The organism is Pseudomonas sp. 2hn (genome assembly GCF_019646095.1).
In the GTDB taxonomy this organism is placed as follows: domain Bacteria; phylum Pseudomonadota; class Gammaproteobacteria; order Pseudomonadales; family Pseudomonadaceae; genus Aquipseudomonas; species Aquipseudomonas peradeniyensis.
Genome location: NZ_CP081016.1, coordinates 2322465 through 2780583, shown reverse-complemented (window position 1 = coordinate 2780583; position 458119 = coordinate 2322465). Strand labels below are relative to the sequence as shown.

Below are 458119 nucleotides of genomic sequence, written 5' to 3'. Positions count from 1 at the left end.
CTTGCACATCGGCCAGGCCATAGGCCAGGGTCGGCGCGTCCACGCCGCCGAGCATGTCGCGGAAGAACGCCTCGTGCTCGGCCTCGCCGACGCCCAGCAGGGCCTGGGCCACATGGTTGCGGAACGGCAGCGGACGGCCCAGCCGGGCGCTTTCGCCAAGCAGGAAGGCAAGCATCTCGTGACGCACCACCTCAAGGGCACTGTGGTCCATGGCCACATGGTGGAACTGCAGGGTCGCGTGGACCTGTCCATCCACCTCCGCGGCCTGGCATTGCAGGCGGATCAACGGTGCCTGGGTCAGGTCGAAGCCGCTGTCCGGCAGCTGGCCCTCGGCGAGCCGGGTGACCCGCAGGCGGGCCTGGCGCCAGACCACCTGCACCGGCGTCTCCAGGGCCTTCCAGTGCACCGAGGTGCGCAGGATGTCGTGACGGTCGATCACCCCTTGCAGGGCCTGGGCGAAGGCCTCGACCCGGGCGCTGCTGGCGAACACGAAGCGCGCCTGCATCACATAGGGATCGTGGGCGCCGGCGCTGGCATGGTGGAACAGCATGCCTTGCTGCAAAGGCACCAGCGGGTAGATGTCCTGCACATTGGCCGCGCCGCCGGGCACGCCCTCAACCAACTGGTCGATGCTGGCCTGGTCGAGTTCGACCAGGCTGAGCATGGCCGGGGTGATCCGCGTGCAGCCGGCCGGGATGCGGTTTTCCGGGACCTCGACGCTGCCCTGGCGCGCCGCCACGTACTCGCCACGTTCGAGCATCTCCAGCAGCGCCGGCTTGTGCTCGCGCAGCCGCGCCACCAGCGCGGCGTCGCTCAGGGCCTGGCGATTGCCCTGGACCACCAGCTGGCCATCCTTGAGGGCCAGCTGGACATTGTTGGCGGCCAGGGTCGCCAGTAGTTCGTTGATGCTCACAGGACGATCTCCATTCTGTCTGTGATGGCGGCATAACCTGCCAGCGTCGGGTGTTCGAACAGGCTGCGCACGTCGGCTTCCAGGCCCGCCTCGCGCAAGCGCGAGGTGAGGGTCACGGCCAACAGCGAGTGGCCGCCCAGTTCGAAGAAGTTGTCGTGGCGCCCTACCCGCTCCACGCCCAGCAGCTCGCCCCAGATACGCGCCAGCAGCTGTTCGGTGTCGCCCAGCGGCGCCTCGTAGGCACGCGCTGGCAGGTCTGGCTGCGGCAGCGCCTTGCGGTCGAGCTTGCCGTTGGGGGTCAGCGGCAAGGCGTCGAGGGCCATGAACAGCGCCGGTACCATGTACTCGGGCAGTTGCCCCAGCAGCGCCTCGCGCAGGGCCTCGGCGGGCGGCACGTCGCCGGTGACGTAGGCCACCAGGCGCGGGCCGGCCGGCTGGGCGTCGTGCACCAGCACCACGGCTTCGCGCACCCCAGGTATCCGAGTGAGACAGGCCTCGATCTCGCCCGGCTCGATGCGCAGGCCACGCAGCTTGATCTGGTGGTCGGTGCGGCCGAGGAACTCGAGGCTGCCGTCAGGGCGCTGGCGCACCCGATCGCCACTGCGGTACAGGCGCTCGCCGTCGGCGAACGGGCTGGCGATGAAACGTTCGGCCTGTTGCTCCGGCAACCCCAGGTAGCCACGCGCCACCCCGGCGCCGCCGATGTGCAGTTGGCCGGCGACGCCCAACGGCACGGGCTGGTCGTGGCCATCGAGCACGTACAGCCGGGTGTTGTCGATCGGTCGACCGATGGGCAGCGCGCCGGGCGTCAGCGGGTCCTGCGGGTGCAAGGTGCAGACGCTGCAATCGACCGTGGTCTCGGTCGGCCCGTAGACGTTGTGCAGCCTTGCCCGTGGCAGGCGCTCGCGCACCTGGCGCACCAGGGCCTCGGTCAGCTCGCCACCGCCACAAACGATATCGGTAAGGCTGCCGCAGGCGGCGCTGGCGTCGTGTTCGAGGAACTGCTGCAGCAGCGCCGGCACGAACTGCACCACGCCGACCTGTTGCTGGTGGATCAGCTCGGCCAGGTACTGCGGGTCGCGCTGGCCGTCCGGGCGCGCCAGCACCAGGCGCACGCCGCTGCACAGCGGCCAGAACAGCTCCCACACCGAGGCATCGAAGCTCACCGGGGTCTTGTGCAACAACGCACCCTCACCCGGGAACAGCCCGGCGCTCCAGTGCACCAGGTTGACCACGTTGCGGTGCTCGACCATCACCCCCTTGGGCAGCCCGGTGGAGCCTGAGGTGTAGATCACATAGGCCAGGTTGGCGGCGGTCAGGCCCGGCACCTGTGGGTTGTGGCTTGGCTGACGGGTCCAGTACGCCTGGTCGAGATCGACCTGAGTCAGTGGCAGATCCCCCATCAGCGCCCAGGTGGCCGCCTGCACCAGGACCGCCCGTGGCTGGCTGTCGACCAGCATGTGGCGGATCCGTTCGGCCGGATAGTCAGGGTCCAGCGGCACATAGGCGCCACCGGCCTTGAGGATCGCCAGCAGGCCGACCACCAGCGACAAACCGCGCTCGACACAGATCGCCACCCGATCGTCGGGCCGCACGCCCAGCGCGATCAGGTGATGGGACAGGCGGTTGGCCTGGGCGTTGAGCTGCTCGTAGCTGAGTTCACCCTGCTCGGCGCTGAGCGCAACGGCCTCGGGCCTACGCAACGCCTGGGCCTCGAACAGTTCCTGGAGGGTCCGGTTCAGGTCGTGGGGCTGCGCCGTGCGGTTGAAGTCGTGCACCAGCTGGTCGCGTTCCGCGGCCGACAGCACTGGCAGTTGCAGCAGCGCTTGCCGTGGCTGATGGGCCAAGGCCTCGGCCATGGCCTCCAGCACCCGGCGCATCTGCTCGCAGACACGCGCGGCGCCAACCTCCGCCGGGGCCAGGGCGACCAGTCGGAAGCGTTCGCCGATATCGTCCACGCTCAGGCTCAGCGGATAGTTGCTGCGCTCGTTGCTGTCGAGGGTCTCGATGCCTTGCAAGGCCTGGCGCTGCTCCTCGTCCGCCTGGCTGCCGTGGCGGTAGTTGAGCATGGCGCTGAACAGCGGCGCCGGGGCCGGCACGCCACTGCAGCGCTGGGCCAGGGCCAGCGAGGCATGCTCGTGGGCGAGCAAGGCGCTCAGGCGCTGCTGGGTCTGGCGAACGGCGTCATGCAGGTCGATGCCTGCAAGGTCCAGGCGTAGCGGCAAGGTGTTGATGAACATGCCCAGCGCCTGGTCCGCTCCCGCGCCGCCTTCCAGGCGACCGAGCAGCACGGTGCCGAATACCACGCTGTCACGGTCGCTGGCGGCGGCCACCAGGCGGGCGTAGGCCAGGTGGAACAGGCTGGCGACGCTGATGCCCAGCTGCCGTGCCTGCTGACGCAGACGGCTGGCCAGGGGTTCGCCCAGCCACAGTTGAGCTTCTTCGATGCCGAGGCCATCGACCTGCACATCACCCAGGCCGAACGGCAGGGTCGGCTCGTCGATATCCCCCAACTGCTCGCGGAAGAACGCCTCGTGCTCGGCCTGGCTGACGCCCAGCCGCGCCTGGGCCACGTAGTTGCGGTACGGCGCGCCCTGTTCGGCGGGCACCGGCGCACCTTGCAGATAGCCGACCAGTTCCCGGCCGAGCACATCCAGCGCGGTATGGTCGAGGACGATATGGTGGAACTGCAGCACGGCCTGCCGCCCGGCGCCCTGCGCGTCCGGCCAGTGGTACAGGCGCACCAGTGGCGCCTGGTCCAGGGCCAAAGCGTGGGGCACCGCTGCCTCTTCGGCCACCTCGAACAGCGCCAGGTCAGCCTGGCGCCAGACCACTTGCAATGCCTGCGGCAGGCCGTCCCACAGCACTGAAGTACGCAGCACGTCATGACGGGCGATGACCTTGCCCAGGGCATCGACGAAGGCGTGCAGCCGGTCACGGCTGGCGAACGCCATGCGCGACTGCAGCACGTAGGGATCGTGCTCCGGCGAGCTGAGGTGGTGGTAGAGAATGCCTTCCTGCAACGGCGCCAGCGGGTAGATGTCCTGCACGTTGGCCGCGCCACCCGGCACCGTGGCGACGATGCGCTCGATGGCGGCCGGCTCCAGTTCCACCAGCGGCAGCATGTCCGGGGTGATCTGGGTGCAGCCGGCCGGCATCCGGTTGGCCGGGACCTCGACCTGGCGGCCATGGCCCAGGGTCGCCGCCAGCGCCGCTACCGTCGGCTGGCCGAACAGGGTGCGCACGTCGGCCTGCAGGCCGGCCTGGCGCAGCCGCGCGGTGAGGCTCACCGCCAGCAACGAGTGACCGCCGAGTTCGAAGAAATTGTCGTGACGACCGACCTGTTCGATGCCCAGGACTTCAGCCCAGATCGCGGCCATGGCCTCCTCGGTCGCGCCGATCGGGGCGACATAGGCCTGGCGTGCCAGGGCTGCAGGATCAGGGTCCGGCAGCGCCTTGCGGTCCAGCTTGCCGTGGCTGGTCAGTGGCAGCTCGTCCAGGCGGACGAAGGCTTGTGGTATCAAGTGGCCCGGAAGGCGGGTTTGCAGTCCTTGGCGCAGGGTGTCGAGATCGACCACGGCGTTTTCGGTGAACCAGGCCAGCAGACGTTCGTCACGCACCAGCACCACGGCATCCGCGATACCCGGCTGAGCCTTCAGCGCGGCCTCGATCTCGCCCAGCTCGACCCGCACGCCACGGATCTTCACCTGGTCGTCATTGCGGCCCTGGTAGTCCAGCGTGCCGTCGGCATTCCAGCGCACCAGATCGCCCGTGCGGTACATCCGGCCGCCGTTGAACGGATCGTCGAGGAAACGCTGGGCGGTCAGTTCAGGACGGTTGAAGTAACCTCGGGCGACCTGCGCGCCACCGATGTACAGCTCGCCGGTCACACCCACCGGTACGGGTTGGCGTTGCTCGTCCAACACGTAGACGCGGGTGTTGGCGGTCGGCTTGCCGATATGCAGCGCGCCGCCCGGTTGCAACAGACCGGATGTGGCCACAACGGTGGTCTCGGTCGGGCCATAGTTGTTGACCAGCGCAAAGCCCGGATCGCGGTCGAACTGGCGCAGGCGGTCGCCGCCGACCAGCAGCGTGCGCAGGGTCGGGTGCTGGCGTTCGCGACGCAGCGCCTGCTCGGCGACCGGTGTCGGCAGGAAGCTCACTTGCAGCGGCTGCTCCAGCCACCAGTCGAGCAGTTCATCGACATGCTCGCCGCCGATGGACGCCGGCGGCAGGTGCAGCACCGCTCCGGTGCACAGCGCCGGCCAGGCTTCCCAGGCCATGGCATCGAAGCCGAAGCCGGCGACGCTGGAGGTGTGGCTGCCTGCGCCCAGTTCGAAGGCCTGGCAATGCCAGTGGATCAGGTTGGCCAGGGTGCGGTGCTCGACCATCACCCCCTTGGGCTGGCCGGTGGAGCCGGAGGTGTAGATCACATAAGCCAGCTGATTTTCGTCCAGCCCTGCAACCACAGGATTGCTGGCCGCGTGGTCGAGCCAGTCATCGCCATCCAGCAATACTTTAGCTACATCGCCGACCAACGCTTCGGTGGCCGATTCGACCAGTACCAACGCCGGCGCACTGTCACTGAGCAGATAGGCAATCCGCTCCGACGGATAACCCGGATCGACCGGCACATACGCCGCGCCGGCCTTGAGCACCGCCAGCATCGCCACCATCCGTTGCGGGCCACGCTCCAGGCACAGTGCCACACAGTCGCCCGGGACCACGCCACGCTCGATCAGGTGATGAGCCAGGCGGTTGGCACGCTCGTTGAGTTCGCCGTAGCTCAGACTCAGATCACCCTGTACAACGGCCAATGCTTCAGGCGCTTGAGCCTCGACCAGCGCGTGCACGGTCTGCCCTTGTGGGTAGTCCATGTCCGTGGCATTGAAACCTTCGAGCACCTGGCGCCGCTGCGTGCCGTCGAGGATGGGCAGCCTGTCGACCTGCGCCGCTCCACCCTGCTCCAACGCCTGGATCAACTGGCTCACGGCAGCGGTCATCCAACCTGCGACCCGCTCGGCACCGATCCCCAGCTGGGCCAGTACGCTGAGGCTGAAGCCTTCCCCATGGTCGTCCACGCTCAGGGTCAGCGGGTAGTTGCTGCGCTCTTCACCGCCGAGCTGATGCATGCCCTGGAAGCTTGCGGCATCCACAGCAGTCGTATCGGTCGGGCTATGACGGTAGTTGAGCAAGGCACTGAACAGCGGCGCCGAGGCCGGCACGCCGCTGCAACGCTGGGCCAACGCCAGCGACGCGTGCTCATGCCCGAGCAGCGCCGACAGCCGCTGGTGGGTGGCCTGCACCGCGGCGCGGGTGCCCTTGGCGGTGTCGATGCGCAGCGGCAAGGTGTTGATGAACACCCCCAGCGCCCGGTCTGCGCCCTCGCCGCCTTGCAGGCGGCCCATCAGCACGGTGCCGAACACCACGTCAGCACGCCCCGCCAGCACGCCCACCACGCGGGCCCAGGCCAGGTGCATCAGGCTCGCGGCGCTGACCCCGAGGGCCCTTGCCTGCTCGCGCACCCGGCGCGACAAGGCCGGATCCAGCGGCAGGCGCGACTCCTCGATATCCCGCCCGTCGCCCTGCACATCGGCCAGGCCCATCGGCAGGGTCGGCTCGTCGACATCGCCGAGCATGTCGCGGAAGAACGCCTCGTGCCCCGCCTCGGCGGCGCCCAGGCGAACCTGGGCCACGTAGGTGCGGTACGGCACGGGCGCGCTCAACAGGTGCTGACGACCGGAGAGAATCGCCTGCAGCTCGTGGACGATCACCTCCATCGCCGTGTGGTCCAGGGCCAGGTGGTGGAAGTGCAGGACGGCCACCACCCGTTGCAGGGCCGGGTCCAGGGCGTAGGTCAGGCGCAGCAGCGGCGCCTGGGTCAGGTCCAGCCGCTGCAGGCGGGCATCGAAGTGCGCGTGCAGCCGCTCGATCACTGCGTCTTCGCCGAGCCCGGTGACTTCGCTGACTGCCAGCTGGGCCTGGCGCCAGACCACCTGCACCGGCTCGCCCAGCCCTTCCCAGACCACCGAGGTGCGCAGGATATCGTGGCGGTCGATGACCTGTTGCAAGGCATCGGCACAGGCCTGCAACCGATCCAGGCTGTCGAAGGCCAGGCGGGTCTGCAGCAGGTACGGGTCGCCCTGCTCGGCACTGAGGTGATGGTAGAGGATACCTTCCTGAAGCGGCGCCAGCGGGTAGATTTCCTGCACGTTGGCCGCACCACCCGGCACGCTGGCGACGATACGGTCGATGCTGGCCTGGTCCAGGTCGATCAGGCTGAGCATGTCTGGCGTGATCTGCATCGCGCCTCGCGGCACACGGTTCTCGGGCACTGCCACTTCACGCCCGGAACCCACCGCCGCCGCCAGCGCCGCCAGTGTCGGCTGGGCGAACAGCACGCGCACGTCGGCATCCAGCCCGGCCTTGCGCATGCGCTCGATCAGGCTTACCGCCAGCAGCGAATGGCCGCCCAGCTCGAAGAAGTGGTCATGGCGACCGACCTGCTCGACCTTGAGCACCTCGGCCCAGATCACGGCCAGCGCGGTTTCGATTTCACCTTGCGGCGCCTCGAAGGCACGGCTGACCAGCGCGTCGCTGCCCGGCTGCGGCAAGGCGCGGCGATCGAGCTTGCCGTTGGCAGTCAGCGGCAACGCGTCCAGGCGCACGTATGCCGACGGCAGCATGTAGTCCGGCAGCACGCCTTGCAGACGCTCATGCAGCTCGCCGATGGTCGGCGCCTGGCCGCTGAAGTACGCGACCAGGCGCTTGTCGCCCGGCACATCCTCGCGCACGATCACGGCGGCATCGCGCACACCCGGACACTCACCCAGGCGCGCCTCGATCTCGCCCAGCTCGATACGGAAACCACGTAACTTGATCTGCTGGTCGGCACGGCCCAGGTAACGCAGGGTACCGTCGGCCTGCCAGCTCACCAGGTCGCCGCTGCGGTACATCGTGCCACCGTTGAACGGATCCAGCAGGAAGCGCTCAGCCGTCAGTTCCGGCTGCCCCAGATACCCCAGGGCCACGCCGTCACCGGCAATGTACAACTCGCCCACCGCGCCCACTGGCAGCAACTGCTGGCGGGCATCGAGCACATAGCAGCGGCTGTTGCCGATCGGCTTGCCAATCGGGATGCTGCCCTCGCCCACCTCGGTGATTTCGTGGGTGGTGCTGAAGGTGGTGGCCTCGGTCGGGCCGTAGCCATTGAGCAGGTGTTGCGGCGCACCATCACGCAGTACCCGGGCGATCACCGCCGGGTCCAGCACATCGCCACCGACCATCAGGTAGCGAAGCGCTCGGAACGCCGGCAGCAGGTCGTCGGCGAACTGATGGAACAGGCCAGCGGTCAGCCACAGCACGGTGACGCCCTGCTCCAGCAGCACTTCGCGCAGGTCCTGGCGCGACAGCACCTGGTCCTGGTCGATCACTACCACAGCGCCGCCATTGAGCAACGGCGCCCAGACTTCCAGGGTGCTGGCGTCGAACGCCGGATTGGAGGCGAAGGCAACGCGGTCCTGGCTGTTGAAATCGGCAAAGCCGTTGTTGATCACCAGGCGCACGATGGCCCGGTGCGGCACCTGCACGCCCTTCGGCGTGCCGGTGGAGCCAGAGGTGTACATGATGTATGCCGCGCTGCCGGCGTCAACCGCCAGGCCCAGCGGCGCATCCGCGTAGCCCCCCAGATCGAGCCGGTCGAGTTCGACCCGACGCGCACCCTCCACTTGCGGCTGGTCGCTGTGGGTCAGCACTAACCGCGCCTGGCTGTCGGCCACCATGAACGCCTGGCGTTCGGCCGGGGCGTTGCCGTCCAGCGGCACGAACACCGCCGCGCATTTGCTGACGGCCAGCTGGGCCGCCAGCAGATCGAACGAACGAGGCAGCAGCAAGGCTACCCGGTCACCCGCCTGTACCCCCTGCTCCAGCAGGTACCCGGCCAGCCGGCTGGCCTGCCGGTCGAGCGCCTGGTAGCTCCAGCGCCGCGTGCCATGGGCCACCGCCAGCGCATCCGGGCTGGCCTTGGCCTGCGCCTCGAACAGGGCATGCACGGGCAGGTCGCGGGGATAGTCGCGACGGGTCGCATTGAACTGCCGCGCCACGCGCTCGCGCTCGGCGTCCGGCAAGGCGTTGATACGGTTCAACGGCGCCGCCGGCGTGTCCGCCAGGGTATCGGCCAACCGCGCCAAGGCCGTCTGCAGCAGCTGGCAGACCAGTGCCCCCTCCACTTGCGGCACCGCCTGCACGGTCAGGATGAAACCGTCGCCCAGGTCGTCGACGCTAACCACCAGCGGGTAGTTGCTGCGCTCATGGGCGGCCAGCAGTTCGATGCCCTGCCAGGCCTGTGCGCGCTCCGCCCCGCTGACCGCGCTGTGGCGGTAGTTGAGCAGGCTGGTGAACAGCGCCTGGGAGGCCGGCACGCCGCTGCAGCGCTGGGCCAGGGCCAGGGACGCCTGCTCGTGGGCCAACAGGCGCGCCAAACGCTGGTGGGTCAGGCGCACGCCGTCGACCACATCCATCCCCCCCACGCTGACCCGCAACGGCAAGGTGTTGATGAACATGCCCAGCGCCCGCTCGGCACCCTCGCCGCCCTGCAGGCGGCCGAGCAGCACGGTGCCGAACACCACTTCCTCGCGGCCGGACAGTTGCGCCAGCACCTGCCCCCAGGCCTGGTGCACCAGGCTGGCGACGCTGATGCCCAGCAACCGTGCCTGCTGACGCAGGCGCAGGGCCAGTGGCTCGTCCAGTCGTTCGCGATGGTCGAGCACATGGCTGCCATCGCCCAGCGCCCCGCGCAGGCCGAACACTTCGGTCGGCTCGTCGATATCACCGAGCAATTCGCGGAACAACACCTCCTGCGCCTGGCTGTCGTCACGCAGGCGCGCCTGGGCCACATAGTTGCGGTACGGCACGCTGTCGCCCTCGGGCATGCACCCCAGCAGCGCATCGCCGACCTCGGCCACCAGCAGTTCCATGGCGGCGTGGTCGAGGAGGATATGGTGCAGCAGCAGGGTCGCCTGCAAGCGGCCCTGTTGCACCTGGCTGCTCAAGTGCATCAACGGTGCGCGGCCCAGGTCCAGGCGCGGGCTGTCCAGTGCCGGCTCAAGGTCCAGGCGCGCCTCGCGCCAGACCACCTGCACCGCTTCGTCGAGCCCCTGCCAGTGCACGCTGGTGCGCAGGATGTCGTGGCGGGCGATGACCTGGTTCAGCGCCGCGACGAAGGCCTCCAGCTCGGCTTGGCCGGCAAAGGCGAAGTTCAGTTGCAGTACGTAGGGGTCGACCTCGGCGCTGGCCAGGTGGTGGTAGAGAATGCCCTGCTGCAACGGCGCCAGGGCGTACAGGTCCTGGATATTGGCCGCGCCGCCGGGAATTCTCTGCACCAGGCTGTCGAGCGCAGCTTGTTCCAACGTCGCCAGCGGCAGCATGTCGGTGGTGAGGCGTGTGCAGCCCGCCGGGATACGGTTGGCCGGCACTTCCAGCGTCACCGCGCCGCCCACCGCCGCCGCCAGCGCCGCCAGGCTCGGCTGGCCGAACAGCACCCGCACATCCGCCGCCAGGCCGGCCTGGCGCATACGCGCGGTCAGGGTCACGGCCAGCAGCGAGTGGCCGCCGAGTTCGAAGAAGTTGTCATGACGACCGACCCGATCCACGCCCAGCAGTTCGCTCCACAACTGCGCCAGCAGGGTCTCGACTTCGCCTCGCGGCGCCTCGTAGACCTGTTGCGTGGTTTCCGGCTGCGGCAGCGCCTTGCGGTCGAGCTTGCCGTTGGGGCTCAGCGGCAGCGCGTCGAGGTGGGTGAACGAAGCTGGCACCATGAACTCCGGCAACTGGCCCAGCAGCGCCGCGCGCAGCGTGTCCGGCGCCTGCCGGGCGCCGGTGTAGTACGCCACCAGGCGCTGCTCGCGGGCCAGCACCACCGCCTCCTTGACCCCTTCGATACGGGTCAGGCAGGCCTGAATCTCGCCCAGTTCGATGCGCAGGCCGCGGATCTTCACCTGGTCGTCGTTGCGCCCGAGGTATTCCAGGTTGCCATCGGCCAGATAGCGGGCCAGGTCGCCGGTGCGGTACATGCGCCCGCCGGCACTCAGCGAGAACGGGTCATCGAGGAAACGTTCGGCGGTCAACTGCTCGCGGTTGAGATAGCCGCGGGCCACCTGCACGCCACCGATATACAGCTCGCCGGCCACGCCCACCGGTACCGGCTGGCCCTGGGCGTCCAGGACGTACAACGCGGTATTGGCGATCGGCTTGCCGATCGGCGTGTTGTCCGGTGCCGTCACGCAGTGCCAGGCGCTGACATCCACCGCCGCCTCGGTCGGGCCGTACAGGTTGTGCAGCTCGACCGTCGGCAGCTGTGCGTGGAAACGCCTTGCCAGGCTGCCGGGCAAGGCCTCGCCGCTGCACAGCACACGCTTGAGCTGATGTGGCAGAACTTCGCCATGGGCGAGGAACACATCGAGCATCGACGGCACGAAGTGCAAGGTGCTGACCTGCGCTTCACGGATAACCTCGCGCAGGTACTCAGGATCGCGATGCCCGCCAGGGCGCGCCATCACCAGGCGCGCGCCGGTCTGCAGCGGCCAGAGGAACTCCCACACCGACACGTCGAAGCTGAACGGGGTTTTCTGCAGCACCACGTCACCGACGCCCAGCCGGTAGGCGTCCTGCATCCACAGCAGGCGGTTGACCACCCCGGCGTGCTCGTTCATCACGCCCTTGGGCAGGCCGGTGGAGCCGGAGGTGTAGATCACATAGGCCAGGTGTCGCGGGGTCAGCCCGATCACCTGCGGGGCATGCGCCGGCTGCGCCTGCCAGGTTGGCCGATCCAGGTCGATCAGCGGCGCCCGGCTCGCCTGCGGCGCGTCGCGGGTGGCACCGTGCACCAGCACCGCCAGCGGCGCGCTGTCATCGAGCATGTGACGGATGCGCTCGGCCGGGTAGTCCGGGTCGACCGGCACGTAGGCGCCACCGGCCTTGAGGATGGCCAACAGGCCTACCACCATCGACAGGCCGCGTTCGACGCAGATCGCCACGCGATCGTCGGGTTTTACCCCCAGCGCAATCAGGTGATGGGCCAGGCGGTTGGCCTGCTCGTCGAGCTGGCGATAGGTCAGCTCACCTTCCTCCGCCCTCACCGCCACAGCGGTCGGGGTGCGTCGAACCTGAGCCTCGATCATGCCGTGCAGGGTCTGCTCCAGGTCGTACGCCACCGCCGTGTCGTTGAACTCGACCAGCACCTGGCGCCGCTCCTCGCCGCTGAGCACCGGCAACCGGTTCAGCGCCTGCTGCGGACGCTGTTCAAGCGCCAGCAGCAGGCCATCGAGCACCTGCAGCATCTGCGCGCAGATCCGCTGCGCGCCCACCTGGGCCGACACCTGCACGCTCAGGCGCAAGCCATCGCCGAAGTCATCGACGTTGAGGCTCAGCGGGTAGTTGGTGCGCCCTTCGCTGCCCAGGGTCTCGATCCCCTCCCAGGCCTGTGGCTGCGGCGTGGCGCGGGTGCTCTGCCGGTAGTTGAGCATGGCGCTGAACAGCGGCAGCGGCGCGGCCACCTGGCTGCAGCGCTGGGCCAGGGCCAGCGAGGCGTGCTCGTGGACCAGCAGCGCCGACAGCTCGCGGTGGGTGGCCAGCACGCCGTCGCGCACGCCCAGCCCGTTCAGGTCGACCCGCAACGGCAGGGTGTTGATGAACATGCCCAGGGCCCGCTCGCTGCCCTCGCCGCCCTGCAGGCGGCCCAGCAGCACGGTGCCGAAGACCACGCGGTCCTTGCCGCAGGCCACCGCCAGCAGGCGTGCCCAGGCCAGGTGCACCAGGCTTGCGGTGCTTACCCCCAGCTGACGGGCATGGTCGCGCAGGCGGCCATAGCGAAGACCGTCGAATTCCACCTCGGCCTCATCGAGGGCCTGGCCTTCGCCCTGTACCTCGCGCAGGCCGAACGGCAGGCTCGGCTCGTCGATATCGCCCAGACGGGCGCGGAAGAACGCCTCGTGCTCGGCCTCGCTGACGCCAAGGCGCGCCTGTGCCACATAGTTGCGATACGGCACCGAGGCCGGCAATGGCTCGCTCTGCCCCAGCAGGTAGCCGCGCAGCTCGGCCTGCACCGCCTGCATGGCGATATGGTCAAGCACGATATGGTGGAACTGCAGCACCGCCTCGACCCGCTGGCTGCCCGGCTCGGTGCGGTGCAGCAGGCGGATCAGCGGCGCCTGGCCGAGGTCCAGGCGCGCCAGGTGGGCATCGTCGAGCGGCGCCAGTTGCAGCGGCGCCTGGCGCCAGACCACCTGCACCGGCTGCGGCAGACCGTCCCAGAGCACTGCAGTGCGCAGGATGTCATGGCGGGCGATGACCTGCTCCAGGGCCTGTGCGAACGCCTGCAGGCGCGCCGCGCTGTCGAAGCGCAGCCGCGCGCGCAGGGCGTAGGGATCGGTGCCCACGGCGCTCAAGTGCAGGTAGAGGATGCCCTCCTGCAACGGCGCCAGGGGGTAGATATCCTGGACATTGGCCGCGCCACCCGGCACCGCGGCGACGATCCGCTCGATGGCGTCCGGCTCCAGGCTCACCAGCGCCAGCATGTCCGGGGTGATATGGGTGCAGCCCGCCGGGATCCGGTTGGCCGGCACCGCCACCGCGCCGCCCTGGCCCAGGGTGGCCGCCAGCGCCGCCACGCTCGGCTGGCCGAACAGGGTGCGTACATCCACCTGCAGTCCGGCCTGGCGCAGGCGCGCGGTCAGGGTCACGGCCAGCAGCGAATGGCCGCCCAGCTCGAAGAAGTTGTCGTGCCGCCCTACCCGCTCCACGCCCAGCAGCTGCGACCAGATCTCGGCCAGCAGCACCTCGGTTTCGCCTTGGGGCGCCTCATACTGGCGCGCCTGCAGGTCCGGCAACGGCAGCGCCTGGCGGTCGAGCTTGCCGTTGGGGGTCAGCGGCCAGCTGTCGAGGTGGATGAACAGCGCCGGCACCATGTACTCCGGCAACCGCGCCAGCAACGCCTGGCGCAGCGCGTCGGCCGGCTGCGGCTCGCCACGGTGGTAGGCGACCAGGCGATCACCGCCGTGTGGGTGTCGGTGGACCAGCACCAGGGCCTCGCGCACACCGGCCACGTGGTTCAGGCATGCCTCGATTTCGCCCGGCTCGATGCGCAGGCCACGCAGCTTGATCTGGTGGTCGGTACGACCGAGGAAGGTCAGGCTGCCATCGGCGGCCTGACGCACCCGATCGCCGCTGCGGTACAGGCGCTCGCCCTCGACGAACGGGCTGGCGATAAAGCGTTCGGCCTGTTGCTCCGGCAACCCCAGGTAGCCACGCGCCACCCCGGCGCCGCCGATATGCAGCTGGCCGGCGACGCCCCAGGGTACCGGCTGGTCGTGGGCATCGAGGACGTACAGGCAGGTGTTGTCGATGGGTTGGCCGATCGGCAATGCCCCGGATGGAATCGGCTGTCCGGGCTCCAGGGTCCAGGCGCTGCAGTCGACCGTGGTCTCGGTGGGACCATAGACGTTATGCAGGCGCACCTGCGGCAAGCGCTGGCGAAGCTGCCGGGCCAGGGCCTCGGTCAGCTCGCCACCGCCGCAGACGATATCGCTGAGGCTGACGCAGGCGGCACTGTCGTCCTGTTCGAGAAACTGCTGCAACAACGCGGGCACGAATTGCACCACGCCGACCTGCTGCTGGCGGATCAGCCCGGCCAGGTACTGCGGGTCGCGCTGGCCATCCGGCTTGGCCAGCACCAGGCGCAGCCCGCTGCACAACGGCCAGAACAACTCCCACACCGAGGCGTCGAAGCTCACCGGGGTCTTGTGCAGCACCGCGCCGCCGGCCGGGAACCGGCGGGCACTCCAGTGCACCAGGTTGGCCAGGTTGCGGTGCTCGACCATCACCCCCTTCGGCAGGCCGGTGGAACCGGAGGTGTAGATCACATAGGCCAGGTGCGCGCCGTTCAGCCCAGGCACCCGTGGGTCGCTGTCCGGCTGCCCGCCCCAGCTCGGTTGATCGAGATCGACCTGCGGCACCGCCGCCTCGCCGACCAGCATCCGCGTGCCTTGTTGCAGCAGCAGCGCTCGCGGCTGGCTGTCGGCGAGCATATGGCCGATACGTTCTGCCGGGTAATCCGGGTCCAGCGGCACATAGGCGCCACCGGCCTTGAAGATGGCCAGCAGGCCGACCACCAGCGACAGGCCGCGCTCGACACAGATCGCCACCCGGTCGTCAGGCTGCACGCCCAGCGCGATCAGGTGGTGGGCCAGGCGGTTGGCCTCGGCGTTGAGCTGGCGATAGCTCAGTTGTCCTTCCTCCGACTGCACCGCCACCGCCTCGGGATCGCGTGCCACCTGCTGCTCGAACAACGCCTGGACGGGCTGTTCGAGATCGACGGCCTGGACCGTGGCGTTGCAGGTCTGCAACAGATGCTCACGCTCATCGTCCGGCAATACCGGCAGCGCCAGCAGCGCTTGCCGTGGCTGAGCCTCCAGACCTTCGACCATGCCCTGCAGCACGTACCGCAGTTGCCTGCAGATCCGCTGGGCACCGACGCTCGCCGGGGTCATCGCCACCAGACGGAAGCCTTCCCCCATGTCGTCCACGCTCAAGCTCAGCGGGTAGTTGCTGCGCTCCTGGCCATCGAGGAACTCGATGCCCTGCCACTCCAGGCGCCGGTCTTCGCTCGCCGCCTGGCCATGGCGGTAGTTGAGCATGGCGCTGAACAGCGGCGCCGGGGCCGGCACGCCACTGCAACGCTGGGCCAGGGCCAGCGACGCGTGCTCATGCACCAGCAAGGCGCTCAGGCGCTGCTGGGTCAGGCGCACGGCGTCCTGCAGGTCGAGGCCCGCAAGGTCGAGGCGCAGCGGCAAGGTGTTGATGAACATGCCCAGGGCACGCTCGGCGCCCTCGCCGGCCTCCAGGCGGCCCAGCAGCACGGTGCCGAACACCACACGGTCGGTGCCGCTGACGGCCGCCAGCAGGCGGGCGAAGGCCAGGTGGAACAGGCTGGCGGGGCTGATGCCCAGCTGCCGGGCCTGTTGCCGCAGCCGCGCGGCCAGGGTTTCGTCCAGCCACAGCTGGGCTTCCTCGATGGCCTGACCGTCGCCCTGCACATCGCTCAGGCCGTAGGGCAGCGTCGGCTCGTCGATATCGCCCAGTTGCGCACGGAAGAACGCCTCGTGCTCGGCCTGGCTGACGCCCAGGCGCGCCTGGGCCACGTAGTTGCGATAAGGCACCGGGGCCTGCACCGGCACGGCGCTGCCGTGCAAGTAGCCCAGCAGCTCAGCGCCGATGATCTCCAGCGCGGTGTGATCGAGAACGATATGGTGGAACTGCAATAGCCCCTCGATGCGCTCACTGCCGATAACGCTGCTATACAGCAGGCGGATCAGCGGCGCCCGGGCCAGGTCGAGGCGTTGCAGGTCTTGCCCATCCAGCGGCGCGACCAGCAGCGGCGCCTCGCGCCAGACCACCTGCAACGGTTGCGCCAGGCCTTCCCAGAGCACGGCGGTACGCAGCACGTCATGACGGCTGATGGCCTGGCGCAAGGCCTTGGCGAACGCCTCCAGGCGTGCCGGGCTGTCGAACGCCATGCGCGATTGCAGCACGTAGGGGTCGTGCTCCGGCGAACTGAGGTGGTGGTAGAGAATGCCTTCCTGCAACGGCGCCAGCGGGTAGATGTCCTGCACGTTGGCCGCGCCACCCGGCACCGTGGCGACGATGCGTTCGATGGCGGCTGGTTCAAGGTCCACCAGTGGCAGCATGTCCGGCGTGATCTGGGTGCAGCCGACGGGGATCCGGTTGGCCGGGACCTCGACCTGGCGGCCATGGCCCAGGGTCGCCGCCAGCGCCGCTACCGTCGGCTGGCCGAACAGGGTGCGCACGTCGGCTTGCAGGCCGGCCTGGCGCAGCCGCGCGGTGAGGCTCACCGCCAGCAACGAGTGACCGCCCAGTTCGAAAAAGTTGTCGTGGCGACCGACCTGCGTAACGCCCAGCACCTCGGCCCAGAGTGCCGCGATAGTGGTTTCCACGGGGCCTTGCGGCATGGCGTAGGCCTGGCCGGTGAGCACGGCCGGTTCCGGCAAGGCCTTGCGGTCCAGCTTGCCGTGCCTGGTCAGTGGCAGCTCGTCCAGGCGGACGAAGGCTTGTGGTATCAAGTGGCCCGGAAGGCTGGCTTGCAGGCCTTGGCGCAGGGTGTCGAGATCGACCACGGCAGCTTCGGTGAACCAGGCCAGCAGACGTTCGTTGCGCACCAGTACCACGGCATCCGCGATACCCGGCTGAGCCTTCAGCGCGGCCTCGATCTCGCCCAGCTCGACCCGCACGCCACGGATCTTCACCTGGTCGTCATTGCGGCCCTGGTAGTCCAGCGTGCCGTCGGCATTCCAGCGCACAAGATCGCCCGTGCGGTACATCCGGCCGCCGTTGAACGGATCGTCGACAAAGCGCTCGGCGGTCAGTTCAGGGCGGTTGAGGTAACCTCGGGCGACCTGCGCACCACCGATGTACAGCTCGCCGGTCACCCCCACCGGTACGGGTTGGCGTTGCTCGTCGAGTACATAGACGCGGGTGTTGGCGGTCGGCTTGCCGATATGCAGCGCACCGCCCGGTTGCAGTTGCCCCGACGTCGCCACCACGGTGGTCTCGGTCGGGCCATAGTTGTTGACCAGCGCAAAGCCCGGATCGCGGTCGAACTGGCGCAGGCGATCGCCGCCGACCAGCAACGTGCGCAGGGTCGGATGCTGGCGTTCGCGACGCAGTGCCTGCTCGGCGACCGGTGTCGGCAGGAAGCTCACTTGCAGCGGCTGCTCCAGCCACCAGTCGAGCAGTTCATCGACATGCTCGCCGCCGATGGACGCCGGCGGCAGGTGCAGCACCGCTCCGGTGCTCAGTGCCGGCCAGGCTTCCCAGGCCATGGCGTCGAAGCCAAAGCCCGCGACACTGGAGGTGTGGCTGCCGGCGCCCAACTCGAAGGCCTGGCAATGCCAGTGAATCAGGTTGGCCAGGGTGCGGTGCTCAACCATCACCCCCTTGGGCTGACCGGTGGAGCCGGAGGTGTAGATGACATAGGCCAGTTGGTTTTCGTCCAGCCCTGCAACCACTGGGTTGCTGGCAGGTTGGTTGAGCCAGTCATCGCCATCCAGCCTGACTTTGGCTGCATCACCGACCAACGCTTCGGTGGCTGATTCGACCAGCACCAGCGCCGGCGCACTGTCGCTGAGCAGATAGGCAATCCGCTGCGCCGGATAACCCGGATCGACCGGCACATACGCCGCGCCGGCCTTGAGCACGGCCAGCATCGCCACCATCCGTTGCGGGCCACGTTCCAGGCACAGTGCCACGCGGTCGCCCAGGATCACGCCACGTTTGATCAGGTGATGAGCCAAGCGGTTGGCACGCTGGTTGAGCTCGCCGTAGCTCAGGTTCAGCTCACCCTGTACAACGGCCAATGCTTCGGGCGCTTGAGCCTCGACCAGCACGTGCACGGTCTGACCTTGCGGATAGGCCTCGGCTGTGGCGTTGAAGTCCTCCAGCACCTGGCGCGAAGCCTCGTCATCCAACATCGGCAGGTCATCCAACATTTGCCCGGGGCGCTGTTCCAGAGCCTGCAACAGCTGGCCGAGAGTGTTGACCATCCAGCCGCCGATCTGCGAAGCCGGCAGCCCTTCAGCGGTCAGCACGCTCAGGCTGAAGCCTTCGCCCAGGTCATCGACGCTCAGGGTCAGCGGGTAGTTGCTGCGCTCCTCGCCACCCAGCAGGCGCACGCCCTGCCAGATGCCCTCGCCGTCGCGAGCGACGCCCTCGCTACTGTGACGGTAGTTGAGCAAGGCACTGAACAATGGCGCCGAAGAGGCCACGCCGCTGCAACGCTGGGCCAGCGCCAGGGGCGCGTGCTCGTGTCCGAGCAGGGCCGACAGCCGCTGGTGGGTGACACGCAGCGCCTGGTCAACCGGCAACGCGGTGTCCACCCGCAATGGCAGGGTATTGATGAACATGCCCAAGGCCCGGTCGGCACCCTCGCCCGCTTGCAGACGGCCCATCAGCACGGTACCGAATACCACGTCGCGACGCCCCGCCAGCACACCCACCACGCGAGCCCAGGCCAGGTGCACCAGGCTGGCGGCGCTGACGCCGCGCTGCCGCGCTTGCTCACGCAAGCCATGGGCCAGGGTGGCCGGTAGCATCAGCGCGGCATGTTCGACCCGCCCAACATCACCCTGCACATCGGCCAGGCCATACGGTAGGGTCGGCTCGTCGATATCGCCCAGTTGCGCGCGGAAGAACGCCTCGTGGCCGGCCTGATCGTCGCCCAGGCAAACCTGGGCGACATAGTTGCGATACGGCACCGCGGCGGGCAGCGTGGCGCCACGCCCGTCCAGCAGCGCCTGCATCTCCTCGCCGACCACGGCCATGGCGGCGTGGTCGAGGGTCAGGTGGTGGAACTGCAACAGGGCTACCCACTCGCCCTGGCGCGGATCCTCGGCATAGACCAGGCGCAGCAAGGGCGCCTGGGTCAGGTCCAGACGCTGCTGACGGGCATCGAAACGGGCCTGCAGTTGCTCGATCACCGCCTCTTCGCCCAGGCCGGTGACTTCGCTGACCGCCAGGCGAGCCTGGCGCCAGACCACCTGCACCGGCTCGTCCAGTCCCTCCCAGACCACCGAGGTACGCAGGATGTCGTGGCGATCGATGACCTGTTGCAGGGCCTCGGCCCAGGTACGCAGCCGCTCCAGGCTGTCGAAGGCCAGGCGCGACTGCAGCAGGTACGGGTCGCCCTGCTCGGCACTGAGGTGATGGTAGAGGATGCCTTCCTGAAGCGGCGCCAGCGGGTAGATTTCCTGCACGTTGGCCGCACCACCCGGCACGCTGGCGACGATACGGTCGATGCTGGCCTGGTCCAGCTCGATCAGGCTGAGCATGTCCGGCGTGATGTGTATCGCATCGCTTGGGACCCGGTTGGCCGGCACCTCGATCTCACGTCCCGAGCCCACCGCAGCCGCCAGCGCAGCCAGGGTCGGCTGGGCGAACAGCACGCGCACATCGGCATCCAGCCCGGCCTTGCGCATGCGCTCGATCAGGCTTACCGCCAGCAGCGAGTGGCCGCCCAGTTCGAAGAAGTGGTCATGGCGACCGACCTGCTCGACCTTGAGCACCTCGGCCCAGATCGCAGCCAGCGCGGTTTCGATCTCACCTTGCGGCGCCTCGAAGGCACGGCTGACCAACGCATCGCTGCCCGGCTGCGGCAAGGCACGGCGGTCGAGCTTGCCGTTGGCAGTCAGCGGCAACGCGTCCAGGCGCACGTAGGCCGACGGCAGCATGTAGTCCGGCAGCACGCCTTGCAGACGCTCATGCAGCTCGCCGATGGTCGGCGCCTGGCCGGTGAAGTAAGCGACCAGGCGCTTGTCGCCCGGCACATCCTCGCGCACGATCACGGCGGCATCACGCACACCCGGGCACTCACCCAGGCGCGCCTCGATCTCGCCCAGCTCGATACGGAAACCACGTAACTTGATCTGCTGGTCGACACGGCCCAGGTAACGCAGGGTGCCATCGGCCTGCCAGCTCACCAGGTCGCCGCTGCGGTACATCGTGCCGCCGTTGAACGGATCCGGCAGGAAGCGCTCAGCCGTCAGTTCCGGCTGCCCCAGATACCCCAGGGCCACACCGTCACCGGCAATGTACAACTCGCCCACCGCGCCCACTGGCAGCAACTGCTGGCGGGCATCGAGCACGTAGCAGCGGCTGTTGCCGATCGGTTTGCCAATCGGGATGCTGCCCTCGCCCACCTCGGTGATTTCGTGGGTAGTGCTGAAGGTGGTGGCCTCGGTCGGGCCGTAGCCATTGAGCAGGTGTTGGGGCGCGCCCTCGCGCAGTACCCGGGCGATCACCGCCGGGTCCAGCACATCGCCACCGACCATCAGGTAGCGCAGCGCTCGGAACGCCGGCAGCAGGTCATCGGCGAACTGATGGAACAGGCCAGCGGTCAGCCACAGCACGGTGACGCCCTGCTCCAGCAGCACTTCGCGCAGGCCCTGGCGCGACAGCACCTGGTCCTGGTCGATCACCACCACCGCGCCGCCGTTGAGCAGTGGCGCCCAGACTTCCAGGGTGCTGGCGTCGAACGCCGGGTTGGAAGCAAAGGCCACGCGGTCCTGGCTGTTGAAATCGGCGAAACCGTTGTTGATCACCAACCGCACGATGGCCCGGTGCGGCACCTGCACGCCCTTCGGCGTGCCGGTGGAGCCGGAGGTGTACATGATGTACGCCGCGCTGCCGGCGTCCACCGCCAGGCCCAACGGCGCATCCGCGTAGCCGCTCAGGTCGAGCCGGTCGAGTTCGACCCGACGCGCGCCCTCCACTTGCGGCTGGTCGCTGTGGGTCAGCACCAACCGCGCATGGCTGTCGGCCACCATGAACGCCTGGCGTTCGGCCGGGGCGTTGCCGTCCAGCGGCACGAACACCGCCGCGCATTTGCTGACGGCCAGCTGGGCCGCCAGCAGATCGAACGAACGAGGCAGCAACAAGGCCACGCGATCGCCAGCCCGCACGCCCTGTTCGAGCAGGAAATAGGCCAGGCGATTGGCCTGGACCTCGAGCTCGGCGAAGGTCCATCGACGCTGACCCTGGACCACCGCCAGCGCATCCGGTGAATTCATGGCCTGGGCTTCGAACAACCGATGCACGGCCAGTTCACGCGGATACTCCCGCGCCGTGGCGTTGAACTGCCCCAGCACGCGCTCGCGCTCCGCTTCCGGCAAATGATGCAGGCTGCGCAAGGCACTCATCGGCGCCTGTTCCAGCGCCGTGACCAGTTGCAACAGCGCCATGCGCAGCAGCTGGCAGACCCGGCCACCGTCCACGGGTGCCGCGGCCTGCACCGTCAGCCTGAGGTCATCACCATAGTCATCGACACTGACCACCAGCGGGTAGTTGCTGCGCTCTTGGGCGGTCAGCAGCTCGATCCCGGCCCAGGCTGGCCCCTGGGCGGGTTGACCGGCACTGTGGCGATAGTTCAACAAGCTGGTAAACAGCGCCTGGGACACCGGCACGCCACTGCAACGCTGGGCCAGCGCCAGGGACGCTTGCTCGTGGGCCAGCAGGCGTGCCAGGCGCTGGTGGGTCAGGCGTACGCCATCGGCCACGCCTGCGCCACCCACGCTGACCCTCAGCGGCAAGGTGTTGATGAACATGCCCAGCGCCCGTTCGGCGCCCTCGCCGCCCTGCAGGCGACCGAGCAGCACGGTGCCAAACACCACGTCCTCGCGGCCGGACAACTGCGCCAGCACCTGCCCCCAGGCCTGGTGCACCAGGCTGGCGACGCTGACGCCCAGCGTCCTGGCCTGGCCACGCAGGCGTGCGCCCAGTTCCGGCTCCAACGGCTGGCGGCTTTCATTGACCAGGGCCGTATCAACCTGGGCCTCGCGCAATCCGAACACCTCGGTCGGTTCGTCGATATCGCCCAGCAGCTCGCGGAACAGCGCCTCGTCGGCCTGCGGGTCGGCGCCCAGACGCGCCTGGGCCACGTAGTTGCGGTACGGCACGCTGTCCGGCAGCGCCGTCTGCCCTTGCAGCAAGGCACCGATCTCGGCCACCAGTTGCTCCACGGCAGTGTGGTCGAGGAGGATATGGTGCAGCAGCAGGGTCGCCTCCAGGCGACCCGCCTGGACCTGGCTGCTCAGGCGCAGCAATGGCGCCTGCCCCAGGTCGAGCCGCAGTGTCTCCAGCGCCGGGCTCGGCACCAGCGGCGCCTCGCGCCAGACTACCTGCACCGCCTCGTCGAGGCCCTGCCAGTGCAGGCTGGTGCGCAGGATGTCGTGGCGGGCGATGACCTGGTTCAGCGCCGCAACGAATGCGTCCAGCTCGGCCTGGCCGGCAAAGGCGAAACGCGCCTGCACCACGTAGGGGTCGGCGCCTTCGCTGGCCAGGTGATGGTAGAGAATGCCCTGCTGCAACGGCGCCAGGCCGTAGATGTCCTGGACATTGGCCAGGCCACCGGGAATCTGTCGCACCAGTGCATCGATGGCGTCCTGGTCGAGGCTGGCCAGGGGCAGCATGTCCGGGGTGATCCGCGTGCAGCCGGCGGGAATGCGGTTGGCCGGCACGGCGACGGCCGCACCCCCACCCACCGATGCGGCCAGCGCTGCCAAGGTAGGCTGGCTGAACAGCACCCGCACATCGGCTTGCAGCGCCTGCTGGCGCATGCGCTCGACCAGACGCACCGCCAGCAGCGAATGACCGCCCAACTCGAAGAAGTTGTCGTCACGGCCTATCGCCTCGACCCCGAGCAGGTCGCTCCAGATCGCCGCCAGGGCGGTCTCGACCGGCCCCTCAGGTGCCTGGTACTGGCGCGTCGGCGCTTCAGGCGCCGGCAGGGCCTTGCGGTCGACCTTGCCGTTGGGCGTCAACGGCATGGCATCAAGGTGGATGAACAGTGCCGGCACCATGTACTCGGGCAGTTGCCCCAGCAGATGCTCGCGCAGGTCTTGCGCGACCTGGGCCTGGCCGGTGTGGTAGGCCACCAGGCGTGGGCCGCTGTGCGGGTGCTGGTGAACCAGCACCAACGCCTCGCGCACGCCAGGCAGGCGGTTCAGGCAGGCCTCGATCTCGCCCGGCTCGATACGCAGGCCGCGCAGCTTGACCTGGTGGTCGTTACGGCCAAGGAACGCCAGGTTCCCGTCCGCGCGCTGACGCACCAGGTCACCGCTGCGGTACAGGCGCTCGCCCTTGACGAACGGACTGTCGATAAAGCGCTCGGCCTGCTGCCCGGCCAGCCCCAGATAGCCCCGCGCCACCCCCGCGCCACCGATGTGCAGGTGCCCGGCCACACCCCACGGCAGTGGCTGGTCGGCGTCGTCCAGGACGTACAGGCGGGTATTGTCGATGGGTCGGCCAATCGGCAGCGCGCCGTGGGGCACAGGTTGTCCGGGCTCCAGGGTGAAGACAGTGCAGTCGACCGTGGTTTCGGTGGGTCCGTAGACGTTGTGCAGGCGCACCTGCGGCAGGCGCTCGCGCACCTGGTGCGCCAGGGATTCGGTCAGCTCGCCGCCACCGCAGACGATATCGGTCAGGCTGGTGCACTGCGCGCTGCGCGGCTGCTCGACGAACTGCTGCAACAGCGCCGGCACGAACTGCACCACGCTGACCTGCCGTTCGACGATCTCCCGCGCGACATAATCCGCGTCGCGCTGGCCGTCCGCTCGCGCCAGCACCAGCCGCAAGCCGCTGCCCAGCGGCCAGAACAGCTCCCACACCGAGGCGTCGAAACTGATCGGCGTCTTGTGCAGCAGCGCGCCGTCGGCGCTGGTCGGGCACAGCCCGGTGGCCCAGCGCACCAAGTTGACCACGCTGCGGTGCTCGACCATCACCCCCTTGGGCGTGCCGGTGGAGCCAGAGGTGTAGATCACATAGGCCAGGTGCCGTGGGGTAAGCCCGGCCACCCGTGGGCGGGTGGCCGGCAAGGCTTCCCAGGTCGGCTGGTCGAGGTCGACTTGCGCTACCGCCACCTCGCCCAGTACCTCGCGGGTCGCGCTATGGACCAGCACCGCCAGTGGCGCGCTGTCTTCGAGCATATGACGAAGGCGCCCGGCAGGATAACCCGGATCGAGCGGCACGTAGGCGCCACCCGCCTTGAGGATGGCCAGCAGGCCGACCACCATCGACACCCCGCGTTCGATGCAGATCGCCACCCGGTCGTCAGGTCTTACCCCAAGTTCGATCAGGTGATGGGCCAGGCGGTTGGCCTGCTCGTCGAGTTGGCGATAACTCAGTCGCTCGCCATCGGCCTCCAGCGCAACGGCTTCGGGGCGCAGCTGCGCCTGGTGTTCGAACAGGGCGTGCAGCGGCAGGTCCAGGTCATGGTCGACCGCCGTGTCATTGCAGTCCACCAGCAGGTGATGGCGTTCCTCCAGCGTCAGCACCGGCAGCTCCAGTAATGGCCGCTCGGGCTGCCGCTCGAGTGCCTCCACCACCCCTTCAAAAACTTGCCGCAACTGCCCACACAAGCGCTCTGCGCCCCACTCGGCGAGCGCCTGGACCGTCAGGCGCAGGTCCTCGCCCAGATCGTCGACGGCCAGGCTCAACGGGTAGTTGGTGCGTTCCTCGGCCCCCACCACATCGATGCCCGGCGCCACCGCGATCACCTCGGCCGCATCGCCCGCCGCGCTGTGGCGGTAGTTGAGCATGCTGTTGAACAGCGGCGTCGGCGCCAGCACGCCGCTGCAGCGCTGGGCCAGGGCCAGGGGCGCCTGCTCATGGCCGAGCAACGCCGTCAGTTGTCGATGGGTGACCAACAGCGCCTCACGCACGCCCTGCCCGCGCAGGTCGACACGCAGCGGCAAGGTATTGATGAACATCCCCAGGGCCTGTTCGCCGCCCTCACCCGCTGCCATGCGCCCAAGCAGCACACTGCCGAACACCACCGACTCACGTCCGGACAGCGCCCCCAGCAGGCGCGCCAGCCCCAGGTGCATGATGCTCGCCGGGCTCACGCCGAGCAGCCGTGCCTGGGCTCGCAGGCGCTGGCTGAGGCTCGGAGCCAGGGTCAGCCTGGCTTCCTCCATGGCCTGGCCGGCCACCTCCTGGACGCCGAAGGCCAGGGTCGGCTCGTCGATATCGGCGAGCATGGCGCCGAAGAAGGCCTCATGGGCCTGTTCATCCTGGGCCTGCCGACTTCTGGCCAGCAGGTCGCGGAACGGCACCGGGGCCGGTAGTCGCTCGCCCTCACCCGCCAGGTACGCCTGGATTTCGCGGCGCACGATATCCAGCCCGGTGTGATCCATGACGGTGTGATGAAACAGCAGCAAGGCCAGAACCTCGCCATCGCGGGCCTGGGCATGCACCAGCCGCAGCAGCGGCGCCTGGCCCAGGTCCATGCGGTAGTAATGCGTGTCGAAGCATTCGCGCAGCCGGCCCAGCACATCCCCGTCGCCGTTCAGCTCGACGGCCTCGCAGACCAGCGGTGCCTTGCGCCACACCACCTGCAGCGGCTGGTCGAGGTATTCCCAGGCCAGCGCGGTGCGCAGGATGTCGTGGCGTTGGATCACCCAGTCGAGCGCCTCGGCGAACGCCTGCAGGCGCGCGGGGCTGGCAAAACGCAACTGCGCCTGCAGCACGTAGGGGTCGCCCTCGGCCGCCGTGAGGTGGTGGTAGAGCATGCCCTCCTGCAGCGGTGCCAGCGGGTAGATGTCCTGCAGGTTGGCCGCGCCGCCGGGCACCGTGGCGACAATGCGGTCGATGGCCGCCTGGTCGAGGCCGGCCAGCGGCAGCATGTCGGGGGTGATGCGCAACGCCGGGCTCAACCAGCCATGATCCAGGCCGGCGAGCATCTCCAGCAGTGCCGGCTTGTGGGCCGCCAATGCATCCCACAGGGCGTCATCGAGGGTGTCTTCATCGCCTTCGACGATCAGGTCGGCCTCCTCGCGCTGGAGTCGGATCGCACGGGTGGAGAGCGCTGCCATGAGTTCGCTGAAGAGCATTGGTGAGCATCCTGCTTTAGCCAGTCGGAAATGCTCGGAACGCTAATGGATCGAGGGGGGGTGGGCTGACATGGGAAGGGGGGACAACAGGTGTTCGACAGGGGAGTTGCGCTGCCCGGGAGCCACCCCGTTAGTCCCCATCATTGCAATTGCCCCCCGCCTGCCCCAAGCTCTGCGGTACCGCCACCCCGGACCGCGAGATGCAACGACGCCACCTGATCCTGATCGCCCTGCTGCTTGTACTGGTACTGCCCATCGCGATCGGCTACCTGTGGCGTGACCAGCAACCCGCGGCGCCCAGCCTGCCGCCGCACAGCTACGCCAAGGCCCTGCGCCAGGCCCACGATGGCCTGCCGGGCGCCGCCCGGGTGCTCTACCAGCAGCTGCAACGCGACGACCTGCCACCGATCCGCCGTGCCGCGCTCTACGTCGAACTACCCAACTACCCATCGCCACAGGCATTGAAGCTGGCCCAGCAAGACCTGGAGCACGCCGACCCGCTGGTCCGCCGCGCCGCCATCGCCAGCATCCGCCGCCTGCTGCCGGCCGCCCAGCGCAGCCTGGTGCTGGGCCCGCTGCTGGAGGATGACGAGCAAAGCGTGCGTTTCGCTGCGGTAGACGCGCTGCTGGGCCTCGACCCCGACGCCATCGGCCTGTACTTTGGCCCCTTGCAGGATGCCCTGGAGCAATACGAGCAGACCTTGGAGCAACAGCCCGACGACGCCGCGGCCCAAGTACACCTGGCCCGGCTGTACATGCATGAGCAGGCCTACAGCGATGCCGACAGGGCCCTGCAACGTAGCCTGGCGGTGGCGCCCGAGGGGCTGGACGCCCTGGCCACCCAGGTGCGCCTGCTGGAGCAGCAAGGCCGTCACGACGCCTCCCGTGAAGTACTGGCCAAGGCCTTGGCGCTGCGCCCCGACTCGGCGTTCCTGCAACACGAGCTGGGGCTGTGGCTGACCCGCCACGAGCAGCAGGAATACGCCCTGCTGGCGCTGGCCCGCGCGGTCGAACTGGAACCGGAGAACAACGAATACCGCTATACCCTGGCCGTCACCCTGCACCAGCTTGAGCAAATAGATGCCGCGCAGAAGCAGCTGGAAACCGTGCTCAATCGCCAGCCCGCCAATCGCCGGGCGCGGGTGCTGCTGATCGAGTACTGGAAGGAAACCGGCCAACTGCAGAATGTCCAGGTCCTGCTGGCCGAGCTGGAACGACAGAACCCGGACGACCCCTACCTGCAGCAGGGACTCTGAAACCCGCCCTCAGGCTTGCAGCATACGCTGGATCTTGACCACCAGCGTCTGCAGCGAGAACGGCTTGAACATCAATGCCGTACCCGGTTCGTCGAGCAGTACCTGCTCGACCGGGTCGCTGGTAAAGCCAGTGATGAACAGGATTTTCTGCTCCGGCTTCATCATCCGCAGCGCCTTGGCCACCTGGCGCCCGCTGAAGCCTCCCGGCAAGCCGATATCGGTGATCACCAGGTCGAACGGGCCGCGATGCCGGAACTCGCCCAGTGCGCCATTGGCATCGGCCACATCGCACACCTCGAAGCCGCATTCGACCAGCGCCTCTTTCATCAGCCCGCGCAGGTTGACTTCGTCATCGACCAACAGCAGCCGCTCGCCCCGGGCCTGAACCGGCAGCGCGTCCAGGGCGATGCTCTCGGGCAGCACACCCAAATGGCGCGGGAACATCAGCACTACCCGAGTCCCTTGATCCAAGCTCGATTCGATCCACACCTGGCCCCCCGACTGGCACACGAAACCATGCACCATGGGCAGCCCCAGGCCCGCCCCCTGCCCCAACGGCTTGGTGGTGAAGAACGGTTCGAAGGCCCTCGCCACATCCTCCCGGGACATGCCGTGGCCATCGTCCTCGATCTGCAACGTGACATAGTCGCCCGCCGGTACACTGGCCGGCCCCTCGCTGGCCAACGCCAAGCGCTCGTTGGAGGTTCTGATCGTCAGGGTGCCCTGGCCAAGACAGGCATCCCGGGCATTGCTGCAAAGATGCAGGAGGGCGTTGCGCAACTGATCGGCGTCGACCTGCAACAGCCAGGGCGCGACATCCAGTTGCCAATCCAGGTGCATTTCGGCGCCGAGGGTCTGGCGCAACATCGGCTCCATCTCCTGCAGCAGGCGATTGATGTTCAGTGGGTTGGGCGACAGCGGCTGGCTACGGGCGAACGCCAGCAGGTTCTGGGTCAGGCCAATGGCGCGCTGGGCACATTCCCGGGCCATCTGCACATATTCCTCGACACGCTCCATCCGCCCCTGGGCCAGGCGTCGCTCGAGCAGTTCGAGGCTACTGCCGACACCGGACAGCACGTTGTTCATTTCATGCGCCAGGCCACCCGCAACTTTCACCACGGATTCCATGCGCTGGCCGTCCCGCACCGCCGCCTCGGCCAGGCGTTGGACCGCCTGGCGGTCAGCGGTGATGTCCCGTCCCACCAGCGCGGGCAGTGCCGGACCGGCAATCCCGGTCCAGCGGAACCAGCAATAGTGCCCTTCGTTGTGCCTGACCCGAGCATCGAATGCCGTCATGCCCTGTCCCTGAAGCAGCGACTTCAATGCAAGCTGGGCTTCGGTGCGATCGGCGGGGTGGAACAGTTCAGGCAAGGTCACCTGCAGATGCGACGCCTCTCCCCAGCCCAGCAAGCGATGCCAGGCCGGATTCGACGAGCGCACGTGCAGGTTGGCATCAAGCATCAGCATGACGTCGGGCGACAGCTGCCAGGTATGTTGCGGATCGCTCAGGTACTGCTCCAGGCGCGCCTCGAAGGACAGCGCCAGCTCACGCCATTCACGCCCGGTCTCGATACTGGCAGTGGTCTCGATCAGGGCATGCAGGAAGCCGGCAACCTCACCCTGGTCGTTACGGATAGGTGAATAGCAACCCGTCACCCAGGCCGTCGCCGCGAAGCCCTCTCGATTGACAGGCAACGGCGCGTCCTCGATCAGGCTGCCCTGCCCCTCCAGCACCTTGAACACGGCCGCGCCCATGCCCTCCCAGTTCTGCGCCCAGAGTGCATCGAAGGACCGGCCCTGATGGCCACCCTCAGCGCCCAGCAGGGCCTGGTAAGGTTGGTTGTGAATCACGGTCAGCGCCGGGCCCCAGACCAGCGCACAGGGAAACGGAGACAGCAACACCATGTCGGCGGCGATACGCAGGGCGGGTGGCCAGGACGTCAGCGGCCCCAGCGGGGTCGTGAACCAGTCGAAGTCGGCGATGGGCTTGCCTATGGTGGCCAGCGGGGAGGTAGGTGGCGCCAGATGAATGACCTGGATCTCGCCCCCGCCGGCATGCAGGTCAGCGGCCAATATCTTCGTCCCACAGCTCAGGCTTTTCCTCGATGAACCGGCGCATCAGCGCCTTGCAGGTCTCATCGTCGTGTACTTCCAAGCGTACACCCCGGCTGCCGAGCAGTTTTTCCTCTCCCAGGAACGTGGTGTTCTCACCGATGACCACGTGCTTGATGCCGTACAGCAGGATAGCCCCGCTGCACATGGCGCAAGGCGACAAGGTGGTATAGAGGGTGGATTCCTGGTACACCCGGGCAGGCTGTCTACCGGCATTTTCCAGGGCGTCCATCTCGCCATGCAGGATGGCGCTGCCGTTCTGCACCCTTCGATTATGGCCGCGGCCGATGATCTTGCCGTCGTGCACCAGCACCGAGCCGATCGGGATGCCGCCCTCCTCGAGCCCCTTGCGAGCCTCGTCGATGGCGGCCTGCAGGAAAGTGGAAGTGCCCTTGTCCATGGTTTCGCCCCGGTAATGCATCGAATTTTCAGCAGCCTAGCACAGCGTCCGCCGGCCGTGGCGCATTGCGTGGCGAGGGCTATGCTGATAAGGCTTTCGCTCCTGCTGGCCAACCGTTTTCCCATGGATTCGACGGGCATGCACACATGAACAAGAAGCTCCTGGTCGTGCTGACCAATACCGCCAAGTACCCCACCATCTCGCGCGCCACAGGGCTGTGGCTGGGTGAGGCCGTGCACTTCGTCGACAAGGTGCAGCAGGCGGGTTTTTCCGTCGACTATGTCAGCCCGGCGGGCGGCTATGTGCCGATCGATCCGCACAGCCTGCGCGTGGCGCCGGAGCTGGACTGGCAGTGGTACAACGACAAGACCTTCATGAATCGCCTGGGCGCCACCCTTAGCCCTGGCCAGGTCAAGGCCGAGCAGTACAGCGGGATTTACTACACCGGCGGACATGGTGTGATGTGGGATTTCCCCGACAACCAACCGCTGCAAGAGCTGGCACGGCGCATCTACGAAAGCGGTGGTGCGGTCGCTGCGGTCTGCCATGGCGTGGTGGGCCTGCTCAATATCAAGCTCAGCGACAACAGCCTGCTGCTCAGGGGACGCAAAGTCACCGGTTTTTCCAATATCGAGGAGAAACTGGCGGAACTGGCCGGGGAGGTGCCGTTCCTGACCGAAAACGAGCTGGGCGCCCGCGGCGGCCAGTACGAGGCGGTCGATCCCGATACGCCTTTCGTGGTGGAGGATGGCAGCCTGATCACTGGGCAGAATCCGGCCTCCACCGCCGGGGTGGCCGAGGCGGTGATTCGCTACTTGCGCAACCGGTAGCTCCCATAAAAGCATCGCGGGGCCAGCCCGCTCCCACGCCCGTCATGGTGTGGGAGCGGGCTGGCCCCGCGATGGGTCTTGCAGGTAAAGCGTATTACTCGACGTTCAGCACGCCACGACGCACCTGGTCACGCTCGATCGACTCGAACAGGGCCTTGAAGTTGCCTTCGCCAAAGCCGTCGTCACCCTTGCGCTGGATGAACTCGAAGAACACCGGCCCCAGCAGGGTTTCCGAGAAGATCTGCAGCAGCAGGCGCTTGTCGCCCGGCGCCGAGGCGCCATCGAGCAGGATGCCGCGGGCCTGCAGCTGGTCGACCGGCTCGCCGTGCCCTGGCAGGCGCTCCTCGAGCATCTCGTAGTAGGTCTGCGGCGGCGGGGTCATGAAGCGCATGCCCAGGCCCTTGAGCGCGTCCCAGGTCTTGAGCAGGTCGTCGGTGAGGAAGGCGACGTGCTGGATGCCTTCGCCATTGAACTGCATCAGGAACTCTTCGATCTGTCCCGCCCCTTTCGACGATTCCTCGTTGAGCGGAATGCGGATCATGCCGTCCGGCGCGGTCATGGCCTTGGAGGTCAGGCCGGTGTACTCGCCCTTGATGTCGAAATAACGGATTTCGCGGAAGTTGAACAGTTTTTCATAGAAGTTGGCCCAGTAGGCCATGCGTCCGCGATAGACGTTGTGGGTCAGGTGATCGATGATCTTCAGGCCCGCGCCGACCGGGTTGCGGTCCACGCCTTCGATGAACTTGAAGTCGATATCGTAGATCGAGCTGCCTTCTTCGTAGCGGTCGATCAGGTACAGCGGCGCGCCACCGATACCTTTGATCGCCGGCAGGCGCAGTTCCATCGGACCGGTTTCGATCTCCACCGGCTGGGCGCCCAGTTCCAGGGCGCGGGCGTAGGCTTCATGGGCGTTGCGCACGCGGAAGGCCATGCCGCACACCGACGGGCCGTGCTCGGCGGCGAAGTACGAGGCGATGCTCTTGGGCTCGTTGTTGAGGATCAGGTTGATGCCGCCCTGGCGATACAGGTGCACATCCTTGGAGCGGTGGCTGGCCACCTTGGTGAAACCGAGAATCTGGAATACCGGCTCCAGCACGCCAGGGGTCGGCGAAGCGAGCTCGATGAATTCGAAGCCTTCCAGGCCCATCGGGTTGTCGAAGATATCTGCCATGTGGGTGTCCTCATCTATAAGCGAAAAACGGTTTATTACAGGCTTTGGATGTGGAGATGGCGTGGTGGTGAGCAGGGGATCCCGCGCACGCTGCGGGCCAGGAAGTCACCAATGATCAGCTTGAACCCATGGTATGTCATATGGACCCATTCTCGGCGGGCTTGATTCCCCGGGAGGCGGAGAACCTTATTGTTGTATTCGTAACCCGATTCTACAGTGCGTAAATTTGTTTGTCGCGCTTTAGTTCGCAGGTTGTTCCGACAAACGGCTATTCTCAGCAGCAACCCGTCACCTCGCAGAAGGTCCACACGCACATGCCCCTGACCGCCAAACGCCCCACCCGCTGGAGCTGGCGCGCCCTGCTGCCCTGGGGCGTCGGCGTGCTGCCACTGCTGTGCGGGCTGGCGGTGATGCGCTGGCAGACCGAACAGGAACTGCAGGCCAGCAGCCTGGCCACGGCCCGAGAAGTGGGCGTCCATGTCGAAGCGATCCTCGACAGCCTGTCCAGCGCCGCCCATCACCTGCTGCCCAAGGCCGGGTTGCCCTGCGACGAGGTGCAGCTGGCCCTGCGCATCGAGGTGACGCGCAACGCCTTCGTGCGTTCGACCAACCTGTTCGACCACGACCGCCTGTACTGCACCTCGCTGTTCGGCGACTTCGACGAGCCGGTCAATGCCAGCGACTACACCAATGGACAACTGTGGCTGATGAACGGCAACTCGGTCACCCCGGGACAGGCCCTGCTGGTCTACCGGGTCAACCAGGAGGGCCGTGGCGACCGGGGAGCGATCACCACCGTGGATGGCCGCCACCTGCTCACCGCGCTGCACCTGATCGGCGCCGACAACCTGGTGAAGGTGCATGTCGGCAATCACTGGATGGGCAGCGATGGCCAGGTTCACGATGGCAAGCCGCCGCTCGCGGCCACCGCCGCCACGCAGTATGCCTCCACCCGTTATCCGTTCGATGTGCATGCCGGCTACGAAGAAGGCAGGCATGCCGCATTGATGCGCTCGCGCTACCCCGCCCTGCTGAGCTTGCTGCTGATGCTGGGGGTGGCGGCCGGTGCCGCCTGCCGCTGGCAGATCCGCCGCGCCAGTTCATCACGCGGCGAGCTGGACCGGGCCCTGGACGCCGACGAGTTCGTGCCGTACTTCCAGCCGGTGGTACGCAAGGGCGATTACCGCTGGGCCGGTGTCGAAGTGCTGATGCGCTGGCAGCATCCGCGCGAAGGGCTGGTGCGCCCGGACCTGTTCATTCCCTATGCCGAGCATAGCGGCCAGATCGTCGCCATGACCCGGGCCCTGATGCTGCACACCGCCCAGGCCCTGGCCCCGCATGCGGCGCTGCTGGAGGACGGTTTCCATGTCGGCATCAACATCACCGCCGACCACTGCCGCGACCTGGGCCTGCTCGACGACTGCCAGACCTTCCTCCAGCACTTCCCGCCCGGGCGCGTGGTACTGACCCTGGAGCTGACCGAGCGCAAGCTGATCGAGCCGACCCCGGTGACCCTGGAACTGTTCGAGAAGCTGCACGCCATGGGCGTGATGATCGCCCTGGACGACTTCGGCACCGGCCAGTCCAGCCTCAACTACCTGCGCCAGTTCCAGGTCGACTACCTGAAGATCGACCAGAGCTTCGTCGCCATGATCGGCGGCGACGCCCTGTCCCAGCATATCCTCGACACCATCATCGAACTCTCGGCCAAGCTGGGCCTGGGCATCGTCGCCGAAGGCGTGGAGACCGAGGTGCAGCGCGACTACCTGGCACGCCACGAAGTGGACTTCCAGCAGGGCTACCTGTTCGCCCGGCCGATGCCCGCCGACGAACTGCTGCTGGCCCTGGCCGCCCAGCCGGGTAGCCCGCAGTTGCCGCCGGGCAATGGCCCTGAGATCATGCGCGGCTGATCCGCCCGCTCACTTCCCGTTTTCCGAGGCATTCGTGTCAAAAGGCATTCTTTCGTCGGTCATGGCGTCCTGTCTGTTCGCCGTGATGTACTTCTATACCTCCTTCCTCAAGCCCCTGGACGGCGAGGAGATCTTCGGCTGGCGCACCCTGCTGACCCTGCCCTGCCTGACGCTGTTCATGCTGGTGTCGAAGGACTGGAAACGGGTCGGCGAGCTGCTCGGGCGGGTGCGCCGCACACCGCTGCTGCTGCTCGGCATGGTCGGCACCTCGTGGCTGATGGGCGTGCAATTGTGGCTGTTCCTCTGGGCGCCCCTGCACGGGCGCAGCCTGGAAGTGTCGATGGGCTACTTCCTGCTGCCGCTGGCCATGGTGCTGACCGGGCGGCTGGTGTATGGCGAACGCCTGTCGCGCCTGCAGAAGGTCGCGGTGAGCTTCGCCGTGCTCGGGGTTGGCCACGAGCTGTACCAGCACGGTAGCTTTGCCTGGGAAACCCTGCTGGTGATGATCGGCTACCCGATCTACTTCGTCCTCAGACGGCGCTGCCGCACCGACCACCTGGGCGGCCTGTGGTGCGACATGTGCCTGCTGCTGCCATGGGCCCTGTACTTCGTGATCCAGGGCCCGCTGTCGGCGGCGGACCTGGCCGAGCACCCGGCCCTGTACGGGCTTATCCCGCTGCTCGGGGCGATCAGCGCCTGCGCCCTGATCGCCTACGTGCTGGCCAGCCGTCTGTTGCCGTTCAGCCTGTTCGGCCTGCTCAGCTACGTCGAGCCGGTGCTGCTGGTGGGCGTGGCCCTGGCGCTGGGCGAGACCATCGGCCCCGACCAGTGGCTGACCTACCTGCCGATCTGGGCCGCCGTGCTGGTGCTGGTGCTTGAAGGCATCAAGCACCTGCTGCGTCAGCGTCGGCGTTCGGTGTAAGGCGCACCTGACGCACCCGACGCTCCTCCACCGCCACCACGGTCATGGTCCAGCCGTTCCAGGCCAGGTGATCGCCCACCACCGGCAGGCGGTCCAGCAGGCTCATCACCAGGCCCGCCAGGGTCTGGTAGTCATCGGTGGCACGGGCGGCGAAGCCGGTGCGCGCCTGGACCTGGGCCAGGTTCAGGGCGCCACTGACCACGAAGCCACCCGCCTCCTCGACCACGCCCGGCCCCTCCACCTCGCTCGCGTCCGGCAGCTCGCCGGCAATCGACTCGAGGATGTCGGTCATGGTCAGCACCCCGGTGAAGTCACCGAACTCGTTGACCACGAAGGCGATGTGGGTGGACTGGGCGCGCATCTGCTCCAGGGCGTTGAGGATGCTGAAGCTCTCCAGCAGGTTCAACGGCGCCCGCGCCAGGTGCTCCAGCGCCGGCTGGTTGCCGCCCAGCAGTTCCTTGAGCAGCTCCTTCTTGTGCACGTAGCCCAGCGGCTCCTCGATGCGCCCGTCGCGGATCAGCGGCAGGCGCGAGTAGGACGAGTTGACCAGCATCTGGGTGATCGCCTCGGCCGGCTGCGACAGGTCGATGGCATCGACCTTGGCCCGCACCGTCATCACCGTGCGGATCGGCCGCTCGGCCAGGTTGAGCACGCCACTGATCATCACCCGCTCGCGGCGGTCGAACACCACCTGCTCGTCGCCACCAGCCACCAGGTCGGCGATCTCCTCGCCCACCTCGTCGGCCTCTACCCGGCGCCCGCCCATCAGGCGCAGCACCGCGTGGGCCGTGCGCTCACGCAATGGCCGGTGCTGATGCAGGCTGCGCTTGCGGCGGGCGCGGGCCAGCTGGTTGAACAGCTCGATCAGCAGCGAGAAGCCGATGGCCGCGTACAGGTAGCCCTTGGGAATATGGAAACCCAGGCCTTCGGCGGTGAGGCTGAAGCCGATCATCATCAGGAAGCCCAGGCACAGCATGATCACCGTCGGATGGGCGTTGACGAAGCGGGTCAGCGGCTTGCTGGCGACGATCATGATGCCGATGGAGAAGATCACCGCGATCATCATCACCGACAGCTGCTCGACCATGCCCACGGCGGTGATCACCGCGTCCAGCGAAAACACCGCGTCGAGCACCACGATCTGCGCGACGATCGGCCAGAACGCCGCGTGACGGGTCACGCCGCCGCTCTGGGCGACATGGCCCTCGAGGCGTTCGTGCAGTTCCATGGTGGCCTTGAACAACAGGAACACACCACCGAACAGCATGATCAGGTCACGGCCGGAGAAGGTCTTGCCGAACACGTCGATCAGCGGCGCGGTGAGGGTCACCATCCACGAGATGCTGGCCAACAGGCCCAGGCGCATGATCAGCGCCAGCGACAGGCCGATCACCCGGGCGCGGTCGCGTTGGTGCGGCGGCAGCTTGTCGGCGAGGATGGCAATGAACACCAGGTTGTCGATACCCAGCACCAGCTCGAGGACGATAAGCGTCAACAGGCCCAGCCAGGCCGTGGGGTCGGCTAGCCATTCCATTAGCGGGTACTCACGAGGGCGGCGTCACGAGGACGCAGGAAGGAAGGCCGGGACGGCCGGGGACTGGGGGGCTCCGCGAAGGTGCTCATATAGACCTTGATAGAAAATAGGGATGTCGATCCTACAATCGAAGCAGATTTCTCTGATAGCGCAAAACTATTACAAAAGCTGTAACAGGTGCGGCAGAGCATTTTTGTTCAATACGCCCGTCACGATTTTAGCCAGGATAGCCATACCCTCCTCCAACATGGAAACCTCCGATGAGCCTGACATTGTCCATGGCGGCCTTTGCCCTGGCCGCCTCCATCTCCCCCGGCCCGGTCAACATCGTCGCCCTCGGCAGCGGCGCGCGCCACGGCCTGCGGGCCAGCATCGGGCATGCGGCCGGCGCCACCCTGGGTTTCTGCCTGCTGCTGGTGCTGGTGGGGCTGGGCGTGCATGAACTGTTGCTGCGCTGGCCCTTGCTCGGGCGGCTACTGCACGGGGGTGGCGTGCTGTTTCTGCTGTACATGGCCTGGAAGCTGGCCAGTGACGATGGCGGGCTGGGCGCCGACGACAACCGGCGAGCGCCCAGCGCCTGGCACGGCGCGGCCATGCAGTGGCTGAGCCCCAAGGCCTGGCTGGCGGCGGTGGCCGGGATCGGTGCCTACACCGGCGGCGAGCAGCAGTTGCTGTGGCAGTTCACCTGGATCTACGGGCCGATCTGCTTCCTTTCCGTGGCCAGCTGGGCCTGGGCTGGCAGCGTGATCCGTCAGTACCTGGGTGAGCCGTGGCGTATGCGTCTGTTGAATCGGGTGCTGGCGGGGTTGCTGGTGGCGAGTGCGGTCTACCTGATCCTGTGAGGCTGTTGGCTCGAGCCCTGTCGCGGGGGAAGCCCGCTCTCATGGACCTAAACACAGTTCTTTGATGTGACTGGGGCAGCGTGGGAGCGGGCTTGCCCCGCGATCACCGGCTATGCCGGTGCCATACACCACATCGCGGGGCAAGTCGCATCGGCGCACCGCCGCTCCCACGCTGGTGGGGCTGGCAACCCAGTTCCCTGCGCGACAGCACAGCCCAAAGGCTTGGGTGATCTCCCGCACAGGTGGGACATTCCTGTTATTCAGCCATTGCGGTAATGCCCCGGCGTGGTCGCCAGGTGGCGCTTGAAGGCCCGCTGCAGGTGCGCCTGGTCGGCGAATCCCGCCTCCAGCGCCACCTCGGCGATCGGCCTGCCGTTGCGCAGTTGCGCCCGGGCGTGCTGCACCCGCTGGTCGAGCAGGTAGCCATGGGGCGTCAGGCCGAAGCGCTTGCCGAACGCGCGGATCAGGTAGGCCCGTGACAGCCCCGCTGCGGCGCAGATGTCGTCCAGCGTCAGCGGGTCGAGGCGATGGGCACGGATGAACGCGGCGGCCAGTTCCACACGTGGATGGCGCGCGGGCTGGCCGCTCGCGTCGGCCTCCAGCAGCTGCGGCAAACCCTTGAAGAACGCCTCCAGCTGCGCCTCCCGACCCTCGTTGCCAGGCTCGAACAGCCCGGCAAACAGCGCCAGCAACTGCCCATACAGCACCGTCGATGAGCTCAAGGTCGCCGAGGGCAACGCGAAGCCACGCGCCAGCAGCCAGGGCATGTCGACGAACAGCATCAGGTACGACCAGGGCTCGCCCTGGATCGGATTGCAGGTGTGCACCACGCCCGGGTTCATCAATACCGTGGTCCCCGCCGCCACCTCGTGCCGGGCGTTGCCGGTCAGGTAGGTGCTGCGCCCGCCGGTGATCACGCCGATGGAGAAACTTTCGTGGGAATGGGCGGCGTAGCACACCTGGCGGCCGTCTCCCACGCGCCGGGCTTCGACGAAGGGCAATGCCGGATCACGCCAGAACCGCGAGACCTCGATCATCGCCCCGCCCTCACCCCTCGCCGCCCTGCACCACCACCAGCAACTGCGCCTGGCGCTCGCCGACCGAACGCAGGCGGTGCGGGGTCTGGGCATTGAAATGCAGGGCGTCGCCCGCCTCCAGCAGCACCCGCTCGCTCATGAAGTCGACCTCCACCTGCCCCTCGTGGACGAACAGGAACTCCTCGCCTTCGTGTTCCTTGAAGGTCGGGTCGCTGAACGTGGTCGGCGGCTGGATCAGGAACGGCAGCAGGCTGCGCTGGCCGACCTGCGAGGTCAGCACCGCATACCCCGGCCCCTCGCCGCCGCCCACCAGCGCCTGGCGCTCGCCGCGACGCACCAGGCTGTAGCGCGCCTGGCCGTCGTGCTCGCCGTCGAACAGCTCCTCGACATTGACGTTGAGCGCCCGCGCCAGCTTCAGCGCGGCGGCGATCGACGGCATGTTGAGGCCGCGCTCGACCTTGGACAGGTAGCTCTTGGTCATGCCGGACTTCTCAGCCAGCTGCTCAAGGGTGATGCCTAGTTTCTTTCTCAGCAGTTTCAGTCGGATAGACATGTGAAGCGGGATTCCCGAACAAACGCACTTGCTTATGACACTTTGTGTCATATAGGATTATTTGTGTCATCTGATGGCTCGCCCCCTCACCGTCCAAAGCTCGGGGGCGAGCCAGCCCTGACATCCGTCATCACGCCACAGAGGAAAGCTCCCCATGGCCAACACCCTTACCCTCAGCAAAGACCAGCTGGTGCAAAAGGCACTGACACAGATGCAAGGCTCGCTTGCCGATAATACGTGGACTGTGCGCGAAAAGCTGGCCCTGACCTGCCGAATTCTCTTCGACCACGGCCACGACTCGGGCCTGGCCGGGCAGATCAGCGCCCGCGGCCCGCAGCCAGGCACTTTCTACACCCAGCAACTGGGCCTGGGCTTCGACGAAATCACCGCCGGCAACCTGCTGCTGGTCAACGAAGACCTCGAAGTGCTCGAAGGCCAGGGCATGCCCAACCCGGCCAACCGCTTCCACAGCTGGGTGTACCGCGCCCGCCCCGACGTCAACTGCATCATCCACACCCACCCCACCCACGTCGCCGCGTTGTCGATGCTCGAAGTGCCGCTACAGGTCTCGCACATGGACCTGTGCCCGCTGTACGAGGACTGCGCGTTCCTCGAAGCCTGGCCGGGCGTGCCGGTGGGCAACGAGGAAGGCGAGATCATCAGCGCTGCCCTGGGCGACAAGCGCGCCATCCTGCTCTCGCACCACGGTCAGCTGTCCACCGGCACCAGCATCGAGCAGGCCTGCGTCTACGCCCAGCTGATCGAGCGCGCCGCGCGCCTGCAGCTGCTGGCGATGGCCGCCGGCACCATCAAGCCGATCGCCCCGGAGCTCGGCCGCGACGCCCACGACTGGATCGACCGGCCCAAGCGCCACGGCGCCGCCTTCAACTATTACGCCCGGCAGGCCCTGCGCCAGCACACCGATTGCCTCGCCTGACCCTACCTTGCCTTGCTTGCGGAGCCACACACCATGACCACTCGATTCCACGGCATCATCGGCTATACCATCACCCCGTTCACCCAGGACGGTGAACAGCTTGACCTGCCGGCCCTGGGCCGCTCCATCGACCGCCTGATCGACGGCGACGTCCACGCCATCGCACCGCTGGGCAGCACCGGCGAAGGTGCCTACCTGAGCGACGGCGAATGGCAGCAGGTCGCCCAGTACAGCCTGGAGCGCATCGCCAAGCGCGTGCCGAGCATCGTCAGCGTCTCCGACCTGACCACCGCCGGTGCCGTGCGCCGCGCTCGCTTCGCCCAGCAACACGGCGCCGACGCAGTGATGGTGCTGCCGGCGGCCTACTGGAAACTCAGCGAAGCCGAGATCGTCCAGCACTACCGCGCCATCGGCGCGGCCATCGATCTGCCGATCATGCTCTACAACAACCCGGCCACCAGCGGCACCGACATGCCGGTGGAGCTGATCCTGCGTATCGTGCGCGAAGTCGACAACGTGACCATGGTCAAGGAGAGCACCGGCGACATCCAGCGCATGCACAAGCTGCAACTGCTCGGCGAGGGCCAGGTGCCGTTCTACAACGGCTGCAACCCGCTGGCGCTGGAGGCCTTCGTGGCGGGCGCCACAGGCTGGTGCACGGCGGCGGCCAACCTGATTCCCGAACTGAACCTGCGGCTATACCAGGCGGTGCAGGCCGGTGAGCTGGAGCAGGCCAAGGCGCTGTTCTACCGCCAGCTGCCGTTGCTCGACTTCATCCTCAAGGGGGGCTTGCCGGCGACCATCAAGGCTGGCCTGGAGATAACCGGGCTGCCGGTGGGTGAACCGCGTCGGCCGGTGTTCGGGCTGGATGCCCAGGGCCGTGACCAGCTGAAGGCGCTGCTCGACGCCTTGCGTCAGGGCTGACATCAGCGACGAACCTGTGGGAGTGCGCTCTCACAGGTCATCCACACGCTTGAGAACTCAACCCCAAACCCGGAGAATGCCCACGCCCCAAACGACCAGAAGCCATGGAAAAGGACCTTTCCAGTGAACCAGAAACAACGCGACACCCTCAGCAAATTCCTCAGCTACGTACTGCGCCACGCCCCCGAATCCATCGACCTGACCCTCGACCGCGACGGCTGGGCCGATGTCGACGCGCTGATCCACGGCGCCGGCCGGCAAGGCCATGCCTTCGACCTGCACGCCCTGCGCGAGGTGGTCGAGACCAATGACAAGCGCCGTTTCACCCTCTCCGACGATGGCCGCCGCATCCGCGCCGCCCAGGGCCACAGCAGCGCCCAGGTCGAAGTGCGCCATGTCGCCAAGACGCCACCCGCCCTGCTCTATCACGGCACCGCCAGCCGCTTCCTGGCCTCCATCGAAGCCCAGGGCCTGATCCCCGGCAGTCGCCACCATGTGCACCTGAGCGAGGATCCGCAGACCGCACTGGCGGTGGGCAAGCGATATGGTCAGCCGGTGCTGCTTACGGTCGATACCCAGGCCATGTGCGCAGCGGGAACGGTGTTCTATCAAGCCGACAACGGTGTCTGGCTGGTAGACCAGGTGCCGCCGGCCCATCTGTCACGCCAAGCCCTGTAGGAGCGGCCTTGTGCCGCGAAAGGGCTGCGAAGCAGCCCCGGCGATATCAGCTTGATGCACAAATCCTGGGGCCGCTTCGCAGCCCTTTCGCGGCACAAGGCCGCTCCTACGGGGGAATGTGCAAAGCCTGGGACTAATGCGCCATCCCAAGCTCCGCATCATCCATCAGCGCCTTGGCCAACGCACTGAGATAGTGGGCAGCCCAGACCATCCGCGGATCTTCGTCCATCACCCCGACCAAGGTCAGGTGCCGCACATAATCCATCAACTCCGACGCCTGTTCGCGAGCGTGCTGGCAGGGAATGCCGGGCTCGATACAGAACAGCGGCTGGGCATCCTTGCCCTCGCCCTGATAAAAACGGGTCTTGCCCGGCGTGACCTGGGTCTTGCCATCGTCTGTGGTCATGATCGATCTCCCTGAAAACGTCGTCGGCTAGTGCAGCGTGCGGGGCTCGCCCGGCGCTTGGACCGAGTGCTGCACCTGGGTCAGGGCGGATTCGAGCAACGTGCGCACCGCCTCCATCTCGTGGGCGGCGGCCAGCACCAGGATCGCGCCGGGCGACCGGGGCTTGAGCTGGACGGCCTGGTTGGCCACCGTGAGGGCGCAGAAGGCGTACTCGATGGCGCGTACCAGGGTGTCTTCGAGGAAGTGGGCGTGATCCTGGGAGGAAGGTGGATCGGGGACAATCTTCAGCATGTCTTGACTCCAACGTATGAAATGGAGCCGCCGCACTTTGCTGTCAAACAAGAGGGTGGCAGCTGTACGCGGGTTGACAGACCGAGACGTTGGCACTCGGCGCACACGGGGTGCCCACACGCACAGCCGCCATGAAAGCAAACCTACGAGGGCAACGTCTACGGTCTGTCAAAACCGACCGCTGAATTGGCAGCGGCAGGCCGAGACTAGAAGGCGAGTTGACCTGGAGCAAGGGCTGAAAGGCGGTAAAAGCATGCTTCGGAAATGGACTACAAGGAATAAGGAAATTCCGATTCTTATCCTTGCTCCAGGTCCAAAAACCAGGACGAGAAGGCTGCCTCAGCAAAGTCGTCTGCGAGGCTGCCTTTCTCGAGCGAACGCTACAATCTGCATGTCTTGAGCTGTTCGATGACAGCAGCCACGGTACCTGTCTCAAGCTTTAAACCTTCTACGGTATGGCCATCATCCCGCGACCAAACCAGTCGATCGCCATCCCGTTCCATTTGGAAGTACAGAATGAAACCAGAATCTTCAGCTTCAGTAGCCGAAAAGTCCGCGATGCCTGGTAGCAAATCGCCTATCTCCCCCGAAAAGTAGGCCCTGGCATTGTCGAAAACTTCTCGATCCTCATAGATTAGATCCGCAGTAGAGTCAGGCAATCGGATGCCGGAGAAGAAACTCAGCGCTGAACGCAGTTCCAACGCTTCTACAGCATCATAAATACGCACTCCACCGGCATACACGCAAAGCAAACCATTTTTCCAGCTGTCACCCTGCACATTCCAAGCGCCAACGACCTGGAACTGCACGGCGAACCTATCCGGATCACCTGCAATCACTTGATTTTCACTCCCAAAAGTTTCTGTATATCCGTAGGTATCTGGTTACCGCGAAGAGGGCTTCGGCTGTCGCCGGTACTACCGTTCCAGTGGTATTCGCCATTACTGCCCATGAATCGGTGCACCTGCCCGTCAGCGTCCACTGCATACCGGGTTTCCTTATTGCCACCAGTCTTGGGGGCAGGAATTGATTTTTCAAACAGCTCAAGCGAGGCCTTGGGCTCGATGCCTGCATTACCTCGGTTCCCCGCCTGCCCAGCCGTGTGCTTTGGATTGGATTTATACATCAAACCATTTGCAGCGACTATCAGCTCAGGTTGTGGAATGGCACTCCCCTTTACACCTCTCCCTGCCCCCAGGATCGCCATACCTGCCGCAGCACTCAACTCGGAGATCATCGAGGCTTTTTCTTTGATCGAGAGTTTTCGCCCGGCCGCCTTATCCAGCCACTCAGTCTGCTTCGCCCACTGATCTGTCCTTGCGGCCTCGTCAGGCGTGAGCCAACCCTCCTTGATGTATTTGGCGAAAAGAAGCTGTTCGTCGGTAAAGAAAGTTGCACCCCAGGAATCGACACCCTGCGATGGAATTGCGATCTTGCTTGGATCTCCGATGAGCAATCCGGTCATATCATAAGCAATGGAGTTCTTGAAGAACGCCTGCAACTCCTTGGCCACTGGAGTGTCTAGAGATATCGTGCTTCCCTTTATCGAGTCGGCGCAGGCTCGCGTTTTGCACTCATCAATAATTGCCGAACGCTTTGCTGACAATTTTTCCGTCCGAGCAAGAATCCCCTTGATCTTATCTTCGCTGCAGGTAGCAGATGCTCTGCAGGCTTTCAGCTCATTAAGCAAAGCTTCCGCTGTGGGATGATCCAGGCTATTGAACTTCGTCGCCTGCGAAGCCACCCAACCTGCAATGGCCTGGTCCTTATCAGAACCTCCCGCCGCCGCCGCAATCGTGAGGCCGATCAACTGCGAAGTCATGGCCAGTAACTGGTCATGCATACCATTGTTGAATACCTTGTCCCCAACTGTAGCGACAAACGCTTCGTTCGCTCCCGCGGCCAAGGCCCCTGTTCTGAAATCGCTTCCCGCCAGTTCCGCAATCAAACCGCCTACCAACGCATGCGCCCCAAGCTTGGCTGGCAGCCCAGAGAACTCCAATTGCGTACCCAAGCGGTTGTATATGCCTGCAGAAAGGGCATCGGCTGCCGAGCTGATCGCCGCATGCGCCAAGTTATCCTTGAGGCTACCGCCATTTATCGCCGTATTGGCAACGGCTCCGAATCCACTTTCGGCAAACGTATATCCTGCGAACTTGGTAGCGCCGTCTATCTTGCCCAGATCAAAGCCATGCGTGGCTTTTGAGACATCTTCCCCTGAAACACCGAAGGCCTTGTCCAGAACACCTGCGGCGAACCCTGCCGCCAACCCGCTAATCAGGTAGCTTTTCATGCTATCTGCGGAGGTCACATCCTTCATTACCGCGCCAAGGTTGCCTTTGTTGTTGATGACACTGACAGCGCCTTGCGATACCGCTGCGGAAAAGCTCGCCACTGCAGCTGCGCTGGCCGCTGTACCGATGGTTGCTGCTGTGGTAGCCGACATACCTGCCGCCAAAGCTGCGCCTTGAGCAGCACTCCCCGCAGAAGCGCCAATTGCTGCAGCAGTGCCACTACCAGCCGTCAGCACAGTCACGACGATGATGATCGCGAGCATGGCCCCCTGACCAAGCCCTGAGTGGCTGTACTTGTAGGCTTCATGTGTTTCTTGGATCAGTTTCCAATCGACATCCCCGCGCTTCTCTGCCTCTTTCAACCAAGCCAGGTCCGGATTAGCCTTGACCATTGCGTCGATCGCTTCGCTGACCGTTTGCTGATTGACTTGTCTGATATCGATCTGCAGACCGTCGACTGCCTTGATCGCGAGGTTGCCCTTCGCGACCAATTCGCTCTGACGCAGGGTCTCATCAGTACTGCCTTTGCCACTCATGCTTGTCCATGCAAGGCTCGACTTGCTCTTCTCGTGGCTCTCTTGATGTAAGTCCTTCACTCCTTCAAACGTGATGCCGCCCCCGCTATCCAAGGTCAGGTCGGCGCCGCTGGTGAGCTTGGCCACCTGGTAGCGTTGGTCGCCATCACTGAGGAGGGTCAGGTCGCCACCACTGGTGATCTCGCTGCCGACATGACGCACGTCGGTGACTTCATCGCGCCTGGTCTTCTTGCTGCCGAAGCTGCCCTTGCTTTTTTTCTGGTACAGCGAGTAATCGCTGTCGGTCTCGGCCAGCAGTTCGAGCTGGTCACCGGCGTAGAGGAAGGCCTCGTCGCCCGCGCTGACGCGGCTGGAGATAAGCCTGAGGTCCTCGCCTGCCGTGAGCGAGACATCGCCGCCAGCCCTGAGGTCGGTCGCCACCTGGCGGACATGGTCCTCCTGGCGCGTGACTTTTTTGCTCTTGGCGTAGAAATGCTCCTCATTGGCCGCGGAGGCCAGGGTCAGGTCGTTGAGGGCATCGACGGTGATGTTGCGCTTGGCCTCCAGTTCGCTGCCGACAACGGTGAAGTCGTGGCCGGCGAACATGCCCAGGTCGCGGCCCGCGGTAACCTGCGAGCCGAACTGGGTGATGCTCTCGCTGCTCTGACGCCCGTTGCGGTACTGGGTGCTCTGCTCGGCCGAGCCGATCAGCAGGTCACGGCCCGTGCGCATCTCCAGGTCGCGGCCGGCCTGCAGCACGCCGCCGACGTTGACCATGTCGCGACCGGTGGACATCGACAGGTCGTTGCTCGCCTCGATGCGCGCGGCGCTGTCCAGGGTCGCCCAGGTGGTGTAGCGGCCCTGCTCCTGCGACTGGGTGCGCTCGTTGACCACGTCGCCCAGCAAGGTGGAGAGGTTGACGTCACGCCCTTTGATGATGCCGCCGGCACCGTTGTACAGGGTGTTGCCCGCCAGCAGGTCGACCCGCCCACCGGCTTCGATCAGCCCGGTGTTGACCAGGTTCTCGCCCGCGCTGGCCGACAGGTTGTTGCTGGCACGCACGGTACCGGGGTTGATCAGGTCGGTGCCGGCGATCAGGGTCACGTCCTTGCCTTCGATCAGGGCGCCGTTGGGTGCCAGCCGGTCATTGGCGTTGGCCAGGTACAACACTGGCACCAGCACTTTCTCACCCATCACCTGGTGCTCTTCGAGCCAGACGATGTCGTGGGTCAGTGCCGCCACCTGCGCTGCCGTCAGGCTCACCCCGACGGACAGGTTCAATTGCTGCTTGCTGGCCAGCGCGTTGTCCATCAGGTGGCGATACAGCGCCTCGTCGGAGGTCTGCCCGTCGATGTAGCGCTTGCCGGTGCGGGCCGTGACCGCCTGCTGGATCAGGCGCTGCTCGTAGAAACCGTCGCCCAGGCGTTTCCAGCTCTTGTCCGGGTCATAGCCGAGGTTGCCGAGCAGGTAATCCGAACTCATGAACTGCTTGAGGTCGGTCAGCACCGGGTCGGTTTCGATCAGGTACTTGTGCGGCTGGGCGCCGGTCGTGGCGGCGGGTACGCCCTGCACCCGGGGGATGCTCAGCGGGTTGACCGCGCTGGCCCGGCTGGAAACGCCGGCGGCCACGCTTGGGCTGACGGCCGCGACCGTCGGCAGTACCGGAGCCGGTTGCGTGATAGTGGCGCCACCGCCCGATCCGCTGGCCAGGCGCGGCGCCTCCACTTGTACAGGGGTGGCCTGGTGGCCTGCGCCCAGTTCGCTGCGGCCTGGCAGCGTCTGTGGCCCCTGCCCCGCCGCGATCGCCTCGACCCTGACGGTGTCGATCCGCGTATCCAGGTCGATGCCCTGGCGCTGGCGCTCGCCCAGTTGACGCTCGCTGGCGCTGCTCGGCGCCAGCGCCGCGATATCGACAGCGCGTCCCTGTACCTGCGGCAGCGGTTGCTGGCGCTGTTGCAGGTCGATGCTGGCGCCCCCCAGCGTCCAGCTGGCGGGGGCCGGATCGGCCACCGACACGCTGGCCTGGCTGGCGGCCTGGCTGCTCAGGCGGAACAGGCCATTGCCGCTGGTGGGCAGGCTAAAGCCGGGCAGATCCAGGGGGTTGACCTGGCGCTGGGCCAAGTCAGGCGGCAATTGCCGGTTCGGCGCCACCACCGTACGGGTAAAGGTGGCGGCCGTGCGTGTGTCCAGCGTGCGCCCGGCGTTGGCGCCCGGTGCGTTCCAGGCTTGCTCGACCCCGTTGCTCAACCGCGTGGCGGCTGTGATCGAGACATTGCCACCGGCCTGGATGATTGCCGGCAGGTAGGTCTGGGCATCCCCAGCAATGATCTTTTCGCCAAAGACGTTGGCACCCTTGACCGCAGCGGGTGCTTCGGCACGAACACCCTGAGCGTACAGCGAAGGGGCACGGTAGTTCCTGTTGTAGTAATCGCTGCCCCTCCACGACTGCACGGCAACCGAGCCGAAGTTGAGCCAGTTGGACTGCTCGCGGGGTGGCCCACAGCACCTGAAACTGTGAGGCAGCATCCGCGAAGCCTGGCCGTCGGCATTCAGGAACCAGAAGTCGTAGGCGTACTGGGCATCGTTGTACCGGTTGTACGCATACATTTCGACCGTATTGACCGACGCATCCAGGTACTTGAAGCTGGTGAAGTTCCCGACTGCGCTACCTTGGTTCTCGAAGGTATCGACCACGATGCTGATGTTGCCGCTGGCCGCCACCTGCGAGTTGCTGTTGGTGAACCGACTGCCACTGATATGCAGATCCTTCCCCGAGGTAATGCTGGCCGCCACGGCATCGGCACCTGTAGGCGCGGATGTGCGAATTTGCTCGACCAGGACGTAATGGGAAGGGTCGGACCTGGTGATGCCCAGCCTTGGCGACGTGCAGCTATAGCAACGAATCCCCAGCGCCGAGGAAATGACCTCACGGTTTACGTTGAAGTTGTTGCGCTCGTTGACCACCTGCGTCGCATTCAGGCTGAAGTTGCCCAGGCTCTGCATCTGCCCCGACAGGTTGCGGATCAGCGTCGCCCGGCTACCCGGCAGCAGGCCGCCGATGGCGATGTCGCCGATGCCGTACAGGTCCGCCAGGGTGTTGTTCAGGTTGTCCGTGGCCACTTGCATGGCAGCACCCGAGAAAATCAGCCCACCGCCCTGGTTGGTGATGCCACTGGCAGTCAGCTGCAGGCCCCCCGAGCCTGCCAGCGTGCCGCTGTTGACCAGCTGCCCGGCGTTGATCTTCAGCGTCTGCCCGGCCGTGACGCGGCCCAGGTTGCCCAGTGCCGCAAGGCTGCCCGCGCCGCCCAGGGTCACATTCCCGGCGCCGGCGAGCGTGCCGCTGCTGGCCAGGTCGATGCTGCCCGCATCCAGCGACAGCGCCCCCAGGCTGGTCGCGCGACCACCCCCGGCGTAACGGCCGGACAGCGCCAGCGCCAGGCTGCCGTTGCTGGCGATCAGGCCATCGTTGCTCCAGTTGGTGCCCGTGCCCACCAGGCTTTCGCTTGCCAGCAACTGACCGCTGCCGGTCTGCACCAGCTCACCGACATTGACCGTCAGGCGCGCCGCCTGGATCACGCTGCTGTTGGTCCAGCTCGCGGCGTTCAGGGTCAGGCCGCCAAGGGTGACGATTTCGCCGCCGGCCCCGCCGAGGTTGGCCAGGCCGATATCGAACGTGCCAGCCCCACCATGCACCAGGCGCCCCCCGGCATTGAAGAAGCCCGCCGACTGCAGGCTCAGGTCCTGGTTGGCGATTTCCAGCACGCCGCCACGGTTGTCCAGCGCCCCCGTCAACTGCAGGCGCGTGCCGCCGGCACTGCCCAGGGTACGCAGCTGGCCGCCCTGGTTGTTCAGGCCGGCTGCGCTCAGGCCCAGGCGGCTATCGCTCTCGATGATGCCGCCCGTGTTGATGAGGCTGCCACGCAACCCGAACTCCACGGACTGGCCGGCGATCTGGCCATTGCCGCCGTTGTCCAGGTCGATGGCGTCGATGCCCAACTGCCCCAGGGCAAACAGGCTGCCACCGCGGTTGTTCAGGTTGGCGGTGCGTACGTCCAGGGCGCCGGCCTGGGCGGCCAGGCGGCCACTGCTGTTGTCCAGCCCGCCGAGGGCGATCAGCTTGAGCTGGCGCGCCTGGATGATACCGTTCTGGGCGTTGCCCAGCAGGCCGCCGACCTTGGCATCGAGCAGCCCTTGCAGGCTGGCGAGCACTCCGCCACGGTTGTCGACGCTGTCAGCCTCGAGCAGCAGGTTGCCGCCCTGCGCGATCAGCTTGCCGCCCTGGTTGTCCAGCGCGCCGAGGCTGGTGAGGGTGACAGCGCTCTTGGCCTGGGCGGCGCCGCCATGGTTGCTCACGCGTGCGGCGTGCACCACGAGGCTGCCGGCATCGGCGTGGATCAGGCCGTCACGGTCGTTGAGCATGGCGCCCGTGAGGTCCAGCTGGACGTCGCCATTGGCGGCCAGCGTGCCCTTGTCGCTATTGTCGAGGCTGGCCCCGACCAGGCGCAGCCCGGCCTGGCTGACCAGTTGCCCTCCCTGGTTGAGCACCACGGCGGTGCCCCGCACCTGCAAGCCCGCGCCGCTGAGCAGCTTGCCCTGGACGTTGCTCAGCTGGCCGGCAAGGTCCAGGGTCAGGGTGTCCAGCCCGACCAGCGTGCCGCCTGAGTTGTCCAGGCCGGCGGCGCGCAGGCTGAAAGCCGCCCCGCTGTCGATCCGACCGCCCTGGCGGTTGTCCAGGGTACCGTTGCCAAGGTCCAGGTGCTGCGCCGCGGCGCTGGCCAGGAACCCGCCACGGTTGTCGAGGCTGGCCGCCTTGACCTGGAGCAGGCCCTGGCTGACCAGCGCGCCGCCCAGGCTGTTGTCCAGCGCTGCGCCGAGCGTGATCGTCAGGTCGCCCTCCCGGCTGGAGAGCGTGCCGCCGTTGCGGTTGTCCAGGCTGCTGGCGGTTACCTCCAGGCCTTGGCTGCCGGACACCAGGCCGCCCTGGTTGAGCAGCCGGTCGGCGCCCAGCGTCAGGCGCCCGGTACTGATCAGCCGCCCGGCGCCGTTTTCGAGGGTGCGCGCGCCGAGGCTGAAGCCCTGCGCGCTGGAAATTTCGCCCTGGCGATTGTCGAGGTCGCGCAGGTTGGCCAGGGTCAACGGACCTTTGCCGTGAATCAGCCCCGCACGGTTGTCGAGATCACCGGCCAGCCCCTCGAACAGCAAGGCCAGGCTGCCCTCGCTCAACAGGCGTCCGCCTTGCTGGCTGAGGCGGGTGGCCCGCACCTGCAGCGCGCCCTTGGCGGAAATCTCGCCGGCATCGTTGCGCAACTGGCCGGTGCTCAACACCAGGCTGTCCTTGCTGCTAATCAGGCCCTTGGCGCTGTTGTCGATTTGGCCGGCTTGCACTGTCAGGCGTTGCTCGGTCAGCACCTGGCCGCCCTGGTTGTCCAGGTTGGCGGCGTTCAGCTCGAGCAGCTGGCGGGCGTTCACCAGGCCGCCGGCCTGGTTGCCGAGCAGGCCGGCGACGTCCAGGCGCAGGTCACCCCGGCTGTTGATGTGGCCGCCGGCATTGGCCAGGCTCGCCGCCTTGAGCGCCACGCCTGCGGCGGCGATCTGCCCCTTGAGGTTGAGCAAGGCGCGCTCCACCAGCAGATTCAAACCCTGCTGGCCGAGCAACTTGCCGTTGCCGTTGTCCAACTCGGTCGCCGCCAGGCTGAAGGCGCTGGCGCTGGAGATTTCACCGCCCCGGTTGTCGACACGCGCCAGGCGCTTGAGCAGCAGCTGGCCAGGGGTGTTGATCAACCCCTGTTGGTTATCCAGCTCGCCGTGGTCGAGGTCCAGCTCGATGCGCTGCGCGCTGTACAGGGTACCGCCCTGCTGTCGCAGGCTGGTGACGTTGGCGACCAGGGCCTGCTGGCTGGTGATGCGGCCGCCGCTGTTGTCCAGTCGGGCCGCGTCGAGGCTCAGGCTGGCGCCACTGGTCAGGCGCCCACCCTCCTGGTTATCGAGATTGCCGGTGGTGATGCGCAGTGCATCCTTGGCACTGATCGTGCCGGCCCGGCTGTCGAGGCTGGCGCCGGCCAGGTCGAGACGCCCGTTGGCTATCACCTGGCCGCCGCGGTTGGTCACCGCCCCCTGGCTTTCTAGCCACAGGTCGCCGGCGCTGGACAACAGGCCAGCGTTGTTGCCCAGCAGGGCGCCGACCAGACGCAAACCGCCTTCGCTGGTGATGCGTCCCTGGTCGTTGAGCAGGTCGCCCTCGACCTCCAGGTCCTGGCCGGTGTCACCACGCAACTCGCCGCCGCGGTTGTCCAGGCTGGCACCGCGCAGGTGGACACTGCCGGCACCGATCAGGCCTTGCTGGTTGAGGGTCACCCGCTGTTCGAGCGTCAACAGGCCCTTGGCCAGCAGCAGGCCCCCGGTGCTGTTGTCCAGGCGTTGTCCGACAAGCGTGACGCTGCCCTTGCCGTTGATCTCGCCGCCGCGGTTGTCCAGGGTCGCGGCCTTTAGCACCAGGGCGCCGGTGGCCCCCAGCAGCCCCGCCGCGCGGTTGTCGACCTGGTCGGCGTCCAAGGCCAGCGCCCCCTCGGCCTGGACCTTGCCTTGCCGGTTGTCCAGCGCCACCAGGCGTGCCTGCAAGTCACCCTTGGCCGACAGCTTGCCCTCGGCATTGAGCACGGTGGCGGCGCCCAGGTCGAGATCGCCATCGGCCTGCACGGTGCCACCTTGGTTATCCAACGCTGCGCCAACCTGAAGCTGCAAACCGCCGAGACTGCCCAGCAATCCGCCTTGGTTGTTCAAGCCGGCGGCACTGAGCTCAAGCCCTCGGGCACTGACCTGGCCGCGCAGGTTGTCGAGCTGGCGGGCGATGCGCACGGTCAGGTGCTCGCCGCCCAGCAGTTTGCCCTCGGTGTTGTCCAGGCTGTCGGCAAGCAACGTGTAGGCCTGCAGGCTGGAAATCTCGCCACGCTGGTTGACCACCTCGCCGAGGTTGCGCAGCACCAGCGGGCCAGGCCCACGAATCAGGCCGCCGCTGTTGTCCAGCCGGCCGTGGTTCAGGTCCAGTTCCAGCCCCTGCAGGCTGAACAGCTCCCCGCCCTGCTGGTCAAGGCCGGTGACACTGGCTTTGAGCGTGCGCGCGGAAATGCTGCCGGTGGCCTGGTTGCCGACCTGCCCGGCCGTGAGCTGCAGACGCTCGCCGCTGCGTACGACACCCGCCTGGCCATTGTCCAGGGTGCCGGTGTCGAGGTTCAGGTTGGCTTCGGCGGTGAGTCGACCGCCGTTGCGGTTGTCGACGCTGGCACTGGCCAGCACCAGGCTGGCGTCAGTCTCGATGCGGCCGCCCTGGTTGTTCAGCCCCTGCGCGACGGTGGCGCGCAGGTCGCCCTTGGCCGATAGCGTGCCTTGCTGGTTGAGCAGGGACGCGCCATCGAGGTTCAGGCTGCCGTCGCTGTACAACCGCCCCGTGCGGTTGTCGAGCAGCGTCGCACCCAAGCCCTGGCCGCTGGCGGACTGGCCAAGCTGCAGATGCTGGCCCGCGCCGATGGTCCCACCCCGGTTATCCAGCTGTGCCATGCCCAGCTCGACCTGCTGACCGAACAGCAACCCCTTGCTCTGGTTGATCAAGCGGTCCAGCACCAGCGCCAGGCGCGTGCCCGCCAGCACCTTGCCGCCTTCGCTGTTGTCCAGCCTTTCGCCCGCGATGTCGACCCGCGCCAGGCTGGCCAGCCGGCCGCCACGGTTGTCGGTGCCGGCAACCTGCAGATCGAGTCCCGCGTTGCCGGAGACCAGCCCCCCACCGCTGTTGTCGAGCGCATCACCGCGCAGGGTCAGGCGCCCTTCGGCGACGAATTCGCCGCCTTGCTGACGCAACTGACGGACATCCGCGCTCACCTCGCCGCGGCTGGCCATGCGGCCCTTGCCATTGTCCACCTCGGCCGCGTCCAGGCGCAGCAACGCACCGGCGGTGAGCAGGCCCTCGCGGTTGTCCAGGTAGCGACCGGCGAACGTCAGGCCCTCCTTGCCACGCAACAGGCCCTTGCGGTTGTCGAGGCTGTCGACGGTCGATTGCAGCTGGCGGTCGGCATGCAGGGTACCCTGCTGGTTATCGACACTGGTGCCGCGCAACGTCAGCAGATCGGCGCCGCTAACCAGGCCGGCGTGGTTGTCCAGGCGCCCGAACGCCAGGTCGATCAGCCCCTTGGCGCGGATCTGCCCACCCTCGCGGTTGTTCAGCAAGGCGCCCGTGCCGACCCGTAACGCGCCATCGCTGGTCAGGCTGCCACGGCCGCTGTTGTCCAGGCTGCCGGCCTCGACCCGCAGGTCCTGGCCGGTGCTGAGGACCCCGGCACGGTTGTCCAGGGCCCCGGTGACGTTCACGTGAGTAGCCACATCGCCGAGGACTTCCCCCCCTCGGTTGTCCAGGGACGCGGCACGCACCTGGGTCAGGCCACCGCTGGATATTTCGCCCTCGCCGTTGTCCACGGCGCCGGCGACGTCCAGGTCCAGGTCCCGCTCGGCCCCCAGGGTCCCGCCATGGTTGGCCAGGCTGGCGGCACGCAACTCCAGGCTGGTCGCCGAGACCAGGCCATGGGCGTTGGCCAGGGCATGCTCCACCAGCACCTTCAGCGCCTGGTCGCTGTGCAGCGTGCCATCGCCATTGTCGAGGCTGTGGGCGGCCAGGGTGAATCCCCTGGCGCTGGATATCTCGCCACCACGGTTGTCGACACCGGCCAGTTGCCGAAGCACCAGCTGCCCGGGGGTGTGGATCAGGCCGCCGCGGTTGTCCAATGCGCCGAGCGACAGGTCGAGCGTCAGGTCGCCATCGCTGACCAGGTGCCCGCCCGCCTGCTGGTCCAGGCGTCCAAGCTCGGCCAACAGCCCCTTGTGGCTGGCGATACGGCCGCCCTGGCTGTTGTCCAGCTCTCTTGCCTTCAACACCAGGAGGTCACCGCTGCGCAGTTGACCAGCCTGGCGGTTGACAAGCACATCGCTGGTGATCGTCACGGCCCCTGTGCTTTCGAGCACGCCGGCATCGCCGTTATCCAGGCGCTGGCCCGTGAACACCAGGCGCCCCGCGCCCTTGATCTGCCCGGCCCGGTTGTCCAGCGCCTGCAGGTCGAGGTCGATATCGCCTGTAGCCAGGAGCTTGCCAGTGTGGTTGTCCAGGCCCGCGCCGGCGAGCGACAGCGCACCACCGGCGCTGATCAGCCCTGCGCGATTGAGCAGTTCGGCGTCGATGCGCGCACTCAGTCCGGCGTTGCTGACCAGTTCCCCGGCAGCGTTGTCCAGACGGCTTGCATGAACATCCAGCGCCTGTGCGGCAATGCGCCCCCGGGCATTGTCCAGGGCCTGGGCAATGCGCACGGTCAGCGCCTGCTCGGAAAGCAGCTTGCCGTCCTGGTTGTCCAGGCTGTCGGCAGCCAGGCTGAAGCCCTGCTGGCTGGAGATCTCACCCCGGCGGTTGCCGACCGTGGCCAGGTTGCGCAGCAGCAAGGTACCCGGACTCTGCAGCGTGCCGCCCTCGTTGTTCCAGTGACCACGGGAGAGATCCAGGGTCAGGCCCTGGGCGGCACTGATGCGCCCCTGGCGATTGTCCAGCCCGGTGCTGGTCAGCAGCAGGCTGCCGTTGCCGGCGATCTGCCCCTCCAGGTTGACCAGGCTGCCAGCCTGCAGCACGAAGGCCTGCTCGGCCAGCAATCGGCCACGGCTGTTGTCCAGCTGGCCGGCGACTGTCATTTGCAGGCCGCCGCGCGCCTGCACGGTGCCGTCCTGGCTGAGCAGGGTCGCGGCGCTCAGGGTCAGCTGGTGGCCGGCGATCAGGCCGGCGGTGTTGGCCAGTTGCCCGGCAATCTGCACCCGCAGGTCATTGCCGCCGAGCAGCTTGCCGGAGGTATTGTCCAGTTGCCGCGCCACCAGCGCATAGGCCTGGCCGGCGGAGATCTCGCCGCCGTGGTTGTCGACGGTGCCCAGGCGTTGCAGGGTCAGTTGGCCCGGGGTGGTGAGCAGGCCGCCCTCGCTGTTGTCCAGGTGGCCGTCGGCCATGTCCAGGGTCAGCGCCTTGGCGCCGTGCAACTGGCCCCCGCCGCGCTGGTCGAGCTGGCCCAGGCGCGCCGTGGCCTGGCCATCGCTGGCGATGCGCCCGGCATTGCGGTTGTCGACGCTGGCGGCCTGCAGGTGCAGGTCCTGCCCGGCAGCCAGGGCGCCGGCGCGGTTGTCCAGGCGCCCGGCGACGGTGATGTCCAGCGCCTGCCCGGCGCTCAGCCGGCCGCCTTGGTTGTCCAGCTGGTTGGCGCCCAGCGTGTTGCGCTGCGCCGACAGCTCGCCGCCGCGGTTGTCCAGGGTCTGCGCAGTGATGCGTTGGGCCTGGCCGGCGCTGATCAGGCCGTTCTGGTTGCCCAGGGTCTGTGTCGCCTGCACGGTCTGGTCGCGCCCCGCCAGCACCCTGCCCTGGGCGCTGTTGTCCAGGGCGGCGCTGGTGATCCGGCTGTCCTGCCCGGCACTGAGGGTACCGCTGCGGTTATCCAGCTGCCCTTGTACCGCGAGATCCAGGTCGCGGCTGGCGACGATGCTCTTGCCGCTGTTGAGCAACTGCCCACTGGCGATGCTCACGTCACCCCGGGCGTTGCGGCTGCCATCGGCATTCACGCCGGCCTCGATCACGCCCTGGTTGACCAGTGTGCCTGTGGCCTGGACGCTGATTCGGTTGCCGGCAGTGATCGCCTGGCGAGAGGTCAGGTCGGCACTGCTGCGCACCTCGACCTGGCTGGCGCCATGCACCGGCCCTTGCAGGTCGACGCCGGCGGCCTGCAGCTTGACCGCGCCACTGGCGCTGGCCTGGGCCAGGCTCAGCTGGCCGTTGGCGTCCAGGCGGATATCACCGCCACTGGCCGCCACGTCCCCTGCCAGGCGCACACCGACGCCCGCCTCGGTACCTACCAGGCGAATGGCTCCGGCGTACATGCCACCCAGGGCGCTGGAGTCGATGGCCAGGGCCGGCGCATCGGCCGCATTGCCTGCACGCGGTGTCGCGGCCAGGGTCTGGGCGTCGACGTCGTTGCGCCCGGTGATGATGTTCAGTTCACGGGCGCGCAACTGCGCGTTCAGGCGTGCCGAGCGGGTAATGATGTCGAAGCGTTCGACGTTGTCGGCATTCAACCCCGTCCCTTCCAGGGCCACGCTGCCGCCATCCACCTGATAGCCACTGAGCGCGCCACGGCCGTCGAGCACCGGCTTGCCGGTGCTCAGGGTCACCTGTGGCGTGTTGATGAAGCCACAGCCATCACAGGTGATGCCGTGAGGGTTGGCGACGATGACCTTGGCCGCATGCCCGGCCACTTCGGTATAGCCGCGCAGCTGGCTGGCGTTGGCGCCGTTGACTTCGTTGAGGATGACATTGGCCGCCGCCCCTTGCAGGTTCGGGTTGCCGACGATGATCCCGCCCAGCTGGGTAGCCTGGGTGCGCTCGGTGGCGTTGTTGAGGATCAGCCCCTGCTGGCCGACGTTGTAGTCGCTGAACTGGTTGTGCGACAGCCCGCTGCCGTTGGGCGCGGCGATGTTGACGATCGGCACGCCGTTACCCGCCTGGCCGAGGCTGGTCCCCGGCCCGCTGACCACCACACCTTCGGCGGCCTGCGCCCACAGCGGCTGCCAGAACATGGCGTTGGCCAGCAGGAAGGCCAGGCCACGCTTGGGCAACCCGCAGAAATGCTCACGGTGCTGGATTGCGGCCGAGCGTTGGCGGGCCAGGAAGGCAAACAGGCGAACGTCCATGTCAGGTCTCGTGAATCAGGCGGTCAAATGAAGAAGTCCAGGCGGAAATACACCGGCCGTTCCTTGTCGGTCAGCACGTCGGGGCGTTCCAGGCTGTGGGCGAAGGTCACGCTGGCGGCCATGTGCTGGCCACGGGCGAACAGCTCCAGCGAATGGCTGTTGGCACGGCCGTGGTACTCACCGTTGTAGCGATCGTTGCGGATCACCCCGAGGTCGTAGCCCAGGCCCAGGCCGTACTCGGCCACCAGAGGTTGCAGCAGCGGCCAGTTCACTGGGCGGGTCCAGCGCAGGTCGTTGCGCCAGTAGCCGCCGCTGTCGCCGGACAACGACTGGTCCTTCAGCCCGCGCACCGACGACAGACCGCCAAGGCTGATGCGTTGCGGGCTGAACAGCACGTCCTCGCTGCGCTGGCCGGTGGCCAGGCTGCTGAAACTCAGGCGCTCGCCGAAGAGCTGGAAACCCTGCACGTAGCTGAGCGTGGCGCTGTACTTGCGGTAGCGCGCCACCGGCTGGCCCGGGCGTGGATGGCCGTTGTCCTGGGCGTCGAAGGCGCCGATGCCCTCCTGGGTGCCCAGGTCGAGGTTGACGAAGGCATTGCCCAGGCGCCGGCCATGGTTGATGCCGAACTGCGCCTCGCTCAGGCGGTTGCTGCTGCCGGCCAGGCGGCTGTCCTCGATGTAGTTGTTGGTACGCAGGTGGGCCATGCCGGCATTGAGCGAGGTCTTGCTGGTGGCATCGCGGTGCACCACGCGCTCGGCGCGCAGCTGGTGGTTCTGGCTGTCGCCGGTCTGCTTGAAGGCAAAGCCGTTGGCCTGGGCCAGGGAGCGGTATTCGCTCTCGCTGTAGCTGTAGGTGAAGTTCCACCAGCCCCACGGCAGGTTGTAGAACAGCACGCCGTTCTTCGAGCCCTGGGAGTGGTCGCTGACCACGTCGTGGCCGCCGCGCAGCATCAGCTGGTCGGCCAGGCCCAGCGGGCTGTCCCATTCCAGGCCGAGGTTGAGCATCTGCTCGCCGGTGCTGCGCTGGCCTTCGTTGTTGCGCGACAGCGAGGCGCGCCAAGGTTTTTGCTGGGTGTTGCGCACCAGCACTTCGCTGCCGCCGACGGCCTTGCCCGGGGTCAGCTCCATCTGCGCCTTGTTCGACGGCAGGCGGTTGAGCTGGTCGACCATCTGCTCGATCTCGCGCAGGTTCAGGCGCTGGTCGATATCGCCGGGAAAGGCCATGCCCAGCTCACGGTCGCTCAGACCGCTGGCCGGGTCCGGGCGCAGCCCTTCCAAGCGCCCTTCCACCACCAGTACCTGCAGATGGCCCGAGGACAGGTCCTGCTGCGGCAGGTAGGCGCGGCTGGTGACCAGGCCGCGACCCAGGTAATGGTCGGTGATGGCCTTGAGCAAGGCATTGAGCTGGGTGACGCCCAGGCACTGGTCGATGAAGGGCTTGAGCAGGCGGTCGCGGTCGGCGGCGGACAGGCTGTCGGCGCCCTTGAGCTCGATGGTGTGGATGGTGAAGCAGCGGCTGTCGGCCGCCGGTTGCGACTCACCGGGTTCGGCGGCCTTGCCGGGGAGGTTGCGCAGTTCTTCGAGACGGCGCTGCTGCTCTTCGAGCAGACGGTCCTGGCGGTCGCGGATCAGGTCCTGGTCGCCGGGTGAAACGGCCCAGGCCACAGGGCTGCATAGCAGGCCGACAAGCGCACAGAGGGCCGTTTTGCGCCCTGAAACTAGACGTCCCGCCATGACCAATCCCTGGTGAACAGTGCAAAGTGGCGGGCATACTATTTTGACATCATATTGACGTCAATTTGCCATCACCGAGATTTTTGTAACACGGCTCTGCGTATTGAATGAAAGCATTGAGATAGAGCTGTTGCGCTACAGAGAAAAATTTTCGCCCTGTCGCCGTGAACGACGTGGAGCTGCCGTGCAGCTCCACGACCTGGGTCTTACGGCATCACCGGTGGCACATACTGCAAGGTCGTGCCCAGCGCCCACAGCAACACCAGCACCAGCGGCACATGCACCAGCAACTGCACGAACGAGAAGCCGATCAGGTCGCGCGCCTTGAGCCCCAGTACCCCCAGCAGCGGCAGCATGTAGAACGGGTTGATCAGGTTTGGCAGCGCCTCGGCGGCATTGTAGATCTGCACCGCCCAGCCCAGGTGATACTGCAGGTCGTTGGCCACCAGCATCACGTAGGGCGCCTCGATGATCCACTTGCCGCCGCCGGACGGGATGAAGAAACCGAGCACCGCCGAGTACACGCCCATCAGCAGCGCGTAGGTGTCATGGGTGGCGATCTGGGTGAAGAACACCGAGATATGGTGGGCCAGGGTCTGGGCGTCCGCGCCCTTGACCTGGGTGAGGATGGCGGCGATCGAGCCGTACAGCGGGAACTGGATCAGCACCCCGGTGGTGGTCGGCACGGCACGGGTCACCGCGTCGAGGAAGCTGCGCGGGCGCCAGTGCAGCAAGGCACCGAGCATGATGAACAGCAGGTTGTAGGTGTTCAGGCCAGAGATCGCGGTGATCGCAGGCTTGGTGGCGAACTCCTGGTACAGCCAGCCGGCGGCCAGGGCGACCAGCAGCAGGATCAGGATCGGGCTGTATTCCAGCCACTCGCCCGGGCGGGTGCGCTGTGGCGACGGCGGCGCACTGAAGCTCGGGTCGACGCCGCAGTCCTGGGCGCTGCGGGCGCTGTTCGGCCCGGGCGCGGTGGCATAGGCCACGACCAGCGAGACGACCACCAGCGCGGCGAGCATCACCCCGGACTGCCAGAGGAAGATGGTTTCGGTGAACGGAATTACCCCGGTGATCGACAGGATCGACGGCGGCAGGCTGGCCGGGTTGGCCTGCAGCTGAGCGGCCGACGACGACAGGCCCAGCGCCCACACCGCGCCCAGGCCCAGGTAGGCGGCGGCGCCGGCGGCGCGGTAGTCCATCTTCAGATCGGTGCGGCGGGCCAGGGCGCGCACCAGCAGGCCGCCGAACACCAGCGACAGGCCCCAGTTGAGCAAGGACGCGAGCATCGAGATCAGCGCCACCCAGCACACCGCCGAGCGGCCGTTTCTCGGCAGCCGCGCCAGGCGGTCGATCAGCCGGGCGGCGGGCGGCGAACTGGCCACCACATAGCCGCCGATGACCACGAAGGCCATCTGCATGGTGAACGGGATCAGGCTCCAGAAGCCGTCACCGAAGGCCTTGGCGGTGTCGGTGGGCTTGCCGCCCATGGCCAGGGCGCCGAGGGACACCAGCATCACCGCCAGGGCGGCGAACACCCAGGAGTCGGGGAACCAGCGTTCGGCCCAGTTGGAGCAGCGCAGGGCAAAGCGGGCGGAGCGGCTGTCTTGGATATCAGCGGCCACGATGTTTTCCTTTTTTGGTTTTATTGGTGGAGTTTTCAACAGGTATTGCAAAGCCCTGTGGGGACGCAAACGTGGGAGCGGGCTTGCCCCGCGATAGCGTCCGACCAGGCGGTCGTGGCACCTGGAATGACGTCATCGCGGGGCAAGCCCGCTCCCACGGGTTCGCCCCACAGGGCGGATGATGCTTGATTAGAACGTCATTTCCTTCACATCGTCCGCCACGATCAGCTTGCCGGCGGTCTTCTCGATGATTTCCTCGACGCTCACGCCCGGGGCGGTCTCGCGCAGGATGAAGGCACCGTTTTCGATCTCAAGGTAGGCCAGGTCGGTGAGCACCTTGCGGATGCAGCCGGCGCCGGTCAGCGGCAGGCTGCACTTGGGCAGCAGCTTGGACTCGCCGTCCTTGGAGGCGTGGGTCATGGTGACGATGATGTTGTCGGCACCGGCCACCAGGTCCATGGCGCCGCCCATGCCCTTGACCAGCTTGCCGGGGATCATCCACGAGGCGATGTTGCCTTGCACATCCACCTCGAAGGCGCCGAGCACGGTAAGGTCGACATGACCGCCACGGATCATGGCGAAGGATTGCGCCGAATCGAAGATCGACGCGCCACGGCGGGCGGTGACGGTCTGCTTGCCGGCGTTGATCATGTCGGCGTCGATGGTGGCTTCGGTGGGGAACTCGCCCATGCCCAGCAGGCCGTTCTCCGACTGCAGCATCACTTCCATGCCCTCGGGCACGTAGTTGGCCACCAGGGTGGGGATGCCGATGCCGAGGTTGACGTAGTAGCCGTCCTTCAGTTCACGGGCGACGCGTTGCGCCATTTGTTCGCGAGTCAATGCCATGGTCAGGATCTCTTTGTTGTTCTTGAGGACGGCGCTCAGGCCTTGACGGTGCGCTTTTCGATGCGCTTCTCGAAGGTGCCGACGATGACCCGGTCGACATAGATGCCCGGGGTGTGGATCTCGCTGGGCAGCAGCACGCCGGGCTCGACGATCTCCTCGACCTCGACCACGGTGATCTTGCCGGCGGTGGCGGCCAGCGGGTTGAAGTTCTGCGCGGTGTTGCGGTACACCACGTTGCCGTAGTGGTCGGCCTTCCAGCCCTTGACGATGGCGAAGTCGCCGGTGATGGATGCTTCGAGGATGTACTTGCGGCCGTTGAACTCGCGCACTTCCTTGCCTTCGGCGACCGGGGTGCCGTAGCCGGTGGCGGTGAAGAAGGCCGGGATGCCGGCGCCGCCGGCACGCATCTTCTCGGCCAGGGTGCCTTGCGGGGTGAGTTCCACTTCCAGTTCGCCGCTGAGCAGCTGGCGTTCGAACTCGGCGTTCTCGCCGACATAGGAGGCGACCATCTTGCGGATCTGCCGGTCCTCGAGCAGCACGCCCAGGCCAAAGCCGTCGACGCCGCAGTTGTTGGACACCACGGTCAGGCCCTTGACGCCGCGGCGCTTGATCTCGGCGATGAGGTTCTCGGGGATGCCGCACAGGCCAAAGCCGCCGGCCAGCACGGTCATGTCGTCGGTCAGGCCCGCCAGGGCCTCTTCATAAGTTGCTACACGCTTGTCCAGTCCGGCCATGCTCAGTCGCCTTTTGTAGTTGTTGGAACCGTACGGTCATCTTCACTGTAGTCGACTGATTTGTTAATTTTGTTTTCGTCATCGATTGATAACTTTTACAAAACAAAGGGCCCGCCCCATGAACGTCAAGCAGCTGCGCGCCTTCGTCACCGTGGCCAAGTACCAGAGCTTCGCCCAGGCCGGCGAGCACCTGCATGTCTCGCAACCGGCCCTGAGCCTGACCATCAAGGCGCTGGAGGACAACCTCGGCGGCGCCCTGCTCACCCGCACCACCCGCAGCGTCAGCCTGACCCCCGAGGGCGAGGTGCTGCTGCCGCTTGCCCGACGCCTGCTGGCCGACTGGGACGACACCGAGGAGATGCTGCGCCAGCGTTTTACCCTGCAGCTGGGGCGGGTCTCGGTGGCGGCCATGCCGGCCTTCGCCGGCAACCTGCTGCCACAGTCGCTCAAGGTGTTCCGCCAGCGCTACCCCAAGGTCAACGTCACCGTGCACGATGTGATCAACGAGCAGGTGCTGGAACTGGTGCGCCACCGTCGCGTCGAACTGGGCATCGGCTTCGAGCCCGAGAGCAGCGAGGCGCTGCGCTTCCACCCGCTGTACCTGGACCGTTTCGTCGCGGTGGTGCCCGCCGACTCGCCCCTCGCCCGCCAGCCCCAGGTGCGCTGGCCGCAGCTGCTGGCCGAGGATTTCATCGCCCTGCAACGGCCTTCCGCGGTGCGCCTGCTGCTGGAGCAGCACCTGGCCGCCAACCATGGCAAGCTGGCGGTGGCCTTCGAGAGCCACCAGCTGTCGACCATCGGCCGCATGGTCGCCAGCGGCCTGGGGGTCAGCGCGGTGCCGGCGCTGTGCATCGGGCAGATGCAGGAGCTCGGCGCCCGCTGCGTGCCGTTGGTCGAACCGACCGTGGAGCGGCGCATCGGCGTGATCGCCCTGAGCGATCACAAACTGTCCAAGGCTGCCGAGGCGCTGCTCGATGTGCTGCTGACCCATACCCATCCACAGGAGGTGACATGCGTTACGTGAATCTGGCGGGTTCCCGCGTTCCGGCCATCGGCCAGGGCACCTGGTACATGGGCGAGGATCCTGGACGCAGGGCCGCCGAGGTGGCGGCCCTGCAACAGGGTATCGAACTGGGCCTGGGCCTGATCGACACCGCCGAGATGTACGCCGAGGGCGGCGCCGAGCAGGTGGTTGGCCAGGCCATCGCCGGGCGTCGCGACCAGGTGTTCCTGGTCAGCAAGGTTTATCCGCACAATGCCAGCCGACGCGGTGTACCGGCCGCCTGCGAGCGCAGCCTCGAACGCCTGGGCACCGACTGCATCGACCTGTACCTGCTGCACTGGCGCGGCCAGTATCCGCTGGAGGAGACCGTCGAGGCCTTCGAGCGCCTCATCGAACAGGGCAAGATTCGCCGCTGGGGCGTGTCCAACTTCGACCTCGACGACCTGCGCGAACTCGACAACCCCGCCTGCGCCACCAACCAGGTGCTGTACAACCCGGCCGAGCGCGGTATCGAGTTCGACCTGCTGCCCTGGAGCCGGCAGCAGGGCCTGCCGACCATGGCCTACTGCCCGCTGGCCCAGGCCGGACGCCTGTTGCGACATCCCGTGCTGGGCGATATCGCCGAGCGCCATGGCGCCACGCCGGCCCAGGTGAGCCTGGCCTGGGTCACGCGCCGGGAGGGCGTAATCGCCATTCCCAAGGCCACCGACCCGGAACATGTGCGCCTGAACGCGGCGGCGGCAGGGCTGATGTTGAGCGAAGCAGACCTGCGGGCCATCGACCAGGCCTTCCCCGCGCCGACCCGCAAGCAGCGCCTGGCCATGGTCTGAACCCCTACAGGGGCCGGCATGATCGATAACAAAGCAAGATCGTTCAAGCCGCCCCCGCGCCGCTCTGTCATGCTGGCCTGCCCTGTCGATTCGTTGTCGCTCCCATGTCCAGTCCACCGCTCGCCCGCCACGCCTTCCTCCACGGTGCCATCGCCATCCTGCCGCTGTCCCTGGCCGTCGCGCCCTGGGGCCTGCTGGCCGGCTCCATGGCCATCGAGGCCAACCTCAGCGCCTGGCAAGGCCAGGGCCTGTCGGCCATCGTCTTCGCCGGCGCCGCGCAACTGGTGGCCATCGGCATGCTCAAGGGTGGCGCCAACCTGCTGTCGATCCTGCTCACCACCCTGCTGCTGACCTCGCAGCACCTGCTCTACGGGCTGTCCATGCGCCCGGTGATGTCCGGCTTGCCGACCCGCTGGCGCCTGGGCCTGGGCTTTCTGCTCACCGACGAATTCTTCGCCTTGACCAGCCACCACGACCAGCAGCAGTTCAACCGCTGGTACGCCCTGGGGGTCGGCCTGACCTTCTATGTGGCGTGGAACCTGTTCACCCTGGCCGGCATCGTCCTCGGCCAGAACATCCCGCACCTGGACCAACTGGGCCTGGACTTCTCCATCGTCGCCACCTTCGTCGCGCTGATCGCGCCGCTGGTGCGCAACCTGCCGACCGTGGTGTGCGTGGCGGTGTCGCTGTTCTGCTCGGTGCTGTTCAGCTACTGGCACTGGGAAACCGCCCTGGTGGTGGCAGGCCTGCTGGGCATGGCCGCTGGCTTTACCTGCCAGAAATTTTCCGGAGGTCGTTCATGATCTGGCTGCTGATCGTCGCCATGGGCGCGTTGGTGTTCCTCAACCGCTACGCCTTCCTCGAACCGCGCCTGCCGCTGCGCCTGAGCTCCAATGCGCGGCAGTTCCTCGGCTTCGCCGTGCCCGGCATGCTCACCGCGATCTGCGGGCCGATCATCTTCCTGCCCGGCCACCAGCTCGAGCTGAGCCCGCTGAACCCTTACCTGCTCGGTTCGCTGGTGGCGATCGCCCTGGTGCTGTTGACCCGCAGCGTGTTGCTGAGCATGCTGGCGAGCATGCTGATCTTCTTCCTCCTGCGCAGCTGGCTGGCATGACCACGCCCCTGCGCGAACAGGCCCACCTGTGGCAGGCGCCCGCCCTCGGCGACGTCGAGATGCTGCACGCCCGCTACATCCAGCAGCGCTTCGCCCCGCATGTGCACGAAGGCTACGTGTTCACCGTGATCGAATCCGGCGCCCAGCGTTTCTGGCACCGCGGCAGCGAGCACCTGGCGCCGGTGGGCAGCATGGTGCTGATCAATCCCGACGAGCTGCACACCGGTGCCACCGCCCACGAGGCCGGCTGGCGCTACCGTGGCTTCTACCCCGAGCACGAGCGGGTCACCGGCGTGCTCGACGAACTGGAGCTGGGCCGCCACGGCCTGCCCCGGTTCAAGGACAGCGTGATCCAGGACCCGGCCCTGGCCGCCGCGTTCAGCCATCTGCACCAGTTGTCCGAGTCCTGCGCCAGCGCCCTGGAGCAACAGACCGCCTGGCGCCAGGCGGTGCTGGCGCTGGTGCAGCGCCACGGCCACTGCGCCGAGCCCGCCGCCCCCGGCAACGAGCCGCTGGCCGTGGCCCGTGCCCGCGAGCTGCTGGAGAGCCGGCTGGCCGAGCCGCCCTCGCTGGAAACCCTGGCGGCGGCGGTGAACCTGTCGCCGTTCCACTTCGCCCGGGTGTTCCGCCAGGCCACCGGCCTGCCGCCCCACGCCTGGCTCAAGCAGCGCCGCCTGGCCCGCGCCCGCGAGCTGTTGCGCAGCGGCCTGCCGGCACTGGAGGTCGCCGTCACCCTGGGCTTCGCCGACCAGAGCCACCTCAGCCGCCAGTTCAAGCAGGCCTATGGGGTTACGCCGGGGGCCTATCGCCAGGCCTGTCTGGGCCTGTAGCTGCGCCCCGGTTCCAGGCGCCTGGCGTGATGCCGGTCATGCCGCGAAAGAACGCGATGAAGGCACTGTCGCTGGCGAAGCCCAGGTCGTCGGCGATGGCGCCCAGCGGCCGCTGCAACGCCAGCTGTTCCATTGCCCGCAACAACCGCCACTGCTGGCGCCATTGCTGATAGGACATGCCGGTATCCCGGCGCAGCAGGCGGCTGATGGTCTTCTCGCTGGCGCCAACCTGCCGCGCCAGTTCACCCAGCGCCGGCGGCAGGCGCTCGAGCCGCTCGACCAGCCCGGCCAGGCGGCGATCGCCGGGCAGTGGCAAGAACATAGGCTGGCGCGGTGCCAGCCGTAGCTCGCCCAGGCACAGCGCCAGCAGGTGCGCCTGGTCACCTCGGTCCCAGGCTGTGTCGAACGGTGCCTGGGCAATGCGTTCGAGCAGTTCGCGCAGCAACGGGTTGACGCTGATGATCGTCACGTCGTCGGGCAGCTCCACGTTGAGCACGGCGCTGAAATACAGCGAGCGGTAGTCTACCGTTTCGCGCATGCGCGCCCGATGCTCCAGCCCCGCCGGAATCCACGCAGCCTGGGTCGGTGGCAGCAGGCACAGGCGTCCGGGCGTCTGGATGCGCACACAGCCCTGGCGGGTGAACAGCACCTGGCCGCGGCCATGGCGGTGGCGCCCCGAGTCGTGGTCGCCCAGGGCCGAGCAGATGCCCAGTACCGGCGCGTCGAAAGCATCGGGGTCGAAGTGGGCGTCGGGGGCTAACCAGGCCATGGCTGTAATTGTCCGATTTCAACGATAGAGCAACGGAATCGCGATAATAGCTCACGGCACAACGTCCCTACCATGAGCGCCCGTTTGTGCTGCAAGGCGTTCACTCCCATGCTTTCCCGCTCCTGGCTGGCCCTGGCCACCGCCCTGCTGATGTTTCCGCAAGTCGCCGAAACCCTCTACAGCCCTGCCCTGGTCTCCTTGGCCGAAGCATTCGCCGTCAGCGCTGCCCAGGCTTCGCTGACCCTTTCGCTGTACTTCGTCGCGTTTGCCGTCGGCGTGCTGGCCTGGGGGCGTGCCTGCGACCTGTGGGGGCGGCGCCCGGCCATGCTTGCCGGCCTGTTGCTCTATACCACCGCAGCACTGGCGGCGCTGCTGGCGGTCGACTTCAGCCAACTGCTGCTGGCGCGGATCGTGGCGGCCTTCGCCGCGGCGGTGGGCTCCGTGGTCACCCAGACCATCCTGCGCGATCGCCACGCCGGTCCTGAACTGGCCCGGGTGTTCTCGCTGATCGGCGTATGCCTGGCGCTCAGCCCGGCGCTCGGGCTGATCAGCGGCGCCTGGCTGGACCGGCTGTTCGGCTATCACGGTGTACTCGCCGGCCAGCTGCTGATGGCCGCGCCGCTGCTCGCCTGGACCTGGCGCGGCCTGCCCGAGACGCGCCCCGCCGCGCAGGCGACGCCCGCGCTCGGCCGAGTGCTGCGGCGCCTGCTGCATGACCGTCGCGTGCTGCTGGCCAGCGCCCTGGTGGCGGTGTTCAACATCAGCGTGTTCAGCTGGTACAGCCTGGCGCCGTTTGTTTTCGAGCGCCTCGGCGCCAGCCCGTGGATGGGCTACTCCGGCGCGGCGCTGGCGCTCGGCTCGCTGCTGGGCGCGCGCCTCAATGCACGACTGTTGCAGCGCGGGGTGGCCACGGCGCGCCTGCTGCGCCTGGCGTGCCTGCTCGACCTGCTGGCGGCGCTGGCACTGCTGGGGCTGGGCGACAGCCTGTGGACGGTGCTGGCCATGGCCCTGGTGATGTTCGCCTTCGCCATGGCGATTCCGCTGGTGCTGGGCTCGGCGCTGGTCGACTACGCCGACTGCCGTGGCACGGCGGGCGCGTTGTTCGGCTTGTTCTACTACCTGCAGATTGGCGCGGGACTGCTGCTGGCGGGTGCTTGCCAGGCTATGGGGGCGACGCTGTTTGTCTGTGCGCTGGCGGGCTGGGCACTGGCCATCGACTACGAGCAGCCTGGCCGGGCGCTGCTACACTCAAGGGGCTGAATGGAGGATCGCGTCATGTCCGAACGAGAAATCACCACGCTCCTGTCGCTGATGAGCCAGCGCCAGGCCTGCCTGAGCAGCGCCTGCAAGGAGATCGCCGACTGGATCGACCGCCAGGGCGATGTGCCCGCCGCCGGCAAGATCCGCGCCAGCCTGAAGGCGCTGGAGGCCGAGGATGCGCAGGTGCGCAAGACCCTGACCTCGCTGAACATCGAGCGGCCGCTGCCACGTTTTCGTAGCTGACCGCCGAAAAGCATCGCGGGTCAAGCCCGCTCCCACCGATGGCGTGGGAGCGGGCTTGACCCGCGATGGTGGCTGTATCAGTGGTTCATGTGCATATGGTCATGCCCGCCGCCGCTCTCGGCGTTGAGCGCGCGCACCGGTGCCTGCACCTGCAGGGTTTCCTTGGCGCCCTTGGCATCCTCGATGGTCAGGGTCAGCGGCACCTGCTCGCCTTCCTTCACTTGCTGGTTCAGGCCCATCAGCATCACGTGGTAGCCGTTCGGGTCCAGCTTCACCGCCTTGCCCGCCGGCAACTCGACCGACTTCACCTCACGCATGCCCATCACATCGCCGTTCATGGTCATCTCGTGCACCTGCACGGTCTTGGCCACGGGCGAGGCGACGCTCACAAGCTTGCTGTCGCTGCTGGCGGTCAGGGTCATGAAGGCACCGGTCGACTGCTGGTGCGGCACGCTGGCGCGGACCCAGGCGTCGCTCACGGTGGTCTGGGCGAATGCCGGCAGGGTCATGCCCAGCAGGGCCAGGGCGGCCAGGCCGCGTTTGATCGGTTGCATCGACATTCAGCAGATCTCCATCAGGGTGACCAGGTCTTCGGCGCATTCCTTGGCGTTCAGGGAATGACCCAGGCTCAGGCGCAGGGTGCCACGTGTATCGTAGACGTAGCTGGTGGACGAGTGAGAGATGGTATAGGTGTCGCCGGCCGGGACCTTTTCGTAGAACACCTTGAACTCCCGGGCCACCGCGTCGATTTCCTCGGGGGTGCCGGTCAGGGCGACGATCGACGGGTCGAAGGCCTTGGTGTAGGCATCGAGCACCTCGGGGGTGTCGCGCTCCGGGTCCAGGGTGATGAACACCGGCTGGAACAGCTCGCGGTCACGACCCCTGAGGATCTTCCTGATCTGGACGATCCGCGCCAGCGCGGTCGGGCAGACCGCCGGGCACTGGGTGAAGCCGAAGAAGATCATCGGCATCGAGCCGTAGAAGCTCGACAGGGTGCGCTCGTTGCCTTGAGTGTCCTTGAGCTTGAATTTGCGCCCGAGGATCTCGTTGCTCATGTTCTTGCCGTACTTGAAATCCAGGCCCCGGGCCGGGTTGCAACCCGCCAGCAGGCCAAGCCCCAGTACGCCCATCCCGGCGACTACCGCGCGCCGGGTCAACAGATCATTCATGGAACCATCCTTTACAGGGAAGGTGCCGACCCCTGGGATGGGCCGGCCAGAAAACCGGGGCATTCTGTCACGCTCCCCCCACACCATCCACCCGACATCCGGCCAATCGGGCTGCAGCCCTTTGTTTACGGGGCGCGACCGGTTGTCGCAGGGGTTGAATCAGTAACACTTTGTTGCTAGGGATCAAGGCACAACGCCTGAAAAGCAGCGCGGGCGGTGCGGCGTTCCGACAAGCCCGCTCCCACGCCGTGATCCAAGTGGGACCCAGGCGTGGGAGCGGGCTTGCCCCGCGATTGGAAAGCCGCCTTAGTAGTAGGCGTTTTCCTTCTGGCTGTGGTCGGTCACGTCACGCACGCCCTTGAGCTCCGGAATGCGCTCGAGCAGGGTGCGCTCGATGCCTTCCTTCAGCGTCACGTCGGCCTGGCCGCAGCCCTGGCAGCCGCCACCGAACTGCAGCACGGCGATGCCGTCGTCGACCACGTCCACCAGGCTCACGGCGCCGCCGTGGCTGGCCAGACCCGGGTTGATCTCGGTCTGCAGGTAGTAGTTGATGCGCTCGTTGATCGGGCTGTCTTCATTGACCATCGGCACCTTGGCGTTCGGCGCCTTGATGGTCAGCTGGCCGCCCATGCGGTCGGTGGCGTAGTCGACCAGCGCGTCCTCGAGGAACGGCACGCTGACCGCGTCGAGGTAGGCGGTGAAGCTCTTCAGGCCCACCGGCTGGTCGTCGGGCTTCTCCTCGCCCGGCTTGCAGTAGGCGATGCAGGTCTCGGCGTAGGTGGTACCCGGCTGGGTGATGAAAATACGGATGCCGATGCCAGGCGTGTTCTGCTTGGAAAGCAGATCGGCCAGGTAATCATGGGCGGCGTCGGTAATGGTTATAGCGCTCATGGAAGTTCCTCACAGACTTGCCGGCAGTGTACGCCAACCCGGCCCTCGAACAAAGTCCTAGCATTTGACTCGGGATAGCGCCAGGGCGGGCTCCCGGGCGCCACGCCCCGTGAGTCCGGCCTTGAGCCGCCCGTACAGGCCACGCTCCAGCCAGTGGTAGCTGAGCCACGACATTAGTCCGATTGACGGCACGCACAAGGCGAATACCAGATACGGGTTCAAGCGCAGGCGTTCACTGGCGAACAGGCCGCCGTACAGCACCAGGACATGCACCAGGTAGACCGAATAGGAGCAATCGCCCAGCACCTTGAGCACCCGATTGCCCTTGAAGAAGGGCTCCAGGGCGATGAACGCCAGCACCACCAGGGCGCTGGGCAGGCCCCAGTGCAGCAGACGTTGCGAGGCGTCCAGGTGGTACAGTGCATACCCCGCCACACCCAGCAGCCCCAGCGGCAGCCAAAGGCCTTGGCGAATCAGCCCACGGCGGTACAGCACGCCCAGTCCGATGCCCAGCAGAAACTCGTAGACGATGTCATTGCTGTAGAAGCGGCTGAGCACGCCGAGGCGGCCCAGCACCTCGCTGACCAGCAGCAGCGCCGCCGTCACCAGCAGCAGGTGATGGCGCTGGCGCACCAGGAACGCCAGGCCGAACAACAGGTAGAAGAACATCTCGAAGTTCAGCGTCCAGCCGACGTTGAGGGTCGGGTACAGGCCGTAGCCGCCCGGGTTTTCCGCCGGGATGAACAACAGCGACAGCAGCAGGTGCTGCCATTCGAACACCTGGTGCGGCATCCAGCGGCTGGCGACCAGCATCAGCGCGGCCATCAGCAGGGTGTAGAACCAGTAGGCGGGCACGATGCGCAGAGCGCGGTTGAGCAGGAACTGTGCGGGCGCGATGTCCTTGTCGCGGGTCGAGAGGTAGATCACCAGGCCGCTGATGACGAAGAAGATGTCCACCCCTACCGCGCCGCGATCGGCGAGCAGTTGGCCGATAGGGCCGGTGGCGTTGAAGTCGAAGAAGATCTGCATGAAGTGGTGGCAGACCACCACCCAGGCGGCGAATGCCCGAAGTGCCTGAAGCGAATACAGCATGAAAAACCCTGTGTTGACCGGTGCGTTGAGGCCCTTACGAGCGCGTTGCGCTCGTTCGCGGGTAAACCCGCTCCCACAGGTACTGTGCTCAACCCAAGGCCTGCACTATCCCTGTGGGAGCGGGTTTACCCGCGAAGGGCTGCAAGGCAGCCCCAAGGACCTGTTCACCGATTCCGACCGCAGCAGGCCTGGAAAGTCCCGGCCAACCGATCAGAGGTTCTCGTAGCGGTTCATGTCCAGCACCCCCGCCTCCACCGGTTCGGTCTGCTTGATGTAGCTGTTCAGGTCATGGAAGTAGCGCCAGAACTCGGGATGGCTGCGACGCACGCCCCAGCGCATGACGATGCGTTCGAACTTCGCCGTGTCGTCCCGCGCCGCTTCCATGTCCTCGACGAACTCCGGCACATCGGCCGCCGGGATATTGAAGATGAAGTTGGGGTAGCTGCTGAGCACGCCCGGGACCAGGGTCAGGGTGTCCAGCCCCGGCTGATAGCGGTAGGCCTCGCCGAGCAGGAACGCCACGTTGCTGTGGGCGCGGTTGCGCAGCAGGCTGTAGACCTGGCGCTGGCCGCCCTGCCCCTCGATGCGCAGCATGGTCGCCTCGGGCAACTGGCCGATCACCTTCAGGCCCGCGGCCGGGCGCGACACCAGGCGGCTCAGCGACTGCTCGACGTCGCGGAACTCCTGAGACAGGCCGGGTCGCGAGCAATAGGCGCCCTGGCAGCGGTTGATCGGGTCGGGCGCCACGTTCAGGCTGCCGGTGCGCTGCAGCAGCTGCAGGCCGAAGTCACGCTTGGGGTCGTGCTTGTCCAGCTTCAGCGCGCTCGGCGTGCTGGTGTCGATGTCCTCGTAGTCCATCCACATCTTCACCTTGCCACTGTTCTGGTACCAGTTGCCGAGGATCTCGCTACGCTTGCCGGCCGGCATCAGGCGCAGGAAGTTGACCTCGGCGCCATTGCGGATCAGGTCGAAGTACAGGCGTGTCTGCAACTGGTGAGAAACGTTGCCGAACACATCGAAGTTCACCGCCAGCTGGTAGTAGGTGCGCTCGAACAGCGGGTAGTCGAACAGCCACATCGTCAGCGGCACATCACCGATCAGGCCCTTGGTCACCGAGGCGCTGTCGAAGTGACGGAAGATGCTCAGCAGCGCGTTGTCGTTGCCGGCCCACAGGGTCGACCAGCTCGGCGCCGGTTGCTCGGCATAGGCCTCGCGGCGCAGCGCCTCGTACTCGTTGCGCTTGTCACGGTAGGCGTGCCACAGGCTCAGCACGCTGCCGACGTCGTCGATCTGCCCGGGCATGGCCAGCAGCGGCGTGGCCTCGCCCCGGTACTGGGCGTCGGTGATGTACAGGTCGTGGGCCGGCTCCTGGAACAGCGCCCAGAAGTTGTCACGGATCACGTCGGTGGCAATCTGTCCGCGGCATACCGGGCCGCGAATGAAGGTGCGGACGAAGTACTCGGCGTTGTCCAGCATGAACTGGTAGCGGGCCACCGCCGGGATCGCCTCGAAGGTCTCGAACGGGTTGGCGCGGTGGCGCGGACCGTAGCCGGGCAGCGACGAGGCATGCCAGTCGCCGCTGTAGAACAGCTGCTTGACCCGCTTGAGCTTCTGCGGCCCCATCGGGTAGGTGATGTGGGTCTTGTGGACGATCACGCCCTGCACCGGCATCAGCCGGTAGTAGAAATCGGTGCCCGGCGGGTCGTTGGGACGGCGGGTGGCGATCAGGTCCACCGGCTGGCCACTTGGCGTGCGCGAACGCACCCACTGGAAGAAGTGACCCGGCTCGCCGCCGACGAAGTGGATGTGCGCCAGGAACAAGTGCTCGTACAGCCAACGGCCGACCAGCGCCTCGGTCGAACCCGGGCGATTGAGCAGCTCTTCCCAGTCGGCGATCTGCTTGGCCTCTGCCGCGCTGGGCTGGATCGGTGTCTTCTCGACCGGAGCGCCTGCGGCCAACCAACGCTGCAGGGTCTGGTACTCCTGGTCGGTCAGGCCGGTGACCGCCAGCGGCATGCCCTCTTTGGGGTGGGCGCCGGCGTAGGCGTCGAACTCGTGGGGCAAAGGGCACATGTTGTTGCGGTTGAGCCCCAGGACGATCTCTTCGGGCAGCTTGGCATTGGGCGTGAGCGGGGTCTTGTGGCCCAGCTCGAGCATGCGCGCCATCAGCGCCGCCTGGCTGCCCTGCTTGTCCAGCACCGAGTAGAAGCCCTGCTTGCGCCAGCCGGCTTCGTCGCGGGCATCGTAGAACAGCCGCGTGGTGGGCACCGCCTGGCTGCGCTCGCCCTGGTAGACCGGCACCTTGGAAGCACCGCGCTCGGCGCCCTCGGCGCTGCCCAGGTTGAGCTGGCAGGCGGCGTCGTTGCAGGCGTGGCAGGCCACGCACTTCTCGGTGAAGATCGGTTGGATATCCCGGGTGTATGAAATCGTCGGGCTCGCTTGGGGGGCCTGCCCGAACGCCGCGCCACTGATGAGCAAGGCGAAGGCGCTGGCAAATATGCGATGCAGCATGTGCCGAATGTCCTGGTTACTTGAAGCCATCACGATGTGCCTGGCGGGTCCTGAGGTGTTGGGGGCGCCGCATCAACATGAAGGAAATTCATGAAAATCGGCGGTACGCCTAAAATCCGTGCAGCTTTGTTATTATTCGGCACCTTCTGATATTCGCCCGACCAGGTAGTTCCTATGTCCGACCGCAGCGCTCGTTACCAAGCACTCCAGAAAGCACTCAAAGAGCGCATCCTGATCCTCGACGGCGGCATGGGTACTATGATCCAGAGTTACCGCCTCGAGGAACACGACTATCGTGGCACGCGCTTCGCCGATTGGCCAAGCGATGTCAAAGGCAACAACGATCTGCTGCTGCTCAGCCGCCCGGATGTCATCGCCGCGATCGAGAAAGCCTACCTGGACGCCGGCGCCGATATCCTCGAGACCAACACCTTCAACGCCACGCAGATTTCCCAGGCCGACTACGGCATGGAGGCGCTGGTGTACGAGCTCAACGTCGAGGGCGCGCGCGTCGCCCGCCAGGTGGCCGACGCCAAGACCCTCGAGACCCCGGACAAGCCGCGCTTCGTCGCCGGCGTGCTCGGCCCGACCAGCCGCACCTGCTCGATCTCCCCCGACGTCAACGACCCGGGCTATCGCAACGTCACCTTCGACGAACTGGTGGAGAACTACATCGAGGCCACCCGTGGCCTGATCGAGGGCGGCGCCGACCTGATCCTGATCGAGACCATCTTCGACACCCTCAACGCCAAGGCGGCGATCTTCGCCGTGCAGCAGGTGTTCGAAGAGGACGACGTCGAACTGCCGATCATGATTTCCGGCACCATCACCGACGCCTCCGGCCGCACCCTGTCGGGCCAGACCACCGAAGCCTTCTGGAACTCGGTGCGCCACGCCAAGCCGATCTCCGTCGGCCTGAACTGCGCCCTCGGCGCCAAGGACCTGCGCCCGTACCTGGAAGAACTGGCGACCAAGGCCGACACCCATGTGTCCGCCCACCCCAACGCCGGCCTGCCCAACGCCTTCGGCGAGTACGACGAGACCCCGGCGGAGATGGCCGCGGTGGTCGAGGAGTTCGCCGCCAGCGGCTTCCTCAACATCATCGGCGGCTGCTGCGGCACCACCCCGCCGCACATCCAGGCCATCGCCGAGGCGGTCGCCAAGTACAAGCCGCGTGCGATTCCGGACATCCCCAAGGCCTGCCGCCTGTCGGGCCTGGAGCCGTTCACCATCGATCGCCAGTCGCTGTTCGTCAACGTCGGCGAGCGTACCAACATCACCGGTTCCGCCAAGTTCGCCCGGCTGATCCGCGAGGAGAACTACACCGAGGCCCTGGAAGTCGCCCTGCAGCAGGTCGAGGCCGGCGCCCAGGTGATCGACATCAACATGGACGAAGGGATGCTCGACTCCCAGGCCGCCATGGTCCGCTTCCTCAACCTGATCGCCGGCGAGCCGGACATCTCCCGGGTGCCGATCATGATCGACTCCTCCAAGTGGGAGGTGATCGAGGCGGGCCTCAAGTGCATCCAGGGCAAGGGCATCGTCAACTCGATCTCGATGAAGGAAGGCGTCGAGCAGTTCAAGCACCACGCCCGCCTGTGCAAGCGCTACGGCGCCGCCGTGGTGGTGATGGCCTTCGACGAGGTCGGCCAGGCCGACACCGCGGCGCGCAAGCGCGAGATCTGCCAGCGCAGCTACGACATCCTGGTCAACGAGGTGGGCTTCCCGCCGGAAGACATCATCTTCGACCCGAACATCTTCGCCGTCGCCACCGGGATCGAAGAGCACAACAACTACGCCGTCGACTTCATCGAAGCCTGCGCCTACATCCGTGACCACCTGCCCTACGCCCTGAGCTCGGGCGGCGTGTCCAACGTGTCGTTCTCGTTCCGCGGCAACAACCCGGTGCGCGAGGCGATCCACTCGGTATTCCTCTACCACGCGATCCAGAACGGCCTGACCATGGGTATCGTCAACGCCGGCCAGTTGGAGATCTACGATGAGATCCCGGCGGCCCTGCGCGAGAAGGTCGAGGACGTGGTGCTCAACCGCACCCCGCACGGCACCGACGCCCTGCTGGCGATTGCCGACGACTACAAGGGCGGCGGCGCCACCAAGGAAGTCGAGAACGAAGAATGGCGCTCGATGCCGGTGGACAAGCGCCTCGAGCATGCGCTGGTCAAGGGCATCACCGCCTACATCGTCGAAGACACCGAAGAGTGCCGCCAGCAGTCGGCGCGCCCGATCGAAGTCATCGAAGGCCCGCTGATGAGCGGCATGAACGTGGTCGGCGACCTGTTCGGCGCCGGCAAGATGTTCCTGCCGCAGGTGGTGAAATCCGCCCGCGTGATGAAACAGGCCGTGGCCCACCTGATCCCGTTCATCGAGGCCGAGAAAGGCGACAAGCCCGAGGCCAAGGGCAAGATCCTCATGGCCACGGTCAAGGGCGACGTGCACGACATCGGCAAGAACATCGTCGGCGTGGTGCTCGGTTGCAACGGCTATGACATCGTCGACATGGGTGTGATGGTCCCGGCCGAGAAGATCCTGCAGACCGCCCGCGAGCAGAAATGCGACATCATCGGCCTGTCCGGCCTGATCACCCCGTCGCTGGACGAAATGGTTCACGTCGCCCGCGAGATGCAGCGCCAGGACTTCCACCTGCCGCTGATGATCGGCGGCGCCACCACCTCCAAGGCGCACACGGCGGTGAAGATCGAGCCGAAGTACTCCAATGACGCCGTGGTTTATGTCACCGACGCCTCGCGCGCGGTGGGCGTGGCCACCCAGCTGCTGTCCAAGGAACTCAAGAGCGGCTTCGTCGAGAAGACCCGCCAGGAATACGTCGAGGTGCGCGAGCGCACCGCCAACCGCAGCGCCCGCACCGAGCGCCTGAGCTACGCCCAGGCCATCGCCGCCAAGCCGCAGTACGACTGGGCCGCCTACCAGGCCGCGGTGCCCGCCTTCACCGGCGTCAAGGTGCTGGAAGACATCGACCTGCGCACCCTGGCCGAGTACATCGACTGGACGCCGTTCTTCATCTCCTGGGACCTGGCCGGCAAGTTCCCGCGCATCCTCACCGACGATGTGGTCGGCGAGGCCGCCACGGCGCTGTACAAGGACGCCCGCGAGATGCTCGACAAGCTGATCGACGAAAAGCTGATCAGCGCCCGCGCGGTGTTCGGCTTCTGGCCGGCCAACCAGGTCGAACACGACGACATCGAGGTGTACGGCGACAACGGTGAAACCCTGGCCACCCTGCACCACTTGCGCCAGCAGACCATCAAGCCCGACGGCAAGCCGAACTGGTCGCTGGCCGACTTCGTCGCGCCGAAGGACAGCGGCGTGACCGACTATGTCGGTGGCTTCATCACCACCGCCGGCATCGGCGCCGAGGAAGTGGCCAAGGCCTACCAGGACAAGGGCGACGACTACAGCTCGATCATGGTCAAGGCCCTGGCCGACCGCCTTGCCGAAGCCTGCGCCGAGTGGCTGCACGAGCAAGTGCGCAAAGAGCACTGGGGCTATGCCAAGGACGAGCACCTGGACAACGAGGCGCTGATCAAGGAGCAGTACAGCGGCATTCGCCCGGCACCTGGCTACCCGGCCTGCCCGGACCACACCGAGAAGGAAACCCTGTTCCGCCTGCTCGACGGCACCGCCATCGGCGAGACCGGTCCGAGCGGCGTGTTCCTTACCGAGCACTTCGCCATGTTCCCGGCTGCGGCAGTCAGCGGCTGGTACTTCGCCCACCCGCAGGCGCAGTACTTCGCCGTGGGCAAGGTGGACAAGGACCAGATCGAGCAGTACAGCGCCCGCAAGGGCCAGGACATCAGCGTCAGCGAGCGCTGGCTGGCGCCGAACCTGGGCTACGAGGGCTGAATCCAGCCCTGCGTTGCCCCTCTGTGTAGGAGCGGCCTTGCGCCGCGAAAGGGCTGCGTAGCAGCACCAGGATCTCAATATTGATGCAAAGATCGCTGGGGCCGCTCTGCGGCCCTTTCGCGGCGCAAGGCCGCTCCTACAGGGAGATGTGAATCAGCCTTTCCTTCCAGACACATGCAAAAGGACCCCCGCATGTCTCGCAGAATCCTGGTGATCGGCGCCTACGGCAACTTCGGCCGGATCATCTGCCGCCACCTGCAGCAGATGCCCGCCGTGCAACTGGTGATCGCCGGCCGTAACGCCAACAGCCTTGCCCAACTGGCCACACAGCTTAGTGGCAGCGAACGCTGGTGCGGCGACGCCATGGCTCCCGGTTTTGCCGACGCCCTGCGCGCGCTGCGCATCGACTGGGTGATCCACACCGGCGGCCCCTTCCAGGGCCAGCCCTACAGCGTGGCCGAGGCCTGCATCGAGGCGGGCGCCAACTATTGCGACCTCTCCGACTGCCGGGTGTTCGTCAACGGCATCGAGCGCCTGGACGCCCGCGCCCGAGAAGCAAATGTCGCGCTGCTCAGCGGCTGCAGCTCAGTGCCCAGCCTGTCGTCGGCGATCCTCGACGAGCAGCGCCATCACTTCAGCCGCATCGAGCGCATCGAGCACGGTATTTCCTCCTCGGCGAAGATGCCCGGCCTGTCCACCATCGAAGGCGTGCTGGCCTACGCTGGCCGGCCGATCCGCCAGTGGCGCGACGGGCGCCCGCACGCCGTGGACGGCTGGCTCGGCCTGCAGCTGCGTCACCTGCCCGGCCTGGGCTGGCGCCTGTTGAACAACGTCGATGTGCCGGACATGGACATCTTCGCCGAGCGCTACGGCGCCCGTGACCTTGCATTCAAGGCAGGCTCCGGGCTCATGGCCGGCGGCCTGGCCAATGCCGCGCTGGCGTTGCTGGTCAAGCACGGCCTGGTGCGCGACCCGCTGCCCTGGGCGCGGCGCCTGCATCGCCTGGGCGGCCATTTCGAGCGCTTTGGCGATGGCATGAGTGCGATGTACCTGGATGTCCGCGGCCTGGACCTGCAGGGCCAGCCGCTGCGCCTGCAGGCCCAGGTCAGCGCCAGTGACGACAAGGGCCCGGAGATCCCCAGCTGCGCGGCGGTGGCGCTGATGGCCAGGGTGATCGAGGGCTACACCCCGGCCCCGGGCGCCCGCCCCTGCGTCGGCGAGATCAGTGTCGAGCAGTACCTGGCGGCCATCGGCGAGCCGGACAAGGTGCGCTACAGCGTCAGCTTCCAGCACGGGCGAGGCTGAGATGAGCTACCTGCTGCTCAAGTACCTGCATGTGATCGCCGCGGTGTTCCTGTTCGGTTTCGGCATGGGCTCGTACCTGTACCTGATCGCCGCGAACCGCAGCCACGACCCACGGGTGATCGCCGCCGTGGCCAGGATGGTGGTGCGCTTCGATGCCTGGATCACCACGCCCGCCGGGGTGCTGCAACTGCTGACCGGCTATGCCATGGTCAGCATGACCGGCATGCCGTGGTCCACGGGCTGGCTGCAGGGCGCGCTGCTGATCTTCTTCATGGTGGGCGCCCTGTGGCTGCCGGTGCTGCTGTTGCAGACACGCATGCAGCGCCTCGCAACCCAGGCCGTCGAGCATGGCACCGCGCTGGGTGAGGACTATCAGCGGTTGTACCGCCCCTGGCTGTGGATGGGGGTCGCGGGGTTTGCCGGTATGTTCCTGATCGTGCTGGTGATGATCACCAAGCAGGCACCGTGGCAATGGCTCTGATCCAGTCAAGAAAAAAAATTCTAAATACATAGCAAAAAATAATAGAATCTTTTTCGAATATCGCCCTGGCATGGGAAAAAGAAAAAACATTCATATCGGCAATTGCCTAGGATGATGTCCATGGATGCCGACAGGCGGCGTCCACGCACGGACCCGCCCGCGATCATGCCCAGCACCCCGCTCTACTTCGATTACGCCGCCACCACTCCGGTCGATGACCGAGTCATTGCCGCCATGCTCACCTGCCTGGGCCGCGAAACCAACTTCGGCAATCCCGCTTCCAGCGGCCACTTCCATGGCCAGGCCGCCCGCGAGGCCGTCGAACAGGCCCGCCGCCAGGTGGCCGAGCAGGTCGGCGCCCAGCCAGACGATCTGGTCTGGACCTCCGGCGCCACCGAATCCAACAACCTGGCACTCAAGGGCATCGCCCAGGGCTTCGCAGAACCGGGGCACCTGCTGACCAGCCAGCTCGAACACAAGGCCATTCTCGACACCGCCACCGAACTGGAGCGCCAGGGTTGGACGGTGACCCGCCTGACGCCGGACGCCCATGGCCTGATCCAAGCCGAGGCCGTGCAGGCCGCGCTGCGCCCGGACACGCGCCTGGTGTCGCTGATGGCGGTGAACAACGAACTGGGCACCGTGACCGACTTCGCCCGCATCGGCGAGCTGGTCCGCGACCATGGCGCCCTGTTGCATGTGGACGCGGCGCAGGCGGTGGGTAAAGTCCGCATCGACCTGGCGCACCAGGCCGTCGACCTGATGTCGTTCTCGGCACACAAGGTCTACGGCCCCAAGGGCATCGGCGCCCTCTACGTCGGCCCCCGCGCCCGCCCGGCCATGCGTGCGCAGATGCACGGCGGCGGCCATGAGCGCGGCCTGCGCTCCGGCACCCTGGCCACCCACCAGATCGTCGGCATGGGTAGCGCCTTCGACCTGGCCGGCCAGCCCGGTGAGACGGAGTACCAGCGCCTGGAACAGCTCGCCCGACGCTTGCGCGACGGCCTGCTGGCCCTGCCCGGGGTCACCCTCAACGGCTGCCCGGTACAGCGCATTCCCCACACCCTCAACCTGTGCATCGACGCCAAGGGGTTCAACAGCCTAGCGCTTGCCGGCGAGCTGGCGCTGTCCACCACCTCGGCCTGCAATTCGGCGAGCAACGCCGCGTCCCACGTGCTGCTGGCCCTCGGCCTCGACGAGCGCCAGGCGCGCAACAGCGTGCGCCTGAGCCTCGGGCGCTACACCAGCGAGGCGGACGTGGACACGGCGCTGGCGGTGTTCGGCCGGGTGGTCGGGGCGGCGGCGGTGGCGCTCTGGTAGGTCACGCCGCTTTACCTGCAAATCAAAATGGCGCCGCTGACGCGCCACATCGCCGGCAAGCCGGCTCCCACAGATCAATGCATTCCCTGTAGGAGCCGGCTTGCCGGCGATGCGGGCCCACACAGCCCGCACAAACGTCAGAAATTCACAGGCCCCGAAACTTCACCAGCCTCGGGCCACCCTGGCTCAGTTACCCGCCATTGGCCGAGGCCCAGCAGCCTTGTCGGTCAGGTTCTCCACGTTGACTCACAAGGTCACGACCTTCTCACGCAGCTTTAAGCGGTAGCGCGCGTCAACCACGATCGCACTTTTTCGTCGACCAGCGGTCTATTCCCTCTTTTGCCAGTGCAATCGATTGCCAAGGCTCGCTTTTTCACACTGCACAGGGCCGGGCCAAAAGCCTTGCGCTTGTGTAGGATGGGCAGCGCAGATCCAGACGCTGCCAGTTACAGGGAGATCCACATGCGCGTCCCATCCGTTGCCTGCCTCCTCGGCCTGACGCTGGGCCTGCTTTGCGCGACCAGCGCCCAGGCCTTCACCGGTGAAGAGGCGCAACTGATCGATACGATCAACGTCTACCGCAGCCAGGCCCAGCGCTGTGGCGGCGAAGCCTCGCTGGAGCTGCCACCGCTCAACAGCGACACCCGCCTGGCGCTGTCGCCCGAAGGCACCCGCGACCTGCAGCAGGCCATGACCCGCGCCGCATACCCGATGGTCAACGTCCAGGCCATCAGCCTGTCCGGCCCGCGGGACGCCCAGGCGGCGATGAAGGCTGTCGAGGAGAGCTTCTGCCAGGTGGTGCTCGACCCGCAGTTCGTCGACATCGGCGTCAGCCAGGAGGGCCGCGACTGGCGCATCGTCCTGGCCCGGCCGCTGCTCAGCGCCCGCCTGGGCGACTGGCAGGCCGAAGGGCAGAAGCTGCTGCAGGAGATCAACGCCGCGCGCAAGCTGCCCCGCCAGTGCGGCGGCCAGCCCTACCCCGCCGCCCCGGCGCTGGCCTGGAACACGACCCTGGCGGGCGTCGCCGCCAACCACACCCGGGCCATGGCCAACCAGAACTTCTTCGACCATATCGACCGCGATAGCCGCACCCCGGGCGACCGGGCGGAGCTGGCCGGCTACCTGTACCGGCAGATCGGCGAAAACATCGCCGCCGGACGCGACACCGCGCGCAAGGTGGTCGATGGCTGGCTGGCAAGCCCAGGGCACTGCGCCACGCTGATGAACCCGGACTTCCGCGAGCTGGGGGCGGCGTATGCGGTGGATCCGAAGAGCGATGCCGGGATCTACTGGACAGGGTTGTTTGGCTCACCCCAATAGATTGGCTTGGGCAGGTGCATCGCCGTCTTGCCAGCGTATTGTCAGAATAGCTGCCAGGTGTACACCAGGATCAGGCGATTCTCGTCGATATCGCTGCGATAGTTCGAGCGCGCCATCGCGTTTCTCACGCGAATTCCCAGCCCCTTGAGCACCCCGCTCTGCACGGCGTAGCCCAGGTCGATGTCGCGCTCGCGATCCCGGCCCTCGAAGCCCTGCCCGGTATCGACATTGTCGCCGCTGATGTAGCGCACCGTCGCGGTCAACCCGGGGATGCCCAGGGCGGCGAAGTTATAGTCGTAGCGCAGCTGCCAGGAGCGCTCGTCGGTGTAGGCGAACTCGTAGGTCGGTACTTCGTTGCCCAGCGGCGAGATGTTGGCAAACACCCGGGGAAACGGGCTATCGCCGTAGATGCCCTGATAGCCAATATGAAAGCCGTGCCCGCCGCGCCGGGCGGTCAGCAGCGAGAAGAATGCCTGGTTGTCGATCCGCCCCAGCAGCGCGTCGCCCGCTTCGCGGGCGCTGAAGTAGCCGAGATTGGCGCTGAGCACCCAGTCGCCCACGGGCTTGCTGTGCTTGAGACCCACAAAACCCTGCCGGTAGATATCCTGCAATTGCCCGTACCACAGGCTTGCACTGCTTTGGCCGGCATTGAACCCGTAGTCGCCGCCCACATAGTCGAAGGCGTCGCTTTGTGCCTGGCGCATCGGCACATGGCCGAGCATGGCGCTCATCCTGTCATCGCCACCCTCGTTACGCAGGTGCGTGCTGCTCAAGTGGCCGGCCTGCACCGTCAGGCCCTCCAGCTCGGCGGAACTGAGGCTGATGCCCTGGTAGGTCGGCGGCAGCAGGCGAATATCGCTGAAGGTGAGGACCGGCAGGTTGGGTTGCAGCTCGCCCAGGCGCAGCTCGCTTTTCGACCAACGCGCCTTGAAGGTCGGTGCCAGGCGGCTGTACTCGCCTGCGGCGCGGCCATCGCCGTGTACCGGCAGCAGCCCGGTGTTGACCCGCTCGGGGCTGCTGTCCAGGCGGATGCCCAGCAGGCCCAGGGCATCCACGCCGAAACCGACGGAGCCGGGGGTATAGCCGGACTTGAAGTCGAGGATGAAGCCCTGGGCCCACTCTTCGGCCCGGGACTGCCGGTTGGCGCCGACGATGTCGCCGTAGTCGCGGCTGAAATAGTAGTTGCGCGCGCCGAGGCTGGCTTTGGCGTCTTCGAGGAAGCCGCCTTCGGCGGCCAGCAGGGAGGGGCTGAGCAGGGTCAGGCCCAGGACGACGCAAGGGGTGTGGTTCATTCCGAAGCTCTCTGATCTTGTTGTTATGTGATGAAGCGCTGGAACGGGGGTGAAACGCTGGTATGCCCTCCTCCTGGGCATGGCGAAGGCTGCGCCTTCGATCGCGGGGCAAGCTCGCTCCCACGCGGCCCTTGGCAAACCAAAGGGCCACGTTTTGAGCTGTGGGAGCGGACTTGCCCCGCGATAAGGCCCTCAGGCCTGCTGCAAGGCCCGTGGCCTTGCGCTGCGCTGCTCGGCCTCGCTGTCCTGCGCCTGCTGCAACTGGAAGTCGAAGGTCAGTTCGGCAACCCGCCCCTGCCCACTTTCGCGGAACACCACCTCGCCCACGAGCCCTTCACGGGTGGCATAGGCGAAGTCGTCCCACAGGTAGCGGTCGCCGGCGAGGTTGATCTGGGTGGTCAGGTGGCGATGCCCCTGTGCAGAGATGAAGAAGTGGATGTGCGCCGGGCGCTGGCCGTGGCGGCCAAGCCGGTCCAGGCATTCCTGGGTCGGCCCCTGTGGGTCGCAGCCGTAGCCCGACGGCACGATCGAGCGGGCACGGTAGCGGCCATCGGCGTCGGTGATGATGCGCCGACGCAGGTTGTAGGCGGACTGGCTCTGGTCGAAGAACGAGTAGGTGCCCCGGGTGTTGGCGTGCCACAGGTCGACCGTGGCGCCGGCCAGCGGCTGGCCCTGGGGGCCGAATACCTGCCCCTCGAGGAACATCACCGTGGCCACGCCCTCCTCGCTGCCATCGTCCATGCGCGCCTCGGCCTCGGTGATCGGCGCGCCCGCCACATACAGCGGGCCTTCGATGGTACGCGGGGTGCCACCGGCCAGGCCGGCCCGGGCATCCTTGGCGTCCTGCAGCAGGTCGAGGAAGTGCTCCAGACCCAACCCCGCCACCAACAGCCCGGCCTCGCCGCGCCCGCCCAGGCGGTTGAGGTAATCGACGGCGTACCAGAACTCGTCCTCGCTGATCTCCAGGTCTTCGATCAGGCGCGCGGCGTCCTGCAACACCCGCTGGACGATACGCTTGAGGCGCGGACTGCCGTTGTCGTTTTGCAGGCCCGCGGCCTCTTCAAAGAACTGCTGCACTTCAGGGGTATGGGAAATCTTCACGGTCATGATCAGGTACCTCTGGTTGTTCTTGTCTTGTGGAGTTCAGCGGTCGTCGGCATGGATCGACGAGGGGTGGCGGCACAGGCCAGCGACCTCGATGTCCATGTAGGGGAACAGCGGCAGTTGCAGCAGGGTGTCGTGCAGCGCCTCGACGCTGGGCACGTCGAACACGCTGTAGTTGGCGTAGTGGCCGGCGATGCGCCACAGGTGGCGCCAGGTGCCCTCGCGCTGCAGGCGCTGGGCCAGTTCCTTTTCATCAGCCATCAGTTGCGCGGCCTTGGCCGGGTCCATGTCGGCCGGCAGTTTCACGGTCATCTTCACGTGGAACAGCATGGTGTCTCTCCTTGTCTCAGCGGCGGGCGAAGCGCGACAGCTGCGCCTCATCCAGGGTCAGGCCCAGGCCGGGGGTGGCCGGAACGTGCAGGTGGAAATCGCGGTAGACCGGTGCTTCGCGGACGATGTCCTCGGTCAGCAGCAACGGGCCGAACAGCTCGGTGCCCCAGGTCAGCTGGCGCAGGGTGAGGAAGGCATGGGCCGAGGCCAGGGTGCCCACCGCCCCTTCGAGCATGGTCCCGCCATACAGGGCGATGCCGGCGGCCTCGGCGATCTGCGCGGTGCGCAGCATGGCGCGGGGGCCGCCGTTCTTGGCGATCTTCAGGGCGAAGACACTCGCCGCGCCCTCGGCGGCCAGGCTGAAGGCGTCCTCCACGCTCTCGATGGACTCGTCGGCCATGATCGGCGCCGGGCTGCGCTGGTTCAGGCGCACCTGGCCGCCCCGGTTGATGCGCGAGATCGGCTGCTCGACCAGGTCGATGCCGTTGTCGCCCAGCACCTGGCAGGCGCGGATCGCCTGGGACTCGTCCCAGTACTGGTTGACGTCGACCCGCACACTGGCGCGCTCGCCCAGTTCGCGCTTGATCGCCAGCACGTGCCTGAGATCTTGCTCCAGCGGATTGGCGCCGATCTTCAGCTTGAACAGCCGGTGACGCCGGATCTCCAGCATGTGCTCGGCTTCGGCGATATCCCGGGCGGTGTCGCCGCTGGCCAGGGTCCAGGCCACCTCCAGGCTGTCGCGTACCCGCCCGCCGAGCAGTTCGCTGACCGGCAGCCCCAGGCGCTTGCCCTGGGCGTCGAGCAAGGCGCTCTCGATCGCCGACTTGGCGAAGGTGTTGCCCTTGGCGAGCGTGTCCAGCCTGAGCATGGCGGCGTTGATGTTGCCCGCGGGCAGGCCGATCAGTGCCGGCGCCAGGTGCGCGTCGATATTGGCCTTGATGCCCTCGGGGCTTTCGTAGCCGTAGGCCAGGCCGCCGATGGTGGTGGCCTCGCCGATGCCTTCCACGCCGTCGCTGCAACGCAGGCGCAGGATCACCAGGGTCTGACGCTGCATCGTGTGCATGGCCAGCTTGTGCGGGCGAATGGTCGGCAGGTCGACGATGAGCGTCTCCAGCCGGTCGATGGTTGGGCGTGTCATGCAGGCTCCAGTTCAGTCAGGGTGGGAGTTCAGGCCGCTACGGCCAGGGCGTGGCGCCGGCCGCTGGCCAGGTGCACGGCCATGGCCAGCGCGGCGACGGCGCCGGGGATGGCGAAGGCGATGAAGTTCAGTTGCAGCGGCAGGTTGATGCCCATCAGCGCGCCGCCCAGCAGCGGCCCGACGATGGCGCCGTTGCGGCCGATGCCGGAGGCCCAGCCCAGGCCCGTGGCGCGCACCGAGAGGCCATACAGCTGGGCGGCCCCGGCATACAGCAGGATCTGCGTGCCGATGGTGGTGGCGCCGGCGATGAAGATCAGCAGGTACAGCACCGGCATCGGGCTGTTTACCCCCAGCAGGCTGATCGACAGCGCGGCGGCGAGGAAGAACGCCACCTTGACCTTGACCAGGTTGTAACGGTCGCCCAGCCAGCCGCCGAGAATCGCCCCGGCCATGCCGCCGAAGTTCAGCGCCAGCAGGAACGAAAGGCTCGAGCCGAGGCTGTAGCCGGCGCTGGCCATCAGCTTGGGCAGCCAGGAGCTGAGGGCGTAGACCATCAGCAGGCAGCAGAAGAACGCCAGCCACAGGGCCAGGGTGCGGATGGCCAGGCCGTTGCGGAACAGTTCGAGTACAGATGAGGCGTTGCCAGCTTCGCGGGGCAAGCCCGCTCCCACGACCAGTGTGTCGCGCTCGGTGACATCGCATGTCGGGTCGAGGCGCTTGAGCAGACTGCGAGCCTCTTCGGTACGGCCCTTGCGCACCAGGAAGCCGATGGACTCCGGCAGGTAGAACAGGATCACCGGAAGGAACAGCAGCGGCACGGCAGCGGCGAAGAACATCGATTCCCAGCCGAAACGCGGCAGCAGGAAAATGCCGATACCCGCCGAGAGCATGCCGCCCAGCGAGTAGCCGCTGAACATGATCGCCACCAGGGTGCTGCGCAGGCGCTTGGGCGCGTACTCGTTCATCAGCGCCACGGCGTTGGGCATCAGTCCGCCGCAGCCGAGTCCTGCAAAAAAGCGATAGAGGCCGAACTCGCTGGGGCTGCTGGCGAAGCCGTTGAGGATGGTCGCCCCCGAGAACAGCGCGAAGCACAGGGCGATGCCCTTCTTGCGCCCGATGCGGTCGGCCAGGCTGCCGAACGCCAGGGCGCCGAACATCATGCCGAACAGCGCGTAGCTGCCCAGGGCGCCGGCCTGTAGCGGAGTCAGCGCCCATTCCTGCATGATCACCGGCAGCACCACGCCGTAGATGAACAGGTCGTAGCCGTCGAAGATCAGCAGCAGGCCGCACCAGGCCATGACCATCCAGTGGAAGGGGGTGAAGCGGGCATTGGCGATGATCGCGTGGACGTCGAGTGTTCGCATGGCATCTGTCTCCGTTGTTCTTGTTGTGTGCAGAGAAACCTTGCCGGGGCGGCCTTCAGCCGAGGTCGCCACCGCCCACCGGCAGGGTCACGCCGGTGATGTACGAGGCCTCGTCAGAAGCCAGGAAGAGGATCGCGCCGACCTGCTCGTCGAGGCTGCCGTAGCGCTTCATCAGGCTGCTGGACAGGGTCTGGTCGACGATCTGCTGGTACCAGGCCCGCTCCTGGGCGCTCTGCTCGGCCTCGTTGCGGGGGATGCGTCGTGGTGGCGCCTCGGTGCCGCCGGGGGCGGTGGCGTTGACCCGAATACCGCGCCCGGCGGTCTCGAAGGCCAGGCACGCGGTGAGCGCGTTGACGCCGCCCTTGGCCGCGCCGTAGGGCACGCGGTTGACGCCGCGGGTGGCGATGGAAGAGACGTTGACGATGGCGCCGCTGCCGCGTTCGAGCATGTACGGCAGCGCGGCGTGGCAGCACCACAGGGTGGGGAACAGCGAGCGGCGTACCTCGGCCTCGATCTGTTCGACCTGGTAGTGCTCGAAGGGCTTGGCCCAGATCGTGCCGCCGACGTTGTTGACCAGGATGTCGAGGCGGCCGAAGGTCTCGACGGCGCGGGCCATGACCTGAGCGCAGTCGGCATGCCGTTCGAGGTCGGCGGTGAGGGTCAGCACGCCCTCGCCCGCCAGTTCGTGGACCAGCTCGGAGCGGTCCACCGCCACCACCTGCGCGCCCTCGGCCTTGAGCCGCCAGCACACGGCGCGGCCGATGCCTTGGGCGGCGCCGGTGACCAGGGCGACTTTGCCTTGGAATCGGTTGTTCATTTGAGTGTCCTGTTCAAGTCAAGATCGCCGGGAGGGCTGCGCCCTCCTTTCGCGGCACAAGGCCGCTCCTACAGGGACTGCGCGGCTGGTGTAGGAGCGGCCTTGTGCCGCGAAAGGGCCGCAACGCGGCCCCGGCGTTCTCGAAGCCAATGAAAAAAAGAGGCCACCCTCACCCGCACGATGCGGGCAGCCCCATAAAAGCTTCAGGCCGCCGCGGCGAACTTCTCGTAGTAGAAATTGGCCGGGGTGATGCCCTGCTCGCGGATGTACTGGCTGACCGCCTCGACCATCGGCGGCGGGCCGCACAGGTACACATCGACATCGCCGTCGTTGAGGTGGCGCGGCTCGATGTGCTGGGTGACGTAGCCCTTTTGCGGGTACTGGCTATCGGGGTTGGCCACACAGGCGCTGAAGGTGAAGTTGGGAATGCGCGTGGCCAGGGCTTGCAGGCGGTCCAGTTCGACCAGGTCGAAGTCATTGGTCACCCCGTAAACAAGGTGCAGCGGATGCGCGCTGCCCTGCTCGGCGATCTTCTCCAGCATTGCGGTGAATGGCGCGAGGCCCGTGCCGCCGGCCAGCAGCAGCAAGGGGCGCTGGATCGTCCGCAGGTAGAAACTGCCCAACGGGCCTGCCAGGCTCATGCTGTCACCAGCCTTGGCCAGTTGGGTGAGGAAGCTGCTCATCAACCCGCCCGGCACGTTGCGGATCAGGAAGCTGACTTCGCCGTCCTTGGGCAGCGAACTGAACGAGTAGGCGCGGCTCTGCTCGCTGCCCGGCACTTTGAGGTTGACGTACTGCCCCGGCAGGAACGCCAGGCGGCTGAGCGCCTCGCCCTTGATCGACAGGGCGATGGTGCTGGCCGACAGCTGGCGCACGTCGCTGATGGCCGCTTCAAAGCTGGCCTGCTCGGTCTTGCACACTTGCGACGAAGCCGGGATGCGCACCACGCAGTCGCTTTCGGCGCGCATCTGGCAGGTCAGCACGTACCCCTGGGCGATTTCCTCCGCGCTCAGGGCGTCCTCGATGAAGTTGTCGCCCAACGCGTATTGCCCGGACTCGGCCTTGCACTTGCAGGTGCCGCAGGCGCCGTCGCGGCAGTCCAGCGGGATGTTGATGCCCTGGCGGTAGGCGGCGTCGGCCACGGTCTCGTGGCCGGCGGCCTCGATGAAGCGGGTGACCCCGTCCTCGAAATTAAGTGCGATCTGGTAGCTCATGGTGCACCTCGCGGGCGAGCCTGGGCGCGGCGCGCCCTCAGGCACACCGACAGGCTCGGCGGTGAATCAGATGTGGTAGATGTCGATGACCTGGCGCACGTAGTCGTTCTTCAGGACCACCTTCTTGGCCTTGATCAGCGGCTGCTCGCCTTGCAGGTCGAGGGTGTAGAAGCTGGTGCCGAAGTAACTGTCGGTGGTCTTGTAGCGAAAGCTCAGGGTGTGCCAGTTGAAACGCACCTGGCAGCTGCCCTCGTCCACCGCGACGATCTCGATGTTGCTGAGGTTGTGCGAGGTGCGGGTGTCCGGGACCGTGGCGCTGGAGCGCTCGGTCTTGATGCGGAAAACCCGGTCCTCGAGACCGCCCCGGTTGCCGTACCAGATCAGCGAGATCTCGCTTTGCGGGTCCTCGGTCAGGGTGTCGTCGTCATCCCAAGAGGGCATCCAGAAGGTCGCGTCACAGGCGTACAGCTCCAGCCACTGGTCCCACTGGGCATCGTCCAGGTAGCGCGCCTCGCGGTAGAGGAAATCGCGCACGGTGTCATGCAGGCTCATTGCACGGCCTCCACGGGGATCAGCTGTTGTTCATCCTTCAGGGCCTGGACCATGGTGTCCTGCCAGTACTTGTGCTGCAGCACGAACAAGCCTTCATCTTCGGTGCGCACGCCCGACAGCAGCGGCTTGAGCGCGATCTCGCTGGCCGCCGCGTCGGGGCCTTCGATCCAGTGCTTGGCCCCCCGGGACATGTCGTTCCAACCGGCGCCGGCGCCGTAGCCGGTCTGGCAGGAGCGGAACTCCTCCAGGTCGTCCGGGGTGGCCATGCCGCTGACGTTGAAGAAGTCCTCGTACTGACGGATGCGTCGGGCGCGGGCCTCGGCGCTTTCACCCTTGGGCGCGATGCAGTAGATGGTGATCTCGGTCTTGTTCACCGAGATCGGTCGGGCCACGCGGATCTGCGAGCTGAACTGGTCCATCAGGTAGACGTTGGGGTACAGGCACAGGTTGCGTGAGTTCTCGATCATCCAGTCGGCGCGGGCCTGGCCGAAGTCAGCGGCCAGTTGCTCGCGTCGCTCATAGGCCGGGCGATCCTCGGGGTTGGCCCAGCGGGTCCAGAGCAGCAGGTGGCCGTGCTCGAAGGAGTAGAAACCGCCGCCCTGCTTGGCCCAGGCGCCGGCGCTCATGGTCTTGATCTCGTCGCCCGCCTCGCGCTGCTTGCGCTGGTTCTGGGTGGCGGCGTAGTTCCAGTGCACGGAGCTGACGTGATAGCCGTCGGCGCCGTTCTCGGCGGTGAGTTTCCAGTTGCCTTCGTAGATGTACGAACTTGCACCGCGCAGCACTTCCAGGCCCTCGGGCGACTGGTCGACGATCATGTCGATGATCTTCGCCGACTCGCCCAGGTGCTCGACCAGCGGCTTGACCTCGGCATTCAGGCTGCCGAACAGGAAGCCCCGGTACGACTCGAAACGGGCGACCTTGGTCAGGTCGTGGGAGCCGTCGCAGTTGAAGCTGTCGGGGTAGCCGGCGTTGCCCGGATCCTTGACCTTGAGCAGCTTGCCGCTGTTATTGAAGGTCCAGCCGTGAAACGGGCAGGTGTAGCTTGCCCGGTTGCCGCGCTTGTGCCGGCAAAGCATGGCGCCGCGGTGGCTGCAGGCGTTGAGGAAGGCATTGAGTTCCCCGTCCTTGTTGCGCGCGATGAAGATCGGCTGGCGCCCCATGGTCAGGGTGAGGAAATCGTTGTTGGCGGGGATCTGGCTTTCATGGGCCAGGTAGATCCAGTTGCCCTCGAAGATGTGCTTCATCTCCAGGTCGAACAGGCGCGGGTCGGTGAACATCTCCCGCTTGCAGCGGTAGACGCCCTTCTCCCGGTCATCCTCGAGCAAGGCATTGAGATAGTCGAATCCCAGGGACATGGCCAGGGCCTCCGTTGTTATTGTTCAGGCCGGGTCAGGTTAGGTCCCTGGGTGGGACGGGGATATCCGGATTGTGCAGAGTGCTATCCGTTTTGTGCAGGCAGATTCAGTAAATGCTCAACTCGCCTCCCTTACCTGTTGTCCAACCGCAGCGCTGGAGGGAGGCATAGCGGTTGTTGGAGCTTGTGGGCGCACAACGCCCCCAGCTTGCAGCGCCTGATCACCCGTGCCGTCGAACATCGGAGCTGATGGCATGTTGTTTGAAATGATCGACTCCACGGAGGTACGTCGCACAAACTCAACTACCGGTGGCGCAGTAGGTATATGTTCCGACTCCTGTGACGCACTCGAATGACGCCTGACGATCTCAGAGACTGGTGGCGCACTGGGCGTATAACCCGATGCAAGAGATGATAGGGAGTCACGCCGACTTAATTCATCGAAAGCCGGAGCAGTGGGGGTTGCGAGTACTCCCGCAGAGAACGTGGACACATTGTCGAGATCCCCCGACAGACTCCGATAACCCGTCAGGGCAGGCCTGGGTTCTGCTTTGCCCATCAGACCTTTAACCGATGATTTGACGCGATGCATGTGCCCGGACGGGTCTGTTCGATTGACGGGGTCGCCGGCACAGTATGCAAATCCGTTCAATCCTCCGGTCCCAAACGGACTGTAACTGTCTGGAGAGTTAAAGCGCATCAATACCGGGTTGTATCCTCGGTAGCCGTTTCCCAGCAGGTAGTGACCGCAAGGCAATTCGAATAACTGACCGTTGAACCTAGATAATGGCGCGCAAGGCAGGGACACTGAATTCAAACCGTAGACGGAGTATTCAAGGTCTACATTGCCTGAGTTAGAGCGGGTGGACGTCACTGTACCCTTGCTATCCAACTGCAATAAATAGGTTGTTGCCACCATGGCTCAGTCCCCCTGATATCTACTGGCAGCGTTGTCAGTCAGGAGGACGGACGCAACTGGCAAAATTATCAGGTGGGTACCGATTAAATGGGAAATCACCGATTTCCCATACGACAGTGCGGTCCAATGTTTACCGCCCTAAGAACTCTCCCGCACCATCAACTCGAACCCCAGGTCCTGCTGCCCGGTGGCCACCCGCTTGCCGTCGAGCAGCGCCAGCAGCGCCTGGGCCGCGCCGCGGCCGACCGCCGCGCGCGGGGTGCGGATCGAGGTCAGGCGCGGGACCATGTGCGCCGAGGCCGGCAGGTCGTTGAAGCCGACCATCGCCACCCGCCGCGGCACCTCGACTTCCTCGCGCAGCGCCTGCAGCACCGCGCCCTGGGCCAGGTCGTCGTTGCAGAAGAAGATGCCGTCGACATCCGGCGCCTTGGCCAGCAAGCGGCTGAACAGCGTGCCGCCCAGGCCGATGGAAGACGGCTGCGGATCGAGCATTTCCAGCTCGGGCGCCTGCAGGCCGGCCTCGGCCAGGGCCTGGCGGAAGCCCTCGGCGCGCTGCATCACCCGCGGGTCGAGCTGCGCGGCAATGAACCCCAGGCGCCGACGGCCCCGCTCGATCAGGTGGCGCGCTGCGGCGCGACCGGCCTCGTGTTGGGAGAAGCCCACCGACAGGGCATCGGCCTCGCCGCCCAGCTCCATCATATGCACGCACGGCACCCGGCTGGCGGCGAGCATCTGCCGCGAGGCGTCGCTGCGCTCGAAGCCGGTGAGCAGCATGCCGCACGGTTGGTAGGCCAGGTAGTTGCGGATCAGGTTCTCTTCCTCGGCAATATCGTAGTGATAGTTGCCGATCAGCACCTCCAGGCCACGAGGGCGCATCACCTCGTGGATGGCCTCGAGGGTGTCGATGAACAGCTGGTTGGACAGCGACGGGATCAACACCACCACCGACTGGCTGCGCGCCGAGGCCAGGGCGCGCGCCGCCGGGTTGGCGACGTAGCCGAGGCTGGCCGCCGCAGCCATGACCTTCTGCGCCAGTTCCGGCGCGACCGTGCTGACGCCACGCAGGGCGCGGGAGGCGGTGATGGGGGAAACCCCGGAAAGCCTGGCGACTTCCGCCAGGGTGGGACGACCGGTAGTGCGCGAGCCAGTGCGGGACATGAGTGTTGTAATTTTACCGCTTGCAGGAATGGGGAACGGTCACTAAGGTAGCGCTGTCTCTGAATGCAGGCAATGCAATCTTGGTAGCAGGCATGCGTTCAGCGTCCATACTGCCAAAGACAAGATCAATAACACCCGGGAGGGTGGCGCAAGACCTTCGGCTCGTCCCGACCGAGACAGCGCTATCTCACCCAGCAGGAGGTACAGATGAACCCTTCCCTGTCCGCGATCGTGGTCATGGGCGTAGCCGGCTGTGGTAAAAGCAGCGTCGGCGCCGCCATCGCCACCCGCAGCGGCGGCCGCCTGATCGAAGGCGATGCCTTCCACCCCGCCGCGAACATCGCCAAGATGAGTGCCGGCATTCCCCTGGACGACGACGACCGCGCCGGCTGGCTGGTGCGCCTGGGCCAGGAACTGCAACATACCCTGGCCGCCGGCGAGCGCCCGATCCTGACCTGCTCGGCCCTCAAGCGCCGCTACCGCGACACCCTGCGCCAGGCCGTGCCCGAACTGTGCTTCGTGTTCCTCGAACTGACCCCGCAGGAAGCGGAAAAGCGCGTGCTGGCCCGCCCAGGCCACTTCATGCCAGCCAGCCTGATCGACAGCCAGTTCGCCGCGCTGGAGCCGCCGCACGCCGAGCCCCTGACCCTGGCCCTGGATGCCACCCGCCCGCTGACGACGCTGGCCGAGGACGTGCACCAATGGCTAAAGCCTTGCGGTGAGCAGGCGCTGGCGCGGACTGCCTGATCCGGCGGTTTTTCCGGCTCACCAAAGACAGCGCTGTCTCCATGCTTCTCAAGACGCAATGACGCAAGACACGCGACACCAAAACAACAACGAAAAGACCGAGGTTCACGAACCATGTTCGGACTGGCTACCGATACCTTCCTGTTGCTCGACGCGATGGTCACCATCGTCGGGCTCATCCTGCTGATCACCCATTTCAAAGTTCACCCCTTCGTCGCCCTGACCCTGGCCGCAGGCTTTCTCGGCCTGACCTCCGGCATGCCGGTGGCCAAGGTGATGAAATCGTTCCAGGACGGCTTCGGCGGCGTGCTCGGCTTCGTCGGCATCGTCCTGGCGCTGGGCACCATGCTCGGCAAGCTGATGGCCGACTCCGGCGGCGCCGACCAGATCGCCCAGACCCTGATCCGCGCCTTCGGCAAGCAGAAGGTGCACTGGGCGATGATGTTCGCCGCCTTCCTGGTGGGCATCCCGCTGTTCTTCGAGATCGGCTTCGTGCTGCTGATCCCGCTGGTGTTCATCGTCGCCCGCCGCTCCGGCGTGTCGCTGGTGAAGATCGGCATCCCGCTGCTGGCGGGCCTTTCGGTGGTGCACGGCCTGGTGCCGCCGCACCCGGGGCCGCTGCTGGCGATCGGCATCTTCCACGCAGACATCGGCAAGACCATCTTCTACGGCCTGCTGGTGGCCCTGCCGACCGCGGTGATCGCCGGTCCCCTGTTCGGTAACTTCATCTCGCGCTACATCCCGGGCAACCCGTCCCAGGAGCTGATGGACCAGATCGCCCGCGAGTCGAACCAGCAGAACCTGCCGAGCTTCAGCGTGACCCTGATCACCGTGCTGCTGCCGGTGGTGCTGATGCTGCTGAAAACCTTCGCCGACGTGGTATTGCCGGCCGAGCACATCGTGCGCCAGTGGATGGACCTGATCGGCCACCCGATCACCGCCCTGCTCGCCGCCTTGCTGCTGGCCTTCTACACCTTCGGCTCGGCCCGCGGCTTCAACCGCCAGCAGATCATGAAGATGCTCGACCAGAGCCTGGCGCCCACCGCCGCCATCGTGCTGATCGTCGGCGCCGGCGGCGGCTTCAAGCAGATGCTGGTGGACACCGGCGTCGGCAACGTGATCGGGCAGATGGCGGTGCAGGCCGAGATCTCGCCGATCCTGCTGGCCTGGCTGGTGGCGGCGGTGATCCGCATCGCCACCGGCTCCGCCACCGTGGCCACCATCACCGGCGCCGGCATCGTCGCCCCGGTGATCGATCTGGTGCCGGGGGTCAACCGTGAGCTGCTGGTGCTGGCCACCGGCGCCGGTTCCTTGATCCTGTCCCACGTCAACGACGCCGGGTTCTGGCTGGTCAAGCAGTACTTCAACATGACCGTGGCCGAGACCTTCAAGACCTGGAGCATGATGGAGACCATCCTCTCGGTGGTCGGCATCATCTTCATCATGCTGCTGTCGATGGTGGTGTGACCATTGGTCGCCGTCATGGCACCTTGCTGACGGGTCACAGGCCCAAGTGAGACAGAGGCCCTGCGCAGGCAGGGCCGCTTTCTCCGTCGCAAAGGAGCCTGCCCCATGAAACACGCCTTCCTCCTCGCCGCCCTGCTCGCCTCGCCCCTGGCCCTGGCCGCCGGTACCGGCGCCACCTACCCTGACGATCCGCACAATCCGGCGCCACAGCCGGGGGTCGACAGCACCCTCAACCCGATCGAGAAGCCCATGCCACGGGACACCGACCCGCGGATCAAGGGTAATGACCCGGACAGCCCGCCAGCCGAGCAGAACGATGATCGTGATCTGCCGGGGATGGGGGGTAGTGGGTCGGAGGGGATGGGGCGTGACGGTGGTGGGTCAGGGACTGGCGGGAAACCTTGAGCCCATAACGCTACTCGGTCCCTGTAGGAGATCGCCCCGCACTTCGGGCTGCGCTGTCGCGCAGGGAACAGGGTTGCCAGCATCAACAGCGTGGGAGCGGGCTTGCCCCGCGATGCGGTGTATGGCACCGGCATAGCCGGTGATCCGGGCGGTGCGGCGTTCCGACAAGCCCGCTCCCACGTTTCCCCAGTTAAATCAAGAAATTAAGTTTTTTCCATGAGAGCGCAGGGCTGGTCACCACTGGCGCTTGTCCGGGCGGGTCAGGCCGAGTTTCTCGATCTTGTAGCGCAGCATGTCCCGCGACAGCCCCAGCAAACGCGCCGACTTGGTGACGTTCCAGTCGGTGCGATCAAGCGTGCGGCAGACCATGTCGCGCTCCATGTCCGGCAGGCTGGCGGCGCTCGGGGGCTCGTGGCGCGGCGCTTCGAATGCCAGGACCTGCGCCGGTTGCGCCTGTGGCTCGTCGACCAGGGTCAGACACAGGTTCAGCTGATGGGCGCCGATCACCTCGCTGGGCGCCAGCAGCACCGTCTGCTCGAGCATGTTGCGCAACTCGCGCACGTTGCCCGGCCAGCCGTAGCCCAGCATCAGCGCTTCGGCCTCGGCCGAGAAGCGCAGGTTGGGCTTGCCGTAGCGCCGCCCGTGGTGGGCCAGGAAATGCCGGGCCAGGCGCAGGATATCCTGCCCGCGCGCGTGCAGGCGCGGCACCTTGAGGACGATGATGCGCAGGCGGAAGAACAGGTCGCGGCGGAACTTGCCCTGCTGGACCATCTGCTCGAGGTTGCAGTTGGTGGCGCTGATCACCCGCAGGTCGACCTTGCGCTCCTTGACCGCGCCGATGCGGCGGATGGTGCGATCCTCCAGCAGCTTGAGCAGCTTGGCCTGCAGCACCAGGTCCATCTCGCCGATCTCGTCGAGGAACAAGGTGCCGCCGTCGGCCGCCTCGACCAGGCCTACACGGCGCTCCTTGGCATCGGTGAAGGCACCCTTTTCATGACCGAACAGCTCGGCCTCCAGCAAGTTGGCGGGGATCGAGGCGCAGTTGAACTCGATAAACGGTCCCTTGGCCCGGCTGCCGTCGAAATGCAGGGCGCGGGCCACCAGTTCCTTGCCGGTGCCGGTCTCGCCCTCGACCAGTACTGGCGGCAGGTCGCCGCTGGCCATGCGCTGCTCGGCTTCGAGCAGCTGGCGCAGGGTGTGCTTGAGCTCGAGCATGGCCGGCGACTCGCCGATCAGCGCCTGCAGTCCGGACTTCTGCGCCTCGCGCTCCTGGTAGAACGACAGCGTGCGCTCCATGCGCTCGGCGGCCAGGGCCTTGTCCAGCATCAGTTTGAGCTCGGCCAGCACCACCGGCTTGGTCAGGTAGTGGAATGCCCCCTCCTTCATGGCCAGCACGGCGTCCTCGACGTTGCCGTAGCCGGTCATCATGATCACCTTGAGCTCCGGCGCCTGTGCCACCAGCGTGCGCAGCAGGTCGTGGCCGCTCATGCCGGGCAGCGAGTTGTCGGTCAGCACGGCGTCCGGCTGGGCGCGCTTGATCTGCTCCAACGCCAGCTCCGCGCTGTGGCACACCGTGACCTCGAAGCCTTTCAGGCTCAGGTAGGTGCGAATGTTATCGGCAAGGATTTCATCATCCTCGACCACCAGGATGCTGTGCTCCATGGTCCCCTCCCGCTGCAATGTTGAAAGTCAGGCTGACGCGGGTTCCTTCCTCTTCGCGGCTGGTCAGTTCGACCGCGCCGCCAAAGCGTTCCATGATCCGCTTGACCAGGGCCAGGCCGACACCCAGCCCGCCCTGCTTGGTGGTGAAGAACGGCTTGAACACCATGCGCCGCTGCTGCTCGCTCATGCCCTTGCCGGTGTCGCTGAGCTGCAGCTGGGCCTGCTGGCCTTCCAGCTGGCGCACCTCGGCGCGCAGCTCGCCGCCCTGGGGCATAGCCTCCAGGGCGTTGGCGAACAGGCTGTTGAGGATCTGCGTCAGTTGCAGCGGCTGGCTGGCCACCCATTGCGCTGGCGGCCCATCGAAGGCGAAGCGCACGCCGTTGCGCTCGATCTGCGGGGCGAAGGTCTGGCGCGCATCCTCGATGGCCGCCACCAGGTCCACCGATTCGGGCTCGTCGCTGGCCGGGCGCAACGATACCAGCAGGTCGCGGACCCAGCGCGACATGCGGTCGACCTGGGTAATGATATCGCCGATGTTCTTCTGCGCCGCCGGGCTGGCGATGTCCTGCGCCAGTTCCGCGCTGGAGCGGATGTTGGCCAACGGGTTGCGCAGGCTGTGGGCCACCGCCGAGGACATCTCGCCCAGGGCCACGTAGGTCTCGCTGGCCACCAGGCGGTCCTGCTGGTGGTGCAGCAGGCTGGCGGCGCGGCGCACGATCCAGAACAGGCCGAAGTAGATCAGCGCCCCGCCGACCAGGGTCGAGGCCCAGATCAGCACATAGCCGCGCTGGATGCGCCGCACCAGGTCCTGGGGTTCCTTGTAGATCTCGACCATCGCCAGTACCTGCTCGCCCTGACTGTCGAACAGCGGGATGTAGTTCTCGATGAACAGGTGCCGGGGCTCGCGCTGGAACTTCTGCTCCTCGCGATCCTCGTCGGCCTTGTGGTAGCTGGCCGATACCGACTGGCGCGAATGGAAGGCATGCTCCAGGTCGTCGTCCTCGTCGATGCGCTTGCCGATCAGGTTGGGGTTGGTCGACCAGACCACCAGGCGGTCGCGGGCATAGACATTGGCCAGCAGGGTGTCGGGCAGGTGTTCGACGTGGTCGAGGAATTCGACCCGGGTCGACTCGGCCAGTTGCGGGGTGAACTGCAGGTGCTGCTGGTCCAGGCGCGGGTCGAGCAGCTCGCCCATGGTGATGCCCGGCGGCAGCTGCGAATGGCGCACCTCGGCCTGGGCCATGGCCTGGATGAACTGGGCGGTGAGCATGGCGTCGCGCTCGACGCTGTCACGCACCACGAAACGCGTCGAGACATATCCCAGCCCGCCGGCGACCGAGGCGATGATCAGCAGGCTGACCAGCGAGAACCAGCGCAGCAAGTTGAACTCGCGCAGCGGCGCGGCCAGCCCGGTGGCGGAAGCGCCGGGCTTGTCGGGGGCATCGTTTTCGAGCGTCTGCATCGCGTCGCTCCCGCCTGGGGGCCGATGAGGGCTATCGGCATGCCCTTGCTACCGATGGTAGCAAAGTGACTTCATTGAGGCCGGGCAGATGGTGCCACCTCAGGCCTGTGTCAGGTCTAGCAAAAAGTCAGCCAGCGCATTGAGTATTTTGTTTTTTGTTATAAATCATAGGCTTGAACTGATTTATTAATGCTGAATGTTGAAAAATTCCCCACTTCTGGGGAGTCGCACCCCATATTTCATAAATTTCTTTTAAAACAATACGTTAAGAAATTTACTTACAGTAAAAAATCACGTTGCTGCCACGCGAAAATTCAACAGCACCCGTGTCCCCATCCCCTCGCGACTGCTCAACCGCACCGAGCCACCAAAGCACTCCATGATCCGCTTGACCAGCATCAGCCCCACCCCAACGCCACCCTGCTTGGTGGTGAAAAATGGCCGGAAAGCCATGCGCTGCTGCTGCTCGCTCATACCCTTGCCGGTGTCCGAGAGGCGCAGGCTGAGGGTGCGCCGGTCGTGACGCATCACCTCCACGCGTAGCTCGCCACCCGCCTCCATTGACTCCAGGGCGTTGGCGATCAGGCTGTTGAAGATCTGCCCGAGCAAGGCCGGCTGGCCCAGCACCCGGACCGTCGGCAGGTCGGCCAGTACCAACCGCACGCCACCCTGTTGCAGCGCCTGGCCATGGGCCTGGAGGCTGTCGCGCAGGGCCTGGGCCACATCCACCGGCACGGCCTCGTCGCCAAGCGGGCGCAGCGACTGCAGCAGCTCGCGCACCCACTGCGACATCCGGTCGACCTGGCTGATGATGTCGCTGATGTTCTTCTGCGCCGGGCCTTCGTCGAACGCCTGGGCCAGTTCGGCGCTGGAGCGGATGCTCGCCAGCGGGTTGCGCAGGCTGTGCGCCACCGCCGACGACACCTCGCCCAGGGCGACGAAGGTTTCGTTGCCGATCAGCCGCTTCTGCTGCACCGCCATCAATCGGGCAGCGCGGCGCATGATGCCGTACAGGCCGACGTAGACCAGCCCGGCGCCCACGGCGATGGCCAGCCAGATCAGCAGCAGGCCGTGCTCGATGCGCACGATCAGGTCGTGGGGCTCCTTGTAGATCTCGACCATGGCCGTGACCTGCTCGCCGTCGGCATCGAACAGGGGGATGTAGTTCTCGATGAACAGCTGTTCGGGCGGGGTGACGAACTTCTGTTCGCTGCGCGCCTGCTCGAAATCGTGGTAACTGGCCGACACCCGCATCTTGTACTCGAAGGCTCGGTCGAGGTCGTCGTCCGACTCGATCAGCTTGCCGATCAAGGCCGGGTTGCTCGACCAGATCACCGTGCGGTCAGGGGCGTAGATGTTGGCCAGGAGCATGTCCGGCAGGTGGGCGATATGGTCGAGGAACTCGCCCCGGGCCCGGCGCCGGGCCTCGGGATCGACGTCCGACAAGGCGTGGTCGGTACGCGGGTCGAGCAATTCGCCCATGGTCCGCACGTTGGGAATCGACACATGGCGCACTTCGGCGTCGGCGATGGAGGTGATGAACTGCGCGGTGAGCAAGGCATCGCGCTCGACGCTCTCGTCGATGATGAAGCGGCTGGAGATCAGGCCCAGCCCGACACCCACCGAGAGGATGATGGCCAGGCTCACCCAGGCGTACCAGCGCAGCAGGTTGAATGGCTTGCGCGCCTGGCCGGTGTCGGCGGGCAGCAGTGTGTCGGGACGGGGGGCGAGGTCCATGGCGGGCTCCGCGGCTGGGCACCTCTAGAGGTTATAGCCCAGAGTTGGGGGAAGCATGGGGTGTCGGGTGGGCTATTGATCGAGTGAGGGCTGCCAGGTGCTTGCCGCAACAGGTGCAGCGCCTATAAGATCGAGCGCCGCCCGCGCGGCGCATCGCGGGACAAGCCCGCTCCCACATTTGTTTCGGGCCAATTTTTCCTGTTCGGGTACCGTCGCCCGCCTTGGCGCATGTCTCAAGTCAAGCGGCACGACTGCAGCGACCACGCGCATACCGCGTCGTACAAACAGGGCGGACCAGGTAATGGCGCAGGATTGACTGGCCCGAAACAGATGTGGGAGCGGGCTTGCCCCGCGATGCGCCGCGCGGGCGGCGCTCGATCTCACAGGCGCAGAAGCCATCACGGCGAACACCTCGAAACCCCACCACGATCAAAGCGGCGCATCCTCGGCCAACCCCCGCAACAACCGATACTCACGCAACACCGCCGGCACATACCGCCGCGTCTCGGCAAACGGCGGCACCACCCGCCCCCGGCTGAGTACCGCGTCGGGCCCGGCATTATAGGCCGCTACCGCCAGGGTGATGTCGTTGTCGAACAGCTTGAGCATGCGCTTGATATAGCGCGCCCCGCCCTGGACGTTGGAGGCCGGGTCCAGCACATCCGCCACGCCCATCTCCTTCGCCGTGTCCGGCATCAGCTGCATCAATCCCGCCGCCCCCTTGGCCGAACGGGCCTTGGGGTTGTAGCCGGACTCGGCCTTGATCAGCGCATGCAGCAGCGCCGGCGACACATCGTTGGCCAGGGCCGCGGCCGCCACCAGGTCGGCATAGGGCCGCCCGGTTACCAACTGGGCGTTGACCGGCCCGCCAGCCACCCCGCGCTCCTTGATCACCCGTTCATAGTGCCGTCCTGGCCGATGCACATTGGACAACACGAAGCCGCCCTTGCCATCGCTGGCGATGTAGATGTCGGCCTGGGCACCAAACGCCATCAGCCCTGCCGCCAGTCCCAGGATCAGTCCACGCATGTCGGTCGCCTCCCGTCGCAGAAGATCAAGAGTGGCCCCCGATGTTGGGGGAAATGCCCCGTGGATCCGGGCTTTACGGCTATGACGCAAGCGCCGTGCCGCCCGCCAGCGTGCATGGCGCAAGGGCCCGGCGCAGACGTGCACGGCTGTTGCATGACAGAGGCAAACGCACTGGAGGGTTTCACCATGCAGCGCAACATCCACGGCCAACGCGGCTTCACCCTGCTCGAATTGTTGGTGGTGCTGGTGGTGCTGGGCCTGCTGGCCGGCATCGTCGCGCCCAAGTACTTCAGCCAGCTGGGCCGTTCCGAGGCCAAGGTGGCACGGGCGCAGATCGAAGGCCTGGGCAAGGCCCTGGACCTCTATCGCCTGGAAGTGGGCCACTACCCCAGCAGCGAACAGGGCCTTCAGGCCCTGGTGGTCGCGCCCGGCGGCGAGGCGCGCTGGTCGGGGCCATACCTGCAGAAAGCGGTGCCCCAGGACCCTTGGGGACGCCCCTATATCTACAAGCAGCCCGGCGAGAACGGCGGCGAGTACGACCTGCTGTCGATGGGCAAGGACGGCCAGCCCGGCGGTGACGGGGAAAACGCCGAGATCACCAGCTGGCAGTGAGGAGCCCGGCCATGCGCTATCAGCTCAAGGCCCTGGGCAGCCAGGGCGTGGTGCAATTGCAGGTGGAGGCCGAGGACAGCGACCAGGCCCGGCGCCAGGCCGAGGATCAGGGCTTGCGCGTGCTCAGCGTGCACCGCCAGGGCCTGGCCCTGCACCGCCGAACGGCGGCGTTCGACCTGATGCTGTTCAGCCAGGAACTGGCCACCCTGCTCGGCGCCGGCCTGCCGCTGATCGACGCCCTCGAGAGCCTGGCCGAGAAAGCACCGGGTGGCGCCACGCGCAAGACCCTGGAGCTGCTGGTGCGCCAGCTGTATGAGGGGCGTTCGCTGTCCCAGGCCCTGGCCCAGCAGCCACGGGTGTTTCCCGCCCTGTACGTGGCCCTGGTGCAGTCGAGCGAGCGCACCGGCGCCCTGGGCGACGCCCTGAACCGCTACATCGGCTATCGCCAGCGGCTGGACCTGGTGCGCCAGAAACTGGTCGGCGCTTCGGTCTATCCACTGCTGCTGTTGCTGGTGGGCGGCGGCGTGGTGCTGTTCCTGCTGGGTTATGTAGTGCCGCGCTTCAGCCTGGTGTTCGAGGGCATGGGCACCGAGCTGCCCTGGCTGTCGCGGGTGCTGATGCAGATCGGCCTGTTCCTGCATGCCCAGCAACTGCCCCTGGGCCTGGGCACGCTCGCCGGCATCGGCGCGCTGGTCGCCCTGCGTCGCCATCCGGCGCTGCGCCGTGGCGCCGGTCGCCTGCTGCGCCGGCTACCGGCCCTGCACCAGCGCCTGGTGATGTACGAGCTGGCGCGCTTCTATCGCTCGTTGGGGATCCTCCTGCAAGGCGGCATTCCCATCCTCACCGCCTTGGGCATGGCCCGCGGGCTGCTGGGCAGCAGCGCGGCCGAAGGCCTGGAGCAGGCCAGCCGGCGGGTCGCCGAGGGCCTGCCGCTGTCCGATGCGCTGCAGGCCGGGCAACTGGTCACGCCGGTTTCGCTACGGCTGCTGCGCGCCGGCGAGCAGTCGGGCAACCTGGGCGAAATGCTCGAGCGCTGTGCGGACTTCCACGACCAGGAGATCGGCCGCTGGGTCGAGTGGTTCGTCAAACTGTTCGAGCCCTTGCTGATGACCTTCATCGGCCTGCTGATCGGACTGATCGTGATCCTGATGTACATGCCGATCTTCGAGCTGGCGTCGAGCATTCACTGAGCCAGGCGGCGAAGAACGGGTTGCCGAGGTTCGCCGCCGGTCAGTAATCGAAGCGCTCCACCGCCCGCCGCCGCTCGTTGTCATCACGCCGGTCATAGCTCGCCGTGGTCTGGATGTTGGCATGGTGCGCGAGCTTCTGCGCGATCGACAGGTCGTGCTCCTCGATCACCCGGGTGATGAACGCCCGGCGAAAATCATGGGGCATGATCTTGGCCCCCACCTGCGCCCCGCGCTGGCGGGCGATGTAGTAGATCGCGTGCTTGGTGATGCGCGCACGGGTGATATGGCTGCCGCGGCGGATGCGGTTGAACAGGAAGCTGTCGTCGTGCTCGCCGGCTGGCAGGTGCTGGCGGCGCAGGTCGAGCCAGGCCTGCAGCTTGTCGAAGGCCCAGGCCGGGGCGTACTTGACCAGCTGGCGGTTGCCCTTGGCCAGCACTTGCACGCTGCGCTCCTGGAAGTCCACCTGGTCCAGGTCGACGTCCACCGATTCCGACTTGCGCATGCCGGTTCCGTAGAGCAGCGCCAGGATCGCTGCGTCGCGCACGCCCTGGGGGCGCGGGTCGGCGGCGCATACATCCATCAGTTCACGGATCAGGTTGCGCCGCAGGTTGCGTCCCGGCGGCAGGCGGCTGCCACCGGCCGGCTTGACCTCGCGGATCATCAGCAACTGCTCGTGGTCGATCAGCCCCTGGCGCCAGGCCTCGTTCATCACCCCGCGCACGGCATTGACGTACAGCGAGGAGGTATTGGGCGCGTAGCCATCGGCGCGCAGCGCCGCGACCAGGGCGATCACATGGCCGGGCTCGAGACGGTGCCAGGGCACGTCGGCGATATCGCCATCGGCGAAGCCCAGGCGGTCGGCGGCATCCTGCAGGATGTAGCGCATGGTCAGCTGGCTGGACGGGGCCAGGCGGGCAAGGTACTGCAGCAGCGGATTGCGCAGGAGGTCGGTCACAGCGGGGATCCTGTAGCAAAGCCGAATGCGCGGCGGGCGCAAGACGGCGCAAAGCGAGTCGTTTCGACCCTGATCAAGGTCAAAAAGACTACAAACAAAAAGAGTCATAATGACTTCACGCAGTGCCATCACCTTGATATTCAAGGCCTTTGAACGCTGGCATGGTTCGTGATGGTACCCCATTCAACCGCTCCGATCGAACCAAGGTCCCCGCCATGCTCGTCCAGCCGATCACCGCTCGCCCACGCCAGGCCCTCTGGGCCCTGGGTTTTCGTCCGTTCTTCCTCGGCGGTAGCCTGTTCGCCCTGCTTGCCCTGTTGCTGTGGGCCGGCGTGCTGGACGGCGCGTTCCAGCTCGACCCGGCGGGCGGCATGCTCGCCTGGCACCGCCATGAAATGCTGTTCGGCTTCGCGGTGGCCATCGTCGCCGGCTTCCTGCTCACCGCCGTACAGAACTGGAGCGGCATCCCGGGCCTGAGCGGCCGGCCGCTGCAGGGGCTGTTCCTGCTCTGGCTGCTGGGCCGGATCAGTTGGTTCCTGCCCTTGCCGGCCTGGCTGCTGGTCCTGATCGAGGGTGCCTTCCTGCCTCTGGTGGCGCTGGCCCTGGCCCGGCCGATCATTCAGCGGCGGCTGCGCAACAACTACCCCATCGTGGTCCTGGTGCTGCTGATCGCCGCCTGCCAGTGGCTGACCCTGGCAGGCGGGCTGCAGGGCAACGAGGTGTGGCAACGGCGCGGCGTGCTGGCCGGGCTGTGGCTGGTGGCGGCGATGATGAGCGTGATCGGCGGGCGTGTGATCCCGTTCTTCACCCGTCGCGGCCTGGGCAACATGAGCCCGGCGCCGGCCCGGCCCTGGCTTGATCGTGCCTGCCTGCTGGGCAGCGTGGCGCTGCCGCTCACCTACGTACTGGGCTTCAACGATGCGCCGCAGCCACTGATGGCCGCGCTGTTCGCCACCCTGGCGGTGCTGCACGGCGTGCGCCTGGCGCTGTGGCATGACCGTGGCCTGTGGCGGGTGCCGCTGCTGTGGTCACTGCACCTGGCCTACGCCTGGCTGATCCCGGCCTGCCTGGGCCTGGCGCTGTGGCATGCCGGGGTGGCGATCAATCCGAGCCTGGCCGCCCACGCCCTGACGGTCGGCGCCATGACCGGACTGATCGTGGCGATGATGGCCCGGGTCAGCCTGGGGCATACCGGGCGGCCTCTGACGGTGCCGCGCAGCATTGGCTGGGCGTTCGCGCTGATCCAGCTGGCGGCGCTGGCCCGGGTCGTGGTGGTGCCGTTCACGCCGCTGGGGCTGGGCTTGTCGGTGCTGTTCGGCAGCGCCGCGCTGCTGCTGTTCCTCTGGCACTACCTGCCGATCCTGCTGCAGGCACGGGTGGATGGCATGCCGGGCTGAACGCCCCGCCTCGGCTGTCGCGCATTGCGTGGGAGCGGGCCTGCCCCGCGATAGTCTACAGTTCAACCCACGCCCATCCGCCAAGGGACCGCATGGCCTTCCACCACCTCACCCGCACTCACCCCCGTCTCAGTATCGCCACCCTGGCCGGCCTGCTCGGTGGCTGGCTGATCCCCGCCGGCGATACCGTGCAGCATATCCTAGCCGGCTGGAACCTCGGCGTCTGGCTGTACCTGGCCATGGTCCTGTGGCTGAGCCTGCGGGCCAATGCCGAGCGGGTGCGCAAGGTCGCCCGTATCGAAGATGAAAACGCCGGCCTGGTGCTGATCACCGTCTGCGTCTCGGCCATCGCCAGCCTGGCCGCCGTCACCCTGCAACTGGTGTCCAGTCGCGGCCTGGAGGGTAGCGCCATGGCCCTGCACTACCTGTACACCGGGCTGACCGTGGCCGGTTCATGGCTGCTGATCGGCTGCATCTTCAGCCTGCATTATGCCCGGCTGTTCTACACCGGCGACCGCCATGAGCCGCCCCTGCGCTTTGCCGACGGCGAGCGCAACCCGGACTACTGGGATTTCCACTACTTCTCGTTCACCATCAACGTCGCCGTGCAGACCTCGGACATCGGCGTCGCCGGCCGAGCCATGCGCAGGGTGGTGCTGGCCCACTCACTGGTAGGTTTCGTGTTCAACACGGCGATCCTCGGCTTTACCATCAACATCGCCGCCGGACTGCTCGGCTAGCACCCGCAGCGCGCAGGCGGCGAGGCGCCGGCACACCTGCTCCAGCACATCGGCCTCCAGCACCAGCCCCAGGCGCAGGTGCCCCGCCGCACTCGGTCCGAAACCATCCCCCGGCAGCAGGGCCACGCCCTCCTCGTCCAGCAGGCGCTGGGCGAACGCCTGGGCGCCGAGCCCGCTGCCACGGATATCGAGCATCACGAACATGCCACCGGCCGGCCGATGGGCATGAATGCCCGGGCAGCCCTCCAGCACCGCGCAAACCCGGTCGCGGCGCTGCCGGTAGACCTCGCGCATCCGCCGCACGTCATCCCACGCCTGGTCCAGGGCCACGCAAGCCGCGTGCATGACGAACTCCGGCAGGCCGAACAGCATGCTCATGACCAGGGTACCGAGGTGCCTGGCAAACAGCGCCGGACCGATCACCCAGCCGACCCGCCAGCCGCTCATGGCATGGGACTTGGACAGGCTGCCGATCGACACGCAGCGCTCAGCCATGCCCGGCAGGCTCAACGGGTTGGGCGCCTCACCGTCGTACAGCAGCGCCTGGTAGACATCGTCGCAGACCAGCCACAGGTCATGATGGCGACATAACTGCGCCAGGCGCTCCAGGTCGGCCTGGTCGATCACCACGCCCGTCGGGTTGTGCGGACTGTTGAGCAGCAGGCCGCGGGTGCGCGGGGTGATCGCCCTGGCCACCGCCGCAGGGTCCAGGCGAAACCCCTGCTCCGGGCGTACCGCGACGGGTACGGCCTGCGCACCGCAGGCACCGAACACGCCGTGATAGGTCACGTACATGGGTTCAGCGACGATCACCTCGTCGCCGGGTTCGAACAGGCACTGGAAGGTCGCGAACAGACCGCACTGTGCTCCTGCGGTCACCACCACCTGCGCGGGATCGAGGGGCAGTTGGCTATGGCGCACCACTGCCTCACGCAGGGCGAGGCTGCCGCGCACATCGCTGTAATGGGTGTCGCCACGCCGCAGGCTGGCCACGGCGGCCTCGACCACCGGGGCCGGAGTGTCGAAATCGGGGTCGCCCACCGACAGCAGGATAATCTCGCGCCCCTGTCGGCGCTGCTCCAGGGCCTGGTAGTGAATGTCCCAGGCGGCAACTGCATGGCCGGCAATACGTTGGGTGAGCGTGGAATAACGCATGACTGTCTCCCTGTCTGCCGGCCGACACCGTTGGTCCGAAAAGCGCTGCGGATAAACATAGCAGAGCAACCCTCGCTGCCTGCCGTCCACCCACGGGGAAAACGTTTGCCCCGGCCGATACACACCCACCGTTCATCGTGACAGGACTGTGACCGCCGTCATGCATTAGTACATCTGCCATATTTTCTGGCGATTGCTGCCATGGCAGGTGCTATGGTTACAGTCCCGACAGGCTAGGACGGCCACAGTGCTACTGCTACGGAATCACCGCGTTCAGGACACGAACAAGGAGGCTGGCATGAACAAGATGACGTTCCCCAACGCCTGCCAGGTGATGCGCTGGCATTTCCATCCGCTGGGCTTCGAGGCCAGCATGGATGCCCCGCGCAGCATGGTCGCCCGGCTGTTCGACCGGGCCACTGGCGAAACCCTGCTGGCGATCGCCGGCATTCCCTGCGCCACCATCATGCCCGCCGCCGATGTCGAGCGGATCATCGAGGCGGTGGAGGCCGAGATGGAGACCTTCGACCTGCTGGCCGGCCGCCTGCGTAGCGTCGTCTAGCCCAACTGTTCCTGGCGCGCCTTTAACACCTGCAATCCCTTCATGAACTGCTCGGGCGGCACCGGCTGGCCAAGCAGGTAGCCCTGCAGCGAGTCGCAACCCAGGCGGGTCAGGAAGTCCTGCTGGCGGTCGGTTTCCACCCCTTCGGCGACAATCCGCAAGCCCAGCGCCTGGCCCAGGGCGACGATGGCCGAGACGATCGCCGCGTCGTCGCTGTCCTGCTCCAGATCGCGCACGAAGCCGCGGTCGATCTTCAGCTCGTTGGCCGGCAGGCGCTTGAGGTACATCAAGCTGGAGTAGCCGGTGCCGAAATCGTCGATGGACAGGTCCACGCCCATGTCCGACAGGCGCTGCAGCACATGCAGGCTGGCGTCGGCATCGCGCATGGCGGTGGTCTCGGTGATTTCCAGGGTCAGGCGGTTGGCCGGCAGGCCGTTCTCGTTCAGCGCCTGGGCCACGCTGTCGACCAGCCCGGCATGGCAGAACTGGATGGCCGACAGGTTGACCGCGATGCGCCAGTCGTCGTTGCCCTCATCGAGCCACTGGCGCATTTGTCGGCAGGCTTCGCCCAGTACCCACTCGCCGATCGGAATGATCAGGCCGGTCTTCTCGGCCAGGCCGATGAAGCGGTCCGGCAGCATCAGGCCATGTTGCGGATGTTCCCAGCGCAGCAGGGCCTCGGCGCCGATGGGCTGGCGCTGCACGGCGTCGAACTTGGGTTGGTAGTGCAGGCGGAACTGGTTGTGCTCCAGGGCCGTGCGCAAGTCCTGCAGCAATTGCAGTTGCTGGCGCGCGTTGCTGTTCATCGAGGCGTCGAAGAAGCTGTAGCCGTTCTTGCCGGCGCTCTTGGCGTGATACATGGCCGCGTCGGCGTTGCGCAGCAGCTCGTGCTGGTCCAGGCCGTTGCCCGGGTACAGCACGATACCCAGGCTTGCCGACAGTTGCAGGTCGTGCTCGGCCACGCGGAACGGCCTGGCCATCAGGTTGACCTGCTTGACCGCGACGTTCATGGCGTCGTCCGGCTCGTCCAGCTCCACCAGCAGCACGAACTCGTCGCCGCCGATCCGCGCCAGGGTGTCCTGGCTGTGCAGATGGCCGCGCAGGCGGGCCGCCACGGCCTTGAGCAACAGGTCGCCGACATGGTGGCCGAAGGCGTCGTTGACCGGCTTGAAGCCGTCCAGGTCGATGAACATCAGGGCGAAGCAGCCGCCCTGCTCCGCCACCCGGCCCATGGCCTGGTCGATACGGTCGGCCAGCAGCGTGCGGTTGGGCAGCCCGGTCAGGGTGTCGTGCAGGGCCAGCTGGGTCAGTTCCTGGTTGGCCAGGGTCAGCGAACGTGCCAGCTCCGCCGTGCGCGCCTCCAGGCGGGCGTCCAGCACCGAGGTCAGCAGGGCCACCGCCAGCACCGCCAAGGTAGTGATCAGCACCAGGTAGTCCAGGCCATCGCCGGCCAGGCCCGTGGTCAGCGCGCCGCAGAAGCTGCCCGCCGGGAAGTTGGCCGCGGCCATGCCGGTGTAGTGCATGCCGACGATGGCGATGCCCATCACCACCGCCGCAACACCGCGAATCTGGCGCACATAGGGGGTGTGCTGGCGCAGACGGAAGGCGATCCACAGCGCCGCCGCCGACGCCCCCACGGCGATGGCCAGCGACGCGCCGAACAGCGTCGGGTCGTAGTCGATGCCCGGCTGCATGCGCAGCGCGGCCATGCCCATGTAGTGCATGCAGGCGATGCCGGTGCCCATGATCAAGGCGCCGAACGCCAACTGCAGCCACGGCAGCTTCGGCTGGCTCACCAGCCACAGGGCAAAGCCCGAGGAGGCCACCGCGATCAGCAGCGACAAGGCCGTCAGGGTGGTGTCGTAGCCCAGCTCGATCGGCAAGCTGAACGCCAGCATGCCGATGAAGTGCATCGACCAGATGCCGATGCCCATGGCGAACGCCCCGCCACCCATCCACAGGTACACCGCCCGCCCCTTGGCCGTGGCGATGCGCCCGGTAAGGTCCAGGGCCGTATAGGAGGCAAGGATGGCCACGCACAGCGAAATCAACACCAGCGAGGAGGAGTAACTACCGATCAGCATTCGCACTTCCAGGAACAGGCCGAGGGACGGCCCGGGAAAAGCCGATAATTGTACTCAAGCTTTGGCGAAACGCACGGGGTTTTCGCGGGTCTGAATGGATCCAATGATCGGTGCCAGGCACCGCAGGGACTGGGCTAGAGCGCATCGCCCAGTAATTGAAGGCATATTGCCATTGGTCGTCTCGGGTCTCATCGCGGGGCAAGCCCGCTCCCACGCTGTGGAACATGCCTGAATGACTTGCTAGATAGCGTGGGAGCGGGCTTGCCCCGCGATAGCGTCACGACGAAACCCACGCCAAGCGAAGCGACTCCAGCTAATCTCAACAGGCCAACACCCAGAAACCACGCCGCCCCAGGAGCTCGCCATGGCCACCCGCCCCAGGCAGGCAGTGCTGCTCGCCCTGCTTGCCCTCGCACTGTCGCTGACTGCCGGCTGTTCGAACAAACACGCCACCACCCGCTACGCAGCACAAGGTTCCGCCTGCTACGCCAAGGCCCTGCCCAGCAGCGGTGAAGGTGGCCTGGCCTTCGGCCCCACCCTCGCCATGGCCAGCAAGAAGTCACTGGCCAGCTGCGTGCGCTACGCCGGCAGGTCGGGCGGCACGCCGCACACCTGCCAGGTCGTCGTGGCCAAGTGCAAGGGCTGAGCTAGCCCAACGCCTCCTCGATCAGCGCGGCGACCTCCTTGGCCCGCGAGGCCAGCGACGCGTGACTGGCATCCAGGGTGATGACCTTGCGTGCCTTCAACCGCGCCGACATCATCTGCTGGTTGGCCGGCGCGATCATGTGATCCTGGCTGGAGACCTGGTACCACGACGGTTTGTGCTTCCACGCAGGATCAACGATCGAATCGCCAAAGGTGCTCGCCAGCGGCGCCTTCTGCGTCACCGCCATGACCAGCGCCTCGTCCGCCGACAGGTCCTGGCAGAAGCTCTCGTGGAACTTGTCGGTCTTGATCCACAGGTAGCCGTCGCTGTCCGGCGCCAGGTTCGCTGCCGCCAGCGGTGGATGCTGCTGGGTCAGTGCGCCTGGGCTCTCGCCCGCATCGGGTGCGAAGGCCGCGATGTAGACCAGCCCCGTCACATTGTCCTGGTTGCCCGCCTGGGTGATCACCGCCCCTCCATAGGAATGCCCGACCAGCAGTACCGGCCCGCCAACCTGCGCCACCATCTTGCGCGTGCGCTCGGCGTCGTCCGCCAGGGAGGTCAACGGCAACTCCACGGCGCGGACATCCTTGATGCCCTTGCGCGCCAGTTCGACGATCACCTTCCCCCAATGGGCGGCACCACCCCAGAAACCGTGTACCAATACGACCGTTGGCTTGCTCATGGATGAACACCTTCGCTAGGGAAACAGGGATGTGATTCGCCGCAACAGCATAGGCCACCGATTACCGCGCCTTAGATCAAAGGCATTGGACGGCACCTGCGCAAATGACGCAAAAGCCTATTGGCCCGCCTGCTGGCGTTGCCAGCGTTGCAGGTTCTCGACCACCAGTTGTTCGGGCAGCGGGCCTGCAACCAACGCCTTCATCTTGCGCGCCAGCTGCTCGCGCAGCACCGGCTTGTTGCAGCCGGACTTGTGTGACAACGCCAGGTACAACCCTTCGCTGGAGACTGGTGGTTCAAGCACCTCGAGCGCCTGCTCCTTACCCAGCGTGCGAGCCAGGGCCAGCCCGGGATAGTGTTCGAAGATCACATAATCGCTGCGTTTGAGCAGCAGCTTCTGGAAAGCCTGGGTGACGCTGGGCACGGCCTCGAGGTTGAGCTGCGCCCGGGCGTAGTCGTCGAAGGCCTGGCCGTGGCTGTTGTTGACCAGCGTTCCGCCACGTCGCCCCTTGAGGTCGGACCAGTCGCTATAGGCGAAACCCTCCCCCTTGCGCACCCAGACCACACTGGAGTTGAACAGGAACGGCGGGCTGACGAAGTCCACCAGCAGCTCTCGCGCCTGGGTGCGGAAATACCCGGCGAGCATGTCGACGCGCCCGCTGCTCACCTCTTCCTGGGCCCTGGACCAGGGTCCGACATACACCACGTCCACCACCAGGCCGAGTTCCTTGGCCACCTGCTTGAGCAGGTCGGCATTGGCGCCGATCAGGCGCTCGGGGTCCTGCGGGTCTCGCCAGAGGTAAGGGGGATACTCCGGATTGCCAGTGGCGGTGAGGTGCTGACAGGCATCAGCGGCGACGGTGATCCTGGGCACCATCGCCAGGGCGAACGACAACATCACAGACAGGCCCAGACAACGTCCGCTCATTGCGTTCCTCGCGCTATGGATTACGCCACTGACAACGTGGCCTTACACAGTGTGCACGAGAAATGACCGATCGCCACGTGCACTGTCGGGATCCGTGCTGCGGTACGTCGTCACGCCTGTTCCAGAACGTGCCGGGCTGCCTCAGCCGGCAGCTCGCGGCATCAGGTCGTAGGGGTGTTTCCAGCCCGCAACCGCCTGTATCCGTGCCTTCCAGGCTTCGATATGGCGGAACTCGTCCAGCGCCAACCCCGTGTCTTCGGGCATGTACACATATCCCGCCAGGGACAGGTCGGCGATGGTCAGGCGCCCGCCCACCATGAATGGCGTGTCTGCCAGGTGCGCATCGACGATCTGGTAGGCCGCCCTGGCCCGCTCGCGCAAGAAGCGGGTGACATCCGACTCACCCAAGTTCTTCAGGCAGTAGATGAAACGCAAGGCCGCGTAATAGCTGGTGAACTTGTGGTTGTCGAACAGCATCCAGCGCCAGATCTCGCGCTTCTCATGCTCGTCGCGCGGGCCAAAGCGGCCGGTGCGCTCGGCCAGGTAGTCGAGGATCAGCGCCGACTGGGTGAGCTTCTCGCCGGCATGTTCCAGCACGGGCACCTCGCCCTGTTCATTGACCGCATCACGCCAGTCCTGGCCACGGGTCTGACCGTGGAAGAAATCGACGAACACCGGTGCCCAGTCCTGACCGGTGAGTTCCAGCATCAGCGCGACCTTGTAGGCGTTGCCGGATTCGGCGAAGCAGTGGAGCGTGTATTCGGCCATGAGTGTCAGGTTCCCTTGATCAATGCAGGTCAGCAGAATGACCAGATCCTAATCCTGCAACAGCTGTGAACGCTACAGCCGTTTGCCTTGGCGTCACAGTGGAACTCCCGGCGACCCTTTGCGCTCTTAACATCATGCAGTAACTCCCTAGGGCATCACCTTTCCGGAGGACTCGCCATGCGCCATTTACTGCTCGTTCCCTCACTGCTGCTCCTGCTCCCCGCCGGCGCCGCCCTGGCCCGCGTCGATGCCGGGGATGTCGCCACCTCGGCGGGGATCTCCGCATCGCTGTACTCGACCTTCAAGGACGACAAACGGATCATTCCGGCCCGTGACGAACTGTCGGCCTTCGTCGCCAGTGGTGGTGCCATTCGCGGGGCTTACCTGGAGTCGGCGCTGGCCCAGGTACGCCAGGCCAATCCCGGGCTGCAGGCCAGTGACGAGGAGCTGGCCCGGGCGCTACTGTCGCAGGATGACGGGTTGGCGGATCACTGAGCGCAAGAAACCCGGGGCCGTCATGCGGCCCCTGCCTGCTCAGCGCGCCCGGTTGGTCACCCCGAACGGAATATGCACCGACGGCGCCACGGTGCTGGTGCTCTTCAGATGCCCCGACTGGTCGTCGAAGAAGATGTGCGGCTTGAGCACCTGAAGCACCCGTCGCTTCTCGATGCCGCCGAGGAAGAACGCGTCGTTGGCCATCACCCCCCAGCTTTTCAGGGTGTTGAGCGCCCGTTCATGGGAGGGCGCGTTGCGCGCCGTGACGATCGATACCCGCAGACGGTTCTCGTAGCCGGGATGGGCCAGCTTGTGCTGCTCCTCGGCCGCCTGGATACGGGCGATACGCACGAAGAACTCCTTGAGCGGGCCAGGGTTGTGCGGCTGGGTGACGTTGATCACTTCATGGGCGTGGAAACTGTCCAGCCCGCCTGATTGCATCACCGCCTCCGACTCGTCCCCGGCCAGCACGCCGTCGAAGTCGAAGGCGATGCGCAGGTTGTCGTCGCTCTCGTCATCATCGAACTTCGAGTCCAGCACCTGCCCTGCCGGATAGCCGGCCTTGATTGCCGCATCGACGTGCTGCTTGTCGGCGGAGAGGAACAGGGCGATGTTCAACGCCGGGATGTACTCGTACGGCGAGCGGCCCTGGGTGAAGATCGCCCGGGTCATGTTCAGGCCGTAATGGCCGATGGTCTTCATCACCCGCATGCCGGTGTCCGGGTCGTTCTGCGACAGCAGCACCACCTCCACCAGCGGATCCTCGGGATCGCCACGCAGGTCGTTGAGGGCCAGCAGACGCTTGATGAAGGGATAGGCAATGCCTTTTCCCAACGGCACGTCCAGGTGCTGCTCCTGGTATTTGCGGTACTGCGCCTCGCCCTCTCGACGGAACACCGCGTCCGACTCGCTGAGGTCGAACACCGCGCTGGAGGCGACACCGATGACCAGCCGATCATCCAGTTCGAAGGCCATGGGGCTTTCCTTGTATTGATAACGTTGTACGCGACGCCGCTCAGCCTTCGCTGCGGCCCTGCAGGCGCGAGGTCCAGTCCTCGACCTGGTGTTGCTCCAGGCGTTTTTCCAGGGTGCGCCGCCAGTTCGGCACCAGCGGCAGCGCCAGGCACTCGCGCAACAGGTCGGGCTCCAGTCGCTTGTCGAACAGCACTGCCGAGAGCCGCGCCACCGACCAGTCGCCGTGCGGGCGCTCGACCAGTTGCAGGGCATCGCCCGCCTCGATCACACCCTCCTCCAGCACCCGGTAGTACCAGCCGGTACGCCCGCTCTGCTGCACCCGCAACGCCATCTGCGCCACGTCGAAGCGGTCGTTGAGCTTCCAGCACGGCATGCGCCCCTGGGAGATTTCCAGCAACGCCGTGCCGACGCGGATCCGGTCGCCCAGGCAGACATCAGCCTCGCGCCAGCCGGTGCTGCTGAAATTTTCGCCGAAGGCGCCAGGGCGCGTCAGCAAGGGGTGCTCGCCCAGTTCGGCGGTCCAGTCGGGATAGTGATCGCGGGGGTAATGGTGGATGGCCTTCTCGACACCACCGTGTACGCGCAGATCGCCCTGTTCGTCGCCGGCGATACCGAGGAAGGTGACTGCCAGAGGGCCTTGGCGAGGCTGCTTGTCGATGGCGCTGTGCGAACCCGGGCGGGTGAACGGCCGGGCGCAGCCGGTGAGCAGGCTGTCAAGGCGCGGGCTGGGCGAGGTCATGCGGCGGTCTCGTGGAAAGGTCCGCCAGAGCTTACACCAGCGCGCCTGAGGGCCCAACCGCATTACCTGTGGGAGAAACTGTCTTGCTAAGTTTATTCAACTGGCGCGATCTCTGTAGGAGCGGCCTTGTGCCGCGAAAGGGCCGCGAAGCAGCCCCAGGATTTCAGCGTTTTTGCAAAGATCGCCGGGGCCGCTTTGCGGCCCTTTCGCGGCACAAGGCCGCTCCTACAGGTTGGAGTAGCACCTGTGGGAGCTGGCCGCGCAATCATAGACCGTTACTTTCCCCGCGCCTTGTTGTAGATGGTCTTGGCGCGGTCGGCCGAGGCTTGGCACTTGGCCATGTCACCTTTGTCCCGTGCGTCCTTGGCCTGCTTGAGCAGCTCGTGATAGTCATGGGCCATGCCGCCGTGCAAGGCCTGGCCATCGGTCTTGCTGATGCTCTCCAGATCATTGATCTTGGCATCGCAATTGGTCGCCGGACCATCCTCGGCGTAGGCGGCGAAACTCAGTACACAGGTGATCGCTAGCAGTGTCATGGATTTCATGGCGTGTTCTCCTGGGAAATCGACGCAGCTCAGAGCTTAGTCCGCCAGTGCCTGCCCGACGGGACTTCAGCCCAACGGTCGTGCAACCTCGCCGACCAGGAAGTCGATGAACACCCGCACCTTCAACGGCATGTGCCGGGCCTGCGGATACACCAGCAAGAACGGCCGCGACGTCCCGCCTTGTTCGGCCAGCACTTCCACCAGCTCGCCGCTGTCCAGCGCCTCCTGCACGGTGAAGCGGTAGGCCTGCATCAAGCCGCCACCGTGGCGCACCAGGGTCGTGGTGGCGAGGAAATCGCCCAGGCAAGTGAGCGCACCCTGGGTCTCGAGCTCGACCAGCAGCCCGTCACGGCGAAAGCTCCAGGGCGGTCGCCTGCCACTGCTGGGCAGCTCGAACTGGATGCACTCATGCCCGGCCAGGTCCTCCAGGGTCCGTGGCGTACCGGCACGGGCCAGATAGCCGGGGGTGGCGACCACCACCAGCTCGGCGTCCTCCAGGCGCCGGGCCACCAACCGCGAATCGGCGGGCGCGCGGCCACGGATCGCCAGGTCGAAGTGCTCCTCGGCGAAATCGACGTTGCGGTTGCTGACATGCACATCCACCTGTACCCCTGGATAGCGCTGGCGAAAACGCGGCAGCAGTGGCAACAGGCGGTGATGGGCGTAGGGCGTTGGCGCGCTGATACGCAGGCGACCCGCGGGCTCGAGCTGGCCACCGGTGACCTGGCGCTCGGCCTCGACCAGTTGGCCCAGCGCCTGGCGACAGTGCTGGTAATAGGCCTGGCCGGCCTCGCTCAGGCGCATCTGCCGGGTGGTGCGCACGAAAAGGCGAACGCCCAGGCGCTCCTCCAGGCGCGCCACCGAGCGGCTCACCGCTGCGGGCGTGACCCCTGCCAAGGTGGCCGCCTCGGTAAAGCTGCCGGCATCGGCGGCAAGGCAGAACAACTCCAGGCTGCCCAGTTGCAGGTCATCGAAATGGCGGGTCATGGCGAGCTCTATTGATTACATGATGTATCGATTGAAATGCCCTGTGCCTCATTTTTCAAGTTGAGATAGCAACTTAAAGTGGCTGCACACCCGAGCAACGGCTCGCACCACCGGAGATCCTCCCATGAGCAAGGCAAGAACCGTCATCATCACCGGCGCCTCCAGCGGCCTGGGCTTCGCCCTGGCCCAGGCCTACCTCAAGCGTGGCGATAACGTGGTCGGCAACGCCCGCACCCAGGCTCGCCTCGACGAAGGCGCAGCTCGTCTGGGCAATCCGGCCGCCTTTATCGGCGTGGCGGGCGACATCGCCGAGAAAACCACCGCCGAACGGCTGTTTGCCACCGCCCTGGAGGCCTTCGGCCAGGTCGATATCCTGGTCAACAACGCCGGCATCTTCATTCCCAAGCCGGTGACCGACTACACCGAGGCCGACGTCGACGCGCTGGTCGGCACCAACCTCAAGGGCTTCTTCTACCCCGCCCAGGCCGCGGCGAAAATCATGAAGGCCCAGGGCCACGGGCATATCGTCGCCATCACCGCCTCGGTGGCCCTGCAACCGGACACCCGCGTCCCGGCGCTGCTGCCGGTGCTGGTCAAGGGCGGGCTGAACCAGGCGGTCAAGGGCCTGGCCCTGGAGCTGGCAGCGAGCGGCGTGCAGGTTAACGCCGTGGCCCCCGGCATCATCGACACGCCGCTGCACAGCGGCCACACCGAAGGGCTCGGCGCGCTGTCGCCAAGCGGGCGCACGGGCAAGCCCGAGGATGTGGTGGACGCCGTGCTGTACCTGACCGATGCCCGTTTCGTCAGCGGCGTCATCCTCCCTGTCGACGGTGGCAGCACCGCCGGTACCTGGCACTGAACCTGGAGCGAAGCACATGCCTTATGTCCATATCCGCGTGACCGATGAAGGCGTCACGGCCGAGCACAAACGCCAGTTGATCGAAGGTACCACCCGCCTGCTGGAGCAGGTATTGAACAAGCCGCCGGCCAGCACCTTCGTGGTGATCGAGGAAGTGCCCACCGACAATTGGGGCGTAGGCGGCGAGACGGTGACCGCGTTGCGTGCACGCAACCCATGACACACTGAAGCTTGCCTCGCGAACGCGGGGCAAGCCCGCCCCCACAAGGTGAGCGGCTGCTACTGACGCAACCTTCCCAACGCCTCCAGCACATGCCCCGTCGCCCGTTCCACATCCCCCTCGCGACAGGCGATGCCCAACTGACGCCACAACCCCGGCCGCAACGGCCGCCGGGCGATGCGCGGCGATGGCGGGTGAACCTCGCCTTCCTGCGGCAGCAAGGTGGCGCCGTAGCCCGCGGCCACCAGGCTCTTGATCGCATCGTTGTAGTTCAGCTCGATGCGCGGCTCGGGGTACAGCCCCGCTGCGGCGAACCACTCCGACGTCACCCGCGACAATTGCGTGGTGCTGTCGTTGAGGATCAGCGCTCGTCCGCCAAGCCATGCCGGCGTCACCCGTGCCGGTGGCTGCCAGTCGATGGGGACATAGGCCATGATCGGGTCACGCCGCCACGGCGTGATCCGCAAGCCCTTGCCAGCGACCTGCGGCAGCGCCACCAGACCGATGTCCAGGGTGCCCTCGCGCAGCCGCGCCAGGGAGGCCTGCGAGGTAAGTACCTGAACCTGCACATCGATCCCCGGATGATCCACCCGCAGCGTTTCCAGGGCCTGGGGTAACAAGTGCGCGATGGCGCCGGTCGAAGCACCCAGACGCACCCGGCCGGTCAAGCCCTCGACCTGGCGGCGCACCTCGTCCAGGGCCTGGTCGGCGTCGGCCAGCAGGCGCCTGGCGCGGGCCAGCAAGGTCTCGCCGATGGCCGTGGGGCGTACCTGGCCGCGGGTGCGGGTGAGCAAGGGCGCACCGATGCGCGCCTCCAGCTCGGCCACGTGCAGGCTGATGGTGGGGGGCGCCAGGTTGAGCTGGCGGGCGGCGTCGGCGAAGGAGGCACGGTCGGCGATCACCACCAGGGTGCGCAGGCGGTCGAGGCTGATTTCTCGCATGGGGTCTCGGCAGGAATGAAGTACTGATGGCTGGCACGCCCCGGGTAGGAGCGGCCTTGCGCCGCGAAGGGGCGCGCAGCGGCCCCGGAATTACCGGCCTGACGCGAAATTGCCGGGGCTGCTGCGCAGCCCTTTCGCGGCACAAGGCCGCTCCTACAGAGGGCTCGTTATTTAAAATCAGAATTTCTGAATATGGTGATCATGATATTCAAATTTTATTTCGCCCAGCGAACGACGAGGATACCGCCATTCCTTCTCGTCACTGGACAACCGACATGCACCAGCCCCTCGTTTTCATCGACGGCGACCAAGGCACCACCGGCCTGCAGATCCATGCCCGCCTGCACGGCCGCCAGGACCTGCGCCTGCTCACCCTGCCCGAAGCCGAGCGCAAGGACCCGGCGCGGCGCAGCGAGGCGATCAACAGCGCCGATATCGCCGTGCTCTGCCTGCCCGACGACGCCGCCCGCGAGGCCGTGGCCACCCTGCACAACCCGGCGGTGCGGGTGATCGACGCAAGCTCCGCGCACCGCACCGCGCCCGGCTGGGTCTACGGCCTGCCGGAACTGAACGAGCAACAGGCCGAACGCATCGCCCGGGCCACCCGGGTGAGCAACCCCGGCTGCTACCCCACCGGCGCCATCGCCCTGCTGCACCCCCTGGTCAAGGCCGGCTTGCTGCCGGCGGACTACCCGCTGAGCATCCACGCCATCTCCGGCTACTCCGGTGGCGGCCGGGCCGCCGTCGAGCGGCATGAGCAGCGCAGCGACGCCTACCTGCCGACCCTCCAGTTGTACGGCCTGGAGCTCGCCCACAAGCATGTGCCAGAGATCCAGCAGCATGCGGGGCTGAGCGCGCGGCCGGTGTTCGTGCCGGGTTATGGCGACTACCGCCAAGGCATCGTGCTGAGTATCCCGCTGCAACTGCGCCTGCTGCCAGGCGTCGACGCCGATCAGTTGCAGGCCTGCCTGGAACGGCACTACCAGGGCGCCCGCCACGTGCAGGTAATGCCCCTGCACCAGCACGGTCCGGCGCAGGCGCTGGACCCGCAGGCGCTGAACGACAGCAACGACCTGCGCCTGGCCCTGTACGCCAACCCCGAGCATGGCCAGGTGCTGCTGACTGCGGTGTTCGACAACCTGGGCAAGGGCGCCTCAGGCGCCGCCGTGCAGAACCTCGACCTCATGCTGGCCGGGCTGCGCTAGAATGATCACCCGCCTCGTTCCGGGGCGGGTGTTTCAATCCTGCCGGAGCCCGACCCGCGATGTTCATCCTCCGCCGCCTCGAAGGCGTGCCGCCCGAATCCTTCCAGAACCAGATCCGCCAGTTGGTGATCGACCATGTCGGCCAGCTCAGCAGCGTCGCCATCAGCCCGGACAATCCGCTCTATCCGCTCTACCAATACGGAGTCGGCCTGGAGGTGCACCAATACCTGATGGCGCTGGACGGCACCCGTGGCCTGGCCGTCGAGCTGACCCTGGCCCTGGATGCCGAGGCGCCGGACCAGTTGCTCGGCTTCGCCCTGGTGCTGCCGGCCCAGGACAACCCGCAGGCCTGCGCCCTGGCCTACCTCGCCGTAGTCCCCAGCCACCGCCGCCAGGGCATCGCCCTTGGCCTGCTGCGCGCGGTGCGTGAACGCTATGCCTGCGTCGAGCTGAGTACCTTCGCCCAGCAGGTACCGTGGTTCGAGAACATGGGCCTGCAGGTGGTCGCCTGTACCGGGCCGCAGGTGTTGATGAGCAGCACCGGGCAAGCCAGCGGCGCGCTGATCGGGCGGCTGGACATCGCGCCGATCTACCAGACCGTCGAAGTCCGGCAGATCCATGCCTACCTGCTCAAGCAACAGGGCGAGGCGGCGATGCTGGACGCCGAACGCCTGCGCGACGAGCGACTGGACGTCCTGACGGAACAGGCACGGGCGTGCGTCAGGGAACGCAAGACCGTGCATTGAGGCGCCTCGCCGTCAGCCCTTGATGGCCTTCTCGATCGTGGCAATGTCGATCTTGCCCATCTGCAGCATCGCCTCGAACGCCCGCTTCGCCAGGGCGCGATCGGGGCTGGCCACCGCCTGGGTCAATACCCGCGGGCTGATCTGCCAGGACAGCCCCCACCTGTCCTTGCACCAGCCGCACACGCTCTCGCTGCCACCGTTGCCGACGATGGCGTCCCAATAGCGATCGGTTTCCTCCTGGCTGTCGGTCGCCACCTGGAACGAGAACGCCTCGCTGTGGCTGAACGCCTTGCCACCATTGAGACCGATGCACGGGATGCCCAGCACGGTGAACTCCACCGTGATCACATCGCCTGCCTTACCGGAGGGGTAGTCGGCGGGCGCCTTGTGCACGGCGGTCACCCGGCTGTCGGGGAAGGTGCTGGCGTAGAAGTTCGCCGCGTCCTCGGCGTCATTGTCGTACCACAGGCAAATGCTGTTCTTGGCGGTCATGCTCGGACTCCTGGCGGGATTCGTTGCCCACGAGTCTAGCCGCCTGTCCTGGCATGCCAGGACAGGCCGATCAGCGGCTCAAGCCATCAACCCTGGCAGGCGAACGCCTGGGCCAGCTCACGGTCGCTCAGCGCGCTCACCGGATGCAGCTGGCGGTACTCGCTCAAGGCCTGTTCCAACCGTGCGCCGCGCAAGCGCCCGTCGCTGGCGATGTACAGCAGCGCATCGTCGCGGGCGGCTTGGTAAGTGCGCGCAGGGTGGCTGGTAGAGCCACTGACGGCAGCGGTGGCGAGGCTGGAACCAACGGTGAAGTGGTCGCTCGAGTTGCCCTTGCCGTCCATGGCCAAGGCCGGGCCGGCAAGCAGCAATATCGCCAGCAATGCACGGCCGCGCAGGATCACGAGGCAACCTGTGCGGTTTGCACAACGTCGACGTGCCGCTGGCTGAAGGCCAGGTAATAGCCATTGCAATCACGCACGCCGAACTCCCGCGAACCATACTCCGTGTCGTGCAACGGCCAGGCGATATCCGCCAGCTCGCGGACTTGCGCGTAATAGCCGTCGACGTCCTCGACCACCAGATAGAAGGTCCCGGCACACCCCGGCGGCAGCCGCCACAGGTCGTCCTCGGTGAACAGCAGGCTGCAGTCGTGCAACTGCACGGTAAGGGTCGATTGCGCGGTGTCGGCGACGGTAAATTGCAGCACATCGCGGTAATGACGGCGGGTAGCGTCAAGGTCGGTGCAGCGCAAAAGCGGGGCAACAGGCATGCGGAACCTCCTCGTCGGTGAACGGGTTGCGGCGGATCATCGCCGCAAACCCAGGGAGCGGCAAGGGGCTGTATGCCGCGTTTGCCGGCCATCTGTATCTAACCACTGGCGCCGTGCACGCCTAGGATCGAGGTCCTCGACCCAAGGTAACTGCCATGAACGACCTGCCAACCGCCATCGACTTTCCCGGCCTGACCCTGCGCCGTCTGTTGCCGGGCGACCATGCCATGGTCTGCGCCCATCGCCAGGCCATGTTCCTGGAAGCCGGTGGCGACCCGCACCGCCTGAAGACCATGACCGAGCACTTTGGGCCCTGGCTATGGACGCGCCTGGCGGACGGTCGCTATTACGGCTTCGTATTGTTGGACGACGCGCAACCGGTGGCGGCGATCGGCCTGATGACGATCGAGTGGCCGCCGCATCCGGCCCACCCCGATCAGGAACAGCGCGGCTACGTGCTGAATGTCTATGTCGAGCCGTCCCATCGGCGTCAGGGCCTGGCCTCGAAACTGATGCGCCTCGCCGAATCGGAGTTCGCCGAGCGCGGCCTGGACTTCGCCGTGCTTCATGCCACCGACGTGGGCAGGCCGGTTTACGCCGGGCTGGGTTGGGCGGCAACCACGGAAATGGCCAAGGCCCTTGGCTGAACGCTCAAGTCGGCCAGGCAAGAGCCGATAACCCTCGTGCATCCGATCGGATGCACGATTGTGCAGTTACTCAAGGATGATTCATGTTGCGCCACAACCTGCCAGCCCTGCTGGCACTGTCGCTGATGCTGTCACTCACCGGCTGCAATGGCCTGCCAAGCTCGAACGCCAGCGACTCTGCGACGCTCGGCCCGGTTCGCCCGGATAGCGAAGCCCGCACGACCTGGATCACGCAGATCCTGGCCCAGGACCCTCTGGCCAGCCAGGACCGACAGCCACCACCGCGCCAGAGCAACGCGCAGATCGTCGACGCATTGCGCCAGAAGCGCGACCTGAAGTTGCCGGATGCCTACTGGGAGCAATGGCAACGCAATCTCGATACTTTCGATGCCGAAACCTCCCGTCACAAGGAAGCACAGCGCGCCCGTTACATCGCCACCTTCAGCGACCAGCTCAAGCGCGTCGACGACAGCACCCTGCAACGCCTGGCCAGTGCGCCCGACACCCTGGACGCGGCCACCCGCGATGCCTGGAAGCAGCGCCTGATCGAGCGTTACAGCCGCTACATCATCGACAGCGAAGTGGGCCGCGACATCCTCGACGCCCACCTGCGACGCATGGCGCTGATGGACCGGCAATTCGGCGTCTGCGACCTGGACAGCCATTGCTGGGACCGCACGCCCAAGCCGTGAAATTTGACTCGCGACGGCGCAGGGCTCAAGGTCGGTGATCCCACCGACATGGAGCCCGACATGCATTTCGACCTGATCCAGAGCTTGTCCCTGGCTGGCAAGCCCGATGTGCCCAATGACGACCGTATCGGCAACGCCGACCGCCACGCCTGGGTCATCGACGGCGCCACCGACCTTGGCGCCCCCGGCCTGCTCGGCGAGCGCGGCGGCGCCGCGTGGCTCTCGGCCACGGCCCAGCGCGCCTTCGCCACGGCCTCGGGGCCACTGCGGCAGGTTTGCGAGACGGTCTTCGATTCGATTGCCCAGGCCTACCGGCAGGACCGCCGACGCGAGCCCCTGGCCACCTGGGAACTGCCGCGCGCTGCCTTTGCCGCGGTGGCCATCGAAGGTGAGGAACTGGTCTGCGCGCACCTGGCCGACTGCGTGGTGCTGCATCGCAGCGCGCAAGGCATCCGCTTCCTCACCCCCGAGCCCGATCGCGAGGTCGAGCAAGCCGAAGCCGCCGCACTCGGCCCCGGCACCGGCGCCCACGGCGTGCGCACCCCAGCGGTGCTGGCCGATCGCCGCAGCGCCCGCGAGCGGCCCCGGGCCGTGCTCGGCGTCGATGCCGAGCTGTCCCGGGAAGGCACCTTTTACACTCGAGCCCCAGTCGCCGTGGGTGACGATGTGCTGCTGATGAGCGATGGCTTCGCGGCGCTGTTCGATACCTATCGGGCCTATGACCCGGCAGGTTTCATCGAGCGCCTGCAAAGCCACGGCCTGGATGACCTGGCACGGACACTGCGCGGCATCGAGCACGACGATGCCGCATGCCTGCGCTACCCGCGGTTCAAGATGAGCGACGACGCCTCGGCGATCTGGTTGCGGGTGGGTTGAACGGGGAGTCAGCTCGCCGCGCCAGAGGCTAGGCCAACCGTTTATGCAGGAAATAACGGCTATGCCCGGGCGGGAAGTCGGCAAGCTCACCGAACACTTCGAACCCCAGCTTGCGGTAGAAGTCCGGCGCCTGGAAGCTGAAAGTGTCCAGCCAGATTCCGCAGCAGCCCTTCTCCTTCGCCAGCGCCTCGGCCTGGGCCATCAGCTCGCGGCCGGTGCCCTGCCCGCGCATGCGCTCGGGCACCACCAGCAGTTCGACGAACAACCAACCTCCTCCGAGCCTGGCATAGAGCCCGCCGATGACCTCATCGCTGGCGGGATCGCGCAGCGTCCAGGCGACGGTGGCCGCACCAGGCGAACCGATCACGCTGTCGTTGAAGGCGCGCAGGGGTTTGAGAATCGCATCGTGATGCAGGCTGGTGGCCTGGTCGGTGAAATCGATCGTGAGCGTCATGGCAGGTCGTCCGGTTGACCACGTAGGAAGGCGGCGCTAAGCGCGCCGGATTAAATTTACTTCACGTTGCGCCCTTTAGATATAAGGCATTCGACAGCCGTTCGACCATACTCCAAAATGCAACGGTTTTTTGGGGGAAACCCTTGCACAGCCAACGACATACCAACATTTAGTGAGCCTCAACGTGAAAACTTCCCTGTCCATCCTCAGCCTGCTGCTGTTGCTCACAGGTACCGCGACCCTACCGTCGACCGCTGCTGCACAACCCCCGGCCCAGGTCCAGCGCGACCCAAGCAAGCTGCACCTGGCCTCCGGCAGCGCCCTGTTGATCGACCTCAACACCAACAAGGAGCTGTATGCCAGCCACGCCGATCGCGTGCGCCCCATCGCCTCGGTCACCAAGCTGATGACCGCGATGGTCGTACTCGACGCCAAGCTGCCCATGGACGAAATGCTCGGCATGACCATCGCCAACAACCCGGAGATGAAGGGCGTGTACTCGCGGGTACGCCTGGGCAGTGAGCTGAACCGTCGCGAGACGTTGCTGATCACCCTGATGTCGTCGGAAAACCGTGCGGCCAACACCCTGGCCAACCACTACCCCGGTGGCTATGGCGCCTTCATCAAGGCGATGAACGCCAAGGCCCGCAGCCTGGGCATGAGCAACACCCGCTATGTCGAGCCGACCGGCCTGTCGACCCTCAACGTCTCCACCGCCCACGACCTGGCCAAGCTGCTGATGGCCTCGCGCAAGTACCCGCTGCTCAGCGAGCTGTCGACCACCCGCGAAAAGACCGTGGCGTTCCGCAAGCCCAACTACACCCTGGGCTTTCGCAACACCGACCACCTGGTGAACAAGAGCAACTGGGACATCGCCCTGACCAAGACCGGCTTCACCAACGAAGCGGGGCATTGCCTGGTGCTGCTGACGAAGATGGACAACCGTCCGGTGGCCATGGTGATTCTCGACGCCTACGGCAAGTACACCCACTTCGCCGATGCCAGCCGCATGCGCCAGTGGCTGGAGACCGGCAGCGCCAAGCCGGCACCGGCGGTGGCCATGCAATACAAGAGCGAGCGCCAGGGCCGCGCGCGCCTGGCGCAGGACTGACACACCGCTGAAACGACGACGCCCCGCATGATGCGGGGCGTCTTGCTTTAACGGTATGGGCCTCAGGCCTGGGTGGCGATCATGCCACCGGCGCTGCTGCCACCGGTCTTGGTCAACGCTTCGAGCAACTGCTGCGTGGCGGCCAGGATCTGCCCGCTCAGGGTGGCGATGCTCGCCTGCTTGGCGGTGATCATGGCCAGCTTGGAAGTTTCGTCCATCTCTTGCTCGGCAAGCATCGCCAGTTGCTTCTGCTCCTCTGCAAGCTGCTTCTGCAATTGCTTGATCATGTCGCGCAGCTGGGTGATGTGCCCCGGCTCGCCGCTGCCTTCACCGCCCTCGGCCTGCTTGGCCTCCTCGGCCTTGCCCGGGGTGGTCTCACCCGACAGGTCCACCGCGACGCTCGTCAACGGCTTTTCTTTCTTTTCTGCGGGCTGGGCATTGGCCACACTGGTGATCACCCCCATCGTCGCACTGTTGATACCTACCATTCCCTAATCCTCCGTGGTGGGTCCTTTCAATACCAGCGCTATCGGCTGCGCCACGGCAGACTTGATGGCCATGTGCCGATAAATTTGCCGCCTCGTCATTCGTCCACCACATACCCGAGCCATGCCCTGGCGCCCCTGGCGACCCGACAGGCCGACCCGACCAGCCCCGCAACGAGATGGCAATGACCAAGACCCGTTCCCGCAAAGCCTTGTACATCGGCCTGCCCCTGGCCCTGGTGGCCGCCCTGGGTGGCGCCGCCGGCTATTACTTCTGGAAGCAGGACAGCGGCTATCCCCGCGCCATCGTGCAGCAGGCCAACGAACTGCACGAACACATGCTCTCCTTCGACAGCCATGTCACCGTGCCGCTGGGCTACGGCAGCGACGGCTACGAGGCCGACAAGGACGGCCGTGGTCAGTTCGACCTGGCCAAGGCGGCCAAGGGCCGGTTGTCGGGCGCGGCGCTCACCGTCTTTGGCTGGCCCGAGCTGTGGAACGGCCCGAACGCCCCGCACCGTCCGACCCCAGGCTTCGTCGACGAGGCCCGCAACCAGCAGGAAGTGCGCTACAAGATCATCAGCGGGATTGTGCGCGACTTCCCCAACCAGGTCGGCATCGCCTACACCCCCGAGGACTTCCGCCGCCTGAACGGCGAAGGCAAGTTCGCCATTTTCATCAGCATGCTCAACGCCTATCCGCTGGGCAACGACCTGTCGCAGCTCGACCTGTGGAGCAAGCGCGGCATGCGCATGTTCGGCTTCAGCTACACCGGCAACAACGCCTGGGCCGACTCCTCGCGCCCGCTGCCGTTCTTCAACGACACCCCCGATGCCTTCGGTGGCCTGTCCCCGCTGGGCGAGCAGGCGGTCAAGCGGCTCAACGACCTGGGCGTGATCATCGATGTCTCGCAGATGTCCACCCTGGCCCTGGAAGACGTGGCCCGCCTGAGCCGCGCCCCGTTCGTCGCCTCGCACTCGGCGCCGCGGGCGCTGGTGGACATCCCGCGCAACCTCTCCGACAAGGAGATGCAGTTGATCAAGGACAGCGGCGGCGTGCTGCAAGTCGTGGCCTTCACCACCTACCTCAAGCCGCTGAGCAAACCGACCCTGGAAAAACTCGAGGCCCTGCGCGCACGTTTCGACCTGCAACCGCTGCAAGGCCTGACCAACGCGCTGATGCCAGGTGACCCGATCATCGCCATCTGGCCCGAGGCGCGCTTCGGCGAGTACGCCAGCAGCCTCTACGCCATCGTCGACGAAGAGCCCCGCGCCGGCCTCAAGGAGTATGTCGACGCCATCGACTACGCCGTGAAGAAGATGGGCATCGACCATGTCGGCATCAGCTCCGACTTCAACGATGGCGGCGGCGTCACAGGTTTCATGAACGTCGGCGAAATCCGCAACGTCACCGCCGAGCTGCTGACCCGCGGCTACTCCGAAACCGATATCGCCAAGCTCTGGGCAGGTAACTTCCTGCGCGTCTGGGGGCAGGTGCAGAAGGTCGCCAACCCGGTTGCCCAGCACGACAGCAGCGCCCGGGAAACTCGCCATGACTGACCGCCGTGCCTTCCTCAAGCAGGCCGCCGCCCTGGCGGCCAGCCTGCCCTTGCTGCCCAGCGCCCTTGCCGCCGATCCGGCAACCCCGACACTGCAAGGCCCGGACAAATGGCGCCAATTGCGCCAGCTGTTCCCCCTCGCGCCCGATGTCGCGCACTTCGCCAACTTCCTGATCACCGCCCATCCGCGGCCAGTGCAGGAGGCGATCGACCGTCACCGCGCCACCCTCGACCGCAACCCGGCCCTGTGCATGGACTGGGAAAGCGAGTATGAGTGGCAGCGCGAGGACGAGGTCCGCGAATGGGCGGGCCGCTACCTGGATGTGCGTCCGCGTCAGGTCGCCCTGACCGGCAGCACCACCGAGGGCCTCGGCATGATCTACGGCGGCCTGCATGTGGCGCCGCACCAGGAAATCCTCACCACCGAGCACGAGCACTACTCGACCCACAATTGCCTGGCGTTCCGCCAGCGCCAGCACGGCACCCAGGTGCGCAAGCTGCGCCTGTTCGACAAGCCCGGCGAGGTTTCCACTGACCGCGTACTGAGCCTGATTGACCGCAGCATCCGCCCCGAGACCCGGGTGCTGGGCATGACCTGGGTACACTCGGGCAGCGGCGTCAAGCTGCCGGTGGGCGCCATCGGCGAGCTGGTGCGCCAGCACAACCGCAACCGCGACGAGGCCGAGCGCATCCTCTACGTGGTCGATGGCGTGCACGGCTTCGGCGTGGAAAACGTGCGCTTCGCCGACTTCAACTGCGACTGGTTCATCGCCGGCACCCACAAGTGGATGTTCGGCCCACGGGGCACGGGGATCATCTGCGCGGCGTCAGAGCAGATGCAGCACCTGACGCCGACCTTCGCCACCTTCTCGCGTAACGAGGACTTCGGCACCATCATGACGCCGGGCGGTTACCACGCCTTCGAGCACCGCTGGGCGCTGGGCGAGGCTTTCAAGCTGCACCTGGCCCTGGGCAAGGCCGACGTCCAGGCGCGCATCCACCAGCTCAACGACTACCTCAAGGCACGCCTGGCCGAACACCGCGCCATCGAGCTGGTAACCCCGTCCAGTCGCGAGTTCTCCGCCGGCTTCACCTTCTTCCGTATCAAGGACCGCGACCCCGACGCGGTGGCGGCCTACCTGAACGCCAACAGGGTCATGGTCGATGCGGTGGACCGCGATGTCGGGCCAGTGATCCGCTTTGCGCCCAGCCTGCTCAACGACGAGCAGCAGGTCGATAGGGCCATGGCGTTGCTGCGTAAGCAGATCGGGTAAGCCTGGCGCAATACCAACCGCTGATATGACGACGGCTGCGTGGGAGCGGGCTTGCCCAGCGATCACCGGCCTCGCCGGTGCCATCCTGCAGGTACGCAATCGCGGGGCAAGCCCGCTCCCACGCTCCCGCCACGCACTAGCGCTCGCGCTCGCGCTAACGCAACAACGCCTGAATCTGCTCGTGCAGGGTATCCAGGTCGAACGGCTTGGCCAGGATCGGCGCCGTGCGCGCGATCGGGCTGCCCGACTCGACAATCTCCGCCGGGTAGCCACTGATGAAGATCACCTTCAGGTCCGGGCGAAGCTTCACCGCAGGCTCGGCGATCTCCACTCCGGAAATCCCCCCTGGCAGGCGGAAATCGGTGACCATCAGGTCCAGGTGCGGCTTGCTCGCCAGGATCGCGAACGCCTGCTCGCCGTCCTCGGCCACCAGCACGTGGTAGCCCTCGCCGGCCAGGTAATCGCGCAGGATCATGCGGATCGCCGGTTCGTCCTCGACCACCAGTACCACGTCTTGTGCATCTTCACTCATGACAACGCCTTCGCATTCAACAGGTTGGCCATCAGACCCCAGCGCTACGCAGAGGTTGCGCGGGCCGGATCGCAATGTTGCGACTGTGCCGACATCGGCAACCGTACAGTGAAGGTCGAGCCGACGCCGGCCTGGCTGTCGACCTGGATCCGCCCGCCGTGGGCGAGGACGATCTGCTCGGAGATGTACAGCCCCAGGCCCAGGCCGCCCGTGGCCTGCTGCGCGGCGACGCGCTCGAACTGCTGGAAGATCCGCTGCAGATGCTGGGCATCGATGCCGATGCCATGGTCCTGCACCTGCACGCAGGCCATGTCGCCCTCCTCGAAGACCCGCACCTGCACCGGCTTGCGGTCACCGTAGCGCAAGGCATTGGACAACAGGTTGGCCACCACTTGTTCAATCCGGAACTCGTCCCACTCGCCCTGCAAGGGGTCGCAGCGCTGCAGTTCGAGCGGCGTGTCCACGGCACCGGCCTGGGCCGCGAAGTTCTCCACCAGGCCCCGTACAAGCTGACCGAGGTCGAAGGTCCGCGGGCGGATCGACAGCTTGCCTGTACGGATCCGCGACACATCGAGCATGTCCTCGACCAGGCGAATCAGGCTGTTGATCTGGCGCTCGTCGCGCTCGACCATGGCCTTGAGCTTGTCCTCGCTGAACGCCGCCAGGTTGCCGCGGGACAGGTGCAGGCGGCGCAGCTGGGTCTCCAGGATCAGCCCGTTGAGCGGCGTGCGCACTTCGTGGGAGACGATCGACATGAAGTCGTCACGCATGCGCACCGCGCGCTCCAGCTCGCCCCGCGCCACCTGCAGCTGGGCCAGCAGCAGCTCCTGCTCCTGGCGGCTCTGCTCCAGGGCCTGCAACTGTCGATCCAGGGCCTTGCGCTGGCGGAACAGGTCGACGAACACCGACACCTTGCTCTTCACCGCCAGGGTTTCCAGCGGCTTGTGCAGGAAGTCCACGGCGCCGCTCTCGTAGCCCTTGAAGGCGTAGTTCATCTCGCGCCCGGCGGCGCTGACGAAGACGATGGGAATGTTGCGGGTCTTTTCCGTGCCGCGCATCAGTTCGGCCAGCTCGAAGCCGTTCATGCCCGGCATCTGCACATCGAGAATGGCCAGGGCGAACTCGTGTTCGAGCAGCAGCGACAAGGCCTGCTCGGCGGATTGCGCCTGATGCACCTCGCGGTCCTCGCCCTGGATCAGGGCGTCGAGGGCCAGCAGGTTCTCCGGCAGGTCGTCGACGATCAGCAGTTTCGCGGTGATGTGGCTTAGCATGCGCTGGGTTCCAGGGTAACGAGCAACTGCCCGATACCGCCAAGGGAAAGAATATGGTCAGGGTCGTGCAGGGCCAGGGCGGCCTCCGGCATCAACGCCACCTGTGCGTCGCGGGGGTCCTGGACAACCGTCCGGCCACCGCTTTGTCTGATGCGCAACAGCCCCCGGGCACCGTCTTCATTGGCCCCGGTGAGCAGCACGCCGAGCAGGCCCGGGCCGTAGGCATCGGCGGCCGACTCGAAGAGAAAATCGATCGCCGGACGCGAGAAATGCACCGGCGCTTCCTGGCTGAGCGAGAAGCTGAAGTCGCGCTCGACCGACAAGTGATAACCCGGCCCCGCCACGTAAATCAGTCCCGGCTCGATCCGCGCCTTGTCCAGGGCTTCGTGCACCGGCCGGCGCAGGCGCCGCTGCAGCACTTCGGCGAGCTGGCTGTGGCGGTCGTCCGGCAGGTGCAGCACGCACAGCACCGGGATGGCGAAATCGGCCGGCAATGCGCCAAGCACGCTGAACAGCGCCGTGACGCCGCCCGCCGAGGCGCCGATGACGATCGCGCGCACGCCGTTCATGTCTTGCGGTAGATCCGCTCGGGCCGCACCAGCGGCTCGAAGCCTTCACTGTAGGCCGAGAAGTCCACCGACTCCTTGCTGCCCAGCACCAGGAAACCACGGTGGCACAGCGACTCGTGGAACAGGCCCAGGGCGCGGTCCTGCAGATCCTTGTTGAAATAGATCAGCACGTTGCGGCACGACACCAGCTGGGTCTCGGAAAACACGCTGTCGGTGGCCAGGCTGTGGTCGGCGAAGGTCACGTTGTCACGCAGGCTTGAGTCCATGATGGCGTTGCCGTAGGCGGCGGTGTAGTACTCGGAGAAATCACGCCGGCCACCGGCCTTGCGGTAGTTCTCCTCGTACTCGCGCATGCTCTGCATCGAGTAGATGCCCTGCTTGGCGCGCTCCAGCGAATGCGGGTTGATGTCGGTGGCGTAGAGGATGGTGCGCTCCAGCAGGCCTTCCTCGCGCAGCAGGATGGCCATCGAGTACACCTCCTCGCCGGTGCTGCAGCCGGCGATCCACAGCTTCAGCGACGGCCACGTGCGCAGCAGCGGCACCACTTCGTTGCGCAGCGCGAGGAAATGCCCGGGGTCGCGGAACATCTCGCTGACCGGGATCGTCAGGTACTGCAGCAGCTCGAGGAACATGCCCGGGTCGTGCAGCACCCGCTCCTGCAGCGCCGACACCGTGCGGCAGTCGAACTGGCGCACGGCGTGGAGGATCCGGCGCTTGATCGAGGCGCCTGAGTAATCGCGAAAATCATAGCTGTACTTGAGGTAGATCGCCTCGATCAGCAGCCGGATCTCGATATCGGTGTTGCGTTCACTGGTCAAAATTTCAGATTCGCTCCAATTGCGGCAGCCAGACCCGGATCAGCGAGAACAGGCGGTCCAGGTCGATCGGTTTGGCCAGGTAGTCGTTGGCGCCGGCCTGCAGGCAACGCTGCTGGTCGTCCTTCATGGCCTTGGCGGTCACGGCGATGATCGGCAGCTTGCGCCAGCGCGGCTGCTGGCGGATCAGGCGGGTGGCCTCGTAGCCGTCCATCTCCGGCATCATCACGTCCATCAGCACCAGGTCGATGTCGTCGTTGGCCTCCAGGCACTCGATGGCCTCGCGCCCGTTACGGCCGATCTCGACGATCGCGCCCTTGTGCTCCAGGGCGCTGGTCAGGGCGAAGATATTACGCACGTCGTCGTCCACCAGCAGGATCTTGCGCCCCTCGAACACCTTGTCGCGGCTGCGCGCGGTCTTGAGCATGCGCTGGCGTTCGTTGGACAGCTGCGACTCGACCTTGTGCAGGAACAGCGTGACTTCGTCGAGCAGGCGCTCGGGCGAACGCGCGCCCTTGATGATGATCGAGCGCGAGTACTTGAGCAGGTCGGCCTCTTCCTCGCGGGTGAGGTTGCGTCCGGTGTAGACGATCACCGGCGGGAAGCTGCGGATGTCCTCGGCGGTCATGCGCTTGAGCAGCTCGTTGCCGAGCATGTCGGGCAGCTTGAGGTCGATGATCATGCAGTCGTAGATGTTCTCGCGCAGCAGCGCCAGGGCGTCCTGGGCCATGGCCACGGCGGTGATCTGGATATCGTCGTCGCCGATCAGGCGGGCGATGCTTTCGCGCTGCAGGTCATCGTCCTCCACCAGCAGGATGTGCTTGAGCTTCTGCGTGAGCTTGGCCTCCAGGCGGCCGAACACCGCCTTGAGTTCCTCGCGGCTGGTGGGCTTGACCGCGTAGCCCACCGCGCCCATGTGCATGGCCGCCTCGACGCGGTCCTCCACCGAGATGATGTGCACAGGGATATGCCGGGTACCGGCCTGCTCCTTCAGGCGCTGCAGCACGGTGAGCCCGGAATGGTCGGGCAGGCGCATGTCCAGCAGGATCGCGTCGGGCAGGTACTGCGCGGCCAGCTCGAAGCCTTCGTCGGCGGCATGGGCGACCAGGCAGCTGTAGCCAAGTTCGTGGGCCAGGTCGAAGAGGATGCGGGCGAAATTCGGCTCGTCCTCGATCACCAGGATGCAGCGGTTGGCGAACGGTGCCTGGGCGCGGTCGTCGGCGAAGGCCGGGGCCGGACGCTCGGTGCGCACCGGCGCCGGTACCGGCGGCGCCGGTGGCAGTTCGTCGACTGCCGGGCGCAGGCTGTGCACCTCGACCTGTTGCGCCGACGGCTCGAAGTGCTCCGGCAGGATCAGACTGAACACGCTGCCCTGCCCCGGGCTGCTGTCGACGTTGATCTGCCCGCCCAGCAGGTGCGCCAGGTCGCGGGAGATCGACAGGCCCAGGCCGGTGCCGCCGTAGCGACGGTTGCTGGTGCCATCGACCTGGTGGAAGGCGCCGAAGATCGCCTGCTGCTGGTCGGCGGCGATGCCGATGCCGGTGTCGCGCACGGCGAAGACGATGCCCAGGCCGGCCTGGTGGCTGATGCCCAGGCTGACCTGGCCGCGTTCGGTGAACTTGATGGCGTTGGACAGCAGGTTCTTGAGGATCTGTTCCAGGCGCTGGCGGTCGGTGAACAGGCTCGCCGGCAGCGGCTGCTCGAGCTTGACCTCGAAAGCCAGGCCCTTGTCCTGGGCCAGCGGCTGGAACATGCCCCGCAGGCCATCGACCAGGCGCTCCAATGGCGTGCTCTCGGCACGCACCTCGAGCTTGCCGGCCTCGACCTTGGCGATGTCGAGGATATCGTTGATCAGGTTCAGCAGGTCGTTGCCGGCCGAGTAGATCGATTCGGCGAACTTGACCTGCTCCTCGCTGAGGTTGCCCTCGGCGTTCTCGGACAAGAGCTTGGCCAGGATCAGCGAGCTGTTGAGCGGCGTGCGCAGCTCGTGGGACATGTTGGCGAGGAACTCGGACTTGTACTTGCTCGAACGCTGCAGGTCGTCGGCGCGGGCCTGCAGTTCGACCTGGGCCTGGTTGAGCTCGCCGTTCTTGCGGTCCAGGGCCTCGGTGCGCTCGGCCAGCTGTTCGTTGGTCTGCTCCAGTTCCGCCTGCTGGGTCTCCAGGTGGGCCTGGGACTCCTTGAGTACCCGCGACTGCTCCTCGAGCTCCTCGTTGGCGGTCTTGAGCTCCTCCTGCTGCACCTGCAGTTCCTCGTTGAGCTGCTGGGTCTCGGCCAGCACCTCCTGCAGGCGCTGGCGGTAGCGCGCGCTCTCGATGGAGATGCCCAGGTTCTCGGTGATCCGCTCCAGCAGCTCCACGTCTCGCTCCTGCAGCGCACGCAGGAAACCCAGCTCCAGCACGCCGTTGACCCGCCCATCGTCCTGGGACGGCACCAGCACGCCGCTGCGCGGCAGGCCGCGACCCAGGCCCGAGCTCAAACGGTAGTAATCCTGCGGCAGGTCATCCAGACGCAGCAGCCGCCTCTGGGTCACCGCCTCACCCAGCAAACCGGCATGGTCACCCAGGCGCGGCTCGCTCCCCTGCTGTTCGGCATCCAGGCCATAGGTGGCGACGCGTACCAGCTGGCCATGCTCGTCCCGCACATACAGCGCGCCGACCACGCTGCCCAGGTAGCCGGCGAAGAAGCGCAGGATATTGTCGCCGAGCATGGGCAGGGTCAGCTGGCCCAGCACCTGCTCGGCCAGCTGGGTCTGCCCGGCGCGCAGCCAGGCCTGGTGTTCCAGACGCTCGGCGGCGCGTTGCTGGGCCTCCAGGTTCGACACGTAGCTGGACGACAATGCCAGCAGGTCACGGCGTCCCAGATAGGCGAGCAAGGCGCTCAGGGCGACGATGAACAGCACGAAGGCCGAGATCGCGGTCATGGTGACCGTGCTGACTGTCTCGTTGCGTGCCGTGCGCAGTTGCTGCTCGGTGTTGATGAAGGTGTCGAACTCCTTGCGGATCTCATCGGTCAGGCGCTTGCCGCGACCCCGGCCGATCGACGACTGCACATCGGCCTGGTTGCGGCGCTGGCTGATCACCTCGTTGCCGAAGGTATTCCACTCGCGCTGCAAGGCCGCGATGCGGTCGATGCGGTCGACCTGCTGGGGGTTGTCGGCGACCATCTCCTTCAGGCTGTCCAGGCTGCCGAAGATGCGCGGCTTGGCCACCTCGTACGGATCGAGGAAACGCTCCTCGCCGGTCAGCAGGTAGCCGCGCATGCCGGTTTCCATGTCGATCGACAGCTTGATCGTCTCGTTGGCATTGCCGATCACCCGGTCGGTGTGCTCGACCCACTGCATGGCCGAGAGCAGGTAGTTGATCACCGCGACAAACGCCACGGCGCCCAGGAGCCCTACGCCCAGGGGCAGGCCGACGTTGCGGCTCAGCAGTTTGCGAAAGCTGCGTTGGTCCATCGAGGCTGCTTGAATCATCTGAAGGTGCCCGAGTGAAAAAAGTCCATTGAACAGTCCGACGGCTACGTCTTGTAAGTGCTACCTGTGCCAGACCGACCGGGGGAATACAGCGAGTCTAACCAGCTTTGGCGGATCTGGCAGGGCATTTAGCCAGTATTTGAAGCCTGTCTGCGACAATCGTTCCATCTATTTGCCCGTGCCGGTAAGCTTGGGAACTTCTGCCACCGCCCTGGGCACAGAGTAGAGACAATCCACCGAAACAGGATCCGCACCATGCACCTTCTGGTAGTCGAAGACGACGACATCGTACGCATGCTGATAGTCGAAGTGCTCGGCGAACTGGGCTACACCACCATTGAGGCCGACAGTGCCGGCGCGGCCCTGAAGATCATCGAGGATCCCGACCAGCCGCTGGCGCTTTTGATGACCGACGTCGGCCTGCCCGACCTGCGCGGCGAGGAACTGGCCGCCAAGGCCCGCGAAGTCCGGCCATTGCTGCCGGTGCTGTTCGCCAGCGGCTATGCCGAGAGTTTCACCGTGCCCGAAGGCATGCACCTGATTGGCAAGCCGTTCAGCATCGATCAACTGCGCGATAAAGTACTGGAGATTCTCGGCGCGCCATAGCGGACCGCCCACGGCGCGCTACAAATGGAACGTTGCGAGCACAGCAGGGGGCATCTGAATGCACGCAGTCCCAATTATGTCTTTTGCCAGAAAGCGACCTGAGAAGAGGCAGGCGTAACAGGCTGAAATATTTTGAACGTCTTGCGCTTTTAAGCTTCCAACGTTCGAGGTATGCCTCTTTCGCCGGAAAGCCACCATGAAGATGCCCTGTCGCGCCCCCTGCGCCTTGCTGGAACTGGACTTCGTCCGCGATACCCTGTTCGGACCGGTGGCCCAGCGCGCCGAATGCCAGGTTCAGTTGGCCGCCGTCAATCTGCAAGGCCGCCCAGCGTTGCGCCTGCATATCCAACCACCTTTGCCGGTGAAGATGGAAAAGGCCCACAGTGTCGCCTTCGCCTGGGAGGGGCGTAGCTACCGCGGAGTGGTCCGCGACTACGTCAAATGCGGCGATGGCGGAATCAACCTGCTGCTTGAGCTGCAATGAAAGGCTAGGCGATAGCCTTGCGCACACCTGGCTGAACGTCACGCTGTGCTTTCACGCGAGCGACCAATCCCAATAAATCATGGCAGGAATTGAGACTGGCCACAGGCACGCCGGTCACGGTCAGGCAATCGTCCAGGCTCTGCCCCTGTCCGAGACGAATGGTCAGGTGTTCGTCGTCCGTACAGCTCACCTCGCAGCGATCAGGCAGGCAGGCCTGTTCGATCATTTGCCGCATCTCAAGCATCGAAACGCCAATCAACATGGTACAGATCCTCTTTGTTATTGGATGGCCTGTTGGGTGTGGTACGCCCTCCACTGGAGAGCCGCCAATTGATATTGGCCATGCCTGGGAGCAGGTCCATTCGCCCAGACAATGAAAGCGTCAAAGTGCCTCTAGCACCTTAGTGGAAGAAAGCACCGACAGGGCAACGTTCGGTCGTCAACGCCGACTTGGCGACAGGTGGTCGATGCTTATAACCGCCCCAGTTCCTCCCGACAGAACTCCACGAACAATTGCGCCGGCTTGGTCAGCTGTACGCGCTTGAGGTGCGCCGCCGCCAAGCCCGACAGCGCCACCGGTTCGGTGATGTCTAGGGTCACCAAACGCTGCCCGTCGTAGGTAAATTCGGAGTGCGGTCGGGTCACCAGCAGCGAGAAACCGAAGCCCTGCCCCACCATGCCCCGAACCATTTCGATCGACGGCGAACTGAAGACGATGTTCGGCGTCAGCCCCAGCTCGTTGAACAGGCTGACGAAATAGGTGCGGCTCGGCGCCACGTCGAGCAGGATCATCGGCTCCGGGCACAGGTCGCGCAGCGACACCTGGGTTTGCCCGGCGAAACGGTGGTTTTCCGGCAGCAGCACATAGGGTTTCTGCGCCGGCATCAGCGGCTCGGTCTCGATGGTGCCGTCCAGGTCATGGTCGTAGAGGAACGCCAGGTCGAAGGTGCCCGCCGTCAGGCCCTGGATCAGGTCCTGCTGTTCGCCGTCGCGCAGACGGATGTCCACCCCCGGGTAACGCTGGCGAAAACCGGCGATCAGCCGCGGCAGGTACAAAGGCGCCACGGTCTCGAAACAGCCGATGTCGATCTGCCCCGCCACCGTGTCGTTGTCGGCCAGGGCGTTCTGCTCGAACTCATGGGCCATCTGCAGCAGGGCCCGGGTCTTGGCGTAGAAGCGCTTGCCGCTGGGCGTCAGCGACACGCCCTGGGCGTGATGGCGGATGAACAGCTGCACGCCGAAGCTTTCTTCCAGGCTCTTGATCGCGGTGGAGATCGACGGCTGGGCGATATACAGCTGGCGCGAGGCCTCGGCGACGCTGCCGGCCTCCACCGTGGTGACGAAGTACTTGAGTTGGCGCAAGGTGTAGGAAGCCACGCTGACCTCTCTGGCGCCGGGGGGGCGCACGGATTTTTTCTGTCAGCTTACCTCGGCTTGGCCCCTGTGGGCCGATCACCCAGGCAAGGATTTACCTGGGGCCTGAGCACAATTTTCCGTTGCACCGCCAGCCCGGGCCGATTGGTCAGACGGCCTGCAGCGGAATATCCCCGCCCGCGCCCTTGCCGTCGCGGCGCTCGCTCATCCAGTCATTGACCTTCTGCCCGAACTCGGTCGGCGCCTTGCGCCCGAAGCGCCGCGCCAGGTCGAGGATGGTCTGCTGGGCCAGCGCCTCCTCCATGCGCTTCTGCGCCCCCAGCATCACCGCATGGATCGCGCAGGTGCCTTCGGTGGCCCAGGCCGGCGCCGCGCCCTCGAACACCGCGCAACGCTCGCGGATCTCCCGGCAGTCGAAGAGCTTCTTCGGACCATCGATGGCCGTGACGATATCCAGCACGGTGATCTCGTCGGAAGGCCGCGCCAGGCGGAACCCGCCACGCACGCCCTCGGTCGCCGCCACCAGCCCGGCGCGGGCCAGCTTGGTGAAGACCTTGGCCAGGTATTCCTGGGGCACGCCCTGCAACTCGGCCAGGTCGCGCACGCTGGACTCGCGGCTGTCGCCGCGCTCGTCCACCAGGAACAGCAGGCAGTGGATGCCGTATTCGACACCGGCGCTGTAAAGGGACATATCAATCTCCGACTAGATCTGTCGCAAATAGTACGCCCTTCATCGGTGACAGGCAAAGCCGGTCGTCGCCGTCCGTCGCCGCACAAGCACATCAACACCCCCGCATAAGCCAATAAACACGCTGGCTACAGCCGATGCACCAGCGCTTGCGAACGCACGACCCGAAAAAAAACACTTGTCGATCTAAACTACGACCAATACAGTCGTAGTTATTCGATAGGCAGTGAACGCCTCATCGAAGACCTTTTACCTATCCTTGCGGAGCACCCACATGACCTCTCGTATCCTGATCATCGGTGCCGGCTTTGCCGGTGTCTGGAGCGCCCTGAGCGCCGCCCGCCTGCTCGACCAGGCACAACGCGGCGACGTGCGCATCAGCGTGCTGGCCCCGCAGCCGCAACTGCGCATCCGCCCACGCTTCTACGAGGCCGACGTCCACACGCTGCAGGCACCGCTGGAGGCCCTGTTCGACGTGGTGGGCGTGGAGTTCATCCCTGGCACCGCCGACAGCATCGACAGTGCTGCCCGCCAGGTCGGCTACCGCGATGCCGATGGCCTGCCGCAGCAGCTCGCCTACGACCGCCTGATCCTCGCCGCCGGCAGCCAGGTGGCCCGTCCTGCCGTGCCGGGCCTGGCCGAGCACAGCTTCGATGTCGACCAGATGGAATCGGCCGTGCGCCTGGAACAGCACCTGCACGGCCTGGCCAGCCTGCCCGCCTCGCCGGCGCGCAACACCGTGGTGGTCTGCGGCGGCGGCTTCACTGGCATCGAGACCGCCACCGAGATGCCACCGCGCCTGCGCGCCATCCTCGGTGAAGGCCATGCCCGCGTGGTGCTGATCGACCGTGGCGCCAGCGTCGGTGCCGCCCTCGGCGCCGGGATCACCCCGGCCATCGTCGCCGCCAGCGAGCAGGCGGGCGTCGAATGGCTGACCGGCACCTCGGTGGTGGCGGTGGATGCCGGTGGCGTGACCCTGGACAACGGCGAGTACATCGCCAGCAAGACCGTGATCTGGACCGCCGGCGTCAAAGCCAGCCCGTTGACCGCGCAGATCGCTGGCGAGCGTGACGGCTTCGGTCGCCTGCGGGTCGACGACCACCTCAAGGTGATCGGCCAGGCGCACATCTACGCCACCGGCGACGTGGCCTGGGCCGCAGTCGACGAACTGGGCAACCACGCCCTGATGACCTGCCAGCACGCCATCCCCATGGGTCGCCACAGCGGCAACAACGCCATGGCCGACCTGCTGGGCCAGGCACCGATAGCGTACCGCCAGCCCAAGTACGTCACCTGCCTGGACCTGGGCGACTGGGGCGCCGCGTACAGCGAAGGCTGGACCCGCGAACTGAAGCTGCAGGGCCAGGACGGCAAGAACCTCAAGCGCCAGATCAACTCGGTCTGGATCTACCCGCCAGCCGCCGACCGCGCCCAAGCCCTGGCAGCAGCCGACCCGCTGATTCCGATCGTCGAGTGAACGAAAACAACAGGCCCGTCCCGGAAGTGACGGGCCTGTTTGTATGCGTCATTACATTGAACGACTGGTCAATAATAGTGGCGCTATGGCATCATTCAGAAAAAACAACATGAACCGTGAGGATATAACCCCCCTTCGCAGTGCATCGAGAGCCTTTCCAGCCGAGCCCGGTCAGTCCGCGCTCTTGACGCCTGCCAGCCACCGTCAAGGAGCGTCGCATGCAGTTACGGAACATGAAGATCGGTATTCGGGCAGCAGGAATGTTCACCCTGCTCGGGGTCCTGGTCCTGGCCCTGGGCCTGGTCGCCCTCTACGAAACCCGGCGGATGGACAGCGCCACCGACGAAATCCGTCTCACCTGGATGCCCGCCGTGCTCGCCCTGGGCGAGGTCAGCAGCAACCTGGGCCGGGCCCGCGCCCTGACCCTGCGCAGTGTCCTGGAGGACAGCAGCAGCGCCCGCCATTCCACGCTGGACAAGATCGTCCAGGTGAACCAGCAGCTCGAACGCGACCTCAAGGCCTACGAGCGCACCATCTTCGCCGCGGATGACCGCGCCCTGTTCGACACCTTCATGGGCCTGAGCGAACGCTATCACGCATTGCAGCAAGCCATCCGCGTCGCCGCCGGCAACGACCAGCTGGATGAGGCCCGGCGCCTGGTCAACGGCCCGCTGGCCGAGTACGCCGACAGCATGATGAAGGCCCTGGCCGAACTGATCGACTACAACACCAAGGGCGCCGAGCAAGCCTCATTGCGCAGCAGCGCGGCATCCGACGAAGCCTTCAGCCTGATCATCGGCGCCATTGCCGTGATCACCCTGGCGTTGATCGGCATCGCCACCCTGCTCACCCGCAGTATCGTCGTGCCCCTGGCCGACGCCGTTGCCGTGGCCGAGCGGGTCGCCACCGGCGACCTGACCCGCGAGATCGTCGTGCTCGGCCACGACGAACCGGCCTTGCTGTTGGCCGCGCTGAGCCGCATGCAGCATAGCCTGCGCGACACCCTGCGCAGGATTGCCGCGTCTTCCGACCAGCTGGCCTCGGCCTCCGAGGAGCTGCACACCGTCACCGAGGACACCAGCCGCGGCCTGCACCAGCAGAGCGCCGAGATCGACCAGGCCGCCACGGCGGTCAACCAGATGACCGCCGCCGTCGAAGAGGTGGCGAGCAATGCCGTGAGCACCGCCGACGCCTCCCAGGGCGCCGACCGCACTACCCGCGACGGTCGCGACCAGGTCAACCAGGCACTGGCCTCGATCCAGCACCTGGTCGATGACGTGACCGGCACCTCCGGGGAGATCGAGCAACTGGCCAGCCACGCCAACGAGATCAGCCAGGTCTTGGACGTGATCGGCTCGATCGCCGGGCAGACCAACCTGCTCGCCCTCAACGCCGCCATCGAGGCCGCCCGCGCCGGTGAGGCCGGCCGAGGATTCGCGGTGGTCGCTGACGAGGTACGCGCCCTGGCCCACCGCACCCAACAGTCCACCGCCGAGATCGAGCAGATGATCGGTGGCATCCAGTCCGGCACCGAGCGTGCGGTCAGCGCCATGCACAGCAGCCAGGGTCGCGCCAACGGCACCCTGGCCGTGGCGCAGTCGGCCGGCCAGGCCCTGGAGCTGATCGCCGAGGCGATCGCCACCATCAACCAGCGCAACCTGGTAATCGCCACCGCCTCCGAACAGCAGGCCCAGGTGGCCCGGGAGGTGGACCGCAACCTGGTGAACATCCGCGACCTGGCGATGCAGACCTCGGCCGGCGCCAACCAGACCAGCGCGGCGGCCCAGGACCTGTCACGCCTGGCGGTGGAGCTGAACGGGATGGTGGCGCAGTTCAAGGTCTGAGCAAGCGCATTACACTGCCGCTCAACCGGGCTCCCGGCGGATGACGCCGTCCGCTGGGAGCCCGCCTACGCCGGGACAGGTACCGGCAAATAGGAAAATCCGCCGCAACACGTGCGACCTGGCGACTATCTCCCCGCAGCCCCCGGGATCATGCTCCTGACGTTTGCATTCTGACGTCAAGGAACATCCATGCTGTTGAGAAACATGAAGATCGGCAAACGGGCGACCAGCCTGTTCACGCTGCTGGCCGGCCTGGTCCTGGCCATGGGCCTGGTGGCCTTGTACGAAACCCGGCAGATGAACGATGCCACCAACGAGATCCGCCGCAACTGGCTGCCGGCCGTGATCGCCCTCAACGAGATTGGCGGCACCCTCGCCCAGGAACGCGCCGCCACGCTGCGCGCGGCGCTGGAGGAAGATACCGACGAGAACGCCAGCGTCAATCTGCTCAACAGTATCGAGGAAGCGATCCAGCAGGACCTCAAGGATTACGAGAAGACCATTTCCGACGCCCAGGACCGCAGTCTGTTCAATGCCTTCCTCGCGGCGCGCCAGCAATACGTCCAGCAGCAGCAACAGGTGCTGGCGAACATCGGCGCCGGGCGCATGGCCGAAGCCAGGCGCCTGATCAACGGCCCGCTGATCCAGCGCGCCGACCGCATGATGGACGCCATGGCAACACTGGTGGCCTTCAACTACAAGGGCGCGGAAGCGGCCTCGCACCGCAGCGACACGGTCAGCGACCAGGCGTATGCGGTGATCATCACCGCGCTGGTGCTGATCGTCCTGGTGCTGATCGCCATCGCCACCCTGTTTACCCGCAGCATCGTCACCCCGCTGGCAGACGCCGTCATGGTGGCCGAGCGCATCGCCACCGGCGACCTGACCCGCGAAATCACGGTGGTCGGCCACGACGAGCCGGCATTGCTGCTGCACGCCCTGCGCCGCATGCAGCAGAGCCTGCGCGACACCATCGGCAAGATCGCCGCGTCCTCCGACCGCCTGGCCTCGGCCTCCGAAGAGCTGCACAGCGTCACCGAGGACACCAGCCGCGGCCTGCAGCAACAAAGCACCGAGATCGACCAGGCCGCCACCGCCGTCAACCAGATGACCAGCGCCGTCGAGGAAGTGGCGAGCAATGCCGTGAGCACCGCCGAGGCCTCCCAGGGCGCGGACCAGACCACCCGCGACGGCCGCGACCAGGTCAACCAGGCGCTGGCCTCGATCCAGCACCTGGTCGACGACGTCACCGGTACCGCCGAAGAGATCGAACAGCTGGCCAGCAGCGCCAATGAGATCACCCGGGTGCTGGATGTGATCGGCTCGATCGCCGGGCAGACCAACCTGCTGGCCCTCAACGCCGCCATCGAGGCCGCCCGTGCCGGTGAAGCCGGGCGCGGCTTCGCCGTGGTCGCCGACGAGGTGCGGGCGCTGGCCCATCGCACCCAGCAGTCCACTGCCGAGATCGAACAGATGATCGGTGGCATCCAGGTCGGCACCGAGCGCGCGGTCAGCGCCATGCACAGCAGCCAGGGCCGTGCCAGCGGCACCCTGGAGGTGGCGCAGTCGGCGGGCCAGGCCTTGGAACTGATCGCCCGGACCATCGCCTCGATCAACCAGCGCAACCTGGTGATCGCCAGTGCTTCGGAACAACAGGCCCAGATGGCGCGGGAAGTGGACCGCAACCTGATGAACATCCGCGACCTGTCGATGCAGACCACGACCGGGGCCAACCAGACCAGTGCCTCGGCCCAGGACCTGTCGCACCTGGCGCTGGAACTCAATGGGCTGGTGGCGCAGTTCAAGGTCTGAGTGAGGTCGCTGTACGCCCCATCGTCGGCTTGCCGGCGGTGGGCTGCACAACAGCCTGCGAAGGTCAGTCACTCACCCCGAGCACCTGCCCCGCCTTCGTCGGCTGGCTGCGCGTCGCCAGGCAATAATAGAGGGGCACCGTCACCAAAAGGCCGAACAGCCACGACAGGTCCGCCCCTTCGACGATGTTCGAGTAAGGCCCGACATACAGCGACGTGTTGGCAAACGGCAACTGCACCAGGATGCCGCAGGTGTAGGCAATGATCGCGTGGGGGTTGAAGCGACCATAGATCCCGCCGTCGGCATGGAAGATCGAGGCAATGTCGTACTGCCCCTTCTTGATCACATAGAAGTCGACCAGGTTGATCGACGCCCACGGCACCAGCACCAGCAGCAGCGCCAGGATCAGCCCGATGAACTGGCCGATGAAGTCCGCCGAGGCATTCAGCGCCACCAGCCCGCAACCCGCCAGGATCACCGTAGCCAACACCACCCGCACCTTGATGCTCGGGGTCCACTGCGCCGCGAAGGTCTGGATCGCGGTGACGATCGACAGCACCGCGCCATACAGGTTGAGGGCGTTGTGGCTGATGATGTTGAGCAGGAACAGCACCATCAGGATTGGGCCCAGCCAGCCGGTGGCCTGCCTGACCGCATCCATCGCATCGATCCCTTCGGGCACGCACAGCACCGCCACGGCACCAAAGCTGAAGCACAGGATGGTGCCCAGGGTAGCGCCGAAGTAGGTGGCCCAGAACGGCCTGGCGATGCCCACTTCACGCGGCAGGTAGCGCGAATAGTCGGATGTGTAGGGCGAGAAGCTGATCTGCCAGATAGTGCCCAGCGACACGGTGGCGATGAAGCCCGACAGGTTGAAGGCGCCACGGCCGAAGAAATCAGCCGGCAGGTCCTGGACGAACATCATGATGAAACCGGCCAGCAGTGCCGAACCCATCACCCAGGTGCCGATGCGGTTGAGGATATGGATGAAGCGGTAACCGATCACGCCGATCGCCGTCGCGCCCAACGCACCGATCACGATCGCGCCCGGCATCGGCACGCTCGGGGTGATGCCGTGGATGGTCTTGCCGGCCAGGACGATGTTGGAAATGAAGAACCCGACATAGATCAGGGCGGTAAAGAACACGATCAACAGCGCACCGTAACGGCCGAACTGGCCCCGGCTCTGCACCATCTGCGGAATGCCCAGCTGCGGCCCCTGCGCCGAGGCCAGGGCGATCACCACGCCGCCGGCCAGGTGCCCCAGCACGATGGCGACCAGCCCCCACAACAGGTTCAGGTGGAACACCTGGATCACCATGGCGCCGGTGACGATGGGCAGTGGCGCGATATTGGTGCTGAACCAGAGGGTGAACAGGTCGCGCGCCTTCCCGTGGCGCTCGGCGGGTGGCACGTAATCGACCGTGTGATTTTCGACAAACGCGTGTTGCGACGACGGTTGGGACATAGGATTTCAGCTCGAAAGGTCGTTTTTATCGTTGTAAGGAAACCGCTCGAGGCGGCCTCTCAGCCGCGCACCATATTATGGTATTCCAAGCTTTTGACAACACTGCACCGTGCTTTTTCGGCGCAGCTGATCCGCTCTCTCTCCTCTGTTCGCGCACTGTTTTCAGCGGCCACGCCAATGAAACCGGGGACTGTGCCGTTCATCGCGTTCTGCGTGGCCTGGAAAATTCCGCTTGCAAAGAAGGTATTACGGTATACCATCAGACACATCAACGATAAAAACCGCGGACCACCGCAGCCCCTCGAGGATCACACCATGATCGACGCAACCGTCTACAAGCACGTCCTGGGCTCCTTCCCGTCCGGCGTCACCGTCATCACCACGCTGGACGACGACGGTTCGATCGTCGGCCTCACCGCCAGCGCCTTTTCGTCCTTGTCGATGGACCCGCCGCTGGTGCTGTTCTGCCCCAACTACAGCTCCGACTCCTACCCTGTACTGATGAAGAACAAGCGTTTCGCCATTCACCTGCTCTCCGGCGGGCAGCAGGCCGAGGCCTACGCCTTCGCGAAAAAAGGCAAGGACAAGGCCGCTGGCATCGACTGGACCTTGAGCGCCCTGGGCAACCCGATCCTGGCCGGGGCCACCGCCGTGATCGAGTGCGAACTGTGGCGCGAATACGAAGGCGGCGACCACGCGATCATGGTCGGCAAGGTACACAACCTGATCGTGCCCGAGGAGGCGCCCCGCCCGATGGTCTACTGCCGCGGCAAGATGGCCAGCCTGCCCGCTCTCGCCTGAGAGAAGCCTGTCGATCGATTGGCCACTTCCACACTGAAACCTGCCCCGGCAGGCGACAACAAGACAACAACAAGCTCCGAGGAAAGCCCCATGAAATTTTCGCTGTTCGTGCACATGGAACGTTGGGATGAGCAGGTCAGCCACCGCCAGCTGTTCGAAGACCTCACCGAACTGACCCTGATGGCCGAAGACGGCGGTTTCAGCACCGTGTGGATCGGCGAACACCACGCCATGGAATACACCATCTCGCCCAGCCCGATGCCGCTGCTGGCCTACCTGGCCGCCCGCACCGAGAAGATCCGCCTGGGCGCCGGCACCCTTATCGCGCCATTCTGGAACCCGATCCGCGTGGCCGGCGAATGCGCCCTGCTCGACGTGATCAGCAACGGTCGCATGGAGGTGGGCCTGGCCCGCGGCGCCTACCAGTTCGAGTTCGATCGCATGGCCAATGGCATGCCGGCCACCGACGGCGGCAAGGCTCTGCGCGAGATGGTCCCGGTGGTGCGCAAGTTATGGCAGGGCGACTACGCCCACGACGGCGAGGTCTACAAGTTCCCCACCTCCACCAGCGTGCCGAAGCCGTTCAACGCCGCACCGCCGATGTGGATTGCCGCCCGCGACCCGGACTCGCACAACTTCGCCGTGGCCAACGGTTGCAACGTCATGGTCACCCCGCTGATGAAGGGCGACGAAGAAGTGCGGGACCTGAGGAACAAGTTCCAGGCCGCCCTGGACAACAACCCGGACGTGCCCCGCCCGCAACTGATGGTGCTGCGCCACACCCATGTGCACAGCCCGGCCGAGCCGGACGGCTGGAAGGTCGGCGCCCAGGCCATCTCGCGCTTCTACCGCACCTTCGATGCCTGGTTCGGCAACAAGACCGTCCCGGTCAATGGCTTCCTCGCGCCGAGCCCGGCGTCGAAGTTCGCCGAGGTGCCGGCGTTCGAGCTGGAGAACATCCGCAGGAACACCATGATCGGCACCCCCGAGGAGATCATCGCGCGCATCCGCTACTACCAGGAACTGGGGGTCGATGAGTTCAGCTTCTGGTGCGACAACAGCCTGCCCCACAGCGAAAAGAAGAAATCGCTGGAACTGTTCATCAAGGACGTGCTGCCGGCGTTCGCCTGAGTTCCCTTTACCTGAATGATTGCGGGATCGGCCCGCTCCGGTGGGTCGTCCTGGCCCATCGGGGCGGGCTTTTTTTCAGGGCCTTTCGCGGGGCAAGCCCGCTCCCACCGACGGCGTGAGAGCGGGCTTGCCCCGCGAAAGGGCTGGCATGGTCAGACACACCATCCCGCGTTTTTTTCAAACGGCTATTGCACATCAAATATTATGGTATACCATCAGACAGCAAAAGCTGATCACCCTACCCAGGAGCCCGTCATGAGTTTCGAAATCCGCAAGATCGTCGCCTACTCCGAAGAGACCCGCATCGAAGGCGGCAAGGCCACCGACAAACCGGTGACCATGGTCGGCCTGGCCGTGGTCATCAAGAACCCGTGGGCCGGTCGCGGTTTCGTCGAGGACCTCAAGCCCGAGATCCGCGCCAACTGCTCCGACCTCGGCGCACTGATGGTCGAGCGCCTGACCGCCGCCATCGGCGGCGCGGAAAAGATCGAAGCCTATGGCAAGGCCGCCGTGGTCGGCGCCGACGGCGAGATCGAGCACGCCTCGGCGGTGATCCACACCCTGCGCTTCGGCAACCACTACCGTGAAGCCGTGCAGGCCAAGAGCTACCTGAGCTTCACCAACAAGCGCGGCGGCCCGGGCACCTCGATCCAGATCCCGATGATGCAGAAGGATGACGAGGGCCGGCGCTCGCACTACATCACCCTGGAGATGCAGATCGAGGACGCCCCGCGCGCCGACGAGATCGTCGTGGTGCTTGGCGCCGCCGACGGCGGCCGCCTGCATCCGCGCATCGGCAACCGCTACATCGACCTGGAAGAACTGGCCGCCGAAAAGGCCAACGCTCGATAACCACAATGACCAAGACGGGCCTGGGCGTGGCGACTCCCCGCCGCGCCCGTCCTTCAAGGAGCGCCCTCCATGATTCAGCCTGTCGCTGAACGTACACCGGCCGGGACCAGCTACATGGTCCAGGGCCAGGGCCAACCCGTGGTACTGATCCACGGCGTGGGCCTGAACAAGGAAATGTGGGGCGGGCAATTCGTCGGCCTGGCCAACGACTACCGCGTCATCGCCTACGACATGCTCGGCCACGGCCACAGCCGCGTGCCCGCCGCCGACACCGCGCTGGAAGGTTACGCCGACCAGCTCGCCGAACTGCTCGACCACCTGCAGGTCCAGCAAGCCTGCGTGATCGGTTTCAGCATGGGCGGCCTGGTGGCGCGTGCGTTCGCCCTCAACCACCCGCAACGCCTGGCGGCGCTGGTGGTGCTCAACAGTGTGTTCAACCGCAGCCCCGAGCAGAGCGCCGGGGTCATCGCCCGCGCCGCCCAGGCCTTGGCCCAGGGCCCGGATGCCAATGTCGACGCGGCGCTGGAGCGCTGGTTCAGCCGCGAGTACAAGGCCGCCAACCCGGCCCAGGTCGCGGCCATTCGCCAGGTGCTGGCGAGCAACGACCCGCAGGGCTACCACACCACCTACGCGCTGTTCGCCACCCAGGACATGTACCGCGCCGAAGACCTGGGCAGCCTCCAGGTGCCGACGCTGATCGCCACCGGCGAGCTCGACGCTGGCTCCACCCCGACCATGGCCCGCCAGCTCGCTGCGCGCATACCCGGCGCCCACTGCGTGGTGCTGGCCGAGCAACGGCATATGATGCCGGTGGAAGCACCGCGCGAAGTCAACAAGATGCTGCTGGACTTCCTCAGGCAGGCCCGCACCCTCACCGAATCCGCCAAGGGGATAGTTGCATGACCCTCGTTCGTTTCCAGATGTGCATCGATGGCCAATGGCGCGATGCCCAGAGCGGCAAGACCTTCGACAGCCTCGACCCGGCCACCGCCAAGGCCTGGGCGCAACTGCCCGACGCCGATGAAGCCGACGTCGAGCTGGCCGTGCAGGCCGCCCAGCGCGCCTTCGACAGCAAGGCCTGGCGCAGCCTCACCGCCACCGCCCGGGGCAAGCTGCTGCGCCGCCTCGGTGACCTGATTGCCGACAACAAGGAACACCTGGCGCAGCTGGAAAGCCGTGACAACGGCAAGCTGATTCGCGAGACCCGCGGCCAGGTCGGCTACCTGCCGGAGTTCTTCCATTACACCGCGGGCCTGGCCGACAAGCTCGAAGGCGGCACCCTGCCGCTGGACAAGCCCGACCTGTTCGCCTACACCGTGCACGAGCCGATCGGCGTGGTGGCCGGGATCATCCCCTGGAACAGCCCGCTCTACCTCACCGCGATCAAGCTCGCCCCAGCCTTGGCCGCCGGCAACACCCTCGTGCTCAAGCCGTCCGAACATGCCTCGGCCACCATCCTCGAGCTGGCCCGCCTGGCACTCGAAGCCGGCTTCCCGGCCGGCGTGGTCAACGTGGTCACCGGCTTCGGCCCGAGCACCGGCGCGGCGCTGACCCGCCATCCGCTGGTGCGCAAGATCGCCTTCACCGGCGGTGCCGCCACCGCCCGCCATGTGGTGCGCAGCAGCGCCGAGAACTTCGCCAAGCTGTCGCTGGAGCTGGGCGGCAAGTCGCCGAACATCATCTTTGCCGACGCCGACCTGGACAGCGCCGTCAACGGCGCGGTGGCCGGCATCTATGCCGCCTCCGGGCAGAGCTGCGTGGCCGGCTCGCGCCTGCTGGTGCAGGACGAGATCTTCGATGAGTTCGTCGAGCGCCTGATCACGCGTGCCAGAAGCATCCGCATCGGCAACCCGCAGGATGAAGACAGCGAGATGGGCCCGATCGCCACCGCCCAGCAACTGGCCGTGATCGAAAGCCTGGTGGCCGCCGCCAAGGCCGAAGGCGCCACCCTGCGCATGGGCGGCAAGCGCGCCGAAGTCGCGGGAGACGGTTGGTTCTACGAGCCAACCCTGTTCGAATGCGACAGCCACTCGATGACCATCATGCAGGAAGAGGTGTTCGGCCCGGTCGCTGCGGTGATCCGTTTCAAGACCGAGGAACAGGCCCTGGCCATGGCCAACGACTCGCAGTTCGGCCTGGCCGCCGGCATCTGGACCCGCGACCTGGGCCGCGCCCATCGCCTGGCCCGCGACGTGCGCTCGGGGATCATCTGGGTCAATACCTACCGCGCGGTGTCGGCCATGGCCCCGATCGGCGGGTTCAAGAACAGCGGCTACGGCCGTGAGAGCGGCATCGACTCGGTGCTGGCCTATACCGAGCTGAAGACGGTGTGGATCAACCTGTCCACCGCGCCCATGCCCGACCCCTTTGTGATGCGCTAGGAGACCTGCGCCATGATCGAACCCGGCATCTACAAAGACGTGATGGGCTCGTTCCCATCCGGCGTCACCGTGGTCACCACCCTGGGCGCCGACGGCGGCATCGTCGGCATCACCGCCAGCGCGTTCAGCGCGCTGTCGATCGAGCCGGCGCTGGTGCTGTTTTGCCCCAACTACGCCTCCGATACCTACCCGGTGCTGCGCGACAGCAAGCAGTTCGCCATTCACCTGCTGTCCGCCGAGCAGACCGCCGAGGCCTACGCCTTTGCCGGCAAGGGCAAGGACAAGGCCAACGGCATCGACTGGCACCTGAGCGAACTGGGCAACCCGCTGCTGGCCAAGGCCACGGCGATCATCGAGTGCGAACTCTGGCGCGAGTACGACGGCGGCGATCACGCGATCATCGTCGGCCAGGTGAAGAACCTGGTGCTCCCCGAACAGGCGGTGACACCGATGGTGTACCACAAGGGCAAGCTCGGCGCGCTGCCGCCGCTGGGTTGATGCCCTATCGGCTATCGGCGCTGGCCTCTTCGCGGGTAAACCCGCTCCCACAGGGACCATACATGGCTCGAGGGCAGTGAAGATCCTGTGGGAGCGGGTTTACCCGCGAAGAACAAAACACCGATCCCCCATTTTTCTTCATCAGGCAGGAACCCGGCCCATGAACAACGAGAAATACGAAAAAGGCCTGCAGATCCGCACCCAGGTGCTCGGCGAGGACTACGTCAAGCGCTCGATCGAGCAAGCCGACGATTTCACCCAGCCCCTCCAGGCGTTGGTCACCGAGTACTGCTGGGGCCATGTCTGGGGCCGCGAGGGCTTGTCGCTCAAAGAGCGCAGCATGATAAACTTGGCGATGATTTCCGCGCTCAACCGGCCCCACGAACTCAAGCTGCACATCCGCGGCGCCTTGCGTAATGGCCTGAGCCGCGAACAGATTCGCGAGATCCTGCTGCAAGTCGGCATTTACTGCGGCGTGCCCGCGGCGGTGGACAGCTTCCGCCTGGCCCGCGAGGCGTTCGCCGAAGCCGATGGGCAGCCCCCCCGTTAACAGCGGGCTGTGTGAACCACTGCAAGGAATGCCCGGGTTCGTGGCATTCCGCGATATTGGCGCAACAGCCGCATAGAAGAGCGCCCCTGATGAAACGCCAGCCCCTCGACGACAGCTTCAAGGTCAACCGCAACCCCGTCACCCTTCGTGAAATCGTGCTCGACAAGCTGCGCGGCGCAATCATGAACTTCCACCTGCTGCCCGGCGACCGCCTGGTCGAGCGCGACCTCTGCGAACGCCTGGGCGTCAGCCGCACCTCGGTGCGCGAGGCGCTGCGCCACCTGGAGTCCGAAGGCCTGGTCGAGTTCGCCGATGCCAAGGGTCCGCGGGTGGCCATCATCACCCTGGAGGACGCCCGCGACATCTACGAGCTGCGCTGCGTGCTCGAAGGGCTGATCGTGCAGCTGTTCACCCTCAACGCCAAGGCCAAGGACATCCGCGCCCTGGAACGCGCGCTGGACGTCAACCGCGATGCGCTGGAAGACGGCGAGCTGCAACAGGTGCTCGATTCGGTGCAGGGCTTCTACGACGTGCTGCTCGAAGGCTCCGGCAACCAGGTCGCCGCCCAGCAGCTGCGCCAGTTGCAAGCGCGCATCAGCTACCTGCGCGCCACCTCGGTGTCCCAGGAGAACCGCCGGGGCGCCAGCAACCGTGAAATGGAGAAGATCGTCGAGGCGATCAAGAGCGGCGACCCCCAGGCCGCCCACCAGGCCTCGGTCGACCACGTGCGCGCAGCCGCCAAGGTGGCCCTGGACTACCTGCGCCAGAAGCAGGACGACAACGCCAAGGTCCGCGATATCGTCGCCCCCCTGCCCCTCAAGGATCCTCGCATAGGCCGCTGACCATGCCCACCGCCCCGCGCTACTGCCCGCACTGCACCACGGAACTGGACCGGGGCGTCCCCAACGGCGACAGCCATCAACGCTTGTACTGCGGCGCTTGTGGCTACGTGCACTACGTCAACCCGAAGATCATCGCCGGCTGCATCATCGAGCGTGACGGCAAATACTTGCTGTGCCAGCGCGCCATCCCGCCGCGCCCCGGTACCTGGACCCTGCCGGCAGGGTTCATGGAGGCCGGCGAGACCACCGAGCAGGCGGCCCTGCGCGAGGTCTGGGAGGAGAGCGGCGTGCGCGCCGAGATCGTCTCGCCCTACTCGATCTTCAGCGTGCCCAGGATCAGCGAGGTGTACATCGTCTTTCGCGCCATCGCCACCGAGGAGACGGGGCAGTTCGGGCCGGAGACCCTGGCCTATCGCTTCTTCGCGCCGGACGAGATTCCCTGGGACGAAATCTACTACCCGGCGATCCGGCAGATCCTCGAACGCTACATCCTCGAGCGCCAGGCCGGCGTGTACGGGATCTACATGGGCAACGACGATACCGGCAAGGTGCATTTCATCCGCTGACCGCAGCGCGCCCATCGCGGGGCAAGTCGCATCGGCGCACCGCCGCTCCCACGCATCTGCTGCATACCGTGGGAGCGGCGGTGCGCCGATGCGACTTGCCCCGCGATGGCGCCCCCAAAGACGACACAAAACCCCTCGCCAAGCGCCGCGTCTCGGTGCACCCTGATGCTCTCACGCACAAGGACCCGCACAGCTCATGGCGAAATGGCTCGACGGCGGCGGCCTCATGGCCGAACGCATCCGCAACCACGACTGGTCGTCGACCACCCTGGGCCCGCTTGCCAACTGGCCCGATGTGCTCAAGACCACGGTTGCCCTGTGCCTGGCCTCGCGCTTTCCCCAGGCCGTGCTGTGGGGCGACGAGCTGATCACCCTGCACAACGACGCCTTCAGCGAAATCCTCGGCAACAAACCCTCGGCCCTGGGCCGGCCCTTCAGCGCGGTCTGGCAGGAGGCCTGGAGCGATATCCGCCACCTGGCCCAGCGCGCGCTCGCCGGCGAGGCGGTGTACATCGAGGACTTTCCGCTGGTGATCGAGCGTCACGGCAGCCCGGAGCGCGCCTACTTCACCTTCTGCTACAGCCCCATCCGCGACCACGACGGCCAGGTGTTGGGGATGATCGATACGGTTACCGAGACCACCGCCAGCGTGGTGGCCAACCAGCGCCTGAACTTTCTCGACACCCTCAGCCGGGCGGCGGCAAACGCCACCGACCCGGAGCGGATCATGGCCACCACCACGCGCCTGCTGGGCGAACACCTGCACCTGTCGAGCTGCGCCTATGCCGTGATGGACCCCGACGAGGACGGCTTCACCATCTGCGGCGACTGGGTTGCACCAGGCTCGCCGCGCCTGCTCGGCCAGTACCGCCTGGCCGACTTCGGCGAGCTGGCCGTCAGCCGCCTGCGCGCCGGGCTGGCGTTGGTGATCGACGACAACCTTGCACAGTTGCCGGCCCGCGAGGCGGCGACGTTCCAGGCCATCGGCATTACCGCGACCGTCTGCATGCCGCTGATCAAGGAAGGCCGCCTGACCGCGCTGATGGCCATCCACGACAAGCTGCCCAGGACCTGGACCCGCTACGAACAGACCCTGCTCAACGAGGTGACCGGGCGCTGCTGGGCGCATATCCAGCGGGTCCAGGCCAACGCCGAGGTGCGCGAGGCGCTGACCGCCCTCGAAGCGCTCAACGCCACCCTCGAGCAGCGCGTGGAGGAGCGCACCGGCCAGCTCCTGCACACCGAGGCCGTGCTGCGCCAGACCCAGAAGCTCGAGGCCATCGGCCAACTGACCGGCGGCGTGGCCCACGACTTCAACAACCTGCTGACCATCATCCGCTCCTCCATTCACTTTCTGCAGCGCCCGGACCTCGACGAGAGCCGCCGCAGTCGCTACTTCAAGACCGTGTCCGATACCGTCGACCGTGGCGCCAAGCTCACCGGGCAACTGCTCGCCTTCGCCCGTCGCCAGGCCCTGAGCCCGCAGGTGTTCGAGGCCGGCCCCAGGCTCGAAGCCATGGCCGACATGCTCGACACCGCCACCGGCGCACGCATTCAGGTCAGCCTGGAGCTGCCCGACAGGCCCTGCCATGTGCACGCCGACCTCGGCCAGCTGGAAACCGCGGTGATCAACCTGATGATCAATGGTCGCGACGCCATGGCCGGCGCGGGCACCCTGCGCCTGCGCCTGGAGGCCGACCAGCATTTGCCGGCGTTGCGTGGCCAGGCGGCGCAGGACGGGCCGTTCGCGGCGATCTCGATCATCGACAGCGGCGTGGGCATTGCCCCACACCTGCTGGAACGCATCTTCGACCCGTTCTTCACCACCAAGGCCTCCGGCCAGGGCACCGGGCTTGGCCTGTCGCAGGTGTTCGGCTTCGTCAAGCAGTCCGGTGGCGATGTGCGGGTGGTCAGCGTCGAAGGCCAGGGCACCACCTTTACCCTGTACCTGCCCCAGGTGCCTCAGGCCGACGGTGAAACGCCCGAGGTCCCCGTACCGCTGGTTCCCCATGGCCAGCGCAAGCACATACTGGTGGTGGAGGACAATCCGGATGTCGGCAGCTTCACCGCGCAGATCCTGCGCGACCATGGTTACCAGATCAGCTGGGCGACTTCGGCCGAGGACGCTCTGGCCCAGATCGCGTCGGCACGGGGCGGGTTCGACGCCGTGTTCTCCGACGTGGTGATGCCGGGCATGGGCGGCCTGGCCCTGGCCAGGGAACTGCGCCGCAGCCAACCGCAGTTGCCGGTGATCCTCACCTCTGGCTACAGCGAAGCGATCGCCGAAGGAGGCCACCAAGGTTTCGCCTTCCTGGCCAAGCCCTATTCCGCCGAACAGGTGTGCCAGATGCTCGGGGATGTATTGGCTAGGACTTGAGCAGTCGTGCCAGGCTCTGCCCCAGCTCGTCCTGGCGAAACGGCTTGCGCAGCACCTCGAAGCCATGCAGTTCACGGGGCGTGAGGTTGGCGTAGCCGGTGATGATCAGCACCGGCAGCTGCGCCAGCCGCTCGCGCACCTGCTGGGCGAAGCGCACGCCGGTGGTCTCGGCCATGACATGGTCGGTCATCAGCACATCGGGCAGCAGGCCCTTGTCCAGCAACGCCAGTGCCTGGGCCGGCCCCTCGGCCTCGGTCACCTCGTAACCCAATGCGCGCAGTTGCAGGAGCGTGGCCTGGCGCACCAGTGGCTCATCGTCCACCAGGAGCACGCGGGTCTGGCGCTGTGCCCGAGGTACCTCGACAGGTTTCACCGCTTCTTCAACCACCTCATGTTCGCTGGCCGGCAGCCATAAGGTCGCTTCGGTGCCTTCGCCCACCCGCGAGCGAATACCGAAACCGCCGCCGGACTGCAACGCCAGGCCCTGCACCATCGGCAGGCCCAGCCCGGTACCGCGGCCCACGCCCTTGGTCGAGTAGAACGGCTCGATGCAATGCGCCAGCACGTCTTCGTTCATACCGCAGCCGTTGTCGGCAACCCGCAGCCACACCTGCGGCACTGCCTGCAAACCAGGCAGTCGGGACGCGCCATCGCCGTCGAGACCTGCGCGAATGGTCAGTTTCCCGCCCTCGCCCATGGCATCGCGGGCATTGACCACCAGGTTGAGCAACGCCAGTTCCAACTGATGCGGATCCACCAGCACCCCAGGCAACGCCGCCTCGACGCTGACCTCGATGGCAATGGTGGGCCCCAGCGAGCGGACGATCAGTTCGCGCATCTCCTCCACCAGCACCGCCAGCGACACCGTGGTGGGCTTGAGGGTCTGGCGCCGGGCGAAGCTGAGCAGGCGGCCGACCAGGTTGCGGGCCCGCTCGGCCGCCTGCAGGCCGCCATCGATCAAGCGCTCGGCGCGCTCCGGCTGGGGATGGCGGCGCAGCAGCTCCAGGGAGGCGATGATCGGCGTCAGCATGTTGTTGAGGTCATGGGCGATGCCGCCGGTAAGCTGGCCGATCATCTCCACCTTGCGTGCTTCGTGCAGTTGCGCCAGTGAAGCCTCGCGCTGGGCGAGCATGTTGGCCACCCGCTCTTCCAGGTTTTCGTTGAGCACATGCAAGGCGCGCTCGGCACGGGCGTGGGTAACCGCCGCCCAGACCTGCCGGGCCGCCTCCTCCACCAGCAGGCACTCGCTGTCGGCCCAGGCATGGGGGGTATGGAAATGCACCGCGAGCATCGCCTCCAGGCGCTCGGCGCGCAGCACCGGAACGTGCAGCGTGGCGCACAGGCCCTTGAACCGGGCCGGCGCAACCTGGCTCGCCTCATAGTTGCGCTGCACCGCCTTACCGGCCAGCAGCGCCTCGCGCAGGGCCGGGTCCAGGGCCGAGTACTGGTTATAGCCAACCATCGACGGTACTTCGGCGGCCCACTCCTGAGCGACCCGATAGCGCCGGCCATCGCCCAGATCCTCGCCGAAGCAGACCCGCGCCGCGCCCAGTTCCTCCCCCAGGCGGCGCACCGCGTGGGCCTCGATGCGCTCGGCCTCGCCCAGGCCCGGCAAGGCCTGGCGCAATTCCTGGAGAAACCCCTGGCGTTGCTGGAAACGCACCCGCTCAGTGGTGTCGGTGACGATGCACAGCACGCCTCCCACGCCACCGTCGGCCTCGCGCACGGCGGAATAGGAGACATCGAAATAGGCGGTTTCGCCCGAACCATGCCGCTCGATGTAGAACGGCCGGTCCCGGGCCGAATAGGTCACCCCGGTTTCACGCACCCCGCGCAGCAGCGGCTCGAGGTCGTTCCACAATTCGCTCCAGTGCTCCTGTCCGGGCCGGCCCAGGGCCGCGGGGTGCTTGCTACCGATGGTCGGCCAATAGGCATCGTTGTACAACGCGATGTACTGCGGCCCCCAGAACAACACGATCTGCGCCTGTGCCGGCAGCAGCATGGCCACCACCGACTGCAGCACCGGCGACCAGCCGTCCGGTGACCCGAGCGGGGATTGTCGCCAGTCCATCGCCTGCAGCAGGCAACTGACTTCGCCACCGCCGCCCAGGAAGCTCGGCAGTGTTTTCAGGTTGACCGTCTTGCTCTCCTGGCGCGCTTTCATGTCTCGGTTTTCCCGGGCACGTTTTCTTTCCTCTGAGGGTAAGAAATCGCCCGGTGGCAAAACGTTCCATCGGATCGGCGCCGACGATCAACGGCGCCCTTCAGCCAGCATGCGCAGCGCCAGCCCCGCCAGCACCGTGCCCATCAGCCAGCGCTGGACCTGCTGCCACACCGGCCTGCCGGCCAGGAACAGGGCGATGGAACCGGCCATCACCGCGATCAGCGCGTTGACCGTGACGCTGATGGCGATCTGCGTGCTGCCCAGCACCAGCGACTGCGCCAGCACGCTGCCGTGGCCAGGGTCGATGAACTGCGGCATCAACGACAGGTACATGACCGCGATCTTCGGGTTCAGCAGGTTGGTCAGGAACCCCATCATGAACAGCCGCCGCGGGCTGTCGGCCGGCAGGTCGCGGACCTGGAACGGCGAGCGTCCTCCTGGGCGCAGCGCCTGCCAGGCCAGGTACAGCAGGTACAGCGCGCCACCGATGCGCAGGGCGTCGTAGGCAAACGGCACGGCCATGACCAGCGCGGTGATGCCCAGCGCTGCGCAGAGCATGTAGAAGACGAAGCCCAGCGCCACGCCACCCAACGAGATCAAGCCGGCGCCGCGCCCCTGGCAAATGGAGCGGGAGATCAGGTAGATCATGTTGGGGCCGGGGGTCAGCACCATGCCCAGGCTGATCAGGGCGAAGGCCAGCAGGTTGGAGGGTTCGGGCATTGCAAGTCCTCTTTGTCGGTAGTGCCATACCTGGCATTTTTGCCAGTTTCACTGGCCAGGGGCGCACGTTAACGTGGATTGGTCATTTCTGAACGGTGGGTGAGGCTGTGGTTGATCCAGATACCAGGCTGCTGGCAGGTGACTTGGCAGGCTCCGTGCTGATCGCGTCGCGAGGGGCATTGCGCCATGGGTTCGTTTTCTCGGCTTACGGCCATGATCTGGTCCAGGCGGTTATCCGCGCGCAGCTTGGCTTCAATGGCGTGATACGGGAACTGTTGACGGGCTGTTACCTGCTCGGCAATGGGCATCGTGCGTTCAGCCCGACATTGATGCGGTTCCACTCGCCGGACGGACTCAGCCCTTTTGCGGCGGGTGGGATCAATGCCTATGGGTATTGCGGGGGGGATCCGGTGAATCATGTGGATCCTGATGGGAGAATGACCAAGCGTCCAACAGCACTCGCGTTTGACCCAGCCTTGACGAACGCTTCCGCGACAAAAGAGTTAACCCTTCAAATAAGCGCCACTTCATATGACCAGATGGCTAACCTGATAAACTCAAACCCGGAGTTTGCGCCATTGGTCATAAAGACCACTGCTGAGAACGCCTTATCTCATGCTCTCGCATTACCCAACAAAGACCGAGTACACCAGGATAAAGTGCGCTTGGAAACACCCTCTCTGGGAATCCTACGTATTGACCAGGAGCGATTTGAAGATGTAGTGCTCCAAGGGTCGAGAGCACGTGAGGCGTACAAAGTCTATTCTGCTGCTCCCAATGAGTCGAACAAAGCTAAATACCTGGAAGAAAAGTCCGACTATGGAAAAGCCAGGGAAGTCCTTATAGATGCCTACAAGTTTGCAATTGAGGATTTTCGAAGTATCCCCTGAGCCGTGTCATCCTGGATTAATTCCTTACACATCCGTCCTTGAAACCCTCGCCCTGCCCCGGTAACCTTTGCGCGCTGCTGTAAGTCCAGCAGCCGGGTTTGGTAGCCCGCGATCAATCAAGGCGCACAAGCGCCCGCTCAGCGATTCAGTCGGCGCTTTTTTGTGTCCGCTGTATCGTTCAATGGCGGCTGTGCGCAGGGCGCCCCCGTGCGCGCCGGTTTCCTTGATTCCCGGTCTACCAACCTGCGTTCAGCCGTCACCATTCGTTTGGTAGCGAACTGTGGCGGCTCCATTGAATCAAGGAGCGACACAATGACAAAAGGCTTACCTGATCCTCCGTCCCGCGCCACCACGGCGCACTCCAGCTTCGGCAACTGCGAATGCAGCCACCCTTCCCTGTTCGCCGTGCGCGAAGGCGTGGACTTCGAAGATGCGCTGGTGCACCTGTCCACCCTGCTCAAGGGCGCATTCGCCACCAACCTCAAGGCCATGGAGCTGGCGACCGGTACCTGCCACGACCTGCTACTGGGCAACGACCACGGGCTGGACGCGGCCAAGGCAGTAGTCGAGGCGTTGCTCGATGGCGTGGAAATGCAGCAAGTGGAAAAGGCGCGCCTGCGTACCGTCTGAAGGGCCTCATCGCGGGGCAAGCCCGCTCCCACGCAGGCCCCCTGTAGGAGCGGGCTTGCCCCGCGAACACCGGCCCAGCCGGTGCCATGCGCCTGGCGATGTCCCACGCAAACCGGCGAATTGCCCTGTCGCAGATGAAACCCAACCGCAGATACGACGAAAAACTGCACAATTGATAGTCATTCGCCATTAACTCGTTCTCGGAAGCACCCGCCCGGGGGTAGAATGCCGCAAAACCGGGAGCCGCAATGAACCAGGACCGCCACATTCCAAGCGAAGAAGATGCCATTACCGATGCCGCCGCGCATTGGTGCATGCGCCTGCACGCCGACGATTGCACGGCGGGTGAGCGCGAGGCGTTCGGCCAATGGTTGGCGAGCGACCCGCGGCACGCCGAGGAATACCAGGCGATGCTGGAAATCTGGGACACCGCCGACCTGTTGCCGCGCAGCGCCCAGGTAATCCCGCTGCCCACCCGGCAAGCGCCGCCGACGCGTCACTGGCGCCCGTTCGCCTCGGCTGCGGCCATCGCCCTGCTCGCCCTGCCCCTGGCCGGCTGGGTCGGCTGGGAGCAAGGTTGGCTGCCCAACGGCTACCAGCACTTCGAAGCCACCGACCACCTGCGTCAGGTGCGCCTGAGCGACGGCAGCAGCGTCGAGCTGAACCTGCATAGCGAATTGCGTTTTCTCAACTACAAGGACGAGCGCAAGGTCACGCTGATCAAGGGCGAGGCGTTCTTCAAGGTCATCCACGACAGCAACCACCCGTTCATCGTCCACGCCGCCAACGGCCAGACCCGGGTTACCGGCACCCAGTTCAACGTGTGGAAGTACCAGGACCAGGTCAAGGTGACGCTGGTGGAAGGCTCGGTGCTGGTCAGCGCCGGCGGCAACGCTGGCGGCTACCGCCTTGGCCCGGGCATGCAGGCCAGCTACCACAAGGGTGATTTCGAACCGGAGCTGAACCAGAGCGACGATTACGCCAACAGCCTGGCCTGGCGCAGCGGCAAGCTGGTGCTGGACAACCTCAGCCTCGGCCAGGCGCTGCCGGTGATCAATCGCTACCTGGACAAGCCGCTCATGGTGGCCGACGACAGCACCGCCAGCATCCGCATCAGCGGCGTCTACAGCACAAGCGAGGTCGCACGCCTGGTCGACACCCTGCCCAAGGTGCTGCCGGTGTACCTGACCCGCAGCAAGGATGGCAGCACCGTCCTCAACCGCATCGTCCCCGCGCCGAGCCGGGGCTGACCTGAAGCGGCCTGTGCGCCCCTGAAACAAAACGTATTTGTTTGATCTTACCGGGTAGCGTGGGAGCGGGCTTGCCCCGCGATGCGCTAACTGGCACCGGCTTCGCCGGTGATCGCGGGGCTAGCCCACTCCCACGCTGGCATCTGCCCCTCAGAATCAGAGCGTCATCGCCGCCAACCAGCCAAACGCCAGCAGCGGCAGGTTGTAGTGGATGAACGTCGGCACCACGGTATCCCAGATGTGATGGTGCTGCCCGTCCACATTCAGCCCCGAGGTCGGCCCCAGGGTCGAGTCCGACGCCGGCGAGCCCGCATCGCCCAAGGCGCCCGCAGTACCGACGATGCACACGGTGGCCAGCGGGTCGAAGCCCAGCTGCACGCACAGCGGCACGAAGATCGCCGCCAGGATCGGCACGGTGGAGAACGACGAGCCGATGCCCATGGTCACCAGCAGCCCCACCAGCAGCATCAGCAGCGCGCCGACGCCCTTGCTGTGGTCGATCCACTGGGCCGAGGCTTCCACCAGGCTCTTCACCTCGCCGGTGGCCTTCATCACTTCGGCAAAGCCGGAGGCGGCGATCATGATGAAGCCGATCATCGCCATCATCTTCATGCCTTCGGTGAACAGGCTATCGGTGTCCTTCCAGCGCACGATGCCCGACAGCGAGAAGATCAGGAAGCCGACCATCGCGCCGATGATCATCGAATCCAGCCACAGCTGGATGATGAACGCGGCGGCGATCGCCACCCCGGCCACCAGCAGGGTCACCGGGTTGTACTGCACGCTGACCTGCTCGACCTGCTCGATGCGCTCCAGGTCGTAGTCACGCTTCTTGCGGTAGCTGAAGAACACCGCCAGCAACAGGCCGGCGAGCATGCCCGCCGCCGGAATGGCCATGGCGTGGGTCACGTTGACACCACTGACGTCCACCCCGGCGCGACTGACGTTGGCCAGCAGGATCTCGTTGAGGAAGATGTTGCCGAAACCCACCGGCAGGAACATGTACGGGGTGATCAGGCCGAAGGTGATCACGCAGGCGATCAGCCGACGGTCGATGCGCAGGCGGGTCAGCACGTACAGCAGCGGCGGCACCAGCAAGGGAATGAAGGCAATGTGGATCGGCAGGATGTTCTGCGACGACACCGCCACCACCAGCATCAGGCCGACCAGCAGCCACTTGACCTTGCCACCGTCGGCATGGCCCTGGCGATCGATCATCGCCAGCGCCCGGTCGGCCAGGGCATGGGCCAACCCGGACTTGGCGATGGCCACCGCGAAGGCGCCGAGCAAGGCGTAGGACAAGGCCACCGTGGCCCCGCCACCCAGGCCGCCGTTGAAGGCCTTGAGCGTACCCTCGATACCCAAGCCACCGACCAGGCCTCCGGCCAGGGCGCCGATGATCAGGGCGATGACCACATGCACGCGGGACAGGCTCAGGATCAGCATGAGCCCGACCGCGGCAATCACTGCATTCATGGTGTGCGAACCTCGTTACGACAGACAAAAAGCGGGCATTCCGGCGACAGACTGCACGCGGGCAGTGGCCGGACCAGGGGATGTTGTTATGAAGGGCGCACACTCTGAAGCACAGGCCGGCAGAAGTCAAAAGCGTCTGCGCCGCAACATCGCGTAGGGAATAGACGAAAGTCGCAGGGTTTAATTGAACGTTTGAATAAAGAAAAATCCGACCAGGCCGACACAGTCGGCAGCATCAAACCTATTACAAGGGATTTTCCCCATGCCTTTGCTGCGACAACTCTCCATCCAATGGAAGATCACCCTGCTGGCGGGCCTGTGCCTGGCGGCCATCGTCACCCTGCTTGTCGGCCTTTCGCTGTACCGCATGGACCACAGTTCGGACCTGGTAAAAGCCAGCAGCATGCGCATGCTCTCCGACTCGGCCCAGGCGCGCATCGAGTCCCAGGGTGAGGTCCAGGCCCTGAATATCCGCCGCCAGTTCATGGACGCCTACCAGTACGGTGCCGGTTTCGCCCGCCAGGTGCTGTTCCTGCGCGAACAGGCCGAGAAACGCTTCCTCGATGCCTACGACCTGCGCCAGGACATGACCGCCCAGGTGCGCGCCGCGCTGCAGGCCAACCCCGACCTGCTCGGCCTGTCGCTGGTGTTCGAGCCGGGCGCGCTGGATGGCAAGGACAAGCTGTTCGCCGGCCAGAGCGAGCTGGGCAGCAACGAGACCGGGCGCTTCGCCCTGTACTGGTCGCAGCCACGGGTCGGCCAGCTGACCTCGATGGCCCTGCCCGAGCACGACATGGCCAACACCGAGATCGGCCCCAGCGGCCAGCCGGCCAACACCTGGTGGGTGTGCCCGCGCAGCACCGGCACGGTGTGTGTGGTCGAGCCGTACTTCTATGACATCGACGGCCAGCGCGTGCTGATGACCAGCATCGTGTTCCCCCTCAAGGCCGGTGACAAGGTCATTGCCACCCTGTCCATCGACATCAACCTCAACAGCCTGCAGGCCCTGAGCCAGACCGCCAGCCGCAGCCTCTACGAAGGCCAGACCACCGTGGGCATCCTCAGCCCCGTGGGCCTGCTGGCCGGCTACAGCGCCGACGCCGGCAAGCTGGCCCAGCGCTTCGACCAGGTCGACCGGACCCAGGGCGCGGAGCTGGTGCGCAAGCTCGCCGACGGTAAGCTGCAGATTCTCCACGACCAGCAGCGCCTGAAGGTGCTGGCCGCCTTCGAGCCAATCCCCGGCGGCAAGCCCTGGGGCGTGCTGCTGGACGTGCCGGAAAGCGCCCTGACCGGCCCTGCCGAGGCCCTCAAGGTTGAACTCGACGCCCTCAACACCAGCGGCACCCTGCTCGAGCTGGGCCTGGGCCTGGCCGCCGCCATCGCCGGCCTGCTGCTGGTGTGGCTGATGGCCCGCGGCGTGACCAAACCGATCCTCGGCGTGGCCGCCATGCTCAAGGACATCGCCAGCGGCGAAGGCGACCTGACCCGCCGCCTGCAGTACGACAAGCAGGACGAGCTGGGCGAGCTGGCCGGTTGGTTCAACCGTTTCCTCGACAAGCTGCAGCCGACCATCGCCGAGGTGAAACGCTCGGTGCAGGCCGCCCGCGGCACCGCCGACCAGTCCGCGGCGATTGCCGCCGAGACCAGCGCCGGCATGGAGCAGCAGTACCGCCAGGTCGACCAGGTGGCCACCGCCTCCCACGAGATGAGCGCTACCGCCCAGGACGTCGCCCGCAGTGCGGCCCAGGCTGCCCAGGCCGCGCGCGAAGCCGACCAGGCGACCCGCGAAGGCCTTGCGGTGATCGACCGCACCACCACCAGCATCGACTCCCTGGCCGCCGACATGAGCGGCGCCATGGCACAGGTCGAGGGGCTGGCGCGCAACAGCGAGAAGATCGGTTCGGTGCTCGAGGTGATCCGCTCGATCGCCGAGCAGACCAACCTGCTGGCGCTCAACGCCGCCATCGAGGCCGCCCGCGCCGGCGAAGCCGGCCGTGGCTTCGCCGTGGTCGCCGACGAGGTGCGCAACCTGGCCCGTCGTACCCAGGAGTCGGTGGAGGAAACCCGCCAGGTGATCGAGGCCCTGCAGGCCGGCACCCAGGAAGTGGTCGGCGCCATGGACAGCAGCCACCGCCAGGCCCAGGGCGGCGTGGAGCAGGTCGGCCAGGCCGTCACTGCGCTGCAGCGCATCGGCCAGGCGGTGACCGTGATCACCGACATGAACCTGCAGATCGCCAGCGCCGCCGAGGAGCAGAGCGCGGTGGCCGAGGAAATCAACAGCAACGTCGCCACCATCCGTGACGTGACCGAGTCGCTGAGCGGCCAGGCCAACGAATCGGCGCGGGTCAGCCAGTCGCTCAACAGCCTGGCCAACCAGCAGCAGGGGCTGATGGATCAGTTCCGCGTTTGAGTCCACCTCGTCGGGGCCGCTTTGCGGCCCTTTCGCGGCACAAGGCCGCTCCTACAGGGGCTGACGCGGACTCTGTAGGAGCGGCCTTGTGCCGCGAAAGGGCTGCGAAGCAGTCCCGGCAACCTCGTCGTCTACACTTCTGCCCGAACCCAAGGACCGGCAACCGACGAGGCCCCGATGAAGAAAGTCCCCACCCTGCTGGCCAGCCTGCTCCTCGCCATCGGCCTGGCCAGCACCGACAGCGCGGCGTCCGCCGAACAACCCGCCCCCATCCACTTCGGCGCCATCGGCTGGGAAAGCGGTGCCCTGACCACCGAGATCCTGCGCCTGATCGTCGAGCGCGGTTACGGCTACCCCACCGACACCCTCCCCGGCAGTACCGTCAGCATGGAAGTGGCCCTGGCGCGCAACGACCTGCAGGTAATCGCCGAGGAATGGGCCGGACGCAGCCCCGCCTGGGTCAAGGCCGAGCAGGCCGGCCAGGTGTTCGCCCTCGGCGACACAGTGAAGAACGCCGAGGAAGGCTGGTGGGTGCCGGCCTACGTGATCAAGGGCGACCCTGCACGCAACCTGAAACCCTTGGCCCCGGACCTGCGCAGCGTCGACGACCTCAAGCGCTACCCCCAAGTGTTCAAGGACCCCGAGGTGTCCGGCAAGGGCCGCTTCCTCAACAGCCCCAGCGGTTGGACCTCCGAGACCGTCAACAGCCAGAAGCTCAAGGCCTATGGCCTGGAAGGGCTGTACAATAACTTCCGCAGCGGCTCCGGCGCCGCCCTCGACGCCGAGATCGGCTCGGCGATCCGCCGTGGCCAGCCGGTGCTGTTCTACTACTGGAGCCCGACGCCGTTGATGGGCCGCTACGAACTGGTGCGCCTGGAGGAACCCCCGTTCGATGCCAGCGCCTGGGCCACCTTGACCGATGCTGCCAACCCCACCCCGAAAGGCAGCCGCTCATTGCCGGCCAAGCTCTCGATCGGCGTGTCGAAGGCATTCCGTGACGCCCACCCCGAGCTGGTCGCGGTGTTCGAAAAGGTCGACCTGCCCATCGCCACCCTGAACAAGGCCCTGGCACGCATGAGCGAGACCCGCCAGCCTCCGCGCGAGGCCGCCCTCGCTTTCCTGCGCGACAACCCCGCTGTGTGGAAAGCCTGGCTACCCGCCGAAAACGCCGCCAAGGTCGAGGCCGGCCTGTGAGTGGTGGTTTCCCCGAAGCCCTGCAATTTTCCTTCGCCGCCTGGGTCAACCGTCTGGTCGACTGGCTGGTGCTGCACTATGGCGATCACCTGCGCAGCATCTCCGACCAACTGTTGCAACTGCTGGTGGGCCTGGAAAACCTGCTCCGGTTGCTACCCTGGTGGCTGCTGTTGCTGCTGGTCGGGCTTTTGGCCTGGCACGCCAGCCGCAGCCTGGCGCGGGCATTGGTGCTGCCGCTGCTGCTGGCGCTGATCGGCATGCTCGGCCTGTGGGACAAACTGCTGCAGACCCTCGCCCTGGTTCTGGTGAGCACCGGCCTGTGCGTGCTGGTCGGCGTGCCGCTGGGCATCCTGCTGGCCACTCGGCCACTGGCCCGGCGCCTGGTGTTGCCGGTGCTCGACGTGATGCAGACGCTGCCGGCCTTCGTCTACCTGATCCCAGTGCTGATGCTGTTTGGCCTGGGCAAGGTGCCGGCGGTGTTCGCCACCCTGATCTATGCCTTGCCGCCGCTGGTGCGCCTGACCGACCTGGGCCTGGCGCAGATCGACCCGTCGCTGTTGCAGGCCGCCCACGGCCTGGGCGCCAGTCGCTGGCAGCGTCTGCGGCGCATCGCCCTGCCGCTGGCCTTGCCAAGCATCATGGCCGGGCTCAACCAGTCGGTGATGATGGCCCTGTCGATGGTGGTGGTGGCCTCGATGATCGGTGCCCGCGGCCTGGGCGAAGACGTGCTGGCCGGGATCCAGACCCTGAACGTCGGCCAGGGCGTCGAGGCAGGACTGGCGATCGTCGCCCTGGCGATGGTCATCGACCGCATCAGCCAGGCCTATGGTCGTCCCGGGCGCTGAGGCCCACATTCGCGTATCGTACCCGAGCCCTGCCAGCATCCGGAGCCTGCCACGCGTGTCCCTCAAAGCCCTGCGCACCCTGGTCACCATCGCCCGCCACGGCACCTTCGCCCGCGCCGCCGACCTGCTGAGCCTGACCCCGTCAGCGGTGAGCCTGCACATCAAGACCCTGGAGGACGAGCTGCAGGTCGCCCTGTTCGACCGCAGCCGCCGTCAGGTCGTGCTGACCGAGGCCGGCCAGCTGGCGGTGGGCCGTGCCGAAAGCATCCTGGCGGCCTACGACGAGCTGGCCGACACCCTGGCCAGTGGCCCGAGCCTGCGCGGGCGCTTGCGCATCGGTGCGATCCACACCGTGCTCGCCCGGCGCCTGCCCAGCGCGCTGGTGTGGATCAAGGCGCACCATCCCGAGCTGCATGTCAGCGTGGTCTCGGGCATGTCGGCGGAACTCGCCCGACGGGTCGAGGACGGCGAGCTGGACGCGGCGATCACCACCGAACCGGTCAGCCCCTACCCGCAGAGCCTGCAGTACACGCCGCTGTTCGAAGACCGCTTCTGGGCCATCGCCAGCCCGGACCTGGCCGGCCAGAGCCTGCCGGCGCTGCTCGCCAGCCAGCCGTTCCTGCGCTTCGACAAGCGCGCCTGGGCCGGCCGGCGAATCGAGCAGGAACTGCGCCGCCAGCGCTTGCAGGTCAACGAGCAGATGGAACTGGACAGCCAGGAGGCCCTGGCGCGGATGGCGGCCATGGGCTTGGGTGTGGCGGTCATTCCCATGAGCGACGACGACGTCGAACGACTGCCTGCCGCCACCGTGCTGCCCTTCGGCGAACCGCAGCTGACCCGGCGCGTGGTGCTGCTGGAGCACGAGAAGAGTCAGCGCCGGCATTTGAGCGCGGTGCTGAGGACCGCGCTGGAGGCCTGAGATCACTCAGCCCTGCGGGAGCGGACTCTTTAATCGTGCAGTTTTCCTCAACATTCGCTTAAGAAAACACCGTTTTTTCTGTTCGCTTCACTCCGCTAGTCTGTGGCCGTACCCGACCACGGAACCACGCCCATGCTCCATCTGCTGCTCACCACCCTCGTTCCGATCATCCTGCTTATCGCCCTGGGCACCTGGCTGCGGTTGCGTGGTTTTCTCGCCGAAACCTTCTGGCCTGGCGCCGAGCGCCTGAGCTACTACGTGCTGCTGCCGTCGCTGTTCCTGCACGGCCTGGCCACCGCCAACCTCGACGGCGTGCCGGTGCTGGGCATGGTTGGCGTGCTAATGCTCTCGACGCTGCTCGGCGCCCTGCTGTTGGTGCTCTACCAGGGCGCGGCCAATCATGATGGCGCCGACTTCACCTCGGTGTTCCAGGGTGGCGTGCGCTTCAACAACTACATCGGCGCGACCCTGGCCGCCGGTATCTACGGCACGGCCGGCATCGCCCTGGCGGCGGTGGCCAACGCCGCCATCGTGCCCCTGGTCAACCTGCTCTGCGTGCTGGTCTTCGCCCGTTTCAGCGCGCGCCACAGTTCACCGGCCACCGTGCTCAGGGCGATCTTCGCCAACCCGCTGATAATCGGCTGCGCCGCTGGGCTGTTGCTGCGGGTGACCGGTCTGGGCCTGCCCATCGGCCTGGAGTCCACTGTGAAGGCCCTGGGCCAGGCGGCGTTGCCCTTGGGCCTGCTGTGCGTCGGCGCGGCATTGGGCGGGGCACGCCTGGGCCAGCAGGTCAAACCGCTGCTGGCCGCGTCGCTGTTCAAGTTCCTGGTCATGCCGTTGACTACCTGGGCCCTGTGCCGGTTGCTCGGGCTGGGCGGTCAGGCAGCAGTGGTCGCGGTGTTGTTCCAGGCCCTGCCCACCGCCTCGTCATCCTATGTGATGGCCCGGCAAATGGGCGGCAACGCGCCGCTGATGGCCACCATCATCGCCCTGCAGACCGTCGTTGCCGCGGCGACCCTGCCACTGGTGCTGACCTTGACGCTGAGTTGAAGCGATACGGCTAGACTGTGGACAGCCAACCTCGCGGAAACTCGATCATGCGCCTATCGTGGATGCTGCTCGGCCTGTCCCTGAGCCTGCTTGCAGGCCCCCTCCCCGCCGCCGACAGCCAGAAAGCCGCGGTTGCCGAAGACAAGGCACAGGTGTTGGAAGAAAAAGTGGTCGAGGATGCGCCACCGCCGAAAAAGCAGGAAACCCTTACCCCCGGTGAAGTCCAGGCCGTCGACCCGGCCGGTCAGGCGCCAATGGACGACAGCATCACCTGCCTGGCGCGCACCATCTACTGGGAAGCCAAGGGCGCCGACGCCAAGGACATGGGCGCGGTGGCCAGCGTGGTGCTCAACCGCCTGGGCCACGAGGGCTTCCCCGACAGCATCTGCGGGGTGGTCAAGCAAGGGGTGGAGAGCAAGAGTTGCCAGTTCTCCTGGTGGTGCGACGGACGCCCCGATCAGGTGGAAGAAGAGGAACGCTACACGGTGGCCAAGGAGATCGCCCGCAAGGCCCTCAACCAGCAGTTGCGGGACCCCACCGGCGGCGCGCTGTACTTCCACGACCGCAATGTGAACCCGGACTGGGCCAAGGCCTACCGCAAGACCGCCGAGACAACGCACTTTCTATTTTACAAGCCGAACCAGGCGCTGGCCCGGTGAAGCCTGCGAGGAGCCCCCCTCACCCGAAGATGCGCGAACCTCCATGCGCAATGCCGCATGGAAACTTATCGCACCGACACTATCGTTAACGCGACAGTATCGGGCGATGGGGAAACACTACTGACAATTACTCGAAATCGATATCCAGCTCGACAGTCGGTACGCAATCGTCACCAATCTCCTTGGTACCATCCGGGCAGCTCAGAGGTACCGGCGTATAGAACGCCGGCTGCGAGGCAATCACACCGGCACGCAGACTCTCATTTTTGTGGGCGGCCTGGGCCATACCCGCAGCCGCAATCAGAGCAACCAGAACGACTTTTTTCATTTGTGCTTCCTTGAATGAGGATTACTGATTTTTCGCTGCCAGCCAGGCAAAACACTATGGCTTCTCCGGCGTAACAACCCAATCGAATTTATCCCTCACGCAGCACTCTGGCTTTAGGACACATTAACCACGACCAGGAGAAAAGCCCTCATCTCGATGGTTCCATACCTACGGTCGCTGGTACGCCCCCCAATAGCGACAATCAATCGAAATCGAAGGGAGGCTGACAGTTTCCGGCCGGTGCCCGCGCCGTTCCTTTCGGACATGCCCCGTATCCGGTATCGCCAAGGTAGGCGGCGGCAAGCTGCAGCCTCTGTTCGGCAGCGTCGTCGCGACTGAACGGCGATTGCGCTTTGGCAACGACAGCGCTTGCCAGCTCATTGCCATGTGCGGTCTGGATCAAGCCTGCAGTTGCAAAAAACGCTGCCAATACGACCTTTTTCATACGGTGTCCTTTCAGTGAGTCTTGGTTTCATTTACCGCCGGTGATTTCTTTCCCCTGCAGCCCGACAGACTTTATCTGTCAGCCGGGCCATTCAGCTTTAGGAAAAGCCGACTCCGCCGCCCGAAACCCTCTTCAGAACCGTAGGCAATCGGTCGAGCAAGTCACTCACACTCCGTAACTCCTACAACCTCTTTCCCCCAACATCCCCCGCTCGACAATGAAGTCGATCACCGCCTGCAACCCCTCGCCCTTCTTCAGGTTGCTGAACGTCCATGGCCGCTCCGGGCGCATGCGCCGGGTATCACGCTCCATCACCTCCAGCGAAGCGCCGACATAGGGCGCCAGGTCGGTCTTGTTGATCACCAGGAAGTCCGACTTGGTGATGCCCGGCCCGCCCTTGCGCGGGATCTTCTCGCCCTCGGCCACATCGATCACGTAGATGGTCAGGTCGGCCAGCTCCGGGCTGAAGGTGGCGCTGAGGTTGTCGCCGCCACTCTCGACGAAGATCACTTCGAGGTTGCCGAACCTGCGTGCCAGCGCCTCGACGGCGGCCAGGTTCATCGAGGCGTCCTCGCGGATGGCGGTGTGCGGGCAGCCGCCGGTCTCGACGCCGACGATGCGCTCGGGCGCCAGGGCCCCGGCCTCGGTGAGGATGCGCTGGTCTTCCTTGGTGTAGATGTCGTTGGTCACCACGGCGATCTGGTAGTGGTCGCGCATGGCCTTGCACAGGCACTCGAGCAGCGCGGTCTTGCCGGAACCGACCGGGCCGCCGACACCGACGCGCAGGGGTTGCTGGTAGTTTTCCATCTAGGCAGTCCTCAGGAACGGAACAAACGGGTGTATTGGGTTTCGTGACGCGATGAGGCGATGGCCAGCAGCGGCAGGCCGCCGCCGAGCTGGTCGTCGTCGAGTGCCAGGGCATGATCGAGCACGGCGGGCAGCTCCTCGCCCAGATCGCGCAGCAAGGTCTGTGCGGCTTGCTGGCCGAACGGCACCAGCTTCACCCCCGCCATCACCGCCCCTTCCAGCCAGGCGAAGCCATGGCCCAGGGCGAGTTGGCGCAATGGGATCGACCAGTGCGCGCCGAGCCAAGCCATGCCGCCCAGCTGGCTGAGTTCGAGGCTGGCCCGCCAGGCCGGTGCCTGCGCCAGTTGCCAGCCATCGAGCAGGCGCGCCAGGGCGCTGCCACGCTGGCGCTCCTCGAGGCGCAACTCGGCGGTCTCGCGGTTGGCCAGCAGGAACAGGCTCCAGTGGGTGAAGGCCTCGGCATCGTCCGCCTGGCATGCCCGGTAAAGACGCGCCAGCAGCGGCCAGTCGAGATGGCCGAGGGTGTCGTGCAACTGCTCGCGCTGCCATGCGGCGAAGCCCTTGGCGTCCTTCACCCAGCCGGCTTCCACGGCCCACTCCAACCCTTGCGAATAGGTGAAGCCGCCCACAGGCAGGCCGGGGCTGGCCAGCTGGAGCAGGCGCAGCAGCGCCAGGTCGCTGTTCATCAGCCGGCCAGCACCAGCGCGGCACCGGCCAGCAGGCCACCGCCAAAGGCTTTCTGCAAACCCGCATGGCGGCGCAACAGGCAGCCAACGCCGAAGCCCACCGCCAGCAGCAACCCGCTGACCGTGACGAAGCCGGCGCTGAACTGCCAGAACGCGCTGGGCGTGGCTTCCACGCCATGGGCCCAGCCGTGGAACAGGGCGAACACCGGCATGATCAACGACAGCAGCAGTTGGCGGCTCGGCAGCAGCATGGCAGCGGCGGCCACCAGCAGGGAGCCGAGGATCATCTGCTCCATGCCGACCACGTCGCCGAACAGATGGCCACACACCGCGCCGCCAAACATCGCCGCCAGGGTCGCCAGCGGCAGGGTCAGGTTGCGTCGGGTCAGCGCGGCGAGCACACCGGTGCCGAGCAACATCAGCAAATGGTCGAGGCCGGTCAGCGGATGCAGCAGCCCATCCTGCAGCGGGTTGGTGTCATGGCCGGGGTGGGCGAAGGCCGGCAGGGCCACCATCAGCAGTACCAGGGCGAAAGTCTTTTTCATTGTGGGCTCCAGGGTGAGGTCAGGAATGGGTTGGCAAACGTACGAACGGATGGTCGTGGCCATGGGAATGACCATGGGGCGCGCTCTGGTAGGCACCGGCCTCGGGCTCGAACGGCGCCTGTTCGGCGACCACCTCCAGCCCCAGGCCGCACAGCATGTCGTCGAGCACATGGTCGTGCTGGTAGCGCAACAGACCCTGCTCGATCTGCAGCGGCACATGGCGATTGCCCAGGTGGTAGGCGGCGCGGGCCAGCAGGTGCGGGTCGGTGCAGCGCACCGTGGACACCGCCTCCGGCGCGGCCAGTACCTGGATCACCTGGGTACCGTTGGCGTCGCTCAGCAGTTCACCGCCACGCAGCAGATGGCCGCGCTCGAGCATCAACCCGGCCTCGCGGCCATCGTCGAGGGTGACCCGCAGGCGGCTCTTGATGCGGCTGTCGACATCGAGTGTGACCGTGCCGGTGATGGCCTCGGCCTGGGTGATGCGACGGGTGAGGACAATCATGTTCGCTCCTTCAGAACAGGAAATAACGCTGCGCCAGCGGCAGCTCGTGGGCCGGCTCGCACACCAGCAGCTCGCCGTCGGCGCGCACCTGGTAGGTCTGGGCATCGACCTCGATCAGCGGTTGCAGGGTGTTGTGGACCATGTCGGCCTTGCGCACCCGCCGGCAGCCATGGGCCACGCCGATCAGGCTCTGCAGCTTCAACTCGTGGGGCAGGCCACGGTCCACGGCGGCCTGGGGCAGGAAGGTCATGCGCGTGGCGTGCCGCGCCGCGCCCAGGGCGCCGAACATCGGCCGGTAGTGCACCGGTTGCGGGGTCGGGATCGAGCCGTTGATATCGCCCATCGGCGCCGTGGCGATCATCCCGCCCTTGAGCACCAGGGCCGGCTTGACCGCGAAGAACGCCGGCGCCCACAGCACCAGGTCGGCCAGCTTGCCCACCTCCACCGAACCGACCTCGTGGGCGATGCCGTGGGTCAATGCCGGGTTGATGGTGTACTTGGCGATGTAGCGCTTGACCCGGAAGTTGTCGCTGTAGGTGCCGTCCGGCGCCAGCGGGCCGCGGCGCAGCTTCATCTGGTGCGCCACCTGCCAGGTGCGCAGCACCACCTCGCCGACCCGGCCCATGGCCTGGGAGTCGGAGGAGGTCATGGCGAAGGCGCCCATGTCGTGGAGGATGTCCTCGGCGGCGATGGTCTCGCGGCGGATGCGCGACTCGGCGAAGGCCACATCCTCGGCAATGCTCGGGTCCAGGTGGTGGCAGACCATGAGCATGTCCAGGTGCTCGTCCACCGTGTTCACGGTGTAGGGCAGCGTCGGGTTGGTCGAGGACGGCAGCACATTGGCCTGGCCTGCGGCGCGGATGATGTCCGGTGCATGGCCACCGCCCGCTCCTTCGGTGTGGAAGGTATGGATGGTGCGCTCGCCGATGGCGGCCAGGGTGTCCTCGATGCAGCCCGACTCGTTGAGGGTGTCGGTGTGGATCGCCACCTGGATGTCCATCTCCTCGGCCACCCCCAGGCAGCAGTCGATGGCGGCGGGCGTCGAGCCCCAGTCTTCGTGCAGCTTGAGGCCCACGGCGCCGGCGGCGATCTGCTCGCGCAGGGCCTCGGGCCGCGAGGCGTTGCCCTTGCCCAGCAAGCCGATGTTGATCGGCAGGCAGTCGGCGGCCTGGAGCATGCGAGCCAGGTACCAGGGGCCGGGGGTGCAAGTAGTGGCGTTGGTGCCGGTGGCGGGGCCGGTGCCGCCGCCGATGAAGGTGGTCACGCCGCTGGTCAGCGCCTCCTCCACCTGCTGCGGGCAGATGAAGTGGATATGCGAGTCGATGCCGCCGGCGGTGACGATCTTGCCTTCGGCAGCGATCACCTCGGTACCCGGCCCTACCGGCACCGTGACGCCGGGCTGCACATCGGGGTTGCCGGCCTTGCCGATGGCAGCGATACGCCCGTGCTTGACGCCGATATCGGCCTTGACGATGCCCCAGTGGTCGATGATCAGCGCGTTGGTCAGCACCAGGTCCATGGCCTCGGCCGCGAGCATCTGACCCTGGCCCATGCCATCGCGGATCACCTTGCCGCCACCGAACTTGACCTCCTCGCCGTAGATCGTGAAGTCCTTCTCCACCTCCACCCACAGCGCGGTGTCGGCCAGGCGTACGCGGTCGCCGACGGTGGGCCCGAACATGTCGGCGTAGGCCTGGCGGGAAATGCGGCTCATGCCCTGCCCTCCAGCGCGCCCATCACCTTGCCCTGGAAGCCGTACACCTCGCGCTTGCCGGCATAGGCCACCAGCTGCACGGTGCGCGCCTGGCCCGGCTCGAAGCGCACCGCGGTGCCGGCCGGAATGTCCAGGCGAAAGCCACGGGTCGGCTCGCGCTCGAATACCAGGGCGTCGTTGACTTCATAGAAGTGATAGTGCGAGCCCACCTGCACCGGGCGGTCGCCATGGTTGGCCACGCTGACGCTGACAGACTGGCGGCCGACATTGAGCTCGATGTCGCCTGCGGCGACCTGGACTTCTCCGGGGATCATGCCGGCCTCCTCAAACGATGGGTTCATGCACGGTCACCAGCTTGGTGCCGTCGGGGAAGGTCGCCTCGACCTGGACGTCGTGCAGCATTTCCGGCACGCCGGCCATCACCTGCTCGCGTACCAGCACCTCACGGCCCAGGCTCATCAGCTCGGCCACGGTGCGGCCATCGCGGGCGCCTTCGAGCACCGCGGCGCTGATCAGCGCCACCGCTTCCGGGTAGTTGAGTTTCAGGCCACGGGCCAGGCGCCGCTCGGCCAGCAAGGCGGCGGTGAACAGCAGCAGTTTGTCTTTCTCTCGCGGGGTCAGCTCCATGGCGGCTCTCTTCAGGTGGCCCAGATGCGCGGCGGGCACGGCGCCAGGCCGAGCACGGCCGGGCGCAGCAGGTGCCAGAGGCGCTGCAGGTTGCGTTGCAGGTGTTGGTTGTCATGGTCGAGCAGGCGGATCACCAGCAGCGGGCCGAGCAGGGTCGCGCCGGTGGGCGTGGCCAGTTCGTCGAGGGCCTGGCGCACCTGGTCGAGCAGCGCCTGGTCGGCCGGCGCGGCGCAGAACGTGGCGATCAGCGGATGCCCGGCCAGTTTGTCCAGGTGCCCGCCTTCGATGCGCAGGCGCTCGTGCAGGCCGGGCTCACCGGGCAGTTCGATGCGCAATCGGCTGTCCAGGGCGCCCTGCTCGAAGCGCTCGCCCATCACCGGGCGGCCCAGGCATAGCGTCTCCCAGGCCAGCAGGCGGGCACCGGGCTCGAGGGTGAAACGGCTGTCCAGGCAGGCCCGGGCACCGTTGAAGAAGATGCTGTCCTGGGGCAGCCACTCCAGGGTGCTGCCGGCGGCGAGGTGAAAGCGCTGGGCCAGGCGCGCGGTGGGGCCGATGCTGCGGTAGAACTTGCTGGCGCCGGGCATGGTCAGCAAGGCGTGGCTGCCGCTCTCCAGCTGGATGTCCAGCTCCAGGCGGTCACCGGCAACGACCCCGCCGGGCGGGTGCAGCACATAGACATGGCACGGCGCGCCCTCCGGGTAGAACGGCCGCTGCACCAAAAGAGGTCCGACATGACGCCGCGCACCAAGGCGGGTCACGCCCTCGCGCTGGACGAAGCGCAACTGCAGATGGGCGCTCCAGCCCGGGTCTGCCTGCGGTGGGTCGATCTGTTGCGCCAACGACATCCTGGAACCCCTGAAATCCGTGACCTGGCGGCCGGATTGAGGGTCAAGCGCGGAGTGCTTGCGGGCATTCCGGGCTGACCACTCGATCAATATTCGCTGAGGGGATATAGCAGGGAGCGGGCCAACTGCGCAGATGAACGATGATGAAACTTTCGAACCGTCAGTCATGCCGCAAGGCTACGGCCCAGAGCGGCTGCGCCCGGGCGCTCAATTCGGGTGCCGGCCTCGATGGCGAAGTGCGCTAAAGTGACCACCCTGCCCTTTTTCGAGCCAAGGACGCCCCCATGCAATTCGCCCCCGCCATTCCGATCCTGCGGATCTTCTCGGTCGACAAGGCCCGGGAGTTCTACCTCGACTTCCTCGGTTTCCAGCTCGACTGGGAACACCGCTTCGCCCCGGACCTGCCGCTGTACATGCAGGTCCACCGCGACGGCCTGATCCTGCACCTGTCCGAGCACCACGGCGATGCCACGCCGGGCGCGGCGGTGTTCGCCCGGGTCGAGGACCTCAAGGCCCTGGAGCGCGAGCTGCTGGCCAAACAATACGGCTATGCGCGACCGCACGCCGAGGCAGTCGACTGGGGCCTGGAGATGCAGGTCGCCGACCCGTTCGGCAACCGCCTGCGCTTCTGCCAGCAGATCGACAACGTCTGATGGCCGGCGGCAAGCGTGCCCTGGCGCGCCTGGAGCGGGAGATGGTCGCCTGCCTGACCGAGGCCTGCGCCACCGCCCAGGGCGAAATCGTCGGTTTCGCCTGGCTCACCCACCAGGTGGACCTCGACGACTTCCCCGCCAGCCTGCGCATCACCTGGGTGTTCACCGACGACACCGACAAGGCCCGGGCACTGGCCGGCGCGGACAAGGCGCGGATACTGGAGCTGAGCACCCAGGCACTGGCCGAGGCCGGTGTACGGCTGGACCATGTGGCCTGGCATTTGCGCTATGACAGTGAAGAAGCTTGCTGGCGCGACCATGGTGGAGACTGGAATCGGCGGTTGCGCTGAGTTCGTGACCACATTGGATCGTATGGGGGCCGGCAGGTGCCCGCCGGGATACAGAGTGAAAGCCACCAGGTGATCGTCGGTGTTTTTGCAGCGCCTATGAGATCGAGCGCCGCCCGCGCGGCGCATCGCGGGACAAGCCCGCTCCCACATTTGTTTCGGGCCAATTATGCCTGTGAAAGTACCTGCGTCTGCCTTGGTGCATGCCTTGAGTCATGTGGAGCAGCGTTAGCGACCACGCCAAAACCGCGTCGGACCAACAAGGCGGACCAGGTGATGGCACAGGAAAGACTGGCCCGAAACAAATGTGGGAGCGGGCTTGTCCCGCGATGCGCCGCGCGGGCGGCGCTCGATCTCATAGCCCCTACAGAAACACAGCCAGGCACCTGGTGGCCCTCACCCAATATCCCGCCATGCACCTGATGACCCAACTCAAATCTCGAATCAACCAAGAACCAAGCCCCCCACCCACCCGCACGCCCGGCGGATTGTGTGACTGGCCGTTCCCGATCCGCGCCGGATGTATTATGGTGGCGGGGTGCGCATATAAAAGCAGCCCGCCGTGTTCGGGCCAGAGCAATGAGGGTGTCATGAGTAACGAAAGCATTAACTGGGACAAGCTGGGTTTCGACTACATCAAGACCGACAAACGTTACCTGTCCGTATGGCGTAACGGCGAGTGGGACAAGGGCACCCTGACCGAAGACAACGTGCTGCACATCAGTGAAGGCTCCACCGCCCTGCACTATGGCCAGCAGTGCTTCGAAGGCCTGAAGGCCTACCGCTGCAAGGACGGTTCGATCAACCTGTTCCGCCCCGACCAGAATGCCGCGCGCATGCAGCGCAGCTGTGATCGCCTGCTGATGCCACGGGTCTCGACCGAACAGTTCATCGAAGCCTGCAAGCAGGTGGTCAAGGCCAACGAGAAATTCGTTCCGCCGCACGGCAAGGGCGCGCTGTACCTGCGTCCGTTCGTGATCGGCACCGGTGACAACATCGGCGTGCGCACCGCCCCCGAGTTCATCTTCTCGGTCTTCGCCATCCCGGTCGGTTCGTACTTCAAGGGCGGCATGACCCCGCACAAGTTCCTGATCTCCGACTACGACCGCGCAGCCCCGCAAGGCACCGGCGCAGCCAAGGTCGGCGGCAACTACGCGGCCAGCCTGCAACCAGGCTACGAGGCCAAGAAAGCCGGCTTCGCCGACTGCATCTACCTCGACCCGCTGACCCACAAGAAGATCGAGGAAGTCGGCTCGGCCAACTTCTTCGGCATCACCGCCAACAACGAATTCGTCACGCCTAAGTCGATCTCGGTATTGCCGGGCATCACCCGCCTGTCGCTGATGGAACTGGCCGAATCGCGCCTGGGCCTGAAAGTGATCGAAGGCGACGTGGAAATCGACAAGCTCGATCGCTTCGTCGAAGCCGGCGCCTGCGGCACCGCCGCGGTGATCACGCCGATCGGCGGTATCCAGTACAACGGCAAGCTGCACGTGTTCCACAGCGAAACCGAAGTCGGCCCGGTCACCCAGAAGCTCTATGCCGAGCTGACCGGTATCCAGAGCGGTGACGTCGAAGCCCCGGCGGGCTGGATCGTCAAGGTCGCCTGAGGCGCCAGCCTGCGGTAGAGACGGGGCATGCCAGCGATGGCATGCCCCGTTTTTCTTGGACTCCACGGCCCCTGTAGGAGCGGGCTTGCCCCGCGAAGCAGGCACCACTCTGCATGGTACCGGCTTCGCCGGTGTTCGCGGGACAAGCCCGCTCCTACAGGGGAATGCGTCTCCCGGGCTGCCAGATGAATTTTTCTTAAATCGCCGGTTGTCTATTCTTTGGCACAATCAGGTCTCCACTCGCCGCCCAGGAACCAGCATGCCTCGCGTACTGACCATCGAAGACGACGCCGTCACCGCCCAGGAAATCGTCGCCGAACTGTCCAGCCACGGTCTGGAAGTCGACTGGGCCGACAATGGCCGTGAAGGCCTGGCCAAGGCCATCGCCGGCGGCTATGACCTGATCACCCTCGACCGCATGCTGCCCGAGGTCGATGGCCTGACCATCGTCACCACCCTGCGCAACTTGAAGATCACCACGCCGATCCTGATGATCAGCGCCCTGTCGGACGTCGACGAGCGCGTGCGCGGCCTGCGCGCCGGCGGCGACGACTACCTGACCAAGCCGTTCGCTTCCGACGAGATGGCCGCCCGGGTCGAGGTGCTGCTGCGCCGCAACAGCGTGCCGATGACCCAGACCCGCCTGCAGGTCGCCGACCTCGAGCTGGACCTGATCAGCCACGAGGCACGCCGCGGCGAACAGGCGCTGAACCTGCTGCCCACCGAGTACAAGCTGCTCGAGTACCTGATGCGCCACTCCGGCCAGGTGATCACCCGGATGATGATCTTCGAGGAAGTCTGGGGCTACCACTTCGACCCGGGCACCAACCTGATCGACGTGCACATCGGCCGTCTGCGCAAGAAGATCGACTCGCCCGGGCAGAACCCGCTGATCCGTACCGTGCGGGGCTCCGGCTATGCCATTGCCGAACCCGTCTAAGGGCTGGAGTTCCTCCACCAGCCGCCTGCTGGCGCTGTACAGCTTCCTGTTCGTGGCCTGGAGCAGCATTCTCATGGGGGTGCTGTACTTCGAGGTCACCAGCTACCTGAACAAGCTCACCCGTCATTCCATGCTGCAACGCCAGCACCTGTTCGCCCATATGAGCGGCAAGCAGCTGGACGACGCACTGATCGCAAGCCAGGCCTTCGAGGAGCGCAGCTTCGACGCCTACGGCCTGTTCGATCCCCAGCTCAACCCGATTGGCGGGCGCATCCGCAGCATCCCGCCGGAGCTGGGTCTGGACGGCAAGGTCCATGAACTCAAGCGCTGCCTGGACGCCGACGATCCGCACCTGCCCCGCGACAGCTGCGACGCTGTGGCGATCAAGGTCCAGGACGGTCGCTGGCTGGTGCTGGTGCGCGACAACGGCTCGCTGTTCGTGGTCACCCGGATCATTCTCGACGCGCTGCTCTGGGGCATTTCCCTTACCCTGATTCCCGGTTTCGCCGGCTGGTACCTGCTGCGCCGCCGACCGCTCAAACGCATCCGGGCGATCCAGGCCCAGGCCGAACTTATCGTCGCCGGTGACCTGACCCACCGCCTGCCGGTGTCGGTGCGCCGCGATGAACTGGACATGCTGGCGGCCATCGTCAATGCGATGCTCGACCGCATCGAAAGGCTGATGCATGAGGTCAAGGGGGTCTGTGACAACATCGCCCACGACCTGCGCACGCCCCTCACCCGCCTGCGCGCGCAGCTCTATCGCATTCGCCAGCAAAGCGGCGCCGACTCTGCCGAAGGCGAAGCACTGGACCAGGCGATCGGCGAGACCGACACGCTGATGGCACGCTTCCGTGGCCTGCTGCGTATCAGCGAACTGGAGGACCGCCAGCGCCGCGCCGGCTTCGTCCAGCTCGACCCGCAGGCCTTGCTGGTGGAGCTGCACGACTTCTACCTGCCACTGGCCGAGGATGGCGGCATCCGTCTGCAGCTGGAGCAGCCCGCGCAACTGGCGGCGCTGCATGGTGATCGGGAATTGCTGTTCGAGGCCCTGGCCAACCTGGTAGGCAATGCGATCAAGTTCACCCCGCAAGGCGGCCAGGTGCGCATGGTCGCCAGCGAAGACGATCAAGGCGTGCATATCGCCGTCGAGGACAGCGGGCCGGGGATTCCGGCGGATGAGCGCGAGGCGGTGTTGAAGCGTTTCTACCGCAGCGAGGAAGGCCATCGCCACCCGGGGTTCGGGTTGGGGCTGTCGATCGTCGCGGCGATCGTCGACCTGCATGGCTTTGGGCTTGAGGTGGGGGCCAGCGAGTTGGGTGGGGCGAGGTTGGTGTTGCATTGCCCACTGGCTGGGGCGGTTCAATAAAGAGCGGGGCCGCTTTGCGGCCTTTTCGCGGCACAAGGCCGCTCCTACAGGGGACCACGCAGCTCTGTAGGAGCGGCCTTGCCGAGGCGTCGGACCGGCCGGAAAGGGCTGCATAGCAGCCCCAGTGGCGCCGATCAGTCAGCCAGGCGCCAGGTAGTGGTGCCCTTGCTGTCTTCCAGCACCACGCCCATGGCGGTGAGCTGGTCGCGGATGCGGTCGGACTCGGCCCAGTTCTTGTCGGTGCGCGCCTGCAGACGCGCCTGGATCAGCGCCTCCACTTCGGCGGCATCGACCTTGCCCTCGGCACCGGCGCGCAGGAAGTCATCGGCTTCCAGCTGCAGCACGCCCAGCACATCCCCCAGCTCACGCAGGCGACCCGCCAGGCCGGCGGCGGCCTCGGGGTCGCTGTCGCGCAGGCGGTTGATCTCGCGCACCAGGTCGAACAGCACGGCGCAGGCTTCCGGCGTGCCGAAGTCGTCGTTCATCGCCACGGTGAAACGCTCGACGAATGCCTCGCCACCCTTGGCAGCGACCCGCGGCAAGCCGCGCAGCGCGTGGTAGAAGCGCTCGAGCGCGCCCTTGGCGTCGCGCAGGCTGTCCTCTGAGTAGTTGATCGCGCTGCGGTAGTGGCTGGCCACCAGCAGGTAACGCACCACTTCCGGGTGGTACTTGTCGAGCACGTCACGGATGGTGAAGAAGTTGTTCAACGACTTGGACATCTTCTCGCCATTGATACGGATCATGCCGCAGTGCATCCAGGCGTTGGCGTACTGCTTGCCGGTGGCCGCCTCGCTCTGGGCGATCTCGTTCTCGTGGTGCGGGAACTCCAGGTCGCTGCCGCCACCGTGGATGTCGAAGCTCTCGCCCAGGCAGCAGGTGGACATCACCGAGCACTCGATGTGCCAGCCTGGACGACCCGGGCCCCACGGCGAATCCCAGTACGGCTCGCCCGGCTTGACGCCCTTCCACAGGACGAAGTCCAGCGGGTCCTGCTTGGCCTCGTCGACCTCGATGCGGGCACCGATCCGCAGGTCTTCGATCTTCTTGCGCGACAGCTTGCCGTAGCCGACGAACTTGCCGACGCGGTAGTACACGTCGCCGTTGCCCGGCGCGTAGGCATAGCCCTTGTCGATCAGGGTCTGGATCATCGCGTGCATGCCGGGGATATGGTCGGTGGCACGTGGTTCCAGGTCAGGCTTGAGGATGCTCAGGCGGCGCTCGTCCTCGTGCATCGCGTCGATCATGCGGGCGGTCAGCGCGTCGAACGACTCGCCGTTCTCGTTCGCCCGGTTGATGATCTTGTCGTCGATGTCGGTGATGTTGCGCACATAGGTCAGCTCATAGCCGCTCTTGCGCAGCCAGCGGGTGACCAGGTCGAAGGCCACCATGCTGCGGCCGTGGCCCAGGTGGCAGTAGTCGTACACGGTCATGCCGCACACGTACATGCGCACCTTGTTGCCGTCCAGCGGCTTGAAAACTTCCTTGGTCTTGCTCAGCGTGTTGTAGATGGTAAGCACGAAGGTTCCTCAGCTGCCCCACGAATCGCGCAGGGTCACGGTCCGGTTGAATACCGGGCGACCCGGCTGGGAGTCTTTCAGGTCGGCGCAGAAGTAGCCTTCGCGCTCGAACTGGAAGCGGTCTTCTGGCTGGGCCTGGCCCAGGGAAGGTTCCGCGCGACAACCGCTGAGTACCTGCAGCGAATCGGGGTTGATGTTGTCGAGGAAGCTGCCGCCGTCTTCGGTCTTCTCCGGGTTGGCGGAGCGGAACAGGCGGTCGTACAGGCGCACTTCGCACTCGACGCTGCCTTGCGCCGGCACCCAATGGATCACGCCCTTGACCTTGCGGCCCTCGGGGTTCTTGCCCAGGGTGTCCGGATCGTACGAGCAGCGCAGTTCGACGATGTTGCCGTCGGCATCCTTGATCGCCTCGTCGGCGCGGATCACGTAGCTGCCACGCAGGCGCACTTCGCCGGCCGGCTCCAGGCGCTTGTAGCCCTTGGGCGGCTCTTCCATAAAGTCGTCGCGGTCGATGTACAGCTCGCGGGCGAACGGCAGCACGCGCACGCCCATGTCTTCCTTCGGGTGGCGCGGCAGTTCGAGCTGCTCGACCTGGCCCTCGGGGTAGTTGGTGATCACCACCTTCAGCGGGCGCAGCACGCACATGGCGCGTGGCGCGGTGCGGTCGAGGTCGTCGCGGATGCTGAACTCGAGCATCGCCATGTCGACCACGCCGTCGGAACGGTTGGTGCCGATCATCTCGCAGAAGTTGCGAATCGACGCCGGGGTGTAGCCACGGCGGCGGTAGCCCGACAGGGTCGACATGCGCGGATCGTCCCAGGCCTCGACGTGACCTTCATCCACCAGCTGCTTGAGCTTGCGCTTGGAGGTGATGGTGTAGTTCAGGTTCAGGCGGCTGAACTCGTACTGGCGCGGGTGCGCCGGCACCGGCAGCTTGTCGAGGAACCAGTCGTACAGCGGACGGTGGCTTTCGAACTCCAGGGTGCAGATCGAGTGGGTGATGCCTTCGATGGCGTCCGACTGACCGTGGGTGAAGTCGTAGTTGGGGTAGATGCACCACTTGTCACCGGTCTGGTGGTGGTGGGCATGGCGGATGCGGTACAGGATCGGGTCGCGCAGGTTCATGTTCGGCGAGGCCATGTCGATCTTGGCGCGCAGCACGCGCTCGCCGTCCTTGAACTCGCCGGCCTTCATGCGCGCGAACAGGTCGAGGTTCTCCTCGACGCTGCGCTCGCGGAACGGGCTGTTCTTGCCGGCCTCGGTCAGGCTGCCGCGGTATTCCTTGGCCTGCTCGGGGGTCAGGTCGCAGACATAGGCGTTGCCCGACTTGATCAGCTCCACGGCCCAGGCGTGCAGCTGCTCGAAGTAGTCCGAGGCGTAGCGCACCGGGCCCGCCCACTCGAAGCCCAGCCACTTGACGTCACGCTGGATGGAGTCGATGTACTCCTGGTCTTCCTTGGCCGGGTTGGTGTCGTCGAAACGCAGGTGGCAGGCACCGCCGAATTCCTTGGCCAGGCCGAAGTTGACGCAGATCGACTTGGCGTGACCGATGTGCAGGTAACCGTTGGGCTCAGGCGGGAAACGGGTGACGATGCTCTGGTGCTTGCCCGAGTCCAGGTCGGCCTGGACGATCGGCCGCAGGAAGTTCACAGGGACGGCGGGTGCGCCTTTGGCAGCGGCGTTTGGCGCGTTGTCGGCAGTGGGCTTGCTCATAGTGTCCTTGAATGCAGGTAGCCGGCCGGGTAGGCCGATTGAATCAAAGCGCCTATCATAGCCGAAGCAGTCAAGCTGCTGACAGCCGGAGCACCGACAAAGTGGCGCGTTTTGTCGCCGCAGCGGTCTACAATCCGGCACAATGGCGCCCCAGTGGCGTGTGCCGCGGCGGCCTGATCCTGCGTCAGGTCATCCGAGCGCACCGCGCACCCTATTTCCCGAATGCCTTGAAAGAGCGAATTTCAGCATGTCCAAAGTCAAACTGAGCACCAACCACGGCGATATCGTCCTGCAACTGAACGCAGAGAAAGCCCCGCTGACCACCGAGAACTTCGTTCAGTACGTCAAGGAAGGCCACTACGATGGCACCGTCTTCCACCGTGTAATCAAGGGTTTCATGATCCAGGGCGGCGGTTTCGACGCAAACATGAGCCAGAAGAAGACCCGCGCCAGCATCCAGAACGAAGCTGACAACGGCCTGAAGAACGACAAGTACACCATCGCCATGGCCCGTACCATGGAGCCGCACTCGGCCTCCGCGCAGTTCTTCATCAACGCCTCCGACAACGGCTTCCTCAACCACAGCGGCAAGAACGTGCAGGGCTGGGGCTACGCGGTATTCGGTGAAGTGATCGAAGGCAAGGAAGTGGTCGACGCCATCGAGAAAGTCGCCACCGGTTCCAAGTCTGGCCACCAGGACGTACCGAAAGAAGACGTGATCATCGAGAAAGCCGAGATCATTGAGTGATACTGCTGATCTCCGATCTGCACCTGCAAGAAGAACGCCCGGACATCACCCGGGCGTTTCTTGATCTGCTCGACGGCCGCGCCCGCCATGCCAAGGCGCTGTACATCCTCGGCGACTTCTTCGAAGCCTGGATCGGCGACGATGCGATGACGCCGTTCCAGCAGTCGATCTGCCAGGCCCTGCGCCGGCTGAGCGACAGCGGCACGGCGATCTACCTGATGCACGGCAACCGCGACTTCCTCATCGGCCAGGCGTTCTGCGACGCCGCCGGCTGCACCCTGCTGGCCGACCCAAGCGTGGTCGAACTCGGTGGCGAGGCGGTGCTGCTGATGCACGGCGACACCCTGTGCACCCGCGACGTGGCCTACATGAAGCTGCGCCGTTACCTGCGTAACCCACTGACCTTGTGGATCCTGCGGCACCTGCCGCTGGGCACGCGGCACAAGCTGGCGCGCAAGCTGCGCAGCGAAAGCCGCTCGCAGACGCGGATGAAGAGCACCGAGATCGTCGACGTCACCCCCGAGGAAGTGCCCAAGGTGATGGCCGCCCACGGCGTGCGCACCCTGGTCCATGGCCACACCCACCGGCCGGCGTTGCACAAGCTGGTGGTCGACGGCCAGCCGGCGCGGCGTATCGTGCTGGGGGACTGGGATCGTCGGGGCTGGGCGTTGCAGGTGGACGAACAGGGCTTCCAGCTGGCGCCGTTCGAGTTTTCCTGAGCGGCAGACGCGCAGCCCTCTGTAGGAGCGGCCTTGTGCCGCGAAAGGGCCGCAAAGCGGCCCCCGATTTCAGCGATTATGCAACGAACGCCGGGGCTGCTTTGCAGCCCTTTCGCGGCACGAGGCCGCTCCTACAGAGGACGCCTGATTACTGGGCGCTGACCACCCGCCCCTTGTCCCGCTCGCTGATCACATACTGCCGATACTGCGGATCAGCCTTGATCTGCGCCTCGGTAAACGGGATCGGCGCCAGTTGCTTGGCCGCGAAGGCCCGCGTCTGGTCGGCGGTATGCGCCGACGCCTTTTCGCTCGACAACGAGAACGCCAGCAATCCCTGAGCCTTTGGCCCTTGCTCGGTGAAGCTGACCACCTGCAGATAGCTCGAACCACTGACCACCAGGCGCTTGCCCGGCCCCACCGGCACACTGACCATCGCGTTGTAGACACCGAGGGCCTGCGGACCACCGGGTACCGGCGTGCCATCGGCAGCCTGCTGGATCTGCCCCCAACGCTGATCGGCGGCGATGCCCGCCTTGCCCACCTGCTCCAGCGACGCCAGCGCCGCCTCGCGCAGCAGCTTGCCTACCGCGGCCTGCTCCACCGCCAGGCCACGCGGGGTGTGCTGCGGGTCGGCCGGGTCGAACGGCACGCGCCAGCTTTGCGGGTGCTCGGCCAACGCGCCGGCGATATTGATGAAGTGGACCAGGCCGACACTGCTGTCCAGGTCGGCCTTGCCGTTCCAGGCCCGCAGGCTGGCACACACTGGCTCAATATCCGCCTCCACACCCTTGCACCACTGCAGCAGGTCCGGCAACAACAAGCTGGCCTGGTACACCTCGTCATCGAACACCATGCGCTGCAGCTCGGCGACACCCAGCTTGTCCTTGCCCTGCAGGCGCTGCAGGGCAAAGCGGCTGCGCATGCCCAGGGGCTGGTCGGCACGGCTGACCAGCGGTGAGAAGCCGGTCAACGGCTGGGCCGGGTTGGCCATCCACGCCGAATCGTTGGCATGCTGCACATAGTCGCGTCGCTCCAGGCTCGGCAGCAGGTTCGCCGGGAAGATCCCCGGCTGGGCCGCCTGCGCGTCGACCTTCCACTGGCAGGCACTGCGCGAGCCATCGAGCACCACCAGCGGGCCGGAGGCCGCCGGATTACTGCACTGCGCCAGCAGCGTCTGGTCGACATAGGGCACCACCGACTGGTTCAGGTACAAGGCCTGGCCGGCGGCATCCACCGCCAGGGTGTTGACCCAGGGAATACCCTGCAACTGCCCCACCGAGGCCTTGAGCGCCTCCAGGCTATCGGCGCGGTTGATCCGGTACCACTGCTGCAGCACCCGGGTATTGTCCAGGTTGGCGTCGCGCAGGCTGTAGGCCGCCTGGTTGTCCCAGTCCAGCCGCCCTGGCCATTGCACCACCGGGCCGAACTTCGACAGGTGGATGGTGCGCTCCACCTCGCTCAGCGTGCCGTCCTTGCCCTTGACCTTGACCTTGAGCTGCTTGCGCTCGAGTGGCAGCGACTGGCCGTCATACAGGTAACGGGTCGCGTCCTTGGGGTCCAGCTGCAGGCGGTAGAGGGTGAAATGCTTCGAGGTGTCGACGGTATGGGTCCAGGCCAGATGGCGGTTGAAACCGATATTGACCACCGGCAGGCCCGGCAGGGCCGCGCCCATCACATCCAGCTGTCCGGGGATGGTCAGTTGCATCTGGTAGAAGCGCATCCCGCCGATCCAGGGGAAATGCGGGTTAGCCAGCAGCAGCCCGCGACCATTGGCCGAACGCTCGCTGCCCACCGCCACGGCGTTGCTGCCACGCTCGGCGGCGAACTGCGCCTGGCGCGCCAAGGCCATGCTGTAGTCGACCGTCGGGCGTTGCGCCGCCAGCTCCGGCGGGGTCGCGGCCACCACCGCCTCGACAAACTGGCCGACACCGCCTTCGGCCAGCAGGCGCCGGGTCAGCTTGACCAGGTCGCGGCTGCTGATCGGCCGCACCCAGTCCCCTGCCCCGCACTCGGCCGGCAGGCCTTGGGCACGCCGCTCGCCCAGGGCCCGGTTGTAGCCGCTGGCATAGCCGTCGAGCAGGTCGCGTACCGCCACCGGCTGCGCCTGCAGGAAGGCGTCCACCGCCGCCGACTCGTTGAGCCAGGTGAAGAACAGGTCGCTGGACAGGTTGTCGCGCTGTTCGACCGTCTTGGCGTCGCCACCGAAATAGCGCGAGCGCTCGCCATTGACCGTCAGCACCTCGTTGGCCAGCAGGCACAGGTTGTCCTGGGCGTAGGCATAGCCGATGCCGTAGCCCAGGCCGCGTTCGTCCTTGGCCAGGATATGCGGCACGCCGAAGCTGGTGCGACGGATCTGCGCAGAGGCCTCGTCGGCGACCTCCCGTGCCTGGACAGCCAGGCTGGAGGCAACCAGGGCGGCGGCAAGGCCCAGGCGGAACAGGGGAAGAGGGATCACAGGCACTCCTCGTGCTATCGGGGTCATCCCGAACAGACGAATGGCCGGATGAAAATTTTACGGTCGACGCGAGGCTGCAACGTCCTCAACAGAACGTGTCAGATTTTTTTCACCGAGGGTTGCAGTTTTGTCGATCTCATTCGTCTTTAGATGTGAGGCACCCATGATTTCGGGACAGTCCACGAAAAGGAGCATTCACATGTACAACCCGCAACAATCGCTATCGGCGCCGCCCGCCCCAGGCCAGGCCGCCGCCCCCCAGGAGGAACGCGTGGGCAACGAACAGATCCGCGAGCTGCTGCGCGCCTATGGCCTGCGCACCAGCCTGATCCGCCTGAAGGTCATCGACGCGCTGCACACCGCCGGGCGCAGTGGCCGCAGCATTGGCGTGCGCGGCGTGCATGCGCAACTCGAGCAACTGGATATTCCGCTGTCGTTCCTGAGTGTGCGCGAGGTGCTCAAGCGCCTGTGCAGCGAAGGCGTCATCAGCCTGGGTAGCGACAAGTGCTACAGCCTCAACCCCCAGGCCCGGGCCGTGCTCGAGCAACCCGTCTCGCGTTGAGCGCCTGGCCGGCAAGGATATGCCGGCCCGCCCGTCTCAGGGCTTGACCTTGCGCCGCAGGATCCCGTTGATCACCACCACGACCACCGCGATGGCGATGGCGATGTACTGGAACGTCTGCTCGCTGATAGTGCCCTGCTTCTGCAGGTAGCTTAGGCCGAGCATGATCCCCAGGACCACCAGGATGATCAGGATCGAGTATTTGAGGCGCTGCACGTGGGTCATCGGAAATTCCTTGCGACATCGGGGACATGAGGCTCCAGCGGAGCCGACGCCATGATACCTCGCCCGCTTTTCCCCCGCTGAAGTTCCTGCCCGCCCCCCTTTCCCTGCACAGACCTCCTCACCCCAGGACACCCGGGCGTGTCTGCGCGCGAAGGCCTGGGTCACACACCCAAACCGCCATCATGGAACCCCTTCACTAGACGATTTGGGGCCTGTAGCTAAAGGGTGAAGGCGTTTCCTACTTCACGCGATCAGGCTGCCCGCAAACAACAGGCAGTTGCGACTACAAGCTCCGGTCCGCTTCGCGCCTAGCGACCCTTTCCGCTGCTGTTCGAAAATCGGACCACGCCACTCGGACCGCCACCCGTGGCCGACCACGCCGCAGCCAACCGGGCCTCGGCGTCTGCCAAACCTACATGACGGAAGGAACCATTTCGTGGAAAAGCCAGACCTGAGCAATATCGACATCACCCAACTGCCTCAATCGCTGCAGGCGCTGATCGAGTGCATCGGCCTGGACAGCGCCTACCGCCTGACCTGCGCTTTTGGCGGACGCCCCAAGTACATTCCCAAGCACCGCGACCGCAGCAAGCTGGCCGATCTCTTGCCGTCCGAAGCGCTCGACGCGCTGATCGAGCGCTATGCCGGCCTGGCCCTGGAAATCCCCAAGCCCGATCACTTCCAGCGCCAGCTGCGCAACCAGCAGATCCAGAAGGAAAGCGCCAACGGGCTGTCCCGCAGCTTGCTGGCCAACAAGTACGGTCTGAGCCTGCGGCAGATCGGCAACATTCGTCGCCAGGAGTGCCATGCCCGCTGAGCAGGCACTCCACCGGGCTTAGAAATCGCGCTTGTAGAAGATATCCAGCGAACTGGCCAGGCCGCTGGCGGCCTCGAGGTACACCTTCTTGCTGAGCTTGTAGCGCAAGGCGATGGTGTTGGCCGGCTCGAATACGCCGACGCCATAACGCAGGCTAAGCCGCTCGGTAAGATTGCCGCTGGCCACCACGCTGGTCTTGTTGCCCGTGCCCTGGGTATCGAGCTGGAAGTCGTCGATGCCCAGGTTCGAGGCCAGGCCACCGGTCAGGCCGGCGCTGCCCATCAGGCCCAGGCCCAGCGCCGCTTCGGCAAGCATGTTGTTGTCCTCGCCGGAGCTGTTCAGCGGCCTGCCCAGCACCAGGTAGGACAACGCCTGCTCCTGGCTCATCGCAGGCTCCGAGAACACCTTGGTGGTCGGCTGCTCGGCGCTGCCGCTCAGGCGGATACCGGCAATCACGTCATCGACCTGGCGGATGGCCTCGATGTCCAGGTACGGCTGGTCGATGGGTCCGGCGAACAACAGGCGCGCACGGCGGATGGTCAGATTCTGCCCATACTGCCGATAGCGCCCGTCGGCCAGGCTCAGTTCTCCGCGGGTGTCGAGGTTGTCGCCGATATGTACATGGCCCAGCAGGTTGGCGGTAAGGCCGAAGCCCTTGAACGACAGTTTTTCGCTGCCGACCTCGACATCGATGTCCATGGCCACCGCCATCGGCGGCTTGCCCTGCTCGGTCTGGTGGCCGACGATCACCGTGTCATCCGAGACCTTGACCGTCGACGGCGGCAACTCGCGCACGGTGATCTTGCCCTTGGGCACCAGCACCTTGCCGGTGACCGCCAAACGATCGTCCAGCAGGCGGATGGTCAGGTCGGGCGCCACCTCCAATGCCGCGTACGGCTCGACACTGACCGGCAGTTGCTGGCCCTGCAGGCGCAGGTCCATGCCCAGCGCCTGCCCCCAGGTCAGGTGACCGGCCAGTTGCCCACGGCCGGCGGCGCCGCTGCGCCAGTTGCCGTTCAACTGCACCTGCTCGCCGGCAATCAGTGCCTGCAGCGACAGATCCTCGAGGCTGACCGGCAGCTCCGCGCCGCTGACTTCGCCGCCGCTCAAGGCCAGGTTGCCATTGACCTGGGGCGCCAGCAGGCTACCCGACAGGCGCCCGCTGCCGTTGAGCTGGCCGGCCAGGCGCTCGACCATCGGCAGGAAAGGGCGGATGACCGACAGATCGAGCCCGGCCAGGCGGAAGTCGCCGGACAACGGTTTGTTGCGGCCCAGCGGGTCGATGCGGGCATTCAGGTTCAGCTCGCCCAGGCGCTCGCCACGGAAATCCACGCGGGTGTCGACCCGGCGCGGCGCCAGGGTGCTGTCCAGGCGCAACACCTGGTAGGGGAAGTCGATCCAGCGATCCTTGTCGCGCACCCGCAGGGTACCGCCGCCGGCATCGATGCGAATGCTGCCCTTGGGCCCGCTGGCGGGGATGTCGAGGTTGATGTCGGCATTGAGCAGGCCCTGCCAGGCGAAGTCCTTGGGCAGCCACTGGGCCAGGCTGTCCAGCGGGAACTGCTTGAGGTGGTAGCGCAGGCGCGGCTCCGGCGCCAGGCGCTGGTCCTCGCCGCACAGGCTGGCCTGGCCGGAGCGCCAGCAGTGGGCACCGAAGTCGAGCTGGCCGCTGGCCAGGCGTTGCAGGCGCGCCGGTGCCTGCAACTGCCAATCCTGGCCGCCGGCCTGGATGCGCCCGCTGGCCAGGCGGCCACGCCAGTCGCCCTTGTTCAGCGCACCGTCCAGCGCCAGGTCGAGCTTGAGTTGCGGGCCATCGAGGGCCAGCGTCGCGGCCTGCTGGCGGATATCGCCCTTGCCTTGCACATCGAGGCTGCCCAGGGCGGTGTCCCCCAGGCGGATCCCACCGGCCTTGAGCGTCAGCTGGCCGCGCTGGGCGTTGTCCAGTCGCGCATCGAGGTCCAGGCGCTGCACACGGTTGTCGGCCTGGCCCAGTTGCTGGCCCTGCAGGGTCAGGGTGCCCTGGGGCGCGGCCAGGGTACCGGCCAGGTCCAGACGGCCCTTGGCCTGCCCTTGCAGTTGCGGCCAGAGCTGGCCCAGGCGCGGCAGGTCGAGGTCGATACGCCCGGCCAGGCGCTGCTGCAGGCTGGCGCTGCCGCTGATGCGGTTGTCACCCAGTTGCACCGCCAGGCTGCCCAGGGTCCAACGCTCGCCAGCGCCCTCGGCGTCGACCTTGACCAGCGCCGGCTGGCCACGCAGGCGACCCTTGAGGTCCAGTTGCGCCTTGAGCGCCAGCTGCTCGTGCTTCAGTTCGCCCTGGCTGCGCAGCGGCCCGGCCAGGGTGCCCGGCAGCTCCGCCAGCCAATAGGCCGGATCCAGCGCCGACAATTGCAGGTCGACATCCCAGGCCAGGGTGTCGGCGAAACGCAGGGCGACACTGCCTGCGGCCTTGCCCTGCCCCGCGCTGAGCAACAACTGCGGCAGGCGTACCTGGCCCAGGTCGCCCTCGAACGGGCTGGCCAGGCTGAAAGCGCCCGCCGGGCCGTCCAGGTCGCCGTTGAATGTGCCCTTGTAGCTGCCGTCGCGGTACTGCACCTGGGCGTTGAAGCGCTTGAGGGTGACCTGGGGCGCCTGCTCCAGCGGATACAGGCGCAGCCAGGGGAAGTCCAGCCAGTCGAGGCTGGCGTCGGCGCTCAGACCCTGCTGCCAGTCGGCGCTGGCCTGCAGCTTGAGGCGCTGCGTGTCACTGGCGTTGAGGTCCAGGGCATCGACTCGGGCGCCCTTGGCGTCCACCTTGCCGACCAGCACCAGGCCCACCGGCCCTTGCTCCGCGGGCAAGGTGGCCGAGCCTGAGAGCTGGTAGCCCTTGAGCAGGTCGCCCTGGGCATCGAGCTTGAGCTGGTTCAGTTGCAAGGTGTCGGGCAACTCGCCCGCCGGCTTGAAGGCCTCCGAGCGGATGCTCAGGCGGGCCGGCAGGTGTTCGGCCAGGGCCTGCAATTCGCCGTTCAGCCGGGCGTCCAGGTAACCGCTGCTGGTGGCCTCGATGGCGAGGGTCTTCTGCAGCTCGCCCTTGGCGTTCAAGGCCAGCTGCCACGGCTTGCCATCCACCGTCGGCAGTTGCAGCGTGCCCTGCAGTTGCAGCGGCCAGTCACCCTGGGGCGTCAGGTCGCCTTGGATATCCAGGCGCAGATCGTCGCGGCGCAGTTGCAGGCTGTCCACCCGCAGCCCGGTGGCGGTCCAGTGTGCGGCCAGGCTCAGGTCGCCCAGCAGGTCGCTGCCATCCAGGCGCAACTGGCCCACCTTGACCTCGCCCAGTTCGATGCCCAGCGGCAAGTTCAGCGCCGGCAATCGCAGCGGGCCGCTGTCGGGGCTGTCCTCACCCGGCGCGAAGGCCATGTCGATGCGTTCGGCCTGCAGGCGCTCGACGCACAATGTGGCACGCAGCAGGCAGGTCGGCGACCAGGCCAATTGTGGCGCCAGCAGCTCGACCCGATCGTCGCCGGCGGACCAACGCAGCAGGCTGGCCTGCCAGCTGCCACCAAGGCGCCCGGTAAAATCGCTGACCTCGAGCCCCGGCACCCGCGCCAGCGCCCAGCGGCTGCCCGCCTGAGTGCCGAGCACCAGCCCCAGCGCCAGGACGATCAGCAAAAGCAAGCCCGCCAGCACCAGCAGGATCGGTTTGAACACACGCATCACAGCTCGGGCCCCATGGAGAAGTGCAAGCGAAAACCACCGTCATCGTCCAGCGCGCGGGCCAGGTCCAGGCGCAGCGGCCCGACCGGCGACACCCAGCGCACACCGATGCCGACACCGGTCTTGAGGCTGGGGAACTCCAGGGAGTTGAACGAGTTGCCCTGGTCGACGAAGGTCGCCAGGCGCCATTTTTCCGCGATCGAGTACTGGTACTCGGCGCTGCCGGCCACCAGGTAGCGGCCGCCGATGCGGTCGCCCTGGTTGTTCTTTGGCGACAGCGACTGGTAGTCGTAGCCGCGCACGCTCTGGTCGCCACCTGCGAAGAAGCGCAGCGACGGCGGGATGTTCTGCTGGTAGCCGTTGGTGGCGCTGCCGCCGAACTGCACGCGACCAAGGAAGCGATGGTTCTGGCCCAGGGTGGTGAGCCCCTTGAGCAGCACGTTGCCGTGGATCAGGTTGGTGTCCGAGCCCAGGCCTTCCTTGGCCGCCTGCAGGTCGAACTGCAAGCGGTAGCCGTTGTGCGGATCGATGCGGTTGTCGCTGCGCAGGTACGAGAAGCTGACACCCGGCATCAGCAGGTTGCTCAAGCCCGAATCGTCGCCCAGGCGGTATTCCTCGCGCTGGTACTTGAGCGAGATCACCCGTTGCCAGCCACTGGGCAGCTTGCTGTGCCACTCGGGGCCGACGGTGAGCAGCTTGCTCAAGGTGTCGGTGCCGGAAATATCCTCGTTCTGGTAGCCGCCGGCGAAGCGCAGCTTGTCGGTGAGCGGCGGGTCGAGCGGGATGTCGTACCACAGCCCGACGTTCTGCCGGGGCGCCGACAGCTCGGTTTCCCAACCATAGCTGTGCCCTTGCGGGTTGACCCAGTGGCGGGTCCAGTTGGCCTTGCCGCGCGGCCCGACGTCGGTGGAAAAGCCCAGGCCCAGGCCCAGCGTGCGCGGCTTGCGGGTATCGAGGCGCACGTCCACCGGGATGTCCTCGCCCACCGCGGCGGTGGGCGCGGCGTCCACCCGCACGCTGTCGAAGTAGCCGCTCGATTGCAGGTCGTTGTTGAGTTCGGCGATCAGTTCCGAGTCGTAGGGGGTACCGGGCTTGAACGACACCATGCGCTGCAGCAGGTCGTTGTCCAGCGGCGCGTCGCCGCCGAAGGTCACCGCGCCCAGGCGGTAGCGCGGGCCGCTCAGGTAGACCAGCTCGATGTCGGCCACGCCGGCCTGCGGGTCCACCGCCAGGCGCTGGCGCTCGAAGCGCCCGGCGAAGAAGCCGTAGCGCGACGCCTGGTTCTGGATCAGCCGCTTGGCATCCTCGTAGGTGCCGTGGTTGAGCTGCTCGCCCGGGCGCAGCGCCTTGCTGTCGGGGATGCGAAAGGCCTTGAGTTCGCTGGCCGGCCCGTCGATGCGCACGGTCACGTTGCGCAGGCGCACCGGCTCGCCGGGCTCGACCCGGATGATCAGTTGCGCAGGTTTGTCCTTTTCGCTGGCGGGCTTGACCTCGGTCTCGACCCGCGCCTGGTAGTAGCCCAGGGCCTGGGCCGCCTTGCGCGTCTGCTCCTCGGCGCCCCGACTGAAGCGCAGCAAGGCTTCTTCGTCGCGCTCGCCCAGGCTGCCGATATACCCTTCGATATTGGACTTGAGCGCCTTGTTGGCGGGTTTGACCCGCACCAGCAATTCGCTCTGCGCCCATGCCATGGAGCTGGCGGCCAGCAACAGCAGGCCCCAGCCAAGTCTTCCTGAATACGTCATGCGCGGCATGCTACCAGAGCAAAGGGGTCAAGAGGGTTGTCGGCAACCACCTGTCACAGGTTCGCCACCCTGGACGATCGGGGATTGGGGTGGAAGAACACCCGCTCCCTGATCGGTCCCACCGCGATCTCGCCGATCTCTTCATAGCCCTGGCGCTGGTAGAACGCCAGGTAGTGCGCATTGCCGGTGTCCAGCACCACGCCCTCGGTGCTGGCGTCCTCCGCGCACCAGTCGTGCACGGCCTGCAGCAGTTGCTCGCCGTAGTGCTGGCCCTGGAACTGCGGGTGCACGCCCAGCAGCGGCAGGACATGGACATTGTCGCCCGGCAGGCAGCCGGCCAGCGCGGCCTGGTAGTCCAGGTAGCGCCGGGTGCAGCGCAGGCCGGTGCCGAGGATCATGCGCAGGCGCCAGGCCCAGCTGTCGGCCACGCCCAGGCGCCGCTGCGGCGGTACGATCAGCGCCAGGCCAACCAGGCGGTCCTCCAGCAGCAGGCCGATTGCCGGCAGCTGCAGATAGAAGTGCTGGCGCACCCACTCGCGCACCATCACCCGCAGGCGACGCTCGTAGCCGGGGCGCTGGCCCTCGAACAGCCAGGCGAAGGTCGGCTCGTGGCGATAGGCATGGTAGAGCAGCGAACGCGCCTCACGGGCGTAGCCGGCGTCGAGCAGGCAGGTGCGGGCCGGGGCGGCGATGACGTCGGGCATTGCGGGCAGTCCTCCTGGAATGGGCGTACAGTGCCTTGGAGCCAGATTCCGGCGCTGGGTTCACCTCCTCCAGCACGTTAGCAGTGCCCGCCGCGCGGCGCCATGCTGGCCGTGGCCGGCGATGTCGGCTAGCATCCGTGGCTTTTACCAGGATCGTCTTTCCATGAAGATCGTCTCGTTCAACATCAATGGCCTGCGCGCCCGTCCGCACCAGCTGGCGGCGCTGATCGACAAACACCAGCCGGACGTGATCGGCCTGCAGGAAACCAAGGTCAGCGACGATCAGTTCCCGTTGGCCGACGTCGAGGCGCTCGGCTACCACGTGCACTACCACGGCCAGAAGGGCCACTACGGCGTCGCCCTGCTCTCGCGCCAGGCGCCGCTGTCGTTGTTCAAAGGCTTTGCCAGCGATGAAGAGGACGCCCAGCGCCGTTTCATCTGGGGCACCTTCGCCGATGCCGACGGCACGCCGATCACCGTCATGAACGGTTACTTCCCCCAGGGCGAGAGCCGCGACCACCCCACCAAGTTCCCGGCCAAGCAGCGCTTCTACAGCGACCTGCAGGCGCTGCTGGAAAGCCAGTTCCAGAACAGCCAGCCGCTGGTGGTGATGGGTGACCTGAACATCTCGCCCCAGGACTGCGACATCGGTATCGGCGCGGATAACGCCAAGCGCTGGCTGAAGACCGGCAAGTGCAGCTTCCTGCCCGAGGAGCGCGAGTGGATGGAGCGACTCAAGGGCTGGGGCCTGGTCGACAGCTTCCGCCACCTGTACCCGGAAGTGGCAGACCGCTTCAGCTGGTTCGACTACCGCAGCCGCGGCTTCGAGGACGAGCCCAAGCGCGGCCTGCGCATCGACCTGATCATGGCCTCCCAGGGCTTGCTGCCACGGGTCAAGGCCGCCGGGGTCGACTATGAACTGCGCGGGATGGAAAAGCCTTCGGACCATGCGCCGATCTGGCTTGAGTTGGGTTGAGCTGCTATCAGGCGCTGGACGATAGCCTTGCAGCGCCTATGAGATCGAGCGCCGCTCGATCTCATAGGCGCCACACCTCTCTCGTCAAACACTTACACAAATCCCCCTTAAACATCGCCGCGTTCATTTCGTCCATCAGCACGAACTCCCGCTGTCTGCCCAGCAACCCTGAACAAGGCTTCCCCATGACCGCACCCCTGAACCGCCTCACCCTGGCCGCCCTGCTGGTCGCCTGCAGCCTGCCGGCCCTGGCCGCGGCGCCCGCGCACAAACCCGGCACGGTGTTCCGCGACTGCGCCAAGACCTGCCCGGAAATGGTGGTGCTGCCCGCCGGCAGCTTCATGATGGGTACCCCGAATGACGAAAAAGGCCGCCAGGACGACGAAGGCCCGCTGCACCAGGTGACCTTCAAGAAAGCCTTTGCCGTCAGCCAGTACCAGATCACCAACGGGGAATGGAAAGCCTACCTCAAGGCCAGCGGCTACAAGGTCCCCAACGGCGACACCCGCCCGGGCCGCGAATGCATCGCGGGCGTGCCGCGCTACCAGCAGGGTGACCGGCAACCCGCCGTGTGCCTGAACTTCCACGAGGCCGAGGCCTACGCCGCCTGGCTGTCGAAGAAGACCGGCAAGGTCTACAAGGTGCTCAGCGAGTCCCAGCGCGAATACGCCGTGCGCGGCGGCAGCACCGGGCCGTTCCCCTTCCCGCTCGATGACAACGACGAGCAGAAATATCAGATCTCCAAGCACGCCAACACCTACGGCCCCACGGACGGCTTCTCCTTCACTTCGCCCGTCGGCAGCTTCCCGCCCAACGCCTACGGCGTCTACGACGGCCACGGCAACGTCTACGAGTGGACCCGCGACTGCTACGTCGACAGCTACGCAACCGCCCCCACCGATGGCAGCCCGCAGACCAACAGCAGCGAATGCGAGGACCGCCGGGTGATCCGCGGCAACGACTACACCGAGGCGCCGATCTTCTCCCGTTCGGGCAACCGCAACGAACGCAGCTCCACCCTGCGCGGCGACTGGATCGGTTTTCGCGTCGCCCGCGAACTCTAAGCCCTCCCCACTTCCGGCGCCCCCTGGCGCCGGATCCGCCTCGCCACTAAATCCGCGCAAAACCCTCTCGTCTACCAAGATCAGGGCCTGGTCCGCCGCCCTGCGCCAACGAATACTCACGAGATGACTCCATGACGTCCAAGACCCCCAGCCTCGCCCAGGAAACCCTGCGGATACTCAAGCCGTTCTGGATGCTGGTCGCGCTTTCGGCGGCCCTCGGCGTGGTCAGCGGCCTGAGCGTCACCGCCCTGCTGGCCACCATCAACAGCGCGATGAACGCCGTGGGCGGGCCGGACACCCGCACCGCCCTGCTGTTCGGCGGCCTGTGCCTGCTGACCCTGGCCTGCTCCACCGGCTCGAACCTGCTGACCAACTACGTCGGGCAGAAGGTGGTGGCGCGGTTGCGCCGCGAACTGGCCGCCAAGGTGCTGGTGGCACCGATCGCGCAACTGGAACGCTACCGCGCCCACCGCCTGATCCCGGTACTGCTCAACGACGTCAGCACCATCAGCGCCTTCGCCCTGTCGGTGGCGCCGATGGTCATCGCCTTCACCGTCACCCTCGGCTGCCTGTCCTACCTGGCGCTGCTGTCCTGGCAGATCCTGCTGGTCACCGTGCTGACCGTGGTGATCGGCACTGGCGCACAGTTCCTCGCCCACCGCCACGGCATGAAGAACATCCTCACCGCGCGCAACAACGAAGACGAACTGCAGAAGCACTACCAGGCCCTTTCCGGCGGCGCCAAGGAGCTGCGCATCCAGCGCCAGCGCCGCCAGCATATGCACGACCAGCTGATCCACGGCGCCACCGAACGCATCTGCAAGGCCAACATCCGCGCGGCGAACATCTTCGTCAGCGCCGAGACCTTCGGCTCGATGCTGTTCTTCGCGGTGATCGGCATCGCCATCGCCTTCCAGGCCCTGTGGCCGAGCACCGACAAGACCGTGCTGGGTGGTTTTGTGCTGGTGATGCTGTACATGAAGGGGCCACTGGAACAGCTGATCACCAACCTGCCGAGCATCAGCCGGGCACAGATCGCCCTGCGCCGTATCGCCGAGCTGTCCCAGCGTTTCTCATCGCCCGAGCCACACCTGCTGGTCAGCGACCGCGCACCACAGGTGACCGAGGTCAGCTCCATCGAACTGCGCCAGCTGCGCTATGACTATCCCCAGGTCGAAGGCAGCCAGCCGTTCCACCTGGGCCCGGTGGACCTGACCATCCGCCAGGGCGATATCGTTTTCATCGTCGGCGAGAACGGCTGCGGCAAGACCACCCTGATCAAGCTGCTGCTGGGCCTGTACACCCCGCAACAGGGCGAGGTGCGCCTCAACGGCGAAGCGGTCACACCGCAGCGCCTGGACGACTACCGCCAGCTGTTCACCACCATCTTCGCCGACTACTACCTGTTCGACGAACCGCTGCCGGGCCTCGCCGAGCTGCCGCCGGAGGCCGCCAAGTACCTCGAGCGCCTGGACATCGCCCACAAGGTCGGGATCCGCGACGGCAGCTTCACCACCACCGACCTGTCCACCGGCCAGCGCAAGCGCCTGGCGCTGATCAACGCCTGGCTCGACCAGCGTCCGGTGCTGGTGTTCGACGAGTGGGCCGCCGACCAGGACCCGGCCTTCCGCCGGGTGTTCTACACCGAGCTGCTGCCGGAGCTGAAGCAGCAGGGCAAGACCATCATCGTCATCTCCCACGACGACCGCTACTTCCCGGTGGCCGACCAGCTGGTGCGCATGCACAGCGGCAAGATCCTGGTCGAACGCAACCAGGAGCCGGCCCTGCCCGCCTGACCCCTCCTCCACGGGCGGTGGCCCTGTCACCGCCCGCGCCACTTAAATTCCCCGCCGCACCGCTCGTTCCCCTATTGCCGCACGCTGAATCAACCCTGCCTACAGGGAAGTCGCAGGTCACGCCTCTACCAACCGCAATAATTATTTTTCCGGTTTTGGCATTCGCATGCGTCCTACTCGCAACGGAATAATTTTCATTTACTTTGCGTACCTTGAGCCAGAGCATAAAAATGCCAATACCAGCCAACACCCTGACCCCTTTGAGCAAAGCGCTGATGCTGCGCCGGATGCTGCGCTCCTCGCCGGCCATGGCCACCCTCGGCCTCGCCCTGTCCCTGCCGCTGGCCGCCCAGGTGCAGGCCCAGGAGCAGGACTTCGACATCCCGGCCCAGTCGCTGGCCAGCGCCCTGCAAGAGCTGGGTCGCCAGGGCAACCTGCAGGTGCTGTTCAGTCCGGAAACCGTCCAGGGCCTGCGCAGCAGCCCGGTCAAGGGCCGCTTCTCGCCAACCCAGGCAGCTGGGGAGCTGCTCAGGAACAGCGGGATTCGCTACAGCGTGCAGGACAACACCCTGATCATCAGCGGCGCGGCGGAGTCCGGCTCGGCCATGACCCTGGACGCCACCACCATCAACGGCCAGGTGCTCGGCGCCACCACCGAGGGCAGCAACTCCTACACCACCGGTGCGGTGACCATCGGCAAGACCGCGCAATCGCTGCGTGAAACCCCGCAGTCGGTGACCGTGGTCACCCGCAAGCTGATGGACGACAAGAACCTGGTCTCGCTGGACCAGGTGATGGCCCAGACCACCGGTATCACCCGCGCCAACCGCGGCTACGGCAACCACCACTTCAGCTCCCGTGGTTTCGACCTCACCGACGAAAGCTACATGGTCGACGGCGTGCCCGGGCAGGCCTACGCCTACACCGGCTGGATGACCCCGGACATGGCAATCTTCGACCGCGTCGAAGTGCTGCGTGGTGCTTCCGGCCTGCTGGTCGGCGCCGGCAACCCGGGCGGCGCGGTGAACCTGGTGCGCAAGCGCCCGACCGCCGACCCGCGCTTCACCGTGATCACCCGCGCCGGCTCCTGGGACAACTACCGCCTGGACCTGGATGCCAGCGGCCGCCTCAACCCCCAGGGCACCCTGCGCGGGCGCATGGTCGCCTCCTATGAGGACCGCGGCTACTTCACCGACGTCACCAAGTCCAAGCGGCCACTGCTGTACGGGATCGTCGAGGCCGACCTGAACGATGCCACCACCGTCGCCCTGGGCCTGCGCCGCCAGACTTCGCGCATCGACGGCTACAGCGTGCTGGGCATCCCCAACAACCCCGATGGCAGCAACCCGCACCTGAAACGCTCGACCTACCTGGGCCAGGACTGGACCAAGCTGCAGACCGACATGGACGAGGTGTTTGCCGACCTCACCCACCGCTTCAACGACAACTGGACCGCCAAGCTGGCGCTGTCCCATTCCGAGGGTGGCTACAACCGTAGCGCCATCGAGTGGGGCGCGCGGGAAACCCTGGAGTACAACGCCCCCGGCGGTCCGACGGTCAACACCGTCAGCTATCACAAGTTCGATGTGACCTCCAATGCCGTCGACGGCCACCTGGACGGCACCTTCGAGGCCTTCGGCCTGACCCACCAGTTGACCCTCGGCGCCAACTGGTCCAAGCGCAAGATGAACGACAAGGACAACACCATCGCGCTACCGAGCCCTATCCCGCTCAATGTGTTTGATCCCGACCACAGCAATATCCCCGAGCTGCAGCGTAACGGCTGGAAGTCCATGGACGACACCATCGACACCCGCTACGGCACTTACCTGAGCGCCCGCCTGCACGCGACCGAAGACCTGAGTTTCGTTCTCGGTGGCCGCCTGAGCTGGTACAAGAACGAAGCCTGGAACGGCCCGAAGGTGACCACCAGTCGTCAGGATGAGGAATTCACACCCTTCGTCGGTGCGATCTACGACCTGAACGACCAGTGGTCCTGGTACGCCAGCTACGCCGACATCTTCCTGCCGCAGTCCAACTACCGCACCGTCAGCGGCAGCGTGCTCGACCCATCCGTCGGTTCGAACTACGAGACCGGTATCAAGGGTGAGCTGTTCGACAAGCGCCTGAACGTGTCCTTCGCCGTCTTCTACATCGAGCAGGAAGACGTAGCCCTGCAGGATACGGCCAACCGCGGCAAGTGCCCGACCGACCCGGCCGGCCGCTGCTGGACCAACGGCGACGGCATCAACCGCAGCAAGGGCTTCGAAGCCGAGGCCACCGGCGAACTGCTGCCGGGCCTGCAGGTCGCGGCTGGCTATACCTACAACACCACCAGCTCGTCCGAGGGCGGCCCGATCTCGGCACAGACCCCGAAACACATGGTGCGCGTGAACACCAACTACACCTTCCCGGGTGAATGGAACCGCCTGAGCGTCGGCGGTGGCGTATCGGCGCAGAACTCCTACGTCGATGCCTACAACGAGGCGTACAACAGCGGCCGTGCGATCTTCGACGCCCGCGCCGCCTACAAGCTCGACGAGCACTGGACCGTCGGCGTGGACGTCGAGAACCTGTTCGACCGCAAGTACTTCGACTCGATGGGCTACTGGACCCGCGGTACCACCTACGGCACCCCGCGTAGCTACATGTTCACCCTGCGCGGCGACTTCTAAGCCCCGCGTTGCATGACCGGCGCCCCCTCTCGAGGGGGCGCTGTGCTTTCAGCGCCAGCGAGCGCCCCTGTTGTCTTTCCCCGCGTCCCGCCGCACACTCGTGCGCGCCAGCCAGGAAGCGGAGTCCGCAGTGCCCACGCCACGTCAGTTCAGCAAGAAGACCAGCACCAGCAACATGCTGCGGCTCAAGTCCGGCGATACCGGCAACCATCGCCCCTACCGCGTCGACTTCGTCCTGCTCGAGCATTTCTCCATGGCCAGCTTCACCGTGGCGATGGATGTGCTGGTCACCGCCAACCTGCTGCGCGCCGACAGCTTCACCTCCACCCCGCTGTCCCTGGCGGGTGACCGCGTGCTCAGCGACCTGGGCCTGGAACTGGTGGCCAGTCCGCTGGCGCCGCGCAGCCTGCAGGACCTCGACCTGCTGGTGATCTGCGGCGGCCTGCGCACACCCTTGAAATACCCCGACCTCGACCGCCTGCTGGGCGATTGCGCCAGCCACGGCATGACCCTCGGCGGGCTGTGGAACGGCGCCTGGTTCCTCGGCCGCGCCGGGGTGCTCGACGACTATGGTTGCAGCGTGCACCCCGAGCAGCGCGCCAGCCTGGCCGAGATCAGCCCGCAGACGCGCATCACCCCGGCCAGCTTCACCCTCGACCGCGACCGCCTGAGCGCCGCCAGTCCCAACGGCGCCATGGAGCTGATGCTCGGGCTGGTCCGGCGGCTGTACGGCGATGCTTTGGCCGAAGGCGTCGAGGAGATCCTGTCGTTCTCCGGGGCGCGCTATCGCCAGGTCGGGCCGGGGGCTAAGAAGTCCATGAGCCTGCACCTGCGCACCATCGTCGAGCTGATGGAGAACAACCTCGAGGAGACCCTGAGCCTCGACCAGCTGGCCACCTACTCCGGGCGTTCGCGGCGGCAGATCGACCGCCTGTTCCAGGCCCAGCTGGGCACCTCGCCCCGGCGCTACTACATGGAGCTGCGCATCACCAAGAGCCGACGATTGCTGCAGTATTCGGACCTGTCGGTGATGGAGGTGGCGGTGGCCTGCGGGTTCGTCTCGGTTTCGCACTTCAGCAAGTGCTATGCGGCATATTTCGGCTATCCGCCGTCACGCGAGCAGCGGCTCGGGGAATGATGTTGCCTGGGCCGGCCCTATCGCGGGGCAAGTCGCATCGGCGCACCGCCGCTCCCACGACCGTCATCTGGCCGCCTGCGTGGGAGCGGGCTTGCCCCGCGATAGGGCCGAAACGGACAACGAATCAACCCGGCTCATTCAACAACGCCTGAATCACCCCCTCCTGCCCCGCATAATCCCCCTCGCCAAAGTGCACATGACGCACCTGCCCCTTGCGATCGACAAAGTAATGCGCCGGCCAGAACTGGTTGCCCCAGGCGTTCCAGATCCGGTAGCCATTGTCCACCGCCACCGGGTAGGCGATGCCCAGTTGCTGCACCTGGGCCCGGACATTGCCCAGGTCGTGCTCGTAGTCATACTCCGGTGTATGCACCCCGACCACCACCAGCCCCTGCTCGCCGTAGCGCCGCGCCCAGTCGTTGACATGGGGCAGGCTGCGCCGACAGTTGATGCAGTCGTAGGTCCAGAAGTCCACCAGCACCACCTTGCCCTTGAGCGCGGTGCCATCCAGCGGCGGCGAGTTGAGCCACTGCTCGGCCCCCGCCAGCGACGGCATGGGGCCGTAGCTGTCCCTGGCCAGCAGGTGGCCGGCCAGGCCCAGCCCGAGCAGGGCCAGGGCCACGCCGCCGGCCTTGAGCAGGCGGCGCTTGCCGCGCGCCTCAGTTGTCATGGCAGCCACTGGTGGCGTAGGAGCGGTACTCGACACTCTGCGGCTTACCCTGGGAGTCGAGGTAGTCCATGCGGGTCTTCACTGGCCCGCAGGTGGTGCCTGGCGCATCCTTCACAGATAGCACCTTCTTCACATCCAGCCGGTCGCCGTAGCGGTATTGCATCACGCTGGCGTCATTGAGCGAGCTGCTGCTGGCCTGGGCAGCCAGGGAGCCAAGGCCGAGGACGGCGAACAGGGCGGCGCTGGCGAGGGTCTTGATAGTCATGGCGTGTCTCCTGATGCGAGGTCTTGTGTGGGGAGGCTTCCCTCCCCGGTCGAGAGCCATTTCACGCCTGCCAGGTATCGCGCATGTGTCCGGCCAGGGGCCGCCGTGCTTCTTCCTGTATCTATGTCGCCAGCAGATACACTGCAATACAAACCCGGGCAGGCAAGCCCGGATCCACTCGGTACACTGCGCCCATTCCCCACGTACAAGGACACCCCGATGGAACACGCCGATCACATCCTGATCGTCGACGACGACCGCGAGATCCGCGAACTGGTCGGCAACTACCTGAAGAAGAACGGGCTGCGCACCAGCATCGTCGCCGATGGCCGGCAGATGCGCGCCTTCCTGGAAAACAACGCCGTCGACCTGATCGTCCTCGACATCATGATGCCCGGCGACGACGGCCTGCTGCTGTGCCGCGAACTGCGCGCCGGCAAGCACCGCAACACGCCGGTGCTGATGCTCACCGCGCGCAACGACGAGACCGACCGCATCATCGGCCTGGAGATGGGCGCCGACGACTACCTGACCAAGCCGTTCTCCGCCCGCGAGCTGCTGGCGCGGATCAACGCCGTGCTGCGCCGCACGCGCATGCTGCCGCCGAACCTGACCATCAGCGAGAGCAGCCGGCTGATCGCCTTCGGCCCATGGCGGCTGGACACCACCGCCCGCCACCTGCTCGACAACGAAGGCACCCTGGTGGCGCTGTCGGGCGCCGAGTACCGCCTGCTGCGGGTGTTCCTCGACCATCCGCAGCGGGTGCTCAGTCGCGAGCAACTGCTCAACCTCACCCAGGGCCGCGAGGCGGACATCTTCGACCGCTCCATCGACCTGCTGGTCAGCCGCCTGCGCCAGCGCCTGGGCGACGACGCCCGCGAGCCGACCTGCATCAAGACCGTGCGCAGCGAAGGCTACGTGTTCTCGCTACCGGTGCAATTGCTGGAGTCGCCGGCATGAAATGGCCCCGCACCCTGGCCTCGCGCCTGGCCCTGATCTTCTTCACCGGGCTGGTGCTGGCCTACGGCCTGTCGTTCAGCCTGCAGGCCTACGAGCGCTACGTCAGCAGCCGCTCGATGATGCTCAGCAACCTGGAGCTGGATGTCTCGACCTCGGTGGCCATCCTCGACCGCCTGCCCGCCGCCGAGCGCCCGGCCTGGCTGTCACGCCTGGAGCGGCGCACCTACCGCTACCGGCTGGACGGCGGCCTGCCCGGCGAAGCCATGCCCAGCGCCGACCCGCCCATGGCCGCCGAGTCCATCGTCAAGGCCATCGGTGACCGCTACGCCCTGACCTTCCAGGAAATCCCCGGCCCCAACGCGCACTTCCAGGCTCACCTGCGCCTGGCCGACGGCGCGCCGCTGACCATCGACGTCACCCCTGCCCCGGTGCCGGTGGCCACCTGGCTGCCGGTGGTGTTGCTGATCCAGCTGGCGGTGCTGCTGGCCTGCACCTGGCTGGCCGTGCGCCTGGCCATCGGCCCGCTGACCCGCCTGGTCCAGGCGGTGGACAACCTCGACCCGAACAGCCCCGGCCCGCAGCTCGACGAGAGCGGCCCGCGCGAGGTGCGCTACGCCGCCGTGGCCTTCAATGCGCTGCAGGCACGCATCGCCGCCTACCTCAAGGAGCGCATGCAGCTGCTCGCCGCCATCTCCCACGACCTGCAGACGCCGATCACGCGCATGAAGCTGCGGGTCGAGCAGATGGACGACGGCCAGGAGAAGGACAAGCTGGCGCACGACCTGGACGCCATGGAGCACCTGGTGCGCGAAGGCGTGGCCTATGCCCGCAGCATGGACAGCGGCACCGAGGCGCCGTGCCGGGTCAACCTCGACGCCTTCCTCGACTCCCTGGTATTCGACTACCAGGACAGCGGCGCCCGGGTGGACCGCTGCGGCAGCGCCCAGGCGACCCTGCAAACCCGTCCCCATGCCTTGCGCCGGGTGCTGGTGAACCTGGTGGACAATGCCCTCAAGTTCTCCGGCGCCGCGCAGCTGGAGGTGGGCTGCGAGAACGGCGTGACACTGATCCGCGTGCTCGACGATGGCCCGGGCATCCCCGAGGCGGAACTCGACGACGTGCTCAAGCCGTTCTACCGGGTCGAGGGTTCGCGCAACCGCAGCACCGGCGGTACCGGCCTGGGGCTGGCGATCGCCCAGCAATTGACCCAGGCCATGGGCGGCAGCCTGACCCTGCGCAACCGTGCCGAAGGGGGACTGTGCGCGCAAGTCGAACTGCGCTGAGGTCCTTGCATTGCCTGTTAGTGAAAATCACGACTGCGTACATCCAGCCCCTGCAACAAGGGGCTGATGTCCTCCAGTCGTCGGGCGATCAGGTGCCGAACCCCGCTCTCCTGCTCCAGGCGCCCGCTCACCTTGAGCAATTTCGAGCCCACGAGTGCCCGCCGCTGGCGCTCGGCCAGCTCGCGCCAGACCACCACGTTGACCATCCCGTGCTCATCCTCGAGGGTGACGAAGGTCACGCCGCTGGCGGTCTGCGGGCGCTGCCGACCGACCACGATGCCGGCCACGGCGATCGTGTCGCCATGCTCGACCCCCGCCAGTTCCGTCGAGCTGCGACAACCCAGTGCCCGCAAGCGAGAACGCAGCAGGGTCAAGGGATGCGGCCCGAGGGTGGTGCCCAGGGTGTCGTAGTCGGCGGCCAGGTCCTCGGCGACACTCGGCAGCGGCAACATCACCGCCTGCTCGGGCACGGAGTCGACCTCGGCAAACAGCGGCAACTGCGCCTGCACCGCCGCCACCTGCCAGCGCGCCTGGTGGCGGTCACCGGCCAGCCCGCGCAAGGCCCCGGCATCCGCCAGGCGCGCACGGGCCCGAGCGTCGAGCCCGGCACGCAGGCACAGGTCCTCGACGTCGCGCCACGGACGCTGTGCCCGCGCCTGCGCCAGGCGGCGGGCATCGTCTTCCCCGAAGCCACGAATCTGACGCAGCCCCAGGCGGATGGCCAGCGCGCCCTCACCCACGGCTTCCAGGGTGCAGTCCCAGTCGCTATGGAACACATCCACCGGGCGCACTTCGATCCCTTGGCGGCGGGCCTCCTGCAGTAGCTGGTCGGGGCTGTAGAAGCCCATCGGCCAACTGTTGACCAGCGCGCAGGTGAAGATCGCCGGCTCATGGCACTTGAGCCAACTGCTGGCGTAGCACAGCAGGGCGAAACTGGCGGCGTGGGATTCAGGAAAGCCGTAGCTGCCGAAACCCTTGATCTGCTCGAAGATGCGCTCGGCGAAGGCCAGGTCGTAGCCATTGCGCAGCATGCCCGCGATCAACCGCTCGCGGTGCGGCTCCAGGCCGCCATGGCGCTTCCAGGCGGCCATGCTGCGGCGCAACTGGTCGGCCTCGCCCGGGCTGTAGTCGGCGGCGACCATGGCCAGCTCCATCACCTGCTCCTGGAACAGCGGCACGCCCAGGGTGCGTTCGAAGACCGCCTTGAGCTTTTCCGAAGGATAGGTGACCGGCTCCTGCTTGAGCCTGCGGCGCAGGTACGGGTGGACCATGTCGCCCTGGATCGGCCCGGGACGGACGATGGCCACCTCGATCACCAGGTCGTAGAACTTCACCGGCTTGAGCCGGGGCAGCATGGCCATCTGTGCCCGCGACTCGATCTGGAACACGCCCATGGTCTCGGCGCGGCCGATCATGGCGTAGGTGGCCGGGTCCTCCTTGGGCAGGGTCGCCAGCGTGTACTCGCGTCCCCGGTGCCGGGCGATCAGGTCGAAACAGCGGCGCAGGGCGCTGAGCATGCCCAGCGCCAGCACATCGACCTTGAGCAGGCCGACCATGTCCAGGTCGTCCTTGTCCCACTGGATCACCGTGCGCTCGGCCATCGCCGCGTTCTCCACCGGCACCAGCCGGTCCAGCGGCTGCTCGCAGATGACGAAGCCGCCAGGATGCTGCGACAGGTGCCGGGGAAAGCCGATCAGCTCCCCCGCCAGCACCAGGATGCGCCGCAGCGAGGGGCTGTGCGCGTCGAAACCGGCCTCGGCCAGGCGCCCGGCATCGGGGATGCGATCGCTCCAGCGCCCGCAGCACTTGGCCAGGGCGTCCACCTGGTCGGTCGGCAGGCCGAGCCCCCGGGCCACGTCGCCTACCGCACCAGCGGCGTGATAGCTGCTGACCACGGCGGTGAGTGCCGCGCGGTGTCGGCCATAGCGGCGGAACACGTACTGGATCACCTCTTCACGGCGGTCATGCTCGAAGTCCACGTCGATGTCCGGCGGCTCGTTGCGCTCGCGGGAGAGGAAGCGCTCGAACAGCAGGCGATGCTCCATGGGGTCGAGCTCGGTGATGCCGAGGACGAAACACACCACCGAGTTGGCCGCCGAACCGCGCCCCTGGCAGAGGATGCGCTGGCGGCGGGCGAAGGCGACGATGTCGTGGACGGTCAGGAAGTAACTCTCGTAGCCCAGCTCCTCGATCAGTGCCAGCTCCCGCTCCAGCACCGTGCGCACCTTGTCGCTCGGCCCGTGGGGCCAGCGCTCGGGCAGGCCGCGCCGGCACAGTTCGCGCAACCAGCTGGCCGGGGTCTGCCCTTCGGGCACCAGCTCCCGCGGGTACTGGTACTTCAGCTGCGACAGGTCGAAGGTGCAGCGCCCGGCAACCTGGGTGGTCTGCGCGAGCAAGTCGGCGGGGTACAGCTCGCGCAGCTGGTCGAGCGAGCGCAGGTGGCGCTCGCCGTTGGCGAACAGGAAGCGCCCCGCCTCGGCGACTGCGCAATGTTCGCGGATGGCCGTCATGCAGTCCTGCAGCGCCCGCCGCCCGCGCACATGCATGTGCACATCGCCGCAGGCCACCAGCGGGATATCCAGTCGTGCCCCAAGGGCGCGCAGCTGCGCCAGGCGCTGCGTGTCGTCGGCCCCGCGGTGCAGGTGCACCGCCAGCCACAGGCGCTCGCCGAACAGCGGCCGCAACCAGGCCGCGGCGCCATCGTCGGGCTCGGCCACCCACAGCGCCAGCAGGCCCTGGTGGTGGGCCTCGAGGTCCTCGGCGAGCAACTGGTAGCTGCCCTTCTCCGAACGCCGACGGGCGCGGGTGATCAGCGCGCAGAGGTTCTGGTAGCCGACAAGGTCCTCCACCAGCAGGACCAGCTTCGGCCCCTGGTGCACCCGCACCTCGCTGCCGACGATCAGCTTCAGCTGATACTGCTTCGCTGCCTGCCAGGCCCGGACAATCCCCGCCAGCGTGCATTCGTCGGTGATCGCCAGGGCCTGGTAGCCCTGCTCGCGGGCACGGCGGAACAGTTCGTCGGCACTGGAGGCGCCGCGCTGGAAACTGAAGTTCGACAGGCAGTGCAGCTCTGCATACTCCAGGCTGCTCATGCGAACCAGCCTTGCAGCCAAAGCGGCCCCGGAGCCGCCAGGTCACGGAAGGCCCAACCGCGCAGGCCGTCGCGGGTCTCGATACGGTAGTAGTCACGGCGCACGTCGCCACCGTCCCACCAGCCGGACTCGATGCGCTCGGCCTGCCCCAGCAGTTGCAGGCCGGTCTCGCTCAAGAGCTGGGGTGTGGGCAGCAGCCAACCGGGACGACGACCAGGGGCCATCACCCGTTGGCCCTGGGCGCCCTGCTCCACGCCTTGCCAGGCGCACTCGGGGCGATGGTCGGCTTCGGCGCGCAGGCCCCTGACCGCCTCGTCACCGAGCCGCGCCCGCAGCCGTTCGCGCAGCTGCTCCCAGGGCTGGGCCTGCTGTGCACGCGGGTCGAACAGCGCCTGGCGTTGCGGCACGAATGGCGGCAGGTCGGCGGCCAGCAGGCGCAGGTTGCGTACCGGCGCCGGAATACGCAGCGGCTCCAGGCGACCACGGGCCAGCTCGAACAGCAGCGAGGCGTCGCGCTCGGCGGCCAGCAGGCCGACCTTGAGGACGGTGTCCGCGCCTTCGGCGTGCTCCAGGTGCAGCTCGAAACGCTGCACGCCGCAGTCGCGCCCGGCGAGGAAGGCCGCCAGGTCGCCGATGAGGCGACGCAAGGGGAACAGCAGCGCCTGGTGTGACTCGACATCGAAATTCAGCTCCAGCCGCGCCTCGAAACGATCGGGCGGCTGGTAGAAGTCCAGCCCCAGGTTGCGCAGGCCGAGCAGCTGGTCCAGGTGCAACTGCACCTGGGCACTGAAACGCCTGGCCAAAGCATCGCGCGGCAATGCCAGCACCTGCCCGAGCCGGTGCAGGCCCATGCGGGCGAAGGCTTCGGCCGCCTCGACAGGTAGGCCGACACGCTCGACGGGCATCTCGAGCAAGGCGGCGCGGGTGGCCTGCGGGCAGGTCAGCGCCAGGCCGTCATGGCCATTGGCGAGCATCCTCGCCGCCACCGGATTGCTGGCCACGACGATGCGCTGGCGCAGCCCCAGCGCTGCCAGTTCCTGACGCAAGCGTGCCTCGAACAACGGCCAGGGGCCGAACAATTGCAGGCTCGAGCCCACCTCCAACAGCAACGCACGGGGATAATGCAGGCTGACCTGGGCGCTGAAGCGGTAGGCCCAGGCTGCCAGCAACTGCTGCAACTGCTCGATGCGCGCCGGCTCGACCTCGACGCAAGTGAATCCGTCGGCCAGGGCGCGGGCGGCGGTCAGCGTCTGCCCGGCGCGCAGGCCCAGCTCAGCGGCCGACGGGTTGACCGCCCGCAGCACGCGGCGCTGGAGCGGTCCGCCCAGCAGCACCAGCGGTGCCTCGGGGTCGTCGCGTTCGCGCAGGACGGTGTCCAGCGCCAGCTGTGGCAACAAAATGCAGGCCCAGAGCATGGCGCATCACGCCCGCCCTGGGCAGGCGATGGGCGTGGCCGGCGCCAGGCCGCCCCGGCACTTGAGCACGCGCCACTGCGCCGGACGCAGGTCGAGGGCGATGCGCAGGGCGGCGGGTGACGGGTTCAGCGCGGCCTGGTGCGGGCGACAGGCGAACGCCAGCGCGTCGCCTGTCTCCGCGGCCACCTGCAGGCGGCGCAGGGCACGGTCGTCGGCGTACCCTGGCCAGCACAGCACGGCGGCGCAACTGCCCGAGCGCAGGCACTGCTCGGCCGCCCACAAGGCATCGGCCGCCTCGGCATCGACCTGCACCAGCCAGCGCAGGTCCACCCCGGCGGCCTGCCAGGCCGGCGCGTAGGGAATGAACGGCGGCGCCACCAGCACCACCCGCTGCCCCTCCCCGGTCAACCGGGCGAGTGTCGGCCAGAGCAGTTGCAGCTCTCCGCAGCCGGGGCTGGCCAGCAGCAGCTCGCTCAGTGCCGCCGCCGGCCAGCCACCTTCCGGCAGGTGATGGTCGAGACTGGCATGCCCGGTGGGTTGCAGGCCCTGCGGACGCGCCTGGGCCTGCCGCCCACGCCATACCTGGCGCTGGTCGAGCAGCCGGTCGAGTTCGACCACGGCGCCCATCAGTCACGCCTCAGCAGGCCGCAGAACACGCCTTCGATGAAGAACTCGTGCCCGGGGGTCACGTCGATGGGGGCATAGGCCGGGTTGCGCGGCAGCAGGCGATAGCCGTCGCGGGTGCGCTGCAGGCGCTTGATGGTTACCTCGCCGTCGAGCCGGGCGACCACGATCTGCCCGTCACGGGCCTCGCCCTGCTGGCGGATGCCGACCAGGTCGCCGTCGAAGATGCCGTCATCGATCATCGAATCGCCGCGCACCTTGAGCAGGTAGTCGGGGGTGCGTCGGAACAGGCTGGGGTCGAGCAGCAACTGCTCGTGGATATCGAGGTCGGGGCCGATCGGCGCACCGGCGGCGACCTGGCCAAGAACCGGGATCTCGAGGATCTCGGGCCGGCGCAGGGGTTCGGCCAGGCGGATGCCACGCGCCTGGTTGGGCGTGACGTCGATGAACCCGGCCTGGCTCAGGGCGGTGATGTGCTTGCGCGCCACGCTGCGCGAGGCGAAACCGAAGCGCTCGGCGATGTCGGCCAGCGACGGCGGCTGGCCTTGATCGGTGATGCGCTCGCGGATGAACCCAAGGATGGCGCGGCGTTTGGGGGATAAAGTGTCCATGGAGTACATTTGTACTCTTTTTTCAAAACGCTGACCAGTCCCCTTCGTCGCCGGCCTCCCTGCCCTGCCTCAGTAACGAATGGACAAGGCGATCGCCTCGTTTGGCGTCTGGTGTTTGTCCAGCAGGCCCAGCACCTCTTTCTTCAACTGCTCCTGCCGGTCGATCAGCGCCAGGTCGCGGAACTTGTAGTCCAGGTCGGCATAGCTTTCCGACACGCCGGCATTGAGGTGGTTCTTGCCGAAGGTGTGCACGATGTGCTTGGACTTCCAGATGTCGTACTGGCTGAACACCTGGTCCTGCGGCAGGTGCCTGGCGACCGAGAACGGCACCCGGGTCAGCAGGCAGTAGTTCATCTTGTACTTGTGGAATTGGTAGTGCTCCAGGGAGTGGACGAACGACACGTACCAGATGTAGGTGGCGATCACCTCGATGTTGAAGGCCTTGTCGCCGGGCTGGCACGGCAGGTTGACGTAGCGGCACAGCTCAGCGACCCAGTTGTTGATGTAGGGCTCGGAGCCGTCGCGCAGCAGGTCGTCGTAGCTGGCCGAGACGAACTTCAGCACCGCCGCGTAGTAGTCGCGGTACTGGGCGTTGAGCGCGTGCTGGCCATTGAGGTACTGGTCGAACGGGATGGCGAACCTGATCTCGAATTTCTGGGTCAGCGCCTGGTCCTCGGTCTCGCGCTTGTTGTACATGTTCAGGGCATTTTCATAGCCGACCTTGTAGAAGGTCTGCGCCGAGTAGTAGCCGATGCAGCTGTAGAGGAACTTGTCGGCGATGCCGGTGGTTTCGCGCAGCGACAGCGGCGATTCCTTGAACTGGTGGTTGAGCATCAGGATGTAGGCGGTGTGCGGGTCCATCAGCTTGTGGAAGTTCGACTCCCTGGGCACCAGGTTGAACAGGAACGCCGCGCCCATTTCGGCGAAGAACAGGTGGTGGTGCAGGTGTGCGCCGAGGATGAAGAACACCATGGTGTTGGACATGAAGTACACCTTGGCCAGGTCCCAGTGCGGCTCGCCCGGGCCGACGCTGAAACCGTCGCGCAGGGTGATGCGCATGCTGTCGGCGGCAAAATCTTCGGCAATGGCAATGCTGGCCACGTCGAACACCGAGCTGGACAGGCGGATCTCGCGGGTGAAGTCACGCATGTCGAAGGTCGACACGCCATCGACCGTCTGCAGGTAGTGGGTAATCTGCGACGACATCAGGAACACCCTCAGGTCCTCGTCCGAGATGGCCGTCGGCTGCGGGAACTGGCCCAGCGGCACCTTGTAGTAGTCGCGGTTGGCCTTGATGATCGACTGGATGTAGTTGTGGTAGACCTTGTCCTTTCTCCAGCGGTAGACCAGCTCGGCGGGCAGCTTCTTGGGGATGTAGCCCATGTGGTAGTCGGTGCCCGGGATCGGCGTGCTTTCCATCGAGATGGAGTCGCGGTTGTAGTGGCGATAACCGAAGTAGCGAGGCAGCAGCCATTTCAGCTGGACCCACTTCCAGGCCAGGAAGCTGGTGCCGAGATTGACCGCGTACAGCGCCAGCAGCAGCGGTACGAACTTCACGTAGTACAGGCCCACGTACACATGCTTCAACGGCTCGGCGCGGGTCTTGCTCATCAGTATGATCACGGGGCTGACGGTTATGAAAAACGCCAGCAGGATGACTTCCAGCATGCTTCAAACTCCTTGTTCGATCGCTTTGTTCTTGTTGCGGCTTGCGCCGTAGCTGTACAGGCAGGCGCCTGTGAAAATCACGTTGACGACGCTCCAGGCGAGCGCCGCGTCGGGGCTGTACCAGCTCGTCAGGTCGAAGGCCGGCAGGTTCATCAACGGTGTGTCACCGGCGAGCGTGCGCACGAACAGGTAGAAGCCGAAGGTGTAGGCACGGGCCTGGAAGTACAGGTCCGAACGACGCAGCAGCAAGGCGTAGGCCACCGGCGCCAGCAACAGCGGCAGGGCGTAGCCGAAGGTGGTGATCCGCGCCGAGTACAGGAAGCACAGGTTCCAGGTGGTGTAGAGGTAGGGCCAGTAGGCCGGCACGTGCACCACGAAATCACTGTGGCGCCCGGAAATCTGCCAATGCTTGCGCGAGTACGGCAGGCAGACGATCAGCCCCACGGCGGCGACGATGTTGAGGAGGTTGCCGGTCTGCCAATCGATCACCGAGGCCTCGATGATGTTCAGCACGATCACCACGTAGATCAGCTTGTAGATGAAGCCTTCGATGCGTGGCTTGTAGCGGGCATAGGCCAGGAAACACATGGGCAGCAGCACGCTGATGGTCTTGATGCGCATGAACAGGTTGGCGTTGGGCACCAGCAGCGCCGGCAGCGACAGGACGAAGAAGGTCAGGCCCACCAGGCGGTAGCGCCTGAACAGCTCGGCGACCAGCAGGAAGGCGGCGAAGAAGGCCAGCATCAACAACAAGGTGTTCGGCATGAGGTGTTTCCCTACTCATTCATGGATCGATGTGCAGCGCGAACGCCAGGCACGGCAAAGCCTGCCGCGCACGCCCGGGCCAGAGGCCGGGGACGGTGGAGCAATGGACAGGCGTTGCAGGTATCAGATGGTTGGCAAGAGGGCCGCGGCGCGGCCTGGCTCAGGCCTTGCCGAGGACGTGGGCTTCAGCCTCCAGCCATTTCTTCACGGCTTCAGGCATTGGCGCGGTGGTGGGCTGGACCTTGAGCTTCTCGGCGATCACCGCGTTGGCGACCAGGCCCTTGCGACCGACCCAGGCGCCTTTGGAGTAGCCGGTTACGACCACCTCGCCGGCCATGTTGAAGAAGCTGTACTGGAAGTAGGTCCAGTTTTCGTCGAGGCAGCAGATGCTGAATTCGGCGGTATACTTTTCGAACATGGAAAGTTGCTTTTTGTAGACAACCAAGTTGCCACCTAGCATCGGTTTCCAGCCAAACTTGAAGGCCGGAATGAGGATTTTCGCGCGCAGGCAAAGTTCCAGCATGAACAAGTCGGCGATGGTCATATAACGACCATTGTTCATGTGCTTGTTGATATCGATATCGTTCGGCCAGACCCGTAGCGTGCGGTGCAGCGTATCGGTCAGGGCCATGGGCGGTTTGAAGAAACCGCGCAGGACAGCCAGCAACAGGCGGATGTACAGATTCATCCGGTTATCCCTCCCTAGGATTTTTTATTATCGTTCCCTGTTCAGCCAACCGTTGATTAATCGGTTGGCGGCAAGCGGCGCATTGCAGGCCTGCTTGTTTGCTTCTCAGCGGTGGCTGAAACTAACAGCTTTCGCCGGTAGCAACCAGTGGCCAACACCGTAATTGCTCGAAAAACGCCAACTGAATAACCGGTCACGTTCGGACTTTATATCCAATTGATGCTGAAACGTTTGTTCTTTTATTGGAAAACTATTCGTCGCGGTGTCCACTAGTCCATGTGCTCGCTCAATGCCTGGCGCAATGCCTCGGGCACTGCAACTGGCTGTTTGCTCTCAGGGCAGACGCACACCTGAGTCATGCTGGCGCGAAAGCACACTTCGCCGCCGGCACCGCGTGCCTCGACGGCAAAACTGAACGAGGTCGTCCCAGGCACGCCACTGCTGACCTGCACGCTGATCAGGTCATCCCAGGTCATGGGCGCCAGAAATTCGATGGACAGGGCCCGCGCCGGCGGCATCACGCCCATGGCGAACAACCTGCGCAGGCCTTCGCCGCCCAGGCAGCGGGAGAGAAACTCGTGAATCGCCTCGATGACGAAATAGGAAATGCGCGGCGTATAGACGATCCCCGCGGGATCGCAGTCGCCAAAGAGAATTTTCCGGGTAGTGACGAAAGGCATGGCGTTGTGTGCTCCGTGCTGGGAATGCCTGGCCGCTCATACTAACGTGCCAGCGCCTTTGCTGCCCCACCGCTCTCAAGCCATGCACCAAGGCGGACAAGGTAATGGCACAGGATTGACTGGCCCGAAACAGACGTGGGAGCGGCCTTGCGTCGCGATGCGCCGCGCGGGCGGCGCTCGATCTGATAGGCGGTGAAACTCCCCCGCCGAGCGGTGCTTGATCTCACAGGCGCTACAACGCCCCCGCCGAGCACCTGGAAATACCCCAGTCCCTCCCAGCCGAGTGCATTCCCCACCCCTGATCCCTTATGATGCTGAATGGTTTCTCCACCCTCAGGATGCCCGATGCTGACTGCCCTGCTGTTCGACCTCGATGGGACCCTCACCGACACCGACACCTTGCACCTGCAAGCCTTCCGCCAGCTGCTGTTCGACCATGACGGCCGCGAGCTGACGCAGGAGCAGTTCAACACCCAGGTCAGCGGCCGCTCCAACGGCCTGTTGTTCGCCGAACTGTTCCCCCAGGCCGATGCCGCCAGCCGTCAGGCCCTGGCCGAACGCAAGGAAGCACTGTTCCGCGAACTGTCACCGACCCTGGCGCCGATGCCCGGCCTGCTGCGCCTGCTGGACCACGCCGAACGGCATGGCATCGGCATGTGCGTGGTGACCAACGCGCCACGCCTGAATGCCGAGCACATGCTCGGCGCCATGCACCTGGCCACCCGTTTCGCGCATGTGCTGGTGGCGGACGAACTGGCGCGTCCCAAGCCCGATCCCCTGCCCTACCTCACCGGCCTGCAGCGTCTGGACGCCAAGGCCGGGCAGGCACTGGCATTCGAGGACTCGCTGCCAGGCGTCAAGGCCGCCGTAGATGCCGGCATCTTCACCGTCGGGCTGGCGACCACCCAGCCCGCCGAGCGGTTGCTGGAAGCCGGGGCAAGCCTGGTGATCGAGGACTATGACGATTCACGATTGTGGGAGCTGCTCGCGCAGATGCAGGCAAGCGCCTGATCGATGGCGAGAGGGTGACTATGCGTCGACATCGCCAATGAAGGCGCATGCAACCCTTTAAGCAAGCAAATGATTCACGCCTGCAATTTGCACTTTCCCAACTGAATGAACCTGTTATTCAGCATTTGCGCGCACAGATGCCAAAGGCCATGTCGCCTATGTAGATGCCCCGCGACTGAAGACGCTCGGCCTCCAGCCGCGCCGGTAGCGTATCGATCCCGACCTGCCTGGCCGTAGCCACGCCATGGGCGATGATCCGTGGCAGACAGGCGCGAATGATATCGGCCAGGGGATAGGCACTGTCGGGCGTCTGCACCAGGCCTTCGGCCCGCAGGTCCTCGACCGCCAGTCCCGCCTCGCAGAACAGCCGGTGCAGGTTGAAGCCGATATGCAAGTCGGCCCCCTCATGGGCCAGCATGCGTTGCAGCCACTGTTGGGCCTTGCGATGCAACGGAAAAGGTTCCAGGCTGGCCGGGGTCAGGCTGCTGTCGTGCTCCTGAAAGACCATCAGCCCACCGGGCAACAGATGCCGGGCCAGCAGGCGCAGGGCCTTGACCGGCTCCGCCTGGTACATCAGCACCCGGCGCCCGACGATAGCGTCGAACAACCCCAGGGACTCGGGCAGTGCACGCAGGTCGGCCTCTACGAACTCAGGTACCGCCGCGCCCTTGGGTGCCTCACGCAGACGCGCAAGCTCCAGTGCATCAGCCGCCTGGTCAACGCCAACCACCGCGCAATCGCCGTCCACCAGCCGGGCCAGCAGCCAGCTCACATCGCCGCTGCCACACCCGACGTCGAGCACACGCATGCCGGGGCCGATACCGGCATCGACCAGCAGTCGCGTGGTGAAATCCGCTTTCGCAAGTGCCATGCCATGCTCCTTCGCAGGTGCGCCAGTGTGCAGAGCAAAGGCCCCCGGACACAAGACTGGCCTATGCTAGAGCCACCATCTTTACCGGACCCGGCCATGCCCACCACCACCGATCCCCTGCTGGACAGCTGGCAGCACAACGCCCAGGCCTGGATCGAAGCCGTACGCTCCGGCGCCATCGCCTCCCGCCGCGAGGTCACCGACCAGGCGATACTGCTCGCCGTGCTGGGCCGCCAGCCTTCGCGGGTGCTCGACCTGGGCTGCGGCGAGGGTTGGTTGCTGCGCGCCCTGGCGGCACGGGGCATCGACGCGGTCGGCGTGGATGGCGATGCGACGCTGGTCGCCGCCGCGCGCTCGGCGGGCTCGCCCCAAGTACACCTGGCCAGCTACCAGCAGCTGGCCGAAGGCGCGGTGGACATCGGCCAGGGCTATGACTTGGTGTGCGCCAACTTCGCCCTGCTGCAACAAGACATCATCCCCCTGCTCTGCGCCATGCGGACCTTGCTGCTGCCCGGCGGCACAATCCTGATCCAGACCCTGCACCCGTGGACGGCGGCTGCCGGCCACTACCAGGATGGCTGGCGTGAGGAGTCGTTTGCCGGTTTCACCGGCGACTGGCGCCCGATGCCCTGGTACTTCCGCACCCTGGGCAGTTGGCTGAAGGCGCTGGAGCTGGCCGGGTTCGGCCTGCTGGAGTTGCAGGAGCCGCAACATCCGCAGAGCCAGGTGCCGCAATCCCTGCTGTTGGCGGCACACAGGCTGGACTGACGCCCCTGCGGCCACTCGTCGCAGCCTTTTCCTACTTGGCAAATCCTGCACAGGCCTTAAAATCCCGCCTCCTTTTCGCCCGTCGCCCCAGCCGGTGGCAACCGCCCGCAAAGACAGCGTCCGTGCCTCATCACATCGCGCATGTGCCACAGGCTCAACCGCCCCCGCCCGACCTGCCTGCATCAGGTCCGCGGTTGAATCTTGCCAAGGTCGCAGCCCGCCCAGGCCGCACTGCACGCCGCCATGACCCGGCCCGTGCAGCCGAAAAGGCGCATCTGAGCTCTTTTCAACCTTGAGGTAACTATGTCTGTGCGTTTGCTGGCGATGGCGCTGGCACCCCTGCTCGGCCTGTTCATCATTGCCCTGGGCAATGGCGTGCTGTCTTCCCTGACCACCCTGCGCCTGGGCGCCGCCGGCGAATCGGCGACCACCATCGGCGTGGTCTCCTCGGCCTACTTCATCGGCCTGACCCTGGGCGCTATATTCAACGATCGCCTGATCCTGCGCATCGGCCATATCCGCGCCTACAGCAGCTTCGCCGCGTTGATCGGCGCGACCATCCTGTTGCAGGGCCTGTTCTACGACACCACCTGGTGGTTCGCCCTGCGCCTGATCAACGGCTGGGCCGCGGTCGGGGTGTTCCTGGTGATCGAGAGCTGGCTGTTGCTGGCCGGCGACGCCAAGATCCGCGGACGCCTGCTGGCGCTGTACATGATCGCCTTCTACGGCGCCGGGGTGATCGCCCAGGCCGGCCTGGGCGAGGTCACCGGCTGGGGCGACACCGCGCCGTTCATGGTCGCCGGCATGCTCGCCACGCTGTCGGTGCTGCCGATCGTGATCCTGCCGCGGGTATCGCCGCTGCTGGACCAGGTCGAGCCGCTCAAGCCGCGGCAACTGCTGGGCGTGGCGCCGACCGGGCTGGTCGGCTGCTTCGGTTCGGGGGTCGCCATCGCTGGCATCTATGCCCTGCTGCCGCTGTACCTGCAGCGCATCGGCCTGGATGTGGGCAAGGTCGGCGACATGATGGCCTGGGTCATTCTCGGCGCCATGCTGCTGCAGTACCCGGTCGGGCGCTGGTCGGACCGCAAGGACCGCCAGGACGTGCTGATCGCCCTGGCCGCCCTGTGCACCGTGCTGTCGGTGCTGATCGTGCTGCTGCCGGCCGACACCGTGCTGCTGCCGGCGCTGCTGTTCCTGCTCGGCGGCGGCGTGTTCGCGCTGTACCCGGTGGCGGTCAGCAGCGCCGCCGACCGCGCCCCGGCCGATGCGCTGGTGCCGATGATCCAGGGGCTGCTGCTGATCAACTCGCTGGGCTCGGCCATGGCGCCGCTGGCCATTTCGCCGATGATGACCGCCTACGGCGAAGCTGGGCTGTTCTGGGCCTTCGCGGCGATCAACCTGGCCATGGTCGGATTCTTCCTCTGGCGTCGTGGCAAGCGCCCGGCACCGGAGCACCCGGCGCCGTTCGCGCCGACCGCGACTTTCTCGCCGACCGGCGCGGAACTACGGGTGACCGAGGACCTGATGCACGCGGCCCAGGAGCACCCGACGCTGGAGGCAATGGACGCCACGCACGGCCAGCAGGCGCCGCGTCCCGACGCCCACTGAAAGCCCGCGCCAATGACCGCCCGTCGCTTGACGGGCACCTTGGCAGCACCGTGGCAGCCCAACCATGACAGGTCATCCGACAGGAGATTCATCATGGTCAATCCACGCCCCCTCGCCTTGATGCTGGCGCTGCTGCTCGGTGGCGGCGCCACCCTCAGCCTTGCCGCGACCGACATGAACGATGGCGACAGCCACAGCGGACACGCCACAGACCAGGGCAAGACCGCCGGAGACGGCGGCAGCATAAACAACCCCGGTGGCAGCAAGGATAACGACAGCAGCGATACCGGCAGCGATTCCGATGCCGCCGACGGCGCTGCCGGAGGCTCCAACAGCACGGGTGAAGCCACAGGCTCCGGGGCCGGAGCATCAGGTGGCAATGCCGAGGATCAGGACAGTCGTTGACCTGGCTGTACCGGCCTTATCGCGGGGCAAGCCCGCTCCCACCAAGCCTGTACAGGCCCTTGTGGGAGCGGGCTTGCCCCGCGATGTCTGTCAGCGCCAGTAGCGAGGCTCATCCGCAATGCGCTGGTGCTCGGCAAACAGCAACGGCAACTGCTCCTTGAGAAAGTCCAGCCAGGTGCGCACCTTGGCATCCAGGTAATGCCGCGACGGGTAGATCGCGTAGATTTCCCGCTGGCGCAGCCGGTGCGGCGCCAGCAGCCGGCACAGGCGCCCCTCCTCCATGGCCTGGCTCGCCGAGTAGTACGGCAGCAGCCCCACGCCCATGCCCAGTTCGGTAGCCTTGAGCATGGCGTCGGCGACGTTGGTGAGGAAGGTGTCCTGGGGCACGATCACACAGCTGTCGGGCTGGCCCTCGAACGACCAGTCCTCCTCGAACAGCGGGTCGACCGTGCGCAGGCAGATGTGCTCGTGCAAATCCTCAGGCCGCTCGGGCACGCCGTGGCGGGCCAAGTACTCCGGGGAAGCACATAGGATGCTGTGGATGCTGCCCAGCGGGATGGCGATCAGCTGCGAGTCCGGCAGGCCCTGGCCGATGGTGATCACCACATCGTGACCCTCGGCCAGCGGGTCGGGGTTGCGCTGCGACAGGGTCAGTTCCATCACCACTTCCGGGCAGGTGGCGTTGTAGCGCGCCACCAGTGGCATCATCAGCAACCCCAGGCCATGGGTGCAATGGAAACGCAGGTGGCCGCGAGGCGTGAGGTGGGCGCCACGGGCCTCGTCCACCGCCTCCTCGGTGAGCAGCATGATCTGCCGGGTGCGCTCTAAAAACCGCTCCCCCGCCTCGCTCATGCGCAGGCGCCGGGTGGTGCGGTGCAGCAGGCGGGTCTGCAACTGATTTTCCAGCTCCGCGACGATCCGCGACACCTGCGCTGCGGAAATGTCCAGGGCCTGGGCCGCCGCGGCGAAACTGCCGCACTCCACTACCCGGGCGAAGGTTCGCATCGCATGCAGCATGTCCATGGGCAGGCAGCCTCATTCATACATGAAAGGCAGCAATCTATCACGGGATAGCCCATTTATTGTGAAACACAAATGAATGGATCATTAGCTATCCGCAACAAATGAGGAGCCTGTCATGAAACGTTCGATCGCCCTGCTCGCCCTGAGCGCCACCCTCGCCTCGTTCGGCGCACTGGCCGACAGCACCGCCAGCACCTACGAATACGGCATGCCGCTGGACATCGCCAAGGTCATCTCGATCACCCCGGCCAGCAATGACGCCGACTGCCAGGTGGGCACCGCGCACATGGTCTACGTCGACCACCAGGGCCAGACCCGTGAAGTCGACTACCGCCAGATGGGCAACTGCTCGCAGCTGTAAGCCCTGGGAAAAATACCAGCCATCTTGCTGAAAGTGCATTTGCCCGCCCGCGACACCGCCGCATGATCTGCCGGGACAACAACAAGAACGTCCCGGACCATGAATACGATAGAAACCTCCACGGCCACGTCCGTGCGCGCCTGCGACGCCACCCATGCCCGCATCACCTGGCGGCTGATGCCGCTGCTGCTGGTGTGCTACCTGTTCGCCCATCTGGATCGCATCAACATCGGCTTCGCCAAGATGCAGATGAGCGCCGACCTGGGCTTTTCCGACACGGTCTACGGCCTGGGCGCCGGCCTGTTCTTCATCGCCTACGCGCTGTTCGGCGTGCCCAGCAACCTGGCCCTGGAACGGGTCGGGCCGCGGCGCTGGATCGCCACCCTGATGGTGGTCTGGGGGCTGCTGTCCACCGGCATGATGTGGGTGCAGGACGCCGCCGGCTTCTATGTCCTGCGGTTTCTGCTGGGGGTGGCCGAAGCGGGTTTCTTCCCCGGCATCCTCGTGGTGCTCAACCGCTGGTATCCGGCACGGCGTCGTGCCCAGATCACCGCGCTGTTCGCCATTGCCGTGCCTTTGGCCGGCGTGGTCGGCGGGCCGTTGTCCGGCGGCATCCTCCAGGCCTTCCACGACCAGGGCGGCCTGCGCGGCTGGCAATGGATGTTCCTGATCGAGGGCCTGCCGGTGGTGCTGCTCGGGCTGGTGGTGCTCAAGTGCCTGCCGGACAGCTTCGAGCAGGTCACCTGGCTGGATGCCGGGCAAAAGCAGGCGTTGCGCGAGGAAATGGCCGGTGAGGAGCGGCACAAACCCATCAGCTCGCTGGCCGGTCTGCTCGGCAACGCGCAGGTCTGGCTGCTGGTGGCGGTGTATTGCGCGGTGATGCTGGCGGTCAACACCCTGGCCTTCTGGATGCCCAGCCTGATCCATGGCGCCGGCATCGGCAGCGATGGCCAGGTCGGCCTGCTCAGCGCCATTCCCTATCTGGCCGGATGCCTGTTCATGCTCGGTTGCGGGCGCTCCTCGGACCGCCAGCGCGAACGCCGCTGGCACCTGTGCGTGCCGCTGCTGATGGCCGCCGCCGGCATCGCCCTGGCTGGCTCGGCGCCGGGCAATGCCCTGCTGGTGATGACCGGGCTGGTGATCGCCGGCATGGGCGCCAGCGCCGCCCTGCCGATGTTCTGGCAACTGCCGCCGGCGTTCCTGGCAAGTGACACCCAGGCCGCCGGCATCGCCATGATCAGCTCGTTCGGCAGCATCGCCTCGTTCGCCGCGCCCTACCTGATCGGCTGGATGCGCGACAGCACCGCCAACCCGGGCTTGGCCCTGCAGGTGCTGGCCGTGGCCATCGTCTTCGGTGGCATGTTGGTGCTGAAGGTGCCCGCCAGCGTGGTCAACCCGAAATGAATGGGCTCAGGCCAGCAGCTCGCGGATCCAACCGGCCTGGCGGGTGATGTCGCGCACCTTGTCCTCGGGCACCGGCTGGCGTGCGCGGGCGAAGTTGTCCAGGCTCTGTTGCTTCTGGCGCAGCATGCGCTGCCACTTGAACAGAAAAGCCGGGCTGCGCGCCTGCATCAGCAGCGGACCGAAGTACAGCTGCTCGGCCGTGTAGGCGACCGCCTCGGCACGTTCGGCGACGATGATTTCGTAGTCGAAGCGGTTTTCCCGCAGCACTTCCTCGCCGACGATCCGGTAGCCGTTGTCCATCAGCCACTGGCGCAACGCGGGCTCGCCGCCGTTGGGTTGCAGGACCAGGCGCTCATGACCACCCAGGTACTGCTTGCCGGCTTCGAGAATGTCGCGGATGGTCTCGCCGCCCATGCCACAGATACTGATCGCGGTAATCCCATCACCCGGCTCGATGGCCGCCAGGCCACTGGCGTGCCGCACCGTGATGCAATCATCCAGGCCATTTTCGCGCACGGTACGCCGTGCAGCCTCGTAGGGCGTGAGCGCCACCTCGCCGGCCACCGCCGCGACAATCGCACCGCGGCGCACCAGCGCCACTGGCAGGTAGCCATGGTCCGAGCCGATATCGGCCAGACGCGCCCCGGCCGGCACATGGGCGGCCACGCGCTCCAGACGCATGGACAATGTGTGTTGGTTCAACGCAAGCCTCTTCTGACAACCTGGGCCCGGCACCTGTGGCCGGGTCGGGGCGCGATTCTGACCGCCCGCGCCGCGCATTTCAAATGCCCGCGACCGGCCGCCCGCCTCGACCTGCCCGACCCGCTCGCGTAGGCTTGGCGGTTTCCTTCCGTTGCAAGGCGAAACCCCATGGCTAACAGCGACATCATCTACACCCCCGACCCGGACGCCGACTCGATCTCCTCGGACGTTGCCGAGTACAACGGCATCCTGGTCAGCACCCAGATCCCCGTGCAGGCCGACGGCAGCCTCGAGCTGGGCGATATCACCACCCAGTGCGAATGCACCCTGCAGGCGCTCAAGGTCGCCCTGGAGCGCGCCGGCAGCTCGATGGACCGGGTGCTGCACCTGACCATCTACCTGACCGACATGGCCGACCGGGCGGCGTTCAACGAGGTGTACCAGCGGTTCTTCAAGAAACCATGGCCGGTGCGCGCGGCAGTGGGCGTGGCTTCGCTGGCGTTCGAGGGGATGCGCGTGGAAGTGACGGCGATGGCGGCCAAGGGCTGATTGACCGTCCAAGGGCCGCACCTACGCGGCCCTTTTAGGATCGACTCTCCGGTATGCTCTGGAAACTTCCGTGTGATGCCTGATCATTCATCATGCGCACTTGCTCATTGGCTTGACTCGCTAACCACGCAGCTACACTTTGCATAGCTTGTGTACTGCGAGAGGGTGTAACGACCTCTGTTAGTCTGTCATCCATACCTTTGAAGGCTTTTATTAAAAACTTCAATTGCTTGTCGATTTCAGCGCCATTATTTCCGATTAATCGGTCATGTGCTTTGGACGCAATAGTCATAGCTGATACTGCTCCTACCGCACCCACATCAGCGTACTTAGCCCCAGACCAACTAGCCGGCACAAAGTAAAAATACAGACCCGCCACCCCGCCCACGACAGCGGCCCCAGCGCTGGATATGGCGCCTTTTATATGATCACTTTTTTCCCAGGGGAGGACTCTTGGCCCTGACGGCAATCCATTTTCCTTTAGTATCCCCTGAAGCGTCTCGATCCTACTTATCTTTGATGCCATTTCAATATGATGAAAGACCTTCTCTGCCCCCCACCCTCCGAAAGCCAGGGCTGAAATCGCCAATCCCGACCTGGTATCCTCCTTACCGTTCGGATCATGAAAGTTAACAGGGTCTCCATGACAATAAGCATAGGCATTGACCCCGCCTACCCCAAACGGACTCAAGCGATCAGGTGAGTGGAACCGCATCACGAACGGACTGAAGGTTCGATGTCCATTCCCCAAATGATAATGCTCCGTCAACTGATCACGAGCCTGACCGCAGTAAGCCAACACAGCTCCCCGCTTGTCGGAATGTCCTCCATATGGCGTATAGGCCCTGGCCGGGCCGGAGCCACCCAGTACCGAACGCTGCAGGTCGGCCATGGCCAACAAACAATTGGATGTCATGACGATACCTGATCTCGACAATAATGCCCCTGACGCTATCACCGTTGCCTGGCAGGCATAACTGACAAAAATGCCAGGCGTCCCCTCTTCTCCGAGGAAGAACAGCCCTGACTGCCGTTTTCGAGAAGTTCATCGGTTATGGATGCCCCCGCCCCGTTTCATCGCTACAATGCCCGCCTTACCGTGACAGCCCGAACCTATAACGACATGTCCCTTCCAAAGCACCACCTGGAACTGCTCAGCCCTGCCCGTGACGTGAGCATCGCCCGCGAGGCGATCCTGCACGGCGCCGACGCCATCTACATCGGCGGCCCGAGCTTCGGCGCGCGCCACAATGCCTGCAACGAGGTCAGCGATATCGCCGAACTGGTGGAGTTCGCCCGGCGCTACCATGCCCGCGTGTTCACCACCATCAACACCATCCTCCACGACAACGAGCTCGAACCTGCCCGCAAGCTGATCCACCAGCTGTACGACGCCGGTGTCGACGCGCTGATCGTGCAGGACCTGGGGGTGATGGAGCTGGATATCCCGCCGATCGAGCTGCACGCCAGCACCCAGACCGACATCCGCACCCTGGAGCGGGCCAAGTTCCTCGACCAGGCCGGGTTCTCCCAGCTGGTGCTGGCCCGCGAGCTGAACCTGCAGCAGATACGCAGCATTGCCGCCGAGACCGACGCGGCCATCGAATTCTTCATCCACGGCGCGCTGTGCGTGGCCTTCTCAGGCCAGTGCAACATCTCCCACGCCCAGACCGGGCGCAGCGCCAACCGTGGTGACTGCTCCCAGGCCTGCCGCCTGCCGTACACCCTCAAGGACGACCAGGGCCGCGTGGTGGCCTTCGAGAAGCACCTGCTGTCGATGAAGGACAACAACCAGACCGCCAACCTGCGCGACCTGGTCGATGCCGGCGTGCGCTCGTTCAAGATCGAGGGTCGCTACAAGGACGTGGGCTATGTGAAGAACATCACCGCCCACTACCGCAAGGAACTCGATGCCATCCTCGAGGACCGTCCTGAACTGGCCCGCGCCTCGAGCGGGCGTACCGAGCACTTCTTCGTGCCGGACCCGGACAAGACCTTCCACCGTGGCAGCACCGACTACTTCGTCAGTGATCGCAAGATCGACATCGGTGCCTTCGACTCGCCGACCTTCACCGGCCTGCCGGTGGGCGTGGTGGAGAAAGTCGGCAAACGCGACCTGCTGGTGGCCACCGATGTCCCACTGACCAACGGCGACGGCCTCAACGTGCTGGTCAAGCGCGAGGTCGTGGGTTTCCGCGCCAACATCGCCGAACTCAAGAGCGAATCCGAGGAAGACGGCCAGAAGCGCTACCGCTACCGCGTCGAACCCAACGAGATGCCCGAGGGCCTGTATAAGCTGCGCCCCAACCACCCACTGTCGCGCAACCTCGACCACAACTGGCAGCAGGCGCTGCAGCGCACCTCCGCCGAGCGTCGGGTCGGTGTCGAGTGGCACGCGGTACTGCGCGAACAGCGCCTGATGCTCACCCTCAGCAGTGAAGAGGGTGTCAGTGTGCAGGTGGCCCTCGACGGGCCATTCGGTGCCGCCAACAAGCCACAGCAGGCCCTGGACCAACTGCACGACCTGCTTGGCCAGCTGGGGACCACGATGTACCACGCCACGGCCATCGACCTCGATGCACCGCAGGCTTACTTCATCCCCAACTCGCAGCTCAAGGCCCTGCGCCGCGAAGCCATCGAGGCACTGACCGCAGCACGGGTCCAGGCGCACCCACGGGGCGGACGCAAGGCCGAGACCACGCCACCACCGGTTTACCCCGAGTCGCACCTGTCGTTCCTGGCCAACGTCTACAACCAGAAGGCCCGCGACTTCTACCACCGCCATGGCGTGCAGCTGATCGACGCCGCCTACGAGGCCCATGAAGAGCACGGCGAAGTGCCGGTGATGATCACCAAGCACTGCCTGCGTTTCTCCTTCAACCTGTGCCCCAAGCAGGCCAAGGGCGTGACTGGCGTGCGCACCAAGGTGGCGCCGATGCAGCTGATTCAGGGTGACGAGGTGCTGACCCTGAAGTTCGACTGCAAGCCTTGCGAGATGCACGTGATCGGCAAGATGAAGAGCCACATCATCGACCTGCCGACCCCGGGCAGCGCGGTGGCCCAGGTGGTCGGGCACATCAGCCCGGAAGACCTGCTCAAGACCATCCCGCGCGCGCCGCACTGAAAGACGACCCGCCGTCGCTCCACGGGATTTCGCCGGCGGCGGGTCTAGACTGAACAGGGGGCTGCCACACGTGGAGGTGTGAGATGAGCCAGTTCAAGCGATTGTTGGTCATGCTCGGCCCGCAGATGCGCCACACGCCTGCCCTGCAGCGCGCCGCGGCGCTGGCCGAATCCAGCGGTGCCCTGCTGGACCTCAATGTCTTCGTCGACGATGTCGACACCTTCGGCCTGATGAGCGACGGCCGCGAGCGCGAACGCCTGCTCGAGGACAACCGCCAGTGGCTGGCCGACGAGGCCGAGCAGCTGCGCAATGCCGGCCTGGATGTCTCCACCGAACTGCTGCTGACCCGCGACCCGCTGGGCAGCGTGCTGGAACAAGTCGAGCGCCTGGGTTGCGACCTCCTGGTCAAGGACGTGCAGCACGAACCCATCCTCAAGCGCCTGCTGGTCACCCCACTGGACTGGCAACTGCTCAAGGACAGCCCGGTGGCGGTGCACCTGGTCAGCGACATCCGCCTGCCCCTGCCCCGGCAGATCGCCGCGGCGGTCGACCTCAACAGCCATGGCAGCGGCGAGCACCTGGACGACCAGGTGATCCGCAGCGCCCACGCCCTGGCCCTGCAGTGCAACGCCGAGCTGCACCTGTTACACGTGTGTGATGCGGCCAGGACCCATATCGCCGACTTCGGCGCCGGCACCGTGACCATGCCCGGTTTCGATACCAGCGTACGCACGGCACAACGGACGGCCTTCAACCGCCTGGGCGACCACTACCAGATCAATCTGGAACGCCGCCACTTCCTCGAAGGGCCGGCGGTCAAGGCAATTACCCAGTACATTGCGGCCCACCGGGTGGATGTGATCGTCATGGGAAACCACCGGCACGATGCCTTGCAGGCGTTTCTCGGCGGCACCACGGCGCATGTGCTGGAACACCCGCTGTGCAATGTGCTGGCGATCAAGGCGGTGCGTTGAGGCAGCATCGCGGGGCAAGCCCGCTCCCACGCAGCAGGAGCGGGCTTGTTCGGTTCAGAACCCTTTGCTGTAGAACAGCGAGTACGACTCGATCCCATCGTTAGGCTGTTTCAGCCCGGCGTTGGAATAGTGCATCGCGCGAATACCGATCTTCTGCTCTGCAGGCAGTTTCAGGCCAAAACCGATCCGGTCCTCGAAGTTCACCGACGAGCCCAGGCGCTGGTCGCCCACGTCGGTCTTGGAGAATGCCGCCAGGCCGATGCCGGCTTCGATGAACGGGGTGTAGGTGAAGCCACTGAACTCATAGACGAACACCGGGCTGAACGACAGCGAATGGGCGCCGCTGGCCTCGCCACCTTCCCAGTAGGTGTAGGCCGCGTCCCAGTAACCGGTCAGATGGCCAGTGCTGCTTTCCAGCCATTTCTTGTCCCAGTCGAACGACATCCCGATGCGGTAGGTCATGTCGCCCTGGCCAGTGGCGCCGACGGCACCGGATACCTGGGCGGCCTGGGCCAGGTTGGCGCCGGCGAATGCCAGCACGGCGGCTGCCAACGTAGTGGCGAGACGGGTCTTCATCAAATGACTTCTCCTGATGGTCTTCACGGGCAGGCCCGCGATCTTGCGCGTGCCTGCGGCAAGTGGGGGCTGCGCCCCTCGTTGTGCACCGGCGACCCGGCACATCCAACCGGGTTACAAGTGGTAATACTTCCTCGATTATTGTCCGAATAATCCGATAGAGGAAAGTGATTTGCCACTATTGGCTAAGGACACTGCGTTGCATTCAAGGGTTCAGTCGTATTTTGCTTATTCGCCGCGAAGGCTCCTGCGCCTATCAGATCGAGCGCCGCCCGCGCGGCGCATCGCGACGCAAGGCCGCTCCTACATCTGTTTCGGGCCAGTCAATCCTGTGCCATCACCGGGTAAGCCTTGTTGGTACGACGCGGTTTCAGCGTGGGCACCACTAGCGCCTCACCTGTCTCAAGACTTGCACCAAGGCGGGCAACCATGGCCTGACAGGTTCGGCACGTTGCAACAAATGTAGGAGCGGCCTTGCGTCGCAATGCGCCGCGCGGGCGGCGCTCGATCTGATAAGCGCTGCAAGCCTAACGGCGGACACGTGGTAGCCCTCACTCGGTCTATCGTCTAGCGCCCCAAAACACCTTGAAAGGCTGGCCCTCAGCGCCAGTTCAGATCAACCCGCGCCGGCGCCTTGCCGTCCACCGTCACCTGCTGCTGCACGGTCCGGCCATCGGCATTGCCGATCACCCGGTAGTGCCCCGCAGGCAACTGCACGAAGATCAGCGGCCCGACGTCCTGCAGCGCCAGCACCGATTGGCCCTGGGCCGACTGGATATCCAGCGCGGCGCCGCTCTGGAACTTGCCGTCCGCGCCGGTCGACAGGGTGATATGCAGGTCATAGCCGGGCGTGCGGCGCAGGGCATTGGCCTCGTCCTGGCCAATACCGCCTTGCAGGTAGCGGATGCCGTTCTGCTCCTGGGGTTGCAGCTGCACGCCCTGCGGATCGATGGGCGCGTTCAGGTCGGCGGCCGCCGCCAATGTCCAGGGCATGGCCAAGGCCAGCAACAGCGCCGCGCACAGGCCGTAATGATGGGTACGCATGGTGCATTCCTCCCACTTGGGGGATGGTCTACACCATTTGGAGGATTTTCCGAGGCAGGGGTTCGCATTCCGGCGCACCGTTAGTCCGTCAGGACGTGGGCAGCTCACGACGCTCCTCCAGCAGCTTGATGAACATGCTCAGGCTGCGCGACACCGTGCCCCGCCGCCACACCAGCCAGGTCTTCAGGTAGCGGAAGTCCTCGGCCATCGGCCAGGCACTGACCGTACTGCACCCCGGCATGTTGTCGAGCATGCTGCGCGGCATCATCGCCAGGCCCGCCCCGGCACTGACGCAGGCCAGCATGCCGTGGTACGACTCCATCTCGTGAATCTTGCCCGGAACCGCCTGGTCATGGACGAACCAGCTCTCGAAATGGTGGCGGTACGAGCAGTTGGCGCGAAACGCGTAGATGCTCGAACCGTTCACATCGCGCGCGCGGGTGACCGGCGGGTGGTTGAGCGGCGCGATGACCATCATCTCCTCTTCGAACACCGGCATGCCCTCGAGCGTCGGGTGCAGCACCGGGCCATCGACGAAGGCCGCCACCAGGCGCCCGGACAGCACGCCTTCGAGCATGGTCCCCGACGGGCCGGTGGAGAGGTCCAGGTCGACCTTGGGATAGCGCTGGTTGTACGCCGCCAGCAAGGCCGGGATGCGTACCGCCGCCGTGCTTTCCAGCGAGCCCAGGGCGAAGGTGCCCTGGGGATCCTCACCCGCCACGGTCAGCCGCGCCTCGTGCACCAGATCGAGAATGCGCCGGGTGTACTCGAGGAAATTCCAGCCGGCCGGCGACAGGCGCAGGCGGCTCTTCTCGCGGATGAACAGCTCGACGCCCAGATCCTCCTCCAACTGCTTGATGCGGGTGGTCAGGTTCGACGGCACCCGATGGATCTGCTGGGCGGCGGCGCTGATGCTGCCGTGCTCGGCCACGGCCTTGAACATCTCGAGTTGCACCAGGTCCACGGTCATTCTCCAAACGTGAATGTTTCACTCATTATTATTCAGTTTTCATTAAAGCACGCTACCCCTAGTCTGGGACCACCCGATCAAAATAATGAGAGTCCTGCCATGAGCGAGATCAGCAGCCTGACCCACGCCATCTCCGTCGACCCCTACAGCGGCGAACGGATCGGCCACTACGCCTTCGACACCGACGCCGCACTGGACGCGGCGCTGCAACGCGCCAAGGCGGGCTACAACCAGTGGCGCAACGTGTCGCTGGGTCAGCGCAGCGAGTACCTGGTCGCGCTCGGGCAGGCCCTGCAGGCCAACGCCGAAGCCTTTGCCCAGATGATCGCCCGCGAGATCGGCAAGCCGATCAGCCAGGCCCGCGGCGAGGTCAGCAAGTGTGTCGGCCTGTGCCAGTGGTACGCTGAACACGGCCCGGCCATGCTGGCGCCGGAGCCGACCCAGGTCGAAAAGGCCCGTATCGAATACCGCCCGCTGGGCCCGATCCTCGCCGTGATGCCGTGGAACTTCCCAATCTGGCAGGTGCTGCGCGGCGCCGTGCCGGCACTGCTGGCGGGCAACACCTATGTGCTCAAGCACGCGCCCAACGTGATGGGCAGTGCCTACCTGCTGGCCGACCTGTTCAAGCGCGCCGACCTGCCTGAAGGCGTGTTCGAGGTGCTCAACGTCACCCCCGAAGGCGTCACCCGCGCCATCAACGACCCGCGCATCGCCGCCATCACCCTTACCGGCAGCGTGCGCGCCGGCATGGCCATCGGCGCGCAGGCCGGTGCCGCGCTGAAGAAGTGCGTGCTCGAACTGGGCGGTTCCGATCCGTTCATCGTGCTGGCCGACGCCGACCTCGATGCCGCGGTCAAGGCCGCCGTGATTGGCCGCTACCAGAACACCGGGCAGGTCTGCGCCGCCGCCAAGCGCCTGATCGTCGAGCAAAGCATCGTCGAGGCGTTCACCGAGAAGTTCGTCGCGGCCACCCGTGCGCTGACCCTCGGCAACCCGCTGGACGACGCCACCTACATCGGCCCGATGGCCCGCTACGACCTGCGCGACGAACTCGACGGCCAGGTCCAGGCGACCCTGGCCGAAGGCGCCACCCTGCTGCTGGGCGGCAACAAGATCGAAGGCGTGGGCAACTTCTACGCGCCGACGGTGTTCGCCAACGTCACCCCGGGCATGACCGCCTTCAAGCAGGAGCTGTTCGGCCCGGTGGCGGCGATCATCAGCGCCCGCGATGCAGAGCACGCCGTGGAGCTGGCCAACGACAGCGAGTTCGGCCTGGCTGCGACGATCTACACCGCCGACTATGCCTTGGCCGAGCGCATGACCGCGGCCTTGGACACTGGCGGCGTGTTCATCAACGGCTACTGCGCCTCCGACCCCCGCGTGGCGTTCGGCGGCGTGAAGAAGAGCGGGTTCGGCCGTGAACTGTCGCACTTCGGCGTGCGCGAGTTCACCAACGCACAGACGGTGTGGCTGGATCGCAACTGATCCTCTGCCTCAAACCCTGCGCGATCCCTGTGTAGGAGCGGCCTTGTGCCGCGAACGGGGCGCGTAGCGGCCCCAGGGTCTGCGCCACAAGACAGATCGCCGGGGCCGCTCTGCGGCCCGTTCGCGGCACAAGGCCGCTCCTACACAGGGACTGAGCTGCAAATTGGTGCAATCCTGTATCTTGAATCCGCGCCACGCGAACGAATAATCGAGCACCTCCCCAGCACTCCGGAGGTACCGATGAGCTCCCAAACCACCAGCCACCGCCTGACCGTTCCTGATCTTGCCGCCATGAAGGGCCGGCAGAAGATCGTCGCCCTCACCGCCTACAGCGCCCCGATCGCGCGCCTGATAGACCCTCTGGTGGATTTCATCCTGGTAGGCGATTCGACCGCCATGGTCGCCTACGGCCGGCGCTCGACCCTGGCCATGCGCCTGGAAGAAACCATCAGCCACACCCGCGCCGTGGTCGACTGCACCCAGCATGCCTGCGTGATTGCCGACATGCCGTTCGGCAGCTACCAGGAATCCCCCGAGCAGGCCTTGCGCAACTGCGCCCAGGTCCTGTCCGCCACCGGCTGCGACGCCGTGAAGCTCGAGAGCAACCGGACGTTGGCCGCCACCGTGGCCTTTCTGGTTGATCGGGGCATCCCGGTGATGGCCCACGTTGGCCTGATGCCGCAGTTCGTCAATGTGCTGGGCGGTTACAAGGCCCAGGGCCTTACCGAGCAAAGCGCCGCAACCATCCACGAGGACGCCCGCGCCAACCTGGCCGCCGGTGCCTTCAGCCTGCTGCTCGAAGGCGTGGCCGAGCCTCTGGCCCGGCGTATCAGCGAGGAAAGCCGGCAACCGTGCATCGGCATCGGTGCCTCCCCCGCCTGCGATGGCCAGATCCTGGTGACCGAGGACCTGCTGGGGCTGGGTGGACCGCGCAAGCCAAGGTTCGTCAAGCAGTATGCCGATGTGGCGGCGGTAATCCGGGTCGCCTGCGCCCGCTACGCCAACGAAGTGCGCCAGGGCGAGTTCCCCGAACGCGAGCATTGCTACGGCTGCTGAGGCGCCCGGCGGATCGCCTGGGCCAGCGATACCAGCGCACCCTCGATATCCTGCTGCCAATCGACGGTGAAACTCAGACGCAGGTGGTCGCGCCAGTGTCCGGCCTGGCTGAACACCGTGCCCGGCACGATGACGATGCCCTGCTCCAGCAACTGCTCGCAGACGGCTTGCATGTCCACCGGACGCAATGCCTGCAGCCAGAACGTGGCGCCCGCCACCGGCATGCGCAGGCGCAGACAATCGGCGGCGTGGCGCTGCAGCAGCTGCGCCATGCGCTCTCGGCTATGCGCCAGGTGCCGGATCAGTTGCACCTGGTGTCGCGCCAGGCGCCCGGAAACCAGCAGGCGGGCAACGGCCTGCTGACGGTAGCTGGGCAGGCGAAAGCCCTGGGCCAGGAAGGCCGCCGCCAGGCTAGCGGCCGCGCCACGGCACAGCAGGTAACCGAACGGCGCCTCGGCGCCGATGCACTTGTCGAAACCGGCCAGCACCAGCAGGCGCTGGGGATCGGCATGGTCGCGATAGCGCGAGCGCGCCGGGTCGTCGCACAACGCGCCATAACTGTCGTTCTCGAACAGCCACGCCTGATGTTCGGCCAGTAGCGCGCACAACCGCTGCTTGTCCTCGACCGGCATCACGCCACCCTGGGGAATGTTCACGGTCGATGACAGCACCGCCGCCTGCACGGGCTTCTCTGCCAGCAGCCGCGCCATCGCCTCCAGATCGAAGCGGCCATCCGCGCCGAGTGGCGCCTCGACAATGTTCAGCCCCGCCGCTTGCAGCAGGCGCAGGACCAGCCAGGAGCAAGGCGACTCGACCAGCACCCGGGCGCCCGGAGGCAGAAGCGTGCGCACGGCCAGTTCGAACACGCTTCGCCAGTCGGCGCCGATGAACACCTGGTCGGCCTGCCAGTGATCATCGACGCTACGGCTGTAGCAACGGGCCAGGGCCTCACGCAGCGAGGACTCGCCACAGGGTGAGAACGGCGGCGCGTCGGCTCGGGGCAATTGGCGCAGCAGCTCGCGCTCGACCGTCAGCAGCGGCCCTTCGAGTGAAGCGAGCATGGTCGGCGAGTCGCTGCTCAGGGCCAGCATGCCCGGCTGCCGGGCACTGGCGTACAGGCGGTCGATCAGGTTCAACGAAGGGGGCAATTGCCCGACCGAGGCCAGGGCCACGCTGAAGTAGCCGACCTTGGGCCGGGCCTGGATGCGGCCCTGGGCCTCGAGCAAGGCGAACGCCTGTTTACTGGTCGACAGCGAAACCTGCAAATGCAGGGCGACATCGCGCAGCGAGGGCAACCGATGCTCCAGCTCCGGCGTGCGGGCATCGAGCCAGTCGCTCAGATAGCGGTGGACTTTCTGGTAGGTGAAACGCGGTGCCCGCTCGGTATCCATGCCGATGCTCCCAGGGAGTTCGGCGGGCACCCTAGCAAGTTTTGCCGCACTGTCCTAGTTTCCCCGGCCTCGCCTGAGCGTCTCGCTCGGCAGCTCGCGGAACAGCTGGCGATAGCTTTCGGAAAACCGTCCCAAATGCCAGAACGACCAGCGCATGGCCACCTCGGCCACGGTCGCGTCGCCTGCCAGCAGGTCGCGCCGCGCGCCATTCAGCCGCCGCAGGCGCAACCAGTGCGCCGGCGGCAGGTTGGTGAAGCCTTTGAAGGCTTGCTGCAACTGACGCACGGAAACCCCGGCGACCTTGGCCAGCTCCACCAGGTTGAGGGTTTCGTCGGGGCAATCGGCGGCCCATTCGCTGACCCGGCGCATGATCGCCCGCTCCTCGTCGCGCCGGCCCAGCGCCTCGCCCTGCAGGCGCTGACCGGCGTTGTCGAGGATGAACAGGCAGTCTTCCAGCAATTGCTCGGCCAGCGCCCTGCCCTCCAGCGGGCAGTCGGCCTGGCCCAGGCGGGTCAAGGTGGCGCTCAGCCAGTTGCCGAACAGCGCATTCTGCTGGCAGGTCAGCGGCACCATGAACAGACCGCGCAGGCGCTCCAGGTCGAGGCCGTGGCTGGCCAGGAACGGCTGCTCGAACACCACCGCCACTTCCTGGTAGTTCTCCGGGGTGATCCAGATGTTGCGGCTGTCTTCGTTGAGCAGGTAGAGGCTGTTCTCGCTGCGGTCGAAGCAGAACGCCAGGGCGCCGCTGGGAGCGCGGAAGAACTGCTCGACCCGGGTGTTCAGGCGCTCCTCGTACACCTCGACGCCATCGAGCCCCAGCCAGCGCAGCTGGCCGTTGAAATGCCCGGGGGACATCTGCCGGTATTGCTGCTGCCAGCCCGGGGTGGCGCGGGTCTGTTCGGTCACGTCGGTGGTGCGGATGTCCTGGACCTGCAAGGCGGTTGGCGTTGTCACGCGCTGTCCTAGTTGCACTCTTTTGGTGCATTGATTGCCGAAGAAAGTGGATAGATCGCCCCGGGGGGCAGCGACCAAGATAGTCCTCAGCGTCACCTGTGGGAAGTGCCCTGCGGCGATGAACGCCTTGCGTCCCACCACAACTACCCAACCAAGAGGTTTGTATGAACGCCCCCTTCGATCAGCTGTCCACCTGGCTGAAAGAACACCGGATCACCGAAGTCGAATGCGTGATCAGCGACCTGACCGGCATCGCCCGCGGCAAGATCGCCCCGACCGCCAAGTTCCTCCACGAGCGCGGCATGCGCCTGCCCGAGAGCGTGCTGCTGCAGACCGTCACCGGCGACTACGTCGATGACGACATCTACTACAGCCTGCTCGACGCCGCCGACATCGACATGGTCTGCCGCCCCGACCCCACGGCGGTGTACCAGATCCCCTGGGCCATCGAACCGACCGCGATCGTCATCCACGACACCTTCGACAAGCAGGGCAACCCTATCGAGCTGTCGCCGCGCAACGTGCTGAAGAAGGTGCTCAAGCTGTATGCCGACAAGGGCTGGCAGCCGATCGTCGCGCCGGAGATGGAGTTCTACCTGACCCAGCGCTGCGAAGACCCGGACCTGCCGCTGCAGGTGCCGCTGGGCCGCTCGGGGCGCGCCGAAAGTGGCCGCCAGTCGTTCTCCATCGACGCCGCCAACGAATTCGACCCGCTGTTCGAGGACGTCTACGACTGGTGCGAAATCCAGGGCCTGGACCTGGACACGCTGATCCACGAAGACGGCCCGGCGCAGATGGAAATCAACTTCCGTCACGGCGACGCCCTGGACCTGGCCGACCAGATCACCGTGTTCAAGCGCACCCTGCGCGAGGCGGCGCTCAAGCACAACGTTACCGCCACCTTCATGGCCAAGCCGATCACCGACGAGCCGGGCAGCGCCATGCACCTGCACCAGAGCGTGGTCGACATCGCCACCGGCAAGCCGATCTTCGCCAATGACGACGGCAGCATGAGCGAGCTGTTCCTGCACCATATCGGTGGCCTGCAGAAGTACATCCCCAAGCTGCTGCCGATGTTCGCCCCGAACGTCAACTCGTTCCGCCGCTTCCTGCCCGACACCTCGGCGCCGGTGAACGTCGAGTGGGGCGAGGAGAACCGCACCGCCGGGCTGCGCGTGCCGACCTCCAGCCCCGAGGCGATGCGCGTGGAGAACCGCTTGCCGGGCGCCGACGCCAACCCCTACCTGGCCATCGCCGCGAGCCTGTTGTGCGGCTACATCGGCATGGTCGAAAAACTGGAGCCCAGTGCCCCGGTGCAGGGCCGCGCCTACGAGCGACGCAACCTGCGCCTGCCGATCACCATCGAGGACGCACTGCAGCACATGGAAGATAGCGAAAAGGTCCAGCAGTACCTGGGCCAGCAGTTCGTCCAGGGCTATGTCGCGGTCAAGCGTGCCGAGCATGAGAACTTCAAGCGGGTGATCAGCTCGTGGGAGCGGGAGTTCCTGCTGCTGAGCGTTTAAGCCCCCTCGGGGGCGCTTTGCGCCCCTTTCGCGGCACAAGGCCGCTCCTACAGGGGCTGCGCGCGTTCAGTAGGAGCGGCCTTGTGCCGCGAATGGGCTGCGCAGCAGCCCCTACACCACCGAATTCGAAGAACAAGACCAACGAGGTGTCGACCATGAGTCATCGCAAAGCCATGATCCCCGCAACCTTCGCCCTGCTGTTCGGCGCCGCCGTCCAGGCCCAGCCGACGGTCAGCGTGTACAACTGGACCGACTACATCGGTGACACCACCCTGGCCGATTTCCAGGCCAGCAGCGGGATCAAGGTGGTCTATGACGTGTTCGACTCCAACGAAACCCTGGAGGGCAAGCTGCTGGCCGGGCGCACCGGCTACGATGTGGTCGTGCCCTCCAACCATTTCCTCGCGCGCCAGGCCCAGGCCGGCGCGTTCCTGCCGCTGGACCGCAGCAAGCTGCCGAACTGGCGACACCTGGACCCACAGCTGCTCAAGCAGCTCGAGCAAAACGACCCGGGCAACCAGTACGCCGTGCCGTACCTTTGGGGCACCAACGGTATCGGCTACAACGTCGACAAGGTCAAGGCGGTGCTGGGCATCGACAAGATCGATTCCTGGGCGGTGCTGTTCGAAGCCGAGAACCTGAAGAAGCTCAAGCAGTGTGGCGTGGCGTTCATGGACTCGCCGGACGAGCTGTTCCCGGCCATGCTCAACTACCTGGGCATGAACCCGCGCAGCGAGAAGGCCGACGACTACCGCAAGGCCGAGGCCCGCCTGCTGGAGCTGCGCCCCTACATCACTTACTTCCACTCCTCCAAGTACGTCTCGGACCTGGCCAACGGCGATGTCTGCGTCGCCTTCGGCTATTCCGGCGACGTGCTGCAAGCCGCCCACCGCGCCGAAGAGGCCGGTAATGGCGTCAAGGTCGCCTACAGCATTCCCAAGGAAGGCAGCAACCTGTGGTTCGACCTGCTGGCCATCCCCAAGGATGCCAAGAACCCCGAGCAGGCCCTGGCCTTCATCAACTACCTGCTCGACCCCAAGGTAATCGCCAAGGTCAGCGCCACGGTCGGCTACGCCAACGCCAACCCGGACGCCAAGGCCGACATGGATCCGGCGCTGGTGAACAACCCCGAAATCTACCCGCCCCAGGAAGTGCTGGACAACCTGTATGTCTCGACCATGCAGAGCCCCGGGATCCTGCGGCAGATGACCCGCTCCTGGAGCAAGATCAAGTCCAACCGCTGAGCCGAGCCCACCCATGCCACAGATGAACGAACACACCGCCTCCTACTATGCCGCCTCGGCGCGCCAGGCGGCCACCTATCCGGTGCTCGACCAGGACCTGCAGGCTGATGTCTGCGTGGTCGGCGGCGGCCTGACCGGGGTCAATGCCGCCCTGGAACTGGCCGAGCGCGGCCTCTCGGTGATCCTGCTGGAAGCTCGCCGCATCGGCTGGGGCGCCAGCGGACGCAACGGCGGCCAGCTGATCCGCGGCATCGGCCACGACGTGTCCGGCTTTGCCCGCCATGTCGGCCAGGACGGCGTGCGCTACCTCAAGCAGGCCGGCATCGATTCGGTGGCCCTGGTGGCCAATCGCATCGAGCAATACGGCATCGAATGCGACCTGCGCTGGGGTTTCTGCGAGCTGGCCAACACTCCCGCCCAGTTCGCCGCCTTCGAAGACGAGCAGCGCGACCTGGCTGAACAGGGCTATCGCCACGAGACCCGTCTGGTCAACCCTGAACGCATGCGCGAGATCGTCGCCAGTGACCTGTACGCCGGCGGCCTGGTGGACATGGGATCGGGCCACCTGCACCCGCTCGACCTGGTCCAGGGTGAGGCGCGCGCCGCCCACGGCCTGGGTGTGCGGATCTTCGAGCACAGCCCGGTGCTGCGCATCGAGCATGGCAGCACGGTGACCCTGCACACCGCCCGGGGCAAGGTCCGCGCTCAAAGCCTGATCCTGGGCTGCAACGCCCATCTCGACGCGCTGGAACCACGCCTGTGCGGCAAGGTGCTGCCGGCTGGCAGCTATGTGGTGGCAACCGAGCCCTTGCCCGAGGCCCTGGCGCGCACGCTGATCCCGCAGAACATGGCGCTGTGCGACCAGAAGGTGGGGCTGGACTACTACCGCCTGACCGCCGACCGCCGCCTGCTGTTCGGCGGCGCCTGCCACTATTCCGGGCGCGACCCCAAGGACATCGGCGCCTACATGCGGCCCAAGGTGCTCAAGGTATTCCCGCAACTGGCCGAGGTACGCCTGGACTACCAGTGGGGCGGCATGATCGGCATCACCGCCAACCGTTTCCCCCAGGTCGGTCGGCTCGGCCAGCACCCCAACGTATTCTATGCCCAGGGTTACTCCGGGCATGGCCTGAACGTCACCCATTGGACCGCGAAGCTGCTCGCCGAGGCCATCGCCACCGAGCACAGCCACGGCTTCGATGTGTTCAGCGCGGTGCCGCACCTGACCTTCCCCGGCGGCAAGGCACTGCGCTCACCGCTGCTGGCGCTGGGCATGCTGTGGTACCGGTTGCGCGAGGCGCTGGGCTGACAACCCTGCTTCAGAGGATGGCCTGCAGCCCCTTGTCGGCGATGATGTTCAGTAGCTTCAAGGCAGGCCCGGCCGGGCGCGTTTCGCCCTGCTCCCACTTGCGCACCGTCGATGCACTGGTGTGCAGGTGGAGGGCGAACACCGGTTGGCTGAAATTCAGCGCTTCGCGCAGGTGGCGAATATCCTGGGCGCTGAACGCCCGCAACGGGGCTGGGCAGATGGCCTCGAAGTCACGCAACGTGACCTTGCCGACGGCACCTGCCTGCTCGAGGGCCGATAGGTCGGCACGCAGTGATTCAATGAGTTTGCTGGTCATAGTGGACCTCCAGAGTAAACGTACCCGTAAAGGGCATATCTTCACAGTGCCAGAGCTCCATCGATAGCCAGCGAATTCCGGCAACACAGTAGGAAACTGCAACCGTCGACACCGGACACTGGCCTTCGGCCAACCACCTGCTAGCGTTGTTCTGGCCACTTCCCTCATGGACCTCGTCATCATGAAGCACCTGCCTCGCACCACCCTGCTGTGCGCTGCTCTGCTGGCCCTGGTTGCCTGCTCCAGCAACCGTGTCGATCCCAAGGACTATTCCGGCTTTCTCAAGGACTACAGCCGCCTGAAACCGGCCGAGAGCGTCTCCGGCGCGCCGGTGATGCGCTGGATCGATCCGGATGTGAAGGCCAGCCAGTACACCAAGGTGTTCATCGAACCGAGCCAGTTCTATCCCAAGCCGCAACCGACCAACGTGATCTCGGCGCAGACCCTGCAGGAGATCACCCGCTACTTCAACGAAGCGATGCGCCGCGAACTGGGTAGCGTGCTCACCCTGGTCAAGGAGCCTGGCCCGAACACCATCGTGGTGCGCCCGGCGATCACCGCGGTGTCCACCAGCACCGAAGGCCTCAAACCCTACGAGGTGATCCCCATCGCCCTGGTGGCCGCGGCGGTCAACACGGCCGCGGGCGGTCGCGACCAGGCCGTGGACATTGCCGTGGAGGCTGCGTTCCTCGACGGCGGCAACCAGAACGTGCTGGCGCAGGTGGTACGCAAGGGCAGCGGCAAGGAGCTGGAGAACGACAGCACGCAACTGACCCTGAACGACGTCAAGCCGGTGCTCGATGGCTGGGCCAGCGACATGCGCCGCAGCTTCGTGGCATTGCAGCAGAAGTCGAAGTGAGGCAGTCCAGCCCGTAGGGCTTATCGCGGGGCCAGCCAGCCGCCACATCAAGGTGTGGGAGCGGGCTGGCCCCGCGATCATCGGTCAGGCCATGAAGCTATAGGCGATCGCCGACAGCGTGATCAAGCCGATCAAAACCACGAACACGTTCGACAGCTTGCCCGAGTACTGACGCAACGCCGGTACCTTCTGCACCGCATACATCGGCATCAGGAACAGCAGGCAGGCGATCACTGGCCCACCCAGGCTTTCGATCAGCCCGAGAATGCTCGGGTTGAGGGTCGCCACCGCCCAGCAGGTCACCAGCATGAACAACGCCGTGGCGCGCTCCAGGCGCTTGGCCGGCCAGGTCTTGCCGCGTCCGCGCAGGCTCTTGACGATCATGCCCTGGAAGCCTTCGCTGGCACCGATGTAGTGACCGAGGAACGACTTGGTGATCGCCACCAGCGCGATCAGCGGCGCTACAAAGGCAATCACCGGGGTCTGGAAGTGGTTGGCCAGGTACGACAGGATCGAGATGTTCTGCGCCTTGGCCGCGGCCAGGTCGGCCGGGCTCAGGGCCAGCACGCAGCTGAAGCAGAAGAACATCACCGTCAGCACCATCATCACATGGGCGGTGGCCAGGGTGCGGCCGCTCTTGCGGTCGGCATCATTGCCATAACGGTGCTTCTGGTCGACGGCGAACGCCGAGATGATCGGCGAGTGGTTGAACGAGAACACCATCACCGGGATCGCCAGCCACAGGGTCAGCAGCAGCTTCGAGGCGCTGATGCCTTCGTTGGCCTGGGCGAAGAACGCGCCGTTCCAGTTGGGAATCAGGCTCAAGGCCAGCAACAATAACGAGGCAACGAAGGGATAGACCAGCACGCTCATGGCCTTGACGATGATCTGCTGGCCGCAGCGCACCACGATCATCAGCCCGCAGATCAACAGCAGGGCCAGCAGCGCCCGCGGCGGCGCGCCGATGTGCAGCTGGTGCTCGAAGAAGCTGGTCAGGGTGTTGGTCAAGGCCACGCTGTAGACCAGCAGGATCGGGAAGATGGCGAAGAAGTACAGCAAGGTGATGAGCTTGCCGGCACCCACGCCGAAGTGCTCTTCCACCACCTCGGTGATGTCCTCGTTGCCGCCCTTGCGCCCGGACAGCACGAAGCGGGTCAACGCCCGGTGGGCGAAGAAGGTCATGGGGAACGCCAGCAGCGCCAGGATCAGCAGCGGCCAGAACCCGCCGACCCCGGCGTTGATCGGCAGGAACAAGGTGCCGGCGCCGATCGCCGTGCCATACAGGCCCAGGGCCCAGGTGGTGTCGTGGCGGTTCCAGGTGGTCGAGCCGCTGGTCGAAGCCAGGGCAGCCGAATCCGCACGAACGCTCGTGGTGCTTTGTACATCAGTCATGGGTATCGCCTTGTAGTTGTTTTTGTCGCAGGTACAGCGGGTGTTGCAGGTTCAATCAGGTTTGTCGGGCACTTCGTGGGAGCGGTGCACCGCCGCTTTCACGAAGTCAAAGACTGGATTTTCAGCACTCGACGAACGCGACAGCCAGGCCGCCGCGGGAGGTTTCCTTGTAGTTGGCGTGCATGTCCGCGCCGGTGTCGCGCATGGTGCGAATCACCCGGTCGAGGGAGATGAAGTGTTCGCCGTCGCCGCGCAGGGCCATCTGCACGGCGTTGATGGCCTTCACCGCGGCGATCGCGTTGCGCTCGATGCAGGGGATCTGCACCAGGCCGCCGACCGGGTCGCAGGTCAGCCCGAGGTTGTGCTCAAGGGCAATCTCGGCAGCGTTTTCCAGCTGCGGCGGCGTGGCGCCAAGCACTTCGGCAAGCCCCGCGGCGGCCATCGAGCAGGCCGAGCCCACCTCGCCCTGGCAGCCCACTTCGGCACCGGAGATCGAGGCGTTCTTCTTGCACAGGATGCCCACTGCTGCAGCGGCCAGGAGAAACGCCACCACGTCGTCGTCACAGGCACCGGGGTTGAACTTCATGTAGTAATGCAGCACCGCCGGGATGATCCCGGCCGCGCCGTTGGTAGGCGCTGTGACCATGCGCCCACCGGCGGCGTTCTCTTCGTTGACCGCCAGGGCGAACAGGTTGACCCACTCCATGGCGCTGAGGGTCGAACCGATCACGTTGGGCTTGCCGACCTCCTGCAGGCTGCGGTGCAGGCGCGCCGCCCGGCGCTTGACCTTGAGCCCGCCGGGCAGGATGCCTTCGTTGCGCAGACCGTTGTCGACGCACTCGCCCATCGCCGCCCAGATCTTCAGCAGGCCCTCGCGCACCTCGCTTTCCGGGCGCCAGGCGCACTCATTGGCCAGCATCAGCTGGCTGACGCTCAGATTATGGGCCTTGCACAAGGCCAACAGCTCGGCGCCGCTGGAGAACTCATAGGGCAAGGCGACCTCGCTGTCACTGCCTTGCGGCGCGTCGATCTCGCTTTGCTCGACAATGAAACCGCCGCCCACGGAGTAGTAGGTCTGGCTGAACTGGCAGCCCTGCCCGTCGAAGCTCTCCAGGGTCATCGCATTGGGGTGATAGGCCAGGCTCTCGTCGAGCAGGCGCATGTCACGGCTGTACTGGAACTCGATCGGCTGGCTGCCATCGAGCATCAGGCACTGCTCCTGCATCAGCTGGTCAATGCGTGGCTCGATGCTGTGCGGGTCGATGCGGTCAGGCCACTGCCCCATCAGACCCAACAGGCAGGCGCGGTCCGTGGCGTGACCGACACCGGTGGCCGACAGCGAGCCATACAGGCGCACCTCGACTCGCCGCACCTGGGCCAGCAGGCCGCGTTCACGCAGGGCCTGAGCGAAGGTCGCCGCGGCGCGCATGGGGCCGACGGTGTGGGAGCTGGACGGGCCGATGCCAATCTTGAAAAGGTCGAAAACACTGATAGCCATGCTAATGCCTGACCGTGACAACCCTTTACGATGTGCCACGGCTCTCTGGAAAATTTGAGCGGTATTGCCAAGTTGCGCGATACTGCCCCTCTCAGGCCAGCTTGACCAACGAAACTTCCTACATAAGCCTTTAGCAGGACTAAACGATGAAAGGCCCACTCAACGGCCAGGTGTTCGTCTGGCTGCACGTGTTCTCCTGTGCGGCGCGGCACCTGTCGTTCACCCGCTGCGCCGAGGAGCTGCACATCACCCCCGGCGCGGTCAGCCAGCAGATGCGTCAGCTCGAGGAGCGCCTGGGCTTTCGCCTGTTCCTGCGCCGCGCCCGCGGCGTCGAGCTGTCCGCCGAAGGCCAGCGCCTGGCGCAGACCGTGGCCGAAGCCTACGGCGGCATCGAGGCCGAGCTGCTGCGCCTGGATGCCGGCGAAATCCGTGGCACCCTGCGCCTGCGCTCGATCCCCTCGTTCCTGGCCAAGTGGCTGACACCGCGCCTGCCGCGCTTTCAGCAGCGCTACCCGGACATCGAGCTGCGCCTGGTGGCCGAGGACAGCAACCAGGCGTTGCACCCGGAAGACTTCGACCTGGCCATCGACCTCAACGACGGCAGCTACCCGGGCATGCTCTCCACCCCGCTGCTCGACGAGCAGATCTTTCCGGTCTGCTCGCCGGCCCTGCTGCGCGGTCGTCCGCCGCTGCACGGCCCGGCGGACCTGGCCCACTACCCGCTGCTGCACGACATCACCGCCTGGCGCGGCAGCTCGGAATACGCCGAATGGGAGTTCTACCTTGACGGTATCGGCGCCGGCGGGCTGGATGTGCGCCGCGGGCATACCTTCAACCGCAACCACCTGACCATCGAGGCCGCCATCGCCGGGGTCGGCGTGGCCATCGCCCGGCGCACCCTGCTCAACGACGAGCTGGAACGCGGCGCGCTGATCGTGCCGTTCGGGGTGCCGATCGCCAACCACAAGCGTTATGTGCTGCTGTATCCGCCGGGCGGGCTGAGCCAGCCGGGAGCGCGTGCAGTGCATGACTGGCTGGTTGAAGAGGCCCTGAGTTTCCGCGCCTTGCATCCGCTGAAGCTGCCCGCCAGCTGAAAGCATCCGGACAGAACCGCCTCTTCAATCGGCAAACGCCCGCACCAGATGCTCGATCACTGCCCGCACCCGCGCCGTGTGGCGCAGGTCACGATGGGTGACCATCCATACCTCGTAGGGCTGGCTGCGCGCGCGCTGCGGCCAGACCCGCAGCAGGCCGTCGCGCTGCCCCAGCTCCACGGGAATCTCGCCCAGGCCCAACCCTTCGGCGATGCCCCGACGCAGCATCATGCTGGCATTGGCCGCCATCACCACGCGGCCCTCGCCCATGGGCACGTCCACCAGGGTCGATACCCCGCGATCACGCCAGTACGGCTCGTACACCACCAGGTCGTGACCGGCGAAACTGCCCTCCTGCGGCATGCCGCGACGCGCCAGATAGTCCGCCGAGGCGAACAGCCCCATCTGCCAGCTGGCCAGCTTGCGCAGCACCAGGTCGGGGTTGTCCGGGCGCTGGTTGCGGATGGCGATGTCGGTTTCGCGTTGCGACAGGTTGACGATCTCCGAGCTGCCGCTGAGCACGATGCGCACCTCGGGGTGGTCGTCGTGCAACCGGCGCAGCGCCGGGATGACAAACTCCAGCGCCAGGGAATCGGTGGTGGCGATACGCACCTCGCCGGCCTGTTCGTTATCGCTGCCCCGGGTGCGGCGGGCCAGTTCCATGGCGGCCTGCTCCATCTTCTGCGCCATTTCCACGGCCACTTCGCCGGTGGCGGTGAGCTGGTAGCCGGCGGGTGTGCGCAGGAACAGGGTCGCGCCAAGGTCCGCCTCCAGCGCCGCCACCCGCCGACCCACGGTGGCCTGGTCGACGCGCAGTACCCGGGCGGCGCGGCGCAGGGTCAGTTCGCGGCTCAAGGCCAGCAGCATGCGGGCGTCATCCCAGTTCATTGGTTCACTCCATTACTTGTCGGCCCGCAGGCATCGCGGCACCTGAAGAAAATCTGCAAAGGTGCTTCGCAAAATCGCCGCGCGACCGCGCAGCGTGGGTTTCATACCCTGTGACGCACCGGGCCAAAGCGGCCTTTCCTCAGAATGACAGAGGTCTTCATGCGTCACATCCCCACTCACATGACCGCCATCGATATTACCCAACCTGGGGGCCCCGAGGTCCTGCAGGCCGCCACCCATGCCACGCCTCGACCGGGCCCCCGGGAGGTGCTGATCCAGGTCCATGCCGCCGGCGTCAACGGCCCCGACCTGCTGCAGCGCAAGGGCCTGTACGACCCGCCCGCCGGCGCGCCGGACATTCCGGGGCTGGAGATCGCCGGCATGGTCGTGGCCATCGGCGAGCAGGTCCGCCACTTTGCAGTGGGCGACGCGGTGATCGCCCTGGTCCAGGGCGGCGGCTATGCCGAGTACGCCGTGGCCGACGAACGCACCACCGCGCACCTGCCGGAAAACCTGTCGATGGTCGAGGGTGCGGCCTTGCCGGAAACCTTCATGACCGTCTGGGTCAACCTGTTCCAGCGCGGCGGCTTCAAGGCCGGTGAAAGCGTGCTGATCCACGGCGGCGCGTCCGGCATCGGCACCACCGCCACGCAGCTGGCCCGGGCCCTGGGCGCGGCGAAGATCCTCACCACGGTCAACGGCGTCGGGCAACAGGCCGCCAGCCTCGAACTGGGCGCCGACGTGGCCATCGACTACACCCGCGAGGACTTCGTCGAACAGGTCATTTTGCACACCGAGGGCAAGGGCGTGGACGTGATCGTCGACATCATCGCCGGCGACTATGTGGCCCGCAATTTCAAGGCCGCGGCCATGGATGGGCGCATCGTGCAGATCGGCGTGGTCAAGGGCCCGGCCACCGAGGTCGACCTGTTCCCCCTGCTGACCAAGCGCCTGACCCATATCGGCTCGACGCTGCGCGCGCGCAGCGCCGACGACAAGGCGGCGATTCTCGCGGAGCTGCAGGCGAAGGCCTGGCCCCATGTGCGCAGCGGCGCGGTCAAGCCGCTGATCCACGCGACCTTTCCACTGGCGGCAGCCAGCCAGGCCCATGCCCTGATGGAGTCTGGCCGGCATATCGGCAACGTGGTGTTGCAGGTTGCGCACAACGGCTGAGTCAGTCCAGCGCGCCGCTGCCCAGGGCGAGCCTGATCGCCTGGGCGGTGGTGCTCACCCCCAGGCGACGGCGAGCGGCGCGAAGATGGTTTTCCACAGTGCGCACCGACAGGCCCAGGGTGGCGGCGATATCCGCCTGGCGCTGCCCGGCGGCGGTCCAGGCCAGCACCTGGCGCTCACGAGCCGACAGCTGACCCTCGCCGGGCGGGGCCTCCAGCAGCCGCCGGGCGCCGAGGAACGCCGCGTTGGCCAGCAGGCTCAGGGCCAGGCGCGCCGGCACCGAAGCGTCGATGCGCCCCCCGCCCAGGCTCATCGCCCCCTCCAGGCCTGCCGGGCCGAACACCGGCACCTGCAGGCCATGGATACCCGGCCCGCTGGGCAACCGCACCACCCGATAGCGTTCACCTTCGTCACTCGGCTGCTTGCTCCAGAAGAACGCTTCACGGGCGGCCAGCAGATGGCGAGTCACCGGGCAATGGCGCACATAGGTCTGGGCATCGACCGCCTGGCCGTCACCGAACCAGTCCCCTTCCACCCAGTGGATGCGCTCGACCACTTCGTCCCGCGCGGCGCTGGCGCTGAACAGCACGAAACGGTCATAACCCAGCGGCCGGGCGACGTTGCGCACGGCTGCCTGGATCGTCGCCAGGGCGGTCGCCTGCTCGATCTGTCGGACCGCCTGGACCACCTCGTCGAACGGCATGCCACTCACTCGCCGTTGGCCGCCTTGAGCAAGGCCGCGGCAGCCAGCTTGCCCAAGGCGTTGCCGGCCAACGGGCTGTCACCGGTGAGCAGCCGGCGGTCCTGGTGGACGGCGCCGGAGATGCCGTCGTTGACGATCTCGACGCCCTGGGCCTGCAAGCGCTCACCGAACTTCCAGGTCAGGTGACCGGGCATGTAGCCGATGTCCGGGGTCTTGGCATCCAGCTCATCGGGGAAGGCGCAGATCTTGTAGCCATCGAACAGTTTGCCGCCAGCCAGCAGCGCCGCCGGCCCGTGGCACAGGGTGATGACGAACTTGTCGTGATCCGCCGCCCATTTCAGCACCTGGGCAACTTTTTCGCTTTCCGGCAGGCCGATCAACGCGCCGTGACCACCGGGAATGAACACGCCGATGTAGTCCGAGTCGTCCCCCAGGGCACTGTCGATCACCTCGGCGAGCTTGCGCGGCTGCTTGAACGCTGGCTTGTAGCGCTCGAACAGGCCGAGCACCTGCTGGTCCTCGCGCGGCATGGCCCAGTATTCGAACTTGACCGGGTTGCCCGACAAGGTCGCGACGTCGAAGGCGAAGCCCGCCTTGTCCAGGTGGTACATGGGCAGCAGAGTTTCCACGGGATGGTTGCCGGTGGAGAACAGCGTGCCGTTGTCGGTGAGCAGGTAGCGCTCGTCGGCGCCGATCAGGAGGATTTTCCAGCGTCCGCCCTTGTAGGCGTCGGGGTAATCGGCGCCGCTGAGGTCGGACTTGGGTGAGGTGAACTGGCTGAGGGAATACGGCGAGGGGAAGAAGGCATTGTCCTCGGCCGGATCGGGGGTCGGGCGTTTGTCGTCGTTGTTGCTGGTCATGGCTGTGCTCCTGTGCCTGGGGGTTTACCGGATCCATGCTAGGAGGCCACCGGATGAGCGGCAATGAGGGTTTTCCCTCAATGGCTGCCTGTGGCATCGGTACATCAGACCGCGCGGTCCCTGTGTAGGAGCGGCCTTGTGCCGCGAAAGGGGCGCGCAGCGGCCCCAGTTTCCGAGTCACCGTCAATATCGCTGGGGCTGCTACCGCAGCCCTTTCGCGGCACAAGGCCGCTCCTACACAGCGACCGCAAAATGGCCCGGGACAGTCTAGTCGAGCGCAGACGGCGTATCGACGTCGCGCACGACCCCGCCATCGTCCAGGTCCAGAACAACAACGCGATCGGCATGCCGTCGCAACACGGCGCGCGCCCCTTCATCACCGGATAACCCGCCGAGCTCGGCCCAGAACTCCCGCCCAAACAGCACCGGATGCCCATTCTGAGCCTGATGACGCGGCACCACGATGACCGAAGGGCCAGCAGTTGCGATCAGACGCTGGAAAGTCGCGGGCAGGATCCACGGCATGTCTCCCAACAGGATGGCGACCGCCTGTGCCTCGCTGTCCCCCAGCGATGCGGCGCCCGCCGCCAGGCTATTGCCCATGCCCAGCCCGGCATCGAGACTATGGACAACCCGACAGTCTGGCGGTAACCCCAGATCCTCGCCCCGCTCGCCAGCGCGCAGCACTACGCGCACCTCGTCGAACGCCGCCAGGGCGCGCTCGACGCTGTGCTGCAACAGACTGCGACCATCACCCAGCACGGCCCGACGCTTGTCCGCGCCAAAGCGCGAACCCTGGCCGGCCGCCAACACCAGCGCGACGACGCTCACAAGGCCTCGCGGGCGATGCCGCTACGAGTGCGCAAGATATCGGCAAGCACCGCCAGGGCGATCTCCGCCGGCGTCTTGCTGCCCAGGTTGAGGCCGATGGGCGCATGGATGCGCGCCATCTCGGCATCGCCGAGCCCGCCGATACGGCGCAGGCGTTCACGGCGTTTTTCCGAGGTGGCCCGCGAGCCCATCACGCCAATGTAGAACGCTTCGGTGTGTACCGCTTCGAGCATGGCCAGGTCGTCGATCTTCGGGTCGTGGGTGAGCGCCACCACCGCCGTGTCGCGGTGGCAACCACCGTTGGCGATGAACAGCGAGGGCAGTTCCCGACGGATTTCTATCCCGTCGAGCACCACGTTGTCCATCACCTCGTCACGAGGGTCGCACAGCACCACCTCGAAGCCCAGGCCCTTGCCGAACTCGGCGCAGAAGTGCGCGACACTGGAGTAGCCGGCCAGCAACAGGCGTTGGGCGGCGCCGACGCGCAAGCGCACGCGATGCTCGCCCTGCTCCACCCGTGGTCCCTGGCTGTGGTCGTCCTGCACGCGGCGTTCGCCCGTACGCAGGTCGACCTCGCGCACAAGCCGACGGCGGCCCAGCAAGGCCGCCTCCAGCTCACTCAGGTGCGCCTGGGTCGCGCAGTCGCCCGGCAGGTTCTCCACCAGCACATCGAGGATGCCGCCGCAGGGCAGGCGGATGTTGCCGCGGGTGTCGCTGCCGTCGCCGTAGCGCACCACGGTGACGCCGCCGGCGAACTCGCCGGCGGCGACGCGTTCGAGGAAGTCCTCCTCGACGCAGCCGCCGGACAGCGAGCCGACCCAGTGCCCCTGCTCGTTGACCGCCAGCAGCGAGCCCGGCGCGCGCGGCGCCGAGCCATAGGTGCAGAGCACCGTGCACAGCCACACGCGCAGGCCATCACGCGACCACTGCGCCGCCTGGCGTACCACCTGCAGGTCGAGATGCTGCACAGGTCAGTCCGCCTTCAGCTGGGCCAGCTGCTGGGTGGTCAGGTCGCCCGGCAGGCCGCCCCAGGCTTCGCGCAGGTAGTTGACCATGTCGGTCAGCTGCCCGTCATCAAGCTTGTCGGCGAAGCCCGGCATCGGCTGCATGCGCTCGAAGCCAGTGAACTGCTGCTCGCGGATGCCGTCGACGATGGCCTTGACCAGGTTGCGCGAGTCGGCCTGGCGCAGCACGGTGTTGCCGCGCATGGCCACGGCGATGTGCGGCTTGCCCTCGCCCTCGACACCGTGACAACCGGCGCAGACGTTGAGGTACTGCTGGCGGCCGCGCTTGGCGCTCTCGCCCATGGTTTCATGGGCGACTGCCTGCACCACCTTGGCCGCCGGCGGCTGGTCACCGAGCAGGTAGGTGGCCATGGCCGCCAGGTCGCTGTCTTCAAGGTGCTGGGTGCTGTGGTGCACCACCGGGTACATCTCGTTGAACATGCTGCCCTGGGCGCTGACACCGTGCTTGAGGAAGGTCGCCAGATCCGCATGGTTCCAGCCGCGGTCGGCCAGGTCCTGGGCCAGCAGGCTCGGCGCCAGGTAGCCCAGCAGCAGGCCGCCGGTCAGGCGCTTGTCCTGCTGCAGCGCGCCAATCGGGTTGCGCGGGGTGTGGCACTCGCCGCAGTGGCCGAGCACCTCGACCATGTACTGGCCACGCTTCCACGCCTCGCTGTTGCCCTTGCCCTCCTCCAGCTGCACGCTCTTGCCATACAACAGGTTCCAGCCGATCAGGCCGGTGCGCACATTGAACGGGAAGCTCAGGCTGGTTTCCGGGGCCGGACGGTTGATCGGCGCCACGCTCATCAGGTAGGCATGGATCGCGTCGGAATCCTCCCGCTTGACCAGGTGGTACGAGGTGTACGGCATGGCCGGGTACAGGTTGGCACCGTCCTTGCGCTTGCCCTCGGTGAGGGCGGCGAAGAACTCGTCGCTGCTGTAGTTGCCGATACCGTACTGCTTGTCCGGGGTGATGTTGGTGCCGTAGATGGTGCCGAACGGCGAATGAATCGGCAGGCCGCCGGCATAGGGCGCGCCGCCTTCGGCGGTGTGGCAGGCCATGCAGTCGGCGGCGCGGGCGAGGTATTCGCCGCGCTTGATCAAGCCCTCGTCCGCCGCCTGGGCGTTGAAGGTCACCAGTGCGCCGATGGCCAGGGCCAGGCTGTTCAGAACACGCGTCATGCTCAACCCTCCTTGACCAGGCCGAGGTCACCCAGCACTTCGCGGGTCGCCTCGTAATAACGCACGTAGCCGGTGCAGCGGCACACATGGTGGCCGAGGCTGGCCTCGATGGCGCCCTCCAGCTCGCTCTGTTTCAGCGGCTTGCGCTGGGCCTTTTCCACCAGCACCGTGGCGGCGTTGACGAAGCCCGGCGCGCAGTAGCTGCACTGGAAGGCGAAGCGGTCGACGAACTTCTGCTGGATCGGGTTCAACTCGCCCGGATTGCCGGCTTCGTCGAGCTTGGCGTGGTCTTCGATGGTGCGGACTTTCTTGCCCTCGAAGTAATGCGCGCCGGTGATGCAGGTGCGCACTTCCTCGCTGGTGCCGTCGGGGTTGTCGACGATCACCACGCAGGCATGGCAGATACCTTGGCCACAGCCCAGGCGGGAGCCTGTGAGGTTCTGGTATTCGTGCAGGAAGTCGATCATCGCCAGGTCATCGGGGACCACTTCGGTGACGACAGGTTGACCGTTGAGGGTCAGTTGCAGCTTGCGGTCAGCCATTGAGGGCCTCCTTGACTCGGGCGGGGGTGATGGGCAGGTCGCGCACGCGCTTGCCGATGGCATGGGCCACGGCGTTGCCGATGGCGCCGACCACCGGGATCATCACCACTTCGGCGATGCCCTTGGACGGGTCGGTCGGCGACAGCGGCGGCAGGATCTCCGAGGTCTGCTTCCACACCGCCACATGTTTGGCCATCGGCAGGCGATAACGGTTGAAGTTCCAGTCGCCCTCACCCGGGCCACCCTCGTACAGCGGCATTTCCTCCAGCAGCGCATGGCCGATGCCCATGGCGATACCGCCCTCGAGCTGGCCCTTGACCAGCTCCGGCACCAGTACCCGGCCGCACTCGACCCAGCTGTGGTGGTTGAGCACCGTCACCTCGCCGCTGCCCTTGTTGACCTTGACCTCGACGATGGTCGCCACCGGGCTGTAGTAGGTGACCATGGCGTTGTTCAACTGGGTGGCCGGGTATTCGGCGTTCTGCCGGTCGAGCAGGTGGAAGCCGGCGCTGTTCATCTGCGCCTTCTTCGCGTTCACCGCGCCGTCGCCGTATTTCACCGCCACGGCATCGAGCGGCAGGCGCTCGCGCACGCCGTCAATGACGAAGTCGGCCTCGGCCCAGCTCCAGCGGTTGAATCCGTGCACGCTGACACCGGTGACCAGGCCCATTTCGTGGGCCTTCTTGGCCAGCGTGGCGAACGGGATCGGCGCCAGGCCGTTGCCGGTCAGCTCACCGTTGACCCACACCGCGTTCTCGCGGCGCACCACCAACGGGTTGGCCTGGCCGCCATACGGGCCCTGGCTCCACAGGGCCATGGCCGCCGGCCACAGGCCATGGTTGAACAGCACGCGCGCCGCTTCGCGGGTGGCGTGGCTGAAGTAGAACGCCGAGTTGGTCGCCGACGACGGCGAAGCCAGCTTGCCGACCCAGCGCGGGTTGCGCAGCGCGGCGTCCTGCTCGGCCTGGCTGATCAGGTAGGGGTTGCCGCTGGTGGTCAGCGCCAGCTCCGGCCATTCGGTCTGGGCGGTCATCACCTCATCGGCGACACGGCCGAGGAAGTCGCTGACCACCAGGGCCTGGGAGGTGGACATGCCAGTGCCCAGCTCAGTGCCGATATGGCGCAGGCTGATACGACCGTCAGCGCTGAACTCGACCGCCGCCATCGGCGCCTCGGAGCCTGTGCCGAAGTCTTTCTGGGTGATGGCAAAGCCCACGCCGTACCAGTTGTCGTGGTCCTTGGCGTCCTCGGCCTGCTTGCGCGCGTGGCGGTTCTTCCACCAGTCGTGCGCGGCGGCCTTGTCGAGGATCTCGTGCAGACGCAAGGCACCGGCGGGCACTGCGCCCTGGGTGTTCTTCATGCCCGACTTGAGCGCGTTCTTGCGGCGCAGCTCGATGGCGTCAACGCCCAGGCGGTCGGCGATCTCGTCGACCATCATCTCGGTGGCGGCCATGCTCTGCAGGGTGCCGTAGCCGCGCATGGAGCCGGCCTCGACGCCACGGGAATGGTAAGCGGTCACCGACAGGTCGTTCTGCGGCATGTAGTAGATCGACTGCGCTGCGGTGGCGCCCACGGCGGCCACCGACGGGCTGTAGTTGATGCGCCCGCCGCCGTCGACGCTCATGTCGGCGCGGAAAATCTTGAAGCTCATGTCCTTCTTGTCGACGGCCAGCTGGTAGCGGATGTCGAACGGGTGGCGCTTGATGCCGCTCTGGAACTGCTCGTAGCGGTCGTTGGCCAGGCGGATCGGCACGCCCGCGCCGTACAGGGCGGCGACGGCGGCGTAGAACACGAAGATGTTGTTGTCCTTGGAACCGTAGCCGACGGTGTAGCCGGGATGCATGTTCAGATGTTTCAGGCCGAAGCGCGACGGCTTGATCATGTGCACGCATTCCTGCGCCACTTCGAACGGGCACTGGGTGGCCACGACGAAATGCAGGGTGCCGGTGGCCGGGTCGAACCAGCCGTTGCCGTTGTCCGGCTCGAGGGCCGCGGGCTCGATCGACGGGGTCTTGTAGCGCTCGTCGAACAGCAGCCAGTCTTCCGGCGGCTGCTTGAGCTGCTCGTCGATGCGCTGGGCGTAGAACATCCCCTGCTCGGTGAGGGTGCCGTGCTGCTTGGGCTCGGCAGTCCATACCGGCTTGCGCGCCAGGATGGTGGGGAACAGCATGGTGTTCTTCAGGCTCGAGTATTCGTCCTCGTCGAACGGCGTCTTGCCGCCCACGCGCACGAAACGGAAGCTGCCGTAGGGGTCGCGCTGGTACAGCGGCGCCTGGGCGCCGTAGCGGATCGCCTGGTCGTTGAACTGCAGCTTGAGCTTGGCCTTGCGGAAGCGCTCGAAGTCGTTCCAGATCAGGATCGCCACCGGGTGGCCGATGAACATCGGCACCTGGCCCGGGGGCAGCAGCGGGTCCGGCGAATGGGCTTCGGGCCAGGCGATGCCGTCCTTCTTCAGGTCGTCGGCGGTGACGATGCGGTCCGGCTGCAGCTCGGCGCCCAGCAGGGACAGGTCGTAGCCTGCGTAGAGGCGGTCGGCCTTGGTGGCCTTGAGCAGCATGGCGTGGCCCTGCTGCTGCGGCCAGCCGGGCATGTCCTTGGCGCGGATGTCGCGGGCGAACACCTTGTTGCCACAGACCTTGGACAGCGCGTCGTTACGGAAGCGCGCCTTGCCGTCGTGGTTCATCCACTTCTGCGGCGAGGTGGTGACCTTGTTTTCCATCAGGGCGGCGAAGGCCTGGCTGCCGAGCGGCGCCAGGGTCACGCCGACACCGGCGATCAGCCCGCCTTGCAGGAACGAGCGCCGGGAAATATCACGGTTGGACATGGTTGATCCTCTGGGTAGCTCTTGGGCTGCCCATGCTTTTTCTGGTGCTTGAGAAACTGGGAGGGCGCGCACGATCACAAAAACTGACTACGAAGTCAAGTTAACGATCGTAGGGTGCCTCTGCAAGTCAAGCAGACAACTTGTCGCGGGGTGGGGCCTTCGATTGGATAGGGCCCATGGGGAGGGCAACCGAGGCATCGCTATTGCTGGGAACAGGCGTTGCTGGTGATCGCGGGACAAGCCCGCTCCTACAGGTGGGGGGCGTAATCGGGGGCAAAAAAAGACGCCTCATCAGAGGCGTCAAGACATTCACCTGTAACCAAAGGAGCACGTGGGCTTCTCAAGGTGAATCCGGGAAATGCTCAAAGGATCGACAGTGGGTACTCGACAATCACCCGCACCTCGTCCAGGTCCGATTCAAAGGCCGTGGCCCGGGTGGTGGCCTGGCGCACGCGCAGCGACAGGTCCTTGGCCGCGCCGGTCTGCACCACGTACTTGACCTCGATGTCGCGCTCCCAGCGCTTCTGGTCGGTGAGCGGGTCGCCGTTGTCGTCGCGGCGCATGTAGTAGGCGTTGGCGTGGCTGTAGTCGGCGTCGCTGCCACGGCCGTAGCGGGTCATGAACGAAAGCCCCGGCACGCCGTAGGCGGCCATGTTCAGGTCGTAGCGCAGCATCCACGAGCGCTCCTTCGGCGAATTGAAGTCGCTGTACTGGATGGAGTTGTCGAGGAAGATCGAGTCGGACTGGCGCAGGTAGTCGAAATCGTCGTCGCCGTTGTTGCGCTGGTGGGTCAGCGCGAGGGTGTGGGCGCCGTAGCGCACGCCGAGCTTGGCGCTCCAGATGTCGTTGTCGAACTGCCCCAGGCGCTGACGCCCCTCGTCCTTGGCGTTGTAGAAATTGAAGCCGCCGATCAGCGCCAGTTCGTCCGACAACGGCCAGGTCACGCTGGTGCCGGCGTAGTACTGGTTCCACACATCCTTCAGGCGGCTGCCGAACAGGCTCACGCTGACGTTTTCATTGATCGCGTAGTCGCCACCGCCATAGGCGATCCACGGCGAGTCCACCGGGCCGCCGTAGAAGGTCACGAAGTTCTCGCGCAGGTTGCTGGACACCGGCTGGCTCATGGCGTGCAGGCGCCCGGCCTGCAGCGTCAGGCCTTGCAGGCTGGTGTTCTCCAGGGTCACCCCGCGAAAGCTTTCCGGCAGCAGCCGCGAGTCGCCGGCAGCGACCACCGGGTTGACCGGAAACACGTCGCCCACCCGCAGCACGGTGTCGAACAGGCGCACCTTGGCCGCGCCGCCGACCTTGCTGTATTCGTCGCGAGCCTGGCCGTCACGGTCCACCGGCAGCACGTCGAACGAGCTGCGCCCGCCGTTGCGCCCGCCACCGGTGTCGAGCTTGAGCCCGAGCATGGCGAAGGCATCCACGCCGACACCCACCGTGCCCTGGGTGAAGCCGGATTCGAAGCGGGTGATGATGGCGTGGGCCCAGGCTTCGGAGTAGCCGTTGTCGCTGGCCTTGCCGGGGTTGTAGGTGGGCGCGCGACCGTCGCGATGGTCTCGATTGAAGTAGTAATTGCGGTTGAGCACGCTCAGGCGGCTGCCCTCGATGAACCCCTCCTGCTGCTCTTGCGCGGCCCAGGCCGCCGGGCCGAAGCCAGCCAGGGCCAGCAGGGCGGCCAGGGAAAGTGTTGGATTGCTTGTCATCCGATGCTCCTTCGATTGCGGCTGTTCTTGTTCTCGGGCCTTGGCGCTGGAGCGTCCCTGGTCTGGCCAGATGCGTGCGCACCCAGCCCCGTTGGCCGAGCCTGATGCTCGCCGCTGGCGGATAACGGGAAGGTGATGGGAGGATTACAATCGTGTCATTCACGGCCGCGGGATCGGCATCCACGGCCACCTTTCATATCTGTAACCCGGGCGTCATGCCGCTGTCGGCTGCCCGTCGCTAGCGTGGACTGCGAAACGAACCTTTCGGAGACACGCACCATGCTACGACCGACCCTGATCGCCGCCCTGCTGGCGCTTTCCCTTTCGGCCCAGGCCACGGGCTTTTCCAAGCTGGACAACGAGCAGTTGCTCGAAGACCATCAGCAGGCCGTGGCGGCCTACGCGGCGCAACGCGCCAAGCCGATGCCGGAGATCGTCGACTATCGCTATGGCATGAAGCTCGACGTCGCCCGCCTCGTGCGCCAGTCGGGCGACCCGCGCACCTGCGAGGTGGTGCCCCGGCTGATGACCTTCGAGGACAGCCAGGGCACCCTGCGCACCGTGCGCTACTCGGTGCAGTCGCAATGCATCAACAACAAGTAGCTCAGCCGCGCAGCCCGTCCACCAGCTGCAGGCTGTTGCGCCCGCCGCGCTTGGAGGCGTACAGCAGCACGTCCCCCTGCTCGATCAGGGCCGCCAGGCTGGCCGGTGGCCGATCGAACAGATTGGCACCAATGCTCAGGGTCACCGCCTCGGGGGTGCGGAACGATTGCTCGGCCGTGGCCTGGAACTGCCGGCGCAAGGTATCGGCCAGCTGTTCAATGGCCTGGCGCGAAGCATCACCCAGCAGGATGACGAACTCGTCACCGCCCAGGCGCGCGGCGATCGCCCGTTCCGGCAGCAATGCCCGGATCATTTCGCTCAAGGCCACCAGCAGGCGGTCACCGGCGGCGTGCCCGTGCAGGTCGTTGACCAGCTTGAAGTGGTCGATGTCGATCAGCAACAGAGCACCCGGACGCTGCGGCGAGACCTCCTTCAGCAGGCTCGCCGCCCGCACCTCCAGGGCCCGGCGGTTGTACAGCGCGGTCAACGGATCGCGCGCGGCCAGACGCTCGATGCGCTCCTCGCGGCGGTAGCGCACGGTGCCGGTCATCGACAGGGCGATCAGCATGATCGCCATGGCGCCCTCCACCAGCGACGCCTGGATGATCTGCCCACGGAACGCCGTGAGGTCGATCAGCGTCCCCGGCAGCAGCGCCGGCAAGGTCTTGGCCAGGTAGAACAGGCCATGCAGCAGCAGGATGTAGCGCAACTGCACCGCCCCCACGCTCAGGGACTTGCCGTGCGGGCGCAGCAACGCGCTGGCGTACAGGGTGAAGCCGGCGACCAGCAGCGAGTTGAGCACCAGGAAAGTCTTCGACCACAGCGGCCATTGCGGCAGCAGCAACAGGCCCGACCAGAGCAGCGGCGCCAGGTAGCAGGCCCGTGACAGCCGCGTCTCGGTGAAGCGCGACCCCCCCAGCAAAAACAGCCAGTGAGCGGCGACCAGCATGCCGTTGGCAAACCAGATGCCGACGAACAGATAACCGCTGCCGCGCAGCAGGGCAAGCGAGGAGCCGACGCTGATGGTGGCGAAGCTGGCGCTCCAGCACAGCAAGGAGGACTCGCGCACGCTGATCCATTCCGCGGCCAGGTACAAGGCGGCGACCGCGGCCAGGGCAATGGAGAGGGTCAGCAGGGTGGAAGCGTCGAACGCCATGGGTGGGGGTGGCCTGTGTATTACCGTTCAGAGCGCTGATTGTATGCGCTCGACGGCGTTTGCACAGGCACATTTGATATCCAAATGATGGCATTCTGACGAACAACCCATCCGCCCGCGCTATTGCCCGGAAAGGAAGCTCACCAGCTGCCGCCCATGGGAGCTCAGCGCCTCCCAGCCACGGAAGCAGATGCGCAGTTCCAGGGTCGCCCAGCGCTCCTCCAGCGCCACCCGGCGCACCGCCAGTTCCTGCTCGGCGCGCACCGCGGCGGTCTCGGGCAACATGGAGATGCCGGCGTGCTGGGCCACCAGCTGGGCGATGGCTTCGAAGCTGGGGGCGCGCACCCGCACCTTCAGCGGCATGGCCAGGTTCATCGCCAGCTCCTCGACGAAACGCTGCATGGCGCGCTCGGCCGGCAGGCAGACGAAGGGAAACCCCAGGGCATCCGCCAGGCGCAGCTGGCCACGCCCGGCCAACGGGTGATCGAGCGGCACCAGCAGCACCAGGCGCTCGGTGCGAAATGGCAGCGACACCAGGCCATCGTTGACCAGGTTGCCGTCGTACACGCCGATCTCGCACTCCCCGGCCAGTACCACCCGCAGCACATCGATGCTCTTGTGCTCGACCAGTTGCAGGTCCACTTCCGGGTAGTCGGCCAGGAATGGCCCGAGCACCGCCGGCAGCAAGGTGCTGTTGGTCACCGTGGAGGCCGCCAGGTGCAGGGTGATGCGCCGCTGGCCGGCCAGCTCGCCGAGGGTGTCGTGCAGTTTCTGCGCCTCGCCCAGCACGCCGCGTGCCGACTCCAGCACCAGGCGCCCGGCGGGGGTCAGCTGCATGCCGTCGGTCTTGCGCAGGAACAGGGTCAAGCCACAGCGCGCCTCGAACAGGCGCAGCCGGGTGCTGGCGGCCGAGACCGCCACCGGAAAGGTCGCCGCCGCCTTGCTCAGGCTGCCGGTCGCGGCGATGGCCGCGAGCAGGCGCAGGTCCGCCAGATCAAAGTGCATCAGGGCTTCTCCAAATCAGAACACCATGTTCGAGAAAAAGCGATTCTAGCCTGCCTGCGTTCTGCGCAGAATAAGCCACGCCCCCTTGCCGTCACGGACCTGTCATGACCCGCCTGCCCACCCCGCTCCACCGCGCCCTCGCCAACGGCAGCCTGTATGCCGTGCTCGCAGCCCTGGGTTTCAGCTTCAAGGCCATCTTCGTCAAGCTCGCCTATGCCGCCGGCCCCGTGGACGCCATCAGCCTGCTGGCGTTGCGCATGGCCTTGTCGCTGCCGCTGTTCGCCTGGCTGGTGTGGGCCAGTCGTGGCCAGGGCGGTGCGCCGCTGAGCGCTGGCGATGGCCTGCGGGTTGCCCTGCTTGGCCTGTTCGGCTACTACCTGGCCAGCCTGTTCGACTTCTATGGATTGCAGTTCATCAGCGCCGGCCTGGAGCGCCTGATCCTGTTCACCTACCCGACCCTGGTGCTGGTGATCCAGGCCGTTGTTCAACGCGAACGCCCCACCCTGCGTACGCTGGCGGCCATGGGCCTGTGCTACCTCGGGTTGGGCATTGCCTTCGTGCATGACATCGGCAGCACGGGCGCCGGCAACCAGGTGCTGGTCGGCTCGCTCTGGGTGTTCGCCAGCGCGGTGACCTATGCCCTGTACTACTCCGGCACCGGGATGATGCTCAAGCGCATGAACTCGATGCGCCTGGCCGGCCTGTGCGGCAGCGCCTCGTCGCTGATGGTGCTGGCTCATTACCTGCTGGTGGCGGATGTCGCGCCGTTGCTGCAGTTGCCGAGCGCGGTGTGGCTCAACGCGGCGCTGATGGCGTTGTTCTCCACGGTATTGCCGATCTACTGGGTGGCCCTGGCGATCCAGCGCATGGGCCCCACGCACACGGCGGCGGTGGGCAACCTGGGGCCGGTGCTGACCATGCTGGCATCGTGGCTGATCCTCAGCGAGGCGGTTTCGCTGTACCAGGTGGCCGGGTTGGTGCTGGTGCTGTTCGGGGTGTCGCGGCTGAAACCTGCGAAGAAGCCCGAGGCGCCAGCCACACCGGCGCCCGCCTCGGCACGTTAGGAAATTGCCCGCCCCGTCGAACGGCGCTATCGCACAGGGAACGAAGCTACAAGCGTCACCAGCGTGGGAGCGGGCTTGACCCGCGATCACCGGCAAAGCCGGTGCCAGGTCCATCGCGGGGCAAGCCCGCTCCTACGCTGCGCCGGTTGAATCAAAATATTGCGTTTTTCAGGCCCATGCATCCCACGACCGCGTACATTGCATTTGCCCCATACAGCGAACCCATGGCATAGAAAGCAGTCCACCTGCATAGCGCCTACTTGGAGACTCCCCATGAGCAAGCCCTACGTTCCGCCCAAGGTCTGGACCTTCGAGGCGCCCTCCGGCGGCCAGTTCGCCAGCATCAACCGCCCGGTGGCCGGCCCCACCCACGACAAGCCGCTGCCCACCGGCAAGCACCCGCTGCAGCTGTATTCCCTGGCCACGCCCAATGGCGTCAAGGTCACCATCCTCCTGGAAGAACTGCTGGCCCTCGGCCACGGCGGCGCCGAATACGACGCCTGGCTGATCCGCATCGGCGAGGGCGACCAGTTCGGCAGTGGCTTCGTGCAGGTCAACCCCAACTCGAAGATTCCCGCCCTGCTCGACCGCGGCGTCGAACCGCCGGTGCGAGTGTTCGAGTCCGGTTCGATCCTGCTGTACCTGGCGGAAAAGTTCGGCGCCTTCCTGCCCAAGGACCTGGCCACGCGCACCGAAACCCTCAACTGGCTGTTCTGGCAGATGGGCTCGGCGCCTTACCTGGGCGGTGGTTTCGGCCATTTCTACGTCTATGCGCCGGAAAAGTTCGAGTACGCCATCAACCGCTTCACCATGGAAGCCAAGCGCCAGCTCGACGTACTCGACCGCCGGCTGGCCGAAAGCGCCTACCTGGGCGGCCCCGAGTACAGCATCGCCGACATCGCCGTGTGGCCCTGGTATGGCCAGCTGGTGCGCGGCAACCTGTACGGCGCGGCGGAGTTCCTCGCGGTGCACGAATACCCGAACGTGCAGCGCTGGGCCGAAGCCATCGCCCAGCGCCCGGCCGTACAACGCGGCACCCGGGTCAATCGAACCTGGGGCGACGAAGCCAGCCAGGTGGCGGAACGCCATTCGGCGGCGGATCTTGCCTGATATCGAACGGGGTCGATTGCCGGCCCTGTTCCCAGATCAATATCAATTTAATATCACCGCATCCTAAAGTTCCCTGCAACGCGGCCGTCATCCTGCTCAGATTTCAAACCTGCGCAAGGAAGTCCCACGTTGAACACACTGCTGCGAGCCGCCACCCTGGCGGCTTTGCTGTCCATGACCGGTTGTATTTCCTATAACGTCACCGGCCCGGTCGGCACCCCGCCACACCCTGCCACCATCACCAGCCCACGCACCGCGCAGATCGCCGACGTGGTGGTGTCCGCCCCCGGCATCGACGAAGCCACGCGCACCACCATCAGCCGCTCGCTGACCAGCCAGCTCGGCCAGTACGTGGAAAAAGGCGGCTACTTCAAGGCAATCAGCGAGTACCCCACCCGCCTCGACGAGCAGGACGTGTTGCTGAAATTCGACATGACCTCCCTCAAGGGCCGTCGCGCCCCGCATCCAGGCTACTTCCCCGGCGCCTTGCTGACGCTGACGCTGTGGATCTGGGTCAATGGCCCGATCTATGTCGACAGTTTCGATGTCGCCGGCGACCTGGTCATCGTCGACCGCAACGGCACCGAGCTGGCCAGGGCCAAGGACCAGGTCAAGCTCGAGCGCAATGTCGGCCTGTATGGCCGCGAATACTGGGCACCGACCATGGGTTCGAAACAGCTCAACCAGCTGGTGACCGAGCTGATGGATACCGCCACCGTGCAACTGGCCAAACGTTGAAAGAAGGGATCGCCCCATGAACGGTTTCAAACACCTGCTGCTGCTCGGCGCACTGCTGCTCGGCGGCTGCGTCTCCTACTCCACCGGCGACCTCGCCCCGGTCGGCACCTGGCCGCCCAAGGCCAGCGTCGAGGCGGTCAAGCCCAATGCCTACCTGCGCAATACGTCGCTCTTCAAGGCCAACAACAACCCGGCTACCGCCGCTGCCGGCGCGCAGGCGCAGATGTGGGAAAAGACCCTCACCGAGACTTACCAGGAGTCCGGACGTTTCACCCAGGTGACCACGCAGAAAGGCACGGCCGACCTGTACGCCGAATCGACCCTGACCAACCATGAGCAGTTCGTCGTGGCCTCGGCGTTCATCACCGGCTTCACCTTCTTCATCGTGCCGTCGACCGCCAAGAACACCTTCACCCTGGAGACCGTGTTCAAGGACAAGGACGGCAAGGAAATCGGCCGCGTCAGCAAGAGCGAGTCGGTGCGCACCTGGATGCAGCTGGTACTGATCGTCGGCCTGCCATTCCAGGCCGATACCCGCGACGTGGTCCGCGAACTGGCCCGCAGCACCCTGGACGAGGCGGTACAGCGCAAGTTGCTGTAATCACCAAAGCCCATCGATAACCTGGGAGCGGCGGTTCGCCGCTTCCTCGTTATTCAGCCCTGCCCCGCAGCGCCTGAATGCCGCGCTGCAACGAAGCATTTCGCCACTGCATGCCTGCGCCCATCGGGACCTTCTTGCTACACTCGCGCCATGATTTTTCCACCTGCACAACTGTGGTGACAGCATGATCGAGGTAACCGAGGTTTCCATTGCCGAGCTGCGCGACGCGCTCGAGTCCGGCCGCACGACTGCCGTCGAGCTGGTCAAGGCCTACCTGGCGCGCATCGACGCCTACGATGGCAAGGACACCGCCACCGCACTCAATGCCGTGGTCGTGCGCAACCCTGAAGCGCTCAAGGAGGCCGAAGCCTCCGACGCCCGCCGCACCCGTGGCGAGACCCTCGGCCCGCTGGACGGCATTCCCTACACCGCCAAGGACAGCTACCTGGTCAAGGGCCTGACCGCCGCCTCCGGCAGCCCGGCGTTCAAGGACCTGGTGGCCCAGCGTGACGCCTTCACCGTCGAGCGCCTGCGCGCCGGCGGCGCCATCTGCCTGGGCAAGACCAACATGCCGCCCATGGCCAACGGCGGTATGCAGCGCGGCGTCTACGGCCGCGCCGAAAGCCCGTACAACGCCGCCTACCTGACCGCGCCCTTCGCCTCCGGCTCGTCCAACGGCGCCGGCACCGCCACCGCCGCCAGCTACAGCGCCTTCGGCCTGGCCGAGGAAACCTGGTCCAGTGGCCGTGGCCCGGCCTCTAACAACGGCCTGTGCGCCTACACCCCGTCGCGCGGGGTGATCTCGGTGCGCGGCAACTGGCCGCTGACGCCGACCATGGACGTGGTCGTGCCCTACGCCCGGACCATGGCCGACCTGCTGGAGATCCTCGACGTGGTGGTGGCCGACGACGCCGACAGCCGCGGCGACCTGTGGCGCCTGCAGCCGTGGGTGCCGATCCCGGCCGCCTCGAGCGTGCGTCCGCAGTCGTACCTGGACCTCGCCGTGGGCGCCGAGTCGCTCAAGGGCAAGCGCTTCGCAGTGCCACGCATGTACATCAACGCCGACCCCGAAGCCGGTACCTCGGAAAAACCCGGCATCGGCGGCCCGACCGGCCAGCGCATCAACACCCGCGCCAGCGTGATCGAACTGTGGCAGCAGGCCCGCCAGGCCCTGGAAGCGGCCGGCGCCGAAGTGGTCGAGACCGACTTCCCGCTGGTCTCCAACTGCGAGGGCGATCGCCCGGGCGCGCCGACCGTGTTCACCCGTGGCATCGTCAGCAAGGAATTCCTCCATGACGAACTGTGGGAGCTGTCCGGCTGGGCCTTCGACGACTTTCTGCGCGCCAACGACGATCCCAAGCTCAACCGCCTGGCCGATGTCGACGGCCCGCAGATCTTCCCCCACGACCCAGGCACCCTGCCCAACCGTGAGGACGACCTGGCCGCCGGCATGGACGAATACGTCAACATGGCCAAGCGCGGCCTGAAGAGCTGGGACCAGATCGCCAGCGTGCCCGACGGCTTGCGCGGCCTGGAAGCCACCCGCAAGCTCGACCTGGAAGACTGGATGGACGCCCAGGGCCTGGACGCGGTGCTGTTCCCCACCGTGGCCGACGTCGGCCCGGCGGATGCCGATGTGAACCCCGCGTCGGCGGACATCGCCTGGAGCAACGGTATCTGGGTGGCCAACGGCAACCTGGCGATCCGTCACCTGGGCGTGCCAACCGTGACCGTGCCGATGGGCGTCATGGCCGATATCGGCATGCCGGTGGGACTGACCTTCGCCGGCAAGGCGTACAGTGACAACAATCTGTTGAAATTCGCTGCCGCCTTCGAGTCGACCGGCTCGCGCCGCATGATCCCGCCGCGCACGCCCAAGCTGGGCTGACCCCAAGGCCAAAGTACCGGCCACATCCTGTAGGAGCGGCCTTGTGCCGCGAAAGGGCTGCATAGCAGCCCCAGGTTCAGTGATGAGACCAAGATCGCCGGGGCCGCTCTGCGGCCCTTTCGCGGCACAAGGCCGCTCCTACAACGATCGCGCAAGGCTTGAGGGGCGTGGTCAACGAGCACGCTGGCAAAACTCAACAAATCATGCAAATATCAACTTTGTGTTGATATTTGCATGATGCCATGACCCTCATCGAAGAACGCCAACTCACCCTGACTGTCCTCCAGGCCACCCTGCAGGCCCTGGGCAGTGTCGTCCCACGCAACGTCGAAATCCTCCTGCATAACCTCGAGCACCCGGAGCGCTCGGTGGTGGCGATCGTCAACGGCCATCTCTCCGGCCGCCGGGTCGGCAGTCCGATTCTCGCAGCCCCCGAGCAGGACCAGGGCTTCAAGGCGCTGATGCAGGCCTCGGCCGACCAACAGGGCTCTGCGCCAGTGGTGCTGCCCGACTACCCCACCACCCTCAAGGGTCGCAGCCTGCGCAGCGCCACGGCGATCTTCCGTGATCGCGATGGCCAACCCTTCGCCAGCCTGTGCGTAAACACCGACGTCACCGGCCTGGAGGCTGCCATGGCCTTTCTCCAGCACTTCCAGCCACTGGGCGCCACACCGGCGCCCGCCGACGAGGCAGCCGACATGCCCGCGCTGATGGCCGGGATCATCCAGGACGCGCTGCAACGCAGCGGCCAGGGGCGGATGAACAAGCAGGCCAAGGTCGAAGCCGTGCGCATCATGCAGGAGCGCGGCCTGTTCATCGTCAAGGGTGGCGTGGAGAAAGCCGCCGAGGCCCTCGGCGTGACCCGCTATACCGTCTACAACTACCTGGAGCAGCTGCGCGGCGAGCCCGCCACGGCTGCCCGCGACTGAACCCCGGAGCCCATCATGCCGCTGCACATTGCTACCCCGCTGATCGAATCCCGCCCGCTGTCCCTGAGCGCCGGCCGCCCGGTGTGGCTCAAGCTCGAAGCCCTGCAACCGTGCGGCTCGTTCAAGCTGCGCGGCGTCGGCCATGCCTGTGAGGTCCACCATGCCCGCGGTGCCCGGCATTTCGTCTCGTCATCCGGCGGCAACGCCGGCCTGGCGGTGGCCTATGCCGGCCGCAAGCTCGGCGTGCCGGTGACCGTGGTGGTGCCCGAGACCACCACCGAACGGGCCAGGGAACTGCTGCGCCTGGAAGACGCCAGCGTGGTCGTGCGCGGCAGTTCCTGGCAGGAAGCCAATGAACACGCCCAGACCCTGGTCGGCGCGGACGACGCCTTCATCCACCCGTTCGACGATCCGCTGCTGTGGACCGGCCACGCCAGCATGATCGACGAAGTCGCCGCAGCAGGTTTCAAGCCCGACGCGGTGGTGCTTTCGGTTGGCGGCGGCGGCCTGCTCCGCGGGGTGGTCGAGGGCTTGCAGCGCAACGGCTGGCACGACGTGCCGGTACTGGCGGTGGAGACCGATGGCGCGGCATCGCTGCATGCCGCCATGGCCGCCGGACATACCGTGGAACTGCCGCGCATCGCTTCAGTGGCCACTTCGCTGGGCGCCAAGCGGGTCGCCGAGCAGGCGCTGGCCTGCACCCGCCAGCACCCGGTGCTCAGCCACCTGGTCAATGACCGCGAAGCCCTCGACGCCTGCGAGCGGCTGCTGCGCGATCATCGCCTGCTGGTGGAGCCGGCCTGCGGCGCCGCGCTGGCCCTGCTCGAACGCCCCGAGGCCATGGCGGCCTACGGCAATGTGCTGGTGATCGTCTGCGGTGGCGCCACCGCCACGCTGGAACAGATCCGCGCCTGGCGAGCGGCCTGCTGATCCAGGCTGAATCTGCGCAGCTGTCGGCGAACACGTTATCGGGATAGGCCGGGGCTGATCGTGCGGACCGCTCCGAAGCATCTGCTGCTGTTCCTCTGGTCCACGTCGCTGGCGACCTTCCGCTTCGGCATGGCCCCCGGCAGTTCGGGCCAGATCAAGCCGACCCGCGCATCCATCCAGGCCCAGGCCGACCTGCTGCTGCGCAGCCTGCGCCTGGAACCGTGGCCACTGGGCAGGATCGCCTGAACGCTATATCACTGAAAACATAACGATCACCCTGCCCGCCAAGCATTGAATGATCGCTCCCTTCCCGCGCTCATCGGATTCTCCCTGCGTCCGGGAACAGCCGATTACGATAGTCACATTTGTTTGTTCGACTTGCCGATGCCCCAGCAGGAAAAGGCTGTCGGTCGGCCATCGCGGCACGGACCGGTCCGGCACCAGGGGCGGCACAGCCACGGGCCTGATGGCGCTTCGCCAACGAAGTGCGCGCGCAACTCGGACGAAATGCGCCTCGCGCCCTTTCGTAGCGCGGCAAGTGAAGGCACAATGCGTGTCCTTTTTTTGGCCGGCCTGGCCGGGGGCCTTTAAATGATCAAGACGCCGTACTACCTCATCGATAAACAGAAACTGCTGGGCAACATGGAAAAGATTGCCTACGTGCGCCAGCAGTCCGGGGCCAAGGCCCTGCTCGCTCTCAAGTGCTTCGCCACCTGGTCGGTGTTCGACCTGATGCAGCAGTACATGGACGGCACCACCTCGTCCTCGCTGTTCGAGCTCAAGCTCGGCCGCCAGAAGTTCGCCGGTGAAACCCACGCCTACAGCGTGGCCTGGGCCGACGATGAAGTCGAAGAGATGCTCGAGAACTGCGACAAGATCATCTTCAACTCCATCGGCCAGCTCGAGCGTTTCGCCGAGCAGTCCGAGGGCAAGGTGCGCGGCCTGCGCGTCAACCCGCAGGTGAGCAGCTCCGACTACCTGCTGGCCGACCCGGCACGCCCGTTCAGCCGCCTCGGTGAGTGGGACCCTGAGAAAATCGAGAAGGTGATCGAGAAGATCTCCGGCTTCATGTTCCACAACAACTGCGAGAACGGCGACTTCGGCCTGTTCGACAAGATGCTCACGCACATCGAGGAGCGCTTCGGCCACCTGCTGCACAAGGTCGAGTGGGTCAGCCTCGGTGGCGGCATCCATTTCACCGGCGAAGACTACGCGGTGGACGCGTTCTGCGCGCGCCTGAAAGCCTTCTCGCAACAGTACGGCGTGCAGGTCTACCTGGAGCCGGGCGAAGCGGCCATCACCAACAGCGCCTCGCTGGAAGTGACCGTGCTCGACACCCTGTACAACGGCAAGCACCTGGCCGTCGTCGACAGCTCGATCGAGGCACACCTGCTCGACCTGCTGATCTACCGCCTCAACGCCAAGATGGCGCCCAACGACGGCGCGCATACCTACATGGTCTGCGGCAAGTCGTGCCTGGCCGGCGATATCTTCGGCGAGTATCAGTTCGACAAGCCGCTGCAGATCGGTGACCGCCTGTCGTTCGTTGACACCGCCGGTTACACCATGGTCAAGAAAAACTGGTTCAACGGTCTGAAAATGCCGTCCATCGCGGTCAAGCAACTCGACGGCAGCGTCGAGGTGGTGCGCGAGTTCGGGTTCGAAGACTACGTTTCGAGCCTGTCGTAAGACAGGCTTTCATGAAGGAGAAAAGCTGAATTGAAGAAGAACGTTCTTATCATTGGTGCAGGAGGTGTCGCCAAGGTGGTGGCCCACAAGTGCGCACAGCATAACGACGAACTGGGTCGTATTGCGATTGCGTCACGGAACATCTCCAAATGCCAGGCCATCATCGACAGCGTCAAGGCCAAGGGTAGCCTCAAGGTACCCGCCGACATCCAGGCCTTCTCGCTCAACGCCCTCGATGTCGAGGCAACCAAGGCACTGATACGCGAGACCGAATCGCAAATCGTGATCAACGTTGGTTCCGCCTTCCTCAACATGTCGGTGCTGCGTGCCTGCATCGATACCGGTGTCGCTTATCTTGACACCGCGATTCATGAAGAACCGGGCAAGATCTGCGAAACCCCGCCCTGGTATGGCAACTACGAGTGGAAGCATCTCGAAGAGTGCCAGCAGAAGAACATTACCGCCATTCTCGGTGTCGGCTTCGACCCGGGTGTGGTGAACAGCTACGCGAAACTCGCGCAGCAGCAGTATTTCGACCGCATTGATTCGATCGACATCCTCGACGTCAATGCCGGTTCCCACGGCAAGTACTTCGCCACCAACTTCGACCCGGAAATCAACTTCCGCGAGTTCACCGGGCAAGTCTGGAGCTGGCAGAACAGCCAGTGGACCAGCAACACCATGTTCGAGGTCAAGCGCACCGACGATCTGCCGGTGGTGGGTTCGCAGAACCTGTACCTGACCGGCCACGACGAAGTGCACTCGATCTCGAAGAACCTCAACGTGCCGAACGTGCGTTTCTGGATGAGCTTCGGCGAGCACTACATCAACGTGTTCACCGTGCTGAAGAACCTCGGCCTGCTTTCCGAGCAGCCGGTCAAGACCGCCGAAGGCCTGGAAGTGGTACCGCTGAAAGTGGTCAAGGCCGTGCTGCCGGATCCGGCTTCGCTGGCCCCGGGCTACACCGGCAAGACCTGCATCGGTGACCTGGTCAAGGGCACCAAGGACGGTCAGCCGCGCGAGGTGTTCATCTACAACGTGGCCGACCACGAGGAAGCCTACGCCGAGACCGACAGCCAGGGCATCTCCTACACCGCCGGCGTGCCGCCGGTGGCCGCCGCGCTGCTGGTTGCCCGTGGCGAGTGGGACGCAGGGCGCATGGTCAACGTCGAGGAGCTGCCGGCCGAGCCGTTCCTCAAGGCGTTGGACGTGATGGGCCTGCCGACCCGCGTCAAGGATGAAAAAGGCGATCGTCCGTGGGACGCTGACGCCTAAGCTGCACGACGAAGGGGCGCCAGATGGCGCCCCTTCTGTTTTTACGGCACCGCGCGCTGCACGGTCCCGACAATGATGCCTTGCTCGCGCAATTGTCGCAGCAAGAGCAGCCCCTGCTGCAGATGCTGATCGCCCAGCGCGCGCAAGCGCTCGCGACCAGTGCCGGGCAGCCCCATCAGCAGCTGCCAGGCCAGCGGCGCCAAGCGGGCGAAACGCACCTGCAGGCCGGCGTCGCGGTACACCAGCAACAAGGTGGGTTGTTCCGCAGCCTCGCTCGGCTGGTGGTCCGGGCCGATGCGCTCCACTGGCCAACGGTAGGCCAGCACCCGTGCCACGCACGACAACAATGGCTCGCCTTCGAGCAGGTCACCCTCAGGATCGTGCGGCGGATCCTCGGCGTCACTCAGGTACAGCTGCGCCTCGATCCATTCATAGTGCGCCAGTTCCAGCTGCCAGGGCGTATCGGGCTCGATACCCTGCAGGTAGTCGATGAATGCCTCGGCGACTTCGGTGAACAGCGGTGTCTGGCTGCGGTAATGGGCGTAGAAATCACGCACCCGCGCATGCCAGCGCTGATCGCCCAAGGTCCGGCGCAACACCGGGAAACTGCCGGCCAGCAGCCCTTCGATGGCGCCGTAGAACAGCTCGCGATAGACCTTCAGGCGCCGTGCCTCGATGCCGGGCGGCGGCGGGTTGGCGGCTGGGTCGCGCAGGTGGCGCGCCAGGGTGAACTGCTGGGTGCACAGGGTCTCAGTCATGGCCTGGCGCTCCATGAGCACGTTGCAGGCTACGGATCCGCGCCGTCTCGGCCAGCAGCTCGGCCAGCGGCGGGTAGTTGAAGTCGCGCTCGAGCACAGTGGGCTGTGCCCCGAAGCGCCGGCAGGCATCGGCGAACAGCACCCAGACATCCTCCTTGACCGGCGCGCCGTGGGTGTCGACCTTCAGGTCCGGCGCCTCGTCGTAATGACCGGCCACATGCATGCCCACCACCCGCTCACGGGGGATGCCGGCGAGGAAGGTTCGGGCGTCGTAGCGGTGGTTGCAGGCATTGACGAAGACATTGTTCACGTCCAGCAACAGGTCGCAGTCGGCCTCGTCGAGCACGGCTCGGACGAAGTCCAGTTCGGGCATCGCCTGGTACGGCGCGGCGTAGTAACTGATGTTCTCCACGGCGATGCGCCGACCTAGCACATCCTGGGCCTGGCGGATGCGTGCGGACACATGGTGGACGGCTTCTTCGGTGAACGGGATCGGCATCAGGTCGTAGAGGTGGCCGTCGTCGCTGCAGTAGCTCAGGTGCTCGCTGTACATCCGCACCTGGTGGCGGTCGAGGAACTGGCGGGTGCGCTCGAGGAACCCCTGGTCCAGCGGCGCGGTACCGCCCAGTGACAACGACAGGCCATGGCAGGCGATGGGAAATCGCTCCGCCAGGCGCGCCAGGCCCTGGCCGAAGGCGCCGCCGACGCCGATCCAGTTTTCCGGGGCGCACTCGAGAAAGTCCACCGCGCCCGCCTCCATCGTCAGCAGGTCGGGCAGCAGGCCACGGCGCAGGCCGAGGCCGGTGTGCAATTGGGGATGGGGCATGATCGCAGGGCTCCGCGGGGCGTTGAACGGCATCGCGGGGCCAGCCCGCTCCCACGCATGGCAGTGTGGAAGCGGGCTGGCCCGGCGATAAGCTTCAGGACTTGCTGGTCAGATGGCTGAACAGCCCATCAGGCATGGCCTTGCCGTTGGCCTTGTAGATCGCCGCCAAGTGATCGTGGGCCTCCTGCTCGGAGATGAAGCCGTCGTGATTGCGGTCGATCTTGTCGAAGTCAGCCGCGCGGTCCTTGGCCACGGCCAGGAATTCCTCGCGGGAGACCTTGCCATCGTGATTGCTGTCAGTGCGGGCGAACGAGGCGTCGCCGCACTTGCCCTCACCGCACTTGCCCTCGGCTCCGGCCTTGGCACTGGCGCCACACTTGCCTTCGCCGCATTTGCCTTCGCTCTGCGTGGCCTTGCCGCCGGCACCGCACTTGCCCTCGCCGCACTTGCCTTCGCCCGGGGTCTTGGCGGCGGCCAGCTGGTAGCCTTGGGCCAGGGGTTCTACGGCAAAAGCACTGTTACCCAATACCATGCCGCCGAGCAGGGTGGCGCCGAGCAGGCCGAGGGTTTGACGGGTCGTTTTCATGGTGTCGCTCCACTGTGGTTGGAAAGTGGAGCCATTGAGCCGCAGCGGTGTGTCGCGGATGTATCGAGGCAGGCGATGTTTTGTATGCCAATGGGTCGCGGCGAAGCGCAGATACACAGTGATACATGAACGACCCCCTGATTGCGCAGAGGGCCGTGATAGAGCGTTCAGTCCTCCAGCGGCTTGGGCGGTACGGCCGGCTTGGCGGGCTTGGCCTTGCTGTCCTTGGTCTTGCTGTCCTTGGCCTTGGGCTCCTCGGGGGCGGCAGCAACCGGCTCGGGCACGGTGACCGCCTTCTCGCTGGCCGGCAGTTCGTCCACCGCCTTGAAGATCACCTGCGGGTCGAGCTTCGCGCCGCTGTCGTCGTCCTTGAGCATATGGCGCTCGCCGTCCTTGCCCACCAGGATCACCTTGGTGCCCTTGCTCGCCCCCAGCTTGAGCTCGCGGATCAGGGCCATGGTGGTCTGCTGCTCGAGGTTCTTGTCCTCGCGCTTGCCCATCATGTTGGCGACGCTGTACAGCACCAGGCCACGCTCCTTGAAGCCGGCCTGGGTAGCGGAGTCTTTAAGCGCCTCTTCCAGGCCGCGCAGGGTCGGGTCGGCCGAACTTGGGGCAATGACCACCAGGGGCCTGGCCTTGCCGAGTTCCTTGGCCAGGGGCGCATCGCTGTCGGCGGCGTACAGGGGGCCGGCTATGGCAAGCAGGGCGGCGAGGGTCAGTGACCGGACGAGCATGGGCATCTCCTTATTATCTCGATAACACCAAAGACTGCGGATCAGGGAGAAAGATCCGACGCGGGAGCCTAAACCACCTGACAAGGCCGCTGCTCAGGCTAAAGGTAACTGGCCATTACCGGATCCTTCCTGACTGGCCGCTGCCTCCCGGAAACCGTCGACGGCTGAGCTGAGCATAGTCCAATGCCCGCGCCCGTGAGACCCGTCAATGCAGCGGCACCTGCCAGCTAAGCGCGTTCCTGGCCAGCGCCTCGCGGGTCAGCGCGACCATAGTGTCGTGCTCGCGCCGCTGGATCCGCGCATGCAGACGGTCGATGGCCTCCTCCGGGGCATCCAGGGCCAGCAGGTCGTCCAGGGTGTCGTGGTCGGCCTGGGGAACCCGCAGGCGTTCGGCAAAGGTCGTTTCCAGGTATTGCCGCCAGAAGCGCAGACCCACCATCCACTCGCTGATCGCATTCTCGGTCTGCGCCGCCCGGATCCAGTTGCGCGCCCAGGCGAGATCCGCCGGCTTGAGGTTGGCCACGCCGCGGTAGAGCATGTCGCTGAGCTCGACCGGCAAGTCCAGCTCGTCGCGCAGGTCGATCCGATAGGCCAGCGCCACCTCCAGCGACTCCACGCCCGCGGTCGGCATGAGCTCGGCGTGGGTCCAGGCCAACTCGTCCAGGCGCTGCAGGCGCCAGAGCTGGCCGCCCAGATGCAGCAGGGCCTGTTCGCGCTGGCCCGGCAGCTTGCCCTGTTCGGCCTGCCAGACTTTCAGGCGTACCTCCAGGTCACTGAAGCGGAACGTCGCGCTATCCTCGCAGCGGGTCACCACCGAGTTGTCGAACAGTTCCTCGCGCAAGGCCGGGTTCTGCTGCATCGCCTGCAACATGCGCAACAGTCGCGCCGCCAGGTAGCGAGCAGCGAACTCGCCTTGAAAGTCCGCAGAATCGGTGAGTTCGGCCAGCAGGTTGAAGAACTCTGCGGAGTTGGCCTCACCCTCCAGTTGAGTCCAGAGCGCCGCCATGTCGTCGCGCACGTCGCGGTCCACCAGATCGAGCCAGCGCAACTGATAAGGCACCCGGGTCTGCGAGACAGGGTTCCAGGTGGTCACCGCATCCGCACTCGCGGCCAGGGGATTGCCGAACAGACTTACCCTGCCCTCGCGCCACAGGTGGGATTGGTAAAAGTCTTCGGGCAGCGTCTCGATACCATTGTCGCTGAGGTCCAGCGTATGCAGGCGCGGAGCTTGCAGAACCCCATCGGGCAAAGCGGTCGCCTCCGTGTTGCTGAGCAGCAAGGCATTGAGCTGCGGCATGCCCCGGACAGAGAGCGTCCTACGCAGCGGGTTGTACGACAGGTTCAGGTAGAACAGCGACCTGCAGTTGGCCAGGGTCCGTTCCTGCTCGGCATCCAGGGTGATCCGGTTACCGGACAGATCGAGCACTTCCAATCGCTCGTTCAGCGACGCCGGCAACTGCTGCAGCTTGCAGTGGGTAATCTCCAGAGTTCGCAAATTGGGAAAGGCGTGCAGAAACGCGTCGGAGATCTCACGTAGCCGCATGGCCCGCAGCGCCAGGCTCGACACATGGGGAAAGCTGACCTGGGCAGGGAGTCTCGGCAATTGCTGCAAGCGGCTGCCGGTCTGGGTCAGCAGGTAGCCTCCGGCCGGCAGCGTGCCATTGGCCTGTTCGGGAATCAGGAACCGCCAGCAGTCCATCAATCCGCGCCCCAGGTCGCGTCGCGCCTCCCATTCGGTGGTGGCGAACGCCTTGCGCTTCCAGCTAGTGAGTGCCTTGCCCAGCAGGGCATGCTGGCGCTCCAGGTCAGTCAGGACCGACTCGACATCGCGCCCCGCCTGCTGCGATTGCTCAAGCCATTGCTGGATCTGCGTATCGGTATACGCCGGGTACAGGTCGCGCAACCTGGCCGTCAATGCGCGCGGCCGGTTGTTGCTGATACCCAACCAGCGGCGCCAACCGCTGAGCGGATAGCCAATGCGGCCATCTTCAAGCCGTTGCGGGGCCATGAACGAGACTGGTGTTCGCTCCAGGCCCAACACACCCGCGACGGACTGGCGTTGCTGTAACGCCCGCCGGGCCAGTTCGCCGCGCAATGATTCGGCGAACGGCTCGCCGATGCCCATCGCCAGCCGCTGGTCGGCGTCGTAACCCTGTGCCAGTACCGTAAACAGCTCGCCCGGCCGGCCGATGGCGCCACCGTTGTGGTCCGCAAGCTGGAAGTCACCGGTGCGATGCACCAGTTGCAGCGCTCGCCCCGTGCCCGAGGTGCTGAGCAATGGCTCGCTGGCGGCGCCATCATAAAGCCGCCAGGCCGGTGCGGTAGCCGCGCCTGGCATCTTTTCGAGCAGCGCCAGGACCACCCTGGCCAGATCGAGGTTCTGCGGGGTATCGAAGGTCAACGCCTCCAGGACCCTGGCCAGGCGAATGTGCCGAACCCGCGTGCTGGCCGCCTGGGCCGTCGCCAGGGGTACACGGCGCTCATCGAACAACACCTGCCGGTCGCTATCGCTTGCCTCGCGCAGCAGCGCCTGTGCGGCCGGCCGATGCAGACTGGCGAAGTCCCGCCGCAAAAGCCGCGTGGCCTCGGAATCGATATTTTGTTCATCGTACAGTTGTCGGAACACAGTTCGACGCGCCTGCCACAGTCGTTCGGCCAGCGCCTGGTTGCTCGTCTGCCCTGCCGCCGGCAAAGACTTGGCCTTGTCCAGCACCACCGCATCGGCGACCTGGGTGCCTGCGCGCAGCCGAGTTGTCGCGTCCTGGATCCGCTCGAACAGTTCCATGCGCGCCACCGTATCGGCCAGCTCAGCCTGCGGTGCCCGGCCATACACATGAAGACCACGCAGGTAACCTGCATCCAGCCCGTGGATCGCCAGCGCCTGATCAATACGCGCACCGTCCAGACGCTCGAACGCACCGCCCAGCCGGCGAAACATCCTGTGCCGGCTCTCCCACTCGCTCGGCGACTCGCTCCACACTCGCCAGGCGCCAGCGTCGTTATGGCGCAGCGAGGGTCCATGCCCCTTGTATGGGAGCAACTGCCATTGCTCGTCGCTCGCCCGCAGACGCACTGGGTAATAGTGCCCCTCCATGCGGATCCAGCGCTGGTTGCCCAACTGATAGACGCCCTGCTCGTCCACTTGCGCGGCGGCAGGCGGCGCGTCACTGCGAAAAGGCGTCAGGTCGCCGCTCCACAGCTTCTCGCTGCCATCTTCGAGCCGGGCCGGCACCAATTCGTCTACCAGGCTCCAGGCCCGCCGCATCACCACCACGCCCGCCACCGTTGCCCCCACCAGCGCGGTACTCTTGCCCACCGTCAACAGGTGATCCAGGGCGGCATTGGTGTCGCCTTCGCTCCAGTCCTCGACGGCCTGAAAGGTCTCCTTCAGTAGATCCCAGGCCATCACCGCCAGCAACGCGATACCAAGCTGGGGTATGAACAGTCCGGCCAGGCCAAGCAACGTCCAGCCTTCGGCCGCCAGACGCTTGTCGTGCTCGGCCTGCAACGCCCGATCAAGCTGGGTCACGGGTGGCGCGATCATCGCGGCGTCGTCCTTGATCTGGGCGATACGGGCGCTGGCCAGATGCTCGAACAATGGGCCTGGGTAGGCATGCATGTGCTCGTCCAGGTCCCGGGTCGCCCAGTCGACCACGTCTCCCAGCCGTTCCTGGACCCTGGTAAAGAACACCTGGCTGTCACGCCTGCGCACGAAGCGGCGGAAGAAGCGCTGGTACTCGACCTTGCGCAGTCGCTTGCCCAGCACTCGCCGGGCAAAGTCCTCCAGGTCGTCACGGGCACTCCAGGGGCCGTGGGGGTCGCCAGGGATGTACACCAGCACGCGCTTGCTGGTATCGCGTAGCCACCCCTTGTCGATCACATCCAGCACGACGATCTGCTGCAGCTCGCAACCGAATGCCTTCATCTGCTTGGCGATCACCGGGGCACCGGCAAGCCTGCCCGGTTTCCCGTCGCGATAGAGGCCGATGATCAAGGCCAGTTCGGTGTCGCTCAGCACGCCTTCGGCCCTGGCCTTACAGGCATCGATCAGCAGGTTGGCCTGCTGCAACTGCCTGAACAGCGACTTGGCATCCTGCCCGGCAATACCCGAATCCAGCACGCCAGCGAGGTGACGTTGGTACTGTGAGCCCAGGTCGAGCTCCCGGCACAAGGCGGCAAAACCCTTGGCGTCCGGAGCAGACAGGCCCCTCCCCGCTTCGTCCACCACCGCGTTGCGCCGCGGCTGCCCGTTGGCGCCAGCTTCCTGCGCGGTAAAGTTGCACAAGGCCGCTTCCAGCAAGGGAATCTCGTAGTCGCTCGTCCCCTGCAACGGATAGCGCCCGGCAATCAGGCCACCCTCGTTCGCAACGTGGAAATACTGCCGGCGAAAGGACAAGCTATCGACAGGCTGGCCGACAGCATGGCGGTCGCCCAGGGCTTGCTGCAATAGCGGCCTGGCAAACTGGTCGATACCCTGAATCCGTGCCAGCACCCTGCGCAACCCCTGACGACAGCGCAAACTGGTCTTGAGCGCTTCGCCCAGCACGGCGAACTGAGCCGGGTTCAGCCCACCCAGCCACGGTGGCAGGCGTCGGGCAACCAGGCGATCCTGGTAGGCCTGTTCGATAGCCAGCGTATCGATGTTGCTTGCTTCCCCTTTGACTACGGTGCCCATCTCGTTACTCCGGCTCGAAAAGGTCTACGAGCCTAACGGGCACCTGCGCATGCCTGACGCTAACCCATTACCACCTTTGCGCAAATCCAGCCTGCTCAGGCCCTGTCCAGGGATATCGTCCTGGCCCTGCCCATGGCTTCGCGGGTCAACTGCAGCATCACCTCATGCTCCCGTTGCTGGTTGTCGATATGCAGACGTGCGATGTCCTGTTCCCTGTCGCCAAGGTCCATGAGCCGTTGCAGCTCCTCATGCATGCGTGGAGGGACCTTGAGCCGACTGGCATAGTTGGCCCGAAGGTAGTCCTGCCAGAACGGCTGCCTGGCCAGGTACTGGGCCAGGCTATCCGCCGACTGCGCGACAACGACGGCATGCGTGGCATTGTGCAGGTCCCAGGGAGTGAGGTTTGGAATGCCGGCGTAGAGCATGTCATCCTGCTGGATCGGCAGGTCGAGCTTGCTGCGCAACGCAATGCGGTAGGCAAGGGCGAACTCGATAGACTCGCTGCTCGCGCCCGCACTGAGCGCATGCTCCGCCGCGAATTGATCCAGCACGTTCATCCGCCAGAGTTGCCCGCCCAGGTGCAGCAGCGCCTGTTCCGGCTGACGTGCCAGTTCGCTGTGTCGCGCCCGCCACACCAGTACACGTAGTTCGAGGTCGGTGAAGCGAATCGTTGCGTTGTCCTGGCAGTCGGTCACGGCAGCGTTGTCGAACAACTCCCGCTTGAGCACAGGGTCTCGACTCATGAATTCGAACATGTCCAGCAGGCGCACCGCGAAATTCCTGGCCAATGGCGCCGACTTGAAGTTACCCGATGAAGTCAGCGCGGCCAGCGTGTTGAAAAAGTCGGCAGAACCCTGTTCCGTTTCCAGTTGCGTCCACAGGGCAGACATGTCGTCACGCCTTTCGGCTGGCACGACATCCAGCCAGCGCAGGCGGTAAGGCACGCGACTGGCTTCCAGCCAATGCCATCGGCTCAAGGACTCCGGCGCTGCAGCGAACAGGTTGCCGTGAAGGTTGACTCTACCCACCCGCCACAGGTCCGACTGGTGAAAGTCTTCGGGGAACTCGTACAGCGCATTGTCCCTGAGGTCCAGCGTGTGTAGCTCCGGGCTGTCCATGACCCCATAGGGGAAGCTGTCCAACTGACTGGCTTGAAGATGCAAGGCATTGAGCCTGGGCATGCCGAAAACCGAGAAGCTCCTGCCCAAGGGATTGAAAGAGAGATTGAGATACACCAGTGACTGGCAACTGGCCAGAACCAGGGCTTGTCCCTCATCCAGTGCGATCTGGTTGCCCGAAAGGTCAAGCACCTCTAGCTGCCCGGTGAGGGTTTCCGGCAAAGGCAGGCGTTTGAGCCGACAGTGGGTGATCTCCAGGCTGCGCAAATTGGGAAATGCCCTCAGAAAATCATCCGGAATCGACTCCAGGCGCATGTCATGCAGCCCGAGAATAGAGATGTGGGGGAAGCTGACGGACGACGGAATACTCGGCAGGTACTGCAGACGACTGCGAACCTGGAACAACATGTAGCGCCGCGGCTCCTCCAGGTCACCCTCCAGCTCCGGGACCAGCCAGCGCCAGCAGTCGATCAGGCCCTTGCGAAGGGCACGCCGAGCCAACAGTTCGAATGTGGGAAATGCACCGCGAACCCACTGTTTCAGGTGGTTGTTCAGTACGTTGTATTGTTGCTCCAACGCTTCCAGGCGCGCCCGTGCGTCTTCTCCCTCCAGCCAACGTCCGATCTGCTCATCACTGAACGCCGGATAGAGGTCTCGCAGCCTCGCCTGCAGGGCCCTCGGTGGACGCTGGCCCATGGTCGCCCAGAACCGTCCACCACTCAACGGATAACCTATCCTGCCATCGCCCAGCTGCAGTGGGACCAGGAACGCATCGCCTGGCTGGTTCGCACCCAGCCACGTCGTGATCATGCTCCGCTTGCTGCTGGCATCCGTCAGCAAGCGAGCCCGCAAGGCAGACGCATTGGGTGTCTCAAGACCAAGCGTGGTCCAATGTTCGCTAGCATAGGCTTGGGCCAAGGTGTCGAACAGCTCGCCCATGCTCGATCCAGCCGCAACGTCGCTGGTACGACAGCTGAATACGCCACTGCGATGAACAAGGTCGAAAGGCGTTCCTTGCCCCGCCGTGGTCAGCAATGGCTGGTCGGCATCGCCATCGAACAATCGCCAGCCAGGTCTGGTCGCGGCGCCCGGCAGGCGTGCGAGCAGGTGCAGGACAACCCTCCCGAGATCGAGTGTCTGCGGTGTGTCGAATACCAGCGCTTCGTACACACGGGTCATGCGGATACCCATGACCTGGGTTCTGGCGGCCTGGGCCATGGACAACGGCACCCGCCGGGTTAGCAGCAACGCCGTCTGGTCATCGACGCTGGCTGTTCGCCAGACCTCATCTGCCGCCAGACGATGCAGGCTGGTGAAACTGCCGCGCAGGATCGAACTGGCTTCGGTGTCGGGAAACGCCGAGTCATACAATTGCTGCAACAGGACACGGCGATGGGCCCACACCACATCGGCCAATGACTCACCGTCCTGACCCGATGCATCAGGCAGGCTGCGCGCGCGCTGCAGCAGTGCCGTATCGGCAATGGTCGCACCGCTGCGCAGTTGCTGAACCAGATTTCCGATACGGCCGGCCAGCAGGAGGCGACTGGCCGTGTCAATCACTGCCGCGTCCGGGCGCCGGGCAAAGACATGCCAGGCCCGCAGCTGATCCTCGTTCAAAGCGTGAATGGCCATGACATGCTCGATCTGCTGTTCGTCGAGCGCGCTGAATGGCCGGCCCAGGCGACGAAGCATCATGGGCGAACCGCTCCACTCGGCCGGTTGCTCGTGCCAGAGCCGCCAGGCCCCCGCACCGTTGTGACGCAACTGCGGGCTGTGCCCTTGATAGGACGAAAGGTGCCAAGGCTCGCCGGCACTGTCTTGACTGATCGGATACCAGTGCCCCTGCATCTCGACCCAACTGTTCGCACCATGCCGGTGAATACCCTGTTCGTCGATGACCGCATCGCTCGGTGGCGCTTCGCCTCGGTAGGGCTGCAAGTCGCCGTTCCACAGTTTTTCACCGCCATCGTTCAGCCGCGCCGAGACCCAGCTGTCCACTTTGCTCCAACCGCGACGCGCCAAGGTAACGGTTGCGGCGGTCGCGACCAGCACCACCGTACCCTTGCCAACATGCAACCAGTGCTCCAGCGCGGCATCGCGCTCGTCGTGACGCCAATCATCAACGGCCTGAAAACACTCGCGCAGCAGCTCGTAAACCATCACCGCCGCCAGCGCCGCGCCAAGCACCGGCACGAACATCCCGGCCACGCTCAGCAACATCCAGCCTTCAGCCAGCAATTGCCTGTCGTGCTCGGCCTGCACCTGGCGGTCCAATTGCGCCACGGGCGTGGCGATCATCGCAGCATCGTCCTTTATCTGGGCGATCCAGGCATCCGCCAGATGCTCGAACAACGGCATGGGCTGGCCCGAGGTCTGCTCATCGAGATCGCGGGTCGCCCAGGATGCGACGTCATTCAGACGCTTGCGGATCGCCGAGAACACCCGGTGGCTGTCACGACGACGCACGAAGCGGCTGAAGAACCGACGGTAGTCATCCTTGCGCAATCGCTGGCCAAGCACATGACGTGTGTAACCCTCAAGATTGTCATTGGCACTCCATGCGCCTTGTGGATCGCCTGGCACGTATACCAGTACCCGCTTTCTGGTATTGAAGATCACCCCTTCATCAATGACATCCAGTACAACGACGCGCTGCACCGCGCATCCGAAGATCTTCAGTTGCCTGGCATGGACCTGAGCGTCATCGAGCCGGCCTAGCTGGTCGTCACGACACAATCCGATCACCAATTGCAGCTCGGCCTCGTTCAACACTCCCCGCGCCTTGGCCTGCAAGGCATCGGCAAGCATGCTGCGGCGCAGGAACTGAGCCAACAATGCCTTGACGCTCTGTCCATCAGTATCTTCGAGCAGTATCGAGTCGAGGTGTTGCTGATACCGCTGTCCCAAGTCCAATGTTCGGCACATCCTGGCAAAGGACAGCGCCGACAGGCTGGTCTGGTGCTTACCCTTGTCATCGACCACGGCGTTGCGCCGCGGTTGCTGACGGCACTCCTGCTCGGTGAAATTGCGCAGTGCTGCCTCGAGCAACGGCACATCGTAGTAATCGCTGTCCATGGCAGGCACGCGTGTAGACCAGTAGCTGACAGTGGGTGACTCGTAGACATACCAACGACGAAAATACAGGTTGCCGATATCCATCGTGTCCTGGGTGGCAGGCAAATCCAGCAGGGCATGGAGCGGATGCTGCAAGGTATCGAGCGTCTGATCCAGCAACGGCCTGGCGAAATCGTCGATGTTGGTGATCCGGGCAAACACCGCCGAAAGCTTCTGCTCATAGCTCATGAGATTGCGCAAGGCATCACCGAGCAGCGTGAACTCGGCCTCGCTCAACCGCATGACCCACTCGGGCAGACGCTTGACGATCAGTTGGTCCTGGTAGGCCTGGGCCACGGCCAGGGTATCGACTGCAACCGATGGCTGCTGGGTGGTGCTGTGCATGCTGACCTCCAAGGTGCGTGGAGGCCCGAGGCTAGGCAAAACGAGGCGATAGCAATGATTAGATAGCTAACACCCGCTCAGAACAGCAGCAGTTGTCGATCAGTCAGACGGGTGAAGTCATCGTTGACGAACGGCAAGATGGCGTCGGCCACCGGCTGCAACTGGCGGCTCAGGTAGTGCTGATAGTCGATCGGCGCCTGCAGGTTCTCCAGCGGCTGCGGGCCGGCGGTGGTGATCACGTAACTGATCCAGCCGCCGCGCTGGTACTGCAAGGGCCGGCCGAGACGGCTGTTGTATTCGTCCGCAAGCCTTGCTGCGCGCACATGCGGCGGGACGTTGCGCTGGTAGTCGGCCAACGGCCTGCGCAGGCGCTTGCGGTAGATCAGCAGCTCGTCCTGTTCGCCAGCCAGGGTGCGTTCGACGTAGCCACGCACATAGTCACGGTAGGGCTGGCCACGGAACACCCGGCCATACAGCTCCTGCTGGAACTGCCGGGCCAGCGGCGACCAGTCGGTGCGTACCGATTCCAGGCCCTTGTAGACCATCTCCTCGTTGCCGTCGGCACGCTGCACCAGGCCGGCGTAACGCTTCTTGCTGCCCTCGTCGGTGCCGCGGATGGTCGGCATGAGAAAACGCCGGTAGTGGGTTTCGTACTGCAACTCCAAGGCACTTTCCAGGCCGAGGGTATCGGCCAGGTGCTGCTGCCACCACTGGTTGACCTCGGCCACCAACTCGCGGCCGATGCGCGCGGCGGCGTCCTCGTCGTGGGCCCCCTTGAGCCAGACGAAGGTGGAGTCGGTGTCGCCGTAGATCACATCAAAGCCCCGCGCCTCGATCAGCGCCCGGGTCTGACGCATGATCTGGTGCCCGCGCATGGTGATCGACGAGGCCAGCCGTGGGTCGAAGAAGCGGCAGCCACTGGAGCCGAGCACGCCATAGAAGGCGTTCATGATGATCTTCAGTGCCTGCGAAAGCGCCGCGTTGCCCGCGCGCTTGGCCGCCTCGCGCCCCTGCCAGACACGCTCGACGATCGCCGGCAGGCAATGCTGGCGACGCGAGAAACGGCCGCCGCGAAAGCCCTCCACCGAATGCGCATCGTCCGGCTGGCGCAGACCCTCGACCAGCCCCACCGGATCGATGAGGAAAGTGCGGATGATCGAGGGGTACAGGCTCTTGTAGTCGAGCACCAGCACCGAGTCGTACAGTCCGGGCCGCGAGTCCATGACGAAACCGCCCGGGCTGGCCTCGCCCTCGCCGCCGACGAGGTTCGGCGCGACATAGCCCAGGCGGTGCATGTGCGGGATGTACAGGTGGCAGAACGCAGCCACCGATCCGCCGCTGCGGTCCACGGCCAGCCCGGTGACCGAGGCCCGTTCGAGGAGGAACTCGAGCAAGCGGGTATGGGCGAAGATCCGCGTCACCAGCTCGCAGTCCTTGAGGTTGTAGCGGGCCAGGGCCGGCTTGTCCTCGGCGAAGCGGCGATTGATCTCGTCCATGCGCTGGTACGGTGTGTCGATGGCCTTGCCCTCGCCCAGCAACTGCTGCGCGACGCTCTCAAGGCTGAACGAGGGGAAGCTCCAGGTCGCCGAGCGCAAGGCCTCGATGCCGTCGATCAGCAATCGGCCTGGGGCCTCGGCAAAGAAGTGGCTACGGCTGCCGTGCTCGCGCAGGTGCATCGGCGCGCCGTCACGGCCCAGGCACAACGGCACGTTCAGGCGCTGGGCATGCTCGTGCAGCAGGCGCAGGTCGAACTGCACCAGGTTCCAACCGATGATCGCATCGGGGTCGTGGCGGGCCAGCCACTGGTTGAGGCAGACGATCAGCTCGGCGCGGTCGGCGCAGTAGTGCAGGTCGAAGTCCAGCTGGTCCGCCTCGCCGTTGGCCGGGCCGAGCATATAGACCTGGCGCTGGCCACAACCTTCCAGGGCGATGCTGTACAGCTCGCCGCGTTCACTGGTCTCGATGTCCAGCGACACCAGGCGCAGCGGCGGACGGTAGTCCGGGTCGGGCTTGAGCTGGGCATCGTGCAGGACGCCCTGGCTGTCGGGGCGGCCATCGAAAAGCACCGGGGCGGTGATGAAACGCTCCATCAGGTAGCGTTCCGGGGGGCGGATGTCGGCTTCGAACACCTCGACACCGGCGGCGCGCAGGCGCTTTTCCAGGGCGATCAACTGGCGGTGCTGGCGGCAGTACAGGCCCATCACCGGGCGCAGGTCGAAGTCACGCAATTGCAGCGGCTTGAGTTCGACGCCCTGTTCATCGGCCAGCAGCGCCCGGGCGTGGGCGGCCTGGGCGGCGGGAATGAACGCAACCGAGGGCTGGGCGGCCAGGCGCAGGCGCCGTGGGCCCTGGTCGGTGGCCAGCCAGAACTCCACGCAGGTGCCCTCGGGCGTGTCATGCCAGTGGCGGGTCAGGACGAAGCCTTGTTGCAACGGCACTGCGGGAACCTCGAATCGCTGCTTTTCTCACATGGGCCGATTGTACCGTTCCTCTTGGCATAAAGGGGTGTTTCCAGGCCTGGCCCTATCGCGGGGCAAGCCCGCTCCCACGCCCTGCCAGGATTCGAACGTGGGAGCGGGCTTGCCCCGCGATTGCGGCCGATCAGGCTAACGTGCGCCCGCGACGAACCCGGTCCGCCGCCCGCTCAACACCAGCAGCCACGCCAGCGCGACCAACCCCAGCACCACCACGCCAAACGACCCGACCCCGGCGCCGACCAGCAGCAGCCCGCCAATGATCCCCCCCAGGGCGATCGCGCTGTTCCACACCGTCACCAGCATCGACTGCGCCACATCGCCGCCCTCGCCCGCCGCATCGGCGCAGGCGGTCTGCAACAGCGTCGGCGCACCGCCATAGGTCATCCCCCACAGCGCCACGCTGACATGCACCAGCCAGGCAGCACCTTGCGCCTGCCCCAAGGCCAGGGTCGCCAGGGCGAACCCGGCCAGGCACAGCAACACCAGCCCGCGCAGATGACGGTCGACACCCAGGCCCACCAGCACGATACCGGCCAGCGAGGCCAGGCCGAAGGTCATCAGCACCTGGCCCACCTCGGCCGCCATGCCCGCCGCCGCCAGCAGCGGCACGATGTAGGTGTAGAGAATGTTATGCCCGAGGATCCACGCCAGGATCACCAGCAACACCCGCGCCACGCCCGGCGTGCGCAGCACTGCCAGCGCCGCAGGGCGTTTGCCGGCGGCCTGGCCGGGGAAGTCCGGCACCGCCCGCACCACCCAGACGGTCAGCAGCAACGCCGCGACCGTGACCACCACGAAGGCCGCGCGCCAGCCCAGCCAGGCGCCGAGCCAGGTGCCGATGGGCAGGCCCAGTGACAGCGCGATGGGCTGGCCCAGCATCGCCACCGCCATGGCCCTGCCCTGCTGGGCCGGCGCCACCATGCGCCGCGCATGGCCGGCAATCAGCCCCCAGGCCAGGCCGGCAGCTGCACCGGTGAGAAAGCGCAGGCACAGGGTGAGGATGTTGTCCGGCGACACGGCAGTCAGCCCGTTGAACAGCACGAACCCGGCAATCGCCAGCAGCAGTGCGCGGCGTCGCCACCAGCCCTGGGTCAGGGTTACCAGTGGAATGGCGGTGAGCAGCGAACCCAGGGCATAGGCCGTGACCCACTGCCCGGCCATGGCCTGGCTGATCTGCATGCCGTCGGCGATCTGGTCGAGCAGGCCTGCCGGCAGGGTTTCGCTGAGGATGGCGATGAAGCCGGTCAGGGCCAGGGCCAGCAGGCCGCTCAGGGGCAGGCGCGCGGCACTGGCGGGGGATGCGGCGACGCTCGCCGTCGGGGAGGGTGAATGCATGGTTGTCTCCGGCTATCGATCAAGGCAGGCATGGTGCGCTGCTGGGGTATTGCGGAAAAAGCCGGGTACAATTCCACTCAGTCAGGACATCAATGTCCGCAATCGGAGCGCAGCATGGACAGCCTCAGCGGCTTCATGATCTTCAACCGAGTCGCCGAGACCCGCAGTTTCGTCGCCGCCGGCCAGTCGCTGGGGATCAGCGCCTCCGCCGTGGGCAAGCGCGTGGCGCGGCTGGAGGAACGCCTGGGCGTGCGCCTGTTCCACCGCAGCACGCGCAGCATCACCCTGACCGCCGAGGGCACGCTGTTCCTCGAACGCAGCCGGCGCATCCTCGCCGAAATCGAAGCCACCGAGCAGGAACTGTCCCAGGCCAGCGGCGCGCCTCGCGGACGCCTGCGGGTGAGCCTGCCGCAGGTGACCGGGCTGGTGATGCCGGCGCTGGCCGAGTTCATGGCGCGCTACCCCGAGATCGAACTGGACCTGGACTTCAGCGACCGCATGGTTGACATCGTCGGCGAGGGCTTCGACGTGGTGATGCGCGGTGGCCAGCCGCTGGACTCGCGGCTCAACGCCAAGTTCCTCGGGCACTTCCAGCATCGCCTGGTGGCGTCCCCGGAGTACCTGCGCGAGCGCGGCACGCCGCAGCATCCCCGCGAACTGGCCGGGCACAGCTGCCTGCACTACCGCTTCCCCAGCAGCGGCAAGCTGGAAACCTGGCCGCTGCGCCGGGAGCACCCCGAGCAGGACTACGCGCTTCCCATCTCGATGGTCTGCAACCATGTCGAGACGCGCATCTGCTTCGCCCTCAACCACCGTGGCATCACCTGCCTGCCGGACTTCAGCGTGCGCAAGGAACTGGCGGCAGGCAGCCTGGTGAGCGTGCTCGACAGCTTCATGGAGCGGCGCGGCAGCTTCTACCTGCTGTGGCCATCGGGTCGGCAGATGCCGCCCAAGCTGCGGGTGTTCATCGACTTCATGCTCGAACGCGTGCTGCCCGCCACCGACCTCAGCCGTACAGGTAGCTGATGTCCTTGTGCGACAACGCCGGCACCTGCGCCACCAGGTAGTCGCGCAGCTTGTGCATCTGGTGGGCCTTGGGGCTGGCCTTGAGCCAGGTCATGTAGTAGCCGTCGCCGGTGGCCACTGCGTGGGGGAACGGCGTGACCAGGTTGCCCGCGGCCAGGTCGGCGCTGGCCAGCACCAGGTCGACCACCGAGATACCCAACCCCTGCTGGGCGGCCGAGATGCCCTGGTCGAGGGTGTCGAATACCTGGCCTTGGTCGATGCTGATGTCCAGCGCGTCCATGCGCGCCAGCCAGCGCCGCCAGTCGCGGCGGTCCGGCGAGGGGTGGAGGAACTCGCAGCCGGAGAGCACCGACAGTTCCGGTCGGGCCTGCTCGAGGTAGCTCGGGTGGCACACCGGGATCAGCCATTCATCGAACAGCTTCAGGCTCTCCACGTCTGCCGGGAAGCGCCCGTTACCCAGCAGGATGGCGCAGTCATAGGGTTCGGAATAGAAGTCCACCGCGTCGATGTCCATCCACACGCTGGACAGTTGCACCGAGCAGCTGTTGTCGACCCGCTTGAAGCCGTCCAGGGCCCTGAGCAGCCAGCGCACGGTGAGCGTGGACGGCGCCTTCAGGCGCACGCCGTAGCGGTCCTGGCGCAGCAGCGCGCAGGCGTTCTCGATGATCTTGAAGCCGACCTTGAGTTCCTGGGCCAACAGCCGGCCATGCTCGGTCAGGCGCAGCTTGGGGCCGCGACGCTCGAACAGGTCGCAGCCGAACAGGGCTTCGAGGGTCTTGATGTGGTGGCTGACCGCGCCCTGGGTCAGGGCCAGTTCCTGGGCCGCGCGGGTGAAGGAGCCGTAGCGCGAGGCCACTTCGAAGGCGCGCAGGGCGTGCAAGGCTTGAATCCGTTCCGACATGGCGCCTTCCAGAGCATGAGTGAAGCTAATAGTAGGTCATAGATCCAGGCGTTTTACAACGCGCGAACCATCTCGGAAAATGCCGGTAAATAACAATTAAATATAGCAAACCGGCTGAGATGTAACGAAAACGATCTATTGAACGAGAAGTCCTACTAAACACTGCATACGGATATGCCTGGGGAAATCATGTTTACGGGTTATGGAAACTGCTACCGCCTGGATGCGCTGGAGCTCGCCGATGAACATGTCCAGAACCGCCACCACTGGACGCACAAGACCATAGAACACTTCAAGGAAACCCTCGCCAACCCCGACTTCCCGTGCCTGTTCGGGCGCAAGGCGGTCAACGCGCGCACCTGCCATATCGTCTTCGCCCGTGCCGAACGGCTGGCCGACGATATCGCCCGGGGCCTGGGCGACTACATCCGCACCATCGAGCCGATTCCGCTCAAGCAGCGCATCGGCAACCCGCTGCTGGTGTTCCTCGAGACAGCGCCAGACACCACGCTGCAGGCGCAACAGGCACTGGCGTGGGATGTGCTGAACCAGGTCCATGCGCGCGACCCGCAACCCTGGCCCGAAGAAGTACCGCAGGATCCGCACGACACGCGCTGGTCGTTCTGCTTCGCCGGCATGCCGCTGTTCATCAACATGAGCTTCCCCGCCCACCGCTTGATGAAAAGCCGCAACCTGGGCCGGCACATCGCCTTCGTCATCAACCCGCGGGAGAGCTTCGACGAGGTCGCCAGCGCCAGCACCGAAAGCGGCCAGCGCATCCGTGCACGCATCCGTGATCGGGTGCGCCACTACAACGACGGCGTCATGCCCGACACCCTGGGCTTCTTCGGCCAGGACGACAACTTCGAATGGAAGCAGTACCAACTGCAGGAGCCCGGTTCGCCGAGCCCGGCGCGCTGCCCGTTCCATGCCCACGCAACCGCTGCAACCCTCACCGAGAACTGATCGTGAATACCGCACTGACCGCCACCTATGCCCTCACCGTCCTGCTGCTGATCGCCACGCCCGGCCCGGTGGTGGCCCTGATCGTCAACACCGCCGCCGCCTCGGGCTCGCGCAAGGCCCTGTTCACCGCCGTCGGCACCAACTGGGCGTCACTGGTGCTGATCGGCGCGGCCGCCTGGATCATCCTCACCAGCGCGGCAATCGACAAGACCTGGCTCAGCGCCATGAGCCTGCTGGGCTGCCTGTTCATCGGCTACATCGCCCTGGGCACCCTGCGCGAGGCGCTGCAGGCCCCGGTCGACAACGCCCCGCAGGCCCCGACCAGCACGCAACCGGGCCGTGGCGGCCTGGTACAGGGCTTCATGGTCGGTATCTCCAACCCCAAGGACATCATCTTCTTCATTGCCTTCTTCCCGCAGTTCATCCAGATCACCGAGTCGTTCGGCAAGAGCATGGTGGTGCTGTCGCTGCTGTGGATCGCCATCGATTTCGCCGTGCTCAGCCTGTACATCTTCGCCATCGGCAAGATCGCCTCGCCGCGCAGCAACCGGGTGATCAGCCTGGCCTCGGGGGTCGCCCTGCTGCTGATCGCCGCCGTCGGCCTGGCCTACAACCTCAAGGAGCTGGCCGCCTGAGCCAACCCCGAAAAAAGAAGGAGCGCCCATGACCCCGATCGACCCCGCCGCCACCGGCAGCATGGGCACGCCCGACCCCTTGGCACTGGACTACCAGCGTTTCCTGCAGCTGGGCAGTCGCCGTGCGCCGCACACGCTGTACGTGCACGAGCGCGGCTATCGCTCCGGCACCATCAACACCGACGCCCTGGGCATGCGCTACAGCCATTGCGCCGGCAAGCGCTTCTCGGTGGCCGAGCGCGGCGGCGCGGCGCGGGTCAACCTGCTGGTCGGCGGCTCCACCGCCATGGGCATCGGCGCCAGCTCCGACGAGCACACCGTGGCCTCGTACCTGTCGGTGCTGACCGGCGAGATCTGGCTGAGCCTGGCCGGCTGCGGGCTCAACGCCACCCAGGAACTGCTGATGTTCCTCACCCACCAGCACCGCTTCGGCCAGATCGGCCACGTGGTGGTGCTCAGCGGCCTGAACACGCTGGCCCAGGAGGCCCTCGCCGAGGTACTCGCCGGCGCACAGGACCCGCACCGGGCGCAGGCCTACCAGGACTTTCTCAATCGTTTCAACGAAGGCGTGCAAGCGCCCGGAGAGGCTCGCCGCGAGTCGTTCTGGCAACGCCTGGGCCAGCTCTTGGCGCCAGCCCGGGAAACACACTGGCCGCAAGTGGAGCCGCTATCAAGCCCGGACAAGCGCCTGATTCGCGCTGCCGATGCCGTGGGCCGTACCCTGCGCCAGTGGGACCGCCTGCTGGCCGACGGCCACACCACCCTCACCTTCATCCTGCAGCCGCTGCTGCCCTGGTGCCGCGAGGCAGTGCCCAAGGCGGAACAGGCTGTGCTAGCCAAGCTCGAGCGCCAGCCGTCGAACTTCGACCGCCTGCTCGGCGACACCTTCGACAGCCAGCTGCACATGGCCTTCTTCCGCCGCATCAAGAGCCAGGCCGACCCGGTTCCCTGCTACGACATGAACAGCATGCTCAGCAGCTCGCCGGTGTTCGCCGAGCACCTGTTCGTCGACCGCCTGCACTTCAATGATTTGGGTAACAACGCACTGGCCAAGGTGATCACCGCCAAGCTGGGGCTGGCCCAGGAAAGACAGGCCCTGCGCAAGGTCGCGCCGATCAAGCTGGTCTGATGGCCGCACGCCGGGCTTTCGGGGAGGGCACGCGGATGGATAGAATAGGCCGTCGTCGCTCCTGATCCGCCCGAGGCACCGTGTAATTGCCATGACCACTCCCGCCGTCCCCTCGCTTCTGGCCCGCCCCCGCGCCTGTCTGGCCGCGTCGTTGCCGTTGCTGTTGGCCGCCACAGCCGCCCAGGCCCTGGACGTGAGCATCGACCCCCATGCCGACCTGCTCTATCGCCAGGCATTGCCGTTGCTGGAGCAGGCTGACAGCCAGGTCGACAGCGCCAGCCCGCTGCGCACCGCTGGCGGCGACCCCGAGCTCAGCCGCCAAGGCCAGGCGCTGGCCCACACGCTGCCAACGGCGGTGGCCCTGCTGAAGAGGTCCGTGGCCCTCGGCCACCCCGTGGCCCAGTACCGCCTGGCGCTGTACTACACCACCTATCTGCCGGCAGGACAGATCGCCGAGGCAGCCTGCCCGTTGCTGGAGGCCAGCCTCAAGCAAGGCTTCGCCCCGCCCGCGCTGGCCATCGCCCACTGGTGTTCGCCGTACAATGCCAGCCCCGCCTACCGTGAGGCCCTGGAGGCGGTCCCCAGCATGGCCACCCTGTACGCCGCCTACTACCCCCAGCCGGCCACCCGCCTGGCGTGCAGCCGCACCCGCCCGCAAGGCCTGCAAATGCAGTGGGGGCGCCAGCGCGACTACCAGGCCGAGATCTACCGGCTGCTCGGTGAGCTCGACCCCCGCCAGCGCCAGGCCTTCCTGCAGAAGGCGGTGGAGATCAACGGCTGCGCGGCGGCGCAACAGCGCCTGACCAGCAACCGCTGAGCCTCGCTACACAGCGATACATAAACCCACCGCCCCCGACACACTGCCGATACCCCCGCCCTACACACTCCCGGCCACAACAGCGCGACGGCACCCCGCCGTTGCCGCCTGCACCGGGAAGCCTGCCCATGAAAGCCCTGCCACTGTTTGCTGAATGGAAGCTGTTCAACGCCCTCGACCACACCGGCAACTGGAGCGCCGACCTGCCGTTGCGCCTGTTCCTGGCGTGGGAGTTCTTCGAGTCGGGCTTGGAGAAGTTCAACGGCGCCAACTGGTTCGCCGACCTGCAAGGCAGTTTTCCGTTCCCGTTCAACCTGCTGCCGGCGGACCTCAACTGGCAGCTGTCGATGTGGGCCGAATTGATCTGCCCGCTGCTCCTGCTGCTGGGGCTCGGTACCCGGCTGGCCTCGGCGGTGCTGATGGTGGTGACGGTGGTGGCGATTGCCGCGGTGCACTGGCCGAGCCAGTGGTCGAGCCTGGCGGAACTGGGACGGGGGTATGCGATCACCGACCAGGGTTTTGGCAACTTCAAGCTGCCGCTGATCTACCTGGTGGCGTTGTTGCCGTTGCTGTTGAAGGGGGCTGGAAGATTGAGCCTGGATCACTGGCTGTGGCGGCGGCGCTAAAACCATCGCGGGGCAAGCCCGCCCCCACGAAGCGACAACTTCGAGGAAGCGGGCTTCGTGGGAGCGGGCTTGCCCCGCGATAGGGCCCTACGCTACCCCTGACTCATCCCGCCGATGCGCCCACTGATACAACGCCGGCAATACCAGCAAGGTCAGCGCAGTCGACGACAGGATCCCGCCGATCACCACCGTCGCCAACGGCCGCTGCACCTCGGCGCCGGTGCCGGTGGCCAGGGCCATGGGGATGAAGCCCAGCGACGCCACCAGCGCGGTCATCAGCACCGGCCGCAAACGTGTCAACGCGCCCTCTTCCACTGCCGCGCGCAGGCCCCGGCCTTCCTCGCGCAGGTTGCGAATGAAGGCAATCATCACCAGGCCGTTGAGCACCGCCACGCCCGACAACGCGATAAAGCCCACCCCCGCCGAGATCGACAGCGGGATATCCCGCAGCCACAGCGCCAACACCCCGCCGGTCAAGGCAAAGGGGATGCCGGTGAACACCAGCAGGCCATCCTTGAGGTTGTTGAACATCATCAGCAGCAAGGCCATGACCAGCAGCAGCGAGACCGGCACCACCACCCGCAGGCGCTCGGCCGCCGACTGCAGCTGCTCGAACTGGCCACCCCAGCGGGTCCAGTAGCCCGGCGGGATCTGCACCTGGTCGATCAGCGTCTGCGAGGCCTGTTCGACGAACGAGCCCAGGTCACGCCCACGCACGTTGGCGCTGACCACCACCACGCGCTTGCCATCCTCGCGGCTGACCTGGTTGGGGCCCAGCTGCAGATTCAGGGTAGCCACCTGCGAAAGCGGGATGAAGCCGATCTGCGAGGCACCTGCGGCCGCGCTGGCCGGCACCGGAATCAGCAGGCTGGACAGACCGTCGACATCGGTGCGCAGCGCCTCCGACAGGCGCACCACCATGTCGAAACGGCGGTCGCCTTCGTATAGAGTGCCGGCAGTGCGCCCCCCCACGGCGATGGCGATGGCGTCCTGTACGTCGCCCACGTTCAGGCCGTAACGGGCCGCCTTGTCACGGTCGATATCGATGGTCAGCACCGGCAGGCCGGTGGTCTGCTCGACCTTCACCTCGGAGGCTCCCGGCACCTGCTGCAGGCTGGCGGCGATCTGCGCGGCGGTGCGGTTGAGCACCTCCATGTCGTCGCCGAACACCTTCACCGCAACATCGCTGCGCACCCCGGAGATCAGCTCGTTGAAACGCAGCTGGATCGGCTGCGACAGCTCGTAGTTGCTGCCCGGCACGCTGGCGGCGGCGCGCTGCACCTCGGCGATCAGCTCATCGCGCGGCTTGCCCGGGTCCTGCCATTGCTCGCGGGGCTTGAGCATCACGTAGGCATCGGAGATGTTCGGTGGCATCGGGTCGGAGGCGATCTCGGCGGTACCGGTACGGGCGAACACCCGCTCGACTTCCGGCACCTGGGCGATGATGGTCTTCTCCAGGCGCTGCTGCATGTCCACCGACTGCGACAGGCTGGTGCCCGGCACGCGCAGGGCCTGCAGGGCGAAATCACCCTCGCTGAGGCTGGGGATGAACTCGCTGCCCATGCGGCTGGCCAGCACGCCGGACAGCAGCACCAGGGTGGCGGCGCCGGCGAAGGCCAGGTTGCGCCGGCCCAGCACCCACTCCAGCACCGGGGCGTAGCGGCGGCGGGCGGTGCGCATGACCACGCCCTCCTCCTCCTTCACCTTGCCGGTGACGAACAGCGCCAGGGCCGCCGGCACGAAGGTCACCGAGAGGATCATTGCCCCCAGCAGCGCCATCACCACGGTGAACGCCATGGGGTGGAACATCTTGCCCTCGACCCCGGTCAGGGCAAAGATCGGCAGGTACACCACCATGATGATCAGTTGCCCGTAGATCAGCGGTCGGCGCGCCTCGCGGGCGGCGGCGAACACTTCGTGGAAGCGCTCGGAGCGGGTCAGCATGCGACCATGATGCTGCTGGGCATGGGCCAGGCGGCGGATGGCGTTCTCGACGATCACCACCGCGCCGTCGACGATGATGCCGAAGTCCAGCGCGCCCAGGCTCATCAGGTTGGCGCTGACCTTGTTGCTGGACATGCCGGTGAAGGTGAACAGCATCGACAGCGGGATGACCATGGCGGTGATCAGCGCCGCGCGGATGTTGCCCAGGAACAGGAACAAAACGGCGATGACCAGGATCGCGCCTTCGATGAGGTTCTTCTTCACCGTGGCGATGGCTTTTTCCACCAGGTTGGTGCGGTCATAGACGGTGATCGCCACCACGCCCTTGGGCAGGCTGCGGTTGATCTCCTCGAGCTTGGCCGCCACCGCCTGGGACACCGTGCGGCTGTTCTCGCCGATCAGCATGAACACCGTGCCCAGTACCACCTCGCGACCATTCTCGGTGGCCGCGCCCGAGCGCAGCTCCTGGCCCAGCCCGACCTGGGCGACATGGCTGACGCGGATCGGCGTGCCATCGACGCTGGAGATGACAATGTTGGCGATGTCCTCGGCCGAGGCCACCTGGCCCGGGGCGCGGATCAGCAACTGCTCGCCGTTGCGCTCGATGTAGCCGGCGCCGACGTTGGCGTTGTTGCGCTCGAGCGCCGCGACCAGGTCGTTGAGGGTCAGCTTGTAGGCCGCCAGGCGCTTGGGCTCGGGGGCAATCAGGTACTGCTTGGCATGGCCGCCGATACTGTTCACCTCGGCCACGCCCGGCACGTTGCGCAGCTGCGGCTTGATGATCCAGTCCTGGATCACCCGCAGATCAGTGGCGGTATAGGGCGTGCCGTCGTCCTTCAGCGCGCCCTCCTTGGCCTCGACCGTCCACAGGAAGATCTCGCCAAGGCCGGTGGAGATCGGGCCCATGGCCGCTTCGATGCCTTCGGGCAACTGCTCGCGGGCCACCTGCAGGCGCTCGTTGACCAGCTGGCGGGCGAAGAAGATGTCGGTGCCGTCATCGAAGATCACCGTCACCTGGGACAATCCCGAGCGCGACAGCGAGCGGGTCTGCTTGAGGCCCGGCAGGCCGGCCATGGCGGTCTCGATGGCGAAGGTAATGCGCTGCTCGGTCTCCAGGGGCGAGTAGCCGGGCGCGGCGGTGTTGATCTGCACCTGCACGTTGGTGATGTCGGGCACGGCGTCGATGGGCAGCTTCTGGTAGCTGTGAATGCCCACGGCGGCCATCAGCACCACGGCGAGCATCACCACCAGGCGTTGCTCGATGGCGAACTGGATAAGACGTTCGAACATGAATGGCGTCCCCGGTCAGTGGCTGTGTTCGGCCGAGCCTTTGCCCAGCTCGGACTTGAGGACGAAGCTGCCGGCGGCGGCGACCACGGTGCCGGCGGCCAGCCCCTCGCGCACTTCCACCTGGCCGGCGTCGCGGCGCCCGGTCTTGACCGGACGGGCCTCGAAGCCCTCGTCGGTGCGGGCGAACACCACGGTCTGCTCTTCCCAGGTCTGCAGGGCGCTTTCCGGCACCACCACGGCGGCGTCGAAACGCTCGACGGTAACCGCGATGTTGACGAACAGCCCGGGGCGCCAGGCGCCATTGGGGTTGGCCAAGGTGGCGCGCACGGTAGCGGCGCGGTTCTGCTCGCCGAGCAGGCTGCCGACGTAGTTGACCTTGCCTTCCACCTGGGCACCGAGGTCCGGCGCGCTGACGCTGACGCCACGGCCGCTGACCACCTTGTCCAGGTCGCGTGGAGCAACGGCGAAGGTGGCCCAGACCCGACTGAGGTCGGACAGCGTGAAAGCGTTGCTGGTCTCGTCCACCACCTCGCCCACAGTCAGGTGCTTTTCCACCACCACCGCGTCGAACGGCGCGCGCAACTCGTAGCGGTTGCCCTTGCCGGCCGGCGCCACGGCGGCGACCTTCTGCCCGGCGTTGGCGGCGGCGATCTCGGCCTCCTGCAGCGCCTGGCGGGCCTGCAAGTAGTCCTGTTCGGCGCTGATGCGCTCCTGCCACAGCTGCTTCTCGCGCTCGAAGGTCAGGCGCGCCAGTTCCAGGCGGCGCAGGGCGGCCTGCTGCTCGCTGCGCAGTTCGGAGATCTGCTGGCTGGCGATCACCGCCAGCACCTGGCCACGCTTGACCGCCTGGCCCAGCTCGGCCTGCACCGACTCGACCACGCCGGGGACGCGGGGCACCACGTGGGCGGTACGGTCCTCGTCGAAGCGGATCTCGCCGGGGAAGCTGATGGCGGTGCCCAGGGTGCGCGGGCCGGCGGTGGCCAGCTGCACGCCGGCGGCCTGGATCTGCTCGGCGGAGAGGTGCAGCTGGCCCTCCTCGTCGGCATGTTCCTCTGCCTTTCCTTCTTCATGGCCATGGCCTTCCTCGCCATGGTCGTCGTGCTGGGCCTGGTCGCTACCGGCCTTGCCGAGGGTGCCGGTCCAGGCCGCGCCACCGAGGCCGAGAACGGCCAGGGCAGCGGCGAGGATGGCGAGCTTGCGTGGGTTGGTCATTGTTGCTCCTGCTGGAAAAGTCGTTGCAGTTCAGGGCCCATCGCGGGGCAAGCCCGCTCCCACGCATTCCCGTGGGAGCGGGCTTGCCCCGCGATGGGTCGAAGCTCAAAGCTCGCCGTAGATTCGTTCCACCTGCGCCCGGGCATCGGTCGCCTGGGCCAGCGCCTCGAGGTACAGCCCGCGTGCCTCGATCAGCGTGCGCTGGGCATCGAGCACATCGAGGAAGGCGAACTTGCCCATCTCGAAGCCACGAGTGGCGGTGTCCACCGCCTGCTGGGCGGCGGGCAGGATGGTGCGGTCGTAGGCCTGGACCTCACCCATGGCCGTGCCCCACTGCTCCAGGGCGCTGCGGGTTTCGCTGCGCAGGCGCAGGTCCACGGCGTTGCGCAGGTCGCGGGCCTGGTCGGCGCGGCGGGCGGCGGCCAGCACGTTGCCCTGGTTGCGGTCGAACAGCGGCAGCGGCATCGACAGCCCGACCACGTTGACCCGCTCACGGTCCTCGCGGCTGTACTGGCTGCCCAGGCTGACGGTCAGGTTGGGAATGCGCTGAGCCTTCTCGGAACCGAGGCTGGCATCGCCACGCTCGATCTGCGCCGCGGCCAGGCGCCAGTCGGCAGTCTGCTCGACCTTGGCCAGCAGGTGCTCGGCCTGCGGCGCCGGGCCGGGCGAGAGGTTGCTCGCATCAAGCCGGTCGAAGCGGGCCTCGGCACTGCCCGTCAGGCGCGCCAGGGCCTGGTTGGCCACGCCATGTTCAGTGCGTGCCCGACGCACCGCCGCCTCGGCCTGGGCCAACTGGACCTGGGCACGGGTGGCCTCCACCGGTGAGGACTGCCCGGCCCGCACCCGCCCTTCCACCACTCGCAGGCCGCGTTCGGTCAGCGCCTGCGATTGTTGCGCCAGTTCCAGCGCGGTCTGTGCCCGCAAGGCGGCATGGAAGGCCTGGATCACATCGGCGCGCAGGCTGTTGCGCTGGCGTTCGAGCTCCAGCCGGGCGATCGCCTGGCCGGCTTCAGCGACTTCGATTCGCGCGCCACGCTTGCCGCCCAGCTCCAGGGCCTGGCTGAGGGTCACGGTGGTGGTGCTGGTGTCGCGGCGGGTGTCCTCGACTTCCCAGGACAACTCGGGGTTGGGGATCAGCCCGGCCTGGCGGCGCTCGCCCTCGGCGATGCCGATCTCGCGGCCGATGGCGGCGAAGTCCGGGTTCTGGGCAAAGGCGGCGTCGAGCGCCTGGTCCAGGCTCAGGCCCTGGGCGCCGGCAGGGCCGGCCAGCAACAGGCAGAGCAAGGCGATCTTGCGGGGGATGGGCACGGCGGAAGTCCTCGTCGACAAGCGGCGGAATGCTTTGGCGAGGGACTTTAGGCAGGGGTGGTTATCGAGGGGGTGGCGTGAAGATTACAATTCTGTAATCCGCCACCGGGGCGTGGGTCGCAACCGGTCCATGCCGCCGTGGCTGTGCAAACAGCGCGAAAGATGGCATATATCCAGGACTGCCCCCTCATCAGGAGACTTCCCCATGCTCGGCGTGACCGACTACGGCGCCTTCGTGATCGCCTTCCTCATCCTCCTGGCGATCCCCGGCCCCGGCAACTTCGCCCTGATCACCGCCACCGGCAAGGGCGGCATCAAGGGCGGCCTGGCGGCCACCTTCGGGGTGATCCTCGGTGATCAGGTGCTGATGTGGCTGGCGGTGGCCGGCGTCGCCACCCTGCTGGCCGCCTACCCGGCCGCCTTCCACGTGGTGCAGTGGGCCGGCGCCGCCTACCTGGCCTGGCTCGGCCTGCGCATGCTGCTGAGCAAGCCCGGCGGCGCGCCGCGCGACAGCGGCATGGCCAGCGGCCGCTACCTGCGCCAGACCATGATGATCACCCTGCTCAACCCCAAGGCGATCATGTTCTACATAGCGTTCTTCCCTCTGTTCATCGACCCGGTGCGCCACCAGGGCGTGGTGACCTTCGCCTTCATGGCGCTGACCGTGGCCGGCCTGACCCTGCTCTACGGCCTGGTGGCGGTGCTGCTGACCCACCGCCTGGCCGAGCGCATGCGCGCCAGCCCGCGCATTGCCAACCTGCTCGAACGCCTGGCCGGCGCCTGCCTGGTGGGCTTCGGCATCAAGCTGGCGGCAATGCGCTGAAGTTCAGGCGTCGCGCAGCAGGTCGTGGGCGTCGAGCAGGCGGAAGGCCACCTGCGGATTGCGCTCCAGCCCGCGACGGATGGCGGCGGGGATCGACTGGCGGGTCTTGCGGCACAGGCCTGTCTGCGCCGCAAGCTCGATGACGATGCCGCGCATGGTGCGCACTTCGTTGAAGCCCGGGGCGATATGCACGCGGATGCCCAGTTGTTCGTAGAGGCGTGCCTGCAGGCGCTGCAGGTCCTCCAGATCCTTGAGGTTTTCCAGGCGTTCGACCAGGCGCTTCTCCTCCTCGCGGGTGAGCAGCAGGATGCGTCGCTCGGGGCCGTCGGCCAGGCGTTCGCGGCCGCAGTCGCAGGCGCCCGGCGGACAAGGATGGCGTTGGGGAGGCAGGTTGGTCATGGGGCAAGGATAGTCGTTACTCGACGACTGCAGGAAGAGGCCGCGACCTGTCCTGACTATCCTCCCGTCAACAGACTCCGGTCGAACATGAACGCCCCGCTCCCCTGCGGGGTATGCCGGTACAGTTGCTGTGGCCGCCCCAGCCTGGGCTGGTTCTTCTCTCCGGTGTCCTGCACCCAGCCTTCGCTCTTCATGCGCTCCAGGCGTTTGCGCATTGAGGTGTTGTTGACCGGTTGCCCCAGGCACGCCTGCGCGGCGGCCAGGGCATCCAGCACGGTGAACCGCTCGGGTGCCAGGTACATCGGCAGGTTGGTGTACACGGCCTTGGCTGCCAGCCGTTCATAGGCGCGCTCGACCAGCAGGCGATGGTCGAACGGCAATGGTGGTTCATTATCAAGGACGCCTTGCAGATCGAAGAAGGCAGTCTGCGCATCCTCCACCAGGACCGCAGGGTCGAGCAACGCCAGGTAGTAGGTGCTCAAGGTCCAGCCCCGAGGATCGCGGGTCCCATTGCCCTCGGTGCCGACCTGCTCCAGGTGGCGCGGGTATACCTTGGCCTTTTCCGCAAGGGCCCGGCAGGCGGCGGCATCCAAGTTGTTGTCGGGCGTACGGCCATTGACAATGACACCCGGCAGGGCCCACTGACCCTTGTAGGGCTCTCGCTCGCGCGGATGCAGCAACACCTCCAGGCGCTGGCTGTGCGGCGACAGGCGCAAGGCGACGATATCGACACTGGCCAGGACTTCTGCTGTGTTCACGCAACGGTTCCTCATCAAGACCCCTTATATTCCACCAGGGCGATTAAATCGATCAAGCCTCATCACCTGAATAAAAATAATCTTGACACACTTAATACACCAGGTGAAATATATACCCATTCCAGCTGAGGAGCCTCCTCCGATGAAGATCGCCAGTTTCGATGTCGACGCGCAGAATGGCTTCACCGCCAACGCCCCCAAGGAGCTACCGGTGCCCGGTGGCCACCTGATCGCACCTGCGCTCAATGCCATGGCCCGGCGCGCCTCGCTGCGCCTGGGCAGCAAGGACGCCCACCCGGCCAACGCCGCCTGGGTGGTCGCCGAGCCCGGGCAGATGCTGCAACCATTGCCCCTGGCCAATGCCGACCTGACCTGGGTCAGCCACTGTGTTCCCGGCACGCCGGGCTTCGAGCTGCTGCCCGGCCTGCCCGCCCCCATCGACTACGACTACTTCGTCTGGAAAGGCGTCGAGCCGGACCTGCACCCCTATGGCGCCTGCTACCACGACCTGGCCGAGCGCCGCTCCACCGGCGTCATCGAGTTCCTCAAGGTGCAACAGGTCCAGGCGATCATCGTCGGCGGCCTGGCATTGGACTACTGCGTGCGCACCACTGCCCTGCAACTGCGCCGCGCCGGTTTCGAGGTGCTGCTGTACCTGCCGGCCTGCCGCGCCCTGAGCGCCGAGGGTGCACAGGCGGCCTGCGATGAAATGGCCAGCACCGGCATCCACCTGTGCGCCGACGAACAGGCCCTCGACACCCGGCTCGACCAACTCAAGGAGGACCGCCCATGAGCGACAGCGTCTTTGGCCCACGGATCATCCAGAACCTGCTGGACACCGATTTCTACAAGATCACCATGATGCAGGCGGTGCTGCACAACTACCCCAACGCCGAGGTGGAATGGGAGTTTCGCTGCCGCAACGACGAGGACCTGGCGCCCTACCTCGCCGAGATCCGCTACCAGGTCGAGCAGTTGGCCGATGTCTCGGTCACCCATGACCAATTGGCCTACCTGGAGAAGATCCCGTTCATCAAGCCGGACTTCATCCGCTTCCTCAGCCTGTTCCGCTTCAACCTGCGCTATGTGCAGGTCGGCCTCGACGATGCCGGGCAACTGGCGATCCGCGTGCGCGGCCCGTGGCTGCACGTGATCCTGTTCGAGATCCCGCTGCTGGCGATCATCAGCGAGGTACGCAACCGCTACCGCTATCGCGAGGTACTGATCGAGCAGGTCGGCGAGCGCCTGTACCAGAAACTCGACTGGCTCAGGGCCGAAGCCAGCGACGACGAGCTGGCCGGTCTGCAACTGGCCGACTTCGGTACCCGCCGGCGATTCTCCTACCGGGTACAGGAAGAAGTGGTGCATATCCTCAAGCGTGATTTTCCCGGGCGTTTCGTCGGTACCAGCAACGTGCACCTGGCCCGCGAATACCAGATCAAGCCCATCGGTACCATGGCCCACGAATGGTTCATGGCCCACCAGCAGCTCGGCCCACGGCTGGTGGACAGCCAAGCGGCGGCGCTGGAGTGCTGGGTGCGCGAGTACCGCGGCCAGCTGGGCATCGCCCTGACCGACTGCATCGGCATGGACGCGTTCATGAAGGACTTCGACCTGTACTTCGCCAAGCTCTTCGATGGCTTGCGCCATGACTCGGGCGATCCGCTGGCCTGGGCCGAAAAGGCCATCGCCCATTACCAGCGGCTGGGTATCGATCCGCGTGGCAAGACGCTGATCTTTTCCGATGGGCTGGATTTCCAGAAGATGCTCGAGCTGTACCGTGCGTTGAATGACAGGATCCATGTCAGCTTCGGCATTGGTACCAACCTCACCTGCGATATCCCCGGGGTAAAGCCGATGAACATGGTGATCAAGATGACTGCCTGCAACGGCGCGCCGGTGGCGAAGATCTCCGACAGCCCGGGCAAGACCCAGTGCCGGGACGAGAATTTCGTGGCATACCTTCGCCACGTGTTCAAGGTGGCATGACCTTTGTGGGAGCGGGCTTGCCCCGCGATGCCTTACCGGCCCTGATCGCGGGGCAAGCCCGCTCCCACAAAGCCCCTCCTATAAAGGCCACTCCCACCATTGGCAGCCAGGCTTTTTCGCCCGCCCCCTCGTTGCCACGCACATTTGCTTGTATGGTGTTGTCCAAGAAGGATGTTTTACCCGCACAGGAAAGACCAGATGCCCCAACGCAATGTCATCAACGCCTCCGTCAGCCCCAAGGGCAGCCTGGAGACGCTGTCGCAACGTGAAGTCCAGCAACTGAGCGAAGTCGGTACCGGCAGCCTCTACACCCTGTTCCGCCAGTGCGCCCTGGCCATCCTCAACACCGGCGCCCATGTCGACAACGCCAAGACCATTCTCGAGGCCTACAAGGACTTCGAGGTACGCATCCACCAGCAGGACCGCGGCGTGCGCCTTGAGCTGCTCAACGCCCCGGCCGACGCCTTCGTCGACGGCGAGATGATCGCCAGCACCCGCGAAATGCTGTTCAGCGCCCTGCGCGACATCGTCTACACCGAGAGCGAGCTGGCCAGCCAGCGCATCGACCTCGAGAGCTCCCAAGGCCTCACCGACTACGTCTTCCACCTGCTGCGCAACGCCCGCACCCTGCGCCCGGGCGTCGAGCCGAAGATGGTGGTGTGCTGGGGCGGCCACTCGATCAGCAGCGAGGAATACCAGTACACCAAGAAGGTCGGCCACGAACTGGGCCTGCGCAAGCTGGATGTCTGCACCGGCTGCGGCCCGGGCGTGATGAAGGGCCCGATGAAGGGCGCCACCATCGCCCATGCCAAGCAGCGCATGCACGGCAGCCGCTACCTGGGCCTGACCGAGCCGGGCATCATCGCCGCCGAGGCGCCCAACCCGATCGTCAACGAACTGGTGATCCTGCCGGACATCGAGAAGCGCCTGGAGGCCTTCGTCCGCGTCGGCCACGGCATCATCATCTTCCCCGGCGGCGCCGGCACCGCCGAGGAGTTCCTGTACCTGCTCGGCATTCTCATGCACCCGGACAACCAGGACCTGCCGTTCCCGGTCGTGCTCACCGGGCCGCGTAGCGCCGAAGCTTTCCTGCAGCAGTTGCACGCCTTCGTCGGCGCCACCCTCGGCGAGGCCGCCCAGCGTCACTACCAGATCATCATTGACGATCCGGCCGAAGTGGCCCGGCAGATGGTCGAGGGGCTCAAGGCGGTCAAGCAGTTCCGCCGCGAGCGCAACGACGCCTTCCACTTCAACTGGCTGTTGAAGATCGACGAGGGCTTCCAGCACCCGTTCGACCCGACCCACGAGAACATGGCCAACCTGGCCCTGCGCCGCGAACTGCCGCCCCATGAACTGGCGGCCAACCTGCGCCGGGCGTTTTCCGGGATCGTCGCCGGCAACGTCAAGGACAAGGGCATCCGCCTGATCGAGGAGCACGGGCCGTACCAGATCCGTGGCGACGCGGCGATCCTCGACCCGCTCGGACGCCTGCTGCAGGCGTTCGTCGACCAGCACCGCATGAAGCTGCCCGGCGGGGCGGCGTATGTGCCGTGCTATGAGGTGGTGGCCTGAGGTAGCCGCTCCAATGGAGCAAAAAGTCATGCTGTGATTGAGCGGGGCAGTGTGGGAGCGGGCTTGCCCCGCGATCACCGGCAAAGCCGGTGCCATCTATCGCATCGCGGGGCAAGCCCGCTCCCACGCTGATAAAGGTTGCAACGCTGTTCGCTGCGCGGCAGCTTAGCCCGATGGGCTGGGCGATGTCCTGATGGGGATAAGGCCAGCAACATCCTGCAGACATTTCCTGCGCCAGGCAGTGAACCTGCCTACAAAAAAACGGTCTTTCGCTGACGGTCAATCCACCCGACCGGATCGCCGGCCCAGTCATCGGGCCTTCATTCGTCCTGTTTCAGCGAAGACCAGCATGCCAGACATCCAGCCCGCTTCCCCTGCCCTCACCGCCCTGCGCGGCGGCCTGATCGCCGCCCTGATCGCCCTCGCCGCTCCGGCTCACGCCGAAGAACCGGCCAGCGATGCGCGCTGGGTCAGCGACAGCCTGAGCACCTACGTGCGCAGCGGCCCCACCGATGGCCACCGCATCGTTGGCACGCTCAAGTCCGGACAGAAGGTCAGCCTGGTGACCAGCCAGGGCAACTACAGCCAGGTGCGCGGGCAGAACGGCGACCTGGTGTGGATACTCAGCAACGACCTTCAGGCCGTGCCCGGCCAGAACGAACGCCTGCCGCAGCTCGACGCCCAGGTGGCCGAGTTGTCCGGCCAGTTGAAGAGCATCGACGACAGCTGGAAGAACCGCGTGCAGGGCATGCAGGAGACCCTCGACTCGCGCAAGGCGCTGATCGACGAGCTGGAAAGCCGCAACAAGGCGCTCAACGAGCAACTGGCGCAGAGCCAGTCGACCCTGCGCGACACCCAGGCGCGCCTGGGTGACGAGAACAAGCAGGTGATGATGCGCTACATGGTCTACGGCGGCAGCATCGCCGGGGCCGGGCTGCTGGCGGGGTTGATCCTGCCGGCGCTGACCCGCGGCCGTAAACGCAACGACCGCTGGTTCTGAGTGAGGGGCCAGGGGCAAGGTCGTGCAGACCCGTTGCCCCCGGCCACTGCTCAGGGCTCCTGGATACCCGTGGTATCGCCGATCAACGACTCGGCCTTCAGTGCCGGCGGCGCCTGCTTGCGCAGTTGCGCCACCTGCCCCGCCTCCACCGCCGGTGCCTGGTTGCCCCAGCTGCCGCGGATGAAGTTGACCACATCGGCCACCTGCTGGTCCGACAGCCGCCAGCCGAAGCCCGGCATGCTGAAGGTCGAGGGCGCCGTCGCCGTGGCCGGCAGAGTCGCGCCCTCCAGCACGATATGGATCAACGAGGTGCCATCCTCGCCCTGCACCACCGGGTTGCCGGCAAGCGCCGGGAACACCCGGGCGTAGCCCTTGCCGTCGGTGCGGTGGCAGGCACCGCAGTTGTCGACGTAGAGCGCCGCGCCGGTCTTGCCGTCATTGCCCTGCCACAGTGCCTGGGCGACGGCAGGATCCTCGTGGAACGGCTTGTCGTCAGGGTTCACCGGCGGCAGGGTCTTGAGGTAACGGGCGATGGCCGTCAGGTCGGCGTCGCTCATGTACTGCATGCTGTGCTCGACCACATCGCTCATGCCGCCGAACACCGCGGTGCGCTCGTTGCGCCCGGTCTTGAGGAAGGCAACGATCTGCGCCTCGTCCCAGCTGCCCAGGCCATCCTTGTGGTCACCGCGCAGGCTCTTGGCGATCCAGCCCTCCAGGGGCGCGCTGCCGGACAGGAACGCCGCACCGTCGCCGGCATCCAGGGCTTTTTCCTGCATGGTCAGCGCCCGCGGCGTGTGACACGCGCCACAGTGCCCCAGCCCTTCGACCAGGTAGGCGCCGCGCGCCACCACCGGATCGCGCCCGGCGGCTTCGAACGGCTTGACCGGCGGCGCGAACAACCCACGCCAGAACGCCAGCGGCCAGCGCATGCTCAGCGGCCAGGGGATGTCGCTGCCCTTGTTCTGCTGCTCCACCGGCTGTACGCCGTGCATGAAGTAGGCGTAGAGCGCCTGCATGCCCTGGTCGCTGACCCGGGCGTAGGACGGGTACGGCATGGCTGGGTACAGCGTGCTGCCATCCTTGCCGATGCCCTGGCGCACGGCACGCTCGAAGTCCTCGTAGCTGTACTGGCCAATACCGCTTGCATGAGGGGTGATGTTGGTCGAGTACAGGGTACCGATGGGCGTTTCCATGGGCAGCCCGCCGGCGAACGGCTTGCCGCCCTTGGCGGTGTGGCAAGCCACGCAGTCGCCGGCGCGGGCCAGGTATTCGCCTTGCCTGACCTGCGCCGGGTCCACCGCGTCGGCGGCCTGCAGCAAGGTACTGGCGCCCAGGCCCAGCATGGCGATGAGCAATGTCTTCATGTTGGCCTTCCTCATGCCTGCACCAATGGACCGGGGTTCTTCAGGTAGCGCTCGCGGATCGCCCGCGCCGACCAGTAGGTCAGCGCCGCCACCAGGCCGGTGGGGTTGTAGCCCAGGCCCTGGGGGAAAGCCGAGGCGCCGGGCACGAACACGTTGTGCACGTCCCAGCACTGCAGGTAGCGATTGAGTGCGCTGGTTTTCGGGTCGGTGCCCATGATCGCGCCGCCGTTGAGGTGGGTGGTCTGGTAGGTGGAGGCATCGAAGTGCTGGCCGAAGGCTTTCTTGCCCGCGCTGATCGCCTTGGGTCCCATGGCCTCGGCGATCTTGCCCATGCGCTCGACCATGAAGCGGTTCATCTTCACGTCGTTGTCCTTCCAGTCGAAGGTCATGCGCAGCAGGGGCAAGCCGTAGGCATCCTTGTACACCGGGTCCAGATCGAGGTAGTTGTCGCGGTAGGACTGATGCGCGCCATGGGCGTCCATCGACAGCATGTGCCGGTAGCTGTCGGCCACCGCGGCCTTCCAGCCGCTGCCCCATTTCGGCGTGCCCGGCGGCACCTTGGTGCCGGAGATCGGCTTGGCGCCCGCCTGGTTGACCCAGAACGGCGAACCGCCAACGAAGCCGTGCGGGCCATGGTCGAAGTTGTCGGCGTTGAAGTCGTCCACCGCCACGCCGTTGCCGCCGGCGCCGATGAAGGGGTTGGTGTGGTGGCTGTCGCGGTCGAAGAACGCGGTCACGTTGGAGATGTTCTGGTAGGCGAAGTTGCGCCCGACCACCCCTTCGTTGCTCACCGGGTCGTAGGGCTTGCCGATGCCCGAGAGCAGCATCAGGCGCACGTTGTTGTACTGGAACGCGCCGAGGATCACCAGGTCGGCGGGTTGCTCCACCTCGCGCCCCTGGCTGTCGACGTAGGTCACGCCGGTGGCCAGGCGCTTGTCGCTGGTCAGGTTGACCCGCAGCACATGGGCGTTGTTGCGCAGCTCGAAGTTCGGCACCTGGCGCAGGGCCGGGAGGATGTTCACGTTGGGCGAGGCCTTGGAGTACATGTAGCAGGCATAGCCGCTGCAGTAGCCGCAGAAGTTGCACGGCCCCATCTGCGCGCCGTAGGGGTTGGTGTAGGGCCCGGAGGTGTTGGCCGACGGCAGGTTGTAGGGGTGGTAGCCAACCTCGCGGGCGGCCTTCTCGAACAACTGCGCCGACACGGTGTTCTTCTGCGCCGCCAGCGGGAAGTCGCTGGAGCGGTCGGCGGCGAACGGGTTGCCACCCTTGTCGCGGCCCACCACCTGGCCCTTGATCGACCAGGCCGTGCCGGAGGTGCCGAACACCTTCTCGGCAAAATCGAAGTACGGCTCCAGCTCTTCATAGCTGACGCCGAAGTCCTGGATGGTCATGCCTTCGGGAATGAAGCGCTTGCCGTAGCGCTCCTCATAGTGGCTGCGCAGGCGCAGTTCCACCGGGTCGACGCGAAAATGCACTCCGGACCAGTGCAGCCCGGCTCCGCCCGTGCCGGTGCCGGGCAGGAAGGCGCCGAACTGGCGGTACGGCACGGCCACGTCGTTGACGCTGTGGCGCAGGGTCACGGTCTCGCGGGAGATGTCCATGAACAGCTTCTTGCGCGAGTTGTAGGTCAGCTCGTCCATGGTCTGCGGATAGACGCCGTCCGGGTAGGTGTCGCGGGCCGGGCCGCGCTCCAGGGCCAGCACCTGCAGGCCGGCCTCGGTCAGCTCCTTGGCCATGATCGCCCCGGCCCAGCCGAACCCGACGATGACCACATCGACTTTCTTCATCACTTGGCTCATGGCTCAACCTCGCTCGCCGCTGATGGACACTGACGGGAAGGGATAGCGCTCGTCGCGCTCCACCCAGTCCATGAAATCGGCGCGGGCGCCGGGGAATCCGACCAGCTTCCAGCCCGCCAGGCCCTGGTTGCCGCCGTGCAGGGGGTCGCTGAAAAAGCCCTCGCGGGTGTTGAGCCAGAGCATGCCGAGGAAGGTGGCCGCCGGCACCGAGGCAAAGGCCGGCTTGCCGCCGTCCAGGGCCTCGAGCACCTGCTGCTGCTGTTCAAGGCCGAGCTGGGCGAACACCTTGCCGAACTGCGCCTGGCACCAGGCGTCGGTTTCGGCGATGCCCAGCCGGTAGATCTCCTGGGGACTGAGCTTGAGCTGGTAGCCCAGCTCGCTGGGTGCGTCGGGGCGGAATGGCCCCTGCATGTACCACAGCCCGCCGCTGCCGTAGCGGGTGTTGAGCTGACGGTCGATGAACTCGGGCACGCCGGCATCGGCCGCACCGGGGCCGAGGGCGTCGGTGGGGATGAGCACGGCCACGGCGGCGCTGACGAAAGCCCACTCCTCCTGGGTAAAGAAGCTTGGCTGGTAGGCCCGTGCCGGGGCCGGTCGGGCCGGTTCGGCGGGTGCCGGGGTGGCGCTGTCGGCGAGCACTGCGCCGCCCAGTCCCGTGCCGGCGAGGGTCGCCACCGGGATCAAGGTCAGGGATTGGCGCAGGAACGCCCGTCGCGCCGGTTGCACGGAGGCGGGTTGGTCCTTGGACATGAGGATGTCTCTCTGTTGATCAGGTCATACGGAAATCGTCGCCCTTTTCACCGATGGAGATCCCGGGGCCGCAGGCCGAGACAGCGCTGTCTCGACGAAGCGGCCTTGTTTTGCCAGAGGGTCGCGGCGCGACCCCGGGATATCGAATCGGGCAAGGGCTGTTGTTATGGCAAGCACGGAGCGAGCGCAGTGCTCGCCCCGCTCATGGGTTTCGCCGCGACCAGGCAAGCGGGTTGACCAGGTTCTGCGGCCGCTCGCCGGCCAGGGCGGCCAACAGGTTGTCCACCGCGCAGCGGGCCATGGCCTCGCGGGTCTCCTCGGTGGCCGAGCCGATGTGCGGCGTCACCACCAGGTTGTCCAGTTGCAGCAACGGTGAATCGGCCGGCAACGGCTCGCGCACGAACACGTCCAGGCCGGCGCCGCGAATGCGCCGCTCGGCCAGGACCTGGAACAACGCAGCTTCGTCCAGCACCCGGCCACGGGAAATGTTCACCAGGATTGCCGACGGCTTCATCAGCGCCAGCTGCGGCGCGCCGATCAGGTTCTCGGTCGCGGCGGTCAGCGGCAGGCACAGGCAGACGAAATCGGACTCGGCCAGCAAGGCCTCCAGGCTGCGATGCGCGGCGGCAAACCGCGCCTCCACCTCGGGCCGCGGCTGGCGGGTGTGGTACAGCACGCGCATGCCGAAGCCTGCATGGGCGCGGCGGGCCAGGGCTTCGCCAATACGGCCCATGCCGACGATGCCCAGGGTCTTGCCCTGCACGTCGCAACCGAACTGCGCCGGCCCGATGCCCGCCTGCCAGTGGCCGGCACGGATCCAGCCGTCGAGCTCGACGACGCGCCGGGCACAGGCAAGGATCAGGGCGAAGCCGGTGTCGGCGGTGGTTTCGGTGAGCACGTCGGGGGTGTTGGTCAGCAGCACGCCGCGATGGTCGAAGGCGTCGATATCGTAGTTGTCGACGCCGACCGAGACGCTGGAGACCACTTCCAGCTGCGGCGCCAGGTCGAGCAAGGGGGCGTCCAGGCGCAGGCTGGCGCCGAGCAGCCCGTGGGCGCCCGGCAGCGCCGCACGCAGCCGAGCGAGGCCGTCGGCACTGGGCGATTCGACCAGGGTCACCTCGGCATGCGCCTGCAGGCGGCCCATGAGCGTGTCGGAGAGGCGTTTGTAGAGGACGATGCGTTTCTTCATTGCACGTTACCTATTGGCTGGGCGCCAGGCTTTGCCGGCGTGTCTGTTGCAAGGGGTTGAGAACTGCGGTCAGGGCCACGGCCAGCAGCAGCGCCACGCACATGAACAGGTAGGAGGCACCGGGACCGCCGGTGGCGCCATTGAGGTAGCCCACCAGCCACGAGCCGGAAAACGAGCCCAGCGCGCCCATGCTGTTGATCAGCGCCATGGCGCCCCCGGCGACGTTGGCTGGCAGCAGCTCGGGGACGATGGCGAAGAACGGCCCGTAGGGCGCGTACATGCAGGCCCCGGCGATCACCAGCAAGGCGTAGGACCACCAGAAATGCTCGGTGCCCAGGCTGTACGAGCCATAGAACGCCAGGGCGGCGATCAGCAGCGGCGGCCAGACGAAACGCTTGCGCTTCTGCAGGCGATCCGAGGCCCAGGACACCCCGAGCATGGCCACCACCGCCCCCAGGTACGGCACCGCCGACAGCCAGCCGGCGGTAACGATGTCCAGCGCCGCCGCCTGCTTGAGGATCGACGGCAGCCAGAGCACGAAGCCGTACACGCCGATGCTCCAGCAGAAGTACTGCAGCGACAGGATCAGCACGGTGGGCGAGCGGAACGCCTCGCGGTAGTTCTTCACCGGCTTGATGCCCTGCTGCTCGGCGTCCAGCGCCTGGCGCAGCGCCGCCTTCTCGCGGGCGTCCAGCCACTTGGCCTGCTCCGGACGGTCATCCACCAGGCGCCACCAGATGAACGCCCAGAGAATCGCCGGCGCGCCTTCGATGATGAACATCCAGCGCCAGTCGAACTGCTGCACCAGGTAACCCGAAACCACCGACATCCACAGGATGGTCACCGGGTTGCCGAGGATCAGGAAGGTGTTGGCCCGTGAGCGCTCGGCGCGGGTGAACCAGTGGCAGAGGTAGATGAGCATGGCCGGCATCACCGCCGCCTCCACCACGCCCAGCAGGAAGCGGATGACGATCAGCAGGTAGACGTCGTGGACCACGCCGGTCAGCGTCGCCAGGCCGCCCCAGAGGATCAGACTGGCGAAGATAAGCTTCTTCACGCTGCGTTTTTGCGCGTAGAGGGCGCCCGGCACCTGGAAGAAGAAGTAGCCGAGGAAGAACAGCGCGCCGAGCAGCGACGACAGCGCCGGGGTGATCTTCAGGTCGTCGGCCATGCCCGAGGCCGCGGCGAAGCCATAGTTGGCCCGGTCGAGGTAGGCCAGGCTGTAGGTGATGAAGACGATGGGCATGATGTACCACCAGCGTCTGGGAGCGAGTCGATCAAGCTGCATGGGGATTCTCCTGGTCTTGTTGTTCTTGTCACATCAGGTGCCGGACGGTCCGGCGATTCAGCGTGGTTGGATCGAAGCGTTTTCGTGCAGGTCCAGTTCGTGGCGTTGCGGCAAGCCTTCCATGTCGCCCCGGCTCTGTACCGCGCGACTGCCGCACCAGTTGCCCCGGGCCACGGCCCGGCGCAGCGGCAAACCCTCGAGCAAGGCGCTGATCACGCCGACGGCGAAGGCATCGCCCGCGCCCACGGTGTCGACTACCCGGGCCACCGGAAAACCCGGGACTACCCCGTGTTCACCCTTGGCATCGCGCCAGTAGGCGCCTTCGGCGCCAAGCTTGATGGCCACGTATTGCACACCCTGCTCCAGGTAGAACTCGGCGATGGCCTGCGGCGACTGGCGACCGCTGAGCAGGCGCCCCTCCTCAAGCCCCGGCAGCACCCAGTCGGCCTTGAACGCCAGGGCATTGATCTCACGCACCATGGTCGGACGGTCCGGCCATAGCGAAGGCCGCAGGTTGGGGTCGAAGGAAATGCTGCGGCCATTGGCGCGCATGTCGTCCAGCAACTGGTGGCAGAGCGCGCGGCAGCTGGCCGACAAGGCCGGCGGAATGCCGGTGGCATGCAGGTGCCGGGCTTGCAGCAACGCGGGCTGCATCTGGGCAGGCGACAACCGGCTGGCCGCCGAGCCACGGCGGAAATACTCGACTTGCGGATCGCGGCCATCATCGCAGCGTTCCTTGAGCTGGAACCCGGTGGGGTGCTCGTCATCGATCTCGACGCTCGAACAGTCCAGCCCTTCCTGGCGCAGGGTGTCGAGCACGAAGGCACCGAGCGAGTCGTTACCGACCCGGCTCAGCCAGCGCACCCCCAGGCCCAGGCGCGCCAGGCCGATCGCCACGTTGCTGTCGGCACCGGCAATGCGCTTGCCGAAACCCTCGACCCGGGCCAGCTCGCCCGGCTGCGCGGCCACGAACATGGCCATGGTTTCACCGAAACACAGGACGTCGCGCTCAGCCATGGCACACCTGCCCTTCCAGCTGCGCCAGTTGCGCGACCTGCCGCGCGGTCAGCGCCAGCAGGTCGTCCCCGGCCAAGGGGTACTCGATGGCTCGCGGCAGGTCCGGGGCAAAATGCGTCATCAGTTCGCGCCACTCGGCCAGGTCAAGCGCCTGGGGCACGACCGCGACCAGACGTCCGTCGGCACGCCGCGCCACGGCCTTGCAGTGCACGTAGCGCACCCAGCGGCCCAGCAGTCGTGCCGCCAGCAGCGGCGACTCGTCATGCCAGTACCAGTTACCGATATCGAAGGTCATGCCCGGTGCCACGCCCTTTTCCTGCGCCTCGCGGAAGAATCGTTCCAGGACCTGCAGCCGTCCGCCGTGAGGCGTCTGGTCGTTTTCCACATACAGCGCTGCCTTGTGCCCCAACAACGGCGCCAGGGCTTGCAAGTCACAGCCTGGCTGGTAATGCCCCAGCGACACCTTCAGCGCCACCGCGCCGATTTCGCTTGCCAGTTGCAGGCGCTGGGCAATGGCCGGCTCCAGGCTGCCGTCCTCGCGCCACAGCTCCAGTGGCGTGGAGTAAAGGCTCTGCAGGCCATGCTCGGCGGCCAGGTTGGCCAGCGTGGCGGCAGCGGGCGTGGCGTCGAACAGTTCCTCACGCCATTCCACCCGCCGCGCACCGGCGGCGGCCAGCAACGGCAGGTAGCTGGCCTGACCCAGGCGCCGCACGGCATCGGCACCGAAACTCGACAAGCTGATGGAGACAATGGGCGTTTGCATGTGTGTGGTCCTTGTTCTTGTAGATGAAACCGGTTTCATTTTTCGCCAGCAGCAACGGCGTCAAGGACGCCGTCATGCTTGTGATCGGGTGGAGCCTCGCGGAATCAGCTCGGCTTGCAAATCCAGGCGCCGCGCCGGCGAACCGCTGCCTTGCAGGCGTTCCAGCAGGCACTGGAACGCTGCGGCACCGATCCGCCCGGTGGGCTGGGCCAGGGCGGTGATGCCGCTGCCCACCAGCGGGTACCAGTCCAGCTCGTCGAGCGCAAGCAGGCCCACGTCCTGGAACAACACCCCGCCGCGGCTGTGCAGCGCACGCACCACCTCCAGGGTGGCAACGCCGTTGCAGGTGAACAAGGCCTGCGGGCCGTGCCCTGCCCCGGCGATGAAACTGTCCAACTGCTCCGAAAGGTCCGCCCCCACCCCCAGCACCTGCCCACGCAGGCCACGGCGTCGGGCGATGGAGGCCTGGAAAGCGTCAACCCGCTCCTGGCGGGAGCTGGTGCCGTCGAGCGGCTCGGTCACGGCGAGGATGTCGCGATAACCGCAACGCTGCAGGTGATCGAGGGCCTGTTCGACAGCATCGGTGTTGTCCAGCCCCACCAGGTCGACGGCCAGGCCGGCCAGTTGCCGGTCGACCAGCACCATCGGCAGGTCGCGGGCCAACTTGGCCAGCTCGTCGGCGCGGTGGCCGAGGGTGTTCACGATCAGGCCGTCGACGTTGTACGACTGCAGGGCTTGCAGATGGCTGCGTTCCTGGTCGTCGTCGTAGTCGGTGTTGCACACCACCAGGCTGTAGCCGTGCTGGCGGCAGGCAGTCTCGACGCCGTGCATCACCGCCACCGAGTAAGGGTTGCGGATATCCGCCAGGAGCATGCCGATCAACCCGGTACGACCGCGCTTGAGGGCGCTGGCCATGCGGTTGGGGCGGTAGCCGAGGCGTTCGACGACGGCCTCGATGCGTTGCGCGGTGGCTTCGGCGAGCAGCTGCCGGTCTTCGCCCATGTAGCGCGAGACCGTGGCCTTGGAAACGCCGGCGGCCTTGGCGACCTCGCTGATGGTGACCCGACCACGGACGGATGTTGGCTCTTTGTTCACCCTGTTTCCTTCTTGTTTGCGCTTTTGCAGGGTTGATGAAAACGGTTTCAATGAAATCAGGGATGGGGGGTGGCGTCAAGTGACGGGCTTTCTGCCAAAGCGGGTGGATTCAGTGCCAAACGCTTGCCCTGGCGCTGTACATGGGGGGCTGCGGGGTTATGGTGTTTTACGGAGTTCGTTCGCCCTGCCTTGGAGATGGCCATGACCACACTGTTTAGGATCAGTCTGATTTTGCTGCTTGCCGGGATGGGGATGGGGGATATCCTGGTGGCCAGTGTGGGGTTGATTGGGTTGTGTGGGGGGGCTGTGGTGCTCAGTGTTCGGCAGGATGATGGGGAGGTACGGGGGGGTGGGGAGTCGGAGTTTATTGCCTGAAGGCTCTTGGGTGATTTTTTTGATTTTTGTGTGCGCATTCGTAGAAGATATCGACATTTAGTCACCTTTCCGCCCTTACGGCGGGTTACTTTGGTCTTGGCCAAAGTAACCAAAGCCGCCCCGCTCCGTTCATCCGGCCCCTGCGCTTCGCTCCGGGGTTCCCTCGCTCCGTTCTTGCTCCCGGGAGGACCGCGCTGAACGCCCCATCCTGGGGCGCAGCGCTTGACGGCCATCCATGGCCGTCACCTCCCTCCGCAAGAACTCCGCTCGGCCTCCTGAAGTCGCAATTGGCGGCGCCTGGACTATCGCGCGCTTAGAAGCAAGAGCAAGAGCAAGAGCAAGAGCAAGAGCAAGAGCAAGAGCAAGAGCAAGAGCAAGAGATGCGAAGTTAGTTGTTTGACCGTTAATTATATATTTGCTGTTCCGGCCCTTTCGCGGGGCAAGCCCGCTCCTACAGGGATTTATATAACGTCGACTATTGCGTGGGAGCGGGCTTGCCCCGCGAAACGATCGAGAGATTAATTAATCTCCAACTAGCGACAGCTGCGCCAGCCCAGGCGCCGCCCGTAATTTCGCGACTTCAGGAGGCCGAACGCAGGACTTGCGGAGGGAGGTGACGGGCATGGATGCCCGTCAAGCGCTGGGGCCCAGGATGGGCCCTGCAGCGCGGTCCTCCCGGGAGCAAGACCGGAGTGAGGGAACCCGGAGCGAAGCGTAGGGCCGGATGAATGGAGCGAGGATTTTTTGGTGACTTAATGAGATGGTCACCCCGGCACCCTGCGAGGCGTACGCTTTCGCAGGGTGTTTTTTCTTCGGAGACCGTCATCATGAGCACCGTGACACTGATCGGCATCGACATCGGCAAACATACCTTCCACCTGCATGCCCAGGACAAGTTCGGCAAAGAGGTATCGCGCAAGAAGTGCTCAAGGCTGCAGATGATGCGGTTTCTGGCCAATCATCCTCCCTGCACGGTGGTGATGGAGGCCTGTGCCGGTTCGCACTATCTGGCTCGAGAACTCACGGCGATGGGGCATGAAGCCAAGCTGATCTCGCCTCAGTTTGTTAAGCCTTTCGTCAAGAGCAACAAAAACGACTTCGTTGATGCGCAAGCCATCTGCGAAGCTGCTTCCCGGCCTTCCATGCGCTTTGTGACGCCAAAATCGCCTGAGCAGCAAACGCTCTCTGTTTCTCATCGGATGCGTGAATCATTGATCCGCGACCGAACCAAGACGGTGAACCAGATGCATGGGTTCCTGCTCGAATTCGGCGTCAGCCTGCCGACCGGACTGGCAGTGGTCAAACGCCTCGCTTCTGTGCTTGAAGAGCACGACTTGCCTGTACGTCTTGTCGCATTGTTGCAGCGGCTACATGAGCATTTCGTCTACCTGAGCGAGCAGATCAAGTTGTTGGACGAAGAGCTGGTGAGCCAGCTGACTGACGATGATCTGGGTAGTCGTTTGCTGAGTATTCCGTGTGTCGGACCGATCACCGCCAGCCTGCTGGCTGTGGAAATGGGCGATGGCCAGCAATACGGCAGTAGCCGGGACTTTGCGGCCTCTGTAGGTCTGGTGCCCCGTCAGTACAGTACCGGTGGCAGACAGAATTTGCTGGGGATTAGCAAGCGCGGCGACAAGAACCTTCGACGCTTGCTGGTGCAATGCGCACGGGTTTACCTGATGCGTTTGAAGTACCAGAAAGGCCCATTAGCCGATTGGGTGCGCTCACTGCTCGCTCGACGTCACTCCAACGTGGTGGCCTGCGCGTTGGCCAACAAACTGGCACGCATCGCTTGGGCCATTACCACTCGGCACACGCAATATAAAACGGAGCCAGGCGCCATGAACGCCTGACCCCGTAGTGCTGCACCGTGTTTCACCATCAGGTTTTGCGATAGCTGTACAACAGATGAAACAAACGGCCGATCGGCCTGACGATGATCCTGGGATCAAAAATGGCTCTTGGAAGCCGCTTACTTTTTAAGGATTGTCAGGTGCGAACGCTCATCGTGGCGCGGGCGGATACGAGCCCATCAGACGCCGGATAGATTTACGCAAGCCATCCATTTCATCTGATGAACAGTATTGCAGAAAACGGGGTGACCATAGATTTTGATCCTTCAAAAAGTTACCCGCCGTAAGGGCGGAAAGGTGAATAAGCGTCGACATCACAAATGAATGCGCACACAACTTCCAAAACCACCAAACAACAACAACAACAACAACAACAACAACAACAACAACAACAATCGCCAGGCATGGCCCCATCAGCGCTCCCGCGCCACCTGCCACAACCTCGCCAAATCCCCGGCCCGCGCCTTCAGCAACCCACCCGCCTCGGCACAAGCCCGCTCCAGGCTCATCGGCCCACTGGCCAAGGCAAAGGCCGCATCGATACCCTGCGCATACAACTGCTCATATCCAGCCCCCAGGGTCCCCGCCAACACCACCACCGGCACGCCATGACGCTTGGCCACCCGCGCCACCCCAAGCGGCGTCTTGCCACGCAGGGTCTGGGCATCGAAACGCCCTTCACCGGTAATCACCAGGTCCGCCCCCTGCACCAGCCCATCGAGCCCGGCCAGCTCGGCAACCACCTCGACGCCCGGGCGGAACTGCGCGCCCATGAACGCCTTGGCGGCAAACCCCATGCCCCCGGCCGCGCCGCTACCCGGCTCGTCACGCACATCCCTGCCGAGTAAACCCGCGCAATGATCGGCAAAATGCGCCAGGGCCCGGTCAAGGGCCTGCACCTGCTCAGGGTTGGCGCCCTTCTGCGGGCCGAAAATTGCCGAGGCGCCGTTGTCACCGCACAGCGGGTTGTCGACATCGGCGGCAACCTCCACCTGGACCTGCGCCAGGCGTGGGTCCAGGTCGCCGGCGTCGATGCGCGCCAATTGCGCCAGGGCCAGTCCGCCCTCGGCCAACGGCTCGCCCTGGGCATCCAGCAAGCGCAGGCCCAACGCCCGCAACATGCCGCTGCCACCGTCGTTGGTGGCGCTGCCGCCGATGGCCAGGACGATGCGCGAGGCACCGGCCGCCAACGCCGCCGCCACCAGTTCGCCGGTGCCCCAGGTGCTGCTGCGACAAGCGTCGCGCTGGCCGTTGGGCACCAGCTGGATGCCACTGGCCTGGGCCATCTCGATCACCGCCGTGCGGCTCTCGGCCAGCCAGCCCCAACCCGCCTCGACCGGCTCACCCAACGGGCCGCGCACCACCTGGCGGCGCAGTTCGCCATGGCTGGCAGCGACGATCGCCTCCATGGTGCCTTCGCCGCCATCGGCCATCGGGCATTCGATGCACTCGGCCGCCGGCCACACCTCGGCCAGGCCGGCGGCGATGGCGCGGGCGACACCGGCAGCATCGAGGCTGTCCTTGAACGAATCGGGGGCGATGACAATCTTCATGGGGATTCTCCTGTCCTGTTGTCGCGCATGCTGACAGGTGTACGCCACGCCAGCCTCGGTCGGATGCACAAAACGCAGGGGCGTTGATTGGGCGGATGCCTCTACAGCCCCTTTGCCGGCAACAACTGCAACCCCAAATACAGGCTCAGCATCCCCTCCATCCGCAACGGATCCACCTCCCCCAGCTCGGCGATCCGCTCCAGCCGATAACGCAGGCTGTTGCGATGGATCCCCAGCGCCTCGGCACAGGCTTGGCTCTGACCATCATGGGCGCACCAGGCGCGCAGGGTGAGCAGCAGCTGGCCGCTGGCATCCCTGGCGCGGATGCGCTGCAACGGTTCGAGCAGCTCATCCAGCGCATCATCGTTGCGATGCCGCCAGAGCAGCGCCGGCAGGCGGTAGCGCGCCAGGCTCAGCAGACGCTCATCGGGCAGCACTTCCCGGCCATAGGCCAGCAGGTCGCGCACCCGCCGGTAACCACGGCGCAATTGCTCCAGGCTCTGCGCCGGGCTGCCCAGTGCCAGGCGCTCGACGTCCCAGCCATGGCGCAGCAGGCGCTCGAACAGGCGCGGCTCATCCAGCACCACGCCCGCAGGGCGGCACCACAACAGCGACTGGCGCGCGGGGCTGACGCACCAGCTGTCCGGATAGCGGCTCATCAGCCAGGCCGACAGGGCCTCGGCTGGCGGCCCGGCGCGCAGCTCGAACAGGCAGGGAATCCGTGGCAGGTTGGGCTTGAGCCCCAGTTGCTGGGCCTCGTCGACCAGGCGCGGTGACTCACCGCTGCCGCCCAGCAGCAGCGCCAGCAGGTCGTCACAGCGCTGGCGGCGCCATTGCTGTTCCACCTGCAGGTGACGCTGGGCCAGCAGCATCTCGGCGGTCATGCGCACCAGTTCCCCGTAGGTGCGCAGTTGCTGCGGATCACCGGTCAGCCCCAGTACGCCGATCAGCCGGCCATCGAGCATCAGCGGCAGGTTGACGCCAGGCTGCACGCCCTTCAGGCACTTGGCCGCCTCCCCGTCCAGCTCGACGATGCGGCCGTTGGCCAGCACCAGCTGCGCGCCTTCGTGGCGGGTATTGATACGATCGGGCTCGCCACTGCCGAGGATCAGGCCCTGGCTGTCCATCACGTTGACGTTGCACGGCAGGATGGCCATCGCCCGGTTGACGATGTCCTGGGCCAGGTCGTGGTCCAGCTCGAACATGTAAGGGTCCTTGGGTCTAAGCCTAGGCTTTGGGACTTTGGTCGGCGGCACAGCAGCCTTTACCTGAAGCTGTGCAAAAGCACAAAGACAGCCGCGCTACACTCCCCGAGACTGCTCAAGGCGAGCGCCGGCACAGGCGACGCGGTGACAACCATAACAACAGAGAACCCGATCATGGCACACAGCCCCGCCCCTGACCAAGGCATCGAGATCACCCGCAACGCGCTGTACCGGCGCATCACCCTGCGGCTGATTCCGTTCATTTTCATCTGCTACCTGTTCAATTACCTGGACCGCGTCAACGTCGGCTTCGCCAAGCTGCAGATGCTCGACGCGCTGAAATTCAGCGAAACCGTGTACGGCCTCGGCGCCGGTATCTTCTTCATCGGCTACGTGCTCTGCGGCCTGCCCAGCAACCTGGCGCTCAACCGCTTCGGCCCGCGGCGCTGGATCGCGCTGATGATGATCGCCTGGGGCAGCCTGTCCACCTGCCTGCTGTTCGTCACCACCCCCACCGAGTTCTATGCCCTGCGCCTGCTCACCGGCGCCGCCGAGGCAGGCTTCTTCCCCGGCGTGGTGCTGTACCTCTCGCGCTGGTTCCCGGCGGACCGCCGCGGCCGCATCATGGCCCTGTTCATGTCAGCGATCCCGGTGTCCGGCCTGCTCGGCGGACCGTTCTCCGGCTGGATCCTCGAGCACTTCGCCGCCGGCCAGCATGGCCTGGCCGGCTGGCAGTGGATGTTCCTGATCCAGGGGCTGCCCACCGTGGTGCTCGGCGCGCTGGCCATCGTGCTGCTCAGCGACGGCTACCAGACCGCCAAGTGGCTGAGCCCGGCCGAGCGCCAGCTGATCGAGGCGGACCTCAAGGCCGACGCCGCCAGCAAGCCGGCCACCCGCGGTGACAGCGTGCTGTCGGTGCTGACCAACCCGCTGATCTGGACCTTCGGTTTCGTCTACTTCTGCATCCAGAGCGGCGTCTACGCCATCAACTTCTGGCTGCCGTCGATCATCAAGAACATGGGCTTCGACAACCCGCTGCTGATCGGCTGGCTGAGCGCCATCCCGTACCTGCTGGCCGGGGTGTTCATGATCCTGGTCGGTCGCTCGGCGGACCTGCGCAACGAGCGCCGCTGGCACCTTGTGGTGCCGATGCTGATGGGTGCCGTGGGCCTGCTGATCGCGGTGAACTTCGCCGGCAACCCGCCCATCGCCATCCTCGGCCTGTCCATCGCCACCATGGGCGCGCTGACCGGCCTGCCGATGTTCTGGCCGATGCCGACCGCGCTGCTGACCGCCGGCACCGCCGTGGCGGGCCTGGCGATCATCAACTCGGTGGGGCAGATGGCCGGTTTCCTCAGCCCTTACCTGGTGGGGTTCATCAAGGACCAGACCGGTTCGACCGATGCAGCGCTGTATGCGCTGGCGGGGTTGATCGTGGTTGGCAGCCTGGTGGCGTTGCGGGTATCGCGGGGTGGTAGTGCCGTGTTGGCTGGAGCCCGCTAGACAGCAGACAACCTCATCGCGGGGCAAGCCCGCTCCCACGCCCGTAGCCAGCAGCCGGCACAGGATCTGTGGGAGCGGGCTTGCCCCGCGATGGTCATTACGCTAGTTGCGAGGCTTCCACCCCGCCTCGTGCAACGCCGTCAACAGCAAATCCCCCTCCAGAGCCGGCACCACCACCCCGCCCTTGCCCTGCATCGTCCTCCCCGCCAGCAAGGCATTGACGATCGCCTCCTCCACCGCTTCCGCCGCCGCCATGAACAGCGCCGAGATATGGTCGTTGTTGAGCATGCGCACCGCCGTGCACTGCGCCAGTCCCTTGCGCGCATAGTCCGCCGCGGGCAGATCCTGGTTGCCGGTGGAAAACGCCAGGAAGATATCCCCACTGGAGTCCTCGGTACCGCCGCCGGTACGGGCGATGCCGATCGACGCCCGCTGCGCCAGGCGCTGGCACTGGTGCGGCAGCAAGGGGGCGTCGGTGGCGATCACCACCACGATCGAGCCCATGCCCGGGGTGCCCGTCTCGGCCTCGGCGAAGGGCGACGGCAGATGCCCCAGCTGGCGCCCGACCGGATACCCATCAACCCGCAGCTCGCGCCGCTGGCCATGGTTGGCCTGCACCAGGACACCGACGGTCCAGCCCCCCTGCCCGTCCTCCAGGCGCCGCGAGGCGGTGCCGATGCCACCCTTGAACTCGTGGCAGATCATCCCCGTGCCGCCACCCACCGGGCCTTCCTGTACCGGGCCTGACTCCGCGGCCTGCTGCGCCTGGCGCACCTGCGCCGGCGTCACGTGCTGGCCCCAGATGTCATTGAGCAGGCCATCGTAGGTTTCCATCACCACCGGCATGCACCAGTACACCGCGTCGTCCGGCAGACGCTCGCGCTCGGCGGCGATCAGCGCGTCGCGCACCACGCCGACACTGTGGGTGTTGGTGATGGCGATCGGCGTGGTCAACAGCCCGGCCTCGCGGATCCACTCCAGCCCCGTGGCGTCGCCGTTGCCGTTGAGCACATGGCAACCGGCGAAGCACGGCTGCTGCCGGGCCGCGCCCGCACGCGGCTCGATCAGGGTCACCCCGGTGCGGATCGGCGCCGGGCGTTGTTCATCGATCAGGGTGCTGTGGCCGACCCGTACTCCCGGTACGTCGGTGATGGCATTGAACGGGCCCGGGGTGCCGTGGCCGAGGGTGATGCCCAGTTGACGCGCACGCATGTGTACTCCTTGGTTGCTCATAATTTCTGGAAGGTCGGGCTGAGCCGGCCGTGGGTGCTGTACAGCGTCACCGACACGGCCAGCAGCCCGAGAATGATCGACAGGTCGCGCAGCGACGCTTCGCGTAGCAAGGTCACCAGCAGCCAGCCGGCGCCGCTGACCGCCAGCAGGGCCGGCAATGGCCACAGCGGCATGCGGTACGGGTGCTCGCGGTCGCGTCGCAGTACCCGGCTGCACAGCGCGCAGGCCGCCACCACCAGGTAGATCAGCAGCAACAGCAGCACGGTGAACGAAGTCAGTTGTTCCAGGCTGCCGGACAGGCTCAGCAACGCCGACGGCACGGCCAGGAACAGGGTCGCCAGCCACGGCGACTCCCAGCGTGGATGAATCAGCGTGAAGGCACGGTTGAGGGTGGGCGTCCAGATCGCATCGCGGCCGCTGCTGTACACCACCCGGCCGACCTGGATGACGATGGCGACGATGGCGTTGAACACCGAGAGGAAGATCCCGGCACTCACCAGCCGCGCCAGGGTCTGGTTACCGTGGGCGGTGAGCAGGTAGCCGATCGGGTCGCCGCTGGCCAGCATCGCCCGCAGCGACGGCGCGCCGATCAGCAGCGCCGCCAGCGGAATCACCTCGATCGCCACCACGACCACCAACGACCACAGCACCGCCCGGTGCACGGTACGGCCACGGTCCTTCATGTCCTCGGCCAGCAGCACCGCGCCACCGTAGCCGTTGAAGGCGAACAGGGCCATGCCCACCGCCCCCAGCACCAGCGCCCAGGGCGCGACGACCAGGCTGCCCTGCTCGAGCATCTGCGGGTGCAGCAGGCTCGCCACCGGCTGGCTGGCGTTGCCGAAACCCAGGGTCACGATCACCAGCAGCGCGGCGACTTCGCAGAACAGGAACAACCCGGTGATCCAGGCGTTCAGGCGAATATTGAGAATGCCCAGCGCATAGCTCGACACCACGATCACCAGGGCTACCGCCTGAGTGTCGAACGTGGTGCCCAGGGCGTTGTTCAGGTAGGTGGCGGCACCGGCGGCGAGCACCGGCGGGATGAACAGCATCGAGGCCAGCACGGTGAGGAAGGTGGCGTAGCCGGCCAGCCCGCCGAACACCCGCTTGGCGTACACGTATTCGCCACCGGCGGAGCTGTGGGCACGCCCCAGCTCGGCGTAGCACCAGGCGAACATCAGCGCCAGGACTGCGGCCATGATGAACGAGAGAAAGGCGCCGCTGCCGGCCTGCTGGATGGCGAACGGGGCGATGACGAACACGGAACTGGCCGGGGTCACCGCCGACACGGTGATGGCGACCACGTCGAACACCCCCAGCCGTTGCTGGAGTGCGCCCGTGGGCGCTGCGCTGGAGCTCATGGCGTTTTTCCTCTGGTTGTTATTGGTTGTGAGGGGAAAACCGGTCACGCGGCCGCTGGACCTGGGCTGGAATGTAGGCTGGCGCAGCGATTGGGCCAATTACCTAAAGGGGGTACGCCTCTTGACGGGGAGCGGGAAACCTCACAAGACTGCGCAATCGCAGGTCAAATCTTGTGGGAGCGGGCTGGCCCCGCGATGGCGTAGCGTCAGGCAACCCTGCAATATCGCGGGGCAAGCCCGCTCCCACGCCCCCTCATTCCAGTCAACTGACTCGTAACAGTCGCCAGCAATGGGGTCTCATGCACAACCTGTTCACCGAAGCCAGCACTCACGCAGGCCTCGCCCGCACCGTCGAGCAGATCGGTCAGCCACGCTTCTGGCGCCAGTTGATCCTGCTGTTGCAGCAGTGGCTGGCGTTCGACAATGCGCTGGCGATGTTCTACCCCCGCGCCGGCCTGCCCCGGGCGCTGGAGATCTTCGATGCCCGGGGTGAAGGCAACCCCGAAGCCATGGCCCTGTACCTGAGCGGCCTGTACCAGCTCGACCCGTTCTACCAGGCCTGCCAGGAGCGCATCGGCGACGGTCTGCACCGGCTCGAGGAAGTGGCACCAGACCAGTTCCGCCAGAGCGAGTACTACCTCAAGTACTTCCACGACCATGTGCTGGAAGACGAGGTGCAGTTCATCGTGCAGTTGGCTGACAGTGGCGCCCTGTCGCTGTCGCTGGGACGCCGCGAGCGGTTCGACAGCGCCAGCCATGGCTTGCTGGCGGTGGTGTGCCCGTGGGTGGTCGCGCTGATGGCCCAGCACTGGCTGCAGCAGAGCCTGCGCCCAGCGCCCGTGGCAGGCATGGCCCATCAGGTGCGCGATGCCATGAGCCTGTTCGGGGCCAAGGTATTGTCGGAGCGCGAGCTGGAGATCGCCCGGCTGATCCTGCGGGGGTATTCATCCAAGGCCATGGCAGAGCGCCTGGCCATCTCCCCGGAAACCATCAAGGTCCATCGCCGGCATCTCTACGCCAAGCTGGATATTTCGTCGCAACCGGAGTTGTTCTCGTTGTTCCTGCAATCGCTGGGGCATGATCCGCAGGATCCCTGAGCCCGCCACACAGCGTTTGCCAAGACACTCACGGACGCGCCGCGCCTGCCAGCCCCTGCCAGGCACGCAGCACCGCATAGCCACGCCAGGGCCGCCAATCCTGCGCAGCCTGTGTGGCGGCAATGGCGCTGTTGACGCCCAGGGCCTTCTGCAGCGCCACGTCACCCGCCGGAAACGCATCGGGCCAGCGCAACGCGCGCAAGGCGATGTACTGGGCCGTCCAGTCGCCGATGCCGGGCAAGGCACGCAACTGGGCGCAGGTGGCCGCGACATCGACGCCGGGGCTCAGCACCAGGCGCCCCTCCCCCACGGCCTCGGCCAGGGCCTTGAGCGCAGCCTGGCGCTGGCGCGTGATGCCCAGGCGGCCAAGGGCGTCACCGCTGGCCGCCGCCAGGCTGGCTGGCGTGGGAAACAGACGGTCCAGCGCTGCAACGGGGGTCTGGATGGGTTCGCCAAAGGTGCCGACCAGGCGCGCGCCCAGTGTGCGCGCTGCGGCCACGGTGATCTGCTGGCCAAGCACGGCACGCACCGCCAGCTCGAAACCGTCCAGCGTACCTGGCACACGCATGCCTTCACTCGCCGGGAACGTGGCCTGCAACACACTGTGGATCGCCAGCGGGTCGGCATCCAGGTCGAACGCGGCCCGCACGCGGTTGATCAGCGTGGGCAGCATGCCTGCCAGGCTGTCACTGATGGTCACCTGCGCCTGGGCACGCTGGTCGTCAAGGCTCACACTGAGCCAGCCGCTGCACGCCTGCTGGCCCTGCACAAGGCGCAGGGTGCGCATGTACTGCCGGCCCTCCACCCATTCCAGGCCCGGGATGGCGCGCAGGCGCAGGAAGCCCAGCATCGCCTCCACGTCATAGGGCGGGCGCCAGCCCAGGCGAATGCTCACCCCATGCCCATTGGCGGTCGAGCGGGCGCGGCGCAACGCGCTGGGGTTCAGGCCATAATGCTGGGAGAACGCATCGTTGAAGCGCCGCACGCTGCCAAAGCCGCTGGCCAACGCCACCTGGGTCATCGGCAGCTGCGTGTCGGCGATCAGTTGCTTGGCCGCCAGCAGCCGGCGTGTCTGCAGGTACTGCAGCGGCGAGACCCCGAAATGCGCCTCGAAGATGCGTCGCAGATGGCGGTCGCTCACCCCCAGGTGGCGGGCGATGTCGACCATCGTACGCACGCTCTGCGGCTCGTCCAGCATGCGCGCCGCCTGCACGGCCAGGATGCGCGAGGCATCCTCGGTACTCCACGCCACCGCACGCGGCGCGAGCTCAGGGCGACATCTCAGGCACGGCCTGAAGCCCGCCGCCTCGGCCTGGGCGGCATGCCGGTAGAAACGCAGGTTCTCGCGCCGTGGCGTCTTCACCCGGCACACCGGCCGGCAATAGATGCCGGTGCTGGTGACTGCGGCGAAGAAGGCGCCATCGAAGCGCGCGTCATGCGCTTTCAGGGCCAGGTAGCAGGCATCGCTTTCGGGGGAATCGATGAGGTTGGTCATGAGCGACATCCTATGCCCTGGATGCGCTTGCGGCTCGCCATTTTCGGACATATGGCTTGCAGTCCTGCACACAACAAAAAATCCGATGCCTTGCGGCATCGGATTCTCATCGATCGATCACCTCGGCAGGCCTCGACTGCCGGGCATCAGGCACGTCTGCCCGATGCAGGTTCGATCAGGCGCCGGTCGGTGCCTTGCGGGTGCGTGCGGGCGCCTTGGTGCCGTTGATCAGCGGCCCGTAGCGTCGGCTGAACTCCTGGTTGTAGGGCACGTGGTCCTTGTTGACCCCGTTGTCCCAGTTGACCGACCAGGTCATCAGGCCCTTGATCGACACACCCTTGGCGTACAGGCGCTTGAACGCGTTGGTCACCGCCGTCGGGTTGACCACATAGCCGGTGGCGGCGGCATCGACGTTGGCCGGCAGGCCGATGACGAACTTGTCGGCCGGGATCCGGGTGAAGCCGCGGGTGCCGCTGACCAGGCTTTCGGTCAGGTAGAAGAGGAAGTCCTCTTTGAGCGCATCGTTGTTCTGGGCGATCCAGGCGCCCCTGCCGTTGTTGGCCTCCTGCACCCACAGCCCGTCGCCACCCTGGTTGTAGAACTGCGGGGCGATGAAGTCGTAGTACCCCTCCAGTGCCTTGAGGTAGTCGACGTAGCGCCCGGCGCTGGTCAGGTAGGGGAACTCCGGTGCCATGCTGATGATGAAATGCTTGCCCTCGGCGGCATAGTGATCCTTAACCAGCTTCAGCGCGGCGGGCAGGACGGTCTTGTTGGCGGCGAAGTCGATCGCGCTCTGTTCAAGATCGATGTCCAGCCCGTCGAAACCGTAGGTTTCCACCAGGCGGATGATTTCATTGGCCAGCGGCTGTTCGTGGCCCGGGTTCAGCGCGATATGCGCATCGGCACCGCCCAGCGACATCAGCACCGCCCTGCCCTGGCTGTTGAGCACGCCGACCTGGCGGCGGAACTCGGCGTCGGACAGGTTGTACGGCTTGAAGGTAGGGATGCCGCTGCCCTTCATGAACGCCACGGCCACCACGTTGTAGTCGCGCGGCACCTCCTCCAGGCTCATGTTGGCGAACTGCCCGCGCTGGTAGCCGTCCGCAGGGCCCGCCGGCCAGTTGTGCCAGTAGCCCATGAGGATCTTCTTGCCCTCGAGGCTGGGCATGCGCGAGGCGGCGTCGTCGCGCGCGGCCTTCAGTTGGGTAAAGTCAATCTTTGACATGTTCCAATCCTTTAGAACGTGTGGAAGATTCGCGGACTTACTTGAAGTCGACGTCGAAGGCCTGGTAGAAGGCGTTGCCGGTGTTGGCGACGATCCACATCAGGACGATCACATGACGGCCCTTCTTGTTGGCCGGCAGCTTCACTTCGTGGTCTACCTTGGCCTTCAGCTCGCCGGCATGGCTGTAGTACGGCACCTGCGGGTAGAAGTCCTCGGCGAACGGCTTGTCCTCCAGCTGCGCACGGGTGATGCGCTGTTTCGGATCCCAGCCGTCCTTGGTGATCAGCCAGCGGTAGCCGCGGGTGGTGTGCGGCGCGGTGTAGCGCCAGGTCACCTTGAACAGCTGCCCGGGGTCGACGTTCACCAGCGGCCAGGTGAAGGCGCGGTTGAGCTTCTTGCTCATCTCCTCGTCGGTGAAGTTGACGCAGTCGCGGGCGTCGGTCTTGCCACCGCTGAGGATGTAGCCGTCGGCGGGCGGGGCGACGCTTGGGTTGTCCGACTGGAACGGTGCGGGGAACGGGCCGGCCGCCAGGGCCGGGAAGTTCTTGCCGCCTTCCATTTCGTCGACCTGCCAGCCGCTGAGCACGCCGAGGTCGATGGCGACGGCGCCGCGGGAAGCCGGGGAAGTGACGCGGCCATGGCGAAGTGGGTTCTGGTTTTGTGGTTGGTTCATGTTCATAGCTCCATTTGATTTGAGAACTCTCCCTTTCCGAAGGAGAGGCCTTCAAACTAACGGAGCTGGATTTATTGTCCACGGGGCGATTTTGCGCACTGAAGCCGACCGTTGGGAGAAACCCCAATGAATACTGGATATTCATACAGTATCGCTATGCTTCTCCTACCCATCATGGAGCAAATCACCTACATGCCCAGGCGGCGCATGGCTGCTCTAATGGAACAAAACATAATACGTTGATTTAGCTGGGACAGCGTGGGAGCGGGCTTGCCCCGCGATGCGGCGTTTGGCACCGGCTCCGCCGGTGATCGCGGGGCAAGCCCGCTCCCACGCTGGAACCCTGTTCCTCCGCGACAGCGCAGCTCGGAAGGGCTTTGTGATCTCCTACAAGGGATTGCGTATGGCCTGAGGAGACTGTCAGCCGACCAGATAGCGGCGCCGCTTCGACCGGTAGTTAGACGGATCCAGGTGCGCGGGCAACCATTGCCCGGCCTGCGGCTTGAGGTAGTTGCCAGTGCTCCCAGGCCGGGCCTGGTACTTCGCCGCCAGGTAGCGCGCGTAGTGGTGATCGAACAGGCGCATGAACTCGCCGAAGTAGATGTCCGCCACCCGGGTGTCGCCGTGGATCACCAGCATGTTCTCGTCGTTCTTCTCCTGGGAGGCGGCGCTGAAGTTCGCCGACCCGGTCACCACCGTGGGCTGCTCGCCCAACGGGTCGACCAGCAGATACTTGGTATGCACGAAGTCGTTGCTGTTGAGCGGGTTGTCACGCTCCTTGAGCGCGTTGGTCAGCGGGTTGTCCTCGCCCAGGTAGCTGCCGGCGGCGAAGATCACGTCACCGTCGGTGCCGATGTCCTCGGTCTTCCTGAGCGGGTCGTCCTTGATCACGTAGCGCAGCACATCGTTCTGCGCCTGGAGCACCTTCTGGAACTCCGGGGCGATCTCGAACGCAGCAGTGAAGCACACCAATTGCCGGGCATTGCCGGCCAGGTCTGCATACCACTGCAAGGTCTTCTGCGCCTGGGGCGTTTCCTTGCGCTCGCGGGGGCTGAACAGCGGGTAGGTGCCCGGCTGCAACGGCAAGGCGGGCAACGGGCTGGCCTGGGCGTTGGGCACTCGCAAGCTCGCCGGGGTCATGTTCTGTTGCAGCCGCGTCCAGTAGTCCAGGTATTGCCGCGCGATGATGGGGTCGTGGACAACATGGCCGACATTGGAGTGGCCGAAGATCCCGCCAGCCGAGATATTGGTCGAGCCGGTCCAGACGCTGACCGGCTGGCCGTCCTTGAGCAGCACGATGAACTTGTTGTGGCGGATGCCTTCGCTGACCGTGCGCGGATGCACCCAGGCCTGCAGGCCGGCCTGCTCGATGGTGGCCAGGTTGTTCGCCTTGTACTTGCTCTGGGCATCGAAGACGATCTGCACGTCGCCTTCACGGGCGGCCTCGCGCAGAGCCTGGGCAACCGGCAGGTACTGGAACTCATAGAACGCCGCGCGCAGGCCCATGCCTTTCGCGCCGCCTCGCCCGATGAAGTCGAGCAGGGCCTCGTACAGGCCCCGCGAAAGCCATTTCATCGGTTTGGAGGCCGGCGCATCCGGATCGGGAGCGACATTGTCGAACTCCCTGGCATAAGCCTGGGAGCCAATCACGCCGCGGTTGAAATGGATATCGTGCCCCAGGCCCTCGCCGCCCGGAGCAAGCGTCGGCTCACAGCGCACGCGCACCGAGACGCCCCGGGCTTCGTCGATGCTCAAGTTCCTGGGCTCGCCGAACACCGGCTGCACCGTGTAGGCGTACTCCCCTTCGGGCGCGACGGTGTAGTCGGCCCACAGGAAACTCTGGATCGGTTGCTCGCTGGTCGGCACCAGCGTGCCCGGTGGCAGTCCCTTGTCCTTGTCAGCGAAGCGCTTGAGGCCGCGCAGGTAGTATTGGGTTCGCAGCTTGCCGGCCGCGTCGAAGTACCGACGGTGCACGGCAAAGCCCAGCAGGTTCTGCTCGCCGACCAGTGTCTCGAGGCTCGGCGGCGTGACGAAGTCCCAGGCCAGGAACACGACATGGGTGCCGGCGATGGCGCGGATGCGCAGGTAGTCGCCAGTGGCGGAAGCTCGCATGGGTGCACTCCTTGCAGGCCGGTTACTGGAACGGCGTCCTGACCTTGATCTGCTGGTTGTCGGGGGTCCCGCCGCTCGGGCACGGAATCGGGGCAAGCTGCTTGTCCAGGCACACCCAGAGCTCCTTCAGGCGGTTGCCCGAACCCACCGAGACCCGCAGGCTCTGTGCCGGCAATGCAGGGTTGCGGGCCAGGAAGGCCTGCTTGATGTCGCTGACCTTGGCGTTCACCAGTTGATTGGGGCCAGGATCGCTACCGAGCATGGCTTGCGTGTCGGGACGGCGCAGCGTGTCGTACACCCGCTGGATATCGGCGAAGTAGCGGTCGGCGGACGACCAGCCACAGGTGCCGTGAGCCTGCCATTCGTTCTGCATCAGGTCCGGCCCCGGCATCATGCACAAGTGCTGCCTGACCAGTGGCGCCGGCAGCGAGCCGACGCTCTGGCAGTTGCGAGGATGGTCCTGGTTGGACTTGGCATAGCGGTTCTGCGGCCACAGGCCATGCACCACCCACTCGAAACGGTTGCCGGAGAAGCACTGGAAGGCATGCTTGTCCCGTTGCGCCTTGGGCTTGTTGCGCTGGGCCTCGCAGTGCTCCGGCGACCAGGACAGCACCAGCGCCAGGTAGTCGGTGGGCAAGTCCTTGTTGACGTAGTCCACCGGGCGCACCGGCGCGGGCTCGACGACGTCGGGCAACGCGCAGATTTCCTCGGCGAAGATCGGCGAGGCGGCGGCCAGCCAGCCCCAAAGCAGTGTTCTAGCCCAGGCGCAATGCCGTGGTGATCCTTGCATGATGACCTCCTTGTCGGGTTCGACAGGCTCCGTGCCTGCCCTTCGTGCAAACCCGTCAGGTGATGGTGTAGCGCGAATATGACGATTCGTCAGTGGCGCTTTGTTGTATCGTTCTCTCCTGCCGTACCACCAGGCGCCAATGAAGCGAAAAACATGAACCGTCGTAAAAAGATCAACCAGCTGTTGAAAGCCCACGCCAAGAAGGCCAGCGCCAAACTGGCGCCGAAAAACCGCAATACCTACATCTGCAAGGCCGACCGACTGAAGCTGGCGGCCGAGGCCAGCCAGCAGGCCGAACCGACCACGGCGGACAGCGCCTCCCCCGCACAGCCCTGAGCCTGACAATGACAACACCTGCCGAGATAGCGAGCGATGCGATGGACCTGAAATTCAGCCACGTGGACGTGCTGGTCGCCGATCTGCAGGCCGCTTGTACCTACTACGCCCAGGTGCTGGGCGCCGAGATCTCGCGCACGCTCGTCTGGGAACGCGGCGGCCTGCATGTGCACTACGCCATCGCCCGGGTCGGTCAGGAACGCTTCATGCTGGTGCAGCCGCTGGCGGGCAACCTCAAGGACCTGCTCGACAGCCACGGCGAAGGGATGATCTACCGCCATTGCTATTCCACCCCGGACATCGAACAGGCCTATGACCAACTGACGGCCAACGGCATCCAGCCCGAGGACGAGAACGGCAAGCCGCTGGCGCGCGAGCACCTGCAGTCGCCTGCCGGTGCCCGCATCATCTGGCTGCCAAAGCGTTTCGGGCATTTCTCGATCGAGATCATCGAGGCACAGGCGCTCGAAGCCTTCATCGAGGAGGCATTCCTCCCGCAGGCCTGAGTCAGAACGTGTACTGCACCCCGACGGTCGAGGTGACCGGCGTATCCTGGCGGATGATCGGGCTGTGGCGAACCTGATCGGTGTAGTGCATCACATTCACGCTGGCGATGGTCGACCAGTGCGGGTCAAACCGGTGCATCCACGACAGCTCGCCCGAGTAGGCATAGATGCCCTGGTCGGCCTTGAATCGATCGAAATCGGTGTTGGCGCTTTGCTGGGCGGTGACGCCGAAGTAGGTCTGGTTGTACCTGGCCTGCCCCGCATGGGCGTTGACGCCCAGGGTCACCGTGTCGGCGTCGTTGTGGTGCAGCGTGCTCAGCAGGCCGAACTGATAGCGGTTGCCGCGTTTGTAGCCACCGGTACGCAGCTCGGCATCGGCGGTGATCGCCAGCCAGGGCAGGACCTGCTGGGCCAGGTTGATGTCGACCACCGTCGCACCGCCTACCTCGCCCATGCCTTTTAAATAATCCGAGCCATTGCGGTACTTGCTGTCACCGTCGGCACGGCCGAAGTCGTAGCCAAGCGAGAGGCTGGCACTGAAGCCGCTGTCGAACTGGTGCTGAACGCCCACGCCCTTGAGGCTGTCGGCGAAGAAGATGCCGCGCTGGAGGGTCACCGATGGCAACAGGTGGCCCTGGCTGCCCTTCGCGCCCATGTAGCGCGGCGCGGCATGCAGGGCGAAGCCGGCGGTGACCTGGGTCTCATCGCCCCAGATGATGTCCGGCGCAGTCTTTTCCTGGGCACTGGCCTGGCTGCAGGCAAGCGCCGCGTTGAGGGCAAGCGAAGTGCCCAGTATCTTCCTGATGGACGTTGATTCGAACATGATCATGACTCGCTGGATAAGGGTTTCGACACCACGGGAAACGCACCGGCATTGCCCGGTGCATTTCAACGGGGGCGAACTTTAGCGAGGCTCTGTCAACGTTCCTTCCAGCGATTGTCAAGGTCGTGTGAAGATCGCCAGATTTTCTGGGCGGACCTCAGCTGTCCTTGCCCAGCACATAGCGGTCGAACTGCTGGATATGTTCATCGAGGTTGTCCTCGAGCATCATCCGGTACTGCTCGCAGAAGTACTTCAGAAGCTCCTCCCGCGCGGCGGCCATCTCCTGTGCCGACTTGAAGCTGCGCGCCGTCATCCAGGCATTGAAGCGACTGGCGGCGAAGGTCATCGAAGCGCTGACCTTGCCGAGGTCCTCGAGCTTTTCGATCTGCTGGTTGGCCAGTTCGATATGCGCGTCGGCGCGGTCGTAGAAGGCCTGGTCGGTGGCTTGTGCCATGGCGGTATACCTATTGGAGACGTTTGCTTCAGGCTGTCTTGGCCTGAACAGTGAACAGGCTGGCCCCCAGCGTCATGAACGACACGCCGAACAGGCGGTTCATCAGGCGCGCGCGGTTCGGTGCGGCCAGCTGGCGTTTCAAGGCCTGGGCCAGGGTGACATAGAAGGCATGGGAGAGCATCGAGCACAGGGCGAAGGTGACCACCAACAGACCGAGCTGGCCGTCGGCGCCGTGGCCGGTGCGCATGAACTGCGGCAGGAAGGCGGCGAAGAACAGGATCGCCTTCGGATTGGTCAGCGCCACCGTCACGCCGTTGAGCAGCAGCCGGCGATTGCTGGCGATGGCCTTGGTCGGCTGCTCCAGCTGGTCAAAGGCGCTGGTGCGACGCTTCCACTGCTTGATGCCCAGGTAGATCAGGTAGCTCGCGCCAAGCACCTTGAGCAGCAGGAAGGCCGTGGCCGAGGTTTGCAGCAGCATCCCGAGGCCGGCACTGGTGGCGGTGGACACCACCAGCAGGCCGAAGGCGTTGCCGAGCGAACCGAGCATTGCCCGCCTCGGCCCGTGGGACAACGAGTTGGACAGGGCCATGATGACCCCTGGGCCTGGCGACAGGGTCACCAGCATCGAGACGACGACAAAACCGAACCAATCGTGAAGCGACATCCTTGTACATCCCCGGACCGATAAAGTGAGGCGGCGACTGTAACAGAATGCTGCTCTGGTCCAAATCCCTGACTGTGGGGGCCGGTTTACCCGCGAACACCGGCGAAGCCGGTACCACGCACCACGTTGCCTGCTTCGCGGCGGTTCGGCGCCCCGATAGACCCGCCCCCACAAAGGTCTCCTGCCCTCAGGCCGAACGCAGGTTCAATGGGTTCGGTTCAACCGGCTGGCGCGCAGCGTGGCCACAGGCGACGAAATCCTCCTTGCGCAGCACCACCAGCGCCACCAGCGACGCCACACCGGTGCCCACGTAGAAGTACCACGGCGCAGTGATATCCCCGGTCACCTTGATCAGCCAGGTGGAGATCAGCGGCGCGCTGCCGCCGAACACCGCCACCGGGATGTTATAGGCCATGGCGATGCCGGTGGAGCGGATCCGCGTCGGCAGCAGTTCGCTCATCAACGCGTAGGTCGACGAAGCATACAGCCCGAACAGGATCGCCACCGCCATCAGCGGCCAGAACAGGGTGGCCGGGGTAGCGCCGGGCGCGGTCTTGAAGAACCAGTACATGGCCAGGGTCGCCAGGGTGCCGATCACCATCAGGAACGGCTTGCGCCCGTAGCGGTCGGTGAAGGCGCCACCGAATGGCATCACCAGCGCCGCCGACAGGCTGGCGACGAACACGTAGAGCAAGGTGGTGCCGCTGTCGAACTTCAGCGTGTTGGACATGTAGGTCGAGGCGAAGGTCAGCACCAGGTAGAAGATCGAGCTGTGCAGGGTAATGATGAAAAACACCAGGGCGATCGCGCGCTTCCACTGCCATACCTCGCGCAGCGGCGCCTTGGAGGTCTGCCCGGCTTCCACCAGGGCGAGGAACTCGGGGCTGTCCTCGAGCTTGAGGCGAATGTACAGCGAGATGAAGCCCAAGGGACCGGCGATCAGGAACGGAATCCGCCAGCCCCAGTCCTGCATCAGCTCGGCGCCCAGCGCCCAGGTCATGCCATTGGCCACGGCGCCGCCCAGCAGCAGGCCCAGCACCGCGGTGACCATCAGCCAGCAGGTGGCGAAGCCGCGTCGACCGGGCCCGGCGTATTCGGAGATGAAGCTGGTGATGGTGCCGATCTCACCGCCGGCAGAGAAGCCCTGCACGCAGCGGATCAGCACCAGGATCACCGGCGCGGCGATGCCGATACTGGCGTAGGTCGGCAGCAGGCCGAGCAGGAAGGTAGAACCGGCCATCATCACCAGCACCGTGATCAGTGTGCGGCGGCGGCCGATCTTGTCCGCCAGCGGGCCGAAGAACAACCCGCCCAGCGGGCGGATGAAGAAGCTCAGGGCGAAGGCCGCGAAGCTCGCCAGCAGGCTGCTGGTGGGGTCGTCGGAAACGAAGAAGGCCTTGCCGATGTACAAGGCCAGGAAGCCGTAGACGCCGTAGTCGTACCACTCGATCAAGTGGCCGGTGGTGGCGCCGATAAAGGCGCGGCGCCGCTGGCGCTGGGTGTTGCCGGGTGACATGCCCATGTCGGGAACTCCTGTCGTGGTGCTTTCCATGAAAGATGCGGGTCAGTGGCTAATGCCAGTCAGTTAAGGCAATTGGGGTCGCTGCGCGACCCTTCGCGGGTAAACCCGCTCCCACAGGTACAGCGCTCGATTCAGCGTTTGCGCGATCCTGTGGGAGCGGGTTTACCCGCGAAGGGCTGCAAAGCAGCCCCAATAAGTGCGATGAAGCGCTAACTGACTGGCATTAGGGTCAGTGGCTGGCGAACGCCCCGTCGGGGTTCTGCAGCCACTGGCGCAGCTGGGTCTTGAGAATCTTGCCGTAGCTGTTCTTCGGCAGCTCGGCGCAGAACAGGTATTTCTTCGGTTTCTTGAACGAGGCCATGCGCGCCAGGAACCATTGGTTGAGCGCCTGGGCATCGAGGCTGCCCGGCGTGCGCGGCACGACGAAGGCCACCACCGACTCGCCCCATTCGGCGTCAGCCTCCCCCACCACGCAGGCCTCGAACACGTCGGGGTGCTGGATCAGCACTTCCTCGACTTCGCGCGGGTAGATGTTGCTGCCGCCGGAGATGATCACGTCCTTGCTGCGGTCGGTCAGGGTCAGGTAGCCGCGCTCGTCGAGCAATCCGATGTCGCCGGTGCGCAGCCAGCCGTCCACCAGGGTCGCCTGGGTGGCCTGCGGATTGTCCCAGTAACCCTGCATCACCACCGGCCCGCGCACGCTGATCTCGCCGGGTTCGCCGGGCGCCAGCGGCTGGCCCGCGCCGTCCACCACGCGGACCTCGACACAGGCCTGGGCCCGCCCCACCGAGGCGGCCATGGCGGGCCAGTCGGGGTGCTCACGGTCGGCGATGGCCTCACGCGACAGCGCGCTGATGGTCATCGGGCATTCGCCCTGGCCGTAGATCTGCACCAGGCGCGGGCCGAAGGTGTCCAGGGCCTCGCTGAGGTCCGCCAGGTACATCGGGCCGCCGCCGTAGACGATGGTCTTGATGCCCGCGCCGTCATAACCCTGCTGGCGGGCCTGCTCGACCATGCGCTTGACCATGGTCGGCGCGGCGAACAGGCTGACCTGGCTCAGGGCCTGCGCCAGGCCGAACAGCTCGGCGGCCTGGAAGCCCCGAGACTGCGGCACCACATGCCGGGCGCCGCAGCGCACGTGGACGAAGTTGTACAGCCCGGCGCCATGGGACATCGGCGCGGCATAGACCACGGCATCGGCCGCAGTCACCGGGTCGACGTCCAGCGGGTAGCACAGCGACATGGCGACCAGGTTGCCATGGGACAGCATCACGCCCTTCGAACGGCCCGTGGTGCCAGAGGTATAGAACAGCCAGGCCAGGTCGCTGTCCTGGCGCGGATGCGGCTGCGCCAGTTCATCGCGGCCCGACGGGTCAGGCGCGACCAGGGCAGGCGCGGCCAGCTCACGGCAGCCGACTGGCAGGGTCGCGCTGTCGAAGACCGCGCCCTCGTCGGTATAGATCAGGCGCGCCCCGGCATTGCCGACGATCCAGGCCGCTTCCAGGGCGTGCAGCTTGCTGTTGATCGGCACCGCCACCGCCCCGCTCCACCAGATGGCGTAGAGCAGTTCAAGGTAGGCGCAGCTGTTCTTCATCAGCAACGCCACCCGGTCACCCGGTTCGATGCCATGCGTGTGACGCAACGCCAGCGCCCGTGCCCGTACCTGGGTGGCAAACATCCGGTAATCGGCAACCTGACGCTCCCCGTCGAACAGCGCCGGGCGCTCGGGCCAGCGCTGGGCCGCATCCTGCAGCCAATGCGCGATGTTCATCCTCAGACCCTGACCGCTTGCAGCACGCTGGCATAGTTGGCGACCGCCATGCCGCCCATGTTGAACAGCAGGCCGAACTCGGCGTTGGGCACGCCCAGGCCGATGGGTTTGCCGGTCAGCTGGGCGAAGCCCAGGGCATGCATTGACACCCCGGTGGCGCCCACCGGATGGCCCTTGGCCTTGAGCCCGCCGGACAGGTTCACCGGCAAGCGCCCGCCCTGGCGCACGATGCCGTCATCCAGCGCCCGGTGCCCCTCGCCCCTTGGCGCCAGGCCCATGGCCTCGTAGATCAGCAGTTCGGCAATGGTGAAGCAGTCGTGCACCTCGGCGAAGCTCAGGTCGTTCAGGGTCACCCCCGCCTCGCGCAACGCCCCGTGGATGGCCCGTTGCGGCCCCTCGAAGGCGAGGATGTCGCGGCGCGACAGCGGCAGGAAGTCGTTGACCTGGACCATCGAGCGGATCGCCACCTGGCGGCGCATCGAGCGGGCGCGCTTGGGCGAGGCCAGCACGATCGCCGCTGCGCCATCGCTGATCAGCGAGCAGTCGGTCAGGCGCAGGGGCGCGGCGATCAGCGGGTTGCCCGGCGACACCTGGTTGCAGTGTTCGAAGTCCATCACCCGGTGCATCTGCGCCAGCGGGTTGGCCATGGCGTTGGCGTGGTTCTTCACGGCGATGGCCGCCATCGACGCCAGCGGGCTGTGGTAGCGCTCGGTGTACTGCTGCGCCACCTGGCCGAACAGCTGGGCGAAGCTCAGCCCGGCCTCCGCCAGGGCATTCTGGTAGCCGGCGCCGGCCAGCGCCCGGGTGACCTCGACCGTGCTGTTGCCGGTCATCTTCTCCGCGCCGACCACCAGCACCAGCTCGGCGGCGCCACTGCGGATCGCGTTGATCCCGGCCTGGATCGCCGCCGAGCCCGAGGCGCAGGCGTTTTCGCAGCGGGTGGCGGGCTTGAAGCGCAGTTGCGGGTCGGCCTGCAGCATCAACGAAGCCGGGAAGCCGTCGGCCACCAGGCCCGAGTTGAAGTGACCGAGGAACAGCGCGTCGATCTCGGCGGCGTCGATGGCCGCGTCCTGCAGGGCATCGCGGGTAACCTGGACGATCAGGTCCTCGAGGTTCAGGCCATCCAGGCGGCCGAAGCGACTGTGCGCGGCGGCAACGATGGCGATGGAATCGTGGAGCATGGTGATTTTCTTCTGTCCTTGAAGCGGGTATTGCATACAATGTGGCAGTATCCAAATCCCACGCTAGTTGGGGCAACTACGTACGCAAGTAAGTAGTGAGCCATACGGGACGTGACCCCCAAGGCAGGAAGCCTGATGACCGTACCTACCCACGCCTCCCCGGACCTGGAACGCCTGGCATTCCAGGTTTCACCCGCGCCACAGCTGATCACCGGCCACCGGCGCATGCTCGACTGCAACGAGGCCTTCGCCCGGCTGTTCGGCTATACCCGCGAAGAACTGCGCGGGCACCTGACCTTGCTGCTCTACCCGTCCCACGCCGACTACCAGAGCATCGGCGAACGCAGCGAGCACTGGCTGCGCAACGGGCTGGGCGCCTTCTACTCCGACGAACGCTTCATGCAGCACCGCAACGGCGAAGTGTTCTGGGCCAGGGCCCAGGGCTTCACGCTGACGGCGGAGGATCCGTTCAAGCTGATGATCTGGCATTTCGAACGGCTCGACCGGCAGCCGGCGCCGACGGTGCAACTGACGCCGCGGGAGCGGGAGATTTCCTTGCATATCGTCAATGGGCTGACCTGCAAGGAGGTGGCCCGAAAGCTGGGGATCTCGCATCGGACGGTGGAGGTGCATCGGGCAAGGTTGATGAAGAAGTTGCAAGCGAAGAACAGTGCGGAGTTGGTTTCGAAAATTATTTTCATCAGTTGAATGAAGGATCGGGAACCCGCTGGCCCACTGGGGCTGCGTTGCAGCCTTTTCCGGCCGGTCCGGCGCCCCGGCAAGACCGCTCTTACAGACGATCGCGGCCCCTGTAGGAGCGGCCTTGTGTCGCGAAAGGACCGCAGAGCGGTCCCGACATTGCCATGCCGAACAAAGCCCTTGGAACCACCCCAGCCCTTGCAATCCCACCACCACACCAAGACAATGCGAGCAATTACCATTTACATCATGGACCTCGCTCTATGTCGACGCTCGACCGCTCGGCGCTGCACCAGCTGTACAGCGAAAACAACGGCTGGTTGAAAAGCTGGTTGCGCGCGCGCCTGGGCAATACCGCCGATGCGTCCGACCTGGCCCACGACACCTTCCTGCGGGTCATGACCGCCCGCAACCAGGCGCCCATCCGCGAGCCACGCAGCTACCTCAGCGCCATCGCCCGTGCGCTGCTGATCGACAAGGTTCGCCGCCGCGCCATCGAGCAGGCCTACTTGCAAGCCCTGGCCCTGCGGCCCGAGCCGGTCGACGTGTCGCCGGAGATTCGCCTGTCGATCATCGAGATGCTGGTATCGGTCGATGCAATGCTCGACGAGCTCGGCCCAAGGACCCGGGACATTTTCCTCGCGGTGCAACTGGAAGGGCTGACCTATGCGGCGGTCGCCGAACGCTTCGACGTCTCGATCACCACGGTGAAGAACCACCTGATCCGGGCCATGACCCGCTGCCTGCTGGTGGTCGAGAGCTGAGGGCCGGGCTGTGGATATGAAGACGCTCGAAGCAGCCGCGACCTGGTACGTGCAGCTCAATGACGGTGATGCCGACGCTGCACGGACCCAGGCCTGGCAGGCGTGGCTGGCCGCAAGCCCCGCGCATGCCGAAGCCTGGGCGCGGGTGGAGAAGCTCCAGCGGCAATGGGCAATGGTGCCGAGCCAGGCCGCGCTGTCGGGCTTGGGCGCGGCCCAGGCGCAGCGCCGCGAGGTGCTGAAGGTGCTGGGCATGCTACTGGCCGTCGGCGGCGGCACCTGGCTGGCCAGCGAGCAGCTGCCCTACCGCGCCCTGCTCGCCCAGCAGCGCACCGGCAGCGGCGAGCGGCGCTCGCTGCGCCTGGAGGACGGCTCGCAGCTGGAACTGAACGTCGACACCGCGCTGGATGTGCGTTTCGATGCGCAGGTACGAGCGATCCAGCTGTACCGCGGCGAGATCCTGGTCAGCACCGCCAGCGACCCCGCCCGGCGCCCGTTCATCGTGCACACCGACAACGGCAGCGTGCGGGCACTGGGTACGCGGTTCAGTGTGCGGCAGCTAGCCGAGCAGACACGGGTCGGCGTGTTGCAGTCGGCCGTCGAGATTCGCCCCCAACACCACCTCGACCAGGTGCTGCGCCTGGACGCCGGACAACAGGCCGACTTCGACCGCGAGACGTTGGCTCGCGCCCAGCCCCTGCCCGCCGACTCGACGGCCTGGGTCCAGGGCATGCTCAGCGTCAACGACTGGCGCCTGGGCGACTTCATCGACGAGCTGGGCCGCTACCGCGCCGGCGTGCTGCGCTGCGCCCCGGCCATTCGCGGCATGAGCATTTCCGGCTCGTTCCGTATCGACGACACCGATATCGCCCTGGCGAACCTGCCCAAATCCCTGCCGGTGAAGGTGCGCTACCAGAGCCGCTACTGGGTCAGCGTGGAGCCTGCCTGAACCCTTAGCGAAAAAAGTTCTCCGCAATCTTGCTGATTTCGATTCTCGTCCGTCCATGACACAAGCCGCGACGACAGCGACTTTCCGCCATGACACGCAAGGATCACCCAATGCCCGCTCCCCACCCCACCGCCCGCCTGCGCCTGGCCATCCGCCGGTTCGCCTTCGGCCTGTCCCTCGCCTCCGTGCCCTGCGCGTTGTTCGCGCCGGCCCATGCCATGGCCAGCAGCCAGAACACCTACCATATCGCCGCCGGCCCCCTGGGCAACGCCATTACCCAGTTCGGTGTGCAAGCGGGAGTGACCATCTCGTTCGACACCGAGCAGACCCGCCACCTCAGCACCGCCGGGCTCGACGGCAGCTACAGCGTCGAGGAAGGCCTGCTGCGCCTGCTCGCCAGCAGCGGGCTGCAAGCCCAGCGCCAGGGCAACGGCGGCTATGTGCTGGTCCCGGCCGACAACGGCGCGGCGATGGAACTGGGGCCGTTGACCATCGACGCCAATCGCCTCGATGCCACCAGCGAGGGTACCCAGTCCTACGCCGCGCGTGCGGTGACCATCGGCAAAGGCGTGCACAGCCTCAAGGAAACGCCGCAGTCGGTCACGGTGATGACCCGCAAGATGCTCGACGACCAGAACCTCAACACCCTGGAACAGGTGCTGGACAAGACCCCCGGCATCACCGTCTACGACTCGCCCATGGGCGGCAAGTACTTCTACTCCCGTGGCTTCAACCTCGACGGCCAGTACCAGTACGACGGCGTGCCGCTGGATGTGGGTGGCAACTATGTGCAGGCCAACAGCTTCTCCAGCGACATGGCCTTCTACGACCGCGTCGAGATCCTCAAAGGCGCGGCCGGCATGATGAAGGGCTCAGGCTCGTCCGCCGGCGGCGTCAACTTCGTGCGCAAGCGCGGGCAGGACAAGGCCCATACCACGCTGACCCTGTCCGCAGGCACCTGGGACAACTACCGTGGCCAGGTGGACGTGGGCGGCCCGCTCAACGAGTCGGGCACCGTGCGCGGCCGCGCCGTGGCCACCCTGCAGGATCGTCAGTATTTCTACGACAACGCCAAGCGCCAGGACCAGGTGCTGTACAGCGCCCTGGACTGGGACGTGACACCCGACACCACTCTGGGCGTGGGCCTTGCCTATGAAGACGTCGACGCCTCGCCCTGCTACCACGGCCTGCCCCGCTACGCCGACGGCAGCGACCTGAAGCTGTCGCGCTCCACCTGCCTTGGCGCCAGCTGGAACGACCAGCAAAGCCAGCGCACCACCGGCTTCGCCGACCTCAAGCATCGCTTCAACGACGACTGGACGCTGAACTTCGCCTCGGTCTACACCCACAACAATCAGAACATCGAGTACGGCTATGCCGAGGGCGCGGTGCCGGTGGGCGCCGGCAGCGCCGGGATCCGCCGCTATGCCGGGCGGTTCGACTACGACCAGGACGACTACGGCTTCGATAGCTACCTCGACGGCAAGTTCGAGGCGTTCGGCCTCGAGCACGAGCTGATTGTCGGCGCCAACGCCAGCCGCCAGCAGACCCACGACTACTTCGCGCTGATGGGGCTGAGCGGTACCCAGAATCCATTCGATCCGTCGCCAGCCTTCCCCCACCCGTCCAAGGACGCGTTCCTGACCGCCCCCAGCCGCGGCGGTAGCGTACCCACCGACTCCACCACCACCCAGTACGGCACCTACGCCACCCTGCGCCTGAAGCTGGCCGAGCCATTGACCCTGGTGCTCGGTACGCGGGTGAGCTGGTACCGCAACAAGAGCGACTCCTACACCCAGGCCTGGGACTACTGGGTCCACAACCGCAGCCAGGAAAACGGCCAGGTCACGCCCTTCGCCGCCGTGCTCTACGACCTCAACGATGAGTGGACCGCCTACGCCAGCTACGCCGACATCTTCCAGCCGCAGAGCAACCTGGTGAATGCCCAGGGCCAAGCCTTGCAACCCAAGACCGGCGCCAACTACGAGCTGGGTATCAAGGGTGAGCTGTTCGGCGGCGCGCTGAACACCGCCTTCAACCTGTTCCGCACGGTCGAGGAGCACCGCGCCGAAACCGACTTCGCCGACACCTGCCTGGGCTCGGGCGACCAGTACTGCTACACCGACAGCGGCAAGGTCCGTGCCCAGGGCTTCGAGGCCGAGGTCAGCGGCTCGCCCATCGAACGCCTGCAGTTGCTGGCGGGCTATACCTACACCCAGACCAAGTACCTGAACACCATCAACCAGACCGACCCGACCGAGCTGACCTTCACCTCCAGCTTCATCCCGCGGCACATGCTCAAGGTCTGGGGCGACTACCAGCTGGACGGCGCGCTCGAGCGCTGGACGGTCGGCGCCGGGGTTTCCAGCCAGAGCGACAACTTCCGCCGCCAGGGCAACCTGAGCATCGAGCAGGCGGGCTACACCCTGTGGAGCGGCCGTGTGCAGTACCGCCTCGACGAGCACTGGAGCCTGGCGTTGAATGGCAACAACCTACTGGACAAGCGTTATTACTCGACCGTGGGGGCTACCGGCTGGGGTAACTACTATGGAGAGCCGCGCAACTTCATGGTGACGCTCAAAGGGAGTTTCTGATGGGGGCAGGGTCGGCGCAGTAAGGGCCAGGCCTTTCCAGGTGTTCGCCGCGAAGGTTTCTGCGCCTGTAAGATCGAGCGTCGCCCGCGTGGCGCATCGCGGCACAAGGCCGCTCATACATCTCATGGTTGCCCGCCCTGGTGCATGTCTTGAGACAGGTGAAGCGGCAGTGGTGGCCACGCTGAAACCGTGTCGGGCCAACAAGGCGGACCAGGTAATGGCACAGGACTGACTGGCCCGAAACAGATGTGGGAGCGGCCTTGTGCCGCGATGCGCCGCGCGGGCGGCGCTCGATCTCATAGGCGCTGCAAAGGTTGCGGCGGACACCTGGAGGCCCTCACTCGGTCAACAGCCCTTGCCCCCAAAGACCTGAGAGGGCTGCCCGTAAGCACGCCAACGTTTCATCACCCGCGCTCTGCTCACGGCTTGAGGAAAGCCTCAACAGCGCTGACGAACCGCTCCGGCTGATCAACCGCCATCCATTCGGGTGAAATAAACCCTACTGTAGGTGCCGCCTAAGAAACCGAGCGCGGCCTGCGTGACGTTCGACTTTCCTGCCGCCACCAGAAATTTTTAACCGCTCGCTTCGGTGCCTCAACAGATAGCTATCAATTTTACTAGTATTTATTTTCAGGTAGCCGTGGAATGCTTATGTTCCAGACCGTAACTGCCGGACGGATCCAAATGTCTATTGATTCGAAGCGCACCTCGGGCGAAGTCTTGTCAGGCAATACTCTAAGCCGTGCACTACCAGACGTATCCGTCAGACAAAAATTCAGATGCAGCTCGTACATCACCACTCTGATAGCCGCTGAACAAAATCATTCGCCCTCGAGCCTGTTCAAGCCCGCACATCCTCGACGATGCATTGTCTATTCCCCCTATGGCTGGCATAAAGGTGTATTGGCGCTACTTGGCTTTAACGGCGAGCCCTTTGATCCTTTGACGCAGCGCTATCACTTAGGTCACGGTTACCGGGCGTTCAGCCCCTCATTAAAGCGCTTCAACAGCCCTGACAGCATTAGTCCTTTTGGTGCAGGCGGCCTAAATCCATATATTTATTGTTTGGGGGACCCAGTAAACAACAAAGATCCAGATGGACACATTACAGTTTGGCAGTTTGTTACAGATACCACCCTAACCCTAAGGCATTTATTTAAGCGCAATAATGTGCCAACTGGTTATAAGTTGATTGGATTTCATGGCAGCGCTTCGATTTATGAGAAATCGTTAGCTGCGGGAATCGACCATAAATATTTTGGCAAAGGTGATCATGGAGACGGCTTTTACGCAACTGACAACTACAAACTGGCAAAACATTACGCCAACATAAGCGCATTCCTCACTCAGTCTAGCCCGCGCACTTACGGGGTATACATACAGAACTTTAACAACCTCGAAAGGGGTAAGGATTTCGACTACGCCGCCGGAACCGAAATAATGGTTTTCTTTGAAAGCTCATTTGACAAAATAAAGGTTCTACCCACAAAAGAATCAACACTATTTCGCAGAAATTCATATTATGAGCGCAACGCAGATTTAAACTCGAAATCAAGCGACATACGAGTTGACGCCTGACCTGCGCGATATATAGAAAGTTAGCAAAACTCGTCAGTTGGGCGCGACGACTGCGAGGGCAATGAGTACTGTAGAATACGGTGCACATTCCTTTATAAACCTGCCTATCTGCATTCCGTCATGAGGCTAGGCGGTCCTTTTCGAACCGCCGGGCTCTGTTTCACACCTTCTTCAACATCCCCATATGCGCATCATCCATCAATGCCTTGGCCATATCGCTCAGGTAGTGCGATGCCCAGACCAGCACTGGTTCGTTGTCCATCACACCGATGAAGGACGCCCGGCGGGCGCTGTCGAGCAGCACGGAGGCCTGCTCCATGGCGTGGCTTGCGCAGTTGCCGGGTTCCACACGGAACAGGCGTGTACCTTTGGTGGCGCCTTCCAGACAGGTGCAACTGCCGACGGTCCAGCCGAGCTGGCCGTGGTCTGCAGGGGTTTCGTTGTCCATTTGCGAAATCCTCTCTCGTGGAACTAACCGTAACTCATTGATTTAGCTCGATCCTGTAGGAGCGGCCTTGCGCCGCGAAAGGGCTGCGCAGCAGCCCCGGCAATTTTGATTGCGGCGCGGAACCTGGGGCCCGTGGCAGCTCTATCAGTGCAATGTGTATGACGGCGGTCGCATACTCATCTGAAGCTGGGCCAGTGCCGACTCCAGCAACATGCGGGTGGCATCAAGCTCGTGCATCATCGTCAGCATCACCAGGGTGGCCGGTGATTTTGGCAGATGGCTGAACGACTGATGGGCAACGGCCAGTGCACACATGACGTACTCGGTGGCCTGGACGAGGGTGTCTTCAAGGAGATGGGGGGATTCAGCGGACGGGGGTGGATCCGGGACGATCTTCAACATGACTTCATACTCGACGTTCATGAATGATCAACCAGACACCCATTCACCTGCAGGAGGATGGGTGGCGGCTACGTGCGGGTCTGCAAGTCCGGGGAACATCGAGCGATAACCCGGCCGGCCCGAGGGCCAACCGCACGTAGCCACCATTGAGCACAACCACTGGAAAACGCCAGCGACTCGAAGGTGAGTACAGTTCGATGTTCAGACGGGCTTGCAGGCCCGGTCGTTGATTTGGCAACGACCCAACGAGACTAGCCGCCACTTCGAGGGCGCAACAGTGGGCGAAGCATGCTTCGGAAATGGACTACTCGAAATAGGGAAAATCTGATTCATCCATGTAGGACGCGCCAACGAATCATTGGCCGGACTCTGCTCTGCTTACTTTTTGAGGAAGGTTTCTACAACGCTGGCGAACCGTTCCGGTTGATCGAGCATGACGAAATGAAAACTGTCATCGATCCGGGTGAAATGGATATCAGGTGTCGAGGCATAGGCCCGACGGAACGTTGCATCGACGCTGGATGCAGGCACGCCGTAAAAATCGTCGTATGCATAAACGACTTCGACCGGTGCGCTGATGCACCCGAGTTCGGGACGCAGATCGGTGACCATCAATTCATACACGGCGTCCGCCACAGTCTTGCGATCGGAGCTGATCCCCGCAGAAACCAGCCCTGGTCTGACCGCCTCGGTCTTGGCGAGTCGGGCAATAGATGCCTTCTGCATCGCTTCGCTCTGCTCCGGCGATGCCGCCAACAGCGAACTGCGCATTGCTGCTGCCTGCACGGTAGCGGTTTTGCTGGTGGCCGAAGGATCAATCAGCAACGTATAGAACGGCAACGCATCGACGATCATCAAACGACCGACCTGATCGGGATGACGAGCCCCCAGCATCAATGCAACCTCTCCCCCCAGCGAGTGACCGATGATCACGGGTGCCTCGATATGCTGGGTGCGGATGTAGTCAGCAATTGCCTCGGCCACCGGAGCGACCACTTTCCCTTCGCTATCGGACAGCGCAGGCAAACCGGCAAAGCCTGCGAGCTGCACGAGGTGAAGACGCTGGCTCTGGCGTAACCGAGTGGTAAGGTCAGTCCATACCTCGCGAGACGAAGCCAGCCCCGGAATCAGGATCACATCCCTGCCCTCGCCTTCGACCTGGACCGAGATACGCTGCTGATCAGTGGGTAATGGAGACGAAGGCTGGCCGGGTGACGCCGATAGCGACGTCGACATCAACGACAAGGTGGTCCCGACTGCCGCGAGGATCATTGCGATACGCATTGGATTCCCCTCTCCAGGCGATGTGCTGCTTGTTTCATGGCCACTCCTTTGACTGATGAGAGCTAGGCACTATACGGACTTGTCGCCACGATAGAAGGCGTTGAGGGCATTCGAGCATGGTCTGGGTCGGCGCGGCTGCCCACCCAGACCACCGGCCTCTGTTTCACACCTTCTTCAACATCCCCATATGCGCATCATCCATCAATGCCTTAGCCATATCGCTCAGGTAGTGCGATGCCCAGACCAGCACCGGTTCGTTGTCCATCACACCGATGAAGGACGCCCGGCGGGTGCTGTCGAGCAGCGCGGAGGCCTGCTCCATGGCGTGGCTCGCGCAGTTGCCGGCTCGACACGAAACAGGCGCGTACCTTTGGTGGAGCCTTCCAGGCAGGTGCAGCTACTGACGGTCCAGCCGAGCTGGCCGAAGTCTGCAGGGGTTTCGTTGTCCATTTGCGAAATCCTCTCTTGTGGAACTGACCGTCACTCAATGATTTAGGTCGACGCTGGGGTCTGTGGCAACCCTGTCAGTGCAACGTGTATGACGGCGGTCGTTCACTCATCTGGAGCTGGGCCAAAGCCGACTCCAGCAGCATGCGGGTGGCATCAAGCTCGTGCATCATCGTCAGCATCACCAGGGTGGCCGGTGATTTGGGCAGGTGGCTGAACAGCTGATGGGCGACGGCCAGTGCGCACATGACGTACTCATAGGCCTGGAACAGAGTGTCTTCAAGGAGGTGGGGGGATTCGGTGGACGGCAGTGGATCCGGGGCGATCTTAAGCAAAAATACCTCGCAATGTATTAGACAGCCCCCAACTTTTCACTTGCAGGTAAAAGGCGGCAGCTACGTGCAGGTCTGCAAGACCGGGGTATTACGAGGCGAAAACCCGGCTGACCCAAAGGTCACCAGCACGTAGCCACCATAAAGCGAGACCCACTACTCAACGCCGAAGATCATGGTGACCACCATCCTAGGCTCTATACGAAATGTATCTGCACTCGCCCATACTGCGTTGAAACGGGGCTCGGAATGCTCATGTACTCCAGTACAGTCGGGCGCGACCCCGGCCGTTCCTCCCCCCGTTTCGCCTTGTCTGGCCTTCGCACAGACACATTTCCTACAGACCCTAATACCGCGCAGGCTTGCAGACCGGGCGAAACAGGTGCAAGGCCGCTCCAGGATCCTACTTTCGCCCCTCAAATCGTCGTCTGCTCAGGAACAACCCTATGCCGAGCGGCACTGCAAGGGCAGACATCAATCCCAGGTCAAAGCTCTGCAAACGAGTCTGGCTCAGCGCAACACAACCAATCAGTCCAGCAATGACCAACGCAACGCCTAGCCACTTACGCAGCAAGTATGGCCTCATGAACCGTTCAAATAGAAAAGCCAGTGCAACGAAGATGACTGCCTGCGTAAATTCGGACATGTGCACCTCCTCTCAAGCCCTGATGATAAGTGATTCGGCAGTACGCTGCGGGCCAATCCCACCACTTACCTGAGCCTGAATGCTCACGACTACGTCACCAGCATGGTAGGTGGGTAAGACGTCATTAACGTAAGAGCGCACGCCCATACCTACAGCAGTACCGGCGGCAAGCCCTGCTACTGGCCCGGCCAGATTGCCCACAGCACGGGCAGCACCACCGAAAGCGGAGAGCGCCAGGTTAGCAATGCTGGTGCGCTGGGCATTGAGGGTGTCTGCTTGTTGACGGGTCAGCGGTTTGGAAATACCTACCATCATCACGCAGGGCAGGTTTTTGGCCTGCATCTTGTCGTACACCTCTACGACTTTGCTGGTAACTTGGTAATGGGCATGCTTTGCTTCGCCAAAATGCAGCTCGCGCAAGCGACCGCGGTCACTGTCGGTGAGGGTGATCTGCGAAATGTTGAACACGATCCCGTGGTTGCCCATGTACTGGTGTGTCCCTTCAAAGTTCATTAACGCTTCCTTACAAAATAAGCGGAGATTCTGAACAGTCGGGCATCCAGATGCAGCTGAAAGTTGACACGATCCCTTTAGAAGCGGTCTTGTGCCGCGAAATGGCTGCATAGCAAGAAGCCGAAACTCATGGGTCGGGGAAAATCTTCATGTTGAAACCCTCTAGTTACGCTGATCAGCCCGCAACTCATCGCTTGCAAACGAAGGGGTGGCGGCCACGTACGGGCCTGCAAGACCGGGGCAACTAGAGCAAGCCCGACTGACCCGAAGGCCACCCGTACGCAGCCACCGTGATGCACGGCCAATGCCTTGAGACCAATGGCAATGGGTGGTGCTGATCTAGATGTCCCGCTCGGGCTTGCAGACCCGGTCGCTACTTTTTTGTAGCGACCCAGCAAGGCAAGGCTAGACCTAGGTTGGATGGCGTAAAAGCGGGTAGAGCATGCTTCGGAAACGGACTACTCGAAATAGGGAAAATCTGATTAATCCCTGTAGGACGCGGCGCGGGATCTCCCCCCTGCCCGTCTACCCAGCCCGAAAAAGACGGTTTACATCTCACCCAGCGCTTGTAGAGAATCCCCCACTTTTGGTCATCCGGTCTGAGAAGCTGCATATGCCCTACATCATGCAAGCTGCCATCCTTCTGGTACTGGGCGCACTCCTCGTTCAGTTTCTGAAACCATACCCCTTACGTAAGTGGCTGGGCGTGGCGATGTTGGCGGCGGGCCTGGTCGGCATCTTCAATTTCGACCAGCAGCAGGTGCTGGGCTTTGACCTGGAGCTGCTGGCGCTCCTGGCCGTGCCGTTGGGCGCGGTGCTGTTCATGACGCGGCGGCGGTTCACGGAGGTGGGTTGAAGCCCAGGTCAGGTTCCTGTAGGAGATCGCCTGGCCCTATGGGCTACGCAGTCGTGCAGGGAACAACGTTACAAGCATTACCAACGTGGGAGCGGGTTTGCCCCGCGATGCGGCGTATGGCACCGGCATTGCCGGTGATCGCGGGGCCAGCCAGCTCCCACGCTGTCCAACAATCAGGCTTGCGTTGAAAACACGGTCTTGGAGCAATGTCCGCCTCGGATCGAAACGAATAGCCCGAGTGTGCGCGCAATCTCTCGGACCTAGCCTGCGCTGGCTACAGGTTGATCAGCTGCGCAGGCATCTCAGTCAGGTCAAGCGGCCCCCTTCGCCTGCTGTTCCAGATGCACCTGCAACGTCGGATCGATCCCCAACGCACTGGCCAATTCATCAAGGTAGGCCCGCTCCGCGTCCTGTTGGTCATCCACCAGCATCACACTGGCCAGGTACATTTCCGCAGCCATGCCCGGGTCCTGGGCCGACTGCGCCACCTCGACAGCATCCAGTGGTTTGCTGACTTCCTCATCCAGCCATTGCTGCAGTTGCGGGTCGCTGGTGTGACGTTTGATTTCGGCATAGATCAACTGTTCTTCCTGCGGGTCGATGCGACCGTCAGCCTTGGCTGCCGCAATCAGCGCACGCAAGATCGCATGGCTGTGATCCTGGGCCTCGGGGCCAGACAACTGATCCACGGTACGCACGGTCTGTTGCGGGGCTGCCGCCTGGCTGCGCTGCCAGCTTTGATAAGCCTGGAACGCCATCATGCCCAACGACGCCAGAGCCGCGTAATTGACGCCACCAGCAGAGCGTCCCTGAGCGGAAGCGCCGGCGTTGCCACCACCGCCACCCAGAAGGCCACCCAGTAAACCACCAAGGCCACCACCGCCCCCTGCTCCACTGCCGCCGCCAAGCAGCCCTCCCAGCAAACCACCCAGGCCATCTTGTGCTGACATGCCGCCGCGCCCTTGTTGCGCTTGCGCGCCCTGCCCAGCCCGAAGCAACTGTTCCAGTAGATCACTCGTGTTCATGGCACCGCCCTCGGTCGGTAGTCGTCGCCCAGACAAGCAACGATAGCCCCCGCAAGGCGAACCGCCATTACCGTCTGGCCGACGGGTAACCGGGGGCCGACCGAGTGCAGCTAAATAGCATGAACGCGCCCTGCGACTTGAATCGGAAGTAGGGGCTGGACCGCCTCTATCGCGGCAGCTTCGCAATCACCTTGATCTCGAAGTCGAAGCCGGACAACCAGGTCACGCCAAGAGCGGTCACCGTAGGATAAGGCGCTTCGCCCCAATACTCGGCCGCCACTTCCCAGATGGTTTCAAACTTCGAGTCGGGATCGACCATGAAGATGGTCGTATCAATCACATCCTCGAAACTACTGCCGGCCTCGGCCAGGATCGCGTTGAGGTTGGCGAAGGCCAGACGAACCTGCTCCGCGAGGTCAGGCTCGGCCGAACCATCCTTGCGGCTGCCGACCTGACCGGATACGAACAGAAAACCATTGGAGCGAATCGCAGGCGAGTAGCGGTGCAACTCGTACAATGCATGGCGATCTGGCGGGAAAACGACATCACGTTTGCTGGACATTACCTACCTCGTTCTGGGCCATCAAAGCCCGGTGTCTACGGTGAGGCCACTATAAGAAGGCCCTCTTCCCTGGATAAACGGGCAGTTCTGGTCAGGACTGTTTGTATACTCCAAACAATCCAGGTGCGAACGAGGCGTGGAATGGACCGATTCGATGCAATGCAGGCGTTTGCCCGAGTGGTGGAAACCGGCAGTTTCACCAAGGCGGCCGCCACCCTGCACATGAGCAAGACCACCGTGACGCAGCTCATTCAGCAGCTGGAAGCGAGGCTGCGCGTGCGCCTGCTCAACCGCACCACACGCAAGGTCAATGTCACCGCCGACGGCGCGGCCTACTACGAACGCGTGGTTCGGCTACTGGTCGACATGGACGACGCCGAGACCAGCTTGTCCAGCGCGTCCACGACACCACGCGGACGGCTGCGGGTGGATGTACCCAGCCCGCTGGCGCGAATGCTGCTCATACCCGCCTTGCCGGAATTCTTTGCACGTTATCCTGAAATCCAGCTGACCGTGGGCGTGAGTGATCGCATCGTCGACATCATTGGTGAAAACGTCGACTGCGTGGTGCGTGGCGGCGAGATCACCGATCAGTCCCTGGTGGCAAGGCATGTGGGCGACTTGAAACTCGGCATCTATGCCACGCCCGGCTACTTGCAGCGCTTCGGGACACCGGTGCACCCCCGTGAGTTAGAGGAAGGCCAGCACAAAACCATCGGCTTTCTCTGGTTTCGTACAGGCAAAACCTTGCCCTATGCGATGCAGCGAGGTGAGGAGCGCATAGAGGTCCAGGCCCGCCCACAACTGACGGTCGATGACGGCAATGCGTACCTTGCCGCCGGCCTGGCTGGCCTGGGGATGCTCTGGCTGCCGCAGTACATGGCCAAACCGCACCTGAGCAGCGGCGAGCTGCTACCGCTGTTTGAAGACTGGCACATGTCGCCGATGCCGATGTACCTGGCCTTCCCGCCGAATCGACATGTCAGCGCCAAGGTGCGGGTGTTTATCGACTGGATAATCGAGTTGATGGCCGAGCATGCGCCAGTGATTGGCTGAAACAGATGCAAGGCCGCTCCACCGAATTTCCGCTGCTGCCCGTTTTCTGACAGTGCGGCGGAGGCCAACTATGGGGCGTTAGCGGCATTTCGTGACCGGCCACTTCCGACCCATAGCTGACAGTGAGTCCCGCTGCAATCTTTGTGGGAGCGGGCTTGTCCCGCGAAGAGGTCGGCCCTGGAAACGAATCTACCTGGCACGGGCTATGCCCGTGTTCGCGGGGCGAGCCCGCTCCCACATAGACAGGATTTCACTTGAAGTCGGCACGGCCAGCTGTAAATGACCACCGGGCTCGATACCCGCCCGGTGATTGCTCACCACTTTACCAATTGTGCGTATAGCTGGCAGTCAACACAGTGCCTGGTGCCGGCAAGTGGCTGGTGTTGTTGTTATTGCGCAGCAACTGGCTGTAGAGCGGGTAGTAGTCGCGGTTGAACAGGTTCTGGATGCCGACGCTCACCTTGTCGTCAGCGGAGATCTGGTACTGGCTGATCAGGTCGACTGTCGTATAGCTGCTCACCTGATGCCGACCAAAGCTGTCCACGCCATCGAGCCTGTAGTCCTTGGCGTCGAAGAACGTGGCTTGCAAGCGGTTGTTCCAATCCAGGGTCGGCTTGTATTGCACGTAGGCGGTCAGCTTCAGCGGCGGAACGCGATAGCCGGTCATGTCTTGCCAGCCTTTGCCGTCCGGTTTTTCTCGCCCGCGCATCCAGGTCGCACTCCCCCCTGCGCCCCACACCGCATCGTCCGATAGCCAATCGGCACTGGCTTCAGCTCCGTAGATGCGCTCCTTGGTGCGGGTCAGAATCAGGCCATTGTTGAAACTTTGCACATCCCCCAGTTTGGAGGTGGTGTAGAACAGCGCCAAGGTACCGAGGGTGTTGCTGCCCAGCTCTCCTCGCCAGCCAAGCTCGTAGTTGTTGGTCTTGACCGGTTCCAGGTTCGATGCGTCGATGTCGAAACCACGGCGCGCATTGCGCAACTGAATGCCCACATCGGGCAATTGGAAGCCCTGGCTGAAAGAGGCGTAGATTTCCTGGCCGAGTACCGGTGAGTAGACGATGCCCAGGTTCGACAGCACCGCATCGTAATGAATGTCGCCACCCTTCACCGCCACCGGGGAGGTAGCCGTGGATTCAGACAACGGAACGAAGTCATCGAACTCGGCGGTGGAGTATTCGTAGCGCAGGCCGCCGTCGATAGACCAATGCTCGTCGAAGCGATGCTGCAGCTGGGCGAACGCTCCGGCGCTACGCGTCCTCAGCGGGGGCATGTAGGTGAGCTTGCCGGTCTTGTCGAATACCAGGCCGCCACTGGCGTCATAAGCCGCAGGGTCGAAGACGTCGAGCGGCATGTCGCTGCGCTCCTGGTTATAGTCGCCACCCCACACCAGCTCGGTACTGCCGCTGTCGCCAAGTGGCGTGCGCAGGGTCAGGCGGCTGCCGAAGACTTCACTGTTCTGCATGATCTGGTCGACATTGCCGCCGCGGGTGACAACAGCTCGGGCGTCGAACGGGGTGAAGCGGGTGAAGTAGTCCCGGTAGTACATCTGGGCAGAAAGCCGGCTTCCAAGAATGTCGAGATTCTCGTACTCCAGGTTCACCAGCGTGTTGCGAATGCGGTTCTGCTCGTCGAGGTCCAGGCCCTTGATCGCATTGGCCGGCACAGAGCCTGCGGGGAGTTTCGCGACGCTCGGGTCGGTAGCGTAATCGGTGTCCTGGCGGGCATCGTAGCGGCTGACTGCAAGCTGGATTCGCTGGTTCTCGTCGATGTGCAGCCCCAGCTTGCCGCCAATGTTGTAGATGTTCGAATCGAACAGGTCGCCTTGGCTTGGCTCCGGGGCGATCCGGTCTCCGTGCGCATCGTACGATGCCCCAATATGGCGGGTACCGAAGTCGAACGAGTAGTCCACCGCGCCCTGAGAGCCTGCGAAATACTGCTGAAACTGGCCTCCCAGGCCATCGCTGCCCAGGCGGGTGAGCGGCGAGGTGGCGCTCAGGCTGGTTTCGGCACGGTTTTCGCCACCAGCAGGCCGTGTGGTGATGGAGATGATGCCCCCCGTGGCGCCGCTGCCGTAGATGGCGCTGCTGCCACGGATGACTTCGACCCGTTCGATCAGTGCCGGGTCGATGTTGGCCAGGTTGCGCGAAGAGTCGCGGTTGGTATTGAGCGGCACCCCGTCGACCATGACCAGCATGCTGCGCCCGCGCAGGGTCTGGCCATACTCGGTGACGGTGCGGCTGGAGTCGGACATGCCAGGAATCGCCTTGGCGAGTACCGTGGCCAGGCTCTCTGAACCTTGGCGCAGCTCCTGCAGTTGTTCATGCTCCAGAACGGTGGATTGCCGCGTTGCAAAAACCAGACTGCTGCTGGTGCGCGAGGCGGTGATTTCCATCTGCGCCATTTCCACGGGCACGCTGTGGGTTGCGGGGCTGGATGCAGGGGCACCCTGCGCGACGATGACGAACGTGCGCTCATCCTTGGCCTGTACCTGCAAGCCACTGTCCTTGAGCAGCGTTTGAAGTGCTTCCTCAGGTGTGAACCGCCCTTTCACCGCACGCGCGTCTCGGCCTGCGCCGAGATCGCTGGCAAAGATGATCTGCACCGAAGACTGCTGTGCGAGCGCGTTGATGGCCTCGCCCAGCGGCGCGGCGGGGAGATCCATGTTCACCTTTTCCCGGCCCTGGGCCGACATTGCGATGAGCAGGCTACTGGCGAGCAATGACAAGCGTAGCTGGCGACTGCGGAGGGGAAAATGCACTTCTCGAGTTCCTTTTTATGGTTGGGCTTTTTCAGTAGCCGCCATGGAGATCGAGAAACCCTACCTGCGCCTGAGAATTATTTTCTTGTCGATTTGGGTTGAATCCGGACGCTGCCATCCCCTTGTTGCAGCACGGCGACGGGCAGGATGCTGGGCAGCAGATCCAGTAGCAGGTCGACATTGTGCGCCTCGAACACCCCTGTCACCTTGAGTGCGGCCAGGCTTGGGTCGCTCAGCTCGATGGGGGCCTTGCGATAGAGGCGCAGCAACGACACCGCTTCATCCAGCGGCGTCTGCTCGAACACGATGCGATCATCTTTCCATGCCATCGCCCTGGAGGCGTCGGCCTTCGCAACCGGCATCAGTTGCCCGCCAATCGAGTCGACCTGTTGCCCTGGCCTGAGGGTGACAGGCGCTTGTGCTGCAGCCGCCGCGGTGACGTCCACGCGCCCACGGGCCAAGGACACACGCACCGCGTCGTTATCCAGGCGGCGAACATTGAACAGCGTACCGAGCACCTCGACTTTCGCCAGGCCAGCGGACACCACGAAGGGGCGGTACACGGCCGAGGACACATCGAAAAGCGCCTGCCCTGCGCGCAGGTCGACTTCGCGGCTGAGCAGACGCCAACTGATATCGACATGCGTGCCACTGTCGAGCAGCAGCTTGCTTCCATCGCCCAGCAGCACAGCGCGCCGCTCACCAATGGCGGTAGCGAAACGCTCGCTCTTGTAGACAGGGTTAAGCCACGCCAGGGCTGCAAAGGCGATCGCAAGCGCCAGCGTGATACCTGCCGACTTCACCGCTTTCGAGGGCGCAGGCCTGGACGGCGGCATGGGGAACAGCTGCTTGAGCTCTTCACGATGTCGCCCCAGAGCCTCGTCCAGTGGCGCCTGTTCGGGCTGCTTGGTCATGGATGCACCTCATCGCGCCCAAGCCGTTGCCTGCACGCCGCCAACCCCAGGCGCAGGTGCTTTTCCACTGTCTTGATGGAGATACCGAGGCGAGCGGCTACTTCTGCCTGGGGGATTTCGTGAATCTTGTGCATGACGAAAACAGCCTGACAGCGAGGTGGGAGGTCTGTGATAGCGTCGACGAGCAGTTGAAACTCGCGCTCGCTGTCATACCTGGTCATCGGGGTGGCTGCCGGGCAGGCCACCTCAGGCAGCTCGGAGATAGCCTCTACCCAGGCGCCTCGGCGGCGATCGCTACGATAGCGACTCACAGCGGTGTCATGGGAGATTTTTCGTAGCAAGGCCAGTGGGGTTCGGACGTCGTCTTTCTCACCGCGCTCAAGCAACTGCACGCACACGTCATGCACTACATCGCGCGCCATGCTTCTGTCGCCGAAGCGTCGGCGAATGTGGTCCACCAGATCGTCATAGTGACGTACCAATGTAGACAGCAGCGTCGGTTTGGCGGGATCGAACGACACGATGCATCCTGAATAAGAGGTAGGCCCCGAAACAAGACACAAGTGTAAATGAGAAATAATTGCGAATAAACAAGCTACGGCTTCGAGCCATGCTAAATCGCAGGAAGGTGAGGAATGGTCAGCCCGTTGGCAATGGCACTGGCTTCCAGCTTTGCACGCTCCGCGTCCAGAAGAACATAGGCGGCTTGCAGCGTGGTGATCTTCGCTTGAATGTCGGCCATCTTGCTGGCTACCAACATCGCGCCCTGCGCGCAATCGATCGTATTACCCCGCTTGGCCGCAAGGATGTCGCCGATCTCGGCGAGCGAAAAACCGCCGCTCTGGGCACTTTGAATAAAGGCCAGATCAACAACGGTCTGGTCGCTGTAGCTACGGTAGTTGTTGGCTTGGCGATGGGCCACGATAAGCCCGAGTTGCTCGTAATAGCGCAATGTATGGCGGCCGACGCCACTCCGGCGCTCCAACTCTCCAACATTCACAGTAAAAATTCCTTGACTGTAGAGTACGCTCTACACCTTAGCCTGCGCCGATCATCCAGACAAGGATTCAGATATGAGCGTGGAATGCTTCGTCACCGGCGGCAGTGGGTTTGTCGGCCAACACTTATTGGCCCGTCTTACTGCGACAGGGCACAAGACCTGGGTGCTCATGCGCAACCCTGAAAATATTGAACGCCTCAAAGAGCAGGTAGGCCAACTGGGAGGTAACCCTGCATATATAAATGCAGTTGAAGGAGACATCAGCAGGGATGGGCTTGGACTCAGCGAAACAGACAGGCAATGCGTAGCTTCCGTCGCTGTGGTCTTCCACCTCGCGGCGCAGTTTACCTGGGGTCTGACAATGGAGCAGGCCCGCGCAGTCAATGTACAAGGGGCACTGAGGGTCGCCATGCTCGCGGCGAGCCAGCGTATCCGCTTGCTGATGGTGGGCGGCTATATGCTGCAGAACCTCCCCCATCTGGCAAGGATCGGAGTTGATAACGAGCACCCTGAAAACACCAACTGGTCTGCAGTATACGACCGTGTGGGGGGCTACGAGGGCAGCAAGCTGGAGTCCCATTTCGCAGTCATCCGTTACATGCAGGAGGCAGGCGCAGATTACTCGATCGTTCATCCTGCTACGGTGTGTGGCCACAGCGAGAGCGGGCACATCCCTGAAGGACAACCTCTGGCCGACCTCATTCGAAATCTGGCACTGGGCCGGTTCAAGGCTGTCCCTGGTTCCGCCAGGCACTGGTTGCCATTGGTCAGCGTCGATTACCTGGTAAAGATGATGACCTACGTGGCGTTCGACCCGTCGATGGCCAACCGGCAGGTCCTGGCGCTGTATGAGCACACCCCGAACCTGCAGGGTATGCTCGAGCAACTGGCCCAAACGCTGAATATCAAGGCACCCCGCCGCCATGTACCCATAGGGTTGCTGAAGTGGCTATTGGCGATTCCCGGCCTGGCCACCCGATTGTCGATCAGCGCCGAGTCACTGAACTTCATCCAGACGCAGCGCTTCGACATGAGTGACAGTCAGCAACTGGAACAAAAGTACCAGTTGGGACATCCCGACATGGCGCGAACGTTGGAAAAGACCGTGCGCTACGTCCAAGGTTACTTACCCTCTCGTGTTCACACTTCTGCAAATCCTGCCGGAAGTTAACAAACGGGTTCTGATAGAGCGCGTAATTCTGTCGAACACTTCAGCAACTTCGGTGTTATATTATTGCATATGAACCGGATGGTTACTTCCTGACCGTCTGGTTAGTTATAGCGTATCGACGCTCAACTTGGTCTTTAGGGAAAAAGGCGTGTGAATTGACGTGAAGCGTGACATCCACCTCGTTGTGCTACTGCTATCGGTCATCGGTTGCTCTCTCGCCTCGTTAACGCTGTGGAAGGTCATGGCTTCTCGCGAGCGCGCCCTGGAAGACGTCAACGTCCATGGCCTTAACCTGACCCAGGCACTGTCCACCTATTCGGAAGGTATCGTCCGTCAGAGCTCGATGCTGCTGCTCGGCCTGGTCGAGCGTCTGGAAACCGAGGGGGCCGGGCCCGCGCAGATCGAACGTCTGGATCAACTGGTCAAGCGCCAGCAACCGTTGATGCCGCCGATGAGCGGCATCACTATCTACGCAAGGGATGGACGCTGGCTGATGTCGTCCAACCGTCCCATCCCCGACGGTGCCAACAGCAGCGACCGAGCCTTTTTCATCCACCACCGTGACGACCCATCCCGCGACCCTTTCATCGGCCTGCCAATCCGTAGCCGCGTCAACCAGGAATGGGTGATCACCATCAGCCGGCGATTCAGCGATGACCATGGCGAGTTCGCCGGCGTTGTCGCCATGACGCTTGGCGTCGAGAACTTCCTGCAGCTTTTCGGCAAACTGGATGTCGGCCATGACGGTGCCATCGGGCTGGCCTATACCGACGGTTCCATGCTGGTGCGCTACCCATTTCGGGAACAGGACATGGGGCGCAACTTTTCGAAGTCGCCCATCTTTACCAAATATCTCGTTGACCAGCCAGCGGGCACCGCATCGTTCACCTCCAGCCTGGACGGCGTGGAGCGCCTCTACGCGTTTCGCAAGAGCGACAAGCTACCCCTGGTGACAACGGTCGCGCTGGGCAAGCAGGAAGCACTCTCGGCCTGGCGGCTCGAGGCGCTGCTGTCGTCACTGGTGGTCGCTGCGCTGCTGGCACTGATCGGGACCATTGGCTGGTTGCTGATTCGTGCCATGAGCCGACGAAGTGCGGTCGAAAACGAACTTTGGCTGACCCAACAGCAGTTACTGGAGAGCAACCAACAACTGGAAAGCCTGGCGATGCACGATGCGCTCACGGGGCTTGCCAACCGGCGCTGCTTTGACGAGGCGCTGCCCCAGGAAATCCGCACGGCCCATCGAAATGGCACCCCGCTGGCTCTGCTGATGATCGATATCGACCATTTCAAACGTTACAACGACACCTATGGGCATCCGGCTGGCGACGCCTGCCTGCAGCAGATAGCTTCCCTGCTCTCTTCCTGCATCCGCCGCCCTCGCGACCTGCTGGCACGCTACGGGGGTGAAGAACTGGCCGTGATCCTGCCCGAGACCGACAACGACGGAGCGGTCGTCGTCGCCAGGTTGATGCTCGAGCGCCTGGCCTTGCAACCTATCCCTCACAAAGGCAGCCCTTTCGGGCATGTGACCGCCAGCATCGGCATCGCCTGCGTCGATGGAACGGCCCTCGACAGCCCGCCATCGCTGATTGAACGTGCCGACCGGGCGCTCTATACCGCCAAGCAGGCGGGCCGCAATCGCCTGCATGTCGACCGGGCGAAGGCATAAAGCCAATAACAAGGAATGTACAAATGCAATCTCGTTTCGGCAAAGGCGTACTCTTTGCACTCTGTGCCGCTGCACTGAATGCAACGATCGGCGTACTCAGCAAAGTGTTGATGAACAGTGGATTCAGCGCCAGCAGCATCGCCCTGATAAAAACAGTCCTCGGCTGCCTGTTGTTATCAGCACTGCTACTGTTTCTCAAGCGCCCCCTGCATACGGCCAAGTGGTTCCATGCCGCCGTTTGCGCCTTTCTCGGCATTTTCGTGTTGTTCCACTTTGAAACCTCGGCCTATAGCCATTACGCCGCGGCAGGCGTCGTGGTGATCCTGATGGCAAGCGCGTCCATTTCTTCGATATTACTGGGGCGGATAGTCCTCAAGGACCCTATCACCGCCAACGCGACAGTAGGCGCCGGATTGACGATAGCCGGTATTGCCGTGATCTTCGGAGCCGACCTGGAACAAGGTTTCACGCTGCAAGGCACAGTGCTCGCTGCGATTGGAGGCTGCGGCTATGGTGCATTTTCGGTTGCCATGAAACGCATGGGCGTCTCCGGGGGGCTGCATTTCACTCGGCAACTATTGTTTTTCGGCAGCCTCTACCTGCTGATGCCGGCTGCAACCGATGGGTTCATCATTGGAGAGCTGTCGCTGGCAGCGGTCATGACATTGCTGGCCCTGGCCGCGTTGCCGACCATCCTCGGCTTCTTCTGTACCACCAAGGCCATCGAGTATTTGAAGCCATCGCAGGTCCAGGCACTGGAACTGACTGAACCACTGTTTGCCGCGCTTCTGGCGTTCGTGATCCTCAATGAAGTGCCACGAGACACTTTGTACCTGGGGGCCGGGCTGATCCTCTGCGGATTGTGTTTCTCCAACGAGCTGATCCGGTTAGGCAAGAAAGTGCCACAGCCGTCCGCAGGGTAAAACACGGCGAGCAAGCGCCCCGAGGAGTGCATACTCGCGCCACCGCATCACATTAACAAACCGCAACATCGTAGGTCAGATAGATCCGGTTGCTGTCGCGGCTTTCCCCGACCATAGAATCTCCCACAAAGATTGCTGCAGGATTTACTGTCAGTAATGGGGCGATATCAGCCGTTCACGACTGACCGCTATCGACCCAAGGCGGTCATAGCAGCAAGCTTGGCCAAGTCTTCAGAAAGCTTAGCTATCCCAGCCTAGTCGCTGCTACTGCCCATCAGAATCCATCTTTTCCCACCCTGATGAATATCGAAAGCGAAGTCCCAGAACACTGGGTATGCCGGATGGCCCTTGGTTAGCCAAAATGAAGTTAGGGTGCTGGCCTGGTCTAGGCGCACATGCGTGAACAGGTCCTCAAGAAGACTCAGGATTTCGGAGCGTTTTGCATCCAAATCCAGTGGGCCGTAACCGCCATCCCCGGCGTGCAGCAGTTGCTCGGTAACCTCACTGCGAGCCTCGCTTGCGGTCACGCAGGACTGCCCGCCGATGATCACTTCGTTACCGGTGGAAAAAGCGAGTTGCTCTTCAAGCGTCCTATCCAGGTCAAAGGGCCCATAGGTGTTGACCCAGACCGAATAGTTAAAACCCTCCAAGAGATGCTCAAGCCTGAGGATTTCGTTTGCACGTAAATCTTGGGTGATACGCATACTGGCTCCTTTAATCAAGGCTTTGAAGCCTACCAGAGAGCTTTCAAGGCGTTCTGGCGATAGACCACTCGCAAACACACAACAGAAGCGGAATTGCTCTTCACTTATTCGTAAATTTTTCCACAGTAAAGAAATGTAGCGAACTGCGCCCACGGGTTGGAAGGTGAAAGCCCTTGGCGGATACCAAATTCACTGACTTCGGCCCAAGCTATTGCGGCATCCAGGAAGGCTTCAACGCTGGTATTCTCCCAATCGTTGCTTGCGCGTTTATCAGCCGCTAGGGCGTGGACGAAAGCCAAGAAGGTCGTCGCGTCCATGACCTCGGCCAATTGTTCATGAAGATCCACAAGTTTCTCCCTCGCTAAGGTATACGCAGGTAGGCATTGTCTTTCAGATTATGAATGGCCGCTAAGGGTCGGATAGCGACGGTCTGCCCTCGACCGTCGCTTTGGTAGGGCTACATGCGCGAGGCATGCCGGATTATCAATGCCTATTGGTTCGAGACCCTGTCGCGTCCGGTCATGCAGGCTCCCAAAGCTGTTGCCAATGACGCATCTCGCAAGGTCTCGACACATGAGGGTATGCGCTTGGTAGACGTGCGGGCAGGAGATTTCGTATCTGGACAGATGGAGGTCGAAATATGGGAGATGACTCGTGCTGACTGGTTAGAAAGATCGACTGCCAGTCGCTAATTCTTTACGTCAGAGGTTGAAGCGCGGGCAGCCGCCCCCGCACCGAAATGCGGCGTTGGCTTGCCTTTTTGGCTTTTCAGGAAGGGAACAGCTTGCTCAGACAGCTGAGCTTTTTCTTATAGGAACGTCGGGCTTGCAGCGCCTCCTCCAGCGTCACCGCGACGAAGCGGGCCTTCTGGTTGGGTTGCATCTGTCCAACCAGGTCGAGGTCGGCGCTGATCACCGTGCCGATCATCGCGTAACCGCCACCGGACACCGCATCGCGGTGCAGGATGATGGGCTCGAGCCCTGCCGGCACCTGGATCGAGCCGATCGGGTAGCAGCTGTCGACGATGTTCGAAGGGTCGGAGCCGGCGCCGAACGGCTGCTCGCGAGGCTGGAAGCTCAGCGGGCTGCCACCCTTGAAGCGATAGCCGATGCGATCGGCCTCCGAGCCGACGGTCCAGGCTTCGGCGAAAAAGCTGTCCGCCGCCGCCAGGGTCAGGCGGTCGTAGTACAGCCCCGGCACCACCCGCAGGGTGATCTCCCCTCCCAGCGACTGTCGCAACGCCATGGGCAGACTCGCCCCGGCACGCCCCTTGCCGCTGGCGGTGCCGATCGGCAGTTCATCACCCATCACCAGCCTGCGCCCCTGAAAGCCACCCAGCGCCCCCAGTGCGTAGGTGGAACGACTGCCGAGCACCACCGGCACATCGATACCGCCGGCCACCGCCAGATAAGCCCGCGCGCCAGCCTTGGGAAAATCGAAACGCAGCACTTGGCCGGCCTTCACTTCGAAAGCGGTGTCCAAGTGCATGTCCACGCCATCGACCTTCGGCGTCATCTGCGCACCACATACCGCCACCAGGGCGTCCTGCTGAAATTCCAGCTCCGGCCCCAGCAAGGTGCACTCCAGCGCCGCCGAATTGGCCGGATTGCCCACCAACTGGTTGGCCGCGCTCAGGGCGTACTGGTCCAGCGCCCCGGAAGGCGGGATACCCAGGTGGTAGTAGCCTTCGCGGCCGAGGTCCTGCACCGAGGTGGCCAGACCGGGTTTGAGCACCTTGATCATGCCAGCACCTCCTGCAGCGACTTGGGATAACCGATCGGGTCGGCGAGGAACGCATCGAGCGAGAACTCGACTGGACGGATGCGCAGATCGAAGCGCCCGGCTTCGACCTCGGCCACGGCGTGGTCATAGGCATCGCGGTCCATCGGCTTGAACTGCACGATGTCGCCGGGACGGAAGAACACCATGTGCTCCTTCAGGTACGCCAGGCTCTGCTGCGGGTCGTAGATCGGTGCCGGGGTGACGCCAAACATCTGGTAGCCACCGGCGCCACGGACCGAGTAGATGCAACCGAAGCAGCCGCCATGACCCAGGGTCAGTTTCGGCGTGTCGGTACGGGGTCGCAGGTACTTGGGCACCTGCAACTGGCGTTCGCGCTCGACCATCTGGAACATGAACGGCAAGCCCGCGACGAAGCCCACCATCGAAACGAACCACGGCGCGCCACTGTGGGCGGCGATGAACGCCTCGACGTCGGCCAAGCCGTTGATGCGCGCGGCGTACTCCAGGTCCGTGGCATTCGGGTCCTGGTGGCGGTCGCGAAAGCGCATCAGGGTTTCGTGGGTCCAGGGATCGTTGTAGAGCACCGGGATCTCGATGATCCGGGTATGCAGCGTGCGCTCGGCCACGGCCTGGGCCTCGGCCCCCTTCACCGCTTCAAGCAGATCGGCCGGCGCGATGCGATCCGGGTCAAAGCGGATCTGGAACGAGGCGTTGGCCAAGCACACGTCGAGCACGCCATCGAGGGCCAGACGCTCCACCGCGCGGGTGACCGCCATGCCCTTGAAGAAGGCTTCAAGGGACATGCTGTCGCTGACTTCGGCAAACAGGTGTTCGTCGGCGCCAAAGCTGTAGCGAATCGGACTGCTCATGCTGCACCTTCACTGCGGCGCTCGGCCAGCCAGGTTTCCAAAGTGCCGGTGTGGAAGTCGGCGGTGTGCAACCAGGGTTGCTCCAGCAGTTCGCCATGCAACGACAAGGTGCTGGCCATGCCGGTGAGCGTGGTCTGCTCGACCGCCAGTCGCGCGCGGGCCAGGGCTTCGGCGCGGTCACGGCCATGAACAATCAGCTTGGCCAGCAACGAGTCATAGTATGGCGGCACCCGGTAGCCTTCATACAGATGGCTGTCGACCCGCACGCCCTCGCCTTGCGGCCAGTGCAGCGCTTGCACAAGCCCTGGGCTTGGGAAGAAATCCCGCGCGGGGTCTTCGGCGTTCAGGCGCATCTGCAGGGCTGCGCCGTTGATCTCGATATCGCTTTGCCTGAGTCCCAGTGGCTCGCCACCGGCAATGCGCAACATGGCCTGGACCAGATCGATACCGGTGATCAGCTCGCTGACCGGATGTTCCACCTGGATCCGTGTGTTCATCTCGATGAAGAAAAACTCGCCGGTGGCGTCGTCGTACAGGTATTCAAGGGTGCCGGCGCCCTTGTATCCCAGCGCCTCGGTCAGGCGCACGGCGCTCGCGCACAGGGCCTCGCGCTGCTGCGCATCGAGGACCGGCGACGGCGCTTCCTCGAAGATCTTCTGGCGACGGCGTTGCAGCGAACATTCGCGCTCGAACAGGTGCACCGCCTGCTTGCCGTCGCCCAGCACCTGCACTTCGATATGCCGGGCCTTGCCGATGAAGCGCTCCAGATACACCGCGCCATTGCCAAAGGCGGCCTGGGCTTCGCGCTGGGAACGGGGGAATTCTTCGCGCAACTGTTGCGGGTTTTCCGCCAGACGAATTCCGCGTCCACCGCCTCCGGCCGAGGCCTTGATCAGCAGCGGGAAGCCGACGGATCTGGCGGCCTCGAGCGCCGACTCCACATCGAACAGTTCATCGGCAGAACCGGGCACCACCGGCACGCCCGCCGCTTGCGCGGTGCGCCGGGCTTCGGCCTTGTCACCCATGCGGCGGATGGTCTCGGGGCATGGGCCGACGAAAATCGCGCCGGCCGCAAGTACCGCTTCGGCGAAATCGGCGTTTTCCGAAAGGAAGCCGTAACCGGGGTGCACCGCGTTGGACCCGGTGGCCTTCAGGGCACCGAGCAAGGCCTCGATATTGAGGTAGCTCTTGTCAGCGCGGACCGGGCCAAGAATGTGCACTTCGTCGGCCATGCGCGCGGCCTGGGAGTCGGTGTCTGCTTCGCTGCATGCTGCCACGGTTGGAATCCCGAGCGCTTTCGCGGCACGGATGATCCGCACGGCAATCTCGCCACGGTTGGCGATCAGCAGTTTACCAATGCCTTGGGTCATGGTCGTGCCCTCACGCGTCTTCGAGTGTCGCGATGACCTGACCCGGCTCCACCGGATCACCGTCTTCGACCAGAAACGCGTCCAGACGCCCTTCCGTACCCGCGGTCAGTTCGGAAAACTGCTTCATGACCTCGATCAGGCCAATCACCGTGTCGGCACTGACGTTGGCACCGGCCTCGACGTAGTTCGGCGATTCCGGAGTGGCTTTGCGGTAGAAAGTCCCAGGCAATGGGGTGATGACGGTGTGCTGCGCCATGTCTGTTCCTCTTGGAATAGTTGTAGAAAGGCAGGCAAAAAATCTGTGTGCCGAGCAAACCCTGGCGTCTGTGCGCCAGGTGTCTTAGATGGCTTTATCGTGGTGCGCGCACCTGGATCCCCGCGCCATCGAGCGCTTGGCGGGTGGCCTCGACCAGTGCCAGGGCACCGGGTGTATCGCTGTGCAAGCAGATGGAATCGAATTCGATCGCGAGGTCTTCACCTTCCACTGTGCGCACCACGCCTTGCTGACAGGCACGCAGTACCCGCGCAGCGACTTGGGCGGGGTCGTAGGCACGCACATTGCGGGTGAAGACGATGGAGCCGCTGATGTCGTATTCGCGGTCGGCGTAGAACTCGCGGATCACCGGTTGGCCGAGCTCCGTGGCGATACGCCAGATCGTCGAGTCGGGCATGCAATACAGCAGCAGTTCAGGCTCCAGGCGCTGCAGGTTTTCCACCAGCAAGCGCGCCGCTTCTTCGTCCCGGGCCAGGTGCATGTACAGCGCACCATGAGGTTTGATGTGTTGCAGGGCCACGCCTTGAACGCGGGCGAGCTCCCGCAGGGCGCCCAGCTGGTACAGCATGTCGTCCACCAGCTCCTGGGCCGATGCCTGGATGTGGCGGCGGCCGAACCCGACCAGGTCGCGAAAGCCCGGATGGGCACCGACGGCCACGCCCAGGCGCTTGGCCTGCTCGACCGTGCGACGCATGGTGCCGGGGTCGCCGGCATGGAAACCGGTGGCGATGTTGGCCGAGCTGATGAAGCCCATCAGTTCGTTGTCGACCCCGTCGCCGATCGTCCACGGACCGAAGCCTTCGCCCATGTCCGAATTGAAATCTACTGCCTGCATGACACGTGCTCCTGACGCTTGTGACTTCATGCAGAGCACGTTAAGTTCCAGTCACCCCCTTGGGAAGATCTATTATCCGAGGGGATATCTTCTGAAAAACAGATACCCCATCAAGCGGAGTGTTCATGTCACTGACCCTGCGCCAGGTTCGCTACTTCGTCGCCACGGCCGAGATCGGGCAAATCTCCCAAGCTGCGATTCATCTGAATATTTCCCAGTCAGCGGTGACCACTGCGATCAAGGAACTGGAGGGCATGCTCGGCACGCTACTGTTCCAGCGCTCGGCCCAGGGCATGAGCCTGACCGATGCCGGACGGCACTTTCTCAACCGGGCCTACGTGATCTTGCGCAGCGTAGAGGACGCCCTCAACAGCCCACTGCCGGACGTTCGGGCCACCGGCCTGTTGCGGGTAGCGGCCAGTTACACGGTAATCGGCTACTTCCTGCCCCATCACCTGCAACGCCTGGAACACTGGCACCCGGACGTGGCCATCGAAGTGCACGAACGGGAGCGCCAGGCCATCGAGCAAGGCCTGCTGGAAGGCGAGTTCGACATGGCGGTGGTGCTGACCTCGAACCTGACCCACCCGGACATCGTCTCGAAAACCCTGTTCAATTCCGAGCGCCGGCTGTGGCTGCCCAGCCATCACCCGCTGTGCGAGCGCTCGGCCGTGAGCCTTGCCGACGTCACACAGGAGCCGTTCATCCTGCTTACCGTCGACGAAGCCGAACAAAGCGCCATGCGCTACTGGGAACATGCCCAGCAGCAGCCCAATGTGCGAATCCGCACCAGCTCTGTGGAGGCAGTGCGCAGCATGGTGGCCAACGGCAGCGGCGTGGCGATCCTCTCCGACCTGGTACATCGCCCCTGGTCGCTGGAGGGTAAACGCATCGAAACGGTGACCATTACCGACAAGGTCACCCCCATGAGCGTCGGCCTGGCCTGGCATCGCGAGCGGGAATTCAGCCCGGCGATGCACGCGTTCCACAATTACTTCCACGATGCATTCCTAGCGCCGCAACAACTCTCCGCACGGCGCTGAAAGCAACGAAAGCCTATCCGGGTCATGGGCGGACGTGACGTTGCAAACGAGCACTTTCGGTGGTTGTGGAATGGCGATTAAGACAGGCTGAGGAATGCATACATACTGGTGTTCTGTTGCGATGCCGCTATCGCTCCATAGCCGGGCAGCTAACGGTCAGACACCGTCAGCTTTCAGCGCCGAAACTGCCTCAGCCAGTTGGCCATCGAAGTACTCCGTGTCATCGCGGGGCTCTGAATCCAACCGCCGCATGGCCTCGACCAACAGTTGAGGAACTGCGATTCGCTGGCTCAGAAAAGTAGCGACCATGAGATCTGAAAGCTCTTCGAAAGGCGTGTCCCAGGCATTTCGACAACGCTGTAGCAACGTTGTCGACGCCGCACCTTTCCAAGGGCCGATGAGGCTGGAGACTGTCGTCATTTGATCCATGGCTCCGATAGCAATTGCGCAATTTCCGGCCCCGAACGGTTGTGTGAGGACTGTTTGCTCAGAGAAATGAGCGTACTCGCTGCCATTCCTTCCAGCACTCCTCTGGAACGATGTCCTCGTAACCCCGCTCTTTTTCCAACGCGACGGCGACACTGAAGGGTATTGCTGTCGCGGTTGCATTATCGCGAATCTCAAGCACCTCATCCTCGCTGAGCTGGGAGCCTTTGCGATCCTCCGCCGCCTTGAGCAGGGATACAAGCGCCGGAACAAAAACGAGACACAGCGGATCGGTGGACAAAGGTTTGCCTCTTGCGAAGTTGATTGGGACTAAGGCTGCAGCTTATAGACCTGGGCAAGCACACGCAAAGCCCAACCCCACCTTGGCTGCTTTGCCAGGCACCATGTGTCCGGTCTCTACACAGGCAGCCACGGCGATTCGCTATGGATCGAAGGGCTCACTCGAGAATGGCCGCTTTCGGCCCATAGCAGACATCCGCATCTGGAAAAAGTAATCTCTACAGACTTTCGGCAGCCGAGCGATGGAATTGTGTCCGTGGTCGACCAAAGACGCCTTAAGGTTTGGCAAGCCCTTTCCGAGTTATTCCTTGATACCGAGATCGATAACGCTACTTTCGCCTACGTGACTAAGGCCATCATTGAAAGCGAATACTCGCCGGGAGATATTCAGACCATTCTTTGGGGAGAGGTTTTCCCGGCCCTTGAGTCGAATTTGCGAAGCGTTGCCGGCGAGTGGGTAGGATGGACGGACGATTGGCTATTGAAACATCTCACCGTGTGCGAAAGACCACTTCTCCAAGCAGCTGCTGGCTGCGTCGCCGCAGAAATCAGACGCTGTTGTGGCGAGAAGTTCATCACCGAATGCCGAAGCGAGCAGCACTTTGTCCGACTGGTACCGTTGCGGCCATTCAGGGTTGTAGGTCGTGATCTTGCTGGTCAGCGCCATGGGCCATCCTTGGGCAGGTTAAAACGTTCTGACATGCTTCACGGCAGACGTCTGCCGCCAATCAAGCGCAATCGAGTCTCTAGTGGCCTTGCACTGCCTGATCAGATTGCGCGCCCAGACTAGCGAGAAAAACCTCGGTATCCCGATTCGACCGCAGGCAGACCACGCGACACCCTGACGGCGCCGTCGCCACGAATCGCCTCATCGCCTCCCGAGACGAGGTTTTCGTCCGCCACATGAACCTGAAGAACTCCGGCAGGTTGGCCAGCAGTTCCGGACAGTCGTCCGGCAGGTCGGGCCGAGAGCGACCGCGGTTCAGCGCCGTCCTGAGGAGCACGCGCCAGAATCGAAGCGGCGCCGAGCGATCGATCCATATCAGCATGTCGGCGCGGGCCAGCCGGTTGTTCCATGTGGTCGAGTGTCCGCCTTCGAAGATCCAGCGTTCACGGGCCTCGACCTCATGGCAAAGACGCGTCTTCTCGTCACGGCTGCGTTCGACCCACCCCGGCTGCCAGTGAATCGTGTCGATATGCACGACCGGCAGCCCTGTGCGCTCACCCAGCTTGCGCGCCAGGGTACTTTTCCCAGACCCTGGCTGACCAATGATCATCACCCGTTGCATTGAAGCTCCCTGCCTGCTGAATTTTGGGCGCGCGATTTTACGGCAATCGCCGACATGGTCAACTGCAAGCACACACTCGAAGCAGTTTGGGCGCAGGTCCCGTATCCTGTTCCCTGCCACTCTCACGGATGAAATGATGGTTCTCAACGCCCTCACGCCGCTGCTGGACTACGTACTGATTCTCTCTCCTGTCCTTTGCTTGTTCGCCGCCTGGTTCTGGATCACGCCGTGCTCAATGATGGGTTTGCGTGTGGCAATTCTCTTGACTGCATTCATGTTCACACGGGACCTGATGACACCCTGCGGATTGTGGATGGTAGGCGGTAAACCAGCACTCCAATTCCATGCCAGTGTGTGGATTCTCGCGTTGCTTGGCTTGGCTTCAATACTGCTGATTACTTGCCTCGCGAGGCTGGCTCCAGCGCTCTGGCGACTGGTAACAGGGTTCAAAGGCAACCGCGCTTGCGGTCTTGCCATAGGAATGGCAGCAGGTTGTGCCATTGGTATACCGATAAGAATTTATCAAGGTATCGAATCGCCCCCTCTCCCCTGGATGCTGGGCTTTGTCGTTTTTGCTTTTGCTGGGAACGCGCTTGAGGAGGTACTGTTTCGAGGCATGCTGCAAGGTCTGCTAGAGCGTGTGACATCAGCACAGCGAGCCGCACTGGGCAGTGCGATTGCGTTCAGCGCGTGTCACGCCTGTCTGGCGTTTATCCTCACCCAAGTGGGATGGCCCATCATGCTGTTCACCCTGGTAGAGGGTCTGGTGTGCGCGCAGGTTCGATTGTGGTGGGGAACGGTTCCGGCCGTGGTCACCCATGGGACGGCGATAGCATTACTCGGTGCCCCGATGGGCTGAATGCCAGCCACTCAAGGGCGGCGCCTCCACAATAGGCCGTTTTCAACCACCGCCACCCCATCCGCTGCGGTTTTACCAGGCGCTCAGTCCAGCGGTGTTTACCCGGGAATCACGAATCTCATCAGTGCCAACGAGCGGCTGACCCTACAGGCCCGGATACATCAAGCCCATCGCCACAGCGAGGATTGTCTTTTTCCATGCCGGCTACACGCCTCAGAGCATCTCTCCACCCGGCAGTAGGCCCGAATCGTCAAAGCCTGGATGATGTTTTTACGCCCCTATTGGCGGGCCAAACCCGCTCCTGCGGCGCTCGCATTTAAATCGAAGCCAGCAGCTGGCTTCGTTGCTTATGGCAGACGCTTAAGCCCGCACTGATACTTGGCACCTGCAAGGCTTGCTTCAAACGCTTCGAGCCCTGCGTATATCTGTTGCAGCCCAGTGATTTGCCCCAGCACTTCGCGTTTCTTGTCGGCAATGGCCTTGCCCGCCAACTCCCACGGCAAATCAGCACCCTGATGCCTCAGCAGAATGGCCTGCAGTTCTTTCAGTTTGAAACCCAACTGCTGCGCGCATTTGATGAACGTCAGCAACTCGACACTCTGCTGATTGTAAACGCGGTACTGCCCCTGGCGCTCGGGCGGCGGCAGCAGGCCAATCGCTTCATAGTGGCGGATGGTCTTGACCGTGGTGCCCGACAGTTGGGCGGCTTTGCCGATATACATGAATGTCCTTTTCAAAAGGGTGCGGGGCATCATTGCATGGCGCCAGCGGTTCGGGAACCACATAGCCGCAGGTCAGCTGGCGATGCCTCGTGCCAGTTCGAGCCAGGCTCCACGCCGCCGCGCGCTGGAGCCGAGCAGCGGCCCGAACATCAGGGTGCGCAGCGTTCTGATACCGCAGAACTGCAACGTGGTCTTGCGCACTTGGTGAAGGCCAGGCATGCGATACACCCAGCGGTAGTACCACGGCGGTGTATCCATCGTCACCAGCAGATGCGCTGTTCGACCCTTGAGCAGTTGCTCGGGGAAAGCTTTGCCTGCCCTATACTGAAACGCGAAACCGGGCAGGAACACGCGGTCGAAAAAGCCCTTCATCAATGCAGGGATACCGCCCCACCAAATGGGGTAGATAAAGGCCAGGTGCTCGGCCCAGGTGATGTCGGCCTGGGCCCTGAGCAGATCGGGCTCCAGTGGCTGCGCTTGCCGGTAGCCGCTGCGTAGTACCGGGTCAAAGCTCAAAGCATCAAGCCGTAATATCCTTACATCATGGCCGGCACTTCTGGCTGCCTCGACATAGCTCTCGGTCAGCGCTGCGCAGAAACTCTCGCTTGACGGGTGCCCCAGCACCACTAGTACTCGTTTGCTCATCATCACTTCATCCTGAACATGAAGCGTGCAGGGTAAAGCCTGACCATAACGGGAGAGTCAACTGCTCAGGCTGCTCTGGGGCCGTTGCAGTGCGCGACATCCAGCGGCCAAAGCTAGAAATCCTGCCCTTGGTGAACGGCAGCTATGGGTCGAAAACGACCGCTCGTGAGCTCCCGCTTCCGACTCAAAGCGCACATCGATCCAAGGCCCTTGTGGGTACCGGCCTCATCGCCTGCAACGTCAACTCAGATCCAGACGTCATTCACCGCAGTTCGCTCCCCTCCTTCATGACCGGTATTCAGAACGCCTCGCGGCTCGATCATCATCAGTTTCGTTTCCGCCTGGGCCGCTGTTCTGTGCTCTACACCACGCGGCACGACATACAGCTCACCCGGCTGCACATACACGCTGCCCTCTGGCAGATCGATACGCAAGGTGCCTTCTAGCACCAGGAACGCTTCATCCGTCTCCGGGTGCGAGTGCCAGATGAATTCCCCTTCGATGCGCACGACCTTGAATTGGTAGTCGTTCATTTGCGCGACTACCCTTGGGCTCCACTGCTGCTCGATCAATGCAGCCTTCTGAGCCAGGTTCACAGGTTGCGATGCGCGTTGCGGGTGTAAGTCGGTCATGGCAGATCCTCTGTAGTTAGAGTGATCAGGCTATCGAAGAGAATGCACGCGTCTCTTGTACGATCCTGCAAGTCAGCGGGCAGGCCGCAAGCGTTCCAGCCAGCGCAGAGGCGGCACGCCGTAGGCGCGGGTAAAGTGCCGGGTCATGTGGCTCTGGTCATGAAAGCCTGCAGCGAGGGCTGCATCGACCAAGGTGAAGCCATCCAGGATCAGCCTGCGAAAACAGTCCAGGCGCCGCAGCGTGACAAAACGGTATGGGCTGGTGCCGTAAAGGGCTCGAAAGTCCCGTGACAAGCTCCACTGCTCACGGCCGCTGGCCTGTTCGAGCATTTCCAGTGTGATGCCGTGGTCAAGGTGCTCCATGATGAACGCCCTGGCGCGCTCGGCCGAGCGGTAGTCCAGGCGCTTGCGGCCGCGGGGCTTGCCGCCGACTGTACGCAGCGCCATGGCCAGGTCATAGACGGCGTCCTGCTCCTCCAGTGTTTCCAACGGATGATCCAGTGCCTGTACGAAGGCCTCGCTGGCGCGATAGAGGCGAGGGTCGCTGGACAGCCCGCCGGCAATGAATGGCAGCGGTTCGCCGCCGAGCACGCTCTGGATCAGCGAAGGATCGATGTAGGCCATCCGGTAGCGAAAGCCGATATCCGTTCCGGCCATGCCGTCATGGACTTCGTCCGGGTGCAGCACCAGGGTGTTGCCCGGCACGCCGTGGCACAGCGCCCCTCTGTAGTGAAAGCTCTGTACGCCAGCAAGGGTACGGCCTATCGAGTAGGTATCGTGCCGATGGGGGTCGTAGCCATGGCCGCCAAACCACGCCTCGATGCGCTCCACGCTGCCAGGCGTGGCACTGCGTATGACCCAATCAGCGCAGGACGGGTTTGCTTTTCGTGCCATAGATAAGCTTGCTGCTAGTGTGCAATGTTGGATGAGGATGGCTCATCCTATTTCAGATTTGCGCGGACACCCCAATCCATTTCCGCTGAATGTCCGCTGTGGGTCGATAGTGGCCGTTCGGCGACTGACCACTAACGACCCATAGCGGTCCTACGCAGAGAGCAGCAAACGGCCAGAGGTGAACCGCCGTAATAGACTCGTCCATCTATGACAACAATCGAGCTCTTCTGGCCGATAGCTGCGGGCCTAGCAGCGCGCAATGGCGTACGAGGTCTGCAATGGGTCGATAGCGTTCTGCCAGCCATGAGGAAGCCTAAATCCCCATGAGAAACCTTGGCGACTGATGGTTTCGACCTTATCCGTTCAACTGTCTAGAGTAGATTCAGTCTAGGCGTCAAACCTTACCTTTTGGGAGACGCTACCCCATGGACTGGAGAAACGACATGCCGGCTTGTCCCATACCGACTGACGAAACGTTGCGCCAGCGCACCCTCGATGAAATGAATGTGCTGGATACACCGGCTGAGCATTACCTCGATACGCTGGTGCGGCTCACTCAGGAAGTGGCGCACGTGGATACTGTGCTGATCAGCCTGATTGATCACGATCGGCAATGGTTCAAGGCCAGGATCGGGCTAGACGTAAACGAGACTCCGCGCAATGTGTCCTTCTGCGGCTACGCCATTCTGGGTGAGGACACCCTGCTGGTGGCCGACGCCGAGTGCGATTCTCGATTCGCCGACAATCCGCTGGTACTTGGCGCACCCTACATCCGCTTCTACGCCGGTCACCCCTTGCGTGCCGGAAACGGCAAAGCGATCGGAACGCTATGCATGTTCGACCCTCGCCCACGCCTGCTAAGTGAGGCGCAGCAGGCCAACTTCAGAGACTTGGCCACGCTCGCGGAGGGTTATCTGCAACTGCGCAGCATGATACAGGCCAACCACGACTTACGCCTTGAAATGGACCGTGAGCAACGCAAGGCTTTGCTTGATCCGCTAACACAGCTATGGAACCGCGGCGCGTTGGCCGCCTTCCAGGATCGTGAACGCCGTTTGGCAAAAGAGAAAGATCTGCAGTTGGGTACTCTGTATGCGGACCTTGACCACTTCAAGTCTGTAAACGACAAGTACGGTCATGCTGACGGTGACCAGGTGCTTTGCGAGTGTGCGCGTCGTCTGCGAGCTGCCCTTCGCCCGGAGGATTTGCTGGTACGCCAGGGCGGTGAGGAGTTCGTCGCATTGCTGCGGGTACAGGACCGTGACGAGCTGGTGCGGATCGCGGAGCGCGTGCGCCTGATCGTTGGCAGCAGACCGATGCAACTCTCCAGCGGTCCGCTGAGGGTGAGTCTCAGTGTGGGATGTACTTTGGTCGCCGATAGCGAGCAGATCGATGATGCACTACGGCGCGCCGACAGCGCACTTTATGCAGCCAAACAGGGAGGGCGCGACCAAGTTGTCTATGCACCGCCGATCTTGTGAGAATCCAAGGCGGAACAAGTACCAGGCAGCCTCAACGCACAGCCTCAAGCGCCTTGCGTACCTCCTGAGCGACCAGCGCCTCAATACGTCCCTCATCTGAGGCCGTCGAAAATACCGCGCAACACGCGACGGCCTCACCAACCGCGCATCGATAGACCGCCACCACACTGCCGGGGCCACACCCGGTATGCCCGGCCAGCGTCAAGCCGCCCTCGATCGTCCCGCGCATCAGGCCCAGGGCATACCCAGGCGCAACCCACGGTCGGCCAGTCATTGGCCCACCCAACACCTTTGTTGCCTGCATTTCCTGGAGCAGGTCGGCCGGAAGCAGTGTCCCGGCGAGCAGACGCTCCAGGAAAAGGGCAGCCTGCGAAACAGGGCCGATCAGCAATCCGTGATAGACCCAGCCAGGGTCGTAGTTCAACGAATGTCCGAGGTAATCCCCGTTCAGATCTGCGCGTTGGGTTGCCAAGCGAACCGCCGAGATACCGAGTGGAGCCAGGACTTGCTGGCTGATCGCCTCTTCAAGCGGCAGGCCTGTGGCACGTTCGATGAGCCTGGCGACCAGCATGTAGCCCACATTCGAATAGCACCACCCCGCTCCAGGGTCATAGCGAAGCCGAGCGCCATCCAGGCGCTGCATCATCTCGTCCACGGACCACGCGGGTTCATGATTGGCAACCGCCGTGTGGTATTCGGGAAGCTCGCTATAATCCGCGAGGCCCGCTTCGTGACGCAGTAGCTGACGCAAGGTGTACGTGGCTTCAGGAAGCGAAGCATCCAGGGCGAGTCGTCGGTCACGTACCAGAGTCAGGGCGGTCGCGGCCAACACCGTCTTGGTGAAACTCCACCATGGCACACAGGGTTCGGCCTGGAGCGATGGCGTAATGAGTCGACCGTTGGAAAGCGTGGAAATCAGCATTGAATACTCAAGCAGTCATGACAGGCCAGTAAGCAAGCGCAGAGGCAACAACATACCCCATTCCGGCGATGCAAGCCGTCAGTCGGCCTCGGTACAATTACTGGAATGCGTATACCAGGGCACCGCAGAATCGATGTAAACGTGCTTTTGCTTGCGTGGCTGGAACGGTGTATCAAGTGTACCCAGCGCGATCGAGATCCAGTCGGCGAACTCACCTTTGGATCGTGACCAGAACAACGTCGAGCCACACGCCCCGCAGAACTCGCGTAACACTGTCTGCGAAGAGGCGTAGGCCTTGATGCTGTCGGCCCCGCGAAGTACGCGAAGTGCGCTGCGCGGCACGCTGCCATATGAGCCGAATGCAGCCCCGTGACCTTTGCGGCATTGGCTGCAGTGACAATGACTCACGGCCTTGGGTGGCGTTAGCAGCTCATAGCTGACCGCTGCGCACAGGCAGCTTCCTTGGTATGCCTCTGTCATATGCCCTTCTGTGCAGGTGAAAAAATGTGATGCCTGTCAGTCAGCGTACTGGGGCTGCTTTGCAGCCTTTCGCGGCACGAGGCCGCTCCTACATGGGGTACGCGATCCCTGTAGGAGCGGCCTTGTGCCGCGAAAGGGTCGCAAAGCGACCCCGGCAATCTTGAAGCCCAAAATCGCAAAAGGGATGGCCGCAACGCTCTACCCCAAGCCACCCATCGATCCCACTGATGATTACTATCAAGCCGCCCGCCTGTCGAGCTGCAAAATCCACCCCCTATAATCGCCTCCCCGTTTTCCCCTCGCTGCAGCGCCTGTCCCAGGCGACAGTCCCCTATGGAAGCCCGCACCATGCCAAGCCCCAACCCGTCCCCCCACAGCCCACCCGAACACAGCCAACAGAGCGTCCGTCAGCAGTGGCTGGCGATTCTCTCGGTCGCCGTGGGCGCCTTCGCCCTGGTGACCAGCGAATTCCTGCCGGTGGGCGTGCTCAACGATGTCGCCGCCGACCTCGGCATCAGCGCAGGCCAGGCCGGCCTGATGGTGACCCTGCCCGGCATCATGGCGGCCCTGGCCGCGCCCTTGCTGTCGGTGGGCATCGGCGCCCTCGACCGACGCTACCTGCTGATCGCCCTGACGCTGATCATGATCGTCGCCAACGCCGTTGTGGCCTACGCCACCGACTTCGGCCTGCTGCTGTTCGGCCGGGTACTGCTGGGCATCAGCATCGGTGGCTTCTGGGCGACCGCGATCGCCCTGAGCGGCCGCCTGGCGCCCAAGGGCGTGGGCGTGGCCCAGGCCACCTCGATCATCATGGTCGGCGTGACCCTGGCCACCGTGCTCGGCGTGCCCGTGGGTACCTGGCTCAGCGGGCTCATGGGCTGGCGCATGACCTTCCTGGTCACCGCGCTGGTGGGCGTGCCGGTGCTGCTGGCGCAGGTCCTGCTGCTGCCGCGGCTCAACCCGGAGAAAGCCATCCGCATCAGCGACCTGCCGGCGCTGTTCGTCAACCCGCAGGCGCGGGTCGGCCTGATCGCGGTGTTGCTGATCGGCCTGGCGCACTTTGCCGCGTACACCTACGTCGCGCCGTTCTTCAAGCACAACGCCGGCTTCGACGGGCCGATGATCGGCTCGCTGTTGCTGCTCTACGGCGTGGCCGGGGTACTGGGCAATGTCTTCGCCGGTTTCGCCGCCAATCAGAGCGTGCGCTACACCCTGATGCTGGTCGCCTTGATGATCGGCATCGGCACCGCGCTGTTCCCCTACTTCGCCACCAGCCTCACCGGCGCGGCGATGCTGATCGCACTCTGGGGCTTCGCCTTCGGCGCCTTCCCGGCCTGCGCCAGCATCTGGATGTTCGTCGTGGCGCCCAAGGATGTGGAGCGCGGCATGCCGCTGTTCGTCGCCATGTTCCAGGTGATCATCGCCCTGGGCTCGTTCTTCGGTGGGCGGATCGTCGACCAGATGGGCAGTGCGGTGCTGTTCAGCCTGGCCACGGCGCTGGTGGGCTGCGGCTTTGTCACGGTGCTGGTGCTGGGGCGCAGCGTCAGCAATCGCCTGGCGGCCCAACCGTCCTGAGCGATCGCTGTTGGAGCGGGCTTGCCGCGCGATGCCGGGTATGGCACCGGCTACGCCGGTGATCGCGGGTCAAGCCCGCCCCCACGCTGACGTTGCCTAACCTGAGAGGCGCCTGTTGTTTCATAGAGCGGTGGCGGGCCGATTTTACCCGCCACGCTTTATCAACTCTTTACGCCGACGGGCCGCAAACCGACAGCAACTTGATACGCAACTCAATACCCTTTGCAGGTCTTTGGCGTATCGAGAGTGCAACATGACGCTATGCGCGAATCCCCTGCCTGGGCGGGCTGGCATTCAGGATGAACGCATGCCCCCTTCCGAGGTGGGTATGAACAACCCTGCCGAACCACTGGCACAGCAGCTCAGGCAACAGGGCATCTGCGAGGTCGAATGCGTGGTGAGCGATTTTTCCGGCATCGTCCGCGGCAAGGTCGCCTCCCTCGACCGCTTCCTCGACGAAGGCAGCATGCGCCTGCCGGAGAGCGTGCTGCTGCAGACGGTGACCGGCGACTTCGTCGACGACGAGGTCTTCTACGCGCTGCTGGACGAGGCCGGCATCGACATGCACTGCCGCCCCGCCGCCCATGCCGTCTACCGCCTGCCGTGGCTGGCGGAACCGACCGCCATGGTCATCCACGACAGCTTCGACCGGCACGGCCAGCCCATCGAGCTGTCGCCGCGCAACGTGCTCAAGCGCGTGCTGGCCCTGTACAGCGACAGTGGCTGGCAGCCGGTGGTGGCGCCGGAGCTGGAGTTCTACCTGACCAAGCGCAGCCATGACCCGGACCTGCCGTTGGAAGCCCCCGAGGGCCGCTCGGGCCGGGCAGAGACGGGTCGGCAGAGTTTCTCCATCGAAGCCACCCACGAATTCGCCCGGCTGTTCGAGGACGTCTACCACTGGTGCGCCGTCCAGGGCCTGGACCTGGACACGCTGGTCCACGAAAGCGGCCCGGCGCAAATGGAGGTCAACTTCCACCACGGCGACCCGCTGCGCCTGGCCGACCAGCTGATCGTATTCAAGCGCACCCTGCGTGAAGCGGCGCTGCAGCACGGCATCAGCGCGACCTTCATGGCCAAGCCGATCGCCCATGAACCTGGCAGCTCGATGCACATCCACCAGAGCGTGCTGGACAGGGCCACCGGCGCCAACCTGTTCGCCAGCGCTCACGGCACACCGAGCGATCGGCTGCTGCACTACATCGGCGGCCTGCAGAAGTACCTGCCCCAGGCACTGGCGCTGCTCGCCCCGAACGTGAATTCCTACCGCCGCTTCCTGCCCGACGCCTGTGCCCCGGTCAATGTCGAATGGGGCGAAGAAAACCGTACCGTGGGCCTGCGCGTGCCCACCGCGACAGCGGCCGCCCTGCGCGTGGAGAACCGCCTGCCCGGCGCCGATGCCAATCCCTACCTGGCCATGGCCGCCAGCCTGCTGTGCGGCTATCTCGGCCTGCTCGAACAGGCGGCGCCCAGCGCGCCCGTGCAGGGTCGCGCCTACGATCATGGCGGCTTGCGCCTGCCGGCCACGCTGGACGATGCGCTGGCGCGGCTCGAAGGTTGCGAACTGCTTGGGGAGTACCTGGGCGACCGCTTCGTCCGTGGGTATGTGGCGGTCAAGCGCACCGAGCTGCACAACTACCGGCAGGTGATCAGCGCCTGGGAGCGTGAGCACCTGCTGCTGAGGGTCTGAGGCTTTGAGTACCTACAGCTGCGCCAGCCAATATTCCACATCCACCTCATCGATCTGCTCGGGGCGCAGGAACTGCTCGGCGTACTGCCGATACACGCCGGTGCTTAGGAACAATCTCAGCAACTGCCCGTCGACATGGTTGTCCCGAGCCATCGACACCAGGATCTTCACCGACTCGGACAGGGTCTTCGGTGCCTTGTACGGTCGGTCCGCCGCAGTCAATGCCTCGAAGATGTCGGCGATCGCCATCACCCGCTCGGGGATGCCCAGCGCATCCTTGCCGAGCCTGCGCGGATAGCCGCTGCCGTCCATCTTCTCGTGGTGGTTGCCGGCAATCGCCGGCACGCGCCGCAGCTGGCGCGGGAACGGCAGCGCGCTGAGCATGATGATGGTCTGCACGATGTGCTCGTTGATCTTGAAGCGCTCCTCGTCGTTGAGGGTGCCACGGCGGATCGACAGGTTGTACAGCTCGCCGTGGTTGCTGGCATGGGCCGGCAGGCGCATGTCGAAACCCCAGTGGTTGCGCGGGTCGTCCTTGGCCACCGGTGGCTTGCGCGGCCCCCAGGGCACCTGGTGCTCGTCGCGGTCGGCAAGCAGCGGCTCCTCCACCGGCAAAGGCGCGGCTGGCGTGTCGGCGAAGCGCGCGGCCTCGTCGCGGGAGATGCCCAGGCGGTTGTCGAAGTGCCGCAGCCAGCGGCGCTGGCCGATAAGGCGCAGGCGCTCGATGTCGGCCTCCTGCATGAACTCGCCGCCGATATTGGCGTGGGCGACGAAGGCGAATTCGTCCTGCAACTCGGCCCGGCACTGCTCCAGCGCCTGGCGCAGCAGCAACTCGTCATCGCCGTTGGCCACGCCTTGCCAGTAGGCGATCTCGGCGTCGCGCCAGAGCACCTCGAAGCGCATCCGCACCTCATGCACACGGTTGTACAGGGTCTCGAGCTTGGTCGCCTTGTCCACCACGTACTCAGGGCTGGTGATCTTGCCGCAATCGTGCAGCCAGGCAGCCACGCGAAACTCGTAGCGCTCGGCCTCGTTCATGCTGAAGCCGGCATAGGGGCCGCTGTCGGCCTGCACGGCCTGGTCCAGGAGCATCTGCGCCAGCTGCGGCACACGCTCGCAATGACCGCCGGTATAGGGGCTCTTGGCGTCGATGGCGTCGGCCAGCAGCTTGATCATGGCGTCCAGCAGGCGCTGCTGGGCCTCGACCAGCTGGCGGGTCTCGATGGCCACGGCGGCGGCGCCGGACAGTTCCTCGACGAAGCGCCGGAACGCCTGCCCGGCGTGTTCGTCCTCCAGTTGCAGCACCAGGATGCCGAGGAGCGACTGGCCGCGGTCGTTGAGCACCACCGCCAGGCTGCGTCCCTGCAACGACAAGGCCTGGGTCACGGCATTGGCGAGGTCCTGATGGTCGTGCTCATGTACCACCAGCTCAGCCGGATAGTCCTGGGCCCGGCAGGCCGCAGCCAGGCGCAGGCGTGTATTGTCGGCATCGTACAGGTACACCGCGCCGGCACTGGCGCTGGCAGCCGCCACCAGGTGGTTGAGCACGCCGTCGAGCATGCGTTCGAGCTGGGTCTCGCGGCTGAGCGTGAGGGTGATCGCCTGGAAGTTGCGGATGGTGCCGGACATGCGGCTGAGCACCCGGCTCAGTTCACGCACCTCCGACACCCGCGAGAGCACACCCACCTCGCGGCTGAAATCAAAGCCGGCCAGGCCCTGCACCTGCTCCGTGAGCCGGCGCAGCGGGCGGCCGATGCGCCGGCCAAGCAAGCCGCCGAGCAACAGCAACACCGCTGCCAGCGCGCCAGCCCAGAGCAGTTGCTCGAACAACACCTGGCGCGCGCCGGCCAGCAGCTCGTGGGCCGGCACGGCAATCAGCACCTGCAGGTCCTGCCCGGCCACGGTGGTCAGCGGCACGCGCATGCCATACCAGGTCTGCCCTTCGACCTGATACGGCTGTGGCCGGGTACCCTGGAGGGTATCAGCATGGATCCGTGCGAGGCTGGCAATGCCCAGTTCATCGATGCGCGACAGGCGCACGCCCTCGCCTTCGCGGACGATGACCCGCTGCAGGTCCGGATAGGCCACCACGCTGCCCTGGTCATCGACCACGGCGATCTCGGTGCCGGCCGTCATGCGCAGGTCGCGGCTCTCGCTGGCCAGGTCGGTGACCGAAACGTCCATGCCGATCACCGCCGCGCCATCGACGCTGCGCTGGGCCATGGTCAGGCCGATCTCGCGGGTGGTAAAGAACACATAAGGGTGGGTAAGCACGGTGGTGGACTGCGCAGAGGCTTCGACGAACCAGGGGCGCTGACGCGGATCGTAGCGGTAGTCCGGCTTGGGCTGGTGCAGCAGCAGGGTCATCCACTGGTCGTAGAAACGCCATTCGCCATGCAACGCGCCGTCTTCGCCCAGGCTGACGGTCTGCACCAGGAACATCGTGCCTGCCGGTGCCGCGAAACGCTGCAGCAACTGCGGATCACGCAGGCGGCGGACCAGCAGGAACTCGCCATTGGGGTAGCCGAGGTAGGCGGCGCTGAGCATGCGGTTGGCGCGCAGGCTCTCGACCAGTTGCGGTAGCCGCTCCAGGTGCTGCGCCATGGCCCCCGCAGAGGCATCGAAGGCCAGCAGGCGGATGCTGCTCTGCACCGGATCGACCAGGCGTCGGGCGCGCTCGTCGATGGTCCGACCGACCTGCTGGGCAGCGTCGCCTGCGGCCGCCACCAGGGTCTGGCGCACCCCCAGGTAGCCCTGCCAGGCCAGGGCCGCGCCCAGCGCCAGCATGCCCAGCATGATCGCCAGCGCCACCAGCCATTGCAGGGAGATACTCCGGCCACGGTTGTTCATGAACGCCTGCCTCGTGCAGACGCCAGCCTTGCCGCATGCTCCATCAACGCGCAGCCCATCCCAGGTACTCCCCGTGTGGCGATTTCCACAGTGTAATCAGCCCGTGCGAACCTGCCGGCCTGTGACAATGGCTGGTAGCGAGACAGTCGCATACTGGCGCAACGACATCAATCGCGCCTTGAATCATTGTGGGAGTGGCCCGTCCCGTAGTCGTCAGAATTGCGGCGAAAAACTCGTATACAAAAAAAAGAAATTCTGTTTACACTGCCTCGCGCCTACGACAACGGTCATCGCCGTTGCGTATTGCGACAGGCTCAAGCCATGCGACATCCGCTATCGCCCAACCTCCCCGGGCCCCCTTCTCGAATGCCGTGCGCCCTGAACGCCGCATTCGCCCTGCTGCCATCGATCCACACGCCCTATACGCCCTCGCCAGGGCCGACCCTGCGTGCGAGCGGTTCTGCTCCAGCCTTCGACGCCGGGCTTAGCCACGGCGCCTGAGGCTTCCCTACAATCAGAAAACACACCCCAAGCGGGAGGGACACCCATGCCCAAGACACTACTGGTCAAGAACGCCGAACTGCTGGTGACCATGGACGGCGAGCGCCGCGAGATCAAACGCGGCGGCCTCTACATCGAAGACAATGTGATCAGGCAGGTCGGCCCCAGCGACACCCTGCCGCAGCACGCCGACGTGATCCTCGACATGACCGGCAAGGTGGTCATCCCGGGCCTGGTCAACACCCACCACCACATGTACCAGAGCCTCACCCGCGTGGTGCCGGCGGCTCAGGACGGCGAGCTGTTCAACTGGCTGACCAACCTCTACCCGATCTGGGCGCGGCTGACCCCGGAGATGATCTCGGTGTCGACCCAGACGGCCATGGCCGAGCTGATCCTCTCGGGCTGCACCACCTCCAGCGACCACCTGTACATCTACCCCAACGGCTGCAAGCTCGACGACAGCATCCACGCTGCCGAGGAGATCGGCATGCGCTTCCACGCCGCGCGCGGCAGCATGAGCGTCGGGCGCAGCCAGGGCGGCCTGCCGCCGGATTCGGTGGTGGAGAAGGAAAGCGACATCCTCAAGGAGTCGCAGCGCCTGATCGAGGACTACCACGATGCCAGCCACGGCTCGATGCTGCGCGTGGTGGTGGCGCCCTGCTCGCCGTTCTCGGTCAGTCGCGACCTGATGCGCGAGGCTGCGGTGCTGGCCCGCCAGTATGGCGTGTCGCTGCATACCCACCTGGCCGAGAACGTCAACGACATCGCTTACAGCCGCGAGAAGTTCGGCATGACCCCGGCCGAATACGCCGAGGACCTGGGCTGGGTCGGCCACGACGTGTGGCACGCCCACTGCGTGCAGCTCGACCAGCACGGCATCGAGCTGTTCGCCCGCACCGGTACCGGGGTCGCCCACTGCCCGTGCTCGAACATGCGCCTGGCCTCAGGCATCGCGCCGATCCGCAAGATGCGCGACCACGGCGTGCCGGTGGGCCTGGGGGTCGATGGCTCGGCATCCAACGACGGCGCCAGCATGATCGGCGAAGTGCGCCAGGCGCTGCTGCTGCAACGGGTCGGTTTCGGGCCGGATGCGATGACCGCCCGCGAGGCGCTGGAGATCGCCACCCTGGGCGGCGCCAAGGTGCTCAACCGCAACGATATCGGCGCCCTCGTCCCGGGCATGGTCGCCGACTTCGTCGCCTTCGACCTCGGCCATGTGGCCTATGCCGGTGCCCTGCACGACCCGCTGGCGGCACTGGTGTTCTGCACCCCGACCCATGTCGACACCAGCGTGATCAACGGGCGCGTGGTGGTTCAGGGTGGGCGCATCACCACCGTCGACCTGCCGCGAGTGCTGGAACGTCACAACCAGTTGGCGCGGCAGTTGGTCATCGGCGAGTAGCAGCGATCCGCCCGATCGCGGGGCAAGCCCGCTCCCACGCCGAGCTTCACGATCAGGGCGGGCCAGCTATGGAACAGCCATTTCCCTGAGCCGCTGCGCCAGCTCCAGGGCCACCCGCCCGCTGGCCGGCGTGGGTACAAGCTGGGTGAACGGGATATCGAGCATGCGGTTCTCGCGCACCGCCCGCAGGCTCGAAAGCACCGGGTCGCGGGTCAGCAGCTGACGCTTGCGGCTGGCCGGCGACCACAGGGCGTCGGCCAGCAGGATTACATCGGGGTCGCTGCTCAACAGCGCCTCGCGGTTGACCGTCACACGGTACTGGTCGAGCCCGGCGAGCACATTGCGCGCTCCGGCGGCGGCCAGCAACGGCGTGACGAAACCCCGCCCGCCTTCGCTGTCCAGCCCCCGGACCTCGCTGTCGAGGTAGAACACCGACAGCGGCTTGCCAGTGGGTGCGATCGCACTGGCCCGCGCCAGGTCCGCCTCCATCGCCTCGATCAATGCCTGCGCCCTCGCCTGCCTGCCCAGCAGCTCGCCGAGGAGGGTCAGGTCACGCCGGACATGGGCGTAGTAATCCAGCGAATGACCGGCACAGGCCGACTCGAGCAGGTAGGTGGCGATCCCGTTGCCGGCCAGCCGGGTTCGCGAGCTGACCCCATCGCCGAAGGCCGAGGCGAATCCGCCGACCACCAGGTCCGGCCTTTGCGCGTACAACACCTCGCTGGCCGGATACTCCCGGGCGATCACCGGCACGCCCTGGTAGCGGCCCTGCTTGTAGGCGACGCCGTTGTCGTCCAGGTAGGCCACCCCGACCATCGATGGCCCGGCGCCAAGGGCGAGCAGCAGGTCGGCCGCGTGCTGGTTGAGCGCCACGATACGCGCAGGCGTCGCCGCAGGCCGTTGCCAGTCCTGCCCGCAGTTGCGAAAGCTCTCGGCCAGGACCGGTGTACCACAGCACAGGGCCAGCGACAGCAGCCAGGCTTTACGCATCGCATGTCACTCCCTTGATCAGCAATCTTTCGGCGATCCTTCCGCCCTCTAGATGCGTTTCCACCAATTCCTCCACCTCCCGATCATCACGTACCCGATACCAGCAGCCGTCAGGGTGTACCGTCAGCACCGGCCCCAGGTTGCAGGGGAACTGACATCCGGTGCGTGTCAGCAGCACGCCGCCCGGCGTCTCGATCAGGTCACGCTCCAGCAACTGGCGGCGCAGGCGTTTCCACAAGGGCAAGGCGCCACGCCGCACGCAGCGTGGGCCGGTGCACAGGAACACCTGGCGGGCATGCTCGGGCACCCGCGACCAGTCCGGATCGCTGGCCACCGCGTTGACCTGGTCGCATGGCAGGTGACGGGCATGCTCGCCGATGCTGGCGCAAGCCGCCCGAGCATCCAGCCCGCGCCGACCCAGGGCCTGGGCCGTGACCCAGATACCGGCCCGGCCTTGCGCCAGGCGCCCCAGTTCATCGCGCAGCCAGTCTAGGTAGGCGCTGTCCGAGGTGGGTTCCAGGTCCACTACCAGCAAGCGCTCAACGCCCTGGTCGAGCGCTTCGCGGATAACCACCCACAACCCGTCGAAGCCCTCCAGCGTATCGACGATATCCCGGTCCGCCTCTCGGCCACGCAGGTCACGGACTTCGGCGCCGAACGCTTCGGCCACTGAACCACCCGCCAAGCCCGGCCCCACGAACAACACGCGCTGATAGTCCATGCTCACGCCCCTCAGAAGGTGTAGGTGTACCGCAGTTCGCTGGTGAACGGCCGTCCGAGGTTGTCGACGTTGCTCGCCCGGCTGGTGACATAGTCGCGGTCGAACAGGTTCTCCACCAGCAGGCTCAGCCGGTGCTGGCGGGCACCGTCCAGGTAGCGGTAGGCATCGGCGTCGACCACCGAGTAATGGCCGTAGTCGACGCCCTTGGAGCTGACCACGTCGCGAATGTAGCGAATGGCCCCTCCGGCACCCCACATGCGGTCCGCCGATTCGTAGCCGAGCCGCGAGCGGGCGAAGAAACTCGGCACGTCATTGATCGTCGCCCCGGTGCGCGACTCGGTGAGGTTGCGGGTCATGTCGGCCTGCAGGCTCCATTGGTCGTCGAGCTGGATACGTGCATCGGCCTCGAAACCACGCATCCGCACCTGGCCCTGTCCGTTCACCCACTGGCTGCCGTCCAGGGTGATCAGGTCGCTGATCTTGCGTCGGAACACGGTGACGCTGGCGCTGAATTCACGTTCCAGCAGCAGGCCGTGGTAGTCCAGGCCAAGCTCGGCATTGCGGCTCTTCTCGGGCTTGAGGTCGCGGTTGCCGATCTCGTCGCCGGGCTCGTTGACGAACAGCTGCTCGGCGTTGGGCAGCTTGTAGGCGCTGCCGTACTGGCCACGCAGCTGCCAGTTGTCGTTCAGGTCGTACAGCGAGGTGAGCATGCCCACCGTGGCGCTGTCGCCGCCGCTCATGGCCTCGTGGCGCACGCCAAGGCTCGGGTGCCAGTTCGGCAGGACCTCTATCCTGGGCCGCAGCTGGGCATACAGCGCATTGGCCTGGGCCTTGTTGTCGTCGATCACCAGCACGTCGTCCTGGCCCTTGAACCATTGGTAGTCGGAACCGAACACCAGCACATGGCCGCCGTCGAGCTCGGCCTTGCCCTCGGCCTGCACGCCCCAGTCGGTGAAGCCCCAGTAGTCGTTGTGGTTGACCACGTTGCAGCTGCCATCGTCACGGTTGTTGATGCGGGTGTAGCGGGTGTCCCAGTCGTTGACGTGGCCCTTGATGAAGTAGCTCAGGCGCTCGTTGAGGCGCTGCTCGAAGGTGGCGGTGGCGATCTGCTGCACACGGTCGTTGGTGGTCTTGTAGTTGTTCACCGGCCGGGCGAAATCGAGGTTGGCGTCGGTGTACTGGTAGAACAGTTCCAGCCGCGCATCGTCACCGAAGGCCTGGATCGCCTTGCCGCCGAAAGTGGTCACCTCATAGCCGCGCTTCTTGTCGCTGACGTTGCCGCTGTAGTCGCGGTTGCGAAACGGCTGGTAGCCGTCGGAGACGTTGTGGCTGACATAGGCCAGCAGGCCCAGGTCGCCGAAACCGTTGCTGAAGATCCGCTCGACGCGGGCGTCCTTGCTGCTGCCGGCGAAGCTGTCCAGGCCCAGGTTGACCTCGCCCGAAGCCTCGCGGCTCTGCGGGCTGCGGGTGACGATATTGATCACCCCCGCCACCGCCTGGGTGCCGAACAACAGGCTCTGGCCGCCCTTGAGCACCTCGATGCGCTCCACCGCGTTGGCCGGTAGGGTGTCCAGGTACAGGCCGCCGTACAGGCGGTTGTTCAGGCGCACGCCGTCGAGAAGGATCAGTGTGTCGTCGTTGCGCCCGCCCAGCAGTGAGTAGGTGCCGTAGTCGAACGGGCCGTTCTTCGGCGCGACGTAGAAGCCGGGGATGAACATCTGCATCACCCGGGTGATGTCGGCACCGGGGCCGGCGCGCTCGATCTGCTCGCGGCTGACGATCTCGACCTTGCTGCCGTACTGGGCCATGGCGGCGACCGTGGTCGACTCCACCGACGGCGCGGCGACGATCTGCTGGTGGAGGATCAGGGGCATGTTTTCGGCCAGCGCCAGGGGGCTGGCCAGAAAGCCCAGGAACAGGGTCCGGGCCTTGGGGGAGAAACGTTGGGAGTGAATCACAGCAATCATGCTCTTCTCGAAAGTGACTTTCGCAGAAGCACGCAGGAGCAGGGATCGCGCACACGCCAATACCGGCCCATGCCCGCCCACCGCAGGAGTTTGCCTACCACATTCCAGGCCGGTCTCCGGGCTCGCAAGACAAGACGCCTTCACCTTCCCATGGCGCACTGGCCACAGTGGTCTATCGAAGGCATCACTTGCATACCGTTGCGGGGGCAGCACCGGACTGGCGCGAAGCGCGTACCGGTTTCCCGTTTCACCCCATGCGCGGCGGCATGGGACACCTGAAATCGGTCGGCATCTGAACACCTGCGGCCGAGAGGCGTCAAGCCAGCCAGGTGAATCGATTCGAATGTTTTTTATCGGCCGATCACTCTAGGCAGATGTTTCAAACGCTGTAGAATCCGCACGCCGAACCTATTCTCATTCCCTTCGAGCTTTGCCGATGAAGCTGGCCCGCCACACACGATCGCAAGTCGCCTGGGTGCTGTATTTCAGCATCCTGTTCGGCTCGTTGCTGTGCGCCATGGGCCATGGCCAGATGGCCGGCTTGCGCCTGGCCGGCCTGGATGACGCCGCCTGGTGCGCGGCCGACAGCAGCGGCGTGTTCAAGGGCGACCAGGACATCACCGACCCGGTGCTGCCCGCCGGCGGCGACTGCGTGATCGCCAGCCTGTTCAGCGCCACCCTGCTGGCGGTGTTCTTCGGCCTGCTGGCCCTGCTCGCCGGGGAGTCGAGCAAACCCTTACCCAGACAACCCGCGCCGCCCCTGCCCAAGCAGCGCTGGCCACTGGTCAATCCGCGCGCCTCCCCCGCTTCGCTTCTCGCGTTCTGACATCGCCACGCCCAAGTACTGCCTGATCGGCAGCGGGCGTGCGCCCACCGATTTCAGCCAGGAAGCCTTGCATGTTCCGCATGACCACTTTGGCGCTGCTCGTTGGCAGCGCAACCTGCGCCTGGGCGCAGGATGACACCCTGACCCTGCCCGCCAGCAACGTCACGGCCACCGCCGACCAACCCAAAGAAGCCACCACCCTGGACCTCGACCGGCCTATCGAAAGCGGCTCGCGGCTCAACCTCAGCGCCCGGGAAAACCCGGCCTCGGTCAGCGTCGCCGACCGCAAGACCATGGAGCGCATCGGCGCGCGCAACTTCCAGGACGCCGCCAACGCCCTGCCCGGGGTCAACGCCTCGGCACCGCCCGGCTGGGGCGGCTACGTGTCGTATCGCGGCTTCAACGGTGCCCAGATCAGCCAGCTGTTCAATGGCATCAACCTGCAGTACGGCGCCGCCGGGCGTCCGGTCGGGGCGTGGATCTACGACCGCGTCGAGCTGCTCGGCGGGCCCTCGTCGTTCCTCAATGGCAGCGGCGCCGTCGGTGGCAGCCTGAACATGATCACCAAGCTGGCCAACCGCGACGAAGACAGCTTCGAAGGCCGCGTCAGCTATGGTCGCTACGACACCATGGAAACCTCGGTCGGCTTCAACAAGGCGCTCAACAGCGGCGACGGCCCGCGCCACTACGCGCGGCTCGACTACAGCCGCACCAGTACCAATGGCTACATCGACCGCCAGGAGAACGGTGCCGGCAACCTGGCCTTCTCGCTGCTCAGCGACATCAACGAACAGCTGTCGCACACCCTGGCCATCGAGTACCTGGAAGAAAAAGAGGACAGCCCGTACTGGGGCACGCCGGTGCTGCAACCGGCGGTCGGCACCCTGCACATCGACAAGCACAATCGCTTCAACAACTACAACGTCGAGGACGGCCGCTACGAGCAGCGCACCCGCTGGCTGCGCTCGATCACCGACTACCGCATCGATGACAGCAACCAGCTGCGCAACACCTTCTACCACTACAACGGCCAGCGCGATTACCGCAACCTCGAGGTGTACCGCTACAACGCCGGCAATACCGTCATCGACCGCTCCGGCGGCTACCGCCAGCGCCACGACCAAGAGGTCAACGGCAACCGCGTCGAGCTGACCCACCAGGGCCAGCTGTTCGGCCTGGCCAGCGACTGGGCGTTCGGCGTGGACTACAACCGCAACCAGCAGACCGCCTACCCGCTGTCCAAGGGCGCGTTCGACCGCATCGACCCGAGCGGCTTCCAGCCCGACCACTTCCTCGACATCCCCGGCATGGACGCGCCGCGCGCCAAGGGCCGCAGCACCACCACCGACACCACCGCGGGTTTTGTCGAGAACCGCACCCGCCTGACCGACCAGCTGGCGTTGATCACCGCGCTGCGCTACGACCATATCGACTTCGACGTGGTCGACCATGTGACCCGGGCCAAGCTGGACCGGCGCTGGGATGCGTTCACCGGACGCCTGGGCCTGGTCTACGACCTGACGCCCAATGTCAGCCTGTATACCCAGTACAGCACCTCGGCCGAGCCGCCGGGAGGCTCGCTCACCGGCGCCTCGCTCAGCCAGGTCGGCGATTTCGACCTGAGCACCGGCCGCCAGGTGGAAGTGGGCAGCAAGTTCGACTTTCTCGACGGGCGCGGCTCGGCCACCGCGGCGGCCTATCGCATCGTGCGCAAGAACATCTCGGTGCCCTCCTCGACCGTGCCCAACACCACCGAGCAGGCGGGCCAGCAGACCTCCACCGGCATCGAGCTGGCGGCCTCGTTCAAGGTCACGCCCAAGCTGCTGGCGGCGGGCAACTTCAGCTGGGTCAACGCTGAGTACGACGAATTCAACGAGACCATCGGCGGCGTGGTGTACTCGCGCAAGGGCAAGAACCCGGTGAACATTCCCGACCGGGTCGCCAACCTGTGGCTGACCTACGACCTCGCGCCGGGCTGGCAGGTCGGCGCCGATGCCCGCTATGTGTCGTCGGTGTACGCCAACACCGCCAACACCGCCTGGGTGCCGTCGTACACCGTCTACGGGCTGTCGATGACCCACGACCTGGACCAGCACGTGCAGCTCAGCGCGCGGCTGCGCAACCTCACCGACGAGGTCTACGCCCGCTTCATCCACCAAACCAACACCCAGTACTACCTGGGTGAGCCGCGCAGCCTGGAAGTCGCTGTGCAGTGGAGCTACTGATGAGCCTGAAACGCCAGCTGTACCTGTGGCACCGCTGGCTGGGCATCGTCGCCTGCCTGTTCATGGCGCTGTGGTTCGTTTCCGGGGTGGTCATGCTGTATGTCGGCTACCCCAAGCTGACCCCGGCCGAGCGCCTGGCCCACCTGCCGGCCTTGCCGGCGGGGTGCTGCGCCGAGTTGCCGGCGCAGTGGGCGCAGCAGCCGTTGAAGGCACTGCGCCTGACCAGCCTGGGCGGGCGGGCGCACTACCTGCTGGAACTGGCTGACGGTCGCCGCGTCACCCTCGACGCCGCCAGCGGCGCGCCCTTGGCTCACGCCGATGCCGCCTGGGCACTGGCCAATGCCCGGCAGTACGCCGGTGACGCCGCGCTGGCCTACCAGGGCACGGTGGACGAGGACATGTGGACCCACTCCCGGGCCCTGGACGGCGACCGGCCCCTGCACCGGGTGCAGGTGGACGATGCCGCCGGCACCTTGCTGTACCTGTCCGGGCGCAGCGGTGAAGTGGTGCGCGACGCCACCGCGCAGGAGCGCGCCTGGAACTGGGTCGGTGCCTGGCTGCACTGGCTCTATCCCTTGCGTGGCGGGTTTGGCTTCGACAACGGTTGGCGCACGCTGGTGATCGGCCTGTCCGTGCTCGGCACGCTGATGGCGATCCTGGGCATGGCGGTGGGCATCCTGCGCCTGCGGCTGCGCAGGCGCTACCGCAGCGGCTCGTGCAGCCCCTACCCCGGCGGCTGGCTGCGCTGGCACCACATCGGCGGGCTGCTGTTCGGCGGCGTGCTGGTGTTGTGGGTGTTCAGTGGTTTGATGTCGATGCGTCCCTGGGGCCTGACCGACAGCCGTTCGCAGATCGCCCTGCAACCCGGCCCGCTGCGCGCCGCCGACCTCAAGCTGCCGGTCGCCACCGCGTTGGCGAGGTTGCGCGAGGAGGCAGGTTTCAACACCGTCGAGTTGCAGTGGCAGCGCCTGGCCGACGTCACCAACCTGGTGGCACGTAATGCCAACGGTGACAGCCGCGTCCTCGAAGCCGGCACGCCACCGGCCCGGGCATTTGCCCGACAGCGGTTGCTGGCGGCCGCGCAGACCATGGCCCCGGGCATCGGAGTGCAAGACGACTGGCAGACCGCCTACGACTTCCACTACTTCGCCCGCGATCCGCAGAGCATGTACGGCTTCCAGTCCCGCCCTTTGCCCGTGCTGCGCCTGCGCTTCGCCGACCCGGCCGCTACCTGGGCCTACCTGGACCCGGCCAGCGGCCTGCTGGTGGCCAGCCATGACCGGACGCAACGGACCGGGCGCTGGTTGTTCAACCTGCTGCACAGCTGGGACTGGCAACCGCTGCTGGCGCGGCCGCTGTTGCGGGAAGGGCTGATCATCGCAGTGAGTGCCGGTGGACTGGTGATTGCCCTCAGCGGTGTGGTGCTGGGTTGGCGGCGTTTGCGCAGGACGCTCCGTTAGCGTCTGCATCGAGCATGCAGCGTTCTCGGCGGGCTCTCGTGGGAGCGGCGGTGCGCCGCCGCTCCCACGCTGATAACGCCTAGAACTCTTGGCCCAGCCGACTGCTACCCCCGCTTCTTCTTCACCCCGCCCTGCCTGGCCTTGAACCGCGGGTTGGACTTGCAGATCACATAGATCCGGCCACGACGCTTGACCACCTGGCAATCACGATGACGGCGCTTGGCCTGCTTGAGTGAGGACAGTACTTGCATAGGAACCTCAGGTTACGTAATAACATTACAATAACGCGAATCATTTCCATCTGACAACCGCTCTGAATACCTAATCTGGCTGTGGCGCCAGCGTATCGTTAAATGTTACGTTATTACATATTAATTGGAGAACCCTCGTGAACCCTCGCGCACCGCTTCTGGCCGGCCTCACCCTGGGCCTGTTCGGCCAACCCCTCTCGGCAGCCCAACCCCTGCTGCTGGAAGAAACCTCGATCACCGACGCCTACCTCGAAGAGCGTGCCGACGGCCCGGTGCAAGGCTACCGCGCCACCCGCTCGGCCACCGCCACCCGTACCGACAGCGATATCCGTGACACCCCGCAAAGTATCCAGGTGGTGCCCGCCCAGGTGATCAAGGACCTCAACACCACCCGCATCGACCGCGCCCTGGATTTCGCCGGCGGCGTGTCGCGGCAAAACAACTTCGGCGGCCTGACCTTCCTCAACTACAGCGTGCGCGGCTTCACCACCGGCGAGCTGTACAAGAACGGTTTCGCCATCAACCGCGGCAGCTACAGCTCCCCGGACACCTCCAGCATCGAGCGCATCGAAGTGCTCAAGGGCCCGGCCGCCAGCCTCTATGGCCGTGGCGACCCTGGCGGTCTGGTCAATATCGTCAGCAAGCGTCCCCAGGCCGAGACCTTCAGCACCCTCAGCCTGAGCGCGGGCAGCTGGGACCGCTACCGCACCGCCCTGGATGCCAACTCGCCCCTGGACAGCGAAGGCAACCTGCTGGGCCGGATCAACCTGGCCGTGGAGGACAACGGCAGTTTCCGCGATCACGTGGACAGTGAACGACGCATTGTCAGCCCGTCGCTGAGCTGGCAGCTGTCGCCGGACACCCGCGTGATGCTCGATGCCGAATTCTCGCGCACCGAATCGGTGTTCGACCGGGGCATTCCGGCGGTCAACGGCCAGATGGGTTCGGTACCGCGCTCGACCTTCATGGGCGAACCCAACGACGGCAGGATCCGCAACGACAACCAGACCCTCGACCTGGCGCTGGAGCACTTCCTCAACGACGACTGGAAGCTGCGCCTGGCCAACCACTACACCCAGGGCAAGCTCAAGGGCAACAGCTCCGAGCCCCAGGCCCTGGTCGGCACGACAATCACCCGCTTCTACCGCGAGCGTGACTTCGAATGGAACGACAACATCACCCAGGCCGAGCTGCACGGCCAGTTCCAGCTGGGCGGCTGGCAGCACCAGGCCCTGATCGGGCTTGAATACGAAAACTACCGCAACAGCCAGAAGTACCCGCAAAGCGCGACCTCGGCGGGCTATGGCCTGGACATCTACAACCCGGTGTACGGCAAGCCCAAGCCGACCGTCGTCCGTCCCAACGACTTCTTCGAGCACACCGAAAGCTATGCCCTCAACCTGCAGGACCAGATCGCCTTCACCGAGCGCCTGCGCGGGTTGGTAGGTGTGCGCCTGGAGCGTATCGAACAGATTTCGCAGAACCGCGCCACGGGCGCCAGCGACAGCCAGGAAAAGGATGTCGCCACGCCGCGCGTAGGGCTGCTGTACCAGCTGACCCCACAGGTCGGCGTGTTCGCCAATGCCTCGACATCGTTCAAGCCTAATACCATCGGCACCCAGGGCCAGGTCTACAAGCCTGAAAAAGGCCTGGGCTACGAGACCGGGCTCAAGCTCGACCTGCTCGACAGCCGCCTGGGCGCGACCGTCGCGCTGTTCCATATCGACAAGGAGAACGTCATCACCACCGACGCGCTCGGCGAAAGCGTGGCGGCCGGCAAGGCGCGCAGCCAGGGCCTGGACCTGCAGTTCAGCGGCCAGCTGACCGATGCCGTGCGGGTGATCGGTGCCTACGCTTATATCGATGCCGAGGTCACCAAGGGCGACGCCGCCCTGCCCAAGGGCAGCGACTTGCTGGGCATTGCCCGCAACAGCGGCAGCGTGATGGGCGTTTACGAGTTCCAGGACGGTGCCCTGCGCGGCTCGGACGTCGGCGCGGCGTTCAACTATGTCGGCGAGCGCTCCGGCCAGGCCGGCAGCCACTTCACCCTGGACGCCTACAGCACGGTCGACCTGCTGGCGCACTACAAGGCCAGCGAACAGGTCACCGTGGGGCTGAACCTCAACAACCTGTTCGACCGCAAATACTACGAACGCTCGTACAACAGTTCGTGGGTGCTGCCGGGCGAGCCACGCAACTTCAGCGTAAGCCTGACCCTCAGTCTCTGAGGGTCGTTCACGTCGCCATGGGCGACCCGACCCTGCGCCCAAGCGCCTGCCAGCCCAGCACCAGCACAAACACCCCGGCAAAGGCCATGACGATGGTCGGCGCTGGGGCGCTGTCGAGGTAGAACGAGCTGTACACGCCCACGAACGAACAGCCGATGGCGACCAGCAGCGCCAGCCACAACATATTTCGGAACTGCCGCGTCAGCAGCGCGGCGATGGCCCCCGGGGCAATCAGCAAGGCGATCGCCAGGATCACCCCCCCCGAGGCCTTCAGCGCCCCGACCACCGCCAACGAAATCAGGCACAGCAGGCCATAGTGCAGCCAGCCGCTGCGCAGGCCGACCGCCTGGGCCTGCACCGCATCGAAGGTATGCAGCATCAGGTCCTTCCACTTGGTGGCGATGACCAGCGCCGTGAGCACGGCGATGCCCGCGCACAGCCACAGGTCCTGGGGGCCGGCGCCGAGGATGTCGCTGAACAGGATATGGTCCAGATGCACATCGGACTGGATCCTCAGGTACAGCACCAACCCCAGGCCGAACATGCCCGAATAGACGATGCCCATCACCGTGTCCTGCTTGATGCGGCTGTTCTCCTTGAGGTAGCCCGTGGCCACCGCGCAGAACATGCCGGCCTGGAACGCCCCGATGGCGTAGGGAATCTGCACGATGTAAGCGATCACCACGCCGGGGAACACCGCGTGGGCGATGGCGAAGCCGCGCTCGCCCAGGTGGCTGCCGATATGGGCGGACAGGACGGGATCGTCCTCGATGGCGAGGATGCGCACCGGGGCATGGGAAGCGAGAGCCGACTGCATGGATTACCTTGCGAATGATAATGATTGCTTGTCGCGTATTCTGACAAATCCCAGCCCTTCGCCACAAATCTCATCGTTCCCATCACGGCTCCCCAGGCGACATGAAGGAAACTTCATATTCGCCTTCACGCCCCTGATAGCGGGGCCGACCGGCATAGCGCAGGCATTGCGCAGCGAGGCTCGCCTTGAGCCCCCCTGCCCGTCCGCGTAGCATCGCGACCCCATTGCGTGACACCACGAAGCCCATGCCCCAGCCCATTCCCCTCAAGGACCACGAAAAGGAAAAGCACCTGGTCAACCGCCGGTTGCTGGCCTGTGCCCTGCTGGTGATGAGCCTGGTGGCGGTGCTGGTGGGCCGGCTCTATGTCCTCCAGGTGCTGCAGCATGACCAGCAGAGCGCGGTGTCGGAGAACAACCGCGTGCATGTGCTGCCGATTCCGCCCGAGCGCGGCTTGATCTATGACCGCAACGGCGTGGTGCTGGCCGACAACAAGCCCAGCTTCAACCTGACCATGACCCGCGAACGGGCCGGCGACCCGGCGCGGGTGCTCGACAGCCTGGCGCAGATCCTCACGCTGTCCGAGGACGACCGCCAGCAGTTCGACAAGGACCTGCGCCGCGGTCGCAAGCCGTTCGAGCCGGTGACCCTGCTGGTGGGCCTGAGCGAAGAGCAGATCGCCCTGATCGCGGTCAACCAGTTCCGCCTGCCGGGGCTGGAGGTCGAGCCGCAGTTCATCCGCGAATACCCGCTGGCCGAGCACTTCGCCCATTCGGTGGGCTACGTCGGGCGCATCAACGAAAAGGAAGCCAAGGCCCTCGACAGCACCGCCTACCGCGGCACCCAGTCGATCGGCAAGACCGGCATCGAACGCTTCTACGAGAACGAACTGCACGGTCAGGTGGGCTACGAGGAAGTCGAGACCAACGCCCAGGGCCGGGTGATGCGCGTGCTCAACCACCACGACCCGGTGCCGGGCAAGGACATCGTGCTGAGCCTCGACGCCCATCTGCAGCAGGCCGCCGAGAAGGCCCTGGGCGATCGGCGCGGCGCGGTGGTGGTGCTCGACCCGGCCAACGGCGATGTGCTGGCGATGGTCAGCAACCCGGCCTTCGACCCCAACCTGTTCGTCAAGGGCATCAGCTACAGGCAGTACGCCGCCCTGCGCGACTCCATCGACCGGCCGCTGTTCAACCGCGTGCTGCGCGGGCTGTACGCCCCCGGCTCGACGGTCAAGCCCGAGGTGGCCATCGCCGGCCTCGACAGCGGCGTGATCAACCCCGCCAGCCGGGTCTTCGACCCCGGCTACTACGAGCTGCCCAACTACGACCACAAATACCGCAACTGGAACCGCACGGGCGATGGCTGGGTGGACATGTACACGGCGATCATGCGCTCCAACGACACCTACTTCTACGACCTCGCGCACAAGCTGGGCATCGACCGCCTGCACGACTACATGGCCGAGTTCGGCCTGGGCCAGAAGGTCTCGCTGGACATGTTCGAGGAAGCCCCCGGGCTGATGCCGTCACAGGCCTGGAAGCGCGCCACCCGGCGCCAGGCCTGGTTCCCCGGCGAGACGCTGATCCTCGGCATCGGCCAGGGCTACATGCAGGTCACCCCGCTGCAACTGGCCCAGGCCACCAGCCTCTTGGCCAGCAAGGGCGCCTGGCACCGCCCGCACCTGGCGCTGACCATCGGCGGCCAGGCGCCGGTGGACCCCAACCCGATGCCGGATATCGTGCTGCACGACCGGCACGCCTGGGACCAGGTCAGCCAGGGCATGCAGATGGTCATGCACGACCCGCGCGGCATCGCCCGCGCCGCCGCCGCCGGCGCGCAGTACCGCATCGCCGGCAAGAGCGGCACGGCGCAGGTGGTGGCGATCAAGCAGGGCGAGCGCTACAACCGCGACAAGACCCTCGAGCGCCACCGCGACAACGCCCTGTTCGTCGGCTTCGCCCCGGCCGAGCACCCGGCGATGGTGGTGGCGGTGATGATCGAGAACGGCGAGGCCGGTGGTCGGGTGGCGGGGCCGGTGGTGCGGGAGGTGATGGATGCGTACTTACTGGATGAGCAAGGGCATTTGAAGGCGCAGTACGCGGGGATGGTCAAGGCTGTTCCGCATACATAGAACCGCGCCTGAATCGAGGCTTGGATACTTGGCGCAAACACCGGGCTACATACCCCGGAGCCAGCAATGCAGCATTCGGAGGGGTGGTCGGGGCCGGCATGAAAACGCCTGAACGAGTTGTCTATCCGTATGACTCTGCGTGCAGCACAACAGGCCTGCAACTGGCAAAAATATCAGGCTTGGTCGCCGGAGAACCAGCGACCAATCCAACGCGGGGACAACAGCTAAGCCACGTTTGAAGCGGCGCTACAACGCGACGGCAACCGCCGCTCAGGCACAAAGCCGCAGCGGTTCCAGGGTCCGACAGAGTACGTCGAGCACCCGGTCTTCCTGCTCATGGATAAAGAAATGCCCGCCGGGGAACTTCGCCAGCGAATGCGCACCCACGGTCTCCCGTCCCCAGGCCTGCAACTGTTCGTCACTGGCGCGATCATCCTCGCCGGCAAGCACGTGCAGCGGGCATTGCAACGGCTGGCGCTGCTGGTAGGCGTAGCGGCCACAGAGCAGGAAGTCCGCCTGCACGATCGGCAGGGTCAGGCTCATCAGCTCCTGGTTGGCCAGTACTTCCTCGGGGGTGCCGCCCAGCTTGCGCAGTTCGGCGATCAGCTCGGCGTCGCCACGGGGTTCGGTCCACTTGCCGCCGGCGTAGTCCTCGCGGCGGGTCGGCGCCGCGGTGCCACTGGCGAACAACGCCAGCGGCGGTGGACAGCCCAGCGCACGCAGCTCGTGGGCCAGCTCGAAGGCGACCAGCGCTCCCAGGCTGTGCCCGAGCAAGGCGTAAGGTGCCTGGGTGGCGGTGCGCTGCTCATGGGCCAACTGCCGAGCCAGGCCGCGCAGGTCGGTGTGCAGGTCATCGCCCATGCGCGCGCCGCGGCCGGGCAGTTCCACCGGGCGCACCTGCAACCAGGCCGGCAGCTTGCGCCGCCAGCGGCTGTAGACCATGGCGCTGGCACCGGAGTACGGCAGGCACAGCAGGTTCAGGCTCGACACCGGCTTACTGCGCCGCTGCTTCGGCCATCTTCTGGCGCAGGCTCAGTGGGCGCATGTCGGTCCAGACCTTATCGATGTAGGCCAGGCAGTCCTTCTTCAGGCCGCTCTTGCCCACCGCGCGCCAGCCGTTGGGGATCGCCTTGTAGTCGGGCCAGATGGAATACTGCTCTTCGTGGTTGACCACTACCTGGAACTGGATATCGTCGCGGTCGAAAACGGAAGTCATTGCTTGTCTCCTTGAATGATGAGTGCCGAACGCGCCGGGCGCAGGGCGGCTTCCATGAAAACGAAGGACGCTTGGGGAAAATTAGGGGCGCTCGACGATAGCATTGCGGGGCGCTCGAGATCGAGCGCCGCCGGCGCGGGGCATCGCGGATAAATCCGCTCCCGCATCTATTGCAACGTGGCCATTCCTGACAGGCCATGGTTGTACAGCATGAAGGATCGGCGCGCACTACTGCGCCGCACTCCCCCACCCCAACGCCTTGTACAGCGCAATCGCATCCAGGTACGAGGCTGTCTCCGCCTCGGCCACCTCGCGCTTGATCGAGAACAGCGCACGCTGGTTCTCCAGCACTGCCAGGTAGGTCCCCGCGCCGCGCCGGTAGCGCTTGTTGGCAATGTCGATGGCCTCGCTGCCGTGGCCGGCGGAGGCCACCAGGCTCTGCAGCCGGGCCTGGTTGCGCACCAGTTGCGTCACCGCGTTCTCCACCTCTTCGCGAGCCAGCAGCACAGCCTGCTGGTAGCGTGCCTGGCTGCCCTCGGCCAGCGCCTCGCGCACTCGCAGGCGGGCACGGGCGTTGCCCAGGCGCAGCGCCGGCCAGGTCACCACCGGCGCCAGCTCGTAGGCGCGGGCGGCGCTGCCCAGGTCGCCACTGCGCAGGGCGAAGAAGCCGATGAAGCCGCCCAGGTCCAGGCGCGGGTACAGCTCGGCGGTGGCCGCGCCGACGTCCTCGGTGCTGGCCGCCAGCTCACGCTCGGCACTGACCACATCGGGGCGCTGGCCGATCAGTGCGTCGACATCACCCAACGGCAACTGGCGCGCCAGCGGCGGCAGGAACGGCGCGGCGCCCTGCTCCTGGCTGCCCGGCACCTGCCCGGTCAGCACGTCGAGGCGGTAGCTGGCCTGCTGGATCGCCGCCTGCAACGGCGGCACCGCCGCCTCGCTGAGCAACAGGTTGGCGTGGGCGTTCTGCTGGTCTTCGTACTGGCCGCTGCCGGCGCGCACCTGTGCGCTGGTCAGCTGCAGGGTTTCGCGCCAGGCCTCGACCTGGTCCTCGGCCACGGCCAGGCTGCGCTTGAGGCCGAGCTGGAGGTAGTAGTTGCGGGCCACCTCTGCGGCGATGCTCAGGCGTGCCTGACGCAGGTCCGCCGCCGCCGCGTCGGCGCGGGCTTCAGCGGCGTCGGTCAGGCGTTGCAGGCGACCGAACAGGTCGATCTCCCACTGCACGTCGAAACCGGCGCGGTACTGCTCGGTGCGCATGCGCCGCGGGTCGCTGCCATCGGCCGGTTGCTGCTGCTCCAGGCTCTGGTTGTAGCCGGCGCGGGCGGTGACCCAGGGATAGCGGTCGAGGCTGCGGTCGTCGAACAGCGCCCGCGCCGCCAGCAAGTTGGCGTGGGCCTGGCGGATGTCAAGGTTGTTGGCCAGGGCCTGGTCGACCAGGCGCACCAGCTGCGGATCGTCGAAGAATCGCCACCACTGCGCCGGCAACTCGCCACGGGCGGCGAAGGCGGCGCGCTGCGGGCTGTGCACGCCACTGGCCGGTACCTTGGCCTTCTGGTAGTCGGGGCCGACGCTGCACGCGGTCAAGGCCAGGGCCATCAGGGAAACGACGAATACAGGCTTCATGGCTGGCCCTCCAAGGTCTCGGCCAACGACCGCGCCCGCGCCGAACGCGCGGTGCTGGCATGGTCACGGGCCAGCAGGCTGTAGATGGTCGGCAGCACGAACAGGGTGAACAAGGTCCCCACCAGCATCCCGGTGACGATCACCACGCCCAGACCGAACCGGCTGGCAGCGCCGGCGCCCGAGGCGAACAGCAGCGGGATCAGCCCCACCACCATGGCCGCCGTGGTCATGAGGATCGGCCGCAGGCGGATCTGCGCCGCCTTGCCGATCGCCGTGCGCCGGTCCAGGTGCTGCTCGGCCTGCAGGGTGTTGGCAAACTCGACCATGAGGATGCCGTGCTTGCTGATCAGCCCGATCAGCGTCACCAGGCCGATCTGCGTGTAGATGTTCACCGTGGCCACCCCCAGTGCCAGGGGCAGCAGCGCGCCGCTGATCGACAGCGGCACGGTGATCAGGATGATCAGCGGATCGACCAGGCTTTCGTACTGCGCCGCCAGTACCAGGTAGATCACCACCACGGCGGCGAGGAACGCCAGCATCAGGGCGTTGCCCTCCTGCTGGTACTGACGGGCGTCGGACTGCCAGTCGATGCTGAAACCAACGGGCAATTCAGCCGCGACCTGCTCGAGGAAAGCCACGGTGTCGCCCAGGGTGACACCGGCCGCCGGGATGCCCTGGAAGGTCGCCGCGTTCTGCTGGTTGAACTGGGTCAGGCGGTTGGGCTCGACCTGCTCGCTGACCTGCACCACGGTGGACAGCGGCACCAGCCGGCCCTCCTCGCTGCGCACGTACTGCCGAGTCAGGGCCTGCGGGGTCAGGCGCTGGTCGCGCGGGCTCTGGGCGATGACATCGTAGGAACGGCCGTCGAGGCCAAAGCGGTTGAGGTAGTTCTCCCCCACCAGCACCGCCAGCGACTCGCCGATGTCCTGCATGCGGATCCCCATGCTGTTGGCCTTGGCCCGGTCGACCCGCACCTGCACCACCGGGTTGTTGTAGTCCAGGTCGCTGTCGACCACGGCGAACAGGCCGCTCTGTCGGGCCTTGGCCTTGACCTGCTCCATGGTGTCGAACAGCACTCGGTAGTCCTGGGAGCTGCGCAGCACCATCTGCACCGGCAGGCCACCGGTGGAGCCCGGCAGCGCCGGCAGCTGGAAGGCGAAGATGCTGGTGCCTTCGACATCGTTGACCGCCGCCTGCAGGTCGAGCTGGATCTGCGAGGCGTTGCGCGCGCGTTCGTCCCACGGTTGCAGGTTGATGCCGCCGATGCCCGAGGCAATGCCGTCGCTGCCGTTGATGATCCAGGTGCTGACGGTCTCCGGCAGGGTGCGGTAGACCGCGTCGAGCTTGTCGGCAAAACATTCGACATAAGCCAGGTTGGCATGCTGCGGCGCCTTGATCGCGGTGAGCAGCCCGGCCTGGTCCTCGGTCGGCGCCAGCTCGCGCTGCGGCAGGCTGTACAGCAGCGGCAGGCTGACCAGCACCAGCAAGGCGAAGCCGACACTGATCCAGCGGTGCTTCAGCGAGAACCCCAGTACCTGGGCATAGCGCTCGGCCAGCCAGTCGAAGAAGCGGTTGGCGGCATGGGCCATGCGCCCTTCGGACTGGCGCGCATCGAGCAGGAACGAGCTCATCACCGGCGACAGGGTCAGCGCCACCACGCCGGAAACCACCACCGCGCCGGCCAGGGTCAGGGCGAACTCACGGAACAGCGCGCCGGTCAGCCCGCCCATCATGCCGATCGGCGCGTACACCGCGGCCAGGGTGATGGTCATCGCGATCACCGGCCCGGCCACCTCGCGGGCGCCGATCAACGCCGCCGCCACCGGCGTGCGTCCCTCCTCGATGTGGCGGTGGACGTTCTCCACCACGACGATGGCATCGTCCACCACCAGCCCCACCGCCAGCACCATGGCCAGCAGGGTGAGCAGGTTGATGCTGAAGCCGAACGCCAGCATCAGCGCCGCCGCGCCGAGCATCGACAGCGGGATGGTCACCACCGGGATCAGCACCGTGCGCAGCGAACCCAGGCACAGGTAGATCACCACCACCACGATCGCCAGGGCTTCGAGCAGGGTCTTGGTGACCTCGTCGATGGAGGCCTGGATAAAGCGCGCCGTCTCGAAGGCAAGCTCGGCCTTGACGTCCGGCGGCAGGGTCTGGCGGATCTGCGGCAGCAGCTGGCGGATGCCCTCGACGATCACCAGCGGGTTGCCACCCGGGGTGGCGAACAGGCCCAGGTGCACCGCCGGCACGCCGTCCATGCTGGCGCTGGTTTCGGCCGAGGCGGCGCCGAGCTCGACGGTGCCGATGTCACGGATGCGCACCAGGCCATTGCCGTCGTTGCGGATCACCAGCTCGCGGAAGTCGCCGACCGAGGTCAGGTCGGTATCGACGCGGATGTTGGCGATCACGTACTGGCCCTTCACCTTGCCGGGCGCCGCCTGGTAGTTGTTGCGCCGCACCGCCTCGGCCACGTCGGCGGCGGTCAGGCCTCGAGCGGCCAGGCGCGCCGGGTCGATCCACAGACGCATCGACAAGGTCTGGCCGCCGAACACCTGGACCTTGGCCACGCCCTCGATGGTGCTGAGCAACGGCTCGACCACCCGCGTGAGGTAGTCGGTCATGGCCGGGATCGGCAGGCTCGGGCTGGCGAAGCCGATATAGGCCACCGCCGTCGACTCGCCGGCCGAGCGCTCGATCACCGGATCGTAGGCGCGCTCCGGCAGGCGGTAACGCACCTGGTTGACCTTGGCCATCACCTCGGTCAGCGCCTGGGTGGAGTCGCGGTTGAGCTCCATGCGCACGGTCACCAGGCTGCGGCCCTGCACCGAGGAGGACGACAGGTAGTCGATACCTTCCACCGACGACACCGCCTGGGCGATCGGCTGGGTGACGAAGCCCTGCATCAGTTCGGCCGGGGCGCCGGGGTATTCGGTGGTCACGGTGATGGTCGAGCTTTCCAGCAGCGGGTACTGGCGGATCGGCAACTGCAGCAACGACAGCAGCCCCAGCAGCAGGATCAGGGTGCTGACCACCAGCGCCAGCACAGGCCGGCGCACGAACAGGTCGGTGAATGTCATGGCGTGTTCTCGCTGGAGTCAGGCGCCGCTGGCCGGGGCCTGCAGGGTGTCTTCGGTGGCTTGCACGGCGGTACCGTCGCTCAGGCGCAACTGCCCGGACACCACCACCTGGTCGTCTTCGTTCAGGCCCTGCTCGATCACTACCCGACCGGCCTGGCGCTCGCCGGTGCGCACCGCCACCCGCTGCACCACCAACGCACCGGCGGCGTCATCGTGGCGGGCGACGAACACCGTGTCGCCGTAGGCGGTGTAGGCCACCGCAGTCTCCGGCACGGTCAGCACCTGGCCATCATCGGGGCTGGCCACCTGCACGCTGGCGTACATGCCGGCCGCCAGGCGCGCATCGGGCTTGGCCAGGGTGGCCTGGACCTGCACGGTGCGCGAGCGGCCGATCAGTGGGTCGATGGCCGTGATATGAGCGGTGAACGGCGTATCGGGGAAGGCATCCAGACGCACCTCGACAGGCTGGCCGGGGCGCAGCTGGGCACTCAGCTGCTCTTCGAGGGAGAAGTTGACGTACAGGCTGCGGGTGTCGATCAGGCTGACCACCGGATCACCGACATTGAGGTACTGGCCCTGGTTCACCCGGCGGATACCCAGGCGCCCGTCGAACGGTGCGCGCACCGCCTTCTGGGCGATCACCGCCTCGGTACGGGCCAGTTCGCCCTGGGCCATGTCCCGGGCTGCCAGGGCATTGTCCAGTTGTTCCTGGGTGGCGGCATTCTCGCGCAGCAGGTCCTTGACCCGCCGGTGGTTGGTCCGCGCATTGTCCAGCTGGGCCTTCAGGCGCAGGCGCTCGGCCTGCTCCGGGGCATCGTTGAGGGTGACCAGCACATCGCCCTTGCGCACCTGCTGGCCGGATGTGAAGTTGATCGCCGTCACCCGTCCGCCGATCTCGGCCGACACCAGCACCTGATGCACCGCCTCCAGCTCGCCGACGCCGGCGAAGGCGCGTTTCTGCGGTGCTTTCTGCACCGTGGCCAGGGCCACCTTGACCAGGTGCCGCGCGGGTGTCGCCGTGGCCTGGGCCTGGCCGGTGTGGCGCCAGGCCAGGCCGGCGGCAGTGACCAACGCCAGCACCAGGGCGCTGCCAAGTATCGCCTTGCTTTTCATTTCGCGTCCTCGCCTCAGGCCCAATTCAGGTTGAACAGGAAGAACGCCAGGATCGCCCACAGCACCAGCACCAGGTGGGTGAGCTGCAGGCCTTCCTGGCGAATCCAGTAGCCGAACCACAGGCCACCGAGCAGCATGGCGAAGGTGAAGGCGAGGAACGCGGCGAGCGCCAGGTTCAGCCAGGCGCGGGCCATGAGCGGGTCCTGGGCGACGATCAGCCCGTAGCAGCCGACCCAGGCCGCCAGGCTGGCGACGATCTGCAGCAGCAGGATCACCAGCAGCGCGGCGCGGGCCAGGCCGGTCGACTGGCAGGCCCGGCGCAGCAAGGGGAAGTCGATGGCCGGTGGCTGGCGCAGCGGCGCCATGGCCAAGGTGGCGCCGATGGCGCCGACGGAACTGGCGAAAGCCTGCAGGTTGTTCAATACCGCGATGCTCAGCCATAAAGCCAGGCCCACGGCCTGGATGGCCTGGAACAGCCACAGGGAGGTGTGCAAATCCATATCAACGTCCGTATTGATGGCCTGCCCAAAAGGGAAACAGGCAATTACACAAGAAAACTCTTGGATATTAGTGGCAGCCCTGCCGATGCACAAGCGCCCCTATTACAGAAGCGGGTGCTTGAAGAGGGGTTGACGCGGGTCAGTGACAAGGTAGTCAGGGCGTCAGCTTTTCGAGACGTTCAACGTCGGGGTTGCGGCGCCGCCGTGGTCGGGCGCCGCGCAGCGCATCGTTGCCAGGCGACACCCACGGTAAAAGAAGGCTGGATGGCCGCTCAGGGGCGCGGCGGCACCTGTATCAAGCGCTCGCTCGCAGGCGCCGGCCTGCCGTACAGGTAGCCCTGGAAATGCGAACAGCCCTCGGCCATCAGGCGTTCCATCTGTTCAGCCGACTCCACGCCTTCGGCGGTGGTCTTGATCATCAGGCTGTTGGACAGCTCGGTGATGGCGCGGATGATCGACATCGCCTCGCGGCTCTCGCACATGTCGTGGACGAACGACTTGTCGATCTTGATCCGGTCGAAGGGGAACGAGCGCAGGTAGCCCAGCGAGGAATACCCCGTGCCGAAATCGTCGAGGGAAATCGACACCCCCAGGTCCTTCAAGGCCCGCAGGGTGCGCACGTTCTCCTCGCTGTTGCCCAGCAGCACCGACTCGGTGATCTCCAGTTCCAGGCGCGTGGCCGGCAGCCCCGAGTCGGCCAGGGCCAGGGCCACGGTATGTACCAGGTTGGCATTCTTGAACTGCACCGCCGACAGGTTGACCGACACCGTCTGCGCGGTGCCCCAACTGGCCGCCTCCTGACATGCAAGGTTCAGCGCCCGAGCGCCGATCTCGTGGATCAGCCCGGTCTCCTCGGCGATGGGGATGAAGTCCATGGGCATGATCATGCCGCGGTTCGGGTGCTCCCAGCGCAGCAGGGCCTCGTAGCCGGTGACGCTGGCGCTCTGCTGGTCCACTACCGGCTGGTAGTGCAGCTGCAACTGGCCCAGATGCAGCGCGGTGCGCAAGTCAGTCTCGACCAGGCGGCGTTGACGAGCCGCGACATCCAACTCGACATGGAAGCACTCGTAGCGGTTGCGACCGTTGCGCTTGGCCTCGTACAGGGCCATGTCGGCGTAGCCGAGCAGCTGCTCGGCCTGGTCGTGGTCGTCGGGCGCGACCGCCACGCCGATGCTCACCCCCACGCTGAACTGGTGCCCTTCGATATGGAAAGGCGGGCAGATCGCCTCGATCAGGCGCTGGGCGGTGTTGCGCGCCGCATCGCCGGTCTCCAGGCCCGACAGCACCACGGCGAACTCGTCGCCACCGAGCCGGGCCAGGGTGTCGTGCTCGCGCAGCTCGCGGCGCAGGCGCTTGCCCAGGGCGCGCAGCAGCTTGTCGCCGAAAGCGTGGCCAAGGGTGTCGTTGATGTTCTTGAAGTTGTCCAGGTCCAGGCACAAGGCGGCGGTCAGCTTGCCGCTGTCCTCGCCGCGCAGCAGCGCCTGCTTGAGACGCTCGTGGAACAGGGTGCGGTTGGGCAGCCCGGTCAGGGCGTCGTGGTGGGCCATGTGGTGGATCTGGGCATGGGCGGCCAGCTCCTCGGTGGCGTCCTCGGCGACGAACAGCACGTAGTCCCCCTGCCCTTCACGGTTGTCGCAGAGCGTGGCCCGGCTGCGCAGGGTGCGCGGCCCAATGGCGGTGTCGACCCGGGTTTCGGCGGCATGGCCCTTGGTGCTGCGTGCCCCACGCGCCAGCTGCTGTTCGAGGTAGTCGACGGCCGCCGGCACCAGGCACTGGCCTGGCAACTGGCCGACCATGCGCGTGCCCTGGCGGCCGAACAGCCGTTCGGCCTGCTGGTTGGCCAGGAGGATCTGCTGGCTCTGCAGGTCCTGGACGATGACGCTGGCGGGGATGTTGGCAATCACCGAATCGAGGAACTGCGACAGTGTGGCCATCTCCTGGCTGTACTGCTCGGCCAGCTCCTTGGCCTTGAGCAGCTCCAGCTCATGCTGGCGGCGCTCGGAGATGTCGCGGGTGATCTTGGCATAGCCGATCAGCTGGCCGCTGTGCTCATCCTTGATCGGCTCGATCACCACGCTGGTCCAGAAGTGCGAACCGTCCTTGCGCTGGCGCAGCCCTTCGGCCTGGAAGCGTCCTTGGTTGCGCGCGGTGTCCAGGCTGAGCGCCGGCAGGCCGGCATGGCGGTCCTCGTCGGTATAGAACACCGAGAAGTGCTGGCCGATGATCTCCTCGGCCTGGTAGCCCTTGGCCCGCTGCGCGCCCGGGTTCCAGTTGGCGACGATGCCCTCGGGGGTGAGCTGGTAGATGGCGTAGTCCGCCACGCTCTGGATCAACAACCGGTACATCATGTCGGGGTTTGCGGCGAGCGGCATGGGAATGACCTGACTCTTTCACAGCAGGAATAGGAAACCTCCGGACCGTACGTCGGAACAGTCCGAAATAACCAAGTGCTGGCATTATGCCGCTCGACGCAGGATTTTTGTGAAGTGCGTCACAAAAATTCTGCGAAAACGTCAGTGCCGCTGCCGGGTCACCAGAAAGTTGCGCAGTTGCGGCTCGTCATCCAGCGTGATCTCCCGCACCGCACGCGGCAGGTCCGCCAGCACTGCCTGGCAGAACGCCAGGGCCGGGGCATCCTCGGGATAGCAGCGCACCAGCCAGTCGCTGTCGCCTTGGCACAGCGTCTGCCGCGCCACCGCCAGGCCCACGCCCTGGCGACGGTACTTCTTGAGGATGAACAGGTCGGCCAGCTCGCAGGCCTCGATGCCGGGCAGTTCGCTGCGCTCGACAAGCATGAAGCCGGCGATGAAGCCGTCCACCAGGATCAGGCTGGCGCTCCAGCCGGGGGATTGCCAGTAGCGGGCGAAGTGCGGCTCGTGGATGTAGAAGCGCCCGTCCACCTCGACGTCCTCCTGCTCCCAGTCGGAGGACTCGTAGGCGTAGAACTGGTAGAGGTTGCGCACCAGCTCGGCGTGCTCGGGGCCGGTCTGGTGCAGTTCGACAGGGACGGTCATGGCGCAGGCTCGATTCAAATCGTCAGTCTACCAGCCCATCGTGGACCAAAGTCCTGCACGTCCCCCTGTAGGAGCGGCCTTGTGCCGCGAAGGGCCGCAAAGCGGCCCCGGCGATTTCTGCTTTACATTGGAAATCTGGGGCCGCTACGCGCCCCTTCGCGGCACAAGGCCGCTCCTACAGGGATTGTGCAGGGCTGATCGCTCACGCCTCGGGCAGCGCCGCCACCGCGTCCACTTCCACCAGCATCCCGTCCAGCGCCAGGCGCGGGACCGGAATCAGCGTGCAGGTCGGCGTCATCCTGCCACCCCAGGCGCGCTCGGCCTCGGCCACCCACTGGCTCAGGCGCGCCTCGGAATGGTCGACCACCAGCAAGGTGAGCTTGAACACGTGCTCGAGGGTGGCCCCGCGGGAGGCCAGGGCGATCTTCAGGTTCACCAGGGCCTGGCGCGCCTGCTCGTCGAAACGCGCCGACAGGTTGCCCTGCAGGTCCTCGCCGCCCTGCCCGGCGATGTACAGCAGGCGGCTGCCGGCACGCACTTCGGCGACATGGGAATAGGCGTTGCCACTGGGATCGTAGAGTCCTTCGGGGTTGCTCAGGGCGAAGGCGGCTGGCTGGGTCATGGTATCGCTCCGTCGATGGAATGAGCGGCCGAGTATCAGACCTCAGGTTAAGTCGAGGTCAAGCCCTCGATGCCCCAGTGCTTGTCGCCTTTGCCCCCCACTGGCACAGTGGCGCCCTCGCCCCGTCGTCCTGGAGCCCCCATGCCGTTCGATCCAACCTTGCTCGCCCAGGCCCGCCACGTGGTGGTGTTCACCGGCGCCGGCGTCTCAGCGGAAAGCGGCATCGCCACCTTCCGCGACAAGCTGACCGGGTTGTGGGAGCACTTCGACCCGGCGCAACTGGCCAGCGCCGAAGGCTTTCGCGCTGACCCGCCGCTGGTCTGGGGCTGGTACCAGATGCGCCGCGCCGGAATCGCCCAGGCCACGCCCAACCCCGCCCACCTGGCCATCGCCGCGCTGACGGCGCGGGTGCCGAAGCTGACCCTGGTGACGCAGAACGTCGACGATCTGCACGAGCGCGCCGGCAGCCCGGATGTGCTGCATTTGCATGGGCGACTGGACGCGTTTCGCTGCCTGGACTGCGCACGTCCGGCTGACGGGCCTGTGGCCCTGCCCGAGGACGCCCTGCAAGGCCGGCGCATCGAGCCACCGCGCTGCACTCGTTGCGCCGGGCCGTTACGGCCCGGGGTGGTGTGGTTCGGCGAGATGTTGCCGGAGCAGACGCTGGAGCGGGCGTTCGACGCCGCGCAGCAATGCGATGTGCTGTTGTCGGTGGGAACCTCCGGCGTGGTGCAGCCGGCGGCCTCGATTCCACGGCTGGCGCTGGCGGCGGGGGCGACGGTGGTGCATGTCAATCCGCAGCCGGCGAGCGAGGGGCATGCGCGGGAATTCGCGCTGGCCGGCAAGGCGGGCGAAGTGTTGCCTCAGCTGATGCGCCAGGCGTTTACCTGAATCTGTCACTTGCGGCCCTGTCGCGGGGTAAGCCCGCTACCACGAGGCTCGCCTCCACAGGGCCATCGATTCAGTGGCCGGCCTGCTCCAGCGCCGCTTTCAGCTCATCGGCAGCGGTATAGGTCTTCTGCCCGACCAGTACACCCTTGTCCAGCGAGAGCCACAGCACCTTGCCCTCCTCCCCGGCATAACGAGTGGCGACCTGACCTTCACGGTCCAGCAGCACCCGGTAGCTGTAGTCACGCATGGCCGGGATGGCGAACAGCTTGCTGATCAGCGCCGGCATGCGCTGGATATCCGCGACGAACACCGCATTGCGTGCCTCCAGGTAGCCCTTGGGTTGCTCGGCCAGGGCCGCTTTCACCAGCTTGGCGCCGTCCATGTCGCGGGCGACCAGCAGGATGCGGGTGTCGCTGCCCAGGGTATAGGGCTGGTCGTACTGGTCGAGCAGGGTCCAGGGCGCGAGGGTTTCCCCGGTCTGCACGGCATGGGCCAGCAGTGGAAGCAGGCTGAGCAGGAGTGCGGCGGCGTATTTCATGGTTGGCGTTTCCGATTCATGAGGGCCGTCAGCATAGCCCAAGCCGCCGCCGTTGACAGGTTCAGCGCACTTGCCCGGCAATCAGCCCCACGGCGATCAGGATCATCACGCCGCCGGACAACCGCCCCACCACCCGCGCCGCCGCGGGCCGGGTGCGCAGCACGGCCTTGGCGCCGTAGCCGACCATCAGGTAGATCACCAGCGAGCTGCCCAGGTGCACCAGCCCCAGCAGCAGGATCTGCAACGGCAACGGCCAGCTCGACTGCGGGTCGGTGAACTGCGGCAGCAACGCCAGGAACAGCAGGAAGACCTTGGGATTCAGCCCGCTGACGCACAAGCCCTTGAACGCCCAGCGCGACCCCGAGTCGCGCTCGCCGCCCTCGCCCGCCTCGGGCACCGCCGGGCTCAACAGCAGGTTGCCGCCCAACCACAGCAGGTAGAGGCAGCCGGCCAGGGTGAGCAGGGTCAGCGCCAGCGGATGCCCGGCGAGCAGGCTGCCGACCCCGGCCGCCACCACCAGGGTGACGAGAAAATGCCCGGACAGCATGCCGGCCACCGCCGGCACCACCCAGCGCCCGCGCATGCCGGCCGAGATGGCATAGGCCCAGTCGGCACCGGGGGTGATCACGAACAGCAGGGAAACAGCCCAGAACGCCGCCAACACACTCATGGTCATATCGACCCTTCCTTTCACACAAGTTTCGGTGAAAGAAAGACTACGGATATCACCCGAGGATTTTCTTTCGTATATTCCCTCTACCAAGCCAAATACTGGAAGATTCTTCCCTATGGATCGAATCGATCAAAAGATCCTTGCCGAGCTGCAAAAAGACGGACGCCTGTCGGTCACCGAGCTGGCCGACCGCGTGGGCCTGAGCCTGTCGCCCTGCCACCGCCGCCTCAAGGCGCTGGAGGAATCCGGCGCCATCCTCGGTTACCACGCCCGCCTGGCCCCGGCGGCCCTGGGCCTGAACTTTGCCGCGCTGGTGTTCGTGACCCTGCGCGAAGTGACCCGCCAGCCGGTGGCGGACTTCGAGGCGGCACTCGGGGACATTCCACAGATCGTCGAGGCCCAGCGCCTGTTCGGCGATCCGGATTACCTGTTGCATGTGGTGGCCAGGGACCTGCCGGCGTTCCAGAAGCTGTACGACGAACAGCTGACCAGCATTCCCAATGTCAAACGCCTGAGCTCGACGCTGGTAATGAAGGAGGTGATCCAGGACCGCTTGTTGCCGATGTAGCCGATCGCCCAGTCCGTTGGACTGCGCTATCGCGCAGGGAACAATGCTGCAAGCATCACCAGCGTGGGAGCGGGCTTGCCCCGCCATCACTGCAATTGCCCGCCACCGGCATGCCCGGCTATCGTGCATCACGCACCAAGACGGGGCCCCCGCACTACCCTCGCACAACGCCCAGCCCCTGCCCGTCAGGGCCTCCCGCCACTTGGCACCTTCCTTGCTCCCGTCCCCCGCTTAACCTTTTGCCAGCCTTAGGTTTTTTAAGGTTCATGAGCACAAATTTACTAATTTCTCGATACCCGCCCGCCCCGCATCATCGCTCCAACAAGAACGCGTCGCCCCTTGCCGGCACGCACCCGGGCCTCCCCCGATGCCCCACCTTGCCTTGGAGTCAGTCATGACCAGTGCAGCCAATTCGGCACCCCTCATCGAGAAACACACGATCGGCTACGTGCCGCCGCAAGACCGCCATGGAAAGGTAAGGGATCTGTTCACACTGTGGTTCGGCGGCAACATCGCGCCGTTGCCCATCGTCACCGGCGCGCTGGGCGTGCAGCTGTTCCACCTCAACCTGGTCTGGGGCATCGTCGCGATCCTCGTCGGCCACCTGGTCGGCGGCGTGCTCATGGCCCTGCACTCGGCCCAGGGGCCGCAGATGGGCATCCCGCAGATGATCCAGAGCCGCGCCCAGTTCGGCTCGCTCGGCGCCCTGCTGGTGGTGGTGATCGCCGGGGTCATGTACATCGGCTTCTTCGCCTCCAACATCGTCCTGGCCGGCAAGTCCCTGCACGGCGTGGTCGACAGCGTGCCGGTGCCGGTGGGCATCGTCATCGGCGCCCTGGGCTCGGGCATCATCGGCATCATCGGCTACCGCTTCATCCACGTGCTCAACCGCATCGGCACCTGGGTGCTGGGCATCGGCATCGTGGTCGGCTTCGGCTACATCTTCAGCCATGTCCAGAGCGACGACTTCCTCACCCGCGGCGGCTTCAACCTGGCCGGCTGGCTGGCCACCGTGTCGCTGGCGGCGCTGTGGCAGATCGCCTTCGCCCCCTACGTGTCGGACTACTCGCGCTACCTGCCGGCCGACGTGAAGGTGTCCTCGACCTTCTGGACCACCTACCTTGGCTCGGCCCTGGGCTCGAGCCTGTCGTTCATCTTCGGCGCGGTCGCGGTGCTGGCGATCCCGGCCGGGATGGACACCATGGACGCGGTCAAGCTCGCCACCGGCACCCTCGGCCCGCTGATGCTGGTGCTGTTCCTGCTCAGCGTGATCAGCCACAACGCCCTCAACCTGTACGGCGCGGTGCTGTCGATCATCACCCTGGTGCAGACCTTCGCCTACCGCTGGATCCCCACCGCCAAGAGCCGCGCCGTGCTGTCGCTGATCGTCCTGGCCGCCTGCTGCGTGGTGGCGGTGTTCGCCTCGGCGGACTTCATCGGCCACTTCGTCGACATGGTGCTGGTACTGCTGGTGGTGCTGGTGCCATGGACGGCGATCAACCTGATCGACTTCTATGTCATCCACAAGGGCGACTACGACATCGACTCGATCTTCAAGGTCGATGGCGGCATCTACGGCCGCTACAACCCCCAGGCGCTGATTGCCTACGCGGTGGGCATCGCGGTGCAGATCCCGTTCATGAACACACCGCTGTATGTCGGGCCGGTGTCCGCACACATCAATGGCGCCGACCTGTCGTGGCTGGTGGGGCTGGCGATCACCTCGCCGCTGTACTGGTGGCTGGCCAGTCGCGACAGCGCGTATCGCCGTCGCCAGGTGAGTGCAAAGCTGGCGGCGGGGGTCTGAATCCGCCGGGCTGATGATCGACAGGAAGACCCGCCACGGCGGGTCTTCTGCCATTGCCATGGCATACTCACCGCTCACCCAGAAACGTCCTACATCGCAAGCGGACCCAGCTGACTACTCCAGGCAAAACACCTTGGCGAGCATACGCACTTCCCGCACAAGGAGTGTCCCATGCAAAAATTGCCAGCCCCCGACTTCACGGTCCTGCACAAGAAACGCAAGCTGATTGCCGCCATCGCCCTGCCGATGCTCGCCCTCGGCGCCATCGCCGCCGTGTTCAACGAAGTGTTCTTCTACAACGAAGCGGGCCAGATGACCCACGTGCGCACGATCTTCGGCGAGGAAAAGGTGGTCGAGGATGTCGGCTACGCGACCAAGTGGTTCGGCCGCAGCACGGTCTGGCGACGCACCATTGGCGTCCAGTCCGCCCTGCGGGTGGACAACCAGGAGGACAATCGCAGCGGACAACCCTCGGTGATCCTGGAAAACCTGCCGATCGTGTTCCTCGGCAACGTCGATGCCAAGGCCGAATTCAGTACCCAGTTCCGCCTGCCCTCGGGCGATGCCTTCCTGAAGATTGCCCAGGAGTACCGCACCCCCGACAACTTCCTGCAACGCGCCCTGCTGCCCGCCGTCAAGGAAACCCTGCAGGCCACCGCCTCGCTGATGAGCGCCGATGACTACTACGCCGGCAACCGCAGCCACTTCGGCGCCGAATTCGAGAACCAGCTGCGCAACGGCCTGTACCTGACCAGCCGCAAGGAGATTCGCGTGCAGCGCGACAACCTGCCGGCACAGACCGCGATACTCCAGTCGGGCACCGACCAGGGCAGTTTCGGCGACAACTCCGCGACCCGCTTCGTCATCGAGAAGAAGCTCGACAAGGACGGCCAGGAACTACGCAAGCAACAGCAGTTCCGCCTGTTCGGCGTCGAAGTCGTCGATGCCCGGGTGACGCACATCGACCCCAACCCCCAGTACCAGGAACGCATGGTGAGGGTGCAGCAGGCCCTGGCCGAGCTGGCCGTGGCCCGGCAGAACCGCCTCAAGGAAGAAGAAGAAAAAGAGCTGGTCTCCGCCCGCGGCGCCAAGGACGTCGAGGCCAAGCGCCAGGAAAGCCTGCGCCAGCAAATCGAACGGACCACGGAAGCCGAGACCGAGAAGCAGCTCACACTGATCAATGCCGAACGGGAAAAGCGCCGGGCCGAGATCGACAAGCAAACCGCCGAGCTGCTCCGTGACAAAGCCAAGGTCAACGCCGAGGCCACCAAGATCACGGCCGATGCGGAAGCCTATGCACGCGAGGCCTCGCTCAAGGCCGACGGCGCCCTGCAGACCAAGCTCGACGCCCTGGTGCAGATCAACCGCGCCTGGGCCAACGCAGCAGCCCAGGCGCCGGTGCCCAGCGTGATGATGGGAGGCTCCGACGCGGGACTTGGTCGTCAGGACGAGATGGGCAAACTGATGAGCGTACTCGCGACCAAGGCGGCGAAGGATCTGGTGATTGACCTCAAGACGCCTTGAGTAAACACGCCCCGCATGGGTACCTGAAACTCTACCAATGCGGGGTGTGCTGTTCGGACCGGTATGCTGTGCGAAGAGCAAGAAACTAGCAGCACTTTTCTCCTATCGAGGGCAACAAGTCCCAGCTCGGGAAACGCCCTACATCAAAGCGCGAAACCTCCCCCCATAGGATGGTCAGAGGAGACTTCCTTTCGTTGCATCAATACCCGCTGCGCAACATCTCCTTCGGCACATACTTGCCAATCTCATACTTGCCGATCGCCGCCCGGTGCACTTCATCCGGCCCGTCGGCCAGGCGCAGGGTGCGTTGCATCGCATACATGTACGCCAGCGGGAAATCACCGCTCACCCCGGCCCCGCCATGGATCTGGATGGCCCGGTCGATCACCTTCAGCGCAACGTTGGGCGCCACCACCTTGATCTGGGCGATCTCGCTGCGCGCCACCTTGTTGCCGACCGTGTCCATCATGTAGGCGGCCTTCAGGGTCAGCAGGCGGGCCATGTCGATCTCCATCCGCGAGTCGGCGATCTTGTCGACGTTGCCGCCCAGCCGCGCCAAGGGCCGGCCGAAAGCAGTGCGCTCGACCGAGCGCTTGCACATCAGCTCCAGCGCGCGTTCGGCCATGCCGATCGAGCGCATGCAGTGGTGGATCCGGCCTGGGCCGAGGCGGCCCTGGGCGATCTCGAAGCCGCGGCCCTCACCCAGGAGCACGTTTTCATAAGGCACACGCACGTTCTCGAACAGCACCTCGGCATGGCCGTGGGGCGCGTCGTCGTAGCCGAACACCGGCAGCGGGCGGACGATCTTCACCCCGGCTGCATCGGTGGGCACCAGGATCATCGAGTGCTGCTGGTGGCGCTGGCCGTCCGGGTTGGACAGGCCCATGAAGATCATCACCTTGCAGCGCGGGTCGCAGGCGCCGGAGGTCCACCACTTGCGGCCGTTGATCACCCATTCGTCACCGTCGCGCACGGCGGTGGCGGCCATGTTGGTGGCGTCCGAGGAGGCCACGTCCGGCTCGGTCATGGCGAACGCCGAGCGGATCTCGCCGCGCAGCAGCGGCTCGAGCCACTGGCGTTTCTGCGCCTCGCTGCCATAGCGCACCAGCACCTCCATGTTGCCGGTGTCCGGCGCCGAGCAGTTGAACGGCTCGGGCCCCAGCAGCGAACGGCCCATGATCTCGGCCAGTGGCGCGTATTCGAGGTTGGTCAGCCCCGCGCCATACTCCGACTCCGGCAGGAACAGGTTCCACAGCCCCTCGGCACGGGCCTTGGCCTTGAGTTCCTCGACGATAGCGGTGGGCTGCCAGCGGTCACCCTCGGCGACCTGGCGCTCGAACACCGGCTCGGCCGGGTAGACGTATGCATCCATGAATGCGCTGACGCGCTCGCGCAGTGCCTGGACCTTGGGCGAATAGGCGAAATCCATCGGGGCTACCTTCAGTCAATGAAGAACATGGACCTGAGCCTAGAACAGCCACCCTTCATCCACCTAGTCTATTTTCTACGTGTATAAACATTCATAACCAATATATGATCATCTGATAACTCCAACAAAGAGCGGCGCCATGAACCTCAGCAAGGTCGACCTCAACCTGTTCATCGTCTTCGACGCCATCTACACCGAAGCCAACCTGACCCGCGCCGGGCAGATCGTCGGCATCACCCAGCCGGCGGTGTCCAACGCCCTGTCGCGCCTGCGCGAGACCTTCAACGACCCGCTGTTCGTGCGCACCGCCCAGGGCATGGTGCCCACGCCCATGGCGCAGAACATCATCGGCCCGGTGCGCAACGCGTTGTCGCTTCTGCGCACCTCGGTGCAGGAGAGCCGCATCTTCACCCCGCTGCAGGCCAGCAAGACCTTCCGCATCAGCATGACCGACCTCACCGAGGCGGTGATCTTGCCGCCGCTGTTCCAGCGTCTGCGCCGGCTGGCGCCGGCATTGGTGATCGAGAGCTTCCTGTGCAAGCGCCGCGAGACCACCAAGGAACTGGCCGCCGGGCGCCTGGACTTCGCCGTCGACGCGCCGCTGAACACCGACCCGCAGGTGCGCCACGTCAAGCTGATGCAGGACCGCTACGTCTGCGCCATGCGCCCCGGCCACCCGCAGGCCGACGGCAAGCTGACCCTGGACAGCTACCTGGCCATGACCCACATCCATATCTCCAGCCGCCGCAACGGCCTGGGTTATGTGGACCTGGCCCTGGGCAAGATGGGCGTGCAGCGCCGTGTCGCGCTGCGCTCGCAGCACTACCTGATGGCCTCGCAGGTGCTGCAGCAGACCGACATGGTGATGACCGTGCCCGAGCGATTCGCCCGTCGCCACCAGCTGCGCCACCAGCCGCTGCCGGTGGAGGTGCCGGCGCTGGAGACCCACCTGTACTGGCACGAAAGCACCGACCAGGACCCGGCCAACCGCTGGATGCGCGAGCAGATCATCGAGCTGTGCGAACGGGTGGTGGCCCAGGACGAGCAGGAACAGGCGGATCCGGCCATGGCCTCGGCCTGAATCGCCTACACTGTCGGTGATTGCCTCTGAACCAGGGAGCCACTCATGGACGACCACCAACACGGCAAGCCACCGACCTTCTGGCAGATGCTGCAGAGCATCCTCGCCGCCGCCTTTGGCGTGCAAAGCGGCAAGAACCGCGCCCGCGACTTCACCTATGGCAAGGCCAGCCATTTCATCGTGATGGGGACGCTGTTCACGCTGATCTTCATCTTCGTGCTGATCGGGTTGGTGCAGCTGGCAATGCACCTGACGGCGCGCTAGCGACGCCGCGTCAGGTCAGCAACGACACATCACTCGTGGGAGCGGGCTTGCCCCGCGATCATGTGCGTTCATCGCGGGGCAAGCCCGCTCCCACGTGACTTGCAATCCTGTTTCCAAAACGCAATCCGCCCGCGGATATCCCTTCCGCGGGCGGTTCAGGTGTGACTCACGGTCTCGAGCAGTTTTCCGCTACTGATGGCTGACCCAGTACACCGCAGTGACCACCACCAGCACGATCAGACACAGGATCGCCCAGGCATCGACACTGCTGTCAGCTTTGCGGACCTTGGTAGAGTTTCCCATTGCATTGCCTCTTGTAGTGGTTATGGGAATGCACTTCACAAGCAGCAGTTAAGTCCAGCAATGCCCTTCCCTCAAGCAGGGGCTTTCAGTAGTCGACGGGTGACGTGAGAAAGGGGTAACGAAAGTCCGTCGGCCTGCCCTCGGCACTGAAACGGTGGAAGTCGATGCCGTGGTTGTCCTGTTCCAGCAGCTTGAGCCAGCGTCGGGCCTTGTCCGCGTCGATCAGCTGCAAGGCCGGCACGCTATGTTCACGCTGGCCGTCGCGCCCCACCGCCAGCCCCTGGGCGTCATCGTGCAACATGACCATGGCCCAGCCGCCCAGGGTGAAATGCCCGCCCATCAGCACGCTCAAGCGTCCGTCGATCCGCGCCCGCAGGGCCTCGGGCGAGCTGTTGACCGCACTGAACAGGACATCGCGCCCCGGCACCTTGCCCTGGGCCTCGAACGCCTGCATGGCGCCAAACGCCATCTGGTCGTTGGCCGACCACACCAGGCGGGTGTCGGGGTAGCGCTCCAGCAGCATCTGCGCCTGCTCGAAGGCGCGCTGGCGACTCCAACCGCCGTACACCACCTGGCGCAGGCGCACCTGGGGAAACTCCGCCAGCGCCCGACGCATGCCCTGCACGCGCAAGTGCGAGGCCGGCGTGGTCTTGACCCCGGCGAAGGCCAGCAAATCAACCTGCCCCGCGTCAGCCGGCAGCTGCGCCGCCATCGCCTTGAGCATCTGGTAGCCGGCCTCCTCGTCGTTGCTGACCAGGGTACCGAGCACTTCGGGGTACTTGTCCGGCTGCGCCTGGATGCTGTGCGCCTGGCTGTCGGTGAGGCCGTTGTTGACCAGGAACAGCTTGACCCCGGTGCCCCGCGACAGGCGGATGATCTCCGGCGCGACATACTGCTCGTTGACCAGCACCAGGTAGTCCGGGCGCTGTGGTCCTTGCAGCACCTCACGGGCCTGGGTCAGCGCGAGGTCGGCGCGGCGCTCGCTGTACTGCACGCGCAAGGCCATGCCCAGGTCGTTGGCGGCGGCCTGCATGAAGCGCGAGTAATCGACCCAGAACGTCTCGTTGGAATAGCCCGGGTTGAGGAACACCACGGACGCGGCCTGTGCGCTCGCTGCCAGTGGCAGGCTCAGGCACAGGCTCTGGCACAAGGCCTTGAGCATGCTGTTACTTCCCTGCGGAGCAAACCCCGGATTATAGCGCCGCGATGTACCGGCGCGGACAAATGCCAGTCAGTCTCACTTAGTCCAAATGGTTCTTTTCATATGCAAAAACATCACTTTAGCGCATAAACCCACTCTGCTATCGTGCCTCGGCTCCGACCCGGAGTGCGCGGCCGTGCGCGCGATTAGCTGCATGCTAGCCTGAGACAGGACTTATATGTACGTATACGACGAGTACGATCAGCGGATCATCGAGGACCGCGTCAAGCAGTTCCGTGATCAGACCCGCCGCTACCTGGCCGGTGAGCTGAGCGAAGAAGAATTCCGCCCTCTGCGCCTGCAGAACGGCCTGTATATCCAACGTTTCGCGCCGATGCTGCGTGTCGCCGTGCCCTATGGCCAGCTGAACGCCCGCCAGGCCCGCATGCTGGCGAAGATCGCCCGCGACTACGACAAGGGCTACGCGCATATCAGCACCCGCCAGAACGTGCAGTACAACTGGCCGGCACTGGAAGACATCCCGGAGATCCTCGCCGAGCTGGCCACCGTGCAGATGCACGCGATCCAGACCAGCGGCAACTGCCTGCGCAACGTCACCACCGACCAGTTCGCCGGTGTCGCCGCCGACGAGCTGGTGGATCCGCGCCCGTGGTGCGAGATCGTCCGCCAGTGGACCACCTTCCACCCGGAATTCGCCTACCTGCCGCGCAAGTTCAAGATTGCCGTCAACGGTTCCAGCGACGACCGCGCCGCCATCGAAGTGCACGACATCGGCCTGGAGCCGGTGCGCAACGCCGCCGGTGAGCTGGGCTTCCGCGTGCTGGTCGGCGGCGGCCTGGGCCGCACCCCGGTAATCGGCTCGTTCATCAACGAGTTCCTGCCCTGGCAGGACCTGCTCAGCTACCTGGACGCCATCCTGCGCGTGTACAACCGTTACGGCCGCCGTGACAACAAGTACAAGGCGCGGATCAAGATCCTGGTCAAGGCCCTCACCCCGGAAGTGTTCGCCGAGAAGGTCGAGGCCGAGATGGCCCACCTGCGCGGCGGCAGCACCACCCTGACCGAGGACGAAGTGCAGCGCGTTGCCCGTCACTTCGTCGACCCCGAGTACCTGGCCCTCGACAATGTCGACTACAGCGCCCTGGACGCCGAGCACCCGGGCTTCGCCCGCTGGCGCTCGCGCAACACCCGTGCGCACAAGAAGCCGGGCTATGTTGCCGTGACCCTGTCGCTCAAGCCCACCGGCGTCGCCCCGGGCGACCTGACCGACAAGCAGCTCGACGCCGTCGCGGACTTCGCCGAGCGCTACAGCTTCGGTTACCTGCGCACCTCCCACGAGCAGAACATCATCCTCGCCGACGTCGAGCAGCGCCAGTTGCACGCGCTGTGGCTGGAACTGCGCGAGCAGGGCTTCGCCACCCCGAACATCGGCCTGCTGACCGACATCATCTGCTGCCCGGGCGGTGATTTCTGCTCGCTGGCCAACGCCAAGTCGATCCCGATCGCCGAATCCATCCAGCGCCGCTTCGACGACCTGGACTACCTGTTCGACATCGGCGAGCTCGACCTGAACATCTCCGGCTGCATGAACGCCTGCGGCCACCACCACGTCGGCCACATCGGCATCCTTGGCGTGGACAAGAAGGGCGAGGAGTTCTACCAGGTCTCGCTAGGCGGCAATGCCGCCCGCGACGCGAGCCTGGGCAAGATCCTCGGCCCTTCCTTCGCCCAGGACGACATGGCTGACGTGATCGAGAAGCTGATCAATGTGTACGTCGAGCAGCGCACCGAAGACGAGCGCTTCATCGACACCTACCAGCGGATCGGCATCGACCCCTTCAAGGAACGCGTCTATGCAGCGAATCATTAAGAACAACCAGATCGTCGACGAAACCTGGCACCTGCTGCCCAAGGACGTCTCGATCGACGAGCTGACCAACTGCGACGACTACATCGTGCCGCTGCAGCTGTGGCGTGATCATCCGAGCCTGCTCAAGGCTCGCGATGGCGGCCTGGGCATCTGGCTGGACAGCGACGAGGAAGCCGAGGAAATCGGCGAAGACGTCGAGCACTTCCAGGTCATCGCCCTGAACTTCCCGGCCTTCACCGACGGGCGCAACTACTCCAACGCGCGCCTGCTGCGTGACCGCTACAAGTTCAAGGGCGAGCTGCGCGCCATCGGCGACGTGCTGCGCGACCAGCTGTTCTACATGGCCCGCTGCGGCTTCGACGCGTTCGCCATCCGTGCCGACAAGGACCCGGAAGACGCGCTGCAGAGCCTGAAGGACTTCTCGGTGACCTACCAGGGCGCCACCGACGAACCGCTGCCGCTGTTCCGCCGCCGCTGATCGTCGCTTGCCGTACGCTCGGCCCGCCTTCTGGCGGGCCGATTCGTTTCTGCGCCTGCAAGACGACTGGTCCGGACATGGCCGAGGAAAAACCCGAACGCTCGCTCAGGTTTTCTGATGGCATGCCGATATCAGGGCATATCCTTTTCACTCCGCAAGGAAAGCGACGATGAGCCCGATCACTTCGGCACTGCGACTGACGCCGATCCAAACGCCACCTGCTCCCGCGCAGAACCTGATCGTTCGCCAACCCGCGAGTGTCGCCAGCGCCCCTGGCACCCAGGTCAGCCTGGGTCAGGACACCCGCATTCCCGACAGCGAGACCTACACCTCGCGAGGCACCCTGGACAGCGCGCAGCCCAGCTACACCTGGGAACAGGACGGGCTGGACAAGCTGAGCATGTACATGTTCAGCGCGGTCAAGTCGTCCACCACCGCCGGCCGCTTCCAGGGCCTGGGCAGCGCCCTGGTGGAACAACTGGCGGCCAATGGCGGCCAGCGCGTCTCCCAATCAGCCTTGCAGCTCAACGAGACCGACACTACCCCGCTGAGCCTGCAGCAGGCACGCCTGCGCGAGTTCGCCAGCAATACCGTCACCCTCAGCCTCACCACCGCCTCCGGCGCCACGGTGAAACTGGGCTTGTACAACGGTGAACGGGGCCTGGCGGTCGACGCCGAAGTCCAGGGCGGCGAGCTGAACGCCAACGAGCTCAAGGGCCTGGCCGCCCTGGCCGACGGTTTCCAGTCGGCAGTCAATGGCCTGACCCGGCAACCGCCGAGCCTGCAGCTCGGCGCGCTGGTCAAGCTCGACCCGAGCCTGTTCAGCGGCCTGCAGATGAACGCCAAGCTGGATTTGCCCAGCGGTGGGCAACAGACCTTCGACCTGCGTCTGGACGGCTCCACCCGCAGCCTGAAACTCGATGGCCCGAGCGGTCAGGTGCAGCTGGACCTCGATAGCCAGGGTGGCGCGCTGCTGGGCGGCAAGGCCCAGCGCCAGGCCGCCCTGGACAACTACCTGACCCAGTTCGACGATGCGCAGAAACGCGGCAAGGGCGATGCGCAACTGACCTCGCTGCTCAAGGATGCCTTCAGCCAACTGAACAGCATCGACGACGACAGCCCACGCCCGGCGGGCCACAACGACGCGGTGAACACCTACAGCCGTGCGTTGCTCAGCGGCCTGGCCGACTTCAAGGCCTCGATCGTGCAACCGTCCAGCCGCCCGAATGCGCGACGCCTGGACGAGGAGGACCGCTTCGCCTACCAGGTGTCGCAATCGACCTCGACCAGTGGCCAGGGCACCACCATCGCCCGTCAGCAACGCCAGGAGGCCAAGTTGGACGCCGCCTGGCATTCGAGCCTGTCGTCCGCCGCCAAGCTCACCGAGGCGGATCCGTTCGATGAGAAGAACTACCGCTACCACACGCTCAGCGAAACGGCGAGCAGCACCACCGAACTGGCATTCGTCGACAACGTGCTCAAGGAAGCCAAGGCCACCCAGGAGGCCACCAGCAACAAGCGCGTATTCACCTACGAGGGTGGCAAGCTCGAGTCGGATGTCAGCACACCCGAGTCGGTGAGCCGCTCGCGCAACCTGCTGAACCTGCTCGACGATCTGTTCAAGACCGCTGAGAAGGCCCGGCGCAACGGCAGCCCGTACGACCTCGACGCGCAACTGGCGGCCCATGCCGGGCTGTGGCAGTTGCAAACCGACCCGGCGAAGATCCGCGACTGACCAAGGCGCCGCCGCGCAGACAAGCCCACCCCCGCAGTCCTTGCGGGGGCGGGCTTGTCTGCGTTCGGCCCTGGCGCTCAGCGCAACGGCACGTAGATGTCCGTCTGCCACTGCTCCAGCGGCGTCTGCGGGTAGATGCTCAGGTAATGGAAGAACAGCGGATGATCACGCAGCTCTTCGCCACTGGCCGGTAGCCAATCGCGGTAGATCGGGTAGATCGTCTCGCCGATATGATCCGGCGAGCCGACATGCCGCACCACGGCGCAACGCCCGCCGGGCAGGCCCGACTCCAGCACGCCCTGGGCGTTGGGCGCCACCGCCTCGTGGATTTCCCCACAGATGGCGAAGCGGAAGTCTTCCGGCGCGGTGGTATCCGGGTTGTTGAAGGGGATGCCGAAACTGCGGCTGCTGGCCACGGGCGATTGCCCGCTGCTCATGCGCCAGTCGATGAAGCGACGCACGGTCTCGCTGACCTGGCTGGCCGGCCCGCGATGCTCCAGCGCCGCAAGGCGCACGGCGGCGAAATCGACGATTCGTACCTGCATGGTGATGCTCCTGGAAAAATGAGGGATGGCAAACACCGTGTTCCATACCTGCCAGTCGGGCCGGCGGCGGAACGTGCTGGGCGCGTGCCCGAATGCCCGCCGGAACGCCCGACTGAACGCTTCCGGGCTTTCAAAGCCCGCCTCCAGCGCTGCCTCCAGCACCGAGTGCCCGGGCTGGCCGACCAGCCGATGCGCCGCACGACGCAAACGCATCAGCTGCACATAGCGGGCCACCGGTACACCCACATAGGCGCTGAACTGGCGATGGAAGTGGAACACCGAAAAGTGCGCCACCACACTCAGGGCCTCCACCGACAGATCGCCTTCCAGGTTGTCCTGGATGTAAGCGAGCACGGTATCGAAGCGGGTCTTGTAATGGGCATTGAAGGACAAGCTCGGTTGCTCCTGGAATCACGGCAGGCCACAGGTTCGCCGATCCGCCCCTGGGCCCGCCTAGCCGTATTTGCTCAAACATCCTTTGGTAGTCGGGCTTGCCCGCATCGAGAACAGTACCGACGAATCTCTACTTCCTGGCCTCCAGAATCAAGTTGAACGGTGTCTGCGTCGCCCTGCGGAACTGGCGGAATCCGGCCTCCTCGAATACGGCGCGCAAACGCGCCTCACCGGCCTGGGCCCCCAGCCCCAGTCCCACTTCCTGGGACAGCGAGTTGGGCGTGCAGATGAAGGTGGACGCCGCATAGAACAGCCTGCCGACCGGGTTGATGTTGGCATCCAGCGTATCCTCGGCGAACGGCTCGACCAGCATCACCGTGCCGTCGTCCTTGAGCGCCCGGTAGGCATGCCGCGCCGCTCCCACCGGATCGCCCATGTCATGCAGGCAATCGAAGAAGCACACCAGGTCAAGGTCGCGGCCGGGGTAGTCCTTGGCCGAGGCCTGCTGGAAGCTGACCCGCTCGGCCACGCCCGCGTCGCGGGCCCGTTCGCTGGCAGTTTGCACCGACGGCGCATGGTAGTCGTAGCCGGTAAAGCGCGAGGCCGGAAATGCCTCGGCCATGACGATGGTCGAGGCGCCGTGGCCACAGCCGACATCGGCCACCTGGGCGCCAGCCTGCAGCTTGGCCACTACACCTTCCAGTGCCGGTAGCCAATCGGCCACCAGGAAGGTCCGATAGCCCGGCCTGAAGAAGCGTTCGGTACCGCTGAACATGCACGGATGATGATCGCCCCAGGCAAGCGCGCCGTCGCCGCGCATGGCCGCGACCAGCTTGTCCTTGTCATGGAACAGCGCCGCCAGCACCGAGGCGCCGCCGGCCATGTAGACCGGGGAATCCTCCAGGGCCAGTGTCATGGCCTGCTCCGGCTGCAGGGTGAACTGCCCGTCGTGGTGCACCAGGTAACCCGCCGCGGCCTGGCCATTGAGCCACTCGCGCACCAGCCTTGGCTGGCAACCGGTGCGTTCGGCCAGCACCTCGGGGGTGACCGGCTGGCTGTCGGCCATGGCCCGGTACAGCCCGAGTTCATCCCCTAGAATGACATTGGCCAGCGTCGCCGCCGCGCCCATGTCGCCCACCAGCTTGCCCATGAATGCCTGAAGCCGTGCCTCGTCCATGACCTGCCCTCCTCTTGCCAGAAGGCCACCGTCGGCGACGTCCGGTCCGGGAGCCGGTGGTCGGATGGATGATCGGGCCGCGTCTGCAAGCGACCCGGACTTTAAGTCTAGACCCGCCTGCGCTATCTTCGCCGCGCTGCCGGCAGCCCCGCCAATACCGGACGGCCGCGCCCGCGCAGCGAAGGAATTGCCTGCATGCTCTCCAGCCGTACCCTCGTCCTGATCCTCGGCGTCGCCTTCATCATGCTCGACCAGTGGGTGAAACTGATCGCCCTGGTCGCCCTGAACAACCACAGCTATGTGGTCGGCAACCAGTTCGTCTGGCTCGACCTGGTCCTGAGCCTGAACCCGGGCGCGTTCCTCAGCCTCGGCGCCAGTCTGTCGCAGGGCCTCAAGCAACTGATCTTCGTCGCCGCGGTAGGCGTGGCCTGCTGCTGGGCCGTGACCTGGGCGCTCAGGCACTGGCAGGCGACCCCGGTGAAGGCCGGTGCGGCCTACTTCATCGCCATGGGCGGACTGGCCAACCTGATCGACCGGGTGCTGCGCGACGGGCATGTAGTCGACTACCTCGTGCTCAACCTTGGGCCGCTGCATACCGGCGTGTTCAACCTTGCCGACATCGCCATCATGGCGGGTGCGCTGGTGCTGGCGTTGGGTGCCTGGAAGAAACCGGCCAGGGTCTGATCCCTCTTGCCAGGAGGTCGCGCACCCAGGAGCGTCCGACCTCCAAAATCGCTTGGTCAGATACTGGCCACACAAGCCAAGGAAACTTCCTTCAACTCTTAAGGCCCAGTCCGAGAGAAACTCGAGTTAACTTCACGCTACCTCAGTTTTCCTGCATTCGAGGGCAGCGCATGGACGAATGGCAACTGGCCGAGCTCGCCGGGCTCAAACAGTCCGCACGCGGGCAGGTCACCCAGGACGCCAGTCAGAAGTATGGCACGCAGGCCATTCGGCTGACGGTCGGCGAAATCGATGAGCGCGCTATCCTGGCACATGAAGCCTGGCACCCGGATCACTACGATTTCGGCTGGGACCGTGTGCTGAAATGGAAAACCCGCCCCGCCCATGCCCGTGCACTCGATATCGCACTCTGGCATGACGATCACCTGGCAGGAATGTGCTGGGCATCACCCCAGGCTAGCAAAGAAAAGATCATGGTCCTCTATCTGCAGCGCAACCCCGACAGCACCCTGCCGACCAGAAGCTATGTCGCACCTCTCTGTCTGAGCGGCGTACGCTACTACGCACTGATGCTGGGCTTGCAATGGGTTGTCATCCGCGACCCTCTCCCGCAGGCGCGGGCCGCCTACGAACGGGATGGTTTCCGCCAGATAAAGGGCATCGGCCTTGCCTACAAGTTGGCCCATGGCTATGCTTCTCCCACCTTGGAGGGCTTTCCCAATGGTGAATGATCCCGGCGATTTCAACGCCAACGTGGCCCGTTTCAAGGCCATTGCCGACAAGCAGATGGCTCGCTTTCGAGCATCGGCGCAATACGATGATTTTCTGTCGGATGATGCCATCGACGCTTTTGCCAAGGTCGAAAGCTCTGCTTATGCAGGCCGACCGCACAAGCCACGCAAGCCATCTGCCGCCTGAACGAAGACAGCCCGCGTCAAACGCTGCGGGCCTCTTCGCTTCACTGTTCAACCATCCTTCTTCGGACTTGCCTCCAACCGCTCCAGCAGCGCATTGGCCAACGCCTTGTCGGAGAACGGGTTCTGCCCGGTGATCAACTCACGATCAACCACCACATGGGGCTGCCAGGCCTCGGCATAACTCATGTCACCTCCCGCGCCGGCCATGGCCTTGGCCGGATAGAACTGCAGGCGCTGGTCCTTGAGCGAACCTTCGAACACCTGCTCCTCCGGGTCGGAAAAGATGGTCATTCGATAACCCTGGTAGCTCCAATCTCCGGCTGCCGGGGTTTCGCCACGGGCCAATGCGGCGCGATAGGCGACCGGATCCTGCTGCGCCGACAGCAGCGTGATCGGGCCGTGGCAGATGGCGGCCGTGGGCTTGCCGGCCTGGTGGAAATGACGCAGCACGGTGCCGACGTCCGGGTTGTTGGCCAGGTCGATCAGCGGCGCATGGCCACCTGGGATGAAGATCCCGGCGTAACGATCCAGATCGCCCGCCAGCACCTCCTTCAACGACAGCGTGTCGCGAATGTCCGGCAGGCTTTCGACCACCTGGCGGATTCGCTGCATCTCGCCGGCATCGCCGCCGAAGTACATCGGGTCGATCGAGCGTTCGTCGACACTCGGCGCATTGCCCCTGGGCGTCACCAGCACCAGCTTGTAGCCGGCCTTGAGCAAGCGGTCGGCGGGCACGCCGAACTCGTTGAGATAATAACCGGTGGGATACTGTTTGCCGTCCTTGAGCGGCAACTGGTTCTCGCTGGACAGCAGCACCAGCACTTCGCCCTTCGCGGCAGCGGCGGCGTGGCCACCCAGCAAGGCGCCGGCCAGCGCCAGCGCAACGGGAGCAATCTTGTTCATGGTCGATTCCTGATTCAGTTGAATGGCGCGATGTCCAACGGACGGGCAAGCTGCACCTGGGTCGGTGCGGCCAGCCATTCGGCGGTGGCGGCGCGGTAGGCCTGGTAGTGGGCGCTGTGGCGATGGGCCTCGACGGCGGCCTCGTCGACGTACAGCTCGAACAGATCGAACGCCAGCGGCCCGTCCTCGCGCACGAACAGGTCGTAGCGCAAGTTGCCTGGCTCGGCGCGGGTCTGCTCGACCATCCGACGCAGGGCGTGCTCGGTGGCGTCACGGTATTCGGCAAGGGGCTGGATGGTGGCGAATATGGCGATGGTCATGGGCGACTCCTTCAACAGGTTGGGCCCATCCTAACCATCGCGCTATGATTCGATAATTCGAAAGCATTTATTCCTGCGATTCAATTTATGAATATTAGCAACAAGGACCTCAACCTGCTGCACCTGTTCCAGGTGCTCTATGAAGAGCGCAGCGCCTCCCGTGCAGCGCAACGCCTGGCGCTAAGCCAGCCGGCCCTGAGCCACAAGCTCAACAAGCTGCGCCACCAGTTCGGCGACCCGCTGTTCGTGCGCGCGCCACGCGGCCTCACGCCCACCCCCAGGGCCCACGAACTGGCACCCGAGGTGCAACAGTTGATCGGGCACCTGCAGGACTTCTTCAGCCGCTGCGACGGCGAGCACTTCCTTGAACGCCCGGTCCAGTTGCACCTGTACAGCACCGACTACCTGGAGCAGACCTTGCTGCCCGGGCTGCTGCCGATTCTTCGCGGCCAGGCGCCGAACCTGACCCTGGTCACCCACAACACCCGTGGCGACCTGCCCCGCGAGGCGCTGGAGAAAGGCACCTGCGACCTGGCCATCGCCGGTTTCTACAGCGACCTGCCGGACACCTTCCACCAGCAGCGCCTGCTCAGCGAGGACTTCGTGGTGCTGGCCGCCGCCGACAACCCGCATCTGATCGACGGCCTGACCCTGGAGGCATTCGTGGCCTGCGACCACCTGTTGACAACCCTGAGCGGCGATCTCGACGGCCGGGTCGACCAGGCCCTGCGGGCCCTCGGCCAGCAACGTCGGGTGGTAGCCGGGCTGTCCAGCTTCATCGCCCCCACACGCCTGGTGCGTGGCACCGACCTGCTGCTGACCTGCCTGCGCTCGCTGGCCATGGAGGCAGTCGAGCGCGACCCCGGCCTGCGCCTGCACGCCCTGCCCCTGGTGCTGCCGCACGTCGAGGTGATGCAGATCTGGCACGCGCGCACCCACGCCGATCCCTTGCGTGGCTGGTTCCGCCAGCAGGTGTGGGAGGTGGCGCAACAGGTCATTGCACCAGCTGGTTGATCTCGATGATCGGCATCAGCACGGCCATGACGATCAGCAGCACCACCGCGCCCATGACCACGATCATCAACGGCTCCAACAGCGCGGTCATGCCCATGGCGCGGCGTTCGATATCCTTGGCCAGGCTGTCGGCGGCGCGGTCGAGCATCGGCGGCAGGTTGCCGGTCTTCTCGCCGCTGGCGATCAGGTGGATGAGCAGCGGCGGAAAGACCCTCTCCACCGCCAGCGCCGAGGCCAGCCCGGCGCCCTCGCGCACCCGCGCCGTGGCCTCGTTGACGCACTGGTCGAGGCGGTCGTTGCCCAGGGTCTGGCGCGCCGCCTCCAGTGCCCGCAGCAACGGCACCCCGGCACTGCCGAGGATCGCCAGGGTGGAGGCGAAACGCGCCGTGTTCAGGCCCAGCACGAAGCGCCCGAACAACGGCAGCCGCAGGATCCGTCCATGCCAGGCCAGGCGCGCCGCCGGAGCGCGCAGGTAGACCCGCCAGCCCCAGAACACCCCAGCCATCAGGGCAAAGCACAGCACACCCCATTCGCGCACGAAGTCACTGGCCGCCAGCATGGCCAGGGTCAGCCCGGGCAGGTCCTGGCGCGCCTGGGTGAAGGCGCTGACCACCTGCGGCACCACGTAGCTGAGCAGAAAGATGACGATACCCACCGACACCAGCCCCACCACCCCGGGGTAGATGAACGCCGTAAGGATCTTGCCGCGCAGGGTGTTGCGCTCCTCGATGTAGTCGGCCAGGCGCTCCATCACCTGGGCCAGGTCGCCGGATTCCTCGCCCGCCGCCACCAGCGCCCGGTAGATCTCGGGGAAATCCCGCGGCCGCTCGGCCAGGGCGTCGGCCAGGCGCATGCCGCTGCGCACATCGCCGCGCACCGCGCCCAGCAACTGCGCCACATGCTTGCGCTCGGCCTGCTCCAGGGTCGCCCCCAGCGCCGCCTCCAGCGGCAGGCCGGCGGCCAGCAGGCTGGCCAGCTGACGCGTGGCCCAGGCCAGGTCGCCGTCGGACAGTTTCGCGCCGAACAGGCCACTGCCCTGCCCGGCCACGGCCTGGACTTCGACCTCCAGGGTTGTCAGGCCCAGGGCGCGCAACTGGGCCATCGCCGCCCCCGGACTGTCGGCTTCGAGCAGGCCCTTGACCACGCGTCCCTGGGCATCGGCGGCTTCATAGCGATAGCGGTTCATCAGGCGTCCCGTGTCACGCGCAGGATCTCTTCCAGGCAGGTGCTGCCACTGTCGACCCAGCGTTGGCCATCCTCGCGCATGCTGCGCATGCCGTTGCGCCGGGCAGCGGCGCGCAGGGCCTGTTCGCCCGCGCCCTGGTGCACCAGGCTGCGGACCTCGTCGTCCACGCAGAACAACTCGTGGATGCCGGTACGGCCGCTGTAGCCGCAATGGTTGCAGTGCGCGCAACCCACCGCGCGGTACTGCCCGGGCGTTGTCGGATCGGGCTCGCGACAGTGCGGGCACAATCGGCGCACCAGGCGCTGGGCCAATACCCCGAGCAGCGCCGAGGCCAGCAGGAACGGTTCGACGCCCATGTCGACCAGGCGGTTGACCGCCGACACCGCATCGTTGGTGTGCAGGGTGGCCAGCACCAGGTGCCCGGTCAGCGAGGCCTGTACGGCGATCTGCGCGGTCTCCAGGTCGCGGATCTCGCCGATCATGATCACGTCCGGGTCCTGGCGCAGGATGGCGCGCAGGGCCACGGCGAAGCTCATGTCGATGCGCGCGTTGACCTGGATCTGACTGATACCCGGCAGGTCATATTCCACTGGGTCCTCGACGGTGAGGATGTTGCTGACACTGGCATCCAGCCGCGCCAGGGCGGCGTACAGGCTGGTGGTCTTGCCTGAGCCGGTGGGGCCGGTGACCAGCACGATGCCATGGGGCTGGCGGATCAACTGGTCGAGCCGCGCCAGGATGCCAGCGTCCATGCCCAGCGCCTCCAGGCGCAGGCGCCCGGCCTGCTTGTCGAGCAGGCGCATCACCACCCGCTCGCCATGACCGGTGGGCACGGTGGAGACACGGATATCGATGGGGCGCCCGGCCACGCGCAGGGCGATACGGCCGTCCTGGGGCAGGCGCTTCTCGGCGATGTCCAGCTGCGCCATGATCTTGATCCGCGACACCAGCGCGCCGTGCAGCGCCTTGCGCGGCGAGACCACGTCGCGCAGGGTGCCGTCGACCCGGTAGCGCACCAGGCAGTGGCTCTCGAACGGCTCGATATGGATATCGCTGGCCTGGTCGCGCGCGGCCTGGGTGAGCAAGGCGTTGATCATGCGGATCACCGGCGCGTCGTCCTGGGCCTCGAGCAGGTCGGTGACTTCCGGGATGTCCTGCAGCAGGCGATCCAGGTCCACCTCGTTCTCCGCCGCGCCCACGACCGCGGCCGCGCTGCCGGTGTCGGCGTAGGCGCTGACCAGCAGCGCATCCATCTGCGCATCGTCGAGCGCCTCGACCAGCACCTGGCCGTGGCGTCTGCGCACCTCGGCCACTGCCCAGGCCGGGCTCGACGGGCAGCGCGACAGCACCGCCCCGTCCTCACCGTCCACCCGCAGCACCAGGCGCTGGGCCTTGGCCCAGGCGTATGGCAGCCGACTCAACGCGCCACCTCGTCCACCGGCACCGCGCGGATCGCGGCCCGTGGTGCGCGCAGCGCCGCCGGCTGGGCGCGGCCCTGGTCGGGCACGCCCTGCTCCACCGGCGGCAGCAGCGGCATGTCCATGTCTGGCAAGGCCCAGGAGTGCTCGGGCTTGAGACTGCCCTGGGCGCGGCGGATGAAATCGTAGCGGTTCAGGGTGATGCTGCGCCCGACCGCGGCATCACGCACGATGTACGGACGCAGGAACACCATCAGGTTGGTCTTGTTGCTGGCGCGGCGCTCGCTGCGAAACAACGCACCGACCCCCGGCAGCCCGGACAGCCACGGAATGCCCTCGTTGGTCTGGGTGTAGCCGTCCTGCAGCAGGCCGCCCAGGACCATGATCTGGCCATCGTCGAGCAGGATGCTGGTGTCGATGGCGCGCTTGTTGGTCACTGTGCCGGCCGCGCTTGAGGCACGCTGGTCGACGCTGCTGACCTCCTGGTAGACGTCCAGCTTGACCGTGCCGCCCTCGGAGATCTGCGGACGCACGTTCAGTCGCAGCCCCACCTCTTCGCGCTGGATGGTCTGGAACGGGTTGTTGCTGTTGCCGCCGCCGTCGGTGACGTACTGACCACTGACGAAGGGGATGGTCTGGCCGACGAAGATGCTCGCCGCCTCGTTGTCCAGGGTCAGCAGGTTGGGTGTCGACAGCACGTTGCTGCCACCCTTGCTCGTCAGCGCCCGGGCCAGCACCTTGAGGTCGAGCACCTCGCCAATGCCCGGGATCTTCACCGTGCCGTCGACCACTCCCACCGACAGCCCCTTGGGCAGCACGTCGATACTGCTGGGTCCCTTGACCAGTCCGCTGCCGCCGAGGTTGGCACCGCCAAACACGCCATTCTTGCCAAGGTTGCCGGCCTGCCACTGGATGCCGAACTCGTTGGCATCGTCCTCGCCGACCTCGACGATCAGGCTTTCCACCACTACCTGGGCGCGGCGCTGGTCGAGCTGGTCGATGACTTCGCGCAGGCTGCGGTACAGCGGCTCGGGAGCGGAGATCAGCAACGTGTTGGTGGTCTTGTCGGCCTGGATGGTCGCGCCACCGGCGGAGAACGCGGTGCCTTGGTCGTTCTGTTGGGTGCTGCTGCCATAACCATTCGGTGTAGTGCCGGCGCCCTGGTTGCTACTACGGCTGGCATTGGCGTTGTTGTTGGCACTGTTGCCCTGAGCGCTGCCGCCATTGCCGCTGGTGCCGTTGCCACTGCCGCCGCTGAGCATGCCGCCGCCGCTGAGCAGCGCGCGCGTGGCGTCGTTGCCGGTGCTGTCGCTCTCGCCGGTCAGCAGCCCGCGCAGGCTCTGCGCCAGCTTGTCGGCCTGGGCATTGCGCAGGTACACCACATGCAGGTTGCCGGCGCTGTTCTGGGCGTTGTCGAGCTTGTAGATCAGGTCACGTGCCAGCTGGGTGCGCTCGGGGCTGCCGGAGCGGATTACCACGCTGTTCGAGCGCGGGTCGCCCAGCACGCTGATCTTCTGGGTCGAGTCGCTGCCCTGGCTGTCGAGCAGTTCGTTGACCATGCCGGCGATGTCGCTGGCGATCCCGTTGTTGATCGCCACCACGTCGGTGTCGATGGCCGTGGGAATGTCGACCCGGTCGAGGATCTGCGCCACCCGTTCGAGGTTCTCGGCGTAGTCGGTGACGACCAGGGTGTTGTTGCCGGGGTAGGCGTTGATCGGGTTGTCGGGCGAGACGATCGGACGCAGCACCGGGATCAGGTTGACGGCGTTCTCGTACTGCAGGCGGAAAGTACGGGTGACCATGCCGTTGCCGGCGTCGCGGTCCCCGGTCACCAGCGCGCCGCCGAGCAGCTTGGCGTCGGCCTGGGGCACCACCTGGGCCACGCCGCCGACGTCGACCACGCTGAAACCCTGCATGCGCAGGGCCGACAACAGCATGCCATAGGCTTTGCTGGCGGGGACCTCGCCCTCGGAGACCAGGGTCAGCTGGCCCTTGACCCGCGGATCGACCAGGAACTGACGCCCCGTGGCACGGGACAGGCCGCGCACCACCGCCTGGATATCGGCGTCGACGAAATTCAGTTGTACAGGCTGCTCACCCAGCGGGTTGGCCGGGACCGGCGTTGCCACGGCGCGACTGTGGCGCTGGCCGACCCGAGGGGCAGGCTGGTGCGTTGCCGGGCGGGTCTGCGCCTCGGGCTGGGCACGATGATCCAGCACGCCCGTCGAGGTACTGGCCTCGGCCAACGGGCGACCCAGTTCGCTGCTGGCCAAGGGGCGTTGCACGCTCGGCGCGCTGGCGCAGGCGCTGAGCGCCAGGGCCAGGAGCAAGGGCGCGAACGGCAGTCGCGGTGAACGGAGGCACGTCATGAAGGGTCCTTAGCGCCATGCGCCTGATCCATGCGAAGGGTTCCGGAGAAGGTCACCGGGCTGCCCGGTTCGGTATCCGGGTCGCGGCGCAGCGCCAGTTGGCCGATGCCAAGTCCCAGCCGCGGCGGTACGCCCTGTAGCCAGGCCATCGCCGCTTCGGCCGGGGCCCGCTGCCAGCTCAGGCGCCAGGCATCGCCGTCAGCGTCGAGCTGTGAGTGCGCCTGCAGGCCGGCCTGTTCCAGGCTCTGGCGCACTGCCTGGGCGATGTCTGCCGGGCGCTGCGCCAGACGCTCGCCAAGCAGAGCGTCGAGCGCCTGTGCCTGGCCGCGCAGTTTAGGTATTTCGGCCTGCCAGTGATCGATCCTGGCCAACGCCGGCTGGACCAACACCTGCCAGCACAACAGCACGCCGAGCAGACCTGCGCCCAGGGCGACGGCGCGACGTTCCCGCACCGCCAGGGCCTGCCAGCGTTGCCGCCCCTGCACACGCAGGTTAGCCAGGCGCGCCTTAATCGACATGGGCCAGTTCCCCACCAGACGGATTGGCCACGCGCAGTGTCCAGCCCTGCCCGCTGGCCTGGCCGTCGATGCCACGGGCGGCAAGATCGGCCTGCCAGGCGCTGCCCGCCGGGGCCTTGCCGCCGTCGGGCAAGGCGGTAATACGCAACTGCCCATCCTGGTAATCCATGGCCTCGACATTACCGGCCAGGAACGGCATGACCTGCCCGGCACCCTCCAGCAATGCCGACAGCCCCGCCGCCGCGCTACCCTGCCCGCCCTGTAGTTGCTGGCGCGCCTGCTGCAACGGGTTGAGCACCACCGGCAACTGCGGGAAAGCCAGGCGCACCTGGGCGACCATGTGGCTACGCAACGCTTCACCTTCGCGAGCCAGGTGAGCCGCGTAAAGATTGAGGCCCAGGCACCAGACCAGCGTCGCCGCCGCCCAGATGCCCAGCGTGCGTCCCCAGGCCATCGGCTTCGCCGGCCCAACCAGGCCGCCGGACAGATCCGCCGACGACGGTGCATCGTCCTGACGGGCGTGCAACCCGGCCGGCTTGATCCCACCGATCTGCAGCCACGCTTGCAGCCGTGCCAATTCCGCCAAGCCGAGCCAGGCCACCGCGACCTGCCCATCGGCCCGACGCGGCCCATGCGCCACATGGACCTGCCCGGCATCCCCCAGCACCAGCCCCTGCACCGCGCAGCCCACTGCCGCCGACAGGCGCTTGCCGGTCAGGGGCGGCATGCCGATATCCAAGGCCAGGCTATCCTGCTCGTGCAGGTGCAGACGCCAGGGCGCGCCCTTGGCCTGCCGAAGCAGTTGCCCACGGTTCGCCTGCCCGTGCCGATCAGCCAGGCGATACTCCAGCACCGACGCCTCGTCCAGTTCGGCCAGCGGTGCCAACCAGACCTCCATGACCGTGCTCATGCGCCCACCCGCCGCCAGATGACATCCGGCAACCGCCCCTCGCGCTGGCGCAGCAGCGCCTGCAGGGCAAGCTCGCGATTGCCCTGGCGCGCCAGGCCATGCAGGCGGAACCAGTCGCTGTTGATCCCCACCCGCACATTGGCCATGGCCAGGGATGGCATGCGCAGGCGATTGACGAAATCGCCGCGATTGATGAACCAGCGTCCGCCGTCGCGCTCAGCTACCAATACCGCGGCCTGCTGCAACGACAGCCCCGGCACCTGGGCGGCCAGCACTTCGGCGCTAGCGGTGTTGCCGTTGATCCAGGTAAGTGCCGGCAGCACCGTGACGAAACGGCGCAGGCGCGCCAGGGCGTCGCCATCCATGCCCTTGAGCCCGGCCAGGGCCTCGACGCTGCGCAGCATCGGGCGCCTGGCCGGCAACACTTCGGCGGCGCTGGACGGTGAAGTCGCACGGCCGCTGTCCAGGCCCAGGCCGGGATTGGAGGGCGTTGCCAGCGGGCGCTGTGGGTAGCTGTCGATCACCTGCCCGGCAATGGCCGTGGCCAGTCGCTCATTGACCCCTATCAGCGCGCACAGACGCTGGAAGGTCGCCAACGCCTCGGCGTCCACCTGGCCATCGACCACCAGGTTGCGCAGGTTGAACTTGCTCTGCTCGTCCTCCAACTGCCCATCGAAACGCACGCTGCCGGACGGCACGTCGCGCATCGGCCGGGACCAGGGCTGGCCTGCGCGCACCAGCGGATCGCGCAGGCGCTGCTCGAACAGCACCTGGCGGCTAAGCTGCAAGCCGCCCTCCAGGGCCCACTGGCCCTGCAATGCCAGCTGGCGATTCTCCACCTGACGGGTCAGCAAGCCCTGACGCTCGATCATGCCGGCGGCAATCACCGCCACCACTGCGGCGATCAGCAACGCACTGATCACGGCCATGCCCTCCTGGCGTGCCATGGCCGGTCACAACTGCCAGGAGCCGAGATCGGCATTCACCCCGTCGCCGCCGGCCTGGCCGTCGGCGCCCAGGGAGAACACATCGATCTCGCCGTTGGCGCCGGGGTTCAGGTACTGGTACGGGCGCCCCCATGGGTCGTTGGGCAGGCGGTCGAGGTAGGCGCGCCATTGGCCGTCCTTTGCCTGGGCCGGCTTTTCCACCAGCACCTTCAGGCCCTGGTTCTGGTTGGGATAGGCGCCGTTGTCCAGCCGGTACAGCTTGAGCGCCTGCATCAGCCCGCCGATGTCCTGGCGCGCCGCGGTGGCCCGGGCCTGGTCGGGGCGGTCGAGCACCTTGGGCACCACCATCGCCGCGAGAATCCCGAGGATCACCACCACCACCATGATCTCGATCAGGGTAAAACCCTGTTGGCGGATACGCTGGGCGGGCATGTTGCGGCGGGCGATCTGCATCTCGGCATTCCTTGCGTGAGTTCGAATCGGGGGCCGATTGTGGCAAGCCGGTATGTCACGGATATTGAAAAAGCTCGGGAGTCGGCGTCGTCAAACCGTCATCGCGCCGCTCTACAGTGCCGCTTTGGCCTGCGCGAATGGAGCTCCCGTGCGCACCACCGAGGACGGTTTCACCCTGATCGAAGTGCTGGTGGCGCTGACCATCGTCGCCGTGGCCATGGCCGCCGCCGTGCGGGCCACCGGCTTGATGACCCAGGGCAATGGGTTGTTGCGCGACAAGGGGCTGGCCCTGCTGGCGGCCCAGGGGCGCCTGGCCGAGCTGCGCCTGGAGGGCGGCGCGAAGCCCGGCGTCAGGCAGTTCGAATGTGACCAGGGGCGCTTGCGCCTGCGCTGTGAACAACGCCTGTCGCGTGCGCCGGGCGGCATGTTGGAGGTGTCGCTGCAGGTGTTCGAACGCCAACGCGAAGGGCCGGCATTGGCGCGATTGCAAACGATGGTGGCTCAGTGAGTGTGCATCGGAGGCCTTCGCGAGAGCGAACTCGTGGGAGCGGGCTTGCCCCGCGATAGCGCTCGTCCAGGCAATCGCTATCGCGGGGCAAGCCCGCTCCCACCGCATCCTTACAGCCAGGCCCTCAGGGATGATCCTTACAGCGACGCGCTCGCCTCAGGATGCGCCGCCTCAACCCGCGCCGCATACCGCTGCGCCAGCACCGCGCAGACCATCAGCTGGATCTGATGAAACAGCATCAACGGCAGGATCATCGCCCCGATGCCGCCTCCCACGAACAGCACCTGCGCCATGGGCACGCCCGTCGCCAGGCTCTTCTTGGAGCCGGCGAACAGGATGGTGATGCGGTCCTCGACATTGAATCCCAGCAGCCGCCCGAGCAACCGCGTGCCCAGCAGTACCACCGCCAACAGGATCCCGCATACGGCGAACAGCCCGGCCAGGTGTTGCGGCGACACCGTGTGCCACAGGCCGGTGACCACCGCTTCACTGAAGGCGGTGTAAACCACCAGCAGGATCGAGCCCTGGTCCACCACCTTCAGCCAGCGCGCATTGCGCTTGACCCAGGCGCCGATCCAGCGGCGGGCGACCTGCCCGGCGACGAAGGGCACCAGCAACTGCAGGGTGATCTTCAGCACCGCATCCAGCCCGGAACCGGTGTCGCCCGAGGCGCCCAGCAGCAGCATCACCAGCAGCGGCGTCAGGAAAATCCCCAGCAGGCTCGAGGCCGCCGCGCTGCAGATCGCCGCCGGCACGTTGCCCCGGGCCAGCGAGGTGAAGGCGATGGCCGACTGCACGGTGGCTGGCAAGGCGCACAGGTACAGCACGCCCAGGTACAGCTCATTGCCCACCAGCGGCACGAACAGCGGCTTGAACGCCAGCCCCAGCAAGGGGAACAGCACGAAGGTACAGCTGAACACCAGCAGGTGCAGGCGCCAATGGCCGGCGCCGGCGATGATCGCCTCGCGCGACAGTTTGGCGCCGTGCAGGAAGAACAACAGGCCGATGGCCAGGTTGGTCAGCCAGCCGAACAGCACCGCGCCCTCGCCGGAGCACGGCAGCACGGTGGCGATGAACACCACCCCGAGCAGGGCCAGGGTGAAGTTGTCGAACAGCATCCGTAGATATCTCATCTCAGTTTCCGTCTTGTCTTTGTGCAAGCCTGGACGATAAGGTCTTGGCCTTTGTGCCGCTAACGCCGGAACCCCTGTCGGTGTCGCCCAACGGACACCTCGCTTTGCCACGCCCCTGATCCACGACAAGGAACGCCCCACCATGAAACGCCCCCCACACCTGCTGCTGGCCGCCACCCTGACGCTGGCCGCGCCGCCGCTGCTGGCCAACGACCTGCAAGCCACCGTCGATGGTGTCATCCCACCGCTCATGCGCGAGCAAGGCATCGCCGGCATGGCCGTGGCGGTGTATGCCAACGGCCAGTCGCATTACTTCAACTACGGTCTGGCCGACAAGGCCAGCCGCCAGGCAGTGAGCCGCGACACACTGTTCGAGGTCGGCTCGGTGAGCAAGACCTACACCGCGACCCTCGCCGCCCTGGCCAGCGCCGAAGGCAAGCTCGACCTGCAGGCGCCCGCCAACCGCTACCAGCCGGCCCTGGCCAAGGCCTCGATCGGCAAGGCCAGCGTGCTGGAACTGGGGGCCTACAGCGGCGACTGCCTGCCCTTGCAGTTCCCCGATGAGGTGCAGACCCCGGCACAGACGCTGGCCTGGTTTCAGCACTGGCAGCCCCGCTTCGCCCCCGGCACTCACCGCTGCTACTCGAACCCCAGCCTGGGCCTGTTCGGCGACCTGGCGGCCCGCGCCCAGCAACGGCCGTTCGCCGAACTGATGATCCAGCAGGTGCTGCCCCGCCTTGGGCTCAAGCACACCTACCTGGAAGTGCCGGCCAGTGCCCGCGGGCTCTACGCGCAAGGCTACGACGCCAACGACAAGCCGGTGCGGGTCAACCCGGGCCCCTACGCCGAGCAGGCCTACGGCATCAAGACCAGTGCCAGCGACCTGCTGCGCTATGTGCAATTGCAGCTGCAACCGGACACCCTCGACCCGGCCATGCGCAAGGCCATCGCCATCACCCAGTCCGGTTACTTCCAGGTCGGCGCGATGACCCAGGGCCTGGGCTGGGAGCGCTACCCCTACCCGGTCAGCCTCGACACCCTGTTGGAATACAACGGCGCCAAGATCATCCGCGGGGAAAATCCGATCCAGGCGCTGAACCCGGCGCTGCCCGCCGATCCTGCCGCCTGGTACAACAAGACCGGCGCCACCGGCGGCTTCGGTGCCTATGTGGCGTTCGTGCCGTCCAGGCAGATGGGCATCGTGCTGCTGGCCAACCGCAACTACCCCAACGAAGAACGCGTGCGCGCCGCGCAACGCATACTCTCCAGCCTGGAGCCGTGACATGCTGAAGATCCTGGGCAAGGCCTCGTCGATCAACGTGCGCAAGGTGTTGTGGGCCTGCGCCGAACTGAACCTGCCGTTCCAGCGCGAAGATTGGGGCAGCGGCTTTCGCGCCACCGACACGCCCGAGTTCCTGGCGCTGAACCCCAATGCCATGGTGCCGGTGATCGTCGATGGCGACTTCGTGCTGTGGGAGTCCAACACGATCCTGCGCTACCTGGCCAACCAGTACCACGGCGAGGCGCTCTACCCCGGCGCCCCGCGTGCCCGCGCCGCGGTGGACCAGTGGCTCGACTGGCAGGCCACCGACCTCAACGATGCCTGGCGCTACCCGTTCATGTCGCTGGTGCGCCAGTCGCCGGCGCACCAGGACCCCGCGCTGCTGGCCGCCAGCAGCGCCCAATGGACGGCCAGGATGCGCCTGCTCGAAGCGCGCCTTCAAACCACCGGCGCCTATGTCGCCGGCGATGCCTTCAGCCTCGCCGACGTGGCTATCGGCCTGTCCCTCAACCGCTGGCGGCGCACGCCTCTGGAGCACCCGGCGCTGCCGGCGCTGGAGGCCTATCACCAGCGCCTGCGGCAACGCCCCGGCTACCTTGAGCACGGCGACAACGGACTGGCATGACAGATCCGGCAGGATTGTCCGACAAGATGTAGTGACAAAAAATAATCACTACAAAACGGTTGACGCCCTTCCCGCGCCTTGTGCATGATGAGGCCGTCTCCCCGATCGGGAGCGGTGGCAAGGGTGTTCCAGACGGCCTGCGCGGTAACGCAGGCCGTCCGTGGAGAGGGAAACTGCCCAGAAGGCAGCGTGAGAAAGCCCCTGTTGCGAAGCTGCTGTAGCAGCCTTGGTTAGCGCGCTACATGGTGTGGCGCCGAATGTGAACTTCAGCCGAACTTCACCAACGAATGAGAGTAATGGGGGCTTTATGATGAACTTGAACAACAATCCAACCATCGACCAATTGGCCCGGCTGTTCGCCGCACGCAAGGACAGCCTCGACGACCACCTGCTGTGGGTCAGCCAGTCCGGCGAGGTCCGCCTGGACCGCCTGCCGCCGAACACGGTCGAAGCCGAATTCGAATCGCACATGCCCAGCATGCGCGCCCGCTTCAAGGTCTACCGCCGTGGCCAGGGCTACGTCGGCAGGAAGGCCGCCGCCGACACTACCTTCGTCGGTCGCGTACTGCAGACCCTGCAACAAGAATGGCCCGCCGCCCGCGAGCGGCAGGCAATCAAGGTGATCGACGCGCTGAACTGAACCCGCGTAGCACACCGTATCTTGAGCCCGGCCTGAAAAGGCCGGGCTTTTTCATGTCTGCTAGGCGAGGCGCCGACGCGGTGCCTGTTCCGGCAGCGGCAAGGCGCCGGTGGCCAGGGCGCGGGCGCGGTCCACGCCCCAGACCAGCGCCCGAGTCATGGTCTCGCCCGGCCGCGAGGGGTAGTACTCTTCCAGCAAGGCCTCACCGCTTCGGGCATACAGCCCGAGAAACAACTGCGTGGCACCGACCCTGGACAGGCGCACCTGCACATCGATACTGGTGCCATCGCTCAGTTCCTCGTCGTGACAGCGGCTGTGCAGCTGCGCATCGGCCCACTGCCAGTAGGTCTCTTCCCTGATTCGCATTGAAGTCGATACTCCGTGTCTGAAATGCCGCGCAAGAAAAGCACAGCCACGAAGCCGCGGCGAGGGCCACTCGCCGAAACCATGAGCGGGATCAAGAAACCACAGGAAAAGCCTGCCGTTGGGCGGTTTTGCTCTCATAGCAACAGGTTGCCCCGCTCCTCCTCGGTCAACTGCGCCTTCGCCCGTTCGTCCAGCGCCCCCGCGCCCAGCACCTGCACCGGGCTCTGGCGGTTGTACTGGGGATTGAGGCTCGCCCCGTCCTGGCCCGGCACCAGCCGCTCGCCGCCGAAACCCAGCACCTGCACGGTGATCACCGAAGGCTGGCGCTGCCTGGACGCGGCCTGCTGCTGGCGGCCCGCCTCTTCGGCAGCCTGGCTGGCCGACGATGCCGCGGCACTGGCCGAGGCGATCGCCCCAGTGTTCACCGAGGCCACCACCGGCATGCCCTTGGCATCGCCCTGGACCTGGATGTTGGCGGCGTTGACCACCTGCAGCGCGGCGATGTTGACGTTGCCGGACACACGGATCCCGGCCTCGCCAGCATCGATGGTGCCCAGCGGCGCGATCAGGTCGATATCCCCCGGTGGCACCTCGGCGATCGGATTGAGCGTGGCGATGCCGGCGCCGGTGCTCGGCACGCTCGGCGCCAGGCCGACGTTGCCCCAGCGGTCGTAGGTGCGCTTGGGCGGGGTGTAGACCACGGTGGTCTTCGAACCGCGACCGGCGTTGATGTCGCCCTGGGCCGACCAGCCGAGAATCGAGCCGCCGAAGGTGGTCATGATCCGGCTCTGGCCGAGCAGGATGCTGCCTTGAGAATACAGCTGGATGTTGCCGCTGCCCTGGGTGATCACCCCGGCGGTGGACGGCGGGGCCTCGCCTTCGATGCCGAACACTTGCTGGCCACCGGGCGTCAGTACCTGGATATCGCCGCCGAAGTCGGTGTGGATGCCCGCACCGCCGTAGAAGGTGGCGCTACCGCCATAGCGGATCGGGTTGCCGGCCACATCGCGCTCCGGGAACAACGCGGCGATCGCCTGGCGACCGCGCAGGTAGCTGCCGCTGCGCGGGCCGTCGACGTCGTTGTATTCGCGGCCACCTTCGCGCAGTTCGCTGAAGTACACCTGCCGGGCGAAGATGCGCTGCTGCTCGGCAGGCAGCGTGGCGAGAAATGCCCGGCCCGCCTCGGCGTCCCCCTCGAAGGCAAAGCGCGCGCGCAGCCAGGCCAGCAGGTCCTGGTCGTAGACCTTGACGACCTGGCCCGGTTGCCCTGCCAACGACCGGGAAGGGTCGGCCAAGTGTTGCGGATCCAGGTAGCGTGCCAGCAGGCCGGCGTAGTCCGGCCCCTGCTTGCCGGCCCCGACGATGATGGCGATGGCCGCGCCATCGTTACCGGCGCCACTGCCGCCGACCCGACCGATACTGGTGATCGCCGCCTCCTGATAGGCCGAGTCGACACCCGATCCGGACTGGTACAGGTTGCGCCCGGCGACCACCTCGAGCTGGCCGGGGCCGGCGATATTGAAGGTGCTCAGGCGGATGTCGCGACCGGCACTGACCAGCGAGACATCCTGGCTGTCGCCATGGATGATGAGGTTGCCGTGGGACAGGTTGTTGCCACCCTCGCCACCGGCCACCAGGCCGCCGGCCGCCTGGCGCTGGCTGCCCAGCACGGTGCCGGCGTTGACGATGTCGCGACCTGCCATGATGCGCAGCGGGCCGCTGCCCTGGTAGAGCTTGAGCCCGAGCACGGGATAATCGATGACCTCGCCGGTGTTCAGCCCGACGATGTCGCCATCCAGCGCATAGAACCGTACTGGCTGCGCAGGCTGCACCCGGCTTTCGACATAGGTGTTGACGCCGAAACTGTAGAGCGGACTTTCCCGGACATTGCGCGGCAGGTCGCCGTGCAGGTTGGTCGACAGCACGAGGTTGCCGGTACTGGTGCCCAGGAATGCGGGGCGCCACGGCGTAGGCAGCGCCGAAGCGTCGGTGCCCGCCTGGCTGACTGTGTAGCCGCCGGCATAGATCGAGTCCCCCGCGAGCAACTGCAAGCGCGTGTTGGCCGAAGGCGCGGTCATCAGGCTCTCCGGCGAGGCCTGGCTCGCCGAGCTGCGTACCGAGTCGCCATAGTACAGGCTGCCATTGACCGCGGTGGCGCTGAGCGCGGTCGGATAGAACACGCGGCCGCCATGGATCGCCAGGTTGCGGGTCGCGACACTGGCACGGTTGTGAACGTTCGGTGCCAGGTCGCCACCCAGGCTGATCAGTTCGATAGCGGTCTGCGCAGTCCACAGCGAGAACCAGCTGTTGCCGCGCCCACTCATCCGCGTGCCACTGTCGGCAGTGAACGGCGTGCTGTTGAACGTCGGCACCCGGCCCGGATCACCTACCCCCTGCAGCACCAGGTCGCCGCGGCTGAGCAGGCGCACGCCGCTGTCACCCGGCATCAGCGTGACGCCGCCCCAGGCCTTGGCCCGGGTTGCGGTGTAGGGGTCGTAGGCACGCGATTCGCTGTTGTCCTGCTCGATGCCGTAGCTGCCGTAGATCGACTGCAACAGACCGATATTGGCCGCCTCCACCTGCAAGGCGCCGCGCAGGTTGACCAAGGTTCCCTGCAGGTCCATCTGGGCGTCCGCGGCCGTGATCGCGGCCAGCCCCGGGTTGAGTCCGCCACCGACACGCAGGTCAAGGTCGCCACCGCCGGTCTGTACCAGGCGCCCATCGGCGTCCACCCGGCCGCTGCTGGCGACCACCAGGTTCAGGCCCTGGCTGCGCTCGACGCTGGAAAGGTCGGCGCCGCTGGCCTGCAACAGGCCGGCCGCGCCCGCCACCCGCACATCCAGATTGCCGCCACCCAGTGTGCCGATACCGGTGAAACCGACCAGGTAAGGCAGCCCGGGCGCGCTGGCCGGGTCCTGGGCGAAACTGCCGAAATTGAGCCACCATGCACCTGGCGTGCCGACGTCGGTCTGCCCCTGGCGCCACAGCCAGTTGCCGACAGCCGCCGAAGCGGTCTGACGCCGCGTCTGCTGCTCGGTGGCCTTGGGCCCGACCAGGTTGCCGGTCAGGTCACCGCCAGCGGCGATCAACAGGTTGCCGCCCTGCTGTGGATACCAGGCCCGGTACTGGCCGGTGGTCGATTCGTAGGCCGCGCCCAGGGCGCCAAGCACGCTGCCATCGGCCTGGCGACCGCGGGCCAGCTGATGCGGATCGATGCCTTGCTCGAGCAGGGCCGGCGCCTGGGTACCGGCGGTGTAGACCCCATACAGCGAGTCCATGCGCCAGTCGCCGGCACTGAGCAGTTCAAGGTCGCCGGTACCGGTGCGCAAGACGCTGTACAGCTGGGTCTGCGGGGTGATCTCGGCCTTGGTGACGCCGCCCGGCGTTTCGACCTTCAGGCACCAGGTCGGCCGGGCGGTACACAGCGCCAGCAGGTTGGAGGGCACCGGTTGGCCGGGTACCCGCCCAACCGCCAGGTTGGTCCAGAAATAGCTGATGACGGGTTTTGAAGTCTCGATCACCCGCGTGGCGATGTAGTGCTGGTCGGCCAGGCGCAATGCGCCGGCGTCCGGCTCCGGGCGGGTGATGCGGCTGTCGGCGGCGCCCAGGTCGGCGCCGGCCACCAGGCGCATCGACCAGGATTGCGAGCCCTCCGGCAGCATCTGCCCAAGCGCCCAGTTGCGTCCCTGCTGGCCGGCGACCTCCTGGCGCAGGTCGACCCAGAACACACCTGTGGGCAGCTTGACGTCGGTGCCTGCCGGCAGCAGCGCGCCCACCGCCAGCGCCAGGGCGCCACGCTGGGTCAGCCCTCCCACAGGCAGGGCAGCGCCCTTGCGCCAGACCCCGCCGCGCACCGCCACGCTTACCGGCAGGCGGCTGCCGGCATCCAGCCGGGTATCGGCGGTGAGAGTCACCGCCTGGTCGAGCAAGGTGCCGGCGGCATACAGGAGATTGCCGGAAGCATCGCGCACGGCGGCATCAAGCACGGTACCGGCGGGCAGGGTCACGGCGCTGGCCAGGGTCAACACGCTGGGCAAGCGGGTGTTGGCCGGCAGCGAGGTGTCGGCGAACGGCAGGTCGAAATTCAGCGTGCTGCCCGCAGGGTAGCGCGTGCCAGCGGCCAGTTCGACACCGCTGCGTGGAATCACCAGGTCACTGTCGAACGGCTGCTTGCCGGGAATCAGGATCCAGCCACGGCCATCCATGCGTTCGCTGCCGGTGGCCAGTTCCGGCGGCAGGAAGCCGTCGCTGATGCTGCCATGGACTTCCAGGTTGCCGCCGGCACGCAAGGCCAGGTGGCCGACCTCGCCGGAACCGCGCAGGAGGGTCTGCGCCGTGGCCGGGTTGAGGCTGGCGTAACGATGCCCGGACAGGTCGAGGTCGCCGCGCACCACCAGGTCGGTCTGGCCATCGCGACTGGCGATCTCCACGCCGGGGCGCAGGTGCAGGGCCTTGGCGTAGGCAGCGTTGTTCAGGCCGGCCAGGCGGTTGTCGAGCAGGTCGCGGTTGGCCAGCGCGGCATTGACGAACAGCACGCTGCGCGCATGCTTGGCGTCGAGATAAGCCTGGTCGATGTACTGGTACGGTCGACCACTGGCCGCGGTGCCGCCATTCGGCGCGTCGGTATAGCGCTGCAGGCCGACCACGGCGATGGACTGCGCACCTTGGATGTCCAGCCTGCCACGGGCGTCGATGGCGATATCGCCGGCGATGTCGCCGCCCACGCGCGGCGCCGTCAATACCAGCGAGCCACGGGCACGGCCGTCGTGTTGCGCGGCGGCGGTGCCGTGGCGCAAGTCCAGGCGAACGCCGGGGCTCAGGGTCAGCAGCCCGTCGCCGCTGGCCAGCTCGATCTGCGCCCGGTTCGGCGCATCGATGATCGCGCCATTGCTGTCGACCCGCAGCAGGCTGCCATGGGCATCGAGCACGGCCCCGGCGGCCAGGGTCAGGCCATGCCCGGCCGCCAGGCGGATGCTGCCGACCTGGGCGCCGCTGGCATCGACGGTGCCGGCCACGGTCAACTGGCCGTTATCCAGCGAGAGGCTGATCTCTCGCGCCTTGAGCTCGCTGCCGATCGCCAGGTCGCCCTGGGTGATCTGGAAGCTGCGGGCGCCGAATACCTGATCGCGGTTAAGGCGCTGGTTGAGCCCGGCGAAATCGTCCACCTGGCGGGCACGGACCGCCACCGATCCCTCGGCGTACGGTATCCGCGTGCCACCGGCGTCATGATCGCCGCTGGCGCTGCCGAGGATCTGGCCCAGCAGGCTGACCTGCCCACCCAGGGCGGTGGCGCTCAGCCGGCCGGCGCGATTGTTGCGGGCACTGAGGTCAACCAGGCTGCCACTGGCCTGGCGGATGTCACCGGCCATGCTGGCCAGCAGCAGCTCGCCGCCCCAGCTGTACTGGGTCACGTCGTTGAAGGTCAGGCTGCGCCCGGCCAGGTCGATGCGCGAACCCTCCCCCAGGACCAGCGCCTGTTGCGCCGAGACGCTCAGCTTGCCGCTGGGCAGGCTGAAGGTACCGTCGAGGAGCACCTGCTGGCCACTGAGCGCGAGCTCCGCGCCCACGCCATCGCGGCCGCTGGCCAGCGCGCCGCCCCCACCGCCCACGCGCAACAGACCACCGGCGCTGATGCGGTTGATCGAACCAGCGCCGCCGGTCCACAACGGCGTCTCCACCAGCAGGTCGCCGCCGCTGTACTGGAAGCCGCCCTCGCCCTGCCAGGCGCCGCGCTGGTGGTACACCTGCAACGCCCCGCTGTGGTTGGCGCTGACCTGGCGGCTGGCGCGGATGTCGACCTGGCTGAAGCCCAGGGTCTGGCGGCTCATGCTGGCGGTGCCGTCGGGCTGGCTGGCCGGCCCGTAGCCGAAGGTCAGGTTTTCCACCCGCAGTTCGAGCACGCCGTCGCCACTGCCCGCGCCACCGGCGATGGGTGCGCCGGGCAGCGTACGGGCGCCGTTCCACACCAGGTTGGCGGTGTGGATGGTCGCCCGTTCGCTGGCCTGACCGAGGCCGTAGATAGCCGGCGTGCCGAGGATCAGTTGCTGCACGCGGTTGCGTCCGGTCAGCGGATCATAGGTGTCGAGCACGCTGTTGCCGAAGAAGTTCAACGAGTCGGCCGCCGTCAGCGACAGGGTCTGCAGGGCGGGAATGCCGCCCTCGGTGCTGCCCTGGAACAGGCGGTCGAGCACTTGCTGGTTGAGTGTCAGCCCCTGGCCCAGCACCCCGGCGCTGGCCGCGGCGGCCAGCGCGGCGCTGGAGCCGACGTTGATCCGGCCCACCGCCAGGCCCAGGTGGCGCGTGCCGAAGCTGACCTGGTCGTCGAGGTTGAAGGTACGGTCGGTCGCGGCGAACAGCGAGCCGTCCGAGTACAGGCGGGTCATACCCACGCAGTTGCCCGAGCTGCAGCCGCCAATGAGGATGCTGCCGGGGGCGAAGACATCGCCAGCCACCGATGGCAGCACGTCCAGGCGGCCGTTGGACAGCGCCAGCAGGCCGTGGGCGTTGGGGTCGATGAGGAAACCGTCATTGGCATCGAACGGCACCGCCCCCTGGCCCAGGGTGATGATACCGGCGCCCTGCTCGACGACGATGGCGCCACGCGCCCTGTCGGTGGCCAGGAACACCTCGCTGGCGCGCAGCTCGGCGCCACTGCGCACCAGGATGTCAGCGGTCGACTCCTTGAAGCGCACCATGTTGCCGCCCTGGCCGTAGAGCACCTCCGGACGGGCGCCGATGCTGAGTCGCGGCGCCTTGAGCGCGCTCAGGTCACTGGCGCGCAGCGCGACCCGATTGGGTTGCAGCCAGTCGCTGACCTGGCCGTCGGCGAGGATCTCGATGGCCTCCACGCCCAGTACCGCCACGCTGCCGCCACGCCCCTCACGGGCGGCGTCGAAGCGCGCCTGACCGGCAAAGCGGAATGCGGTCTCGGGGTCGGCATTGGGCTTCAGGCGCAGGGTCAGCCACTTGCCATCGGCCTCGAGCGCCGCCCGCGGAACACCCTTGGCCAAGGCGTCGGCCTTGACGAAGCTGGCGTAGGACATTTCGTTGTACTGGCTGTAGCGGCGCAGGGTGTCGGCCGCGGTGAGGATCACCTGCCCCGACAACGGCTGGCGGACATCGGTGTTGGCCACCGACAGGCTGCCCGAGGTGGTCCAGGAACCATTGCGCATGACCTGGCTGATACCTCGCTGGCCGGCCATGGCCAAGCCGTTGAGCTCGACACGGAAGGCGCCCGGCAACAGCGCGTAGCTGGCCGGCAGCAAGGTGTAGGTACCCGCCGCCAGCCCCGGGACGCCCTGGTCGAGGGTGATGCGCTGGCCGATGGCCGGGTCGGCCACGCCGGCTTCCCCGGCCAGCGGCGCGTAGTCGCCGACCTGGCCTGGGACGATGGCATAGACCGGGTTGCTCGACAGCGACGGCAGTACCAGGCGGCCATCGGCATCGAGCTGCATCAACGGATGGTAGCGGGCGTCGGTGGAGCCGCCGCGCCCGGAGACGAAGCCGGCACCGGTCAGTTCGCCGCCGCCGGCCAGGTCAATCAGCGCCCCGGCCTGCACATCGATGTGCTTGCCCGCCAGGACCACCCCGTGGTCGCTATCGCCGCTGCCGCCGATCAGGTTCACCGGCTTGCCGCCGTACAGGTAGCTCAGGCCATCGACGGTGCCACCGTAAGGCATGCGCAGCCCCGCCGCGCTGACCGAAGTGATGCTGCCGGGCAGCAGGCGCACATCCTGGCCGTTCTCGCCGGTATCCCCCAGCAGCACCTGCCCAAGCGGCGCCCGCACCACCCCGCCCTGCTCCACCGTGCCGGCGCCCAGGTGCAGGCGGCCGAACACCGACAGCGGCACGCCTGGCGTGGCCTCGCCGACCCGTCCGATCCGCAGGGTGGCGTCGCGGGTGCTCAGCACGCGAGCGTAGGCACCGCTCACCGGATACAGTTGCGCGGCCAGCAATTCAATATCGGCATTGCTGCTTAGCTGGGTCGGCAGCGAAGCTATGTCGCGGCCGAGGAAGCGGATATCCCCTTCACTGCGCAGGCGGGTCAGGGCAAAGCCCCGACGGTCGAACTCAAGCTGTCGCCCACCACTGAGGGCCAGGTTGCCGCGAGCGCCCAGGCTCAGTTCGTCGCGCACTTCGAGCAGGTTGGCCTCGACCTGCAACAGTGCGTTCGACGCCTGCTGCGACAGCCCGCCCTTGACCGTCGGGCGCACGGTCTGGTCGCCGCCCAGGTGGTTGCTGCCTGCCAGTCGCACGTAGGGCGCACGCAGGCGGATGCTGCTGTCGTTGGCACTGCCGTCGGCGAGCACCAGGGACCCGGCGTACAGTTGCAGACCCTGGGCCAGGTCCAGCGCCAGCGAGCCATCGAAGGCCAGCACCCCGTCGCTGAGCAGTGCCAGGTTGGCGAAACCACCGCGCTCGACGGTGTCCACATCCAGGCGCGCATGGCCATAGCGCAAGCGCTGGTCGGTACCGGCCCCACGGCCGAGTACCAGCTCGCGCGGCACGTTCAGGCCATCCTCCAGGCCATCCTTGCGGTACAGGCCGGTATCCAGGGCCACACCGAGGCTGCCGCCCGCCGCGCCGACACCGCCGGACCTGGCGCTGAGCGTGCCGTCAAGGCGCAGGCCATAGCTGGAGGCCAGGCTGATGCTGCCACCGGCGCTGGCCATTGCCAGTGGGCCCTGACCCCGGATGTCCAGCACGGCGCTGGCGCCATCAGCGCGCAAGCGGGCGCCACGGGCGATATCAACGAAGAGGTAGGCGCCGTCGCTGGTCCCCTTGGCGTGGTCGATCTGCCCACCAATGACGATGTTGCCGCCAGCGGTGACCCGCCCGTAGCGCCGGCCCTGGCTGTCGAGGGCGGTAAGCGCCTGGCCGGAGACATCGATCAACGCCTCGCCGCCCAGGCGGATCGCACGGTTGTGCAGGCTTTCCTGCACCCCGCTCCCCACCGTTTCGGGCAATGCCTGCAACAGGCTCACCTTGCCACCTGGAGCGAGCAGCGAACCGTCCAGGTTCAATTGCGCGGTACTGCTCAGGGCGATCGACTGCAACGGGTCGACACCGATGCTGGCGCCACGGCGCACTTCCAGCAGCGCGGCCTCACGGTCCGCCTGGACCAGGCGGGTATCGCCGGCGGAAAGGCTCAGGCTGGCACCGGCACGCAGGCCCAGCTCGCCCTTGATCGCGTTCTCGCGCACCAGCGGCGCCAGCCACAGGGTGGCCTGGTCGCCGACCGGCAGGCTGGCGTCGAGCAGTTCCACGGGCCGGGTGACCTGCACCTGGGCGCCTTCGACCACGGTCAACTGTCGCGTGCCACGTACGGTGTAATGGGCGAAGCCGCGGTTGAAGAAATCCTCGCCGAGGGACAAGGCGCTGGCGTCGGCCACACCGCCGATCCGCACGCGCTCGGCCTGCAGGTCAAGGGTGCCGGCGCCGTTGCTGCCATGGCCGCGCAGCTCGCCATCGAGGCGCAGGCGCCCGTCACCGCTGGCATTGAACACGCCGGCCTGCAACGTCAGGTTGCCGCCGCTGCCACCGCGCAACTGGTTGCGCTCACCGCGCACCACCCCGCCGGAAACATCCAGCACGCTGGCCTGCCCCAGCAGCACATCGCCGGAGCTGCGCAGCGACAGGCTGCCGCCGTTGCGCCAGGCCATGGTCCCTACATCTTCGCGGTCGCTGCGCGCACCACCGACATCCAGGCGCACGCCTTCGCCAACCAGCACCTGCGCACGCAATCCGGCCGGCGTGGCCAGGGCAATATCGCGCAGGTCGGCGCCGTCGCGCTGGCGCAGCACATCGCCCAACAGCATCTGCCCGCCCTTGGCGGTAAGGTCGGCCGCGACCCGCACCTGCGGCGCGTACAGGGTCAGTTGCCCGCCGTTGGCCAGGTTCAGCGCCTGGTCGACCTGCACCGACTCGCCGGCGGCAATGCTCAGGCCACCCAGCGCGAAACCGTTGAGCAATTCGCTGTCCAGCACCAGTCGCCCCCGCCGCTGCTCGTCCAACGGCGCCTGCAACTGCACATCGGCACTGGCGCCACGGTTGCCGCCACCCAGCGTCACCTGGCGCAGCACCGGGGTCAGGCTGAAGGCCAGGTCCTTGCTGTCGGTGAGGTAGCCTGGCAGCTGCTGGCCGATGACCAGCTGGGCGCCTCGGGCGCGAGCACTGTGGACCTGCTTGTAGCCATCCAGCCCGGCCACCGGCGCCTGCACCTGACGCTCGTCCTGCCAGGTCTCGCCGACCAGCCGGCCATCGAGCAATGCGCCCTGGGTGGCCACCACCAGGCTGCCGGCGTCGCGCCCGACGGTGTAGCCCTGTTCGAAGCGCTGCTGCGGCGCGATCAGCGGGTTGTAGAACACACGGGTCTGGGACCAGCGCGCCGAATGGTCCTCGAAGCCCTGGTACAGGCCGCTGTAGAGCAGGTCGCCCGGCGCCCGCGACAGCTCGTACAGGCGCCCGTCCTCGCCACGCAGCCAACTCTGGCGCACATAGCCGTCCTGCACCGCCAGGGTGCCGCCGGACAGGTTGATCTCGGCGCCGGCGCGGGTGACCAGGTCCTGGCCGGTGAAGGTCACGGTGCCGCCCTGGGCCATCCATTCACCCACGCCGTGGCTGCGCGTGCCCAGGTAGCCGCCCACCTCCAGCAGGCCACCCGCGGTGTACCAGCGGTCGCCAGCATGGCCATTGACACCGGCCGCCACATGCACCAGCTCGCGCACGTCGACCCACACATCGCTGTTGATCAGCCCGCCCTTGTCGCGGTTGCCGGCGGCATCGCGCTGCTCGTTGCCCTGGACATTGATCTTGATGACATTGCTTTGCATCGCCACCTTGACCCCGAGGGCGCCGGCCACATCGAGGCGCGCGCCATCGTCGACCAGGCTGCGCCGGCCGGCGCTGACCGCGATCTGGCCACCGGTGGCCAGGGTCAGCGAACCGTCCTGGAAGTGCACGGTGCCGCCGCTGACCACTTCCACCCGTGACTGCTCGGGACGGTCGATGACTGTGCTGAGGTTGTCGAAGCGCCCCGTGGCCAGGTTGCCGTTGCTGCCGTTGACCACCGCCCTCGAGGCTTCGCGCTGGCTGTCGAGCGCCGCGCTGTCGTCGAGCAGCACGGCGGTGACGCTGCCACGCTCGAAGCTGACGCTGCCGGTGGCATCGCTGGCGGCATTGAGCAGGTGGATGCTGCCGCGCCGATCCACCGAGGTGCTGGCCAGGATCACCCCCTGCTGGCGCACCTGGTGACCGGTCAGGGTGACATCGCCGCCACTGGCCTGGATCAGCCCGCTGTTGCTCACCGTGCCGGCGCTGCTGCCGGGCCTGAGGCTGCCCGCCACCTCATTGCCGCGGGTGGTCGAGTAGCGGTTGGCCTCGGTGCCCTGGCCGCGACGAATGTAGAAATCGTCCGCCGCCGCCAGGGTCGCCTGGCCCTTGCCGGCGATGATCTGGCCTTCGTTGCCCACCTCGCTGCCCAGCAACAGCACGTAGCCGCCAGCGCTGGTGGAGCTGCCCGGTTCCTGGGTACGAATCTGCGCGCCGCGCTCGACCAGCACCTTGCCGGCGGCATCGGTGAAGGTGGCCTGGCTGGCGCTGCTGTCGACGTAAAGCCCGCGCTGGCTGAACTGCTCGTCGCTGACCTGGGCGGCGGCGGCCACCAGGTTGCGCACGTTGACCTGGCTGGTGCCGTTGAACACCACGCCGTTGCGGTTGATCAGCATCACCGTGCCGGGCGCTTCGATCTGGCCATGGATCTGGCTCGGTCGTGCAGCCGGGTCATTGACCCGGTTAAGCACGGCCCAGTCTGCCTGCTGCTCGAAGCGCACGGTGGTGTCGCGGCCGACGTTGAAGGTCTCCCAGTTGAGGATGGCCTTGTCGGCGGTCTGCTCGATGCGCACCTGGGTCTTGCCGCCGGCCTGGCTCTGCTGCGGCGCCTTGGCATTGAGCCAGCCCTGGGTCAGCGGGTTCTCGTCGACCTTCAGGCCGCCATCGCCCAGGCCGTTGGGCACCACCTGCGGCTGCACCTGGGCCAGGGTCCGGCCATTGGCCTGGGCCGCCTGCTGGGCGGCGATGGCCGCCACCGTGTTGTTGAGGTTGTTCACCGAACGCTGGAACTGCTGGTTCAGGCGCTGCTGTTGGGCCAGGGGCGGTGGCGATCCCGGCAGCACCTGCCCCGCACCGCCGGCACCGCCGCCGCTCGGAGCACTTGAAGCACCCTTGGCGGCAAACCAGCCCGAACTGAACGGCTGCGCCGCGTGGGCGCTGCCCGCCAGCATCAGCAGGGCGATGGCCTGGGCCAGGGGCTTGAGCCGCGGCGGCTCGCCGCGACGCTGGATGGCGGAGGCTGAAAGGGCTGGCTTGGGCATGCCGCGCGACATCGCAGGGTTCCTTGTGCTGGTTCTCGAGATCAGGGGATGGCGGTCGTGATGCCGCTTTGCCATAAGGCGCTCCAGCCGCAGAGGGACCGAAGCTTTGTCATGCAAAGTTCATGGGGCTGGGGTATGGCGACCGCCTGCGCCCGCAATGCCGGTGCCGGCGCTCGTGCTGCCAGGTCGACGCAAAATAAAAAAACCCCGGCGTCACCCACGGGTGCCGCCAGGGTCCATGCCCACGGCCGAGGACGCGGGCCACCGGGGTTTTGCCTGTTACGAGCGACCGATACCGTTGCACACGTTGGTGTTGGCGATATCCAGGCCTTCGTTGCCGGCGTTGGTCAGGAAGGCTTTCTTGATTTCATCGGCGAAGGCGACCGGAACCGGCACGAAGGAGTGAATGCCGATGGCCAGGTCGTGGTTGCCGCTGTACAGGTCGTTGAGGAAGCCACGGATGGCGGTGGCATCGGCGGCGTCCTTGTAGCACTGGCCAACCAGCAGGTTGGTGTAGCCAACGATCGGGTAGCCCGTGGTTGGGACCGGCTTGTCGCTGGCGCCACGGCCGAAGGTGACAGCCCAGCTGGCCGGGTTGGCGCGGTTGGCGGTCGGGGCGGCGGCGCTGGCCAGGGCGGCCTGGGCGTTGTCGACGGTCGGCAGTACGGCGGTACCGCTGGCCAGCTTGCTGACACGGGCCACCTGGGCGTTGTTGGCGGTATCGACGAAGTCAGGGCTGACGTAGCCGATGGCGCCATCGGTAGCGTTGACGGCATTGATCACGTCAGCGCTGCCGGCCACGCCCTGCCAGGTGCTCGGCTCGGTGCCGACGTTGGCGCTGGTGAAGGTGCTGCTGACCGAGAAGGCGGTCGGGCAGCTGTCGTTGAGGAAGCGCGCCAGCAGCTCGGTGGTGCCGCTGCTGCCAGAACGGTAGATCACCTTGATCGGGGTGGTGTCGGCGGTGCCGAGCAGTTGGCCCCAGGTGGAGATGCTGCCGGAGAACACGCCGCACAACTGCGAAGCGTTGACCTGCAGGTCGCTGACACCGTTGCGGTGGTAAGGGATGGTGACGGTGGTGCCGACGGCCGGGATCTGGATCAACTTGCCCCAGGTGGCGGCGCGGTTAGTGTCGTAGGTCGAAAGTTCGCTGGCGCTGAGCACCGAGTCGGAACCGGCGAAGTCGACGTTGGTGCCGGCCGGCTGGTTGATCGACGCAGGGGCGTTGGTCAGGAAAGCGGTCTTGCCACCGCCGCTGCCCACGCCGGTGTAGCTGAAGCCGCTTGGCAGGATGCCTTCCCAGGTGGCGTTGCCGTTGTACAGCGGCTCAGGCAGGGTGGCTCCGCCACCGACAACAGCAGCCATGGATTGGGCCGAAGCCAGGGTAGCAGCCACCAGGGAGGCGGCGATCACAGTACGCTTAAACATGAAGCAATCTCCTATCGTCGTGTTCGTACGTTGAGTGGGTCGCGCATTGCTGTGTCCACAGGCTGCATACCCTGATCCAGAGGAGCTGGCGGCCTGTCCACGGAGGCAACATTCGCAGCTTGTGGTGACAGGCAAAGGAAAAAACATCGGGAGTTCGGCGGGGAAAAGCTCGGGTGTCGGCGGGTGGTTTCAGCGCTTGCGGCGCGCTGCCCAGGAGCCGGCGCAGGCAGTACGGGAGGGATCGAACCGGAGGATGGCGGCTCAGGTGCTCGGGAGCTTGGCCTGGGGAGAAAAAAACATTGCGCCAGTGCCGGCCACTTCACAGTGGCCGGCTGGTCATGGGCGGGTCTTCAGGGCGCGGCAACCTCGCTGGGCGTCGCCAGTTGCAGGATCTCGCTGGTGTAGGCCCACTCTTGCTGGACCTTGTCCGGGTGCTCGTTCAGGCGGATGCCGTAGGACGGAATGATCTGCTTGATCTTCGCCTGCCACTCGGGCGTGGCCACCTTGTCCTTGAACACCTTGTTCAGCAGGTCGAGCATGATCGGCGGCGCGGTCGAAGCGCCCGGCGAGGCGCCGAGCAGCCCGGCGATGCTGCCATCCTTGGACGTCACCACCTCGGTGCCCAGTTTCAGCACCCCGCCCTGGTTTTCGTCCTTCTTGATGATCTGCACCCGCTGGCCGGCCTGCCACAAGCGCCAATCTTCCTTCTTGGCCTCGGGGAAATAGGTCTGCAGCGCGGCGAAGCGGTCATCGTCGGACTGCATCAGCTGGCCGACCAGGTACTGCACCAGGTCGAACTCACGCACCCCGACCCGCACCATCGGCCAGGTGTTGTGCAGCGACATGCTGGCGAACAGGTCGAGCAGCGAACCTTCCTTGAGGAACTTGGTGGAGAAGGTCGCGAACGGCCCGAACAGGATCATGCGCTTGCCGTCGAGCACCCGGGTGTCCAGGTGCGGCACCGACATCGGCGGCGCGCCGGTGGCGGCGATGCCGTAGGCCTTGGCCATGTGACGCTGGGCGATGGCCGGGTTGTCGGTGACCAGGAACGAGCCGCCCACCGGGAAGCCCGCGTAGTCCTTGGCCTCGTCGATACCGGACTTCTGCAGCAACGGCAGCGCCGCGCCGCCGGCACCGATGAACAGGAACTTGGCGTCGGTGGTCGAGGTGCTGCCGTCCTTGAGGTTCTTGTACTCGACGTGCCAGCTGCCGTCGTCGTTGCGGGTGATGTCCTGCACCTCGCTGGACAGCTTGAGGTCGAAGTTGGGCCGGGTCTGCAGGTAGCCCACGTACTGGCGGGTGATCTCGCCGAAGTTGACGTCGGTGCCGATCGGCGTCCAGGTGACGGCGAGCTTCTGGTTGGGGTCGCGCCCTTCCATCATCAGCGGCACCCACTTGGCGATCTGCGCGTGGTCCTCGGAATACTGCATGGGTTTGAACAGCGGGCTGGCCTGCAGCGCCTCGTAGCGTTTCCTGAGGAAGCGGATGTTGTCGTCGCCCCAGACGAAGCTCATGTGCGGCGTGGTGTTGATGAACGAGCGCGGGTTCTTCAGCACCCCCTGCTTGACCTGCCAGGCGAGGAACTGGCGGGTGACCTGGAACGACTCGTTGATCTCCACCGCCTTGCTGATGTCGATCTTGCCGTCCTTCTCCGGGGTGTAGTTGAGCTCGGCCAGCGCCGAGTGGCCGGTGCCGGCGTTGTTCCAGCCGTTGGAGCTTTCCTCGGCGACCTTGTCCAGGCGCTCGACCATCTCCATCGACCAGCCCGGCTCCAGTTCGTTGAGCCAGACCGCCAGCGTGGAACTCATGATGCCGCCGCCCACCAGCAGCACATCGACCCGCTTGCTGTCGGCGGCGTGGGCGTGAAGGCCCAGGGCCAGGACCAGTGCCGCGACTGCCCACTTGGGCGTTTTGCTGATGTTCATGTGCTCTCCCGTGTTGGTCATTGCGTGCGCCTGCGGGATCAAGCTTAGCCGACTGATTTGATCGGGTATGGTCAGGATGCGTGTTATCGCCTGTACCGGCCCTATCGCGGGGCAAGCCCGCTCCCACGCTGGTGATGCCTGCAACTCTGCTCCCTGTAGGAGATCACACAGCCCTTCCGGGCTGCGCTGTCGCGCAGGGAACAGGGTTCCAGCGTGGGAGCGGGCTTGCCCCGCGATAGGGTACAAGCAGCCGATAATCGCCCGCTTTATACAGTCCACCATTTGACTAAACTAACCGGGTAGTACAATTATCGGGATATCCAAAAACAACAAAGCGATACCCCGTCATGACACCCCGAATCCTCGTGCTCAACGGCCCCAACCTCAACCTGCTGGGCACCCGCGAACCCACCCAATACGGCCACGAAACCCTCGCCGACCTGGCCCGTCTGTGCGCCGACAGCGCCGCCGAGCTGGGCCTGGAACTGGAGTTTCGCCAGACCAACCACGAAGGCGAGCTGCTCGACTGGATCCATGCCGCCCGTGGCCGCTGCCACGGCATCCTGATCAACCCCGCCGCCTGGACCCACACCTCGGTGGCCATCCGCGACGCCCTGGTGGCCAGCGAGCTGCCGGTGATCGAGGTGCACTTGTCCAACGTGCACAAGCGCGAGCCGTTCCGTCACCTGTCGTTTGTCTCCAGCATCGCCGTGGGGGTGATCTGCGGCCTCGGCAGCCAGGGCTACCGCATGGCCCTGAGCTACTTCAGCGAACACCTGCGCGA

The 458119-nt window shown here is 65.7% G+C and carries 382 protein-coding genes, 3 pseudogenes and 1 riboswitch (2 of these 386 only partly in view); of the genes and pseudogenes, 167 read left to right on the top strand and 218 right to left on the bottom strand.

The window, feature by feature from the left end; all coding sequences use genetic code 11:
* Together K2O50_RS12540 and K2O50_RS12535 are read right to left on the bottom strand one after the other, a co-directional pair.
* Nucleotides 1–913 carry the start of a non-ribosomal peptide synthetase gene (locus tag K2O50_RS12540; RefSeq protein WP_220690023.1) on the bottom strand. It extends 13613 nt beyond the left edge of the window, so only the first 913 of its 14526 coding nucleotides appear in the window; the start codon lies at nt 911–913; its stop codon lies off the left edge, out of view.
* Entirely contained in the window at nt 910–26364 is a 25455-nt protein-coding gene (locus K2O50_RS12535) for a non-ribosomal peptide synthase/polyketide synthase (protein ID WP_220690022.1), read from the bottom strand. Before K2O50_RS12535 ends, K2O50_RS12540 begins: the two co-directional genes overlap by 4 nt.
* A gap of 200 nt (nt 26365–26564) precedes the next feature.
* Here K2O50_RS12535 and K2O50_RS12530 point away from each other — a divergent pair, with 200 nt between their 5' ends.
* Entirely contained in the window at nt 26565–27620 is a 1056-nt protein-coding gene (locus K2O50_RS12530; protein ID WP_050705814.1) for a HEAT repeat domain-containing protein, read from the top strand.
* 9 nt (nt 27621–27629) lie between these two features.
* On the opposite strand, the gene K2O50_RS12525 is transcribed toward K2O50_RS12530, so the two are convergent.
* Nucleotides 27630–29693, bottom strand: coding sequence for a PAS domain-containing sensor histidine kinase (locus K2O50_RS12525; RefSeq protein WP_259470172.1), 2064 nt, complete (start codon nt 29691–29693; stop codon nt 27630–27632).
* Nucleotides 29683–30132, bottom strand: coding sequence for a nucleoside deaminase (locus K2O50_RS12520; protein ID WP_050705830.1), 450 nt, complete (start codon nt 30130–30132; stop codon nt 29683–29685). Before K2O50_RS12520 ends, K2O50_RS12525 begins: the two co-directional genes overlap by 11 nt.
* Before the next feature lie 146 nt (nt 30133–30278).
* On the opposite strand from K2O50_RS12520, the gene K2O50_RS12515 reads away from it, so the two are divergent.
* Nucleotides 30279–30962, top strand: coding sequence for a type 1 glutamine amidotransferase domain-containing protein (locus tag K2O50_RS12515; protein ID WP_220690021.1), 684 nt, complete (start codon nt 30279–30281; stop codon nt 30960–30962).
* A gap of 94 nt (nt 30963–31056) precedes the next feature.
* Here K2O50_RS12515 and hppD read toward each other — a convergent pair whose 3' ends face one another.
* Nucleotides 31057–32133 (bottom strand): 4-hydroxyphenylpyruvate dioxygenase, encoded by a 1077-nt coding sequence (gene hppD, locus K2O50_RS12510; RefSeq protein ID WP_050705816.1) that lies wholly within the window; start codon nt 32131–32133, stop codon nt 31057–31059.
* Nucleotides 32134–32447: 314 nt separating this feature from the next.
* Between hppD and K2O50_RS12505 the strand changes: the two genes are divergently transcribed.
* Complete coding sequence (locus tag K2O50_RS12505) at nt 32448–34043, top strand: EAL domain-containing protein (RefSeq protein WP_050705817.1); 1596 nt, start codon at nt 32448–32450, stop codon at nt 34041–34043.
* Between the two features lie 34 nt (nt 34044–34077).
* Nucleotides 34078–34965, top strand: a complete 888-nt coding sequence (rarD, locus tag K2O50_RS12500; RefSeq protein WP_050705818.1) for an EamA family transporter RarD — start codon at nt 34078–34080, stop codon at nt 34963–34965.
* On the opposite strand, the gene K2O50_RS12495 is transcribed toward rarD, so the two are convergent.
* On the bottom strand, nt 34928–36499 hold the full coding sequence (locus K2O50_RS12495) for a TerC family protein (protein WP_050705819.1): 1572 nt from the start codon (nt 36497–36499) through the stop codon (nt 34928–34930). The genes rarD and K2O50_RS12495 overlap by 38 nt on opposite strands.
* A gap of 260 nt (nt 36500–36759) precedes the next feature.
* Here K2O50_RS12495 and K2O50_RS12490 point away from each other — a divergent pair, with 260 nt between their 5' ends.
* Nucleotides 36760–37341: a LysE family translocator gene (locus K2O50_RS12490; protein WP_050705820.1), complete on the top strand. Its 582-nt coding sequence runs from the start codon at nt 36760–36762 to the stop codon at nt 37339–37341.
* Nucleotides 37342–37601: 260 nt separating this feature from the next.
* Here K2O50_RS12490 and K2O50_RS12485 read toward each other — a convergent pair whose 3' ends face one another.
* Both K2O50_RS12485 and K2O50_RS12480 read right to left on the bottom strand, forming a co-directional pair.
* Nucleotides 37602–38378 (bottom strand): AraC family transcriptional regulator, encoded by a 777-nt coding sequence (locus tag K2O50_RS12485; protein WP_050705821.1) that lies wholly within the window; start codon nt 38376–38378, stop codon nt 37602–37604.
* Between the two features lie 10 nt (nt 38379–38388).
* Entirely contained in the window at nt 38389–38931 is a 543-nt protein-coding gene (locus tag K2O50_RS12480; RefSeq protein WP_050705822.1) for a helix-turn-helix domain-containing protein, read from the bottom strand.
* A 154-nt stretch (nt 38932–39085) separates the two neighbouring features.
* On the opposite strand from K2O50_RS12480, the gene K2O50_RS12475 reads away from it, so the two are divergent.
* The 3 genes from K2O50_RS12475 to K2O50_RS12465 all read left to right on the top strand — a co-directional run bounded on the left by K2O50_RS12475 (nt 39086) and on the right by K2O50_RS12465 (nt 41470).
* Nucleotides 39086–39868, top strand: a complete 783-nt coding sequence (locus tag K2O50_RS12475; protein ID WP_050705823.1) for an aldolase — start codon at nt 39086–39088, stop codon at nt 39866–39868.
* A 33-nt stretch (nt 39869–39901) separates the two neighbouring features.
* On the top strand, nt 39902–40792 hold the full coding sequence (locus K2O50_RS12470; RefSeq protein ID WP_050705824.1) for a dihydrodipicolinate synthase family protein: 891 nt from the start codon (nt 39902–39904) through the stop codon (nt 40790–40792).
* A 123-nt stretch (nt 40793–40915) separates the two neighbouring features.
* Nucleotides 40916–41470: an RNA 2'-phosphotransferase gene (locus K2O50_RS12465; protein ID WP_050705825.1), complete on the top strand. Its 555-nt coding sequence runs from the start codon at nt 40916–40918 to the stop codon at nt 41468–41470.
* A 133-nt stretch (nt 41471–41603) separates the two neighbouring features.
* Here the strand turns inward: K2O50_RS12465 and K2O50_RS12460 are convergent, their stop codons facing one another.
* From K2O50_RS12460 to K2O50_RS12425, 8 genes are all read right to left on the bottom strand, one after another.
* Entirely contained in the window at nt 41604–41876 is a 273-nt protein-coding gene (locus K2O50_RS12460) for a DUF3077 domain-containing protein (RefSeq protein WP_028691523.1), read from the bottom strand.
* A gap of 27 nt (nt 41877–41903) precedes the next feature.
* Nucleotides 41904–42167, bottom strand: a complete 264-nt coding sequence (locus tag K2O50_RS12455) for a hypothetical protein (protein WP_050705826.1) — start codon at nt 42165–42167, stop codon at nt 41904–41906.
* Nucleotides 42168–42547: 380 nt separating this feature from the next.
* Nucleotides 42548–42976, bottom strand: coding sequence for an Imm42 family immunity protein (locus tag K2O50_RS12450; protein ID WP_162232966.1), 429 nt, complete (start codon nt 42974–42976; stop codon nt 42548–42550).
* A 26-nt stretch (nt 42977–43002) separates the two neighbouring features.
* Nucleotides 43003–56727 (bottom strand): DUF637 domain-containing protein, encoded by a 13725-nt coding sequence (locus K2O50_RS12445; protein WP_050705828.1) that lies wholly within the window; start codon nt 56725–56727, stop codon nt 43003–43005.
* A 23-nt stretch (nt 56728–56750) separates the two neighbouring features.
* Nucleotides 56751–58460: a ShlB/FhaC/HecB family hemolysin secretion/activation protein gene (locus tag K2O50_RS12440; protein ID WP_220690020.1), complete on the bottom strand. Its 1710-nt coding sequence runs from the start codon at nt 58458–58460 to the stop codon at nt 56751–56753.
* Between the two features lie 206 nt (nt 58461–58666).
* Nucleotides 58667–60085 (bottom strand): short-chain fatty acid transporter, encoded by a 1419-nt coding sequence (locus K2O50_RS12435; RefSeq protein ID WP_050705132.1) that lies wholly within the window; start codon nt 60083–60085, stop codon nt 58667–58669.
* A gap of 189 nt (nt 60086–60274) precedes the next feature.
* Nucleotides 60275–60931, bottom strand: coding sequence for a CoA transferase subunit B (locus tag K2O50_RS12430; protein WP_050705131.1), 657 nt, complete (start codon nt 60929–60931; stop codon nt 60275–60277).
* 35 nt (nt 60932–60966) lie between these two features.
* Complete coding sequence (locus tag K2O50_RS12425; protein WP_050705130.1) at nt 60967–61665, bottom strand: CoA transferase subunit A; 699 nt, start codon at nt 61663–61665, stop codon at nt 60967–60969.
* Between the two features lie 118 nt (nt 61666–61783).
* On the opposite strand from K2O50_RS12425, the gene K2O50_RS12420 reads away from it, so the two are divergent.
* The 5 genes from K2O50_RS12420 to K2O50_RS12400 all read left to right on the top strand — a co-directional run bounded on the left by K2O50_RS12420 (nt 61784) and on the right by K2O50_RS12400 (nt 65442).
* Nucleotides 61784–62689, top strand: coding sequence for a LysR family transcriptional regulator (locus K2O50_RS12420; RefSeq protein WP_050705129.1), 906 nt, complete (start codon nt 61784–61786; stop codon nt 62687–62689).
* Nucleotides 62677–63498, top strand: coding sequence for an aldo/keto reductase (locus tag K2O50_RS12415; protein WP_050705128.1), 822 nt, complete (start codon nt 62677–62679; stop codon nt 63496–63498). Before K2O50_RS12420 ends, K2O50_RS12415 begins: the two co-directional genes overlap by 13 nt.
* 104 nt (nt 63499–63602) lie before the next feature.
* Nucleotides 63603–64301 (top strand): AzlC family ABC transporter permease, encoded by a 699-nt coding sequence (locus K2O50_RS12410; RefSeq protein ID WP_050705127.1) that lies wholly within the window; start codon nt 63603–63605, stop codon nt 64299–64301.
* The gene (locus K2O50_RS12405) at nt 64298–64612 is read left to right on the top strand and encodes an AzlD domain-containing protein (RefSeq protein WP_050705126.1); all 315 of its coding nucleotides are present in this window, start codon (nt 64298–64300) and stop codon (nt 64610–64612) included. The genes K2O50_RS12410 and K2O50_RS12405 overlap by 4 nt, the downstream gene beginning before the upstream one ends.
* The gene (locus K2O50_RS12400) at nt 64609–65442 is read left to right on the top strand and encodes an AraC family transcriptional regulator (protein ID WP_050705125.1); all 834 of its coding nucleotides are present in this window, start codon (nt 64609–64611) and stop codon (nt 65440–65442) included. The genes K2O50_RS12405 and K2O50_RS12400 overlap by 4 nt, the downstream gene beginning before the upstream one ends.
* On the opposite strand, the gene K2O50_RS12395 is transcribed toward K2O50_RS12400, so the two are convergent.
* Nucleotides 65402–66211: a helix-turn-helix domain-containing protein gene (locus K2O50_RS12395; protein WP_050705124.1), complete on the bottom strand. Its 810-nt coding sequence runs from the start codon at nt 66209–66211 to the stop codon at nt 65402–65404. The two genes, K2O50_RS12400 and K2O50_RS12395, sit on opposite strands and share 41 nt — an antisense overlap.
* Before the next feature lie 108 nt (nt 66212–66319).
* On the opposite strand from K2O50_RS12395, the gene K2O50_RS12390 reads away from it, so the two are divergent.
* Entirely contained in the window at nt 66320–67471 is a 1152-nt protein-coding gene (locus K2O50_RS12390) for an MFS transporter (protein ID WP_050705123.1), read from the top strand.
* Nucleotides 67472–67486: 15 nt separating this feature from the next.
* Nucleotides 67487–67714 (top strand): hypothetical protein, encoded by a 228-nt coding sequence (locus tag K2O50_RS12385; protein ID WP_023630605.1) that lies wholly within the window; start codon nt 67487–67489, stop codon nt 67712–67714.
* Nucleotides 67715–67791: 77 nt separating this feature from the next.
* Here K2O50_RS12385 and K2O50_RS12380 read toward each other — a convergent pair whose 3' ends face one another.
* The 5 genes from K2O50_RS12380 to K2O50_RS12360 form a co-directional block, all read right to left on the bottom strand.
* A complete protein-coding gene (locus K2O50_RS12380) occupies nt 67792–68274 on the bottom strand; it encodes a copper chaperone PCu(A)C (protein ID WP_050705122.1) in 483 nt (160 codons plus the stop codon).
* Nucleotides 68275–68883: an SCO family protein gene (locus tag K2O50_RS12375; RefSeq protein WP_050705121.1), complete on the bottom strand. Its 609-nt coding sequence runs from the start codon at nt 68881–68883 to the stop codon at nt 68275–68277.
* Between the two features lie 306 nt (nt 68884–69189).
* Nucleotides 69190–69774: a Fe-S biogenesis protein NfuA gene (gene nfuA / locus K2O50_RS12370; RefSeq protein WP_023630602.1), complete on the bottom strand. Its 585-nt coding sequence runs from the start codon at nt 69772–69774 to the stop codon at nt 69190–69192.
* A gap of 57 nt (nt 69775–69831) precedes the next feature.
* Complete coding sequence (locus K2O50_RS12365; protein WP_050705120.1) at nt 69832–70866, bottom strand: acyltransferase; 1035 nt, start codon at nt 70864–70866, stop codon at nt 69832–69834.
* Between the two features lie 210 nt (nt 70867–71076).
* A complete protein-coding gene (locus K2O50_RS12360; protein ID WP_050705119.1) occupies nt 71077–73377 on the bottom strand; it encodes a fatty acid cis/trans isomerase in 2301 nt (766 codons plus the stop codon).
* A 174-nt stretch (nt 73378–73551) separates the two neighbouring features.
* Between K2O50_RS12360 and metH the strand changes: the two genes are divergently transcribed.
* The 5 genes from metH to K2O50_RS12335 all read left to right on the top strand — a co-directional run bounded on the left by metH (nt 73552) and on the right by K2O50_RS12335 (nt 81685).
* Nucleotides 73552–77259 (top strand): methionine synthase, encoded by a 3708-nt coding sequence (metH, locus tag K2O50_RS12355; RefSeq protein ID WP_050705118.1) that lies wholly within the window; start codon nt 73552–73554, stop codon nt 77257–77259.
* Nucleotides 77260–77451: 192 nt separating this feature from the next.
* Entirely contained in the window at nt 77452–78564 is a 1113-nt protein-coding gene (locus K2O50_RS12350; protein WP_050705117.1) for a saccharopine dehydrogenase family protein, read from the top strand.
* A 1-nt stretch (nt 78565) separates the two neighbouring features.
* Complete coding sequence (locus K2O50_RS12345; RefSeq protein ID WP_050705116.1) at nt 78566–79045, top strand: DUF2269 domain-containing protein; 480 nt, start codon at nt 78566–78568, stop codon at nt 79043–79045.
* A 165-nt stretch (nt 79046–79210) separates the two neighbouring features.
* Complete coding sequence (locus K2O50_RS12340) at nt 79211–80365, top strand: cysteine desulfurase family protein (protein ID WP_050705133.1); 1155 nt, start codon at nt 79211–79213, stop codon at nt 80363–80365.
* A gap of 462 nt (nt 80366–80827) precedes the next feature.
* The gene (locus K2O50_RS12335; RefSeq protein ID WP_050705115.1) at nt 80828–81685 is read left to right on the top strand and encodes a CAP domain-containing protein; all 858 of its coding nucleotides are present in this window, start codon (nt 80828–80830) and stop codon (nt 81683–81685) included.
* 41 nt (nt 81686–81726) lie between these two features.
* Here K2O50_RS12335 and K2O50_RS12330 read toward each other — a convergent pair whose 3' ends face one another.
* The 11 genes from K2O50_RS12330 to K2O50_RS12280 all read right to left on the bottom strand — a co-directional run bounded on the left by K2O50_RS12330 (nt 81727) and on the right by K2O50_RS12280 (nt 92927).
* The gene (locus K2O50_RS12330; RefSeq protein WP_050705114.1) at nt 81727–82977 is read right to left on the bottom strand and encodes an OprD family porin; all 1251 of its coding nucleotides are present in this window, start codon (nt 82975–82977) and stop codon (nt 81727–81729) included.
* A 192-nt stretch (nt 82978–83169) separates the two neighbouring features.
* A complete protein-coding gene (gene catA, locus K2O50_RS12325) occupies nt 83170–84084 on the bottom strand; it encodes a catechol 1,2-dioxygenase (RefSeq protein ID WP_050705113.1) in 915 nt (304 codons plus the stop codon).
* A gap of 36 nt (nt 84085–84120) precedes the next feature.
* On the bottom strand, nt 84121–84411 hold the full coding sequence (gene catC, locus K2O50_RS12320; protein WP_050705112.1) for a muconolactone Delta-isomerase: 291 nt from the start codon (nt 84409–84411) through the stop codon (nt 84121–84123).
* Between the two features lie 16 nt (nt 84412–84427).
* Nucleotides 84428–85549, bottom strand: a complete 1122-nt coding sequence (locus K2O50_RS12315; RefSeq protein ID WP_050705111.1) for a muconate cycloisomerase family protein — start codon at nt 85547–85549, stop codon at nt 84428–84430.
* 29 nt (nt 85550–85578) lie between these two features.
* On the bottom strand, nt 85579–86913 hold the full coding sequence (locus tag K2O50_RS12310) for an MFS transporter (protein ID WP_050705110.1): 1335 nt from the start codon (nt 86911–86913) through the stop codon (nt 85579–85581).
* 55 nt (nt 86914–86968) lie between these two features.
* Entirely contained in the window at nt 86969–87730 is a 762-nt protein-coding gene (locus K2O50_RS12305; RefSeq protein WP_050705109.1) for a 1,6-dihydroxycyclohexa-2,4-diene-1-carboxylate dehydrogenase, read from the bottom strand.
* Between the two features lie 203 nt (nt 87731–87933).
* Nucleotides 87934–88944 carry a benzoate 1,2-dioxygenase electron transfer component BenC gene (gene benC / locus K2O50_RS12300; protein WP_050705108.1) on the bottom strand — a complete coding sequence of 337 codons (1011 nt, stop codon included), beginning with the start codon at nt 88942–88944 and terminating at the stop codon, nt 87934–87936.
* A 66-nt stretch (nt 88945–89010) separates the two neighbouring features.
* Complete coding sequence (gene benB, locus K2O50_RS12295; RefSeq protein ID WP_050705107.1) at nt 89011–89496, bottom strand: benzoate 1,2-dioxygenase small subunit; 486 nt, start codon at nt 89494–89496, stop codon at nt 89011–89013.
* Nucleotides 89493–90851 (bottom strand): benzoate 1,2-dioxygenase large subunit, encoded by a 1359-nt coding sequence (gene benA / locus K2O50_RS12290; RefSeq protein ID WP_050705106.1) that lies wholly within the window; start codon nt 90849–90851, stop codon nt 89493–89495. Before benA ends, benB begins: the two co-directional genes overlap by 4 nt.
* A gap of 117 nt (nt 90852–90968) precedes the next feature.
* Nucleotides 90969–91769 (bottom strand): RHS repeat-associated core domain-containing protein, encoded by an 801-nt coding sequence (locus K2O50_RS26905; RefSeq protein WP_082337707.1) that lies wholly within the window; start codon nt 91767–91769, stop codon nt 90969–90971.
* 138 nt (nt 91770–91907) lie between these two features.
* Complete coding sequence (locus tag K2O50_RS12280; protein ID WP_050705105.1) at nt 91908–92927, bottom strand: LacI family DNA-binding transcriptional regulator; 1020 nt, start codon at nt 92925–92927, stop codon at nt 91908–91910.
* A 207-nt stretch (nt 92928–93134) separates the two neighbouring features.
* On the opposite strand from K2O50_RS12280, the gene K2O50_RS12275 reads away from it, so the two are divergent.
* The 3 genes from K2O50_RS12275 to K2O50_RS12265 all read left to right on the top strand — a co-directional run bounded on the left by K2O50_RS12275 (nt 93135) and on the right by K2O50_RS12265 (nt 95546).
* Nucleotides 93135–93674: a gluconokinase gene (locus K2O50_RS12275; RefSeq protein WP_050705104.1), complete on the top strand. Its 540-nt coding sequence runs from the start codon at nt 93135–93137 to the stop codon at nt 93672–93674.
* Between the two features lie 114 nt (nt 93675–93788).
* Nucleotides 93789–95141 (top strand): GntP family permease, encoded by a 1353-nt coding sequence (locus tag K2O50_RS12270; protein ID WP_050705103.1) that lies wholly within the window; start codon nt 93789–93791, stop codon nt 95139–95141.
* Nucleotides 95142–95246: 105 nt separating this feature from the next.
* Entirely contained in the window at nt 95247–95546 is a 300-nt protein-coding gene (locus K2O50_RS12265; protein WP_220690019.1) for a hypothetical protein, read from the top strand.
* 234 nt (nt 95547–95780) lie between these two features.
* Here the strand turns inward: K2O50_RS12265 and K2O50_RS12260 are convergent, their stop codons facing one another.
* The 4 genes from K2O50_RS12260 to K2O50_RS12245 form a co-directional block, all read right to left on the bottom strand.
* Entirely contained in the window at nt 95781–97208 is a 1428-nt protein-coding gene (locus K2O50_RS12260; protein WP_050705941.1) for a sigma-54 dependent transcriptional regulator, read from the bottom strand.
* Complete coding sequence (locus K2O50_RS12255) at nt 97177–98670, bottom strand: HAMP domain-containing sensor histidine kinase (protein WP_050705942.1); 1494 nt, start codon at nt 98668–98670, stop codon at nt 97177–97179. The genes K2O50_RS12260 and K2O50_RS12255 overlap by 32 nt, the downstream gene beginning before the upstream one ends.
* Before the next feature lie 291 nt (nt 98671–98961).
* Complete coding sequence (locus K2O50_RS12250; RefSeq protein ID WP_050705943.1) at nt 98962–100407, bottom strand: ATP-binding protein; 1446 nt, start codon at nt 100405–100407, stop codon at nt 98962–98964.
* Nucleotides 100408–100836: 429 nt separating this feature from the next.
* On the bottom strand, nt 100837–101436 hold the full coding sequence (locus K2O50_RS12245) for a lytic transglycosylase domain-containing protein (protein ID WP_050705944.1): 600 nt from the start codon (nt 101434–101436) through the stop codon (nt 100837–100839).
* 186 nt (nt 101437–101622) lie between these two features.
* Here K2O50_RS12245 and gspG (K2O50_RS12240) point away from each other — a divergent pair, with 186 nt between their 5' ends.
* The gene (gspG, locus tag K2O50_RS12240; protein ID WP_050705945.1) at nt 101623–102048 is read left to right on the top strand and encodes a type II secretion system major pseudopilin GspG; all 426 of its coding nucleotides are present in this window, start codon (nt 101623–101625) and stop codon (nt 102046–102048) included.
* 11 nt (nt 102049–102059) lie between these two features.
* A complete protein-coding gene (locus K2O50_RS12235) occupies nt 102060–103238 on the top strand; it encodes a type II secretion system F family protein (RefSeq protein ID WP_050705946.1) in 1179 nt (392 codons plus the stop codon).
* 40 nt (nt 103239–103278) lie between these two features.
* On the opposite strand, the gene xerC is transcribed toward K2O50_RS12235, so the two are convergent.
* Nucleotides 103279–104193 (bottom strand): tyrosine recombinase XerC, encoded by a 915-nt coding sequence (xerC, locus tag K2O50_RS12230; RefSeq protein WP_050705947.1) that lies wholly within the window; start codon nt 104191–104193, stop codon nt 103279–103281.
* A gap of 215 nt (nt 104194–104408) precedes the next feature.
* On the opposite strand from xerC, the gene K2O50_RS12225 reads away from it, so the two are divergent.
* Entirely contained in the window at nt 104409–105590 is a 1182-nt protein-coding gene (locus K2O50_RS12225; protein ID WP_050705948.1) for an NnrS family protein, read from the top strand.
* 92 nt (nt 105591–105682) lie between these two features.
* Complete coding sequence (locus K2O50_RS12220; RefSeq protein ID WP_050705949.1) at nt 105683–106330, top strand: DUF1345 domain-containing protein; 648 nt, start codon at nt 105683–105685, stop codon at nt 106328–106330.
* Here K2O50_RS12220 and K2O50_RS12215 read toward each other — a convergent pair.
* Nucleotides 106256–107485, bottom strand: a complete 1230-nt coding sequence (locus K2O50_RS12215) for a pyridoxal phosphate-dependent aminotransferase (RefSeq protein ID WP_050705950.1) — start codon at nt 107483–107485, stop codon at nt 106256–106258. The two genes, K2O50_RS12220 and K2O50_RS12215, sit on opposite strands and share 75 nt — an antisense overlap.
* A 298-nt stretch (nt 107486–107783) precedes the next feature.
* Here K2O50_RS12215 and K2O50_RS12210 point away from each other — a divergent pair, with 298 nt between their 5' ends.
* Complete coding sequence (locus K2O50_RS12210; RefSeq protein ID WP_050705951.1) at nt 107784–108047, top strand: DUF1652 domain-containing protein; 264 nt, start codon at nt 107784–107786, stop codon at nt 108045–108047.
* On the opposite strand, the gene K2O50_RS12205 is transcribed toward K2O50_RS12210, so the two are convergent.
* On the bottom strand, nt 108044–110131 hold the full coding sequence (locus tag K2O50_RS12205; protein ID WP_050705952.1) for a bifunctional diguanylate cyclase/phosphodiesterase: 2088 nt from the start codon (nt 110129–110131) through the stop codon (nt 108044–108046). The genes K2O50_RS12210 and K2O50_RS12205 overlap by 4 nt on opposite strands.
* A gap of 364 nt (nt 110132–110495) precedes the next feature.
* On the opposite strand from K2O50_RS12205, the gene K2O50_RS12200 reads away from it, so the two are divergent.
* Complete coding sequence (locus K2O50_RS12200; RefSeq protein ID WP_050705953.1) at nt 110496–110777, top strand: hypothetical protein; 282 nt, start codon at nt 110496–110498, stop codon at nt 110775–110777.
* Between the two features lies 1 nt (nt 110778).
* Here K2O50_RS12200 and K2O50_RS12195 read toward each other — a convergent pair whose 3' ends face one another.
* The 3 genes from K2O50_RS12195 to K2O50_RS12185 form a co-directional block, all read right to left on the bottom strand.
* A complete protein-coding gene (locus K2O50_RS12195; protein ID WP_050705954.1) occupies nt 110779–111459 on the bottom strand; it encodes an alpha/beta hydrolase in 681 nt (226 codons plus the stop codon).
* A gap of 117 nt (nt 111460–111576) precedes the next feature.
* Entirely contained in the window at nt 111577–112386 is an 810-nt protein-coding gene (locus K2O50_RS12190; RefSeq protein ID WP_050705955.1) for an ABC transporter substrate-binding protein, read from the bottom strand.
* A gap of 141 nt (nt 112387–112527) precedes the next feature.
* Nucleotides 112528–113154 carry a glutathione S-transferase family protein gene (locus K2O50_RS12185; protein WP_050705956.1) on the bottom strand — a complete coding sequence of 209 codons (627 nt, stop codon included), beginning with the start codon at nt 113152–113154 and terminating at the stop codon, nt 112528–112530.
* Nucleotides 113155–113331: 177 nt separating this feature from the next.
* Here K2O50_RS12185 and K2O50_RS12180 point away from each other — a divergent pair, with 177 nt between their 5' ends.
* Nucleotides 113332–113649, top strand: coding sequence for a DUF2388 domain-containing protein (locus tag K2O50_RS12180; protein ID WP_050705957.1), 318 nt, complete (start codon nt 113332–113334; stop codon nt 113647–113649).
* A 39-nt stretch (nt 113650–113688) separates the two neighbouring features.
* On the opposite strand, the gene K2O50_RS12175 is transcribed toward K2O50_RS12180, so the two are convergent.
* The 4 genes from K2O50_RS12175 to K2O50_RS12160 form a co-directional block, all read right to left on the bottom strand.
* Nucleotides 113689–114624 (bottom strand): 5'-nucleotidase, encoded by a 936-nt coding sequence (locus tag K2O50_RS12175; RefSeq protein ID WP_050705958.1) that lies wholly within the window; start codon nt 114622–114624, stop codon nt 113689–113691.
* 40 nt (nt 114625–114664) lie between these two features.
* Nucleotides 114665–115363 carry an MOSC domain-containing protein gene (locus K2O50_RS12170; protein WP_050705959.1) on the bottom strand — a complete coding sequence of 233 codons (699 nt, stop codon included), beginning with the start codon at nt 115361–115363 and terminating at the stop codon, nt 114665–114667.
* Between the two features lie 275 nt (nt 115364–115638).
* Nucleotides 115639–115908, bottom strand: coding sequence for a hypothetical protein (locus K2O50_RS12165; protein WP_050705960.1), 270 nt, complete (start codon nt 115906–115908; stop codon nt 115639–115641).
* Between the two features lie 66 nt (nt 115909–115974).
* On the bottom strand, nt 115975–116895 hold the full coding sequence (locus K2O50_RS12160; RefSeq protein ID WP_050705961.1) for a LysR family transcriptional regulator: 921 nt from the start codon (nt 116893–116895) through the stop codon (nt 115975–115977).
* Between the two features lie 124 nt (nt 116896–117019).
* Between K2O50_RS12160 and K2O50_RS12155 the strand changes: the two genes are divergently transcribed.
* Nucleotides 117020–117754: an SDR family NAD(P)-dependent oxidoreductase gene (locus K2O50_RS12155; protein ID WP_050705962.1), complete on the top strand. Its 735-nt coding sequence runs from the start codon at nt 117020–117022 to the stop codon at nt 117752–117754.
* 16 nt (nt 117755–117770) lie between these two features.
* The gene (locus tag K2O50_RS12150) at nt 117771–117974 is read left to right on the top strand and encodes a 4-oxalocrotonate tautomerase family protein (RefSeq protein ID WP_050705963.1); all 204 of its coding nucleotides are present in this window, start codon (nt 117771–117773) and stop codon (nt 117972–117974) included.
* Between the two features lie 59 nt (nt 117975–118033).
* On the opposite strand, the gene K2O50_RS12145 is transcribed toward K2O50_RS12150, so the two are convergent.
* Complete coding sequence (locus K2O50_RS12145) at nt 118034–118915, bottom strand: LysR family transcriptional regulator (protein ID WP_050705964.1); 882 nt, start codon at nt 118913–118915, stop codon at nt 118034–118036.
* A 275-nt stretch (nt 118916–119190) separates the two neighbouring features.
* On the opposite strand from K2O50_RS12145, the gene argC reads away from it, so the two are divergent.
* On the top strand, nt 119191–120120 hold the full coding sequence (gene argC / locus K2O50_RS12140; RefSeq protein WP_050705965.1) for an N-acetyl-gamma-glutamyl-phosphate reductase: 930 nt from the start codon (nt 119191–119193) through the stop codon (nt 120118–120120).
* 59 nt (nt 120121–120179) lie between these two features.
* Nucleotides 120180–120866, top strand: a complete 687-nt coding sequence (locus K2O50_RS12135; RefSeq protein ID WP_050705966.1) for a GNAT family N-acetyltransferase — start codon at nt 120180–120182, stop codon at nt 120864–120866.
* A 12-nt stretch (nt 120867–120878) separates the two neighbouring features.
* Here the strand turns inward: K2O50_RS12135 and K2O50_RS12130 are convergent, their stop codons facing one another.
* The 3 genes from K2O50_RS12130 to K2O50_RS12120 all read right to left on the bottom strand — a co-directional run bounded on the left by K2O50_RS12130 (nt 120879) and on the right by K2O50_RS12120 (nt 122127).
* On the bottom strand, nt 120879–121358 hold the full coding sequence (locus K2O50_RS12130; RefSeq protein WP_050705967.1) for a VOC family protein: 480 nt from the start codon (nt 121356–121358) through the stop codon (nt 120879–120881).
* Nucleotides 121359–121444: 86 nt separating this feature from the next.
* Nucleotides 121445–121759 carry a DUF2388 domain-containing protein gene (locus K2O50_RS12125; RefSeq protein ID WP_052895938.1) on the bottom strand — a complete coding sequence of 105 codons (315 nt, stop codon included), beginning with the start codon at nt 121757–121759 and terminating at the stop codon, nt 121445–121447.
* Complete coding sequence (locus tag K2O50_RS12120; RefSeq protein ID WP_050705968.1) at nt 121756–122127, bottom strand: VOC family protein; 372 nt, start codon at nt 122125–122127, stop codon at nt 121756–121758. Before K2O50_RS12120 ends, K2O50_RS12125 begins: the two co-directional genes overlap by 4 nt.
* Nucleotides 122128–122282: 155 nt before the next feature.
* Between K2O50_RS12120 and K2O50_RS12115 the strand changes: the two genes are divergently transcribed.
* From K2O50_RS12115 to K2O50_RS12105, 3 genes are all read left to right on the top strand, one after another.
* Complete coding sequence (locus K2O50_RS12115; RefSeq protein ID WP_050705969.1) at nt 122283–122774, top strand: GNAT family N-acetyltransferase; 492 nt, start codon at nt 122283–122285, stop codon at nt 122772–122774.
* An 83-nt stretch (nt 122775–122857) separates the two neighbouring features.
* The gene (locus K2O50_RS12110) at nt 122858–123466 is read left to right on the top strand and encodes a hypothetical protein (protein WP_050705970.1); all 609 of its coding nucleotides are present in this window, start codon (nt 122858–122860) and stop codon (nt 123464–123466) included.
* A gap of 60 nt (nt 123467–123526) precedes the next feature.
* Nucleotides 123527–124342: a protein phosphatase 2C domain-containing protein gene (locus K2O50_RS12105; RefSeq protein ID WP_050705971.1), complete on the top strand. Its 816-nt coding sequence runs from the start codon at nt 123527–123529 to the stop codon at nt 124340–124342.
* A gap of 28 nt (nt 124343–124370) precedes the next feature.
* On the opposite strand, the gene K2O50_RS12100 is transcribed toward K2O50_RS12105, so the two are convergent.
* The gene (locus K2O50_RS12100) at nt 124371–124796 is read right to left on the bottom strand and encodes an N-acetyltransferase (protein WP_050705972.1); all 426 of its coding nucleotides are present in this window, start codon (nt 124794–124796) and stop codon (nt 124371–124373) included.
* 184 nt (nt 124797–124980) lie between these two features.
* On the opposite strand from K2O50_RS12100, the gene pbpG reads away from it, so the two are divergent.
* The gene (gene pbpG / locus K2O50_RS12095; RefSeq protein ID WP_050706028.1) at nt 124981–125907 is read left to right on the top strand and encodes a D-alanyl-D-alanine endopeptidase; all 927 of its coding nucleotides are present in this window, start codon (nt 124981–124983) and stop codon (nt 125905–125907) included.
* A gap of 62 nt (nt 125908–125969) precedes the next feature.
* Here the strand turns inward: pbpG and K2O50_RS12090 are convergent, their stop codons facing one another.
* A complete protein-coding gene (locus K2O50_RS12090; RefSeq protein WP_050705973.1) occupies nt 125970–126395 on the bottom strand; it encodes a hypothetical protein in 426 nt (141 codons plus the stop codon).
* Between the two features lie 182 nt (nt 126396–126577).
* Here K2O50_RS12090 and pvdM point away from each other — a divergent pair, with 182 nt between their 5' ends.
* Both pvdM and K2O50_RS12080 read left to right on the top strand, forming a co-directional pair.
* The gene (pvdM, locus tag K2O50_RS12085) at nt 126578–127951 is read left to right on the top strand and encodes a pyoverdine-tailoring dipeptidase-like protein PvdM (RefSeq protein ID WP_050705974.1); all 1374 of its coding nucleotides are present in this window, start codon (nt 126578–126580) and stop codon (nt 127949–127951) included.
* Nucleotides 127944–129224 carry an aminotransferase class V-fold PLP-dependent enzyme gene (locus K2O50_RS12080; RefSeq protein ID WP_050705975.1) on the top strand — a complete coding sequence of 427 codons (1281 nt, stop codon included), beginning with the start codon at nt 127944–127946 and terminating at the stop codon, nt 129222–129224. The genes pvdM and K2O50_RS12080 overlap by 8 nt, the downstream gene beginning before the upstream one ends.
* Before the next feature lie 154 nt (nt 129225–129378).
* Here K2O50_RS12080 and K2O50_RS12075 read toward each other — a convergent pair whose 3' ends face one another.
* The 5 genes from K2O50_RS12075 to K2O50_RS12055 are packed head-to-tail and all read right to left on the bottom strand — an operon-like array spanning nt 129379 to nt 135886.
* Complete coding sequence (locus K2O50_RS12075; RefSeq protein WP_050705976.1) at nt 129379–129756, bottom strand: response regulator; 378 nt, start codon at nt 129754–129756, stop codon at nt 129379–129381.
* Between the two features lie 44 nt (nt 129757–129800).
* Complete coding sequence (locus K2O50_RS12070) at nt 129801–131027, bottom strand: hybrid sensor histidine kinase/response regulator (RefSeq protein ID WP_050705977.1); 1227 nt, start codon at nt 131025–131027, stop codon at nt 129801–129803.
* Nucleotides 131021–131596 (bottom strand): chemotaxis protein CheB, encoded by a 576-nt coding sequence (locus tag K2O50_RS12065; RefSeq protein WP_050705978.1) that lies wholly within the window; start codon nt 131594–131596, stop codon nt 131021–131023. Before K2O50_RS12065 ends, K2O50_RS12070 begins: the two co-directional genes overlap by 7 nt.
* A complete protein-coding gene (locus tag K2O50_RS12060) occupies nt 131593–132414 on the bottom strand; it encodes a protein-glutamate O-methyltransferase CheR (RefSeq protein WP_050705979.1) in 822 nt (273 codons plus the stop codon). The genes K2O50_RS12065 and K2O50_RS12060 overlap by 4 nt, the downstream gene beginning before the upstream one ends.
* 4 nt (nt 132415–132418) lie before the next feature.
* Nucleotides 132419–135886, bottom strand: coding sequence for a response regulator (locus K2O50_RS12055; RefSeq protein ID WP_050705980.1), 3468 nt, complete (start codon nt 135884–135886; stop codon nt 132419–132421).
* Nucleotides 135887–136141: 255 nt separating this feature from the next.
* Between K2O50_RS12055 and K2O50_RS12050 the strand changes: the two genes are divergently transcribed.
* Together K2O50_RS12050 and K2O50_RS12045 are read left to right on the top strand one after the other, a co-directional pair.
* Complete coding sequence (locus tag K2O50_RS12050; protein WP_050705981.1) at nt 136142–136492, top strand: response regulator; 351 nt, start codon at nt 136142–136144, stop codon at nt 136490–136492.
* A gap of 196 nt (nt 136493–136688) precedes the next feature.
* Complete coding sequence (locus tag K2O50_RS12045) at nt 136689–136976, top strand: hypothetical protein (protein ID WP_050705982.1); 288 nt, start codon at nt 136689–136691, stop codon at nt 136974–136976.
* A gap of 4 nt (nt 136977–136980) precedes the next feature.
* Here the strand turns inward: K2O50_RS12045 and K2O50_RS12040 are convergent, their stop codons facing one another.
* The 3 genes from K2O50_RS12040 to K2O50_RS12030 all read right to left on the bottom strand — a co-directional run bounded on the left by K2O50_RS12040 (nt 136981) and on the right by K2O50_RS12030 (nt 139041).
* Nucleotides 136981–137211, bottom strand: coding sequence for a DUF1652 domain-containing protein (locus tag K2O50_RS12040; RefSeq protein ID WP_050706029.1), 231 nt, complete (start codon nt 137209–137211; stop codon nt 136981–136983).
* A gap of 236 nt (nt 137212–137447) precedes the next feature.
* Nucleotides 137448–138353 carry a LysR family transcriptional regulator gene (locus K2O50_RS12035; protein ID WP_050705983.1) on the bottom strand — a complete coding sequence of 302 codons (906 nt, stop codon included), beginning with the start codon at nt 138351–138353 and terminating at the stop codon, nt 137448–137450.
* Nucleotides 138354–138498: 145 nt separating this feature from the next.
* Entirely contained in the window at nt 138499–139041 is a 543-nt protein-coding gene (locus tag K2O50_RS12030; protein ID WP_050705984.1) for an Rrf2 family transcriptional regulator, read from the bottom strand.
* A gap of 271 nt (nt 139042–139312) precedes the next feature.
* Between K2O50_RS12030 and K2O50_RS12025 the strand changes: the two genes are divergently transcribed.
* The 3 genes from K2O50_RS12025 (at nt 139313) to K2O50_RS12015 (ending at nt 144171) form a co-directional block, all read left to right on the top strand.
* Nucleotides 139313–140515 carry an NAD(P)/FAD-dependent oxidoreductase gene (locus K2O50_RS12025; protein WP_050705985.1) on the top strand — a complete coding sequence of 401 codons (1203 nt, stop codon included), beginning with the start codon at nt 139313–139315 and terminating at the stop codon, nt 140513–140515.
* 218 nt (nt 140516–140733) lie between these two features.
* Nucleotides 140734–142359: a methyl-accepting chemotaxis protein gene (locus K2O50_RS12020; RefSeq protein WP_050705986.1), complete on the top strand. Its 1626-nt coding sequence runs from the start codon at nt 140734–140736 to the stop codon at nt 142357–142359.
* Between the two features lie 189 nt (nt 142360–142548).
* The gene (locus K2O50_RS12015; protein WP_220690018.1) at nt 142549–144171 is read left to right on the top strand and encodes a methyl-accepting chemotaxis protein; all 1623 of its coding nucleotides are present in this window, start codon (nt 142549–142551) and stop codon (nt 144169–144171) included.
* A gap of 64 nt (nt 144172–144235) precedes the next feature.
* Here the strand turns inward: K2O50_RS12015 and K2O50_RS12010 are convergent, their stop codons facing one another.
* A complete protein-coding gene (locus K2O50_RS12010; protein ID WP_050705988.1) occupies nt 144236–145639 on the bottom strand; it encodes a cytosine permease in 1404 nt (467 codons plus the stop codon).
* 315 nt (nt 145640–145954) lie between these two features.
* On the opposite strand from K2O50_RS12010, the gene K2O50_RS12005 reads away from it, so the two are divergent.
* The 10 genes from K2O50_RS12005 (at nt 145955) to K2O50_RS11960 (ending at nt 155637) form a co-directional block, all read left to right on the top strand.
* A complete protein-coding gene (locus K2O50_RS12005; protein WP_050705989.1) occupies nt 145955–146440 on the top strand; it encodes a flavin reductase family protein in 486 nt (161 codons plus the stop codon).
* Between the two features lie 90 nt (nt 146441–146530).
* Nucleotides 146531–147571, top strand: coding sequence for an LLM class flavin-dependent oxidoreductase (locus K2O50_RS12000; protein WP_050705990.1), 1041 nt, complete (start codon nt 146531–146533; stop codon nt 147569–147571).
* Nucleotides 147572–147826: 255 nt separating this feature from the next.
* Nucleotides 147827–148423 (top strand): amino acid synthesis family protein, encoded by a 597-nt coding sequence (locus K2O50_RS11995; RefSeq protein WP_050705991.1) that lies wholly within the window; start codon nt 147827–147829, stop codon nt 148421–148423.
* A gap of 69 nt (nt 148424–148492) precedes the next feature.
* Nucleotides 148493–149326, top strand: coding sequence for an alpha/beta fold hydrolase (locus tag K2O50_RS11990; protein ID WP_050705992.1), 834 nt, complete (start codon nt 148493–148495; stop codon nt 149324–149326).
* Nucleotides 149323–150804 (top strand): aldehyde dehydrogenase, encoded by a 1482-nt coding sequence (locus K2O50_RS11985; RefSeq protein ID WP_050705993.1) that lies wholly within the window; start codon nt 149323–149325, stop codon nt 150802–150804. The genes K2O50_RS11990 and K2O50_RS11985 overlap by 4 nt, the downstream gene beginning before the upstream one ends.
* A gap of 12 nt (nt 150805–150816) precedes the next feature.
* Nucleotides 150817–151302 (top strand): flavin reductase family protein, encoded by a 486-nt coding sequence (locus K2O50_RS11980; protein WP_050705994.1) that lies wholly within the window; start codon nt 150817–150819, stop codon nt 151300–151302.
* Nucleotides 151303–151462: 160 nt separating this feature from the next.
* On the top strand, nt 151463–151852 hold the full coding sequence (locus tag K2O50_RS11975; RefSeq protein ID WP_050705995.1) for a carboxymuconolactone decarboxylase family protein: 390 nt from the start codon (nt 151463–151465) through the stop codon (nt 151850–151852).
* A gap of 89 nt (nt 151853–151941) precedes the next feature.
* Nucleotides 151942–152694, top strand: a complete 753-nt coding sequence (locus tag K2O50_RS11970; protein ID WP_050705996.1) for a GntR family transcriptional regulator — start codon at nt 151942–151944, stop codon at nt 152692–152694.
* A 2-nt stretch (nt 152695–152696) separates the two neighbouring features.
* Nucleotides 152697–153260 carry an NUDIX hydrolase gene (locus K2O50_RS11965; RefSeq protein ID WP_050705997.1) on the top strand — a complete coding sequence of 188 codons (564 nt, stop codon included), beginning with the start codon at nt 152697–152699 and terminating at the stop codon, nt 153258–153260.
* A gap of 196 nt (nt 153261–153456) precedes the next feature.
* Nucleotides 153457–155637 (top strand): ATP-binding protein, encoded by a 2181-nt coding sequence (locus tag K2O50_RS11960; RefSeq protein ID WP_050705998.1) that lies wholly within the window; start codon nt 153457–153459, stop codon nt 155635–155637.
* On the opposite strand, the gene K2O50_RS11955 is transcribed toward K2O50_RS11960, so the two are convergent.
* Both K2O50_RS11955 and K2O50_RS11950 read right to left on the bottom strand, forming a co-directional pair.
* Nucleotides 155627–157801 carry an ATP-binding protein gene (locus tag K2O50_RS11955; protein ID WP_050705999.1) on the bottom strand — a complete coding sequence of 725 codons (2175 nt, stop codon included), beginning with the start codon at nt 157799–157801 and terminating at the stop codon, nt 155627–155629. The two genes, K2O50_RS11960 and K2O50_RS11955, sit on opposite strands and share 11 nt — an antisense overlap.
* An 87-nt stretch (nt 157802–157888) precedes the next feature.
* Complete coding sequence (locus K2O50_RS11950) at nt 157889–158521, bottom strand: LysE family translocator (RefSeq protein ID WP_050706000.1); 633 nt, start codon at nt 158519–158521, stop codon at nt 157889–157891.
* Between the two features lie 107 nt (nt 158522–158628).
* Between K2O50_RS11950 and K2O50_RS11945 the strand changes: the two genes are divergently transcribed.
* The 3 genes from K2O50_RS11945 to K2O50_RS11935 all read left to right on the top strand — a co-directional run bounded on the left by K2O50_RS11945 (nt 158629) and on the right by K2O50_RS11935 (nt 161291).
* Nucleotides 158629–159411, top strand: a complete 783-nt coding sequence (locus K2O50_RS11945) for an RHS repeat-associated core domain-containing protein (RefSeq protein WP_256206001.1) — start codon at nt 158629–158631, stop codon at nt 159409–159411.
* 396 nt (nt 159412–159807) lie between these two features.
* Nucleotides 159808–160041 carry a hypothetical protein gene (locus tag K2O50_RS11940; RefSeq protein WP_028689390.1) on the top strand — a complete coding sequence of 78 codons (234 nt, stop codon included), beginning with the start codon at nt 159808–159810 and terminating at the stop codon, nt 160039–160041.
* Between the two features lie 248 nt (nt 160042–160289).
* A complete protein-coding gene (locus tag K2O50_RS11935) occupies nt 160290–161291 on the top strand; it encodes a FecR family protein (RefSeq protein WP_050706001.1) in 1002 nt (333 codons plus the stop codon).
* Between the two features lie 156 nt (nt 161292–161447).
* On the opposite strand, the gene K2O50_RS11930 is transcribed toward K2O50_RS11935, so the two are convergent.
* Nucleotides 161448–162767 (bottom strand): Na+/H+ antiporter family protein, encoded by a 1320-nt coding sequence (locus K2O50_RS11930; protein WP_050706002.1) that lies wholly within the window; start codon nt 162765–162767, stop codon nt 161448–161450.
* A gap of 262 nt (nt 162768–163029) precedes the next feature.
* Here K2O50_RS11930 and K2O50_RS26900 point away from each other — a divergent pair.
* The 7 genes and pseudogenes from K2O50_RS26900 to K2O50_RS11900 form a co-directional block, all read left to right on the top strand.
* Nucleotides 163030–164271, top strand: a pseudogene (locus tag K2O50_RS26900) (chemotaxis protein); the annotation flags it as partial.
* A 150-nt stretch (nt 164272–164421) separates the two neighbouring features.
* Nucleotides 164422–165177 (top strand): methyl-accepting chemotaxis protein, encoded by a 756-nt coding sequence (locus K2O50_RS26895; protein WP_371263146.1) that lies wholly within the window; start codon nt 164422–164424, stop codon nt 165175–165177.
* Between the two features lie 177 nt (nt 165178–165354).
* A complete protein-coding gene (locus K2O50_RS11920; protein ID WP_050706004.1) occupies nt 165355–166371 on the top strand; it encodes an ABC transporter substrate-binding protein in 1017 nt (338 codons plus the stop codon).
* Complete coding sequence (locus tag K2O50_RS11915; protein WP_050706005.1) at nt 166368–167216, top strand: proline/glycine betaine ABC transporter permease; 849 nt, start codon at nt 166368–166370, stop codon at nt 167214–167216. Before K2O50_RS11920 ends, K2O50_RS11915 begins: the two co-directional genes overlap by 4 nt.
* Before the next feature lie 55 nt (nt 167217–167271).
* Entirely contained in the window at nt 167272–168135 is an 864-nt protein-coding gene (locus K2O50_RS11910; protein WP_050706006.1) for a LysR family transcriptional regulator, read from the top strand.
* A 132-nt stretch (nt 168136–168267) separates the two neighbouring features.
* Nucleotides 168268–169185, top strand: a complete 918-nt coding sequence (locus K2O50_RS11905) for an AEC family transporter (RefSeq protein WP_050706007.1) — start codon at nt 168268–168270, stop codon at nt 169183–169185.
* Nucleotides 169186–169232: 47 nt separating this feature from the next.
* The gene (locus tag K2O50_RS11900; protein WP_050706008.1) at nt 169233–169844 is read left to right on the top strand and encodes a cell wall hydrolase; all 612 of its coding nucleotides are present in this window, start codon (nt 169233–169235) and stop codon (nt 169842–169844) included.
* Between the two features lie 127 nt (nt 169845–169971).
* Here the strand turns inward: K2O50_RS11900 and K2O50_RS11895 are convergent, their stop codons facing one another.
* From K2O50_RS11895 to K2O50_RS11850, 10 genes are all read right to left on the bottom strand, one after another.
* Nucleotides 169972–170172, bottom strand: a complete 201-nt coding sequence (locus K2O50_RS11895; protein ID WP_050706009.1) for a hypothetical protein — start codon at nt 170170–170172, stop codon at nt 169972–169974.
* 202 nt (nt 170173–170374) lie between these two features.
* Nucleotides 170375–170617, bottom strand: coding sequence for a hypothetical protein (locus tag K2O50_RS11890; RefSeq protein WP_156329640.1), 243 nt, complete (start codon nt 170615–170617; stop codon nt 170375–170377).
* A gap of 165 nt (nt 170618–170782) precedes the next feature.
* Nucleotides 170783–171424 (bottom strand): urease accessory protein UreG, encoded by a 642-nt coding sequence (gene ureG, locus K2O50_RS11885; protein ID WP_050706010.1) that lies wholly within the window; start codon nt 171422–171424, stop codon nt 170783–170785.
* Between the two features lie 11 nt (nt 171425–171435).
* A complete protein-coding gene (locus K2O50_RS11880; RefSeq protein ID WP_050706011.1) occupies nt 171436–172110 on the bottom strand; it encodes an urease accessory protein UreF in 675 nt (224 codons plus the stop codon).
* Nucleotides 172110–172655 carry a HupE/UreJ family protein gene (locus tag K2O50_RS11875; RefSeq protein ID WP_050706012.1) on the bottom strand — a complete coding sequence of 182 codons (546 nt, stop codon included), beginning with the start codon at nt 172653–172655 and terminating at the stop codon, nt 172110–172112. Before K2O50_RS11875 ends, K2O50_RS11880 begins: the two co-directional genes overlap by 1 nt.
* A 19-nt stretch (nt 172656–172674) precedes the next feature.
* Nucleotides 172675–173160, bottom strand: a complete 486-nt coding sequence (gene ureE / locus K2O50_RS11870; RefSeq protein WP_050706013.1) for an urease accessory protein UreE — start codon at nt 173158–173160, stop codon at nt 172675–172677.
* A 10-nt stretch (nt 173161–173170) separates the two neighbouring features.
* On the bottom strand, nt 173171–174874 hold the full coding sequence (ureC, locus tag K2O50_RS11865; RefSeq protein ID WP_050706014.1) for an urease subunit alpha: 1704 nt from the start codon (nt 174872–174874) through the stop codon (nt 173171–173173).
* Entirely contained in the window at nt 174871–175188 is a 318-nt protein-coding gene (locus K2O50_RS11860) for an urease subunit beta (protein ID WP_050706015.1), read from the bottom strand. The genes ureC and K2O50_RS11860 overlap by 4 nt, the downstream gene beginning before the upstream one ends.
* Nucleotides 175189–175198: 10 nt before the next feature.
* Entirely contained in the window at nt 175199–175501 is a 303-nt protein-coding gene (locus tag K2O50_RS11855) for an urease subunit gamma (RefSeq protein WP_038706005.1), read from the bottom strand.
* 11 nt (nt 175502–175512) lie between these two features.
* Complete coding sequence (locus tag K2O50_RS11850; protein WP_050706016.1) at nt 175513–176346, bottom strand: urease accessory protein UreD; 834 nt, start codon at nt 176344–176346, stop codon at nt 175513–175515.
* A gap of 284 nt (nt 176347–176630) precedes the next feature.
* On the opposite strand from K2O50_RS11850, the gene K2O50_RS11845 reads away from it, so the two are divergent.
* The 5 genes from K2O50_RS11845 (at nt 176631) to K2O50_RS11825 (ending at nt 181265) form a co-directional block, all read left to right on the top strand.
* On the top strand, nt 176631–176999 hold the full coding sequence (locus K2O50_RS11845; protein ID WP_050706017.1) for a glyoxalase superfamily protein: 369 nt from the start codon (nt 176631–176633) through the stop codon (nt 176997–176999).
* A complete protein-coding gene (locus K2O50_RS11840) occupies nt 176996–177349 on the top strand; it encodes a hypothetical protein (RefSeq protein ID WP_050706018.1) in 354 nt (117 codons plus the stop codon). Before K2O50_RS11845 ends, K2O50_RS11840 begins: the two co-directional genes overlap by 4 nt.
* Nucleotides 177350–177936: 587 nt before the next feature.
* Nucleotides 177937–178956 carry a branched-chain amino acid aminotransferase gene (locus tag K2O50_RS11835; protein ID WP_028690746.1) on the top strand — a complete coding sequence of 340 codons (1020 nt, stop codon included), beginning with the start codon at nt 177937–177939 and terminating at the stop codon, nt 178954–178956.
* Between the two features lie 259 nt (nt 178957–179215).
* Nucleotides 179216–179896, top strand: coding sequence for a response regulator transcription factor (locus K2O50_RS11830; protein ID WP_050706019.1), 681 nt, complete (start codon nt 179216–179218; stop codon nt 179894–179896).
* Nucleotides 179874–181265 carry a HAMP domain-containing sensor histidine kinase gene (locus tag K2O50_RS11825; protein WP_050706020.1) on the top strand — a complete coding sequence of 464 codons (1392 nt, stop codon included), beginning with the start codon at nt 179874–179876 and terminating at the stop codon, nt 181263–181265. Before K2O50_RS11830 ends, K2O50_RS11825 begins: the two co-directional genes overlap by 23 nt.
* A 134-nt stretch (nt 181266–181399) precedes the next feature.
* Here the strand turns inward: K2O50_RS11825 and cysS are convergent, their stop codons facing one another.
* Nucleotides 181400–182782 (bottom strand): cysteine--tRNA ligase, encoded by a 1383-nt coding sequence (cysS, locus tag K2O50_RS11820; protein ID WP_050706021.1) that lies wholly within the window; start codon nt 182780–182782, stop codon nt 181400–181402.
* Between the two features lie 9 nt (nt 182783–182791).
* Complete coding sequence (locus K2O50_RS11815) at nt 182792–184495, bottom strand: glutamine--tRNA ligase/YqeY domain fusion protein (protein ID WP_050706022.1); 1704 nt, start codon at nt 184493–184495, stop codon at nt 182792–182794.
* 247 nt (nt 184496–184742) lie between these two features.
* On the opposite strand from K2O50_RS11815, the gene K2O50_RS11810 reads away from it, so the two are divergent.
* Both K2O50_RS11810 and lpxH read left to right on the top strand, forming a co-directional pair.
* Nucleotides 184743–185243: a peptidylprolyl isomerase gene (locus K2O50_RS11810; protein WP_050706023.1), complete on the top strand. Its 501-nt coding sequence runs from the start codon at nt 184743–184745 to the stop codon at nt 185241–185243.
* A complete protein-coding gene (gene lpxH, locus K2O50_RS11805) occupies nt 185240–185962 on the top strand; it encodes a UDP-2,3-diacylglucosamine diphosphatase (RefSeq protein WP_050706024.1) in 723 nt (240 codons plus the stop codon). The genes K2O50_RS11810 and lpxH overlap by 4 nt, the downstream gene beginning before the upstream one ends.
* A gap of 148 nt (nt 185963–186110) precedes the next feature.
* Here lpxH and K2O50_RS11800 read toward each other — a convergent pair whose 3' ends face one another.
* A complete protein-coding gene (locus tag K2O50_RS11800) occupies nt 186111–188417 on the bottom strand; it encodes an acylase (RefSeq protein WP_371263143.1) in 2307 nt (768 codons plus the stop codon).
* A 199-nt stretch (nt 188418–188616) separates the two neighbouring features.
* Between K2O50_RS11800 and K2O50_RS11795 the strand changes: the two genes are divergently transcribed.
* Nucleotides 188617–188979 carry a fe2+ zn2+ uptake regulation protein gene (locus K2O50_RS11795; protein ID WP_050706026.1) on the top strand — a complete coding sequence of 121 codons (363 nt, stop codon included), beginning with the start codon at nt 188617–188619 and terminating at the stop codon, nt 188977–188979.
* A gap of 36 nt (nt 188980–189015) precedes the next feature.
* Here the strand turns inward: K2O50_RS11795 and K2O50_RS11790 are convergent, their stop codons facing one another.
* Complete coding sequence (locus K2O50_RS11790; RefSeq protein ID WP_011533313.1) at nt 189016–189204, bottom strand: hypothetical protein; 189 nt, start codon at nt 189202–189204, stop codon at nt 189016–189018.
* Nucleotides 189205–189640: 436 nt separating this feature from the next.
* Here K2O50_RS11790 and K2O50_RS11785 point away from each other — a divergent pair, with 436 nt between their 5' ends.
* Complete coding sequence (locus tag K2O50_RS11785; RefSeq protein ID WP_050705633.1) at nt 189641–190021, top strand: Mor transcription activator family protein; 381 nt, start codon at nt 189641–189643, stop codon at nt 190019–190021.
* Between the two features lie 18 nt (nt 190022–190039).
* Here the strand turns inward: K2O50_RS11785 and K2O50_RS11780 are convergent, their stop codons facing one another.
* The 3 genes from K2O50_RS11780 to K2O50_RS11770 are packed head-to-tail and all read right to left on the bottom strand — an operon-like array spanning nt 190040 to nt 196157.
* Nucleotides 190040–193714 (bottom strand): translocation/assembly module TamB domain-containing protein, encoded by a 3675-nt coding sequence (locus K2O50_RS11780; protein ID WP_052896491.1) that lies wholly within the window; start codon nt 193712–193714, stop codon nt 190040–190042.
* A complete protein-coding gene (locus K2O50_RS11775; RefSeq protein WP_050705631.1) occupies nt 193711–195453 on the bottom strand; it encodes an autotransporter assembly complex family protein in 1743 nt (580 codons plus the stop codon). Before K2O50_RS11775 ends, K2O50_RS11780 begins: the two co-directional genes overlap by 4 nt.
* Nucleotides 195454–195506: 53 nt before the next feature.
* The gene (locus tag K2O50_RS11770; RefSeq protein ID WP_050705630.1) at nt 195507–196157 is read right to left on the bottom strand and encodes an N-acetyltransferase; all 651 of its coding nucleotides are present in this window, start codon (nt 196155–196157) and stop codon (nt 195507–195509) included.
* A 163-nt stretch (nt 196158–196320) separates the two neighbouring features.
* Here K2O50_RS11770 and xthA point away from each other — a divergent pair, with 163 nt between their 5' ends.
* The 5 genes from xthA to K2O50_RS11745 all read left to right on the top strand — a co-directional run bounded on the left by xthA (nt 196321) and on the right by K2O50_RS11745 (nt 203806).
* On the top strand, nt 196321–197133 hold the full coding sequence (gene xthA, locus K2O50_RS11765; RefSeq protein ID WP_050705629.1) for an exodeoxyribonuclease III: 813 nt from the start codon (nt 196321–196323) through the stop codon (nt 197131–197133).
* A gap of 185 nt (nt 197134–197318) precedes the next feature.
* Complete coding sequence (locus tag K2O50_RS11760; RefSeq protein ID WP_050705628.1) at nt 197319–198197, top strand: formylglycine-generating enzyme family protein; 879 nt, start codon at nt 197319–197321, stop codon at nt 198195–198197.
* Between the two features lie 131 nt (nt 198198–198328).
* Nucleotides 198329–199993, top strand: a complete 1665-nt coding sequence (locus tag K2O50_RS11755) for a cyclic peptide export ABC transporter (RefSeq protein ID WP_050705627.1) — start codon at nt 198329–198331, stop codon at nt 199991–199993.
* Nucleotides 199994–200223: 230 nt separating this feature from the next.
* Nucleotides 200224–202668, top strand: coding sequence for a TonB-dependent receptor (locus tag K2O50_RS11750; protein WP_050705626.1), 2445 nt, complete (start codon nt 200224–200226; stop codon nt 202666–202668).
* A 130-nt stretch (nt 202669–202798) separates the two neighbouring features.
* Nucleotides 202799–203806, top strand: a complete 1008-nt coding sequence (locus tag K2O50_RS11745; protein ID WP_050705625.1) for a GlxA family transcriptional regulator — start codon at nt 202799–202801, stop codon at nt 203804–203806.
* Between the two features lie 124 nt (nt 203807–203930).
* Here the strand turns inward: K2O50_RS11745 and K2O50_RS11740 are convergent, their stop codons facing one another.
* Entirely contained in the window at nt 203931–204476 is a 546-nt protein-coding gene (locus K2O50_RS11740) for a thioredoxin family protein (RefSeq protein ID WP_082337734.1), read from the bottom strand.
* On the bottom strand, nt 204466–204741 hold the full coding sequence (locus tag K2O50_RS11735) for a DUF2790 domain-containing protein (RefSeq protein WP_050705624.1): 276 nt from the start codon (nt 204739–204741) through the stop codon (nt 204466–204468). Before K2O50_RS11735 ends, K2O50_RS11740 begins: the two co-directional genes overlap by 11 nt.
* Nucleotides 204742–204960: 219 nt before the next feature.
* On the opposite strand from K2O50_RS11735, the gene K2O50_RS11730 reads away from it, so the two are divergent.
* Nucleotides 204961–205701 carry a response regulator gene (locus K2O50_RS11730; protein WP_050705623.1) on the top strand — a complete coding sequence of 247 codons (741 nt, stop codon included), beginning with the start codon at nt 204961–204963 and terminating at the stop codon, nt 205699–205701.
* Nucleotides 205698–206984, top strand: coding sequence for a HAMP domain-containing sensor histidine kinase (locus tag K2O50_RS11725; protein ID WP_050705622.1), 1287 nt, complete (start codon nt 205698–205700; stop codon nt 206982–206984). Before K2O50_RS11730 ends, K2O50_RS11725 begins: the two co-directional genes overlap by 4 nt.
* A gap of 17 nt (nt 206985–207001) precedes the next feature.
* Here K2O50_RS11725 and K2O50_RS11720 read toward each other — a convergent pair whose 3' ends face one another.
* The 8 genes from K2O50_RS11720 to K2O50_RS11685 all read right to left on the bottom strand — a co-directional run bounded on the left by K2O50_RS11720 (nt 207002) and on the right by K2O50_RS11685 (nt 216527).
* Nucleotides 207002–210076 carry an error-prone DNA polymerase gene (locus K2O50_RS11720; RefSeq protein ID WP_050705621.1) on the bottom strand — a complete coding sequence of 1025 codons (3075 nt, stop codon included), beginning with the start codon at nt 210074–210076 and terminating at the stop codon, nt 207002–207004.
* Nucleotides 210073–211491, bottom strand: coding sequence for a DNA polymerase Y family protein (locus tag K2O50_RS11715; protein ID WP_050705620.1), 1419 nt, complete (start codon nt 211489–211491; stop codon nt 210073–210075). Before K2O50_RS11715 ends, K2O50_RS11720 begins: the two co-directional genes overlap by 4 nt.
* Nucleotides 211492–211497: 6 nt before the next feature.
* On the bottom strand, nt 211498–212118 hold the full coding sequence (gene imuA, locus K2O50_RS11710) for a translesion DNA synthesis-associated protein ImuA (RefSeq protein ID WP_050705619.1): 621 nt from the start codon (nt 212116–212118) through the stop codon (nt 211498–211500).
* On the bottom strand, nt 212118–212735 hold the full coding sequence (lexA, locus tag K2O50_RS11705) for a transcriptional repressor LexA (RefSeq protein WP_050705618.1): 618 nt from the start codon (nt 212733–212735) through the stop codon (nt 212118–212120). Before lexA ends, imuA begins: the two co-directional genes overlap by 1 nt.
* A gap of 60 nt (nt 212736–212795) precedes the next feature.
* Nucleotides 212796–214394: a hypothetical protein gene (locus K2O50_RS11700; protein WP_050705617.1), complete on the bottom strand. Its 1599-nt coding sequence runs from the start codon at nt 214392–214394 to the stop codon at nt 212796–212798.
* 3 nt (nt 214395–214397) lie between these two features.
* The gene (locus tag K2O50_RS11695; protein ID WP_050705616.1) at nt 214398–215159 is read right to left on the bottom strand and encodes a hypothetical protein; all 762 of its coding nucleotides are present in this window, start codon (nt 215157–215159) and stop codon (nt 214398–214400) included.
* 160 nt (nt 215160–215319) lie between these two features.
* Nucleotides 215320–215847: a thioesterase family protein gene (locus tag K2O50_RS11690; RefSeq protein ID WP_050705615.1), complete on the bottom strand. Its 528-nt coding sequence runs from the start codon at nt 215845–215847 to the stop codon at nt 215320–215322.
* A gap of 269 nt (nt 215848–216116) precedes the next feature.
* Entirely contained in the window at nt 216117–216527 is a 411-nt protein-coding gene (locus tag K2O50_RS11685; RefSeq protein WP_050705614.1) for a thioesterase family protein, read from the bottom strand.
* Nucleotides 216528–216872: 345 nt separating this feature from the next.
* On the opposite strand from K2O50_RS11685, the gene K2O50_RS11680 reads away from it, so the two are divergent.
* Nucleotides 216873–217538: an HAD family phosphatase gene (locus K2O50_RS11680; protein ID WP_050705613.1), complete on the top strand. Its 666-nt coding sequence runs from the start codon at nt 216873–216875 to the stop codon at nt 217536–217538.
* A 118-nt stretch (nt 217539–217656) separates the two neighbouring features.
* On the opposite strand, the gene K2O50_RS11675 is transcribed toward K2O50_RS11680, so the two are convergent.
* Nucleotides 217657–218409 (bottom strand): methyltransferase domain-containing protein, encoded by a 753-nt coding sequence (locus K2O50_RS11675; protein WP_050705612.1) that lies wholly within the window; start codon nt 218407–218409, stop codon nt 217657–217659.
* A gap of 96 nt (nt 218410–218505) precedes the next feature.
* Here K2O50_RS11675 and K2O50_RS11670 point away from each other — a divergent pair, with 96 nt between their 5' ends.
* From K2O50_RS11670 to K2O50_RS11660, 3 genes are all read left to right on the top strand, one after another.
* Nucleotides 218506–219177, top strand: coding sequence for a bifunctional 2-polyprenyl-6-hydroxyphenol methylase/3-demethylubiquinol 3-O-methyltransferase UbiG (locus K2O50_RS11670; protein WP_050705611.1), 672 nt, complete (start codon nt 218506–218508; stop codon nt 219175–219177).
* Between the two features lie 303 nt (nt 219178–219480).
* On the top strand, nt 219481–220785 hold the full coding sequence (locus K2O50_RS11665; RefSeq protein WP_050705610.1) for an MFS transporter: 1305 nt from the start codon (nt 219481–219483) through the stop codon (nt 220783–220785).
* A 93-nt stretch (nt 220786–220878) separates the two neighbouring features.
* A complete protein-coding gene (locus K2O50_RS11660; protein WP_050705609.1) occupies nt 220879–221190 on the top strand; it encodes a hypothetical protein in 312 nt (103 codons plus the stop codon).
* A 90-nt stretch (nt 221191–221280) separates the two neighbouring features.
* Here the strand turns inward: K2O50_RS11660 and K2O50_RS11655 are convergent, their stop codons facing one another.
* Nucleotides 221281–222213 carry a LysR family transcriptional regulator gene (locus K2O50_RS11655; RefSeq protein WP_050705608.1) on the bottom strand — a complete coding sequence of 311 codons (933 nt, stop codon included), beginning with the start codon at nt 222211–222213 and terminating at the stop codon, nt 221281–221283.
* Between the two features lie 115 nt (nt 222214–222328).
* On the opposite strand from K2O50_RS11655, the gene K2O50_RS11650 reads away from it, so the two are divergent.
* Nucleotides 222329–222574: a DUF2790 domain-containing protein gene (locus K2O50_RS11650; protein ID WP_050705607.1), complete on the top strand. Its 246-nt coding sequence runs from the start codon at nt 222329–222331 to the stop codon at nt 222572–222574.
* 99 nt (nt 222575–222673) lie between these two features.
* Nucleotides 222674–223978 (top strand): MFS transporter, encoded by a 1305-nt coding sequence (locus K2O50_RS11645; protein WP_220690017.1) that lies wholly within the window; start codon nt 222674–222676, stop codon nt 223976–223978.
* A gap of 6 nt (nt 223979–223984) precedes the next feature.
* Here K2O50_RS11645 and K2O50_RS11640 read toward each other — a convergent pair whose 3' ends face one another.
* Complete coding sequence (locus K2O50_RS11640) at nt 223985–224680, bottom strand: tRNA (adenine(22)-N(1))-methyltransferase TrmK (protein ID WP_279309754.1); 696 nt, start codon at nt 224678–224680, stop codon at nt 223985–223987.
* Between the two features lie 168 nt (nt 224681–224848).
* Here K2O50_RS11640 and K2O50_RS11635 point away from each other — a divergent pair, with 168 nt between their 5' ends.
* The gene (locus K2O50_RS11635) at nt 224849–225229 is read left to right on the top strand and encodes a RidA family protein (RefSeq protein WP_050705604.1); all 381 of its coding nucleotides are present in this window, start codon (nt 224849–224851) and stop codon (nt 225227–225229) included.
* A gap of 34 nt (nt 225230–225263) precedes the next feature.
* Here K2O50_RS11635 and K2O50_RS11630 read toward each other — a convergent pair whose 3' ends face one another.
* The gene (locus tag K2O50_RS11630; protein WP_082337733.1) at nt 225264–226145 is read right to left on the bottom strand and encodes an RHS repeat-associated core domain-containing protein; all 882 of its coding nucleotides are present in this window, start codon (nt 226143–226145) and stop codon (nt 225264–225266) included.
* 207 nt (nt 226146–226352) lie between these two features.
* Between K2O50_RS11630 and K2O50_RS11625 the strand changes: the two genes are divergently transcribed.
* On the top strand, nt 226353–228353 hold the full coding sequence (locus K2O50_RS11625) for a U32 family peptidase (RefSeq protein WP_050705603.1): 2001 nt from the start codon (nt 226353–226355) through the stop codon (nt 228351–228353).
* Between the two features lie 83 nt (nt 228354–228436).
* A complete protein-coding gene (locus K2O50_RS11620; RefSeq protein ID WP_050705602.1) occupies nt 228437–229327 on the top strand; it encodes a universal stress protein in 891 nt (296 codons plus the stop codon).
* A gap of 54 nt (nt 229328–229381) precedes the next feature.
* On the opposite strand, the gene K2O50_RS11615 is transcribed toward K2O50_RS11620, so the two are convergent.
* The 3 genes from K2O50_RS11615 to ptrR form a co-directional block, all read right to left on the bottom strand.
* Nucleotides 229382–229903 (bottom strand): acyloxyacyl hydrolase, encoded by a 522-nt coding sequence (locus K2O50_RS11615; protein ID WP_050705601.1) that lies wholly within the window; start codon nt 229901–229903, stop codon nt 229382–229384.
* Between the two features lie 600 nt (nt 229904–230503).
* A complete protein-coding gene (locus K2O50_RS11610; protein ID WP_050705600.1) occupies nt 230504–230947 on the bottom strand; it encodes a hypothetical protein in 444 nt (147 codons plus the stop codon).
* Between the two features lie 88 nt (nt 230948–231035).
* On the bottom strand, nt 231036–231911 hold the full coding sequence (gene ptrR, locus K2O50_RS11605; protein WP_052896490.1) for a putrescine utilization regulator PtrR: 876 nt from the start codon (nt 231909–231911) through the stop codon (nt 231036–231038).
* Between the two features lie 105 nt (nt 231912–232016).
* Between ptrR and K2O50_RS11600 the strand changes: the two genes are divergently transcribed.
* Nucleotides 232017–233402 (top strand): aldehyde dehydrogenase family protein, encoded by a 1386-nt coding sequence (locus K2O50_RS11600; protein ID WP_220690016.1) that lies wholly within the window; start codon nt 232017–232019, stop codon nt 233400–233402.
* A 240-nt stretch (nt 233403–233642) separates the two neighbouring features.
* Nucleotides 233643–234458, top strand: a complete 816-nt coding sequence (gene panB / locus K2O50_RS11595) for a 3-methyl-2-oxobutanoate hydroxymethyltransferase (RefSeq protein ID WP_050705597.1) — start codon at nt 233643–233645, stop codon at nt 234456–234458.
* Here panB and K2O50_RS11590 read toward each other — a convergent pair.
* Entirely contained in the window at nt 234446–235849 is a 1404-nt protein-coding gene (locus K2O50_RS11590) for a PLP-dependent aminotransferase family protein (protein WP_050705596.1), read from the bottom strand. The two genes, panB and K2O50_RS11590, sit on opposite strands and share 13 nt — an antisense overlap.
* A gap of 54 nt (nt 235850–235903) precedes the next feature.
* Nucleotides 235904–236803 carry a helix-turn-helix domain-containing protein gene (locus K2O50_RS11585; RefSeq protein ID WP_050705595.1) on the bottom strand — a complete coding sequence of 300 codons (900 nt, stop codon included), beginning with the start codon at nt 236801–236803 and terminating at the stop codon, nt 235904–235906.
* 164 nt (nt 236804–236967) lie between these two features.
* Between K2O50_RS11585 and K2O50_RS11580 the strand changes: the two genes are divergently transcribed.
* The 3 genes from K2O50_RS11580 (at nt 236968) to K2O50_RS11570 (ending at nt 240879) form a co-directional block, all read left to right on the top strand.
* Nucleotides 236968–238326 (top strand): glutamine synthetase family protein, encoded by a 1359-nt coding sequence (locus tag K2O50_RS11580; protein WP_050705594.1) that lies wholly within the window; start codon nt 236968–236970, stop codon nt 238324–238326.
* 155 nt (nt 238327–238481) lie between these two features.
* Complete coding sequence (locus K2O50_RS11575; RefSeq protein WP_050705593.1) at nt 238482–239570, top strand: polyamine ABC transporter substrate-binding protein; 1089 nt, start codon at nt 238482–238484, stop codon at nt 239568–239570.
* Nucleotides 239571–239583: 13 nt separating this feature from the next.
* Nucleotides 239584–240879, top strand: a complete 1296-nt coding sequence (locus tag K2O50_RS11570; RefSeq protein ID WP_050705592.1) for an FAD-binding oxidoreductase — start codon at nt 239584–239586, stop codon at nt 240877–240879.
* A gap of 10 nt (nt 240880–240889) precedes the next feature.
* Here K2O50_RS11570 and K2O50_RS11565 read toward each other — a convergent pair whose 3' ends face one another.
* Nucleotides 240890–241195: a DNA-binding transcriptional regulator gene (locus K2O50_RS11565; RefSeq protein ID WP_050705591.1), complete on the bottom strand. Its 306-nt coding sequence runs from the start codon at nt 241193–241195 to the stop codon at nt 240890–240892.
* 181 nt (nt 241196–241376) lie between these two features.
* On the opposite strand from K2O50_RS11565, the gene K2O50_RS11560 reads away from it, so the two are divergent.
* A complete protein-coding gene (locus tag K2O50_RS11560) occupies nt 241377–242054 on the top strand; it encodes a DUF3313 domain-containing protein (RefSeq protein WP_050705590.1) in 678 nt (225 codons plus the stop codon).
* Nucleotides 242055–242138: 84 nt separating this feature from the next.
* Here the strand turns inward: K2O50_RS11560 and K2O50_RS11555 are convergent, their stop codons facing one another.
* Both K2O50_RS11555 and K2O50_RS11550 read right to left on the bottom strand, forming a co-directional pair.
* Nucleotides 242139–243446, bottom strand: coding sequence for a serine/threonine transporter (locus tag K2O50_RS11555; protein WP_050705589.1), 1308 nt, complete (start codon nt 243444–243446; stop codon nt 242139–242141).
* A 121-nt stretch (nt 243447–243567) separates the two neighbouring features.
* The gene (locus K2O50_RS11550; RefSeq protein WP_050705588.1) at nt 243568–244944 is read right to left on the bottom strand and encodes an L-serine ammonia-lyase; all 1377 of its coding nucleotides are present in this window, start codon (nt 244942–244944) and stop codon (nt 243568–243570) included.
* Nucleotides 244945–245090: 146 nt separating this feature from the next.
* On the opposite strand from K2O50_RS11550, the gene K2O50_RS11545 reads away from it, so the two are divergent.
* Nucleotides 245091–246038 (top strand): LysR substrate-binding domain-containing protein, encoded by a 948-nt coding sequence (locus K2O50_RS11545; protein WP_050705587.1) that lies wholly within the window; start codon nt 245091–245093, stop codon nt 246036–246038.
* A 24-nt stretch (nt 246039–246062) separates the two neighbouring features.
* Here K2O50_RS11545 and K2O50_RS11540 read toward each other — a convergent pair whose 3' ends face one another.
* A complete protein-coding gene (locus tag K2O50_RS11540) occupies nt 246063–246926 on the bottom strand; it encodes a LysR family transcriptional regulator (RefSeq protein ID WP_050705586.1) in 864 nt (287 codons plus the stop codon).
* Nucleotides 246927–247106: 180 nt separating this feature from the next.
* Between K2O50_RS11540 and K2O50_RS11535 the strand changes: the two genes are divergently transcribed.
* Nucleotides 247107–248099: an NAD(P)H-quinone oxidoreductase gene (locus K2O50_RS11535; protein ID WP_050705585.1), complete on the top strand. Its 993-nt coding sequence runs from the start codon at nt 247107–247109 to the stop codon at nt 248097–248099.
* Between the two features lies 1 nt (nt 248100).
* Here K2O50_RS11535 and K2O50_RS11530 read toward each other — a convergent pair whose 3' ends face one another.
* The 8 genes from K2O50_RS11530 to K2O50_RS11495 all read right to left on the bottom strand — a co-directional run bounded on the left by K2O50_RS11530 (nt 248101) and on the right by K2O50_RS11495 (nt 257748).
* Nucleotides 248101–248802, bottom strand: coding sequence for a PA1136 family autoinducer-binding transcriptional regulator (locus tag K2O50_RS11530; protein ID WP_050705584.1), 702 nt, complete (start codon nt 248800–248802; stop codon nt 248101–248103).
* Between the two features lie 5 nt (nt 248803–248807).
* On the bottom strand, nt 248808–249662 hold the full coding sequence (hchA, locus tag K2O50_RS11525) for a glyoxalase III HchA (protein WP_050705583.1): 855 nt from the start codon (nt 249660–249662) through the stop codon (nt 248808–248810).
* Between the two features lie 267 nt (nt 249663–249929).
* Nucleotides 249930–250493, bottom strand: coding sequence for an NTP transferase domain-containing protein (locus tag K2O50_RS11520; protein WP_050705582.1), 564 nt, complete (start codon nt 250491–250493; stop codon nt 249930–249932).
* Complete coding sequence (locus tag K2O50_RS11515; protein WP_050705581.1) at nt 250490–251461, bottom strand: XdhC family protein; 972 nt, start codon at nt 251459–251461, stop codon at nt 250490–250492. Before K2O50_RS11515 ends, K2O50_RS11520 begins: the two co-directional genes overlap by 4 nt.
* A 3-nt stretch (nt 251462–251464) precedes the next feature.
* Nucleotides 251465–252676: a cytochrome c gene (locus K2O50_RS11510; RefSeq protein WP_050705580.1), complete on the bottom strand. Its 1212-nt coding sequence runs from the start codon at nt 252674–252676 to the stop codon at nt 251465–251467.
* 2 nt (nt 252677–252678) lie between these two features.
* A complete protein-coding gene (locus tag K2O50_RS11505; protein WP_050705579.1) occupies nt 252679–253218 on the bottom strand; it encodes a (2Fe-2S)-binding protein in 540 nt (179 codons plus the stop codon).
* Nucleotides 253211–256042, bottom strand: a complete 2832-nt coding sequence (locus tag K2O50_RS11500) for a xanthine dehydrogenase family protein molybdopterin-binding subunit (protein WP_050705578.1) — start codon at nt 256040–256042, stop codon at nt 253211–253213. The genes K2O50_RS11505 and K2O50_RS11500 overlap by 8 nt, the downstream gene beginning before the upstream one ends.
* A gap of 362 nt (nt 256043–256404) precedes the next feature.
* A complete protein-coding gene (locus K2O50_RS11495; RefSeq protein WP_050705577.1) occupies nt 256405–257748 on the bottom strand; it encodes an OprD family porin in 1344 nt (447 codons plus the stop codon).
* Nucleotides 257749–258027: 279 nt separating this feature from the next.
* Between K2O50_RS11495 and K2O50_RS11490 the strand changes: the two genes are divergently transcribed.
* Complete coding sequence (locus K2O50_RS11490) at nt 258028–258351, top strand: DUF2790 domain-containing protein (protein WP_050705576.1); 324 nt, start codon at nt 258028–258030, stop codon at nt 258349–258351.
* A 1-nt stretch (nt 258352) separates the two neighbouring features.
* On the opposite strand, the gene K2O50_RS11485 is transcribed toward K2O50_RS11490, so the two are convergent.
* A complete protein-coding gene (locus tag K2O50_RS11485; protein ID WP_050705575.1) occupies nt 258353–259507 on the bottom strand; it encodes a diguanylate cyclase in 1155 nt (384 codons plus the stop codon).
* Between the two features lie 120 nt (nt 259508–259627).
* On the bottom strand, nt 259628–260512 hold the full coding sequence (locus K2O50_RS11480; RefSeq protein ID WP_050705574.1) for a LysR substrate-binding domain-containing protein: 885 nt from the start codon (nt 260510–260512) through the stop codon (nt 259628–259630).
* Nucleotides 260513–260616: 104 nt separating this feature from the next.
* Here K2O50_RS11480 and K2O50_RS11475 point away from each other — a divergent pair, with 104 nt between their 5' ends.
* The 10 genes from K2O50_RS11475 (at nt 260617) to K2O50_RS11430 (ending at nt 270736) form a co-directional block, all read left to right on the top strand.
* Nucleotides 260617–261576, top strand: a complete 960-nt coding sequence (locus tag K2O50_RS11475) for a DMT family transporter (protein ID WP_050705154.1) — start codon at nt 260617–260619, stop codon at nt 261574–261576.
* 273 nt (nt 261577–261849) lie between these two features.
* The gene (gene yghU / locus K2O50_RS11470; RefSeq protein WP_050705153.1) at nt 261850–262686 is read left to right on the top strand and encodes a glutathione-dependent disulfide-bond oxidoreductase; all 837 of its coding nucleotides are present in this window, start codon (nt 261850–261852) and stop codon (nt 262684–262686) included.
* A 174-nt stretch (nt 262687–262860) separates the two neighbouring features.
* On the top strand, nt 262861–263424 hold the full coding sequence (locus K2O50_RS11465; protein ID WP_050705157.1) for a hypothetical protein: 564 nt from the start codon (nt 262861–262863) through the stop codon (nt 263422–263424).
* Nucleotides 263425–263440: 16 nt separating this feature from the next.
* Nucleotides 263441–264025 (top strand): hypothetical protein, encoded by a 585-nt coding sequence (locus K2O50_RS11460; RefSeq protein WP_050705152.1) that lies wholly within the window; start codon nt 263441–263443, stop codon nt 264023–264025.
* 184 nt (nt 264026–264209) lie between these two features.
* A complete protein-coding gene (locus K2O50_RS11455; protein ID WP_050705151.1) occupies nt 264210–265913 on the top strand; it encodes an amidase in 1704 nt (567 codons plus the stop codon).
* Between the two features lie 242 nt (nt 265914–266155).
* Nucleotides 266156–266842, top strand: a complete 687-nt coding sequence (locus tag K2O50_RS11450; RefSeq protein WP_050705150.1) for a transcriptional regulator — start codon at nt 266156–266158, stop codon at nt 266840–266842.
* A gap of 15 nt (nt 266843–266857) precedes the next feature.
* A complete protein-coding gene (locus tag K2O50_RS11445) occupies nt 266858–267772 on the top strand; it encodes a pyridoxal-phosphate dependent enzyme (protein WP_050705149.1) in 915 nt (304 codons plus the stop codon).
* Nucleotides 267773–267832: 60 nt separating this feature from the next.
* A complete protein-coding gene (locus tag K2O50_RS11440) occupies nt 267833–268018 on the top strand; it encodes a hypothetical protein (RefSeq protein WP_050705148.1) in 186 nt (61 codons plus the stop codon).
* A 345-nt stretch (nt 268019–268363) separates the two neighbouring features.
* The gene (nspC, locus tag K2O50_RS11435) at nt 268364–269461 is read left to right on the top strand and encodes a carboxynorspermidine decarboxylase (RefSeq protein WP_050705147.1); all 1098 of its coding nucleotides are present in this window, start codon (nt 268364–268366) and stop codon (nt 269459–269461) included.
* A 30-nt stretch (nt 269462–269491) separates the two neighbouring features.
* A complete protein-coding gene (locus K2O50_RS11430) occupies nt 269492–270736 on the top strand; it encodes a saccharopine dehydrogenase family protein (protein ID WP_050705146.1) in 1245 nt (414 codons plus the stop codon).
* A 41-nt stretch (nt 270737–270777) separates the two neighbouring features.
* Here K2O50_RS11430 and K2O50_RS11425 read toward each other — a convergent pair whose 3' ends face one another.
* The 8 genes from K2O50_RS11425 to K2O50_RS11390 form a co-directional block, all read right to left on the bottom strand.
* Complete coding sequence (locus K2O50_RS11425; protein WP_050705145.1) at nt 270778–271494, bottom strand: DUF2063 domain-containing protein; 717 nt, start codon at nt 271492–271494, stop codon at nt 270778–270780.
* A complete protein-coding gene (locus K2O50_RS11420) occupies nt 271487–272320 on the bottom strand; it encodes a DUF692 domain-containing protein (protein ID WP_050705156.1) in 834 nt (277 codons plus the stop codon). The genes K2O50_RS11425 and K2O50_RS11420 overlap by 8 nt, the downstream gene beginning before the upstream one ends.
* A 94-nt stretch (nt 272321–272414) precedes the next feature.
* The gene (locus K2O50_RS11415; protein ID WP_050705144.1) at nt 272415–272906 is read right to left on the bottom strand and encodes a hypothetical protein; all 492 of its coding nucleotides are present in this window, start codon (nt 272904–272906) and stop codon (nt 272415–272417) included.
* Nucleotides 272907–273073: 167 nt separating this feature from the next.
* Nucleotides 273074–273640, bottom strand: a complete 567-nt coding sequence (locus K2O50_RS11410; protein ID WP_050705143.1) for a DUF4174 domain-containing protein — start codon at nt 273638–273640, stop codon at nt 273074–273076.
* 205 nt (nt 273641–273845) lie between these two features.
* Entirely contained in the window at nt 273846–278315 is a 4470-nt protein-coding gene (locus K2O50_RS11405; RefSeq protein ID WP_050705142.1) for an NEL-type E3 ubiquitin ligase domain-containing protein, read from the bottom strand.
* Between the two features lie 95 nt (nt 278316–278410).
* The gene (locus K2O50_RS11400) at nt 278411–282895 is read right to left on the bottom strand and encodes an NEL-type E3 ubiquitin ligase domain-containing protein (protein WP_050705141.1); all 4485 of its coding nucleotides are present in this window, start codon (nt 282893–282895) and stop codon (nt 278411–278413) included.
* A gap of 77 nt (nt 282896–282972) precedes the next feature.
* Nucleotides 282973–285333, bottom strand: coding sequence for a DNA polymerase II (locus tag K2O50_RS11395; RefSeq protein ID WP_050705140.1), 2361 nt, complete (start codon nt 285331–285333; stop codon nt 282973–282975).
* A gap of 168 nt (nt 285334–285501) precedes the next feature.
* Nucleotides 285502–286707: an MFS transporter gene (locus K2O50_RS11390; protein WP_050705139.1), complete on the bottom strand. Its 1206-nt coding sequence runs from the start codon at nt 286705–286707 to the stop codon at nt 285502–285504.
* A 114-nt stretch (nt 286708–286821) separates the two neighbouring features.
* Here K2O50_RS11390 and K2O50_RS11385 point away from each other — a divergent pair, with 114 nt between their 5' ends.
* Complete coding sequence (locus K2O50_RS11385; protein WP_050705138.1) at nt 286822–287733, top strand: LysR family transcriptional regulator; 912 nt, start codon at nt 286822–286824, stop codon at nt 287731–287733.
* On the opposite strand, the gene K2O50_RS11380 is transcribed toward K2O50_RS11385, so the two are convergent.
* The gene (locus K2O50_RS11380; protein ID WP_050705137.1) at nt 287714–288634 is read right to left on the bottom strand and encodes a LysR substrate-binding domain-containing protein; all 921 of its coding nucleotides are present in this window, start codon (nt 288632–288634) and stop codon (nt 287714–287716) included. The two genes, K2O50_RS11385 and K2O50_RS11380, sit on opposite strands and share 20 nt — an antisense overlap.
* Before the next feature lie 189 nt (nt 288635–288823).
* Here K2O50_RS11380 and K2O50_RS11375 point away from each other — a divergent pair, with 189 nt between their 5' ends.
* The 5 genes from K2O50_RS11375 to K2O50_RS11355 all read left to right on the top strand — a co-directional run bounded on the left by K2O50_RS11375 (nt 288824) and on the right by K2O50_RS11355 (nt 292807).
* Nucleotides 288824–289600, top strand: a complete 777-nt coding sequence (locus K2O50_RS11375; RefSeq protein WP_050705155.1) for a YqcI/YcgG family protein — start codon at nt 288824–288826, stop codon at nt 289598–289600.
* 2 nt (nt 289601–289602) lie between these two features.
* Complete coding sequence (locus K2O50_RS11370; RefSeq protein ID WP_050705136.1) at nt 289603–290235, top strand: LysE family translocator; 633 nt, start codon at nt 289603–289605, stop codon at nt 290233–290235.
* Between the two features lie 28 nt (nt 290236–290263).
* On the top strand, nt 290264–291364 hold the full coding sequence (locus tag K2O50_RS11365; RefSeq protein WP_050705135.1) for a hypothetical protein: 1101 nt from the start codon (nt 290264–290266) through the stop codon (nt 291362–291364).
* A gap of 91 nt (nt 291365–291455) precedes the next feature.
* Complete coding sequence (locus K2O50_RS11360; protein WP_050705134.1) at nt 291456–292181, top strand: hypothetical protein; 726 nt, start codon at nt 291456–291458, stop codon at nt 292179–292181.
* Between the two features lie 128 nt (nt 292182–292309).
* Nucleotides 292310–292807: a DoxX family protein gene (locus tag K2O50_RS11355; protein ID WP_050705789.1), complete on the top strand. Its 498-nt coding sequence runs from the start codon at nt 292310–292312 to the stop codon at nt 292805–292807.
* Nucleotides 292808–292894: 87 nt separating this feature from the next.
* Here the strand turns inward: K2O50_RS11355 and K2O50_RS11350 are convergent, their stop codons facing one another.
* The 3 genes from K2O50_RS11350 to K2O50_RS11340 all read right to left on the bottom strand — a co-directional run bounded on the left by K2O50_RS11350 (nt 292895) and on the right by K2O50_RS11340 (nt 298561).
* The gene (locus tag K2O50_RS11350; protein WP_050705790.1) at nt 292895–296041 is read right to left on the bottom strand and encodes an efflux RND transporter permease subunit; all 3147 of its coding nucleotides are present in this window, start codon (nt 296039–296041) and stop codon (nt 292895–292897) included.
* A 15-nt stretch (nt 296042–296056) separates the two neighbouring features.
* Nucleotides 296057–297253 carry an efflux RND transporter periplasmic adaptor subunit gene (locus K2O50_RS11345; RefSeq protein ID WP_050705791.1) on the bottom strand — a complete coding sequence of 399 codons (1197 nt, stop codon included), beginning with the start codon at nt 297251–297253 and terminating at the stop codon, nt 296057–296059.
* Between the two features lie 105 nt (nt 297254–297358).
* Nucleotides 297359–298561: a TolC family protein gene (locus tag K2O50_RS11340; protein WP_050705792.1), complete on the bottom strand. Its 1203-nt coding sequence runs from the start codon at nt 298559–298561 to the stop codon at nt 297359–297361.
* Nucleotides 298562–298766: 205 nt separating this feature from the next.
* Here K2O50_RS11340 and K2O50_RS11335 point away from each other — a divergent pair, with 205 nt between their 5' ends.
* Nucleotides 298767–299384, top strand: a complete 618-nt coding sequence (locus K2O50_RS11335) for a LysE family transporter (RefSeq protein WP_050705793.1) — start codon at nt 298767–298769, stop codon at nt 299382–299384.
* 3 nt (nt 299385–299387) lie between these two features.
* Here the strand turns inward: K2O50_RS11335 and K2O50_RS11330 are convergent, their stop codons facing one another.
* Both K2O50_RS11330 and K2O50_RS11325 read right to left on the bottom strand, forming a co-directional pair.
* Nucleotides 299388–299783 carry a hypothetical protein gene (locus K2O50_RS11330; protein WP_050705794.1) on the bottom strand — a complete coding sequence of 132 codons (396 nt, stop codon included), beginning with the start codon at nt 299781–299783 and terminating at the stop codon, nt 299388–299390.
* A 56-nt stretch (nt 299784–299839) separates the two neighbouring features.
* The gene (locus tag K2O50_RS11325; RefSeq protein WP_050705795.1) at nt 299840–300541 is read right to left on the bottom strand and encodes an NrtR DNA-binding winged helix domain-containing protein; all 702 of its coding nucleotides are present in this window, start codon (nt 300539–300541) and stop codon (nt 299840–299842) included.
* A 142-nt stretch (nt 300542–300683) separates the two neighbouring features.
* Between K2O50_RS11325 and K2O50_RS11320 the strand changes: the two genes are divergently transcribed.
* From K2O50_RS11320 to K2O50_RS11305, 4 genes are all read left to right on the top strand, one after another.
* Nucleotides 300684–301334, top strand: coding sequence for a nicotinamidase (locus K2O50_RS11320; RefSeq protein ID WP_050705796.1), 651 nt, complete (start codon nt 300684–300686; stop codon nt 301332–301334).
* Nucleotides 301331–302530, top strand: coding sequence for a nicotinate phosphoribosyltransferase (gene pncB, locus K2O50_RS11315; protein ID WP_050705797.1), 1200 nt, complete (start codon nt 301331–301333; stop codon nt 302528–302530). Before K2O50_RS11320 ends, pncB begins: the two co-directional genes overlap by 4 nt.
* A 198-nt stretch (nt 302531–302728) precedes the next feature.
* Nucleotides 302729–304102, top strand: a complete 1374-nt coding sequence (ppnN, locus tag K2O50_RS11310) for a nucleotide 5'-monophosphate nucleosidase PpnN (protein WP_050705798.1) — start codon at nt 302729–302731, stop codon at nt 304100–304102.
* Nucleotides 304103–304451: 349 nt separating this feature from the next.
* Nucleotides 304452–305102: a TIGR04211 family SH3 domain-containing protein gene (locus K2O50_RS11305; RefSeq protein WP_050705799.1), complete on the top strand. Its 651-nt coding sequence runs from the start codon at nt 304452–304454 to the stop codon at nt 305100–305102.
* A gap of 50 nt (nt 305103–305152) precedes the next feature.
* Here K2O50_RS11305 and K2O50_RS11300 read toward each other — a convergent pair whose 3' ends face one another.
* From K2O50_RS11300 to K2O50_RS11265, 8 genes are all read right to left on the bottom strand, one after another.
* Nucleotides 305153–306466 (bottom strand): cytochrome c, encoded by a 1314-nt coding sequence (locus K2O50_RS11300; RefSeq protein ID WP_050705800.1) that lies wholly within the window; start codon nt 306464–306466, stop codon nt 305153–305155.
* A gap of 11 nt (nt 306467–306477) precedes the next feature.
* Nucleotides 306478–308265, bottom strand: coding sequence for a GMC family oxidoreductase (locus K2O50_RS11295; RefSeq protein ID WP_050705801.1), 1788 nt, complete (start codon nt 308263–308265; stop codon nt 306478–306480).
* Nucleotides 308266–308268: 3 nt separating this feature from the next.
* Nucleotides 308269–309015 (bottom strand): gluconate 2-dehydrogenase subunit 3 family protein, encoded by a 747-nt coding sequence (locus K2O50_RS11290; protein ID WP_050705802.1) that lies wholly within the window; start codon nt 309013–309015, stop codon nt 308269–308271.
* 202 nt (nt 309016–309217) lie between these two features.
* On the bottom strand, nt 309218–310204 hold the full coding sequence (locus K2O50_RS11285) for a D-glycerate dehydrogenase (RefSeq protein WP_050705803.1): 987 nt from the start codon (nt 310202–310204) through the stop codon (nt 309218–309220).
* 10 nt (nt 310205–310214) lie between these two features.
* The gene (locus K2O50_RS11280) at nt 310215–311492 is read right to left on the bottom strand and encodes an MFS transporter (protein ID WP_050705804.1); all 1278 of its coding nucleotides are present in this window, start codon (nt 311490–311492) and stop codon (nt 310215–310217) included.
* Between the two features lie 57 nt (nt 311493–311549).
* Nucleotides 311550–312509, bottom strand: a complete 960-nt coding sequence (locus tag K2O50_RS11275) for a sugar kinase (protein WP_050705805.1) — start codon at nt 312507–312509, stop codon at nt 311550–311552.
* Nucleotides 312502–313272, bottom strand: coding sequence for a sugar phosphate isomerase/epimerase (locus K2O50_RS11270; RefSeq protein WP_050705806.1), 771 nt, complete (start codon nt 313270–313272; stop codon nt 312502–312504). Before K2O50_RS11270 ends, K2O50_RS11275 begins: the two co-directional genes overlap by 8 nt.
* Before the next feature lie 72 nt (nt 313273–313344).
* The gene (locus K2O50_RS11265) at nt 313345–314367 is read right to left on the bottom strand and encodes a LacI family DNA-binding transcriptional regulator (RefSeq protein WP_050705807.1); all 1023 of its coding nucleotides are present in this window, start codon (nt 314365–314367) and stop codon (nt 313345–313347) included.
* Between the two features lie 201 nt (nt 314368–314568).
* Here K2O50_RS11265 and K2O50_RS11260 point away from each other — a divergent pair, with 201 nt between their 5' ends.
* The gene (locus tag K2O50_RS11260; RefSeq protein ID WP_220690015.1) at nt 314569–314742 is read left to right on the top strand and encodes a hypothetical protein; all 174 of its coding nucleotides are present in this window, start codon (nt 314569–314571) and stop codon (nt 314740–314742) included.
* 827 nt (nt 314743–315569) lie between these two features.
* The gene (locus tag K2O50_RS11255; RefSeq protein ID WP_050707629.1) at nt 315570–316595 is read left to right on the top strand and encodes an IS110 family transposase; all 1026 of its coding nucleotides are present in this window, start codon (nt 315570–315572) and stop codon (nt 316593–316595) included.
* 150 nt (nt 316596–316745) lie between these two features.
* Here K2O50_RS11255 and K2O50_RS11250 read toward each other — a convergent pair whose 3' ends face one another.
* The 3 genes from K2O50_RS11250 to K2O50_RS11240 all read right to left on the bottom strand — a co-directional run bounded on the left by K2O50_RS11250 (nt 316746) and on the right by K2O50_RS11240 (nt 319353).
* Entirely contained in the window at nt 316746–317009 is a 264-nt protein-coding gene (locus K2O50_RS11250) for a hypothetical protein (protein WP_220690014.1), read from the bottom strand.
* Nucleotides 317009–318148, bottom strand: a complete 1140-nt coding sequence (locus tag K2O50_RS11245) for a glycerate kinase (protein WP_050705637.1) — start codon at nt 318146–318148, stop codon at nt 317009–317011. Before K2O50_RS11245 ends, K2O50_RS11250 begins: the two co-directional genes overlap by 1 nt.
* A gap of 101 nt (nt 318149–318249) precedes the next feature.
* A complete protein-coding gene (locus K2O50_RS11240; RefSeq protein WP_050705636.1) occupies nt 318250–319353 on the bottom strand; it encodes a sugar diacid recognition domain-containing protein in 1104 nt (367 codons plus the stop codon).
* Nucleotides 319354–319527: 174 nt separating this feature from the next.
* On the opposite strand from K2O50_RS11240, the gene K2O50_RS11235 reads away from it, so the two are divergent.
* Complete coding sequence (locus K2O50_RS11235) at nt 319528–320856, top strand: MFS transporter (protein WP_050705635.1); 1329 nt, start codon at nt 319528–319530, stop codon at nt 320854–320856.
* Between the two features lie 102 nt (nt 320857–320958).
* Here K2O50_RS11235 and K2O50_RS11230 read toward each other — a convergent pair whose 3' ends face one another.
* On the bottom strand, nt 320959–322068 hold the full coding sequence (locus K2O50_RS11230) for a P1 family peptidase (protein ID WP_220690013.1): 1110 nt from the start codon (nt 322066–322068) through the stop codon (nt 320959–320961).
* 17 nt (nt 322069–322085) lie between these two features.
* Complete coding sequence (locus tag K2O50_RS11225; protein ID WP_220690012.1) at nt 322086–323450, bottom strand: APC family permease; 1365 nt, start codon at nt 323448–323450, stop codon at nt 322086–322088.
* Nucleotides 323451–323749: 299 nt separating this feature from the next.
* On the opposite strand from K2O50_RS11225, the gene K2O50_RS11220 reads away from it, so the two are divergent.
* Nucleotides 323750–324547: a helix-turn-helix transcriptional regulator gene (locus K2O50_RS11220; protein WP_050706032.1), complete on the top strand. Its 798-nt coding sequence runs from the start codon at nt 323750–323752 to the stop codon at nt 324545–324547.
* 28 nt (nt 324548–324575) lie between these two features.
* On the opposite strand, the gene K2O50_RS11215 is transcribed toward K2O50_RS11220, so the two are convergent.
* The 5 genes from K2O50_RS11215 to K2O50_RS11195 form a co-directional block, all read right to left on the bottom strand.
* On the bottom strand, nt 324576–326042 hold the full coding sequence (locus K2O50_RS11215) for a DNA-3-methyladenine glycosylase 2 family protein (protein ID WP_050706033.1): 1467 nt from the start codon (nt 326040–326042) through the stop codon (nt 324576–324578).
* Nucleotides 326043–326217: 175 nt separating this feature from the next.
* On the bottom strand, nt 326218–327267 hold the full coding sequence (locus K2O50_RS11210; RefSeq protein ID WP_050706034.1) for a chitinase: 1050 nt from the start codon (nt 327265–327267) through the stop codon (nt 326218–326220).
* Between the two features lie 37 nt (nt 327268–327304).
* Complete coding sequence (locus tag K2O50_RS11205; RefSeq protein ID WP_028689290.1) at nt 327305–327940, bottom strand: lytic polysaccharide monooxygenase auxiliary activity family 9 protein; 636 nt, start codon at nt 327938–327940, stop codon at nt 327305–327307.
* A gap of 420 nt (nt 327941–328360) precedes the next feature.
* Nucleotides 328361–330052 (bottom strand): phospholipase D-like domain-containing protein, encoded by a 1692-nt coding sequence (locus tag K2O50_RS11200; protein WP_050706035.1) that lies wholly within the window; start codon nt 330050–330052, stop codon nt 328361–328363.
* A gap of 22 nt (nt 330053–330074) precedes the next feature.
* Nucleotides 330075–330842, bottom strand: a complete 768-nt coding sequence (locus K2O50_RS11195) for a ribonuclease T2 family protein (protein WP_050706036.1) — start codon at nt 330840–330842, stop codon at nt 330075–330077.
* Between the two features lie 153 nt (nt 330843–330995).
* On the opposite strand from K2O50_RS11195, the gene K2O50_RS11190 reads away from it, so the two are divergent.
* Nucleotides 330996–331178 (top strand): DUF2986 domain-containing protein, encoded by a 183-nt coding sequence (locus tag K2O50_RS11190; protein ID WP_050706037.1) that lies wholly within the window; start codon nt 330996–330998, stop codon nt 331176–331178.
* Nucleotides 331179–331219: 41 nt separating this feature from the next.
* Nucleotides 331220–331684 (top strand): VOC family protein, encoded by a 465-nt coding sequence (locus K2O50_RS11185; RefSeq protein WP_050706038.1) that lies wholly within the window; start codon nt 331220–331222, stop codon nt 331682–331684.
* A 1-nt stretch (nt 331685) separates the two neighbouring features.
* Here the strand turns inward: K2O50_RS11185 and K2O50_RS11180 are convergent, their stop codons facing one another.
* The 6 genes from K2O50_RS11180 to K2O50_RS11155 all read right to left on the bottom strand — a co-directional run bounded on the left by K2O50_RS11180 (nt 331686) and on the right by K2O50_RS11155 (nt 338099).
* The gene (locus K2O50_RS11180; protein ID WP_050706186.1) at nt 331686–332507 is read right to left on the bottom strand and encodes a MipA/OmpV family protein; all 822 of its coding nucleotides are present in this window, start codon (nt 332505–332507) and stop codon (nt 331686–331688) included.
* Between the two features lie 157 nt (nt 332508–332664).
* Nucleotides 332665–332961, bottom strand: a complete 297-nt coding sequence (locus K2O50_RS11175; protein WP_050706039.1) for a DUF3144 domain-containing protein — start codon at nt 332959–332961, stop codon at nt 332665–332667.
* Nucleotides 332962–332989: 28 nt separating this feature from the next.
* Nucleotides 332990–333625: a LysE family translocator gene (locus K2O50_RS11170; protein ID WP_050706040.1), complete on the bottom strand. Its 636-nt coding sequence runs from the start codon at nt 333623–333625 to the stop codon at nt 332990–332992.
* Between the two features lie 187 nt (nt 333626–333812).
* Nucleotides 333813–335147, bottom strand: a complete 1335-nt coding sequence (locus K2O50_RS11165; protein ID WP_050706041.1) for an MFS transporter — start codon at nt 335145–335147, stop codon at nt 333813–333815.
* Between the two features lie 229 nt (nt 335148–335376).
* Nucleotides 335377–336918 carry a class I adenylate-forming enzyme family protein gene (locus K2O50_RS11160; RefSeq protein ID WP_050706042.1) on the bottom strand — a complete coding sequence of 514 codons (1542 nt, stop codon included), beginning with the start codon at nt 336916–336918 and terminating at the stop codon, nt 335377–335379.
* Between the two features lie 2 nt (nt 336919–336920).
* Complete coding sequence (locus K2O50_RS11155) at nt 336921–338099, bottom strand: acetyl-CoA acetyltransferase (RefSeq protein ID WP_050706043.1); 1179 nt, start codon at nt 338097–338099, stop codon at nt 336921–336923.
* Nucleotides 338100–338234: 135 nt separating this feature from the next.
* Here K2O50_RS11155 and K2O50_RS11150 point away from each other — a divergent pair, with 135 nt between their 5' ends.
* The 5 genes from K2O50_RS11150 to K2O50_RS11130 all read left to right on the top strand — a co-directional run bounded on the left by K2O50_RS11150 (nt 338235) and on the right by K2O50_RS11130 (nt 344680).
* On the top strand, nt 338235–338807 hold the full coding sequence (locus tag K2O50_RS11150) for a LuxR C-terminal-related transcriptional regulator (protein ID WP_050706044.1): 573 nt from the start codon (nt 338235–338237) through the stop codon (nt 338805–338807).
* A 254-nt stretch (nt 338808–339061) separates the two neighbouring features.
* On the top strand, nt 339062–339562 hold the full coding sequence (locus tag K2O50_RS11145) for a sigma-70 family RNA polymerase sigma factor (RefSeq protein WP_050706045.1): 501 nt from the start codon (nt 339062–339064) through the stop codon (nt 339560–339562).
* Between the two features lie 10 nt (nt 339563–339572).
* Nucleotides 339573–340508: a FecR domain-containing protein gene (locus tag K2O50_RS11140; protein WP_050706046.1), complete on the top strand. Its 936-nt coding sequence runs from the start codon at nt 339573–339575 to the stop codon at nt 340506–340508.
* Between the two features lie 110 nt (nt 340509–340618).
* Nucleotides 340619–343102 (top strand): TonB-dependent receptor, encoded by a 2484-nt coding sequence (locus K2O50_RS11135; protein ID WP_050706047.1) that lies wholly within the window; start codon nt 340619–340621, stop codon nt 343100–343102.
* Between the two features lie 651 nt (nt 343103–343753).
* Nucleotides 343754–344680, top strand: coding sequence for an RHS repeat-associated core domain-containing protein (locus K2O50_RS11130; protein WP_256206003.1), 927 nt, complete (start codon nt 343754–343756; stop codon nt 344678–344680).
* Nucleotides 344681–344840: 160 nt separating this feature from the next.
* Here K2O50_RS11130 and K2O50_RS11125 read toward each other — a convergent pair whose 3' ends face one another.
* The 7 genes from K2O50_RS11125 to K2O50_RS11095 form a co-directional block, all read right to left on the bottom strand.
* Nucleotides 344841–345128 carry a DUF3077 domain-containing protein gene (locus K2O50_RS11125; protein WP_050706048.1) on the bottom strand — a complete coding sequence of 96 codons (288 nt, stop codon included), beginning with the start codon at nt 345126–345128 and terminating at the stop codon, nt 344841–344843.
* 144 nt (nt 345129–345272) lie between these two features.
* Entirely contained in the window at nt 345273–345530 is a 258-nt protein-coding gene (locus tag K2O50_RS11120; protein ID WP_050706187.1) for a hypothetical protein, read from the bottom strand.
* Between the two features lie 378 nt (nt 345531–345908).
* Nucleotides 345909–346814 (bottom strand): alpha/beta fold hydrolase, encoded by a 906-nt coding sequence (locus K2O50_RS11115; RefSeq protein ID WP_050706049.1) that lies wholly within the window; start codon nt 346812–346814, stop codon nt 345909–345911.
* Nucleotides 346815–346977: 163 nt separating this feature from the next.
* A complete protein-coding gene (locus tag K2O50_RS26635; RefSeq protein ID WP_256206004.1) occupies nt 346978–347136 on the bottom strand; it encodes a DUF3077 domain-containing protein in 159 nt (52 codons plus the stop codon).
* A gap of 202 nt (nt 347137–347338) precedes the next feature.
* On the bottom strand, nt 347339–347596 hold the full coding sequence (locus tag K2O50_RS11105) for a hypothetical protein (protein ID WP_050706050.1): 258 nt from the start codon (nt 347594–347596) through the stop codon (nt 347339–347341).
* Nucleotides 347597–347996: 400 nt separating this feature from the next.
* Nucleotides 347997–348239, bottom strand: a complete 243-nt coding sequence (locus tag K2O50_RS11100) for a hypothetical protein (protein ID WP_050706051.1) — start codon at nt 348237–348239, stop codon at nt 347997–347999.
* A 12-nt stretch (nt 348240–348251) separates the two neighbouring features.
* Entirely contained in the window at nt 348252–348752 is a 501-nt protein-coding gene (locus K2O50_RS11095; protein WP_050706052.1) for a hypothetical protein, read from the bottom strand.
* Nucleotides 348753–349365: 613 nt separating this feature from the next.
* Here K2O50_RS11095 and K2O50_RS11090 point away from each other — a divergent pair.
* A complete protein-coding gene (locus tag K2O50_RS11090; protein WP_050706053.1) occupies nt 349366–349608 on the top strand; it encodes a hypothetical protein in 243 nt (80 codons plus the stop codon).
* A gap of 311 nt (nt 349609–349919) precedes the next feature.
* Here the strand turns inward: K2O50_RS11090 and K2O50_RS11085 are convergent, their stop codons facing one another.
* Both K2O50_RS11085 and K2O50_RS11080 read right to left on the bottom strand, forming a co-directional pair.
* Nucleotides 349920–350633, bottom strand: coding sequence for a tellurite resistance TerB family protein (locus K2O50_RS11085; protein ID WP_050706054.1), 714 nt, complete (start codon nt 350631–350633; stop codon nt 349920–349922).
* Between the two features lie 166 nt (nt 350634–350799).
* Nucleotides 350800–351195 (bottom strand): RidA family protein, encoded by a 396-nt coding sequence (locus K2O50_RS11080; protein WP_050706055.1) that lies wholly within the window; start codon nt 351193–351195, stop codon nt 350800–350802.
* Between the two features lie 141 nt (nt 351196–351336).
* Between K2O50_RS11080 and K2O50_RS11075 the strand changes: the two genes are divergently transcribed.
* Nucleotides 351337–352251 carry a LysR family transcriptional regulator gene (locus K2O50_RS11075; protein WP_220690011.1) on the top strand — a complete coding sequence of 305 codons (915 nt, stop codon included), beginning with the start codon at nt 351337–351339 and terminating at the stop codon, nt 352249–352251.
* Between the two features lie 322 nt (nt 352252–352573).
* Here the strand turns inward: K2O50_RS11075 and K2O50_RS11070 are convergent, their stop codons facing one another.
* The 4 genes from K2O50_RS11070 to K2O50_RS11055 form a co-directional block, all read right to left on the bottom strand.
* The gene (locus K2O50_RS11070) at nt 352574–355012 is read right to left on the bottom strand and encodes a TonB-dependent receptor (RefSeq protein WP_050706057.1); all 2439 of its coding nucleotides are present in this window, start codon (nt 355010–355012) and stop codon (nt 352574–352576) included.
* Between the two features lie 77 nt (nt 355013–355089).
* A complete protein-coding gene (locus tag K2O50_RS11065; protein ID WP_050706058.1) occupies nt 355090–355926 on the bottom strand; it encodes a FecR family protein in 837 nt (278 codons plus the stop codon).
* Nucleotides 355923–356447 (bottom strand): RNA polymerase sigma factor, encoded by a 525-nt coding sequence (locus K2O50_RS11060; RefSeq protein ID WP_025339489.1) that lies wholly within the window; start codon nt 356445–356447, stop codon nt 355923–355925. The genes K2O50_RS11065 and K2O50_RS11060 overlap by 4 nt, the downstream gene beginning before the upstream one ends.
* Nucleotides 356448–356539: 92 nt before the next feature.
* Entirely contained in the window at nt 356540–356926 is a 387-nt protein-coding gene (locus K2O50_RS11055; protein WP_050706059.1) for a MerR family transcriptional regulator, read from the bottom strand.
* Between the two features lie 73 nt (nt 356927–356999).
* Here K2O50_RS11055 and K2O50_RS11050 point away from each other — a divergent pair, with 73 nt between their 5' ends.
* The 3 genes from K2O50_RS11050 to K2O50_RS11040 all read left to right on the top strand — a co-directional run bounded on the left by K2O50_RS11050 (nt 357000) and on the right by K2O50_RS11040 (nt 360692).
* Entirely contained in the window at nt 357000–358097 is a 1098-nt protein-coding gene (locus K2O50_RS11050; RefSeq protein WP_050706060.1) for an SDR family oxidoreductase, read from the top strand.
* 160 nt (nt 358098–358257) lie between these two features.
* Nucleotides 358258–359769: a sensor domain-containing diguanylate cyclase gene (locus tag K2O50_RS11045; protein ID WP_052895949.1), complete on the top strand. Its 1512-nt coding sequence runs from the start codon at nt 358258–358260 to the stop codon at nt 359767–359769.
* 23 nt (nt 359770–359792) lie between these two features.
* Nucleotides 359793–360692 carry a DMT family transporter gene (locus K2O50_RS11040; protein WP_050706062.1) on the top strand — a complete coding sequence of 300 codons (900 nt, stop codon included), beginning with the start codon at nt 359793–359795 and terminating at the stop codon, nt 360690–360692.
* Nucleotides 360693–360946: 254 nt separating this feature from the next.
* Here K2O50_RS11040 and K2O50_RS11035 read toward each other — a convergent pair whose 3' ends face one another.
* Both K2O50_RS11035 and K2O50_RS11030 read right to left on the bottom strand, forming a co-directional pair.
* Entirely contained in the window at nt 360947–361396 is a 450-nt protein-coding gene (locus K2O50_RS11035; protein WP_050706063.1) for a hypothetical protein, read from the bottom strand.
* 104 nt (nt 361397–361500) lie between these two features.
* Nucleotides 361501–361743, bottom strand: a complete 243-nt coding sequence (locus K2O50_RS11030; RefSeq protein ID WP_052895951.1) for a hypothetical protein — start codon at nt 361741–361743, stop codon at nt 361501–361503.
* A 108-nt stretch (nt 361744–361851) separates the two neighbouring features.
* Here K2O50_RS11030 and K2O50_RS26630 point away from each other — a divergent pair.
* Nucleotides 361852–362088: pseudogene (locus tag K2O50_RS26630) on the top strand (GNAT family N-acetyltransferase; N-acetyltransferase); the annotation flags it as partial.
* Nucleotides 362089–362164: 76 nt separating this feature from the next.
* Here the strand turns inward: K2O50_RS26630 and K2O50_RS11025 are convergent.
* The 5 genes from K2O50_RS11025 to K2O50_RS11005 form a co-directional block, all read right to left on the bottom strand.
* Nucleotides 362165–363139, bottom strand: a complete 975-nt coding sequence (locus tag K2O50_RS11025) for a biotin-dependent carboxyltransferase family protein (protein ID WP_050706064.1) — start codon at nt 363137–363139, stop codon at nt 362165–362167.
* Entirely contained in the window at nt 363136–364008 is an 873-nt protein-coding gene (locus tag K2O50_RS11020; protein WP_050706065.1) for an allophanate hydrolase subunit 1, read from the bottom strand. Before K2O50_RS11020 ends, K2O50_RS11025 begins: the two co-directional genes overlap by 4 nt.
* Nucleotides 364005–365378, bottom strand: a complete 1374-nt coding sequence (locus K2O50_RS11015) for an acetyl-CoA carboxylase biotin carboxylase subunit (RefSeq protein WP_050706066.1) — start codon at nt 365376–365378, stop codon at nt 364005–364007. The genes K2O50_RS11020 and K2O50_RS11015 overlap by 4 nt, the downstream gene beginning before the upstream one ends.
* A 10-nt stretch (nt 365379–365388) precedes the next feature.
* The gene (locus K2O50_RS11010) at nt 365389–365634 is read right to left on the bottom strand and encodes an acetyl-CoA carboxylase (RefSeq protein WP_050706067.1); all 246 of its coding nucleotides are present in this window, start codon (nt 365632–365634) and stop codon (nt 365389–365391) included.
* Between the two features lie 94 nt (nt 365635–365728).
* Nucleotides 365729–366487 carry a 5-oxoprolinase subunit PxpA gene (locus K2O50_RS11005; RefSeq protein ID WP_050706068.1) on the bottom strand — a complete coding sequence of 253 codons (759 nt, stop codon included), beginning with the start codon at nt 366485–366487 and terminating at the stop codon, nt 365729–365731.
* A gap of 125 nt (nt 366488–366612) precedes the next feature.
* Between K2O50_RS11005 and K2O50_RS11000 the strand changes: the two genes are divergently transcribed.
* Complete coding sequence (locus K2O50_RS11000) at nt 366613–367530, top strand: LysR family transcriptional regulator (RefSeq protein WP_050706069.1); 918 nt, start codon at nt 366613–366615, stop codon at nt 367528–367530.
* Between the two features lie 156 nt (nt 367531–367686).
* Here K2O50_RS11000 and K2O50_RS10995 read toward each other — a convergent pair whose 3' ends face one another.
* From K2O50_RS10995 to K2O50_RS10980, 4 genes are all read right to left on the bottom strand, one after another.
* Nucleotides 367687–367950 carry a contact-dependent growth inhibition system immunity protein gene (locus K2O50_RS10995; protein WP_052895967.1) on the bottom strand — a complete coding sequence of 88 codons (264 nt, stop codon included), beginning with the start codon at nt 367948–367950 and terminating at the stop codon, nt 367687–367689.
* 67 nt (nt 367951–368017) lie between these two features.
* Nucleotides 368018–368257, bottom strand: a complete 240-nt coding sequence (locus tag K2O50_RS10990; protein WP_050706071.1) for a hypothetical protein — start codon at nt 368255–368257, stop codon at nt 368018–368020.
* A 477-nt stretch (nt 368258–368734) separates the two neighbouring features.
* Nucleotides 368735–368923, bottom strand: a complete 189-nt coding sequence (locus tag K2O50_RS26890; RefSeq protein ID WP_050706072.1) for a hypothetical protein — start codon at nt 368921–368923, stop codon at nt 368735–368737.
* A gap of 79 nt (nt 368924–369002) precedes the next feature.
* Nucleotides 369003–369545, bottom strand: coding sequence for an AAA family ATPase (locus tag K2O50_RS10980; protein WP_050706073.1), 543 nt, complete (start codon nt 369543–369545; stop codon nt 369003–369005).
* Between the two features lie 136 nt (nt 369546–369681).
* Here K2O50_RS10980 and K2O50_RS10975 point away from each other — a divergent pair, with 136 nt between their 5' ends.
* Entirely contained in the window at nt 369682–370404 is a 723-nt protein-coding gene (locus K2O50_RS10975; RefSeq protein ID WP_050706074.1) for a CPBP family intramembrane glutamic endopeptidase, read from the top strand.
* A gap of 150 nt (nt 370405–370554) precedes the next feature.
* Nucleotides 370555–370641 (top strand): annotated as a pseudogene (locus K2O50_RS10970) (integrase); the annotation flags it as partial.
* A gap of 110 nt (nt 370642–370751) precedes the next feature.
* Here the strand turns inward: K2O50_RS10970 and K2O50_RS10965 are convergent.
* The 4 genes from K2O50_RS10965 to K2O50_RS10950 all read right to left on the bottom strand — a co-directional run bounded on the left by K2O50_RS10965 (nt 370752) and on the right by K2O50_RS10950 (nt 373297).
* The gene (locus tag K2O50_RS10965; protein ID WP_050706075.1) at nt 370752–371126 is read right to left on the bottom strand and encodes a MerR family transcriptional regulator; all 375 of its coding nucleotides are present in this window, start codon (nt 371124–371126) and stop codon (nt 370752–370754) included.
* Between the two features lie 72 nt (nt 371127–371198).
* Nucleotides 371199–371774, bottom strand: a complete 576-nt coding sequence (locus tag K2O50_RS10960) for an NAD(P)H-dependent oxidoreductase (protein WP_050706076.1) — start codon at nt 371772–371774, stop codon at nt 371199–371201.
* 242 nt (nt 371775–372016) lie between these two features.
* Nucleotides 372017–372403 (bottom strand): cupin domain-containing protein, encoded by a 387-nt coding sequence (locus K2O50_RS10955; RefSeq protein WP_050706077.1) that lies wholly within the window; start codon nt 372401–372403, stop codon nt 372017–372019.
* Nucleotides 372404–372475: 72 nt separating this feature from the next.
* On the bottom strand, nt 372476–373297 hold the full coding sequence (locus K2O50_RS10950) for an AraC family transcriptional regulator (RefSeq protein ID WP_050706078.1): 822 nt from the start codon (nt 373295–373297) through the stop codon (nt 372476–372478).
* A 443-nt stretch (nt 373298–373740) separates the two neighbouring features.
* On the opposite strand from K2O50_RS10950, the gene K2O50_RS10945 reads away from it, so the two are divergent.
* The gene (locus K2O50_RS10945) at nt 373741–374778 is read left to right on the top strand and encodes a sensor domain-containing diguanylate cyclase (protein ID WP_050706079.1); all 1038 of its coding nucleotides are present in this window, start codon (nt 373741–373743) and stop codon (nt 374776–374778) included.
* 31 nt (nt 374779–374809) lie between these two features.
* Here the strand turns inward: K2O50_RS10945 and K2O50_RS10940 are convergent, their stop codons facing one another.
* Together K2O50_RS10940 and K2O50_RS10935 are read right to left on the bottom strand one after the other, a co-directional pair.
* Complete coding sequence (locus K2O50_RS10940) at nt 374810–375700, bottom strand: serine hydrolase (protein ID WP_050706080.1); 891 nt, start codon at nt 375698–375700, stop codon at nt 374810–374812.
* Nucleotides 375701–375778: 78 nt separating this feature from the next.
* Nucleotides 375779–376180, bottom strand: coding sequence for a GFA family protein (locus K2O50_RS10935; protein WP_082337765.1), 402 nt, complete (start codon nt 376178–376180; stop codon nt 375779–375781).
* A gap of 348 nt (nt 376181–376528) precedes the next feature.
* Between K2O50_RS10935 and K2O50_RS10930 the strand changes: the two genes are divergently transcribed.
* Entirely contained in the window at nt 376529–377755 is a 1227-nt protein-coding gene (locus K2O50_RS10930) for an MFS transporter (protein WP_050706189.1), read from the top strand.
* 328 nt (nt 377756–378083) lie between these two features.
* Nucleotides 378084–379442: a glutamine synthetase family protein gene (locus K2O50_RS10925; protein WP_050706190.1), complete on the top strand. Its 1359-nt coding sequence runs from the start codon at nt 378084–378086 to the stop codon at nt 379440–379442.
* 12 nt (nt 379443–379454) lie between these two features.
* Here the strand turns inward: K2O50_RS10925 and K2O50_RS10920 are convergent, their stop codons facing one another.
* The gene (locus K2O50_RS10920; protein WP_050706081.1) at nt 379455–382292 is read right to left on the bottom strand and encodes an HD domain-containing phosphohydrolase; all 2838 of its coding nucleotides are present in this window, start codon (nt 382290–382292) and stop codon (nt 379455–379457) included.
* 547 nt (nt 382293–382839) lie between these two features.
* Here K2O50_RS10920 and K2O50_RS10915 point away from each other — a divergent pair.
* Nucleotides 382840–384198: an 8-oxoguanine deaminase gene (locus K2O50_RS10915; RefSeq protein WP_220690010.1), complete on the top strand. Its 1359-nt coding sequence runs from the start codon at nt 382840–382842 to the stop codon at nt 384196–384198.
* 66 nt (nt 384199–384264) lie between these two features.
* Here the strand turns inward: K2O50_RS10915 and K2O50_RS10910 are convergent, their stop codons facing one another.
* From K2O50_RS10910 to K2O50_RS10900, 3 genes are read right to left on the bottom strand one after another with little or no spacing between them, the layout of a single operon-like run.
* The gene (locus tag K2O50_RS10910; protein WP_050706083.1) at nt 384265–385188 is read right to left on the bottom strand and encodes an ABC transporter substrate-binding protein; all 924 of its coding nucleotides are present in this window, start codon (nt 385186–385188) and stop codon (nt 384265–384267) included.
* The gene (locus tag K2O50_RS10905; RefSeq protein ID WP_050706084.1) at nt 385181–385909 is read right to left on the bottom strand and encodes a hypothetical protein; all 729 of its coding nucleotides are present in this window, start codon (nt 385907–385909) and stop codon (nt 385181–385183) included. The genes K2O50_RS10910 and K2O50_RS10905 overlap by 8 nt, the downstream gene beginning before the upstream one ends.
* A gap of 11 nt (nt 385910–385920) precedes the next feature.
* Nucleotides 385921–387876: a TonB-dependent siderophore receptor gene (locus K2O50_RS10900; protein ID WP_050706085.1), complete on the bottom strand. Its 1956-nt coding sequence runs from the start codon at nt 387874–387876 to the stop codon at nt 385921–385923.
* Nucleotides 387877–387965: 89 nt separating this feature from the next.
* Nucleotides 387966–388170: riboswitch (cobalamin riboswitch) on the bottom strand.
* Nucleotides 388171–388312: 142 nt separating this feature from the next.
* On the opposite strand from K2O50_RS10900, the gene K2O50_RS10895 reads away from it, so the two are divergent.
* The 3 genes from K2O50_RS10895 (at nt 388313) to K2O50_RS10885 (ending at nt 392387) form a co-directional block, all read left to right on the top strand.
* Nucleotides 388313–388702 carry a DUF2946 family protein gene (locus tag K2O50_RS10895; RefSeq protein ID WP_028689433.1) on the top strand — a complete coding sequence of 130 codons (390 nt, stop codon included), beginning with the start codon at nt 388313–388315 and terminating at the stop codon, nt 388700–388702.
* Nucleotides 388703–388773: 71 nt separating this feature from the next.
* Nucleotides 388774–390927, top strand: coding sequence for a TonB-dependent siderophore receptor (locus K2O50_RS10890; protein WP_050706086.1), 2154 nt, complete (start codon nt 388774–388776; stop codon nt 390925–390927).
* Between the two features lie 5 nt (nt 390928–390932).
* Nucleotides 390933–392387: a PepSY domain-containing protein gene (locus K2O50_RS10885; RefSeq protein ID WP_050706191.1), complete on the top strand. Its 1455-nt coding sequence runs from the start codon at nt 390933–390935 to the stop codon at nt 392385–392387.
* Nucleotides 392388–392491: 104 nt separating this feature from the next.
* Here K2O50_RS10885 and ykgO read toward each other — a convergent pair whose 3' ends face one another.
* Nucleotides 392492–392638 carry a type B 50S ribosomal protein L36 gene (gene ykgO / locus K2O50_RS10880; RefSeq protein ID WP_023632134.1) on the bottom strand — a complete coding sequence of 49 codons (147 nt, stop codon included), beginning with the start codon at nt 392636–392638 and terminating at the stop codon, nt 392492–392494.
* Nucleotides 392639–392775: 137 nt separating this feature from the next.
* Between ykgO and K2O50_RS10875 the strand changes: the two genes are divergently transcribed.
* Nucleotides 392776–394866 (top strand): TonB-dependent siderophore receptor, encoded by a 2091-nt coding sequence (locus K2O50_RS10875; RefSeq protein WP_052895959.1) that lies wholly within the window; start codon nt 392776–392778, stop codon nt 394864–394866.
* Between the two features lie 7 nt (nt 394867–394873).
* Here K2O50_RS10875 and K2O50_RS10870 read toward each other — a convergent pair whose 3' ends face one another.
* Complete coding sequence (locus K2O50_RS10870; RefSeq protein ID WP_050706087.1) at nt 394874–395683, bottom strand: metal ABC transporter permease; 810 nt, start codon at nt 395681–395683, stop codon at nt 394874–394876.
* 245 nt (nt 395684–395928) lie between these two features.
* Here K2O50_RS10870 and mrdA point away from each other — a divergent pair, with 245 nt between their 5' ends.
* Entirely contained in the window at nt 395929–397815 is a 1887-nt protein-coding gene (mrdA, locus tag K2O50_RS10865; RefSeq protein WP_050706088.1) for a penicillin-binding protein 2, read from the top strand.
* Nucleotides 397816–398085: 270 nt separating this feature from the next.
* Here the strand turns inward: mrdA and K2O50_RS10860 are convergent, their stop codons facing one another.
* The 9 genes from K2O50_RS10860 to K2O50_RS10820 all read right to left on the bottom strand — a co-directional run bounded on the left by K2O50_RS10860 (nt 398086) and on the right by K2O50_RS10820 (nt 408983).
* On the bottom strand, nt 398086–398805 hold the full coding sequence (locus K2O50_RS10860) for a thioesterase II family protein (RefSeq protein WP_050706089.1): 720 nt from the start codon (nt 398803–398805) through the stop codon (nt 398086–398088).
* A gap of 4 nt (nt 398806–398809) precedes the next feature.
* On the bottom strand, nt 398810–399031 hold the full coding sequence (locus K2O50_RS10855) for an MbtH family protein (RefSeq protein ID WP_050706090.1): 222 nt from the start codon (nt 399029–399031) through the stop codon (nt 398810–398812).
* Between the two features lie 228 nt (nt 399032–399259).
* A complete protein-coding gene (locus tag K2O50_RS10850; RefSeq protein ID WP_050706091.1) occupies nt 399260–400654 on the bottom strand; it encodes an efflux transporter outer membrane subunit in 1395 nt (464 codons plus the stop codon).
* A complete protein-coding gene (locus K2O50_RS10845) occupies nt 400651–403734 on the bottom strand; it encodes a MexW/MexI family multidrug efflux RND transporter permease subunit (RefSeq protein WP_050706092.1) in 3084 nt (1027 codons plus the stop codon). The genes K2O50_RS10850 and K2O50_RS10845 overlap by 4 nt, the downstream gene beginning before the upstream one ends.
* 18 nt (nt 403735–403752) lie before the next feature.
* Nucleotides 403753–404847: an efflux RND transporter periplasmic adaptor subunit gene (locus K2O50_RS10840; RefSeq protein ID WP_050706093.1), complete on the bottom strand. Its 1095-nt coding sequence runs from the start codon at nt 404845–404847 to the stop codon at nt 403753–403755.
* Nucleotides 404848–404861: 14 nt separating this feature from the next.
* The gene (locus K2O50_RS10835) at nt 404862–405347 is read right to left on the bottom strand and encodes a DUF2165 family protein (RefSeq protein WP_050706094.1); all 486 of its coding nucleotides are present in this window, start codon (nt 405345–405347) and stop codon (nt 404862–404864) included.
* 272 nt (nt 405348–405619) lie between these two features.
* Nucleotides 405620–407719, bottom strand: a complete 2100-nt coding sequence (locus K2O50_RS10830) for a bifunctional diguanylate cyclase/phosphodiesterase (protein WP_050706095.1) — start codon at nt 407717–407719, stop codon at nt 405620–405622.
* A gap of 141 nt (nt 407720–407860) precedes the next feature.
* Nucleotides 407861–408361 (bottom strand): acetyltransferase, encoded by a 501-nt coding sequence (locus K2O50_RS10825; protein ID WP_050706096.1) that lies wholly within the window; start codon nt 408359–408361, stop codon nt 407861–407863.
* Between the two features lie 202 nt (nt 408362–408563).
* Nucleotides 408564–408983 carry a RidA family protein gene (locus tag K2O50_RS10820; RefSeq protein WP_050706097.1) on the bottom strand — a complete coding sequence of 140 codons (420 nt, stop codon included), beginning with the start codon at nt 408981–408983 and terminating at the stop codon, nt 408564–408566.
* Between the two features lie 141 nt (nt 408984–409124).
* Between K2O50_RS10820 and K2O50_RS10815 the strand changes: the two genes are divergently transcribed.
* Entirely contained in the window at nt 409125–409874 is a 750-nt protein-coding gene (locus K2O50_RS10815; RefSeq protein WP_050706098.1) for an NAD-dependent deacylase, read from the top strand.
* A gap of 70 nt (nt 409875–409944) precedes the next feature.
* On the opposite strand, the gene K2O50_RS10810 is transcribed toward K2O50_RS10815, so the two are convergent.
* Nucleotides 409945–410412 carry a hypothetical protein gene (locus K2O50_RS10810; RefSeq protein WP_050706099.1) on the bottom strand — a complete coding sequence of 156 codons (468 nt, stop codon included), beginning with the start codon at nt 410410–410412 and terminating at the stop codon, nt 409945–409947.
* A 61-nt stretch (nt 410413–410473) separates the two neighbouring features.
* Nucleotides 410474–411088, bottom strand: a complete 615-nt coding sequence (locus tag K2O50_RS10805; protein ID WP_050706100.1) for a LysE family translocator — start codon at nt 411086–411088, stop codon at nt 410474–410476.
* A 112-nt stretch (nt 411089–411200) separates the two neighbouring features.
* Here K2O50_RS10805 and K2O50_RS10800 point away from each other — a divergent pair, with 112 nt between their 5' ends.
* The 3 genes from K2O50_RS10800 (at nt 411201) to K2O50_RS10790 (ending at nt 414984) form a co-directional block, all read left to right on the top strand.
* Nucleotides 411201–411653, top strand: coding sequence for an Lrp/AsnC family transcriptional regulator (locus K2O50_RS10800; protein WP_050706101.1), 453 nt, complete (start codon nt 411201–411203; stop codon nt 411651–411653).
* A gap of 394 nt (nt 411654–412047) precedes the next feature.
* Nucleotides 412048–413460, top strand: a complete 1413-nt coding sequence (locus K2O50_RS10795) for a cytosine permease (protein ID WP_050706102.1) — start codon at nt 412048–412050, stop codon at nt 413458–413460.
* A gap of 171 nt (nt 413461–413631) precedes the next feature.
* On the top strand, nt 413632–414984 hold the full coding sequence (locus tag K2O50_RS10790) for an SPFH domain-containing protein (RefSeq protein WP_050706103.1): 1353 nt from the start codon (nt 413632–413634) through the stop codon (nt 414982–414984).
* Nucleotides 414985–415183: 199 nt separating this feature from the next.
* On the opposite strand, the gene K2O50_RS10785 is transcribed toward K2O50_RS10790, so the two are convergent.
* Entirely contained in the window at nt 415184–416413 is a 1230-nt protein-coding gene (locus K2O50_RS10785; protein ID WP_050706104.1) for an acyl-CoA dehydrogenase, read from the bottom strand.
* Nucleotides 416414–416552: 139 nt separating this feature from the next.
* Between K2O50_RS10785 and K2O50_RS10780 the strand changes: the two genes are divergently transcribed.
* Nucleotides 416553–417494, top strand: a complete 942-nt coding sequence (locus K2O50_RS10780; RefSeq protein WP_050706105.1) for a LysR family transcriptional regulator — start codon at nt 416553–416555, stop codon at nt 417492–417494.
* A gap of 45 nt (nt 417495–417539) precedes the next feature.
* Nucleotides 417540–417758, top strand: coding sequence for a DUF2970 domain-containing protein (locus K2O50_RS10775; RefSeq protein WP_050706106.1), 219 nt, complete (start codon nt 417540–417542; stop codon nt 417756–417758).
* Between the two features lie 388 nt (nt 417759–418146).
* On the opposite strand, the gene K2O50_RS10770 is transcribed toward K2O50_RS10775, so the two are convergent.
* Nucleotides 418147–419223: an ABC transporter substrate-binding protein gene (locus K2O50_RS10770; protein ID WP_050706107.1), complete on the bottom strand. Its 1077-nt coding sequence runs from the start codon at nt 419221–419223 to the stop codon at nt 418147–418149.
* Between the two features lie 217 nt (nt 419224–419440).
* Between K2O50_RS10770 and K2O50_RS10765 the strand changes: the two genes are divergently transcribed.
* From K2O50_RS10765 to K2O50_RS10755, 3 genes are all read left to right on the top strand, one after another.
* Nucleotides 419441–421093, top strand: coding sequence for a nitrite/sulfite reductase (locus K2O50_RS10765; protein ID WP_050706108.1), 1653 nt, complete (start codon nt 419441–419443; stop codon nt 421091–421093).
* A complete protein-coding gene (locus tag K2O50_RS10760; protein WP_028691443.1) occupies nt 421077–421571 on the top strand; it encodes a DUF934 domain-containing protein in 495 nt (164 codons plus the stop codon). Before K2O50_RS10765 ends, K2O50_RS10760 begins: the two co-directional genes overlap by 17 nt.
* Nucleotides 421572–421740: 169 nt before the next feature.
* A complete protein-coding gene (locus K2O50_RS10755) occupies nt 421741–423306 on the top strand; it encodes a hypothetical protein (protein ID WP_050706109.1) in 1566 nt (521 codons plus the stop codon).
* 77 nt (nt 423307–423383) lie between these two features.
* On the opposite strand, the gene K2O50_RS10750 is transcribed toward K2O50_RS10755, so the two are convergent.
* Both K2O50_RS10750 and K2O50_RS10745 read right to left on the bottom strand, forming a co-directional pair.
* Nucleotides 423384–424244: a GyrI-like domain-containing protein gene (locus K2O50_RS10750; RefSeq protein ID WP_050706110.1), complete on the bottom strand. Its 861-nt coding sequence runs from the start codon at nt 424242–424244 to the stop codon at nt 423384–423386.
* A gap of 130 nt (nt 424245–424374) precedes the next feature.
* Complete coding sequence (locus tag K2O50_RS10745; protein WP_050706111.1) at nt 424375–425421, bottom strand: class I SAM-dependent methyltransferase; 1047 nt, start codon at nt 425419–425421, stop codon at nt 424375–424377.
* Between the two features lie 195 nt (nt 425422–425616).
* Between K2O50_RS10745 and K2O50_RS10740 the strand changes: the two genes are divergently transcribed.
* From K2O50_RS10740 to K2O50_RS10730, 3 genes are all read left to right on the top strand, one after another.
* Nucleotides 425617–426105 carry a signal peptidase II gene (locus tag K2O50_RS10740; RefSeq protein ID WP_050706112.1) on the top strand — a complete coding sequence of 163 codons (489 nt, stop codon included), beginning with the start codon at nt 425617–425619 and terminating at the stop codon, nt 426103–426105.
* Between the two features lie 170 nt (nt 426106–426275).
* A complete protein-coding gene (locus K2O50_RS10735; RefSeq protein ID WP_156329642.1) occupies nt 426276–426836 on the top strand; it encodes a hypothetical protein in 561 nt (186 codons plus the stop codon).
* On the top strand, nt 426826–427023 hold the full coding sequence (locus K2O50_RS10730) for a hypothetical protein (protein ID WP_050706115.1): 198 nt from the start codon (nt 426826–426828) through the stop codon (nt 427021–427023). The genes K2O50_RS10735 and K2O50_RS10730 overlap by 11 nt, the downstream gene beginning before the upstream one ends.
* Nucleotides 427024–427070: 47 nt before the next feature.
* On the opposite strand, the gene K2O50_RS10725 is transcribed toward K2O50_RS10730, so the two are convergent.
* Together K2O50_RS10725 and K2O50_RS10720 are read right to left on the bottom strand one after the other, a co-directional pair.
* Nucleotides 427071–427925 (bottom strand): type 1 glutamine amidotransferase domain-containing protein, encoded by an 855-nt coding sequence (locus K2O50_RS10725; RefSeq protein ID WP_050706116.1) that lies wholly within the window; start codon nt 427923–427925, stop codon nt 427071–427073.
* 14 nt (nt 427926–427939) lie between these two features.
* Complete coding sequence (locus K2O50_RS10720) at nt 427940–428245, bottom strand: putative quinol monooxygenase (protein WP_050706117.1); 306 nt, start codon at nt 428243–428245, stop codon at nt 427940–427942.
* A gap of 87 nt (nt 428246–428332) precedes the next feature.
* Here K2O50_RS10720 and K2O50_RS10715 point away from each other — a divergent pair, with 87 nt between their 5' ends.
* The gene (locus tag K2O50_RS10715) at nt 428333–429259 is read left to right on the top strand and encodes a LysR family transcriptional regulator (protein ID WP_050706118.1); all 927 of its coding nucleotides are present in this window, start codon (nt 428333–428335) and stop codon (nt 429257–429259) included.
* Here the strand turns inward: K2O50_RS10715 and gspF are convergent.
* From gspF to gspG (K2O50_RS10680), 7 genes are read right to left on the bottom strand one after another with little or no spacing between them, the layout of a single operon-like run.
* Nucleotides 429240–430445: a type II secretion system inner membrane protein GspF gene (gspF, locus tag K2O50_RS10710; protein ID WP_050706119.1), complete on the bottom strand. Its 1206-nt coding sequence runs from the start codon at nt 430443–430445 to the stop codon at nt 429240–429242. The genes K2O50_RS10715 and gspF overlap by 20 nt on opposite strands.
* Nucleotides 430445–431866 carry a type II secretion system ATPase GspE gene (gspE, locus tag K2O50_RS10705; protein ID WP_050706120.1) on the bottom strand — a complete coding sequence of 474 codons (1422 nt, stop codon included), beginning with the start codon at nt 431864–431866 and terminating at the stop codon, nt 430445–430447. The genes gspF and gspE overlap by 1 nt, the downstream gene beginning before the upstream one ends.
* A complete protein-coding gene (gene gspD / locus K2O50_RS10700) occupies nt 431863–434232 on the bottom strand; it encodes a type II secretion system secretin GspD (RefSeq protein ID WP_050706121.1) in 2370 nt (789 codons plus the stop codon). The genes gspE and gspD overlap by 4 nt, the downstream gene beginning before the upstream one ends.
* Complete coding sequence (gspM, locus tag K2O50_RS10695) at nt 434229–434750, bottom strand: type II secretion system protein GspM (protein ID WP_050706122.1); 522 nt, start codon at nt 434748–434750, stop codon at nt 434229–434231. The genes gspD and gspM overlap by 4 nt, the downstream gene beginning before the upstream one ends.
* Nucleotides 434740–435660, bottom strand: a complete 921-nt coding sequence (locus K2O50_RS10690) for a GspL/Epsl periplasmic domain-containing protein (RefSeq protein ID WP_082337767.1) — start codon at nt 435658–435660, stop codon at nt 434740–434742. Before K2O50_RS10690 ends, gspM begins: the two co-directional genes overlap by 11 nt.
* A complete protein-coding gene (gspK, locus tag K2O50_RS10685) occupies nt 435657–436589 on the bottom strand; it encodes a type II secretion system minor pseudopilin GspK (protein ID WP_050706124.1) in 933 nt (310 codons plus the stop codon). The genes K2O50_RS10690 and gspK overlap by 4 nt, the downstream gene beginning before the upstream one ends.
* Before the next feature lie 24 nt (nt 436590–436613).
* Nucleotides 436614–437060, bottom strand: coding sequence for a type II secretion system major pseudopilin GspG (gene gspG / locus K2O50_RS10680; RefSeq protein WP_050706125.1), 447 nt, complete (start codon nt 437058–437060; stop codon nt 436614–436616).
* Between the two features lie 148 nt (nt 437061–437208).
* On the opposite strand from gspG (K2O50_RS10680), the gene gspI reads away from it, so the two are divergent.
* A complete protein-coding gene (gspI, locus tag K2O50_RS10675; protein WP_050706126.1) occupies nt 437209–437568 on the top strand; it encodes a type II secretion system minor pseudopilin GspI in 360 nt (119 codons plus the stop codon).
* A gap of 137 nt (nt 437569–437705) precedes the next feature.
* Here the strand turns inward: gspI and K2O50_RS10670 are convergent, their stop codons facing one another.
* Nucleotides 437706–438701 (bottom strand): bile acid:sodium symporter family protein, encoded by a 996-nt coding sequence (locus K2O50_RS10670; RefSeq protein WP_050706127.1) that lies wholly within the window; start codon nt 438699–438701, stop codon nt 437706–437708.
* 142 nt (nt 438702–438843) lie between these two features.
* Between K2O50_RS10670 and ampC the strand changes: the two genes are divergently transcribed.
* From ampC to K2O50_RS10655, 3 genes are all read left to right on the top strand, one after another.
* A complete protein-coding gene (gene ampC, locus K2O50_RS10665; RefSeq protein ID WP_050706128.1) occupies nt 438844–439983 on the top strand; it encodes a class C beta-lactamase in 1140 nt (379 codons plus the stop codon).
* Nucleotide 439984: 1 nt separating this feature from the next.
* Complete coding sequence (locus K2O50_RS10660) at nt 439985–440608, top strand: glutathione S-transferase family protein (protein ID WP_050706129.1); 624 nt, start codon at nt 439985–439987, stop codon at nt 440606–440608.
* A gap of 307 nt (nt 440609–440915) precedes the next feature.
* Nucleotides 440916–441248: a hypothetical protein gene (locus K2O50_RS10655; protein WP_050706130.1), complete on the top strand. Its 333-nt coding sequence runs from the start codon at nt 440916–440918 to the stop codon at nt 441246–441248.
* 60 nt (nt 441249–441308) lie between these two features.
* Here the strand turns inward: K2O50_RS10655 and K2O50_RS10650 are convergent, their stop codons facing one another.
* The 4 genes from K2O50_RS10650 to mqo all read right to left on the bottom strand — a co-directional run bounded on the left by K2O50_RS10650 (nt 441309) and on the right by mqo (nt 457335).
* Nucleotides 441309–441614 (bottom strand): hypothetical protein, encoded by a 306-nt coding sequence (locus K2O50_RS10650; RefSeq protein WP_050706131.1) that lies wholly within the window; start codon nt 441612–441614, stop codon nt 441309–441311.
* 134 nt (nt 441615–441748) lie between these two features.
* A complete protein-coding gene (locus K2O50_RS10645; RefSeq protein WP_050706193.1) occupies nt 441749–453985 on the bottom strand; it encodes a filamentous hemagglutinin family protein in 12237 nt (4078 codons plus the stop codon).
* A gap of 279 nt (nt 453986–454264) precedes the next feature.
* Nucleotides 454265–455410 (bottom strand): substrate-binding domain-containing protein, encoded by a 1146-nt coding sequence (locus K2O50_RS10640; RefSeq protein WP_050706132.1) that lies wholly within the window; start codon nt 455408–455410, stop codon nt 454265–454267.
* 350 nt (nt 455411–455760) lie between these two features.
* Nucleotides 455761–457335 carry a malate dehydrogenase (quinone) gene (gene mqo, locus K2O50_RS10635; RefSeq protein WP_050706133.1) on the bottom strand — a complete coding sequence of 525 codons (1575 nt, stop codon included), beginning with the start codon at nt 457333–457335 and terminating at the stop codon, nt 455761–455763.
* A gap of 347 nt (nt 457336–457682) precedes the next feature.
* Between mqo and aroQ the strand changes: the two genes are divergently transcribed.
* A protein-coding gene (aroQ, locus tag K2O50_RS10630; RefSeq protein ID WP_050706134.1) for a type II 3-dehydroquinate dehydratase crosses the window boundary here: on the top strand, nt 457683–458119 show its 5' portion. Its footprint extends 13 nt past the window's final position; the window shows 437 of its 450 coding nt (coding positions 1–437); it begins with the start codon at nt 457683–457685; its stop codon lies off the right edge, out of view.

What these genes read in the sequence shown, in the direction of transcription:
- K2O50_RS12535 (WP_220690022.1), bottom strand. Translation starts at nt 26,364, where the DNA reads ATGCTCTTCAGCGAACTCATGGCAGCGCTCTCCACCCGTGCGATCCGA.
- K2O50_RS12530 (WP_050705814.1), top strand. Translation starts at nt 26,565, where the DNA reads ATGCAACGACGCCACCTGATCCTGATCGCCCTGCTGCTTGTACTGGTA.
- K2O50_RS12520 (WP_050705830.1), bottom strand. Translation starts at nt 30,132, where the DNA reads ATGGACAAGGGCACTTCCACTTTCCTGCAGGCCGCCATCGACGAGGCT.
- K2O50_RS12515 (WP_220690021.1), top strand. Translation starts at nt 30,279, where the DNA reads ATGAACAAGAAGCTCCTGGTCGTGCTGACCAATACCGCCAAGTACCCC.
- hppD (WP_050705816.1), bottom strand. Translation starts at nt 32,133, where the DNA reads ATGGCAGATATCTTCGACAACCCGATGGGCCTGGAAGGCTTCGAATTC.
- K2O50_RS12505 (WP_050705817.1), top strand. Translation starts at nt 32,448, where the DNA reads ATGCCCCTGACCGCCAAACGCCCCACCCGCTGGAGCTGGCGCGCCCTG.
- K2O50_RS12495 (WP_050705819.1), bottom strand. Translation starts at nt 36,499, where the DNA reads ATGGAATGGCTAGCCGACCCCACGGCCTGGCTGGGCCTGTTGACGCTT.
- K2O50_RS12490 (WP_050705820.1), top strand. Translation starts at nt 36,760, where the DNA reads ATGAGCCTGACATTGTCCATGGCGGCCTTTGCCCTGGCCGCCTCCATC.
- K2O50_RS12485 (WP_050705821.1), bottom strand. Translation starts at nt 38,378, where the DNA reads ATGATCGAGGTCTCGCGGTTCTGGCGTGATCCGGCATTGCCCTTCGTC.
- K2O50_RS12480 (WP_050705822.1), bottom strand. Translation starts at nt 38,931, where the DNA reads ATGTCTATCCGACTGAAACTGCTGAGAAAGAAACTAGGCATCACCCTT.
- K2O50_RS12475 (WP_050705823.1), top strand. Translation starts at nt 39,086, where the DNA reads ATGGCCAACACCCTTACCCTCAGCAAAGACCAGCTGGTGCAAAAGGCA.
- K2O50_RS12470 (WP_050705824.1), top strand. Translation starts at nt 39,902, where the DNA reads ATGACCACTCGATTCCACGGCATCATCGGCTATACCATCACCCCGTTC.
- K2O50_RS12460 (WP_028691523.1), bottom strand. Translation starts at nt 41,876, where the DNA reads ATGACCACAGACGATGGCAAGACCCAGGTCACGCCGGGCAAGACCCGT.
- K2O50_RS12455 (WP_050705826.1), bottom strand. Translation starts at nt 42,167, where the DNA reads ATGCTGAAGATTGTCCCCGATCCACCTTCCTCCCAGGATCACGCCCAC.
- K2O50_RS12445 (WP_050705828.1), bottom strand. Translation starts at nt 56,727, where the DNA reads ATGGACGTTCGCCTGTTTGCCTTCCTGGCCCGCCAACGCTCGGCCGCA.
- K2O50_RS12440 (WP_220690020.1), bottom strand. Translation starts at nt 58,460, where the DNA reads ATGGCGGGACGTCTAGTTTCAGGGCGCAAAACGGCCCTCTGTGCGCTT.
- K2O50_RS12430 (WP_050705131.1), bottom strand. Translation starts at nt 60,931, where the DNA reads ATGGCATTGACTCGCGAACAAATGGCGCAACGCGTCGCCCGTGAACTG.
- K2O50_RS12425 (WP_050705130.1), bottom strand. Translation starts at nt 61,665, where the DNA reads ATGGCCGGACTGGACAAGCGTGTAGCAACTTATGAAGAGGCCCTGGCG.
- K2O50_RS12420 (WP_050705129.1), top strand. Translation starts at nt 61,784, where the DNA reads ATGAACGTCAAGCAGCTGCGCGCCTTCGTCACCGTGGCCAAGTACCAG.
- K2O50_RS12415 (WP_050705128.1), top strand. Translation starts at nt 62,677, where the DNA reads ATGCGTTACGTGAATCTGGCGGGTTCCCGCGTTCCGGCCATCGGCCAG.
- K2O50_RS12410 (WP_050705127.1), top strand. Translation starts at nt 63,603, where the DNA reads ATGTCCAGTCCACCGCTCGCCCGCCACGCCTTCCTCCACGGTGCCATC.
- K2O50_RS12405 (WP_050705126.1), top strand. Translation starts at nt 64,298, where the DNA reads ATGATCTGGCTGCTGATCGTCGCCATGGGCGCGTTGGTGTTCCTCAAC.
- K2O50_RS12400 (WP_050705125.1), top strand. Translation starts at nt 64,609, where the DNA reads ATGACCACGCCCCTGCGCGAACAGGCCCACCTGTGGCAGGCGCCCGCC.
- K2O50_RS12395 (WP_050705124.1), bottom strand. Translation starts at nt 66,211, where the DNA reads ATGGCCTGGTTAGCCCCCGACGCCCACTTCGACCCCGATGCTTTCGAC.
- K2O50_RS12390 (WP_050705123.1), top strand. Translation starts at nt 66,320, where the DNA reads ATGCTTTCCCGCTCCTGGCTGGCCCTGGCCACCGCCCTGCTGATGTTT.
- K2O50_RS12385 (WP_023630605.1), top strand. Translation starts at nt 67,487, where the DNA reads ATGTCCGAACGAGAAATCACCACGCTCCTGTCGCTGATGAGCCAGCGC.
- K2O50_RS12380 (WP_050705122.1), bottom strand. Translation starts at nt 68,274, where the DNA reads ATGTCGATGCAACCGATCAAACGCGGCCTGGCCGCCCTGGCCCTGCTG.
- K2O50_RS12375 (WP_050705121.1), bottom strand. Translation starts at nt 68,883, where the DNA reads ATGAATGATCTGTTGACCCGGCGCGCGGTAGTCGCCGGGATGGGCGTA.
- nfuA (WP_023630602.1), bottom strand. Translation starts at nt 69,774, where the DNA reads ATGAGCGCTATAACCATTACCGACGCCGCCCATGATTACCTGGCCGAT.
- K2O50_RS12365 (WP_050705120.1), bottom strand. Translation starts at nt 70,866, where the DNA reads ATGCTGTATTCGCTTCAGGCACTTCGGGCATTCGCCGCCTGGGTGGTG.
- K2O50_RS12360 (WP_050705119.1), bottom strand. Translation starts at nt 73,377, where the DNA reads ATGCTGCATCGCATATTTGCCAGCGCCTTCGCCTTGCTCATCAGTGGC.
- metH (WP_050705118.1), top strand. Translation starts at nt 73,552, where the DNA reads ATGTCCGACCGCAGCGCTCGTTACCAAGCACTCCAGAAAGCACTCAAA.
- K2O50_RS12350 (WP_050705117.1), top strand. Translation starts at nt 77,452, where the DNA reads ATGTCTCGCAGAATCCTGGTGATCGGCGCCTACGGCAACTTCGGCCGG.
- K2O50_RS12345 (WP_050705116.1), top strand. Translation starts at nt 78,566, where the DNA reads ATGAGCTACCTGCTGCTCAAGTACCTGCATGTGATCGCCGCGGTGTTC.
- K2O50_RS12340 (WP_050705133.1), top strand. Translation starts at nt 79,211, where the DNA reads ATGCCCAGCACCCCGCTCTACTTCGATTACGCCGCCACCACTCCGGTC.
- K2O50_RS12335 (WP_050705115.1), top strand. Translation starts at nt 80,828, where the DNA reads ATGCGCGTCCCATCCGTTGCCTGCCTCCTCGGCCTGACGCTGGGCCTG.
- K2O50_RS12330 (WP_050705114.1), bottom strand. Translation starts at nt 82,977, where the DNA reads ATGAACCACACCCCTTGCGTCGTCCTGGGCCTGACCCTGCTCAGCCCC.
- catA (WP_050705113.1), bottom strand. Translation starts at nt 84,084, where the DNA reads ATGACCGTGAAGATTTCCCATACCCCTGAAGTGCAGCAGTTCTTTGAA.
- catC (WP_050705112.1), bottom strand. Translation starts at nt 84,411, where the DNA reads ATGCTGTTCCACGTGAAGATGACCGTGAAACTGCCGGCCGACATGGAC.
- K2O50_RS12315 (WP_050705111.1), bottom strand. Translation starts at nt 85,549, where the DNA reads ATGACACGCCCAACCATCGACCGGCTGGAGACGCTCATCGTCGACCTG.
- K2O50_RS12310 (WP_050705110.1), bottom strand. Translation starts at nt 86,913, where the DNA reads ATGCGAACACTCGACGTCCACGCGATCATCGCCAATGCCCGCTTCACC.
- K2O50_RS12305 (WP_050705109.1), bottom strand. Translation starts at nt 87,730, where the DNA reads ATGAACAACCGATTCCAAGGCAAAGTCGCCCTGGTCACCGGCGCCGCC.
- benC (WP_050705108.1), bottom strand. Translation starts at nt 88,944, where the DNA reads ATGAGCTACCAGATCGCACTTAATTTCGAGGACGGGGTCACCCGCTTC.
- benB (WP_050705107.1), bottom strand. Translation starts at nt 89,496, where the DNA reads ATGAGCCTGCATGACACCGTGCGCGATTTCCTCTACCGCGAGGCGCGC.
- benA (WP_050705106.1), bottom strand. Translation starts at nt 90,851, where the DNA reads ATGTCCCTGGGATTCGACTATCTCAATGCCTTGCTCGAGGATGACCGG.
- K2O50_RS26905 (WP_082337707.1), bottom strand. Translation starts at nt 91,769, where the DNA reads ATGGTGGCAACAACCTATTTATTGCAGTTGGATAGCAAGGGTACAGTG.
- K2O50_RS12280 (WP_050705105.1), bottom strand. Translation starts at nt 92,927, where the DNA reads ATGTCCCGCACTGGCTCGCGCACTACCGGTCGTCCCACCCTGGCGGAA.
- K2O50_RS12275 (WP_050705104.1), top strand. Translation starts at nt 93,135, where the DNA reads ATGAACCCTTCCCTGTCCGCGATCGTGGTCATGGGCGTAGCCGGCTGT.
- K2O50_RS12270 (WP_050705103.1), top strand. Translation starts at nt 93,789, where the DNA reads ATGTTCGGACTGGCTACCGATACCTTCCTGTTGCTCGACGCGATGGTC.
- K2O50_RS12265 (WP_220690019.1), top strand. Translation starts at nt 95,247, where the DNA reads ATGAAACACGCCTTCCTCCTCGCCGCCCTGCTCGCCTCGCCCCTGGCC.
- K2O50_RS12260 (WP_050705941.1), bottom strand. Translation starts at nt 97,208, where the DNA reads ATGGAGCACAGCATCCTGGTGGTCGAGGATGATGAAATCCTTGCCGAT.
- K2O50_RS12255 (WP_050705942.1), bottom strand. Translation starts at nt 98,670, where the DNA reads ATGCAGACGCTCGAAAACGATGCCCCCGACAAGCCCGGCGCTTCCGCC.
- K2O50_RS12250 (WP_050705943.1), bottom strand. Translation starts at nt 100,407, where the DNA reads ATGGACCTCGCCCCCCGTCCCGACACACTGCTGCCCGCCGACACCGGC.
- K2O50_RS12245 (WP_050705944.1), bottom strand. Translation starts at nt 101,436, where the DNA reads ATGCGTGGACTGATCCTGGGACTGGCGGCAGGGCTGATGGCGTTTGGT.
- gspG (WP_050705945.1), top strand. Translation starts at nt 101,623, where the DNA reads ATGCAGCGCAACATCCACGGCCAACGCGGCTTCACCCTGCTCGAATTG.
- K2O50_RS12235 (WP_050705946.1), top strand. Translation starts at nt 102,060, where the DNA reads ATGCGCTATCAGCTCAAGGCCCTGGGCAGCCAGGGCGTGGTGCAATTG.
- K2O50_RS12225 (WP_050705948.1), top strand. Translation starts at nt 104,409, where the DNA reads ATGCTCGTCCAGCCGATCACCGCTCGCCCACGCCAGGCCCTCTGGGCC.
- K2O50_RS12220 (WP_050705949.1), top strand. Translation starts at nt 105,683, where the DNA reads ATGGCCTTCCACCACCTCACCCGCACTCACCCCCGTCTCAGTATCGCC.
- K2O50_RS12215 (WP_050705950.1), bottom strand. Translation starts at nt 107,485, where the DNA reads ATGCGTTATTCCACGCTCACCCAACGTATTGCCGGCCATGCAGTTGCC.
- K2O50_RS12210 (WP_050705951.1), top strand. Translation starts at nt 107,784, where the DNA reads ATGAACAAGATGACGTTCCCCAACGCCTGCCAGGTGATGCGCTGGCAT.
- K2O50_RS12205 (WP_050705952.1), bottom strand. Translation starts at nt 110,131, where the DNA reads ATGCTGATCGGTAGTTACTCCTCCTCGCTGGTGTTGATTTCGCTGTGC.
- K2O50_RS12200 (WP_050705953.1), top strand. Translation starts at nt 110,496, where the DNA reads ATGGCCACCCGCCCCAGGCAGGCAGTGCTGCTCGCCCTGCTTGCCCTC.
- K2O50_RS12195 (WP_050705954.1), bottom strand. Translation starts at nt 111,459, where the DNA reads ATGAGCAAGCCAACGGTCGTATTGGTACACGGTTTCTGGGGTGGTGCC.
- K2O50_RS12190 (WP_050705955.1), bottom strand. Translation starts at nt 112,386, where the DNA reads ATGAGCGGACGTTGTCTGGGCCTGTCTGTGATGTTGTCGTTCGCCCTG.
- K2O50_RS12185 (WP_050705956.1), bottom strand. Translation starts at nt 113,154, where the DNA reads ATGGCCGAATACACGCTCCACTGCTTCGCCGAATCCGGCAACGCCTAC.
- K2O50_RS12180 (WP_050705957.1), top strand. Translation starts at nt 113,332, where the DNA reads ATGCGCCATTTACTGCTCGTTCCCTCACTGCTGCTCCTGCTCCCCGCC.
- K2O50_RS12175 (WP_050705958.1), bottom strand. Translation starts at nt 114,624, where the DNA reads ATGGCCTTCGAACTGGATGATCGGCTGGTCATCGGTGTCGCCTCCAGC.
- K2O50_RS12170 (WP_050705959.1), bottom strand. Translation starts at nt 115,363, where the DNA reads ATGACCTCGCCCAGCCCGCGCCTTGACAGCCTGCTCACCGGCTGCGCC.
- K2O50_RS12165 (WP_050705960.1), bottom strand. Translation starts at nt 115,908, where the DNA reads ATGAAATCCATGACACTGCTAGCGATCACCTGTGTACTGAGTTTCGCC.
- K2O50_RS12160 (WP_050705961.1), bottom strand. Translation starts at nt 116,895, where the DNA reads ATGACCCGCCATTTCGATGACCTGCAACTGGGCAGCCTGGAGTTGTTC.
- K2O50_RS12155 (WP_050705962.1), top strand. Translation starts at nt 117,020, where the DNA reads ATGAGCAAGGCAAGAACCGTCATCATCACCGGCGCCTCCAGCGGCCTG.
- K2O50_RS12150 (WP_050705963.1), top strand. Translation starts at nt 117,771, where the DNA reads ATGCCTTATGTCCATATCCGCGTGACCGATGAAGGCGTCACGGCCGAG.
- K2O50_RS12145 (WP_050705964.1), bottom strand. Translation starts at nt 118,915, where the DNA reads ATGCGAGAAATCAGCCTCGACCGCCTGCGCACCCTGGTGGTGATCGCC.
- argC (WP_050705965.1), top strand. Translation starts at nt 119,191, where the DNA reads ATGCACCAGCCCCTCGTTTTCATCGACGGCGACCAAGGCACCACCGGC.
- K2O50_RS12135 (WP_050705966.1), top strand. Translation starts at nt 120,180, where the DNA reads ATGTTCATCCTCCGCCGCCTCGAAGGCGTGCCGCCCGAATCCTTCCAG.
- K2O50_RS12130 (WP_050705967.1), bottom strand. Translation starts at nt 121,358, where the DNA reads ATGACCGCCAAGAACAGCATTTGCCTGTGGTACGACAATGACGCCGAG.
- K2O50_RS12120 (WP_050705968.1), bottom strand. Translation starts at nt 122,127, where the DNA reads ATGCCTGTTGCCCCGCTTTTGCGCTGCACCGACCTTGACGCTACCCGC.
- K2O50_RS12115 (WP_050705969.1), top strand. Translation starts at nt 122,283, where the DNA reads ATGAACGACCTGCCAACCGCCATCGACTTTCCCGGCCTGACCCTGCGC.
- K2O50_RS12110 (WP_050705970.1), top strand. Translation starts at nt 122,858, where the DNA reads ATGTTGCGCCACAACCTGCCAGCCCTGCTGGCACTGTCGCTGATGCTG.
- K2O50_RS12105 (WP_050705971.1), top strand. Translation starts at nt 123,527, where the DNA reads ATGCATTTCGACCTGATCCAGAGCTTGTCCCTGGCTGGCAAGCCCGAT.
- K2O50_RS12100 (WP_050705972.1), bottom strand. Translation starts at nt 124,796, where the DNA reads ATGACGCTCACGATCGATTTCACCGACCAGGCCACCAGCCTGCATCAC.
- K2O50_RS12090 (WP_050705973.1), bottom strand. Translation starts at nt 126,395, where the DNA reads ATGGTAGGTATCAACAGTGCGACGATGGGGGTGATCACCAGTGTGGCC.
- pvdM (WP_050705974.1), top strand. Translation starts at nt 126,578, where the DNA reads ATGACCAAGACCCGTTCCCGCAAAGCCTTGTACATCGGCCTGCCCCTG.
- K2O50_RS12080 (WP_050705975.1), top strand. Translation starts at nt 127,944, where the DNA reads ATGACTGACCGCCGTGCCTTCCTCAAGCAGGCCGCCGCCCTGGCGGCC.
- K2O50_RS12075 (WP_050705976.1), bottom strand. Translation starts at nt 129,756, where the DNA reads ATGAGTGAAGATGCACAAGACGTGGTACTGGTGGTCGAGGACGAACCG.
- K2O50_RS12070 (WP_050705977.1), bottom strand. Translation starts at nt 131,027, where the DNA reads ATGCTAAGCCACATCACCGCGAAACTGCTGATCGTCGACGACCTGCCG.
- K2O50_RS12065 (WP_050705978.1), bottom strand. Translation starts at nt 131,596, where the DNA reads ATGAACGGCGTGCGCGCGATCGTCATCGGCGCCTCGGCGGGCGGCGTC.
- K2O50_RS12055 (WP_050705980.1), bottom strand. Translation starts at nt 135,886, where the DNA reads ATGATTCAAGCAGCCTCGATGGACCAACGCAGCTTTCGCAAACTGCTG.
- K2O50_RS12050 (WP_050705981.1), top strand. Translation starts at nt 136,142, where the DNA reads ATGCACCTTCTGGTAGTCGAAGACGACGACATCGTACGCATGCTGATA.
- K2O50_RS12045 (WP_050705982.1), top strand. Translation starts at nt 136,689, where the DNA reads ATGAAGATGCCCTGTCGCGCCCCCTGCGCCTTGCTGGAACTGGACTTC.
- K2O50_RS12040 (WP_050706029.1), bottom strand. Translation starts at nt 137,211, where the DNA reads ATGCGGCAAATGATCGAACAGGCCTGCCTGCCTGATCGCTGCGAGGTG.
- K2O50_RS12030 (WP_050705984.1), bottom strand. Translation starts at nt 139,041, where the DNA reads ATGTCCCTTTACAGCGCCGGTGTCGAATACGGCATCCACTGCCTGCTG.
- K2O50_RS12025 (WP_050705985.1), top strand. Translation starts at nt 139,313, where the DNA reads ATGACCTCTCGTATCCTGATCATCGGTGCCGGCTTTGCCGGTGTCTGG.
- K2O50_RS12020 (WP_050705986.1), top strand. Translation starts at nt 140,734, where the DNA reads ATGCAGTTACGGAACATGAAGATCGGTATTCGGGCAGCAGGAATGTTC.
- K2O50_RS12015 (WP_220690018.1), top strand. Translation starts at nt 142,549, where the DNA reads ATGCTGTTGAGAAACATGAAGATCGGCAAACGGGCGACCAGCCTGTTC.
- K2O50_RS12010 (WP_050705988.1), bottom strand. Translation starts at nt 145,639, where the DNA reads ATGTCCCAACCGTCGTCGCAACACGCGTTTGTCGAAAATCACACGGTC.
- K2O50_RS12005 (WP_050705989.1), top strand. Translation starts at nt 145,955, where the DNA reads ATGATCGACGCAACCGTCTACAAGCACGTCCTGGGCTCCTTCCCGTCC.
- K2O50_RS12000 (WP_050705990.1), top strand. Translation starts at nt 146,531, where the DNA reads ATGAAATTTTCGCTGTTCGTGCACATGGAACGTTGGGATGAGCAGGTC.
- K2O50_RS11995 (WP_050705991.1), top strand. Translation starts at nt 147,827, where the DNA reads ATGAGTTTCGAAATCCGCAAGATCGTCGCCTACTCCGAAGAGACCCGC.
- K2O50_RS11990 (WP_050705992.1), top strand. Translation starts at nt 148,493, where the DNA reads ATGATTCAGCCTGTCGCTGAACGTACACCGGCCGGGACCAGCTACATG.
- K2O50_RS11985 (WP_050705993.1), top strand. Translation starts at nt 149,323, where the DNA reads ATGACCCTCGTTCGTTTCCAGATGTGCATCGATGGCCAATGGCGCGAT.
- K2O50_RS11980 (WP_050705994.1), top strand. Translation starts at nt 150,817, where the DNA reads ATGATCGAACCCGGCATCTACAAAGACGTGATGGGCTCGTTCCCATCC.
- K2O50_RS11975 (WP_050705995.1), top strand. Translation starts at nt 151,463, where the DNA reads ATGAACAACGAGAAATACGAAAAAGGCCTGCAGATCCGCACCCAGGTG.
- K2O50_RS11970 (WP_050705996.1), top strand. Translation starts at nt 151,942, where the DNA reads ATGAAACGCCAGCCCCTCGACGACAGCTTCAAGGTCAACCGCAACCCC.
- K2O50_RS11965 (WP_050705997.1), top strand. Translation starts at nt 152,697, where the DNA reads ATGCCCACCGCCCCGCGCTACTGCCCGCACTGCACCACGGAACTGGAC.
- K2O50_RS11960 (WP_050705998.1), top strand. Translation starts at nt 153,457, where the DNA reads ATGGCGAAATGGCTCGACGGCGGCGGCCTCATGGCCGAACGCATCCGC.
- K2O50_RS11955 (WP_050705999.1), bottom strand. Translation starts at nt 157,801, where the DNA reads ATGAAAGCGCGCCAGGAGAGCAAGACGGTCAACCTGAAAACACTGCCG.
- K2O50_RS11950 (WP_050706000.1), bottom strand. Translation starts at nt 158,521, where the DNA reads ATGCCCGAACCCTCCAACCTGCTGGCCTTCGCCCTGATCAGCCTGGGC.
- K2O50_RS11935 (WP_050706001.1), top strand. Translation starts at nt 160,290, where the DNA reads ATGAACCAGGACCGCCACATTCCAAGCGAAGAAGATGCCATTACCGAT.
- K2O50_RS11930 (WP_050706002.1), bottom strand. Translation starts at nt 162,767, where the DNA reads ATGAATGCAGTGATTGCCGCGGTCGGGCTCATGCTGATCCTGAGCCTG.
- K2O50_RS26895 (WP_371263146.1), top strand. Translation starts at nt 164,422, where the DNA reads ATGGAGCAGCAGTACCGCCAGGTCGACCAGGTGGCCACCGCCTCCCAC.
- K2O50_RS11920 (WP_050706004.1), top strand. Translation starts at nt 165,355, where the DNA reads ATGAAGAAAGTCCCCACCCTGCTGGCCAGCCTGCTCCTCGCCATCGGC.
- K2O50_RS11905 (WP_050706007.1), top strand. Translation starts at nt 168,268, where the DNA reads ATGCTCCATCTGCTGCTCACCACCCTCGTTCCGATCATCCTGCTTATC.
- K2O50_RS11900 (WP_050706008.1), top strand. Translation starts at nt 169,233, where the DNA reads ATGCGCCTATCGTGGATGCTGCTCGGCCTGTCCCTGAGCCTGCTTGCA.
- K2O50_RS11895 (WP_050706009.1), bottom strand. Translation starts at nt 170,172, where the DNA reads ATGAAAAAAGTCGTTCTGGTTGCTCTGATTGCGGCTGCGGGTATGGCC.
- K2O50_RS11890 (WP_156329640.1), bottom strand. Translation starts at nt 170,617, where the DNA reads ATGAAAAAGGTCGTATTGGCAGCGTTTTTTGCAACTGCAGGCTTGATC.
- ureG (WP_050706010.1), bottom strand. Translation starts at nt 171,424, where the DNA reads ATGGAAAACTACCAGCAACCCCTGCGCGTCGGTGTCGGCGGCCCGGTC.
- K2O50_RS11880 (WP_050706011.1), bottom strand. Translation starts at nt 172,110, where the DNA reads ATGAACAGCGACCTGGCGCTGCTGCGCCTGCTCCAGCTGGCCAGCCCC.
- K2O50_RS11875 (WP_050706012.1), bottom strand. Translation starts at nt 172,655, where the DNA reads ATGAAAAAGACTTTCGCCCTGGTACTGCTGATGGTGGCCCTGCCGGCC.
- ureE (WP_050706013.1), bottom strand. Translation starts at nt 173,160, where the DNA reads ATGATTGTCCTCACCCGTCGCATCACCCAGGCCGAGGCCATCACCGGC.
- ureC (WP_050706014.1), bottom strand. Translation starts at nt 174,874, where the DNA reads ATGAGCCGCATTTCCCGCCAGGCCTACGCCGACATGTTCGGGCCCACC.
- K2O50_RS11860 (WP_050706015.1), bottom strand. Translation starts at nt 175,188, where the DNA reads ATGATCCCCGGAGAAGTCCAGGTCGCCGCAGGCGACATCGAGCTCAAT.
- K2O50_RS11855 (WP_038706005.1), bottom strand. Translation starts at nt 175,501, where the DNA reads ATGGAGCTGACCCCGCGAGAGAAAGACAAACTGCTGCTGTTCACCGCC.
- K2O50_RS11850 (WP_050706016.1), bottom strand. Translation starts at nt 176,346, where the DNA reads ATGTCGTTGGCGCAACAGATCGACCCACCGCAGGCAGACCCGGGCTGG.
- K2O50_RS11845 (WP_050706017.1), top strand. Translation starts at nt 176,631, where the DNA reads ATGCAATTCGCCCCCGCCATTCCGATCCTGCGGATCTTCTCGGTCGAC.
- K2O50_RS11835 (WP_028690746.1), top strand. Translation starts at nt 177,937, where the DNA reads ATGAGTAACGAAAGCATTAACTGGGACAAGCTGGGTTTCGACTACATC.
- K2O50_RS11830 (WP_050706019.1), top strand. Translation starts at nt 179,216, where the DNA reads ATGCCTCGCGTACTGACCATCGAAGACGACGCCGTCACCGCCCAGGAA.
- K2O50_RS11825 (WP_050706020.1), top strand. Translation starts at nt 179,874, where the DNA reads ATGCCATTGCCGAACCCGTCTAAGGGCTGGAGTTCCTCCACCAGCCGC.
- K2O50_RS11815 (WP_050706022.1), bottom strand. Translation starts at nt 184,495, where the DNA reads ATGAGCAAGCCCACTGCCGACAACGCGCCAAACGCCGCTGCCAAAGGC.
- K2O50_RS11810 (WP_050706023.1), top strand. Translation starts at nt 184,743, where the DNA reads ATGTCCAAAGTCAAACTGAGCACCAACCACGGCGATATCGTCCTGCAA.
- K2O50_RS11795 (WP_050706026.1), top strand. Translation starts at nt 188,617, where the DNA reads ATGTACAACCCGCAACAATCGCTATCGGCGCCGCCCGCCCCAGGCCAG.
- K2O50_RS11790 (WP_011533313.1), bottom strand. Translation starts at nt 189,204, where the DNA reads ATGACCCACGTGCAGCGCCTCAAATACTCGATCCTGATCATCCTGGTG.
- K2O50_RS11775 (WP_050705631.1), bottom strand. Translation starts at nt 195,453, where the DNA reads ATGACGTATTCAGGAAGACTTGGCTGGGGCCTGCTGTTGCTGGCCGCC.
- K2O50_RS11770 (WP_050705630.1), bottom strand. Translation starts at nt 196,157, where the DNA reads ATGCCCGACGTCATCGCCGCCCCGGCCCGCACCTGCCTGCTCGACGCC.
- xthA (WP_050705629.1), top strand. Translation starts at nt 196,321, where the DNA reads ATGAAGATCGTCTCGTTCAACATCAATGGCCTGCGCGCCCGTCCGCAC.
- K2O50_RS11760 (WP_050705628.1), top strand. Translation starts at nt 197,319, where the DNA reads ATGACCGCACCCCTGAACCGCCTCACCCTGGCCGCCCTGCTGGTCGCC.
- K2O50_RS11755 (WP_050705627.1), top strand. Translation starts at nt 198,329, where the DNA reads ATGACGTCCAAGACCCCCAGCCTCGCCCAGGAAACCCTGCGGATACTC.
- K2O50_RS11750 (WP_050705626.1), top strand. Translation starts at nt 200,224, where the DNA reads ATGCCAATACCAGCCAACACCCTGACCCCTTTGAGCAAAGCGCTGATG.
- K2O50_RS11740 (WP_082337734.1), bottom strand. Translation starts at nt 204,476, where the DNA reads ATGACAACTGAGGCGCGCGGCAAGCGCCGCCTGCTCAAGGCCGGCGGC.
- K2O50_RS11735 (WP_050705624.1), bottom strand. Translation starts at nt 204,741, where the DNA reads ATGACTATCAAGACCCTCGCCAGCGCCGCCCTGTTCGCCGTCCTCGGC.
- K2O50_RS11730 (WP_050705623.1), top strand. Translation starts at nt 204,961, where the DNA reads ATGGAACACGCCGATCACATCCTGATCGTCGACGACGACCGCGAGATC.
- K2O50_RS11725 (WP_050705622.1), top strand. Translation starts at nt 205,698, where the DNA reads ATGAAATGGCCCCGCACCCTGGCCTCGCGCCTGGCCCTGATCTTCTTC.
- K2O50_RS11720 (WP_050705621.1), bottom strand. Translation starts at nt 210,076, where the DNA reads ATGAGCAGCCTGGAGTATGCAGAGCTGCACTGCCTGTCGAACTTCAGT.
- K2O50_RS11715 (WP_050705620.1), bottom strand. Translation starts at nt 211,491, where the DNA reads ATGCTCTGGGCCTGCATTTTGTTGCCACAGCTGGCGCTGGACACCGTC.
- imuA (WP_050705619.1), bottom strand. Translation starts at nt 212,118, where the DNA reads ATGGGCGCCGTGGTCGAACTCGACCGGCTGCTCGACCAGCGCCAGGTA.
- lexA (WP_050705618.1), bottom strand. Translation starts at nt 212,735, where the DNA reads ATGTACTCCATGGACACTTTATCCCCCAAACGCCGCGCCATCCTTGGG.
- K2O50_RS11700 (WP_050705617.1), bottom strand. Translation starts at nt 214,394, where the DNA reads ATGCTGGAAGTCATCCTGCTGGCGTTTTTCATAACCGTCAGCCCCGTG.
- K2O50_RS11695 (WP_050705616.1), bottom strand. Translation starts at nt 215,159, where the DNA reads ATGCCGAACACCTTGTTGTTGATGCTGGCCTTCTTCGCCGCCTTCCTG.
- K2O50_RS11690 (WP_050705615.1), bottom strand. Translation starts at nt 215,847, where the DNA reads ATGAATCTGTACATCCGCCTGTTGCTGGCTGTCCTGCGCGGTTTCTTC.
- K2O50_RS11685 (WP_050705614.1), bottom strand. Translation starts at nt 216,527, where the DNA reads ATGCCTTTCGTCACTACCCGGAAAATTCTCTTTGGCGACTGCGATCCC.
- K2O50_RS11680 (WP_050705613.1), top strand. Translation starts at nt 216,873, where the DNA reads ATGCTGACTGCCCTGCTGTTCGACCTCGATGGGACCCTCACCGACACC.
- K2O50_RS11675 (WP_050705612.1), bottom strand. Translation starts at nt 218,409, where the DNA reads ATGGCACTTGCGAAAGCGGATTTCACCACGCGACTGCTGGTCGATGCC.
- K2O50_RS11670 (WP_050705611.1), top strand. Translation starts at nt 218,506, where the DNA reads ATGCCCACCACCACCGATCCCCTGCTGGACAGCTGGCAGCACAACGCC.
- K2O50_RS11665 (WP_050705610.1), top strand. Translation starts at nt 219,481, where the DNA reads ATGTCTGTGCGTTTGCTGGCGATGGCGCTGGCACCCCTGCTCGGCCTG.
- K2O50_RS11660 (WP_050705609.1), top strand. Translation starts at nt 220,879, where the DNA reads ATGGTCAATCCACGCCCCCTCGCCTTGATGCTGGCGCTGCTGCTCGGT.
- K2O50_RS11655 (WP_050705608.1), bottom strand. Translation starts at nt 222,213, where the DNA reads ATGGACATGCTGCATGCGATGCGAACCTTCGCCCGGGTAGTGGAGTGC.
- K2O50_RS11650 (WP_050705607.1), top strand. Translation starts at nt 222,329, where the DNA reads ATGAAACGTTCGATCGCCCTGCTCGCCCTGAGCGCCACCCTCGCCTCG.
- K2O50_RS11645 (WP_220690017.1), top strand. Translation starts at nt 222,674, where the DNA reads ATGAATACGATAGAAACCTCCACGGCCACGTCCGTGCGCGCCTGCGAC.
- K2O50_RS11635 (WP_050705604.1), top strand. Translation starts at nt 224,849, where the DNA reads ATGGCTAACAGCGACATCATCTACACCCCCGACCCGGACGCCGACTCG.
- K2O50_RS11630 (WP_082337733.1), bottom strand. Translation starts at nt 226,145, where the DNA reads ATGACATCCAATTGTTTGTTGGCCATGGCCGACCTGCAGCGTTCGGTA.
- K2O50_RS11625 (WP_050705603.1), top strand. Translation starts at nt 226,353, where the DNA reads ATGTCCCTTCCAAAGCACCACCTGGAACTGCTCAGCCCTGCCCGTGAC.
- K2O50_RS11620 (WP_050705602.1), top strand. Translation starts at nt 228,437, where the DNA reads ATGAGCCAGTTCAAGCGATTGTTGGTCATGCTCGGCCCGCAGATGCGC.
- K2O50_RS11615 (WP_050705601.1), bottom strand. Translation starts at nt 229,903, where the DNA reads ATGAAGACCCGTCTCGCCACTACGTTGGCAGCCGCCGTGCTGGCATTC.
- K2O50_RS11610 (WP_050705600.1), bottom strand. Translation starts at nt 230,947, where the DNA reads ATGCGTACCCATCATTACGGCCTGTGCGCGGCGCTGTTGCTGGCCTTG.
- K2O50_RS11600 (WP_220690016.1), top strand. Translation starts at nt 232,017, where the DNA reads ATGAGCGAGATCAGCAGCCTGACCCACGCCATCTCCGTCGACCCCTAC.
- panB (WP_050705597.1), top strand. Translation starts at nt 233,643, where the DNA reads ATGAGCTCCCAAACCACCAGCCACCGCCTGACCGTTCCTGATCTTGCC.
- K2O50_RS11590 (WP_050705596.1), bottom strand. Translation starts at nt 235,849, where the DNA reads ATGGATACCGAGCGGGCACCGCGTTTCACCTACCAGAAAGTCCACCGC.
- K2O50_RS11580 (WP_050705594.1), top strand. Translation starts at nt 236,968, where the DNA reads ATGAACGCCCCCTTCGATCAGCTGTCCACCTGGCTGAAAGAACACCGG.
- K2O50_RS11575 (WP_050705593.1), top strand. Translation starts at nt 238,482, where the DNA reads ATGAGTCATCGCAAAGCCATGATCCCCGCAACCTTCGCCCTGCTGTTC.
- K2O50_RS11570 (WP_050705592.1), top strand. Translation starts at nt 239,584, where the DNA reads ATGCCACAGATGAACGAACACACCGCCTCCTACTATGCCGCCTCGGCG.
- K2O50_RS11565 (WP_050705591.1), bottom strand. Translation starts at nt 241,195, where the DNA reads ATGACCAGCAAACTCATTGAATCACTGCGTGCCGACCTATCGGCCCTC.
- K2O50_RS11560 (WP_050705590.1), top strand. Translation starts at nt 241,377, where the DNA reads ATGAAGCACCTGCCTCGCACCACCCTGCTGTGCGCTGCTCTGCTGGCC.
- K2O50_RS11555 (WP_050705589.1), bottom strand. Translation starts at nt 243,446, where the DNA reads ATGACTGATGTACAAAGCACCACGAGCGTTCGTGCGGATTCGGCTGCC.
- K2O50_RS11550 (WP_050705588.1), bottom strand. Translation starts at nt 244,944, where the DNA reads ATGGCTATCAGTGTTTTCGACCTTTTCAAGATTGGCATCGGCCCGTCC.
- K2O50_RS11545 (WP_050705587.1), top strand. Translation starts at nt 245,091, where the DNA reads ATGAAAGGCCCACTCAACGGCCAGGTGTTCGTCTGGCTGCACGTGTTC.
- K2O50_RS11540 (WP_050705586.1), bottom strand. Translation starts at nt 246,926, where the DNA reads ATGAACTGGGATGACGCCCGCATGCTGCTGGCCTTGAGCCGCGAACTG.
- K2O50_RS11535 (WP_050705585.1), top strand. Translation starts at nt 247,107, where the DNA reads ATGACCGCCATCGATATTACCCAACCTGGGGGCCCCGAGGTCCTGCAG.
- K2O50_RS11530 (WP_050705584.1), bottom strand. Translation starts at nt 248,802, where the DNA reads ATGCCGTTCGACGAGGTGGTCCAGGCGGTCCGACAGATCGAGCAGGCG.
- hchA (WP_050705583.1), bottom strand. Translation starts at nt 249,662, where the DNA reads ATGACCAGCAACAACGACGACAAACGCCCGACCCCCGATCCGGCCGAG.
- K2O50_RS11510 (WP_050705580.1), bottom strand. Translation starts at nt 252,676, where the DNA reads ATGACGCGTGTTCTGAACAGCCTGGCCCTGGCCATCGGCGCACTGGTG.
- K2O50_RS11505 (WP_050705579.1), bottom strand. Translation starts at nt 253,218, where the DNA reads ATGGCTGACCGCAAGCTGCAACTGACCCTCAACGGTCAACCTGTCGTC.
- K2O50_RS11500 (WP_050705578.1), bottom strand. Translation starts at nt 256,042, where the DNA reads ATGTCCAACCGTGATATTTCCCGGCGCTCGTTCCTGCAAGGCGGGCTG.
- K2O50_RS11495 (WP_050705577.1), bottom strand. Translation starts at nt 257,748, where the DNA reads ATGACAAGCAATCCAACACTTTCCCTGGCCGCCCTGCTGGCCCTGGCT.
- K2O50_RS11490 (WP_050705576.1), top strand. Translation starts at nt 258,028, where the DNA reads ATGCTACGACCGACCCTGATCGCCGCCCTGCTGGCGCTTTCCCTTTCG.
- K2O50_RS11485 (WP_050705575.1), bottom strand. Translation starts at nt 259,507, where the DNA reads ATGGCGTTCGACGCTTCCACCCTGCTGACCCTCTCCATTGCCCTGGCC.
- K2O50_RS11480 (WP_050705574.1), bottom strand. Translation starts at nt 260,512, where the DNA reads ATGCACTTTGATCTGGCGGACCTGCGCCTGCTCGCGGCCATCGCCGCG.
- K2O50_RS11475 (WP_050705154.1), top strand. Translation starts at nt 260,617, where the DNA reads ATGACCCGCCTGCCCACCCCGCTCCACCGCGCCCTCGCCAACGGCAGC.
- yghU (WP_050705153.1), top strand. Translation starts at nt 261,850, where the DNA reads ATGAGCAAGCCCTACGTTCCGCCCAAGGTCTGGACCTTCGAGGCGCCC.
- K2O50_RS11465 (WP_050705157.1), top strand. Translation starts at nt 262,861, where the DNA reads ATGACCGGTTGTATTTCCTATAACGTCACCGGCCCGGTCGGCACCCCG.
- K2O50_RS11460 (WP_050705152.1), top strand. Translation starts at nt 263,441, where the DNA reads ATGAACGGTTTCAAACACCTGCTGCTGCTCGGCGCACTGCTGCTCGGC.
- K2O50_RS11455 (WP_050705151.1), top strand. Translation starts at nt 264,210, where the DNA reads ATGATCGAGGTAACCGAGGTTTCCATTGCCGAGCTGCGCGACGCGCTC.
- K2O50_RS11450 (WP_050705150.1), top strand. Translation starts at nt 266,156, where the DNA reads ATGACCCTCATCGAAGAACGCCAACTCACCCTGACTGTCCTCCAGGCC.
- K2O50_RS11445 (WP_050705149.1), top strand. Translation starts at nt 266,858, where the DNA reads ATGCCGCTGCACATTGCTACCCCGCTGATCGAATCCCGCCCGCTGTCC.
- nspC (WP_050705147.1), top strand. Translation starts at nt 268,364, where the DNA reads ATGATCAAGACGCCGTACTACCTCATCGATAAACAGAAACTGCTGGGC.
- K2O50_RS11425 (WP_050705145.1), bottom strand. Translation starts at nt 271,494, where the DNA reads ATGACTGAGACCCTGTGCACCCAGCAGTTCACCCTGGCGCGCCACCTG.
- K2O50_RS11420 (WP_050705156.1), bottom strand. Translation starts at nt 272,320, where the DNA reads ATGCCCCATCCCCAATTGCACACCGGCCTCGGCCTGCGCCGTGGCCTG.
- K2O50_RS11415 (WP_050705144.1), bottom strand. Translation starts at nt 272,906, where the DNA reads ATGAAAACGACCCGTCAAACCCTCGGCCTGCTCGGCGCCACCCTGCTC.
- K2O50_RS11410 (WP_050705143.1), bottom strand. Translation starts at nt 273,640, where the DNA reads ATGCTCGTCCGGTCACTGACCCTCGCCGCCCTGCTTGCCATAGCCGGC.
- K2O50_RS11405 (WP_050705142.1), bottom strand. Translation starts at nt 278,315, where the DNA reads ATGGGCACCGTAGTCAAAGGGGAAGCAAGCAACATCGATACGCTGGCT.
- K2O50_RS11400 (WP_050705141.1), bottom strand. Translation starts at nt 282,895, where the DNA reads ATGCACAGCACCACCCAGCAGCCATCGGTTGCAGTCGATACCCTGGCC.
- K2O50_RS11390 (WP_050705139.1), bottom strand. Translation starts at nt 286,707, where the DNA reads ATGCATTCACCCTCCCCGACGGCGAGCGTCGCCGCATCCCCCGCCAGT.
- K2O50_RS11385 (WP_050705138.1), top strand. Translation starts at nt 286,822, where the DNA reads ATGGACAGCCTCAGCGGCTTCATGATCTTCAACCGAGTCGCCGAGACC.
- K2O50_RS11380 (WP_050705137.1), bottom strand. Translation starts at nt 288,634, where the DNA reads ATGTCGGAACGGATTCAAGCCTTGCACGCCCTGCGCGCCTTCGAAGTG.
- K2O50_RS11375 (WP_050705155.1), top strand. Translation starts at nt 288,824, where the DNA reads ATGTTTACGGGTTATGGAAACTGCTACCGCCTGGATGCGCTGGAGCTC.
- K2O50_RS11365 (WP_050705135.1), top strand. Translation starts at nt 290,264, where the DNA reads ATGACCCCGATCGACCCCGCCGCCACCGGCAGCATGGGCACGCCCGAC.
- K2O50_RS11360 (WP_050705134.1), top strand. Translation starts at nt 291,456, where the DNA reads ATGACCACTCCCGCCGTCCCCTCGCTTCTGGCCCGCCCCCGCGCCTGT.
- K2O50_RS11355 (WP_050705789.1), top strand. Translation starts at nt 292,310, where the DNA reads ATGAAAGCCCTGCCACTGTTTGCTGAATGGAAGCTGTTCAACGCCCTC.
- K2O50_RS11350 (WP_050705790.1), bottom strand. Translation starts at nt 296,041, where the DNA reads ATGTTCGAACGTCTTATCCAGTTCGCCATCGAGCAACGCCTGGTGGTG.
- K2O50_RS11345 (WP_050705791.1), bottom strand. Translation starts at nt 297,253, where the DNA reads ATGACCAACCCACGCAAGCTCGCCATCCTCGCCGCTGCCCTGGCCGTT.
- K2O50_RS11335 (WP_050705793.1), top strand. Translation starts at nt 298,767, where the DNA reads ATGCTCGGCGTGACCGACTACGGCGCCTTCGTGATCGCCTTCCTCATC.
- K2O50_RS11330 (WP_050705794.1), bottom strand. Translation starts at nt 299,783, where the DNA reads ATGACCAACCTGCCTCCCCAACGCCATCCTTGTCCGCCGGGCGCCTGC.
- K2O50_RS11320 (WP_050705796.1), top strand. Translation starts at nt 300,684, where the DNA reads ATGAAGATCGCCAGTTTCGATGTCGACGCGCAGAATGGCTTCACCGCC.
- pncB (WP_050705797.1), top strand. Translation starts at nt 301,331, where the DNA reads ATGAGCGACAGCGTCTTTGGCCCACGGATCATCCAGAACCTGCTGGAC.
- ppnN (WP_050705798.1), top strand. Translation starts at nt 302,729, where the DNA reads ATGCCCCAACGCAATGTCATCAACGCCTCCGTCAGCCCCAAGGGCAGC.
- K2O50_RS11305 (WP_050705799.1), top strand. Translation starts at nt 304,452, where the DNA reads ATGCCAGACATCCAGCCCGCTTCCCCTGCCCTCACCGCCCTGCGCGGC.
- K2O50_RS11300 (WP_050705800.1), bottom strand. Translation starts at nt 306,466, where the DNA reads ATGAAGACATTGCTCATCGCCATGCTGGGCCTGGGCGCCAGTACCTTG.
- K2O50_RS11295 (WP_050705801.1), bottom strand. Translation starts at nt 308,265, where the DNA reads ATGAGCCAAGTGATGAAGAAAGTCGATGTGGTCATCGTCGGGTTCGGC.
- K2O50_RS11290 (WP_050705802.1), bottom strand. Translation starts at nt 309,015, where the DNA reads ATGTCCAAGGACCAACCCGCCTCCGTGCAACCGGCGCGACGGGCGTTC.
- K2O50_RS11285 (WP_050705803.1), bottom strand. Translation starts at nt 310,204, where the DNA reads ATGAAGAAACGCATCGTCCTCTACAAACGCCTCTCCGACACGCTCATG.
- K2O50_RS11280 (WP_050705804.1), bottom strand. Translation starts at nt 311,492, where the DNA reads ATGCAGCTTGATCGACTCGCTCCCAGACGCTGGTGGTACATCATGCCC.
- K2O50_RS11275 (WP_050705805.1), bottom strand. Translation starts at nt 312,509, where the DNA reads ATGGCTGAGCGCGACGTCCTGTGTTTCGGTGAAACCATGGCCATGTTC.
- K2O50_RS11270 (WP_050705806.1), bottom strand. Translation starts at nt 313,272, where the DNA reads ATGCAAACGCCCATTGTCTCCATCAGCTTGTCGAGTTTCGGTGCCGAT.
- K2O50_RS11260 (WP_220690015.1), top strand. Translation starts at nt 314,569, where the DNA reads ATGACCACACTGTTTAGGATCAGTCTGATTTTGCTGCTTGCCGGGATG.
- K2O50_RS11255 (WP_050707629.1), top strand. Translation starts at nt 315,570, where the DNA reads ATGAGCACCGTGACACTGATCGGCATCGACATCGGCAAACATACCTTC.
- K2O50_RS11250 (WP_220690014.1), bottom strand. Translation starts at nt 317,009, where the DNA reads ATGGGGCCATGCCTGGCGATTGTTGTTGTTGTTGTTGTTGTTGTTGTT.
- K2O50_RS11245 (WP_050705637.1), bottom strand. Translation starts at nt 318,148, where the DNA reads ATGAAGATTGTCATCGCCCCCGATTCGTTCAAGGACAGCCTCGATGCT.
- K2O50_RS11240 (WP_050705636.1), bottom strand. Translation starts at nt 319,353, where the DNA reads ATGTTCGAGCTGGACCACGACCTGGCCCAGGACATCGTCAACCGGGCG.
- K2O50_RS11235 (WP_050705635.1), top strand. Translation starts at nt 319,528, where the DNA reads ATGGCACACAGCCCCGCCCCTGACCAAGGCATCGAGATCACCCGCAAC.
- K2O50_RS11230 (WP_220690013.1), bottom strand. Translation starts at nt 322,068, where the DNA reads ATGCGTGCGCGTCAACTGGGCATCACCCTCGGCCACGGCACCCCGGGC.
- K2O50_RS11225 (WP_220690012.1), bottom strand. Translation starts at nt 323,450, where the DNA reads ATGAGCTCCAGCGCAGCGCCCACGGGCGCACTCCAGCAACGGCTGGGG.
- K2O50_RS11220 (WP_050706032.1), top strand. Translation starts at nt 323,750, where the DNA reads ATGCACAACCTGTTCACCGAAGCCAGCACTCACGCAGGCCTCGCCCGC.
- K2O50_RS11215 (WP_050706033.1), bottom strand. Translation starts at nt 326,042, where the DNA reads ATGACCAACCTCATCGATTCCCCCGAAAGCGATGCCTGCTACCTGGCC.
- K2O50_RS11210 (WP_050706034.1), bottom strand. Translation starts at nt 327,267, where the DNA reads ATGTCAAAGATTGACTTTACCCAACTGAAGGCCGCGCGCGACGACGCC.
- K2O50_RS11205 (WP_028689290.1), bottom strand. Translation starts at nt 327,940, where the DNA reads ATGAACCAACCACAAAACCAGAACCCACTTCGCCATGGCCGCGTCACT.
- K2O50_RS11200 (WP_050706035.1), bottom strand. Translation starts at nt 330,052, where the DNA reads ATGCGAGCTTCCGCCACTGGCGACTACCTGCGCATCCGCGCCATCGCC.
- K2O50_RS11195 (WP_050706036.1), bottom strand. Translation starts at nt 330,842, where the DNA reads ATGCAAGGATCACCACGGCATTGCGCCTGGGCTAGAACACTGCTTTGG.
- K2O50_RS11190 (WP_050706037.1), top strand. Translation starts at nt 330,996, where the DNA reads ATGAACCGTCGTAAAAAGATCAACCAGCTGTTGAAAGCCCACGCCAAG.
- K2O50_RS11185 (WP_050706038.1), top strand. Translation starts at nt 331,220, where the DNA reads ATGGACCTGAAATTCAGCCACGTGGACGTGCTGGTCGCCGATCTGCAG.
- K2O50_RS11180 (WP_050706186.1), bottom strand. Translation starts at nt 332,507, where the DNA reads ATGTTCGAATCAACGTCCATCAGGAAGATACTGGGCACTTCGCTTGCC.
- K2O50_RS11175 (WP_050706039.1), bottom strand. Translation starts at nt 332,961, where the DNA reads ATGGCACAAGCCACCGACCAGGCCTTCTACGACCGCGCCGACGCGCAT.
- K2O50_RS11170 (WP_050706040.1), bottom strand. Translation starts at nt 333,625, where the DNA reads ATGTCGCTTCACGATTGGTTCGGTTTTGTCGTCGTCTCGATGCTGGTG.
- K2O50_RS11165 (WP_050706041.1), bottom strand. Translation starts at nt 335,147, where the DNA reads ATGGGCATGTCACCCGGCAACACCCAGCGCCAGCGGCGCCGCGCCTTT.
- K2O50_RS11160 (WP_050706042.1), bottom strand. Translation starts at nt 336,918, where the DNA reads ATGAACATCGCGCATTGGCTGCAGGATGCGGCCCAGCGCTGGCCCGAG.
- K2O50_RS11155 (WP_050706043.1), bottom strand. Translation starts at nt 338,099, where the DNA reads ATGCTCCACGATTCCATCGCCATCGTTGCCGCCGCGCACAGTCGCTTC.
- K2O50_RS11150 (WP_050706044.1), top strand. Translation starts at nt 338,235, where the DNA reads ATGACCGTACCTACCCACGCCTCCCCGGACCTGGAACGCCTGGCATTC.
- K2O50_RS11145 (WP_050706045.1), top strand. Translation starts at nt 339,062, where the DNA reads ATGTCGACGCTCGACCGCTCGGCGCTGCACCAGCTGTACAGCGAAAAC.
- K2O50_RS11135 (WP_050706047.1), top strand. Translation starts at nt 340,619, where the DNA reads ATGCCCGCTCCCCACCCCACCGCCCGCCTGCGCCTGGCCATCCGCCGG.
- K2O50_RS11130 (WP_256206003.1), top strand. Translation starts at nt 343,754, where the DNA reads ATGTTCCAGACCGTAACTGCCGGACGGATCCAAATGTCTATTGATTCG.
- K2O50_RS11125 (WP_050706048.1), bottom strand. Translation starts at nt 345,128, where the DNA reads ATGGACAACGAAACCCCTGCAGACCACGGCCAGCTCGGCTGGACCGTC.
- K2O50_RS11120 (WP_050706187.1), bottom strand. Translation starts at nt 345,530, where the DNA reads ATGTTGAAGATCGTCCCGGATCCACCCCCGTCCGCTGAATCCCCCCAT.
- K2O50_RS11115 (WP_050706049.1), bottom strand. Translation starts at nt 346,814, where the DNA reads ATGCGTATCGCAATGATCCTCGCGGCAGTCGGGACCACCTTGTCGTTG.
- K2O50_RS26635 (WP_256206004.1), bottom strand. Translation starts at nt 347,136, where the DNA reads ATGGAGCAGGCCTCCGCGCTGCTCGACAGCACCCGCCGGGCGTCCTTC.
- K2O50_RS11100 (WP_050706051.1), bottom strand. Translation starts at nt 348,239, where the DNA reads ATGTCCGAATTTACGCAGGCAGTCATCTTCGTTGCACTGGCTTTTCTA.
- K2O50_RS11095 (WP_050706052.1), bottom strand. Translation starts at nt 348,752, where the DNA reads ATGAACTTTGAAGGGACACACCAGTACATGGGCAACCACGGGATCGTG.
- K2O50_RS11090 (WP_050706053.1), top strand. Translation starts at nt 349,366, where the DNA reads ATGCCCTACATCATGCAAGCTGCCATCCTTCTGGTACTGGGCGCACTC.
- K2O50_RS11085 (WP_050706054.1), bottom strand. Translation starts at nt 350,633, where the DNA reads ATGAACACGAGTGATCTACTGGAACAGTTGCTTCGGGCTGGGCAGGGC.
- K2O50_RS11080 (WP_050706055.1), bottom strand. Translation starts at nt 351,195, where the DNA reads ATGTCCAGCAAACGTGATGTCGTTTTCCCGCCAGATCGCCATGCATTG.
- K2O50_RS11075 (WP_220690011.1), top strand. Translation starts at nt 351,337, where the DNA reads ATGGACCGATTCGATGCAATGCAGGCGTTTGCCCGAGTGGTGGAAACC.
- K2O50_RS11065 (WP_050706058.1), bottom strand. Translation starts at nt 355,926, where the DNA reads ATGACCAAGCAGCCCGAACAGGCGCCACTGGACGAGGCTCTGGGGCGA.
- K2O50_RS11050 (WP_050706060.1), top strand. Translation starts at nt 357,000, where the DNA reads ATGAGCGTGGAATGCTTCGTCACCGGCGGCAGTGGGTTTGTCGGCCAA.
- K2O50_RS11040 (WP_050706062.1), top strand. Translation starts at nt 359,793, where the DNA reads ATGCAATCTCGTTTCGGCAAAGGCGTACTCTTTGCACTCTGTGCCGCT.
- K2O50_RS11035 (WP_050706063.1), bottom strand. Translation starts at nt 361,396, where the DNA reads ATGCGTATCACCCAAGATTTACGTGCAAACGAAATCCTCAGGCTTGAG.
- K2O50_RS11025 (WP_050706064.1), bottom strand. Translation starts at nt 363,139, where the DNA reads ATGATCAAGGTGCTCAAACCCGGTCTGGCCACCTCGGTGCAGGACCTC.
- K2O50_RS11020 (WP_050706065.1), bottom strand. Translation starts at nt 364,008, where the DNA reads ATGAGCAGTCCGATTCGCTACAGCTTTGGCGCCGACGAACACCTGTTT.
- K2O50_RS11015 (WP_050706066.1), bottom strand. Translation starts at nt 365,378, where the DNA reads ATGACCCAAGGCATTGGTAAACTGCTGATCGCCAACCGTGGCGAGATT.
- K2O50_RS11010 (WP_050706067.1), bottom strand. Translation starts at nt 365,634, where the DNA reads ATGGCGCAGCACACCGTCATCACCCCATTGCCTGGGACTTTCTACCGC.
- K2O50_RS11005 (WP_050706068.1), bottom strand. Translation starts at nt 366,487, where the DNA reads ATGCAGGCAGTAGATTTCAATTCGGACATGGGCGAAGGCTTCGGTCCG.
- K2O50_RS11000 (WP_050706069.1), top strand. Translation starts at nt 366,613, where the DNA reads ATGTCACTGACCCTGCGCCAGGTTCGCTACTTCGTCGCCACGGCCGAG.
- K2O50_RS10995 (WP_052895967.1), bottom strand. Translation starts at nt 367,950, where the DNA reads ATGACGACAGTCTCCAGCCTCATCGGCCCTTGGAAAGGTGCGGCGTCG.
- K2O50_RS26890 (WP_050706072.1), bottom strand. Translation starts at nt 368,923, where the DNA reads ATGGCGCTGACCAGCAAGATCACGACCTACAACCCTGAATGGCCGCAA.
- K2O50_RS10980 (WP_050706073.1), bottom strand. Translation starts at nt 369,545, where the DNA reads ATGCAACGGGTGATGATCATTGGTCAGCCAGGGTCTGGGAAAAGTACC.
- K2O50_RS10975 (WP_050706074.1), top strand. Translation starts at nt 369,682, where the DNA reads ATGGTTCTCAACGCCCTCACGCCGCTGCTGGACTACGTACTGATTCTC.
- K2O50_RS10965 (WP_050706075.1), bottom strand. Translation starts at nt 371,126, where the DNA reads ATGTATATCGGCAAAGCCGCCCAACTGTCGGGCACCACGGTCAAGACC.
- K2O50_RS10960 (WP_050706076.1), bottom strand. Translation starts at nt 371,774, where the DNA reads ATGATGAGCAAACGAGTACTAGTGGTGCTGGGGCACCCGTCAAGCGAG.
- K2O50_RS10955 (WP_050706077.1), bottom strand. Translation starts at nt 372,403, where the DNA reads ATGACCGACTTACACCCGCAACGCGCATCGCAACCTGTGAACCTGGCT.
- K2O50_RS10950 (WP_050706078.1), bottom strand. Translation starts at nt 373,297, where the DNA reads ATGGCACGAAAAGCAAACCCGTCCTGCGCTGATTGGGTCATACGCAGT.
- K2O50_RS10945 (WP_050706079.1), top strand. Translation starts at nt 373,741, where the DNA reads ATGCCGGCTTGTCCCATACCGACTGACGAAACGTTGCGCCAGCGCACC.
- K2O50_RS10940 (WP_050706080.1), bottom strand. Translation starts at nt 375,700, where the DNA reads ATGCTGATTTCCACGCTTTCCAACGGTCGACTCATTACGCCATCGCTC.
- K2O50_RS10935 (WP_082337765.1), bottom strand. Translation starts at nt 376,180, where the DNA reads ATGACAGAGGCATACCAAGGAAGCTGCCTGTGCGCAGCGGTCAGCTAT.
- K2O50_RS10930 (WP_050706189.1), top strand. Translation starts at nt 376,529, where the DNA reads ATGCCAAGCCCCAACCCGTCCCCCCACAGCCCACCCGAACACAGCCAA.
- K2O50_RS10925 (WP_050706190.1), top strand. Translation starts at nt 378,084, where the DNA reads ATGAACAACCCTGCCGAACCACTGGCACAGCAGCTCAGGCAACAGGGC.
- K2O50_RS10920 (WP_050706081.1), bottom strand. Translation starts at nt 382,292, where the DNA reads ATGAACAACCGTGGCCGGAGTATCTCCCTGCAATGGCTGGTGGCGCTG.
- K2O50_RS10915 (WP_220690010.1), top strand. Translation starts at nt 382,840, where the DNA reads ATGCCCAAGACACTACTGGTCAAGAACGCCGAACTGCTGGTGACCATG.
- K2O50_RS10910 (WP_050706083.1), bottom strand. Translation starts at nt 385,188, where the DNA reads ATGCGTAAAGCCTGGCTGCTGTCGCTGGCCCTGTGCTGTGGTACACCG.
- K2O50_RS10905 (WP_050706084.1), bottom strand. Translation starts at nt 385,909, where the DNA reads ATGGACTATCAGCGCGTGTTGTTCGTGGGGCCGGGCTTGGCGGGTGGT.
- K2O50_RS10900 (WP_050706085.1), bottom strand. Translation starts at nt 387,876, where the DNA reads ATGATTGCTGTGATTCACTCCCAACGTTTCTCCCCCAAGGCCCGGACC.
- K2O50_RS10895 (WP_028689433.1), top strand. Translation starts at nt 388,313, where the DNA reads ATGAAGCTGGCCCGCCACACACGATCGCAAGTCGCCTGGGTGCTGTAT.
- K2O50_RS10890 (WP_050706086.1), top strand. Translation starts at nt 388,774, where the DNA reads ATGTTCCGCATGACCACTTTGGCGCTGCTCGTTGGCAGCGCAACCTGC.
- ykgO (WP_023632134.1), bottom strand. Translation starts at nt 392,638, where the DNA reads ATGCAAGTACTGTCCTCACTCAAGCAGGCCAAGCGCCGTCATCGTGAT.
- K2O50_RS10870 (WP_050706087.1), bottom strand. Translation starts at nt 395,683, where the DNA reads ATGCAGTCGGCTCTCGCTTCCCATGCCCCGGTGCGCATCCTCGCCATC.
- mrdA (WP_050706088.1), top strand. Translation starts at nt 395,929, where the DNA reads ATGCCCCAGCCCATTCCCCTCAAGGACCACGAAAAGGAAAAGCACCTG.
- K2O50_RS10855 (WP_050706090.1), bottom strand. Translation starts at nt 399,031, where the DNA reads ATGACTTCCGTTTTCGACCGCGACGATATCCAGTTCCAGGTAGTGGTC.
- K2O50_RS10850 (WP_050706091.1), bottom strand. Translation starts at nt 400,654, where the DNA reads ATGAAGCCTGTATTCGTCGTTTCCCTGATGGCCCTGGCCTTGACCGCG.
- K2O50_RS10845 (WP_050706092.1), bottom strand. Translation starts at nt 403,734, where the DNA reads ATGACATTCACCGACCTGTTCGTGCGCCGGCCTGTGCTGGCGCTGGTG.
- K2O50_RS10840 (WP_050706093.1), bottom strand. Translation starts at nt 404,847, where the DNA reads ATGAAAAGCAAGGCGATACTTGGCAGCGCCCTGGTGCTGGCGTTGGTC.
- K2O50_RS10835 (WP_050706094.1), bottom strand. Translation starts at nt 405,347, where the DNA reads ATGGATTTGCACACCTCCCTGTGGCTGTTCCAGGCCATCCAGGCCGTG.
- K2O50_RS10830 (WP_050706095.1), bottom strand. Translation starts at nt 407,719, where the DNA reads ATGCCGCTCGCCGCAAACCCCGACATGATGTACCGGTTGTTGATCCAG.
- K2O50_RS10825 (WP_050706096.1), bottom strand. Translation starts at nt 408,361, where the DNA reads ATGACCGTCCCTGTCGAACTGCACCAGACCGGCCCCGAGCACGCCGAG.
- K2O50_RS10820 (WP_050706097.1), bottom strand. Translation starts at nt 408,983, where the DNA reads ATGACCCAGCCAGCCGCCTTCGCCCTGAGCAACCCCGAAGGACTCTAC.
- K2O50_RS10815 (WP_050706098.1), top strand. Translation starts at nt 409,125, where the DNA reads ATGCCGTTCGATCCAACCTTGCTCGCCCAGGCCCGCCACGTGGTGGTG.
- K2O50_RS10810 (WP_050706099.1), bottom strand. Translation starts at nt 410,412, where the DNA reads ATGAAATACGCCGCCGCACTCCTGCTCAGCCTGCTTCCACTGCTGGCC.
- K2O50_RS10805 (WP_050706100.1), bottom strand. Translation starts at nt 411,088, where the DNA reads ATGACCATGAGTGTGTTGGCGGCGTTCTGGGCTGTTTCCCTGCTGTTC.
- K2O50_RS10800 (WP_050706101.1), top strand. Translation starts at nt 411,201, where the DNA reads ATGGATCGAATCGATCAAAAGATCCTTGCCGAGCTGCAAAAAGACGGA.
- K2O50_RS10795 (WP_050706102.1), top strand. Translation starts at nt 412,048, where the DNA reads ATGACCAGTGCAGCCAATTCGGCACCCCTCATCGAGAAACACACGATC.
- K2O50_RS10790 (WP_050706103.1), top strand. Translation starts at nt 413,632, where the DNA reads ATGCAAAAATTGCCAGCCCCCGACTTCACGGTCCTGCACAAGAAACGC.
- K2O50_RS10785 (WP_050706104.1), bottom strand. Translation starts at nt 416,413, where the DNA reads ATGGATTTCGCCTATTCGCCCAAGGTCCAGGCACTGCGCGAGCGCGTC.
- K2O50_RS10780 (WP_050706105.1), top strand. Translation starts at nt 416,553, where the DNA reads ATGAACCTCAGCAAGGTCGACCTCAACCTGTTCATCGTCTTCGACGCC.
- K2O50_RS10775 (WP_050706106.1), top strand. Translation starts at nt 417,540, where the DNA reads ATGGACGACCACCAACACGGCAAGCCACCGACCTTCTGGCAGATGCTG.
- K2O50_RS10770 (WP_050706107.1), bottom strand. Translation starts at nt 419,223, where the DNA reads ATGCTCAAGGCCTTGTGCCAGAGCCTGTGCCTGAGCCTGCCACTGGCA.
- K2O50_RS10765 (WP_050706108.1), top strand. Translation starts at nt 419,441, where the DNA reads ATGTACGTATACGACGAGTACGATCAGCGGATCATCGAGGACCGCGTC.
- K2O50_RS10760 (WP_028691443.1), top strand. Translation starts at nt 421,077, where the DNA reads ATGCAGCGAATCATTAAGAACAACCAGATCGTCGACGAAACCTGGCAC.
- K2O50_RS10755 (WP_050706109.1), top strand. Translation starts at nt 421,741, where the DNA reads ATGAGCCCGATCACTTCGGCACTGCGACTGACGCCGATCCAAACGCCA.
- K2O50_RS10745 (WP_050706111.1), bottom strand. Translation starts at nt 425,421, where the DNA reads ATGGACGAGGCACGGCTTCAGGCATTCATGGGCAAGCTGGTGGGCGAC.
- K2O50_RS10740 (WP_050706112.1), top strand. Translation starts at nt 425,617, where the DNA reads ATGCTCTCCAGCCGTACCCTCGTCCTGATCCTCGGCGTCGCCTTCATC.
- K2O50_RS10735 (WP_156329642.1), top strand. Translation starts at nt 426,276, where the DNA reads ATGGACGAATGGCAACTGGCCGAGCTCGCCGGGCTCAAACAGTCCGCA.
- K2O50_RS10730 (WP_050706115.1), top strand. Translation starts at nt 426,826, where the DNA reads ATGGTGAATGATCCCGGCGATTTCAACGCCAACGTGGCCCGTTTCAAG.
- K2O50_RS10725 (WP_050706116.1), bottom strand. Translation starts at nt 427,925, where the DNA reads ATGAACAAGATTGCTCCCGTTGCGCTGGCGCTGGCCGGCGCCTTGCTG.
- K2O50_RS10720 (WP_050706117.1), bottom strand. Translation starts at nt 428,245, where the DNA reads ATGACCATCGCCATATTCGCCACCATCCAGCCCCTTGCCGAATACCGT.
- K2O50_RS10715 (WP_050706118.1), top strand. Translation starts at nt 428,333, where the DNA reads ATGAATATTAGCAACAAGGACCTCAACCTGCTGCACCTGTTCCAGGTG.
- gspF (WP_050706119.1), bottom strand. Translation starts at nt 430,445, where the DNA reads ATGAACCGCTATCGCTATGAAGCCGCCGATGCCCAGGGACGCGTGGTC.
- gspD (WP_050706121.1), bottom strand. Translation starts at nt 434,232, where the DNA reads ATGACGTGCCTCCGTTCACCGCGACTGCCGTTCGCGCCCTTGCTCCTG.
- gspM (WP_050706122.1), bottom strand. Translation starts at nt 434,750, where the DNA reads ATGTCGATTAAGGCGCGCCTGGCTAACCTGCGTGTGCAGGGGCGGCAA.
- K2O50_RS10690 (WP_082337767.1), bottom strand. Translation starts at nt 435,660, where the DNA reads ATGAGCACGGTCATGGAGGTCTGGTTGGCACCGCTGGCCGAACTGGAC.
- gspK (WP_050706124.1), bottom strand. Translation starts at nt 436,589, where the DNA reads ATGGCCGTGATCAGTGCGTTGCTGATCGCCGCAGTGGTGGCGGTGATT.
- gspG (WP_050706125.1), bottom strand. Translation starts at nt 437,060, where the DNA reads ATGCAGATCGCCCGCCGCAACATGCCCGCCCAGCGTATCCGCCAACAG.
- K2O50_RS10670 (WP_050706127.1), bottom strand. Translation starts at nt 438,701, where the DNA reads ATGAGATATCTACGGATGCTGTTCGACAACTTCACCCTGGCCCTGCTC.
- ampC (WP_050706128.1), top strand. Translation starts at nt 438,844, where the DNA reads ATGAAACGCCCCCCACACCTGCTGCTGGCCGCCACCCTGACGCTGGCC.
- K2O50_RS10660 (WP_050706129.1), top strand. Translation starts at nt 439,985, where the DNA reads ATGCTGAAGATCCTGGGCAAGGCCTCGTCGATCAACGTGCGCAAGGTG.
- K2O50_RS10655 (WP_050706130.1), top strand. Translation starts at nt 440,916, where the DNA reads ATGATGAACTTGAACAACAATCCAACCATCGACCAATTGGCCCGGCTG.
- K2O50_RS10650 (WP_050706131.1), bottom strand. Translation starts at nt 441,614, where the DNA reads ATGCGAATCAGGGAAGAGACCTACTGGCAGTGGGCCGATGCGCAGCTG.
- K2O50_RS10645 (WP_050706193.1), bottom strand. Translation starts at nt 453,985, where the DNA reads ATGCCCAAGCCAGCCCTTTCAGCCTCCGCCATCCAGCGTCGCGGCGAG.
- K2O50_RS10640 (WP_050706132.1), bottom strand. Translation starts at nt 455,410, where the DNA reads ATGTTTAAGCGTACTGTGATCGCCGCCTCCCTGGTGGCTGCTACCCTG.
- mqo (WP_050706133.1), bottom strand. Translation starts at nt 457,335, where the DNA reads ATGAACATCAGCAAAACGCCCAAGTGGGCAGTCGCGGCACTGGTCCTG.